The organism is Campylobacter sp. CNRCH_2014_0184h, from assembly GCF_025772985.1.
Taxonomy (GTDB): Bacteria; Campylobacterota; Campylobacteria; order Campylobacterales; family Campylobacteraceae; genus Campylobacter_D.
Genome location: NZ_JAKMTB010000001.1, coordinates 1 through 375797 on the forward strand (window position 1 = coordinate 1; position 375797 = coordinate 375797).

Here is a 375797-nt window from a genome sequence, read left to right on the forward strand (position 1 = left end):
AAAATATAGAAGAAAATATAGAAGAAAATATAGAAGAAAACCCCGCCGAATTTGATTCTCTTGATGATTTACCTATGGTTGAAGAAATGAGCGAAAAAGAGATGAGTTTTGATGATTTACCTGAAGATGCTCAATTTATTGGTGAAGCAAAAGATGATGATAGTGTTACAGAAGAAAATGAACCTTTAGTAGAAGAGGTTTTTGAAGATGAAAGTATAGATGATTTTCAACCAGAAGAGGAGTTAAGCACTCAAGATAAAATAAAAGAAGAATTAGCTGCTATTGATGAATTAGATGAAGAATTTGGTGATATTGATGAGAATTTAATGAGTGATTTTGATATGCAGGATTTAAGTGAGGGTGAAGATTTACAAATGAAATCACAAGCCGATGTGAATGAGGAAAATATAGAGGAAAATATGAGTGAAGTTTTAGATGAAACGCAAGATGAATTTGCAAATTTAAACGAAAATGATATTATGTTAGCTTTAGGAGAAGAACTTGCTCCAGCTATTGTAGAAAAGAAAGAAGTAAGCAAGGTAAACACTGAAGAAAAAGCAGAGAATTTACAAGAAGATGAAATGGTAAATGAGCTTAGTAAAAGTATAGCTCAAACTATCACTTCGAGTATTACCGATGATACTTTAAAAGCAGCCTTAAAAGGCATGAAAATGAATATAAACATTAACATAAGCTTTGATGAGGATAAACATTGAGTGGTCAAATTTTAATCATCTCAGGACCAAGTGGAGCAGGTAAGAGTACCTTGCTTCAAAGGCTTTTTAAAGAAAAAGATAATATTTATTTTTCTATTTCAAGTACAACAAGAGCTCCTAGAGAAAATGAAAAAAATGGAGTAGATTATTTTTTTATTAGCGAAGAAGAATTTAAACAAGGTATAGAAAAAGGTGATTTTTTAGAATGGGCTTTGGTGCATAAAAACTATTATGGTACTTCGTTAATTCCTGTGAAAAAAGCATTACAAGAGGGTAAAAGTGTCATTTTTGATATCGATGTGCAAGGTTTTTGTATAGCTAAAGAAAAAATGCCTGAATATATTACTTCTGTTTTTATTACAACTAAAAATAAAAAAGAACTTGAAAAAAGATTGCTTAAGCGAAATACTGATAAAATAGAAGATATTAGCAAAAGATTGGAAAATGCTAGTGATGAAATGGCTTATTTGGATCGATATGATTTTTTAATCATAAATGATGATCTTGAAAAAAGCTATAGGGAGTTAGAAGCGGTTTTTGAAGCTTCAAAATTAAAAAGTACAAAACATGATTTAAAACAAATTCAAATTCAATGGAATAAAGGAGAATAAAATGCATATGCCAAGCGGAACTCAATGGTTGATTATATTACTTATAGTAGTGTTACTTTTTGGTGCAAAAAAAATTCCAGAGCTTGCTAAAGGCTTAGGAAAAGGTATTAAAACTTTTAAAGATGAAATGAATACAGAAGATGATAAAAAAATCGTTCAAGAAGATGCGCAAAAAATTGAAAAAATCAATGAAAAAGATGTTCTTGTAAAAGAAAATAACGAAGAAGTAAAAAAAGCTTAAGGCAATACATTGAAAACTTTAGTTTATAAAGAAATTAAAGAAAAATTAGGAAGAGATTTTATCTTAGAAAATCCCAAGAATAAAAATCTAGCTCATTTTGCCACGCCTTTGGCTTTTTCTTTGGCTAAAGAATTAAAGCAAAATCCTATGATAATTGCCAATGATATTGTTGCTAAGTTAAAAAATTGTGATTGTTTTGAAAGTGTAGAGGCTTTAAATGGTTATGTAAATTTTAAACTTTCAAAAGCTTTTTTAAATTCTTTGGCTACGCAAGCTTTGGGCGATAGTAAAAATTTTGCAAAAGATGATAAAAAAGAGCAGAGTTTTTTACTTGAATATGTGAGTGCAAATCCGACAGGACCTTTACACATAGGACATGCTAGAGGGGCTATTTTTGGCGATACTTTAACTAGGGTTGCTAGGCATTTAGGGTATAAATTTGATACAGAATATTATGTCAATGATGCGGGTAATCAAATTTATCTTTTAGGTCTTTCTATATTACTTGCAGTAAAAGAGCATTGTTTAAAAGAGCAAGTTCAATATCCTGATGAGTATTATAAAGGCGAATATATCGTAGATGTAGCAAAAGAAGCTTTTGTTGATTTTGAAAAAGATTTCTTTGTAGAAGAAAACATTCCGCAATTAGCACTTTGGGCTAAGGATAAAATGCTTAAAATTATCAAGCAAAATTTGGCCGATGCTAAGATATTTATTGATACTTATGTGAGCGAAACGAGTTATTATAATGAATTAGAAAATACCTTAAAAGCTTTAAAAGAGCATGGTGGTACTTATGAACAAGATGGTAAAATCTGGCTTGCATCAAGTGCTAAAGGCGATGAAAAAGATCGTGTGATTATTAAAGATGATGGAAAAGGAACTTATCTAGCTGCTGATATAGTTTATCATAAAGATAAAATGAGCCGCGGTTATGATAAGTGTATTAATATATGGGGAGCTGATCATCATGGCTATATAGCTAGAATGAAAGCTGCTATGGAATTTTTAGGTCATGATAGTCAAAATCTTGAAATTATCTTAGCGCAAATGGTTTCATTATTAAAAAATGGTGAGCCTTATAAAATGAGCAAAAGAGCAGGAAATTTCATCTTAATGGGTGATGTTTTAGAAGAGCTTGGCAGTGATGTGTTAAGATATATTTTTATTAGTAAAAAATGTGATACACATTTAGAGTTTGATGTAGATGAGTTTAAAAAAGAAGATAGCTCTAATCCTGTGTATTATATTAATTATGCTCATGCTAGAATTCATCAAGTATTTGCTAAGGCGGGTAAAAGTGTAGATGATGTTATGCATGCTAAATTTGAGAGTTTGAATGAAGATGGCATGAATCTTTTATTTGAAAGTTTAAATTTAAAAGCAGTGCTTAATGACGCATTTGAGTCAAGAGCCTTGCAAAAAATTCCTGATTATTTAAAAAATTTAGCTTCTTTATTTCATAAATTTTATAATGAAAATAAAGTAGTTGGCTCAGATAACGAAGATGAGCTTTTAAAACTTTTTGCCGTATGTGCTTTAAGTATTAAAACAGCTTTTGCACTTATGGGAATAGAGGCAAAAAATAAAATGAATCACGATTAATTTTGGTCGTGATTTTTACTTTTTTTAATACTTCTTGTCATCATAAAGCTTTGCTCAAAAAACAAAAGCAAAGTCACACTTACTCCTACTGCTAAGGCTAGTGTTACTGAAAGTGTTGTAAAAAAATGATCAAAAAATTGAATCAAGAAATTAGTCTTTTCGCTAATATCTTCTGAGCGTATAAAAGAAATCAAATACAATATGGCCTTATATGCATAAATTCCAGGTATCATAGGAATGAGAGCGGGAAAAGCTATGATTTCAGCAGGTGTTTTAAAAATCTTAGCTAAAAATAAACCAAGACAGCCTATACTAAAAGAAGCTATAAAGGTTGCAATAGCCAAGGTTTGAAAGCCAAAATATCCCATCAAGGTAAAGCGCATACCATGAGCTATAGCGGCTAATATGGCTGAGAGTATGAGTGTTTTAAAGGGTGGATTACACACATAAGCAAAACCAAAACCTGTTAAAGCTGCAAAAAACATATCCCAAAGTATAGAAGAATAATCAATCATCTTAAAATCCCAAAATCATTAATACCAAGAGTAGTGTAAATTCCAATGGCAATACAACATACTAATATCGCTACGCTTATAATACGACTAAGTCCCATAAGTATATGATCTTTTAAAATGTCTATAACGGAGTTTATAAAATAAACTCCAGGAATTAAATATAATATACTAGAACCCAAAGCAACATTAGCTTCTTGCACGAGTTTTAAATCCACTCCAAAAAATACAATAAAAGAGGATAAAAAAGAACAAATAATGTATTGAATTCTTAAATCAATTTTTATTCTAGTGAGTAAAACTCTTAAGCCAAAACCTACTAAAGTAGCTAAAAATACAAATAAACAGCCATAAAAATCTCCTCCAAATAGCTTGCAAAATGCTGAGTTTGCCACTGATACTAAAAATAAATTCGCTAAAAAAGGATTTCTTGTGCTTTGTTTGAGTTTTATAAGAGAAAATTTAGCTTCTTCTAGGTTGTATTTATGATCATGAATTTGCCAGCTTAATGCACTAAGTTCTAAAATAAGTTTAAAGTTAATGTGATTGTGCTTATTAGGTATGATATAGGTTCTTTGTATGGAATTATTATCTTTATCAAAAATATTTAGTGTGGTATGATGAAAGAAAAAATTCATGTTAATCTCATAACCATATGCATTAGCTATTCTTCCAACGCACTTTGCCACTCTTGCTGTGTAAGTTCCAGCACTTAGAAAAACACTAATGTATTCGATTAAAAAATCTGTTAAATTTTGAATAGATGGCTTTTGCATAACATTTTTCTTTGAAATAATTTTTATAAGATTTTATCAAAAATCAAATATAAAATCATATAAATTTAAATGTTTTTAGAAAATATATATTAAATTAAAGGAAATAATAAAATACCTAGCTAATGAAACTAGGTATTTAAAAATGAAATTTTAAGATATCTTTTTCCTTTTTTGGATATAGATATAAATAGCTACAATCATAGTAGCAAAAATAATACAAGCTACAATAACAAAATGCAAATATTCTTTGATTAAATCTTCATTTTTACCTAAAATATAACCTAATATAAGCAAAATCAAACACCAAATTCCAGTCCCTAAACTAGTATAAAATATAAACTTTTTCAAATTCATTCTTGCTAATCCTGCGGGTAAAGAAATATACTGACGCAAACCAGGGATTAATCTACCACTAAAGGTTGATATCTCACCATGTTTGTTAAAAAAGGCTTCAAATTGAGCAAATTTTGCTTCATTAACTCCAAAATATTTGCATATTTTTAAAAGAACTTCCCGTCCTAAAAAATAACATAAATAATAATTAAGCAAAGCTCCTAAAAGAGCTCCAAAAGTCCCACAAAGCAGACATAGCCAAAAGTTAAGTTCATTTTGATGGGCTAAATATCCAGCAGGTATCATCACTACTTCACTGGGAAAAGGAAAAAAAGAACTTTCTACAAACATAAGAAAAATAATCCCCCAATAACCCCAATCTTTTGCAAGAGTGAGTAAAAAATCTATAATATCACCAAGCATAAATAACCTTTATTTTTTAAGCTAATGATATAAGTTTAGTTTTAATGTTTTAAAAATACAACATCGCTTTTGCGCAAATGATTATTAAAATACATAAAACCAATGCAATCAAGTGAGATTTTAAAGGATCTTTTCTTTTTAAAACTTTTATAAAAAATAAAGAATAAAAAGTCAAAGCTAGCATTGTTATTAATAATAAAAGTTTGATAAATAAAAATATGCCAAAATTACTCGCAAAAAAATCCCAAAAAGAGTTAAATTCATAAAAGCTCAAAAGATAAAATCCACTTAGTAAAAGTAAGATAAAAATACCAGCAAAAATAAAAATACTTGATTTAGTATAAGCTTTTTTAATTTTATCACAATCTTCTTTGTTTGCGTGTTGATAAGCAAAGCGATAAACACATACATCAAAAAATACATAGGCTATAAAAATACAGCGCAAATAAGATGAATACAAATAAAAATAAAATGCATAATTAATCTCCTTAAAAATCATAGCACAATTTTAAGGAGATATAAAATTAAAGTTTTTCTAAAATTTGGATAGTTTTGATTTTATCTCCTGCTCTAATGCTATCTAGTACTTCCAAACTTTCTTTATCTTCAGGGTTAATTTGCCCAAAGATAGTATGCACTCCGTCTAAATGAGGCTGCGGGCTGTGACAAATGAAAAATTGCGATCCGCCTGTATCTCTGCCAGCGTGAGCCATAGATAAGCTACCTCTTAAGTGCTTGTGTTTTTGATTGTCACATTCACATTCTATCTCATAGCCAGGGCCACCTGAGCCTATACCATAAGGACAACCACCTTGTATCACAAAATTTGGAATCACGCGGTGAAAAACAAGCTCATCATAAAAACCATCATTGGCTAAGTTGGCAAAATTACACACAGTTTGTGGTGCTTCATCAGGAAATAATTCTAATTTCATATCACCTTTTTCGGTGCTAATGATAGCAAAATTGTATTTTTTTGCATTTTTTGTGTCGATTTTTTTAAGCATTTTTTGATCCTATTCTATATTAGTATAAACTGCTTGTACATCATCATCATCTTCTAATTTATCAAGCAATTTTTCAATATCAAGAAGTTGTTCTTCGCTAAAATTTACAGGATTGTTAGCAAGATATTCAAGTCCTGCTTTTTTAAGCACTAAACCTTTTTTTTCTATGGCATTGCTAAGCTCGCCAAAAGCAGTGTAATCACCTATAATTAGTAATTCCTCTTCATTTTGCTCAAGCTCTTCAAGTCCTGCATCAATGAGTTCAAGCTCAAGTTCTTCTAAATCTCCATCATATTTTTCAAGATGAAAAACAGCTTTATGTGAAAACATAAAAGTTAAAGAGCCATTTTGTAAAATTTCTCCACCATTTTTGCTAAAAATCGCTTTTACATTGGCCACTGTGCGTGTAGGATTATCACTCATACACTCAACAATGATTAAAGCTCCATGTGCTGCTTTTCCTTCATAGTGGATATTTTTAATATCAGCACTATCTTTTCCACTTGCTCTTTTAATAGCTGCATCGATATTGTCTTTTGGCATATTATTAGCTTTTGCAGTAGCTATGGCACTACGAAGCTTTGGATTCATATCAGGATCAGCTCCGCCTTCTTTTGCTGCTACTTGTATAGCCTTTGCAAGTTTTGGAAAAAGTTTGCTCATTTTATCCCATCTTGCTTCTTTAGAGGCTCTGCGATATTCAAACGCTCTTCCCATAAATTCTCTCTTTCTTATATTGTTTTAAAGTTAAAAGTATAAACTAAGAAGTCTAAATTTGATTTTAAAGGAGTAAAAGAGTGATCAGAAAAGCTAGAAAAGATGATGTTAAAAAATGCATGCAATTGCTTGCTTTAGCAATGGATCATTTTATATACAAACTTAGTGGTTATAATGATCATCAAAAAGCCATAGAGGTTTTAGAAAATTTCTTCACTCAAGAAAATAATCGTTTAAGCTATGAAAATATATATGTTTATGAAGAAGATAGGGAAATTTTAGGTGCGATTTGTTGTTATGATGGGGCTTTGGCGGATGAGCTAGATAAGCCTTTAAATGAGCATTTAGAATTTTTAGGAATCAAAGAAAAAGTTTTAAAAGAATGTGAAAATGAGTTTTATTTAGATAGTATTTGTGTGGATGAAAAAGCAAGAGGGAAAGGTATTGCTAAGAAATTGATTGAATGCGCTTTCAATGAAGCTTTGAAAAATGGTAAAAAGCTTTCATTAATCGTAGAAGATGAAAATATAAATGCAAAAATGCTTTATGAAAAAATGGGTTTTAAACTGATAAAAAATAAAATTTTTCACTCTCATAAATATGAATACAGAGAAAAAGGAGAATAAATGATTATAAAAACTAAAAATATTAATTGTCAAAGTTGTGTAAATTTAATCAAGGCTTCATTGGAAGATGAATTTGGTACTATGCAAATAAATGTTGAAACAAAAAGTATTGAGATTGATTTAAAAGCAGAGCAAGTTGAAGAGTTCAAAAAACAATTGCAAGATTTAGGTTTTGAGATAGATGAAGCATGAGTTAAAATTAAAAATAGGCAATATGACTTGTGTTAATTGCTCTAATGCTATAGAAAAAGTTTGTGCAAAAATTGATGGAGTCGAAGATGTAAGTGTTTCTTATGTCAATTCTAGCGGGGTGTTTTTGCTTAAAGATTTATCCTTGGAAGTAAAAATCAAAGAAAAAATCAAAGCTTTGGGTTTTGAGATATTACAAGAAGAGCAAAATTTATACGAGTTTAAACTCAAAGAGCTTAAAAATATGAAAACAAAGCTTATCATGAGTATAATTTTAAGCTCTATTGTGATGTATTTTGAAATGTTTGTTCAAGGAAATGTTTCTGCTTTAATTCAAATGTTTTTATCTATGATAGCGATTTTTTATTGTGGAAAAGGTTTTTTCATCCACGCTCTTAAAGGATTAAGACATAAAAATTTAGATATGAACACTTTGATATCCTTAGGTGCCTTTACTTCTTTTGTATATTCTTTTTTTGTGTATTTTGAGGTATTTGGCAAAGATGGTTATTTGTATTTTAGTGGTGGAGCGATGATTATAAGCTTTGTTTTATTGGGTAAATACTTAGAAGAAAAGGCTAAATTTAAATCCTTAGAATATCAAAATAAATTAAAAAACATAGATATTAAAAAAGCTAATATAATCTTAGAAGATGGAAGTATAAAAAGCATACCCAGTGCTTTTGTAAAAGAAAATGATGTGATTTTAGTAAAAGAGGGCGAAAGCGTTGTTGCTGATGGGATGATTATAGCAGGTGAAGCTGAGGTTGATGTGAGTTTTTTAACAGGAGAGTTTTTACCACTTTTTAAAAAGCAAGATGATGAGATTTTAGCAGGAACTGTGTTGATTAATGGAAGCTTAAAGATTAAAGCCAATAAAAAGGCGATTGAAAGTTCATTAGAACAAATCAAAGATCTTGTTTTTAAAGCAGGTAGTGTCAAAACACCTTTAGCAAATTTAGCTAATAAGATTTCAGCTTATTTTGTAGCTTGTATTATAATTTTAACACTTTTTGTGTTTGCTTTTTGGTATTTTAAAGAAGGAATTAATGCAGCGTTTTTACATGCTTGTGCTACGCTTTTAATCTCTTGTCCTTGCGCTTTGGGCTTAGCAACCCCTATAGCCATAGTTAGTGCTTTAGCAAATGGAGCAAGAAATTTTATCTTAGTGAAAAATCCAGCAGTGCTAGAGAATTTAGCTAGTATAAAACTTGCTATTTTTGATAAAACAGGTACTTTAAGTCAAGATGACTTAAGTGTTTATAAGCATGATCTAACTCAAGAAAATTTTCAAAAACTCACCCAAATTGAAAATTTAAGCTCACACCCAATCGCAAAGGCTTTTACTAAAGAATTGAATGTAAATTTAAATTTACAAGGAAAATTAAGTGTTTTAGTGGGTAGTGGTTTGCTTTATGAGGAAAATGAAGATAAATATTTAATAGGCAATGAAAAATTAATGTTTGAAAATGGCGTTGATATACAAAAAAGCAAACAATTTTTACAAGAATTTGAAGATCAAGCACCTATATGTTTGTATTTTGCAAAAAATAAAATTTGTCTTGGTGGGGTTTGCTTGAAAAATGAACTTAAAAACGAAGCTAAAGACTTGATAGCAAATTTAAAACAAAAAGGTGTAAAAAGTATTATTTTAAGCGGTGATAATAAAAAAAGTGTTGCCAAAATAGCAAATGAGCTTAATATTGATGAATATTATTCTGACTTAAAACCCGAGCAAAAGCTTGATTTTATAAAAGAAAAAATCAAAAAAGAAAAAGTGCTTTTTATAGGAGATGGTATCAATGATGCTCCTGCTTTAAATTTAGCTAGTGCAAGCATAAGTTTTTCCAAAGCAAGTGAGCTTGCTAAAAAAAGTGGAGATTTGATTTTGATAAAAGATGATTTATCTTTAATAGCTTATTGTTTTGAGCTTTCTCAAAAAACTAAAAATATCATCAAACTTAATCTTTTTTGGGCTTTTATTTACAATGCTTTGTGTATTCCTATTGCAGCAGGTTTTGTGCCATTTATAAGTCTTAGTCCGCATTTGGCAGCTTTAGCAATGTGTTTTAGTTCAGTAACAGTTGTACTAAATTCTTTAAGATTACGTTAGGTATTTAAGTTTATTTAATATTTTCTATAATATATTAATATAAATTTAACAAAAAGGAGTACTAGAATGAATTGCAATTGCGGTTTTTCTATGATGAATATAGTAAGATATTCTAAAATGATTATCTTGCTTACAGTTGCCTCTTTAGCGGCTATTGTTGTTTTTGGTAATGTAACTGATTACAATTCAAATTTTCAATTTGTAAAACATGTTATGAGCATGGATACCAAACCTGATTATTTAGGTAATGCTATTGTTTATAGAGCTATTACAAATTCTACTATCCATCATATTGCCTATATTTTTATTATTTGTTTTGAAGCTTTTATTATGTTAACTGCTTTAAAAGGCGCTTTGGATATGTTTAACGCAAGAAATTCAGATGCAAAAACTTTCCATGAAGCTAAAAAATTTGGAATCATTGCTTTAACTTGTTGTTGTTTACTTTGGTTTTTTGGCTTTCAAGTAGTGGCTGCAGAATGGTTTGGTATGTGGATGAGTAAAACTTGGAATGGCTTACCTGATGCTACCAGATTAGTAACTTATATGCTTTTAGCTTTAATTTATATTAGTATCAAAAACGATGATTGATTCATCAAACTCCTAAAAAGGAGTTTGATTTTATAGTTCATTAACAGCACGATATGCTTGGTCAATTGCTGCGTGCATATAAGCATCCCAATCAGCATCTGAATTTGCTATAACGATATTACCAAAAGGTTTTCTTGCAAGTTCTATAGTTTTTTGCGCTTCTTCACTATCATCAAAAAGACTGTTTTCTGTATATGAATAACAATGCCCCCAACGATTTACAACTATAGCCTTAATGTCTCTTTCATGGTCAAATCCAGCCGAGCCTAACATGCCTTGAAGTTGATCGCGAACGATTTTTTCATGTTCTTCAAAACTCATAGTGAATAATAAATTTCTACCCACTCTAGCTCTATCTCTTGCATCCATTCCTTCAAGGTCGATTCCTTGCATAGAAGCAAATACTAAAGGCGAGCATACCATATGAACACAAATAGGCTTTTTAGGATCTCTTGGGTGATGGTATCCTCCCATATCCACAGGATAATCAAGCTTGGTTCTAGCATAAGGCATTTTTGGTGAATAAATTTCATGTACTCCAAGTTTTATAAATGGTTCCCAGTTACTTATAATAACATTTGTGTGTAAAAGTGATGTTTTTACGTTTTTACTCAAAGCATCTTTTTGATCTTGTGGCATGCTTGGTACTATGTATGGAATCATACTATTATAATTTGCCATTACAACTTTTTTAGCTTTTACTCTGTAATTTTTGCCTTTATTAACGTAAGTTACTAAAGCTCCATCTTTTGTATTTTCTACATTTATAACAGTGCTGTTTAATCTTAAACGCACTTTGTTTTTAGCAAGATCAAGTTTAGAATAATCAAAATGAGCTAGAGTAACTTCATCCATATCTTTGCCTTTTTTAGACACATCAGGAATTAATCTTCTAACCATTAATCTAGCAACAGTAGCATTACCATCAGCACAGTGGTGGATATATGGCTCTTCCATTTCAGCTAATGCTTCTCCCTCGATTGGATCAAGTCCAAGTTTGTCAAAACCAGGTAAAAATGAAGCTCTAGCATCTTCACAAGAAACAGCATCAATACCCAAAGCCAAAAAGTCATCTGTCATACCTTCAAAGAATTTTACAGCTTGTGGTGAAAGCTTAACTTTTTCTTCTAAGAATTTTTTATAGCTTGTTTTAGCCACATACTCATCTCTTTGCTCTTTTGTCAAGCCTTTTAAATAGTCTTTTTCGCTTTTAAATAAAGCAATTAAATCTTTTTTATCTTTTTCATTAAGAGGAAAATCACCTATAAAAGCTTCAACACTTCTGCCATTATGTCTTCCCTCAGGAATATCATCGCAAATTACTTTTCTAGGGTTGCCACTTACGACCTTATCTACTCCAAATTCAGCCTTAGAAAAATACACACCCCTGCTAAGATTTAAATCAGGATAAAAATTTACATCAAAACGTTTAGCAAGCTCATCAATATCCACACCCAAAGATGATAATAAATCTACTACTTCTTTAGAATATAACGCCTTTGGTGATTGAAATGTTTCACTACCACCATAACTTAAAATAGTACCATCTTCTAAATCTATTTCATTTCTTCTAGCATGTCCACCAAAATCATCATGATTATCAAGGATAAGAATTTTTTTATCTTTTCCAAATTTGCTTTGATAAAAACAGGCAGCTGCTAAACCACTAATTCCAGCTCCAACTACAACCAAATCATATTCTTGTTTAGGTTTGATAGCGCTAAAGTCAAATTTTTCACCATCTCTTAGCATATGTGCAAATTCATAACTTGCATTATTGCTACCCCTTAGTCCAAGCCATTTTGGAGGATAGTATTCTTTGGTAAAATCTTCGATTTTGGCTTCTTTACCATATAATACTTGCAAAGGAGTCATTCCTGCAAGTATAGTTAAAGCCATTCCATTTAAAAAATCTCTTCTTTGCATGATTGTCCTTAAAATAAGATATATCAAGTCTTATTTTAAGAATATATTTATATATTTACTCTTAAAAGTGTTTCATTTGAATACAAATTTTTATAAAAAAGTTACTTTTTTTCTCTTTTTATAATTTTTATATAGTTTAATAAGTAGAAAAATCAAGGCTAGACTTAAAGCTAAAAAATGTGGAATTTGTGGTATTTTTGCAGATAAAAAATAATGCCAAGCTACTAGCAAAAAGCAAAAATATCCAAGTTTTCTTATTTTACTCATTTTTTTAAAAAGCTTAAATGAGCTTATAAACATAAATGTGAGTATAAAAAAGCTTACAAAACCACCAAATTCTAAATTTTTACTAAAAGTATCTTTGAAAAAAAGTATTAAATCTAAATTTTTTCCAAAAGCAAAATAATTAAAAAAGTGAATCAAAGCCCAAAAAAATGCATAAAAACCTAAAAATTTAGGATAATCTTTTGTGTGTTTATATTTTAAAAGTGAAAAAAACAGGCTCAATCCAAAAAAGATTAAGCCAAATATACCACTATAAAAATATATAGATTTTACAATATCAAATTCTTGCATGATTTGATAAATACTAAAAATAATACTTAAAGCAAAGGCTAAAAATCCACCGATATTATAAACTTTTTTGCTCATTAAAAATTAACCTTTAAATCCATGTCTTTATACAAATGTGCTACTTCTTTTTCATAGCCATTAAACATTTGTGTAGGCTTGGTGAAAAAATCTCCCAAAGGACGCTCATTTGCTTGAGACCATCTTGGATGAGAAACATTTGGATTAACATTGGCATAAAATCCATATTCTCTAGGGTTTGCTAGCTCCCATGTAGTTTTAGGTTGTTCTTTGGTAAATTCTATTTTTACAATAGATTTTATACTTTTAAAGCCATACTTCCATGGAACTACAAGACGAATCGGCGCTCCATTTTGTCCTAATAAAGGCTTTTTATACATACCCACAGCCATAAGCGTTAGTGGATGCATAGCCTCATCTAATCTTAAACCCTCTACATAAGGATAATCAAGAGTTGGGAAAAATGAAGCTTGATCGGCAAATTGATTTTTATCAAAAAGAGTGGTAAATTTTATAAATTTAGCCTCACTTTTGACTTTGCATTTTTCTATTAAAGCACGCAATTCAAAACCAACCCAAGGCACTACCATAGACCAAGTTTCAACACAACGAAATCTATAAATTCTCTCTTCTAAAGGAAAGGCTAATAAATCTTGCATGGTTAAAGTCAAAGGCTCTTCAACTTCTCCGCTAACTTCTATTTTCCAGCCATTTGTGTTAAAATTTTTCGCAAGCTCTACGGCTCTTTTTTTATCAGTAGAAAATTCATAAAAATTTACATAATTAGTCGCAATTTTTTCATCGCTAAGTTTTAATTTTTCATTATTAGGATCAGGAAAGAAATTTAATGCCATCAATTCAGATTGAACTAAGGCTGAACTAACTAAAGCTCCAGCGCCTAGTTTTAAAAAATGGCGTCTTTTTTTATATAATTGTTCGTTTGTGATATTCATAATTTTCCTTTATAAGTTTTGTGATATTAAAACATATAAAGGAAAATAAAAGGATAATTTTTATTATATAAAAAAATATTTTTAAAAAATTATCTCATTGTTTTCGGATAGAGCAGGGTTGTTTTTTGGAAATGGAGAGGTATTAGTGTAATACTCTCTTTGCTTTTCATAAATTCCTTGATAAACTCCTTTTGGAATGATAAATTTTCTAGCGCTATCAGGATAAAGTTCTAAGTATTTTGTTAAAAATTCTTTAAAAACCGGAGCAGCAGTTCTTGCGCCACCTTCGATTTGTTTCATAGGTTTATTATCATCATTACCATACCAAATGATAGCTTCTATTTCAGGAGTTAATCCGCAAAACCACGCATCTATGCTTTTGTTTGAAGTACCTGTTTTTCCAGCTATTTCAATCCCTTCTACTCTAGCATTACGCCCAGTGCCTTTTTTGACAACATTTTGCATCATATCATTAACTAAAAAGGCTTGCTCGGGTTCGCTAATTTTTCTTTCTCCAGAGTTAAACTCTACTACTATTTTGCCATTTTTATCGATTACTCTTTTAATGAGTATCAAATCTTTTTGCATACCATAGTTTCCAAATACTGTATAAAGTTTAGCATAGTCATAAATAGAAATTCCAAAGCTACCCAAAACTATAGATAAATCAACCGGTATATTCTCAAAGCCCATAAATTGAAGTTTATCATGGATCACATCAAGTCCTAGGGCAAGAGCTAAATTTATGGTAGCTAGGTTTCTTGATCCAGTTAATGCTTCTTTTAAGCTTATAAGCCCTAGAAATTTTCCACCGTAATTTTTAGGTTTCCAGTCTTTCTCATCTTCTTTGGTACTTTCAAAAATTCTTGAAATATCAGCAACCTTACTCATAGGAGAATAGCCCATATCAATGGCAATTTGGTATAAAAAAGGCTTAAAAGAACTTCCAGGCTGTCTTAAACTTTGAGTAGCGCGGTTGAAATTACTTTTTGTATAATTTACCCCACCTATTAAGGCTAATATATCTCCATTTTGGTGATTTGCTACTATCATAGCTCCATTAAGTGTGCTTAAATTTGCATCTTTGTCTCTTTTAACTATTTCATCATAGCCAAATTTTAAAGCTTCTCTTGCAATATTTTGCACATCAAGATCTATAGCAAGCTCTATTTTATAACCGCCACTTTTTAAGTCTTTAATTCCGCTTAGTTGTTTTAAAACTTCTTGAGTAACATAAGGAGCTGCATTTTGTGTTAAAGTATCATCATATACTTTTGGAATTTCTTTTAAGGCATTTTCATACTCTTCTTTAGAAATCCAACCAAGATTATACATTCTTTGTACTACGCTATTTGCTCTAGCTAAAGAAAGATCTAAATGTCTAGTAGGATCGTAAGTACTTGGAGCCTTTGGCATACCTACTAAAATGGCAATTTCTTTCAAACTAAGCTCATCTAAATTTTTTCTAAAATACCCAAGCGCAGCAGTTTTTACTCCATAATATCCATGCCCAAAGAATATGAAATTTAAATATCTTTCTAAAATTTGCTCTTTAGTTAAAGTACTTTCTATTTTATATGCAAGCAAGGCTTCTTTTAGCTTTCTACTCAAAGTGCGCTCAGGGGTTAATTCTGTGTTTTTTATGAATTGTTGCGTAAGAGTGGAAGCTCCTTCCATGGTTTTTCCACCACTTCTTATGATTTTAATAGCTGCTCTAAAAATCGCATCTATATTAACCCCACCATGTTCAAAAAAGCTAGTATCTTCAATGGCTACCAAAGCTTCTATAAGTCTTGGTGGAAGTTCTTCATAAGGAGCGTAAAAGCGGTGTTGCTCAAAAACATTTGCAACTAATTTTCCATTTTTATCAAAAATTTGTGTTGTAAGAGGCGGTTTGTAATCTTTAAAGGTGTATTGATTTAAATCAGAATCAGAAAACAAATAAGCAATAAATATAAAAATTCCAACCGCACACACTACACAAAAAGAAAGAAATATTTTTAAAATTTTTATCATAAAAATGCTTTCAAAAGTTCTATATTAAGCCCTAGTGCTGTACTTTGATGGCCTATGATTTTTTTAATGTATTTTTTATGAAATCCCTCGCACATCACAGCTCCGGCTTTGCCTTGATAAAGTTTTGACTCAACGTATTCTTGCATATCTTTTAAATCAAATTTATCCAAAATCAAATCACACTTGCTAAGATTAAAAATCTTTTTATCTTCTAAAACTAAAATCATCGCACTTAAAACGCTAATGCTTTTGCCACTTTGCAAATTGAGCATATTAAAAGCCTCATTATCGCTTTTAGCTTTAGTAAGAATGATATTTTGAGCACAAACTATACTATCAGCAAATAAAACATTTTTTAAATCAGGATATTTTGCAAAAAACTGCCTTTCTTTTTCTAAAACAATTTTTTGCACATAAGAGTTTGGATTATCTTTTTTTACCAAGCTCTCATCATAATCGATAATAATTTGTTCAAAAGCGATATTTGCTTCTTTTAATAAAGCAACGCGCGAAGGCGAACTTGAAGCTAGATAAAGCATTAAGCAAGACTTTCTTCTATGATTTTCTTAGCATGATCAAGCGCTTGTTCTATTTTACTTGTATCTTTACCGCCAGCTGTTGCAAAATCATCCCTACCGCCACCGTTTCCACCAAGCATTTGTGCAATTTCTTTTACCAAAGCACCGGCTTTTAGCGAAGCGTCTTTAACACCTGCTGCTATGATAATCTTACCTTCTTTTTCTTGTAAAAGTAAAATTACAGCTTTGTTAAATTTGTTTTTAAACTCATCTATCATGGTTTTTATATCGCCACTGTCTATTTTTTGCACACAATATTGAATGCCATTTAATTCTTTAGAGTTTAATTCTGCTTTGTTTGAATTTTTTAATTCATTTTTTAAACTAGCTATTTCATTTTTTAATTTTGCCACATAGCTTAAAATATCATGAGTTTTTAACTCTTCTTTGGCTTGGTTTAGTTCTTTTAAATTTTCATTAACATAATCAAGCGCAGCTTTGCTTACCACTGCTTCTATTCTTCTAACTCCAGCACTAACACCGCTTTCTTTGATGATGTAAAAACTTCCTATTTCAGAGCTATTTTTCACATGAGTGCCACCACAAAGCTCCTTGCTAGCTCCTAAGGTTAAAACTCTTACTTTTTCTTGATATTTTTCACTAAATAAAGCTATGGCACCACTTTTTTTAGCTTCATCTAAAGCTAAAATTTCAATTTTAGCTTCGTTTGCTTGCATGATGTAAGTATTTACCAAAGCTTCTATTTGCTTTAATTCTTCTTTGTTTAGGGCTTTTGGATGAGTAAAATCAAATCTTAATTTATTATGCTCTACCAAAGAACCTGCTTGACTAATGTGTGAGCCAAGAATTTCTCTTAAAGCATGGTGTAGTAAATGTGTCGCACTATGATGTCTTGCGATTTGTTCTCTTTTTTTAGTATCTATGCAAACTAACACTTCATCATTTGTTTTAAGATCTTGTTTTAATTTCACTTGACTAAGATTAATATCAAAGAATTTTTGTGTATCTAAAACCTCATTTTCATTGATAAAACCTATATCAGCGCTTTGCCCTCCACTTGTTGCGTAAAATGGAGTTTTTTCAAGCATTAACCATGCTATATCTCCTGCCTTAGCTTCGGTTATGATTTTAAAATTCTCATCCAAAATAGCCATGATTTTAGTTTTTTCTTCATAATTTTCATAGCCACTAAAAGTATTTTTGCCAAATTTTTCTAATAAAACTTTAAAGTCTCCGCTAATTGCTTTATCCCCACTTCCTTTCCAAGAAGCTTTGGCTCTGTCTTTTTGTTCTTGCATAAGCTCATTAAATTTAGCCTCATCTACACTAAGATTTTTCTCTCTTAACATATCTTGGGTTAAATCAAGTGGAAAACCATAAGTATCATAAAGTTTAAAAGCTACTTCACCACTAAAAATATCTTTAGTTTTTTTAAGTTCTTCGTTAAAAATTTCTATGCCATTTTCAATAGTGTTTAAAAATCTTTCTTCTTCTAGTTTGATTTGTTCTTTAATAAATTCTTTTTTTTCATTTAGGTAAGTATAATGTCCACCCATTAACTCGCACACTACATCTACAAGCTCATACATAAAAGCTCTTTTAAGACCTAATAAATATCCATGTCTTAAGGCACGGCGCATAATTCTTCTTAAAACATAACCTCTACCTTCTTTATCAAAGCCAACTCCTTGAGCAAGTAAAAATACACTTGATCTAATATGATCAGCGATTACTCTATAGCTAGCTCCATTTTCGTAAGTATAAGTTTTGCCACAAAGTTTTGCAATACTCTCAATAATAGGCATAAACAAAGAACTATCAAAATTGCTAAATTTTCCTTCTTTTATAGCGCTAACTCTTTCAAGTCCCATACCTGTGTCAATGCTTGGTTTTGGCAATGGAGTAAGTGTGCCATCAGCGCTTCTTTCATACTGCATGAAAACGAGGTTCCAAATTTCTAAGAACCTATCTCCATCACCACCCATATAATCTTCACTAGAATTAAAATGCTCAGCACCTTGATCATAAAAAATTTCACTACAAGGCCCGCATGGTCCAGTATCGCCCATTTGCCAAAAATTATCTTTATCGCCAAATTTATAAATTCTTTCTTTTTCTATATGTTTTTGCCAAAGCTCATATGCCTCATCATCGCTTTCATGTACAGTTACATATAATCTTTCTTTAGGTAGTTTTAAAACCTCAGTTACAAATTCCCAAGCATAAGCAATGGCTTGTTCTTTAAAATAATCTCCAAAACTAAAATTCCCAAGCATTTCAAAAAAAGTGTGATGTCTTGCTGTGTAGCCTACATTGTCTAAGTCATTATGTTTTCCACCGGCTCTTATACAAGTTTGACAGCTTGTTTTACGCGGAGGATTAGGGCGTGGTACTTCTCCAGTAAATATACTTTTAAAAGGCACCATACCTGCATTAGTAAAAAGTAAAGTCGCATCATCAGGAACTAAAGGGCTTGAAGGAGTGATTTCGTGTCCTTTTGACTTAAAAAATTCTAAATATTCTTTTCTTATATCCATAGATTTTCCTAGCTAGTTTTTTGCTTAAAATAATACCAAAAATACTTTAAATTAAGTAAAACTATCTTATAATCACGATTTTAAATTTACTAAGGTAATACAATGAAAATTCCTTTTATAGACTTAAATGCTCAATATAATGCTTATAAAAATGAAATCGATGAGGCTATTAGTGAAGTTTTACAAAGCACTTCTTTCATAGGTGGTGCAAAATTAGAAGAATTTGAAAGCAATTTAGCTAAATATGTAGGTATTAAACACGCAATAGGTTGTTCAAGTGGCACAAGTGCGTTATTTTTAGCCTTGATGGCTTTGGGTGTGGGTAGAGATGATGAGGTAATAGTGCCAAGTTTTACCTTTATAGCTACAGCTGAAATGGTTGCTCTAATCGGCGCTAAACCTGTTTTTGTAGATATTGATTTTAAAGATTATAATCTTAGTTTAGAAAAAGTTCAAAGTGCTATCACGCCTAAAACTAAAGCTGTAATTGCTGTGAGTATTTTTGGGCTTATGCCTGATATGTTTGCTCTAAAAGAGCTTTGTAAAAGTCAAAATATTGCTTTGATAGAAGATAGCGCGCAAAGTTTTGGAGCTAGTCAAAAGGGCATAAAATCATGTGCTATAGCTGATATATCTTGCACAAGCTTTTTCCCGTCTAAGCCTTTAGGTGCTTATGGAGATGGCGGGGCGATTTTTACCCAAGATGATGAATTAGCGCAAAAAATAAAAATTTATTTAAATCATGGACAAGTGCAAAGATATAAGCATAAATACATCGGTATTAATGGAAGGCTTGATACCATCCAAGCATCTATTTTAAATGTGAAATTAAAATACTTAGATGAAGAGATTAAAAAAAGAGAAGCAATAGCAAAAATTTATGATGAAAATTTAAAAAATTGTATTTTACCGCCAAGAAAAGATGATTTTGTGAGTGCCTGGGCTCAATATAGCGTGCGTGTGAAGAATAGAGAAAATTTCATGCAAAAATTACAAGAGCAAGGCATACCTACTGCGGTGCATTATCCTTTAGGGCTTCATTTACAAGAAGCTTTTGATTATCTTGCTTATAAAAAAGGCGATTTACCAAATACAGAACTTTTAAGTGATGAAATTTTATCCTTACCTATGAGTGCATTTTTAAAAGAAGAACACCAAGCTAGAGTGATAGAGGCTTTTAAATGAAAATAGGGCTTATAGGCCTTGGTAAAATGGGTAAAAACCATTTAAGAGAACTCGAGCGTAATTTAAAAGTAAAAGAAATTCATCTTTATGATCCTTTCTGTAAAGATAAATTTAAACACTTTTTTCATAAAAATTTTGATGATTTTTTAGCACAAAATCTTGATGGTGCTATCATTGCTACGCCTACCCATACGCATTTAGATATAGCTTTAAAAGTTTTTCCTAAAATAAAAAATGTTTTGATAGAAAAGCCTTTGGCATTAAATGTTGATGAAATTTTAATCTTAGAACAAAAAGCTAGAGAAAATAAAGTCAGGGTAGGGGTGGGCTTTTGCGAGAGATTTAACCCTGCTATTTTAACTTTAAAAGAAAAACTTTTAGAAGATGAGATTATAAGTATTAACATACAAAGAATTTCTCCTTATCCACAAAGAATAAACGATGTAGGTGTTTTAAGTGATCTTAGTGTGCATGATATTGACTTAGTTAGATTTTTAAGTCAAGAGCAAATTTTAAAAGCAAATATTTATAAAAGTTTCCATCATGATAAATTTGAAGATGAGGTAATGATAAGCTTAAAATTAGAAAATATCTTAGCAAGTATTCATGATAGCTGGAATGGACAATGCATTATAAGAAAAATCACACTTTTAGGTAAAAAACATACTTATGAGCTTGATCTTAAAAATTTTAAACTTTTTATCAATATGCAAAAAATTCCAAATTTATATGAAAATTCTCCTTTATATGCTGAGCATGAAGACTTTTTTGAGCTTTTGCAAAATGGGGTTTGTAAAAATTTAGCTAGCATTGAAGATGCTTTGAGAGTGCAAGAAATTTTAGAAGGTGTTTGATAGTGAAATATGTGTTTTTTTTAAATATGGGCGGGGTTAATAAACTTGAAGAATGTGAAGTTTTTTTAAAAAATATGTTTAATGATCCTTATATTTTAGGGATAAAAAATGTTTTTTTAAGAAAATTTGTAGCCTTTATGATAAGAAAATCAAGACTAAAAGCTATGAAGCAAAACTATGAAAAAATGGGTGGGAAGTCCCCGCTTACTCAAATCACACAAAGTTTATGTGATAAATTAAATTCCAAAACTAGAGAATATAGCTTTGATTTTATCAGTCTATATGTACCACCCTTTGCAAATGAGGTTTTTTCAAAATATGATTTTCAAAAAAATGATGAAATCATTTTATTTCCTTTATATCCTCATCATTCTAAAACCACTGTAACTAGTTCTTTAGAAGTGGTGCAAAATGAGCTAAGAAGTATCCAAAATCAAGCTAATGTAAAAATCATTGATGTTTTTTATAAAGATGAACTTTATAATGAAATGATTATAAAGCATATTTTAGAAAAAAAGAAAGAATGTGATTACAAAACTTTGATTTTTTCTGCGCATTCTTTACCGCTTTCAGTGATTAAAAAAGGCGATTTGTATGAAAAACATGTGCAAGAGCATGTGGGTATCTTAAAAGAAAAGCTTAAAAATGAATTTGAACAAATCATTTTATCATATCAATCAAAACTAGGTCCAGTAAAATGGCTTGAACCTAATACAAGTGATATTTTAGAAAATTTAGATCAAAAAGCTTTGATTTATCCTATATCTTTTTGTATAGATTGTTCTGAAACGATTTTTGAACTTGGAGTTGAGTATAGACACTTAGCAAAAAGTGATTATGAGCTTATTGCTTGCCCTAATGATAGTGATGAGTTTATAGAGTTTATTTTAAATTGTTTAGTTTAGAGTCAAATAAAACTCTAAATTTTAAAGTTAGTTTGGATTAGTTTTTATCGTTTTGTTCTCTATAGGCTTTAAATAACTTTCTTTTATCATAAGATTTACTGTATCTTTAAACATAGGTAAAGCACTTTGTGCAGCATAATAACTATAAGCCTTGGTAGGATTTCTCACCAAAACCCCTATGGTATAATTGTTTTTCTCATCATTTGCAAAGCCAAAAAATGAAGCATTGTAGCGATTTGAAGTATAGCCTTTTCTCTCAGCAATCCTAGCTGTACCTGTTTTACCACCTATGATAATGCCTTGAGTTTGTGCTTTTTTACCTGTTCCTTTTTCTATAACATTGATTAAAATTTGTTGCATTTCTTTGGCAGCTTTACTTGAGAGAATTTTTTCTTTTTTAACTTCATCATCAAGTTTTATTAAGCGTCCATCTTGATAAATTTTATTTGCAATTTGTGGTGTGATATAAATTCCATCATTATTAAATACATTATAAGCAGCTAGAAGTTGCATAAAAGTTGTTTTTAAACCATAACCATAGCTTAATACAGATTTTTCTACTTCTCTTAATCTTTTTGGATTTGGTATTTCTCCTTTTTGTTCATAAGGAAGATCAATACCACTTCTTTCTCCAAAACGAAAAATTCTAAGCCCTGAGATGATTTCAAGATTGCTTAATCTTTGGGCGATTTTAATCATACCGACGTTTGAAGAGTAGGTGATAACTTCTTCCATGCTCATTTTATCTTTTTTATGGTCATCGCGTATAGTAAAACGACCAAGCTTGTATTGACCACCTTGGGTGTTGATGATTTCATTGACTTTGATTTTATCAAGCATTAATGCGGTGGTAAATATAAAAGGCTTTATAACAGAACCTGCTTCATAGCCATATTCTATCGCACTTGCATTAAGCACAGATAGATCTTTTCCACGATTTTGCGGATCATATCTTCTTGAGCTAGCAAGGGCTAAAATTTTCCCACTTTTACTTTCCATAATTGCAACTATAATTTCATTAGCTTTTAGATCTTCATTTCTTTTATCAATAGCCTTTTCTAAGCCTTTTTGGAGTTTTAGTGAAATATTTAAGTATAAATTACATCCATCTATTTTACGCTTTTCATAAGAGTGTAAATTTAGGATAATATTGCCACCTATATCTCTTAAACCTTGGATTTTTGCATTTTGTAAAGGGCTTAAGCATTCATTGTAGTATTTTTCTAAACCTTTTATGCCGACATTTTTAAAAATTTCGCTTTTTTCATCCATATAAGTTCTTGTGTAGCCTATGATAGGAGTAAGTGAGTCTTTTGGCATATACACGCGATCTTCTTTGTGTTCTATGATATCAAGTCCTCTTGTTTCAACTCTGCCATTGTTATTTGTAAAAGACTTAAAAAAGCCTTGAGTATAAAGCTTTTTAGCTAATTCTTTTAAATAACTTGCATCTTTTGAATTAATATCTTGGAGTAAAATAAAATTATAACTTCTTCTTTTTTTTGCAAGCATTCTTTTTTTGATATCTTGCATTTGCTCATCGCTTGCACCACTATAAATTTGAAAAAGCGTTAAGAATAATTCTTTTTTATCAGGATTTAAACTTCTTAGATCAATCTCTGCTCTATAAATTTGCCTACTTGAAGTTACTGTAAAATTATCACTTGTGATGATATTACCTCTAAGAGCGGAAAAATATTGTTCTTTTTGGGTATTTGGTATATGGCGTTTTGAGGTTAGAAAAAAAGTAGAAAGTAAAAACAAGGCCATAAAAAACAGAGCCATACAAAAAGCAAAAGCTACCTTTGAAACTCTATTTCTAATGGTGTTTGAAAGCATATATTAAATTTGAGTTCTTGAAATTTCTTTATATGCGTTTATAGCCTTATTTCTAACTTCAAGCATAAATTTCATACTTGATTCAGCTTTGCTAATAGCAATTGCTGCTTGGTGTAAGTCTTTTACTTCGCCTGTTGCGATGTCTACCATAGCAGCTTCAGCTGTTTCTTGAGTTTTATTAAGGTTGTTTATAGAATTTTTTAATAAGCTTGAAAATTCATCACCTATGTTATTTGTGTTGTTATTATTTTTATTGTTAACATTGTTAAATTGATTTATACCATTAATAGTGTTCATTTATTAACCTCTTAGTAAATCTATCGCACTTTGTGCTATAGTTTTAGTGCTTGTAAAAGCGCTTACATTTGCTTGGTAAGCTCTTGTTGCTTCTATTAAATCGGCCATTTCAATGACAGGGTTTATATTTGGAAAAGCAACATAACCTTGTTCATTTGCATCTGGATGAGATGGATCAAATTTCATACGAAAATCTTTATCATCTCTTACAACTTTATCAACTACTACGCTCATTATAGCAGGTTTTGCATCTTTTTGTGAAGCAGGATCGTTTAAAGGATTTTCATATTCTAAAAAATTATTATCTTTAGCGATTTGTTTATTTAGTAATTCATTAAAATCAGTTGCTTTAAAAATCACTTCTCTTCTTCTATATGGACCACCTTCTGCTGTTCTAGTAGTATTAGCATTAGCTATATTTGAGCTAATTACATTCATTCTAAAGCGTTGAGCACTAAGTCCATATCCACTAATATCAAAATCACTTAAATAAGCCATTATTTTTCTCCTAGCCTAATTTAGAGCTTGTTTCTATGATGGTTGAAAAAATATTACTTTGTCTTCTTAAAACACCATCTAAAGCAGTAATCATCATAGTATTTTTACTCATTTCGGTAGTTTCTACATCAAGATCTACTGTATTTGCATCATTTCTTGCCAAATGTCCATCTCTTAAATAAATGGTTGATTTATTAGGATCTGGAAATTTCCAAGGTTTTTGATGATTTGCATTCGTACTTGCTAATTCAAGCTCTTTGGTATCTTTCTTTTTAAAAATTTCATTTGCTCTATTAACTAAAGCAGTTTCAAATTCTATATCTCTTGCTTTATAAAAAGGAGTATCAACATTTGCAAGGTTGGAATTAATCATTTGACTTCTTAGGTTTCTTCCTGCTAAAGCATCAACAATAAGTTCTTTTGATTTAAAAGGGCTTATCATAATTTTTCCTTAAAATAAAGCTTTTATAGACTAAAAGCAAAAATCATTCCAAAATATTTATGCAATTTTGTTTATCTATAAGTATATCTTTTTATAGTAAATTTTTGAAATTTTTAAAGCCACTTTCAAGTGAAACTTTTTTTTCTAGTGTTTTTAAAAAATCTTTTTTTGTCATTTCTTTAGCGCCCATAAATTTTAAATGCTCATTAGGCACTTGACAATCTATTAAAAAATCATATGGTTTTAAAAGCTCACAAAGTCTTATTAGAGCTACTTTTGAAGCATCTTTTTTAAGGCTTATCATGCTTTCGCCAAAAAATATTTTGCCTATGATAAGTCCATATAAACCACCGATTAAAACATCATTTTCATAAACTTCAACACTATGAGCTAAATTTTGCTCAAAAAGCTTTGTATAAACTTGTATAAATTCTTGACTTATCCAAGTTTTTTTTCTTTTTGCGCAATGACTTATAAGCGAGTTAAAATCAAAATCAAGTCTTATTTCATAAGTTTTTAAAGCTTTTTTTATGCTTTTTTGTATACGCACTTCATCAGGTAAAAGCACCATTCTAGGAGAAGGGCACCACCAAGTAACAGGATTGCTAGTCCATGGAAAAAGCCCTAAGCTATAAGCATGAGGTATAAAATCTACCTCTAGCTTTTCGCTAATAAAAACAGGCGCATCATCAGGGCTTTTTAAAAGTTTAGAATACAAATTCGATTTTTTCATTTTTGGAAAGTTTGAGTTTTAATTTACCACCATTTTTTAATTTTCCAAACAAAATCTCATCGCTTAATCTCTCTCCTAATTCTTCAGCAATAATGCGTTTTAATAATCTTACTCCAAAATCTTTATTATTAGTTTTTTTAGTAAGAAATTCTTTTACTTTTTTATCAGCTTCTATGGTGACGTTATTTAAATTTTTTGCCATTAAATCTAGTTCTTTTTGGACGATTTGTTCTAAAATTTCTTGACTTAAGTCATTAAAATGAATGATTTTATCTATACGGTTGATAAATTCAGGCGCAAAAAAATCTTTTATGGCTTTATTGCTTTTTTCTTTATCACTGCTTAAAAAACCAAGCTCATTACTTTCTTTGAGACCTAAATTTGAAGTCATAATGATAATGGTGTTTTTAAAATCAGCTTTTAATCCACTATTATCTGTCAAGCTTGCATTATCAAAAATTTGTAAAAAAGTATTAGTTAAATCAGGATGAGCCTTTTCTATCTCATCAAATAAAACTACGCTAAAAGGATTTTTTCTAATACTATTACTAAGCAAGCCACCATCTTCATAGCCCACATAACCTGCTGAAGTTCCTATGAGTTTGCTCACATCATGTTTTTGTGAGTATTCACTCATGTCAAATCTTTCAAGATTAAGGTTTAAAATTTGTGCTAAATTTTTCGCAAGTTCGGTTTTACCAACCCCGCTTGAACCAGTAAATAAAAACACACCTTTTGGGGTGTTTTTACCTTTTAATCCTGCATAGCTTTGTTTTAAAATAGAACATAAAGCTTTAATAGCTTCATCTTGCCCAAAAATGTTTTGTTTTAAATCATGCTCTAAGTTCTTAAGAATTTTACCTTGATCGCTTTCATAAATTTTATGAGAATGCGTCATTCTTGCTAAAGTATTTTCTAAATCTTTTATTTTTACTATTTTTTTACTTTTTTTATCTTCTAAAGCAAAACTTGCACCAAGCTCATCGATTAAATCAATCGCACTATCGGGTAAAAATTTATCATGTAAAAATTGTTTTGCTAATTTTATACTTGTTTGTAAAATTTCATCACTGATTTTGATTTTGTGAAAATTTTCATATTTGCTTTTTAAGCCTTGTAAGATTAAAAAACATTCTTCTTCGCTTGGTTCATCTATATCAATTTTTGCAAATCTTCTACTTAGAGCTTTGTTTTTATCGAAGGTGTTTTTATATTCTATAAAAGTAGTTGCTCCTATGCATTTGATGTTGCCATTACTTAGTGCAGGTTTTAATAAATTTGACATATCTGCATGACTTTCATTGCTTGCGCCAGTTCCTACTATGGTGTGAATTTCATCTATAAATAAAATAGCATTAGGGATATTTTCTAATTCTTTAATGATATCTTTTAATCTTTTTTCAAAATCACCTCTGTATTTTGTCCCTGAAAGCAAGCTTGCCATATCAAGACTATAAATTTTTGAGTTTTTTAAATGTTTTGGCACTTTTTCTTCAGCTATAGCTAGCGCTAGTCCATCTATAATGGCACTTTTACCAACACCTGGTTCACCAACCAAAATAGGATTATTTTTCTTGCGACGGCTTAGAATTTGCATCATTCTTTCAAGTTCAAATTTCCTACCTATAACAGGATCTATTTTACCTTTTTTTGCAAGCTCAACTAGCTCTATGGTATGGGTTTTTAAATTTTCAAATTCAGCATTTTGTAACAATTCTTTTATTTTTTCTTCTTCTATTAGGTGTTTTTTTAAAATATTATAAGAATAAGCTTTTTCTTCTTTGCAAAGTGCGATGATAAAATCAATTACACTTGTTTGATTTTTTGCATTTAACTTGTGTAATATATTTTCCAAGATCACAGAAAAAATAGGTTCTATTTCTTTTTTTAAAATTTCGTTATTTTTAGCCAAGTAGTTTTTTAATTCATTTTCAAAGCCTTGTAAATCACCATCTCCGATTTCTTCAAGTAGATTTTTAAAATCATTGCTAAGCTTAACTAAAGCAAAAAGCAAATGCTCACAAGTGATAAATTCATGATGATTGATAAAGCTTAAATGTCTTGCATTTGGTATAAATGAGTCAATTAGTTCTTTATATTTCATTGTTCTTCTATCCTTGTTTGGAGTGGAAAATCATTGTTTTTTGCTGCCGTGTCAACTTGCTGTTTTTTGCTAAGTGCAATTTCTTCTGTGTATATGCCACAAACTCCACTTCCTTGATGATGGATTTCAAGCATGATCGCACTTGCTTTTTCAAAATCATGATGAAAAATATTCATTAAAATTTCAATTACAAAATCCATGGTGGTAACATCATCGTTTAAAAGCAAAACCTTAAACATTTTAGGTTCTGCTAGTTTTTGTTGTTCTAAAATTTCACTTTTTAGACTCATTTAATATCCTAGTAATATCTTCTTGCATAATCTCAGTAGAAACTTTCCCAAGATAATATTTCACATAACTTTTTGAGTCTTTATTCCAAAAGTCTGTTAAATCTTGATAAACACCATCTTTTAAAACTACTTTAAAAGGAAGTTGTTCCATGCTTTGATAGTTGATATCTTTTAAAGCTTGTGCGACAATTCTATCATTTTCTTTAGAATTGCTTAAAAAATAATATGCTCCATATTTAATAGCAAAATCTTTAACAGTTTGATCGCTTACATTTTCAAAATGACTAAGCCCTATGATGATAAAATTATCTGTATTTTTTTGCCATAAGCTTGTTAGATGGGTAGCTTCTTCTTGGCAAGGTGTGCAAAAGGTTCCAAAAAAATCAAACATTAAAATTTTATTCTCTTCGCCTTTTACCATAAAACCATTTTGTGTTCTTACTAAGGTTTTTTCACCGCCATTGACACTTTTTAAAAGAATTTCATCGCCCATTTTATACTCAGCAAATGCAAATTCGTTTTCGATTTTTTCTTCGCTTGAGCAAGCGCTTATTAAAAATGCAAAAGCAAATGTAAAAAATAAATAAGCAAATTTTTTCATCAAAATCCTTTTTTTAATAATGATTTTTCATAGCAGCTCTTGCCTCAAGATCTGCTTGTTTTTTCTTTAAACTTTCTCTTTTATCGTGCAAGTTTTTTCCTTTGGCTAAGGCTATTAAGACTTTTGCTTTATTTTTTTCATTAAAATAAAGTTCTAATGGCACTATAGTAAAGCCTTGAGTGCTAATTTTACCAAAAAGCCTATCGATTTGCTTTTTATGCATTAAAAGTTTTCGCACGCCTTTTTCATCATGCTTATAAAAAGAATGTGTAGTACTAAGATGAGAAATATGAGCATTAAGTAAGAAAATTTCACCTTTGATAATACGCACAAAAGAATCTTTTAAATTTGCTCTACTAGCTCTTAATGCTACCACCTCAGAACCTTTTAAAACAATACCTGCTTCAAATTTTTCCAAAATTTCATAATCAAAAAAAGCTTTTTTGTTTTTTACTATAGTTTTTTTCATCATTTAGCCTTAAAAACTCCACTTCCACTTCCACTTAAAAAATAAGCTTCATTAAGAAAAGTTTGCATTTTAGGATAAATTTTTACACAAGGAGCAAATAAGTCGTTTAAATCAGTATTTTTATACTCTAAAATTTCACTTGTTTTAAGTGTTTTAAGTGTTTTGGACAAATTTAAATTCGCTGTTAAATCATATGAGTTTTCATCAAATGCTTTATATACTTTTGCACTTGAGCATTCAATAGTAGGAAAAGCAAAATCAAGTTGGCTAAAATCATCTTCAAAATATTCTACAATCTCGCCACACCCACTAACATTTGCACTATCATATCCGCTTAAAAAAAAGATTAAATCAGAACCGAGTTTTTGGCAGATTTGTTCAAGTTGTTGTTGGTTAAGTTTTAAATTTAAAGCTTCGTTGATCATAAGCAAAAATGTCACTGCATCAGTGCTACTTCCACCAAGGCCTCCACCTATGGGAATGTTTTTGATAAGCTTTAAGCTTTTGTCTTTAAAAAATTCATTTAATTCATTAGAAAATCCTAAATTTTCTAATTCTTTATAAGCTTTGTGTATGATGGTATCTTGGGTAAAATTTCCAGTGATTTCAAATCCTTCTTTTGTTTTTTCATCACTAAAGCTTAATTCATCAAAAATATCTTTTAGTAAAATAAAGCGTGATTGTAATAAATGATAAGATCTTGAATCAATTCCTATGATTTTTAAAAAAATATTAGCTTTTGCGTAAGCTTTCATTTTTTAAGCTTTTTACTCAGATCATCAAGTTTTATCGTTTCATCACTAATTGCATGTAAATTTTCACTTTTTACTTGCTCGATAAGCTCTTTGCGTAGTATCATTAAAGACTTTGGAGCTTCGATGCCTATTTTAGCATATCCTTTGCCTGTTTGAACTACTTTGATTTCTATATCATCTCCGATTTTTATACTTTCATTTTCTTTTCTTGATAAAATTAACATTTTAATACCTTATTTAAATAATATTGCACTTGATTATCTTGGATAGAAATGATAGAAAAAAAATCTTTTTCTTCTAAAATATAGCTACCTTCTTCTTGAATTTCCAAATCGTCCAAAAATATTTTTTGTCCATTGTGTAATTTTTGGGGGTATTTTATCGTATTTTTTCTAAGATTTAAATAAGCTAAAGGATTTAACTCTTTTTCATTTTCGTAAAAAAACTTTCCCTCACTTAAGCGCTCTAATGAGCTTAGCGTGGCTTTAATACCAAGTTTTCTGGCAAATAATTCACAATAAGAGCGTATATAAGAACCCTCACTAACTGCTATTTCTATGGTTAAAAAGGGGTGGTTATAGTGTAAAATTTTAGTATAAAAAATTTCCATAACGCAGGGTTTTAAATTGACTTCAAAACCTCTTTTTGCAAGCTCGTAAGAGCGCACTCCATCTATTTTTTTTGCACAAAATGCGGGTGGGGTGTAGGTGATTTTACCTAAAAGTTCATTTTTAATTTGTTCTAAAACTTTCTCTTCAAAAGCATTTATAAGATTGATCTCTTTGATATTTTGATTATCAAGGCTTAGTGAATGCACACCTAGCCAAAGCGTTGCTTTATAAACTTTTGGATTTTTATCAAAAAAGCGAAAAAGTTTTGTGTATTGATCAAAGGCTATGAGTAAAACACCTTTTGCAAAAGGATCAAGTGTTCCTGAAAAACCTGCTTTTTTATTTTTATATTTTTTCTTGAGTTTGCCTAAAAAAGCATTAGAACTCATTCCACTTGGTTTGTAAGCTACAAAAAGTTTATTCATATTACTTTTTCCACAAAACTTGACATTATCATTCTTTCTATGCCTCCAAAATTAATCGTGAGTTTTTCTTCAGCACCTATTTTACTTACCCCAGTGACTCTGCCTATGCCAAAAATTTTATGTTTGATTAAATCGCCTTTCTTGTAGCAATTTTTTTGATGATCTAGTGTTAATTCTTTTTTGATTACATTGCTCTCGCCAAAAAATCTACTTTTTTCTAATCTTGTGCGACTTCCTTTATAAAATCTAGAATTAGCATAACTTAAATAAAGTTTTTTCTTGGCTCTAGTGATTGCTACATAAGCAAGTCTTCTTTCTTCTTCTATATTGCTTGATTCGCTAGTGAGTGGGAAAAATCCTTCTTCTAAGCCTATGATAAAAACATAATCAAACTCAAGTCCTTTACTTGCATGAATACTCATAATACAAATACTTTCTTTATCAAGTCCATCTTGCTCATTAAGTAAAGAAATTTCATTTAAAATATCATCTAAGCCATTATAATTTCCATGAGTGATTTTATCTTTTAAGTTAGCATAAAGTTCATCTATGTTTAAAAGTTTATCTTCGCCCTCTGGATTATCTTTATAAAATTCTTTGATTTTAAATTCTTCTTCTAAGGCTAAAATCATTGCAAGCAAATCATCTTTTTCTTTGATTTTGTGTATGCTTAGTATGAATTTTTCTAATTCTTTGTCTGTTTTTTTGCTAAAAAATCCACTTCCTTGCAAAGCACATAGGCTTTCAAATAAAGACAAATGATTTTCTTTAGCATAATTTTCTAGCTTTTCTAAACTTGCATTACCAAAATTTCTTTTAGGACGGTTGATAATGCGTTTAAAAGAATAATCATCATTTAAATTTGAAAGTAATCTTAAATAAGAAATAATATCTTTAATTTCAGCTCTTTCATAAAAACGAATTCCACTTAGCAATTTAAAAGGAATGTTTTCTTTACTAAAAGCTTCTTCAAGAGCGCGAGATAGGGCATTTACTCTATAAAGTATGGCTATTTCACTAGGATTAATCCCTGAGTTTAAAAGTTTTGAAACTTCTCTTGCAACCTTAAAGCTTTCAATTTTCTCATCATCATTTTGTAAAATTGTAATTTCTTCGCCTTCATCTTTGGTGCAAATTAAAGTTTTTCCTAGTCTTTTTCTATTATGCTCTATAAGTTCATTTGCAGCTTGTAAAATAGCGCTAGTTGAACGGTAGTTTTGCTCTAGTTTGACTAATTTTACATTATTAAATTGTTCTTTGAAATTTAAGATATTTTCTATTTTAGCCCCACGCCAACCATAAATACTTTGATCATCATCACCCACCACGCAAATATTTTCATGAGACGTGCAAAGTTTTTTTAGAATTTGATATTGTAAGGCATTGGTATCTTGATATTCATCTACTGTTATATAAGTATATTTTTGACTTTGCTCTTTTGCAAATTGTTCATCTTCTAAAATTTTATTAGTTAGCATGAGTAAATCATCAAAATCCATAAAATTATTTTGGATTAAAAAATGCTCATATTGCTCATATAAATGAATGATTTCTTCGTAATTTTTGTTTTTTTCATCTTTTAAAAATTCTAATTCTTTGCGTATTTCTTGAGCGCTTTTGCTTTGATTTTTAAAATTTGAAATATAAGCACCTATGCTTGCTAAAGAGCTTTGCAAATTTTCGCTAGCCAAATCTTTTAGTATTTTCTTTTTATCATCTGTATCGATAATGACAAAATTATTTGCTCTATTAATTCTTTCGCTATAAAGTCTTAAAAATAACAAGCCAAATTTATGAAAAGTACATAAAAGGGGATTGTGTAAATTTTGATCTTGTAAAAGTGCTAAGGCTCTTGTTTTCATTACATTAGCAGCTTTATTTGTAAAGGTTAGTGTGAGGGTATTTTGCGCAGGAATACCTACATGATCAATCAAATAAGCAAGTCTAGTGGTAATGGTTTTAGTCTTTCCGCTACCTGCACCTGCTAGTATCAGCATAGCTCCATCAATATGCATGATAGCTTCTTTTTGGCTATCATTTAAACTTTCAAAAAAACTCATTTTTTAAATAAATCTTTATTGTTGGGATTATTTAAAAAAGCATTCATGGATTTTTCTTTTAATTTTTGATCATTTTGCTTTTTGAAATAGTTTGAAAAATTAACAAAAATGATATTATCTTCAACTTGAATTTGAGTAATTGCCCCTAAATCCACTTTCACAAAGGTTGCAAAATCATCAGGGCCAAAACCTGCATGAAATTCTATATGCTCATTTGTTAAAACTATAGATTTAAAAGTATAGCCACCAAGAGCAAAAAGACAATAAGGATTTTTACTCACTACATCTAATTCTGGTGGCAAGGGAGGTTCGAGTGTAACAAATTTAGTATTTACAATGATATTAAACTCAATATCTTCTTGGATTAAAATTTGCAAACACTCATAAATGCTTTTTTGCATTAAACTTATAAAATTTTTATTATTTAAAATTTTATCAATCATTACTTAGCCTTAAAAATTCATCTACTAGTATTCTAACTTGCTCTAAGCCTATATTCCAAAACTCATCACTTTCTATATCAAAGCCAAACATAGCTACAAGTTCTTTTGGGCTTTTGCTTCCACCGCTACTTAAAAACTCAATATAAATTGAGGTAAAATCAGTACATTTACCACTTTTGTATAGACCATAGAGTGCTAAAACTAAAAGTTGTGCATAAGCATAAGCATAGCAGTAAAATGGAGAGTGTATAAAATGCGGTATATAAGAATACCAAAGGCCATAATTTTTGGTTAAAACTACGCTATCTTGAAACATTTTTCTTGATTCTTCAAGCCAAATTTCACTTAGTTCTTGAGCGCTTAGCTCTTCTTTTTTAGCATGAAATCTGCGTTCAAAAGTAGTAAAATTAATTTGTCTATAAAGAGTAGCAAAAATATCTTCAATCTTTGCCGCATATAAGGACAAAAGCTCTTCTTTGTCTAAATTTTCTTTAATATAATCAAAAATCAACATTTCTGCAAACACTGAAGCAGTTTCTGCTGTAGTTAGTGGTGTATCTTGATTTAAAAAACTTACTTTATAAGAAAGTTTTTGATGTATAGTGTGACCTAGCTCATGTGCTAGGGTGAAAAGATCACGTCTTTGGTTAGTATAGTTTAAAAGTATGAAAGGATGGCTTAGTGGTGTACTTGAGTGAGAAAAAGCACCGCTTTGTTTAAATTCTTTAGGGTAAACATCAATCCAATTATTCTCAAAAGCTTCTTTTGCTATCATATAAAAATCTTTAGAAAATTTTTCAAAGGCTTTTAAAACTATATCTTTTCCTTGATCAAAATCAACTTGCATTTCCTTTCCAATAGGCGCATAACGATCATAATCTTTTAGCTTTTTATATCCTAGAATTTTTTTCTTTGCATTATAAAATTTAGAAACGATATCAAAGCTATTTTCGCTAGCGCTAATAAGCGCATCAACACTTTTTTTAGAAATTTGATTTCTTATATGTCTTGGAGTTTCAGGACTTTCATAGGATCTTAACTCGCAAATACTAGCAAGTTCACTTTTAATCATATTGAAAATATATACTAAAAGTTTGTTTTGCTTTTTTAAAGTTTTACTAAAGCATTTTGAAGCTTTTTTTCTAATGCTTCTATCTTTATCATAAAGCTTGCTTAGAATTTCTTCCTCGCTTAATTTTTGCCCTTCAAAATTAAATTTTAAAGCACTAAAGGTTTCATCAAATAATCTTGCAAATGCATCTGAGCCTGTACTTGATAGAGCCAGGATAACTCTTTCTTCTTTTTTGGAAAGATTGTGTTTTTTGTGTTTGATAAGATTGTTTAAATAAAACTCATAATCTTTGCAAAATGTGATGAAAGTTTTGCTTTTTTCTTCTTTTAATTCGCAAAATTCAAGGTCAAAAAATAAAAGATTTTCTTCTATTTTTTTACTTAAATTTTCATATTTTGCATAAAAAGCACCTTTTGTGGTATCTTGAGCAAAATTTAAATACACATAGGTTAGTATGTGAGAAAGTTTTAAGATTAATTCTTCATAGTTTTTTAAAGCTTGCAAGAATTGCTCATTGTCTAAACTATGAAGATTATTTTCATATTGTTTTTTAAATTCACAAGCTTCATCTTGGGTTTTTTGTAAAAAAAGATTTAATTCTTGCTCATCTTTAAATAATATACTTAAGTTCCAATTTTGCATGATTTTAGCTTTCTAAAATGAGTTTTTTTAATACAGCCATTCTAATGGCAACACCATTTTTAACTTGAGTTAAAACCTTACATCTTTTATCAGCCATTACTTCATCGCTAATATCGATATTTCTATGTACAGGGCCAGGATGTAGGATAATGAGATTTTTATCTTTTATTAAATCTTTACTAATGCAAAAATCATTTGCATAATCTTTAAGCGATGCATAGGTTGGAATATTGTGTCTTTCAGTTTGTGTTCTAAGACTCATGATAATATCAATATCATCAATAACTTCTTTTAGTTTATTTGTTTTTTTAATAGGATAATTAGGCATAAAATGAGGTGGGGCTACTAGGGTAATGTCTATACCAAAACGAGGTAATAATTCTAAATTTGAAGCAGCAACGCGCGAGTTTTTAATATCTCCTACTATTGCTATTTTTTTACCTTTGACATTATAATCAAAATGTTCCATTATAGTAAAAAGATCAAGTAAGGCTTGGGTAGGATGAGCATGTTTGCCATCGCCTCCATTAACTATAGGACAATGAGTATAATTTGCTAAAGTATGAGGCACACCTGAGTTTTTGTGTCTAACTACAATAGCACTTGGTGCCATTGCATCTAAATTCGCAGCAGTATCAAAAAGTGTTTCACCTTTACTTGAGCTACTTCTTGAAACATCTAATTTTAAAACTTTAGCACCCAGTCTTCTTGCAGCTGTTTCAAAGCTTGATTGAGTGCGTGTTGAATTTTCAAAGAAAATTGTTGTGACACTTTTTCCTTCTAAAAATGTACGCGGTTTTTCATCTAAAAATTCTTTTGCTTCTTTAAATAAAGCCAAGATTTCATCATTGTTAAAATCTTTTGTAGTGATTAAATGTCTCATAAGCCCTCCTTAAATTTTTAAATTAAGCTCATTATCTGAACAAATGGCGCTAAATAAAACGTCTGTTGAACTATTTAAAGCTGTTTCAACGCTATCTTGGATAACCCCTATGATAAATCCAACCGCAACTACTTGCATAGCTATGTCATAATCAATATTAAACAAAGAACAGGCAAGTGGTATAAGTAAAAGCGAGCCTCCGGCAACCCCGCTAGCTCCACAAGCTGCAAATGCGGCTAAAACACTCAAAAGCATTGCTTGTAAAAAATTTATTTCAATACCTACTGTGTGAGCTGCCGCAAGACTTAATATAGCTATGGTTACAGCTGCTCCTGCCATATTAATCGTAGCGCCTAGTGGAATAGAAATGCTATATAAATTATTATTGATATTTAATTTAGAGCAAAGTGCCATATTTACAGGGATGTTTGCTGCAGAACTTCTTGTAAAAAATGCAAAAACAGCACTATGTTTTAAGCAAATAAAAATCAAAGGATAAGGATTTTTCTTCGTATAAGCAAAAACAATTAAAGCGTTAATCACAAAGGCTACAAAAAACATGGTTAAAACTAAAATTATTAATAATTTAACATAACTTAAAAGTCCTGCTGCTCCTGTTTGAGCAACTGAATTTGCTACAAGTCCAAAAATTCCAAAAGGAGCAAGCTTGACTATAAATTTAACGATTTTTAACACGCCTTCGTTGATATCAGTAAAAAGTTGCTTTGCATCATTTGAACAATGTCTTAGAGCAAAACCCCCACCTATGGCCCAAGCTAATATGCTTAAATAATTTCCTGAAGATAAAGCGTGGATAGGATTATCTACTATTTGAAAAAGTAAGGTTTTAAATACTTCGCCTATATGCGCAGGGCTTGTAGTGGAAGCTTTTTCAATATCAGTTAATACTAATTCTACAGGAAAGATAAAGCTTATACTAACTGCGCTTAAAGAAGCTAAAAAAGTTCCAAATATATATAAGAAAATGATATGTTTTATTTTTTCGCTTCCATGGTTAAATTCTTTTGTGCAAATAGTTGTTAAGATTAAGATAAAAACTAAAATTGGCGCTATAGCTTTTAAAGCTCCTGTAAATAAAGCACCAAAAATATTTGCAAAAATAGCTAAATCTTTAGAAAAAACACCTACTAAAATTCCTAAAATAATACCTATGCAAATTTGTAAAATAAGATTTCCATCTTTATAGCGTTTGATTGCACAAGAAAATAAACTCATTTTTTACCTTTTTTGTAGTGATAAATTTTTAATTTATTCTAACAAAGTAAAGCTTAAATAAGCTTTTTTATTTTTAAGCTAGCTTATGTTAAAATAAAGCTAGAATTTTTATGATAAGGAATATTAAAAAATATGTATTTGTTTACTTCTGAAGTTGTTAGTGCAGGACATCCTGATAAATGTGCTGATATTATAGCTGATTCTATAGTGGATGCTTTCTTAACTCACGATAAAGATTCAAGGGTTGCTAGTGAGGTTTTTGTAGCAGGAAATAAAGTAGTAATTGGTGGTGAAATTAAATCAAAACATAAACTAGAAAAACAAGATTATGAAAATATTGTAAAAAAAGCTCTAGCAGATATTGGCTATGATGGGCATCCACATTTTAGCAAAAAACAATGTTTACATCCTGATGATTTAGATGTAATGGTATTTTTAAATGAGCAAAGCCCTGATATCAATCAAGGTGTTGATCAAGAAGATGGAGAGATTGGAGCGGGTGATCAAGGGATAATGTTTGGTTTTGCAAGTAATGAAGCAAAAGAATATATGCCAGCAGCTATTTCTTATGCTAGAATGCTTTGTGATAAAGTATATGAGTTTGCAAAAAACAATCCTGATAAACTTGGAGTGGATATTAAAACTCAAGTGACAATTGATTATGTAAATAAAGAAAATTTTGAAAATTGTAAACCTCAAAGCATCCATACTATTGTAGTTTCAGCTCCTTGTGTTGAAAGTATGAAAATAGAAGATCTAAGAGCTTTAGTGATGGAATTGATTTTAGATTCAAATTTACCAAAAGAACTTTTTTGTCCAGAAAAAACAAGAATTTTAATCAATCCAACGGGAAAATATGTAAATCACAGCTCGTTGCATGATAGTGGTTTAACAGGAAGAAAACTTATAGTAGATAGCTTTGGTGGTTATGCTCCAATAGGCGGAGGAGCGCAATCTTCTAAAGATTATACTAAGGTTGATAGAAGTGGGCTTTATGCAGCAAGATGGCTTGCTAAAAATATCGTAGCCGCAGGTCTTGCTAAAAAATGCATAGTACAGCTTTCTTATGCTATAGGCGTAGCTAAACCAACTTCTGTAAGTGTGGATTGCATGGGAACAAACACAAGATTAAATGATGATATTTTAAGTGATTTTGTGATGAAAACTTTCCCATTAACTCCAAATTGGATTAAAAATAAATTCAATCTTGATAAACCAAGTAAAGATACTTTCATGTATGCTGATGTAGCTGCTCGTGGTCAAGTAGGTCAGGCTGATTATCCTTGGGAAAAATTGGACGCTCTTGATGAATTTAAAGCATTATAATAATGAAGCTTTTGAGCTTCATTTTGCTTTAAAAGTTTTTCTTTTATCTTTAAAATCAATATCTTTTTTGACTTAATTACAGCATTTTCTTTTCCATTAACTGCATGATATATACTTACATTATAATTATTTGCATAAAAACGCATTAGAAAATTTTGTAATTTATACTCACTTGAAAAATTAAACCAAGCATTGTTTGAAATAGCGATGATGATTTTTGAGTGTTTATAAAGTTTTTCTTTTGTAGCTTCAAAGCAGATAGCATTAGTGATGAGTTGATTATTTAGAGTGTATTGATTTAATTCCTTTCCTTTTGAAAATTCATCAATATTTAAAAGATATTTTTTAAAAAAGGTTTTAAATATAGGAATTTCTTCCCCAAAAGGCACAAGATAGTGTTTGTTAAAAACTTGTATGTTGCCATTGTCAAATACATAAGTGCTATTGTATAGATGATTAGGTGTGGTACTTATAGCACCTGTGATGATGATGATTTGTTTTGATAAATCTTTTAAAGCTTGTAAATAACTTGGAGCTTTATTTAAAGCAAAGGCAAAAGCTGTTTCAGGAAAAACAATTACTTCTTTACCTTCTTTTATGGCCTGATTGATTTGATAAAATATATCTTTAGAATGAGTGTGTAAATTTTCTTGTATGAATTTTTGATCTTGGGAGATATTAGTTTGAATTAATTTATAGTCTAAATTTAATGTTTGCGATTGTTTTTGATTATATTGGGCTCCAATTAGAATAAGGATTAAAATGATTGCTATTTTATAATATCTTGAAATGTATTTTTCATAATAAAAATAAGCAATCAAAAACATAGCTATAATGCCTTGATAACTTGCATCAAAGATTCCATATACACTTAAAACACCCCAATTTAGCCAATCAAATCCAAAAGGATGAACAAAACTAAGTAAAAAAATCCCACAAAGCCTTAAAAAATCATATTTAAGAAAAAAACATACCAAAAATAATAATCCATAAATTAATCCGATTAAGATAATTTCTAAAGGAATTAAATAAGCTAAATCAAAATAAATTGATGATAAAGCTATCCACCAAAACCATAAAATTCCTACAAAAAATCCGGTATAAAAATATCCTATTTTACTTTTATTTCTTAGCAATAAAATCAAACCATATATACTTAAAAATGGTGAAATAAATTCAAAAAGTAAATTTTCAAAAAAAGAAAAATAAATAAAATTTGACAATAAAAGTGCAGAAAAAAAGGCTTTTATTATTTTAAAAGTGGTAGAATTAGAATTTATGAACTTTAAAAAAAGGGGAAGAAATGGCAGAAAACGGAAATATTTGGACTTCATTGTTGCCTCTCATTGTGCTTTTTGCGATTTTTTATTTTTTGGTTATCAGACCACAACAAAAACAAGCAAAAGACCACAAATTAATGGTTTTATCTTTAGAAAAAGGAGATAAAATCATCACAAATGGTGGGATAATTTGCGAGGTGGTAAAACCAGAAGAGGATTTTATCAAAGTTAAGCTTAATGATGAAAATGTAGTTGTAAAAATTTCTAGAGATTTCATAGCAAAGAAAATTGATGCGTAGTGGAAAAATTACTTATAGAAGTATCATTTTCTTTGTAGTTTTTCTTATAGGATTAATTTTTTCCATACCTTCTTTTATGCAAACCCAAAGTGGTGCTAAGATCAACCTGGGACTTGATTTGCAAGGTGGTTTGCATATGTTATTAGGTGTAGAAGTAGAAGAGGCGGTTAAATCAAAGGTTAAATCCATAGCCTCTTCTCTTAGTTATTCTATCAATAAAGAAGATATTATTGTTGATAAAATCAAAGTAAATGATACTAGTATTAAATTTAGTTTATTAGATGAAAATGATGTAGCTAAGGTTGATTTGTTATTAAAAGACATTAAAGGCTTGGCTATTACACACGAAAATTTACACTACACACTTTTTTTAACCCAAGAAGAAATCAAACTAACTCATGAACAAGCTATTTTACAAGCTGTAGAAACCATTAGAAACAGACTTGATCAATTTGGCCTTGCAGAGCCAAATGTAGCAAGATCAGGTGAGGATAAAATTTTAGTCGAACTTCCAGGTATTAAAACTGCTGCAGATGAGGCTAGAGCTAGAGAGCTTATCGCAAAAGCTGCACATTTGCAATTAATGGAAGTAGATGATGTTAGAATGGATCAGGTAAATAATCTTACTCCAGCTCAAGCTGCTGAATATGGAGATTTGATTTTTGAAGATGCAAAAAATCCTCAAATTAAATATCTAGTAAAATCTATACCTATTCTTGATGGTTCTATGCTAACAGATGCAAAAGTAGGTTTTGCACAAAGCAATAATCTTCCTGTGATTAATTTTACCTTAAATTCAGAAGGTGCGAAAAAATTTGGAGATTATACTGGGAATAATGTAGGCAAACGCTTAGCTATAGTTTTGGATAATAAAGTATATTCAGCTCCAAGAATTAATGAAAGAATAGGTGGAGGTAGTGGCCAAATTAGTGGTAGCTTTACTGTAGAAGAAGCTCATGATGTGGCTATTGCTTTAAGAAGTGGGGCGCTTTTAGCACCGGTTAAAATGCTTGAAAAAAGAAGTGTTGGACCATCTTTGGGTGCTGATAGTATTAAAATGAGTATGATAGCCTTAGCAGGTGCTTCTATATTAGTTATTGCATTTATGGTGATGTATTATGGTATAGCAGGAATTTTTGCTAATATTGCTTTAGTGGCAAATATTTTAGTGATTATTGCTGTAATGGCTATGTTTGGAGCAACTTTGACTTTACCTGGTATGGCAGGACTTGTACTGACTGTGGGTATGGCAGTAGATTCTAATGTTATTATTAATGAAAGAATTAGAGAATTATTGCGAGAAGGTGCTAGCATAAGGCAAAGTGTTGAAAATGGTTATAAGCATGCAATGAGCGCGATTTTAGATTCTAATATTACTTCGCTTATTACTTCAGTGGTACTTTATGCTTATGGAACAGGTGCGGTAAAAGGTTTTGCGGTGACTTTGAGTATTGGGATTTTAGTTTCGATGATTACTTCTATTGTTGGAACTCATGGTATGTTTGAAATGTTTATGAACCGTATGGAAAAAAGCAATAACACAAGATTATGGTTTGGATATAGGAGACCTTAATGCAATTTTTTAGTCAAAAACATGTTTATGATTTTATGAGAATGAGATTTGCAGCCATCTCTTTGTCTTTTATTTTATTTTTTGGTTCTATTTTTATCCTTTTTACTAAGGGTTTAAATTTTGGTATTGATTTTACCGGTGGAACTTTGGTGCAACTTCAATATGAGCAAAAAGCTCCTTTGGCCGAAATTCGTAAAGCTTTATCTATAAATGAAAATTTAAAAGGAGCTAGTGTTACTGAATTTGGTAGTGCTAATGAAGTTATTATTCGTTTTTCAGGAAGTAGCGATAGCTTGGGAAGTGATATTGGAGTAAGTATTGCAAATTTGTTAAAAGATACAGGTAAATTTGAAGTGCGCCGCGTGGATGTAGTAGGTCCAAAAGTAGGAGACGAACTGCGTAATAAAGGTCTTATGGCGGTTGGAATTTCTTTGATTGCTATTTTGATTTATTTGGCAGTGAGATTTGAATGGCGTTTTGCTATGGCTTCTATTGTGTGTGAAATTCATGATATAGTCATTACTTTAGGTGCTATTGCGTTATTTGAAATAGATGTAAATTTAGATATTTTGGCGGCTGTTTTAACTGTGCTTGGATATTCTTTAAATGATACGATTATTATTTTTGATAGGATTAGAGAAGGTGTTAAAACAAGTAAAAATTCAAAACTTGATTTAATTATCAATGAATCAGTTTCAGCTACTTTATCAAGAACTACTTTAACAACGGGTTTAACTTTAATTACTGTTGTAGTGCTTTATTTCTTTGGCGGATCTATGATAGAAGGTTTTGCTCTAACTATGATAGTGGGTATTGTAGCAGGTACTGCAAGTTCTATATTTGTAGCAAGTCCAGCACTTTTATGGTTTAAATTTAGTGTTACGCAGTATCGTCAAAAAGAATTAGAAAAAGTAAAGAAAAAACAAGAAAAAGAGAAATTAAGAGCGATGTATGAAAAAGGAACGGTGTAAAAATGAATTGGGGTAAGGTTATTTATATCTTTTTTGCTCTAATGAGCTTAACTACAACCGCAGGATTTTTATATGATCAAAATGAAGTTGCTTTATTTATTGCAGCTTGTGTGAATTTAATTTCTACTTTATTGAAAATTGGGGTTAGAAATTTCTTAGCAGCTGAATTATTTGCTAGTTCTTTGGTAGCTGATTTGCATTTAATTCCAGCTTTTGCTTTAATACAAATTAATCCAGAAGCTAATGTTATGGTTTATACTTTAGCAATTGGTGCTTTGATAGCTAATATCTTTTCAATGATTTTAGTTATAGTTGATTCAGTAAAAAATCAAGAAGAAAATTAGGAGTGAAAATGGCATATGAAGCAGGTAAAATAGAAAAAAAATGGCAAAAAATTTGGCAAGAAAAAGAATATTTTGAACCAAAAGATGATTTTTCTTTACCAAAAAAATACATTTTATCTATGTTTCCATACCCAAGTGGTAGAATTCATATGGGACATGTGAGAAACTATAGCATAGGTGATGCTATGGCTAGGTATTATAGAAAAAAAGGTTTTAACGTCTTACATCCTATAGGTTTTGACAGTTTTGGTATGCCTGCTGAAAATGCTGCGATTAAACATGGTATCCATCCTAAAAAATGGACTTATGAAAATATTGATTATATGCAAAATGAGCTTGCTTCTTTGGGTTTTTCTTTTTCTAAAAAGAGAATGCTTGCTACTTCTGACCCTTTATATACTAAATTTGAGCAAGAATTTTTCATCAAAATGTATGAGAAAGGGCTTGTTTATACTAAAGAAGCTGAAGTTAATTGGTGTGAGAATGATAAAACAGTCTTAGCAAATGAGCAAGTTGAAGATGGCAAATGTTGGCGTTGTGGGCATGAAGTCATTAGAAAAAAAATGCCAGGATATTATGTAAAAATTACCGCTTATGCAGATGAATTATTGCAAGATCTTAAAAAATTAGAAGGAAAATGGCCAAGTCAAGTTCTAACCATGCAAGAAAATTGGATAGGTAAAAGCACAGGGCTTAGTTTTGATTTTGATATAGAAGAAAATGATAAAATCAGCGCAAAAAAGATCAATGTTTTTACCACAAGAGCTGAGACTATTTATGGAGTATCTTACATCGCTTTAGCGCCTGATCATGAAATAGTAAATGAATTAATTGATAAAAAGTTACTAGATCAAGATATTATAGCTAAAATTCAAAATATACAAAATCAAACACCACGCCAAAGACAGGCCGCACCAAAAGAAGGATATTTTTTAAATCTTTATGTAATCCATCCACTAAGTAAAGAAAAAATTCCTTTATGGGTAGCTAATTTTGTTTTAAGTGATTATGGTAGTGGTGCTGTTATGAGTGTACCTGCTCATGATGAAAGAGATTATGAGTTTGCAAAAACTTATAATTTGGCTATAAAAAAAGTAATTTATAAAGATGAAAATGACGCACAATGCTACACTTTAAAAGAAGGCGTTTTAACTAATAGTGGTGAATTTGATCAATTAGAATGCAATGATGCTAGAGAAAAAATTAGTTTAAAAATTGAATCTTTGGGTATTGGTAAAAAGGTTACTAATTTTAAAATTCGTGATTGGGGTGTTTCTAGACAAAGATATTGGGGAGCTCCTATACCAATGATTAAGTGTGACTCTTGTAGCATAGTTCCTCAAAAAATAGAAAATTTACCTATTACCTTGCCTGAGGATGTGGTGATAAATGGAGAAGGAAATCCACTTGATAAGCATGAAACATGGAAAGAGTGCGTTTGTCCAAAATGTGGTAAAAAAGCGCAAAAAGAAAGCGATACTTTAGATACTTTCTTTGAAAGTTCTTGGTATTTTGCGCGTTTTGCAAGTGATGATAAAACATGGCAAGAAAAAGCAGTAGATGAAAAAAGTGTTAATTATTGGATGAATGTTGATGAATATATTGGTGGGATTGAACATGCGATATTGCATTTACTCTATGCTAGATTTTTCCAAAAAGCACTTAGAGATTTGGGTTATTTAAAAGATGATGAGCCTTTTAATAGACTTTTAACCCAAGGAATGGTCACTAAAGATGGTGCTAAGATGAGTAAGTCTAAGGGGAATGTGGTTGATCCTGATTATATTATAGAAAAATATGGAGCAGATAGTGCAAGATTGTTTATACTGTTTGCTGCACCACCTGCTAAAGAACTTGAATGGAACGATAGTGCATTAGAAGGTGCGTTTAAATTTATCAATAGGCTTTATGAAAAGGCTATGAGTTTAGAATGTGGAAAATTACAAGAAATTGATCATCAAAGTTTAAATAAAGAAGAAAAATATGCTAGATTAAAAGTATATGAAGCTTTGAAAAAATCTTTCGAAGTTTATGAAGAAAGCTTTGCCTTTAATACCTTAATAGCTGCATGTATGGAGGCTTTAAATGCCTTAAATGCTATAAATCATAAAGAAGTTTCAAAAGAAGCTTTTTATATTATTTTAAATATCTTAGAGCCTATCATCCCTCATGTTTGTTTTGAACTTAGTGAGTATTTATTTAAATGTGATAATTTTAAAGTATTAAAAATAAAAGATGAAGTTTTTGTAAAAGATAGTTTTAATATAGCTATTAGTGTTAATGGTAAAAAAAGAGCACAGATTGAAATAAATTCAGAAGCTAAAGAAGATGAGATTTTAGCTTTAGCTAAAGAAAATGTTGCAAAATGGCTAGAAGGAAAAACTATAGTAAAAGAAATTTATATTGATAAGAAATTGGTAAATTTGGTGATTAAATGAAAAAATATCTAGTGTTGTTTTTTGCTTTTTTCATCATAGCTTGTGGATATATTCCCTCTTCGCAGATGGCAAGTAGAGTTTTGGGCGAAAATGTATTTTTAAAAATCAATATTAGCAAACAAGATCCTGAAAACAGTGTTTACATAACAGATATTCTAAGAGAAGCTATGCTTAATAAGCTTGGTAGAAAAATCACAGATGAATATAATGCAGATAGTTCTATTATAGTTACGATGAAAAAATTAGAATTTCATCCTATAGTTTATGATAAAAATGGTTATGTAATTTATTATAAAGCGGAGCTTTATTTGGAGTTTGTGTTGCGTTATAAAAATGGCAAGGAAGAAATTGTAAATACTAAAGGGAGTTATAATTTTGATATTAATCCAAACTCTATCATCAGTGATCAAGCAAGATTTGAAGCAATTAAAAATGCATCAAGTGAAGCTTTTGATGAATTTGTTTCTATTATAGCTATTAGGGGTTATAAATAAAATGGCAAGTCATATCAATGAAATTGCAAAAGAAACATTGATAAAACTAAAAGAGCGTAAGTTATATCCAACTCCTGAAAATTATAGCGAGGTGTTTGAAGAGTGTGCTAAAAAAGCAGGAGTGATGAGTTCAAATAAAGCCAGAATAGAAAAATACACCAATCTTTTAGATGATTCTTACAAGCAAGAATTAAAAGGAAAAAGTATTCGAACTATTGATGAGTTTTTGATGTTTTTAGTCTCTAGGCTTAATAGACAGGTAAGTAGAAAATATGAAGATGTTTATGCTTTGCTTGGCTTAATCATTCAACAACTTAGTATTAGTAAAGATAAAAAAATCAAAGAGCTTGCTCAAATTACTCAACACAGATTATCTCAAGCTATGGACTTAGAAACCATATATCTTTTAAGAGCTAAATGGAAAGAACTTGAAAAATCTTATGAAGATGGAGAACTCTTAAAAAAATTAGAAGAATTTAATATCCGAGCTTTTTTGGATTTTCATGCTTTAATAGAAAAACTTATCACTATGCTAAAAGAACGTTCTTATGAAAAACAAGCTGAACTTTTACTAGCTTCTTTAGAACCTTTATTTGGTGAGAGTAAAGAAGTAGAGCAATTTAAGCAAAAATTAAAAGAAAACCCTAGATTGATTGCTAGAAAAGAATTTGCACATGAATATTGTTTGATGCTACAAAAAAAAGAAGCAATAGATAAATACTATATACAAAAAAATCTTTCTTTTTTCAATCAGCATTTAGAAAGCCTAAATGAAATGGTTTCAAAGCTTTATGATAATAGCCAAGAAGATGTGAAATTTATTAATGCCTTAACTAAAGATGAAAATGGTAATGTACAGATTAATTTTGATACATTAAAAGATAAGCTTTTGTATGCAAACGAGCAAATAGCTCAAATTAAAACTCAAATTCAAGCTACAAGCGATGATGAGCAAAGAGAACAATGGAGTCTTGCTCAAGAGCTTAAAAAACTTGATGAAAATTATAAGCTTTATGCGGTTAATTATGCTTTATCTTTCTTTAAAATCAATAATATAGAACATGTTATTAATGCTTATGGTATTGATAGTTTTAAAACTATTAGCGGGAAGTTTAAAAAAATCCTCAAAGACTTATGTAAAAATTTAGCTGAAATTTGGATTTTAGATGAAAGTTCTTATTTAATTGTTTTTCCGGGTAAAAGCTTAGAAGTTGCTCAAATCTTTACGGAAAAAGCTTTGAAGCTTATAGATGATTATAAATTTATTTATAAAGAAGAAGTAGTTAGACTTGTTTTATCATCTTCTTGTATAGAAAAAAAAGAATTTCCAGATGGCGATATTTTAAAAGAATTAATGCAAAAAGCTTAGTATGAAATTCCAGCAAACACTTTCACAAAAAACTATGCATGTACAAAAAATCAGTAGATTTTTTATGTTTAGTATGTATGAAAAATATAAAAAATTTATCCCAAAAACTAAAAATATTCAAATTATTGGCACTAATGGCAAAGGAAGTACAGGTAGATTTTTAGCGCTTTTACTCTTAGAGCAAGGATGTAAAGTAGGGCATTATACAAGTCCACATATTTTTGAATTTAATGAAAGATTTTGGTTAAATGGAAAAATTACAGGCAATGAGCTTTTAGAAAAAGCACACGAAGAATTGGAAAGTGTTTTTTTAGATGATGTGAAAAAACTTAGCTATTTTGAGTATGCTACATTTTTAGCATTTTTTGTTTTTAAAGATTGTGATTATGTGATTTTAGAAGCTGGAGTAGGTGGAGAGTACGATGCAACAAGTGTTTTTGAGATAGATTTTAGTATTTTTACTAAAATAGGTTTTGATCATCAAGATTTATTGGGTAAAAACTTGGATGAAATAGCAAGAACAAAATTAAAAGCCATGAGCGCTAAAGCTTTAATTAATCATAAGCAAGAGGCAAAAGTATTAAATTTGGCTCAAAAAATAGCAAAATTAAAACAAGCTAGTTTAGATATTAGTGCGTTAGATGAAAACAAGGCTATTTATCCTTATGTGCAAAAATATATTCAAAAATATAATTTAGCAACTTTTTTAAAAGATAATCTTTTTTTAGCCTTAGAAGCTTTTTCTAAAATTTGTGCCAAAAATGAGAAAGAATTGATTTGCAGCATTAGTAATTTGCCAAAACTTGATTTAAAAGGAAGGTGTGAGCAAATAAGTCAAAATATTTTTGTTGATGTAGGCCATAATGAAATGGCAGCTTTAACTTTAGCTGAAATTTTCAAGGAAAAAAAAGTTCATTTGGTTTATAATTGCTTTTTAGATAAAGATTCTTATAAAATTTTAAGAGCTTTAAAGCCTATAATAAAAATAGTTGAAATTTATGAATATGAAAGCAAAGACAGACCTTTAGCAGGCTCTGTTTTGCTAGAAAATTTAGAAAAATTAGATATTGCTTATCAAAAATTTGAACAAATAAAAAAAGATGAGTTGTATTTAGTTTTTGGTTCTTTTGTATTGGTAGAAAATTTTTTAAGAGGCTATAATGAAAGATAAATTTACGCTAACTATCACAGATGTAAATGGTTCTAGACATTTTTTATTAAGTCAGATCATAAAAAAAGTAATTATTTATTTTACTACTTTTGTTTTTGTTGTTATAGTTTTGGGTGCTTTATATATTAATTATTTAGCAGATAAGCGTTCAGAGCTTTTAAAAGAGCAAGAAACATTGTCAGCAAAAAATACTAAATTATTTTCTCAAAATGAAAGTATGCAAAAAAGTTTAGAGGAAAAAACAGCCTTGTATGATGAACTCCAAACTCAACTTGCAGATATTGAAGAAAATTTAGGTTTAAAGCAAGATGAGGGTTTAGATATACCAGAAAGATTGGAAAAAGTTAAGCTTACTAACGATCAAGCCTATTTATTTTTAACACAAATTCCAAATGGCCATGTGATAGAAGATAATGGAGTCACAGGTAATTTCGGATGGCGTCATCATCCTATATTAAATAAAAAAGAGTTTCATCCAGGTATTGATTTAAGAGCAGCTTTAAATACTCCTATTTATGCACCGGCAAATGGAGTGGTTGAGTATGCTGCATATAGTAATAATGGCTATGGTTATTCAGTGATTTTGATCCATAATTTTGGCTTTAAAACGGTATATGCGCACATGATGCGCAAAGATGTTGTTAAGGCAGGGCAATTTGTAAAAAAAGGTGATTTGCTTGGATATACAGGAAATACCGGTCTTTCTACGGGACCACATTTGCATTATGAGGTTAGATTTATTAATAAACTTTTAGACCCTAAAATTTTTATAGATTTAAACCGAAAAAATTATGAACAAATATTTGATAAAGAAAGGAGAGTTCCATGGCAATCTTTAATAAAGGCTCTATTGCTACAGTATCCGAAACTACAGTCATTTCAAACGGAGCAAAAATAGAAGGAAAATTTTATTTTGACTCTATGCTTCATTTAGATGGAGAGATTACAGGTGTGATTGATTCTTCTAATGTGATAGTGATAGGTAAAAGTGGTGTTTTAAAAGGACAAGTTAAGGCAAGTAAGATAGTGATTAATGGGGTTTTTGAAGGAGAAATGCAAGTTGATTCTTTGGAAATTTTATCCGGTGGTGTGCTTAATGGTAATATCATAGTTAAACAATTAAGCATTGAAAATGGTGGAAAATTTAATGGAAGCAGTAAAATAATTGAAAAAGACGAAGAACTTGCAACTATTGATGTGAGCATAGAAAATTCAGAAAATGCAAGCTAAATTATATGAATATTTATTAAGTAACAAAACTGAGTTAATAGTTTGTGAGAATGATAAAGAAGCAGATGAGTTAGCTCAAGTTTGTTTATTTTTAAATTTAAAAACTTTCGTTTTACCTGATTTTAGAGCAGAATTTGGTAGTGACTTGCGCTCTTTTTCTAAAGAGCTTTTTGAAATTTGTAAAGTTTTAAATGCTTATCACAAAGAAGATGAAAATAAAATTTTAATTTCTCCTATAAAAACAATTTTGCAAAAACTCCCCGGGAAAAAGCATCTCAAAAATATTATTCTTAAAAGAAATTCACTTCTTGTTTTAGAGAAATTTAAAGAAGAAATTTTACATAGTGGGTATGAGTTTGTAGATATAGTTCAAGATAAGGGTGAGGTTTCAATACGCGGGGATATTATAGATATTTTTACAATTAACGAAGAACAGCCTTTTAGAATTTTGCTTTTTTCAGATGAGATAGAAAGTATAAGATATTTTGATATTCATACACAAAAATCAATCCCAAGTGAACTTTCAAAAATTGAAATTTGTCCATTTTTAAGTGCTTTTAATCAAGAGCAATATGAAAATCTACAAGAAAAAATTCAAAATTTTCAAAGTCAAAGCATTGTTAATGATGTTAATTCTTTAGGATTTTGGTGTGTTGATGATTTTTGTGATTATTTAGATTTAAATTTTGTGAGTATAAAAAATTTTGATGTAAATGATTTTGAAGAAGATATTAGTAAAATCAATCAAAATATTTTACCTGAACCAAGATTTTGTAAAGATTTAGTAAGTTCTTATAATCATGATTTTTTCACTTTTCACAAAGATAAAAAAATTACTATTTTGGCAAAAAATGAAGCTTTGTTTAAAGCTTTAAATTTACAAGAATTTTCAAATATTAAATTAAAAATATCTCAAGAAAGAATCAACCTAATCACTCAAGATGAGCTTATTATCTCTTTAAATAAAAAAGAAAAAAGTAAAAGAGTTAGAAAAGCAAGTTTGGTAATAGATGAGCTTAGGGTTGGGGATTTTGTTGTACATGAAGATTATGGTGTAGCTAAATTTTTAGGTCTTGAGATTATTATAATTGCAGGAGCAAAAAAAGAATTTGTAGCTCTTGGGTATTTAAATAATGATAAGCTTTTATTGCCTGTTGAAAATTTGTATATGATTGATAAATATATCGGTGCAAGTGGTGGCGTGCCTTTACTTGATAAGCTTGGAAAAGGAAGTTTTCTAAAAATCAAAGAAAGATTAAAAGAAAAATTATTTGCCATTGCTTCAAATATAGTTTCTTTAGCAGCAGCTAGAGCTTTGATAAAAGCAAAAGAATTAAAAATTTCTCAAGAATTACAAGATGAATTTATCAATAAAGCAGGATTTTTTTATACTAAAGATCAAAGTCAAGTTTGTCAAGAAATCACTCAAGATTTAAAAAGTTCTCAAGTAATGGATAGGCTTTTAAGTGGTGATGTGGGCTTTGGTAAAACAGAAGTTGCTATGAATGCTATATTTACTTGTGTAAAAAGTGGCTATACAGCTTTGTTTTTTGTGCCAACTACTTTACTTTCAGCCCAGCATTTTAAAACCTTAAAACGAAGATTTGATTCTTTTGATATAGAGGTTTTTAAACTAGATCGTTTTACTAGTGCTAAAGAAAAAAAACAAGTTTTGGCATTTTTAAAAGAAAATAAGCCTTGTGTGGTGGTTGGAACGCATTCTCTTTTAGGGATTGAGTGTGAAAATTTGGGTTTAGTCGTGATAGATGAGGAGCATAAATTTGGTGTAAAACAAAAAGAAAAACTCAAAGAATTAAGTAAAAACTCCCATATTCTATCTATGTCAGCAACACCTATACCAAGAAGCTTAAATCAAGCTCTTAGTTCTTTAAAATCATATAGTGTTTTACAAACTCCACCTGAGGATCGTTTGGATGTGCGTACCTTTGTTAGAGAAAGTAATGACGCTTTGATTAAAGAAGCTATTTCAAGAGAATTAAGAAGAGCAGGACAGATTTTTTATATACACAATCATATAGCAAGTATTGATGGGTGTAAAAAATATCTTTTAGATTTGTTTCCGAATTTAAAAATTTTAATCTTGCATTCTAAAATTGATGCAAAAATTACTGAAGAAGAAATGATTAAATTTGAAAATAAAGAATATGACTTATTGCTTTGTACTTCTATAGTTGAAAGTGGTATTGATTTAGCAAATGCAAACACTATCATAGTGGAAAATTCAGATCGCTTTGGTATGGCTGATTTGCACCAACTTAGAGGAAGAGTAGGGCGTAGTGCTAAGCAAGGATATTGCTATTTTTTGATTGAAGATAAGGAAAAAATCACAAAAGATTCTTTAAAAAGACTTACGAGCTTAGAGAGTAATTCTTATTTAGGCTCAGGAAGCGTGCTTGCTTATCATGATTTAGAAATTCGTGGGGGTGGAAATTTATTAGGAGTGGATCAAAGTGGGCATATAGAGCAAATTGGTTATAGCTTGTATCTTAAAATGTTAGAAGATGAGATTAATAAGCTAAGTAAAAAAGAAGAGGTTAAAGAGAAAAAAATAGATCTAAAGCTTAACATCAATGCCTTTTTAAATAGTGAGTATATTAGTGAAGATCGTTTGAGATTAGAACTTTATAGAAGACTTAGCAAGTGTATGAGTGTTAATGAAGTCTATGAGATAGAAAGTGAGATGAATGATCGTTTTGGAAGGCCTGATATCTTCACAAAGCAGTTTTTGGATTTAATCATTATAAAAATTTTAGCTAGCAAGCATTATAAACTAGTGAGTAATTATGAGCAAAATATTTGTTTTGTAAAAGATGATGAGAGCAAGGAAGTCATTAAGGCAAAAAGTAAAGACGATGATGATGTAATTGAGGCTATTTTGATGCATTTAAGAAAGAGTGAAAAAGCATGAATGGATATGAAATTTTTAAAGCTTTAGTTAATGCAAATATTGATTATCAAGATTTTGAGTGGCTAGAAAATAATACTTTGAGCGAGTTTGAAATTTTAATTTCTGTGGTTTTAACTCAAAATACAAACTGGAAAAATGTATTGAAAGCTTTGACAAATTTAAAACAAGCAAATATTACTAAGATAGAAGATTTATCAAAGTTAAACACTCAAGATTTAGCGCTTTTAATAAAACCAAGTGGATTTTATAATACTAAGGCAAAATATATTAAAAATTTTACTCAAAAATATTTTCAATATTTTAATTCTTTTGAGTTTTTTAAAGAAGAAGTAGATAGAGAATGGCTTTTGAGTATTAAGGGTTTTGGTCAAGAAAGTGCAGATGGAATTTTAAATTATATATGTAAAAAAGAAGTTTTAGTAGTTGATGCTTATGGTGCAAAAATAGCTAATTATTTAGGCTATGAGTGTCAAAGTTATGATGAATTAGCAGATTTTTTAAAAAAAGACATAGCTAAAAATCAACAAGAATTGTGTGTTTTGTTAAAAAAAGAATGTAAATTATACGAGCTTTATCAAATTTTTCATGCTTTAATTGTTTCTTTTTGTAAAATGCATTTTCAAGGTAAAAAACTTTCAGCAGATGGCGCACTTATTTTAGACCCTTTAAAATTTTAAATTTATTTTTTATTTAAAAAGTTAATTTTTTACGATTAAAGTGCTATAATGTATTTAACTTCATAAAAAGGAGAAGTAATGAATACAAGTATAGTTGGAAAGCAATTTGAGCTAACTGAGTCTATAAAAGAGTATGTGGAAAAAAGCTTTGATGCTTTAAGTAAATATGGCTTAGATGTGATTTCTGCGCGTTGTGTTATAAGTGCTGATGAAAGGCATGGAAAGAAAGGATTTTGGGCTGAATTCAGCATTAACTTAGCTGGTATTAATACAGTGGTTGTAAAGCAAAAGGATAAAGACTTATATGCTGCTATAGATTTAGCTATTGATAGAATTTCTAAGGTTTTAAGAAGATTGCATGATAAAAATATTACCCATAAGCATCAAGATGAGATAAAAGAAAATTTAGTATTGCCAAGTGTGATTGAAGAAGATGAGATAGTTCCAATGGAGCTTGAACTATATAAACCTTTAGAAATTGAAGAAGCATTAGAAAAGCTAAAAGCAAGTAAGGATATATTTTTAGTTTTTAATGACATCGATGCAAAAATGAGAGTGTTGTATAAGAAAAAAGATGGTAAATTTGGTTTATTTTAAAAAATCTAGCCTTTTTAAGGCTAGATGTATTAGAAGAGCTTGTTAAAGATTTTATCTATTGCTTGATCTACTTTTTTACCCGTATTTTTAGCACCATCATTAGCATTTCCGCCTATTGTATTAACAATAGAATTTACCACACTTTTTGTATCAAGGCTTACTTTAGGATCTTGTGTTGTTCCTTTTATAATGCCTTTAAATTTTGCTCTATCAATAACGATATTAAAAGGAATGTTTAATTTAGTACTTTTTGTATCAATCTTACCTTTACTGATATTGATATTGCTTCTATCAGCCACTAGGTTTAAATTTAAATCTATAAGATTTTTATTGATATTTATTTTAGCTTCACCGTTGCGATATACATCTTGAGTGATATCTTTTTGTAAAAGTAGCATTAAAGCACTTGTGATGAGGTTTTTCTTAAGTTGCCCATCGGCTAAGTTCATTAGCACCACACCACTTTCTTTTAAAAGATTATAGTCAATACTTAAATTTGATTTTGCTTGATAATAGTCAGGTAAATCTAAACTTTGAGCTAAATTTGAAAGATCAGTATTTTGCATTTTAGCGTTAAAAATATTATTTTTTAAAGTTGCATTTAATGAGCCGTTAAATATATTTTTACTATTAATACTTGCATCTATTAAAGCATTTTTAAAATCAAATTTTCCTTCAAAATCAGCCTTACCTTTTAAGTTTCTATCGACTAAAAATCCTAACTTAGAAAAATCTTGTAATGAAATATTATAAGTGCTTACTAGAGCCATTTGATTAAGATCAAATTTTCCTTTTAGTGAGTTAATATTTGCAAATGAACTTAGAGCTTTAGCGTTAAAATCAATGATTGATTTAGAAATTTTTCCATCAAGATTTATTTTTGCTGAAGTATTCTTTGGAAATTTTTTATCTAAAAGCTTGGATAATTCTACTTCATTAAAAGAAGAATTAATAATGGCTTTAAAATCACCATTAATATTGTTAAAATCAAGTGTTTTTAAATCAATGTCAGCATTTACATCTCCATAAGCTAAAACTTTTTGTCCTATTAAAGGAAAAAGTTGCTCTAATTTTATATTATCAATTTTCGCTTGCAAACTTTTTCCATTAGATTTTGCATTGATAAGCCCTTGCATGATTTTAATATTTGCATCAAGACTTTGAATTTGATTTGCCTTAAGATCAACTTTGGCATCTAAATTTAAAGGTCCATTGAGATCTTGCTTGGTTAAAGGTTTTAATTTGTTAAGATTATCTACAAAAGCACTAATTTGTGCTTTTAAATCTTTGTTTGTAAGATTATAAGAGCCTTTTAGCTGAGGTATTTTTGCTATGTTTGAATCAAGCAAAGCTTCATAATCAATCAAAGAATTTTTCGCATTTGCTTTAGCTTGTAGATTAAAAGTTGTTTTTGGAAAATCAAGATTGCTTAGTTTTTTAAATTCTACAACATTTATATTTGCATTGTTTAACCTAGTATTTAGATTGAAATTTTTAAAATCAAGTCCTTGCGCTTTTAAATCTAAAATTAATTTAGAATTAATAAAAGCAGGCATAGAGATAGTCTTTAAAAGCTCTGCTACTTCTATATTGGTTGTGTTGATGTTAAGATTATTATTTTCTAAAATAGCTTTTAAGCTACCACCAAATCCAAGCAAGTTAGCATCTAATTTTTGTAATTGATTGTTTACAAGAAGTAAATTACCTTGAATTTGACTTTTGCCTTGGAGTTTCATTTTAGCTAAAGATGAAAATTGATTAAAATCATCTATTTTGATGTCAAAATCACTAGTTAAGCTTTGTTTTGCTATATCATAAATACTTTTTTGTGTATAAAGTTTGAAGAAGTTACTTAAAATTTCACTTTTAGATATAACTTCATTGTTTTGGAGTAAAGATCTTATCTCGCCTTTTATATAGCTTTGTTTTGGTAGGCTTAGATTGAAATCTTTTTCAATGAGAGTATTGTTGATAGAACTTGTGTAAAAATTAATCAAAGCATTACCATTTGGTTTTAAATCTTTAGCTTGTATATCACTTATAATACTAATTTTTCCTTGAGCATATCTTGGTAAATTAGCAAAATCTAAAATTTGAGCTAAATCTATATTTTTTCCAATAAATTCAAGATTTATAGGAGAAAAATCAACGATTTTTGCATCTAAGCTAAGATTAGAATCAAATAAAAATCCATTACCTTTTACTGAAAAATCGCTACTTTTACCTACAGCACTACCTTTAAATGTAAAATCTTTATCGCTTTTTAAGCCAAGTTCTTGAATATAGTTTTGTTTAAGTCCTAAAAGATAGTTTAAATCAAATCCTAGTCTTAAAGGCGATATACCACCTTCTATATTAGCAAAAAATTTATCATCAATATTTGCTTTAATGTCAAGTTGCGAAAAACTAATTTTGAAATTTTCAAATTTAACATGCATACCGCTTTTTTGAGCAATTATCGTTTCGATTCTTGGCTTTAAAAAAGCATTACCCATACTTGTAAATAATAATGTATATATAGCTAATAATGCCACACACACTACACCTAAAAGAATGTAAAGAATTTTTTTCATGAGAAACCTTTATAATGATATATCATATAAATTTAGTGATATAGACTAAACTTATATGATATATTTTACTTAATTTATTGACAATTAACTTTCTTTAATGTATAATTCTATCACTCAAAAACAAAGAGTGCTAAAAATGGCACATTTTAGAAAGGATAAAAAATGAATTTTCAACCTCTAGGAAAGCGCATTTTAGTAAAACGCTTAGAAGAAATGAAAACTACTGCTTCTGGGATTATTATACCAGATAATGCTAAAGAAAAGCCATTAAATGGTGAAGTTGTTGCAGTAAGCAAAGAAATAGAAGATGTTAAAGTAAATGATAAAGTAATGTTTGCAAAATACGGCGGAACTGAAATAAAACTTGATAATGAAGAGTATTTGGTTCTTAATATTGATGATGTTTTAGGGATTATTAAATAAAAAAGGATAAAAAATGGCAAAAGAAATATTTTTTTCAGACGAAGCAAGAAATAAACTTTATGAAGGTGTTAAAAAACTTAATGATGCAGTAAAAGTTACTATGGGACCACGTGGTCGTAATGTATTAATCCAAAAAAGTTTTGGCGCTCCAACTATCACAAAAGATGGTGTGAGTGTGGCTAAAGAAGTGGAATTAAAAGATTCTTTAGAAAACATGGGTGCTTCTTTAGTTAGAGAAGTAGCTAGTAAAACAGCTGATCAAGCAGGTGATGGAACAACAACAGCAACAGTTTTAGCGCATGCTATTTTTAAAGAAGGTTTAAGAAATATCACAGCAGGTGCTAATCCTATTGAGGTTAAAAGAGGTATGGATAAAGCTTGTGAAGCCATAGTTGCTGAACTTAAAAAACTTTCTCGTGAAGTTAAAGATAAAAAAGAAATTGCTCAAGTTGCAACAATTTCTGCAAATTCAGATGAGAAAATCGGAAATTTAATCGCTGATGCTATGGAAAAAGTTGGAAAAGATGGTGTTATCACTGTTGAAGAAGCAAAATCAATCAATGATGAATTAAATGTAGTTGAAGGTATGCAATTTGATAGAGGCTATTTAAGCCCATATTTCATTACAAATACTGAAAAAATGACAGCTGAATTGCAAAATCCATTTATTTTGTTATTTGATAAAAAAATTGCTAATTTAAAAGATTTACTACCTATTTTAGAGCAAATTCAAAAAACAGGAAAACCACTTTTAATTATAGCTGAAGACATTGAAGGTGAAGCTTTAGCAACTTTAGTTGTAAATAAATTAAGAGGTGTTTTAAATATTTCAGCAGTTAAAGCTCCTGGATTTGGCGATAGAAGAAAAGCTATGCTTGAAGATATCGCTATTTTAACAGGTGGTGAAGTGATTTCTGAAGAGCTTGGAAGAACTTTAGAAAGTGCTAGTATCCAAGATTTAGGTCAAGCTTCAAGCGTGATTATTGACAAAGATAATACAACTATTGTAAATGGTGCAGGTGAAAAAGCAAATATTGATGCAAGAATTAATCAAATCAAAGCTCAAATTGCTGAAACAAGCTCAGATTATGATAGAGAAAAACTACAAGAAAGACTAGCTAAGTTAAGCGGTGGTGTAGCGGTGATTAAAGTTGGTGCTGCTACGGAAACTGAAATGAAAGAGAAAAAAGATAGAGTTGATGATGCATTAAGTGCTACAAAAGCTGCTGTTGAAGAAGGTATAGTAATAGGCGGTGGTGCTGCATTAATCAAAGCAAAATCAAAAATCAGCTTGAATTTGCAAGGTGATGAGGCTATTGGTGCTGCTATTGTAGAAAGAGCTTTAAGAGCACCTTTAAGACAAATTGCTGAAAATGCTGGATTTGATGCTGGTGTAGTTGTTAATACAGTAGAAAATAGTAAAGAAGAAAATACCGGTTTTGATGCTGCAAAAGGTGAATATGTAAATATGCTTGAAAGCGGTATTATTGATCCTGTTAAAGTAGAAAGAGTGGCTTTACTTAATGCAGTTTCAGTAGCTAGTATGCTTTTAACAACTGAAGCTACAATTAGTGAAATCAAAGAGGATAAACCTGCTATGCCTGATATGAGTGGTATGGGCGGTATGGGAGGCATGGGTGGTATGATGTAATACCATCTTTTTGTTGCTTTTGAGTTGCTTTTTATATAAAGCAACTCACTTTTTTTTATTTTTCTGCACTGATTTTTATTTTTGTTATAATAGATGTAAAATTATAAGGATTTTACATGAAAAACTTACAAGAAGAGCGATTTTCCAACTCAAAATACATTAAACCTAAAAGATATACTTATATAGGCAAAGATAATAAAAAATATACTTGGGATTTTATAGAAGCATTAGATAGTGTTTCTGTTTTTTTATATCATACTCAAAAAGATTCTTTTGTCTTTGTAAAACAATTTAGAATTCCTTTATGGGATTATCAAAAACGTAATAATTTAAAATTAGATGATATGGGATTTAGTATAGAGCTTTGTTCAGGACTTGTTGATAAAAATTTGAGTTTAGACGAAATAGCTAAAGAAGAATGCATTGAAGAGCTAGGTTATACTCCTAAGGTTGTAAAAAAAATAGGAGAGTTTTATACAGGTTTTGGTTCAGGTGTAAGTAGACAGTTTTTATTTTATGCTGAAATTACCGAAGATGATAAAACTGGTCATGGTGGTGGAATTGATGGAGAGGATATTCAAGCAGTATGGATAAAAAGAAAAAACTTTGAAAAATTTTCTAAAGAAAATCCGATTAAAACTCCTTTGCTTGAATATGCGTATTTGTGGTTTAAAGGTAAGAATTGAATCTTACCTTTTATTTTTCTTCTTTATTTTCAATGTTTGGATCTTTTTCTTCAAGCATTTCTTTAAAGAGTATAAATAAATCTTCAGAGGCTTTTTCAGCATTTGAGCATTTATCTAGAATTTGATTTTGAACTAATTCATTGCCTGTATTTTCATTATGTGCCAAGGCAACGGCTTGGTTGATATTTTCATGCACCTTTTGGTGTGGTAAATTTAACTTACCAAAAGCTCTTCCACTAGAAAATCTTTCTTTGCCCACACCTGCAATCCATTTTGCAAGTCTACAACTTAAATGATCAGAGAGTGCTTTACCTGAAGCATGAATGATTTCATTGTAACCATTTAATTTAAAAGCAACATGATCTAATTTTGCTAAGGAAACAAAAATTTCAGAAGCAATACGTTTAGCGTGTGAGCTAGTTGAATTTGCATTAGAGATTAATTGAGCAAAATTACTAGAGAATTTTATAATATGTTCATTTGATTCTAATGATACTTTTTCTACTTGTTCACTTTGTCCATACATTTCATCTGCATTTTGTTTTAATAGATTAATATTTAATTCTACTTCAGAGGTTGCTTTTTGTGTTTTTTCAGCAAGTTTTCTAACTTCATCAGCAACAACAGCAAAGCCTCTACCGTGTTCTCCTGCTCTAGCAGCTTCAATTGCGGCATTTAGTGCTAAAAGATTAGTTTGATCAGATACATCTTTGATTAAGTTAATAACATTAGTGATTTCATCAACACTGCGGTGTAAATTACCTGCTGTATCTCTTGAGCGATTGGCTGATTCAATAATGCTTTGAAGTGAAGATATAATTGAATGTGTGATAGAATTTAACTCTTGCATATCTTCCAAAGAAGAATCAGAATACTGAGAAATCATTTCAGCTTTATTTACATTTTCTTGCATATCGCCTTGTACATTTGAAATGCCTTTTAACACTCCAGTTAATAACATCTCCAAAAGACGAGTTTCAAGTGCAGTTTTCCCACAATCTTCTTGAAGTTGCTTTTCGTATTTTTCGATTAATTCTTGTTTTTCTAAAAGAAGTTTTTTGTTTTCTTCTTCTAGTTCTTTGATTTTATTTTGTAAATCTTCAAAGTCTTGTTTTGATTGACTTTTTTTTCCAAACATAGTTTTTCCTTGAAAGTTAAAATTAGAAAGAAATTATTTTTTATAATTTGATAAATAAGTGTTTAGCTCATCTTTTAATCTTAGTTTTTCTTTTTTAAGATTTGCAATTTCCAAGCTATCTAGATGAATTCTGCCTTCTTCTGCGTCTTTGATTTTGTGATCAAGTTCATTGTGATCTTCAAACAATTTATCAAAGTGCATGTCTTTACCTTTTAGCTCGGTAATTAAATCTCTAAATTCATGTAGCATATAAGCCTCCTTTTTAAAATTAATATTCGATTATAGCTTAAAATAAGTTAAATATATTTTAACTCATCGGGTTTTTGCTTGTTTTTTATAATCTTTTTGGCTATTTTTATGCTATCTGCTGTACCTACGATTAATAATTTTGCTCCAGTACCTATTAAAGTATCACCTCTTGGCATAGGTGTGAATTTTTTATTTTCTAAAATTCCTACTATACTTACGTTTGCCATATCTCTTAAATGAATTTCTTTTAATCTTTTAAATCTCACCCACGATTCATCAGGAATTTTAACCTCTTCTAAATCAATAGGGCTATTTTTTTTATAAAGATAATTTTCTAATAAATTTTCCATATCTGGTCTTGCTGACATCGCGCTAAGTCTTTGTGCGACTAATTTTGTAGCAGAAACAATAGAATTTGCTCCAAGTTTTTTAAGTTTTTCTGTTTCATCTTCGTTGCTTGAACTAGCTAGTATAAAATAAGGATTAATTCTTTGTAGTTCTTTTTCAAATAATCTTACTGAGGCAATGATAGCAATATTATCTGCTATGTTATTACTAAGGGTTATTACGCCTTTTGCGCTAGAAAGATTGGTTTTTAAAAAGGCTGTATTAGTATGAGGTGCGCTTTCTATATAATAAGGATAATTATATTTTTCAGCAATCTCGCTGAAATTTTCAACTTCATCAACCACAACAAAAGGAATATGATTTTCTCTAAATTGCTGTGCTAATTCTATGGTAAAATCATTATGGTAGCATATTACAAAATGATTTTTTAATCTTGCAACTTTATGCAGCATTCTTCTTTCCTTGATGATTTTAGATAAAACACCTTTTTTTACTATTTCTATTACTAAACCCATACAAAAAGTAAATATTGTAAAAGTTAATAGTACATATACAACAGTAAAAATTCTACCCGCTGTTGGTATGGGATTAACTTCAGTATAACCCAAAGTGGTAAAAGTCATACCGGCTTGATAAATAGCATCGTTAAGGTTGTAATTACTTGTGAGCATATAACCAAAAGCCCCAATTAATGTCATAACAACAACAGCAATAAGAGGAATTCTTAAAAATTTAAGTTGCTCATAAAGCTCATCATTGAGATTAATTGAAGGTTTTGGAGAGGGAGACCAATTGAGGAATTTTTGTAGCTTTTTTAAAAAAGACATAGTAATTCCTCATTTACATTAAGGATTATTTACTACTTTGCTTTTTAAGTGTTCTTAAAGTTGAAGCAGCAACTCTAACTTTTCTAGTAGTTCCATCTTCTAAAGTAATACGAACTGTTCTTAAATTTGGCAAAAAGCGTCTTTTTGTTTTATTGTTAGCATGGCTAACATTGTTACCTACCATAGGTCCTTTTCCTGTAATTTGGCAAATTCTTGACATAAATTTTCCTTATGAAATAAAAATAATTTTTAGCATTGTATCTAAAACAAGCTTAAAAAAATCAAATATTATCAAAAATACATAAAGAAAATTTGATAATAAGTATGATAAAATTATTTTTTACTTTTATTGGAGATATAAAATGTATGTAGCACCAAGTTTATTGTCTGCAAATTTTTTAAATTTGGAAAATGAGATTAAAGATGTGTGTGAAGCAGGGGCTGATTTGTTACACATTGATGTGATGGATGGGCATTTTGTACCAAATCTTACTTTTGGTCCTTGTGTGATTGAAAATATTTCAAAAATTACTTCAGTGCCTTTAGATGTGCATTTAATGGTGCATAATGTTAGTAGTTTTGTAGATTTATTTATCCCAATAAAGCCAAAATTTATTAGTTTTCATTTGGAAGCTGAAAATCATCCTATTAGGGTGTGTGAGTATATAAGAAAAAATAGTATTCATCCTGCTATTGTTTTAAATCCACATACTCCAGTTTCAAGTATAGAGCATATTTTAGAATTTGTAGATATGGTGCTTTTAATGAGTGTTAATCCAGGCTTTGGCGGGCAAAATTTTTTACCTTTAGTGTATGATAAAATTAGACAGTTAAGAGAAATGATAGATAGGAAAAATCTTAAAGTTTTTATAGAAGTAGATGGTGGGGTAAATGGTTTAAATGCGCCTGATTTAGATGAAGCAGGAGCTGATATTTTAGTCGCAGGTAGTTATATCTTTTCCTCGCAAGATAAAAAAACAGCAATCAATTCTTTAAAGCTTGAATTTTGAGCCAACAACAAATCGATGATTTAATCATCAAGCTAAGTAAAGAAAACAAACCTTTTCCTTGGGTTTTAAAAGAACTTGCAAAAATAGAAGAATTAAATCATTATGAGTTTGATTTATATATTTTTGAGCTTTTAGGACTAGGAGTGAAGCTTAATGCGCAAAATTGCTTGTGCTTAAAAAGTAAAAATACAAAAATAAAAGATGAGATTTTTTGTGTAGTAGATATTGAAAGCACTGGTGGGATAAAAAGTGGTCAAATTTTAGAAATAGGTGCGGTTAAAATTCAAAATTATAAAGAAATTGATAGATTTGAGAGTTTTATAAAAGTAGAAAGCATACCTGAAAATATTACAGAATTAACCGGGATTAGTTTAGATATGGTAGAAAATGCACCTTCTTTAAAAACTGTGTTAAATGATTTTAAATTGTTTTTAAAAGATAGTATTTTTGTAGCACACAATGTGCGTTTTGATTATCATTTTATATCTAAAGCTATGTATGAAAATGATTTTGGGGTGCTTTTAAATAGAAGATTATGTACTATTGATTTAGCTAAAAAATGCATCGAAAGTCCTAAATATGGTCTTGATGCGCTAAAAGAGTTTTTGTGCATTGAAAGTAAGCATCATAGAGCCTTAAGTGATGCTTTGGCTGCAAGTGAAATTTTAAAATACTGTCTTAAAAAAATTCCTTTTTATATAAAAACTACCGAAGAATTGTTACATTTTAGCAAGCAAGCTAAAAATCAAATAAAAAAATAAACTTTGTTTTGTATTTATTGCTATACTTGCTTTGCATAAATGACGGGAGCTTGTGATACAGGCTGAGAGTAAGCTAAAAGCTTAGACCGCACCAGAACTAGGTAATGCTAGCGTTGGGATAATTTATCAACTACTCACATACCCTTCATTTATCCAAATTTTATTTTAAGGATAAATTTAAATGAAAACTCAAATGTCTTATGCAAAAGAAGGAATTTTTACAAAACAAATGCAAATTGTTGCGCAAAAAGAGCAAGTAAGTGAAGATTTTTTGCTTGAAAATATAGCATGTGGAAAAATTATCATTCCTGCAAATATCAACCATAAAGTACTAGACCCAAATGGTATTGGCTATGGACTTAAAACAAAGGTAAATGTAAATTTAGGTGTTTCAAATGATTGTGTAGATTATAGTGAAGAAATGAAAAAAGTAGAATTGGCTCATAAATTTAATATAGAAGCTATTATGGATCTTAGTAATTATGGTAAAACTAGTCGTTTTAGAGATGAGTTAATTGCTACTTCAAAAGCTATGATAGGCACTGTGCCTGTTTATGATGCGGTTGGATTTTTAGAAAAAGATTTAAAAGATATTAAGGCAAAAGATTTTTTAGATGTAGTATATCATCACGCTAAAAGTGGAGTGGATTTTATGACAATTCATGCAGGGATAAATTCTCGTGCTGCTAGGGTTTTTAAAGAGTGTGATAGGATTACTAATATAGTTTCAAGAGGAGGTTCAGTTCTTTATGCTTGGATGCAAATGAATGATGCTGAAAATCCATTCTATAAATATTATGATGATTTACTCGCTATATGTAAGGAATTTGATGTGACACTTTCTTTGGGCGATGCGCTAAGACCTGGTTGTACTCATGATGCAAGTGATGGAGCTCAAATTGCTGAACTTATCGAACTTTCGTTATTAACTAAAAGAGCATGGGCTCAAGATGTACAAGTGATGATAGAAGGACCTGGCCATATGGCTATTAATGAAATAGAAGCTAATATGCAACTTGAAAAAAGAATTTGCAACGGCGCGCCTTTTTATGTCTTAGGACCATTGGTTACTGATATAGGTGCAGGATATGATCATATAAGCGGAGCGATCGGCGGAGCAGTTGCAGCAGCAGCTGGTGCTGATATACTTTGCTATGTAACCCCTGCTGAGCATTTAAGACTTCCAAATTTAGAAGATGTAAGAGATGGTATAGTAGCGACTAAAATAGCAGCTCATGCAGGAGATATAGCCAAACTTCCTAAAGAAAGAAAAATAGATGATGAAATGAGTAAAGCTAGACAAGATATTGATTGGGAAAAAATGTTTAAATTGGCAATTGATGGAGAAAAGGCTAAGAAAATGTTTAATGAAAGAAAGCCTGAAGAACTTAATTCTTGTTCAATGTGTGGAAAAATGTGTGCTATGAACACTATGAATAAAATTTTAAAAGGCGAGGATGTTAGTTTAATAAAAGAATAAACCCTCGATTATGAGGGTTTATTTTGATTAATCTATTACTTTATAATTATAAGGTTTTAGATTTTTATCATCTTCAAGAAGTTTTGCTGGTGGATTACCATTTACTTCTTGGTGTTTATAGTAGCGATCTCCTGCTTTGTTGCCATTTAGATCTACTTTATAGTGAATTTCACCTGGATTTAATTTTTGAATATCTTCAAAACCTAAATTTGAAGTTTTGAAATCTTTAATACCATTTTTGGCCGCAATTTCTACTAATTTAGTTTGTCCTTGTCTTGACATATCAACTGATTGTAAAAGCATTCTTGAAGCTTCTCTAGGATTGTGGAATCCTGTTGAGTTTTCAGCACCTACAAAGTCTGCTCTTACTTGAGATTTTCTATGAAGTTCTAATACTTCTTTTAATTCAGCTGAAATTTTAGCATCATCTGCTTTGCCATTAGTTTGGAATTTAGGCATTTTTCCAAGCTCTGCGCGAATAGTTTCTACATCTTTAATCAAGCTTACTAAAGAATATTCAGCTGTTCTTAAATCATGAGCTACTGAATTTTGAATATCTTTTACTTGTTTAGCTAGATAGCTTTCGCTTTGAGTATGGCAAGTTTTACAAGCTGAATTAATATCAACTAAAGGCGAGGTGATGTTATGGTTGGTAACTTTTTTTGCACCTTTTCTAATATAGGGCATGTGACAATCTGCGCAACTTACACCATTTGCAGCATGTACTCCACCACTATAAAGCTCGCTTTCTGGGTGTTGAATTTTCAACATAGGTGCTTTAGTGATTTTATGAACCCAATCACTTGGGAAATTTTCTCTATTTTTTTCATAATAATCATCAAACATTTCTATTCTAAATGGCTCACCTTTTTTCCACTCACTCCATGGATAGGTTAACTCTATACCATCAACCTCAATTTCAATTGGTTTATTTCCATCTCTCCAAGAGTCAAATTCATCATAAGTTTTTTGTGTACCATTCCACCATTTTTTAGAACTATCATTAGCAATACTTTCACCGATAGTTTTTACTTTAGTACCTGTTGGTTTGAAATAATACTCAACGTGACATTGAGAGCATACTAAAGTTCTCATCTCGCTTCTTGAAGCTTTAATGCCTTGTTTTTCATCTGCTTCATAGCCTCTTGAAATTAATGCGTTGATTAAAGCTGGTCTTGTAAGTCTTAAACTCATGTCTGTTGGGTTGTGACAATCTGCACATGTTACACCCATTCTTTTTCCACCATGAGGTCCACTGTGCTCAGGCGAGTTTTCTTTAGCTCCATTTACCGCAGGAACTGTTTTAATCATAGTCCAATATTTTGCAGAGTTAAATGCCACCCAATCACCTTTTGCAGTGTTGTTTAAAAGCCAAGGAGTCCATCCGCTATGGCAATTCATGCAAGCTGTTGGTTGACCACCAAATCCTGCAAAGCCATGTGCATTTAAGAAATCTTTGTTATTTCTAGCTGTATCCATTTGATCTACTTGAACCCAAAAGTGTCCTCTTTCTTCATTAGCATCAATGCTAAATGGATAACCCGCCCAAAGAACAGTTAGTTGTGGATAGCGGATTAGTTTTGAATAAGCTAAATTTCCACCAAATTCTGTTGCATTAGGTGCTTGTTTTTCCACTGCTGTATGCATATCTAAATAATCAGGAAAATTCTTTCCCCAATAATCAAAAGTAGGGTTTTCATCGCCAAGTTTTACAATTTCTTGAGAAATGATTCCACCTACTGAATCATTTGTTTTAGCTGTGATATCTTGATTTAACCACAATACGCCCGCAATAGCCACTATAGTAGCACTTATAGCACTATATAAAATGCCTTTATTATTCATTAATTACTCCTTTCATTTAAAATCCTCTCTTATGACCAACACCTTGGTGACAAGATACACAACTTAAGGAATTATCTTTATGTGGATCTAGAGTAGGGTTGATAGTGTTGCTCGCAATTTCTTTATGACATTCTATGCAGTTATTTTGGACTATTTCTTTACTTTTTGCATTTGCACTTAAATGTGTAGGTAAAGAATCAAGTTTAAAAGTAAATGCATAAGCATGTCCTAAACCACTTTGAGCTTTAGCAATCCATTTTTCAAAAAAGCTATGTGGTAAATGACAATCATTACAGGTTGCTCTTGGTTTACCATCAACTTCTTTAGAGTGTGAAGCTTTTAAATAATCATTATAAACTTCGTTCATAATATGACAATTATTACAGCTTTCACTAGCATCGCTAAAATAAGAAGTGCCTTTAGCATTATGGAAAGTATACATTCCAACTCCTGCTAAAATTACAAGCAAGAAGAGGAAAACAGCAAAAAGTTTTGAGTTTGCTTTTTTCAAAGTCTCTCCTTTGAATGAAGTTTAAGTTACAAGAACTTAAGTATAATTATATTATCTATAAAATCTTAAAAAGTAAATATAAATTTATTATTTATTTATAATTTTTTTAATAAGATAAAAAAAGTATTATTTTTTATATAAATTTATTTACTATTATAAAAATAAAATAAAATTTAATAAAAGAAATACTAAAATATTACATACTAGAAAATAAGGCAGGTGTATTATGCAAATTCAACCATCAATGTATATTAATAGAGAACTTTCTTGGCTTGCATTTAATTCCCGTGTTTTAGATCAATGTTCTAAAGATCTTCCTTTGCTTGAAAAACTTAAATTTATTGCTATATATTGTACAAATTTAGATGAGTTTTATATGATAAGGGTAGCTGGATTAAAACAGCTTTTTATAGCAGGAATAAGCACAGCAAGTAATGATGAAATGACCCCACTTGCACAGCTTAAAGCTATTAGAAATTATTTACATGAAGAAAAATATGTAGTAGAGCAGTATTTTACTAAAATAACTCAAGATTTAGAAAAAGAAAATTTATTTATTCGTTTATATGAAGAACTTGACGAGGATTTAAAACAACAATGTAATGAGCATTTTTTTTCTAATATTTTTCCTGTGATAGTGCCTATTGCGGTTGATGCAACTCATCCTTTTCCGCATTTAAATAATCTTTCGTTTTCTTTAGCGGTAAAGCTTTGTGATCCTATGCATCCTGAACTTTTAAAATTTGGTATGATACGTATACCTAGGGTTTTACCAAGATTTTATCAAGTAAGTTCGAATATTTATGTGCCTATAGAAAGTATAGTGCGTCATCATACGGAGCATATTTTTCCTGGCTATAAGCTTTTATCTTCTGCTGCTTTTAGGGTAACTAGAAACGCAGATATGGAGATAGAAGAAGAAGAAGCTGATGATTTTATGTTGATTTTGGAGCAGGGTTTAAAGCTTCGTAGAAAAGGTGCTTTTATACGCTTGCAAATAGAAAAAGGCGCAGATGAGCAGTTGATTGAATTTTTAAGTTCTCATATGAATATTTTTCATAAAGACATTTATGAATACAGCATACTTTTAAATCTGCCATCACTGTGGCAAATCATTTCTAATAAAGAATTTACACACTTACTAAACCCTGTGTATACACCAAAGATTTTACCACCTTTTGGAGATAATGTATCTATTTTTAGTGCAATTGATAAACAAGATATATTGGCTATACAGCCTTATGAGAGTTTTGAGCCTGTATATCAATTTATCAAAGAAGCAAGTAAAGATCCTAAGGTTGTTTCTATAAGAATGACTCTTTATAGGGTAGAAAAAAATTCAAACATAGTCCAAGCTTTAATTGATGCAGCCAGTGATGGTAAGCAAGTTACAGTAATGGTGGAATTAAAAGCACGCTTTGATGAAGAAAATAATTTGCACTGGGCAAAATCATTAGAAAATGCAGGAGCTCATGTGGTGTATGGAATCACTGGTTTTAAAGTGCATGCAAAAGTAGCTCAAGTGATTAGAAAAGAAGGGGATAAATTAAAAATTTATAATCATTTAAGTACAGGCAATTATAATGCAAGTTCAGCTAAAATTTATACTGATGTGAGTTATTTTACTTCTAAAGAAGAATACTCTCAAGATACCACAACCTTTTTTCATATACTTTCAGGATATAGCAAAAGCCGTCGATTAAAGACTTTATCAATGAGTCCAAAGCAAATCAAAGAACGAATTTTAGATATGATAGCTACAGAAGCAAGTCATGGAAAAGATGGGGTAATCATAGCCAAAATGAATGCTTTAGTAGATGGTGATGTGATTAAAGCTTTATATGAGGCTTCAAATAAGGGTGTTAAAATAGATCTTATTGTGCGTGGAATTTGTTGTTTAAGACCTGGAGTAAAAGGGTATAGTGAAAATATAAAAGTTAGAAGTATAGTTGGAAAATATTTAGAACATGCCAGAATTTTATATTTTAAACACACTGAGCCAAATTATTTTATTTCAAGTGCTGATTGGATGCCAAGAAATTTAGAAAGAAGACTGGAATTAATGACTCCTATTTTTGATGAGCATTCGCGTGCAAAATTAGCCCAAATTTTAAAACTACAATTAAGTGATAATGATTTAGCTTATGAGTTAAACAGTGAAGGAAGATATCGTAAGATTACTTTAAATGAAGCAGAAAAAATTAATAATTCTCAACAAATTTTAGAAGAATATATTAGTAGAATTTTTAATACCTTGAAAAAAGATACTGATCATAGTAGAGCAGCACATTTAGCAACGAAGCTTTTTAGGGATAGCTAATCCTTGCTTTTTAGCAAGGATTATTTCCAACCTTCTATATAATTTTTAAGTTTTCTACCAACTTTTGGGTGTTTGAGTTTTTTTATGGCCGAGCTTTCTATTTGTCTTACTCTTTCTCTTGTGACATTTAGTTCTTTGCCGATTTCTTCTAAGGTTCTATCACTTTCATCATCCATTAAACCAAAACGCATTCTAATAACAGCTTTTTCTCTGTCATTAAGCTGATCTAAAACTTCATCAATTTGTTCTTTTAAATCATCTTTTAAAATGTGATCCATAGGTGAAATTGAAGTTCTATCTTCTACAAAATCTCCAAATTTACCATCATCTTCATTGCTAATAGGCGCTTCTAGAGAAATTGGTTCTTTAGTGATTTTAATCACTTGTTTTACTTTATCTACGCTAAGTCCTACTTCTTTAGCAATAATGCTTACATCAGGCTCTTTACCTTCTTTTTGTAAATATTCACGAATGATTTTATTGATTTGATTAATAGTTTCTATCATATGAATAGGAATTCTAATCGTTCTTGCTTGATCAGCAATAGCTCTTGAAATGGCTTGTCTAATCCACCAAGTTGCATAGGTTGAAAATTTATAACCGCGTTTGTATTCAAATTTATCTACCGCTTTCATTAAGCCTATATTGCCTTCTTGGATCAAATCTAAAAACGGTAATCCACGGTTAGTATATCTTTTAGCAATGCTTACAACCAAGCGTAAATTTGATTTTGCCATTCTGGTTTTAGCTTCATCTGAGATTTTTTTACCGCGCTTTATTTGCTCTAGAATTTCTTTTAGTTGATCTTTTTCTAAATCAAAAGAATTTTGGCTAGCTTCTTTAGTTTGAATGAGTTTTTTAATCTCCATATAAGTGCTTACCATCGTAGTTTCTAGTGCGCGTTCAGCGATTTCTTCTTTGCTAAGTTTTGTAATATCTTTTAAGATATCTTGGTGTCTTTGTTTTAATTCTTCTGAAAACATTGGCAAGCGATATTCTAAGCGTTTTAATTCTTTGTCAAATTCCTCATCGCTTTTTAAAGCTGTTTCCATGGATTTTACTATTTCAGAGATAAGTTTTGAAGTTGGACCTAGATCCATTAGTTTTTCTTTTAATATATTTTTCTTAAAAGCAATTATGAGTTTATCCAATAATTCATCATCGTTTTTTTCTGCATTAATAGTAGATATGGTTTTTAACCATTCTTTTTTTGCTTTTTCTAAGGCCTTAAAACTTTCTATAACTTTTAAGGTTCTTTCGTCTTCTTTTTTACTTGCTTTTTTAGGTTTTTTTTCACTTGAGTTTTCATTTTCCTCGTTTTCATTTTCTTCTTCAGAGTCTATTTCATCATCACTTTTATCATCATCACTTTTATCATCATCTTCAAAGCTTTTAAAAAGCTCTTTTACTCTTCTTTCTCTATTGATTAAAGGTTCTTTATAATCAAGTATAAAATCTATCAAATAAGGCACAGAACAAAAAGCATCAATAATAATATCTTCACCTAGCTCAATTTTTTTAGAAATTTCAACTTCCTCGTCCTTGTTTAAAAGAGCAATTTGTCCCATTTCTCTTAAATACATTCTAACAGGAGAGTCTGATCTACTCCATTCAAGCAAATCGTTTTCATTGGCTAAATCAAATTCATTTTCTAAACTCGTATCTTGTAATTTTTGTTTTTCTTCTTGTAATTTTTTTGCTTCTTCTAAATTTCTTTTTTTAGCAATTTCAGCTGAAGAAATTAATTCTACTTTATGTTTATCCATTAAATCGCGGATTTTTTTTGCACTTGTTGCATTTGGAAGTTTTGCAAAATACTTGACAAGTTTTTCATATGTGATATAATCTTTAGAATTTTCTTTGAAAAGTTCTTCTAAAACATTGGTTTCATTAGCCATGGATACCCCTTGTATTTAAGTAATGAGTGTAAAACTAAATATTATGCCTAAAAATTAATTAAAAACAAATAAAAACATTTTGGAACAGCTTTTGCTTTATCGTGTAGAAAATTAAGATTTTAGTTAGGAAAAACAATGCAAAATGGGTATTATCAAGCCACTGGTGCTATGGTTACGCAGTTTAATCGCTTAGATGTTGTAACTAATAACCTAGCAAATGTAAATACAAGTGGCTATAAAAGAGATAATGTTGTTATTGCAGATTTTAAAAGGATTTTTAAAGAAACTCAAGATGAGTTACCTATACAAAATCATACAAGAGATGCTGCAAGATTTGTAAATACAACTATAGATAGGGTTCCACAGGTTAATCACGTCTATACAAATTTTAGCGTAGGTTCTATGAAAATGACGCACAATCCTTTGGATTTAGCTCTTACTCGTGAGGATACTTTTTATTTGATTAAAACAAATAATGGTGAGGTAAGATTGAGTCAAGATGGAAATTTCCAGCTTGATGATGAGGGATATTTGGTAAATCGTCAAGGGTATAGAGTTTTAAGCAGTGATTATTTTAACAATCCTGAAAATGATGGCATACGCATAGGAAATTCCACTTCTTTTATTAATGTGGATAAAAATGGAATCATCAGTGCATCTAATCAAGATATAGCAAGATTATTCGTAGCGCAAGTTGATGATTTAAGAAATTTGCAAAAAGATGGCGATAATATGTATAAAATCGATAATTTAAACAAAATTAGAGATTTGCCAAATTCAAATGCCATTAAGCAAGGTTTTACTCAAGGATCAAATGTTAATCCAGTTACAGAAATGGTAGGATTAATCGAAGCAAATAGAATGGTTGAGATGTATCAAAAAGTTATGACATCTCATATGGATGATTTAAATCAAGAAGCTATTAACAAATTAGCAAGTACTAAATAAAACTAAGGATAGATAAAATGTTAAGATCATTGTACACAGCAGCATCAGGGATGGTATCACAACAAACACAAATTGATGTAACTTCAAATAATATTTCAAATGTTAATACAGTAGGTTATAAAAAATCACGTGCAGAATTTGCAGATTTGATGTATCAAACGATGAAATACGCAGGTACTTCAACCTCAAGTACCACAAAACACCCAAGTGGTATAGAAGTGGGTCTTGGCTCAAGAGTGACAGCTGTGAGTAAAATTTTTAGTGAAGGTAGTTTAAAACAAACATCAACTTCAGGTCTTGATATGGCAATTGCTGGTAATAATGGCTTTTTCCAAATTCAAATGCCTGATGGAACTATAGCTTATACTAGAAATGGTCAATTTACCAAAGATGCTGAAGGAAATATTGTAAATTCAGATGGTTATAGACTTTTGCCGGAAATGACTATACCTGAGGATGCTACAGCTATTAACGTAGCAAGTGATGGAACGGTTTCTGTTATGCAGCCAGGAAATACAGCTGAAACTCAAATAGGTCAAATTGAACTTGTAAATTTTATTAATCCTGCAGGTTTACATGCTTTAGGGGATAATCTTTTGGTAGAAACTGATGCAAGTGGAGCACCTATTGCAGGTATAGCAGGTGAGAATGGATTTTCTGTTATCAAACATGGCTTTGTGGAACTTAGTAATGTTCAGCTTGTAGAAGAAATGACTGATCTTATTACAGGGCAAAGAGCTTATGAAGCTGGCTCAAAGGCAATCACTACAAGTGATGATATGCTTGGAATTGTAAATCAATTAAAACGCTAGAATTAACTAGCGTTTTATAATATGCAAAAAATATTAAAAAAATACTAAAAAACTCCTATTTATAAATACTTATAAAATATTCTTTATTATAATGTAAATTTAAACTAATCATAGTAATATTATATTCATGTATTCTTTATATACATAAATAAACAATAACGAGGGATATAATGAACAGAAGGGACTTCATTAAAAATACCGCTATTGCTAGTGCTTGTGGTGTTGCGGGTCTTAGTGTTCCAAGTAGTGTGCTTGCAAATACTGAGAATAAATGGCGTTGGGATAAGGCTGTTTGTAGATTTTGTGGTACAGGCTGTGGAATTTTAGTTGCAAGTTTAGATGGCAAAATTGTCGCTGTAAAAGGAGACCCAGCAGCTCCGGTAAATCGTGGATTAAATTGTATTAAAGGTTATTTTAATGCAAAAATTATGTATGGAGAAGACCGTTTAGCAACACCTTTACTTCGTGTAAATGCAAAAGGTGAGTTTGATAAAAAAGGAAAATTTCAACAAGTTTCTTGGCAAAGAGCTTTTGATGAAATGGAAAAACAATTCAAAAAAGCCTACAAAGAAAAAGGTGTTGAGGGGATTGGAATTTTTGCAAGTGGTCAATATACTATACAAGAAGGATATGCTGCTGCAAAATTAGTAAAAGCTGGTTTTAGATCAAATAATATAGACCCAAATGCACGTCATTGTATGGCTAGTGCTGTTGTTGGTTTTATGCAAACTTTTGGGGTTGATGAGCCTTCTGGTTGTTATGATGATATAGAGCTTACTGATACTATTATTACTTGGGGTGCAAATATGGCAGAAATGCATCCGATTTTATGGTCAAGGGTAAGTGATAGAAAATTAAGTAATTTAGATAAAGTTAAAATCGTAAATTTATCTACTTTTTCTAATAGAACTTCTCATATAGCAGATACTGAAATCATTTTCAAACCAAATACTGATTTAGCTATTTGGAATTATATCGCTAGAGAGATTGTTTATAATCATCCTGAAGCTATGGATAAAGAATTTATTGAAAAACATTGTATTTTTACAACAGGTTATGCTGATATTGGTTATGGAATGAGAAATAATCCAAACCATCCTAAATTTAAAGCAAGTGAAAAAGATACCGTAGCAAAACAAAATGCTATTATTGTAGATGAAGAAGAAGCAGTATCTTTGGCTTATTTGGGTGTAAAAGCAGGCGATAAATTTGAAATGAAACACCAAAATGCTCCTGATGCGCATTGGGAAATTTCATTTGAAGATTTCAAAAAAGCTTTAGAGCCTTATACACTTGATTATGTTGCTAAAGTTGCTAAGGGTAATGAAGATGAAAGCATAGAAGAATTTAAGAAAAAACTTCAAGAATTAGCAAATTTATATATAGAAAAAAATAGAAAAGTTGTAAGCTTTTGGACTATGGGCTTTAATCAACACACAAGAGGTACTTGGGTAAATGAGCAAGCTTATATGGTGCATTTTTTACTTGGTAAACAAGCTAAGCCAGGAAGTGGTGCGTTTTCATTAACAGGACAACCAAGTGCTTGTGGAACTGCAAGAGAAGTAGGGACTTTTTCGCATCGTTTACCTGCTGATATGGTGGTTGCAAATCCTAAACACAGAGAAATTAGTGAAAAAATTTGGAAAGTTCCTGCAAAAACAATCAATCCTAAACCAGGTGCTCCATACTTAAAAATCATGAGAGATTTAGAAGATGGAAATATCAAATTTGCTTGGGTGCAAGTAAATAATCCTTGGCAAAATACAGCTAATGCAAATCACTGGATAGCAGCGGCTAGAGAAATGGATAATTTTATCGTTGTGAGTGATTGTTACCCAGGAATTAGTGCTAAGGTGGCAGATTTAATTTTACCAAGTGCTATGATTTATGAAAAATGGGGTGCTTATGGTAATGCTGAAAGAAGAACTCAACACTGGAAGCAACAAGTGCTGCCTGTAGGTGAAGCTATGAGTGATACTTGGCAAATCATGGAATTTGCAAAACGCTTTAAATTAAAAGAAGTTTGGGGCGAAACTAAGGTAAATGATAAGCTTACCTTGCCAAGTGTTTTAGAAGAAGCTAAAGCTATGGGTTATAGCGAAGATGATACTTTATATGATGTATTATTTGCTAATAAAGAAGCAAAATCTTTTAAAGCTAAAGATAATATTGCAAAAGGATTTGATAATTCTGAAGTATTTGGTGATGAGAGAAAAGTTATAGGTAGTGATGGTAAAGAATTTGAAGGTTATGGATTTTTTGTACAAAAATATCTATGGGAAGAATACCGCAAATTTGGTTTAGGTCATGGACATGATTTAGCTGATTTTGATACTTATCATAAAGTAAGAGGTTTAAGATGGCCTGTGGTAAATGGTAAAGAAACCCAATGGAGATTTAATACTAAATTTGACTATTATGCTAAAAAAGCTGCTCCAAATTCAGATTTTGCATTTTATGGAGGTTTTGCTAAAGAATTACCAAAAGGAGATTTACTAGCTCCACAAACTAAAGAAAAATACAGTTTAAAAAACAAAGTAAAAATTTTCTTTAGACCATTTATGAAAGCACCTGAAAAACCAAGCGAAGAATATCCATTCTGGTTATGTACTGGTAGGGTTTTAGAGCATTGGCATAGTGGAACTATGACTATGAGAGTTCCTGAGCTTTTCCGTGCAGTACCTGAAGCACTTTGTTATATGAATGAAGATGATGCTAAGGCTATGAAAATTAATCAAGGTGATATCGTATGGGTAGAATCACGTCGTGGTAAAGTAAAAGCTAGAGTAGATTTTCGTGGTAGAAATAAACCTTCTAAAGGCCTTGTGTATGTGCCTTGGTTTGATGAGAATGTATATATAAACAAAGTTACACTAGATGCAACTTGTCCGTTGTCTAATCAAACAGATTTCAAAAAATGTGCCGTAAAAATTACTAAAGCATAAAAATGAAAAATAGAAGAGAATTTTTAGCCTTTGCTTTTAAGCTTTTATGCATAGGAAGCGGAAGTGCATTTTTAGCAAGTTTAGCATTTAGCTCAAATCAGGAGTATTTTTTAAGACCTCCTGGGGCAGATGATGAAAAAGAATTTTTATCAAAATGTATACGATGCGGACTTTGTGTAAAAGCCTGTCCTTATGATGTTTTAAAGTTAGCAAATTTAGAAAATAGTGCTAAAAATGGTACACCTTTTTTTGTAGCAAGAGAAAATCCTTGCAGGTTATGTGAGGATATACCTTGTATAAGAGATTGTCCTACAAATGCGCTAGATCATAAATATCTAGAGCAAAATAATGGAATTTATAAAACAAAAATGGGTATAGCTATAATTGATAGTGCAAGTTGTGTTGCTTATTGGGGAATTCAATGTGATGCTTGTTATAGAGCTTGTCCTTTAATGGATAAAGCATTAAAACTTGAAACAAAACGCAATGAAAGAACAGCAAAGCATGCATTTTTACTACCTGTGGTAGATCATGAAGTGTGTGTTGGATGTGGGATTTGTGAAAAAGCTTGTATAACACAAAAAGCAGCCATTAAAGTTTTACCTAGAGAATTTGTTTTAGGAAAAGCTGGGGATAATTACATCAAAGGTTGGGATGAAAAAGATGAAAAGCGTTTGCAAGATGTAAACACAGATAAAAATTTCAATAAAAATAAGGCTAAAGATTATCTTAATGATGGAGAATTGCTATGAAATATCTTATTTTAAGAAGGGTAATGCAATTGTCTATTTTAACTTTTTTTTCTTTTGGTGTATTTAATTTTATATTAAAAGGAAATTTAAGCTCTTCGGTTTTATTTTCTTCGGTGCCACTAAGTGATCCTTTTGCATTTATTCAACTTGCTTTAGCAAGTTTGCAAGTAGATTTAATGGCTTTAAGTGGTGCTTTGATAGTATTTTTGTTTTATGCTATTTTTGCTGGAAGAGCGTTTTGTGCTTGGGTTTGTCCTGTCAATATCATTACTGATTTTGCTTATTTTATTAGAAATAAATTAGGTTTTAATCAAGCAAGAGTTTTTAATGTAAATAAAAATTTGCGTTATTATGTTTTAGCTTTTGTTTTGATTTTTTCTTTTCTTTTTTCTTTTCCTGTTTTTGAGGAATTTTCTTATATAGGAATAATCCAAAGAGGGATTATTTTCGGTGGTGTTTCTTGGCTTTTTATGGCTTTGATCATTTTTTGTATAGATACATTTTTTAGTCCAAGATTTACTTGTTCGCATTTTTGTCCTTTAGGGGCTTTTTGGGCTTTAAGTTCGTATTTTTCATTGTTAAAAGTAAGATATAACTTACAAAAATGCACTAAGTGTTATAAATGTCTTGGAGTGTGCCCTGAAAAACAAGTGCTTTGGATGATAGGTAAAGAAAATCAAGATGTAAAATCAGGTGAATGTATAAGATGTGGAAAATGTATTGATATTTGCGGTGATGATGCTTTAGGTTTTAGTATAATAAATTTAAGGAGAGAAAATGAAAAATAAAATCTTTTTATCCTTAGCAGCAGCTGTTTTAATAAGTGCTTGTGGGCTTGCTGTTAAAAGTGTTGATTCAAAAGATATAGGTTTAAGAAAAACAAGTTTAGAAAGTGAAAATGTAGAATTATTGGATGCAAAATATTCTCAAGCAGTGGCTGGTGAGTCTGTTTTGATTGAAAGATCGTTTGAAAATGCTCCGCCATTAATCCCGCACACTTTAGAGGATATGCTTCCAATTACTAAAGATAATAATATTTGCTTAAGTTGTCATGATAAGACTATTGCTAAAGATGTTGGAGCTACGCCACTTCCAAGTAGTCATTATTTTGATTTAAGAAAAAACAAATCTACTAAAGATATGATAAGTGATGCAAGATTTAATTGTACACAATGTCATGTGCCACAAAGTGATGCTAAACCTTTGGTAGGAAATAGCTTTGAAGCAAAATTTAAAAGCGAAGAATCAAAGAAAAAATCTAATCTTTTAGATGTTTTAAATGAAGGTGTAAAATAAAATTATGAAAAAAATGTTTTTAATCTTACTAATGAGTATTTATGCATTGAGTTATGAGCTTAAGCTTGATTCAAATTTAAACGCTTTAAAGCTTGCTGATAATAGTTTGCTTATAGGACTTGATAATGGAGAGATAAAACAATATTTCCTTAAAGATAAAAAAATGCAAAAAATCACTCAGCTAGATAAGATTAAAAATTTTTACGAAGAAAATCTTAGCCCCAGAATTTATAGCATTGATTACTTAAATGGGGCTATTTTGATTTTAAGTGAAGGTGATTTTGGAAGTAAAAAATTATATGTTTATAAAAATAAACAACTTTTAAGCTATGATTTAGCTAATGATGGAGCAAAAAAAGCTTTGTTTTTAGATGATAATACTATTTTATTAGCCTTGCTAGGTTCTAATATAGAGCTTTTTGATCTAAAAACAAAAAGCGTTGTAAAAAATTTTACTTTTTCTAGTTCAAGCTTAAGTGATGTGGTTTTAAATGAAACTAAAACTCAATTAGTGGCAGGTTTTGAAAGTGGCGAGCTAATGCTTTTTGATGTGAAGAAATGGCAAAAAATAAAAAGTTATAAGAATATTCACAAGGATAATATTTATCAACTTGATTTTAAAAACACAATTATTGCAAGCTGTAGTACTGATAGAAAATTGGGCATAGTGCAAAATGATCAAGAAAAAAATATAGAAAGAGATTTTTTGATTTATACTTGTGCTTTAAATGAAAATGGTTCTATAGCGGCTTTTGGAGATAATGAAAAAAATATTATAGAACTTGTAAATACTAAAAACCTAAAAACAATAAAAAGATTCCAAAATAAAGATTTTTTGCTAGAATATCTTATATTTTTAAATGAACATGAGCTTATTAGTGCAGGTTATGAAGATAAAATTATATTTTGGAGTATAGATGAATCTTTCTAGTGTGTTGATTTTAACTAAAGAAGAAAAAGTAGAAAAACTCAAAGAGCAAATTCAAAAAACACCTTGTTGTAGTGTGGAATTAGCTCAGGATGAAAAAATTATAGTAGTAATAGAAAGTAAAAATTTAGATGATGAGTTAAAAGCATATAAACAATTAGAACAGCTTGATGGGGTAGTGAGTATTAATATGGTTTTTTCTTATCAGGATTTAGACGAAGAAAGAGAAAAAATTTTAAAAGCAAATTTTGAGGCAAATGTTTTTGATGAGAATTTAAAAAAAGATAATATAGAATACTATGGCAATGTCTTTAGGAAATATTGATTATGGTTTTTTTGATTCCTTTGATTTTTATCATTTCTTCTGTTTTTATTATTGATCATTTTTATTTTTCTAAGGAAAATGAAGTAGTAAAACAACAAAAGCAAATAGAGCAAAAAAATATTAAGCAAGATAAACAAAAATACCTTGAAAATATATTAAATCAAAAATAATCATGTATACACAAATTTCATATAAAAAATTCTTTTGGATTAATATTTTAGTTGTAATTACCCTTGCTTTAAATTTAAGAGCACCTATAACCTCTATAGGTCCTATGATAGAATACATTCAAGAATACTATAAGATAAATTCAGCCCTAGCAGGTATGCTTACAACTTTACCTTTGATAGCTTTTGGTCTTATATCTTTTTTTGTAGCATATTTTTCACAAATTAAAGCTTTGTTTTTTGCTTTATGTTTGATTGTTTTTGGAGAGCTTATTAGAAGTTATGGAGGTAATATAGGTTTATTTTCTGGGGTTTTTTTAATTGGAGCAGGCATTGCAATAGCTAATGTTTTATTACCTTCTTTTGTAAAAGAAAAATTTGCAAAAAATGCTTATAAAATAATGGGTTTATATGGATCAATTATAGGTTTATCTTCAATTGCTGGAGTAGCTTTATCACTTCCTTTGCTTAAAATTTTTGAAGTGCCTCAAGCTATGTTTTTTTGGGTTGTTTTAGCTTTGATTGCTTTGATTTTTTATTTTCCGCATTTGAAAAATAAAAGATTATTGCGTCCTAAAAAGAAAAGTATCAATAAAATAAATCTTTTTTTAAATTTAACAGCTTGGAAAGTTACCATTGTAATGGGGCTGCAAAGTTTTTTATCTTACAGTCTTTTTGCTTGGCTTAGTGTGATGATAAGTGAAAAAGGTTTTGGAATTGATTTTGGTTCTAATGTTTTGTTACTTTCTCAAATCATAGGCATGCCCGTAGCATTTTTATTGCCTATTGTTTTAGGAAAACTAAGAGCTCATGCTAAGAGTTTTGTTATTATAATATTAGGTTTTTTATATGTTTTAAGTTTTATTTTGGTGTTTTTTTGCGATGTAAAGTTAGTGTTGTTGTTAGCAGCTATTTTTTTAGGTTTTGCATCTAGTGGGGTTTTTACAATTTCATTATTGTTTATTGCTATAAAAAGTTCAAATTCTTTTATAGCAGCTAAACTTTCTGCTATGTCACAAGGCATAGGATATTTAATAGCAGCTCAAGCACCTTGGATTATAGGTATGCTTCATGATAGCTTTGGAAATTTTACTTTAGGTTTTATGATGCTTATTATAGTAGCTATAATACTTAATATTTTTGTATTTTTAGCGTATAAAGCTCCTGTGATTAAGTAAAAATTAAAATAAATTAAAGTCTTTTTTGTTAGAATTTTGGCATTTTATTTTTTTGTGAGTTGATAATGCGATATACAGTAACAGAAGCTTCTATTTATGAAGCACAAGGTTTAAAAGATGAAGCTTTGGAGATTTATAAAAATATATTAAAACAAGATCCGCAAAATAAAAATGCCATTGATGCTATAAGGCGTTTAAGTGGTTTGCGTTCTAATCATGAAGATTTAAATTATGATATGCTTGATTTTTTTGTCAATATGAAAAGCGAAGAAGAAATTAATGAATTTAAAAGGTGGTTGATAAAACTATGAATATAGAAGATTTAGCAAAAATGGCTATTAGTGAAGTTAATTCAGAGTTAGATAATAAAAAAAGTAAAAACGATGAATTTGCTCCTATGGTAGAAGAAATTACTCAAGAAAAAAGTGTTAATACTCAAGAGAAAAAAATCAAAGAAGAAATTAGCAAGGTTGCGCAAGAGCTAATTCAAGAATTAGATGATTTAGAAGTAAAAGTAAAAGATGAGAAGCAAAATGTCGCTATTAAGGTTGAAGCTTTAGAAGAAAAAGAAGAAAGTATTATAAATAATGAAGAATTTTTCTTAAAAAATCTTAGAGAGCGTATTTTGGTTTTATTTGAAGGATTAAAAAATACCAAAGATGAGCATATGGAAAAAAGATTAGATATGACCATTACTTTTTTAGAGTTTTTGCTTGCAAAGATTGAAGATAGACTTAAAAAATGACCAAGATTTTTTAAGGATTAAAAATATACTTAAACCTTACACGCAAAGAGCTTATTTAGTAGGTGGTTGTGTAAGGAATTCTTTTTTAGATTTATCTAGTGATGATTATGATATAGAAATTTATGATATTGAGCCTAAGCTTTTTGATGAGCTTATGCAAAAACTTGATGCAAATGGAGTAGGAAAAAGTTTTTTTGTATATAAATACAAAAAATTTGATTTAGCTCTAGCACGTTATGAAAATAAAATTTCTACAGGCCATAGAGGTTTTGAAGTTAAAGTTTGTAATGATGAACAAGAAGGAGCTAAAAGAAGGGATTTTACCATTAATGCATTGATGGTAAATATTTTTGATTTTAAGTTTTTAGATTTTTTTAATGGTTTGCAAGATTTACAAGCAAAGATTATAAGACATATTGATGATATAAGTTTTGTTGAAGATAGTTTAAGAGTGCTTCGTGGAATTTCTTTTGCATGCAGGTTTGATTTAACAATTGCAAAAGAAAGTTTAAAATTAATGCAAACTATGGATATAAGTGATTTATCTAAAGAGCGTATTAATAATGAACTTTATAAAATTTTTAAAACTTCAAGACTAAATAAAGCTTATGAGTATTTCAAAATTTTAAATTTAGAAGAAAAAATATTTTTTTATCAAAGCTGTAATGAAGAATTTGAAAAACTTTTAGAGCATAGTCAAAAATTAATTTATGATGAGGCTTTGTATTTATATTTGTATTTGAATTTTTTTCATATAAATAAAGAGATTTTTTTTAAAAAAACAAAATTAAAAAAAGAACTATTAAAAAAATGTGAACAAGAATTTATTTTAGGTAAAATTGATGATTTTAATTTAGCTAAAATTGCTTTAAAAATACCACTTTGCAAATGGCTTGGACTTTGGGATAATGAGCGTATGGCACAAGCAAAGAAATTAAATTTATATTATCATGCTTTTAAAAGTAAAATTAGTGCAAATGATTTACTAAAGGAAGGGTTTAGTGGGAAAGAGCTTGGAATTGAGCTTGAAAAAAGAAGATTACAAGAATTAAAAAACTATATAAAGGAGCAAAAATGAATGAATATATTTTAAAAATTTCAAGTAGTGATGAAAAAGGATTGATTTATAGAATTTCAGATGTTATTTTTAAATATAGAATCAACATTATAAAAAATGATGAATTTGTTGGAGAAAATCGTTTTTTCTTTAGAGCGCATTTAGAAGGTGAGCTTGATATAAAAGCTTTTAAAGGAACGCTTGAAGCCATGCTTCCTGATAATGCACAAATTGAAATTACATCAAAGAGAAAAAAAGATATTATTGTTTTAGCTACCAAAGAAACTCATTGTTTGGGTGAATTACTTATTCGCCAATTTAGTGGGGAATTTAACGCAAATATTAAAGCAGTTATTGCAAATTATGAGATATTAAAACCTTTAGTGGATAAATTTAACATACCTTTTCATACTATTTTAGCGCAGGATTTAAGTAGGCAAGAGCATGAAGAAAAACTACTAGAGTGTTTAAAACAATACGAGTTTGATTATATTGTTTTAGCAAAATATATGAGAATATTGTCTCCATCTTTTGTGGAGCATTTTGAAGGAAAGATTATTAATATCCACCATTCTTTTTTACCTGCATTTATAGGAGCTAATCCTTATAAGCAAGCTTATGAAAGAGGAGTGAAGATTATAGGCGCAACAGCACATTTTGTAAATAATAACTTAGATGAGGGACCAATTATCACTCAAGATGTTATACCAGTTACTCATGAATATTCTTGGCAGGCTATGCAACAAGCAGGACGTAATGTGGAAAAAAATGTTTTTTCTAAGGCTTTGGATTTGGTCTTTGATGATAGGATTTTTATACACGAAAATAAAACGATAGTGTTTTAAATTTTTGATGCCAAAAAGGCATCAAAAATTAGCAAGAATAACAAGTTTTAAACTCATATGCAGTTGGTCTAGCTTCTACAGGCCATACTTGGGTTTCAAATTTCATATGTTGATAATCATCAATAAACACATCACTCATAACAGGTTTTAAGAAAGCATTTTTTCTAATGAGTGCTTCTAAAGATCCTCTTAAAGTGTGAGGTAATTGCTCTATACCTTTTTCTCTAATCTCATCTAGGGTTAGTGCAAATAAATTTTCATCCATAGGGCCAACCGGTATGGTTTTGTTTTTAATACCATCAAGTCCTGCCATAAGTAAGCTTGTAAAAGCTAGGTAAGGATTAGAAGTGCTATCAGGAAATCTAATTTCTACTCTTGCGCTTTTTTCGTTAATACCATAAGGAACGCGACAACTTGCAGAGCGATTTTGACAAGAATAAGTTAAAATGCAAGGTGCTTCAAAACCTGGAACTATTCTTTTATAGGAATTTGAGCTAGGATTGGTAAATGCGGCAACACTTCTTGCATTAGCTAAAATTCCACCGATGTAATTAATCGCACATTCGCTTAATTTTCCATAGCCTTCTTTATCATAGAATAAATTTACTCCATCTTTCCAAAGACTCATATGCACATGCATACCACTTCCATTATCTCCATAGAGTGGTTTTGGCATAAAAGTTGCTGTTTTTCCATTTAAATGTGCTACCATCTTTACTACATATTTGTAAATTTGTACATTATCAGCAGCTTCAACTAAATTTCCAAATTCTACACCAATCTCAGCTTGTCCTTGTGCTACTTCATGGTGATGTACGAAAGTTTTTAAACCCACTCTTTCTAAAACTTGCATCATTTCAGCTCTAATATCTACACTAGAATCAATAGGACTTACAGGAAAATATCCGCCTTTATTTCTTGGGCGATGTCCGCTATTGTAACTATCTGTGAAATCTTTATTATCATTCCATTCACCTTCTTCAGTATCTACTTCATATTTTGCACAATGAGAAGAATCAACTATTTTTACATTATCAAAAATAAAAAATTCATTTTCAGGACCAAAATAAGCTGTATCAGCGATATTGCTTGTACTTAAGTGTTGCATTGCTTTTTTGGCAATACTTCTTGGACATTTTTCATACATTTGATCTTTATAAATATCATATACATCACAAATTACTATGATAGTAGGATCTGCTGTAAATGGATCTAAGAATGCACTTTCTACATCAGGTTTTAAAATCATATCTGATTTTTCTATAGGTTGCCAACCGTGTAAAGAGCTTGCATCAAAAGGAATTCCATTTTCAAAAGTTTTATCATCAATTGCTTTTATATTGTAAGTAATATGGTGCCAAGTACCTATCATATCAGTAAATCTAAAATCAACAAATAAAACTTCATGTTCTTGACAATAACTAAAAAACTCACCAATGTTATTTACAAACTTACCCATTTTCTCTCCTTTTTAATAGGTATTAATTTATTTTTTAAGATTGTAGTATATTTTTATTAAATTAAGTTTAAATTAATATTTTTTTTATGGTCAAATACAAAAAAATATTAATTTATATAATTAATTAACAAAATTAATATTGGTTTATATTTTTTTATAATATAATTTCACATTAGTTTTTTATATTAAAAAGGTGTAAAAATGACTCAAGAAGAATTAGATGCTTTAATGAATAGCACTGAAGATTTAGATCTTGATTCTGTAGAAGAAACAGAAACAAAGCCTGAAACAGAGTATGAAGATGAGGAAAAAAATAAACAAATTGTTGATGCAATGATTAATGGTGATTATAAAGCAAGAGCAGATATGGCATGGCCACCACCACCACCTAGCAAAGAACATAAAGTTGTGCATCAGCTTGATGATGTTACAAGAGATAGTGAAATCAAAGCTACTGAAATGATGGAAAAGTTAGAAATTATTAATGATTTCTTTGCAAATTCAGAAAATGAGCTTTGTGTAATTAGCGATGCTTTGAATAAAAATATAGAAATTTTTGAAAAACTAAATGCAAAATTTCCTAATGTTGTAAGCTTTAAAGAAGCTATAGAAACTAACAATAATGCTAAAAATATTATAGATGAAATCACGGGTTGTTTACAAACTGGACAAGATGAAGTTATGATGGCAATGGATGCTATGCAATACCAAGATATTCACCGTCAAAAAATCGAACGTGTTATTAATGTTATGAGAGCTTTAAGTAGATACATGAGTAGTTTATTTGAAGGTAAAATTGATGATGAAAAACGCGTAGGATCGGCTGTGCATATTGAAGGTGATACAACTACAGATGTTGTAAGCAATGATGATATTGAGGCATTAATCGCAAGTTTAGGCAAAAAATGATTGTTCCTGAAATAGTAGCTCCTGCGGGAAATTTTACAAAATTAAAAATAGCGTTAGCTTATGGAGCTGATGCTGTTTATGCGGGAGTGAGTAATTTTTCATTAAGAGCAAGAACTGCTAGGGATTTCAATTATGAAACTTTTAAAGAAGCCATTGATTATACTCACACAAGAGGAAAAAAAATTTATGTAACCATTAATGGTTTTCATTTTAGCTCACAAATTGAGGGTTTAAAAAGGCATATTTTAAAATTAAAAGAAATGAAACCTGATGCTTTTATAGTAGCTTCTGTAGGTGCTATGCGTTTAGTTAAAGAACTTGCACCTGAAATCAATCTTCATGTATCCACTCAAGCTAATATTTTAAACTATTTAGACGCTCAAGTCTATAAAGACATGGGAGCTAAGCGTGTTGTTATAGCAAGGGAACTTGGTTTAAAAGATGCAAAAGATTTGAAAAACAATTGTGATATCGAGCTTGAAAGTTTTGTGCATGGCTCTATGTGCTTTGCATATTCTGGTAGATGTTTAATAAGCTCAGTACAAAGTGGACGCATGAGCAATCGTGGTTCTTGCGCAAATGATTGTAGATTTAATTATGAGCTTTATGCGAAAAATCCAGAGACAAATACACTTTTTAGATTAGAAGAAGATGAAAATGGAACACATGTATTTAATTCTAAAGATTTAAATTTAAGCTCATATATTCAAAAGATTATGCAAGAAAATTGTATTCATGCTTTTAAAATAGAAGGAAGAACAAAAAGTGAGTATTATGTAGCTTTGACTACAAGAACTTATAAAATGGCAGTGCAAGATGTATTGGAAGACACTTTTGATGCTGCTAAATATGAAAAAGAAATCCATACTTTAAAACACAGAGGTTTTACGGATGGATATTTAGTCTCAAGAGCCTATGAAAAAACCGATTCTATTAATCACAATACAAGCATAGAAGAAGGAACTCATCAAGTGCATGCTATTAGTGAAGATGGCGAGTTTTTTAAATGTAAAGGCAAGATAGAATTAAACAAAGAATATGAAATTTTAGCTCCGGTTAATTCTAATATAGAATTAGGAGAAAATAAACTAGGTTTAATCTATGAAAATGATGGTAAGAAATTTATAGTTTTTAAGCAATTATTGGCCAAAAATAATAAAGAATTTAGTGAAATTCATAGTGGTAATGAAAATGAAATTACTTTACCGTTTAAGCTTCCAGAATTTAGCTTTTTAAGAAGGAGTGTTGAATGAAATTTGTTTCTATATTGATGGGAAGTAAGAGTGATTATGATGTAGTGAAAGAAGCTTTGGGAATTTTGGAAAAATTTGATGTTAAATATGAAATTTTAATCACTTCAGCACACAGAAGTCCTCAAAGAACCCAAGAATACATCAAAAATGCCGAAGAAAAAGGTGCAAAAGTATTTATTGCAGCAGCAGGTATGGCAGCACATTTAGCAGGAGCTGTTGCAGCACATACAACAAAACCTGTTTTAGGCATACCTATGCCAGGAAGTAATTTAGCAAGTATGGATTCTTTATTTTCTACTGTGCAAATGCCAAGTGGAATTCCTGTAGCAACTTTGGCTATAGGTAAAGCAGGGGCTATTAATGCAGCTTATTTAGCTGTGCAAATTTTAGCTATAGAGGATGAATCCTTAGCACAAAAATTATTAGAAGATAGAAAAAAACAACAAGAAAAATTAATTCAAGATTCTAGTACAATTGAAGTTTTTCTTTAAGGAGTATTTATGCAAACTTACTTGAAGTTAAAAGAATTTTGTCAATTAGTGCATTTATCTGAAGATGTTGTAAAAGGAATGATGGCAAATGGTGCTTTAAATTTCAAAGAAGAAGAGGGTGAAATTTATATTGAGGCTAATCAAGGAACATTTAGTGTGGTTCCAACAAGCTCAAAGCAACCTGCTATGGTAAATTCTATGACTTTAGCAGGAGAAAGTTTTGTAGAAAAAACCATAGGAACTATTTTAAACTTACACGAAAAAGTTCTTGATGCTAAAGATGAGACCTTAGAAGCTTTAAAGGGTGAGAATAAATTTTTAAAAGATGCTCTTTATTCTATGCAAGAACTTTATGATGAAGATAGAAAAACCATAGAAAATCTTAACGAGCAACTCAAATACGCGCGCAATGAAGTGGAATTTCTAAAAAGAAAATACAAAATGATGTGGAATAAAACAGTAGAGTTATATGCAAATTCACCTGAAAAGCCAGAAGAAATAAAGGAAGAAAAATGACTTTTTCTCAAATGATATTAAACTTACAAGAATTTTGGCAAAAACAAGGTTGTGCCATTATGCAACCTTATGATTTTCCAGCAGGTGCAGGGACTTTTCATCCTGCAACTTTTTTAAGAAGTTTGGGTAAAAAACCTTGGGCAGCTGCTTATGTAGCACCAAGTAGAAGACCAACTGATGGAAGATATGGTGAAAATCCTAATAGACTAGGTGCTTATTATCAATTTCAAGTTTTGATTAAACCAAGCCCTGATAACATCCAAGAATTATATTTAAAAAGTTTAGAAAATTTAGGTTTTGATTTAAAATCACATGATATTCGTTTTGTTGAGGATAACTGGGAGAGTCCAAGTTTAGGTGCTTGGGGTCTGGGTTGGGAAGTTTGGCTTGATGGCATGGAAGTAACACAATTTACTTATTTTCAACAAGTTGGCGGTATAAGCGTAGATTTAGTAAGTGCTGAAATTACCTATGGCTTAGAAAGACTCGCAATGTATTTGCAAGATGTAGATAATGTATATGACATAGTTTGGAATGAATTTAACGGTGAAAAAATTACCTATAAAGATGTTCATAAGCAAGGTGAGTTTGAATTTAGTAAATATAATTTTGAAGTAAGTGATGTTAAAACTTTAAATGTGCAATTTGAAAATGCCTATAATGAGTGTAAAAATGCATTAGAAGCAAAGCTTGCTTTGCCTGCATATGATTATTGTATGTTAGCAGCGCACACTTTTAATTTGCTTGATGCAAGAGGAGCTATTTCAGTAACTCAAAGACAAGACTTTATGCTTAAAATTAGAGAATTATCTAAAAATTGTGCTTTGGTGTATAAAGAAAGTTTAGATGAAAATTAAAGAAATTTATGATTATTTGGATACTATTAGCCCATTTAGTACGCAAAGTTCATGGGATAATAGCGGCCTATTACTTGGAACTTTAGATCAAGAAATAAATCAAATTTATCTTGCTCTTGATGTGGATATGCATTTAATTGAAAATGCACGTGAAAATTCACTTTTTATAGTTCATCATCCTTTGATTTTTAAAGGTTTAAAAAACTTAAGCGGGGTGTTTTATCCGCAAAATATTCTTACTAAAATGATACAAAAAAACATAGCTTTAATTGCTATGCATACGAATTTTGACTTAAGTCATTTAAATGCTTATTTTGCTCGTGAAATTTTAGGTTTTAAGATTAAAGAACAAAACGAGTTTTTAATTTATTGTGATGTTGATTTTAAATTTAGCGATTTAATTAATCATGTAAAAAAAAGTTTAAAGCTTGATTACATAAGAGTTGTAAATGCAGATAATAAGAAAATTAAAACTTTAGCAATATGCACAGGCAGTGGAGGAGATTTAATTTCTAGTGTTAAGGCAGATTGCTTTTTAAGCGGAGATTTTAAATATCATCAAGCTTTGGAAAGTTATCATAATAAACTTAGTTTGATTGATATAGGACACTATGAAAGCGAATCTTGTTTTGGTAAAATTTTAGCAAAAGATTTGCAAAAATTTCATTTAGAAGTTATAATATCAGTTTCAAAAAATCCATTTCAATATTTTTAAGGAAAATTTCAATGAGTAAATATTTAGAACAACTTATAGCTTTATCGCAAATTGATAAAGAACTTGATGGTTTTGCAAATAAAGTAGAAGATGCTACAAAAGATTTAAAAGAAAAACGCAATTTACTTGATAAAACAGAAGAAGAAATTGCAGGTTTTGAGAAAGATATTAAAGATATAGAAAATCAAAAAATTCAAAACAACAATCATATTGCAGAATTTGGTGTAAAAATAAAAGAAATAGCCAAAAAAAGTGCAGCGGTAAAAACTGAAAAAGAAGCAAATGCTTTAAAAATTGAAGAGGATATAGCCAAAGAACAACTTGATGCAGCAAATGAAGAAATTGAAAGATTGGATAAAATTTTAGAAAATAAAGAAAAGTTTATACAAGAATTGCAAGCTAAAAGAAGCGAACTTGAAAATGAAGTGGATCAAATCGATGCTCAAACTAAAACTGTTTTAGTGGATATTGAAAAAGAAAGATTACAAATTTATGATAAAAAGGTAAAATTAGTAGGTGAAATAAATCAAAAAGTTTTAACTTTTTATGAAAAAATTAGAAAATGGGCGGGAAATACTGCAGTAGTTCCTGTAAAAAAACATGCTTGTTATGGCTGTTTTATGAGAATTTATGATAAAACTTATTTGGCTGTTTTAAAAGGTGATGAAATCATAACTTGCCCACATTGTGGAAGAATTTTATACAAAGAAAAAGAAGAAAATCAAAATTGATTTTTTTTTATTATATTTTTGCTGTGATTATATATATAATTGCAGCTCCTTTTTTATTGATTTTAAGTTTTTGTAAGGAAAAGTATAAAATATCATTAAAATCAAGATTCTTTCTTTACAAAAATTTAAGGCAAAAACAAGGTGACGTGTATTTTCATGCTTGTTCTTTTGGTGAAATTAAAAGCCTTATTCCTTTAATAAAACTTTTTCCAACTTGTAAAATTTCAACCATAACTCAAACTGGTTTTAGTGAAGCTTTAAAATATTCTAAAAAAGTAAATTTTTTCCCTTTTGAGATTTTTGTACCTTTTTGGATGAGACCTTGTAAAGTTTTGGTTATTTTTGAAGCAGAGCTTTGGCTTATGCTTGTGTTTATGGCTAAATTTTATAATGCAAAAGTTGTTTTATTAAATGCTAGAATTAGCGATAGATCTTTAAAAAACTATAAGCGTTTTAGCTTTTTTTATCGTTTGATTTTTAAATATATTGATGTTGTGTTTGCGCAAAGTCAAAAAGACAAAGAAAGATTAGAATGCTTGGGCGCTAAAAATGTTATAGCATATAAAAATATTAAAGCTAATATAAAACAAGAACAAGTGAAAAACTATTCCAAGCCCAAAGCTAGGATTATTATATTTGCTAGTACACATGAAAATGAAGAACGATTATTACTTAATGAAATTAATTTAGAAGAAAACGATAAATTGATTATCGCCCCAAGACATCCAGAGCGTTTTGGTGCAGTTGAGAAAATTTTAAAAGATTTTTGTCAAAAAAACCACTATAATATGCAAAAATTTTCAGACTTTACTTTAAGCGAAAATAATTTTGCAAATTTTTTTAATACCAAATGTTTATTGCTAGATACTTTAGGTGAGCTAGAAAGTTTTTATAAGATTAGTGATGTGGTTTTTTTATGCGGCTCTTTTGTAGATAATATAGGTGGGCATAATCCTATAGAGGCAGCTAGATGGAATAATGTTATTATCTCAGGGAAATATTATTTTAATCAAGAAAGTTTATATCAAGAAGTTGATGGTTTGTATATTTGTGAGAGTGCAAAAGATATAAATGTTTTTTTAAAGCAAAAATTATCACAAGCACAACTTAAAGAACAAAGTGATTTAAATGAAATTATATTAAGCATAAAAGAAGGTTTAGATGCAAGAAAAAGCTTATAAATTGCTTGCAATGCAAGAAAAAATTTCTAATAACACAGCAAAGGATTTGATTGACAAAGGCTGTGTTTTTGCTATGGGTAAAAAGGTTGTTATAGCTAGGGCTTTAATGAGTTCTAAAACAAGATTTGTTGTGCAAAAAATAAAAAAAGCAAAAATACTTTTTGAAGATGATAAAATCATAGCTTTAAATAAGCCTTATGGTGAGATTAGTGAGAATTTAGAAGGTATTTATAATGCTAAATTAATCAATAGACTTGATAAGGAAACAAGTGGAGTTTTACTTTTAAGTAAAGATGAGGAATTTAGACTAAAATGCATTCAAGAATACAAAAAACAAAATGTTTATAAAAGTTATTTAGCTATTGTTGATGGAGTGATTGCTGAAGAACTTGAAATTTGTGAAAAAATAACTACTATAAAAAATAAATCTGGAGCCTTTAGTAAAATCGATAAATTTGGCTTAGAAGCTCATACTCAGGTTATACCTTTAATGGTAAATGCTAAAAAAACCTTAATAAAAGCAGTCATTAAAACAGGTAGAACACATCAAATTAGAGTGCATTTAAATCATATAAAACATGGTATTATAGGTGATGAAAAATATGCAAAAATTAGCTCTTCTAGAATGTATTTGCATTCATATGAAACGCATATTTTTGATTATCAATTTAAAGCCTTGCTTGATGAGAGTTTCAATGCTTATGGTTTTGAAGTAAAAAATTTAAATTTTTAAAGGCGTTTAAAGCTAAAAGGGTTTATAATTTAGCTTTTTAAAATTTTAATAAAGGGAAAATAAAGTGTTTGAAATAGTTAGTGAGTCGTTTAAATCCGCAGTTAATAAACTTCGTTTTGTTGATGATGAAAAAGCTTTAAAAAACGCTCTTGACACTTTAAAAAAAGCCCTTTTAAAAGCAGATGTACATCATAAAGTTACTAAAGAATTACTTACTTTAGTAGAAAATGATGTGAAAACTAATGGCATAGGTCAAAAACAATTTTTAGATTCAATTAAGAAAAATTTAGAAGAAATTCTTAGTGTTAAAGGTAAAAATCAAGGTTTTGTATTTGCTAGTAAGCCACCTACGGTTGTTTTGATGTGTGGTTTACAAGGTGGCGGTAAAACTACTACTACGGTAAAAATTGCTAATTATTTAAAGTTAAGAAATAAAAAAGTACTAATTGCTGCATGTGATTTACAAAGATTAGCTGCAGTAGAACAGCTAAGACAACTCACTCAAGCTAATGAGCTCGATTTATTTTTCATAGAAAATGAAAGTAATCCTTTAAATGTTGCTAAACAAGCTTTAGAAAAAGCAAAAAATTCTATGTATGATGTTTTGCTTGTAGATACTGCTGGCCGTTTAGCAATCGATACGGCTTTGATGAGTGAGCTTAAAGATGTAAAAGCTATTTTAAATCCTGATGAAGTATTTTATGTAGCTGATGCTATGAGTGGTCAAGATGGAGTTAAAACAGCAAGTAGCTTTAATGAGGCTTTAGAAATTACAGGGGTTATTTTAAGTAAATTTGATGCAGATACTAAAGGTGGTGTTGCGCTAGGCATAGCAAAACAAATTGGTGTGCCTTTAAGATTTATTGGTGTTGGTGAGAAAGTAGCTGATTTAGAAGTATTTATCCCTGATAGAATTGTTAATCGTATCATGGGCGAGGGTGATTTAGCGACTTTGGCTGAAAAAACCGCAGCTATTATTGATGAAAAAGAAGCAAAAAAACTTAATAAGAAAATTAAAAAAGGTGAATTTAATTTTAATGACTTTTTAAATCAAATGGAAAGTGTTAAAAAACTTGGTAGTATGAAATCAATCATTGGCATGATACCTGGTTTATCGTCCATGGCAGCAAATATTAAAGATATTGATTTGGATAATTCTAGAGAAATTATTCATATTAAAGCAATGATTTCATCAATGACGCCAAAAGAAAGAGAAAATCCTGATTTGTTAAACAATGCAAGAAAGCGTCGTATTGCAGAGGGGGCTGGTTTATCTCAAATGGAAGTAAATCGCTTTTTAAAACAATTTAGCAATGCAGCTAAGTTGGCAAAGAAATTTTCAAACAAAAAAGGAATGGAAAACTTTATGAATATGTTGCAACAAGCTAAAAGACCGCAATAATTAAAGCTTTTTTATGGATATATGAGTTAAAATATCTATAACAAAATTTTAATTTTTTTAGGAGTATTAAAATGACAGTAATCAGACTTACAAAAATGGGACGTAAAAAAAGACCATTTTATCGTATAGTTGTAACTGATAGTAGAAAAAGACGCGATGGTAGTTGGATAGAAAGCATTGGATATTACAATCCTATGGTTGAACCTGAAGTGGTAAAATTTGATGCTGAGCGTTTAGCTTATTGGAAAAGCGTAGGTGCTAAATTAAGCGATAGAGTAGCAGCTATTACAAGCAAATAAAAATGGTTGAAAATTTTTTAAGAGAATACGCAAAATTAATTGTTGATTTTCCTGAAAAAGTTGATATACAAAGACAAAATTTAGAAAACAATTTTGCTGAAATTATCATTTATGTCGATCCATCTGATACTGGTAAGTTGATCGGAAAAAATGGAAAATTAATCAACGCAATAAAAACAGTCATTATGGCTTATAAAGTTAAAGATGCAACTTCATATCGTATAACGGTAAAAGCCATTGAAGAATGATTTAGTCCAAGTTGCTAAACTTGGGAAAAGTGTTGGTTTAAAAGGTTATGTAAGATTACATAATCTTAGTGATTTTTATGAGCAGTTTAAAATAGGTGCTAAATTTTTTGATATTAATCAAAAAATTTACACCATAAAGGCTTTTGATAAAACTAGATCTTTAGTTTTATTTGAAGATTTTGAGAGTGTTGAAGCTGCCAAAACCTTAACTAATATTACTCTTTTTCAAACTATTGAAGCTACAAAAGAAACTTGTAAATTAAAAAAAGATGAGTATTTTTATTTTGATATAATTGGATGTGATATTATTGAAAATGAGCAAAAATTAGGTGTAGTTGAAGACATTTTAGAAAATGGAGCAGGATTTTTATTTTGTATAAAATGTGATGAAAAACTACAGACAAAGGTTAAAAACTTTTATATTCCTTATGTTGATAAATATATTCAAAAAGTTGATGTAGAAAATAAAAAAATATTCACACGATCTGCTTTAGATATTTTAGAAAATTCATGAAATATACTTTTGTAAGTTTATTCCCAGAGCTTATTGAACCTTATTTTCAAACTTCTATTTTAGCAAGAGCAAAAGAAAAAGGGATATTAGAATTTGCTTTTGTTAATCCTAGAAATTTTACCACAAACAAGCACTTTAAAGTAGATGATTATAAAATAGGAGGAGGTGCAGGGCTTTTATTACAAGCTCAGCCTTTGTATGATTGCTTAAGACATATTAAAAAGCAAGATAAAAATGTTCATTTTGTTTTTCTTTTGCCTTGCGCTAAGACTTTTAAACAAACTGATGCTAAAAGATTAAGTAAGAAAGATCATATTTGCTTTGTAAGTAGTAGATATGAGGGTTTGGATGAGCGCATTGTGGAAGAATTTGCTAATGAGGTATTTTCTATAGGTGATTTTATACTTACAGGTGGAGAGTTAGCGTCTTTGGTGATGTGTGATGCTATTAGCAGAAATATTCAAGATGTTCTTGGAAATAGCGAAAGCTTAAGTGAAGAAAGTTTTGAAAATGACTTATTGGAAGCCCCATCGTTTTCCAAACCTTTTATTTTTGAAAAGGAAAATAAAAAATTTTATGTGCCTTCAGAGTTTTTAAAGGGAAATCACGCTAAAATCACAGCTTTAAAAACTACTTTGGCGTCTTGCAAAACGAAATATTTTCGTCCTGATTTGTATCAAAAGCATGAACGCAAATTTTAAGGAATATCGTTATGAAAAATAAATACATTGAGCAATTTGAGCAAAAACAAATTGAAGGTAAAAATGTTCCAGAATTTCGTGCTGGAGATACTTTAAGACTTGCTATTCGCATTAAAGAAGGCGATAAAACAAGAATTCAAAATTTTGAAGGTATTTGTATAGCACGTAGAGGAAATGGTGTAGATGAAACTTTCATCGTACGTAAAATCGGTGCTAACAATGTAGGCGTTGAAAGAATTTTTCCTATTTATAGTGAAAGTTTAGAAAGTATTACAGTATTAAGAAGAGGTCGTGTACGCCGTGCTAGATTATTCTACCTAAGAGATAGAAGAGGTAAGGCTGCTCGTATTAAAGAACTTAAAAAATAAAAGTGAAATTTAGAACTCAAATATATGAAGTAATTTCCTGGGAACAAGAAATTCAAAACAGCATAAATATATCTAAGAAAATAGAAAATGCTTATGCTAAAGAAATCTGCATAACTATGTCAAAAGATAGCTTTATGAAAGATCATAAAGCGCCTTTTGATATTACCATACAAGTATTAAAAGGCTCCATTGATTTTGGAGTTTTAAACCAAAAAATTCTACTTAAAACACTGGATAGTGTAAGTTTAAAAGCTCATGAAATCCATAATCTTTTAGCGTTAGAAGATTCTATAGTGCGCTTAACTTTATATAAGCAAGATAGTCTTGAACGCATTAAAAGTGTTTTAAAATCTTAATTTAAGCCTCATTTTGTATAATTTTAGCTTACTAAAATGAGGAAGTTAAGCTATGAAATGGACTAAAGATTCTTGGAAAAATTATAAAATTCAGCAACAACCACAATATCCTGATGAAAATGAATTACAAGATGTTGTTAAAAAATTAGAAAAATTACCACCGCTTGTTTTTGCAGGTGAGGTGGATAAATTAAAAAAATCCCTTGCTAATGTTGTAAATTCACAAGCATTTTTACTCCAAGGAGGAGATTGTGCGGAGAGTTTTGTAAATTTTGGCGCTGATAATATAAGAGATATGTTTAAAATTATGCTTCAAATGGCTATAGTGCTTACTTTTGCAGGATCTTGTCCCATCGTTAAAGTAGGGCGCGTTGCAGGACAATTTGCAAAGCCAAGAAGTAGTGATTTTGAAGAAATTGAAGGAGTAAAGCTTCCAAGTTATCGCGGGGATATTATTAATGGTTTTGAATTTAATGAAAAATCAAGAATAGCTGATCCTAAAAGAATGCTAGAAGCATATTATCAAAGTGCTACAACTTTAAATTTATTAAGAGCTTTTTCAAGAGGTGGTTTAGCGGATTTAAGAGTAGTGCATAAGTGGAATTTGGGTTTTTTAAAAAAAGCAGAGCTTGGGAGAAAATATGATGAACTTAGTGAAAAAATCACTCAAGCCTTAGCCTTTATGCATGCTTGTGGTATCACCGATACTCCAAATCTTTCTCAAACAGCCTTTTATACTTCTCATGAAGCCTTGCTTTTACCTTATGAAGAAGCTTTGACTAGGGTAGATAGTTTAAGTGGGGAAATTTATGATTGTTCGGCGCATATGCTTTGGATAGGTGAGCGTACTAGAAAAGCAGATGAAGCACATGTGCATTTTTTAAGTGGAGTGAAAAATCCACTTGGTGTTAAACTTAGTGCTAATTATGATTTAGATGAGATTAAAAAGCTAGTAAGTATTTTAAATCCGCATAATGAAGCAGGAAGATTAAATTTCATCATTCGTATGGGATGTGATAAGATAGAAAATGCCTTGCCAAAATTATTTAAAGAGTTAAAACAAGAAGGATTTAATATACTTTATAGCATAGATCCTATGCATGCAAACACAGTTAAATCAGGTAATTTTAAAACAAGAGAATTTGATAAAATCATTCAAGAAGTGCGTGCGTTTTTTGAAATAGCTATGAGTGAGGGAGTATATCCTGGTGGGGTACATTTGGAAATGACAGGGCAAAATGTAACTGAATGTGTAGGAGGCTCTTTAAATATCACTCAAGAAGAACTTTCTAAACGTTATGAAACACAATGTGATCCAAGATTAAATGCCGATCAAGCTTTAGAATTAGCATTTATCATAGCAGACTTAGTTAAAAAGGCAAGAAAATGTTAAAATTTTATGGTATTAAAAATTGTAATAGTGTTAAAAAAGCTATGGATTATTTAAATTCTAAGCAAATTGAATTTGAATTTTTAGATATTAAAAAGCTAGATGAGGAAACTTTAGATTTTTGGCTTAGCAAAAGAAGTGTTTTAGAGCTTGTAAATACAGCGGGTATGAGTGCTAGAAAATTAGGCTTAAATAAAGAAAAACTTCAAAATTTAAACCAAGATGAAATTAAAGCAATGATTTTAGAAAGTCCAACACTCATAAAACGCCCATTAATTGTAAAAGATGATGAAGTTTTTATAGCTAAAGAATATGAGAGTTTTTAATTAAATTTTCTCTCTTTGGTAGATTTTTTTAATTTTCACATCTAAATTATGAGCAAATTTAAATAAAGCTGGCACTACTAAAAGTGTAAGTAAGGTTGAGCTAATAAGACCAAATATAATAGCAATGGCCATAGGAGAATTTCCTTCAAAACCAGAACCCCTTGAAAGTGCTAGTGGAAGCATGGAAAAAATCATCGCAAAAGTTGTCATTAAAATGGCTCTTAAACGACTTTTTCCTGCATAAATTAGTGCTTTTTCTACTTCCATACCTTCATCGCATTTTTTATTAGCTACATCTACTAATAATATAGCATTTTTTCCTACCATTCCAAAAAGCAAAATAATAGCTACAAGCACGAATAAAGAAAAGTGATTTCCTGTGATAAAAATTCCAAAACAAGCTCCACCAAAGGCCAAAGGCATGCTTATCATGATGATTAAAGGAAGTATTAAACTTGAATACAAAGAAGCAAGGATTAAATAAATCAAAATCATTCCCAAAGATATAGAAAACAAAAATCCACTAATGGTATCATCTAAAAAGTCCAAAAAACCAGAATAAGCAAAAGATAGGTTGTTTTTTCCTAAAATATAAGCTAAATTGGACTCAAAAATTTTTCTTACTTCACCCAAAGAAATGTTTTCTATGCTTGAAGTGAGTTTTATACTAGTAGTTTTATTGTGTCTGTTAATTAAAGAAAGATCTTTTTTATAAGAAAAGCTAGCAATACTAGCAAGTTTTATACTTTCATTGTTATGATTTTTAAGTTCTATTAGCTCTAAACTAGTTGGATTTTGCTTAAAAGCTTCATCAAAGCTAAGGATAATTTCATCTTTAAAATTTTTATAATCCATATTTCCAACGCTTAAATTTCCAAAGGAATAAGCCAAGACATAAGCAAGTTCTTGAGGGTTAATACCAAGTTTGGCAGCTTTTTCTCTATTGATATTAATAGCAATTTCTTCTTTTAAATCTCCTTCATTATCATCTATAACAACAAAGCCTTCGTGTTTTGAAAACACTTCTTTCATTCTATTAATAGCTTCTTTTATTAGCTTTAAATCATCACCTAAAATTTGAATTTGAACTGGATCTTCAATGCCTGCTCCTTCTATTTTAGGGAGTTCTAAAACTTTTATCTTTAAGTCTTCATAGGAGTTTAATTTTTCTTGAAAAAGGCTAATAAGCTTAGGTTGTCTGAATTTTCTTTCATTTAAAGGTTTTAATTTTACATAAATTTTTGCTTTTTTAATTTCTTTTGCGTCATTATATCCTATAAGTAAATATGCATAAGCAACACTTGGATCTTGCTTTATATTTTCATATACTTTTAAACTTTTTTCTTTCATAGCTTCTAAAGATAAGTCGTTTTTGCTTTCTAATAAAATTTGTATTTCACTATCTTCTTCTATAGGTAGAAAATCCAAGCCTATTTTAGGAGCTAAAGAAAAACATAAAATAATTACAACAAGCGTTGATAGGATAAATTTAATTTTATTAGCTAAAACTTTATAAAGTAGCTTTTCATAAAATAAGTCAAGTTTTATAAATAAAAATTCACTTTTTTTATAAAATGTGCTTTCGCTAGTATTTAAAAATCTAGCACTTAAGGTAGGTATTAAAAATACACTTACAAGATAGCTTATAATCACACCAGAAGCAACGCTAGTAGCTAATACATTAAAAAATAAACCAGGAACTGAATTCATATAAGCAATAGGTATAAACACACACAATAAAACCGCACTAATGCTTAAGACGCTAAAGCCTATTTCTTTGATCCCTTCAAATGAAGCTTGTAAAGGAGGAAGTGTTTTTGCTTTTTTGGCTATACTTTCAATGATGACTATAGCATCATCTATAAAAATTCCTATACTTAAAGTAAGAGCTATAATGGTTAAGCGATTAATATCATAACCTAAAAGATTAATGAGAAAAAAACTAGAAATAATCGAAGTTGGTAAAACAATAAAAGCTAAAATAGTCGCACTGATATTTCTTAAAAATACATACACTATTAAAAGTGTTAAAATCACGCCAAAAACCATATCAAAAATAACTTGATTGATATGTTTTAAGATGTTTTGGCTCTTATCGTAAACTATTTTAATTTCTACCTCATTGCCTGCTATTGTTTGTAGTGTTTTTAAGGAATTTTTGATATTTTCTATAACTTTTAAGGAGTTATAACCAGAAATTTTATTAAGCTCAAGTAATACCCCATCTTTTGTATCAAGTATTGCAAACTGCTTTTGATCTTCTAAGCCATAGCTAATATTTGCTATATCTTTTAAAAATATTCCACTAAAAATGCGTATATTTTCTAACTCTTTTAAATTTTGTGCTTCAAAATATCCTTTGATGGTGAAATTATCTTTTGAATTTTCAAACTCACCTAGATATTGTTTAAAATTATGACTTTGGATGATTTTAGCTACATCAAGTGCATTAATGTGGTATTTTTGCAAGGCATTAGGCAGGAGTTTGATTTGAACTTGTGGTTTTAAAAAGGCTATATCATTGATCGTTCCAACTCCTGAAATTTTTTGTAAAAATGGTTTTATATCATTGTCAATCTTACGCATAAGTTTTAAATGATCTTTGGAGCTTAAAAATAATGATACAACAGATCCTGCATCAGGGGATATTTTTTCTAAGGTTGGCTTTGCTGGAAGATTAATAGTATTAAGTTTATCTCTAATATCATTTGCAGCTACTTCTAAGTTTTTGCCTAGTTCAAATTCAACAACAGAAATAGAAAAATTATTATAACTTGTAGAATTGATATTTTTTATCCCTTGTACATCTGAAATTGCATTTTCTATTTCTTTGGTTATTTTAGATTCTATGAATTTTAAATCCCCATTAGCGGTGGTGGTAATTTTAATCAAAGGAATATCTACTTTTGGATAAAGATTAATAGGCATACTAAAAATAGAAAAAGTACCAAAAATCACCAAAGCGATAAAAAACATCAAAACAGCAATAGGATTATTAATAGCAAAACGATACAAGATTAATCCTTGGTGATGATTTTTCCTTCTCCAAAAGAACCTGGAGTAAAGTTTAAGGCCTCAACTTCTGCATAAATTTTTCGTGTTTTTATGTCTATACTTGGATAAATAAGTGTGATTTTGCCTTGGTATTCTTTTTCATTTGAGTCTATTTTATAAATAAAAATATCATCGATTTTTACCTTATCTTTAAATTTCTCATCAAAACTTAAAAGCAATTTTACTTTTGGATAAGAAAAAAAATCAAATAAAACATGAGAAATTCCCCTAGCTCCATCGCCTATGTCGATATATTTGTTAGAAATAATCCCATCATAAGGTGCTTTTAGAGTTTTTTTATCGATTAAGTCTTTATAGTGTTGTATGTTTAAAAAGGCTTTTTGTTGCAAGCTTTGTGCTTTTTGAAACTCAAATAAAATATTTTCATAACTTTGCTTATCTATAACTTCTTGTACCTTTTTAAATTTTTCTAAAGAACTTTTAGCATGTTCTAGCGCAAGAGTGGCAAGTTTGTATTCATTTTGTGCTAATTTTAAGGCTATTTGCTCGCTAGAATCTTCAAGTTTAAGTAAAACTTGATTTTTTTTTACCTTATCATTAACATTCACATAAATTGCCTTAACTATACCAGCACTTTGCAAGGATAATTTTGATTGATTTTGTGCAAGCACATCAAAACTAGCATAAATTTCTTCAGCTTTTAAAGCGAGTAGAGAAAATAAAGTTAGAAATACCAGTTTCATTCTAAAACCTTTGTTTTTATATCAATTCCAGCTGTAAAATAATACCTTGCTTTTGTAATTTCATATTCATTTTTAGCTAGTTCAAGCTGACTTTGACTTTTGTATTTTAATTCTAATGCATTTAGGTATTCTACATATGAGCAAAGTCCTGCAATGTATTTTTTCTCAATGGCCTCAAAAGCTAAATTAGCTGCTTTGAAGCTCGCATTTAATGCTTTTATTTTAACTTTAGAAATTTCAATTTCTTGTAAAAGATTATCTAGTTCTATATCTACTTTTCTTTTAGTTTTTTCAAGCTCTAATTGAGTGATTTTGCTTGTATATTTTTGAGCTTCTAGAGCTTTTTGATTAGCACCAAAATCAAAAATTTTCCACTCAAAAGCCAAAATAAAACGATTGCTTTGTCCATGTTCTTTTAAAAAGCTTTCGCTTGTTGATTTTAGCTCATGCGGTAATTTAGGATTGTAGTTCATATCATAAAAACTAAAACTATTTTGTAAAAATATTTTTGGAAACAACTCAGCTCTAGCAGAGTCTATTTTTAAATTTTCTAAATTTAATTTTTCTTGCATAAGGGCTATTTCATAGCTTTTGTTTTTTTCTGCACTTGGTTCTTGTAAAATATTTTGAAAAGAAGGCGTAAAATGCGTTTTACTAAGATTATAAATTTCATTTTTTAATTCATATAGTTTTAATTCATTTTGAGCCAATTCATAAGAGCTTAACTCAAATTTTGCTCTTATGCTCTCAAGCTCACTTTGGCTAGCAAGTCCAGCTTGGTAAAAATTTTCTAAGCGCTTGAGTTGATTTTGCAGAGTGATTTCTTTTTGTTTATCACTTGCTATAATACTTTCTAAACTAAGATAATTAAAATACAAAACACTAGCACTAAGCGCCATATAATTTGCCATGTTTTCTTTTTCAAGATGAGCAAGTTGTTTTAGACTTTGCATGCTAGCGATTTTTGCTTCTCTATTACCCCCATCAAAAAGTAAAAATTTAAGCGAAAGAGTACTCATTAGACTTTCTTGGGGTTCTATGATAAAGCGATCTTTGTTTGAGCCAAGATAAGAAACACCTAAATGTAAACTTGGTAAATAAGCATTTTGCACACTTTCTTGTTCTAAAATACTTTTTGAAAATTGAAGTTGCTTTTGTAAGTAATTTTCATTGTTTAAACTTAAATCTATAAATTCTTTAAGATTATTAGCTAGCAAAAATAAAGGCAAGAAAAGTAAATATAAAATTTTCATTTTTAAACTTTTTGTTTTATTATAGAAAATATAACTTAAAGTAATTATAAAGCAAGAAAATTTTTAAGTAGCTTTTTACCATTTTGACTTAGTATGGCTTCTGGGTGAAATTGGATTCCATAAATGTCGTATTTTTTATGTTTTAAAGCCATGGTGATATTATCTTCACTTTGGGCTAAAATTTCACATTTTTTACCTATATGGCTAACATAAAGAGAGTGATATAAACAAATTTTAAAATTTTGATTAAGATTTTTAAAAAGTGGGTTTGGTTTAAATTTTATAGTTTTTACTTTACCATGAGTTGGATTTGGAAGTTTAGAAATTTTACCACCAAAAATATGTGCTATACATTGGTGTCCTAGACAAATTCCAAGAATTTTTTTATCTTTTTTAAAATATTTTATAGCTTTTAAGCTTAGCTTTGATTCTTTTGGAGAATTTGGTCCAGGGGAGATTAAAAGATGAGTAAAATCATATTTTTTAAGCTTTTTTGGGTTTTTAAATTTATCGTTTTTGATGATTTTATAAGTAATATTTAATTCTTTTAAATAAAAGGCTATAGTGTAGGTAAAAGAGTCATAATTATCTATAATCAAAACTCTCACAAAAACACCCTTTTTAAGCCTCTTAAAGAATTAATAGCATAAATTTCTTTAGCATTTAAAAGCGCATCTTTAGTGATATCTTTTTCTTTGATGAGCTTGTGTTTTAAGAGTGCTTGTCTATAAATGCCATTGAGGCAGTTTTTGGCATAAGGAGTAAAATACTCATCATTTAAATTTATGATAATATTAGTTCTTGAACCCTCACAAAGTATGCCTTTTTCATCAAAAAAAACTATGTCATAGCAAATATTTTCTTTCCATAGATGAGAATTTGCTTCATATAAACTACGCAGAGAAGTTTTATGGTGTGTTAAAAGATTTACTTTTACGATGTTTTTACTTATGAGTAGTTTTTTGCTTGAATTTTCTTGTATATCGCTAAAATCAAACTCATAAAGACCATTTTTGAAAAGTTTTAATTTAATAGCTTTTGAGCCTTTTTGAGTAAAATTACTTTTTGTAAAAAAATGATGATGGTTGAAAACAAAATTATTGAAATTTTGTAAAGATTTAAAATGGAATTTTTTATCTTTACTCTCTAGTATATTTTTAAAATCATGCATTAATCTTTGAGTATCAAAGCCAAAAAATTTAGCTGAGTTTAAAATTCTTTGTAAATGTTCTTTGAAAAATAAAATAGAATGATTTTTATAATACATTGTTTCAAACAAGTAAAAGTTAGGTTCTAAAATTTTGCTTTTTAGTTTTAATTCTTCAAATTCATCTTGCTTTTGTGAGTCCCACACAAGCCCACTTCCCACACCATATCTTAAAAAATCATCATTATTTTTTTTCTCTAAAGTGCGTATGGCTACGCTAAATTTTGCTTTGTTTTTATGGATTAAACCTATCGCTCCACAATAAACACCGCGTTTTCTTTGCTCTAAATTTTCTATGAGTTTGATGGTTTCTATTTTGGGTGCTCCTGTGATGGATCCACATGGAAAAAGGGCTTTGAAAATTTTAAAATAATCATTTTTTGGCTTTAATTTTCCTCTTATTTTTGAAATAAGTTGGTGTAAGGTAGGGTAGGTTTTAACCTTAAAAAGTTCGCATTTTAAAGAATGTTTTTTGATGAGTTTTGAAATATCATTGCGTAATAAATCAACTATCATTACATTTTCGCTAATGGTTTTTTCATCGCATTTTAAAAAATTTTTTAGATTTTCATCTTCTTTTGGATCATTTGAGCGTTTGATTGTGCCTTTCATGGGTTTTGTGATAATTTTTTTATTTTTGATTTTAAAAAAAAGCTCAGGTGAAAATGAAGCTAGCTCTAAAAATTCATTTTTCATATAAGCTTTATAAGGGGTATTTTGCTTGGGATAAAGGCTTAAAAAACTCTCATACATATTAAGATTTGATTGCAAATGTAATTCTTGAGTAAAATTAACTTGATAACTTTGACCTTTAGCTATAGCATCTTTAACTTTGTTAAAGTTTTCAAAATACTTTTCTTGGTTTAAATTGGATGAAAAGTTTGGATAAAAGTTTAAATTTTTTTCTTCGCTTGTGAAGATTTTTTTTGATTTAAAAGCAAAAAAATACAAAAAAGGTTCTTTGCTTTTATAATTTTTATCTTCTAGATATTTATAAAATTCATATTGAATATAACCTAAAAAATAATATTGATTTTTATATTTTTCTATAGCTTTAAAAGCTTTTTTGCTTTCTTTTTGAGTGTGAGCTTTAAGAGTGAAGACAAGATTATCATAAAGATATTTTCCAAAGATAGCAAATGCCATTTATATCCTTAGCTTAGAAAATATACCCAAATAGGTAAAGAAATAAAGGCAAAAACTATACCAAAAGCTACAGAACTAACCGCTAAATTCGTATCAAGTTTTGCTTTCATAATCATAGCTGCAACCATTGTCATAGTAGGCATAGCTGATTCAAGTAAAGCAATGATAGAGCTAGGATTTAATTTGAAATTTAAAAGCTTTAAAAGCACTAAAAAGATTAAAGGTGTGAGTATCATTTTACCAAAAATGACTATTATAGTTGCTTTATAAGAAGTTTTTATACTTAAAAAGCCTAAATTTAAACCTATGGCAAAAAGTGCTATAGGTGTGGCACTAGATCCAAGCATACGCAAAGGTTCAAAGATAAAATCAGGAAGTGCAGTAAACTTAAAACAAAGTCCTAAAATCAAAGCAACAAAAGGTGGAAAAGTGAAAACTCTTTTAAGATTTTGCAAAAAGCTTACCTTTTGCTCGCTAGCTAAAGAGATGATAAAGGGAGCAAGTAAAGCTACGGGCAAAGAAGTAGCAAGCGCATCATAAAGGATAATCTCGCCCAAAAAATGAGGATCTTGATAAATTCCACTAATGATAGGTATACCTACAAATAAAGTATTTCCAAAGCTAGAAAGTAAAAAAATACTTACAAGAGTGCTTTTGCTAAATTTAAAGCAAAGAGCTAAAAATACACAACATAATGCTGAAACAATAGCACAACCCAACCCAAGCAATATAATAACAATCAAAGAAAAATCAAAATTTAAATGATAAGCACGCTCAAAAATCAAGCAAGGCAAGGCAAAAATAATAGCAAAATCTAAAAAAGCGCGCGCTTGTTTTTGTTTTAAAATTTTGATTTTTTTAGCAAAATATCCACCAAAAAGCAAACAAAATATACTAAATAAGGAAGAAAAAATATACATTTTATTCTGCTAAGTTAAAAAGCTTTTGACTAAATTTTGTATGAGTAAATTCCATCCATCTACAAGCACAAATATCAAAAGTTTAAAAGGCATAGAAATCATAACAGGAGGTAGCATCATCATACCCATAGCCATTAATACCGAGCTTACCACCATATCAATAACCAAAAATGGTAAGAAAAGTAAAAAGCCTATTTCAAAAGCAGTTTTAAGCTCGCTTATCATAAAGGCTGGCACTAAAACTGTTAAAGGCACATCATCTATGGTTTTTGGATTTTCTAAATTTCTAATCCTATAAAAAAGCGCTAAGTCTTTTTCCCTAGTGTTTTTTAGCATAAAATCTTTAAAAGGCTTAACGCCTTTAGCAAAAGCTTCTTCATAACCTATTTGTTCAGCGATATAGGGCTTTATACCTTCATTGTATGATTTTGTAGCCACAGGCTCCATAATGAAAAAAGTTAAAATCAAAGCTAAGGTAACCAAGATAGTATTTGGTGGCATAGTTTGAGTGCCAAGAGCTGTTCTTAAAAAAGAAAACACTACAACAAGTCTTAAAAACGAAGTCATTACAAAAACAATGGTAGGCGCAAGAGCTAGTATGGTTAAAACTATGACTATATTTAGGGTTGTTACGAGTTGTTGTGGGTTATTTGGAGCACTAAGACTTAAATTTACAGTTGGTATGGTTGCTTCAGCGCCTAAAAGAGCCAAGCTTGATAAAAATAAAGCTAGTAAAACCCTCAAAATATTTCCTTGGTTAAAATTAAAAGCGTTATTTTAGCAATTTTACTCTTAAAAATGCAATTTATATGATCGAATTAACAGTTTATTTTTAAAATGCTAGAGTTTTTGCTCTAGCATTTAAGGAGTTTCTCGAAAGATTTTTAGAATTTATATTTAAAACCTACTTGACCACTTACATAAGTTTCATTTTTACCATCTGTTTTTCCAGCTAGTATTTGTTTAGCTCCAACACCTGCATTTAAGCTAAATTGTTCGTTAATATCTACATTACCACCTATAATGATTTGTCCATAGGTTTTTTTCTTGTCATTTCCTTTGATGATAAAATTTGAACTTGAACCAACAAAGCCAGCTACATAATCATCTCCATTATTCATTACATATTGTTCTATTTTTGGAGTGATAAATAAATATGATGTTTCGCTCATGTATTTTCTAAGTTCAGCACCAAGTTCTAAACTAATAGAATTATTTGTCATACTTTGAACTTCTTTTGCAAACATACCACTTTCTTTATAACTTGGGGTGTGTGCGTAGTAGTAATTTATACCAGCAAAAGGCTTGATGAATAATGATGATGAATTTGGATTAAAAATTCTACCAGCATTAGCGCTTAAACCAAAAAATTTACTATCAAAATCAGCATTACTAGAATCACTTAACATCGCTATGCTTTGATCTGTTGGAGAAATTTGTCCATAAGCTTTTAGATTAATTTCCCATTGATCATTTGGATTAATCAAAGAATAAATACCAAATTGGTAGTTATCTGATTTTTGTTCCATAACTCCATCTTTGATAGTTGAATCAGCATAAGTAAAGTAAAAACCAAGCAAAGCATTATCATTGATTTTTCTATCAGCACCTAGTGTAAATCCATATAAAGCACCACTATCTCCATCTATGATATTTGCACCACCAAAAACATTACCCCAAAAGCTATTATTAAATGAAGAATTTCCATAATAATTATAAACATCACTTGCTAGTGCTGCTATATGGGTTGTAGCAAATTTTTCTACTAAAGTTTTATCTTGATAAGGATTTGAAAGTTTTGCTATTCTTGTTCCAATTGCTAGGTCATTTGCTACACCTATAGATGAATTAACAGAAGAATTTTGAGCATTATTTACTATAGCTTTTGCACTTGCTTTTGTATTTGTGGTAAGTGTGTTTAGATTTTTTCCTGTGGTATCTAGAGTGAGTGCTGCGATAGCATCATTGCTAAGTTTAGAATCTAAAATACTATTTAGCATATTTACAGCTAAATTTTTATTTTCTAAGCTAACATCTTTCATATTTTCAACTAAATCACTACCATCAAATTTTCCACCATTATTTTGTATATCTTGGATTTGTTGTTCTAATTTTTTAATTTGTTCTTGCAGTTCTTTTTCTGCTTGTGCTATGGCTTCAAGCATAGCATCATCGCCAATATATCCTGGTTTTTGGTAGGAATTTTTGTTATATTCTTCATCATATTCTATATTCTTTTTTATATTCTCAAAAGTATCTAAGGCTTCTTTTCTAATATCAATTTCAGATTTTAATATTTTTGATAAATCTCTTACATTTTCATTAGCACCACCGCTAATTAAAAGACTTTTGCCATCATTAGAAACACTAAGTTTATAATCTGTAAATTGAGCTAAATCAGTATCTTCAAAAAATACATTTTTTGGAAGTAAATTACTTGTTTCAAGCATGCTTGTTATATCTTTAGTGTATAGTGCTGTTACTATGTTTTTGTCAATATCTTGGTTGAAATTACCTGTAGTTTTTATAGCTACATAGTTGTTTATACCTAAATTTGAAACACTATTTGTGCTTATACCTATAGCTGAATCTTTTATATTTACATCTCCATCTACAGAGATTAAGCCACCTTTTTTATTCGCATCAAATATACCAATAAAAGAATTATTTACATTTAAATTTCCTTGTATGCTCATATAGCCATCTTTTTCGCCATATCCATTCCATACATCTAAACTAGGTCTATCAAGTTCTTCGTTGCTTATATTATCATTTGTTATAGGTGAGCTGCCTTTTAGTGTAACATTTCCTTTTATGTTAAAAGCTTTATTTGCTTCTAAGGTAGCTCTATCAGAATTTAAAATGATTTCTTTTGCTTCTAAATTAACACTATATAAATCATATTTTGCTTCATTAGTTGAAGTGCTACCTACATCTATCCAGTCTGAATCAGATCCTATGGTTAAAACGCCACTTGTTTTGATGTTAAATTCATTTATAGGCTTATCATGATTTTCTCCACCATAGTATGATTGAATATCTGAAGGGCTTATTTTTAATTCTATATTTTCTTTAGAATCTAAACTCCAAATTCCATCTTTATAGTTAAAAAAATCAGAAAAATTTCCATGATTTATCTCTTGAGCTAAAGCAGCACCGCTTAATAAAGCACTAATGCTAACACCCATTAAAACTTTACTTGTGTGATAAGAAAGTTTCATTTGATTACTCCTTGTAAATTTAAATTGAAAAAAGCATTATACCCCCCCCCATAAATTTAAGTTTAAAGTAAATGAAAATCTGTAAAAAACAAATAACAACTAGTAAGAATTTTTACTTTAGCTTGTTAAAATAAGCAATAATTTTTAAAACAAAGGTAAATTATGAAAATTTCTGTGCTTATTTTGGCTGCTGGACTTGGCACGCGTATGAAATCACAAAATCCAAAAGTGCTTCAAAAAATTTGCTCAAAAGCAATGATTTTACATATTTTAAAACAAGCATATAAAATTAGTGATGATGTATGTGTGGTGCTTTCTCATCAAAAAGAAAAGGTTGAACAAGTTGTTTTAGAGTATTTTCCAAATACACGCTTTTTAGAACAAGACTTGCAAAATTTTCCAGGTACTGCAGGGGCTTTAAGGGGTTATGAGAGTAAGCATGAAAAAGTGTTGATTTTATGTGGCGATATGCCTTTGGTTAAAGCAGATGATTTAGAAAAAATAGCTTTAAATGAGAGTGATTTTAATGTGGCAGTTTTTGAGGCAAAAGATCCAAAAAGTTATGGAAGAATAGTTTTAAAAGAAAATAAAATTCAAAAAATAGTAGAAACAAAAGACGCAAGCAAAGAAGAACTTGCTATAAACATTTGCAATAGTGGTGTTTATGCTATAAAAGCACAAATTTTAAAAGAAGTATTGCCTTTGATAAAAAATGATAATAAAGCTAAAGAGTATTATTTAACCGATGCGGTTTATTTAGCAAAAGAAAAGGGCTATGAAATCGATGCGGTGTTTGTAAATGAGCAAGATTTTATGGGGGTAAATGATAAAATTGAGCTTTGCCTAGCTCAAGATCTTATGCAAGAAGCGATTAAAAAAGAATGGATGAAGCAAGGAGTGATTTTTCACATGCCTGCGACGACTTTTATTTCAGATGAAGTTGAGTTTGTAGGTGAGTGTGAGGTGTATGAAAATGTGCGTATAGAGGGAAAATCAAAAATCATTAATTCTATCATTAAAAGTTCAAGTGTGATTGAAGATAGTATAGTAGAAAATAGCGATGTAGGGCCTTTAGCGCATTTGCGTCCAAAATGCCAGCTTAAAAATACCCATATAGGAAATTTCGTAGAATGTAAAAATGCTTTATTAAATGGAGTTAAAGCAGGGCATTTGAGTTATTTAGGAGATTGTGAGATAGATGAGGGGACTAATATAGGTTGTGGCACTATCACTTGTAATTATGATGGGGTTAAAAAGCATAAGACCAAAATAGGTAAAAATGTTTTTGTGGGTTCAGATACGCAATTTATCGCTCCGGTTGAGATAAAAGATGAGGTAATCATCGCAGCAGGAAGCACTGTGTGTAAGGATGTAGAAAAAGGCTCTTTGTATATTAATAGAGCAAAGACGCAAATTATAGAAGATTTTTACTATAAAAAACTAGGTAAAAAATGAAAACAATCTTACTAGCAGTAAGTGGAAGCATAGCCTTTTATAAAGCTTATGAGCTTATTTCTTTATTAAAAAAAGAAGGTTTTAGGGTTAAAGTTTTACTAAGTTTGGGAGTTTTAAAATTTGGCACTAAGCTTAGCTTTGAAGCTTTAGCGGATGAAGTTTTATGTGAAGATAATGAAAGTTGGCAAAATACTAATAATCATATAGCTTTTAGTAAGACTTGCGATTGTGTGCTTTTTGCGCCTGCTAGTATAAATTCTATTAATAAATTAAACTATGGTATAGCAGATAATTTATTTATTCAAACTTTAATAGCAGTAGATAAAAATAAACCATTTTTAATCGCACCCGCTGCAAATACAAACATGTATTTACATTTTAGCACTCAAAATTCTTTAAAAAATTTAAAAGAGCAAGGCTATATTATCATTGATCCTATAGTTAAAACTCTAGCTTGTAAAGATGAAGGCTTAGGAGCTTTGGCTGAGCTTGATAGTATTATAAATGCTTTAAAAAGAAGTCTAATGCAGGAAGATTTTTTTAAAGATAAAAGTTTTATTGTAAGTGGTGGTGGCACTAAAGAAAAAATTGATGATGTAAGATGTATTAGTAATTTTTCAAGTGGAAAAATGGCAAAGGCGGTTGCTGATGCTTTATATTTTTTAGGTGCTAAGGTGGTGCTAATTAGCTCAGTAGAGTTTAAAACACCTTATAAATTAGAAAAATTTGAATCTTCTTTAGAACTAAAAGAAAAATTGCAAAAATACAAAGATTTTGATGCTTTAATTATGGCTGCTGCTGTGAGTGATTTTACTCTTGAGGCTTACAAGGGTAAGATTAAGAAAAATGAGCATTTAAACGGACTTGATTTAAAATTAAAGCTTAATGAGGATATCTTAAAAAATTTAGATTTTAAAGGCAAAAAAATAGGCTTTAAAATGGAATTTGATGAGCAAAATGCTTTAGAAAATGCTAAAAAATCTTTAGTTAGTAAAAATTTAGATATGGTGTGTTTAAATGTCTTAAATGAGCAAATGAACTTTGGAGGTGATGAAAATAGCATTTGTTTTATCACTAAAGATAGTATTTCTCAAAGTTCTAAACAAAGCAAAGAAAAACTTGGCTTTATTTTGGCACAAGAATTAAGGAAACTTTGGTGAATATCATCAACTCAACTTTACCTGTAAGAATGCAAATTTTGGAAAAACGTGCATATAATCGCTATGTATTGCTTTTAAACACTAAAAAGCTTGAAACAAAAAGTTTGATAGAGCTTGAAGTAGGGGAGGAGTATTTAGCTGAAGTTTATGAAAATAAAGGCGTGATTTCTTTTAAAAATCTTTTGAAAAAGCCTAAAATTAGACTTTTTGAAGAGGGAGTTGAACTCATAGAAAAGCTTTTGCAAGAAGGTGATGAGAAAGCTTGGTATAAAAAATTCATTATTCAAAGGCTTATAGAAAGTAAAAGCGCATATGAGTTTGAAATTTATAAGGAAATGTTTTTCGCATTTTTTGAAGGAATTTATCATATACCTTTTGTTTATGAGGGAAATAGGGCTTTGTTTGAAGCTAAGAAAAATGGAAATATTTTAGAGGTGTATTTGTATTTTGAAATTTTTGGTGCTTTAAAAATTATAATTGATAATGGTAAAATCACACGCATACAAACACCTTTTGCCAAAGTAGCGCATTTTTTAAATGAGTATTTTAAATTTGAAGTAGTTAATACGCTTAATCCTATGTTTGTTTTTAAAAGATTGATGGATATAAAGGGATAGAATGAATGAGTTAAAACATCTTGCTGTGGTAATGGATGGCAATAGAAGATGGGCTAGAAAAAATGGACTTTTAGAAAAAATTGGCTATAGTCAAGGTGCTAAAGTTGTTGAAAAAATCATAGAAGTATGTATAGATGAAAAAATTCAAAATTTAACCCTTTATGCTTTTAGTACAGAAAATTGGCAAAGACCAAAAGAAGAAGTGGAGTTTCTTTTTAAACTATTAAATAAATATCTTGATGAGTCTTTAAATAAATTTGTAGCCAATGAAGTGCGTTTTAAAGCCATAGGAAATTTAAGTCTTTTAGATGAATTAACCTTAAAAAAAATACAAAATTTTCAAGAACAAACTAAAAACTACACAAAATTATGCGTTAATTTGGCTATTTCTTACGGAGGCAAGGATGAAATAGTTAGAGCGGTTAAAAAGGTGATTGAAAAAAATCTTGAAATTAATGAAGCAAATATACAGGCAAATCTTGACTTAAGCGAGGATGTGGATTTGTTTTTAAGGGTAGGGAGTGCCAAAAGAATTTCAAATTTTTTATTATGGCAATCAAGTTATGCAGAAATTTATTTTAGCCAAACCTTATTTCCTGCACTTACTAAAAAAGAAATCGCAAATATCATTACTGAGTTTAAAAAACGCAAAAGAACCTTTGGTAAATGATATTTTTCTTTTTATTACTAGGGCTTTGTATGGGTTCTTTTGTCAATGTTTTGATTTTAAGAACGATTAATAAAGAAAGTATAATAAGTCCAAGATCAAAATGTCCTAAGTGTCTTAAAACTTTGAAATTTTATCATCTTTTTCCTTTGTTATCTTTTGTATTTTTAAAAGGTAAATGTGCTTTTTGCAAAGAAAGAATTTCTTTGATTTATCCTTTTAATGAATTTATTTGTGCGTGTTTGTTTTTCTTTGCTTTTTATTTAATCGAAGATCTTTTTCAAATTTTAATTTTTGCTTGTATGCTAGCTATATTATTAGCGCTTTCTTGGATGGATTATTATTTAAAAGCAGTGAGTGAGCTTTGGCTTTGGATTTTATTTATTTTAGCTTTTTGTTTTGATTTTTTACAAAATGGCTTAAATTTAGAGGATTTTCAAGATAGCTTTTTATTTCGCGTGTGTTTTGGGGCGGGGTTAATTTTCATACTAAAAAGTGTGATTAATTTTATTAAAAATTTTAAAAAAAGAGATGAAATTTTAGAAAGTTTAGGGGAAGGTGATGTTATAATAATAGCTTTGATTTTTGGAATTTTTGGCTATGAAAAAGGCTTTTTGATTTTGTTTATTGCAAGTTTTTTAAGTCTTTTGATGTTTATAAAAATAGCCAAGAAAGATTATCAAATGCCTATGATTCCTTTTTTATTTTGCGGAATTTTGATTAATCTAAGTATAGAAAGTATATTATGAAGCTAGTTTATAAGTATTTGCTTAATCAGTTTTTAAGCACAATGTTGTCTTTATTTTTTACTTTATTTATTATTGTTTCGATTATATTTTTTATACAACTTGCTAAAATTACTGCTTATATTGAAATTACTTTTTTTGAATTAATCAAATTATATATTTTTCTTTTACCAAAGATATTGATTTTTACTCTACCCATATCTTTTTTCATAGCTTTGACTTTGGCCTTTTATAGACTTTCTAGGGAAAATGAAAGCACGGTGTTGTTTGCTTTGAGTATAGCTCCAAGCATGATAGCAAGTTTTTTTGCAAAAATTGCAGCTTTGGTAAGTGCTTTTATGCTTGTGGTGGTTTTGGTTTTTATACCTATATCTTTTGAACTTTTTGATAATTTTGTAGATTATAAAAAAATTAGCGCTAAAGTAAGCATAAAAACAGGAGAATTTGGACAAAGATATGGGGAATGGCTTGTTTTTATTGATGCTAAAAATTCTGATGAAACTTATAAAAATATCATAATGTATCATCCAAAGAAAAATCTACAAGATAAAGAACAAGTGATTTTAGCCAAAGAAGGAAAGTTAGAAACAAATGATGGGGTTATTACTTTTAAGCTAGATGAAGGAAAGGCTTATGAGATTAAAGAAGAAGATTGGCATATTTCTAGTTTTAAAAATTTATTAATTAAAAGCAAACTTTCTTCTAAAGAATTAAATACTCAAAGTTTTTATGGGTATTGGTCTGATGTAACAAGCAATAAAGAAAAAGCAAAAGAATTTGTTATTTATATTCTTATAGCTTTATTTCCTTTAGCTAGCGTGCTTTTTGCACTCTCTTTTGGTATAGTAACTTATCGTTATGAAAAAGGTTTTGCTTATTTTGGAATTTTTGTGATTATTTTTGCTTATTTTACGCTTTTGATTAGTTTTTATAATCCTCCTTTTGTAGCTATTACTGTGATTTTTTCAAGCTTTTTAATTACTTCTTTGTTTTATTTTAAAGCAAAAATTGCAAGTAAGTATTAATGCTTTTAAAATTAACTTTTTCTTATGATGGTTCTAAATTTCAAGGTTCAGCTACCCAGCCACATAAGCTTAGTGTCCAAGATGCCTTAGCACAGGCCTTGTCGCATTTGGGTATTTATGAAAAGCCTTTATTTGCTTCAAGAACTGATAAAGGTGTGCATGCATTTAATGCAGTCGCTTGCGTTAAAGCGGGAGAACATTTTAAAGATTTTGTATATTTAAAAAATAAAATCAATCATTTTGCGCACCCATTTATACATATAAAGCATATCCAAAGAATGCAAGAAAATTTCCAAGTGCGTTTTGATGTGCAAAAAAGAGCATATCGCTATATTATAAGTCATGAAAAATATAATCCTTTTTTAGCTTCTTATGTGCATTTTTATCCAAAAATAAATATTAAATTAGCCAAGGAAATTGCATTTTTATTTGAAGGAGAGTATGACTTTAAACTTTTTCAAAAAGAAGGCTCTGATAATAAAACAAGCATAAGAAAAATGTATAAAACTAGAGTCTATGCTTATAAAAATTACACTGTGTTTTATTTTGAAGCAAATGGTTTTTTAAGATCGCAAATTAGAATGATGATGGCAAGTATTTTAAAGGTATTAGAAGGAAAAATGAGCCAAAATGAGCTTTTAGAACAAATTAATGCTAAAAAAGCTCATTGTAGATTTTTAGCTCCTGCTAGTGGTTTATATTTGAGTAAGATTTCTTATTATAATAATGCATGATTTTTTTATGTATAAAAAATGAAAAAAGAATGATTAAAGTCCCCATACAAAAAGGTAGCAGCTCTACATCTACTCCAAAAATACTCATATTGATAAAAATACTTATAGGTATAATGGCATTATTCATCAAGGCTAAAACCCCACTATCTACTTCCGTAGAGCCTTTATTCCATAAAAAATATCCAAACCCTGAAGCAATAGTCCCAAGATAAATCAAGGCTATCCAAGAGCTTAAATTGGATGGTAAATTATTATAATCTCCAAAAAATAAAAAAGCAGGTAAGGTTATACTGGTTGCGCCTAAATAAAAATAAGCAAAGGCTTCTTTTTGGCTTAAATTTGTATTTTTTTCTAATAAAATTTTATAAAAACTTTGTCCAGCACCAAATACTAAATTAGCTCCTTGAATAAGTAAAAATCCATATAAAAAATTAGAGTTAATATTATCAAATTTAACTACAAAAGCACCCATAATGCATATAAAAATACTTATAAAATATAAATATCTAAGATTTTTTGAAAAAAGCCCATAAAAAAGCACAACGTAAAAAGGTGTAAAAATCGTAAAAAGCGCTACTTCGCTTACACTTAAATATAAAAAAGAATGATAATAAAATAAATTCATCACGCCAAGTTGCAAAGCCCCAATGCTTATGAGTTTTAGTTTTAAATGCAAATTTAGCTTAAAATTTAAAAAAGGTAAAAATACCAATAAAGATAAAAAAACTTTTGCAAATGCTGCAAAAAAACTATCCATTTCTAAGGTAATAAAATGCCCAATTAATGGAAAAGAAAAAGCCCAAATAAAACTTGCTAGCAATAAGCTTGGCATTTTAAAGTACGCCTTCTAATTTAAGTAAAGCCTCTTTGATAAATAAACCACCATTGTATCCACCTAAGTGATTTTTAGCTACTACTCTATGGCAAGGTATAAAAATTGCAAGTTTATTTTTAGAATTTGCATTGCCTACTGCTCTAAAAGCTTTTGGATGATTGATAAAAGAAGCAATTTCTTGATAAGTTTTAGTTTGTCCATAGGGAATTTTTACCAAAGCTTTATATACCTTTTGTTCAAATTCGCTTCCCTGAAGAGCTAGGGGAGTGCTAAAAGTAAAAAGCTTTTTGTTAAAATAAAGGTCTAGTTCTTCTAAGGCTTGTTCTAAAACAGGGTGTTTATCTTTGGTAAAATCAGGCTTATATATAGCAAAATCAACATTAATAAGCTTATCTTTATCACTTTGTAAAAGAATATAAGCAAAACTAGCTTTATAAAAACTTTGATACATATTTTTCCTTATTTAAAAGCAAGCATTGTATGAATTTTAAATTAATTAATTGTTATTAAAGCAAAAATTTAGTTAAAATAGTGATTTAATTTATATTCAAGGAAAATATTTGAAGATTTTATTATTTAGTTTGATTATAAGTTTAAATGCTTTAGCTTTGGATTATACTTGTGAGTATGTTAAGGAAAATAAGGCTGATTTTTTCAAAGAATTTGAGCCAAAAAATACACAAGATTTTGCTCAAGTGGATTTAAACTGTGCTTTTTCTTTAAAAAATCATCAAATCACAAAAAGATTATATGAACTTGCTAATGAAATTAGAGGAAGCAATAGTGCTTGTATGGGTGGAGAATACTTTAGTGATTTGAGAAAATTTGATTTTAAATTATTAGAAATTGCACTTGATCCACAAGGCTATCAAAAGACTTTACAAGATCCTATAATACTTGAAGAAAAATTTGCAAAATTAAAAGCGTATTTTAGATATTGGGCTTATCAAAGCATTGGAAATTTTAAACTTTTTAAGGAATTTTGGAAAGAATATAATAATGCGATTAACCCTCTAACAAGATATTTTCAAAAGGAATTTAATTTAGATAAAGCAAGTGCAATTTATTTTGCTAGTAATGCTTTGAATGAATTTTTAAACTGGGCAGTTGGCGAGACTAAAATCTTTAAAGATATTTCAGATTTTGAAAAATTTGTAGCTAATAAAAATAATTCTTTGGAGCAGATTAAAGAGTATATTTATACTAAAAAAATTAGTAATTTAGAATTAAACAATGGTTTTAAATCAGCCTTGTTAAATAATAGAGAAAGTGAGATTATAAGAGAATTTATTAAATTGGGTGTAAAAATAAATGAAGGTTATGAGTCTGCTTTATTTTTTGCACTAGATAATGCAGAAAATGTTAAGCTTTTGCTTGAAAATGAAGCGGTGGTTGATTATAAAAATTCTTTTGGAAAAACACCTTTGTTTTATGCTGTTGAATATAACAACTATAAGATTGCCAAGCTTTTGCTTGAAAATGGTGCAAATGTAAATCAAAAATACATTAATGATAATGAAAAACTTTCTATTGCCAGTATGGGAAGCAATACGCCATATTTTATCACCTTATGTGCGCTTGAGCACACTTCTAAAAATATCTTTATGCATGGAGCAAATTATGCTGATGTAAAAATGCTTAAGTTGCTTATAGATTATAAAGCTAATTATAAAGAAATAGATGATTTAGGATTTAATGCTCTTGATTTTGCTATCATTGCAAAAAAAGAAGAAAATATTAAATTTTTAAAAAAACTTGGTTTAAAAGAAAATGAAAATTTGATGTTGTATGAAGAGGCTCAACCATGAAAATTGCTTTAATAACAGGGGTAAGTTCAGGTTTTGGACTAGAGAGTTTAAAAGCCTTAATAGAACTTGATTATAAGGTTATAGCCATAGCAAGACGTAAAGAAAGGTTAGAAAAACTACAAGAGCTTTATGGGGATAAAATTTATCCTATCGTGCTTGATGTTAGGGATAAACAAGCGGTTTTTACAGCAATTGAAAATTTACCTCAAGATTTACAAAATATTTCTTTACTTGTTAATAATGCAGGTCTTGCTTTGGGTTTAAATGAGTTTGATTCTTTGGATATTGAAGATATTGAAGCCATGGTAGACACTAATATCAAAGGCTTTTTATATATAGCAAGAGCTACTTTACCTTTACTTAGAAAGGCAAAAAATGCTCATGTGGTTAATCTTGGTTCAATTGCGGCAAATGTGCCTTATTATGGAGGTAATGTTTATTGTGGTACGAAAGCTTTTGTGGCACAATTTTCTAAAGCTTTAAGAACAGATTTGCGCGGAAGTAATATAAAGGTAACAAATATAGCTCCAGGGCTTTGTAAAACTGAATTTAGTGAAGTGAGATTTAAAGGTGATATTAAAAAGGCTGATGAGGTTTATGAAAATACTAAATATATTAAAGCTGAAGATATAGCAAAAATTATTACTTTTATTATTAGCTTGCCTGAGCATATTAATATTAACGAAATTGAACTTATGCCTGTGACTCAAACATGGGCAGGAACTTTTAGCGAGAAAATATAAAAACTTAAGGAAAAATATGAAAATTTTTTATTTATTATTAGCTCCTTTATTGTTATTTGCTGATGCACAAGCAAATGCAGAACTTTTTGGAGTTTGGACGCTTTTACCACCGGTGATAGCTATTATTTTAGCTTTTATCACTAAAGATGTAGTGCTTTCGTTGTTTATTGGTGCATTAAGTGGTACTTTTATGCTAGGACTTATTGAAAATAGCATTTATCATGCTATTATTGCTTCTTTTACAGGCTTTATTTCTAAAGTGGTAAATGCTATGGCAAGCCCTGGTAATGCAGGAATTTTATTGCAAGTTTTAACTATAGGTGGGGTTGTAGCTCTTATTACCAAAACAGGGGGTACTAAGGCTGTGGCTGTTTGGCTTTCTACTAAAGCTAAGCAGGCAAAAAGCTCACAATTTGCTACTTGGTGTATGGGGATTTTTATTTTCTTTGATGATTATGCTAATTCATTAATCGTAGGTCCTATCATGCGTCCAGTGACAGATAAATTTAGAGTAAGTCGTGAAAAACTTGCTTTTATCATGGATGCAACTGCAGCGCCAATTACTGGTCTTGCTATCATTTCTACTTGGATAGGACTTGAAATTTCTTTAATTCGTAGCGGATATGATTTAATCGATAATGCAACTTTTGCACATTTAGGTATAGTAAAAGAAGAAATCAATGCTTTTGAAATCTTTGTGCAAACCTTACCTTATAGATTTTATAATCTTTTTATGTTGATTTTTGTTGTTTTGACTATTTATACAGGTAGAGAATTTGGACCTATGTTAAAAGCTGAGCTTAGAGCTAGAGCGGGTAAATTTTCTCATGGTCATGAGCAAATTGATAATATAGAAGATAAGGTTTTAGAGCCAAAAGAGCATGTGAAATTACAAGCTTCTAATGCTATTATACCTTTAGCTGTTTTGATTGTATTTTCATTTATAGGTTTTTATTTTAGTGGTTATAATGCTCTAGATGATGCGAGTATTAAAGCACAAATTGATGCAGCACCGCTTAGTTTATTTGCTTTTAGAGAAACTTTTGGCGCAGCTGATGCTTCGGTTGTATTATTTCAAGCAGCACTTTTAGCTACCATAGTAGCTATTATTTTGGGAATGTATAGAAAAATATTTACTTTAAAAGAAGCTATTGCGGTTTGGACCCATGGTTGGAGAACTATGATTATGACTGTGATTATTTTACTTTGCGCATGGTCGTTAGCTTCTGTGATTAAGGATTTAGGAACTTCTAAATATTTAATTGATTTATTTTCAGATAAAACACCTATTTACTTGCTTCCTACGGCAATTTTTATTTTTGCTTCTATTATTTCTTTTTCAACAGGAACTAGTTATGGAACTATGGGTATTTTAATGCCTTTAGCTATTCCTTTAGCTATGGCTGTTGGTGTTCATAATGAATTAAGTGGGGCAGAGTTGCACCAATATATGATTATTAATATTTCAGGGGTTTTAACAGGAGCTATTTTTGGAGATCATTGCTCGCCAATTTCTGATACAACTATACTTTCATCTATGGGAAGTAAGTGCGATCTTTTAGCTCATGTTAGCACACAAATGCCTTATGCTTTGAGTGTTTGTGCTATTAGTATACTTTGTGGTTATTTACCAGTAGCATTAGGACTTAATGTATGGCTAGGGCTTGTTTTTGGAATCTTAGCTATGATAGCTTTACTTTTTGTAGTTGGCAAAAAGGTAGATGCATAGATGCATTTTGAAGAAAAAATTGCTTTAAATAAAGCATTGTTTTCTTCTTTATATGATAAAGAAATTCAGTGCTTTAAATCACCTTTAAAAGCTTATAGAACTAGGGCAGAATTTTCTATATATCATCATGAAAATGGGGAAATTTCTTATGCAATGTTTGAAAACAAGAAAAAAATTCCTATTGAGAAAATTGATATAGCAGATGAGAAAATTCAAGACTGTATGCCTATTTTATTAAATAATCTAAATGAAAATTTAAAACATAAGCTTTTTGGAGTAGAGTTTTTAGCTACAAAATTAGATTTAAGTATAACTTTACTTTTCCATAAAAATATAGAGCTAATTATACAAGACTTACAAGAATTAGCAGAAAAATTAAATCTCAAACTCATAGCAAGAAGCAGGGGTAAAAAACTTATATTTAATGGGGAGAATTTAAGACAAGCTTTAAAAATCAATACAAATGAATTTTTATATGAGTTTAATAATGATTGTTTTATCCAGCCTAATACTTTTATCAATGAAAAGATGATTGAATGGGTTGTATCTTGCATTGGAAGTGATTTTAAACAAGATTTATTAGAGCTTTATTGTGGTTATGGAAATTTTACCATAGCTTTAGCAAGAAATTTTAACAAAGTTTTGGCAACTGAAATTTCTAAAAAAAATATCGAATTTGCTTTAAAAAATTGTGTTTTAAATTCTATTGAAAATATAACTTTTACAAGACTTTCTAGTGAAGAGTTGAGTCAAGCTTTGAAAAAAGAAAGAGAATTTAACCGTTTAAAAAACATAGATTTAGATAGCTTTAAAATATCTCATGTCTTGGTTGATCCTCCAAGAGCAGGGCTTGATCTAAGCGTGATTGAACTTATTAAAAATTATGAAAATATCATTTATATTTCGTGTAATCCTATCACTTTAAAAGAAAATCTTGAAATCTTGTGTCAAAGTCATGAAATTTTAAATTTAGCCTTTTTTGATCAATTTGCTAATACTCCTCATCTTGAATGTGGGGTGCATTTAAAAATAAAAGCTTAGTATAAGTTAGAATTTATACAAGCTTTGTTATTATAAAAATAGTTGATTTAATCAATTAATTTTTATAAAGGATTTCTTATTTTATTTCAAAAAATTACTTATACAAATAGAAAAATACTCTATAAAGTCAATGAAATTTTAAAACCCTTTGGACTAAAATCAAGTGATTGGAGGGTTTTTGTATATTTAAATCAGCATGGTTGTAGCACTTTAGCTCCAATATGTGAGTTTTATCAGATGGATAAAGCTATACTTTCTAGAGTTGTTTCTAAATTAGCAAAACTTGAATATATAGAGTTTTTAAAAGCAGATGATAAAAGAGAAAAAATCATTACTTTAAGCGCTAAAGGTAAGGAAATTTTTTTAGATGCAAATGCTTGTATAAGAAAATATGAAAGAAATATTTTAGATATCTTAGATGTAAAAGATCAAGAAAGACTTTTAAAATTACTTGATTATATCAATGAGAAAATTTAAAAGGTTTTTTCATGGGGTTAGGTAAAAAATATAATTTATTTAATATAAATTTTTTCTGTATTTTTGGGATAAATTTTGCTATTTGTCTTGTTTTTTATATGAGTACTATTTCTAGTACAGATTATGTTTTAGGTGTTTTAAACCTTCAAACTAGCACCGCAGGTCTTATTATGGGAGCTTTTGTTATAGGCGCTTTGCTATCTAGACTTTATTTTGGTTCTATAATTGATGATGTTAATATAAAAAAGGTTATAGTGTTTTCGCTTTTGTTTTATCTTTTTATTAATTTAATGTATTTGAAATTTTATAATGTATATTTTTTAATTTTAATACGCTTTTTAGCAGGGATTTGTTATGGAATTTGTTCTTGTGCTTGTGGGGCAGCTATTGCTAGGATAATACCTAGCAATAAAAGAGGAGTTGGTATAGGATATTATGCTACAAGCGTTGTTTTAACTTCAGCTTTAGGTCCTTTTTTGGCCATAAAACTTGACTCTATCAATCAATTTTGGCTTAGTTTTTTAATAGCTTGTTTGAGTATTGTTTTTGCATTGGTTTTGTCTATTTTTTTAAAAGTAAGAAGATTTAAAAAACATCATCATATAAAAAGAAAATTTAGTATTTATAATTATTTTGAAAAATCAGTTTTAAATTTAGCCTTGGTAGCCTTTTTGCTTGCATGCCCTTTTGGTGCTATTATAGCTTATATGAGTGCTTATACCCAAAGTTTAAATTTAGCTTTTGCTGGATCTATGTTTTTTGTGATATATGCTGGGTTTTCTATGGTTTTTAGACCACTTTCTGGTAAAGTGTTTGATAAATATGGTGCTAATATTGTGATGATTTTTTCTTTTTTGAGTTTTATAGTATGTTTGCTTTTACTTGCTTTTGCATTAAATTTTTATATGATTATTTTAGCTGGAGTTTTTTGTGCGTTAGGTTATGCTAATGCTACTTCAAGTGCTCAAGCTTTAGCTATAAAACTTGCACCTAAAGAAAAAATGGGCTTGGCTAATTCTACATTTTTTATAGCCTTAGATTTTGGTATAGGAGTAAGTCCTTATTTGCTAGGCATTATAGAGCCAAGTATAGGTTTTGCTAATGTTTATGCTTTTTGTGCTTTATTAGTTGCAATGGCTTTGATTTTGTATTGTTTGTTGGTTGTAAAAAAAGCTTCTTATTAATTTGATTTTAGATACAATGCTTTAAAAAGGAAAAAAGCATTGTGTGATAGTTATAAAATACTAAGTACTATGAAAAATATAGCCATCATAGGACTTAGCCCTAATCAAGATAAACCTTCTCATTTTGTAAGCAAATATTTACAAGATTTAGGTTATAAAATTTATCCCATCTACCCTAAAGAAGATTTTATTTTAAATGAAAGAGTTTATAGAAACTTAAAAGAAATCCCTTTTGAAGTTGATACGGTTGTAATGTTTAGAAAAGCAAGTTTTGCAAATGAAATTTTTGAGGATCTTTTGAGTAAAAAGATTAAAAATTTTTGGATGCAACTTGGCATTGCCAATGAAGAAATAATGCAAAAATGTAAAAAATATGGTATAAATTGCGTTCAAGATCGTTGCATTAAAATGGAACTACAAAAAGGATAATCATGGTTGAATTAAATAAAATTTATCAAGCAAAACAAAAAATCGCAGATTTTGTATTAAAAACCCCTTTTGTACACTCTTCTTTTTTGAGTGAGTTTTTAGAAACTGATGTTTTTTTAAAATGTGAAAATTTGCAAAAAACAGGTGCTTATAAAATTAGAGGAGCTTATAATACAATAGCTAATTTAACTAAAGAACAAAAACAAGCAGGTGTAATAGCTGCAAGCGCAGGAAATCATGCGCAAGGAGTAGCAATTAGTGCTAAAAAATTTGGCATAGAAGCTGTGATTGTTATGCCTGAAGCCACGCCTTTATTAAAAGTAAGTGCGACTAAAAATTTAGGCGCAAAAGTGATCTTAAAAGGAGATAATTTTGATGAGGCTTATGCTTATGCACTAAATTATGCCAAAGAACATCATTTAAATTTCATTCATCCTTTTGAAAATGAAAGTATTATAGCAGGACAAGGCACTTTAATGCTTGAAATGCTTGATGAAATAAGTGATTTGGATATGATTTTAGCTCCAGTTGGTGGGGGAGGTTTGATTAGTGGTGTTGCAAGTGCTGCTAAGCAAATTAATCCTGCTATAAAAGTTATCGGAGTGAGTGCTAAGGGAGCTCCTGCGATGTATGAGAGTTTTAAAAGCAAAAAAATGATTAATTCAAAAGCTGTTAGAACTATAGCTGATGGCATAGCAGTGCGTGATGTGAATAAAATTAATTTTGATATTATTCTTGAATGTGTTGATGATTTTATTCAAGTTGATGATGAAGAAATAGCTAATGCGGTATTGTATTTACTTGAAAAACACAAAATAACAGTTGAAGGAGCAGGAGCATCAGCAGTAGCTGCACTTTTGCATAAAAAAATAGATTTAAAAAATCATAAGAAAATCGGTGTGGTTTTAAGTGGTGGAAATATCGATGTGCAAATGTTAAATATTATTATAGAAAAAGGCTTATTTAAAGCTTTTAGAAAAATGCTTATTAATGTTACTTTAGTTGATAAACCAGGGGCTTTAAATGCTTTAAGTGATGCAATTAAGGAAGCTCAGGCTAATATAGTTAAAATTGATTATGATAGATTTTCAACCAAGCTTGAATATGGTGATGCAATGATTTCAATTACCTTAGAAACTAAAGGAAAAGAACATCAAGAATTAGTTAGAAAGATACTTTATGATAAAGGTTTTAATTTTAACGAAATTTTATGATATATTAAATATAATATTTTTTAAATAAAATCAAAAAAAAGGGTAGAAATGTCACAAGAAAAAATTTTAGAACCAGATACATTGATAACCTCTAAAACAGATTTAAAAGGAGATATCATTTATGCTAATGATGATTTTTTAAAATATGCTGGTTATAAAATGAATGAGATTTTGTATAAACCACATAATATTGTGCGTCATCCTGATATGCCAAAAACGGTTTTTAAATGTTTGTGGGATTATATACAAGATGGAAAAGAAATTTTTGCCTTTGTAAAAAATAAAACAAAATTTAATGATTATTATTGGGTTTTTACTAATGTTACAGCCTCATTTGATAATCAAGGAAATATTATAAATTATTATTCAGTAAGAAGAAAACCCAAAAGAGAGGCTATACCAGTTATAGAGCAAGTTTACAAGGTTTTATTAGAAGCTGAAAAAACTGGAGGTATAAAAGCCGGAGTGAATGAACTTATGAAGATAGTTAATTCTTATGGTATGAGTTATAACCAGTTAATTTTAGAGCTTCAAAAATAATTTTATAAAAATATTTAAAAAATGTTTTTATAAAAAAAGGTATAATCAGTCTGATTAATTTAAATTTAAGGAATTTATCTATGTCTTTGGAAAAAGTTTTAACTCCAGATGTTTTAATAACATCAAAAACTAATTTAAAAGGTGAAATTATCTATGCCAATGAGGATTTTTTAAAATACTCTGATTATAAAATTGATGAAATTTTATATAAACCTCATAGTATTATGCGTCATCCTGATATGCCAAGAACTGTTTTTAAATATTTATGGGATAATATTCAAATGAAAAGAGAGGTTTTTGCTTTTGTAAAAAATAAAACAAAATTTAATGATTATTATTGGGTTTTTGCAAACATAACAGCTTCTTGTGATTCTAATGAAAATATTTTAAATTATTATTCAGTAAGAAGAAAGCCTAAAGCAGAGGCTGTTAAAACAATAGAAGAAATTTATAAAGTTCTTATAAGAAAAGAAAAGGAAGGTGGTATAAAAGCAGGACTTGAAGAACTAAATGCTGTAGTAAAATCTTATGGGATGAGCTACAATGAATTAATAATGCAAATTCAAAAATAAAAGGATGTTGATGAAAAATATTGTATTAGTTGGTATTGGTCTGGGTATTTTATCTTGTGCAAATTCTATATATTTTATGGATTTTATTTCTTTTGGGTTTTCTTTGGCTTTGTTATTATTGTTTGCTTTTGCTTTTGTTGTTTTAAAAAAAGAAGATCAATTTAGTGATAAAATCTTAGATCTTAGCAGAGAATTAAAAAATGGTAATTTTGATTCAAGAATTGTATATATTAAATGTAGCAATAAAAAACTTAAAGAAATTGCGGATAATCTTAATAATACTATAGATGGCTTAGAAGCTTATTTGAGAGAAATTAATACCTCGATTGCTTGTTCTCAAAAGGGTGAGTATTTTAGAAGAGCTATTCCTGAAGGTTTAAAAGGAATTTTTGTTCATAATATTAACTTTATCAATAAAGCCTTAGATGATATAGAAAAAACAGGAAAATCTGTTTTTAAAAATGCTTTATCAAGAGAATTGATGGATTTGAGTTTAAATAGTCAAAATAAAAATTTAAATGACTTATCTTCTGCTTTAAATGGTATTATTAAGTTGATGAGGGAAGTTTTTGGTGATATTAAAATAATATCAGATACTGCTCAAAAGAATGGTTTAGAAGTGGGCAATTTGCAAGATTCGATTTCTTCTATGATGCAAGTGGCCGATGAGAGTAAAAATGCTGTTGATACTTTTGCCTCAAATGCTCAGAGTATTAATGCAATTGTAGAAGTTATTAGAGATATAGCAGATCAAACTAATCTTCTTGCGCTAAATGCAGCTATTGAGGCTGCTCGTGCGGGTGAACATGGAAGAGGTTTTGCTGTGGTTGCAGATGAGGTAAGACAACTTGCTGAAAAAACACAAAAAGCAACTGGCGAGATTACCTTGGCAATTCAAGTAATGAATCAAGAAATTGGCTCAATACAAGAAAATAGTGAAAAGGTATTTGATATCGCAAATTCTTCTAATAGCAAAATCGCTGATTTTAGCGAAGCATTTAGAGAATTAGAGGATAAAAGCTCTCATTTAGGAAAAGAATTTGTTAATTTTGCTTCTGATTTGACTTTATCGGCTATGAAAATAGATCATATTTTATATAAATCAGATGTTTATCTAACTCTTAATGGTTCTCAGCAAAATCTACAAAATCTTGATCCAATCTCTAGTCTATGTAAAGATGAAGATGCAAAGAGTATTTTCTGTCCTTTAATCTCTCAAAATGAAATGGATTCTAAGAGTGAAAAAATACAACACTCTGCAAATAAAGCTATAGAAATAGCTAAAAAAGAAAATATTTCAAAAGAAGATTATGATTCAATTATTAGCGACATAAGAGAGTTAGAAAAAGATAGTAAATTAATTATGGATAAACTAGAAGCTTAATAAGCTTCTAGTTTTTACACAAGAGCTATTTTTAATACTTCATTTAAAGTTTTTACCCCAATTATTTTCATATTTTTTACTACTTCCTCTGGGATATCTTTTAAATCTCTTTCGTAGTTTTTATGTGGAATAATAGCCGTTTTAATATCAGCTTTATAAGCAGCAATTAATTTTTCTTTTAAACCACCTATTGGTAAAACATTGCCCATTAAGTCAATCTCTCCTGTCATTGCAACATCAGATCTTACTTTTTTGTCACTAAAAATAGAGGCAATAGCTGTGGTGATTGTTATACCTGCACTTGGCCCATCTTTTGGTGTTGCACCATCTGGAACATGAATATGAAGATTGTATTGATTATAAATGCTTTCATCTTTTTTATAAAAAAGATTTTTTGGTATTTTGATTTGTTCTTCATCAATTAAATTTTTAATAAGACTTTGAGCAATTTTTGCTGATTCTTTCATCACATCACCCAAACTTCCTGTAAGAGTTAACTCGCCTTTGCCTTTGATTTTAATAGCTTCTATTTTTAAAACATCTCCACCCACTGCAGTCCATGCAAGTCCATTTACTTGACCGATTTTATTTTCTTTTTCATGTTTTTCTATTTCAAAGACTTTTTTGTTTAAAAAATCTTTTAAATTTTTAGTATTAATATGAATGTTTTTAATATTTTCTTCCAAAAGAAGTTTTTTAACACATTTTCTACAAACTTCAGCAATCTTTCTTCTTAAATTTCTTACACCTGATTCTCTGGTATATTCACTGACTATTAATTCTATAGCTTCATCATCAAAGCTAATTTCTTTTTCTTTTAGTCCATGTTTTTTTATTTCATCAGGTATGAGATAGTTTTTAGCTATTTGGAATTTTTCTTGAGGAGTGTAAGAGCTAAGCTCTATAAATTCCATTCTATCTTTTAAAGCAGGTGGGATTAAACTAGCATCATTTGCGGTGGCTATGAAAATGATTTTACTTAAATCAATGTTGAAATTTAGATAATAATCTCTAAATTTAGTATTTTGTTCAGGATCTAAGATTTCAAGTAAAACTGCACTTGGATCTCCTCTGTGATTACGACTTAGTTTATCAATCTCATCAAGCACTACTACAGGATTACTTTGTTTTGCCTCTATAAGTCCTTGTATAATGCGTCCTGGCATAGCTCCTATATAGGTTCTTCTATGTCCTCTTAATTCATTTACATCTTCTAAACCACCTAAAGCTATGCGCACTAATTCCCTTTTTAGTGCTTTTGCAACTGAATTTGCTAAAGAAGTCTTACCAACACCTGGAGGCCCAACCAAACACAAGATAACTTTTGCACCATCTCTATCTTTAATTTTGCGTTTTTCTAAAAGCTCTTTTACTGCAAAATATTCTTCAATACGTTCTTTTGGTTTCTCTAGGGCATAGTGATCACTATTGAGTTGCAAAGATACATCTTTTAAATTTAGTTTTTTCTTTGAGGAGTGCTCAAAAGGTATATCTAAAACCGTTTCTATGTAAGTTTGCACCATAGAGGCTTCTGAGTTATCTTGATGAATTCTTTCGTATTTTTGAATTTGTTTTTTGATTTCTTTATAAGCTTCTTCATACATAAAAGCTTTTTTCTTTTCTAATTTTTTATTATATTCTTCTACTTCGCTTTCTTTTTGTATATCACTTCCAAGCTCTCTTTGAATTTGCTTGAGCTGTTCTTTTAGGAAATATTCTTTATTGACTTTATCTATTTTAGAATGAACTTTGTTTTTGATTTCTTTTTGAATTTTATTTGCTTCAATTTCTTTAGCTAAATAATCAATTAAATTTAAAAGCTTGGTTTCTAAATTAGTTTCGATGAAAAATTCATACGCTTGTTGTTTTTTGATTTTAATGGAATTTAGTATTAAATCACAAATTCTACCAGGCTCGACATCTTCTTCTATGGTTCTTAAAAGATCGGGTGGAAAATAATGACTCACAGTAGATAAAGCTTTAGCTTTTTCTCTTACTACTTCGATGATTGCTTCTTTTTTTGTGCTGCATAATGGTTCTTGGTGGATTAAATCAACTAGAGCAAGTAAGGGGTCATCTGAAATTTTTTCAACTATCTTAGCTTTGGCATAACCTTGAAATAAAATTTTAATTCTACCATCAGGCAATGGAACTTTTCTCATAATGGTTCCAATAACCCCACAATCATAAATTTCATCAAAACCACGTCCACCTTCAATCTTAGATGGTGCTACAAAAATCATGCTTTCATTTTGTAAAGCAGTATCTAAGGCTTTGATATTTTGCATATCATTTAAAAAAATTGGTGTTATCATAAAAGGGTATAAAAAAAGCTCATCTTCCACAAGAACAGGAAGTTTTGTTGGATAGTTTTGAGTATTTTCTAATTTCATTACATTATACCTTCTTCAAATATTTTTCTATACCATGGAAGTTCTGGTTTAATCATATCGATTTTATTAAAATCGGAATTTTCTATTTTTTGCTTATAAATCTCATAGCTTTGCTCTCTATTTTTTTTATGATATAACTCTGCTATGCTGGTATCAAGATAAAAAACTGCAAGATTAAATTTAGTAAGCATGGTGTCAATTAAATCATTATATTGCACATTAGGATAGCTTTGATTGTATTCTTTGATTTCTTCTATTGTTTTTAACATTAGTGCTTGATTACGATTTGGAACAGCAAAAGAGTCAAATTTGGCTTTGATTTTTAAATATCTTATATAAGCTACATTTTGTGAATCACCAAATTTATTTAAGTATTCATCAAGATAAAAATTTGCCATTTCATACTCTTCTTCACTAATGTGAGCTTGAGCCAATATAAGCAAAGTCTGTTCTAATAATGGATCAGCTATATGTTCAGCTGCCATTGAAGTATAATGTTTATCAGCTGCTTCAAGATTTTTTTCTTGTAAATCTTTTATAATTTGTTGATACCATTCCATCGAACTTAGATTATACAAATCTTCGGCTTTTTTTGAGCTGCATGCCCCTAAAAATAAACCTGCAATAATAAGCGAAAAAATAAAAAGTTTTTTCATGATGTTACCTTGTAAATTTATATAGTTTATAATTATAGTGTTTTTATGTTTATGAAAATGTTAATTTTTGAATTAAAATTATAATCAAAAAGTTTTAATTAGCATAATTTAAAAAGTTGGAACTAAAATTGCTTTATGAGTTGTAATTTCTTAGTCAATAGATTTTAGGAGGCAAAATGAACTTAGAGGTTAAATGTCCTATTTTGGGTTTTGAAGATACCAAAAATATGAACTTTTATAAAATAGATGAGGTTTTTTATAGACTTAAAAGCCTTGATGGTAAAGATTTTTCTTTTGTGATGATTGATCCTTATATGATCCGTCCCGATTATGATTTTGAAGTACCTGATTATTATCAAGAATTATTAGCTTTAAATGAACAAACTAATTTTGGTGTATTTGTTATTGTCGCTATTAATGAGCCATTAGAAGAATCTACAGTTAATTTTTTAGCGCCTGTTGTGATGAATTATGATAATAATTCTTTAGTACAAGTGATTTTAGATACAAGCAAATATCCTAATTATTTTCAATCTGAAAAGATTTCAGCTTTTATTAAACAAGCAAAATAATGTCTGAAATTTATATTTTAGGAAATGGCGCTATGGCAAGTGCTATAGCTAAAGGTTTAAAAGATACTTATAAAGTAGTTATTGTTGCTAGGGATTTAAAAAAAGCTAGTAGCTTAAATTTAGAAGTTTTATCTTATGAAGAATTTGATTTAGAAGATAAAAATGTTATTTTAGCATTTAAACCTTATGCTTTAGAAGAAGTAGCTGTTAAATTAAAAGGCAAGGCAAGATGGCTTATTTCAGTTTTAGCAAATACTACTTTTGAGCAACTTCATTGTGTTAATGCGCAAAATTATATAAAAATCATGCCAAATACAGCAGCTGAATTTAAAGCCTCAGCGACTGCGTATTTGATGGAAAATGATTTATATAAAGATGAAATTTTATCTTTGTTAAATACTTTTGGTAAAGCCATAGGTTTGCAAAATGAAAAAGAATTTGATGTGGCTATGGTTTTAAGTGGCTGTGCTCCTGCGTTTTTGGCTTTGGTAGCAGAAAGTTTAGCAAATGCAGGTGTGAAAAATGGTCTAAAAAATGAGCTTAGTTATGAGCTTACTCGTGCTTGTTTTGAAAGCTTTAGTGCTTTATTTAATCATACACATCCTGCTATTATTAAAGAAAAAATTTGTTCTCCAGCAGGAGTGACTATAAGAGGAGTTGAGGCTTTAGAAAAAAGAGCTTTGCGCGGTGCTTTTTTTGAAGCTTTTAATGTAAGTTTAAACAAATGAAGCAAGCTTTTAGTCTCCTAGAGCTTGCTTTTTGTATTGTAATTTTATCTTTTGTTTTTGGATCTTATTATCTTATATTTGCAAATAAATCTTTAAATATTATATGGCAAAATCAAATCCTTTTTAATGAAGAAAAAGAATTATTTATGCAAAATCCTTCATATAAAGCAAAAGAAGTAAATATAAATACTTATAACTTTTTAGAATACACTAGTGATGAGTTTAAACTCAAATCTTTAAAAATAAAAGATTTATCCTATAAAGAAGCCTTTATAGATGAAAAAAGCTTTTAGTTTATTAGAGCTTGTGCTAAGCCTTGTTATCTTGGGTGTATTGATTGTTATCTTAAGCAATCCGGCTATACATCTTTATAATCATAGTTACAAAATTAAAAATTCCAACACAGTATTTTTAAATTTAAATCAAACTTTGCTTAGTATGGAAAAAATTTATCATTCTTGTTTAAATGCGACATTGACAAGTAGTTCTTTTGAGTGCTATATGAGTGCAAATGATGATATTTTTTATGATGTATTATTGAAAAAATTAAACTTTAGTGGCATTATTTTAGAAAACAATGAAAGTTTTTTTAGTCCAAAAAGTAATTTACATTTTATAGAAAATGGAATTTCTAAAGGAATTTTAAGTAATTATAAAGATATCCATAGCGAAAAAAAGTTAAAAATATATGCTAATGATTATATGTATTTTTATGATATAAAAAATTCAAAAATTTATAAAGCATTAGTGAATGATAGAGAGAAAATCCATTTTAATAATGAGAAATTTAGTGGATTTTATACTATTTTATATGCTTATGTTAGAGTATATTTAGAAAATGAAAATATTTATATGCAAATAGATGATTTAAATCATAACAAACGATCTTTTTTACTAGCTCAAAATATTTCAAAGCTTATTTTCAAGCAAGATGATAAGGCGCTAAAAGTTTTAATATGCGATAAAAGTAAAAATGAATGTTTATCTAAGTGGATGTTTTTATGAAAAAATCGTTTGCTATGGTTTATACAATATCTTTTATTTTATTTATCTCTTTTGTTATGGTATTTGTAATAAAAATTTCTTCATATTCTCCAAGAATTATGAAAGATTTAACTCTTTATACTCAAGGAAAGATTTTGCTTTATGATACAAAAGAGCTTTCTAAATATTTTTTATATCAAGCCTATTTAGAGGGTAAAGAATGTTTAAATGAATATAATTTTGAATATAATAATATAAAAATACGAATTGATTATGCTTATCCTTTGGGTGAGTGTAAAGAATATAAATTGATAGCAAATGATGCTAATGCAAAAAGCATTATAGCTGTAAATATTAGTGTGTTGCTAAATGGCAATAAAGCGGTAAATGAAGAAGTGTTTTTACAAAAAAGTTTTTTTGTTTATCCTAAATTAGATTGAATGTAAGTTTGAACTCCAATAGCTATCATTTTTACCCCCATAGCCATAATAAAAACTAAAGCAATACGTGAAAAAACATAAAGTACAAGCTTTCCTATGACTTTTTCAATGGTAGCTGAAAAGTGAAATAAAGCAAAAATAAAAGCAAAGGTAAGTAGTACAGAAGCTATAGCTATAGCTAAATTTTGATCTTCTGAAATAACCACTATCGTTGAAAGTGTTCCAGGTCCTACTAGCATAGGAAATGCCATTGGAACTATACTTTTTTTCAATAATTCTTTATGACTTAATCCTTGATAATGTTGAAATTGAGAACTTGATGGAGTAAAAAGTAAGTTTTTAGTACTCATAATGATTAAAATCAAACCACCCGCAACTCGTAAATCATTAATATCTATTTTAAATAAATATTTCATAATAAACGGTCCAGAAAGTAAAAAAACTAAAACAATACAAAATGCAGTATAAATGATATTTCTAAAAAGTTTTTTTCTCGTATCAGCATCTAAGCCCTCAGTCATTGCGATAAATTGTGGAAGATTTCCAAAAGGATTTAAGACTGCTATAATAGCAACAGAAGCAAGTAAAATAGCATAAATTTCAGATTCTATATCTGAAAACATAAGACAACCTTTTATTTTCCCAAGCTTTTAAGCTTGGGATTGATTTAATAATTATAGTCCTTCAAAAGGATTAGTAACAACTTCTTTTCTATCTACGATATAAGGGATAAGTGCTACATGTCTTGCGCGTTTAATAGCAACTTCAACCATTTCTTGGTGTTTTTTGCTAGTACCTGTTAAACGGCGTGGCATGATTTTAAATCTTTCTGATAAAGCATGTTTTAACAATGCTGTATCTTTATAGTCTATAAAATCAACTTTAGCTTCTGTATATTTGCAATATTTACGTGAATATTTTCTTTTTTCTGCCATGTTTTTTCCTTTAAAATGGTAATTCTGTATCATCATATTTATCAATATCAATTTCCTTCATAGGAGCTTCCTTTTGAGGATTTTGATAAGTATTAGATGGGTTTGTTCTAGTTTGTACTTGAGCATAAGGATCAAAACTTTGTTGTTTGTTAAAATTCTGATTATAGCCATAATTTTGATTGTCAAAATTGTTTTGTTGGTTATTTTGTACAGTTGAACCTAACATTTCTAAATTCTCAACTTGAATACTGTGTTTTGATCTATTTTGTCCATTTTGATCGCTCCACTGCTCAAATCTCAAACGACCTTCAATTAAAACTTTACTACCTTTGTTAAGGTATTGATTAGCAATCTCTGCTGTTCTACCAAAAAAACTAATGTCGATAAAGCAGGTTTCTTCTCTTTTTTCTCCTGTATTTGTACTAAATCTTCTTGTTACAGCTATAGCAGAAGAGCCTATTGCGCTACCTGATGGAGCATAGCGCATCTCTATATCCCTTGTAAGATTACCTACTAAAACGACTTTATTAAACATTAATTAGCCTTCTGTACTTTCGCTAGCTTTGATTTCTTTTTTATTTTGTTTGATACCTTTGCTTAGTTTTTCCCAAGCTGCTATTTCTTTTTTATTTTCATATTTTACGATTAAAAATCTAATTACTTCTTCAGTGATTCTTAATACCCTTTCAAGCTCTGCTATTAAATTTGTAGGAGCTTTGAAATAAATCACAAAATAAGTTCCTCTTTCGTATTTTTTAATTTTATACGCAAGTTTTCTTGTTCCCATTGGAACTACGCTTTCAATTTCTGCGCCATTTTTTGTAAGGACTTCTTTTACGAATTCCAACTTAGCACTTACTTCTTCTTCTGTAAGTGTCGGTTTTAATATGAATAAAACTTCATAATGTCTCATTTAATTTCTCCTTATGGATATAAAGCCTAAAATTTTTAGGCAAGGATTTGCATAAAATGCAAATTTTATTTTACCATAAGTTTTCTTAATTTAACTTTTTAATATGGAGCTAAGTTGTAAAAGTGTTGCGATTAAAAACTCTTTTTTTTCTATTTTAGAATTCTTTTTTAATTCATATTCGCAATTACAAAGTGTCAAAAAGATATGTTTATATTGTGGTATTTTGATCATAAGAGCTTGTTTTTGAAGATTTTGTGCCACAGAAATAGGCGGGGTATAGCCTAAAATTTCTTTTAAGTCTAAATTTCCATAAATTTTAACATGTAATGCAATTTTAAAAAGTCTAGAAAAATTTGCATATAAGGCATTAATCAATGCTATTTCATTATGATTTTCTAAAATATTTTCAAGTTCGTTTCTTAAATCTTGTTTTTGCATTAATTTATCAAAAAAACTTTCAAAACTAATAGTACTTAAACTATAACAATGCTCTTGAATGATTTTTTCATCGATATTTAAACCACTAAATTTATTTAACTCATTAGCTGCTAAATATAAATTCTCATTAAAATTATAAAAAAGAGCATAAAGGGCATTTTGAGTGATATTGATATTTAATTCTTTAGCTTTTAAAGCTAGTAATTCCATACCTTCTTTAGCTGAATTTACCTTATAAAATCTACAAAAATTATTAGCAAAAATTTTCTCCGTTTCACTTTGTTTGGAGCTTTCATCATAAATTTCAAGTAAAAAATAATTATCTTGCGAATTTTGACAAAGCTGTAAAAGTTGCTTGAGTTCTTTACTTGGGATTTTCTTTTGAGTTTTGATTTCTAGCAGTTTTCTCTCGCTAAACAAAGAAGCACTAGATAAATAATCATAGGCTTGCTTAAAATCATATTCTTCAAAATAAAATCTTAAACTCTCATCAAAAGAGTATTTGTCTTTAATAAATTTAGCATAAAGTTCTATTTGGAAATTATCCGCTCCATAAAGTAAGAAATAATTAGGAAAATTATTACTATTAAGTAAGCTTTGGAGTTGATTTTTATACATTTTGGTTTCTTTCTAAACTAAAATGCTTGGTGATTTTGCCAAAAATTTTAGCACTAACAATATCTACTTCAGTGATTTCTACTTCTACATTTTCTAATAAATTTGCCCTTGAACCTATGATGGTAATCAAAGCTCCTTTAATTTCATCATTTAATTTTACTTGTAATGAACTTTGATTTTCTACTACCAAAGCCTTAAATCTTTTTCCTATATTTTCTTTTACCCATCTTGCAAATTTTCTATCCATGAAATGCCAAGCAACTTTATCTGCCTCTCTTTCTAGTAAGCTTAATTCCTCACAAGTGCTTTGTATATTTAAAAGCAAATAATTAAACATTTTTTCATCATTGTTGATTTTAGCTTTTAAAAGTCTATGTAAAATAAGATCAGAATATCTTCTAATAGGGCTTGTAAAATGGGTATACTTATCAAAACCTAAGCCAAAATGTCCAACATTTTCACTAGAATATTCTGCTTTTTTTTGCGCTTTGATGATGAGCTTATCTACTTCTTCTCTTATATTTAGCTCATTTGCTAAGACTTGAATGTCTTTAAATAATTCTATGACGTTATTTTTAGGATTAATATCTATACTAAGTGTTGAAAGATCAGCTAGTAATTGATCTATTTTTTTATAATCAGGACTTAAGTGATTTCTAAAAACTCCTATATCAATGAGTTTTGCTGCGGCTTTATTAGCTAAAAGCATACAGTCTTCGATTAAATTATGCGAGGCCGTGTCATTTTCAAGGCGTGTTTTTATGAGTTTATTATTTTCATCTAAAGTCATTCTTAGCTCTTGGGTTTTAAACTCACAAGCATTTTTTAATCGTTTTTTGCGTAAATTTTGAGTGATTTTAAAAACTTCATAAAGCCAATTAATTGCACCTAAATCTTCTTGCGTTTGTAAATACTCATCAACTTCATCGTAATTAAAACGGCGTTTTGAGTTGATAATAGCCTCAAAAAGCTCTTCTTTAATCACTTCATTATTTTGATCTAAGCTTATTTTAAAACAAAATGCTAATCTATCTTCATTAGGTTTTAGTGAGCAAATATTTTCACTCAAAGCTCTTGGCAACATAGGTATGGCAATATGAGGAAAATAAATCGAAAAGCCTCTTGATCTTGCTTCTTTATCAATGGCGCTATAAGCATGCACATAAGCACTTACATCAGCTATGGCTACATAAATGGCATGTTCATTTTTATCATAATAAATTGCATCATCAAAATCTTTTGCATCAATTGGATCAATGGTGCAAAAATTTAAATTTCTAAGATCTTTTCTTGATGGATACATGCTTGCATCAACTTTATCTCCATAAGCTTTTGCTTCATTTTCACATAAATTATCAAAAATTGCATTTTTATTAAAAAGTGCTAAGGAAATTTTTTCATCCACAAAATCATCATCAATATGCCCTATCACTTCAGTGATATTATTATCATGATTTTCTATTTTTAAAATAGTTCCTAAAGGCAGAGCTTTTAAGGATTTTTGAGAGGCTTTTAAGGCACATGTAAGTCCTGTTTGAATATTTACTCCAAGGACTGCTTCGCCGTATTTTTTAGTCATAACCAAAGATGTTTCATGGGCTCTTTTAAGTATTAAAATAACTTTAGCACTTGGGCGCTTTTTTTTAAGAGGGAGTAATTTTGCCACAACTATATCAGCATAATTTGCTCCTTTTAAATTTTTATTTTCTATGAGCAAATCACGCTTAAAAGCAGGATCAAAACTTTCTAAAAATCCCGTTCCATTAACAGAAATATCAATTTTACCAAAAGTAAAGCCATCTTTTAAATAGTATTTGTTTTTATAAAATTTAATAATATCACAAGTTAATAATTCTCTAATTATTTGCTTGTTTTTATTGGTAATTTCATTAGCATTTAGACCATAACTTAGTTGATTAAATAATTCTTTCATAAGACTCTTTATAGTAATTTTTCAAAACTTAAATTTTATCATAAAAGGATTAAATTTATATTTTTTAGTTATAATCTTTACTTTAATTTTAATTTTAGGAGTGCATAATGGCTGTATCAATTTATTATGATAAAGATTGTGATATTAATTTAATAAAATCAAAAAAAGTAGCTATTATAGGTTTTGGCTCTCAAGGTCATGCTCATGCTATGAATTTAAGAGATAGTGGTGTAGAAGTGATCATAGGCTTAAAAGAGAGTGGGCAAAGTTGGGCAAAAGCTCAAAAAGCAAATTTTATAGTAAAAAGTGTAAAAGAAGCTACTAAAGAAGCAGATTTGATTATGATTTTAGCTCCTGATGAAATTCAAAGTGAAATTTTTAACGAAGAAATTAAACCTGAATTAAAAGCAGGTAAAACTCTAGCATTTGCACATGGATTTAATATCCACTATGGACAAATTGTTGCTCCAAAAGGCATAGATGTGATTATGATAGCTCCTAAAGCTCCTGGTCATACTGTAAGGCATGAATTTAGTATAGGCGGGGGTACTCCTTGTTTAATTGCTATCCACCAAGATGAGAGTAAAAATGCTAAAAATTTAGCTTTAAGTTATGCTAGTGCTATAGGCGGTGGTAGAACAGGTATTATAGAAACGACTTTTAAAGCTGAAACTGAAACAGATTTATTTGGTGAGCAAGCAGTGCTTTGCGGAGGACTTAGTGCTTTAATCCAAGCTGGTTTTGAAACCTTAGTTGAAGCAGGGTATGAGCCTGAAATGGCGTATTTTGAGTGTTTGCATGAAATGAAATTAATTGTAGATTTGATTTATCAAGGTGGTATTGCCGATATGAGATATTCTGTTTCTAATACAGCTGAATATGGAGATTATATCACAGGACCTAAGATTATTACCAAAGAAACTAAAGAGGCTATGAAAGGTGTTTTAAAAGACATACAAAATGGAAGTTTTGCTAAAGATTTTATCTTAGAAAGAAGAGCAAATTTTGCAAGAATGCACGCAGAGCGTAAATTAATGAATGATTCTTTGATAGAAAAAACAGGACGCGAACTTCGCGCTATGATGCCTTGGATTAGCGCTAAAAAATTAGTTGATAAAGATAAAAACTAATTTGAAAACTATAAATAAAAAATACAAAGTGCTTCTAGCACTTTGTTTGGTTGTGTTTGGAATTTTTCTTTTTGCATTTGGAGCTTTGTTTTTAAAAAAAGAAGAAAATAAAGTTTTAGATTTCAATCAAACCATAATTCAAAAAGAACCATTACTACCCACAAAAGAGCAAGAAAATAATTTTAGTTTTAATGATATAAATTTGACTTTAGAAAATGAAAAATTAGAATTTTTAGATAAAAATATTAGTGAAATTTTAAATTTAAACCCTGCAAATACAGAGTTAAATCAAACTAAAGAGGATAATCAAACTTTAATTTTAGAAATAATAGATCAAAATGCAAGCAAAGAATTAATCAATAAAGAGCAAAATATATCAGATAAAAATGAGGATAATAAAACTCAAATCCTAGTGCAAAAAAATACCAAACCTCGTCTAGCAATTATTATAGATGATATGGCAAGTCACACTCATGTAGATATGCTTAAAAAAACAAATTTAAAATTAATCCCATCTTTTTTTCCGCCTGATAAACATCATCCCTATACAGCTGAGTTCGCAAAGGATTTTGACTTTTTTATGGTGCATTTGCCCCTTGCTGCTATAAAATATGACAAGGCAGAATTAAATACCTTACACCCTAGTGATGATATGCAAAAAATAAGCAAGCGCGTAGCTTTTGTAAAAGAGCAATTTCCAAAAGTAAAATTTATTAACAACCACACAGGAAGTTTATTTACTGCAAATAAGCAGGCTATGGAAAAATTATTTAGCGCCTTTAAACAAAATGATTTTATTTTTGTAGATTCAAGAACTATAGGAAATTCTAAAGCTAAAAATTTAGTAAGTCATTTTGAACAACCTTATATAGCTAGAGATGTTTTTTTGGACAATGAAGATGATATAGCATATATTAAAAATCAACTCAAACAAGCAGTAGAAGAGGCAAAAAAGAAAGGTTTTGCTATCGCTATTGGTCATCCAAGAGAAAAGACTTTTAAGGCCTTGGTGCAAAGTAAAGAATTGCTAAATTCAGTTGAGCTTGTGTATTTAAATGAAATTTATTGAGAATATTGAAGATTTTAAAAATCTTTTAAATCCGCCTTCAAAGATTTATTATAAAGGTAATTTAGAGCTTTTAAATGCTAGAAAAGTAGCTGTTATAGGTTCTAGAAAAATGAGTGTTTATACTAAAAATTGTCTTGTTGAATTGGTGACTTTGTTAAAAAAAGCTAAGGTTTGTGTGGTAAGTGGCGGGGCTTTGGGGGTTGATATCCAAGCAGCTAAAATAGCTTACCCTCAAACCATAGCTATATTTGCTAATGGGCTTGATGAGATTTATCCAAAAGCAAACACAAATGAAATTTTAAATATTTATGAAAATGCATTAGCCTTAAGTGAAAATGAAGGAAATTACAAGGCAAAACCCTATGATTTTTTATTAAGAAATAGACTTATTATTGCTTTAAGCGAGGTTGTTATAATAGCTCAAGCTGATTTAAAAAGTGGTTCTATGCAAAGTGCAAGACTTGCTTTAGGTATGAATAAACCTATATATGTATTACCTCATAGGAAAAATGAAAGCGAAGGAACAAATTTGCTTTTAGCTACAAAAAAGGCAAATTTAATTCATGATTTTGATGAATTTGCAAAAATGTTTGGAGGGCTTCATTATGAGCAAAGTGAAGATGATTTGTTAAGTTTTTTAAAACATGAAGACGATTTAGAAAAAGTTTTGAAAAAATTTGGCGATAGAGTTTATGAGTATGAACTTGAGGGTTTAGTGGAAATATCTGGAGTGAAAATAAGATCTTGCTTATGAAAACTTTAGCATTAGATATAGGCTTAAAGCGTATTGGTGTTGCTTTGTGTGTTAATAAAAGTATAGCTATGCCACTTGAAGCTATTATTAGAAAAAACCGTAACCAAGCAGCAAATGAGGTAAAAAAGTACATCAAAGAGTATGATATAAATACTTTAGTAGTAGGAATTCCTTTAGGTGGATCTAGTGAAGATGAAATGCGAAAAAGGGTGGAACATTTCATATCTTTACTTGATTTTGACAAAGAAGTTTTTTTTGTCGATGAGAGTTTTAGTTCTAAAAATGCACAAGAACTTGGCATGGTGAATTTAAAGAAAAAAGATGGCAAACTTGATTCTTTAGCTGCGTATTTGTTTTTAAAGGATTTTTATGGCCTTACTTGATTTAAATACAGCTTTAGATGAAATTTATACAAAAGAGCAAAAAGAACAAATCCTTCAAAGTTTTAATCAAGAAAAATATATTAATATTTTTAGAAATTCCTTGCTTGTTGATAATGATGAATTAGAAGAAATTTTAAATAATGAAAATATAGAATTTGAAAAAATTGATCTGAATTGTTATAAAATTCCAAGTATCTTCAAAAGCAAACTAAGCTCAATGAAAGCTTTTAATGAGGGTAAGTTTTATATACAAAATTATTCTTCGTATTTATGTGCTAAAGCTTTGGATGTTAAAGCTGGTGAGAGTGTATTAGATATGTGTGCAGCTCCTGGTGGAAAAAGTTTAAATTTGGCTAATTTTATGCAAAATGAGGGTTATTTAGCAAGTTGTGAATTATCTAAAACACGTTTTTTTACCTTAAAAAAAACTATGGAAAATTATCAAGTTAAAATTGTAAAATGCTTCTTAAAAGACGCACGTACTATAGGCAAGGCTTGTCCTTTGAAATTTGATAAAATTTTACTTGATGCACCTTGCTCAACTTTTGCAAAAATGGGTTTTGAAATCCAAAAAAACACAAAAGAAATTAAGCAAATTGCAAATTTGCAAAAAAAGCTTTTGCATTCAGCATTATTAGCTTTAAAACATGGCGGAGAATTAGTATATAGCACTTGTACATTTTTAAGAGAAGAAAATGAAGCAGTTTTAGAAAATGCATTAAGAAATGAAAATTTTAAATTAGAATTGCTTGATTTTAATTTGGTTAATGTTGATTTTATATGTGCAAAGAGTGATGAATTTGATTTATCATTTGCTAAAAGAGTTTTACCAGATGACTATGCAGATGGGTTTTTTATAGCAAAAGTGAAAAAATATTAAAAATCAATAAAATTAAATGTGAAAAATATTTTTTAGTTTAAAACTTAAAGTGCTATTTTTAGGTGCTTAGAAGGTAAATTCACACTGTGAAACTCTTGTGAATAAAACGATGAAATTTTGAAAACTTAAATTAAAGTAGTAGTAAATAAATGTAATAAAAAATATATTAAAGATAAATAAGCACGAAGCTTATTTATCTCTTAAGTTTAATTCGCTAATTAATTTAGAATAAGCTTGATAATCTTTTCTTTTTAGATAAGATAAAAGTCTTTTTCTTTGACCAACAAGCTTTAAAAGACCTAAGCGAGAAGAAAAATCTTTTTTGTAGATTTTTAAATGTTCTGTTAAATCTGAAATTCTTGCGCTTAAAAGTGCGATTTGAACTTCTGGAGAACCTGTATCTCCTTCTTTTCTAGCAAATTTTGCAACTATTTCTGCTTTTTTAGCCGAATCTAAAGCCATAATAGACCTCCTGAGCGGTATTAAAATAAAAATTGTAATTATAACTAAAAAACCAAAAAGAATGCTGAAATTTAAAAAATATGAAATTTAATATTTATCGATACTTATTTTTGATATAATAAAAATTTTTATTAATAACCAATAATATATTTTATTTATAACTTGAAAGGAACAAATGTTATTTACCAAAGCTAGCGAATATGCTTTATTATCTTTAATTCATATAGCAAAATCCCAAGAACCACAAGATGTAGATACTATGTCAAATGTCTTAGATATACCTAAAAGTTTTTTAGCAAAAATTTTACAAGCTCTTGCTAAAGATGCACTTTTGAAGTCTTACAAGGGAGCTAAGGGTGGTTTTGCGCTTATTAAGCAGCCAAGTGAATACACTTTAAAAGAAATTATCAATAGCGTAGAGAAAAAATCTATTAATGTTTTTGAATGTAGTAATGGAATTTGTCCTTCTCAAAAAGAGGATAATTGCAAAATTATGCCAGTTTTAGTGAAACTTCAAAATAAGATAGATGATTTTTTAGTTTCTATTACCTTAGAGGATATTATTCAAAATAATGGCTAAAAGAGATATTTTTAGCTTAGTATTGCCTTGGGTTGCTCCGCTTGTTGCACCTATTTTAAAGGCAAAAAGTTTAACTATAGTAGCCGTAATTATTGCAATTTTAGCAATTATTATAGTGCCTTTACCAAGTATAGTTTTAGACTTTTTTCTTGCTTTAAGTATTGCCATTTCGGTTTTAATTATTTTAATTTCTTTGTATATACCAAAGCCTACGGATTTAACAACTTTTCCAACGTTGATTTTGATCATCACACTTTTTAGACTTTCGCTTAATATTGCTACAACGCGTATGATTTTGAGTGAGGGTCATCAAGGTCCAGCAGCTGTTAGTGATATAGTGGCAAGTTTTGGTGAATTTGTTGTTGGTGGCAATTATGTTATAGGTATGGTTGTTTTTTGTATTTTGGTTTTGATTAATTTTATGGTTGTAACCAAAGGTAGTACAAGGGTTTCTGAGGTTCAAGCAAGATTTACCCTTGATGCAATGCCAGGTAAGCAGATGGCTATTGATGCGGATTTAAATGCAGGTTTGATTGATGAAAAAACTGCACGCGCAAGACGCCAAGAAATTATAGCCGAAGCAAATTTTTATGGAGCAATGGATGGTTCTTCTAAATTTATAAAAGGGGACGCTGTTGCTGGGATTATTATCACCATTGTAAATTTAATTGGCGGGTTTATGATAGGTTATTTTCAGCATGATATGGAGCTTGGAGAATGTGCTTCAACTTATACTATATTAACAATAGGTGATGGACTTGTTTCTCAAATTCCTGGGCTTATCACTTCAACAGCAACTGCAATTATCATCACGCGTGCTAGTAAAGATGAGGATAATTTTGCTGAAGGTTCTATTAATCAGCTTTTAGGAGAATACAAAACACTATTAATTGTAGGTTTTGTTTTATTTATTTTTGCTTTAGTGCCTGGTTTACCACATTTTTCTTTGGGTTTTATGGCTTTGGTGTTTTTGGGTCTTGGTTATATGATAAAACAAGTGCAAGAAGGTAAAATTCAAATCAATACAATTTCGGCTAAAAAATCCCAAGAAGTTGATGAGCAAGAGCAAGCTAAACCTCAAAAACGCAGTGAGGAAGAAATTTTAAAAGAAGAAGAAAACAAAATCACAGATATTTTAAAATTAGAAATTTTAGAATTAGAATTAGGCTATGGACTTATTAAATTAGCAGAAAGTGAATTAACAGAGCGTATTAGATCAACAAGACGCAATATAGCTCAAAGTTTAGGCTTTTTGATGCCAAAAATTAGAATTAGAGATAATTTACAATTAAAGCCTAATGAATATACTTTTAAACTCAAAGGTGTGGGCATAGCTAGTGCTGAAATTTATCCTGATAAATATCTAGCTATGGATAGTGGTTTTATAACTGAACCTATCGAAGGTATAGCTACTAAAGAACCTGCTTTTAATTCTGATGCTTTATGGATAGAATCATCTTTAAAAGATGAGGCAACGCTAAATGGTTATATTGTAATTGATCCAGCAAGTGTGATTTCAACCCATATGAGCGAGCTTATAAAAGCCAATGCTTCAGAACTTTTAACTAAACAAGAGGTTCAAAATTTATTAGATAAAATCAAAAATGATTATCCTATCGTAGTAGATGATTGTTTAAGAGTTGCTAGTATAGGTTTAATTCAAAAAGTTTTAAAAGCTTTACTTAAAGAGCATATTCCTATTAAAGATATGCTTACGATTTTAGAATCAATTAGTGATATAGCTGAAGTAAGTAAGAGTTTGGATATGATTATTGAGCATGTAAGAGCTTCTTTAGCAAGAGCAATTACAAATTTATATGTGGATGAAAAAGGGCAAATTAGCTTTTATATTTTTGATGCAGCTGCGGCTGCAAAATTAATGGAGCATGTGCAGTTTAAAGATGGTTCGTATCATTTAATGATAAATGTAGCTCAAACTGGCGCTTTAGTAGAAGCTTTAAAAGCTGAACTTGCAAGTGTAGCAAATACAAGAATTAAACCTTTCTTGCTTTGTGTTGAGCCGCAACTTAGAAAATTTATTGCTGATATTTGTTCTAATTTTGGTATTAATATTACAGTTTTAAGTTTTGCTGAGATTGCAGAAAATACCAAATTTGAAACAGAAGGTATCATAAAAGTTGATAATTTATAAAGGAAAAATATGAAAATTTATCATCTTTCACATACGGATTTAGATGGCTATGCTTGTCAGTATGTGCTAGATTTTTATTTTAAGAATTGTTATTTTTATAATTCTAATTATGGTAAAGAGATTAATGAAAATTTTAATGTGATTTTTAAAAATATAGAGGAAGATTTAAAGCAAAATCCTAATGAAGAATTTGTGATTTTAATCACAGATTTAAATTTAACATTAAGTCAATGTGAAGATTTTCAAAAAGCCATAGAAGGAAAAAAAATTAAGCTTTTACTTTTAGATCATCATCAAAGTGGCTTAGAATGTATGCAAAAATATCCTTGGTATTTTTTAGATGATAAAAGATGTGCTACTAAGATTGTTTATGATTTTTTTAGTAAATGTTATGGCGAAAATAAGGCTTTGTCAGAATTTGTAGATGTGGTAAATGCAGTAGATATTTGGTTGAGTGAAGATGAGAATTTTGAACTTGGAAAAGTATTGCTTGGTATGGTTTCTGGAGCAAAAGAAATCAATAGAGTAATGTTTGCACAAGAAAATATCAAATATCTTTTTTATCTTTTTGATGTTTGTAGAAAATACATTCATCAAAAAAATGCTCATATTAATTTAGATGATGATTTACATGGTTTAAAAAAATCTTTTTTCAAAAAAGAAAATGATGACACCTTAAGCAATTTAATTTCCAAATTTGTGGTAGAAAGACTAAGTGTAAATAAAGAAAAATTTAGTGTATTTTATAAAGGAAGTAAAGGTTTATTAACTTCAAATATAGGCAATACTTCTGTAATTGGAAATGATTTTTTAATGCAAAATCCCGATTTTGATTTTTTTGTTGATCTTAGTTCGAGAAAAACCTTAAGTTTTAGAGCAAATAATAAAATCGATGTGAGTTTGATGGCTAAAAGTTTGGTCAATGGGGGAGGGCATAAAAATGCTAGTGGTGGATTGTTTGCTGCGTATAAAGATAGCTCTAATTATGATTTCATAAAAGCACAATTTGTAGATTTAATTAAAAGCAAAGAATTAAAGGAAAACAATGAAAACAAATCATGATTTTAAAGAAGAAATAGAAAATTTACAATATGAATTAAGCATAGTTTTAGAGGCAATGCTTTTGTTTGCTGGGGTAAAAAGAGCAAAATTAGAAAAAGCAATTGGAGTTTATATTGACTGTATTGATGAGGTTTGTCAAAATACTCAAAAAGAAGGAGTTGATGAGATCTTAGAAGTAGTAGAGTACTTAAAAAATCATCATAAAGATTTATTTGAATGAAAATTTTTTTATTGCTTTTTGCGGGAATTTTTTCTTATGCAAATATCTATGAAGATTTAAGTGATTTTGCTTATAATAAGCAAAACACGCTAAATTTAAACTCAAGTCAAGCTTTATTTTTAGAATACAAACAAAACAAACAAGCTTGTGTAGATATAGTACTTGCTAAAGATAAGGCTTTTGTGGTTAAAATTTATCCATTGTGTGAAAATTTAAACGAAAAAAGTCTAAATGAATACTTAAATACGCAATTTATAAGCTTATACACTAAAGATTTATCAAAACTAAGAAAAGAAATTGCTGATATTAAAAACATAATGCGTGATTTTATGATTTATTATACCTTACATCAATCTTTTGCAAATGAAATTAAAAAAATGAGTAAAAATTATAAATTACAAGTGTATGAACTAGATGAGAAAAAAGGTGGAAAAATTCTTTACAAGGTTAATAATCACGCTTGTGTAGTTTTTGATTTATATTTAGATGAAAATTTGCAAGCTAGTATGCAAATAAGCGGAATGGAAAATTTAGATAAAACTTGTATGGAGTTAATCTCATCTCCTGATTTTAAAGACTTATCTTTTACAAAAGAAGGTATGAAAAAATATAAATTAAAAAACTAATCTAAAAAATCTTAAATAATATAATTTTAAAATTCTACTTAAAGCCATTTTTTTTCTTTCTATATTAGAAAACACATAAGCTTCTAGATCTTGCTTTTCTCTTAAAGTAAGATTTTTCATTATTATAAACCTTTTAAAAAATATTGCTAGACGCAATTATATTATCTTTTCTTTTAAAAAAACTGAAAAAGAAATTTTTATATATTATATATAAATAACTAAATAAACTTTAGTTATATAGACTAAATAATTTTAAATATTTTTATTTAAAAATAACTTGACATTATTATACTAAAGTTGTATAATTATTTTGTCACTTAAAAACATTGAGTGCTAAAATAAAAAACTAAGGTTTTATAGTGAAGTCTTATAGTAAAAAAGATTTAATTTTAAAAACCATCATTGAGACCTATTTAGAGGGTAATAATCCTGTGGGTTCTAATGAGTTAAATCATAAAGTTAGCATACCTGCTTCTACTATAAGAGTTTATTTTAAAAAATTAAGCGATGAGGGTGTATTAACACAACTTCACATTAGCAGTGGTCGCATACCAACTTTTACTGCTATGAAGGCTTATTGGTATGAGCAACTTTGCGAAGATGAGATTGTGATTAACGATCTTGCTTTGCTAGAGTTTTTGCTTGATAAGTTTGAAATTTATACCTTAGTTTATGGTGGTGATGAGCTTATTTTGCAAGATATTACTAAGGTTAATGATAAATTTATCATACTTGATTTTGGACAAAATGAGTTGGTTTTAAGATTTAGTCAAGATAGTTTAATTTTTTTACAAAGACTTATAGGACTTGATCTAAAAAGTATTGAAAATTTAGCTTTTAGAGTTGAGTTTAAAGAGTTGTTAGAAAAAATTGCTATGTTAAAAGGGGCTATGGTTTATTATAGATATAATGAGAGTAAAGCTTATCAAATTTATCAAAATGATGAATTTGCTAAGCTTTTATCTCCTCAAATTGGATTTTATTTTAACGATAAATTGCAATTTGATCCTTTATTTGAAGAGGGTTTTATGGGATTAAAGCTTAAGAGTACATTTTTAGGTAAAGAATCTAATGTGGTTTTTGCCGGTAGTGTGTATTCTGATTTTAAAACAATGTTAAATATTATAAAGGAGGCTGCGTGAGCGAAGAAAAGCAAAATGAGCAAATGCAAGAAGAAGCAGTGGAAAATTCAGAAAATCAAAACAATGAATTAGAAAAACTTCAAGCAGAGTATAATGAGTTAAAAGATACTTATTTAAGAGCAAATGCTGAATTTGAAAATATCAAAAAAAGAATGGAAAAAGAAAAAATTGCAGCAACAATTTATGCAAATGAAAGTTTTGCTAAAGATTTGCTTGATGTAGTTGATGCATTAGAGGCGGCTATTAATGTAGAAGCTAATGATGAATTAAGTTTGAAAATAAAAGAAGGGGTTCAAAACACTTTAGATTTGCTTTTGAAAAAACTTGAAAAACATATGGTTAAAGCAATAGAAGCAAATGGTGAGTTTGATCCAAATTTACATGAAGCGATGTTTCATGTTGAAAGCGCTGATCATGAAAGCAATCATATCGTTCAGCTTTTACAAAAGGGCTATATGATGAATGATAGAGTAATTAGATCAGCAAAAGTTAGTGTTGCAAAATAAAATTTAATAAAAAGGATAAAAAATGGCAAAAGTTATAGGTATAGATTTAGGTACAACAAATTCTTGTGTGAGTGTATATGAAAGAGGTGAGAGTAAAGTTATCCCAAATAAAGAAGGTAAAAACACTACTCCTTCGGTAGTTGCTTTTACAGATAAGGGAGAAGTTTTAGTTGGAGATAGTGCTAAGCGTCAAGCTGTGACTAATCCTGAAAAAACTATTTATTCTATAAAAAGAATTATGGGTTTGATGATCAATGAAGAAGCGGCAAAAGAAGCTAAAAATCGCTTACCTTATCATATCACAGAGAGAAATGGGGCTTGTGCGATTGAAATAGCAGGTAAAATTTATACTCCACAAGAAATTTCAGCAAAAGTTTTAATGAAGTTAAAAGAAGATGCAGAGGCTTTCTTGGGTGAAAAAGTAGAAGATGCGGTTATTACTGTTCCTGCATATTTTAATGATGCACAAAGAAAAGCTACAAAAGAAGCAGGACAAATTGCAGGATTGAATGTATTAAGAATTATTAACGAACCAACTGCAGCAGCTTTGGCTTACGGACTTGATAAAAAAGAAAGTGAAAAAATTGTAGTTTATGATTTAGGTGGTGGTACATTTGATGTTACTGTGCTTGAAACAGGTGATAATGTTGTAGAAGTTTTAGCAACCGGTGGTAATGCATTTTTAGGTGGTGATGATTTTGATAATAAATTAATCGACTTTTTAGCAAATGAGTTTAAAGATGAAACAGGTATTGATCTTAAAAACGATGTAATGGCTTTACAAAGATTAAAAGAAGCAGCTGAAAATGCTAAAAAAGAATTAAGTTCAGCTAATGAAACTAATATTAATTTACCATTTATCACAGCTGATGCAAGTGGTCCAAAACACTTAACTAAAACTCTAACAAGAGCTAAATTTGAAAGTATGATTGATGGCTTAGTTGCTGAAACTATTAGTAAGATTAACGAAGTAGTAAAAGATGCAGGGCTTGATAAAAGCGAAGTAAAAGAAATCGTTATGGTGGGTGGTTCTACCCGTGTTCCACTGGTACAAGAAGAAGTTAAAAAAGCTTTTGGAAAAGAGCTTAATAAATCAGTAAATCCTGATGAAGTTGTTGCAATAGGTGCGGCGATTCAAGGTGCGGTTATTAAAGGTGATGTTAAAGATGTATTATTGCTTGATGTTACTCCGCTTTCTTTAGGCATTGAAACTTTAGGTGGTGTGATGACTAAAATCATCGAAAAAGGTACAACTATACCAACTAAAAAAGAGCAAGTTTTCTCAACTGCTGAAGATAATCAAAGCGCAGTTACTATCAATGTTTTACAAGGTGAGAGAGAATTTAGCCGTGATAATAAATCTTTAGGAAATTTCAATCTTGAAGGAATTCCACCAGCACCTCGCGGCATGCCACAAATTGAAGTAACTTTTGATATTGATGCAAATGGTATTTTAACAGTTAGCGCAAAAGATAAAGCTACAGGTAAAGCTCAAGAGATTAAAATCACAGGTTCAAGTGGACTAAGTGAAGAAGAAATCAACAACATGGTAAAAGATGCAGAGCTTCACAAAGAAGAAGATAGAAAACGCAAAGAAGCAGTAGAAGCTAGAAATGCTGCTGATAGCTTAGTGCATCAAGTAGAAAAATCTTTAAGTGAACTTGGAGATAAAGTAGGTGATGATGATAAAACAAATATTCAAAAAGCTTTAGATGAGTTAAAAGAGACATTGAAAAATGCTAATGCTTCTAAAGAAGAAATCGAAGGCAAAATGAAAGCTTTAAGTGAAGTTTCTCATAAATTAGCAGAAAATATGTATAAAAAAGAAGAACCAAACGCTCAAAAGAAAAAAGACGATGATGTAATCGATGCTGAAGTTGAGTAAAAACTAAACTAGAAGCCTTGTTGCTTCTAGTTTAATCAATATATTTTTTACAATCTTCCTTAAAATAATTTCTATCAAATCTTGCAAAATTATCATTATTTGGTACTTTATAACATTCACTGAAATTTTTAGCCTTAAGAATTTTGACATAAAAACTAGGAATGGCTATGTTGTTTTTAATGCGTTTTGGCTTATCATCATAAAGTACTAAATTTAAGACTTCTAATTCTTTATTTTTCTTTGCTAAATATCTTTCTCTTTGTTCGATTTCATTCCAAATTTCTGCATTAATATCTTTTTTTTGCGGAGTTATGTTGCTCATTAAAAAAGTGCTAAGTTGAGCTTGTGGGGTTGCATTCATGGATTGATTTGGCACGACATGTCCTCTTGTATAACCACTTCTTAAATAATCCTCCCAATAAGTTCTGTATTTTTTAGGTATGTTGGTATCTTCTTGAAATCTTGGGCGTTTTTTGATGTGTCCTTGATTTAAAATTTTAGCTTCTAGTTTATAGGCAATAGCCTTAGTGCCTTTATAATTATAATCATAACAATTAATATAATAATATTTATCCATCAATAAAGAGCAGTCTTTAAAATAAGCTTTAAAGCTAGGATGTAATTCATATTGAGTATAAGCAAAAGAGCTTAAAGCTAAGGCACAAAGTGTTAAAACTTTTTTCATGCTAAAAGCTTTCTTACCATTTCATTAAGTCTTTTACCATCAACGCTTGCGCCAAAAATTACTTTAGCTTCTTTCATCAAAATACCTTGTTCTTTTAAAGAGCTAATTTGTAATTTATCTATAAGTTTTTTTAGCTCACTTTCTAATTCCTCATCGCTAAGTTGTTTTGGTAAATAAGCACTTAAAATAGCTGCTTCTTGGAGTTCTTTTTGTGCTAAATCTTCTCTAGAGCCTTTGTTAAAAGCAAGTGCTGCTTCATTTCGTTTTTTAATCTCGCTTGCAATGATTTTATATATTCTTTCATCATTAAGTGTGATTCTTTCATCAACTTCTATTTGTTTAAAGCTAGCATTAAGCGTTCTCAAAGTGTTTCTTTTAAAATCATCTTTATTACGCATAGCTTCTTTAATATCTTCTAAAATTTGATCTTTTAAACTCATTTTTTCTCCTTTAAAATTTGATATTTTTAAAATGCGCTATACACACACCTTCTCTAACACCATCATCAATCACAATGAGCTTTTGCTTATTAAATAAAGCAAAAAGTATCATTGAACCTGCTATGAGGTATTTTTTTCTATTTTCTCCAAGATAAATTTTAGCTTTTTCTTGTTCTAAATTCCAAATTTTTAAAGCAAAATCAAAAAAATCTTTGCGTTTGAGTATTTTACCATTTACACTTTCTTCTAAGTAATCTTTGTATTTTGTGTTTTGTTTATAAGCGCAAAGTGTGGTAGGTACTCCTGAATTTAATATGAAAAAATTTCCTTTTAATTTTATATCTTTACTAAGATTAAAAGCTTTTAGGGCAAGTTGTTTTAAATGCGCAGGGTAGGGGCTTAGATGAATTTTTAATTTTTCATCTTTAATACGTGCAAGATTTTGTGGATATTTTTTAAAAAATCTTACATAAGCACTTGGTTTTATGGTTTTAAAATGCATTCTTTCATAAAAACTAATGATTCCAAAATCATAACTTTTGCTAAACTTTTCATTTGAAATTTCACAAGAAGCACCGCCTAAATCACAATAGTTTAGGTCTTTTCTAAAAAGCTTAAGAGCTTTAAGACGCTCTTGCATACCTAAAATACTTAGTTTTGCTTCGGTTTTTGCATCGATTAATTTTACATCAAGTTTAAATTCTTTTTGAATTTTTTCAAAAATAAGCTTAGTATTTTTTGCTTTTCTAAAAGCAGCTGTAGCGACTGCTTTGGCTTGACTTAAATCATAGTTTTTTTCTTTTAAGATTTTTAAAGCGTTAAAAATTCTTTCTATGGCTTCATCGCTAATGATGTCATTTTGCATATTTTTAGCTGTCCCTATGATAAATTCTTCGCTTTTTAGTTTATTAAAATTCTCATCCATTAAAACAGCTCTTAATGTATTTGAACCCATATCAATACCTAGCACTAGCTCTCCTTAAAAAATTTAAAGTATAATAGCAAAAAACTTATAAGGAAAACTTATGCTTTTAGGGGTTAATATCGATCATATAGCAGTTTTAAGAGAAGCTAGAAAAGTAAATGATCCTGATTTGCTTGAAGCTGCGTTTTTGAGTGCAAATTTAGCTGATCAAATCACTATCCATGTAAGAGAAGATCGTCGTCATGCTAATGAGTTTGATTTAGAAAATATCTTAAAATATTGCAAGTGTGTAGTGAATTTAGAATGCTCTATTGATATGATAGAGTATGCTTTAAAATACAAACCCTCACGCGTTACTTTAGTGCCTGAAAAAAGACAAGAACTTACAACAGAAGGTGGTTTAAATTTAGATAATGAAAAACTACAAGAAGCTATTAATGTTTTAAAGCAAGAGCAAATCGAAGTTTCTTTATTTATTGATCCAAATTTAGAAGATATTAAAAAATCATCTTCTTTAAATGCTGATTTTATAGAGCTTCATACAGGTTTGTATGCTAATATTTATAATGCACTATATACTAATATCAATCAAACTTCTTATGCATTGCCTGAATTAATTTTAAGTAAAAATGAACTCAAAAAGCTTTTGGAAAATGAACTCCAAAGATTAAAACAAAGTGCAAGTTTGGCTAAGGATTTAAATTTAAGAGTGGCAGCTGGACATGGGCTTAATTATAAAAATGTAAAAAATATCGTAGATATTTTAGAAATAGAAGAGTTAAATATAGGCCAAAGTATAGTAGCAAGATCGGTTTTTGTGGGCTTAGAAAAAGCTATATTGCAAATGAAAGCTTTGATTAAAAGATGAAAAAAATTGCTATTAGCATAGGGGATTTAAATGGCATAGGTATGCAAATTTTATTAGCTTGTCATGATGAGCTAGTAAAAATTTGCGAGCCTTATTATTTTGTGCATTATGAATTATTTCAAAAAGCAAATAAACTTTTGAAAATAAATCCTAAATCTAAAATCAATTTAGTTGAAATTTCTAATGCTTCAAAACCACAATTTGCTTTTAAAGAAGAAAAAGAAAATTTTTTAATTTATGAGTTTTCATATCAAGCTAGTAAAATTATTGATTTTGATTTTGAGTTAAATCCTGCGAATTTAGACGCTAAAAGTGGGGTTTATTCTTTTTTAAGTTTTGAAGGAGCTAGTTATTGCACACATTTATTTTTAGATGCTTTGGTAACTTTACCGATTAATAAAAAGACTTGGCAAATAGGGGGAGTGAACTATAAAGGTCATACTGAGGCATTAAGAGATTTTTTCAAACAAGATGCTATTATGATGTTAGGGTGTGATGAGCTTTTTGTGGCTTTATATACTGAGCATATGGCTTTAAGAGATGTTTTTAAAGAGATTAAGGCTTTTGAGCTTGCGCAATTTTTAATTAATTTTTATCAATGCACTTTATTTGAGAAAATCGGTGTTTTAAGTTTTAACCCTCATGCAAGTGATAATGGTGTAATAGGTGGAGAAGAAGAGCAGGAAATAAAAAAAGCTATAAGAATGGCAAATGTATTTTTAAAAGATTGTGCGTTAAATTTGCAAAATTTAGAAAATGAAGATTTTTTAAGTCAAAAAGAAAAAGAACTCTCTTATAAGGAAAATATTTATTTAAGTGAGCCTTTGGTGGCTGATAGTGCTTTTACTCCTTTTGCGTTAAGTAAATGCAAGTATTTGGTGAGTATGTACCATGATGTAGGCTTGGCACCTTTAAAGGCTTTGTATTTTGAAAAAAGTATTAATGTGAGTTTAAATTTACCTATAATTCGCACTAGCGTTGATCATGGAACAGCTTATGATAGGGCATATAAAAATGAAAAAATTAATTTACAAAGTTATATGCAAGCAGTGAAATCTGCTTTGCAATTTTTAAAAATCAAAGAAAAAACTAAGTAAAAGTTACTAAAATTAATTCATTAAAATAAATTCTTAAGGAGAATGCTTGAGTAAAGATAATGCTATTGCATTTTTTATTTTTATTGTGAGTGTTTTATGCTTTTTTGTTTGGGGATATAATTATATTCCTAATAATTCCATGATATTATTTATTCTTGCTAGTGTATTTGGTATTTTCATGGCCTTTAATGTTGGTGGTAATGATGTAGCAAATTCATTTGGTACTAGCGTGGGAGCTAAAACTGTTACTATAAAACAAGCTTTGATTATTGCAGCGGTATTTGAATTAAGTGGGGCTGTATTTGCAGGGGGAGAAGTAACAAATACTATAAGAAGTGGTATAGTAGTTTTACCTGATGGAATTAATCCTATGGTGTTTGTATGCGTAATGCTCTCAGCTTTGCTAAGTTCAGGAATTTGGCTTTTTGTGGCGACTAAAAAAGGACTTCCAGTTTCTACTACTCATAGTATTATAGGAGGTATTGTAGGTTCAAGTATTGCTATGGGCTTTGTATTTTTTGATCAAGATCAAGCATTATCTATGGTAAATTGGAATGGTATTTATAAAATAGCTATGAGTTGGATTATTTCGCCTTTGCTTGGCGGGCTTGTGGCGTATTTAATTTATGCTTATATTTATAAAAAAATCCTAAAGCCATCAGAAGAAATAACTCTTGTAGTAAAAGAAATCAAAAAAGAAAAAAAAGCATTTAAAGAAGAATATTTTAAAAATTTAAAAAACAAAAGTCAAGAAGAGCAAATCAAAGAACTTAGTGCTATTGTTTTAGATGATGATGAAAAAAGAAGTGAATATAAGTTAAAAATCAAAGAATTAAAAGAAAAAGAAAAAAACATAGATGTTTTCTCAAGAATGAAATTTCACGTTCCTTTAATAGCAGGTGTAGGTGCATTGACTATTGCTTCCATGTTTTTGTTTAAGGGTTTAAATAATGTTTCTACTTTAGATGTAATGCAAAATTTATGGATAGTATCGATTATCTCTATTTTTGCTTATATTGTTACTTTGGCAGTTGTGAGATTGATGAAAAAAACGCAGGTTAATAAGACTATAGAAAAGATTTTTTCATGGTTTCAAATTTTTACTGCTTCAAGTTTTGCTTTTTCGCATGGAGCTAATGATATAGCTAATGCTCTTGGACCATTTGCTGCTATTTTAGATGTACTTAAAAATAACACCATTAATCCTAGCTCACCAGTGCCTTTTGCTGTAATGCTTATGTTTGGTATAGCTTTGGTTATTGGACTTTGGTTTTTAGGTAAAGAAGTTATTCAAACTGTGGGTTCAAAACTTGCCGAAATTAAACCAACAACAGGCTTTAGTGCTGAACTTGGCGCAAGTGTTGTTATACTTTTAGCTACCCAACTTGGAATTCCAGTTAGCTCAACCCATATTTTAATTGGTGCAATTTTAGGTATAGGAGTATTTAATAAAGATGCTAAATGGGCTATGATGAAACCTATTGGTTTAGCATGGGTGATTACTTTACCGGTTGCTGGAATTCTTTCAAGCATTATTTTTATTATCTTTGTAAATACAATCTTATGAGTTTAAACTCATAAGATGTTTTTTAGCTTCATCTAAATTAGAACTATTGATAAAATAATCAATTTTTACGGGTTTTTTATATACTTTATCATAATATTCAAAAAGCATTTTTACACAAAGTTCTAAATTATTTTCTTCATAATTTTGACAAAGTCTTAATTTAAAATCCTTGCTGATATAAGGTGATATTTTTTCAACGCATTGATAAAATACTTTTTTATCCATAGGAGTGTAGTTTTTCAAAACTCTTTGAATGCGTAAATTTATATCACACTCACACCAAATTTTCTTAGCTTTTTGCATGCTATTGTATAAATTTAGCGGGATAGTTAAATTTCCAATTTGTCTACTTTCAGCTTCTATAAAACAAGTTTTATAAGTATAATCTTTTAAAAAATAAAACAATTCATCTTCAAAAGCTTTTTGGCTTGGTTGTTCTCCGTAAATTTTACCAAAACTTGATCCTTGGTGGTTGGCTAGTTTTTCTAAATCTAAAGCATTATCTAAAGTTTGGATTAAATCACTTTTGCCACTTGCTGTATTACCACAAAGACATAAAAACTCAATATTTAAATCTTTAGTAAAAAACTCACTCACATAGCTTCTATAGGCTTTGTATCCACCTTCTAATCTTACAACCCTATAACCAAGTTCAGCTAAGATTAAAGCAATAGCTTTTGATCTTTTACCACCCCTTGCACAATAAATTCCCACTAAAGAGCCTATTTTATAATTTTGATAAATTTTATTAATATGCTCACTCATATTTTTACAAATATAACTTGCGCCTTTTGCTTTAGCTAAGCCTTTATTTTTCTTATAAAGTGTGCCTATTTCTTCAAATTCATTATCATTGAGTGCGTAGTAATTTTGCGCAGATTTTATATGAGCAAGTTTGTATTCTTTGGGACTTCTTGCATCAATTAAAAGATCGAAATTAAATTTTAAAAAATTTCCAAAATCAACTTCTTTATACATAGTCTTTAAAAGCTTTACATAAGGTGGTATAAACTTTTTCCAAATCGCTCCCGCAAACTCTAGTTTGTCCTATGGTAGTGATAAAATTTGTATCGCCTTGCCATCTTGGGATTAAATGATAATGACAATGTGGTGCTATGCCAGCTCCTGCTGCGCTGCCTAAATTCATACCTATATTAACACCCTTAGCATGAAAGTTTTCTTTTAAAATTTTAACTCCAATACGCACAAAATGGCTAATTTCTAGCCATGTATCATCACTTAAATCTTCTATATTTTCTAAATGCTCATAAGGGATAATCATAAAATGACCCGGACTATAAGGGTACTTATTCATAATGCCAAAACATTCTTTAGTTCTAAAAATCACTCCAAGTTTTTCATCTTCATTAAGTTCATGCTTACAATGACAAAAAGGGCAAAAATTTTTATCTTTATTGTTAAAATAAACATCCCTCCAAGGTGCGTATAAATACTCCATCAACTCTCCTTTATGCAAGCATGTAGATTTTTAATATTTTTACTTATAAGAGCTTTATTTTTTGGTATCAAAGGTAATAGCTTTTCATCTTCTAATAAAAAAATTCTAGCTCCTGCTAAAATAGCATTATTAAGGTCACTTTTGCTTTCAAGGTAAAAAATGGCCTCTAAACCAAGATGTATTGCAAAATTATAAAGCTTTTTTAGTTGCATGGTTTTTAGCATTTTAGGAAATACAATAAATGCATCAGCCCCGTATACCAAGCTTTCTAAAATTTGATATTCATCAAAAATAAAATCAAATTGCACAATAGGTTTTTCATGATAGCGTCTAAAAAGACTTAAATTTTGTATGTCTTGATTAAGCAAAGGGCTTGTTGGTAAGATGATGGCATCGAAATTTTCATGATTAAAATTTAAATTTTTAGAATATAAAAAATGTGAAAGGCTTCCTTCAAGTAAAAGTGTATAAATATCTTTAGGATAAAAGGCATTAGAAGCTAGACTTCTACCTAACATATCATAAGGAAAAATTTCTTTTTTACTTTCAAGAATTTTTTGTGTTTTTGAAAAATGATTTTTTAAATCTATTGTTTTAAACATTTTTCGATGGCCTTTAAATGCTCTTTGCTTTCATCTGAGCTTGAAAATTCTTTATCATGCAGTGTTTTTTGCAAAATTTCATAAGCCTTTTTGCAATCTTTAAGTTTATAATACCCCCAAGCTAAAGAATCAAGATAGTAAAGATTTTGTGGTTCTTGTTCAAGCGCCCAGCCTACTAACTCTATACCTTTGGCTATATCAATATCATATTCAATTAAAGCATAGCCATAGTAGTTTTGATATAAAGCATCACTGCGCACATCTACGCTTTGTTCAAATTTTTTCATGATAGAGGCTAGAATTTTTGGGTCCGTGACTTTTTTACTTTTAGGATCCATATGAATTTCAAATTCTAAAACACCTGCCATAGAAAGATATTTTTTATCTTTGCTAAGTTCATAATGTTTTAAAGCTATTTCATAAGCTTTTTCATAATCTTTTGTTTGTGTGTATAAGAAAATTTTAGTATCAGGATCTATGTTATATTTTTGGGTTAAATTTAGAGCCTGAGTATAATTTTTTTCTTGTACTAGTAATTCTATCATAGCGTAGATGTATTTAATGTCATTGTTGAGTTTATATAGCTTTTCAAGGGTTTGGATGCTTGCTTTATAATCTTTTTGTTCTTGATAAATTTTTAAAAGTAGGGTGCATGTTTTAAGGGTGCAGTGTGAGTTTTTTACAAATTCTTCTAAGGTCTTTTTAGCTTGGTTGATATTTTTATTTTTGATATTAATTTCAACTATTTTAAGTAATAAATTTTCATGTTCAAAAAGCTTATAAGCAAGATTGTATTGTTCTAAAGCTTTAGTATATAAAGCTTTTTTGGCAAAAATATCGCCTAATATTTCATAATTTCTATAATCTTGTTCTTCTTTAATGAGTTTATAAAGTATAGCTTCAGCTTGTTTATAATCTCCTATTTCAAAAAAATATAAAGCATTTAATCTTGCAATAGCTGTGTGTTCTAAAAAGTCTTTAGAAGCTTTTAAAAGCTCATCTTTTTGTTTTAAATTGGCACTTAAGGCTAAAAGTAAAGCCTTTTGCAAATAAATACTTTCATTATTTTCATGAAATAAATTTGTATAAATATCACATGCTTTTTGAAATTGTCCATGCTCTTCATAAATAAGTGCTTGTAGGATTTTATCTTCACCTTTGGCTAAAGCAAGGCTTGTTAGGATAAAAACTATAATTAGTGAAAGCAAACCCCTATACATTCTTTTTTTAACTCCTCTTTGTGTGTTTTAAAATACTCCCAAAATGGAAAAGTTCTGCATTGTTTTGGTCTATGCTTGTAAATTAAACATTTTTTATACATTGTATCAAAAAAAATACAACGATAGCCATTTTCATACTTTGCTTCTTTAAAGCTATATTTAAATCCAACTTTGATGAGGTATTGTTCTTTAAAGGCTTCAAAGTTTAAATTTAAAAAACTAGCAATAGCTTCTAGTTCTTCTTTGCTAGCATAGATATACCCACTTTCTCCAGTGCAACACTTCCCACCACATTTTTCACAAGCACTTTCATCAAAAGAATAATCAAAACCTTTTTCACACATCATAGCTTATAGTTCCTGTATTTTTATAAATTTCACTAATTTTTGGATTTAAAACATCATTTTCATACATAAAAAGTGTAGGCATTATAGCGCATGGACTTTTGCTATTTTTTTTAATATGCATTAAAACAAGTTTTGCGTTAGTTTGTGCATTAGTATGAACACATTGAAGTGAAACTAGTTTTAATTTAAAATGTTTTAAATAAGCACAAATTTCATCTAAAAAACTTGCCTCATAACACATAAAAAAACTACCATTTGGTTTGATTAAAGTATTTATTTTAGCAAACATTTTCTCAAGTGGCATAAATTCTTGATATCTTGATATACATAAATGCAAATCTTGGCTTTTTTGTGTATTTTTTTTATAAAATGGAGGATTAGAGATTAAAAAATCAAATTTTATATCACTTTTATAGTTTAAAAAATCTTCACAAATGCCTTGAATTTCAAGTTTATTTTCTTTGGCATTTTTATAACTTAGTTTGATATTTTGCTCTTGGATATCTAGTAGATAAACATTTGAATTTGGAAATCTTTGCTTTATTAAAAGTCCTAAAATTCCACAACCACATCCTATATCAAGGATATTTCCTTTTAAATTATTTTTAGATAAAAAGTCAAAAAGCAAAAGGCTATCATTATTATAACGATAGCCTTTTGAGTATTGAAAGAGTTTTAGCATTTATAAAGATGATTGCAGATTTTAAATGAATCATTTAAACCCACTACAATAGAAGCTCCGTTTTTACTCGCTATATCACCTGCTACAAATAATCCTTTTATATTGCTTTCTTTGTTTTCATCAAAGCTTGGCACACCTTTTTCATCAACTTCTATAGAGCATTTTTGTAAGAAATCAAGTGGAGTTGAACCCCCAATAGCATAAATAATACGATCATAAATTTCATTTGTGTCATTAGTAAAATTTACTTTAGCTTTGCCATTTTCATCTTTAATGCCAGTTATATCTATGCCAAGTTTTGCTTTTACACTACCTTGTTCAAAAGCTTTTTGAATATCTTCTAGATTAATATCGTTTAATCTTGAGAAAGTTTCTCTTCTATAGCAAAGCGTTACATCGTTATTTTTAGCTAAATCTATAGCGTATTCTGCTGCTGAATTTCCACCACCTACAACTAAGATTTTTTCACCTTGGCTTGCTGAATTTGCATTAAAATTAATGATTTTTGTTAAAGTTATAGGTAAAGTATAGCTTGGTTTATTTGGTTTACCCATTCTACCTATGGCAATAACTGCATTTTTGCAAATATAATTTTCATTTGCGGTGCTAACGATGAAATTTTCTCCATCTTTTTTAACACTTTCAACTTCACTAGAAAGCTTTACTTCAAGATTGTACTCTTTGATAGTATTTTGGAAAGTTTCTATCGTACTTTCTCTAGTTCCATCTTCAAAATTTATATGCCCGTGATTTGTGCTATCACAACCTTTATAAGCTTTATCTACTCTTTTGCCTTCTTTGTAAAATTTTACTAAGGTTTGACAAATCGCATCAGCTTTTTCTAAAACAATAACTTCTTTATTTTTTATTTTAGCTTCTACTCCCGCTGCAATACCTGCAGGGCCAGCACCAATAACTACCATATCAAAAATTTTCATTATTTCCCTTTTTTAGTATTTTAATGTGTAAATGTATCAAAAAAATGATAATGAAATATAAAAAATCAAAAATATTTTAGTAAAATCCATTAATAAAATTCGAAAAAGGCCTACCTTATGTATAAGATAAATAAATTAGAAAATTCTATTACAAAATTACCAGAAAAAAGTTTTAAAGATTTAAAATTTACAGAAAGAAACAATTTGCAAGAATGGATAGCAAAAAATCCTAGTTGTTTTGGTGAGGATTTGCTTATTATACAGAAAGAATTTCAAGACTTTGATGGCACCAATGAAAGATTAGATTTATTAGCTTTGGATAAAGAAGGCAATTTGGTAATTATAGAAAACAAACGAGATGATAGTGGGAAAGATGTAACTTGGCAAGCACTTAAATATGCTTCTTATTGTTCTACTTTTAGCAAGAGTGATATTGAAAAAATCTATCAACGGTATTTAATAAATGAAAATTACAAGAAAAAATTATGCGAATTTTTTGGTGTTGATGAGGAAAATTATGATGATATAAGAATAGAAAATCAACATCAGCGCATTGTTTTAGTGGCAGCAAATTTTAGAAAAGAAGTAACTTCAGCGGTTTTGTGGCTTATTAATCAAGGCTTGTCTATACAATGTTTTAAAGTTACACCTTATGAATTTAGCCAAGAGTATTTTTTAAATGTAGAACAAATAATACCTATAAAAGAAACACAAGAATACATCATAAAACTAGCAAAAAAAGAACAAGAGCAAAACTTAATCAATAGTTCTCAAAAACAAAGACACAATATAAGATTTAAATTTTGGAGTAAATTGTTAAATAAAATTAAAGAAGAAAAATTTGAACTATTTTCTAATACTAAACCATCAAAAGACAATTGGATTAATACAGGAAGTGGAGCAGGATTTTGCCATTATGCTTTTGTTTTTAATAAAGATTGTGCTAGAGTTGAGCTTTATATAGATAGTAAAGATAAAGAAAAAAACGAATGTATTTTTGATGGTTTTTTAGAATATAAAGAAAAAATAGAAAATCAATTTGGAAAAACATTGATTTGGGAAAGATTGGAAGAAAAAAGAGCTTGTAGAATAAAATATGAAAAAGAATTTGACTCTTATGATGAAGAAAATTGGGATAAGATTATAGAATTTATGATACAAAATATGCAAAAATTAGAAAAAAGCATGAAAGAAATCATTCGTAAGATTAATTTAGAATTAAAATAAGCTAAAGGCTTATTTTAATGAGTTTGCAAGATTTTAGCTAAATCTTTAGCACCTTTTAAATCCACTTTGCCAGAACCTAAAAGTGGAATTTGTTCTACTTTAAAATATCTACTTGGTTTAAAAATAGCAGGCATAGTAGAGTTTTTAATCGCTTCACAAATTCCTTCAAAATCTTGCTCTTGGCATTCTACTAATAAGCATACCATTTCACCTTTTTTATCATCATCTAGCGCAACTGCGCAAAATTTTACTATATCTGTATTGATAAATTTAGCAATTTCTTCTTCTAAAGCTCCTAAAGATATCATTTCTCCACCAATTTTTGCAAAACGAGAATAACGATCTACTATATATAAAAAGCCATCCTCATCTACATGACCTTTATCGCCGGTATTATACCAGCGTATGCCATCGATTTCTTTGATAACTTCATCGGTTTTTTCTTTATTGTTTAAATAACCCACCATAACCTGATGACCACCAATGAGTATTAACCCATCTTCTCCATGATTTAAACTTTCATAAGTAGATGGATCTACTATGCGTATAGCGCTTCCTGGTAAAGGCATACCTACACTACCTTCTTTATTTGCACGGTGTAAAATCCAATAGTCAGGATCAAATTTATTTGGTAAATTTACACTTGCAACTGGAGTGGTTTCAGTGGCTCCATAGCCTTCAAAAATAGGTTTTTTAAATTTCATTTCAAAGGCGCTTCTTACTTCACTTTTGAGTTTTTCAGCACCTGAAACGATAATCCTTAAGCTTTCAAACATAATCGCATCAAGTTTTTTATTTCTTGCATAAATACCTAGAAAAGTTGAAGTAGCACACATAATGCTAACATTATTTTTTACTATAGCTTTTGCTACACCTAGTGCATCTGTTGGATCAGCATGTGTTATGCTTTTAATCCCTTCTAATAAAGGCATAAAAGTAGTTACAGTTAATCCAAAAGCATGAAAAGGTGGCAAAGAAGATAAGACAACATCTTCATTTTTTGCACATAATACATCTGAAATTTGGGCTATATTGCTTAAAATATTACGATTATTTAGCATTACTCCTTTAGGTGTTCCCTCACTACCACTACTAAATAATATAGCAGCTATGGCAAGGTTTTGTTTATTAGGCGCAAATAATGCTTTTATCAAACAAGTAGGTAAGATACTTACTAAAGCAAGCATAGAAAAGATTTTGAGTTTTTGTCTTTTAAAGTTTGCGATAATATCTTCCATAAAAATAATTCTAACATGCTCTTCAAATTCTAGTTTTATGCCTTTATTTTCTAATTTTTCCATAAATTTTCTAGAAGTATAAATTTGTTGAATTTGAGAGCTTTGAATGGCTTGATTTATTGCTTTTACACCTGCTGTGAAGTTTAAATTTACTACGATTTTATTTGCAAGTAATACGGCTAGATTACAAAGAGAGCTAGCCATGGAAGCAGGGAGCAAAATTCCTATACATTCTTCTTTTGGAGCATAGCTTCCTTGGGTAGGTTGTATATTTAACTCATGTGATCTATTTTTTATAAAAGAGCTAAAAACTAAACTTAAAGCAAGCATTTTTCTATAAGTAATACCACCTATTAAAGGATCAACAATAGCTATTTGACTTAAATTTCTTTTAGCACTATCTATCCAAGCTCTAGCTATAGTATGCATACTTTCACATTGAGATTTCCAAGCAATAAATGAAAGTTCAAAAACCTTTGCTTTAACCACTTCTTTTTTAGTGTGTATTGGCAAGCTTTTTCCAAAAGCAATAGCGATTTTTCTTTTGCTTATTTTGCGGTTTCTTGCTGAAAATTCTTCATCACTTCTTGAAAAAGCACTTCCCCAAAGTCCTCTAATATAAAAAGGTAAAATCACTCCATCTTGTTCTTCTAATTTTGAGCAAACTAACTCAAATCCACCTTTAAATTCATTAAGCTGTCCATGGCGTGAAAGCACTCCTTCTGGGAAAAGGCAAACTAAATTTCCATTTTTAATATGCATAGCAATAAGCTCTAAGCTTGATTTGCTAGAAGCGCTTGAAACAGGAATAACTCCAAATTTATCAAGAAAAATTCTAATATACCACTTAGAATAAATGCTTTTTTCCATAACAAAATAAATTTTTCTTGGTATAGCCATTTGCACAATAGCCCAATCTATAAAAGATATATGATTACCAAGTAATAATGCTCCACCTTTTTCAGGAATATTTTCAAAACCTTCTACTAATAAACGATAGCGTTGAAAAAACGCTATACTTATTAATAAACGCACTAAAGAAAAAGGCAATTTACTTAACACATAAATGCTTCCAAAAAATGCCACAGCGATGATAAAATAAAACAAATTTATCACTTCAAATTCAGCATAAGCAGCAAAAGTAGCTAGTGCTAAAAAGCCTAACATAAAAATATTTTGTATGAAATTATTTCCTGCTAAGACTTTTCCTAGTTCATTTTCTTTTGCATGAAATTGTATGAGAGAATTTAAAGGTATGATAAAAAATGCCCCGCTTAAACCAAAAATAAAAAACACTACACTATAACTTAGTAAGTTTTCTAAAAACGACATTAAAATACTCATTAGAAAAATTCCTAAGGCACCTAGTGGTATAAGACCTAATTCGATGTAATTTTTAGAAAACTTACCACTAATAAGCGATCCTATAATCACTCCTATGCCAGAAAAAGCTAAAGAGCATTGTACATAAAAGGTATTTTCTATGAAAAGATCATTTTTTGCATATACAGGAAAACTCACTAAGTAAAGTTGTGATATGGCCCAAAAAAGTGAAATTCCTACAATGCAAAGCCAAATGATTTTATGAGAAAATATTGTTTTTAAATTAGAGGCTAAAAGTTTTCCTTGGAAATATTGTTTTTTGTCAAAACTTAAACTTTTATCTTCTTCTTTTAAACAAGGAAGTTTATAAGCTAAAAAAAGTTCTAATAAAGCAAAAGCTATTAATACAAAACCCAAAGGTGCAATTTGTATTAAAATATCTGAAGGAGTGTTAAAATTTGGATCAAAAAGCATTTCAAAGCTTAGAGAAAATACTGCCATACCCGCTAAAATAGCCACAATACTTACTGCATTTACTGCTCCATTTCCCATAGCTAAAAGCTCTTTTCCTACTAATTCTTTTATAAAACCATATTTTGCAGGAGAGTATAAGGCAGATTGTACTCCCATGATAAAAGTCATTACAAAAGCAAGCCAAAATGCTCCAATATAATAACACAAACAAATAATACAAGTTAATATTACTGAAAATAATGCAGATATTTTCATAATTTTATTTTTAGGAAATTTATCTGCTAAGAATCCAGAAGGCGAAAGCATAAGGATGAAAGGTAAAAGCATCAAAGCATTGACAATAGCGGTTAAAAAAAGTTGGGTGCTATCTTCATAAAATTTATAGATAGTGTTTTGTATAATGATTTTGTGTCCTAAATCTACAAAAGCATTAATAAAAGCTACTGCTAAAAATGGCAATACGCCAAAAATCTTTAAGAAATTTCCTTGCATTTAAAACTCCATTTTATTTTAAAAATATTATTCTATTATATAAAATTTAAATGGAGTTTTGATATTTGATTAATCTTTAAATTCTACCACTTCATCAAATGCAAAACGAGCTTTTTTTGTGCTAATATTTTCTTGGGTATGTCCTAAAGTAATGAGCATAGATACTCTTTGTTTAGCGGTGTCTAAATTTAAATATTGATTGATTTTATCTTTATCAAAACCACCGATAATACATGAGCCCAAATTTAAACTATAAGCAGCATTGATAATATTTGCAATAGCAAGATAACTTTGTTCTTTGGCATAAATAAAACTTTGTTCTAAATCCATTGCATCTAAAAATGGCTTATAAGTTTGCAAGCGTTTGTTTAATTCTTCTTGACTTAAACCTCTCTTTTTTAGTTTTTCTTCAAAATAATCTTTAAAATCAGCCCTTGAAATTACAACTATAATAGCAGCGCAATTTGCTACATGGCTTTGATTGCTAGCTATTTTAGCAATTTCTTTTTTATGTTCATCTTTTTGAAAAACTAAGAATTTCCAAGGTTCAAGTCCTAAGGAGCTAGGAGATAATCTAGCACATTCTAAGATATATTCTAAATTCTCTTTAGAAATTTTTTCTTGGGTGTAAGCTCTAATAGAAGAGCGATTTTGCATTAAATTTAAATAATCTTGCATTATTTTTCCTTTTTTTGATTTATCTTATATCTTATAAGCTTTAAAATTGTTAAAATTATATTTTATTGTTACAATTTTATTTTTACTTCATACAAATGTTTTATTATATGATTTTTAAAGGATTAAAATGAAAAAAATAATTTATTTAAGCATATTTTTGATTTTACTCATTATAGGGGTGTATTTTTTCTTTTTTGCAAATAAGGAAGAATATAATTATCTAACTTATGAGGTTAAAAAACAAGACATCACTCAAAGTATAGAAGCAATAGGCGAAGTTTATGCAAAAACACAAGTTGATGTTGGTGCTCAAGTTAGTGGGCAAATTACTAAACTTTATGTAAAATTAGGTGATCATGTTAATGAGGGTGATTTAATCGCACAAATTGATAAAGATAAGCAACAAAATGATTTAGATATTACCAAAGCTCAGCTTGAAAGTGCAAAGGCAAATTTAGAAAGTAAAAAAATCGCTCTTGATATAGCTACTAAACAATACCAAAGAGAGCAAAAGCTTTATGCTAAAAAGGCTACCTCTTTAGAAAATCTTGAAAATCTTAAAAATACTTTTTATGCCTTAAGAGCAAATGTAGCTGATTTAAAAGCTCAAACTACTCAACTTGAAATTTCTTTAAAAAATGCTCAAAAAGATTTAGCTTATACTACTATAACCGCACCTAGTAAGGGTGAGATTATTAATGTAGCGGTTGAAGAAGGTCAAACTGTAAATGCAAACCAAAATACACCAAGTATAGTGCGCTTGGCTGATTTAAGTGAAATGGAAATTCGTATGCAAATAGCTGAAGCTGATATTAATAAAATCAGTGTTGGAAAAAAGGTAAAATTTAGCATTTTAAATGAGCCTGATAAAAAATATGAAGCAACTATTTCAAGTATAGATCCAGCAAATACTACCATAAGTGATGCAACAAGCAATACAAATTTAAACTCAAACTCAAGTACTAGCACTAGCGCTGTATATTATTATGCAAGGGTTTTTGTAAAAAATGATAATAATTTTTTACGCATAGGTATGAGTACAGAAAATGAAATTGCTATTAAAACAGAAAATAATACTTTAGTTATACCAACTTTGGCTATAAAAAGTGATACAAGTGGTTATTATGTAGAAATTTTAAAAGCCAATAATATAAGTGTAAAAACACATGTTAAATTAGGTATCAAAGATAGTTTAAATACTCAAATTTTAGATGGTATTAATGAGGGTGATTTAGTTATCATAGGTAAAAATAAAAAATGATACGCTTAGAAAATATACAAAAAAAGATTAATAATACAACTATTTTAGAAAATATTAATCTTTATATTCAAAAGGGAGAATTTGTAGCCATTATAGGACAATCAGGAAGTGGTAAAACCTCTCTTTTAAATATTATAGGCACACTTGATGAGCCAAGTAGTGGAAAATATTTTTTAGATGCATATGAAGTAACTAATTTAAGCAAAGATGAAAAAGCAAGAATTAGACGCGAAAAAATTGGTTTTATTTTCCAAAGATATAATTTGCTTAGTCTTTTAAATGCTAAAGATAATGTAGCCTTACCTGCTGTTTATGCAGGAAAAAACAAACAAGAAAGATCGCAAAAGGCTAAAGAATTACTTTCTTTTTTAGAGCTTGATCATAAAGAATTATCAAAGCCAAATGAACTAAGTGGTGGGCAACAGCAAAGAGTTTCCATAGCAAGAGCTTTGATGAATGGTGGTGAGCTTATTTTAGCAGATGAGCCAACAGGTGCGCTTGATTCTAAAAGCGGTAAGATAGTTTTAGAAATTTTAAATAAACTAAATGAGCAAGGACACACTGTAGTTTTAGTCACTCATGATAGAGAAATAGCTGCTAGAGCAAAAAGAGTTATAGAAATTAAAGATGGTAAGATTATAAGTGATAATGGTGCAAAAAAAGCAGACGAAATAAAAGCTAAGTTAATGCCAAAAGAGAAAAAAAGCTTTAATTTGCTTAAAAATCAGCTTTTTGAAAGTTTAAAAATGTCCATAGCTTCCATTGTAGCACACAAGCTACGCTCTTTGCTTACTATGCTTGGTATTATCATAGGCATAGCTTCAGTAGTTTGCGTGGTTGCTTTAGGACTTGGAGCCCAACAAAACATACTTGCTTCTATTAGTTCTATTGGGACTAATACCATAGAAGTTGTTTCAGGGCGTGGTTTGGGAGATATTCGATCAGGTAAAACAAGGCTAAATTTAAGTGATTTAAAAACCTTAAGTTCTTTGCCTTATTTAGAAGCGGTAGAAGCAGATGTGGGCAAAATAGGGGTAGTAACTTATAAGAATAATTCTTTGCAAGCTAGAATTTATGGAGTAGGGCCAAATCATCTAAGGCTTAGAGGTTTTGTGATGGTAGATGGTAGGTTTATTAATAATGAAGATATAAAAGATAATACTAATATTTGTATTATAGATGAAAATGCTTTGAGAATTTTATTTGATAATATCAGCGCTAAAGATGTTTTAGGTAAAAGTGTGATTTTTAACAAACAGCCTTTAACTATAGTTGGTGTTTTAAAAAAAGAAAGAGATAATAAAGGCTTTAGAGCTGATGAAAATACCATTAAAATTTACACTCCTTATTCTACTTTGATGAATAAAATCACAGGGGATAAACAAATAAGAGCTATAGTAACTAAGGTAAAAGATGAGGTAAATCCTGCTTTAGCTGAAGAGGCTATGGTAAAAATTTTAGAGATTAAACGCGGAAAAAAAGATTTTTTCACTATAAATTCTGACGCGATTAAAAATGCTATTGAGGAAAATACTGCTACTTTGACTTTACTTATTTCTTCTATTGCGGTGGTATCTTTGATAGTAGGTGGTATTGGTGTGATGAATATCATGCTTGTTTCAGTAAGTGAGCGTACAAGGGAAATTGGAGTTAGAATGGCTATTGGAGCTAGAAAAGAAGATATTTTAATGCAGTTTTTAATCGAGGCTGTGTTGATTTGTTCTTTAGGGGCCATTTTTGGAGTAATGCTTTCTTTTATTATCATTGAAGTATTTAATTCTTTAAATTTTGGTTTTACAATGATACTTTCGTTAAATTCAGTATTTTTAGGGCTTTTAAGTTCGGTTTTAATCGGAGTGGTTTTTGGATTTTTTCCAGCAAAAAATGCAGCAAATTTAAATCCTATTAGTGCTTTATCAAAGGAATGAGATGAGAATATTTTTATTATTTTTTATAGCCTTTTTTTTAAATGCTTGCGTAGGAGTAAAATTAGAACAAGTATCCCAAGATCAAATAAAAAAAGAATATTTTGAAGATTTTAATGCAAGCAAGGCTTGGTGGGAAAAATATAATAATCAAGATTTAAATAATATCTTAAAAGCTATTATTGACAATAATAAAGATTTAAATGTGGCAAGAGTTAATTTTTTAAGCACTTTAGCTAGATATAAGCTTTTAAATTTAGATCTTTATCCTACTTTGAGTGGAAATTTAGGTGCAAACATAAGAAAAAATTTAAACAATGGCGCAGAAATACATAATTTCTCAAATGGCATTGTGTTAAATTATGAGCTTGATATATATGGCAAAATTTCAGATCAAGTTGCTAGTTCTGAATTTTTAGCAAAAGCAAGCGAATATGAGTTACGCTCTTTAGAGCTTGATACGATTAATTTAGCAATTAATAGTATTTTTGAATTGATTTATTTTAATGATGTAGATCACTTGCTAAACAATCATTTAAAAAATCTTGAGCAAATGCTAGAAATTTATACTACTAAATTTGATTATGGTAAGGTTGAATATATTGATCTTTTAAATATTAAAAAGTCTTTATTAAACACTAAACAAAACATCATTGCAAATTTGCAAAATAAAGACTTAACACTTAAAAACATAAAAGATTTACTAGGTAAAGATGATGGATTTTTGATTAATAAAATGCTAAATTATACACTTGAAGATTTTTCTTTGCAAAAAATTAATTTTGATATAGAGTTAAAAATGCTTGCTTATAGACCACAAGTTCAAGCAAAACTAAATCAACTTATGGCTTCTTATAAGGATTATGCAAGTGTGCAAAAAAGTATTTTGCCTAGTATAAAAATATTGGGAAATTTAGATGGGAGTGATAAAAATTTTGATGAGAGTTTTAAATTTTTAATCTTAGGAGGTAATGTTGTTATTGACTTACCATTTTTGGACTTTTATAGAGTAAGACAAAATGTAAAAATTTCTGAATTTGCATACCAAGCACGCTTATATGAGTATAAAGATGCATTACAAAGAGCTATTCATGAGTTTAAACTTTGTTATGAAAATGATAAATACTATAATGATTTGTTAAATTTAGTAAAAGATATCAATGTCAATCAAGCAAAAATTACACAATTATATTTTGAAAAATATGAATTAGGGCGTAATGAGCTAAAAGATTATCTTGATGCGGATGCTTTGCTTATTAATTCACTTCAAGAGCTTAGTAGAGCGAAACTGTCTTTACTTAAAAATATTAATTTGTATCATAATATAGTATTGATTTCAGAGTAAAATAGACTTAAAAATGTTTCATTTTGTAATATCTTAGTAAAGAGTAGTGTTTATTTGCGTTGTTTTTAAAGTCATTTAGATTACAATTGATAAGTAAATCAAACAAAGGAGAGGTATGAAATTTGATTTTTATGCAACGCTAGTTACTATGGTTATAGTATTGCTTTTGGGCGTTTTTGTCATTAAAAGGGTAAAATTTCTTCGTGATTATAATATCCCTGAGCCAGTTGTTGGTGGTGGAATAGCTGCGATTATTCTTTTAATCTTACATAGTTCTTTTTCGCTAGACATTAAATTTGATGAATCTATGAAAGATCCGTTAATGCTTGCATTCTTTTCAAGTATTGGTTTGTTAGCTGATTTTGCTTCATTAAAAAAAGGTGGTAGAAAATTAGCAGTTTTTTTAGTTGTAGTTGTAGCTTTACTATTTGCGCAAAATATAGTTGGTATAGGTGTAGCAACTGCCATGGGACAAAATCCGCTTATGGGGCTTATAGCAGGTTCTGTTACAATGAGTGGTGGTCATGGTACAGGTGCAGCTTGGGCGGCTGAATTTATTAAAGAACCTTATTTGTATTCTAGTGCAACTACCGTTGCGATTGCTTGTGCGACTTTTGGACTTATTTCAGGTGGTATCATAGGTGGGCCTGTTGCGAGATATTTGGTTAATAAACACAAATTAGTAGTTCCAAAACAAAATGATGATAAAGATGCGATTTTAAATTTCCAATCTCCAGAAAAAGAAAGATTGATTACTCCATCTTCTTTTATAGAGTCTTTAGCATTGATTGCTTTATGTTTATTAATAGGTAATGCTTTATCTACTTATATCAAAGCAAATACAGGTTTTACTTTACCAACTTTTGTGTATTGTCTTTTTGTGGGTGTTGTTCTAAGAAATGTTTTATCAGCTACAAAAATTCACCATGTATTTGATAGAGAAGTATCAGTTTTAGGTAATGTAAGCTTGTCATTATTCTTAGCTTTAGCACTAATGACTATTAATCTTTGGGATCTAGTAACCCTTGCACTACCGATGCTAGTAATTTTAGTAGTACAAGTTGCTATGATGGCTGCTTTTGCTATATTTGTAACCTTTAGAATATGTGGAAAAGACTATGATGCAGCAGTTTTAGCAGCAGGACATTGTGGTTTTGGTTTAGGTGCTACTCCAACAGCTATGGTGAATATGCAAACTGTAACAAATCACTATGGTATGAGCCATATGGCATTTATTATTGTGCCTTTAGTAGGTGCATTTTTCATAGATATAGTAAATGCTTTAGTGATTAATGCTTTCTTATATCTACCATTTTTTCATTAAAATCATCTAGCACTAATTTAGTGCTAGATTAACTTTTTATCTTTGCTCTTACATAAATGATTTAAAAAACACTCTTTACATAAAGGATTTTTAGCCTTGCATGTATAGCGTCCAAAAAGCACCATAGCTTGATGAAGATAGTTTAGATTATCTTTAAAAATTTTAGTTAAGTCTTTTTCTGTTTCTTCAGGGGTTTTGGCTTTGCTAAGATTAAGTCTGTGTGAAACTCTAAATACATGAGTATCTACAGCCATACAATTAGCCCCGCACCATTCTATCATTACTACATGTGCAGTTTTTTGTCCTACTCCTGCTAGAGTTTTTAAATCTTGCTCATTCATAGGAATTTTACCATTAAATTGCTCGCAAACTGCTTGAGCCATTTTGATTAAATTTTGTGCTTTATTATTATAAAATGAGCAAGAATTAATCAAAAGCTTCAAAGATGATAAGTTTGCCTTAGCTAAATCTTGTACGCTAGGATAAGCTTCAAATAAAGCCGGTGTGATGAGATTAACCCTTTTATCAGTACATTGAGCTGAAAGCATAACACAAACTATAAGTTCATAAGCATTACTAAAAACTAATTCTGTTTTTGCCTCTCCAAAATGCTCTAAAAATAATTTTTTAATTTCTAAATTTCTTTTCATAAACTTATTGTATGTTAATCGGCTTTAAATAAAGTTTAGATATAATAAAATCAACAAAACTATTTCAAAAGGAAAAACAATGAAAAAAATTTCTTTAGTTGCTGCGGCTTTGTTAACAGGCTTAAGTTTAAATGCTGCGGTGGTTGCAACCCTTGATGGAAACAATATCAGCGATACAGAAGTGAATGAATTTTTTGCTCCTATGCTAAGAGGTGCTAAAATCACTGATTTACCAGCTGAACAAAAAAAAGCAATTATTGATCAATATATCGTTCAACAACTTGTATTAAAAGACGCTAAAGCTCAAAAAATAGAAAATGATCCTTCATATAAAGAAGAATTAGAGCGTGCTAAAGAAGCTATTTTAGTAAATATCTACCAAAAGAAAATTTTTGATTCAATTAAAAATAATGATGCTAAAGCTAAAAAATTCTATGAAGCAAATAAAGATAAATTCACTAAACCAGCTCAAGTGAAAGCTAAGCATATTTTGGTAACTAGTGAAAAAGAAGCTAAAGATATTATTGCTGAGCTTAGTAAGCTAAGTGGAAAAGCTTTAAATGATAAATTTGCTCAACTTGCAAAAGAAAAATCAATCGACAAAGGTTCTTCAGCTCAAGGTGGTGATCTTGGTTGGTTTGCTGAATCAACTATGGTAAAACCATTTGCTGATGCAGCTTTTTCTATGAAAAAAGGTACTATTTCTAAAACACCTATAAAGAGTGATTTTGGATATCATGTTATCTTAAAAGAAGATGCTAGAGCAAAAAGTACTATGAGCTATAATGAAGTAAAAGCAGGTATTGAAAGCAATATCAAAATGGAAGAATTTAAAGAACTTATGAATAAAAAAGCTCAAGAACTTCTTCAAAAAGCAAAAGTGGAATACAAATAATGGGCGTATTAGATCTTGTTAAACCAGGTGTTTTAAGTGGTGATGATCTAAATATCGTATATAATCATGCAAAAAAAGAAGGATTTGCTATCCCTGCGGTAAATGTCGTGGGGACAAATTCTATCAATGCGGTTTTAGAAAGTGCTAAAAAAGTTAATTCACCTGTGATTATTCAGTTTTCAAATGGAGGAGCTAAATTTGTAGCAGGGAAAGCTTGCCCAAAAGCTGATGTGCTTGGTGCTATAAGTGGTGCAAGACATGTACATTTAATGGCAAAAGCCTATGGAGTTCCGGTGATTTTACACACAGATCATGCTGCTAGAAAATTACTTCCTTGGATCGATGCTTTGATTGAAGCAAATATTGAGTTTAAAAAAGAAACAGGCAAGCCTTTGTTTAGTTCCCATATGATTGATTTAAGCGAAGAGGATTTAGAAAGCAATCTAAGCACTTGTGAAAATTATTTAAAACAAATGTCTGAGCTTGGGATTTCTTTAGAGCTTGAGCTAGGATGTACGGGCGGTGAAGAAGATGGGGTGGATAATACTAATATCGATAATGCAAAATTATACACCCAGCCTGAGGATGTAGCACTAGCTTATGAGAGACTTTCTAAAATTAGTGATAGATTTTCAATCGCAGCTAGCTTTGGTAATGTACATGGAGTATATAAACCAGGAAATGTGATTTTAAGACCTGAAATTCTTAAAAACTCTCAAAATTATGTAAAAGAAAAATTCAATCTTGGTGAAGAAAAACCAATCAATTTTGTTTTCCATGGTGGCAGTGGTAGTGATATAGAAGATATCAAAGCTGCGCTTAGCTATGGTGTGATTAAGATGAATATTGATACAGATACTCAATGGGCTTTTTGGGATGGTGTTAGAGAGTATGAACTTAAAAATAAAGCTTATTTGCAAGGACAAATTGGTAATCCTGAAGGCGATGATAAGCCAAATAAAAAATACTATGATCCAAGAGTATGGCTTAGAGCGGGCGAAGAGAGCATGATCAAACGCTTAGAGTGTGCTTTTAGTGATTTAAATTGTATCGATAGAAACTAAGAGTTTTATAACTCTTAGTTGATTTTCCTGTGAAGATTTTAAATTTTTAGAGCAAAATTAACAAAGGTTTATAAAATGGAAGTTAAAACAACTGATGATTTTTCTGATCTTGTATTGCCTGAGGGAAAAGGTAGTACAGGAATTGTTGCTTATTTAAAGATTATATTTATCCCTGCTATATTGTATATTTTAGTGCTTTTAGGATATTTTGGAAAGATTGATTTTAAAGTAGAATTACATAGTGTTGTAATGATAGGGATTATCTTTTTGGTAGCTTTGATCTTTGCTAGACATAGTGCTGATTATGCTTCAAGTATTTTTGAGCAACAAAAAGATGAATTTAAGCTTATATTAAAACGCTATATTATGAAGCATTTTTTAGTTATAGGTAAAGAAACAAAGTCAAACGCTAGTTTTGATGATTTTGCTTATGCTTATGTGAAAGATTTGAGAAATGAAAATTTTGCTTCTGTAGGTGCAGCTATTTTTCCTATGCTCGGTATTTTGGGGACTTTTATAAGTATAGCAATGTCTATGCCAAATTTTAATTCAAGTGACACAGCAGGTTTAGAACAAGAAATTTCAGTTTTATTAAATGGAGTAGGAACAGCCTTTTATGTATCAATTTATGGAATTTTCTTAGCACTTTGGTGGATATTTTTTGAAAAATACGGCAGCAGTAAATTTCAAAAACTTCTTAATCGTCAAAAAAATGCAACAAGCGATTTTTTCTGGTCTAAAGAAGAAATTGATAGAAAATATCTTCAAGAAAGTTTGCAACATTTTGAAAAAATAGGCACGATTTTTGAGCATGTGAGCAATGAGGAATTTTTTAAAGAATTAGATAATACAATAGATAGAAAATTCAAAGTTTTTCAAGAGCTTATAAATGCTGAGGAAAAAGCTGTAAGATTAAGCAGTGAGCATGTAAAACAAACTATGAGTGATTTGTCTAAAACCCAAAGAGAGCAAAAAGATATAGTTAAAACTTACAGCGAGATTGCAAATGCGGTAAATATGCTAAATTCGAACATAAAAGATTTAACTTTAAGAATTTCAGAGCAATACAACAGACTTTTGGATGTGAGTTCTGATAAGATTGTGCATTTAGATAAAAGCGTGAGTGCTTTAGATGAAAAGGTGAATAATTTTTCAAATAATATTGAAAAATATCAAAATCTTATGCTAGATAATCAAACTAAACTTTTCGAGGGCTTTAGGGCAAGTATTATAGAAGGTATGCACACTTTTAAAGAAGCTTATGAAGATGAAAAAAATATCGATGAAAAAATTTCACTAATGCAAGAATTTAAAGAAGAAAGCAAAGAATTAGATGAGCAAACTACACAAGTTATTGCAAAGCTTGAAAATCAAAAAGAAGATGAAAAAATAGATGATAAAAAATAATTCTAACAATGAAGAAAATAATTTTTGGATAGCTTATGCAGATTTAATGGCGGGCTTGCTTTTTATATTTATTTTGCTTATTGGAGCTATAGTTGTTAAGTATGTTTTAACTCAAAGTGATTTGCAAATCATAAAAGAAAATCTGCAAAAACAAGAAGAGCGCTTAAGAGAGAACAAAGAAGAATTAAACCAAAAAGAAGATATTTTAAAAAATCTTAGCCAAAAATTAAATAATACTTCAAGCACGCTTGATGATGTTAATAAGCAAAAACAGGCTTTAGAGGCTAACATTACTAAACTCAATCAAGATTTAAATTCAAGTTTGGATGAAAAAGATCAACAAATTTTTGCTTTACTTGAGAGATTAAACAAAAAAGATGAAGAAATCAAAGAATTAGAGCGTAATTTTGATGAGGCAAAAAGTAAGATCAAAGAACTAGGTTTAATCAAAGAAAATACCATTAAAAATCTTCAAGCTAAATTTGACACTAATATTACCTTAGATTCTAATACAGGGGCGATAGTTTTACCTTCTGAAGTGCTTTTTGATACAAATTCTTTTACGCTAAAAGCTCAAGCAAAAGAGAATTTAAAAGCAATTTTAACGCAGTATTTTGACAATATTTTAAAAGATGAAAATATCTTAAATAGCATAGAAAATATAGTGATAGAAGGTCATACAGATAGTGCAGGTTCTTATATATATAATCTTGATTTATCGCAAAAAAGAGCTTATGCTGTGATGAGTTTTATACACTCATTTTACAAAGATCCAAGATTGCAAAAACTTTTAATGGCAAGCGGTAGGTCTTATTCTGATGTGATTATGAAAGATGGTAAAGAAGATAAAGAAGCAAGCCGTAGAATAGAGATTAAGTTTAATATCAATACGAATAATGCTTTAGAAAAGGTTGAAAAATACCTTGATAGCAAGTAAAATTGATGTTTTAAAATACAAAAATTTTGAATTTTTACTCAAAAGAGATGATTTACTAGGTTATATCAATGGAAATAAGGCTAGAAAACTAGCCTTATTTGAAAAAAACAAACATTTATTTAAAAAAGGACAAAGGTTTATTTCTTTTGGTTCTTCTCAAAGTAATGCTTTAGTTGCTTTAGCTAAGTTTTGTTACGAAAATGATTTTTCACTTATTTTTGTTTGTGAAAAAATTAGTTCTTTTTTAAAAGAAAATCCCCATGGAAATTTAGAATTTGCATTAAAATACAATGTTGAGTTGATAGAAAATACAAATTATCCTACAAGAAGATTACAAGCTTTAGCCTTAAAAAAAGATGATGATATTTTTATAGAAGAGGGTGTGGCTATAAAAGAAGCTGAATTTGGATACCAACAACTAGCCTTAGAGCTTAGTGAACAGTTGAATGAAAATGTAAGTATTTTTTTACCCTCAGGTACAGGAACTTCTGCGGCTTTTTTGGCTAAACATAGTAAATTTAAAGTTTTTACATGTGCTTGCGTAGGCGATAGTGCGTATTTAAAAGAGCAAATTTTAAGCTTAGAGCCAAATTATGATTTTAATAATTTAACCATACTAAATCCACCTAAAAAATATCATTTTGCTAAGCCTTATTTGGAATTTTATGATCTTTATCAAGATCTAAAAAAAGAATGTAGAGTGGAGTTTGATTTGCTTTATGATATGGTGGGTTTTAAAACTTTATTAGCTCATAAAGAGCAATTTGGTGGAAAAATCTTATATATCCATCAAGGAGGCCTTGAAGGAAATATAAGCATGTTAAAGCGTTATGAGTATAAATTAAAAAATTCCAAAATAAAAAATCACTAAGATAATCAAAGGTATGATAAACTTAACATAGTAATACCATAGTTTAAAAATACTTCCTTTTAGAGTATTTTGATTAGAAAGTTCATAAATAGCATCTTTTTTAAGTACCCAACCTACATAAATACAACAAAAAAATGCGGTTAAAACAAAGAATATATTTCCACTAATAAAATCAAAGCTATCAAAAATATTTTTTCCTTTGATGATGGTAATATCTCTTAAAGGACCATAAGTAAGTATGCATGGTAAATTTCCTAAGACAAAAATACTTCCAAGTGTTAGATTAATAGCAGTATTTTTAGCTAGTTTAAATTTTTCTTCCAAAACACTGATGATTACTTGATAAATTGGCAAGCTTGTAGTAAGTGCAGCGATGATTAAAAGTAAAAAGAAAAACACACAAATTATACTTCCAAAAGGTATATGTGAAAATGCAACAGGTAAGGTTTTAAAAACTAAAGATGGCCCACTATCAGGGGTTAAACCTACGCTAAATAAAGCTGGAAAAATCATAAAACCAGCAAGTACTGCTATGAGGGTATTTAAAATTCCTGTATAAACAGAAGTTTTGATTAAATTCTCATTTTTCTTAAGGTGAGATGATAAGGTTATCATTACACCAAAGCCTAAAGATAGGGCAAAAAATACTTGTCCTAAAACATCTATAAACAATTTAGGAGTGATTTTGGAAAGATCAGGAGTAAGGTAAAATTTCACGCCCTCACTTGCTCCTTCAAGAGTTAAATTACGTGCAACAACAACCAAAAGGCAGATAAATAAAAATGGCATAAGGTATTTTACTGACTTTTCTATGCCATCAATCACACCTTTTTTTAAGATAATCCAGTTAATTATCACAAATATAGTAGTAAAAATTCCTATTAATAAAGGATTATTTTCTATGGTAGAGCTATAAAATTCGCTTGTATATTGAGCATTAATGGGACTTGAAAGATTAAAATCACCTATGATGATTTTAAAAATATAAGCCAAAACCCATCCACCTATTACCATATAATAAGCCATGATCCCAAAACTACCTAAAAGTCCCATGTAGCCAACACCTTGCCAAGAATTGGATATTTTAACCCCATCACTTGTTTTTCCGCCAAAAGCATCGACTGAATTTAGCATTCTGCGTCTTCCTATAACATTTTCAACCAAAATCACAGGAATTCCTATAAAAATCATAGCTATACAAAAGGCTAAAACATAAGCACCGCCTCCATTTTCACCTACTAAGTATGGAAAACGCCAAGTGGCTCCAAAACCAATAGTCGCTCCTGCTACTGTAAGGATATAAGTTAGCGTATTGCTCCAAGTTTGTCTTTGCATACTTTTTCCTTGCTAAATTTAAATAAAAAATATTTTAAGATAAAAAATAATACCATTATGCCAAATTTTTATTTATTTTTTTATCAAATTAAAGGAAAATCCATGCAAAAAAAGAAAATTTTGTTTTTAGGTGCAGGATATGCTACTTTATCGGCTATAAAAGCCTTACCTGATGAGTTTTTTGAAAAAGCACAAGTGAGTTTAATTAATAACAATTCTTATCATTATCATACTATTTTACTACACAAAGTAGCTTCAAATGAAGATATTTATAGCTCAAAATATGATCTTTTACCTTTATTAAATCCAAAAATTAACTTTATCCAAGATGAAGTTTTAAAAATTTCTAAAGACAAAGTTTTTACTAAAAATAATGAATTTGACTTTGATATTTTAGTATGTGGGCTTGGTTTTGCTAAAGAAACTTTTGGTATTAAAGGTATGCAAGAATATGCTTTGAGTATAGACAATTATGAAAATGCTTTAAAAATTAATGAAATTATATATGAGAAAATAAAAAATTATAAAACCGCCCAAAATGAAGATGATTTAAAAATCACAGTTTGTGGTGGGGGTTTAAGCGGGGTTGAATTTGTAGCTTCTTTAGCTAAAGAGCTTAAATTCTTTTGCCAAAAAGAGCAAATTGCTTATGAGAAATTAGAACTTTCTATTATTGAAGCTATGGATCAAATTTTACCTATGTTTGATAAAAGTTTGGCTTTAAAAGCAAAGCAAAGACTAGAAGCGCTTGGTGTGAAAGTATATGAAAAATCTAAAATCATAGAATGTGAAAAAAATGGTATAAGACTTGATGGGGGAGAATTTGTTAAAGCTAATACTATCATTTGGACTGCAGGGGTTAGAGGTAATAGTGTTATAGAAAATAGCTCAGATTTTCCAAGTGCAAGATCGCGTATAGAAGTAGATGCTTTTATGCATCCATTAAATGTTGAAAATGCGTCAAGATATTTTTTTATAGGTGATAATAGTTTATTTAAAAATCCTAAAACTAACACCCCTTATCCTCCAACAGCCCAGCTTGCATTAAGAGAAGGAGTTTATGTAGCTAAAGCTTTAATGGCTATGATTGATGAGAAAGATTTTAAACAAGAATTTTCTTTTGTGAGTGGAAATACCGTTTGTTCAATCGGAAATGATTATGCAGTTGGAACGGTTTTACATAAGCCAATTAGTGGTTTTTTGGCAATAAAACTTAAAATTTTTATAGAAAAACTATGGCAGTATCAGCTTATAGGGATAAAAGGATTTTTTAAATAAACATATAAGAATCATCATAAGCATGATTTAATCTAGCCTGAATACTCTCTTTCCATCCTTTTGCTAGGGTGGAAATTTTTTCTAATTTTTCTAAAGAATTTGAATTTTTAAAAGGATTAAAAAATAATTGATTTAACTCCATAATGCTTAAATTAGTTTCATCTTTTTGTAAAATTTTGATTTTGTCATTTTTGCCTATTATGCCTTCTTTTAAGACTCTATAATACCATCCAGTTCTTCCACTTTTGAAAACTTCTTGAGTGAAATTTAAGTGATTGTGTATGCTAGAAATTTTAAAACAAGGCTTGCGCGGTTGACTTACTTGCAAAATACAAGTACCTATCTCATGTATATCTCCACAACAAACATTATTTTCGTTTAAACCATCAATACTTAAATTCTCTCCCATTTCTCCAAAATTTAAGTATTTGTTTAAATAATTATTCCATAAAGTATAGTTTTGCACACTATTTGCAAAAACAACTTTTTCTAAATTTCCATGATGAATTTTATCAGCTATTTCATTATCAAGAATATAATCTGTATAAATTTGCAAAGAATTTAAATAAATATCCTTGATAAATGCTGAGTGAAATTTATTATAGTTTTTGATTTTGCCAATTTGCAAAGATTTAATAGAACTCATCAAGGAACTTTACTTAAAAAATCATTTGCATCTACATAGCCTATAATGCGTCCTTTTTCCTCGCCTTTGTTAAAAAATATCATCACAGGAGGTCCAAAAACTCCAAATTCTTTCATAAGAGCTAAATCTTCTTGGCTATTATGTGTTACATCTGCTTTTAAAAGCGTGTAATTAGCAAGCAAATTTTGTACTTTCGTATCTGTAAAAGTATATTCTTCTAAAAGTTTGCAGTTTTCACACCAAGTAGCTGTAAATTCAAGCATAACCGGTTTGGTAGAATTTTGTAATTCTTGCTTAAGTTCTTTTAAGTTTTTAATGGTTTTAAAACTTAAACTAGAGCTATTTTCTTTTGAAGCAAGGTTAAACTCAAGAGGTTTTAGTAAGCTTTTTGAACCCATTGAGCCGCCTAAAATTAGACTTAAACCATAAGCTAAAATTAAAATCATACTTGCTTTTTTAAATTTATCAAAATTAGTTTTTGCTTCATCAAATAGCCCCATAAAGCTAGCAAAAAATACCCCTATAATCCCATAAAGCATTAAAATGATATTTGCACTAAGTATTCTTTCTAGCATCCAAACTGCCATGATGAGCATGATAAAACCAAAGAAAATCTTTATCTTAAGCATCCAAGCTCCGCTTTTTAAAAAACTTCCTCCAAGTCCTATTAAAAGTAAAGGCATGCCCATACCAAAACTCATCACAAATAAAGAAAGTCCTCCTAAAAATACATCGCCACTATTAGTAATGTAAAGCAAAGCCCCTGCTAAAGGTGCAGCCACGCAAGGTCCTACAATTAGAGCTGATAAAAAGCCCATGATAGCTATACCAAAAACTCCGTTTTTGCCTTCTATTTTTTTATTGATAAAATTTTGAAATTTAAGTGGCAGTTGTAATTCATAAAGGCCAAACATAGAAAGTGAGAGCAATACAAAAATGCCAGCAAAAGTAATGATAATCCAAGGTTGTTGTAATAAACCTTGCACATTAGCTCCTGCAAGGCCTACTAAAGCACCTGCTATAGCATAAGCTAAAGACATAAAAAAGACATAGATAAAAGATAAATAAAAGCTATGTTTTTTAGATGGTTTATCTTTGAGTTTCATTGCAATTAACGAAGAAAGAATAGGTATCATTGGTAAAATACAAGGAGTAAGTGCTAATAATAAGCCATAACCAAAAAAAGTTAAAAGTGTGATAAATATATTTTGTGTGCTTAAATCATTGGCAATTTGCTCATCTTCATTTTGCTTTTTAAATTGATCTTTGGTTGATTTTATAGTATAAATTCCATTTTGTCTATCAAGTTCATAATTTACATATACAGGACGATAGCATAAACCTTCTTCTGAGCAACCCTGATAAGCTAGGGAAAGTTTTGCTTTGTTATTTTTAATAAAATCATCTAATAATAATTGAGGTATAAAAAGTTCAAGTTGGTTAAAGATTACTTCTTTGTTTTCTCTCGTTTGAGTTTGTGGGAAATTTAATAAAGAAGTAATATCATTAGAGTCTAATTCTACTTTGATTTGATCTTTGTAAAGATAAATTCTATCTGCGAGATTGATTTTTAAAAAAATTCCTTGATTGTTGCTATGGGTATTGAGTTTAAAAGCTTCATTGAGTGATAATACTCCATTATTAGCAAAAGCTAAATTGAAAAAAATAAAAAATACCGCTAAAAAACGCATTTTTCTCCTTGAAATTGAAAATTAAATTTGTTTTATTTTACTTATTTGTGGTAAATTTAAGTTAATAATTATCCTAAATTAAGGAGTTTGTTATAAACTAAAATTCCAATTTTTAACAATCTTAATATTTAGTGAAATTTAGCTGCTATTTGCTATATTTGAAATCATAATAAAGGAAATTTTTGAATAGTATTTTTTTAGTACACAATAAATTTAACGAGCATAAAAAAATTACTTTAAAAGTATATATGGTTAATGCTTTTTTGTTGGTTTTTTTATTGTTTTTATTTTTTTATTTATCTTTTTTAAGCGCTAGTTATAATTTTGATTTTGGGGCAATTTATGAATATAAAGACAAAATGATACAGGGTTTTTTTACGAGTTTTTTTATTAGTGTTTTGTCTTTGATTGTAGGTGTGATTTTTGCTTTGATTTTATGCTATATGAGTCTTTGTAAAATAGTGCTTTTTAATATGTTTGCAAGAGTTTTTATAGAGCTTATTAGAGGCACGCCTTTGCTAGTGCAAATTTTATTGATTTATTACATTTTTGCAGATAATTTGGGACTTGATAATCGCTATGTTTGTGGAGTGTTGATTTTAGCTTTATTTGCTAGTGCTTATATTTGTGAGATATTTAGAGCAGGGATTTTAAGTGTTGATAAAATGCAATATGAAAGTGCTAAGGCTCTGGGTTTGAGTGAGTTTGAAATTTATAAAAGCGTGATTTTTCCCCAAGCTTTAAAAAATATCTTAGCACCACTAAGTGGACAACTTAGTAATTTAATTAAAGACAGCTCTCTTTTAAGTGTTATAGCTATTTCAGAATTAACTCAAAATGCTCAAGAAATCAATGCTTTTACTTTTTCAACTTTAGAAATTTACATTCCTTTAGCACTTTGCTATTTGGTTTTAACTTTACCTATTTCTATGTTTTCAAGAAAGCTTGAAAAGAGTTTTTCTTAAAAGAAAAACTCAAGCTTTTGTTCTTTGAAAACTTCTTGCATATCTTTGAGGTATTTTTGACTTAGCTTATCAAAAAGACCATTTTTTTTAGATTTTAAAATAAACTCATTAAGCTCTTCTTTTAATTTGGTATTATTTTTATTTAAAGCTATGGCCCATTGCTCAGGTGTTTTTTCAAAAGGGGTAAAAATAGCTTTTGTTTGCTCAGGATGTTTTTTCCATGCTTTATAAATGCTCATTTGATCATAAATAAAAGCATCAGCTTTTGCTTGAATGACTTCTAAAATAGCTGCATTTTCTTTATCAAATACTAGGATTTTTGCATTTTTAAGATTTTTTTGAGCATATAAATGTGCACTTGAACCTCTTTTTAAAGCAAGGATTTTTCCTTTTTGATTTAAATCTTCTATGGAATTAATATTTGATTTTTTAGTGCTTAATATCGCTAAATTTGCCTTAGCATAAGGCAAGGTAAAATCTATTACTTTTTTTCTTTGTTCACTTATACTCATAGAAGACATGATTAGATCTATTTTTTGAGTTCTTAAAGCAGGTATGAGTCCATCCCAAGCTATGTTTTGAATTTTTAAATCATAGTTTTTTTCTTTGGCAAAGGCTTGTAAAAACTCTACACTAATACCACTTGGATTACCTTTGGTATCACCCATTTCAAAAGGAGGGTAGGCTAACTCCATACCTACGATTAATTCTTTTGCATGAAGTGTAAAAAACAAGCTTAGTAAAAAAAGTATTTTTTTCATTTTTTAACTCCAAATTTAGCCAAAGCTTTCTCATAATCTTCTTTTGTATCTATACCTATGCTTTGACTTTGTATTTTTAGCATTTTGATTTTTTTGCCATTTTCTAAGGCTCTTAATTGTTCTAATTTTTCACATTCTTCCAAAGCTGAGTTTTTCAAAGTGCAAAATTCTTGTAAATTTTTAACTCTATATGCATAAATTCCAAGATGGGCTTTAAAATTTTGTTTATAATTTGCCCTTTCATGAGGAATTTTAGATCTTGAAAAATACAAAGCATAATCATTACTATCAGTAACTACTTTAACCAAATTTGGATCATCACAAGCTTTTGCATCTACTTCTTTATAGCAACTACTCATAAAGCAAAGCTCATCTTCAAAAGCTTTTTGACTAAATTCTTTAAAATCTTTAATATTTTGTGTTTCTATAAAAGGCTCATCGGCTTGGACATTGATGATTAGCTCGTTGTTATTTAGTTTTAAAATTTGACAAGCTTCGTTGATCCTATCAGTGCCACTTTCGTGATTTTTACTTGTTAAAACTGCTTTTATATTATGTTTTTGCGCTATTTTTAAAACCTCTTCATCATCAAGTGCCACGCACACTTCATCAACTTCTTGCATTTTTTTAGCTGTATAAATAAACATAGGTAAATTATCAATCTCACATAAAATTTTATTTTCAAAACGACTTGATTTTAATCTTGCTGGTATGATTATCATTGTTTTATCCATTCTATAATAGTTTGTTTTAGATTTTCAAGTTTGCAAACTTGATTTTGCTTTTGTGTGCTTGTAAATAAGCTTGTGATATTTGGATGAATTTCTTGTTTAAATTCTTTTGCAAGTTCTTGCATGCAAGCTTGTTCATCTTGGCATTCTTTATTATAAATTGCTTGATACATACTTGGGGTAAATTTACTCCATTGTGCTGTGGAAGTAATAAGCGTAGTGGTGTTAGAATCAAGCATTTTAAAGCAAGTGCAAGTGTGAGGGTCTAAAAGTCCTAAGTGGCTGTATTGTTTGATATATTGCATGCACTCATTATCATTGCAAAAATCAGCTTCAAAGTCTTCTTGTAAAAGCTCTAGCTCTTTTTGGCTAAGCTCATAATATTTTTCATTCTTTAAAGCTTGCATTAACTCTTTGGTGCGTTCATCTTTAAATTTATCAAAAAGCAATCTTTCTATATTTGATGATATGAGTATATCCATAGCAGGAGAAATAGTCTTTTGTAAGCTTTTATTTCTTAAATCATATTTGCCTGTATTAAAAAACTCACTTAAGATATTGTTTGAATTGGAAGCAATTTTAATTTTGCCTATATTTGCCCCCATTTTTTTAGCATAATAAGCTCCCAAGGCATCGCCAAAATTTCCACTTGGAATGATGATATCTATTGTTCTATCGATTTTTAAACTAGCATAGTAATGATAGATGATTTGAAAAAGTATTCTTCCAAAATTAACTGAATTTGCAGCACTTAGACTTAACTTTTCTTCTTTTAAAGTATTTTTAAAATCCTCATCATTTAAAAGCGCTTTTAGAGCATTTTGCGCATCATCAAAATTACCTTCAATGGCTATGGATTTTAAATTGCTTGCATTTGAATGTGTCATTTGTAAAGCTTGAGTTTTACTTGTACCTTCATTTGGGTAAATGCAAACTACTTTTATGCCTTTTTTATTTTCAAAGCTTTTTAGCGTAGCAGGTCCTGTATCACCACTTGTAGCGCACATGATTAAAAAATCATCATCTTTTTTTAAGTATTCTAAAAGCACTCCAAAAGGTTGTAAAGCCATATCTTTAAAAGCTCTTGTTGGTCCATGGAATAATTCATTAATATAAAGCTTATCATTGATTTTTTTCAAATTAATAGGGCAGGTTTTATCATCAAAACTCTCATAAGTTTTCAAAGCTTTTTCAAAAACTTCAAGCTCTAAATCAAATTCAAATGCAGCGATGATTTTTAAGGCTAATTCTTTGTAGTTTAAATTTTTTAAAGCTTCATTGTCAAGCTTTGGTAGATTAAGTGGTGCATATAAAGCATTATTAGGTGCACTAGGGCTAAGTAAGGCTTTTGAAAAGCTTACTTGGTGATTTTTATCTTGGGTTGAGTGTAGTAACATTTTCTTCCTTTTTGTTAAATTTATAAATATAATCTTGCAAAACTTGCTTAAAGCTATCTTTTAAAACAATATCAAGATGGATAAGTTCAGTTTTAAAGTCAAAATCTTTTATTTTCACATAGTCTTTAAAGGTTAGCATCAAGGTATCACAATTGTGTTTTTTTAAAAGTTTTTCTAATTCTTCTTTTTTGAAAGTATAATGATCAGCAAAAAAATAACAAGCCCTAGCTTTGATAAAATGCTCATATAATCTAAAAGGCTTTGCAATAGAGCTTATTAAAATGGCTTTTTGATTTTCTTTTACATGAGAATAACGCACAAAATCTTCGTTTTCTTTAGCTATAAAATCAGCCCTTTTAGCAAAAGATTTTGGCAAACGATAAGCCCCACTAGGTAGGGTAAAATCAAAAAATGGCTCATCTTTACTTTGCAGTAAAATATTAAGTTTTTTAATATGAAATTTAGAAAAAGCATCGTCTAAAAGTATGATCTTTGCTCCAAGCTCGATAGCTTTTTGTATGCCTTTAACCCTATCTTCACTTACTATCACTCCGCTAATATACTTTGTAAGTGCATATTCCATAGCTTCATCGCCACTTTCTTCAATATCGCATAAAATTTCATCTTTATGCTTAACGATGATTAAGCCTTTACTTTGTCTTTTATAGCCTCTTAAGATGATAAAACAATTTTCAAACTCAGCTGCTATGGCTTTACAAATGGGAGTTTTTCCATTGCCTCCTAGGGTTAGATTGCCTATGCTTATAATGGGTAAATTAAAATCAAGTTCTTTTTTAAATTTAGTATTTAAAATCGCTATGATCATATATAAAAAGCTAAAAGGCAAAAGCAAAAAAGCTAGAGTTTTTTGCAAAAAATTAGGTTTAAAAAAATAGCGATCAAGCCAAGTCATATGCATTCTTTAATGTTGTTGGAGGTTTTCTTTTAAAGGCATTATTTTGCACACGCTCTAAGACTAAATTTTTTAAATTCTCATCAAAATTTTCCAAACTTTGATTATTTTCTAAAGCTTTTAAAACTTCATCTAAAACTTCATATTTATAGCCAAGATCTTCTTCATCGCTTTGATTTGGCCAAAGATCAGCACTAGGGGCTTTTTGTATGAAATTTTCATGCACACCCATAAATTTAGCAAACTCAAAAACTTCACTTTTATAAAGCGTAGCCAAAGGGTTAAAAGCACAAGCTAAATCCCCATAAATAGTTCCATAGCCAAGCATAAGTTCGCTTTTATTAGAAGTGCCTACTACCAATGCATTGTGTAAAGCCGAATAATCATAAAGCAAACTCATACGCACTCTTGCAGCTAAATTTCCAAAGCGTAAAGGGTTTAAGTCTTGACAAATTTTTTCATAAGCACAAAGTACTTCATCAATATAAATAATCTTATGATGAATTTGCAAATCTTTACAAAGCATTAATGCATCATCTAAATTTTCTTTTTTAGAATGTTTTGTAGGCATTAAAAGCACAAAAAGTTTTTCACCCACTGCTTTTTTGCAAAGATGAGCTACTAAAGCTGAATCTATCCCACCGCTTAAACCTAAGATGAGATTTTTATCCCCTGCTTGTTCTTTTATAAAATTGATCAATAATTCTTGTAATTTTGTATAATTCATAAAAAATCTTTAAATATTAATTTTTTAAAATTATATTTGATTTAGTTAAAAGGAAGTTTATATGCGTATTTTAAAACAACCATGCGGAATGTATGAAACAAATTGTTATATTATAGATCACAATAATAAGCAAATCATCATCGATCCAGGTGAAAATGCTTATGAGTTTATCAAAGAAAACGCAAGCAAACCTTTAGCTATTTTAAATACCCATGGTCATTATGATCATGTTTATGATAATGCTAAGGTTAAAATGGTTTATGAAATTCCACTTTTTATCCATAAAGATGATGCTTTTATGTTAAAAGATCCTTTTAATTATGGTTTTGAGCATTCAAATGCTGATGTGTTAATAGAAAATGAAAATGAATTTAGTATAGATGAGTTTAAGTTTAAATTTCATCATTTCCCAGGGCATACTCCAGGGTGTTGTATGATAGAACTTGTGGGTGAAGATGTGCTTTTTAGTGGAGATTTTTTATTTTACCGTAGTATTGGTAGATGGGACTTTCCTTACTCAGATGCAGCTAAGATGAAAGAGAGTTTGCTTAAAGTTTTAGCTTATGAAAAAGATTTTAGATTACTTCCAGGGCATGGAGAAGAAAGCACTTTAAAAGAAGAACAAAAAGCAATTCCTGCTTGGTTAAGGTATTTTCACTAATGGATAAGGTTTTATATTTTTTAAGTTTTTTGCTGATTTTAAGTGCGGTTTTGAGTTTTTTTAAACCTAAAGAAACAAAAAAGAAATTTTTTCACAAATGCCCATGTTTTAGAGCGGTGGAAAATGGTTTAATGAGTAGAATTTGCATTTATGCAGGAAGTTTTGGTTTTATGTATTCTGTGCTTTATATTGGTTTTGGAGTGTATGATAAAAAGCTTTTTGTGATTTTGTTTTTATCTTTTGCGATATGGTATTTTGCTTGGGTTTTAAAAAAAGAGTAAAAAACTATCATTAAAAATGTTAAAATACTTTTTTAATTATCAAAAAGGGTATCAAAATGAGAAAAAGCATAGCAGAATGGCAAAAACAAGAGCTACTTTTACTTTCCTTGCCTCATGAAAATAGCGATTGGAAGCCTTATTTAGAAGAGATTTTACAAAGCTATGAAGAATTTATTAAAGCTGTGGCAAATTTTCAAAAAGTTTTACTTATAGCGCCAAGTGAAAAAGACTTTCAAAGATTTAAGCATATAAAAAACGTTGATTTTTTTAAGTGTGATACTAATGATACTTGGATTAGAGATTTTGGTGCAATTGATGTGCTTGAAGATGATAAAACTATAGGGCTTGATTTTATTTTTAATGCTTGGGGTGATAAATTTCAAAGCACTTTAGATAATGCGGTAAATTCAAAACTTTTTGCGCAAAAATTATCTGGAAAATTAGAAAAAATTGATTTTATCTTAGAAGGTGGGAGTATTGATTTTAATGGGCAAGGAGTAATGCTTACAACGAGTGCTTGTTTGTTAAATGAAAATAGAAATTCCCATTTAAATAAAGAGCAAATTGAAGCTAAGTTAAAAGAAATTTTTGGCTTAAAACAAATTGTATGGTTAAATCATGGTTATATAAAAGGTGATGATACTGATCATCATATAGATACTCTAGCAAGATTTATCAATGAAAAAACCATTGCTTATTGTGTGTGTAAAGATGAAAATGATGAGCATTATAAGCCCTTAAAAGCTATGGAGGGAGAACTTAAAAAAACAGGGTTTGATTTATTAGAACTTCCTTTGCCTAAGCCTTTGTATTTTGAAGGTAAAAGGCTTGGTGCTACTTATGCAAATTTTGTTTTTGTTAATGGTGGCTTGATAGTGCCAACTTATAATGATGAAAACGATGCTTTGGTATTAGAAAATTTACAAAAAGCATGCAAAGATAGAAAAGTAGTAGGGGTTGATGCAAGAGTGTTTTTAAGACAAAATGGTTCTTTGCATTGTTCTTGTCAAAACCGCTATGAAGGTCAAAGATGAATTTGCAAAAAAGCGCAACTATCATCGCAAGTGTATGTGCTATTTTTTTAGCTATTGTTAAATTTATAGTAGGTTTAGCTTCGGGTTCTGTTGCGGTGCTTTCTAGTGCGATTGATTCTTTACTTGATTGTGTGATTTCGGGTTTAAATTTTTTAGCTTTGAAAAAAAGCTCTCAAGGATCTAGTAAAGAATATAATTTTGGCCTTAGTAAAATTGAAGCCTTAATGGGGCTTTTTGAAGGTCTTGTTATTAGCGGGATTGGGGTTTATATTTTTTATGAGAGTGTTTTGAAAATTCACAATCAAGAAAGTGTAGAAAAACTTGATCTTGGAATTTATGTCATGGCTTTTGCTATGGCTGTAACTTTGTATTTGGTGGTTTTTTTAAATTATGTTGCTAAAAAAACAAAAAGCTTGATTATAAAAGCTGATAGCTTGCACTATAAAATAGACTTTTTAACTAATGCTCTAACGCTTTTAGCACTTGTGATTATAGCTTTTACAAATTATCATTTTATTGATGGATTATTTGGTATAGCTATAAGTTTATATACGATTTTTTCAGCTTTTAAAATCATCAAAGAAAGTTCTAAAATTTTATTAGATGTGGCAATTGATAAAGAACAAGTTGAAGTGATTAAACAAATTATAAGTGCAAATAAAGAAGTCAAAAGCTTTCATCATTTAAAAACTAGAAAAAGTCCTGATATACTTTATGTTAGTGTGCATTTAGTTTTTGAACCTACAATATCACTTTTAAAAGCTCATAAAATCGGTGATGAGATTGAAGATAGTATAAGGGAGCATTTTAAAGATGATTTTTGGAATATCCATATACACTTAGACCCTTATGATGATTCAGAAGAAGAAAGGAGTAAAAATGAAATTAGCACTCATACAGCAAGAATTTAAACAAAATAAAGAAAAAACTATAGAAAAAACATGCGAACTTATCAAGCAAGCAGCAAAGGAAAAGGCTGAGCTTGTATGCTTGCAAGAGCTTCATCAAACGCAGTATTTTTGTCAAAGTGAAAATACAGACTTTTTTGATTTGGCAAATGACTATGAAGAAGATGTTAAGTTTTGGTCTAATGTAGCTAGGGAAAATAATGTTGTTTTGGTAACTTCTTTATTTGAAAAAAGAAGCGCAGGGCTTTATCATAATACTAGTGTGGTATTTGAAAAAGATGGCTCCATAGCAGGTAAATACCGCAAAATGCATATTCCTGATGATCCTTGTTTTTATGAAAAATTTTATTTTACTCCAGGTGATTTGGGTTTTGAACCTATACAAACAAGTGTTGGAAAACTTGGGGTTTTAATATGTTGGGATCAATGGTATCCTGAAGCTGCTAGGTTAATGGCTTTAAAGGGAGCTCAAATTTTGATTTATCCTACTGCTATAGGTTGGTTTGATAAGGATGAAAAAGAAGAAAAACAAAGACAACTTGAAGCTTGGATAGGTGTGCAAAGAGGCCATGCTATAGCTAATGGCTTACCTGTAGTAGCTATTAATAGAGTGGGTTTTGAAAAAGATGAAAGCGGTGTGGAAGATGGCATAAGATTTTGGGGAAATTCTTTTGTTTTTGGGGCTCAAGGTGAAGAGCTTTTTAGAGCCGATGATAAACAAGAGCTTTGTAAAATCGTTGAAATTGACATGCAAAGATGTGAAAATGTACGCAGATGGTGGCCGTTTTTACGCGATAGACGCATAGAGTATTTTCATGAATTAAATAAAAGATTTATTGACTAAAAGGAGAAAAAAATGAAAAAAGTTTTAGTGCCTTTGGCAAAAGGTTTTGAAGAGGCTGAATTTATAGGTATAGCTGATGTTTTAAAAAGAGCAGGGGAGACTAGTGGGAATTTAGAAGTAATTATTGCTTCGCTTGATGATGAGCTTTTGGTACAAGGAGCTAATGGAATTTGCATAAGGGCTGATGTGAGTTTAGCTAGTGTTGATCAAGAAAATTTAGACGCAATTGCTTTAGCAGGTGGCTTTGAAGGTATGATGAATTTAAAAAACAATTCTCTTATCATAAAAATCATACAAGATTTACATGCTAAGAAAAAAATCGTAGCAGCTATTTGTGCTTCACCTATGGTATTGGCAAAAGCAGGGGTGATAAATGGGGAGTTTTCTTGCTATCCTGGTTGTGAAGTAGGTATTGAAGGTGTAAGAGTAAATAAAGCGGTTGTAGTAAATGAAAATGTCATCACAGCAGCTGGACCTGCTACGGCTATTTTGTTTGGTTTAGAGCTTGCTAAGCATTTATGCTCAGAAGAAATTTATCAAAAACTTTATGAAGGTATGCTTGTTCCTTTAACAAAATAAACCCTCGCTAATGAGGGTTTAGCTTACATTTGTTTCATAAGCTTAGTGATTTCACCCTCATGAGGAAATCTATCTACTTCGCAGTTAAACAAGTCTTTTTTAGAGTAAATGATTTTGCCATCTACTTCTACTATAAAATGACCACCACCTTTTTCTATGGTAGAAATTTGCACATCTTTGAATTCATTTTGTATTTCTTCTGCAACCCTTGCAGCTTGTGGTTTGTAATTTCAAAGATTACAATAATAAATTTTTACTTCCATTTTTTACTCCTTTTTTGAAAGTAAGTTATTATACATTTTTTATGCTTGTAAGTTTTAAATTTAAGGTTTTTTTTTATAATAATAAAAAAATACAAGGGAAAATATGAGCCAATTTACACATTTACATTTACACACAGAATATTCTTTACTTGATGGAGCAAATAAACTCAAAGAGCTTGCTAAAACGCTAAAAGCGCAAGGTGCAACAAGTGTTGCTATGACTGATCATGGAAATATGTTTGGGGCTATTGATTTTTATAAAACGATGAGGGCTGAGGGGATTAAACCTATCATAGGGCTTGAAGCGTATTTGCATAATCATGATGATTTAAGTGATAAAAGCTCAAGACAACGCTTTCATATTTGTTTATTTGCTAAAAATGAAATTGGCTATAAAAATTTGATGTATTTAAGCTCGCAAAGTTATATACATGGTTTGTATTATTACCCAAGGATTAACAAAAAGCTATTAGAAGCACATAGTGAGGGTTTAATTTGCTCTTCTGCGTGTTTGCAAGGTGAGGTTAATTGGCATTTAAATACCAAAAATGAAAGAAATTTAAAATTTGGCGCAAAAGGTTATGAAGGCGCAAAAGAAGCTGCGCTTTGGTATAAAAATGTTTTTGGAGATGATTTTTACCTTGAGATTATGCGTCATGGTATTGATGATCAAAAATTTATCGATGATTCTATCATCAAACTTGCTAAAGAGCTTGATATAAAAATCATCGCAACCAATGATACGCATTATACTTTTAAAGAAAGAGCAGCCGCACATGAAGTATTTATGTGTATAGCTATGGGGGTTAAGCTTGATGATCCAGGGCGTTTAAGACATGAAGTACATGAGTTTTATGTAAAAACACCAGAACAAATGAGCGAGCTTTTTGCTGATATTCCTGAAGCTATTGAAAATACTCAAGAAATAGCTAATAAATGCAATCTAGAATTAAAACTAGGCGATCCTACCCCACCAAATTTTAAATTTACCCGTGAATATGCAAAAAAATATGGCTTAAGTTTAAGTCAAGAAGATCAAGAATTTAGCTTTGATAATGATGATATAGTTTTTGAGTATCTTTGTAAAAAGGGCTTAGAAGAAAGACTTCAATTTATCGACGAGAGTAAACACCAAGAGTATAAAGATAGACTTGATTTAGAAATTAGTATTATTAAAAATATGAAATTTTCAGGTTATATGTTAATCGTTCATGATTTTATCGCTGCAGCTAAGGAAAAAGATATACCAGTTGGCCCAGGGCGTGGGAGTGCTGCAGGGAGTTTGGTTTCGTATTGTTTGAAAATTACAGATTTAGATCCTATACCTTATAATCTTCTTTTTGAGAGATTTTTAAATCCTGAGCGTGTATCAATGCCCGATATTGACGTGGATTTTTGTCAAGATAGAAGAGGGGAAGTGATTGATTATGTTATTGATAAATACGGAGCTGAAAAGGTTGCGCAAGTCATTACCTTTGGTAAGCTTTTAGCAAAGGGAGTAATCCGTGATGTGGCTAGGGTTTGTGATATGAGTATACCTGATGCGGATGCTTTAGCAAAATTAGTTCCTGAAGAGCTAAAAATCACTTTAGAAAAAGCTTATGAGCAAGAACCAAAAATCGCTGAATTTGTAAATTCTCATCCAAAAGGACGTCAAGTTTGGGATTTTGCTAAAGCATTAGAGGGTTTAAATAGAAATGCAGGTATGCACGCAGCCGGAGTTGTGATATCTAATGAAGCTTTGTGGAATAAAGCTCCTCTTTTTAGACAAAGCAAAAATGATGAGCGTCATTTGGTTACGCAGTATTCTAAAGAATATCTTGAAGATGTAGATTTAATCAAATTTGACTTTTTGGGTTTAAAAACTCTTACGGTAATTGATAATGCGATTAAGCTAGTAAAAAAGCGCTATGGTAAAGATGTAATTTGGGAAAAGATTGATATGAATGATCCTAAGGTTTATAAAACCATACAAAGTGGAAATACCTTGGGCATTTTCCAAATAGAATCAGGCGGTATGCAAAGTTTAAATGCTAGGTTAAAGCCTGAAAGATTTGAGGATTTAATCGCGGTTTTAGCTTTATATAGACCAGGCCCACTTGATAGTGGGATGGTGGATGATTTTATCGATATCAAGCATGGTAGAAAGGCTGCAACTTATGCATTTGAAGATTTAAAACCTATACTTGAAAATACTTATGGGGTTATAGTTTATCAAGAACAAGTTATGCAAATAGTGCAAAAAATCGGTGGTTTTTCTTTGGGTGGGGCTGATAATGTGCGCCGTGCTATGGGTAAGAAAAAAAGAGAAATTTTGGATAATCTTAAAGCAGAGTATCTAGAAGGGGCTAAAAAACAAGGCTATGATGAGAAAAAGGCTGATGATTTGTTTGAGCTTATTTTGAAATTTGCTGAATATGGTTTTAACAAATCTCACTCGGCTGCTTACGCACTTATAACCTTTCAAACAGCGTATTTAAAAACTTATTATCCAAGTGAGTTTATGGCTGCGCTTTTAACAAGTGAAGAAAGTAATGTAGATAAGGTCGCAAAATATATCGAAGAGATGAAAAGAATGAACATCAAGCTTTTGCCACCAAGTATCAATAAAGCCCAAAGAGAATTTAGTGCAACTAAGCTTGAAGATGGTTCTGAAGCTATTATTTATGGACTTGGAGCGATTAAAAGTGTGGGAATTCCTGCGATAGAAAATATCATGGCAATTCGTAAAGAAGAGGGCTTTAGTGATTTTGATGATTTTATAAGTTCGATTGATCCAACTAAGATTAACAAAAAAACCATAGAAAATTTAGCCAAATCAGGCGCTTTTGATGAGTTTGGCTATACTAGAAAATGTTTAGTGGATAATCTTGAGCTTATTTCAGAAACAAGTAGGAAAATTGCTGAAGTTAAAAGAAACTCCACTGCTTCACTTTTTGGAGAAGAAGAAATAGCTGCAGATATCAAAGTAGGGCTTCATGATAGCAAGGTAGAATTTGAACTAATGGAAAAACTAGGCTATGAAAAAGAAATCTTAGGAATTTATGTATCAGGCCATCCTTTAGATAAATTTGCAAGCCAAATAGAAGGCATAGAGTATTTTAAAAGTATGGACTTTGAAACACTCAAAGGCGAAGGTGAGCTTTTGGTTGTAGGAAAGATCGAAGATTTTAAATCGATGATGAGTAAAAGTGGTAAAAGATATGCTAAAGCTGTGGTTTTAGACTTTTATTCTACTTTTGATATGATTATTTTTGAAGCTCAAGTAGAAAAAGTTGAAGCGCTTTTTAAAGAAAACAAAGATGAAGCCTTTGCCTTTTTACTAAGATACAAAAACAACGACAATGACTTAAGCTTTAGTTTAAATGAAATTTATACTCTAGAAGAAGCAAAGGAAAATGAGCTAAAATCTTTTAGTAAGAAAAAAAGCTTTGCAAAAAAAGAAAATAAAGAAGAATTTACCCAAGAGCCTATGAAATTTGAAGAAAATATCATAGAACTTGATATTAACAAGCTTAGCAAAGATATGGTGTATGAAATTTATGATCTAGCTAATACAAGGCATAACCCAAAAGATACTAATAACAAAAAGCTTGTGCTAAAAGTACTTGATATGGGTAGTTGCTTGCTTTATCATACAAATTTTGTTCTCTCGCAAGAAGCTATGGATGTGATAGCTCAAAAATGTAAAGGTTAAAATATAGACACTAAAAGTCCATTTTATATAGTATAATTATATCAATACAATATAAAAAGGATAAAAAATGGCTTTAGCGGTTGAGACTATTCAAGATTATACCATCCAAAAAGGTAAAAAATCTTTTTGGATGTGTTTTAACATTCCAAATAATGATTTTCATGTCAATAAAACAAAACATAGTGATTTGTTTGACAAAGACAAGACAGATTATAAAGCTAGAGATGAATTTTTAGCTTTTATGAAAGAAAATTTTCCAAAAACAAAACTAACTATGGTATTTGATACGGCTCCGGTGGGGTATTTGTTGTATCCTTATTTGGGTAGTCTTGCTGTTGATTGTGAGGAAAATGATGAGGTTTATAAGGCTATAAACAAAAAATACGAAGATGAAAATTGCATGCCAAAATCCATGAATGCAGTTTTTTGGGAAATGAGCCTTGAAGTAGCTAAAGAACTACATGAGGCTAGGAAATTTGATTATGAAAATTTTTAAAGGTAAAAAATGCAAATACAAACTTATGTAAAAGAAGCTTTAGACAAAGCAGAGGTAATCATCATCACAGCTGGAGCTGGCATGGGAGTAGATAGTGGTTTGCCTGATTTTAGAGGAAAAGATGGTTTTTGGAGGGCTTATCCGCATTTGCAAAAACTAGACATAGACTTTGAACGCATGGCTAATCCTACAAATTTTTATACAAACGCACAGCTTGCTTGGGCTTTTTATGGACATAGATTTAAATTATACAAAGATACTAAGCCACATAAAGGTTATGAGATACTTTTAAAACTTGCAAAAAGCAAACAAGATTATTATGTCGTTACGACTAATGTAGATGGACATTTTAAAAAGGCTGGTTTTGATGAGAATAAAATTTATGAATTTCATGGAAATATAAATTACTTGCAATGTTTTAATTATGCATGCGGTGATTTGATCTGGCAAATGCAGGAGGAATTAGATATAGATATGGAAAATTTTAAAGCCTTATCTTTGCCAAAATGTCCTAGGTGTCAAGGTTTGGCAAGACCAAATATCTTGATGTTTAATGATGGTAGTTTTAATGATAGCCGTTATTTCTTACAAAAGCAAAGTTATAAAAACTGGCTTAAACCCTTAGAGGATAAAAATATCTTGCTTATAGAGCTTGGAGCTGGTAAGGCTGTACCTAGTATGCGTATGTTTGGCGAGGATTTTTGTAAAAAAAGCAAAGCTAGAACACTTTTAAGGATCAATCCAAATGAGTGTGATTTTCCAAAGTTTTTTAGAAATGGCATAGGGCTTAAGATGAAAGCTTTGGAAGCTTTGGAAATGATAGATAGCTTGATATAATAAGCTTAAAATTTAGAAAGGCTATAAATGAGTGGTGAAAATACAAAAGTAAAATCTTGCGTTGTAAGTTTGAAAGAGTTGGTGTGTGGTAAAGTAGATAGTAAAAATGATCAAAAAACAGATATATTTTTAAAAGAAGGTTTTTCTTTAAACATACCTGATTATCAACGCCCTTATGCTTGGGGTATAGAGCAAGTTAAAATTCTCTTGAAGTAATCAAAGATAAAGCCTTAGGCTTTATCTTTTCATAAATTTAGCAAGGACTTTATTTTTGCTTCTTATCTTACGAAAATACTCTTTTGATAAGATATCTTTTAAAATTTTAGCATTGTTATAGCTTAGCTTGGTTTTTCTTTGTATGTAAGAAATAGCTTTATTTGCTAAATTTTTCTCTCTTGATTTTTTTATCAAAGCCTTATCTAAAGTAGCTATCTTAGGCATGTTTTTGATAAATTCTAGATACTCTTCTTTGCTTTCAAAGGGAGAATCTTCAAAACTAAATGGAACCTGACTTGGTATTTTTTTCTTTTTCATTTTTTCCTCCATATTTTTAAAATGATATTCTAGCATAAAATATAGACAATCTTAGTCTATAAAATTCTAATATAATTTCATTTTACAAAGGAAAGTGATGAAAGAAGTTAGGATTGTTATCGATGATGAATTTGATCATGTAAGAGATTTTCAAAATGACTTTGCAGCGGTAAAAAAAGCTGGTAAGTATAGCTTTATAAATAAAAATGGAGAATTAATTTGTGATTTTTTATATGATGAGGTTTTAAATTTTAGTCAAAATTTAGCAGGTGTTATGATAAATGACAAATGGGGTTTTATAGATACTAAGGCTAAGGTGGTAGTGGATCTTGTATATGATGATGTTTGTAGTTTTTCAAATGATTATGCACTTTTGCGACAAGGAGATGAAAATATCATCATAGATACTCAAGCAAATATCATTTTAAAGACTGAATATGATGGCATTATAAGACTTAGTAATAGGCTTTTTAAGATCAAAAAAGGCGATGTGTTTGCATTGATCGACCAGAATGGAAATTTTTTAAGTGATTTTGAGTTTTTAAGTATAAAAAGACTAAATGAAAAATTATTTTTATGCAAGCAAAAGATCAATGGTAAGGTTAAATGCGGAGTTTTGAATGAATTTGCAAAGCTTGTTTTAGAGGCTAAATTTGATGATATTAGTTTGATAAATGATGAGTATTTGCTAGTGTTTGATGGGTTTTTGTATGGTTTGTTTGATGTAAATTTAAATTGTATTTTTGATCCTATGTATAAGGATGTGAAATTTATATCCAAAGATATGATCAAAGTCAGGGTAGGGACTAAATATACTTTAGTAGATAAAAACAAAAATGAGCTTAGTAAGAATAGTTTTGATTTTATGAAGATTATTGATGATGAGCTTGTTTTGTTTTTAGAAAATTCTAAATTTGGTTTCATGGATCAAAATGGGATGTTAATTTGTGAAGCTAAATTTGATGAAGTTGGAGAATTTGTTGGTGGATTAGCTTGTGTAAAGATAGCTAACAAATACGGCTTTATAGATAAAAATGCCAAAATCATTATCGATGTGATGTATGATGAGCTTAGGTTTTTTAGTGAGAATTTAGCAGCCTTTTGTGTAGAAGGAAAATGGGGTTTTATCAATACAAAAGGAAAAACCATCATAGAAGCAAAATACGATGATGTAAGTAACTTTAGCGAAGGTTTAGCTGTAGTAAAAAAAGATGGTAAATACGGCTATATTAATAAAAAAGGAAAAATCATCATAGAAGCAAAATACGATGAGGCAAATAGCTTTAGCGAAGGCATAGTAAGTGTAAAAAAAGACAATAGATATTTTTTGATCAATCAAAATGATGAGATACTTTGTGAGCATGAGTATGAGTATATGTCTTGTTTTAGCTGTGGTTTGGCATTAGTTTTAACAAGTGATGGTTTTATTTATGTGGATAAAAATGCAAATATTGTTATAAAAGAGCATTTTGATGAGGCGTTTGATTTTAAAGAAGGTTTAGCACAAGTTTGTATAGATAATCAATGGGGTTTTATTAACACAAATGGAGAATTTGTGCTTGATTTGCAGTTTGAAAATGTAAATGATTTGGGCAATGGAATTTATGAGCTTAGTAAAAACGGACATAAATTTTACTTAGAATACAACGGAAAAATAACCCTTAATCCTTTCTCTCAAAGACAAATTGCATGTATAAGTAAGGATATAGGCTGGAAAATTTTAAGGTTACTAGAGTTGAAAGAGTAAAGGAAAAATATGCGAGGAAATAATCTTAATGAAATGATAAGAATTTATGATAAATACATGTCTATTTATGGAGATAGCGATGTGTTTAGACTAGATGATGATGATTTGTTGTATGCAAGTGAAATTTTAAATAAAGGAGGATTTTTTTGTTATGATGAGAAAATAGTTGATAGAGAGTATGATTTGATGTGTTATTTTGCTGTGATATTTTTACCTAAAAATGATCTAGCAAAACACGCTATTAAAATTTTAGAAACTTTAGAGAAAAATAGAGTTGGAGAACACATGAAATTTTGGCTTTGTGATGATGAAAATTACGCTAAAATAAAAATTATTAGTTTATATATGGAAAGGAAATAAATATGGAAGATTTAAAAGATTTTCTTGATAAATTTGCTTCTTTTAAAAAAGAGCGTATGCAAGAAAGAAAAAGATTGGGCAAAAATGACTACAATCCTTTATTGAATGTTTTGCCTGCTCATGATGAGGTGAATTTGCATAGTGGAATTTTAAAATCTTTACTTGATCCTAGTGAGAATCATGAACAAGGAAAGTTATTTTTAGATTTATTTTTAAATGAGATAGGATTAAAAGAATGGTTTGGAGAAAGTGATGATGTAAAAGTCTTAAAAGAATATAAAAATATAGATATTTATATACATAATGGCACCAAACACATTATACTAGAAAATAAAATTGGTGCAGGAGATCAAAATAAGCAAATTGCTAGGTATATAGATACATTAAATAATGGAAAAAAGAAAGATATCGCGGTGATTTTTCTTACTCCATATGGCGATAGAGGTCCTAGTAAGAAAAGTTTAGATGAATGGGAGATAGAAAACACTAAAAACGGATTATTCTTAAAAAAAGGCGACGATAAAGTGCTATATAGACAAATTTCTTATGAAGTAGAAATTTTAACTTGGTTAAAAAAATCTCAAGAAAAGGTTAAAAATTTATGCAGTTTAAGTCAAGCTATAGAATTTTACAAAGATGCTATAAATAATGTCATAGGTAATGGTAGTGATATAATAAGCTTTTTAAAAGAAAAAAGTAAAAATTTTGACTCTAAATTACTTGAATTATTATTTCAAGATTTAATTAGTAAAGAATCAAAATTATTGCCAAAAATATCAATGTATGAAAGAGATTATATTATCAATAAGTTTTTAGAAGAAACTTGCAAAGATTTTAATGATTTTAGCATTGATAATGGCTCAAGCTATATTCAATTTATACTCAAACCAGAGAATTTAAGTAATAATGATGTGTATTTTGCTTTTGCTTGGTTTGATACCACAAATTCTAAAAATTGGAAAAATTTTGGAATCAGACTTATAGGTGATATATCACAAGGAGATAGAGAAAAAATTCAAGAGAAAATACCTAAATTTAACGGATACACTTTATCTAATTATATAGTTTTTGATGAAAAATCTACAGCAGAAACAATACGAGATTTTATTAAAAAAAATAAAGAAAAAATCAAAGAATTAAATGAAAAATTAAACGGAGTAAAAAACAATGAAAACACGTGATATTTTACTAGAAAAATGGAATGATTTTCATAAAAACTTATGTAGAGAATTTATCCATCATGAAGTTTTTAACAATTACAATGTAATAGAAGCTTTAAAAGAAAGTGAAAATTATCATTGTGAAGTAAAAACCATAGATGAAGAGATAGTACTAAATCCGCAAGCTAAAATTCATATTTTAAGTTTTAAGCTCAGTGATGATAGAAAACTAAAAATAATCAATCAGTTTTTAAAAAACAATAAATACACAGGATGTTATTATGATGTCTTTTATACAAATGAGGCAAATGTGTATGAGGTTTTAAAAATCGAATTTTAATCCATAGCTTTAAGCTATGGATTAAGCTTTTAAAATTTTTATCATGGTTAAATTTACAGCATTCTAGTAAGGCTTGATGGAGAGCTTTTTTTATTTTCACTTATATTTTGCATAGCTTCAAAACTTTGCATAGCTTCGCTTTTGTTATGGATTAAATTTAAATTTTTATAAGCTTGCTTTATATCAGGATTAAAGCTAGTAAAACTTTTTTATAAAACTTCCTTGCATTTTATAATGATTTTTATTAAAAAAGGTATCATAAGATCTTTGACATTTTTTTCTATATTTAACAAATGCTCGCAAAATTTAGGAAAAGCAAGTGCTAAATTTCTTATAACACCTTTTTCAAAGCTTGCATTATAAGCAAGCACGCAAACATTTTAAATTAATTTAGGTTTTTTAGTTTTAATTCTTCGCCTTTTTTAAGTAAAAATAAATTCGTATCAAATTTTAATATCTCACTATAACAACAATTTTCATCTACATCTTCAAAACCTATGTAATCATATCCAACACCCTTAATAAGATCCAAGACAACATCATACTCTGTTTCTATAACCAAATTTCCTTGTTTATCTATAAAGCCATATTCTTCATTAAGCACAACTATAGCTAAACCTTCGCTAAAATCCCAAGCATAATCATACTTTGCTTCTATAACCAAATTTCCTTGCTTATCTATAAAGCCCCATTTTCCATTAAGCTTAACTCTGGCTAAACCTTCGCTAAAATCCCAAATATCACCATATTTTGCTTCTATGATGAAATTTCCTTTTTTATCTATAAAACCCCATTTTCCATTAAGCTTAACTCTGGCTAAACCTTCGCTAAAATCCCAAATATCACCATATTTTGCTTCTATGATGAAATTTCCTTTTTTATCTATAAAACCCCATTTTCCATTAAGCTCAACTTTAGCTAAACCTTCGCTAAAACCCATAGCATAATCATACTTTGCTTCTATAACTAAATTTCCTTGTTTATCTATAAAGCCATATTTTTCATTAAGCACAACTATAGCTAAACCTTCGTTAAAATCATTAATAACATCATACTTTACTTCTATAACTAAATTTCCTTGTTTATCTATAAAGCCATATTTTGTTTTTGTGCTACAAAATCCATATAAATCATCATTTAAGCTATAAATACTTCCAGCTATTTTTTTTAGTATGTTTCCATTGATATCAAATAAGATCGAATCTTCTAAAAAACTTGCATAATACATTTCATCTTTTTTTATAACACCACAATTTGTTATTTTTTTGTTAGCAAGATTTTTATCTAGTTTTAAAAGTGTTGTTTTCATGTGTTTTCCTTTTTAATTGATATAGTTATTATTATAATATATTTTTATAGACTACTGCTGTCTAGTTTGATAATTTTTGCTTAGAGATTGATATAAAAACTCTAAGCAGTAACTTTTAATATAGTTATTATTTTACAAGCTCTTCTAAATGTTTTAAAATTTTTACCATGGCTAAAGTATCAAGTTTGCAGTATTCTAGTAAGGCTTGGCGGTAAGCTTTTCTTTCGTTTTCATCCATATTTTGCATAGTTTCAAAACTTTTCATAGCTTCGCTTCCATTCTGGATTAAACCTAAATTTTTATAAGCTTGCTCCATATCAGGGATCAGAGCTGGTAAAACTTTTTTTATAGAATAACTCCCTTGCATTTTATAATGATAAAAATCTTTATTTTGAAAAGGTATCATAAGATCTTTGATGTTTTTTTCTATATTTAACAAATGCTCGCTAAATTCAGGAAAAGCAAGTGCTAAATTCCTTATTACACCTTTTTCAAAACTTGCATTATAAGCAAGTACGCAAACATCTTTTGGTATATCATTGATCAAATTTCTTACAAGTTCATATCTTGGATCGATCCCACATTCGCTTAAAAATTCTTTATGTTCTAACTTGTCTTTATAGTCTATATGTAAAGAGTATTGAAAAGGAATTTGCATATAAGGTTTTATGCCTTTAAAATCAGGCACAGCTTGCATAAAAGTTTCAAAATCTAAATGGTATATAGGATAAGTTAGGATACTTAAGAAATTTTTGATATTTTCTTTGTTTATATAGATTTCTTTATTAAGTGAAGCTTTGATTTGGATTTGTTGATTTTCATTAAAGATAGATAGATCTTTTATATCTTTAAAATTTATTATATTTTTTTGATAGAGTTCAAATTTTTTATTTGCATTAAGCCTTGAAATGTTAAAAACATTCTCGTTTTCACATAAATTTCTTTGCTTAACCCAACAATACTCATATCCATCGCACTCATAAGGATCAAAACAATGTGTTCCTATGTCTATATTTGGCTCTTCTTTTTTACTTAAAATTTCTTCAAAGTATTTTAAATTTTCTTTAACTTGGTTTTGATTTAATAAAACTTCTTTTGTGATATCATTGATCTTAAAAAGTTGATTTATATCAAGAAAATCACCTCTATAGTATTCATTGTTTAAATGTATCAGGTTAACTTGTTTGATTTTATAATTTAAATTTGATAAAACATAATACTGCAAAGCACAATCATCTATATAAACATCTTTTAAAGATGTAGAGCTTTTTACTTCATTTACGATCAAACCGTCTTTGGTATTTTGTAAAATATCTATCATGATCAAAATACCATCGTAGCAAAAAGTAGCTTCGCAAATCACTTCTTGATTATTTTCTAATAGTTTTCTAGTTTGTTCGCATTTTTCATCAAAAGAACTACCTTCAAACTCTATCTTTACTCCATTTGGAAAAAGCTCACAGGCTAACTCGCCTACCTTGTTACCGGTGCTAAATTTAGCTAAAGCGTTTTCATCTGCCATACTTAATACTTCATTTTTGTAAGTTTTAAGCCATAAAGACTTAGTACATTGTGTGCCTCTTGTGTATCTTGATTTTGAAAAAAACATTATTTACCCTTCTTTGTTGTTTTATGTTTTTTTAGTTCTTTAACTTTTTTATCTGTACCAATTTTTAAAATATTATTTTTTATATATTTTTTAAATTATTATAATTTTAATTATAATATATTTTTATAGACTATTGATGTCTATAATTGATAATTCTAACATTATCATAAAAATCCCATGTTGATTTTTTCATCATCTGATTTGAGTTTTGATTCTTTTTCTAATTTTTCTAAAAACTCATCGGCGTTTTTGATTTTAAAAATTTTATTTTGTCTAAGGATTAGCGCAAAATCGCCCAAACAAATATTTTGAAGTTTTAAAAGCCTTTTTGCAATTTGTTTTTTATCAAAGCTTAAATTTAATTCTTTAGCAAAAAATTCAAAAGCCTTTAAAAGTTTTTCTTGCTTCAGTGCTTGAAATTCTATCTTTAGATCAAATCTTCTTATGCTAGCTTTATCAAGGCTTTGTAGGTAGTTTGTAGAAGCTATGAAAATACCCTCAAAATTTTCCATTTGCATAAGCATTTCATTAATTAAGCTTTTTTCCCAGCTTTTATTTGCTTCATCTCTACTATAAATTAACGCATCGATCTCATCAAGTTGTAAGATAGCATTATCATTAGAAGCTTTTTTGAAAATGTTTGCGATATTTTTTTCATTATTGCCCACAAAAGGATCTAAAATATCACTAAGTTTATAAGAATGTAAAGTTTTGTTTAAAACATTAGCTAGTTCTTTACCAAACTCGCTTTTTCCACTACCTGCTATGCCATAGCTTAAAATTCTCAAACTTGAATTTTTATCGATATTGTTTATTAGTTCTTGTAAATTTAAATCACATTCTATCAAGCTTAAATCGTATTTTTTGTCTTTTTTTGGCATTGAAATGCTCTGAAGTGATCTTGCTTTTAGATTTTCGTTGATCAATCTTACAAATACTTCTTGACTTTTGCTTTTAAAGATCTTAGCATTATTTGCACATTTTAAAATAACCCCTTGAGAAAGTTCAGGATGAGAAGCTATATTTTCTATAATGGCTTCATCTATTTTTATATTTTTTTTATTAAATAGCTTTTTTATATTTTGAATTTTCTTTTCTTTAGGCATACTTTCAAGCTCTAAAATCACATCAAAACGCCTCAAATACGCCTCATCCATGTCTTTAGAATTTGATAAAAATACACAAATGCCATTTTCTTCATCTAAGATTTTGTTGATTTTTAATTTCTCTTTTAAAGAATCATAGCAAAGACTATCCTCGCACTCATCAAAGACTATCATTTGTTTTTTTGGATTGAGTATCTTTTTAAGTGCGTAAAAATTTGAAATTCTACTTGATTTTTTATCATTTTCGCAATCTTTAACACACAACGCTTCTTTACTAAGCTCTTTAGCTATGAGTGCGCTAAGTTCGTTTTTGCCTACGCCTGCTTTTCCATATATAAAAATATTTCCTTTTTGGCGTTTTTTTAAAAAAGTAATGATAGTATTTAATTCCTCTTGTATATAGTCAAAATCACTCAAATTTAGTCTAGTTTTAGGTAAAAAATACGAAAACTCACCCATAAGTGTAGTTTTGCTAATATCTTGAGTGAAAATGCTTTCAAAATTATTTACATCTATACCAAAGGCATCGCTATCATAATAGCACAAGGCATCTAGCTTAAAAAGCATAGAATCATCACTTAAGGCTTTATTGACATCTTTTGAAGTGTGGTTGAAAATTTTTTCTATGATCTTTTTGCCCAAAGCAGTGCTATAACCTTGGTGTAGGGCAAATCTACCTTTGTTTGCATAGTAAAAAAACGCAAACACATCACATTCTGCTTGAGTAAAATTTAAGTATTTTTTAAGATAACTTAGATTTTTCTTTAAAAAGCTAGGATAGATAAATTTGGAGTATTGTTTATAGATAAAGCTAGGGATTTTACTATCTTTTTCTAGTATTTCCTCAAATTCGCTGTAAAAATCTTTTTTGATTTGTTTGCTATTTGAGAGCATTTGTGCGTGTAGTGAGATGACTTTTACATTATGTGAGTAGTAATCAAAATCCGCAATGTGAGTAAGAGTAGAAGTATTTGTTTGCATTATAAACCTTTAAACTAAGATATATAATGCAATTATAAACAAAATAACTAGACTTTGGTTGTCTAGTTATGAATAATTATTAATATCATTGCTATGTGTGTATCTATCATAAGCTAGTCTTGGTAAAAAGACTATGTATTTTAAATTTGGACTTTGTTTTAAAGTATGGATAATACTTTACTTGCTAAGTGTCGGGTTTTGGCTAAAAATTTTCTCACACATAAAGGCAATATCATGTTTTCTTATGAAATTACCTCCATCAAGGATTAAATTTAAGTGATTTTTAGAGGTTTTATAGTGGTTTTCAAATGCGGATAATTTCTAAGATAATCAGGATCATAAATATAACTTGTCGCTGTATTTTCATACACTAAAGGCATGAAATCTCTTAACCATATATCATTACTTGGAATTTCTTTAAAAGCGATGTTAAATTTGACAAAATTTCGCACAAGATTTTGATAAATTCTTTTATGTTTTGATGATAAAAGTGTAGAAATGGCTATCATTTATCGCTCTTTTGCATGCTTAAAACTAACAACTCATCATCATAAATAATGCCATATTGTAAGATATCTCCACAAAGCTTTAATTTGCCTTGTGAATTTTCATAATGCTTTATAGCTAGTTCTTTGAGCTTTTGCATGATTTGTGTTTTATCAAGATAGAGCATATCATTGCTAATAGGAAATTTAAGCACGCGTAAATGAGATAAAAACATCAAAGTATGCAAAGGCTCACTTCTGCGTTTAAAATTTGTTTTTATGATAGCTTTTGTTTCTTGTAATTTTATGTGTTTGTCTTTTAATAAAACATTTTGTTCTAAAATTGAATTTAAAATTTCTTTATCTAAAATAAAATCAAATTTTTGTATAAATTCCAAAGAGGAATTTATCATATCATAATGTCCTTTCAAAAGCCATTCTTGTATGCTTTCACATTCTAAAAACAAAGCTTTTGTTTTAGTAAATTTTTCTACATTGTTATAGCCAAATTTCTTTGCAAGTAAAGCCTCATCGGTGTGAGTTAGGATGTGTTTCATGGTTTGAAGCATTTTTAATCCTTTTTAAATGATTTGTAAAATGATAACTAAAAAAAGCAGACAATGGTAGTCTATATTTTTATAGTATAATTGTGAAAAATATTTTTAAGGAATAAAATGGAAATTAGCGAATTTATTGAAAAATTATTAAGGGCTAATGATAAATTTGAAGAAAATACCAAAAAAAGCATGAGTAATATAAATATTTTTGAAGCTCTGGGAGTTGAGTATAAAGAAAATTATCATTCTAAATTTATAGCTTATTTGATAGATCCACATGGTGATCATTATCAAGAGTTTTTTGCAAATGAGTTTTTAAAAAAGCTTGGAAGATACACAAAGGCTAAGAAATTTAAAATCTTACAGCCCATGACATAGAAAGCGTAGAAACAGAAGCTTGTGCTAAAGATAATAGAAGAATCGATATACTCATAAGTTTAAAAGATAAAAGATATATCATCATATAAAATAAACTTTATACAAAAGATCAACCAAATCAACTCAAAGACTACATAAAACACATAAAAGAAAATGTCGGCGGAAAAATAAAAATACACCTTAGAAAAATAAAAATACACTTTTTGGTGTAATTTTAATTTTCCACAAAGCTTAAACTTAAAATGTAATTATTATATTTCTTTTACTTTATTTTTCCAAAAATCAATAATTTTTTTATCAATTTTAGGATTTATTTCAGCTTCTTTTATTAAATCATTTATACAATCAATTCTTTTTTGCCTAGATTTAATGGTTTTTAGTTTCTTAGCGTCTTCATAATACTTAATACATTGATTTTCAAAAAGACTTACATCATAATTATCTTTTAAAAACTGAATGATACCAGCAATTAAACCATAAGCTTTAGGATGTCTTTCTTGTATTTTTTGTTCCATTTCTAATGCAAGTTTTCTTCTGCTTTCTGCAACATCTTTATTTTTTGATTTTAAAGCTATATCAACGCTTTCTTCTGCGATTTGAATAAATCTTAACACTTCTACATATTCATCTTGATCGTTTAAAAGCAAATTATGTAAAAATTTGCCTCGTTCATCTATAGAAAAGTTTTTATATTCTTCATATATTTCTTTATAAGAGTCTTCTATTTTTACTAAGTCTTTTTGTTCTTTTTTCTTTGCAAATTCCTCATTTATTGTTTGTGTTTTTTGTCTATATTTTTCATCAATTTTTTTACATTTTTGCTTATACTTATCCCAATCTTCTTTACTTTCTTGCTTGTATTTACACCATTCAAGTTTAAGATCACTCCAAGTTTCTTTCAGTGATTTATCTGGCATTCCTTTTATTCTTCTATATAAATAATTACATAAAAGAATAATAAAAATAATTATTAATATTAATAATACAACATTCATTTTAAATCCTTAAACTATATAATAGAACGCAGAACCTTGCCTTGTATAATTAACTCAATTTGTGAGTCTTTTAGGTCTATGCTGTAGCTTTTGTAATCCTTATTAACACTAATAATATCCAAAATTTTACTTATTGGATTTAATTGCAAAAGCTTGACCATAAGTTGATTATCAAAATTTAAAATATATAATCCATCTCCTTGATACTCATGTGTTTCTTCAAATACTACCCAGCTATCAGGTAGAAGCATCGGGACCATAGAATATCCATCAACTTTAATAGCTTTTAAATTCTTTGGTGTTGTTTTAAAAAAAGCTTTACTAAGCTCTAGCATTTCACCAGTTTCATATTCTTCTAATCCTATTAATTCATTGCCACCACCAGCAGAAGCTGAAATATTAAGTTTTGGTATAGAGTAAAAAGTGGCACTTTGGTTGCATTTGTTAGTATTATACTCATTTTTATTAGTATTATTTAAAAAATATTCATATGGTAAATTGCTATCTTGAGAAATTTTATAAATATATTTTTCAGGAATTTTACCTCTCTTCTCCCAGCCAGCTATAAAGCTATTTTCTATATTTAGATACTTTGCTAGTTGATTTTTATTTTTAACACCTATTGCTTCGAACATTTTTTGTAGTATATTTGAAACTTCCATAAAATTACAACCTCGATAAAAATACTATTAAAAATTAGTTTTTTTCTTGACTTATACTAACTTTTAATAGTATAATACTTCAATTAAAATTGAAATTTTATCACAATCAAAAATAAACTTCAATTAAAATTGAAGTATTAAAGGAAAAATATGATTAAAGCATATTTTGAAAACAACGCTATTAATGTAAAAGCCTTTGCTAGAACACATAATATCAGTTATGACATTTTACATAGAGTTATTAAAGGCGAAATTACAGGTCAAAGAAATACTAAAGGTAGTACAAAAGTTGTATTTGAAAAACTATTAGAGCTTGGTATTATTAACGAGCTTCCACAAGGTTTAAAGTAAAATGTATTTTTTAGAAACCAAAGAAGCTTCACAAATTTTTAATGTAAGTGAAGGCGCCTTAAGACTTGCAGTAACTAGAAGATCAAATAAATATGAGTGGTTGAAAGTAGATAATGCTAATGGTGGCAGAGGTGGCAAAAAACTACTATTTAAAATAAGTAAAGAGCAGATTTTAACCGCCTTTAACCAAGAATTAATCACTAATGATACTTTAATTTATGATGAAAAAATGCAAGAAGTTAAATTGAGTGGGATTATAAGTGAAAATAATACAAATTGTATTATTGAAGAGAAAAATTTAAATTTAACAGAGCCAAAAATAGACAATGATTTGGCTGTTTTAAATTTAAAATTTGAAAATTTAAGTGATAAGCTTAAAGAAGATGCGAGAAGCAAAGTAAAACTACTTAAACAAGTGGAAAAATATATTGAAGGTGGTTTAAAACAAAAAAGAGCCTTAGAAATATTAAATATTAAAAAAGATATTTTTATGAAATGGCAACAATCCTTCAAAGCTCATGGCATTCTAGGTCTTATCGACACTCGCGGACTTCACCGCAAAGATAAAACAAAACTTAGCACCTGGATACAAGAGTATGCTTTAAGAGAGTATCGCTCCTTTGCAGCAGGTGGCTTTAATTTCACTGAGCTTTGGTGGAAAATTCACAAAGAGGCAGCACAAAAAGAAAACTATGATTTTATAGGTTTTGATTTAGGAGAGGCAAAACCGCTTTTTAGTGTAAAAACCTTGCAAAACTTTATTAAAAACTACTATAAAGATAAACCATTAGAACATTGTATTATCACTCAGGGCTTAGATAAAGCAAAAAGTAAATTTCTACCTGCACTTGGCAATCAAAGAGAGCTTTATGATATGAAAAATATGTGCTGGCAAATCGATAGCTCTCCAGCTGATTTTATAGTTAGAGATGATGAAACTTTCGAGCCTTTCCGTCCTCATATTTTAAGTGTCGTTGATGTCTTTAGTGGTATGGGAGTAGCTACTTTAGTAAAAAAATCTAATTCATTAAGCTTAATACGCCTTTTATGGAAAGCTATAGATAAGTTTGGTAAGCCTGATATGATTAAAGGGGATAATGGTAAAGATTATCTTTCAAAAGATTTTCAAAGCTTACTTGATGGTCTTAATATAACTTACGATGCAGCTATTGCTTATGCGGGAGAACAAAAGGCTTTAGTTGAAAGAAGATTTGGAATACTTCAACATGCTGGTATTTCTTTATTTCATGGAGCAATAGGATCAAATTTAGCTAAAAGAGAAGCTATTGAGCAAAAAACTCCTAAAAAAGAACGACATGCTAAAGATGAATACGGTTTTACTAAAAAGACTAATCAAAAACTACTTCATACCTTTAATGAGGCTTGTGAATTTTTAGAAGCTGAAGTAATTAAATGGAATATGTCTAAAGTACGTCGTAAAAAAGGCGTTAAAACACCACTTGAACTTTGGAACTCATGTGATAGAGCTATAGTAAAAATATCTTATGAAGAATTTTTATTTAATGCAGGTAATAAGGAACTTAGAGTTGTTGGCAAAAAAGGTATTAACTTTGAAGGTAGAGTTTATAAAAGTGCTTTAATGCCAAGTGTTGGAACAAAGGTTAAATGTGTACAAAATATCGATAATATCAAAGAGCTTTTCATCTATGATATGATGGGAAAATTTATTTGCTTAGCACTTGATGAAAGTATCGCTAAACTTAGCAAAGAAAGCTTTAAAATACTTAAAAAAGGCTATGAAAGCGAAGTTAAAGCTATCAAAGAAGTGCTTAAAAAAGATGAAATTGCGGCCTTTACTAAACTTAATATTAAACAAGACTTACAAGATCTACAAGTTGCTTTTGAAAACTCACTTATAAAAGCTAAAGAAGTACAACAAAAATCACTTGCTAAAGAAAATTTAACAAAACAAAGAAAACTTGAAAAAATTAAAAACGATACCAGCGCTGATGAGCTTATTTTAAACTCTAAAAAAGAAACTACAAATAATGAAAGCGAATTTGACATGGAAGCTTTTATGGATAGAAAATATTTTGCTGGTTAAAAATTGTTTAAAGCTTGATTAATTCAAGTTTTAAAGAGTTTTTAAAATCTAAAAACTTAGCAAAAAAACAAAAGGATGAAAAATGGATTTAGTTGAACAAACAAAGAGATTTTTAAATACACAAAACATCTCTCAAAACAACTTAGCTGATCGCTTAGGTATTAATAAAAGCTATATGGTTGGATACATGAAAGAAGGTAGAGCTTATAAATATGCTACTAAAGTAGAACCATTGCTTGAAAAGTATATAAAAAGCTTCGTAGAAGAAAAGAGCATTAAAGAACTACAAACACCTTTTATAGTTACAAAAGATGTAAAAGCAATTAATGTAACTATAGAAAATGCTATGTGTAATCGTGAAATGGGAGTTATCATAGGCGAAGCAGGAACTGGTAAAAGCCGAGCTATTAAAGAATATGCTAATAAAAATGGCACAAGGGTAGTTTTGTTTGAAGCTACTACTGAAACTAGCAAAAGAATGCTTTTAAGCGGTCTTGAAAACAAACTTAATGTGTGTTTTAAAGGCTCACTTGATGATAAGATTAGAGGCATAGCTAGTGAGTTATCAAGAACTTCAAAAGTTTTAATTATAGATGAGAGCGAACACTTACCTTTTAGAGCACTTGAGTGCTTAAGACGCATATATGATTTTTCAAACACTGCTTTGATTTTAGTAGGAACTAAAAAACTTAAAAACAATCTTACAGGTGTTGGTAGAAATGATTATAACGAATATGGACAGCTTAGCTCTAGAATTGGTGCAAAATGGGAATTAAAAGGACTTTGCTATCAAAACAAAGAGGGCTTAAAAAATGATGATTTAAAAGCTCTTTGTGATTATTTTTCCTTAGTAGATAAAAAAGCAATAGATTTGGTTTTTAATCTAGCTAGAGGTAATTTTAGAAAAAGCGAAAAGCTTTTAAAAAGAGCTAGTGATTTTGCTGATGGTAAAAGTATAGAAATAAAGCATATTGAAGCTGCAGCTGGATATTTACTATTAGGCTAAGAATGAATTTTGAAGAAATAGCCAGGGAATTAAATATCTCAAGAGTTAGAGTTGGACAAATATATAAATCTGCCTTAAAAAAGCTAGCTCATCCAAAAAACAAAGAAAAATGGAGAGAGATTATGGATACCTTAGAAGCTTTAGAGGAACAAAGAGTAAAAAAAGAAAATTTAATGCAAGGAGAAAGAAAATGAGAAGAATGATTAGAGGCGAAAGAGCTGATTATAGTGCTTCTTTATATGAGGTAAAAGGTGCAAGTATTGTTTACAAAGAAAGTGGTGCATTTATAGATATTTTAAAAGGAATCTATCCTGATCATATTGCTTTAAAAATAATTAATCACGAAAAGAGCAAAAAGCTTAACAAAGGTGCTTAATTAAAGCACTTTGATTAAGTTTTTTAAAACTTAAATTTATTAGAAAGGAAAATTCATGGCAATAGTTTATATAGCTTCCCCTTATAAAGCTTTAGCTGTAAGAGAAAGTCAAAGAAAAGCACAAGCTATTAGCATAGCAACGCAAGAATGCTTAAAAATCATGCGTGAATGTGAAGGCTTTACACCTGTTTCACCTATTTTACAATTTAGCTATTTAGATGAAGAAAAACACAGAGAAATAGCTTTAAAAATGGGATTAGAACTTTTAAAAGCAAGTGATTACATTTATATGAGTACCCATGAAGATGCTAAGCACTCACAAGGTATGCAAGAAGAATTAGCATTAGCTAAAAAGCTTGGCATTAAAGAATTAACATTGGATTTGCCCTTATAAAAATGGCTTAAGAATAGTTAGAAAAAGAATTAAACACGCAATACTTTTAAGATATGGCGTAGTTCTTTGGGATTACCAAATTAAAAAATACAATTTAAAGGAGAATAAATGGAAATAAAAAGTTTTGAAGATGTCAATTTAGCGCTTAAAAAAATAGCTGAACTTAGTGTAAAGATAGAAAAGATTAATGGTGATGTAACTTTAGCTTGCAATGAAATCAAAGAAGCTCATGCGGGTAAAATTAAAATTTTAAACGATGAGCTTAAATATATGGAACAATGTATTAGCACCTTTTGTGAAAACAACAAGCATGAATTTGCTGAAAAAAGATCTAAAGAATTTACCTTTGGAAAAATTGGCTATCGTATAAGCGAGAGTGTGCCTTTACCAAGAGTAAAAGAAAAGCTAGAAGCTCTTGTAAAAGCTTTTAAAAGTTATGGGCTTAATGAATGTATTAGCTACAAAGAAGAGCTTAATAAAGATGCTATTGTAGGGCTTGAAGATAGTACTTTAGTAAAGCTTGGTCTTAAAAGGGTGGTAAAAGATAATTTTAGAATAGAACCTCGTATTGAAAGTTTGGAGATTGAAAAATGAAACTTAGCAATATTGTTGCTTGGGTTTTATATCAGAGTGAATTAGAAAATTTTACTATTAAAGATAAAGATATTGACCCAAGCGGTGTTATTAGATTTTTAAAATTTAACAAAGTCCATTGATTTAATGGGCTTGATTAAGTTTTTAAAACTTAAATTAAAACAAAAGGATGAAAATGTATGTAAATGCAAAGATTAGTACGGATGATTTGGAACTTGTCTCTCTTTATGAAATCATAGAACTTTTTAATAATTTAGATAATGACCAGCAAGAAGAGTTCTTTAGAAAAGTTGGCAGAATTAGCACCAAAAAAAGAATAAAAACTTTATTCAAAATGCTAAATAATAATGAGGCCGTAGAGCTTTTAAACGAGTTAATTAGCATTTTCAAAAGCGATAAAGAGTGGCAAAGAAACTATAAAGTATAAAAGGAAATAGCAAATGAAGTTAAAAGATTTTGATTTTAGGATTTGGGATTACAAAAGAAAAACATTTATAAACTATCAGTGCCAGATGAGCTTTATTTTTAATAATGAAAGAAACAAAGAAAATTATTTAAAAGTAATGGATTGTTTTGATAACAAAAATCCTAAGAATAATGAATTCTATGGGCTTAAGTCTTATAATTCCAATGATATTGAAATAGAACTATGTACTAGGTTTTATGATAAAAATGGCAAAAAGATTTTTGAAGGTGATATTTTAGAGTTTTTTGCCACTGGAGAAATTATAGCAGGTCATGTTGTTTATGATAAAGAAGAAGCTAGGTTTGAACTAATAACTAGCAATAAAGATGTATTAGATTTTACTTTTTATAGTGATATTGAAATAATCGGCAATATCCATGAAAATCCTGAGCTTTTAAAATGTTAAAAAATATTAAAAATTTTAACATAAAAATGAAATATGTTAAAAAAGCCAAAAATTTAACAAAGTCCATTGATTTAATGGGCTTGATTAAGTTTTTAAAGGATGGTTTGTGAAATTTCTTACTTCAAAGTCTTTTAATGATGAAAGTGTGTTTTTTGTAAAATTAAGAGCTTATCAAGCCTTACAAAATATGTCTAGACAAAGTTTAGAAAAATTTTTAATACAAAAATTCTTTAAACAAGCTGTGATAAAAAATAAAATTTTGGTTTTTTATTTTACAAATACCACTGCTTTAATGGAATTTAATGCCAAAAAAGAATGGATAAAGGCTGAATTAAGAGTGATTTATAAACAAAATTTTGAACTTTTTTATAAGAATTATATGCTTATTTTTAAGGATATAAAAGCAGAGCTTATAATTTTAAAAAACACGCAAGAAAAAGAAGTTTTTAAAAAAGAAATCTTTATTGAAAAAAGCACGGGAAACTTTCATATTCACGATAATGTTTTAAAAGAAAAATTTTTAGAACTTCAAATTATTATAAAAAACAATATTAAAAAGGATTTGAATGCAAAATCTTAAAAAACAACTTATAAAAATAATTCATACTCTAAGAAAAGATGCTCATTTAAGCGATGATGAAAGCTATCGCTGGATATTAAATGAAAGGTATGGTAAAAGCTCATCCAAAGATTTAAGCATTGAGGAACTTAGAGATTTTGCTATAGCTTTGGGGTATGATGAAAAGTTCTTAAAAAACACTAAAAAAGCAAGATATTTTAAAAATGAAAATACCAAAAATGGAAGGGCTACAAAAAAACAGCTTAATATGATACAAGCTATTTGGAGTAAAAATGCTAAAAATCCTACACAATGGGCTTTAAGAGAATTTATTAATAATATTATTAAAAAGCGACCTTTGCATCTTTGGTATTTAAGTATAGAAGATGCTAATAAAGTCATTTTGGGGCTTAAAAATTTAGAAAACAACAGCACACATTCAGCTAAGCGAAGCTAATGTTGTCTCATCAAAACAAAAGGATATTAAAATGATTTTAGAGCTTTATACTAAAAATGGAACTTTTTTATCTTTGGTAATAGAAAAGCAATCAGAGCTTGTTTTAAAAGTTGACAAAGAAAATATTGTCGTATTTTATAAAGGTTTTGAAACTCAAATCAAATTTAATGAAAAGTTTGATGTTTTAATTAATCTTGTGGGTAGCATTAGAGAAGAAGCTAATGATGCAATGCGTGAAAAACAAGATTGCTGCCATATAAACCTTGATTCTCTCATTCATGATATTAAGCTAGATTTAGAATGAATCTAGCTTGAGCTATCTAGTTAATTCCCTAATTCTTTTTTCTTTTTCACTCATAGGATATTGTTTGTCCCAAGATTCCATAAGTTTTCTTTCTTGATCTGATAATCTAATATTATATGTTTTACTCATATATAAATAACTTCTTGCAATATAGCCTTTAGAATAATTAGCAGGATAAAATCTTTTTAATTTAAAATCTGTATATACTTTACAATTTCCATATTGAGTATATTCTAAATTCAAAGGAGCCTCAGCATATCTAAAATTACTTCTATCGCCATTAACTTCACCTATAGCAGGAACTAGGTTTTGTTTATCAGCTTCCATTTTGGTAAAAAGTGGATCATTTTGACAAGCTTTTCTACCACCTTCCCTCCAGCAAGGTAAATGTTTTCCAAAGTTTTGTGCAGGCATAATATGCTCCCATTCTATGCGTTTTGCTCTTTGATTGATTTTGCCTTTTTTAGTATATTCATTGCGTGGAGTGTATAAATCACTTTTAACTACTTCAAACTTAGTGTATTTTCCTTTTTTATTTGCTTTAAATGGAGCATTACAATAAAAATCATATTGATAAGTACTACCTAAGCTCTCATAAAGTTCAACTAATTCTTTTTTGCTTTCATTAAAATTATCACTAGCTAATAAAGATAAAGATGAAAATAATAGAATAAATAAGAGTTTTTTCATTGTTTTTCCTTTATGTAAAAATGTAATTATAATCTCAATTTACCAAATTTTATTTTTTTAGATAAAATTTTAAAAATCTTTATTTAAGGCTTAATGTGCTCTCTAATAGTGAATATTTTGATTATTTTATTGATTTTGTGAAAAATAATGATAAGCGTGAGATTTTAAAAGAATTTGGTGGTGGAAATATTTATATCCCAAGCTATAAGACTTTAATGAGAGATGAAGAATTAAAACAAGATTTTAAAACACTTATAAAACAAGGTTTAACCACCAAAAATGCAAGTGTAGAATGTGCCAAAAAATATGAGTTAAGCTTAAATGCTGTATATTTAATCACTAAAGAATTAAGAGAAAATTTAGAGTCAGGTTTATTTTAGTTTTAAAAATTAATTTATTTTTTTTAATTTTAATAAATTTTTATATTTTAAAATTTATAATTCCTAATTCTAATCATAAAAAGCATAAAAGGAGGATATTATGGAGTTATCTTTAGCAGAAAAAGTTCATTATTTAGAACAAATTGTTATTCATAATTGTTTTATAAGTAGGATGGCATTAGAAAATAAAATTAGTTTGCAAACACTACAATCTATATATAGTATTTTTAATTTTTATTCCGAAAAAATTAATTCTGGAGATTATAATTTTACCTATGCTGATATAGAAAAAACATTTAGTGAAATAGGTATCAATCGAGTTGATCTAAAATCTATAATATTATTGATTGGTGAAACTGGACAATATGATGAAGTAATTAAACATTATCTTAAAACAAATAATGATGTTTTCGGAAATGTATCTTCTGAATTTTTAGGTTTATGGCGTAAATATTTTTAATAAATAAGTTTGAGAATTTACTAATCAGTTCTCAAACTCTAGCGTAATCACATAAGCTGAGTCGTTAAAATTATGACTCACGCTTTTAATACTAAATTCATAATTATCCATATTAATATCTTTAATCTTAAGTTTGCCACCAGCTCTTATCTCTCTTCCTATAAGCTCACATCTTCCATTTACTCCACCTTTTTGAAGCTCATTTAGCTTGCTTTGTGCCTTTTTAAAAGCTTCATTATCACTTTTTGGTTGTGATATGTGCATTTTATAAATATTTTCCCCACTTCCTACTTTTATACTTTTTATCTTTGCTTCATCTATATCTTGCCACTCTACTATCACAGCAGAGTATTCATTTCTACCACTTTCTGAAATTTCTAATGAATTACATTCACATAAGGCTATCTCAAAACAAGGTAATTTTTCATTTTTACTTGTAATGTTTGCAGCATTATCTCCTATTTTTCCATCTTTTGGTGTTATGATTAAGGTATTTTCTTTAATCATGCAAATAAATCCATATTCAAAACAAATCTTATATAAAAATTCTAAGTTGTTTTGATTGTTTTGTAATATGCTTACGATATTTTGATCTTCTCCGCTTGTTTTTATCTTTAAACTATTTTCACTCGCTAATTTACTTGCTATAGTAAAAAGTGTGGTATTTTCAAAGCTTCTTGTTTTTTTATCTTTTATGTTTGTGTCATTTTTTCCACTAAAATTAACAGCACTAGCCCTTACTTCTGTAGTATTTAAAGTGTAATTTTTGCTCACAACATTTACATTAAAAGTTCCACATTTAAAAAGCTTTTCAAAACCAAGCCAAAGTTCTAAACTATCCCCAAACAATGGTTTAGAGTAAAGCCCAAAAAAGCTTAAGCTAATCTCATCACTTTCATTGCCTTCTTTATCTTCATAAGAAATACTGATAATATTTTTAGAAAGCTTTTGTGTAACATCTTTTCCTTTTGCAACAAGTTTAAATCTTGGTTTTCTTACCATAAGGCTTTTTCCTTATCCTCTTTGATTTCAAGTTGCGGTAGAATAATCTTATCTCCTGCTTTTAAAATAGGTTCTAATTTTGGATTAGCTATTAATACCTGCTCAAAACATTGTAAATTTTTATAATGTTTATAAACTATACTATCAAGCCTTTCATTATTTTTAGCTATATAAATTTTATTCATCAAAGTCCCTTTCTAAATCCATACTAAAGCTTTGTGCTACAAAGCCACTTCCATCTACAAATGCACTTCTATTTTCATTTAAAGCTAAAATCACAAACTTACCATAATACTTTCCATTAGCTCCTATTAAAATATAAGATTTTTGTTCTTTTGCCATATTCTCAAGTTTATCTAAGTAAGTGTTTCTATCCCCTTTTAAAGGTAAGGTTTTGCCTTGTATTTTAATCTTTTCACTTTCTTTGGAACTTGCAAATAAAGCATTATGATTATTAAGTCTATTTTGACTTTGTATGTTATATTCTAAGCTTCTTTCTAAATTATCAAAATTTAAAGCTTTAAACTCAAATTCTCCTAAAGCTAAAACCATTTAAACTCCTTTTTAGTTTTGCAAAGCTAAAATTATCTTAGTTAGATAGGGTTGATGGTTGCAATGTAGTAGTTGAGGATGTGCGGTAACCAGTCCGAGAACACATCGTATTGTGGGTGCAAGTCCCACCGCTCTATCTAATTTTTTCTAAGTGCTTAAGACCTTTTCTATCTTTATCCACTTTCCCAAGTGTAATAACCGCATTAGTTTTTCCAAATTTTTTTAGTTTGTAATCAGGTCTTATAGTGATTTTATTCACCTTTTTACTATTTTTTATATCATCAAAAAAATAAACCAAACTTTCTTCTTTCTTATCCCAATAAACCTCTTTTGCTTCATCTAAAACCTTAACAATTTGCTTGATTTCATCCACACTTAAGGCTTGATTGCAGTTTGCTTTTCTTTTAGGACTTGCGTGTAAAAGATTGTTTTTGCTAAGTGTAAAGTATAAGTCTTCTAAGTCTTTTTTGTTAAGCTTTTCTAAAAATTCCTTAGTGCTTTTATCCATTTTACCCACTTGAATGAAATTAATAGGATATTTTTGATTGTCATTAACAATAATTTCATCTACCATTTCATCTAAACTTTTTTGCCAAGTATAAAGTTCTTTTTCGTGAGTAAAGCTCTTAGCTTCTTTTATTTTTTTGGCTGCAGTACTTAGCATGTTAAGTTTTATGAAATTTTGAATTACTTCGGTGTTTTTTTGCTTATAAAGCTCATCTAAAAGCTCTTCATCATTTAAACCATTAAAATTACTTTCTTTGGCACTTGATGGTGGTGTTTTTAAGCCTTTAACTTCATTCTCTCCTAGTGCTAAAACATAACATCTACAACCATAATCATGCATGCTTACATGTGGATAGTGCGTATCCCAAAAAGGATCATCTTTAGGTAAAACTATGCCATCAAATGCTCTATGCTTATCTCTAACATGCGAATCTTGTTTTGTGCAATATTTAAGATAAGGCTTGATGCTTTTCATTTGATTTTCATAGATAGCTTTGGCTTTAGCTTTTCTTGAGTTTTCTTCAAAAATCTTTTTTAATCTTGCACTATTAAAATTGGTTTTTTTAATTTCACCTGTTTTTCTATCTATAATTTCTTTTGAACCCCACCAACCCTTAGCTTTTAATTTTTCTTCAGCAATCTTACTCCAAGTACTAAATTTATCTCCATTTTTTATAGCATTTACTAAAGAATCTTGTATATCTTTCAATAAGCTTTCATCTATAAGCTTGGCAATAGTAAAAACTTTTTTATGAGAAGAATGTGAAAGCTCATCATAATCAAAGCTAACTTGTGGCTTTTTATTTTTTAAAAATAAAACAGCTTCACTTGGTTCTTGGAAAAAACCTATTTTAGCGTTTGGCATTTTAATCCTCCAAATATCCCAAGATATTAGAATTAACTAAAGACATATAAAGATATTTTTCAAAATCAGCTTGCTTGAGACTAGAAAAACTCCCTTGAAGTTTTTCAAATACTTCATCATAATTTTTGCTTTCTTTAATAGTTTTTTCAAATTGTTCTTTGAAAAATTTTGCCATAGTCTCATCAACTTGTAAATATTCTTTTTGTTCTAAAGCCTTATCTATAAAATCTTCTTCAAAGTCTTCTTTTAAAGTTGCTTTATTTTCAAAAATTTCTTTATTTTTAACGTTAGTCGTTAAAATTTCTTTAACAAGCTTTCCATCTACATTATAAGTGTTTTTAATATAAGTTTCATCAAAGTTAAATCCCATGTTAAAAAGTTTCAAATCTCTTTCACAAAGTTCGTTTTTCGGATCAAATTCATTAAAAAATTGCATATATAATTCATCATTAAAATGATTAATTTCCTTAAAAAATTTAAGTGCACGATTTAGTACAAAAAGTACTATTTGTCCATCTTGTTCAGCTATTTCGTTTCTAATTTGATTGTGAGATTGTGCAGCTGCCAAAGAACCACTACTAACTTGTGATGTTAAATTTGCACCTAAAATAACACTTCTTATTTGATTATCTAAATAATTAATTATTTCTTCATAATTTGCTTTTGTGTTTGGTTGAATTAAATTAAGTTCTTCTTCTTTATCAATAACAGCACTATCCCCATTTAACATTTGATGTATTTCATTAGCAAGTGCATCAGGATCGCTATCGGTTTTCGCAACAGCCCAAGGAGAGCCAAACCTTTCTAGAAACTCCATCCAAAATTTTAAACTTGCATTTTTAAGTTTTATAGGAAAATATAACTTTGAGAGTAAAGCATCACCATTTTTAAATAAAAAATTAGATCCAAAAAGCCCATAAATTGCTTTTTTATCTTCAACTAATTCATCATATCCATTGCCATTATAAATAAGCTCATCGTTTTCATTAAGAGTAAAATTTCTAAAATCTCTTTGCTTTAAAATAGGATAATAAAAACCATTTTTAAGTTTATAATTAACTTCAAAAACATTAAGTCCATAAAGATGAGTTTCTAAAATTTGACCAACTAAGTCAGGGTTGAATAAATACTCAAAAGTTTCTTTAATAGCTTCATTTTTGCAAATAATTTGAATTTGTTTTGAAAGAATTACACCCTTTCTACTTTGAACAGCTTGAGTAAAGCTTAGGTCTTTAAATATCTCTCTTTGATCGTTTTCATTAATTTGTGATATGTTTAGATAATTTGAATTTATTAATATATCAACCAAAGAATTATTTTTAAACAACACTTCTCTTTTTGGTTTTTTTACTTTTTCCATAGATTTTCCTTAAAAATGTCTTATCTTTGATGTAAAACTATGACTTCTTCTTTTGATACTTGATTTTGTTCTTGCTAATAAAAAAGCACCTGCTAAGCTATCAGGCGCATCATCATTTTTACCCTCTGGAAATTCTAAAAGCTGATTTATGAGCATAGTTTGGCTTTTATGTAAAAAAAGTTCTTCATTTTCAAAGGCAATACTTAAACTCTCAATACGCTCAAACTTGCTAGTACTGTTATTTTTACCTCTTAATGGTAAAAACACTCCGCTCTCTAAACTTTTTTCTTGTATCCATTTTTTTAAGAAAAATTGACCGCCATTAGTTTCAATTTCAATTAAACGGCACTTATAAATTTTTTGTAGGTTAAAAATAGTTTTTATAATACTTTGTGCTTTTAAAATTTTAACAATGCTTTCTATTACATAAAAGCCCTTTGCAGCTTTACCAATAACTGTAATTGCTGTATAATCGCTTTTTGCTTTCTCTCCTGCTGGATCAATATACATGTAATATTGGCTAATGGGTGGTAAGTGATTATAAAAATTAATTGTTTCAAGATTAAATATTTGATTTTCACTTCTTGGATTATTAAGCTGCTCTTTATTGAAAGCTTTTAGGTTTTCAGCTCTTAATTTCATTAAATCTTCTAAACTTTTAGCCTCGCTCCAAAGAACTTTAGCTCCCTTATCCATTAAGGTTTTATTTTTTATGTAAAAATTATGAGCGCTTTTAAAATCACTATTTCTATAAAGTGTAGCATACTCATCCCATAAATCAAGTCTTTGTGGAAATTCTTCAATAGAACGAAATACTTTTGGATTCCAAAAACCAAGTTTTAATTTTCTTGCTAGAACGCTATCATTATGCAAAATTGTACCAATATAAAGCACATCAAGCTTTCCATCAGCACTTCCTAAGTTTAAAACAGCCTCATCTACCCAATCTTCTAGTTTATCTCTTTGATCTTTACTTCTAACATTGGTGTCATTTTCTAAATCATCCAAAATAACCAAATCAGGTCTTTTAACCCCATATCTAACACCACGCAATCTTTTTCCACTTCCAAAAGCTTTAACCTTAACACCGTTATTACTAACAAATTCTCCAACACGCCAAGTCTTGCCAATTCCTACTACTTCAGGAAAATCAAGTTTTAAATGGGGATTATCTTCAAGTTCTGCTTTTATAGCTTCAAGCATTCCTTCCATAAGCTCTACTGCATCTGAGATTTCTACTATAAAGCTTTTGTAATTAAAAACCAAACACCATAAAGGAAAAAGCTGTGAGGTATAAGTTGATTTACCATGTGCTCTTGGGGCAGCTATAGCATGTTTTTCTCCTTTACTCTCTTTTTTAAGTGCCAATTTTTCAAAAACTTTATTTAAATGCAAATGTAAAGCACACTCACCTTTAATGGTAAAATAATGCGGAAAGTAAGTTCTTGCAAAATAATCAAAATCCACACTTGCTCTTTTAATTCTTTCTTCTTTTAAGGCAGGATCTAAATGACTTTCATGCAAAAATTGAGTTTTTAATTCATTTTTTAACTCATCCATCCATTCTAAAAAGTCTTTTCTTTGTATAGCACTTTTTAACTCGTTTGGTGTGCTCTCATGTTTTTGCTCATTCGAGATTAAAAACTCATCTAATTCTTCTTTGGTAAAAAGCATTATTCATCCATTGCTAAGATTTCTTTTTCTATCACGCCACTTTCTAAAAGTAATACTAGTTTGCTCACACAATCTTTATCATTTTTCAAATGGCTTATTATGATTTCAACTACCTTTTTAGCGACATTTAAACGATAAGTACTTGGATCTTCAAGTCTTGCTACTTTTCTCATTTTTGAAAAACTATCTCCTATTCTTGCAATAGCTTCAGTTTTTTTCTCAGCATTCATTTTTTCATCAGAATTGATATTTTCAATCGCGCGAAACATTTGATCTGTAAAGCTTTCATATAAAGATGCACTTTCCTTGTCTTTAATTTTTGAAGTTAAAAGACTAGTTTTAACCTTATCCCAATCTCCGTCTTTTGCTTTGTAATTTCTTATAGTTTTTTCATTACGGTTTAAAATTTTTGCAATTTTGAAAATATCAAAACCTGCAATGTATAGTTCTTTTGCAAGTTCTTTAATCTCATTGCTAGCCATTTATACTCCTTAAATCCATTCTTCTTCTTTTGTGTTTAAACGCCCTAGCTTTGTTTTGTGGAATAAAATCATCTTCATCAATTTCAGTTGGAATTTTTTTATTAGCCATTTTTAAAAGCAAATCATTTGCCCATTCTATAATTTCATTCAAACTTTCCTTTGGAAAATCATTACGGCGTTTTAGCTCCATAATTGTAAGCTTTACACAAATATCTTTTAAAAGAGGAGTTGGTTTATTAGGTATCTTTATAAAACTTGCAATATAACTTTGTGCATCATTAATGGCATCATCAATTACTTCTTTATCGCACACCCCGTTGGCATTTAAATCGCTAAGTTGTGCAATATCATCAAAACTTAATTCTTTGGTTAAATCATACTCGTTGATTAAAAATGATTTTACTTCTTTCATTATTTGCCTTTTAAGCTGGTTAAAATATGGTTAAAATCGTTTAAAATAATTTTCCAATATCTTTTTAGCTTTAAAGGTAAAAAATACTTTTAAAGCTAAATTTATGCGTTTATTTTAAAACAAGCTTAATAAGTCCATTTGGTCTAGTGCAAACTGGCATTGCTCTCATTTCACCTACAATTTCAATTCCAGCTCCACGAGATAAAATTTCAGGCTTAGAAACAAACATTAAACTTGGTGCTTTTCCTAAAGCTTCTGTATGATTAGCTCTTGTGTAGTAAATGCGATTAGAATTATCTTTTGGAACAACAATACCTTCATTGCTTGCTAAAAATTCTACATTTTTACCTTTTGTATTTTTATATTTTGCACTATAACGGCGGAATTTAATTCCATAAAGAATCAAAGATTTATCTTTTTCATCTCTGCTTGCAAGATTGTTTTTATAAAGATCTTCACTCAATGCAAGATTAGAAATGCTCGCAAAAAGTTCATTTCCACAAAGCACTTCATAATCAATATTAGTGCCAAATTCATCAACTATTGCAGCATCTATACTATCGCATATATTAGCTAGTGTTGCACTTCCATCTTTTTTAACTTCAATAGTAGTTTTATTTGTACTACCAAAATCAAAAAGCACATTTCCTTTACCATCTAAAATTTTTCCAAACAAAGCTCCATTTGCCATGTATTCAAGTGTGGTAGCAAAGCTTTCCCTCATTCTCTTAATACAAACACCAATGGCCCCGCTTAAACTTTTAACCTGAGCTTCTCTTAAAGCTAGTGATCTTAAATTATTGATTTCGCTAGCTGGAATTCTTTCAGCTAATGCAAAGCGTGGTAATGGAATATTTAAAATATAAGAATTTCTGGTTTCTTCTAAAAGGTGTTCCCCGTTTTCACTCACACTATTTAAAACAACACCAGCTCCTTTTATAATTTCAACTCTTGCTGTACTTTCTAAAGAAGGAACTTTTTCTTTAAAAAAAGTATCACTTACAAAATGTGGCGAAGCTTTGGTTTGATTAATAACTTCGCTAACTTTTGTGCTTGAAAAAATCTCTAAAAGTTTTTCTAAATCCATTGTTACTCCTTAGTATTAATAATTAAATTTTGCAAAAAAGCTTTTTTGATTGCACTTTGATGAATATCTGAAAGAATTACTTCGCCCATAAGCAAAACTCCATAATAACCATTATTAAATACATCATCTTTAAGCACTGCTAATTTGATATTTTCTTTAGCGCTAATATCTTCATTTGGGCATTTTTTAAAATTTTCCCCATAATCTTCACTAATAAGCAAAGTTCCTCTTGCTAAACTTTGATTTAATTCCATATCAACCTTTGCATTAATTGAAAACAAATCTTTAGCAATAAGACTTTCTAGTCCTTTTGGCATAGCAACTAAAGGTTCATTGCTTAAACTTTTTTGTATATTTTTTGGTGGCATTTGTTCTCCTTGTTCTTTTATGAGAGTAGTTTTTTCTTCAATACTTTGGCTTGTTAACTCAATATTTTCATCTACTACTTTTACATCATCTTGCAATTTTAAAGTTTCATCTTGTGTATTTTCATCAAGATTGCTTGTATTTGGTTTGTTTTGATTTTCGTTTTTTCTTGCCATTTTAAGCCTCTAACATCATTTTAACAACATCTAATTCTTCATTGTTGTTTGGTGTATTTTTGTTTGCAAACTTATTATTTTGCATATTGTTAATTTCTGGAGCACTATTAATAAAAGCAGTAAATCCTTCAAGGTCTTTACATGCATAAGTTAATGCCCATTCTTTTTGAGAATTTGCAATTTTTCCACTACTTAAAGCATTCTCTACTAAAGAATTAGCCAAATCTTTAGTACTTTCTTCGTTTTGTTTTTTTAAGTCCTCATTTTCTTTTTTTAGCAATCCGTTCTCATCTTTTAAAGCTATAATTTGAAATTCTAACTCTTTAATTTTTTCATCCATTTTTACTCCTTTATTTTGATTATTTTTATTAGCAATAAGCTCATCAAGCTCATCTATAAACGGTGTGTTTGTTAGAGCAACAGAGTGTAATTTTGCTCTTATTAATTTTCCACTTTTATTGTCTTTTGCATTAAATTCAAAGACAGGAGATAAATAGCGGTATTGTTTATTTGCTATATATTTTTTAGCTTCCTCATTAAACTCAGCTTTTGCCATTAGTGCATCATTTTCTAAGAAAAGCTCTTTAATCCAACCTGCAGCTGGAGCTTTTTCATTTTTAAGAGTTTGATGTTCATAATCTATAACTATGTCAATCTTTTTTTGATTAAAATTATCAATCATAGACTCTAAATTTTTATCATCTATCTTAAAAACACCATTAGCATGACCTTTCCATTCACCCTTTATGGCTACTTTTATTGGTTTATCATTGCTAGCTTCAACTAGGTTTTCTTTATTGATAAAAAACATTTTAAATCCTTAAAAAATCATTTTTTGGCAAAAAACCACTTTGTAAAGTTCTTGCATAAATACTTAAATAACCATGGTCACTAACTCCTTCATAAATCTTTTTAAGATCTTTTAACTCTACCCTAAAGCCATTATTAAGCTCTGCATTTGAAAGCACCTTATCAACGCTTTCTATGGTGTCAAATAATTTGTGTTTTGCATCTATTCTATGTTTAGGTGTTTTTGATTTAGTGTGAGTTAAAATATAAAGTTTCCAAGTACCTATTTTATTTTCTAAATCTTTATAGCTTTCTCCTTCAAAATCAAGCAAAAGCGAAGCTTCTAAACCATTGATACAAGTTGCTATATTTTGAGTATTTTCAAATTCCCCTAAATATGCTCTGATATTAAAATCTTCAAGTAATTTTAAAAGCTCAACTTCAAATTCTTTAAGCATTTGTTTCCTTATAAAAAATTGATGGCATTTTAGAATGAGAGTTTTTTACTTTCAAATAATGATTTTTGCACAAAGGTTTTAGCACAATTTTTTTCTATTTTTTAAAGAACCTTTTTTATTAAACTTGCAGCAATTCAAAGGAGAAGAAAATGAAAGCAAACCCTTATTTTAAACTTGATGAGTTTAAATGCAGATGTGGAAAATGTGAATTGCCAAAAGGTGTACCAAGTGACGAGCTTGTGGATATTCTTTGTCAAATAAGGGAGCATTTTAACTCATCTATAATTATAAATAGTGCTTATAGATGTGCTTCTCATAATGCTAAAGTTGGCGGTTCCCCTAAATCTCAACACACCTTAGGGAGTGCAGTAGATTTTGTAGTTAAGAATGTTAAAACAGAGGAAGTTCATCAATATGTTTTAGATAATTTTGGCGAAAGAGGTTTAGGGATTGCTATAAAACATAATTTTGATAATCCTTGTGCAGGTTTTGTACATATTGATACGCGTGGTAAAAAAGCAAGATGGACTTATACTTAAAGGTTTAAAATGTTTGATATATCTAAATTATTTGGCTTTGAAAAAATAGCTATTTTTGCCTTAGTTGTTTTAAGTTCTTTTTTGTTTTTTAAAAACCATACTCTAACTTTAGAAAATGAAAATTTAAAGCTTAAGTCTTTGCATTTAAATAGTGAAATAAATGTATTTAAAGATAAATTAAAAGAGCAAAATAAAGCTATTGAAAAATTAAAAATAGAGTTAAAGCCCAAAGAGGTTTTAAAAGAAGTTTTAAAGGTTGATAAGGTTTTTATCAAGGATGAAAGCTGTCAAAGTGAGCTTAATGCTTATAAGGAGCTTTTTAATATCTTAGGTAGCAAGCAATGAGAATTCTTTATATAAAACTATTAATCCTTCCTTTTGTTTTAAGTGCATGTGCTAGCAAGGATATTTTGATTAAAACTGAATTTAGTGAGGTTAAAATACCTGTTAAATGTCCTTTAAAGCTTCCTTTAAAACCTTTAAACAAAGGTGATTTAGCTAGTGCAAAAGAACTTAGCAAATATTATTTAGAAATTGAAAGTATTGCTAAAACTTGCACAGGATGGGATGAAAATGAAACTAGTTATTGAACTTAGCATTGCTTCTTTGTTTTCTAGCTTTGCTTTAGCGTTATTTTATTTGATTGAAATTCTTACAAGGAACTAGCACATGAAGTTAGAAGATATTTTTGTATATATAGTTTTAATGATAGTAAGCTTTATAGCAGGACTTGTAGGAATAGTAACGAAAAACAAGCTAAGCAAAGAGCTTAACATAAAAGGCAAGTTTATACTCTTTTTAAAAGGTATGCTTGGATCTATGTTTGTAGCATATTTAGTTTTTGAAATTGTAAGTTATTTAAATTTTGGCATAAAACTTAGCGTTGCTATGGGTGGATTTGCAGCTTATATGGGAACAGATGCATTACTTAAAATAGAACAGCTTGTAGAAAAAATAATAAGCAAGAAAGTAGAAAAACTATGAATGAGCTTGGCATCATTTGCGACATTAAAGACAATAAAGCAAAAGTTGCTATTGGAGAAATGGTAACTGATTTTTTAAGTGTTTTTCAAGCTTTTTCAAATTCTTACGCAGTGAGCTTTTCACCTTTAAGAATAGGAGAACAAGTTTTAGTAATGCCTGTGCGCGGGGATTTAAATTCAGGTGTAATTTTGCGTGGGCTTTATCAAGAAAAACACAAAGCAAAAAACACAGATACTAATACTTTTAATATAGACTTTGAAGATGGAACACACCTAGAATATAACTCTAAAAGTAACACTTTAAAGCTTGATGTAACTAAAGATATAAATATTACTTGTGTGAATAAAACCATCAATAACCAAAACGACACCTTAAACACTCAAAGTCATACCACAAACGCTAACACCATAACGCTTAATGCCCCAAGCATTAATTTAAATGGTAATACTCAAATTGCAGGAACAATTTCTACAAGTGGCAAAGGTGGAGCAAGTGGGACTTTTAGCATAAAGGGGAATTTAAATTTAATTGGTGATTTAAAGGTTAGTGGAAATATAAGTGATAGCAAAGGTGATTTAACAAATCATACTCATTCTTGCACAGATGGTGCTACGGCGGTAGGTAGATGAAATATTTAACAAGCATTGAAGAAAGTGTTAAAGACATTTTAATCACTCCTTTTGGTTCAAGAGTAATGAGACCTGAGTATGGCTCTTTGCTTTATACACTAATAGATAGAAAAATTGATGATGATTTTAAAATCAAACTTACTAGATATACAGCAGAGGCTATTTCAAAGTGGGAAAAAAGAGTAAGGTTAAAAGGTGTGCGTTTAAATGAATGCAAAGATAATAAATTAAACATTACCTTGCTTTTTGAAAATTATCAGGATTTAAAAGTGGAGCTTAGTAAATGAGTGAAATTTTAAACGCTAATAATGCATACTTTAAACAAAGCTTTTTAAAAGATATTCCTTATCCAAAAATCATAGAAGAGCTTGATTTTGAAAAGATTTTAAAAGATCTTGAAGAGCTTTTTAAAAGCTTTTTAAATGAAAATGTAGAGCTTTTAGAATCAGATCCTTTTAAGGCTGTATTAGAAGCACTTGCTTATAGAGAAATGATAATTAGAGCAAGAATTAATGAAGCAATAAAAGCTACATATTTACATTATGCTAGTGGAAGTGATTTAGATAATGTAGTAGCAAATGGCTACTTGATACAAAGGCTTAAAGGAGTTAAACCAACAGCCAAAGTAGAGTTTGAATTAAATACTTTGCTTACTTATGATGTAATCATTCCAAAAGGTGCGATTTTTTCCAATGAAAATGCTGATATTGCTACCTTAAAAGAAGAAGTAATAATCAAAAAAGGACAAAACAAAGCACAAGGTATTTTAGAGCTTGATGAGTTTGTGCAAAGTAAAGAAAGTAAAACAGAGTTTTTACAAACCCCACTGCCTTTTGTAACTAAAATAAAACAACTTGAAAGTTTTAGTGGTGGAGCAAGTGAAGAAAGTGATGAGAGTTTAAGGCAAAGAGCTGTGATGAGCGTGCATAGATTTTCAACAGCAGGAAGTGAAAAAGGATATATCTATCATGCCCTAAGTGCAAGTGCTAAGGTAGCTTCTATTAAAGCTTTAAATAATGGAGCAGGAAAAGTAAGAGTTATTATTAAAAGTGAAGATAAAGCAAGTGTTGATGTGGTTAAAGAGTATTTAAGTGCAGATGAAAGAAGACCTTTAACTGATGAAGTAAGCGTGGAATTGGCTAAGAAAAGAGAGTTTATTATAGAAGCTAAACTTTTGCTTTTAGAATTAAGTCGTGCTAATGAAATTAGCGAAAAAATTAATGCCTTACAAAGTGATTTTGATTTAAGTGTAGATTTAGCACTGGGATTTATTTACAAATGCTTACATCAAGATGGGGTTTATAAGAGTGAAATTTTAAGCATTAAAGAAAAAATTACAAATGAAGAAGAGCAAGAATTAAAAGACTTACCTTTGGAAAATATATTAATAGCTGATGATGAGTTTGCAAAAATTAGCTTTGAACTTAGCTATGAAAAGGCTATATTATGAGTAACTTAGTTTTAAACCACCACCCAAAACAAAGCAAAGCTATTGATTTAAGTGCAAAGGCAAGATTTGAAGATTTAAATTTAGCTAGTATCACAAATTTAGCACAGCATTGTGATGAAAGATTGTTGCCAATTTTAGCAAATGCTTATGATGTAAGTATTGATGGTTTAAGTCAAAAAGAAGCAAGAGCGCTTTTAAGCAAAGCTTTAATGCTTAAAAGACATGCAGGAACTACCTATGCCATAAAAGAAAGCTTAAAAGCAGTATTTGATACAGCTTTAGTAGAAGAATGGTTTAATTATGATGGTAAGCCTTATCATTTTAAAGTAAAAGTAACTAGCTCTCATAAACCTTTTGATGAAAACACTTTTAAACAGCTTGAAAAACTTATTTATGAGTATAAAAATGTGCGTAGTGTTTTAGAAAGTATTGAATTAAAAGTGCAAAGTCATTGTGATAAATACAATGCTAGTGCCAATTTTACAATAGAAAATATAAGTGTTTTACCACTTAGAGTAAGACAAAGACAAGCAAAACTTTCTTCTTTTAACGCAATAGCTGTTTTTATTAGTGAGAAAAATATACAAAGTGGAGTTGTTTTATGAATAGTGAATTTTACACCATACTCACAAAAATAGGTATAGCAAAAATTATTGATGCAAGGGCTAGTGGAAAAGCTATAGTTCTTTCTAAATTTAAAGCCTCTTCAAAAGTTATCATTCCTAAAGAAGAGATGCAAAGTCTAGAAGAGATTGTGTATGAAGCAAATATTAATTCTAAATATGTGGATGAAAAAAATGATCATCATTTGATTTTAGAATGCATTATAGGTGCAAATGAAGGTGGATTTGAGATTAATGCTATAGGTATATATGATGATGAAAATGATTTAATCGCTATAGGAAATGTTCCAAGAACCTATAAGCCACTTTTAGAAGAAGGTGCTGCCAAAGAGATTATCTTTAAAATCATAATGGAGCTTTCTAATAGCAAAGATGTGATCTTAGAACTTGACAAGAGCATGGCTTTAGCAAGTAAGGATTATGTTGATAATATGAAAATAAATCTCTTATTACCTATTACAAGTAACTCTAATGCTATCTTAAAAATTTTTAATGAAAAAATAGACAAAATCAAAGGAGAATAAATGAGTGTTGATATGAGTTCAAAAATAGATGAATTAGCTCACAATATAGGAGAAGTCATAAATAGAGCTGATGCATTGATGGATAAATTTGAAAAAAACGAAGGTAATATTGCAGGTATTGAGGAAAGTTTAGAAAATAAGGCGAAACTACTAATGCAAAATCTATCTTGGACAGTAAGTAGTGAGACCGAAAGTGATACTAATTTTAATACTTTACAAAAAGCTCTAGATGAAGCTAGTAAATATACACCTGTAACTAATTCAAAAATAACAATAAAACTAAAAACAGGATTTATTTTAAGTGAGGAAATAAGAATACAAGATAGAAATATAGGATTTGTTACCATTATTTCAGAAACCGAAACAAAATATGATGTTGATAAACTATCGGGCAAGACTATATTCTATTTTGATAATTCTAGAACGCCTTATTTGCTTATTAAATTATCTCCAAATAAAGCAGATAATGGAAGAACATTTATAGTAGGTAGTAGGACAAGTATAGGTAGTATAGGTGGAACTTTTACAAATTGTCCTAATGTGTTCTTTTGGGATAATGGTATTTTATCTATAAGAGGAATACAAGTAATTAACGCAACGCAAAGTATAGGAAGTTCTGCTTGTAGTACTATAAATGCCGCAGGGTCTTCAAGTAATGAAAATTATACAGTTTTTAAAAATTGCACTAAAGCTTTATTTAGCTCTGCTTCATCTGACTTATATTTAGAATCAGCAAAATTTGAAAATTGTGTTTTAAATGGAGAAGGACCTGGATTTTACTTTCATAGAGGAGGTAGAGCTTTAATGATAAATACCAAATTTATTAATTGTAAACATACAGTTAGTACAACTGCTTTTTTTCAATTTAATTTAGGAGGAATGGTTCAAATAAGTAATACATCTTTTAATTCTATTGATCCTACAAATAGATGTAACATTGCAACAAATCAAACGACACCTAATGGTGTATTTTTAGTGAGTTAGGAGATTAATATGATAATAGATAAAAGAACATTAACAGGTCAAGGTGAGAATATAAATATTGCTATTATAAATTTTGCAATTGAAAATAATACTAGTCTTTGTTTGTTAGATAGATTTTTAAACGAAGATGAAGACGGTAAAAAAATAGATGATATTACACCTGAAGAAATTGAAAATGGTACACAAGCAGTAAAAGAATACTGTCTAGCAAATAAAAATGAGAATTTATATTTTGAGTACCTACTAGCAATTTCACAAGAAGATGAAAAATTAAATATTTTAAAAGAAAAGAAAAAATATGAAATTCAAACTAAAAGAGATGAAGCTTTAGAAAGCGGACTTGTTTATAATGAGCATACTTTCCAAACAAGAGAAAAAGACAAGCAAAATATCATTGGAGCTGCAACTAATTTAATGTTTGATATACAAAGTGGGACTAACTCAATTTCTGAAATCATTTGGATTGATATAAATGATGAAAAAGTAACTTTTACACCACAAGATTTTTTAAAATTTGCTTCAAGCGTAGCTTATCATACCCAAGAAATTATCTTTAAAGCGAATGCATTAAAAGAAAGAATAGAGCAAGCTAAATCTGAGCAAGATTTAGAAGCTATTGTTTGGGAGAAATGATGAAAAAAGTAATTTTAAAACCATTTAGCAAAGATAGGTTTATACTTGTACAAGATTATGAGTTTAGTTTAAAAAGCTTTAAAGGAAAAATCCCTGCTAATTTTACAAGCAATGGAGCAAATATTCCTAGAATTTTTTGGAGTATTTTTCCACCAAACTCACCTGAGTATTTAAGTGCAGTTGTTGTGCATGATTATTTGTGTGAAAGAGCTAATTCTAGAAATGATTATAAATTAGCAGATTTGGCTTTAAAAGAAGCTATGCAAGCCTTAGGATGTTCTAGTATTAAAACTTTTATTTTTTATCATGCGTGCAATAGCTTTCATGCGATTAAGTGTTTTTTAAAAGGCATTTAAAGGAGTTTAAATGGATTATGGCATTTCTTATATACCAGAAGATGGGCAAGGTGGCTTAATAAAGCCTCCAATTCAAAAACCAGAAGTAATTGATAAAGAATTTATAGAAAAACTTATAAATGAAAAACTAAGTCATACTAAAAATGGTTTAAATGGCAAAAATGCTTTAAACATAGAGCTTAAATTAGAAGATAAAAAGCTTTTTTATAGACATTCTTTAAAAGAAAATCCTATTTTTACTTTTAAAGAAAAAATAGAGTTTCAAGCAAGCTCTTTGGCTTATTTTGAAAAATTTACAATTAAAAGCTTTCCAAATAATACAAAAAAAGCAAAAATATCTTTAGTTACTATTTTTGCAGATAATGGAAAAAATTTTAGCATTAGTGCTAATACTCAAGGATCTTATGAGTATCTTGGAAAGTTAAATCCAAAAGAAGCAAGCGCTGTGTTAATCAATGAAAAAAGCGCAATATTTAAAGCAGAATTAGATTATAAAATTTTAAAAGAAAACACTCTAAGTTCTATTGAGCAAGCTTTATATATTGATAAGATTTTTATCACTTTAGATTTAATTGATGAAAATGAGCAAGTCATATCAAAATGCGTTATTTCTTATACATTCTTACAAGAAGATTTAAACTCAGATTTTCAAGAATTATATGATTTTAATAATGCAGCTAACACTTTAAGCACAAAAACAAAAGAATTAAAAAAAGGAGTTAAATAATGGCAGCTAATTATGGAGTTAATTTTACTATAGAAAATGGTGCAGCAAGTCCTATAGCTATACAAAGTGATACACCTATAGGTATAGCTGGGGTGATTGAGGGTGCAAATAAAGATATGATTTATACTAAAGCTGGATATGAGAGTACTCAAACTATGCCAATTTTTGCTTTTTCTAGTGCAAGTAAAGCAAAAGAGTTTGTAAGTGATTTGATTAAAGAGCATAATTTACAAGATTTTAGACTCTTAGACACTTTAGAATGCATTAATTTACAAAATGTTTCTAATGTGATTATCATTAGTTTTTTTGAAAAAGATACAGAGGATGAAAACACTTTAGCAAATGCAAGTGAAGCGATAGAAATGTTTAAAAAAGCAAAGCATCGCACAGGCTTTGCTCCTGATTTAATCATCGCTCCTTATTATTCTCATGAAGCAGGCATAAAAGCTAAACTTCAAAGCGTAGCAGAGGCTATGAATATTACAGCTATAGTAGATTTATATGCAAACAATGCTGGAGAAGCTATTAATGCTATGGAAAGTTTTAGCTCAAAAAGATTGGTTGCCACTTGGCCTTGGGTGCAAATTTTAAATACCCAAGGAAAATACACCTATGTTCCTCAAAGTCCAATCATAGCAGCAATGATAGCACATACTGATGGAGATAAAGAATATGGCTTTAGTGATTCTTACTCCAATAGAGTTATGAATGGAGTAACTGGGAGTGAGCATTTTGTGGAATTTATTATGGGTGAAGATTGTGATGCAGATAGATTAAGAAAAAATCATATTTCAACTTGTATTCTTTATGAGGGCTTTAGAACTTGGGGTGGTGAAAGTAGTGATGAAGATACCATATGGCAAGATTTAGCAAGAGTAAGAACTTTTGATCGTATTGCCATAGCAGCTCAAAAGGCTTCTTTTAAAGCAATTGATAAAAAAGCTAGTGAGCTTTATTTTGTGAAGATTAGTGTTGAAGAAATGCTAAGAAATTTAAAAGGTGCTAAGGTTTTAATTGGCTATGATGTAGAGTGGGATGAAGAGCAAAATACTCCAAGCAATGTTAGTGCTGGTAAATTTTACTTAAAAGTAAAAATCATGAATAACCCAATTGTAAAACAACTAACCATTAATTTCAAATACTCAGATGAGTGGAGTGATGATTTAATTAAAACTATGCAAGGAGAGTAAAAATGAAGAGAAGAATCGGGGAAGTTATACAAGAATGTAATGTTTATATAGATGGTCAGGGTTACTTAGGAGTAGTTAGAAATCTAAAACTTCCTGATATAGAGCAAGAAATGATAGAAACAAAAGGAGTTTTAAGTGCAAATTATGGTAGTGGCGTGTTAAAACCATTAGAAATCTCTTTTAAACTTTCTGTGGTTGATCCAGTACTTTATGCTGCATTTTTTCATACAACTTATAGCACTATTAAAGCACCCATTCTTTTTAGAGAAAGTGTGCATCAAGGAGGTGATAATCATGGAATTAGCGCTGAAATTATGGGTGAGTTTATAAGTTTAAATGAAAGTGATCATGAAAGCGGAAAAGAAGTTGAAGTTGAAGTAAAAATGGCTGTTCATTCTTATATACAAAGAAGAAACAAAATACCAATTATTACTTATGATCATAAAAATACTATTTTAATGATTAATGGTATTGATTTAATGAGTGGTGTACGCTCTAATTTAACTATTTAAATGCTGGTTAATTTAAATTTAAACATTAAAAGGAGTAAAAGATGAAAGAAAAACTAATTAAACTTGAAAATGGTGAAGAGTTAAAAATGAAAGCACCTAATGTGCGTGTTTTAAAAAATGCTACCAGTAAAAGTGATAAAGAAATGGATCAAACTATTTATATGATAGCTACGCTTACAAATAAACAAGAAAGTGACATAGAAGAATTAAATCTTAAAGATTTTATGGCTTTGCAAAATGCTCTTAAAGATTTTTTGCAAGAAGCAGGAGTTATAGCCTAGAAGCTGTAGCTCTTATAAGCCATAGTTTAAATTGGGGTTTAAATGAGGTGTTAGATTTAGATTTGGAAGAATTTGAAAAAGCTTTAGAAATAGCAAAAGAGTTGTTAAAAACTAAGAGTTTTTAATTGTTTTATTCTTAAAAGAACAAAATTTTAAAGCTACATATAAAACAAAGTCTAAAACTGCAATTAAACACCAAGTTGGTAAAACAATTAAAAGTGCGATAGGTGGTATAATCATCATTAAAATAGCAGTTGTGATAATGCCTATAAAATAAGAAAAGATAAAAATAGCTATTGTATTGAAAAAACCATCATTTGCACTTTGATAACTTATTAAAAAAGCAGGTATAAGTGTTGTTAGTAATAAAGCAATGTGTGAAATCGTATCATCATTAATAAATTTTAAAATTTTCATAGCAAAGATTTTAAAATACAAACACTTAAAAAGGGTTGAATGTGGAAAATGCTGGAAGTATTGGAATTGGTATTGTTTTAGGTTTAGTGACTAAAAATGCAAGTGCTGTTGGTAAAATAGTTAAAGATTTTAATAATTTAGAAAAAGTAGCAGCAAAAACCAAACTCGGCATTAGTGGCTTACAAAAACAACTAGATACCCTTAAATTAAATAGCAATCTAAGAGAAGAATTGAAAGCTCAAAGAAAAGGATTGCAAGATGAAATTTTTACCTTAGGAAATTTAATAAGCAGCGGGATTGTTGGCAAAAGTATAAAAGTTGGAATTGATTTTGAAAGCGCAATGGCTGATGTAAAAAAAGTAACAGAGCTTAGCGAGGGACATAGTTTAAAAGATTTCAAGCAAGATATTATAGATTTAAGCAAAAAGCTGCCAATGAGTGCTGAAGAGATTGCAAAAATAGTAAGCGAAGGAGGAAAGTTAGGTTTAGCTAGTAAAGAAGCTCTTGAGTTTGGAAAAACAGCTACTGCAATGGGAGTTGCTTTCGAGATGGGAGCAGATGAGGCTGGTGAGGCCATAGGTGGTCTTATGGCAAATTTGCAAACCGATGTAAAAGGTATAAAAGATTTAGGTGATAGTATTAATTATTTAGCAGATAAAGGTTCTAGTGATGCTAAGAATATAGTAGATATTATAAGTAGAATTGGTGGAATGGGTAACCTTGTAGGACTTCAAAGAGAAAATATGGCTGCACTTGCGGCCACCCTTGATGAAGTGAAAATTCCTGCTGAAGTTGCAGGAACAGCAATTTCAAGTATGCTTACTAAACTTTCTACAGCAGATGCGTTAGGAGAAAAAGCAGAAGAAGCTTTTATGCAATTAGGGCTTAGTGGTGAATTTATGAAAAAAGCTTTAAATGAAAACTCTCAAGAAGCTATCAATCTTTTACTTTCACGCATAAAAACACTCAACAAAGAATCCCAAATAGGAGTAATAACTAATATTTTTGGCAATGATAGTGGTACAATCAGAGCTATGACTACTTTAGTAAATGGTTATGATCGCTATCAAGAGCTCTTAAAAATGGCAAATTCTGAAGAGAAAAAAGGGTCTATGGATAAAGAATTAATTAACAAGTGTGATACAACAGCTGCTGCTTTAAAAATACTTGGCAATAACATTACTGCCATTGCAATTAAATTTTCAGATGCTTTGCTCCCTGTAGTTAAATCAGTAGCTTTAGGCTTTAGCTTTGTTACTAATATTATAGATATCTTACTTTCAAATTTCCCAGTACTTAGTACAATTATAGCTACAGCTACCGTTACTTTTTTACTTGCAAAACCAGCAATATTAGCATATGCATTTGCTAAAAACTATGTTAAAGATTCCACTCTTTTATTTAAGAATGCCTTAATAGCAACAAGAATTCATCTTTTAGCTTTTGCCAATTCTTGTAATATTTCAAAAATATCACTTATCGGTAAAGCTCTTGCATTAAAACTAGTAAGAATTAGATTAATGGCTAGTGTGATTGCAGCGATTATTTATAAAAAAGCTGCTATAGGATTAAATCTTGTACTAGCAAATCTTTCTAAAGCTTTTATATATGTAGCAAGATGTATTAAAATTTTAACCATAACAATGCTTACTAGTCCACTTGGTATTGCATTGGCTGCAATTGGCATTGTTGCAGGAGTTATTATAGCTAACTGGGACAAAGTTAAGATTTGGTTTGTCTCTTTTATAGAATGGTTGAAGCCAATATTTAATCCAATAGCAAATATTTTTAATTCTATTTGGCAGGGAATAAGCGACTTCTTTTATGGTATTTTTGGTGGCATGTTTGAGTGGTTTGGAGATAAACTTTCTTGGATTAGTGAAACAATAGCTTCTGTAGGAAATTTCATAAATGATGTTTTAGGATTTTTTGGTTTAAATGATGATGAAGTTAAAGTAAGCACCAATAAACAAAGTGAAGAAAAGATTATTAATGCTTATAGGGATGAATTACCACAAACAAATGAAATTTTAGAAGCAAAAAGTATTAAACAAATGCCAATTAATTCTACTCCAAGCTTTAACAATGGCAGTATCAATGTAACGGTCAATGGTACTTTTAATATAGCCACAAAAGATGGTAATTTTAATATGCAAGAGTTTGCTACTGCTATACAAAAAAGCATATTTGATGCTTTAAGAAAACAGGAGCAAAATAAAATCAATACTACTATTTATGGGTAATTTATGAGCGATTATATAGAGATTAAAGGACTCGAAAACTTTTTTAAGGCTTGTGATAAATTAATAGATATGGATAAACATGGGCAAAGCATTTTAGCAGGTGCTGGAGAAAGTATGAGAAATGCTATCATAGATTCTTTTAAAAATGAGCGTAGTATTTTTGGGCAAAAATGGCAAGCTCTAAAACCAGCGACAATAAAACAAAAAATTAAAGAAGGAAAAAATAATGGTATTTTAAAAAGAGATGGTGAGTTAAGCAAAGAAACGAATTGGCAAAGTAAAGTTAGTAAAAATAGTGTAGAAGTTTTTAATAATATACAAAGTAAGAAAGGTTTTAAATATGGACTTACTCATCAATATGGCAGCAAAAAGAAAAATATACCAGCAAGAGCTTTTTTACCAATAGATAATAACAATGTTTTACATAAAAGTGTAAGAGAAACAATTTATGAAGATACTAAAGATTTTATTAAAAAAATTAGCAAAAACTAAAACAGGAAAGCCATAAGCTCTCCTTTCTAAAAACTAGCAAAAGCATTATAACCTTCTTTTTGGAAGCTAGCTAATTAAATTTTATTTTAAAAGGAATTTGTTATGAACACTATAAACAAATTTCTAAAAACTAGCACACAAACTAAACCTACACAAACTAAATTAAAAGCTGCATTTGCTTGGGTGGGTGGTAAAAACTATTTAGCTAAAGAAATCATTGCTTTAATGCCAGAGCATAAAACTTATATAGAAGTTTTTGGTGGAGCTTTGAGTGTTTTTTATCAAAAAAGTCCTTCAAAAATAGAAGTTATTAATGATATAAATAACGAGCTTATTAATTTGCACCTTTGCATAAGAAACAAACCACAAAGTTTAAATAATGTATTAAATTCTTTATTTGTAAGTAGAAAGATATTTGCAATGATAAAAAATAAAGAATTAAAGCCAAGAAATGATATAGAAAGAGCTGCTTTTTATTTTTATCTTATTAGCACTTCTTTTGGATCAAACATGGGGCAATTTGCCATGAGCAAACAAAGAGCGCCAAAAAGATTGCTTAGAGATTTTAGCTTACATACACAAAGGCTTAAACATGCTAGCATTGAGAATAAAAGCTTTGAATATATTTTAAAAGAATATGATTACAATGAGGCTTTGTTTTATTTAGATCCACCTTATGTGGGGACTGAAAATTATTATAAAAACACTAATGGTTTTGGAATAAAAGAGCATAAACTATTAAATGAGTTATTAAAAAACATCAAGGGTAAATTTATGCTTTCTTATAATGATTGTGAGCTTGTAAGAGAACTTTATAAAGATTTTAATTTTAAGGAGTTAAAAGTAAGATATTCTTTAAATAACAATGTTTTAAAAAGAAAAGAGAGCAAGGAGGTTTTAATAATGAACTTTTAAGAATAAAGTTAAGAGAATATTTTTTAATATTCTCTTTTACTTAAGCAAAGAAGCTAAAAAATCTAAAGCTTCTTTTCTAAAATTTTCTTTGCATTCTTCTAGATAATCTTTTTCTAAAATAGCTCCGTATTTTAATAAGAGCAAAATAGCTCCAAAATTATTATGATTAATAGCATAAAACATAGGTTGTTCGCCCATACATTCTTTAGTAGCACTCATACCGTTTTTAAGATACTCTAATACAACATCATTGTTGCCATTGCAAATTACATTTATAAATCCCTTGCTAACACCTTGTCTTATATCTAATATTGCTCTATTCATCTTTTTTATCCTTTTGTTTTGATAAGACTACATTAGCTTGGCTTAGCTGAATGTGTGCTGTTGTGAATTATATTGTTTTAACCCAGCTTGATACGACATTTAATAAGTGATTATAGTCTTTACTTGTAGCTTCTTTAAAAAACTCATCTCTAATATCTTTGTGTATTTTAGCTTTTTTTAAAGCACTATCAACTCTAGCTAAAATTGAAAAAGCATTACCATCTTCTCCGATTAATTTAACTTTTATATTTGGATATTTTATACTCATTTTTAACTCCTTAAAATTCACAAAAAGTGCTTTTTAATTCATATCTTTGTTTTTTGCTATTGTATTGAACTACAAATTTCCTACCTATAATATACTTTCAAATAAAGGCACTTGTATAATGGTTTTTTCTTCATTCATTTCAAGTATTTTTGCGATTGAGTAAGAGTTTATACCCATATTATAAATAGTCATAAGCTCTAAGATATTATCTCTTGCTAGATAATCTTTTTCTTTTAAAAGTCTTTTATACAAAATTTTAAATTCATCTTCTAAATCCTGCATAATTTTTTCTTTTAATTCTTCATCAGTATAGTTTTTAATCTCTTTCATTTTTTCTCCTTTTGTTGATTAAGCACACAATAGCTTGGCAAAGCTTATTGTGTGCTGTTAGATCTTAGAAAGCTCTCCAACTACCACACCAATTAGCAAAAAATCTCCATTTTTATAAAATATGTCTTTATATAAAGGGTTTAAAGAGTGTAAAATTACTCCATTATCTTGTTTTAAAACTTGTTTGATAAAAAGTCCATCTTTAGTATTGACCACACAAATGCTTTTGTTTTTAAAAGTTTTATTTCTATCTATTACGCAAATACTTCTATCTTTGATAATTGGCTCCATACTCTCACCATAGCAAGTAATAAACTCACAATCTTTTGTTTTAAAAAAATCTAATATCTTTTGATCTATTAATATGTTTTCAAAGTCTAAAATATCATTAATACCACCTCCACCTAAACTAGCATTGGTTTTATATAGTTTTAAAATTTTATATTTGTATTCACATTCTAATTGATCTTTTGGAGAGCTTCCATAAAAGAAGTAATTAATACTAATATTTCTTTTTTCTAAGAAATTTAAAATATGTGCATAAGGAATAGAGTTTCTAAATTTCATTGAGTTAAAAGTGTCTGGATGGATACCTAATTCTTTAGCTATATCTTTTGTTTTTAATTCGCACTTACCTTCACTTGCAAGTATGTCTTTTAACTTCTCAATTACTTCTTGCATTTGCATGATCAATCCTTTTATTTTAATTTAAAAGAATTTAACAAAAAATTGCAAAAAGCAATGAAAAGATTTTATTTTGAAAGGTTTAATTATAAGTATAATTTTTACACTATTAATTGATTTTAAAAAAACAAATTTTTCATTAAATAAATAATAATTTATAATCTTAAATTGATTTTTTAATATATAAATTATATAATCCTTGCCAATTAAAGAATCAAAGCCATCAAAAGGACTTATATTAATGAAAAGCTTTAATACCATAGTAACAACCAGAACAATCAAAAGTGATTCTAGTATTATGAGATTAAATCCAATTAGCGAAGCAATCAAGAATGCTATTGATGCAAAAGCAACTCATATTGATATTTGTTTTGAAGAGTGCGAAAGCGATGGTTTGTTTGATAATAGTATTTCTATCACCATTAAAGACAATGGGGCCGGCTTTAATTGTTTCGATGATCAATATATGCAAAATAGATGGACGCATTATAAAGGTGGAGATTATATTAAAAATACTTTAGGAGGAAGAAGCAGAGGCCGATATTCTTATCTTAAGTTTGTTGATTTTGAAAATGAATGTTTGAGTGATATTAAAATATATACAAAATATAACAATAAAAGTTATAGCGTTATCTTTCAAGGTGAAAATCAGAATATAGGATTTAGCGTCAAAGAAGAAGTTGCAAATCACACAGAAAATTTTACAACGAAATTATATATCAAAAGACTAGGAAATAAATTTATTAATGGCAATACAATAGAACAGATGATTGAAAAAGCAAAAAAAGAAATTATAGTTGAATTTTCAGATAAACTTCTAAAGGGTATAACTTTATCTATTAACAATATAAAAATTAATGTTGAAGAATATATAGAAGAACAACTGGAAAAAGAGTATGAATTAAAAAATGGACAAAAAATTAGTGCATATATGGTTGTTTGGAAAAATGAGATTGATTTGGCAATCGATAAAAAGCATGTTTTTTTATTTAATATTGATAACATTCCTCTTGGAAAAATACCATCTGGTTGTCAAAAATCAATATTTAACTGTCATACTGTATTTTTAACGAGTAGCTGTTTTGAAGAGGATTGTGAATTTATCGATATTAATCCTAACTATAAAAAAATTATAGAGGAAGCCAAGAATTTATATAAACCTGACTTAGATAAATTATTATATAAAGTTTGGCTTAAAAATGCAGATTTGATGGCTAATAAATTAGCAGAAGAGAGTGAATTTTTCAAAGATGAAACCGATAAAATGATACAAGAAAAAATTAAAGAAGCGTATATGGTTTTATCTTTGCCGTTGCTTATAAAACAACATAATATTAATCGCAGCAACGCATCATATTTTAGCAACTCGCTAATAGGATTAATTTCAGATAATTCTTATAATACACTTGAGAATTTGGAACTTGTTTTTAATTTAGAAAAAGAAGATCATGAAGTTTTTAATTATGTAAGAGAGAATGTTAATATTCTGAATCTAATAAAAAAATATTATAATTATATATCAAGACTTGATTTTTTACAGCATTTTGAAAATTTGGTATTAAACGAAGGGAAGGCAGAAACAAAGGAAAGAAAGGAGCTACATAAAATTATAGAAAATAATTTATGGTTGTTTGATGAAGAATATCTAAATCTTGATTTTTTTAGCGATCAATCATTAAAAGGAATTTTTAATGAAATAAAATTACCAATAAATATAGATAGTGAAAATCAATTAAATACAATTCCAGATATTTTTATACCTCGTACTAAGGATAATGAATTAATACTTATCGAGTTAAAAGCACCAAAAGTAGAAATAAATTCATCAATACTTACTGATGTGTTTAATAAATATATCACTAAAATTCTTAAATCATTATCAAAGCAAGGAAGTAATATTGATTATGTGAAGGCTATATGCATTTCATCAAAAAAGCAAGAATTTACAGGAAGCTTAACTGGAGATAAATATAGCATAAATCCAATGACTTGGAAAGAAATAATTAGTGTAAGAAAAAAAGACTTGGAAAACCACATAAAAGATGTTAAAAGTAATTTATCTTTATCAAAATATAAAGATCTTCACAATTTTAAAGAAAAAGAAATAAAAATGGAAAGGGTTGGCAATTTAAAAAAAATATAAAAATTTGAATATTTTATATAGCAAAAAATTTCCAATATGATAATTATCTAAACAAAACTATATTTTATTTGTAACTACCTGTATATTATTTATTTTTTAAATTATCTAGTAATGTTAAGCTTTGTACGTAACTATCCTCCAAACCTTAAAGTTGTAGATAGTTACATGCTATTTTTGTATAAAAAGTGGTTAAACTATGATTATATAGTGTTTTATAAAGATAGTTACATTAAAAACAAAACATAAGTTTATTTTAAGTAAAAATGTAACTATCTTTGGAGAGTAAAACATTTTTTAGGATTTAGAATTTAAAACTAAACTTCGCCTTTACATGCCTTTTAAACAGTATTTAATCACTTTCTTGGGATAAAACGGATATTTTGGGATATTTGGGATATTTTATGCTTTGAATTGAGAAAGATAAAAATGTATTTCTATAAGCTTTAAAAGCCTATTATTTAGCATTTTTGCTAAAATTATTTAGAGATAGTTACATATTCTTTTTAAAATACCCCTTACAGAAAAAGTTAAAAACAATGAAATTGATAAAAAATTTTATAGAAAATGACACGATTGAAAAAGCTTTAAATAAAGCTAAGAAAGTATTAAAATCCTGACAAATAAGCAATCATTTGCTTATTTGATCAAGGTATTCTCCAACTACTTCTTTGACTTTATTTGCTATAAAATCAGGTTCTAAAACCTTTACATAAGGTATGTAATAATACACTAAAGGTAAAATTTCCATTTCATGAGTTATCTCAAGCTCTATTTCTATGGAGCCATCTTTGTCTTTACCGGTGATGATTTGTGAATTTAGAGGCTTTCTTTCAAAGTATTTTCGTATCGGTTCTTCTACTAAAAGCCTTACTGTAAAAGGCTTATCAAGGCTAAACCATATAGAATTTACTCTTTGAAGTTTTACTTCTAAACTCTCATCGGTTTGAAAATGCTCTTGGGTTAGGGTGATGTTTTGGATATTTTTTAAATAAAATTTTTTGAAAATATCACGTTTTTTCATATCAAAAGCAAGCAAATACCAAAATCCACTAAAAAAAGCTAGTTTTAAAGGTTTTACTTGGAAAAGTTTATTTTCATATTTAAAGACAATTTGTGTTTTGGTGTTGATAGCTTGTTCGAGGATTTGAAAATTGCTTAAATCTTTTTCTTCTAGCTTTTCTGCATCTAAACTAGTATGGATGGGGTTAGAGATATTTTGAGAAAGTTTAGAAAGTAGGGGATGAGCCTTAGCATAAAAGCTATTTCCGGCACTTTTTGCCATGGTATCAAGCACTTCAAGGATTATTTTTTCATCATCTTGCTCTTGAATGTCTTTGCTTGTATCGATACGCCATTTTCTTCCATTTTTAATAAGCCCCATAGACTCAAAAACCCCTTGCATGTCTCTTTTTATGGTTTTAGCGCTTACATTGAGTTCTTGGGCTAGTTCTTTTATGGTTATGCCATTTTCAGACTTTACTAATTTTTCATATAAAACTTCAAGGCGTGTTAGTTTGGAATTTGCAATGTATTTTTTAAGATCTTTCATGATTTTTCTCTAAATTTTTTCAAAATATTAACAACAATTGCTTTATAAACAAATAAAGTCTAGTTTATAAACGCTGTAAAACTTATAGTTTGGAAATGAAAGTTTATTTAGAAAACAATGTTTGAGAGTAAAAGATGATAAATATGAAATTATTAAAATACAAAAGGTTGTATTTTACTAGGTTTAACTAAGAGTGATGAAAGTGTCGGGCAAAGCAGATAAGCTTGTAAAAAATTATATGATTTGTTATATCAGCAAGATTTATCAAATATAAAATTAGAAATCACAAATAAATTTTAGAAAGGAGTAAGCTTAGAGTAGGTTACCACATAATCCCCCTAAAAAAAGGGGACAAGGTTAATAAGCCTTGACTATAATCATACTTAGTAGTATAATTATAAAGATTATGTGGATTATATAGCTCAAATTTAATCACCTACTTTCTAGGGTTAGATTAAGCCATAGGGGGTCAGACCTACGGCTAACCCTTGAAAGTATTATACAAAAACCTACTTTAAACTACAAATAATATGTCATTTTTATTTAAAAACACAAAGCTTTATATTGCTTTAGCTCTAATGCTTATGCTTAATGTATTTTTATATCTTAAGCTAGATAGCACAAACGCAAAATTAGAAAAAAGTCAAAGTGATTTAAATTTAGCTTTGGGTGTAAATAATGAACTCACGAGGATTACTCAGGAGTTGAAAACAAGACACGAGCAAGAGCTAAAAGCACTCTTTCATGCAAATACTCAAAAAAATTAAATCAAAACAATGATTGATGATGTTAAAAACTATATATCCAAAAGCAATGAAACTAATACCACTAAGCTTTTTAATGCTATGCTTGATAGGCTGTGGGAGCAAAACACAAGTATTAACCAAAATACAAATTCAAAAAGTGTAAATACTAATTGAAGTATAAAAAATGTAGTTGAAAATTTTTTAAATAGTGTTATGTTGCATTATAATATACTACTTTCTTTTGGATTTTTAGTATATGTTGTGACAATATATCATTTATTGAAATTACCATTCCAAAAGCTAAGAGATAATTTAGCGATAGATTCTAACAATGATGGTTTTAACAGATAATAAGTATCCATGTTCTCCGTTTCCTTGCATAGAAGGTGCTAGCCATATCGAAGATGATGATACTCAAGTTGGTATTAATGATGAAAATAATAATGGTTGGGAAGATGATGGTTCTTATAGAGGACAAATTTTTATCTTTAATAAAAAAGATAATAGATGTCGCTCTAAAGACAAATTTTTGGTTTAACTGGGGGTGGTTGCTGTGATAAAGATAAAGTATTTATAGGGCTTGTACCTTGTAAAGAAGATGAAAAAAAGCTAGCAAAACTCAATAAGCAAAATAGATGTGTAGAAGTTGGTGAATATTGCTCTAAAAAAATTAAATTCATAGCTTGTATTCAGCATAAAAAAACACATTGTTGTTTTAATTCAAAATTAGCAAGAATATTTAATGAACAAGGATGCCCACAAATTAAAAGAGGTTGGGGTTCTCCAAAAAGTCCTGATTGTAGAGGATTTACTCCAGAAGAATTTCAAAAGTTAGATTTTAGTGAAATAGATTTAAGTGAATTTATTGCTGATATTGTTGGAAGTATTGATGTAGATAAAATACAAGCTGATTCTATAAAAATACAAGAAAAGATTGAAAGCAATCTTGAGAATTTAACAAGAAAACCTACTAATTAAAAAGAAAAATAAAATTATAGAAAGGAGATAGAGTTTAGTTAAAAGTTTGTTTGGTAAGCCAAAGGGATTATCCTAAACCCTGCAAAAGCAGGGGGTACTCAATGAGCCTTGACATAGCAAAGTGTTAAGAGTATAATTATAAGGATAATTTTTGTTAGCATTATGCTCACCTCCCTTCTGGGCGGTAAATTAACGCTAAAGGGTTGCGCCCCTTTGGCGTTGCACCCTTAATATAATTATATCAAACAAACTCTTTAACTTCTTTAATACAATTGATGAAAAGATTTTACATTTTATTCCTTAGTGCTTTAATTTTTGCACCTTCTTTATTATTTGGTGCTACAAATATAGATGATAATCATATTATCTTTACTTGGGGCTATGGTGAAGTAGCAAATGATATTTTACAAGTTATAAAAGATGTTATATTTTTGCTTCAATTAACTAATAAAAGTAAAGAATCTTTTCATATCAATATCTTAATCAATAGTGATACACTTTATAAAAATCCTTTATTGCAATATAATATAAATAGAAAAATTTCTAAAGATGAAAATATCATTTATGCTTTAAAAAATACTTCTAGTATAAATCAAGCTTTTAAAAACTTAAAACAATTACAAGAAGTATTATTAAAAGAAAATATATTTTTAAATTTTATAGACTTAAATAGTAAAGAAAGTCTTTTAAGTTTTTACAATCAAATATTAAGTAATCATCATCTTAAAGATTATTTTTATATAAAAAATAATCAATTTTTTATTAAAGAAGATATAAAAAATAAAATTATATTTCACAATATCAATTCTTCTTCTATTATAAGTAATTATCTTAGCTTGTTAAATGATTTTAATACTTTAAGTAAGATAGAACTTATAAATATATTAGAAAGTTTAAGTTTATACAATCTTTCAACTTTAATGCAAGATATACAAAAAAGAAACTTAAAACTAGAATATAACTTAAAAAGCTTTGATAAAGATAGTATCTTTTTATCTAATATGATTATGAACGTGAGGTTGAAGTAAGTAAATGATAGATTTAGCAGGTGTGATTTGTTAATGAAAATAAAAACTCTTTTTTAATATTTTGAATATAATTTACCAAAAAAACACTTGGGAGTAAAAAACAAATGGTGCCCGAGGTCGGACTCGAACCGACACAAGGTTGCCCTTACCAGATTTTGAGTCTGGCGCGTCTACCAGTTTCACCACTCGGGCTTTTTTAAGATTTTAGATTAAAAATATAGAATGTAAAATTATACTAAAAAAAAATTAAAGCAATATAAAAATATTTATATAGTAAATTAAAATATCTTTAAAATTGGAACTTTTTTTGCTTGTAAATAATTAAAAAATTTATTTGCGGAGCAAGATAATGAGAATTAGTAACCAGTATACTTACTACACTTCTATACAAAATTACACGGATGGTCAGTCTTTACTTAATAAATATAATTTGCAATTACAAACAGGTCAACTTATACAGCACTCTTGGGAAAATGCCAATACTTATATTAATGGTTCAAGATTAGAATATGAACTAGCTAATATAGGTCAGGTAATTGAAGGAACTCAATCAGCTATGGAATTAGCAAAAAACACAGATACGGCTTTAAAAAATATCACTGAACTTTTGGAAAAATTTAAAACACTCTTAACAAAAGCTGCAAGCGATGGTAACTCTCAAGAATCAAGAGAAGCTATAGCGAAAGAACTTAAACTTGTGAGAGATTCTATTGTAAATATTGCCAATACTAGCATTAATGGGCAGTATTTGTTTGCAGGATCAAATAGTGCTAATATGCCTTTTGATAAATATGGAAACTATACTGGCAATAAAGATAATATTTTTGTGGTTAGTGGTGCTGGCACGCAAATTCCTTATAATATACCTGGTTGGGATTTATTTTTTAAACCTGATTCAAATATAAATAAAATCATTTCAACAAATGTTTCTTTCACTGATGCTCGTTATCCGGATAAAAAAGAATATTTAACAGGAGAGTCTAAATTTTCGCATTTAATAGGCCAAAATTATGTTCAAAATGGCAAACTTGATCCTGATAAAAATTTCGAAGATAGTTATGATGAGAAACTTCCTTTTCCACACTCATCAATGTATATTCAAGGCGTTAGACCCGATGGAACAAGTTTTAAAGCCACTTTGGATATAGATCCTGATGCTAAAATTGAAGATGTTTTAGAAAATATTGGAAAGCTATATGGCAACACAGAGGGAAATGAGGTTGTTAAGGTCGCATTGAATGATAGTGGCCAAATAGAAATAAAGAGTTTAAAAGAAGGAAGTAGTTCTTTAGATTTTCATGCAGTTGCCATGACACCACAACTTCAAGACGCAGAGCAAATTAAAGCCTTAAGTGAGGCTGCTCAAAGAGAAGGTATCAGCATGGACGAAGTTACCAATCGCATTATGCAAGCAGCGCATAATGGAGATTTAAATAATACTAAAAGTCCAGTAACTGTGGAAGTTGGCGGTGAGCAATTTACTGTTGATATTTACAAAACAGACTTTATAAAAAGCAATATCAATGGTAATAAAACCAATGGAGCTGACTTTGATGTGCCTTTTGAAAAAGATGGCAATACTGTTTTTGGAAATGTTTCTCAAGTGATTAAAGGCACTAGTGAGTATGCTACTGATAGTACAAAATTAAGTGAAGTCGTTGCAAATGCTAATGGTAGCATGGATGGCCAACAACTTCAAATGGAAATCACTTCTAGAAGCGGTCAAAAATATAATGTAACTATTGATTTAGAAAATTCTACTGTAAGTTATCCTGATCCAAATAATCCGGATCAAACCATTAGTTTTCCTATTACTCATTCTCAATATAATGAAGCAACTGGAACCTCAGTGGGTATGCAAACAAGACCTGAAGATATTACCTATGGTCAGTTAAATGATATTATAGGTATGTTTGCAAGCGATAATGTTCCTACAGCAACTATTACTCCAAATGCAAACGGAACTATTAATAATAATGATTTTCAAACTATCCAACAAGACATAGCTGATTCTAAGGGTTTTGTTGAAGTTAGTATGGACTATAAAGGTCGTATAAGTATTACTGATAAATTTTCAACTAATACAAATATAGGTCTTACCATCAAAGATTCAAATTCAAATAGCGGCTTTCCCCCAGCAGGAGAAGTAAGCAATGGTTCAGGTTTTGTATTTAGTGCAAATAATTCTTTAACTATCGATGATCCAAATATTGATTTGATTAAAGATTTAGATGAGATGATAGATGCGGTTTTAAACGGTAGTATGAGGGCTGATTCAGAAGGAAGTGATCCTAGAAATACAGGTTTACAAGGCGCATTAGAAAGGATTGATCATTTACAAGATCATGTTAGAAAAATGCAAACAACCATAGGAGCTTATACTAACAATATAGAAGAAACAAACAAAAGAATGACTTTTTTAAATGTTAATGTTGCTTCTATAAAAAGTGGTGTGACTGATGCTGATTATGGGCAAACATATATGATGTTTATGCAAACTATGGTTTCTTATCAAGCTATGCTTTCAGCTACTTCTAAAATTTCTCAAATGAGTTTATTAAACTACTTATAATTTTTGATATAATAGCTTTTTTCTTTATAAAAGGATGTGTTATAAAAAAAGAAGCTATTTTTATCATTTCTAATGTTTTTATTTTTTATTTTTGTTTAAGTGCTTTGATACCTGATCAAGCTTTAGTAAGTATTATAGGATACTCTTTAGCAAAACTTAGCTATTTTTTATTTGGCTCATTGACTAAATTTTATCCTTTTGTCTTTTTTTGGTTTAATTATCTTTTATATAAAAATGATTATAACTTTGAACTTATTGAGCGTAGATTTAGTGTAGCTATCTTTACTTGCATTTTTGCTTCGCTTATTTTTGCTTCAGCATTTTTGCAAGATAAAGGTTATATAGCTTCTGCTATGTTTGTGATTTTAGATGGACTTTTTGGAAAAATAGGTAGCTTAATCTTGGTGATTTTGCTTTTAGCTTTTGCTTTTAGTATTTCTTTTCCGCAAATTATCAAAGAAGTGTTTAAAATAGATCTTGATTTTGATTTTTATTTAAAACTCGAAACTTTAATTAAAAATAAAATTTTTGGCTTTTTTGGTGGTGATAAGTATGAAAATGAAACCAAAGAAGAGCAAGAAAAACTTAAGCAAGAGCTTTTAATTAAAGAAAAAAAAGAAGAACTCGTTGAGAAAGAAGAGTTGCCAAAACAAGAGGTTCAAGAAAATAAAAAATTCAATCTTGAAGATTTGAAAAATCAAGAATTAGAAGAAGTGATAATTAGTGAAGAGGATAAAAAATTAAGCTCAAGTTATATTCATGAGCTTTCAGAGCCTATTGCAAGTTTTGCTCAAAAAGCTAGTCAAATAAATATAAAGGAAGATGAAATGACCCCTGAAGAGTATTTGTCAAAATATAAAAATAATAGTGAAGATATTTATACTCAAACTTTAAAAAGTAAAAATTTAGATGAGCCAAGTTATAAAAGACGTAATATGGACTTAAATGAAAACAAAGAAGAAGCGATAGAAGAAAATTCTTTATTTGCCAAAGAGCTTAAAGAGCGTGAGCAAATGCTGCAAAAAGCTAAATTGCTAGAAGAGTATAAAGCTTTACAAAAAGAAAAAATTTTAGAAGAACTTAATGAGGATTTTAAAAAAATTGAAGAATTAAATGCTATAGAAGCACAAAAAGAAGCTGAGTTTAAAAAAATTCAAAATAAAACTAGCTTTTTAGGGGTAAAAGAATTTAAAGATGAAGATTTTATTCCGCAAAATGAAGTAAAAGAACTTGATTTTAGTGAAGATGATTTTGCTAAGCCTGTTAGTATAGAAGAACTAAGAGGTAAAAGAAACTATGAAAGTCCTTTTGTGGTAGAAGAAGTACAAATTGAAGTTAAAGAAGAAAAAGTTCCATTTGAAATTACTCAAGAGCCTATAGTGGAAGTAGTAGAAAACAAAACACACTATTCTATCACTAATGAAGTGAGTGAAAATAAAGCTTTATTGAAAGATCTTGATTTTGGAAATTTTGAAAAACCAAAAGATTTTTCTTTACCACCTTTAGATTTTTTAACCATGCCAAAAGAAGGCAAAAGTGAAATCAATGAAGAAGAAATCGATAGAAAAATTTATGATTTATTGGAAAAATTAAGACGCTTTAAAATAGGTGGCGATGTAGTTAGAACTTACACAGGTCCTGTTGTAACTACTTTTGAATTTCGTCCAGCAGCAGATGTTAAAGTGAGTAAAATTTTATCTTTACAAGATGATTTGGCTATGGCTTTAAAAGCTCAAACTATAAGAATTCAAGCTCCAATCCCAGGTAAAGATGTAGTAGGGATTGAAGTACCAAATGAAAAAATCGATACGATTTACTTAAGAGAAATTTTAGAAAGTGAGGTATTTAAAAATTCTAGCTCACCTTTAACTATAGCTTTAGGTAAGGATATAGTAGGTGATCCTTTCATCACAGATCTTAAAAAGCTTCCTCATCTTTTAATAGCAGGAACTACAGGAAGTGGTAAAAGTGTGGGAATTAACTCTATGCTTTTATCTTTGCTTTATAGAAATTCACCAAAAACCTTAAGACTTATGATGATAGATCCAAAAATGCTTGAATTTAGTATTTATAATGATATTCCACATTTACTTACACCGGTAATTACTGATCCTAAAAAGGCGGTAAATGCTTTATCAAATATGGTGGCTGAAATGGAACGCAGGTATCGTTTGATGGCTGAAGCAAAAACTAAAAATATAGAAAATTACAATGAAAAAATCAAAGAACAAGGTGGTGAAATCTTACCATTTATTGTAGTGATTATCGATGAGTTGGCTGATTTAATGATGACTGCGGGTAAAGATGTGGAGTTTTATATAGGTCGCTTAGCACAAATGGCAAGAGCAAGTGGAATCCACTTAATCGTAGCTACACAACGCCCTTCAGTAGATGTTGTTACTGGTGTTGTAAAAGCAAATTTACCAAGTAGAATTTCTTATAAAGTAGGGCAAAAGATAGACTCTAAGGTTATTTTAGATTCTATGGGTGCTGAAAGCTTACTAGGGCGTGGGGATTGTTTATTTACTCCTCCTGGCATGAGTGGTTTAGTGCGTTTGCATGCACCTTTTGCAAGCGAAAATGAAATCGAAAATATAGTAGAGTTTTTAAAAGCTCAACAAGTAGTAGAATATGATGAGAGCTTTTTAAAAGATGATAGCCAAGATGGATCTTATAAAAGAAGTGAATTTGATGATGGGGATTTAGATGAACTTTATGAAGAAGCAAAGGCTGTAATCTTAGAAGATAGAAAAACTAGTATTTCTTATTTGCAAAGACGCTTAAAAATAGGCTATAACCGCGCAGCAAATATCATAGAACAACTTTCACAAACAGGTGTTTTAAGCGAACCTGATGCAAAAGGGCAAAGAGAAATTTTATAATCAATTTCTTATTGCCTTGTTATGATCTTTTAAAGTAGAGGTAAAAATATGCTTATTAGTTTTTTTATCTCTTACAAAGTATAAATATTCTGTTTTAGCAGGAAAAATAGCTGCCTTGATAGCTTCAAATGAAACATTGCATACAGCTTCTTTTGGTATGCCATTAAATTTATAAGTATTGTAAGAACTATTATCTGATCTTATTCTTTGTGGAGTGATTTTTTCATGAGAGTATTTTCCATAATTTAATGTTCCATCCATTTGAAGCTTCATACCTTTTCTTAAACGATTTCTAATTACAGATGAAACTATAGGCATTTCTTCATTACTCGCTGCTTCTTTTTGTATAATGGAAGCTATGATGATATACTCATGCCATTTTTTTTCATTATATTCTCTAAAAATTTTATAAGAAAGTTTTTTAAATTCACTTACAGAGTAAGCCAAAAGATATTTTACCAAAAGCTCTTCTGTGATACCTTTTGGAATTTTATAAGTTTCAGGAAAAAGCATACCTTCTTTAAAAGGACTTTGTTTGTAAAATTCCTGCATTAAGATTTTAACATTTAAATTTAACTTCGGTGCTAATTCTTCAAAGAAAATTTCAGTCGTTTCTCCAGGAATTAAAGTAATAGTTTCAAGCGCTGCCTTAGCGACGGTAAGCTTATGTAAAAATTCAGCTCTATTTAGTTCTTTTGTGCCTATATTTATCCAGCCAGATTGTGGATGGCCCAAAAAATATAAAGTATATTTATCGATACTGCTCATTTTATAGTTATTTTTATCTAATTGCGTTATAATCTTGCTAACAGAACCTTGTGGTATAAAAACCACAGAGTTTGTTTTTATAGGTAAAAGTAGATAATAAAAAATGGATAAAAGAAAAATTAAAATCAAGTCACAACATATTAAAAAAATTCTTAAATTTTTAGCATTACCTATGATACTTTTCATTGCTTTGTTTATTTACCTCAAAAATGGAATTTATATAGAAAAATTAGAATTTTCTTCTATTAATTTAGAGAAATTATATATTAAATTAGATAAAAAACTCATTTTAAATGCTAAAAAAGTCGTAGTAAATTCTCAAAGTCAAAGTGCTCAAAATGAAACTAGCGCAAGTAAAGCTGTGCAGCTTATTAAAGATGTAAAATATATTTATTGGTTTTTTCAAGAAATCAATATTGATGAAATGTTTGTCAATAACTATCCTGTGGAGTTAATTTATAAAAATAATTTATTTTTTGTAAACAGCAAAAATCTTTTAGTAAAAGTGAATTTAAAAATTAGTGATAAAAATATACAAGCTAATATTGATAATTTTCTTTTAAAAGATCATAATCTTAGCATAATTGGCTCCTTGCTTATTAATCCTAAGACAAAATTTTATACTTTTAAAGGTAAAATCGATAGTGATTTTTTAAAAAGTGATGTTAAATTTTCACTCAAAAGAGAAGAGATTGCTTATGAATTAGAAAATATCAGTTCAAATAATATTTCGCAAATTTTTGATATTTTAGTAGAAAATGGAGTACATTTGCCTTCTAATCTTGCTCTTTGGGTGGGTGGTAAGGTAAAGGCTGATTTTTATTTTATAGAAAAATTAAGCGGTTTTGCAGACTTTGGAAAGCATAGATATTATTTAAACGATATCAATGCCAAAGGTTATGTAAATAATTTAAAAGTAGTTTTAGATAAAGGCATAGATCCTATCGTAAGTCCTTTTGTAAGACTTGAATTTGCTAAACAAAGACTTGATTTTATTTATGATGATTTGCGTTTTAATAATCAGGATTTAACCCAAAGTCAAATTTATATAGATAATATGTTAAATGAAAAAGCAGGAATTTATATACGCATTAAAAGTGATAATGCTAGAGCTGATTATAGGGTTAATAAAATTTTGCTTTTATATGATATAAAATTACCATTTTTACAAAATAATGGTGTTACAAAGACTGATTTAGTATTAAAAATTCCTTTTGACCATCCTGAGAAAATTACTTATAATGGTAGTTTTAATATTATTAATTCAAATATAAATATAAGTGATTTTAAGATAACTCAAGCAAATCTTACTTTAAAAAAAGATAAACTAGATATACAAAATGCAAGCGTGCAAAGTAGTATGATTAATGGTGATCTTAATGCAAGTGTTGATTTGAAGCAAAAAAAAGGTGATTTTAAAACCTTTATAACAAACTTAGAACTACCACAAGAGAGCTTAAAAATGGAAAATAAATTTCTTGATTTAAGCCTTGATTTTGATAAAAATATTAGTTTATATAATAAAGAATTTACCACAACTTTAAATTTTGATCAAGGTGTGTCTGTTTATGTTGAAAAACTTGCAAAATATAAAAATTATTCTAAATTAATGCAAAAAAATAAAGTGCATGATGGGGAATTATCTTTAAATACTTTAAATTTCCAAGATTTTAATGTAGATATTAATAATACTACTTTTGAATCATTTTTGCTCTATAAAGATAATAATCCTTATGAATATGATAGTTTTAATATAAAAATAAAAGGTAATGATTTTAATTTAACTAGTGTAAGTGGTAGTATTTTTGCACAAAAAGACAATGATGATGTAAATATTACTTTAAATAATATTAATTTATTGATTTCTCAGCAAGATACAGAAAATACTTTAGATACTCTTGAAAATTCAACTTATAATATTAGTGGTAAAAATATAGATTTGATTTTAAAAGATTTTAATAAAACCTTAGATTTTGATCAATTTGACGCTAAAATTAAAAAAGATTCCGTAAAAGCTTGGGCAAATAGAAATGAATCTAGATTTGATTTTTTGTTTAAAGAAAATCAAATGCAAATTAGAGCTTTAAAAATGGATGATGATTTTCTAAACACCTTTATGCGCCAAAATGTTTTTGAAAAAGGTGAGTTTAATCTTTATGTAGATGGCAATAGTACTGATTTTTTCAAAGGTAAGTTCTTATTTAAAGATACTTATTTAAAAGATTTGAAATTTCATCAACAGCTTTTAAGTTTTATTGATACCATACCTAGTTTAATTTTATTTAAGGCGCCTACCTTTAATGAAAAAGGCTTTAGTGTTGAAAATGCTGGTATAAGTTTTAATCGTAAAAAAGATCTTTTTGAAATAGACGCACTTAATTTTAATGGTGATAGTGCAGATGTGTTAGGTCAAGTTAAAATCAATTTAAGAAGCAATCAAGTGGATGGTTTATTAGAACTTAGAACGCTAAAATCAGCCAGTTCGGTTATTTCCAAAGTTCCAATTATCAATCAAATTATATTAGGTAAAGATAGGCAAATTAGTACACAAATTAAATTAAGCGGAACAGTGGATGAACCTGAATTTAAGACCCAGCTTATTGCACAAAGCTTGCAACTTCCTTATCATTTAATTAAAAATATTTTTGAATTACCAGCTAATTTAGTGAAATAAACGCAAAAAGGAGAAAAAATGAAAATCACTATCATAGGCGCAGGAAATGTTGGTGTAAGTACTGCTTATGCTTTGATTTTAAGAGAGTTGGTTGATGAGCTTGTTTTGATTGATATTAATAAAGATTTGCTTTTTGCTAGAGAATTGGAATTAAGTCAGAGCATAGCTGCTTTTAATTTTGATATTAAAATAACTTGCACGGATGATTATGCGCACTCAAAAGATTCTCAAGTGGTTGTTTTTAGTGCGGGAGTAGCTAGAAAAGAAGGTCAAAGTAGGGATGAGCTTTTTGCTATTAATGCTAAAATTATGTTTGAGTGTGCCAATAATATTAAAAAATTTAACAACGATCCTTTGTTTATTATAGTAAGCAATCCTGTAGATTTTTTACTTAATGCTCTTTATGAAAGTAAATTATTTTCATCAAAAAAAATCATTGCTATGGCAGGTGTTTTGGATAATGCTAGATTTAAATATGAAGTTGGTAAAAAATTAAATATAAAAACTTCTTGTATAGATACTAAGCTTATAGGTTTTCACAATGATAGCATGGTTTTAGTAAAATCTCAAAGTAAAGTTCAAAACAAAGCATTAAATGAGGTTTTAAATGAATATGATCTTGCTCAAATAGAACAAGAAGTTAAAACCGGTGGTGCTAAAATTATTAAACACTTAAAAACTTCAGCATATTTAGCCCCTGCAAGTGCTTGTGTGAGGATGATAGAGGCTTTAAAAAGTGGAGAATTTTTACCAATATGTGTAATTTTAGATGGAGAATACGGCATAAAAGAAAAAGCTTTTGGTGCTATGGCAAGGATAAGTCTTGATGGGGTGCTTGAAATTTTGGAGTTAAAATTAGACAATCAAGAACAAATTGCATTAGAAAATTCTCTCATTCAGTATAATTATAAATAATTTTTAGGAGTTTTTTACTCCTAATGTTACTTTGCGTTATAAATACCTATTTGTTTTACTTTATATTTTAAATAATATTTACTCATGCTATAAATTCGCTATAATAAAAAGTTTGTTTTAAAAATAACTTTTGATAAAAAATCATTAAAAATAACAAAAAATTAGAAAGGAATTTTAATGGTAGCCCCAGAAAATACACCGGTTTGGGTTGATGAAGCAAGATGTAAAGCTTGTAATATCTGTGTTAGCTATTGTCCAGCTGGAGTTTTAGCAATGAGAGATGAAATCAGTGCAGTTTTAGGACAGATGATAGAAGTGGTTCATCCTGATTCTTGTATAGGCTGTAGTGAATGTGAAAGTCACTGCCCTGATTTTGCAATTTTTGTTGCAAAAAGAGATGAGTTTAAATTTGCAAAGCTTACGCCAGAAGCCAAAGAAAGAGCACAAGCTGTTAAAGAAAATAAATATAAAAAATTAAACGCATAGGAAAAACAATGAGAGAAGTGATATCAACAGGTAATGTTTTAGTAGCAAAAGCTGCGATTGATTGTGGCTGTAAATTTTTTGGTGGTTATCCAATTACTCCAAGTTCTGAAATAGCACATGAATTAAGCCATATGCTACCAAAAAATGATGGTACTTTTATACAAATGGAAGATGAAATTTCAGGTATTAGTGTGGCTTTGGGTGCTTCTATGAGTGGTGTTAAGTCTATGACAGCAAGTAGTGGACCTGGAATTTCTTTAAAAGCTGAGCAAATTGGTTTGGGTTTTATAGCCGAAATTCCACTAGTAATTGTAAATGTTATGAGAGGTGGTCCATCCACTGGTCTTCCAACAAGAGTTGCACAAGGAGATTTGTTTCAAGCAAAAGCTCCAACACATGGAGATTATGCAAGTATAGCTTTAGCTCCTGCTTCATTAGAGGAAGCTTACACTGAAACTATTAGAGCTTTTAATTTAGCTGAAAAATACATGACTCCGGTATTTTTACTTTTAGATGAAACCATAGGACATATGAATGGTAAGGCTAAATTACCTGATTTAGAAGAATTAGAAATTATTAACCGTAAAAAATTTACAGGAGATAAAAAAGATTATAAACCTTATGCGGCAGGGGAAAATGAAGCTGCTACACTAAATCCTTTCTTTGAAGGTTATCGTTATCATATCACAGGACTTCATCATGGAGATATAGGTTTTCCAACTGAAGATGGAGCGATAGTAGATAAAAATATGAAAAGATTGTTTGGTAAGATTAAAAATAATACCGATGAAATTTGTACTTATGAAGAGTTTATGTGTGATGATGCGCAGTTTTTAATCATTGCTTATGGTAGTGTTGCAAGATCTGCTAAAGAAGCTATCTTAAGACTTAGAGAAGAGGGTTTAAAAGTAGGGCTTTTTAGACCTATCACACTTTATCCAGTAGCTGAGAAAAAAATAGCTCAAGTGGTATCTAAATTTGAAAAAGTTATGGTTAGCGAGCTTAATATGGGGCAATATTTAGAAGAAATTCAAAGAGTAAGCAAAAGAGATGATTTTATTAGCTTACACCGTGCAAATGGTCGCCCTATAACCCCAAGTGAAATTATTGCTAAAGTAAAGGAGAATATGTAAAATGGCTTTTAATTACGATGAATATTTAAGAGTGGATAAACTTCCAACACAATGGTGCTGGGGTTGTGGGGATGGAGTTGTTTTAAAAGCTATTATTAGGGCCATTCAAAAACTTGGCTGGAATATGGATGATGTTTGCTTAGTTTCAGGTATAGGTTGTAGTGGTAGAATGAGTTCTTATGTAAATTGTAATACAGTGCATACTACCCATGGTAGAGCTATTGCTTATGCAACAGGGATTAAACTGGCAAACCCTAAAAAACATGTAATCGTAGTAAGTGGGGATGGTGATACTTTAGCAATTGGTGGAAATCATACCATCCATGGGTGTAGAAGAAATATAGATTTAACTCATATTTTAATCAATAATTTTATTTATGGTCTTACAAATTCACAGACTTCACCAACTACCCCACAAGGCTTTTACACTGTTACAGCTCAAGCAGGTAATATTGATCCAAATTTTGACGCTTGTGAGCTTACTAAAGCTGCTGGGGCTTCTTTTGTAGCAAGAACAAATGTTATTGAAGCAAATAAACTTGAAAATATCATTTTTAAAGCTTTATCACACAAAGGTTATAGTTTTGTAGATGTATTTTCAAACTGCCATATTAATCTTGGTAGAAAAAATAAAATGGGCGAAGCTGTAAGTATGCTTGATTGGATTAAAAATCGTTGTGTTGAAAAGTCTAAATTTGAACAATTAGACTATGAGCAAAGAGCGGATAAATTCCCTACAGGAATTTTACACCAAGATGAAAGTAAAACAGAATATTGTGAAGCTTATGGGGAAGTTAGAAGAGCCTTGAAAGAAAAAAGAATGGTTGATTTAGGAGCATTAAAATGAAATATCAATTAAGATTTTGCGGTGAAGGTGGACAAGGGGTTATCACTGCAGGTGAAATTCTAGCTAAAGCTGCCATTAAAGAAGGGCGCAATGCTTTTAAAGCTTCTACTTATACTTCTCAAGTTAGAGGCGGACCAACTAAGGTTGATATTATCATTGATGAAAGTGAAATCTTTTTTCCTTATGCAGTAGAAGGTGAAGTTAGTTTTATGCTTTCAACTGCTGATAAGGGTTATCATAGTTTCAAAGATGGTGTTTGTGATGGTGGAGTTATAGTTGTAGAGCCAAATTTAGTTCACCCAAGCAAAGAAGATTATGCTAGATGGAAAATTTTTGAAATTCCTATTATTACTATAGCTAAAGAAGAAGTAGGTAATGTAGCCACTCAATCAGTTGTTGCTTTAGCTATAGCTGCTTATATGAGCAAATGTATTGATATTGATGCATTAAAACAAACTATGCTTGATATGGTACCTGCAAAAACTAAAGAAGCAAATGCAAAAGCTTTTGATTTAGGTATAGAATACGCTAAAAAAGCACAAGTAGTTTCTTGATTTTTCAAGAAACTCTCCTTATAAAATAATATTTATTAAATTATCGTTATAATATTTTCCATTTTAAGCAAAAAGGTAAAATAATGAAAGAGCTAAATGGCTCGCAAATGATTTGTGAAGCATTAAAAGAAGAAAATGTTAAAGTAGTTTTTGGTTATCCTGGTGGTGCGGCTTTAAATATTTATGATGAAATTTATAAGCAAACTCATTTTAAACATATCCTAGTTAGACACGAGCAAGCAGCCTTACATAGTGCTGATGCTTATGCTAGAATGAGTGGTGAGGTTGGTGTGGCAGTAGTTACAAGTGGACCTGGTTTTACCAATACAGTTACAGGCTTGGCTACTGCTTATAGTGATTCTATACCTTTAGTTTTAATTTCAGCTCAAGTTGCAAATTCTTTAATAGGAACCGATGCTTTTCAAGAAATCGATGCTATAGGTATTTCAAGGCCTTGCGTAAAACATAATTATTTAGTAAAAAATATTGAAGAATTACCTAAAATTTTAAAAGAAGCTTTTTATATTGCAACAACAGGTAGAAAAGGGCCTGTGCATATTGATATACCTAAAGATGTTACTGCAGCTATAGGTAAATGGCATTATCCTAAAGAAATTTCTATGAAAACTTACAAGCCAACCTATAAAGGAAATATTAAGCAAATTAAAAAATTAGTAAGTTTGATTAAAAATGCTCAAAAACCTTTATTTTACCTAGGTGGAGGTTGTGTAGCTTCTAATGCTAGTGATGATTTAAGAGAATTAATTCATTTTTGTCAAATTCCTGCAGTTGAAACCTTGATGGCTCTAGGGACTTTAAGAAGTGATGATAAGCTTAATTTAAAAATGGCAGGTATGCATGGGAGCTATTGTGCAAATATTGCTTTAAGTGAGTGTGATTTGCTCATTGCTGTGGGTGCTAGGTTTGATGATAGGATTACTGGTAAAACAAGTGAGTTTGCCAAGGGTGCAAAAATCGTTCATATTGATATAGATCCAAGTTCTATTTCTAAAATCATCGAAGCGCATTTTCCTATAGTTGGGGATATTAAAAGTGTTATTTTAGATACCTTAGAAGAATTAAAAAAAGAAAGTTTTGATAATACAAAATACCAAGAATGGTTTAAAACTTTACAAAGATATCAGCAGTTATATCCTTTAATCTATGAAGATAGTGATGAAGTTTTAAAACCTCAATGGGTTATAGAAGAATGTGCTAGATTAGCTCCTGATGCAAGGATAATTACTGATGTAGGGCAACATCAAATGTGGGTAGCACAATTTTATCCTTTTAATTATGCAAGACAACTTGCAACAAGCGGTGGGCAAGGAACTATGGGTTATTCTTTACCAGCTGCACTTGGAGCTAAATTAGCTGTGGGTGAAGAAGTGGTGGTAAATTTCGTAGGCGATGGTTCTTTTTTAATGAATATCCAAGAACTAATGACAGCAAGTGCTTATGGAATTAAAGTGATTAATATCATTTTAAATAATTCTTTTTTAGGTATGGTAAGACAATGGCAAAGTATGTTTTATAAAGAAAGATTTTCTAATACAGATTTAACAAGTCAACCTGATTTTATTACTATTGCTAAAGGTTTTCATTGCGAGGGTTGTAATGTCTCTAACAAAGAAGAATTTCAAAAAGCTTTCAAAGCAGCCTTAGAATCTAAAAAAACTTACATTTTAAATGTGGCTATAGATCGTTATGAAGATGTATTACCTATGGTGCCTGCAGGTGGAGCTATTTATAACATGATTTTACCTAGCTATAAAAACAAGGATAAAAAATGAAAAGAAGAGTAATTTCTGTCATTGTATTAAATGAGCATGGGGTATTATCACGCGTTGTTGGACTTTTTTCAGGACGTGGTTATAATATAGAATCTCTTACTGTTGCACCACTTGATGATAAAGAATTCTCAAGGATAAATATCGTTACTTTAGGCGATGAAAAAGTTTTTGAGCAAATTATTAAACAACTTCATAAACTCATACCTACTTATAAAGTAATTGATTCTAGTGATTTTATAGAAAAAGAAACAGCTTTGGTAAAGATTGCTTTAAATGAAAATTTTGCAGGCTTAGATGCTATATTAAAAGCTTATAATGGCAGTGTAACTTATAGTGATGATGAGTTTATTATGGTAATGGCAAGTGATGATGCAAAAAATATCGATAACTTTTTAAAAACTATGAAAAAGTATAATCCTATTAGTGTAGTTAGAAGTGGTTCTATTTTAATGGAGGTAAAATGAAAATTAGTGAAATTGCTAAATTTTTAGGTATAGAATATTGTGGAGAAGATATAGAAATTACAGCTTTAAATTCATTAAATAATGCAAGTTTTACTGAACTTAGTTATTGTGATGGAGAAAAAAACTCTAAAAAAATCGCAAGTAGTGGAGCTGGGGCTATATTGATCTCCAAAGAATTTGAAAATTTAGTTTCAAAAGATTGCATTAAGTTAGTCGTTGATAATCCACATTTATCTTTTGCGCTTTTAAGTAAGCTTTTTGCTAAACCTTTAATCTCTAGTGAAAAGAAAAATTCTAAAATCGCTAAAAGTGCTAAGATTATGCCAAATGTTTATATAGGCGAAAATGTCCAAATAGCTGATCATGTAGTGATAATGGCAGGTGCTTATATAGGCGATAATGTAAGTATAGGTGAATATACTATAATCCATCCAAATGCTGTGATTTATAATGACACTAAAATAGGTAAAAAATGCCATTTGCTGGCAAATTGTGTTATAGGTAGTGATGGTTTTGGTTATGCGCATACAAAAAATGGCGAGCATTATAAGATTTATCATAATGGAAATGTTATTTTAGAAGATTTTGTAGAAGTTGGAGCTTGTACGACTATTGATAGAGCAGTTTTTGAAAGTACTATCATAAAGCAAGGTACAAAGATTGATAACCTCGTTCAAGTAGGACATAATTGTGAAATAGGGGAGAATTGTCTTATAGTAGCTCAAAGTGGAATTTCAGGCTCAAGTATTTTAGGTAAAAATGTTACTATGGGTGGACAAAGTGCTACAAGCGGGCATTTAGAAATAGGAGATTTTGCAACCATAGCCGCAAGAGGCGGGGTCACTAAAAATTTAGAAGGTGCTAGGGTTTATGGTGGTTTTCCTATCATGCTTCAAAAAGATTGGCTAAAATTTCAAGCAAAAATTATCACAGCTTTTAGGGATAAACATGAGTAAAAAAGTATTTAAAACTATAGAATTACATGGTAGTAAAAGTGGAGAAATAAGCCTTTGTAATCTTTCTAATCCTTATGGTATAGGAAGCAATGATGTCTTAAGTATAGGTGTGGCTTTAAAAAAGGAAAATGGAATAGATTGGAAAGTTCATATTCCTTATGAAAATTTAAAAGATCTTATCCTAGCACTTCAAGAAATAGAAAAAAGCAAAGCCTAGTTTAGAAACTAGGCGTATTTAAATCCCGTTTTCTTCCTGCGCTAATAATTAAAACAAAATTAAGCACAATCAAAACATATATAAAAGTTGGTATAGGAAAAGCATCGCCATTTGCATAAGAATGAAGCCCAGAGAGATAAAAATTTACTCCAAAATAAGTCATTAATATACTATAAAAGGCTAAAACACTAGCACTTGCAAAAACAAAAATAAAATAAGTTTTGAAAATAAATCTTAAATGTAATACCATGGTATAAACTACAATAGAAATCAAAGCCCAAGTTTCTTTTGGATCCCAACCCCAATATCTTCCCCAGCTTTCATTAGCCCAAACTCCGCCTAAAAAATTTCCTATCGTAAGCATTGCAAGTCCTATTATCATAGACATTTCATTAACGCAGTGTAGTTTGGTGATGTTTAAATCTATATTTTTATTTTTATCCCTTAAAGCAAAAAGAATTAAACTCAAAATCCCTATAATAAAACAAAGTGCTAAAAATCCATAGCTTGCTGTTATAATCGATACATGAATATTAAGCCAATATGATTTTAAAACAGGTATTAGATTTCCAATTTGAGGATCCATAAAGCCAAGATGAGCTACAAAAAGTGAAATACCTGCTAAAAAGCTCGCACCACATAAAGCTAAGAGTGATTTTTTAAAAAATATCACAGCGCTTATCGCACAAGCAAAAGCTATGTAAATCATACTTTCATAAGCATTGCTCCAAGGAGCATGCCCACCTACATACCAACGAATGATTAAAGCTAGCGCATGTATGATTACACACATACTTAAAATGATGTAAAAAAATTTATACACAAAGGCAGATAAAGAAATATTTTTTAATATAGTATAAAAACTTAAAAAGAAAAACACTAACGCAAAGCTAATATAAACAAAAGTTAGATTATCAAAGATATTATAATGATTAAGCAATATTTCAAGATCTAATCTTTCTTTTGGCGGTAAAACACTGCTTCCATAATGATTTTGAAAGTCTTTTAAAGATTGTAAAATTTCATTTACATCTTGCCATTGATTATTTTCAATACCATTGCGAACTTGTAAAAAATAGCTAACTAAAAGCATTTGTAAACGCTCTACATCTTCTTTTGCAAAAGGTAAAATTTGCACCGGAGAATACCACTTTAAACTTTGCTCATTAATATCAGGAAAAATAGTTAAAGCTTGACCACTATAAATATAATATGCATGATTTATTTTTTCATCTAAGGCTAGCAAATCTTTATCAAAGCTAGTTCTTAGTGAGGGCTTTTTGCGGTTAGCTTCCTCAACATAATTACTAAGTTTATATACCCCATTATCAAACACATCATCAAATGCTATGTATTTTTCATTTATATCTGCGCCTATTAATTCTCTTAGCTTGCTTGTTTTTGTAGCTATCATTTTGATTTTTCTAAATTCTTTAGGATAAATCATCATTGCTAGAAAAATTTGATCATAGTGAAGATTTAAAAATTTTTCTTTTTGAGTGATTTTATAAATAAATTCCATTGCCAAAGTATCTAAAGGTTTGATTCTACCATTATGATCTTGCACAAGTAATTTTGCAAAATTTAAAGAATGTTCATAGGAATTTTTTTGCAAATTCGAGATTAAATTTAAAATTTCATTTTTATTTTCTTGTGCAAAAAGTGGAGTTTGTAAATTTGCAAAAAGCAAAATAAACAATACAAAACTTTGGCCTTTTTTTAAATAAACACTTAAACGATGAAATCTTGAGTTTTTGTCAAATAAAACCCATAAAAATCCTAAAATTAATAAAGTATAACCTATATAAGTAGGAATTTTACCAGGATCTTTATTGACTGAAAGTATGGTGCCTTTCTCATCTTGATCATAAGAGCTTTGAAAAAATCTATATCCACCATAATCAAGAACATTATTCATAAAAATATCATAATCTAACTCAATATTGTTTTGCTTATCTATGATTTGAATTTTTGAAGTATAAGAAGATGGACTCATAGAGCCTAAATAACGCTCTAGTATAAAATCTTTTAAGTGTAATGCAAAAGGAAGTTTGATTTCTTTGGGCCCCCAATTGATAGTAAAGTCTTTTCCCTGTAAGTTAAAATGCACTACTTGTTTGTTTGTAAAATTTGGATTTAAGATTATTTGTGTATTTGCTTTTTGATAATTAATGTTTAATTTTAAGCTAGCAGGTGTGATAGAGTCTTTTTGTGGAGTGTATTTGATAGAGCTTATGATTAATTTTTCGCCATTTAAGTCTATAGTTTTTTCAAAATGCTTTTGAGTTAGTGGGGTAAAGCTAATAGGAAATTCAAAACTAGCATTAGTATCAAAATCAGTAATTTTTATAAATTCTTCTCTAGTAACTATGGTGTTAGAATTTTGATTTTCTCTTATATGCATTCCACCTTCTAAGCCAAAATATCTAGTAAGTCCAGCACCGATTAAAATCACTATAAAAGATAAATGCAAAAGCAAGATAGAGTATTTTTTCTTTTGAAAAAGCTTGTTATAAAATATCACTCCGATTAAATTTAAACCTAGTAATAAATGCAACATATCAAACCAAGCATTATTATAAATCAAAGCTTTAGCTGCGCTAATACCAAAATCATTTTCTATAAAGGTCGCCACAGCACAAGCTATGGCGTATATGCTCATTAGTAAAAAACTCATCGCAAAAGAAAAAAAATACTGCATTTTTAACCTTTAAATATTATTTTCTTTATAAAAATGTATAAGTTTTTGCGCTATGGTTGCTTCGTCTAAATTTTGATTTTCTTTTTGGTTTAAAAACTCCATTGTAGCGCTTAATCTTTTTGCACTAATAAAACCAGGGTAATTTAACAAAGTTTGGCTGTTTTTGTTTAAAATTACAATAGTAGGGGTGGCCACTATATCATAAATACTAGAAAGTTCAGCTGTGCTTAAGTCACTTTTATGGTTTTTATAAAATGTATGAATTTTTTTATAGCTTATATTTATATAATATGAGCTGTATTTGTCTTTTATAAGTTCTTGTATTTTTTTATCATTTTTAATTTCTTCTTTTAATTTATCACAATATAAGCAGTGATTTGCGCTAAAAATGATTAAAATATTTTTATCATCACTTTTTATATTTGTATTATCTTTAAATAAATGAGCTATTTCTTCATAAGATTTTTTATCTAAATCATTTGCTTTTTGCAAATTTTCTTTAGAAAATTGTGTGCCATTTGAGATTAAATTAGAATCAAGTTTTTCTTCATTAGAACATGCTATAAAAAAAATACTTAAAAAACTAAGTGTGAGTATTGTTTTAAACATTTAAAATCCTTGAAAAAGTTAGGAAAAGTCCTTATTCGCTATTATAGCGAATAAGGTTATAAGATAGTGTTAAAGAAAGTATAAAGCATTAAAAATAAAAACACCAAACCAGTGATTAGCATTGCAAATCCTGCAAGTTTAGCTAGCCATTGATATGCTTTGAAATTACTTTTATTTTCATATAAAGTGTTTAATTTTCCACTTTCTTTTAAGCGTTTATACCATACGCTTCTTTCTTGTTTAATCTCTTCTTCACTAACATTTCCTGAGAAAATCACCATATCCATAGGGAAGCGATCTGCTCTAAAATGTGTATTAAAGAAGTGAATTGCAAAAATAAATCCTGTAGCAAGTAAAGCTTCATCAGAGTGAAGTAGGGTTGCTAAGTTGATTGCTTCACCTGGTAAAAATTTACCAAAGAAAGCAGGAAACCATAAAATAAGCCCTGAAATACCAATGATAAACATACCCCAAAATACTGCTAGATAATCAAATTTTTCCCAATAAGTCCAGCGGTCAAATTGTGGTCTTGGCCCAAAACCAAAGAACCATTTAAAATGATCTTTCATATCTTTAAAATCTTGCCAATTTGGCATTAAAGAATCAGGCCCAAAAGTAGCTTTTAAAACTTTCATAAAGCTTATTTTACCAGTGATTGGATCCCTTGCTACATCACGGCGTTTCCAATTTACAATGATGATTTCTCCAATGTGAGAGAAAAATACTGCAAACATTACTATGGCTGAAATATGATGTATGGTTGCTGCATTAATGATATCTCCACCCATTAAATCAATCATAGGTTTAGCCCACGCTGAATCATAGAATTTTTGCGGTAAGCCTGAGAATGCAAGACCCAAAAAGCTAGCTGCCATAAAGAAATGCTGAATTCTATGGAAAGTGCTAAATCTTCTTACTCTTACTTTATCTTCATGTGCTGCTTTTCTTGCTTCTTTCCATTCTTTAGGATATTTTATACGCATAGCAATTAAACGCAAGCACCAAAGTATAGTATGAGCTCCAAAGAAAACAAACACAGAAATCACTAAAATAGTCATAAATATATAAGCACCATGTAATCCAGGATATTTTTCGCCATCGCTATGATCAGCATGTGCCATCCAATTTGCGAAATTTTCATTTGCATTTGGGTGACATGATTTGCAAGTTTGAACACGGTTAATTGGCGAGAGAGTTGAGCTTCTTTCACTTGATTTTAAAATATTGTGTTTACCATGACAATCAGAACAAGTAGCAACACTTGGAGTTTCACCTGGAGTGCTTAAAAACATACCTTTACCATGGAAAGTCATATAAAAAGTCGTGCTTTTTTGTTTATGGCATTGCGCGCATTTTTGATCGACTAATTGTTTTTGTGAATAAATTCCTGAATGTTTTGGGGTAACATGAATAGAGTGACAAGTCGCACAAGATGGTTTTTCTTTTTTCTTTTGCATATCTTGAGCAGGTAAGAATTTTTCTACTCCATGAGCGCTTTTTGCCAAAGCATTACTTGCTTTTTCATGGCAAGTTGCGCATTTTTGATTGATTAAGTTTTTACTTGCTGCAATATCAGCTCTAATGCCTTTACCTTTTTGAGCATGACAATCACGACAAGATGGGGTATTGCTAAATTTAAATCTTGAGTGGATAGTATCTTTAAATTCGATAATTTCTTTAGCTTTTTCCCATTTAACTGTGTCTATTTTTTCAACTTTTCTACCTGAAGTTATCCATGATTCAATGCCATCAAGCATTACAACAGAGTTTTTATAGCCAAGTTCTATAGCAACTGCGGCAGCTTGAGAAGCTTCAAATCTAAAACGATTTAAACCATAAAATACTAAATTTGCATTTTTATCATTAGGTAATAAATTTTGCCAATTTTCCACATAGGTTGATATGGAATTAGGTATATAGCCATTAGCTTGTCTATCTTGCTCTGAATTGACATCAAAAAAATAAGTATTGTTTTGATCTAGCATTTCTTGAGCTTGCGCTAAGCTAATGCTTTTTACACCTTCTATTGAGCCTATTTCTCCATTAGCCTCAGCAAAAATAAATCCTGATGGCATAAAAAGAGTAAAAAGGACAATAAAAAGTCGAGTGATTAAATTTTTCAAGACTAGCTCCTTATTTTAAGGAAGAATTTTTCATTCTTCCTTTGTTTTTATTTACCATTTAGGATATTTTGTGCTTCTTGGATATAAATTAAAGCTTCTTCTATGATTTTCTTAGAATAAGCAGGTCCATGAACACCCCAAGAACCATCTTTTTCTAGTCTATCAGCTATGGCTTGAGCTTGATTTGTTAGGCTTAGTATTTTTGATTTTTGCTCTACTGAAAGTTTGGTTTTTTCAGCAAAAGTTTTATCAATATTTGCTATGCCTTTTCTAATTTTCTCATAGCCTTCTTTAACAGGGTTTTGCCACTCCATTACCTTATCATAAATCATTTCTTGATTGCTAAAGTGAAGTTTTTCAGGTAAGGTTGATTGCACAGGACTATGACAACCACTTGCACCAGGACCCATTAGGTTAATATCACTAAAACTAGTTCTACCACAACTCCACATCAAATCAAGGAAAAATCTACCTTCATCATCTCTAGCTATGGTCCAACCACCAACTTTAGGTGATCTTTCTTTGCCTTCTGGTGGGTTAAGTGTTTTTGCGGTTTTGTCTACTTTGATATTCCATATATGAGAGGCTCTAACATTATCAAATCCACCTTTGTCAGGGTTTTGAACTGCTCCAAAATTTTCACAACTCATCATATTTGGCATGTGACAAGCTGTACAGCTATCTTTTGCGTGAATTCCACCTTTTTTGAAAAAGCTAGCTTGGGTTTCATGGCAATCTTTGCAAGTTTTTTTAAGTTTTGTTTTAGTATAACCGCTTTTCCAATCATTAAAAGTTACTTCGTGTGGATCATGACAAGTATTACATCTCATACCCTTATCATAGTGCGCTGAAGAATACATTTGAGCACCTTCTGTTCCACATGCAGGACAACTTGATTTAAAATACGCATTGAAAGGTTTTCTAGGATTGATTTTAGCATCGGTTTCATTATATGAAAATCTTTGATGACATCTTTCGCAATTTGATGGCATACCCGCACCTCTTGCTCCATAAAGATGCGCTCCAGCCCCGTGGCATTCCTCGCAAGTAATACCTTTTGAGATGGTATGTTTTTGAAGTTCTTTTGGATTACCTAGTGCTTTGTAAAATTCTTCCTTATTTTTAAAGTCAAATTTAAAAGTATGACAGGTTTCACAATATGCAGTAGCAGGCTGGAAAACTGCTTTTTCTTTATAAGTTGCAGCATAAGAGTTTGTTCCCCATACTTGAGAACCATTTCCTCCAAAATCTTCCATTTTAGTAGGAAAACCAGGTGCAAAAGCAGCTATTTTTTGCGCCATTTCAGGAGTTAAAAACTCACTCCAAAGTCTTGAGAATTGATTACCTCCAGCGGTTAATTTACCACTTAAATCACTCAAATTTCCATCTTCAACATGGTAGGTTCCACGCACAAGCCATCTATCTATAAAACCATATTTTGTTCTTGGTGTTCCAATGAGAGCATAAACATCATTTGGATAAATTCCATCAGGTAAAATAGTAGCTTGAGAGTTATACATAGGTTTTTTTAAACCTTCAGCTCCGCCAACTTCTTCCATTTCATGTGGGAAACGCACAGTTTTTGCATGGCGAGAACGCTCCCAAGAAGCATATTGAGCAGGGTGACACTCACCGCATTTTTTTGGGCCTACAAATTTGTTTGGAAAATCCAAAAAAGATTCATAAGGCAAGCGATAAGTAATAGAAGCTTGTTTTAAACCATGCTCAGTAGCAAATTTAGCCCCATTTTGATTTAAAACCCAGTTTTCTGTTCTATCACTATGAGTAAATTTACCTACCAAACGCCCTTCTTTTTCATATTTGAAAATAGGGTGATGTTTGTAAAGATAGTCAAAAAATGCATCCTCTTGAGCCACATAACCATCAAGAGTTCTAGGCTCTGAAGAAGCAAAGGCTTGCGAACTTAAACTTATACCTAAGGCTAAACAGGCATAGGTAGCAACCTTAGCTAATTTGTGTTTCATAACTTCCCTTTCGCGTGTTTTGTTAAAAGATAAAAATACTCTTATTTATTATCTATTAACTATTAAAGTATAATTGTGACTATTTTTTAATAAAAATTAACTTAAAAATATACTTATATTTATTTTTTGTTAATTTAAATAATAAAAATTATCATATAGAAAAAAAGAAGTTATTTGCTAAATACTAAATTCTACTTATAGTCCCCACTACCTTACCCACGATTAAAAAATCGCCATTTTGATAATGTACATCTGCATAACTTAGATTAAAAGAGTGTAGATAAACCCCGCCTTTATTGCTTTTAAAAATTTGCTTGATAAACAAACCATCTCTAGTATTTACTGCAAAAACCCCACCTTCTTTAAAGCTTTTACTTTTATCTACTAAGCATAAAGAATCATCTTTAATTTCAGGTTCCATGCTATCGCCTATACAAGGGATGATATCACAATCTTTTGAGCCAAAAAAATCACTTAGTTTTTCATCTATAATCACTTCTGAAAAACTCACATTATCATTTAAAGCTCCACCTCCCATAGAAGCATTAACATCATAATATTTTAAAACATTATAGTTTAGATCAAGCGCTGGAGTATTGCTCTCAAGGGAATCTTCATAAAAAAATGCATTGATGTTTATATTTCTTTCATTTAAAAAATGAAGTATTTGTTTATAAGGTATGGAATTTCTAAATTTCATACTATAAAAGGTATCAGGATTGATATTTAGCATTTTAGCCACATCAGAATCTTTGGCATTTTTTATGCCTTCTTTTTGGAGTATAAATTTAAGTTTATCAGTAATTTCATTCATTTGCATAAAAATCCTTTTAAATAAAAAGTATTTTAGCAAATTTACTTTTATTTTGCAAGAATTCTTTTAAATTAAAAGATATTTAGCTTCCAAATTCATGGAAGCTAAAAAATTATTTATTGATTAAGCTTTTGATGTATTGATCTACCATGTATAAGCCATTGCCATTATCGCTTATGAGTTTGATTTTATCTACTATACCTCTAAAAAGTGCTTCTTCTTCGTGTTGTTCGCTTACATACCATTGTAAGAAATTAAAAGTAGAATAATCTTTACTTGAAAGCATAAAATCTACAAGATTATTAATAGAAGCAGTAATGCTTTGCTCATGCTCAAAAGTTTTTTCAAACACATCAAGCAATGATTTAAAATCACTATCAGGTTTTTTAACTTCTTTTAATTCTACTTTAGAATCAGTTTCATTCAAATAAGTGATGAGTTTTCTAGCATGATCACTTTCTTCTCTTGCATGCTCAAACAAAAACGCACCCGCACCATCAAAGCTATGTTCATAGCACCATGAACTCATACTCAAATACAAATTTGCTGCATACATTTCTTTATTGATTTGCTCGTTTAATAAAGCCACTACTTCTTTAGATAGCATTTTTTCTCCTTATAAATTATTTTTGTTATATTAGTTAGAACTACATTAAAAATACATTAATAAGTGTATTTATAAAAATTATAAATTAATACTAAAAGAAAAAACACTACCTTTTTGTGAGTTAGATTGAATTTTTAAAGAGCTTTTGTGTAATGTGAGTATTTTTTTAACTAAAAACAATCCTAGTCCAAAAGAGTTATTTTGTGTTGAGTTTACTTTGTAGAATTTTTTTGTTATAAATTTAAGGTGTTTTTCTTCTATGCCTACACCTTGATCTATGATAGTAAAATTTTGATTTTTTATGATGATTAACACCTCTTTTTTACTGTATTTTAAGGCATTGTCTATTAGATTAATGATAACTTGTTCTATGAGAAATTTATCCGCTATGATAAAGCTTGTTTGGCCTTGAATTTTCAACCTATCATCTCTAAAACTTTCTAATAAATTTTTACTTAAAGCATATAGGTCGAATTTTTCTAAATTTAAAGAATCAAAATTAAGATTAAAAACAAAATTGAGTTTGTGTGTTAGTTGGTTGATTTTTACGCTTTGTTTGTGAATTTTTTCAAGTAAAAATAATTTCATATTTTCATCATTAGTTTCTTTTAAAGATTGCAAGCTCAAATCTATAACGCTTATAGGGTTTTTAAGCTCATGTGATATAGCGCTGATTACATTGCTTAATTGGGTGTTTTTGGTTTGAATTTTCTTAGCTTGTTTTTTGTTTTTTAATTCTTGCTTGATGAGTAATTTTTTAATTTTCAATAAGCGTAAATTTAAATTTTTTAATTCATAAACGAAATTATATTTTAAAATGAAATTAGTATTTGATTTTATACTTTTAACAAACAATAATAATTCTTGAAAATAATTTTTGAAAAAATAAAACACAACAAAATAAAACACAACAAGTACAAGTAAAAAGAAAGAAAAAATAATAATATTTTTAATCCAAAAATTTTGCACCAAAGAGTGTATTTTAGGATATACAATGATGATGTATTGATAGTTTTTATAAGCATAAGCTTTAAAATAAATTTCTTTTTGCTTATAAAAATCATGGGTAAAATTAGACTTAAAATGTTTTAGAAAATAAGAATAATCTTTTAATGATGAAAAAATATCATCATTTTGTTTAATGATAAAATCTGCTCTAGTATTTTGAGCAAATTGCTTGATATTATTGGAATTTAGTGTATCTAATAACTGAAATTGTAAAACATCATTGAGTGTTTTTAGTTTTTGCTCATAAGTATTTTTTACCGTAGTATTGATATAGCTTTCATTAAAAAAATAAAACAATATGAAAAAAGCAATACAAAAAAATCCAAGTGTAAAAAGGAAAAATGTTTTTATTTTTAGCACAATTTATAGCCCACCGAGCGCACTGAAATGATATTTTCTTTAATTTGTGGAATTTTTTGTTTTAATCTTAAAATAGCTGTATTGATTGTCTTATCGCTTGTTGTGTCATTTTTCCATACTTGCTCACTTAAAAATTGACGGCTTAGAAGTTGATTTTTGTGATTAAAAAAACACTTGAGTAATTCCACATCTAGGGTTGATAAATTTTCAAATGTATTTGTTTTATAGGTTAGTTTTCTGTCTTCTATATATAAGGTAAAATCTTGATAAGAAATTTGTTCTTTTGGAGTTTTATTTCTTTTAGTTACAGCTTTAATTCTAAATAAAAGCTCATTAAAATCAAAGGGTTTACATATATAATCATCACAGCCTTGCTCAAAACCTTCTAAAATATCTTTTTGTAAAGTCTTTGCACTAAGAAAAATCACAGGCTCCATATAACCTTTTTTTCTTAATTGTTTTATCATCTCTACACTATCGCCACTTGGTAAATTTCTATCCATGATGATTAAGTCTATTTCATTTGTATCTAGAAAGGTTTCTAAGTCAAAAAAATCAAAATAACTATAAATTTTTATATTTTCTTGACTAAGTCTTAAACTAATTAACTCATTTAAATCTTTATCATCTTCTATCAAAATAATATTTAACATATAAAAATTATATCAAAAAATACATGTATCCAAAATGTTTCCAAGTTTTTTTAAATTTTCATTACTTTTTAACTAAGGAGAAAAAATGAAAAAACTTTTAGCTTTAAGTATGGCTTGCTTTGTTAGTTTAGAAGCAGTAGAATTAAAAATAGCAGGTTCATCTACTGTCTATCCTTTTACTTCTTTTGTTGCTGAAGAATATGCTGTTATAAAAAATACAAAAACACCTATAGTTGAAAGTCTTGGCACAGGCGGTGGTTTTAAAGTGTTTTGCGAGGGTATTACTGATATTTCTAATGCTTCAAGAGCAATTAAGCCAAGTGAATTTGAAACTTGTAAAAAATCAGGTGTGAGTGATATAGTCGGGATTATGATAGGTTATGATGGCATAGTTTTAGCTCAAAATAAAATCAATGCTCCGTTAAATATAAGCTTACATGAGTTATTTTTAGCTTTGGCTAAAGAAATTCCGCAAGATGGAAAATTAGTCCCAAATCCTTATACAAATTGGCAACAAATCAATAAAAATCTACCAAATAGAAAAATTACAATCTATGGTCCCCCATCAAGTTCAGGAACAAGAGATAGTATAGAAGAGCTTGTAATGGTAGATATTTCTAAAAAAATTCCTGAATATAAAGGTGCATATAAAACTATACGCCAAGATGGAGCATTTATACCAAGCGGTGAAAATGATAATTTAATTGTTTCAAAACTTTCTGTTGATAAAGAAGCTTTTGGGCTTTTTGGATACGGATTTTTAGCTAGTAATGATGATAAAATTAATGCTGCTTACATTGATGGTGTAAAAGCTGATGAGAAGAATATTTCCGAAGGAAAATATAAACTAGCTCGTTCTTTGTTTATATATATGAATGCTAAGAAAAATCCAGAAGTATTTGAATTTGCAAAAATTTACATGAGTGATGATTTAGCTAAAAGCGGAGCAGAATTAGAAAAAATAGGATTAGTTCCTTTGGATGAAAAAACTTTAGAACAAACCCAAAAACATATAGAAGAAAAAGGTTTATTAACTGATGAGCTTGTTAAAGCAGGGAAAGTTTTTTGATTTAGGATGAAAAATTGATAAAAGAAAAAATAATAAAATTAACACTTTTTCTTTGTGCTTTTGTTAGTGTAGTAGTAAGCTTTGCTATTATGCTAACGATTTTAATCGAGGCTTTAAAATTTTTTCAAAAAGAAAGTGTATTAACTTTTTTATTCTCAAGTCAGTGGGCAGCAGATGCTGCATTTGTAGGTGCTGATGGAAGTAGTAAGCATGGGGTTTTTGGTGCTTTGAGTTTATTTTTGGGAACTTTTTATATTTCATTAATAGCAATGCTAACAGCCTTACCTTTAGGTGTAATGTGTGCTATTTATCTTGGAGTATTTGCAGGTAAAAAATCTAAAAACTATTTAAAACCTATTTTAGAAATCATAGCAGGAATTCCTACTGTAGTTTTCGGATTTTTCGCAGCCATAGTTGTAGCTCCTTTTATAGTGTGGTTTTTTTCTCTTTTTGGTATCAAAGCTAGTTTTCAAAGTGCCCTAGGTGCAGGTTTTATCATGGGTATTATGATAGTTCCTATAGTGGCTTCACTCTCACAAGATTGCATTGAAGCTGTAAGTTTAAAAAGGATAAATGGAGCTTATGCTTTAGGTATGACTAAAAAAGAAGTTGTTTTTGCAGTAATTTTACCAGAAGCAATGCCAGGTATAGTTGCAGCTTGTCTTTTAGGACTTTCAAGAGCTTTAGGTGAAACAATGATTGTTGTTATGGCTGCTTCACTGCGTCCAAATTTAACAATGAATTTTTTAGAAGATATGACAACAGTGACTGTAAAAATAGTAGAAGCATTAAGTGGTGATCAAGCTTTTGATAGTTCTTTAGCTTTAAGTGCATTTTCTTTAGGGCTTGTGCTTTTTATTATTACATTAATCATTAATATTTTTAGCGTTTATTTGATAAATCGCTTCCATAAAAGGAAAAATTTATGAAAAAACTTTTTAAACAAAGAAAAAAAGCTTCAAAAAATTTCAAAAGATTCTGTAAAATGGGGCTTTATATAAACCTTATTTTTCTTTGTATTTTTTTATCAAGTGTAGGGTATCTTGGGATAGGAGCTTTTAAGCAAACTTACATTTATGCCCAGGCTGATAGAAATAGCCCTTCATATGAGCTTTTATCGCGTGCTGAACAAAGGAAAATAAGAACGGGTCAAATCAAAGAAAAATCTTGGCTTTTAGCAAATTCTGAAGTTGATCAATATATGAAAAAAAACTACAATAAACTAAGCGATGAACAAAAAACTTTAGTTGATGAATTAGTTCAAAAGCAAGAAATAAAACTAAGTTTTAACACAAATTTTTTCCTTAATGGAGATTCTAAATCACCTGAAAATTCAGGAATCTTTGCTTCTGTGGTTGGAACTTTACTTGTGATGATAGTTTGTATGGTTGTAAGTATCCCAATAGGAGTTGGAGCAGCTATTTATTTAGAAGAATTTGCTCCGCAAAATGTATTTACGCATTTTATAGAAGTGTGTATTAATAACCTTGCAAGTATTCCTAGTATTTTATTTGGACTTTTAGGACTTGGGGTGTTTATTAATCTTTTTGGCATGCCTCGTTCTAGTGCTTTAGTTGGAGGATTAACTTTGGCTATTATGAGTTTGCCTATTATTATTGTTTCAACTAAAGCTGCCTTAAAAAGTGTGGATATTAATATGAAAAATGCAGCATATGCTTTAGGCATGACTAAAATTCAAATGATAAAAGGTATTATGCTACCTTTGGCAATGCCTATGATTTTAACAGGTTCTATTTTAACTTTAGCAGGGGCTATTGGCGAAACAGCACCTTTGATGATTATAGGTATGATAGCTTTCATACCTGATGTAGCAAATAGTGTTTTTGCGCCAACAAGTGTTTTACCTGCTCAAATTTTTTCATGGTCAGCTATGCCAGAGCGTGCATTTTTAGAAAGAACAGCAGCAGGGATTATAGTGCTTTTATCTCTTTTGGTGATTTTAAATTTAGCAGCAATACTTTTAAGAAGATATTTTCAAGGAAAATTAAAATGATAGCAAAAACAACAAATTTAAATTTATTTTATTGTAAAAAACAAGCTTTGTTTGATATTAATATGGAAATTCAAAAAAATAAAATCACAGCTTTAATAGGTGCTTCAGGCTGTGGAAAATCCACATTTTTGCGTTGTTTTAATAGGATGAATGACAAAATAGCAAAAATCGATGGTCTTGTTGAGATTGATGGAAAAGATGTTAAAAATCAAGATTTAGTTGTGCTTAGAAAAAAAGTCGGAATGGTATTTCAACAACCTAATGTTTTTGTAAAAAGCATTTATGATAATATTTCTTATGCTCCAAAACTCCATGGGATGATCAAAAACAAAGATGAAGAAGATGCTTTAGTGGAAGATTGTCTTAAAAAAGTAGGGCTTTTTGAGGAGGTAAAGGATAAACTAAAACAAAATGCTCTAACGCTTTCAGGTGGTCAGCAACAACGCCTTTGTATTGCAAGAGCTTTGGCTATAAAGCCAAAATTATTACTTTTAGATGAACCAACTTCTGCACTTGATCCTATATCTTCAAGTGTCATAGAAGAGCTTATTAAGGAATTAAGCCATAATCTTTCCATGATTATGGTAACACATAACATGCAACAAGGTAAGCGCGTGGCTGATTATACTGCGTTTTTTCATCTAGGTGAACTTGTAGAATTTGGAGAGAGTAAGGAATTTTTTGAAAATCCAAAACAAGAAAAAACAAAAGCTTATTTAAATGGAGCTTTTGGATAATTTTTATTTATTTAGAAATTTTGATGATATAATTAATCAAAATTTCTAAAAGGCTTAGCATGCTCATAAATCAAACCTATTTCATAGACTCTTGTGATGATGTGGAATTAAATATAAAAAGAGAAAGTAAATTAGAATATAGAATCACTTATGATGATAGTAAGCAAATGAAAGCTATTGTTTGCATTATTTCTGGATTTGGAGATGATGCAAATAGCGATTATAGAAGACATTTAGCTGAAGCTATTTGTAGTAATTTTGATGTAATTGTACTTAGTGTTGAGTATCACTGTATTGGTTCAAGATTAAATAATGGTGCAAAAATAGTATTTGATAATATAGATGAATTTATATTAGAGCATTCATGTAAAGCTTTTGGTATAAAATGGAAAGATTTTGCCTATAATGATTTAAAATATATAGACCATCAAATGATTGAATTAAAATCAACAAATAAAATTCACAATCAAAGTAAAATTCAACTTAGCGCCACTTTAAAACCAACTAAAAATGAGTATCAAAATTTTGGCATCATGCAAGCAATAGATATATCTAATGCTATATTACATGTGGAAAAAAATATGGGGGGGGGTATACCAGTAATTTTAATTGGTAGTTCTCATGGGGGATATTTAGCAAATTTATGTGCCAAAATAAGCCCTTGGGTTGTAGATACTATAATAGATAATTCCTCTTACGCTCTTGCACCTCTTTCGTATTTGGGTTTTGCTAAAGAAATCGATTATACTAAGAACTGCGAATTTTATATAAATTATTCTGAAAATATTGATTTATTTTTATTTACTAAAAGTTTTTGGACGTCTAATCAATACTCTCCTTGTTATTTTTCTAATGCAAGGAAAAATATTAGAGATATTTTAAATTATGAACATTTAAAACTTCAATCAAGTTATAAAAAAATTCCTTATATTAGTTATCATAGTATATATGATACTATAGCTCCATTTAAAGATAAGAAAGAGTTATATGGGTTTTTAAATCAATTAGGATTTAATGCTTGCTTATATGAAATTAATTGTGAAAAACAAATAGATGGTAGATTGATTAAAAATTTAAATCACGGATTAGGAATGTCAATAAAAACTTTAGTCAAAAAACACTTACCGCAAATTTTACAAGAACCTTTAAAAGATAAAACTTGTAAAAAAGAAATCTCATATAAGTGTGATGATTTAATATATACTTTTAAAGAGGAAAATGAACAGATTGTTTTAAGTATATTAAATTCAAATTAATATTATTTATTTTGTAAAAAGTAATTTTTAAGTAAAATTACTTTTTACTTTCAAAAGATTATTATCAAAAAGAGTATTCATGGCAAGCAAACAACTTTCACTTAAACATCTTAGTATGCCTATATTACTTGAAATGTTTTTAAGATATTTTTCTTTGATTATCAACACCGTTATGGTTTCACAGTATTCTAACTTTTTAGTTGGAGCTATGGGTGCGGGTAATCAAGTAGCAGATTTATTTATCATTATTTTTAGTTTTTTAAGTGTGGGTTGTAGTGTGGTGATTGCCCAAGCTTTAGGGGCTAAAGATTACACTCTAGCAAGAAAGGCAATACATCAAAGTTTATTTTTAAATGCTTTGCTTGGTTTTGTGTGTGGAAGTTTGATTTTATGGCATGGAGAGTTTTTACTCTATCTTTTACAAATTCCAAATGAGCTTTTAAAAGACAGTGAAATTTACTTGCATATGCTTGGAATTTGTTTGTTTTTTGATGCTATGGGTATAGTTTTGGCTGCTATTATTAGGGTGTATAATATGGCTTATTGGGTTATGTTTACAACTTTATTGATGAATGTTGTGATATTTATAGGAAATTTTTATGTGTTACATTTTACTAAATTAGAGCTTTTTGGAGTAGGTCTTAGTAATATACTTGGGCGTTTGGTAGCCTTTGGTATGCTTATAGCAATACTTAGTTTTAAGCTCAAAATTCATCTTAAAATTAAAGAGATGATAAACCTTGAAAAAGTGGTACTTAAAAAGATTTTTAATATCGGTGGCTTTGCAGCAGGAGAGCATTTAATATGGTTTATACAATACACCATAGCTTTTGCTTTTGTAGCAAGTTTGGGTAAAGAAAATTTAAGCGTTCAAACGATTTACTTTCAAATTTCTTTACTTATCATGCTAGTAGGACAAGCCATAAGCGTAGCAAATGAAATTATCATAGGTAAATTAGTCGGCGCAAAATACTTAAATGTGGCCTATAAACATACTTGGATAGCTTTGTATTTTAGCGTGGTTGCAAGTGCTTTTGTGGCTTTACTTAATTATGTTTTGCAAGATTTTACCATGGGTGTAGTAAAGCTTGAAGAAAGTTTAAAAGAACTTATGATACCACTTTTTACTCTTTCAATATTCTTAGAAATCTCAAGAACTTTTAATATAGTCATGGTGAATTCGCTAAGAGCAAGCGGTGATGCGAGGTTTCCGTTTTTAAGTGGAGTGGTATTTATGCTTGGAGTTTCTTTACCGGTTGGCTATGTGCTTTGTTTTTATGCTGGACTTGGAATTTTAGGAGTTTGGATAGGTTTTTGTGCAGATGAGTTTTTACGCGGTATTGTAAATTCATATAGATGGAAAAGTAAAAAATGGCAAGGCAAAGCACTAGTATAAAAGGAATTTTAGAATTTAAAGAATTTCGTTTTGCTTTTGAAAAGAAAAAACTTAAATATCTAAGACTTAAGATAGATAGGGATTTAAATTTCAAACTTAGTATACCGCTATATTATGAGCAAAGAGATGTTTTAAGATTTTTAGAAAAAAATGAAAGTTGGATTAGAGCCAAAGAAAAAGAACTTTCTTTAAAAAGAGTAGTTTTAGCAAGTGATGAGTTATATTTTTTAGGTAAAAAATACAAGTTAGTTTTTAATGAAAATCATAAAAAAGTTCTCATAAAAAAAGATAAAATCTTTGCAAAAAATCAAAAAGCCTTAGATCTTTTTTTAAGGCGTAGTGCTAGGATGATTTTTGAATATTTTATAAAAAAATGGCAATTTATCCACAAGAGAAAGGTACAAAGAATTTGTATTAAAGAAATGATTTCAAGATGGGGTTCTTGCAATCATCAAAAAGCATATATAAACTTAAATTTAAAACTCATGCAAAAACCTATAAAAGCTATAGAATATGTGATTTTACATGAACTTACACATTTAATCTACCCACATCATCAAAAAGAATTTTATGATTTTTTACATAAATTAATGCCTGATTACAAGACAAGAGAGGTTTTTCTAAAAAGTCTTATTTTTTAACAAAAATTTATTTTAATTTAAAAAATCATTTATTAAAATAAATTGTTTTTAAATATCTTTTAAAGGAAAAACAATGAAAAGAAGAAATTTGTTAAAAGTAGGTGCTCTTGGTTTAGCTGCTATGCTTTTTAGCGGTGTTGCTTTAAATGCTAATGATGTGGTTAATTTTCCAAAAGATAAGCAAAAAGCTTTATTGCTCTCAAGTTCAGGCTATAAAGACACTGGGTATTTAAACCATGCTTTACCTTGGCTTAAAGAATTTGTTGAAAAAAATAACTTAAAAGGCAAAAAAGTAGCATTTATACCTTATGCAGGTGTTAGAAAAACTTATGAGCAATATGAAGCACAAGTTGCTAAAGCTTTAGAAAGTTTAGGTCTTCAAATAATTAGTGTACATAGAGGTAATGCTGTTGATATTGTTAAAAGTGCTGATGCGATTTTTGTAGGAGGTGGAAATACTTTTGAACTTGTAAATCAGCTTTATAATAATAACCTAGTAGAACTCATTGCAAAAAGAGTAAGTGAGGGTGTACCTTATGTTGGCTGGTCAGCAGGCTCAAATGTAGCAGGTACAACTATGATGACAACTAATGATATGCCTATAGTTGAACCAAAATCATTCAACACTTTTAATATCTTCCCTCATCAAATCAATCCACATTTTATCTCAGGTAAGCCAGTAGGACATAATGGTGAAAGCCGCGAAGAAAGACTTGAAGAGTTTTTGATTGTTAATCCTAAAGTAGTTATTTATGCTTTGCCTGAAGGTGTTGCATTATTACTTGATGGAAAAAAAGCAAAAGTTTTAGGTATGGATAAAAATGCTCCACTTTTAAAACTTGAAAACAAAAAAGAAATTCAAAAAATCGCTATCGGTTCTGAATTTAACTACTAAAATAACAAGCTATCTATATTTTAGATAGCTTGTTTAAGCTTTCCTTAGAATTAAAATTGTTATATTTATGCTTTAAAAATTTAATTTTAAGGTTTTTAACTTGCTTTTAGAAATTACTTTTGATTATAAATCTAAAAATGATATTTTTGAGTATTTGTTAGCTTATTATGCTAAAGATTATGTGTATAATTATGAGCAAAAAGATGAAAAAATCATCATTAAAGTTAAAGGCGAAAAAGATGAAATTCAAGCCTTTTGTTCTAATTTAGAAAATATCAGCCACAGTGTTTTTTTAAACAAATTTGACTTAAAAGTTATAGAAGAAGATTTTACACCTATAAAAAAAGAAAAAACCTTCACCAAAAGAAGTTTTTTAACAAGACTTAATGCAAATGCTTATACCCAAGGTGAGCTTTTAGAAAATGAATGGGGTGTTTTTGTAGAAGAAGAGTTTAAGATAGAAGAAGATTTTATAAAAATCACTAAAGAAAATTTCTGTGATAATTTAAAAAAAGCCTTGGAAAAATTAAAAAACAAAGAAAAAATATATTTTAAAAGCTCAAAAGGAGTATATACTTTTGAAATTTTTAATGAAGTATTAGATGATTTTTTAATGCCAAGTGATCCAAAACATATCAATGCGTTTTTTTCCTGCAATAATGAGCAGTTTAAAATCTTAGCAGGGGTTGAAAAGCCTCTAATGAAGCTTAAATTTAATGCTATTTTTAGACAAAATCATCAATTAAATCATGAATATTTTAAAATAAAAATATATGATAATCTTTTCTTGTTTGTCTTGTGTTTTGAGCTTGAAAAAGAAGGAATTAAGTTTTTAAATTTTAAAAAGCTAGAACATTTTGAGGATGATTTTAAAGTGGCTTTAATCGAAAATGAGCTAGTAGTTTGTAGGGGTTATGATTATATTTTACCTGAGTTTAAAAATTTGATTTTTCAAAAAGAAGATAAAAATTTTGCAAGAATTTCTTGTATATTGTCTGATTTTAAAGACAAAAAGCCTTTGCTTTTAGAACTTAGTAAAAAATATGATGATATTATCTTACTTGATAAAGAAATCAATCTTTTAAAACTTTGCTTGCCAAAAAGCTTTGATGAGTTTTATGAAACTATAAGTCAAGATGATGTTGCTAAGAGATTACTAGCTAATTATGAAAAAGAATTTATTCTTGTGCGAAAAGAACTAAATATGGCTAATAATTTTTTTAATCTTTTTGGCATGGTAGGGATGATTTTAGAGCTTGGTGAAGACGAGAAAAAAGCAGCATTAGCGCTTTTGGCTTTAGCAGATGAGAGTAAAATGGCAAAAGGTGTTAGGATAGATTTTAAGCATAATGAGCAAAAAGAATTTGATTATACTAAGACCTTAAGAAGCGTGATGAGTTTTAAGCTTGCTGGAGTAGAAAATCAAATCATAGCCTTAGGTGTTGTTGAGAGTTTGGCGTATTTTTTAAGAGATTTATTTGATAATTTAAAGGCTAAAGAGCAAGTTGATTGTGCCGTGCTTAGTGGGAGCTTGTTTGAACATAAAAGCCTTAGTAAAAATGTATTTAAACACATACCATTTTTTAAGTTAAGCGATGTCCCACTTTGGATATGAAATTCATATTAAAGGGCTAGTGCAAGGCGTTGGCTTTCGTCCTTTTGTTTTTAATATAGCTAAAGAGCTTAATTTAAAAGGTGAAGTTTATAACAACAGCTTAGGCGTTGTTATAATCCTTGAGTGTAGCAATGATGAATTAGAAATTTTTAAAGAAAAACTTTTTGCTAATTTACCACCTTTAGCTAGGATAGATGATTTTAATTTTTCTTATAAAAAACTTCAAAAAACTTATAATGAATTTAGTATAAGTACTTCACAAGATAGTGAAAAATTTAGTCCGATTTTGAGTGATTTTGCTCTTTGTGAGGATTGCTATAATGAATTTTATGATGAAAAAAACCCGCGTTTTAAATACCCTTTCATCACTTGCACAAATTGTGGACCAAGATTTTCTATTATAAAAAAACTTCCATATGATAGAGCTAATACGACTATGGATGAGTTTAAAATGTGTTCTTTTTGTCAAAGCGAGTATGAAGATCCTGTTAATCGTCGCTTTCATGCTCAACCACTCTCATGCCCAAAATGCAAAATTACTATTTTTTTAAAAGATAAAAATCAAAATATTTTAGCTAAAGATGAAAAAGCTTTTATCTTGCTTGCAAAACTTTTAGAACAAGGTAAAATCATAGCTTTTAAAGGTATGGGTGGGTTTCATTTAATTTGTGATAGTACAAATGAAAATGCTATAAATGAACTTAGAATACGTAAAAATCGCCCTAAAAAGCCTTTTGCTATCATGGTAAAAGATCTTAAAATGGCTCAGGAATTAGCTTTTATTAATAAAGCTGAAGTAAAACTTTTAACTTCAAATTTAAAACCCATAGTTATTTTAAATAGCAAAAATATCCATAAAAGCTTAGCGCCAGATACTAATAAAATAGGTATTATGTTAGCTTATATGGGAACGCATTTAATGCTTTTTGAACATTTTAAAAAACCTATCATTGCAACAAGTGCTAATTTAAGTTCACAAAGCATTATTTATGAAGAAACAAAACTTTTAGAGCAACTTAGTGATGTATTTGATTTTTATCTTGATTATGATAGAGCAATACACAATTCAAGCGATGATAGCATTGCTCAAGTTATTAGCGAAAAAGCTATGTTTTTAAGGACTTCAAGAGGCCTTAATCCGCTTTATATCAATACAGCAGATATTTTTAATACAAAAGAAAATATTCTAGCTCTAGGAAGTGAGTTAAAAAACGAATTTGCATGTTTTTTTAAAAATCAAATTTTTATTTCTCCTTATATAGGCGATATGAAAAGTTTAGACATACAAGAGAGATTTTTTAAAATTTTAACTTTCTTTCAAAACTCTTATAAACTAAATTTTGATCAAATTTTAAGCGATAAACACCCACAATTTAACTATGTAAAAGAATTTAAAGATTATAAAAATTTTCGCGTGCAACATCACTATGCACATCTGTGTGCTTGTTTATTCGAACATAAAATTTACAAAAATGATGTTTTAGCCTTTGTTTTTGATGGAACAGGTTATGGAGATGATGGAAAAATTTGGGGTGGTGAGATTTTTAGAGCGAATTTAAAAAACTATGAAAGGTTAAATCATTTTAAAAATTTCAAACTCATTAATGCAGATATTAAAAATATCGCAAATTTAGCTTTAGCTTTGATTTTTGATTTTAATTTAGAAAACAAAGCTAGCGAGTTTTTAGCTAAATTTTCTCAAGTAAAATTAGACAATCTTAAAAAAATTCACACTCAAAGCTCTTTATATACGAGTTCTCTTGGTAGGATCATCGATGCTTTTGGCGCTTTTGCTTTTGATATACAAAAGCTTGATTATGAAGCACAAATTGGACTTTTGATGGAAAAATATTATGATAAAAATCTTGATTATAGTTACAAATTTGATATCCAAGAAAAAGAAATTTGCTTTAAAAATGCTTTTTTACAAGCTTTAGAAGATAAAGATAAGGTTAAAATTAGCACAGGTTTGCTTAATGGCATTGCAAATTTAATTATAGAATATTCAAAAGATTTTAAAGAAGAAGTGCTTTTGTGTGGTGGGGTATTTCAAAATAAAACCTTACTTGAAATTTTAGATCGAAAAAAATTCACTTATAAAACTTCTTTACAATTTCCTTGTAATGATAGCTCTATTGCGCTTGGGCAGCTTGTGCATTATTTATCTTTAAAAACTTAATAAAACTCATATTTTTTTAATACTTTTTTATATACAATAAAATAAAAATATAAAGGAAAGATTATGTGTAAAGATTGTGGCTGTTCTATTAATGAACATGAACATCATCATGATCACCATCATGAAAATCCAGCTTTAAAAGATGAAAAAACTATTAATGTTATTAGTAAAATTTTATCAAAAAATGATCATCAAGCAGCTCATAATAGAGAGCATTTTAATGAGTATAATACTCTTTGTATTAATCTAATGAGTTCTCCAGGAAGCGGTAAAACAACACTTTTAGAAGAAACTATAAAAACTTTAAAAGATGATTTAAAAATAGCCGTGGTTGAAGGGGATTTAGAAACTAATAATGATGCAAATCGCATTATCAAAGCAGGAGGCTTAGCTCATCAAATCACCACAGGACAAACTTGTCATTTAGATGCTTTTATGGTGCATGAAGCTTTACATCATTTTAAACTTAGCGAACTTGATATAGTATTTGTTGAAAATGTAGGAAATTTAGTATGTCCTGCAAGTTATGATTTGGGCGAGCATTTAAATGTGGTTTTACTTTCAGTAACAGAAGGTAGCGATAAGGTAGAAAAATATCCAGTGATGTTTAGAAAGGCTGATTTATTAGTCATTACTAAAGCCGATTTAGCTCAGCATTTTGACTTTGATTTTAAAGCAGCTTCTATGGCTGCTAAAAGGCTAAATCCTAAAATAGATATTATGATTTTAGATAGCAAAACAAAAACAGGATTTGATCTTTGGATAAATTATCTAAAAATGAAAAAGGAGCTTAACTAATGTGTCTTTCTATACCTTCTAAAATTTTAGAAATTGATGAGCTAAATTCAGCCATAGTAGAAACTTTAGGGGTTAAAAGAAGAGTGAGTTTGGATTTAATAAGTGAACCTTTAAAAGTAGGTGATTATGTGCTTATACATGTGGGTTTTGCTATGGAAAAAATCGACACTCAAGCTGCACAAGAGAGTTTAAAAATTTATACAGATATAGCAGAGAAAATGCAAAATGGACAAATTGATGAAAATGAAGGCGATATGGGGCTAAAAAATGGATTTAATTAATGATTTTAGAGATAAAGAAAGAATTTTAGCCCTAAAAGAACTTATTGCTTCTAAAATTACTAAGCCTATTAATATCATGGAAATTTGCGGTGGACATACGCATAATATTATGAAATTTGGTTTGCCTGATTTATTGCCAAAAGAAATTAATTTTGTTCATGGCCCAGGCTGTCCTGTGTGTGTTATGCCTAGAGAGCGTATTGATGTGGCTTTAAAGCTTGCAAGTATGCCAAATACTATCTTTTGTGTATTAGGCGATATGCTTAAAGTGCCAGGAAGTTATGAAAGCTTAATTGATCTTAGAGCCAAAGGAGCTGATGTTAGAGCGCTTTATACACCTTTGGATGTGATAGATATAGCTTTAAAAAACCCTGAGAAAAATATAATCTTTTTTACCATAGGTTTTGAGACAACTACACCTATGAGCGGGGTGATTATAGAAAAAAGTATAGCCTTAAATTTAAAAAATTTATTTTTTCATATTAATCATGTATTAGTTCCACCCGCAGTAGAAGCTATCATGCAAGATGAAAATGTAAAAATTGATGCCTTTTTAGGACCTTCTCACGTAAGCGTTATCACAGGATCAAACATTTATGAACCTATTGCTAAAAAATACAAAACTCCTATAGCAGTAAGTGGATTTGAACCGGTTGATATAATGCTTAGTGTGTTAAATATAGTAGAGCAAATGAATGTAAATACTTTTGAAGTTTATAATGAATATCACAGAGTAGTTAGCAAAGAAGGAAATTTAAAAGCTAAGGCTTTAGTAGAAAAATACTTTAAACCTTGTGATTTTGAATTTAGAGGTCTTGGAGTGATTGTAAATGGTGGGCTTTGTTTAAAAGATGAATTTGCACACTTAGATGCTAGCAAAGTGTTTGATTGTAAAGTGCAAAGTAAAGATGAGAGTAAAGCTTGTATTTGTGGTCAAATTTTAAGAGGTTTAGCTAAACCTTATGATTGTAAGGTGTTTGCAAAAGCTTGCACTCCAAAAAATCCTATAGGTAGCTGTATGGTTTCTAGTGAAGGAGTTTGTGCGGCTTATTATAAATACTATCAAGATAAGGCATAAAATGAAACAAATTACTCTAGCCCACGGTGGTGGTGGTGAAGAAATGAATGCTTTGATAAATGAAATTTTTTCTATTTTTGAAAATGATGTTTTAAAAGAAGCAAATGATGCTGCTATTTTAGATGATTTGGCTTTTAGCACCGATTCTTTTGTACTAAATCCTATCTTTTTAAAAGATATAAATATAGGAAAATTAGCAGTTTGCGGTAGCGTAAATGATGTATTAATGGTGGGAGCAAAACCACTATATTTATCACTAGCTTTGATTTTAGAAGAGGGTTTTGAGATAGAAAAGTTAAAAATTATACTAAAATCTATAAAAGAAGAATGTGATAAAGCAGGAGTAAAACTAGTTTGCGGGGATACTAAAGTTGTTCCTAAAAATAAAGGCGATGAAATATATATTAATACTTCATGTATAGGTAAAAATATACAAAAAATCAATACCAAAGACTTAAAAAGTGGTTGTAGTATCTTAGTTTCAAGGGATATTGGAGCTCATGGTTGTGCAGTTTTGGTTGAAAGAAATAATTTAGAGGCAAATATCCAAAGTGATTGTAAAAGCTTAAAAGATGAAGTTTTAACACTTTTAAATGCAGATATTTCTATAAAAGCAATGCGTGATGCTACGCGTGGTGGACTTAGTGCGGTTTTAAATGAATGGGCTAAATTAAGTAATTTGGAGCTTTTAATATATGAAGAAAAAATTCCAGTTTGTGATGAAGTTTTAGGGGTTTGTGAGCTTTTTGGGTATGAGCCTTATGAGCTTGCAAATGAAGGAACTTTTATTATTTGTGTAGATAAAAAAGATGAGCAAAAAGCATTAGAAATTTTAAAACAATTTAATGCTAATGCAGCCATTATAGGTGAAATCACAGCTAATGAAAAAGTAAGAGTGGTTTTAGAAAATGCTTATGGAGCAAAACGCATTTTAGAAGCTCCAAAAGGCGAACTTTTACCAAGAATTTGCTAATGCATGAGTTAAGTATTACAGAATCATTACTAGAGCTTTGCGAAGAATATGCTCAAGGAAAAGTTATTGAAGAAGTGCATGTTAAAATAGGGCGCTTAAGCGGGATTGAACCTCCACTTTTACAAAGAAGTTTTGAAACTTTTAAAGAAAATAGTCCTTTGTGTAAGAATGCTAAATTTATTATGCATATTCAAGAAGTAGTAGTTGAATGTCAAAAATGCCATTTTAGCGGAGTGCTTGAAAATAATATCTTTTGGTGCCCAAAATGCGAAGATAAAGATTTAAAAATCATAGATGGAGAAGAACTTTATCTTATGCAACTTGTTTTAAAAGAAAACGAGGATTTAGAAAATAATGACAAATAAAGAAATCATCTTAGGTGCGGGTTGTTTTTGGTGCACTCAAGCTGTGTTTGATGAAATTAAAGGCATAGTTTATACAGAAGTAGGTTATAGCGGTGGCAAGCCAAATCCAAGTTATGAAAGCGTGATAAATGGTGATGGGAATATAGAAGTAGCTAAGATAATTTATAATGAAAAACAAATTTCATTAGAAAAAATCTTAGAACTTTTTCTCAAAATGCATGATCCAACAAGCTTAGATAAACAAGGTGCTGATGAGGGGAAGCAATATAGATCAGTTATTTTTTATCAAACTAATGAGGAGTTAAAAATCATTAGTGATTTTTTACAAAAAGTACAAAAATATTACACTAAAGCTATAGTTACGCAAGTTTTAAAATTAGAAAAATTTTATAAGGCTGAGGATTATCATCAAAAATATTTTAAAAATAATCCCAGCCAAGCTTATTGTAGATTTGTCATTACACCAAAGCTAGAAAAACTAGTAAATCATTCTAATTTTTCTTTTTAGAAATAGGACAAACCCCAAGTGGACAAGCTTGTTTTCCACTAAGCACTCTTATGGGACAAACAGCAAAAATACCTGTTAATAAAGGAATTAAACCCAACAATCCCCACCAAGTTGAAAAATAAACTCCTAAAGAAAACGCCACTATGGCTAAAGCTATTCTTAGCACTCTTTCTAATTTACTCATAATTTCTCCTTTTTGTTGATATTATAAATAAATTTTAAAAGTATTTCTGTGATAAAGTTACAAAGAAATTAGTATTATTTTAGATCTTTCAAGCTTGATTTTACCTTCTTTTTCTAATTCTTTTAAAATTCTTGAAACGGCCTCTCTGGCGCTTCCTAAGTGATTAGCTAAAGCTTCATGGGTAATTTTTAAAGTATTGTTGCTAGCATTTTCTTTCAAAAAATCACAAATTCTAGAAGATAAAGGCATAAATAAAGCTTGTTCTAAAACTTTGATTAAGGTATTAAAACGCTTGGTGATTAAACTTAAAACATAATTATTAATTTTTGGGTATTTTTCTTTTAAAATTTGAAAAATTGTTGAGGGGATGATGGCTATACTTGTATTTTGAGTACTTTGTATAAAAACATCATAAGATATGCCATCCATATTACACTCAGAGCAAATAACGCATTCGTCATTTTCTTTAAGGTGAAAAAGTGTTATTTCTTTTGCATTTGGGGTTAAAATAAAAGCTCTAAGCTCGCCTTTTAAAATTTTTATAAATCCTAAACATTTATCATTGACCTTAAAGTCTTTTTCAATGTTTATTATTTGTAAGTGCTCTTGTATAAGTTTGAGATCTTGTTTTTCTATTTCAAAACGAGAAAGAAAATTTTCCATGTTTTTAAGTTTTAAAAGCCTATAAAAGGCTTTTAAATTTTAGTGGCAACCACAACCACCACATCCACAACTTTGACCAAAGAAGCTTTCTAAAGCTTGCATATTTGGAAGTTCTGTTACTTCATTTACCAATTCTTTATAAGCAACCACACCATCTTTAACTACAAACACTGCTCTAGCTAAAATTCCCTCAAGTGGACCATCAGCCATTAAAACACCATATTTTTCACCAAATTCTTTAGAAACAAAATCACTTGCAACAGTTAAATTATCTATACCTTCAGTTGAGCAAAAACGACCCATAGCAAATGGTAAATCCATGCTAACTACGATTACTTCTACACCGCTTGCTGCTGCTTTTTTATTAAATTCTCTAGCTTCAGTTGCACATACTGGAGTATCAAGACTTGGTACGCTGATAATAATTTGAGTTTTGCCTTTTGGGGCAATTTCAACACCTGAAAGATCTTTAGCTTTTAAGGTGATATTTGGAGCCATATCGCCAACTTGGATGTTATTTCCTTTTAGATTTACTTTATTTCCTTTGAATAATACACTATTCATTTTTTCTCCTTGAATGATTTTTATTAATCATAATATAAAAAGATTAATAAAGTCTTATTTTTGTTCTTCTTTGCACATACCTGCTTCGATTAGAAAACATGAAGGTTGATAATTGCTTTTTTTAATCTTGTCATATTTTGCATAGCTTAAGTATAAAGTATCCTTAGCTCTAGTTACTGCTACATAAAAAAGCCTTCTTTCTTCTTCCAAACTTCCACCCATGCTCATGAGTTTTTGATTAGGAAATCTTCCTTGTGCAAGATCAATTACAAATACAAGTTCAAACTCAAGCCCCTTACTAGCATGTATGCTTAAAAGATTAACCCCACTACCACTACTCATTTCACTAGCACCAAGAGTAAGAAAATTATAATATTTATAATTATCACTATAATTTTTAGCAAGTTCTTTTAATACAAATATTTTTGCATTGATTTTTTCTAAAATTTCATTTTTTTTATTTAAATCAACATTGGAGTTTTTATTAGTCGCTCTCTTGGTTGCTAAAATATCACAAATTTCTTTAAAATAATCATTTTCTAAGATTAAATTTACAAGCTGAGTTGAAACCTTACACTCGCTTGCTTTTTTAATAAAAAGATAAATTTTTTCAAGATTTTTCGCACAAAACTCGTTGATTTTAGGTAGACTTAAAATAGGGTGGGTGTTAAATTCACTTTCTAAGTTAAACCTTGAAGGTGAGGCTAGCTCCTCAATATCATCAAAAAGTCCTAGTTGGTAACTTTGTTTTTTGTATTTTTTTAAACTCACATTACTATCAGGATTTAAAAAACCTTTAATCAAACTAGAATGTCCCAGCTTTAATAAAGCATCAAAAATATCTTTTGCTAAAACCCCACCAACTCCTTTGGTATATTCAAGTAAGTGTATAAAAGCCATGATATCTTTTGGATTAAGCACGATTGCAAGCATAGAACAAAAGTTTTTAACTTCCAAGCTTTCAAAAAAACTTCCCCCACCTTTTCTTTTGCTTGCTATACCAAGTTCTCTTAAGGCAACTTCTACTCCATCTGCGCTAGAATTGTTTCTAAAAATAACAGCGATTTCATCAAGATTAACTCCACTTTGTAAGATTATTTTTGCTATGGTAGAGTATTGATCAAATAATTCATTGAAAGTTAGCAAACTTGGTGCTTTAAAATCTCCTTCTCTAGTTACAATCAATTCTTTAGGATATAATCTTTCATTGTTTAAAATCACTTTATTAGCTAGTGCAAGTATATTTTTACTAGAACGATAGTTTTTATTTAAAGTAAAAATATTTGCATCGATAAATCTATCTTTAAAACTTCCTATAATAGAAATATCAGCTCCATTAAAAGCATAGATACTTTGATCATAATCCCCCACACAAAATAAACTTTTACTTTTAAAAGCATCAATTAACGAGCCTTGTAAAGTATTAGTATCTTGGTACTCATCTACTAAAATCTCATCAAATTCAAAATGATGTGAAGCTAAAACATGTTTTAATTTGATCAATAAATCATTAAAATCCACATAATTAAAACGTGCTTTTTCTTCTTCGTATTCTTTTAAAATATCTTCATAAATTTCAGCATAAACAGCTTGTTCATCATAATTTTGACAAAACCAATTATAAAATTCATCTAAGTTTGCATTAGTATTTTGAAATAAAGAATACACATCATACAAATAACTTGGCATATAAGGTTTAGTGTCGCTTAAATGATGAAAAGTGCGTTTTTCAAAAATGGAACGTAAAAGAATTTTAAGCTCACTAGCAGGTTTTAAAATAATATCATGATTTAACTCTTTAAGTAGGGAATAAGCAGTGCTATGAAAGGTTCCTGCTGTGATTTTTGAAGTAATACTTTTATCAAAATACCTGCCAAGTCTTTCTATCATTTCTTTACTAGCTTTGTTTGTAAAGGTTAAAAGCATAATTTTTTCAGGCTTTATACCATTTTGAAGTAAAAAGGCTATTCTTGCAACTATGGTCGAAGTTTTACCTGTGCCTGCACTTGCTATGATTAGATTGTGTCCAAAAGGAGCGCTAGCAGCTTTGTATTGTTCTTCATTTAAACGCGATAAGGGCATGAGCTTCCTAGTTTAAAATTATATTTTGTATATCATTAAAATAAAAATGATTGATACCATCTTTATATTCATAATAAAGCGTAAGTTTATGAGAATCTAAAATAGTCTTAACAATATATAATCCAAGTCCAAAACTATCTTTGTTTTTCTTTCCTTGCGTAAAAGCTTGAGTGTAGTATTTCAAGTCTTTATCTAAGGCTTTTCCTTTGTTTTTAAAGCAAAGATAATCTTTAGTTATTTCTATAGTAACGCAATTTTCATCAGAGTATTTTGTTGCATTATCTATCATATTTTTCATCGCAGTAGTAAAAAGTTTAAAATCCACATTGACGCTAAAACTTTCTTTGATACTAATTTTTACCTTTTCATCATCACTCATAGCTATATCTTTAGCTTCATCTAAAAGATCTAAAATATTGTATTTTTTTAAATTAATCAAACCAGCACCCGAAGTAATTTGTTCAATGGCTGCAAATTCATTAATCAAAATTTCCAAACGATTAAAAGCACCCACTAATCTTTCTTTATATTTGCTATCTTCAAGCATTTCTAAAGTAATTAAACCTTTAGTGATAGGAGTTTTTAACTCATGCATAATATTTCTTAAGAAAAATTGCCTTGAAGTGTTTAGTTTTTGAATTCTCAAAATAGACTCATAAAAGGCTGTTGCTACTTGAGAAATTTCATCATTGCCTTTACTGACATTTTGAATTTCATTGAGTTTATTTTCGCCAAATTTATCTATTTGTCTTTTTAAAGCTCTAAGTGGTTTTAATTTTCTAATGATAAAAATATATAAAATCAATAAAACCATTACCACTATACTAGCAATAAGCTTAATCACAAAATAACGATAACCTTGATATTCTAAATCTTTGTACAAATAAAGCTTACCATCAAAAATGATTTTTAAATATACATTATCTTCTAAAGTAATGATTTCAACTACACCTGTGCTAGTTTGAGCGCGTGCTATGGTTTCAGCTTTGTAGATGATTTTTCTTATAGAAGATGGGGTTGTTAGTTCTATCATTTTGTAATTTTTTGTTTGCTCATAAAATTCTTTTTCGCTAATTACATGGTTAAAATACAATAATCTTGCATTAGCTATAAAAGAATATTTCGCATTAAGCTCATTAGTGTAATTTTGCTGATCATATTTTATAAGCCATAAAAATGCCAAAATCACACTAACACTAGCAAGCAAAAAAACAAAGGTTATGGTATAAAAAATTGATGATTTATTCATTGAGTTAATTTATACCCTATACCTCTGATTGAATGAATGTATTTTGGAGTTTTAGGATCATCTCCGATTTTTTGTCTGATTCTGCTAATGATTACATCTATACTTTTATTACTAGAATCTTCACTAATAGAGCTACAATTATACACAAGTTCTTCACGGCTTACCACTCCACCTTCTTTTTTAATTAAATAACTCAAAATATCAAATTCAGCATTAGTAAAGCTAATTTCTTGATCTTTCATAGTGATAGTATGTTTATATTTATCATATACAAGATCTTTTTTAACTTGAGCTTGAGCGGTTTTTGTATTTGAAATTCTTCTTAAATGACTTTTAATTCTTGCTTGAAGTTCTTGAGGGTTATATGGTTTTGGTAAATAATCATCAGCACCCAAATCAAGAGCTGCAACCTTATCACTAATATCATGTCTTGCACTTGAAATGATAATGGGTGTATCATATTTTTTACGAATTTCCTCGCATACTTCAAGTCCATCAAGTCCAGGTAAGCTTAAATCTAAAATGATTAAATCATAAGGATTTAAAGCAAGTCTTGAAAGACCTATATAAGGTTCATGAGCAATATCTACTTTCATATCAAATTGCTCTAAATATTCAGCTATAATCTCTGCTAATTCTAAATCATCTTCTATCATTAAAATATTTGTCATTTTTTTCCTTTCTTAAAAAAGTAAAGCTCTAACCATACCACCTCTATTAATCCAAATTTTAACATATTCTTTGCCTTTATTTAATTCTAAAGCCTTAGATAATTCTTTAAAATTTGAAACTTCATATTGATCAATACCTATAATAATATCACCTTGCTCAAAGCCTATTTTTTCTGCTTTTGATTTTGGAGTAACTTCAGTGATTAAAATACCACTAATATTTTCAGGTATGCGGTATTGTTGTTTATTTTTAGAATCAAGCTCTACTAATTTTAAACCATCAATATAACCTTTTTCATATTGTAGCGATTTTTCATCTGTTTTTAGCATAAATTTAGCTGTTTTAACTTTATTATCTCTTTCATAAGTTACCTCTATAGCTTGTTTTGGATCAATACTTCCTATATAATTTTTTAAATCCATAGGGCTTTTAATCACAGTTTTATCTACTTTTATAATCAAATCACCTCTTTTTAATCCCGCATTATAAGCTGCTGAGTCTTTTTGAACTTCTGTTATTAAAGCTCCTTCTTGATTAGTATAAGCTTTTTTAATATCTTGAGTTAAAGCTCCTATAACTACACCTAAATATCCTCTTTCTATTTTTCCATGCTCGATAAGTTTTTGTGCAATAGATTTTGCCATATTAGAAGGGATTGCAAAGCCTATACCATTATTTCCTCCACTTCTTGAAAGTATGGCTGAATTTATCCCAACTAGAGCCCCTCTGCTATCTACTAAAGCTCCACCTGAATTTCCAGGATTAATTGAAGCATCCGTTTGAATGAAATTTTCATATTGATTTAAACCTATATTATTTTTATTTAAGGCCGAGATAATCCCACTTGTAACACTACTTCCAACACCAAAAGGATTACCCAAAGCAAACACTACATCACCTTCTAATAATTTATCCGAATCAGCAAAAACTACTGCGGGTAAGTTTTTTGCTTCTATTTTTATCACTGCTAAATCTGTTTTAGGATCAGCTCCGATTAATTTAGCTTTATATTCAGTGCTAGAATCAGGTAAATTTACAGTAATTTTTTCAGCATCTTCTATAACATGATTGTTTGTTATAATATAGCCATCACTTGAGATAATTACACCAGATCCAAGCGAACTTACTACTTCTTTTTTATTTTTTTTACTTTTTGGAGCTTGTGGAAAATCAAAACCAAAAAATTGTTTAAAATAAGGATCATTGAAAAAATCATCAATCCCAAAGGAATTACTTTGAACGGTTTTAGAAGTTGAAATATTCACAACTGAATTTTTAACTTTTTGTATAGAATCATGATAAGAAAGTATAGTATTTTGATTATCAGTTGGTAAAGATCTTTTTACATTATCATCTGCTTGTTTAAAATCAATACTAGCACTAAAAAGACTAGTTGCCAATGCCAAAGAAAGAACCATAGTTTTTTTCATGTATTATCCTTTGTAAAATCAATTTACACAAGTATAAAATTTTATTTTTACGCAATTGTAAATAAAACCTTTAGTTTTAAAACTTATAAAAGTTGATTGACTAAGACTAAAGTTTATGGTATAATCTTATAAAAAATAAGGAATAAAAAATGAGTAATAGTTTATATGAGACACTAGGTGTTTCGCAAAATGCTAGCGCAGATGAAATAAAAAAAGCTTATAGAAAATTAGCAAGACAATACCACCCAGATATCAATAAAGAAGCAGGTGCTGAGGAAAAATTTAAAGAAATTAACGCCGCTTATGAAATTTTAAGTGATGAGAAAAAAAGAGCTCAATATGATAGATATGGTGATTCTATGTTTGGTGGGCAAAGTTTTCATGATTTTTCAAGAAATGCAGGCGGAGCTGATATCAATGATATTTTGAATAATATTTTTGGCGGAGGCTTTGGGGGTTTTGGTAGAGGTTTTAGTTCTAGTAATAATTTTAGAAGTGGTTTTGGAGGTTTTGGGGGGTTTGAAGAGGATTTAGACTTACAAGCAAGTGTTAAAATTCCTTTTGAAAAAGGAATTTTAGGTGGTGAACATACTATAAATATCAACAACGAACAAGTTAAAATCAAAATTCCACATGGTATAAAAGATGGCGAAAAGCTACGCATACGAGGTAAAGGAAAAAGCTTTCAAGGACAAAAAGGAGATTTGATTTTAAAGGTAGAGCTTGAAAAAAGCGATGAATACGAAAGAGAAGATGATGATTTATACAAAAAGGTTGAAATTAGTTTAAAAACAGCACTCTTTGGAGATAAAATCAGCGTACATACTCCAAGAAAAGAAGTTAAAATCACCATACCACCAAATTCAAAAAACAATCAAAAAATCAGACTTAAAGGTTATGGGGTACAAAATAGAAAAACAGATCTTTATGGAGATATGTATTTAATTTTAAATGTAAAAATACCTGATATTAATAGTCTTGATCCTGAATTTGTAAAAATTTTAGAAGAAAAATTACCTTAAAAGGAGTATGCAATGGAGCATAGTTATGATGAACCGGTGTATCTTATAAGTGTTGTTGCAAAGGTTTTAAGCATACACCCACAAACTCTAAGACAATATGAAAAAGAAGGTTTGGTTGAACCAAGTAGAACCGATGGTAAAATGAGACTTTATTCTCAAAAAGATATAGATAGAATCAAAATGATTTTACGCTTAACAAGAGATCTTGGAGTTAATTTAGCTGGTGTTGATGTGATTTTAAAGCTAAAAACAAAAATTGATGAGTTTGAAAATACCATTGAAGAATTAAGATTAGAACTTGATAGAAGAGATAATCCTTCAAAATCAAGAGCAGTAGTAAAACACAGAAGCAATTTTGACTTAATTTTTTTAGAAAAAATAAAATAATAAAACATTACAAAAGGTTGGTGAGTGGATGCTTTTATAACTTTATTTTTAACTGCAGTAGCAGTTGCTGTCGTACTTAATGTTATACTTAAAAAATTTGGAATTCCAACCATTATAGGCTATATAGCCACAGGTTTGTTTGTGCGTGAATTTTATGGTTTTAGCACCAATGAAATCATTATCCATGTGGCTGAGTTTGGTATAGTTTTTTTAATGTTTACCATAGGGCTTGAATTTTCATTTAAACACCTTTTAGCAATGAAAAAAGAAGTATTTTTAAATGGAAGTTTACAAATGCTAACTTGTGGCTTGGTTTGTACTTTACTTGTAACTTATATTTTAGGTATAGCAAATCATATAGCAATGATAGCAGGTTTTGCCCTAGCTTTATCTTCTACAGCTATAGTTTTAAAAATACTTAATGATAGTGGCGATATCAATGAAGAATATGGCCGAAAAGCTTTGGGAATTTTGCTTTTTCAAGATATTGCTGTGATACCACTGCTGTTAATGATTGATATATTTAGCTCTCAAAACGCTGATATTTCAAAGCTTTTATTTACAACCTTAGTCAGTGCTGTGATTTTACTTGTTTTGCTTTATTTTATAGGCAAATACCTTTTTACTTATGTTTTAAAATTTATCATTAAGACCAATGCAAATGAAATTTTCATCGCTACCATACTTTTTACCGTAATAGGAGCAAGCTTTTTAGCACATTCTTTTGGTTTTTCATATTCACTTGGGGCATTCATAGCTGGAGCTTTGATAGCTGAAACTAAATATAAACATAAAATAGAAGCAGATTTGGTTCCTTTTAGGGATTTACTTTTAGGGTTTTTCTTTATCAGTGTTGGCTTGCAAATTGATTTTCATATAGTTTTTGAAAATTGGTTTTTGATTTTTGTTTTTGTAAGCTTGGTGTTATTGATAAAATTTGTAGTAATTTATGGTCTTTTAATCCTTTATACGAGAAAAAGAGTAGCTTTAAAAACTGCTTTGAGTATTTCTCAAATTGGAGAATTTGCTCTAGCGGTGTTTTCATTAATGCAAGTAAATTCGCTTATAGATGAAAAAACAGCACAAATTTTTATTATAGTTTCTATCATCACTATGGTTGCAACACCTTTTATTTTAAATAATCTTAGAAAAATAGCCAACGCAGCCGAAGGTGAGCAAAATGATATGGCTAAATTTTATCTATGTGATCAAAAAATGAAAGATCATTTTATCATTTTTGGTTATACAAGATTAGGTCAAGAAGTGGTGCAAAAGATCAAAAAAACAGGTATTCCATATCTAGTTTTAGAAAGTGATTTAAATTTAGTTGAACTTGGGCGTAGCAGAAATGAGAATGTTTTTTTTGCTAGTGTAGCGCAAGTAGAAACATTAAAAGTAGCTAATATAGAAGAATGCTCAGTTGCTATTATAACCATAAGCAATGAAGCTAAACTTGATATGCTCTATCAAGTGCTTTCTGGTTTTAACAAACCTATACAAACAGTTTTAAAAACAAGTGGTACGGGTGCTAAGATCATTTTCCCACACACTGATAAACATTTACACATTGTAGATGCTGAAGCTTCAATAGCTAGAAATTTAGTACAAGAAGCATTACAATGTAGAATTAATACAAGTGCAGCAGAATGAAAAATGATGAAAAAGCTTTGAGAGTTAAATATGTAAGAGCTTTAGAAAAATTTACCAACTCTGCTGTGAATGCTTTAAAAAGGGAAGATTTTGATTTAACACTTTTTAGAGAAAGAATGCAAAAAAATGCTAAAATCTTTGAAAAAGTTCAAGCGGTGTTTTTGGATTCTACTTATACTAAAGCTTTAGAGCTTTTTGTAAATGAGTGTTTAGATGAAAGTTTAGACCAAAAAACCTTAACTTCAAAAGCTAATGCTTTGTATAAGCTAAAAAATAATCAAAGTTATAAAAAAGACAAACATAAAATTAAATTTAAGGATGAATATTGATAAATGTAATTTTTGATATGGATGGCACGCTTATAGATAGCGCTAATGCTATAGTATGTGCGGTAAATGAAATAAGAGCGGATTTAAATTTAGAACCTTTAAAAAGAGAGTTTATTTTAGATACTATCAATACTCCTGGGCAAAATTATGCTAAGATTTTTTATGGGGTTGATACTTATTCACATACTAGTTTTAAAGAAGGTTATGAGAAATATTTTATTAAGCATTATGATCAAAGTGTGGTGCTTTTTGATGGTGTGCTTGAGGTTTTGGAATTTTGTAAAAAAAACGATTGTTATCTGGCTATAGCTACTAATGCACCTCAGGAAAGCTTGGTGCCTATTTTAAAAAAACAAAACATTCTTTCATATTTTGATAAAATACTAGGTGTTAGTTATGGTATAGAAGCTAAGCCTGATCCTATGATGCTAAGATTAATTGCAGATGAAGCAAAATATGAAAAAAGTATTTTTATAGGCGATAGTTTAAAAGACAGACTTTGTGCTAAAAATGCTAAGATGGATTATATACATATTTCTTGGCAAAAAGAAACTAAAGACTTAGATGAAGTTAACGATAAAACTACTTTAATAGAAAAAATTCAAACTCACATGAAAGGTTAAAAAATGGATATTTTTGATGAAATGTTTGCAAAAAGCCCTAAAGAAAAATTTATTGAAACAATAAAATATGCAAATTTAGGTGCATTGGAAAATGTTTTAGAAAAATTATTAGCCGATCATATCGCTATGATAGAGCTTTTAGAAAAAAATAATTTAAATGAAAGCGATGTAGCGCAATTTCAAATGGAAAATTCACTCTTAATAGATGAGAGAAAAAATGATTTTTACATAGGCTTAAGTGCTGAAATTTTAGGGCATGAGGGTTGATTTTGCGTTTACTTTTATCTTTATTTTTGATGTTTAACTTTTTAAATGCTGAAGTATTTTTTGATTATACTTATAAATTTACCCTGAGTAAAGATGAAAAAGCAAGTGTAAAAATAAAAGAAATTGACTATCCTGATGAGATTTATTATTTTGACTTCTCATGGACTTTATTTGATCAAACTAATATCATTGTTCATTCAAAGTATAAAAAATACCCTAGACAATTTGTGATGTCTTTAAGAAGAAATTTAAACTGGGTTGATCAAACCTTAGTGCCTGATTATAAAAATCCTCATATAGATAGAGCAAGATTGATACTTGAATTTAGTGATTTTAAAAAAGGTGAGGCTATTTTTACTGTGTATATAGAAGATAGAGATAAGAAATTAGAAGTAGAATTTTTAGACCCTAGAAAAGCCACTCTTAATCAAAACTAAAGTAAAATTTAATAAAATATAATTATAAGAAAACTAAGGAAAGCATAGTGCAAAAGATCGATCAGTATATGCATGAATTTTTATCTGAATTAAATTATGAGCCTATTTTAACCATGAGTTCAAAACTTCAAGGTGGTAAAAAATTACGCTCAAAACTACTTTTAAAAATAGCTGGGGAAAGTGATATTAGCTATAAAATCTGCGCTATTATAGAGTTAATTCATGCTGCAAGCTTATTGCACGATGATGTGATTGATGAAGCAAAATTAAGAAGAGGTGTAAAGTCTATCAATGCACAATTTGGAGCTAAAAATGCTATCATGCTTGGAGATATTTTATACTCAAAAGCCTTCTATGAACTTTCTTTGATTGATTTAAAATTAGCAAAAATTATCTCTAATGCTGTTGTAATGCTTTCTGTTGGTGAATTAATGGATGTAAATTTAAGCGAAACTTTCAATACTGATAAAAATGCTTATTTACAAATGATATATAACAAAACAGCCGTTTTAATCGAAGCTAGTGCAAGATGTGGGGCTATACTTGCTAATTTAAATGAAGATGATTTTGCAGAATATGGTAAAAACTTGGGCTTGGCTTTTCAAATCGTAGATGATATTTTAGATATCAAAGGCGATGAACAAACCTTAGGCAAACCCGCCATGAATGATTTTAAAGAAGGTAAAACTACTCTTGCTTATATGTATTTACATGAAAAATTAAATCCACAAGATCAAGAAATACTTAAGTCTTATTACAAGAAAGATTTAAGTGTGAATGAGCTTGCTTGGATTAAAAATAAAATGCAAGAGCATGAAATTTTTAATCAAGTTGGCCAAGAACTAAACACTTATGCAAATAATGCACTAAAAGCTATAAAAAAATACAATATAAAAGATTTAGAAGATATTATTAAAAGCATGATAGAAAGGGAATTTTAATGCATTATTACTGCATCAGTTTTACACATAAAAATACAGATATTGCTACTAGAGAAAAACTTTCCTTTTCTAATGAAGACAAAAAAAGAGAATTACTAAAGCTAATCCATACTAATAATAAAATTTTAGAAAGCTTAGTGCTTAGTACTTGCAATAGGGTTGAAATTTTTCTTTTTGTTGGGGATGTTGAAAGCATTAATGAGCATATTTTAAAAACACTTAGTTTGCTTTGTGGGGTTGATAGAGAAAATTTAAGCACCAAGGCTGATTTTTACGAAGATAGCGGAGCCATCCATCATTTATTTTCCGTGGCAAGTTCGCTTGATAGCTTGGTTATTGGTGAAACACAAATTGCTGGACAATTAAAAGATGCTTATAAATTTGCCCTGCAAGAGCAAAGATGTGGTGTGCATATAACTAGAGCAGTTCATTATGCTTTTAAATGTGCGGCAAATGTTAGAAATCAAACTGAAATTTCTAAAAATCCTATTTCAGTTGCTTCAGTGGCGGTGGCAAAAGCTAAAGAACTTGTAAATTTAGAAAATAAAACTGCTGTTGTAGTAGGTGCAGGGGAAATGAGCGAACTAGCCTGTAAGCATTTATTAAATGCCAAGGCTAAAGTATTGATATTAAATAGAGATATACAAAATGCCCAAAAGCTTTGCGAGGATTTAGGTGAAAATGCAAGCTATGAAAGTATTGCAAATTTAAAAGAAGTACTAAATCAATATGAGATATTTTTTAGCGCCACAAACGCTCCGCATGCTATCATAACCAATGATTTATTAGAAGAAAAAGATTATAAAAGATATTTTTTTGATATAGCAGTGCCTAGGGATATTGATGTAAAAGCAAATGAAAAAAATATAGTTTATGCTGTTGATGATTTAGAAGAAGTTGTAAGAAAAAATTTAACTCTAAGAGAACACCAAGCCCAAATTGCTTATTCCATAGTAGGTACTATGACAAATGAGTTTTTTCAACATCTAAGCAAACTAGCAACCTTGCCTTTAGTTAAGCATTTACGCTTACAAGCTGATGAAATCGCTAAAGAACAATTACAAAAGGCTATAGATAAAGGATATTTAAAGCACTCAAACCATGAAGAAGCAAGAAAGCTTATAAGACAAGTAATGAATGCATTTTTACATCATCCTAGCGTAAATTTAAAAAAACTAAGCGGAACTATGCAAAATGATTCAGTAATTAATGCTATGCGTTATGTGTTTGATTTAAAAAATGAAAATATGGAAGGTTTAAACCTTTATAAATGTGAATTTAATTTGGAGAATAATCATGAAATTTAGTAAATTTTATGCCATAAGCACAAAAGAAAATCCAAAAGATGCTACTTTACCAAGTCATATATTTTTAGTTAAAGGTGCCTTTGTAGAACAAATTGGAAGTGGTTTGTATAATTTTTTACCTTTAGGAAAAAGAGTTTTAGATAAGATTAAAAATATCATCAAAGAAGAAATGGATAAAGCAGGGGCTTTAGAAGTAAATTTAAGTTTTAATACCCCAGCTGAACTTTGGAAAGAAAGTGGGAGATTTAATGTTTTTGGTAAAGAGCTTTTACGCTTTAAAGATAGAAAAGAAAATGATTTTGTTTTAGGGCCAACCCATGAAGAAGCTATGGTAGCTTTAGTAAGAAATAAAATAAATTCTTACAAACAACTTCCTTTGCATTTGTATCAAATAGGACTTAAATTTAGAGATGAAGCTAGACCTAGATTTGGACTTTTAAGATGTAGGGAATTTTTAATGAAAGATGGCTATAGCTTTCATGCTAGCGAAGCTGATTTAGACAAAGAATTTAATCTTATGCATGAAACTTATAGTAAAATTCTTACAAGATTAGGACTTGAATTTAGAGCTGTTGAAGCTGATAGTGGGGCTATTGGTGGCAGTGGTTCAAAAGAATTTATGGTTTTGGCTAAAAATGGCGAGGATGATATATTATTATGTGAGCATTGTGATTATGCTGCAAATATTGAAGCAGCAAAAAGAGCTAAAAAAAGTTGTGAAGATGAAAGGCCAGAAGCTGACTTTGCTACACAATTTCACACTCCAAATGTAAAAACTATAGAAGAATTAGCGGAATTTTTTAAAATTAACCCTTACTATACTATTAAAGCTATTGCTAAAAAAGCTATTTATGAAAATGAAGAAAAAATTGTAGTATTTTTTATACGCGGTGATGATGAATTACAAGAAGTTAAAGCACTAAATGCAGCAAATGCACTAGAATTAGTTGATGCAAGTGAAGAAGAATTAGAAAAAGCAGGTTTGGTACCAGGATTTATCGGCTTTGTAGGATTAAATGGCGTTGATTTTTATATTGATCATGAGCTTGAAAATGAAACAAATATGATTATTGGAGCAAATAAAAAAGATTATCATTTAGTCGGAATCAATGTTGTAAATTTAAATAAAGAACGCTTTAAAGATCTTGCGGCAGTTAAAGAACATGATCTTTGTCCAAAATGTCAGCACAAGCTTAAGCAAAGCAAAGGTATTGAAGTAGGGCATATTTTTAAACTTGGAAATAAATACTCAAAAGCAATGAATGCAAGCTATTTAGATGAAAATGGTAAAGCTCAATTTTTCACTATGGGTTGTTATGGTATGGGTGTTAGTCGTTTAGTAGCTGTTGCCATAGAAGCAAGTCATGATGAAAAAGGTTGCATTTGGAATAAAACTCTAGCTCCTTTTGTTTTAGATATTATCGTTTCTAATATAAAAGACACAAAAGCTATGGAATTTGCTGAACAAATTTATACTCATTTTAGTGATAAAGAGATTTTATTTGATGATAGAAATGAGCGTTTTGGTGTAAAGATTAATGATTTTGAATTAATGGGCTTTCCTTATGCTTTAGTTATAGGTAAGGGCTTAGAAAATGATGAAGTAGAGTTGATCCATAGAAATACCTTAGAAAAACAAGTTTTGAAAACCCAAGAAGTAATTTCACACTTAAAGAAAATTCTATGATGGTAAAAACAAATTTAAGTGCATTTTTGATTTTAGAATTAATCGCCAGTATTTTATTTATAACCTTTTTTGGTTTTTTAAATTTTTTTATGATAGTTTTTGCAAGTATGTTTTTAGGTGCAATGTTTTTAGCAAAGACTTGGACAAATCTCATCACTATGCAAAATACCAATACAAATTTATTTGGTATGGTTAAATTATTTTCTTTAACCATAGTAGGAATTTTGCTTTTAATACCAGGAATTTTAAGTACATTTTTAGGAATTTTACTCTTATTTTTCATGATGATATTAAAATTATTTACAAAACAAAAAAGAAAATATCATCAAACGAACAACGAAGAAGAAATCATAGATGTAGAAATCATACAGGAGCATAAAAAATGCAATTAATCATCGCAACAAGAAAAAGCCAACTTGCATTATGGCAAAGTGAGTATGTAAAAAATAAATTATCTCAAACACATCCTGAATTAGAAATTTCTTTAGAGGGTTTTAAAACTAAAGGCGATGTTTTACTTGATTCACCTTTGGCTAAAATAGGCGGAAAAGGACTTTTTACAAAAGAACTTGAAGAAAGTATGCTTAGGGGTGATTCGCATTTAGCTGTGCATAGCTTAAAAGATGTGCCGAGCTTCTTTCCTGATGGCTTAGTTTTAGCTGCTATTTCAAAAAGAGAAGTGGTAAATGATGCTTTTTTAAGTGAGTATTATGAAAGCTTAAATGCTCTTCCAAAAGGTGCAAAAGTAGGCACTACAAGTCTTAGAAGAAGAATGCAGCTTTTAGCGTTAAGACCTGATTTAAATATCATTTCTCTAAGAGGTAATATCAACTCACGCTTAGAAAAACTTAAAGCTAAGGAATTTGACGCTATTATTTTAGCTCTAGCTGGCATTAAACGCTTAGGTTTAGATAAAGAAATAAAATACATTAGAGCTTTTGAACTTGATGAGATGATACCCGCAGCTTCCCAAGGAGCTTTAGGTATAGAAAGCATTGATGATAAACAAATTTTAAAATACCTTGAATGCTTAAATGATGAAAATGCCTTTATAGAAACCCATATAGAAAGAGATTTTATAAAAACTCTAGAAGGTGGCTGCCAAGTACCTATAGGTATTAATGCAAAAATCATTGATGAAAAAATAGAAATTCGCGCCATAGTAGGCTTACCTGATGCAAGTAAAATTCTCAAAGAAAAAAGAATGATTGATAAGCAAGATTACGCAAAAGCGGGCAAGCTTTTAGCTAAAGAAATGATAGCAAAAGGTGCAAAAGAAATTTTAAAAGAAGCAGAGAGTATGATATAAATGCAAAAATTCGTAGAGCTTTTAGAAAAAAATAATTTATTAAAAACCATCCATGAGCCAGTAGATGTAGAACTTGAAATGGCACATTTAGCTTATATAGAAGTTAAAAAAGAAGACTCTAAAGCCTTGCTTTTTACTAATGCAGTAAAAAATGGCAAAAAATACGATTATCCTGTTCTTTTAAATACTTTTTGTAATGAAAAAGCTTTAAAATTAGCATTTGAAAAAGACTATGAAGATGTAGCTAAAGAAATTAGATCTTTACTTAAAATGCATATACCACAAAGCTTTGGTGCAAAATTAAATTTTTTCAAAACCCTACTTGATTTAAAAAATATCCCACCAAAACGCATTAAAAAAGATGGAGAATTCAACTATAAAAGCTTAAATTCATTATATGATATGCCTATTTTAAAAACTTGGGAAAAAGACGCTGCGCCTTTTATCACCATGGGGCAAGTTTATACTCAAAGTATAGATGGAAAGCAAAATAATCTTGGAATGTATCGTTTGCAAGTAGTTGATGAAAAAACCTTGCTTATGCATTGGCAAATTCACAAAGATGCGAGTCATTTTTTCCATGAGTATAAAAAAGCAAATCAAAAAATGCCAGTAAGCATAGCCATAGGTGGAGATCCTTTATATATTTGGTGTGCTCAAGCGCCTTTGCCAAAAGGAATTTTTGAACTTTTACTTTATGGTTTTATCAAGAAAAAACCTGCCATTTTGGCAAAATGCAAAAGTAACCATCTTTACGTACCTTATGATAGTGACTTTGTGATTGAGGGCTTCGTAGATCCAAATGAATTCGCACCTGAGGGACCTTTTGGAGACCATACAGGTTTTTATACCCCTGTTGAACTTTGTCCTATTTTAAAAGTAGAAAAAATCTTTGCTAAAAAAAATGCGATTTATCAAGCTACTGTTGTGGGAAAACCACCTTTAGAAGATAAATACATGGGACTTGGAACAGAAAGAGTTTTTTTACCTTTACTTCAAACAAATGCCCCTGATTTGATAGATTATAACATGCCTGAAAATGGGGTTTTTCATAATCTAATCTTGGCTAAAATAGAAGCAAAATACCCAGCTCATGCAAAACAAGTAATGCATACTTTTTGGGGAGTAGGGCAAATGAGTTTTGTAAAACATGCTATTTTTGTTGATGAAAATGCGCCTTGTTTGAAAGATTATGACAAACTCATACCTTATATACTCAATCGCTTTGATGAAGAAAAATTACTTATTAGCGAAGGAATTTGTGATCAACTCGACCATGCTTCAAGCACTTATTGTTATGGTGGCAAAGCAGGGCTTGATGCATGTGGTGATGAGAAAAAAGTTGAACTTGAAATTCTAAGCGATGAGGCTTTACTTTCACTTTTTAAAGAAAAAGATCAAAGTATTTTAAAATTAAAGCAATTTTACACTCAAACCTTTGCTCCAGTTTGCGTGATTTTGATAGATAAAAAAGAAAAAATAACTCAAGTTTTTGAAAAATTACAAACTTATAAAAAACATTTTAGAATTTTAGTTTTCTTAGATTCAGATGCTATTTTAGAAAATCCTTATATGCTAATTTGGCGTGTGGTAAATAATATAGATGCAAAAAGAGATATATTTATCAAAAAAGATTGCGTTGCGATTGATGCAACAAATAAAGGATCATTAGAAGATTATCATAAAGAATGGCCTTTAATGACAAATTGCTCTAAAGAAGTCATAGATAGACTTATTACAAGAAATTTACTTCCAAATGATGAAAAATTATTCAAAAAGTTTGAAATTTTTTAATTTTAAGCTTTTTGAGAACACTTTTTGCTTATTAATAATATAGAGATTTTTAATCTAAATATTAAGTTTTTTAAAATTATGTCGATAGAGTATTTTAAAGTCTTTTAAAAAGGAGTTTAAAATGGACATTGGAAATATTCAAAGGGATGCAAACACAGCACAATTTAATACAAAAAGTACTGGAAAAGTATCTCAAGAAAATCAACAGCAAACTAATTTAAATAATCAAGATGAGAATTTAAATGAAAAATTGAAAAATGCAACAGAAAAACTTAATAATCAAATGGAAACACTAGAAACAAACGTACGTTTTGCATATAATGATAAAATCAATGAAATGTATGTTAGTGTAACCGAAAAAGATACTGGTAGGTTAATACGTAAAATTCCTAGCGAGGAAGTTATGAAGCTAATAGAACATTTTCAAGGTGTTATTGGCACTATTTTTGATAAGGAGAGTTAATTATGGCAGTAGGTAGTTTAGGAAGTTTAGGAATAGGCTCAGGAGTTTTAACAAGCGATACATTAAACAAGCTAAAAGAAGCAGAAATGAATGCACATTTAGGTCTTTATAACTCACAGCTTGAAACTAATACTTCAAGACAAAAAGACCTAGCAGAACTTGAAGCTAAGCTACTTGCGTTTCAAACAGCCGTAAATAGCTTAGGTGATGCTTCACAATTTAACAAGAAAAAAGTATCACCTAGCGTAAGTGGAGATAGTGCAGCTGCAAGCTTAGTAGTAGGATCTTTATCTAACCTTACAAACATGAAAGTTATTGTTGATCAACTTGCACAAAAAGACGTATATCAAAGTAATGGATTTAAAGATAAAACTGCTACTGTAATGGGTAGTTTAGGTATAAAAGGTGTAGATGGCAAAACTTCTTTTACTATTACCCAAGATGGAAAAGATTATAAAATCGATATTGATGAAAGCACTACTGTATCTCAGCTTGCAGAAAAAATAAATGCCGCAACAGGTGGAAAAGTAGAAGCCAAAATAGTCAATACAGGAGATAGAGATAATCCATACCGCTTAGTAGTACAAAGCACTGAAACAGGAACTAAAAATAATATTTCTTTTTCAGGTGATGAAAATCTATTAAATGCTATGGGTTGGGGACTTGATAAAAATAGTATTAGCGCTGGTGGTTTGTATGGTTTTAGACCAACAGGTGCTGGAGAAGAAAATAAAGATAAAATAAGCGGACAAATTAGTAGTGGAAGCTTTGATGACAAACTACTTAACCCAGGAGAAAAAACCTCTTTTACTTTTGTTATTAAAAATGGTGAAAGATATGATAGATTTACCATTGATATAGACGAGAATACTACTTATAAAAGTTTAGCAGAAGATTTAAAAAAACAAACCAATGGAAAAGTGGAATTAAGCTTTGGAGATGATGGAAAATCTTTTACTTTTAGAGCTACCAATGGTGGGCAATTAAGTCTTTTTGATGGTGGTTATGCAACTGATGCTGAAGGAAATATTGACCAAGCTAATTATGCTAGAGATGAAAAAGCTACTTCATTATTAAGTAGTAAATTTGGCATTGAATTAGATACAAGTACACCGCAAGGTTATAATGTAAAAGCAGATAATGAAAACCATATCCAAAAAGGCATGGACGCTATCTTTAGTGTAGATGGTGTTAAAATGACAAGACCAACTAATACTATCACTGATATAGCTCCAGATGTTACTTTAGAGTTAAAACAAAAAGGAGAGATAACTTTTAACGTTTCTCAAGACACTGAAGCACTTGCGCAATCTTTAGAAAGTTTAGCTACTGCTTATAATGATTTAATGATAAATCTTAACGCAGCAACAAAATATGATCCCGATGCAGGTACAAAAGGAAATTTCGTAGGTGTTAGCGAAATTTATAATATAAAATCTGAAATAAACAATATTTTACTTCAAACTATAACAGTAGATGGAACTGTTACGGTTGGTGATAGTGAAAGTTCAGAAGGGATTGAAGTTTCCTCTAAAGTAAGTTTATCTTTGGCTGATTATGGCTTAACGTTAAATGATGGTGTTTTATCTTTTGATTCAGGAAAATTTAACTCTAAATTTAGCGAAGATCCTGAATTAGCTGAAAAATTTTTCGTAGGAAGTAATGGTTTTGAAGATATTGATTTAGCTGGTGATAGAGTAAGTAATCTTGGCAGTGAAAATATAGAATTTAAAGAAGGTAGTTTTACTATCACTTATAATGATACAACCATAGATTTAAGCAAAACTCCAAATGGAGATCCTTTTGTATTAACAGGTGCAAATGATATTGAAAAAGCTAAAAATTTGGTTGATCATATAAATAGTTTTGGCTTAGAAGGTTTAGAGGCTAGCTTTGAAATTATTAACCAAGGTAATGAAAATCAACAAATTCAATTTAAAATCAAAGGAACTTCAGGTAGTAACTTAGAAATTCAAGGTGATAATGAATTTTTGAAAAAATTTGGTTTAAGTTCTAGAACCTTATATTCAGTTTATAAAGAAGAAACTGGAACTTTTGGTATGCTAAAAAATACCATGGGTGAAATAATGAGTTCTGAAGGTTCATTTGGAGGTTATAAAGAATCTTTAACAAAAGAATCAAAAAATCTAAATGAAACCATAGAAAGCACCAAAGCTTCCATAGAAAGTAGATATGATACAATGTGGTCAAGATGGGCAGCATATGATGGTATCATTGCAAAACTAAATAACCAAGCAAGTGTTATTGCAAATATGATTAATGCAGCAAATAATCAAAATTCTTAAAATAAAGAAAGGGTTTAAATGCTAAATAGTGCAGTTTATAGCGCATATTCACAAAATCAAACTGGTGTAGAATCCCAAGAGAAACTTATAGAAATGCTATATAGTGGGATTTTACGCTTTTCAAGTAGGATAAAAATAGCTATACAAAATGAAAATATAGAAGAAAGAGTGTATTATGTAAAAAGAGCTAGTGCTATTTTTATTGAATTGTTAAATTGTCTTGATTATGATAAGGGCGGCGAAGTAGCACATTATTTAAGTGGCTTATACACTAGAGAATTACAACTTCTTTCTTTAGCAAACATAGAAAACAGTGAAGCAAGAGTAGATGAAGTAATAAATGTAGTAAAAGGCTTATTAGAAGCTTGGAGAGAAGTACACCAAAAATGAGTGAAAAAAAATGGATTGATGAGTTTAAACTAGCTGTTTATACTGAAGATGTAGAAAAAATAGTTAAACTTATGGAAAAACCGGATTATAAAGATTGTCCCAATGAGGCTTTAGCGCTAACTAATGAAGCGATAGCTTTTATGAAAAAAAAGCAAGATGAAATAGCTATTAATTTACAAAAACTCAAAAAAGCTTCTGCTTATATAAAGTAAAACATGGCTATAAGCCGAGTTCTGTCAAGAACGATCATTTATCTAGACTTGTTTTTACAAACAAGTTCAAGCGAAGGGTTATATTATAAGACAAAAACCACCCCTTCTTGCTGCAGATTGGGTTTACATAGCTAGCTTTGTTACCAAAGCTACTGGTAGGCTCTTACTCTACCGTTTCACCTTTTCCATATAAAATATGGTAGTTTTCTTTCTGTTGCACTTTCCCTTAGGTTACCCTAGCCATCCATTAGATGGAATCTTTGTCTTATTGCAGCTCGGACTTTCCTCTTCAAAAAGAAGCGATCGCTTGCCATGTTTAGACAAATTCTACCAAAAAAATTATTTTTATACCAGAGCAAAAACAAGATTTAATGTAATTTTTAATTTATTTTCATATTTTACAAGTTCTAAATTTTTAACTTTTATATAAGGATCTAATTTTTGCAAAAACTGCGTTAAAAAAATAAAATCGCCAACAAAACTTAATCTTAATTCATAATAAGCAAAATATTCATCTTGACTTTTGTAACTTTGAATTTGCAAAGATTGAACTCCATTAAGATTCTTTTCTATATTCTTTAAAATACTTTGATAATCTTTATTTATGCTTAAAAACGAGCGATCATTATAAGATATATTTTCATCTTCTTTTAAATCAGAAATCACTTCTTGTTTTTGCTCGTATTTTGTTTGTAAATTATATAGTTCATCTTTTGACAACTTCATTTGTTTTTCAAAATAGTCAAAAACACCCATATAAACCATGAAAAAACCAAAAACAAAAACAACTATCAAAGACAATATAAATTCACGCTCAGATAACTTAGCAAAGATATTTTCTAAATTTTTATAAAGATTTTTCAAAAACAAGAGTGATTTTTCCATTATTAACTTCTTTATTTTTTAATACAAAATGATGCTTTTTAAAATCTTCATAAAATTCATAGTCATTTTTAAGCTCTATAATAAAATCATTATTTTTAACATGCAAAGCCTCTATATAAGCTTGATGAGAATTTAAAACTTTTAAAAAATCATAAAAATCTTTATAACAAAGTGTATTTGCATAAAATTTTTGCAACAAATCAACCTTTAACTCATTTTCTTCTTGTAGTTTTTTAAACTCTTGATTTTGCTTTTGATTAATTTTTACCTGTTCTAAAATATCATCTTGCTTTTTTATTAAATTTTCATATTTTGTTTTCTTATTTTCATAAAATGATTTTTGTGTATACAAATACAAAGGATAAGCTAAAGCTAGTAAAACTCCACAAACAAAAGCCAATAAAATCTTAAAACTAAAAGATTTTAAATGATTTATTTTTTCTTTGTTGGTAAAATTAATCTTGACTTGATCGCAATTTTTTAGTAATTTTTGATAAAAAATATTACTATTAAATTTATCAAAACTACTAAGATTTTGAGTATCATCTATGCTTATAATGTGCTTATAAGTATTTTTTAATTTTTCTTCATATATTTTATCATAAACATTTAATGGTATAACTTTACAATTTTGAAAATCACATCCTAAATACTCCACTAAAACTATATATTTTTCTTTAAATAATAATGCAAGATTTTCACTATTTACATCGTTCTTAAAATACACTTCAAAAAGCAGGGGTTCAGGTATTATATAATCAATATCTAAAATATCTTCATACTTGCACAAGAATACATATGCAAAAGATTTATCTTGAAAATACTTTAGCTTATAAGAAAAATCATCTTTAAGACCAAGCTCCTCAAAGCTCTTTTTTAAAATTTCATCTTCACTAATAGGATTTGCAAATTTAATATATAAAAGCTTTTCATAAGCAAGAAAATCTTTTAGAATAGTTTTCTTACTCATCATAAAGTATTTTCTTAAGGTTTTGCTCGTTTTTGTGCCAATTTTTCTCAAGTTGAACGAATAATTTTAACATTATCTTTTTTTGTGCTAATTTTTCTATTTTCACTCTAGCTTCTTTACCTATACGCTTAATTGTAGCACCATCTTTACCTAATATCATTCCTTTGTGAGAATTACTATCTGTAATGATAGTGGCATTGATATAATAAATTTGCTCTAGTTCTTTGATTTTTTCTATTTTGACTTCAGTGCTATAAGGAATTTCATCACTTAAATTTTCATATATGGCTTCTAAGATAAAATCTCTATAAATATCCTTTTCATTTGTTGTAGTAATAAACTCAGGATCAAAATAATACGGGTGTTCAGGCAAATACTTAACCATCTCATCTAAAAGAATTTTTTTATAAAATTTTTGCTTAGCAGAATAGGGGATAATAGCACTAAAATGTGAGCTAAACTGAGAATACTCACTTAATTTTTTAAGCAAAACCTCTTTTTTTACTAAATCAACCTTATTGATTAATACAATATGTGGCACTTTAGGGTTTAAACTTAAAAAATTTTCATAATCTTTAATATCATCATAAATACTAGCTACAAATAAAATCACATCACAATCAGCAATGCTTTTAATCGCTAAATCAATCATAAGCTGATTCATAGCCTTAGAGCTTGCATGCAAACCTGGTGTATCTATAAAAATAAGCTGATGATTTTCATGCATTATGATCGCATTAATCTTTCTTCTTGTAGCGTTTTGCTTATGAGAAACCATAGCAACTTTTTCTTCTAATAAAGAATTTAGGATAGAACTTTTTCCTGCATTAGTTCTACCCACTATGCTTATAAAGCCACTTTTCACAAGATATACCTAGCTAAATCTTTATTTTCTATGATATCTCCAAGCTTAACTTGCACTTTAAAATCATCTATTTTATATACCTTACCTGCGTATTCATCTGCTTCAAAACTAATATCTTCTAAAAGTTTTTCCACTACTGTATGTAAACGTCTTGCACCAATATCTTGCATTTCTTCATTGGCCTTGCTTGCTATTTTTGCTATTTCTCTAATAGCCTCATCTTCAAAAACAAGCTCTACATTTTCAGTTTTTAAAAGCTCAATGTATTGTGTTAGTAATGAATTTTTAGGTCTTGTTAAAATAGCATATAAAGCATCCTCATCTAATGAATCAAGCTCAACTCTTAAAGGAAAACGCCCTTGAAGTTCAGGGATTAAATCACTTGGCTTACTTAGATGAAAAGCACCTGCAGCGATAAATAAAATATGATCAGTTTTTAAAGGTCCAAATTTAGTTTGTATAGTACTACCTTCAACTATAGGAAGCAAATCTCTTTGCACCCCTTCTTTGCTTGGATCTTGGCGGTTTGAATTGGAGCTTGAAACTGCTACTTTATCTATCTCATCGATAAAAATAATCCCTTCATTTTCTGCTCTTCTTAAAGCCTCGCCTTTAATACTTTCCATATCAAGAATTTTCTCACTTGCTTCTTGAGCTAGAGCTATTCTTGCATCTTTTACTTTCATTTCTTTTTTAACTTTTTTATTACCCACACCAATAACTTTTACTATATCTTGCATAGCACCCATTTCAGGTGGTAAATTTGGATTAGCATCAAACACGCTTTGTGAAATTTCAACTTCTATTGTACTATCATCTAAATCACCAGCTTTTAATTTCACGCGCATTTTTTCTAAAGAATTTTGATACTCTTCTTGTTTTTCTTCGCTAACACCCTTTGGTAAAGGCGGTAAAAGTTTTTCTAAAATCTTATTTTCTATAAATTCATTAATCTTTTCTTTATTTTTTTCTTTTTCTTCATTTTTTACCAAATTTAAAGCAGCATTAGCTAAATCTCTAACCATGCTTTCTACATCACGCCCAACAAAACCAACTTCAGTATATTTACTTGCTTCAACTTTTACAAAAGGAAGCCCCATCATCTTAGCAAGGCGTCTTGCAATCTCTGTTTTACCAACTCCAGTTGATCCTATCATTAAAATATTTTTTGGCATGATATCATCTTGAAGTTCAGGACTAAGCTGCATTCTTCTATAACGATTTCTTAAAGCAATTGCTATGATTTTTTTAGCATTTTTTTGTCCAATTACATAATCATCTAAAAATTTCACAATCTCTTTTGGAGTTAAATTCATTTATCATCCTCAATTACATAAGTTTTAATATTTGTATTAGTATAAATGCAAATTTCACCAGCTATTTGCAAGCTTTCTTTGACTAATTCTTCTTCATCTAAATTTGAATGTTTAGCTAAAGCTCTTGCAGCAGAAAGTGCATAGTTACCTCCACTACCAATAGCAGCTATAGCACCATCTTCAGGCTCAACCACATCTCCAGTTCCTGAAAGTAAAAATATATGATCTCTATCAAGCACAAGCATCATTGCTTCAAGTTTTCTTAGATATTTATCCTTACGCCATTCTTTTGAAAAATCTATCGCAGCCTTTAATAAATCACCCTTAGAACTAGAAAGTAGTTTTTCAAACATATCAAAAAGATTAAAAGCATCAGCAGTGCTTCCTGCAAAGCCTGCTAATACTTTTCCATTGTTTAATTTTCTAATTTTAACTGCATTGTTTTTTAAAACAGTATTTCCAAAACTTACTTGTCCATCTCCGCCAATTACAGACTTATTTTTACCTTTATAAGCTAAAATTGTAGTTGCGTGAAACATTATTCTCCTTTAACTTCTAGCTTAAATACAGCATGAATCGCATGGCCTAATTTTGCTGAAATTTCATGCACACCAAGCTCTTTTATAGTATCACATTCTAAGCTTTTTTTATCAAGCTCTATGCCTTTTTGCTCTTTTAGTGCATGAGCGATTTCATCTTTAGTAACCCCACCAAACAAGCTTCCATTAGCTCCCACAGGCTTAGCTATACAAATAGTGATTTTAGATAATTCTTCTTTTAATTTTTCCAAATTTGCAAGCTCAAATCTTAAATTTTCTGCCTTTTTCTTTTGCTCTGCTTCATATTGTTTTAAAACTTCATGTGTAGCAGCCTTAGCAAAACCTTTGGCAATTAAAAAATTTTGTCCATATCCATCTTTTACTTCTTTAACTTCTCCTGCTTTTCCTAAGCTTTTTACATCTTTAATCAATAATACTTTCATTGTTTTCCTTTTTTAAAATTTTCTTCCATTTTTACCTGCGATGATAAATCTTAAAGCATTTAATCTTATAAAACCTGCTGCATCTTTTTGATCATACACAGCATCTTCTTCAAAAGTACAATAAGCCTCACTAAATAAACTATCATTCGCACTTTCTCTGCCTATTATCATTACATTACCTTTATATAATTCAAGTTTAACTTTACCATTTACATATTTTTGTGACTCATCAATTAAGGCTTGAAGCATTAATCTTTCAGGTGAGAACCAATAGCCATTATAAATTAAACTTGCATATTTTGGCATCAATTCATCTTTTAAATGTGCTGCTTCTCTATCAAGTGTGATACTTTCTATAGCACGGTGTGCTTTTAAAAGTATACTTCCACCTGGAGTTTCATAGCAACCTCTACTTTTCATACCCACATAGCGATTTTCGACAATATCAAGACGACCTATACCATGTTTTGCACCAAGTTCGTTAAGTTTTGCTAAAAGCTGTGCAGGAGTCATTTTTTCTCCATTAATAGCACACAAATCACCTTTACTAAACTCAAGCTCTATCACTTCGCTTTCATTTGGAGTTTCTTTTAAATCTTTCACCCAGCGCCACATATCCGCTTCAGGTTTAGCCGCAGGATCTTCAAGCACTAAACCCTCATAAGAAATATGCAATAAATTTGCATCCATAGAATAAGGTGACTTACCTGGCTTTTTAGCTATATCAATACCATGTTTTTGTGCATAAGCTAAGAGTTTTTCACGGCTATTTAAATCCCATTCTCTCCAAGGAGCAATAATGGCTAAATTTGGATTTAGCGCCAAAGCACCTAATTCAAAACGCACTTGATCATTTCCTTTACCTGTTGCCCCATGACTAATAGCATCTGCTTTTGTTTTATTTGCTATTTCTACTAAAGCTTTTGCTATCAAAGGTCTTGCTATACTTGTACCTAGTAAATATTCTCCCTCGTAAATAGCATTTGCTCTAAACATAGGAAATACATAATCTTTTACAAATTCATTTTTTAAATCTTGAATAAAAATATTTTCTTCTTTTACACCCAAAGAAAGTGCTTTTTTTCTAGCAGGCTCAAGCTCTTCACCTTGTCCAATATCCGCTGTGAAAGTTACCACTTCACATTTATACTCATCTTGTAACCATTTTAAAATTATACTTGTATCAAGTCCACCAGAATATGCTAAAACCACTTTTTTGATATCTTTTTTCATTGTCTTTCCTCTTTGTAAAAATAATTTTAAAATTTAACGAATTTAGCTTAATATAATGTAAAATATTTAGACATTTTATAACATTTTCTTGTATTTTTTGATAAAATATTTTTATGAGAATAGATAAGTTTTTAAATGTAGTTAATATTACTAAGCGTCGAGCTATCTCAGAGGATATGTGCAAAAGTGGCGTAGTAAGTATAAACAATCAAGTGGTTAAAGCCAGTAAAGAAGTAAAAATTGGCGATGAAATAAGCATTAAATTTATAGAATATACCAATATCTATAAAGTCTTAGATATACCAACAACCAAAAGCATACCAAAAGCTATGCAAGAAAAATATGTGGTAAAAATTCAATGAAAGAAATGATTTTAAGTCAAAATGAGCTCTATAAGCTTTGTGAAATTTTACCTAAAAATGGAGTTATTTTACTTCAAGGGGATTTAGCAAGCGGTAAAACTACTTTGGTGCAAAATTATGCTCAATTTCTTGGAGTAGAAAAAACGCTTAATTCTCCTACATTTTCTATCATGCAAGCATATGATTTTCAACAAGGTAAAATATATCATTACGATATTTATCAAGAAGGTTTTGATGGACTTTTAAAAAATGGCTTGATTGAAAATTTTTTTGAAGAGGGTTTGCATTTGGTAGAGTGGGGTGATGAAAAATTAAAAAAATACTTAGATAAATATCAAATTTTGAATATAATTTTACAAATCATTCCTTATGAAAATAAAAGAAAGTATATAATACATGAGTAAGCTAGAAGCTAGAAATTTAGAAAAAATCATTAAAAAAACAAAAATCATACACGATGTTTCACTAGAAGTACAAAGCGGAGAAGTTGTGGGGCTTTTAGGGCCTAACGGAGCAGGAAAAACTACAAGTTTTTATATGATATGTGGGCTTATTTTGCCAACAAGTGGACAGGTGTTTTTAGACTCACAAGATATTACAAAAGAACCGCTTAATAAAAGAGCAAAGCTTGGCATTGGGTATTTACCTCAAGAAAGTAGTGTTTTTAAAGACTTAAGCGTAGAAGAAAATTTACTTTTAGCCGCCCAAGTAATATATAAGGATAAAAATTTATTAGAACAAAAGATAGAACAAATGCTAGAATTACTTAGCATAGAACCTATTAGACACAGAAAAGGTATGAGTTTAAGTGGGGGTGAAAGAAGGCGTTGTGAAATCGCAAGATCGCTTATGTGTGATCCTAAATTTTTACTTCTTGATGAACCATTTGCTGGGGTTGATCCTATCGCAGTGAGTGAAATTCAAAGCTTGATTAATGACTTAAAAGCTATGAATATAGGTGTTTTAATCACCGATCATAATGTAAGAGAAACTCTAGCAATTTGCGATAGAGCTTATGTGATTAGAAATGGAAGGTTGCTAGCTAGTGGCAATGCTAATGAAATTGCGCATAATGAAGATGTTAAAAAATACTATCTTGGAAGTGAGTTTAGACTTGAATAATGCTTAAACAAAAAACCTCTATAACACAAAAAGCAAAACTATCACAAACCTTAAGATCTTGGCTTCCTATATTGCAAGCTAACATTGAAGATCTAAAAGAAAGCTTAGATGAATTTGCTAAAGAAAATCCTTTTATAGAGATCAAAGAAAACTCAAGTATTACAAACAATCAAAACAAGTATTATCAAGAATATTTTAGTAAAAATACCACCACGCAAATGATTGATGCAAAAAGCTTGGAAGTAAAAAATGTGTATGAACTTTTAAGCGAGCAAATCATACCACCATTTTTTCCTACTAAAAAATCCCAAACCATTGCTGAAAAAATCATAGAATGTTTAAATCATGAAGGTTATTTTGAGTATGATGAGGAAATTTTAGGTGAATTTGATCCTTTAGAAGTAGAAAAAATCAGGCAAAGATTTAAATACCTTGATCCCGTTGGAGTAGGGGCAAAAGACAATCAAGAAGCTTTTATTTTTGCATTAGAGCATTTTGACTTAGATGATGAGCTTTATGAGTTTTGCAAAATGCTAATTTTAAATTTAGAAAATGCAAAAGATTTTATCAAAGATCCTTTGTATAAAAAGGCTATAGCGATAATTAAAAAAATCTCTATTCCACCTTTTTTAGAGTATTTTGAAGAGAGCATGGAAATCATTCCTGATATATTTATTTATCAAGAAAATGGTGAAATTAAAATTAAAATCAATGATGATTATTACCCTGAAATTGCTTTTGAAGCAGATGGCTTAGATCATGAGTTTTTAAGTGCTTATTTAAAAGATGCTAAAAATTTAATCGATGCATTAGCTATGCGTAAAGCTACCCTTTATAAACTAGGGCTTATGATTATAGAATATCAATATGATTTTTTCATAGGCGGGGATATTAAACCTATGCAGCTTAAAGACTTAGCACAAGATCTTGAAAGAAATGCTTCTACCATCTCAAGAGCAATTGCAAATAAATACTTAAGTTGTGATAGAGGTTTAATACCTTTAAAATCTTTCTTTACCACTGCAGTTGATGATGGTGAAACTTCTAATGCAACTATTAAAGATTTTCTTAGTAATTTAATTAAAAAGGAAAATCCTAAAAAGCCTTTGAGTGATTTGAAAATTCTTGAACTCACTCAAAAAGAATTCCCAAGTGTGCAACTAGGGCGTAGAACTATCACTAAATATCGTATGCAACTTGGCATAGGAAGCTCAAGTGAGCGTAAAAAATTATATGAATTAATGTAGGAAAAGATGAATTTAGAAAGTATTTTTGAAAAAACCATAAAACAAAATGTACGTTTAGTGGCAGCTAGCAAGTATGTCCAAGATGAACAAATTCGAGAGCTTTTTAAGCAAGGTGTTGTAGAGTTTGGAGAAAATCAAGTCCAAGCTTTAGCTTTAAAAAAAGAAAAACTTCAAGACTTAGAAATCAAGTGGCATTTTATAGGTAATCTTCAAAGTAATAAAATCAATCTTTTAATCAAACAAAACCCATTACTTTGGCAATCTTGCAATGGCTTAAAAATCGCCAAAGCTGTAGATAAAAGACTTGATTATAAATTAGATACTTTATTAGAAATAAATACTGCCAATGAAAGTTCTAAAAGTGGCATAGAGCAAAATAAGGCCATAGAAGAGTATTTGCAAATACAAGAAGAGTGTAAAAATTTAAACCTTATAGGTATTATGTGTATAGGTTCTATGGATGAGGAAAAAGTTCAAGAAAGTTTTGAGCAAACTTTTAAAATCTATGAAAATTTACAAAAACACGGGGCAAAAATTTGCTCTATGGGCATGAGCGGGGATTTTGAACTAGCTATAAAATGTGGCTCAAATATGGTGCGTTTGGGGAGTATTTTATTTAAATAAACCCCATTTGTTTTGCTTTTTCTATCATAAAATCTGCACCATTTTCACTTTTTAACTCTTGTAAGGCTATAGATTTTTCTTCTAGTGAGAAATTTTTTACCAAATTTAAAAATTGATGTTTTTCTTCTTGGGTTAAAATTTCACACAAATTACGCTCTTTTAAATACAAAGCATTGAAATACTGATGATTTTTAGCCGCATATGGATAAGGAATAAAAATACAAGGAAGTAAATTTGCACTAAGCTCAAAAAGACTACTTGCACCTGATCTTGATATGGCTAAATCTGCTTTAGAAATTTTATCTATAATGTTTTTATCAAAGTCAAAAAGCTCTACATTGACATTTAAATCCTCATAAGCTTTTTTACATCTTTCATAATCATTCTTACCACATTGGTGAATGATATTTATGCCTTTTTCTTTAAAGTATAAAGCATTTTCTAAGACAAGATCGTTTATAAATTTAGCCCCTTGAGATCCACCAAGAAAAATAATATTTTTTAATTCTTTTCTCACTCTTGCTTTTTGTGAAAAAATTTCACTAATAGGATAAGGACAAAAGAAAGTATTTGCTTTATTAACTTGATCATCAAAAGCAGTAAAAAAAGCTTTAGAAAAAGGCTTTAAAAGTGAATTTAAACTTCCCATTTTTGAATTTTGCTCATGGATTAAAAGTGGGATATTTGCCATTAAAGCACCAAAAGCGCCTGGAGCACTGCTATATCCACCCACACTAAAAACTACTTTAATATTATGTTCTTTTAAAATTTGTTTTGTTTTTCTTGCAAGTTTTACAATATGCAAAAACGATTGAACCTTAGCCAAGCCTTTTTTATTAACAACGCCTTGAGAACTTAGAAAGTATTTTTTATAAAAACCATCTTCATTTTCAAACCAAAGTCTATCTTGGCCATTTTCACTTCCTATGTAAATACATTCTATGCCTTGTTTTCTTGCACTTTGCAATAAACATCTAGCTATAGCTAAATGTCCTCCTGTGCCTCCACCTGTAATTGCTATCATTTATCCTCTTTATTTAGCTTTTCTTCCAAAATAGCAAGTCTTGCTTCTAATTTAGCGATTTTTTCTTCATAATCAATCTTACCATGTTCTTTAATATAAGCAGGTATGCCAATAGCTGTTAAATTTGACCCAACATCTTTTAATACAACTGCATTTGAGCCTATTTTTGCATTTTTACCTATAGTAATATTGCCTAAAATTTTAGCACCAGAACCTATGATCACGCCATCTTCTATAGTAGGGTGTCTTTTGGTATTTTTATCTAAACTCGTTCCACCTAAAGTAACACCTTGATAAATCAAAACATCATCACCTATAATAGAAGTCTCACCAATCACAACCCCACTTGCATGATCTATAAATATCCTTCTACCTAAATGTGCTCCAGGGTGTAAATCAACTCCAGTAAGAAACTGAGAAATTCCACTAATAATCCTTGCTATTTTTTTAAAACCTTTTTGGTAAAAAAAATGCGCAAAGCGATAATTTACCACAGCCCAAACACCAGGATAATTAAAAACTAATTCCACGCAAGATCTATATGCAGGATCTTTTTGCTTTGGCATAGAAAAATCTTCTTTGATTAGTTTAAAAATATTCATTTAGAACCTATGCTTTTTAAATATCCATTATCATTTAAAAATAAATAAATTTCACCCAAAATATGCTTTTTTTGATTTTCATTAACAAGTTTTGAAGCATAAATTTTTTCATTAATATTATCCATAATTGCATGAATATCATAGTCAAGATCTTCTAAGGTATCTAAAATAGATTGAGCCTCTAGCACGCTTTCTACTTCAAAACCCTTTTCATTAATACTTATACAAGCTTCGGTTGGATGTGTAAAAAGATTATGCTTCATACCAAGCACTTCTTGATAAGCTCCCACTAGGAAAAATCCTAAAAAATAATCTTCAGCTTCTACATCAATATCATGTAAAAACAAAGGATTATCTTTAGAATAAGAAATTTCTCCATCGCTATCACAAGTTATATCCCATATACTTGCGCTTCTTGTAGGTTTTTTATTAAGTCTATCAAGTGGCATGATAGGGAAATTTTGCTCTAAACCCCAAAAATCAGGCAAAGACTGAAATACTGAAAAATTCACTAAATATTTTTCTTGCACTTCATTTTGCAAACTCGATAAATCAGCTTGATCACCCACTAAAGAAATAGCTTTTCTCATAATCAAATGCACTAAAATTTCACTATTAGAGCGATCTTGTAAATCCACATAACCCAAATCAAACAAGGTTAAAATACTCTCCATATGATCAATACTATCATGTAAATACTCAAGCGCATTAGAAGCCTTAATGTTTTTATACAAATCATAAAGTTCATCAATAAGTTTTGGATTTTTATCTTTTAATAAAAGCTTGCTTTCTGTGTATTCTTGAGAAAAAAGCTCTAAAACAGGCGCTACCAAAACAGCATGATTAGCCGCTACAAAACGCCCACTTTCTATAAAAATATCAGGCTCTAAATCTTTTTTTTGTTCTGCTATGCTTTTTAAAATAAATACAACATCGTTTGCATACTCACTTAAGGTGTAATTTCTGCTTGTTTCGTTTTTAAACTGAGAGTATTCTACTGCTAAACCCCCGCCAAGATTAATAGCTTTTAAATTTTTTGCACCCATTTTTCTAAGCTCAGTGTAGATATTACCCGCTTCATTTAAAGCTTTTTTCAAAGGATGAATTTCAGTAATTTGTGAGCCTAAATGAAAATGTATCATAGTAAATTGATCTAAAAGCTTATTAGCTTTTAAAAGATTTACCGCTTCAATAAGCTCAGTAGAAGTTAAACCAAATTTTGAATTTATACCTCCACTTTTTGCCCAAATTCCTACTCCAGCTGAATGCAAACGCACCCTTAAGCCTATATTTGGCTTTGGCTTAAAACGATTTTTAGCAATTTCAATCATTGCTTCAAGCTCATTAAGCCCTTCCATAGTTAAAGTGATATTATGACCCATTTCACACGCTATAAAGCCCATATTTATGAGTTCTTTATCTTTAAAACCATTGACTGTTATAGGAGCGCCTTCATTATTATAAGCCATAGCTAGTAAAAGCTCAGCCTTGCTTCCTGCTTCTAAGCCATAGTTATATTCTTTACCTAGATTAACTAAATTTTTTACAAAACCTGGGTATTGATTGACTTTTAAAGGATACACAGCATTAAAAGAACCTTTATAGTTAAATTCTTTTTTTGCTTTAGAAAATTTTTCATAAATCTGCTCAATTTGCTTATGGATTAAATGAGGAAAACGAAGTAACAATGGCCCCTTATAACCATCATCACGCAAAGTATTTACTATATCTATAATGGCAGGTTTTTTACCATGATTTACACATACTTTGCCATTTTCGATAATAAAATTATTCGCACCCCAAATATTAATACCATAATCAATCATAACTCATTCTCCAAATTTGCTAATTTTATATTTTTATTTTCTTTACTATCTAAATTTTTATAAAAAATCTCTTCTTTTTGCATTTCATCTTCACCTATACACAAAAAGATTTTAGCATTAGCATTATCTGCTTGGTTTAAATGCTTTGCAAGTTTTTTTGCTTCATAGCTTAAATATACCTTATGTTTTTTTCTTAAAGTATTTGCTAATTTAAAAATAGTATCTATATAAGCTTCATCCATAGCACAAAGATAAATTCCTTCTCTAGCTTTTATGCTTTGTTTTTGCTCTAAAATAGCCATAATCCTTTCTATACCCATAGCAAAACCCACGCCATAGCCACTTTTACCATCTAAGTATTCAATCAATCTATCATACCTTCCACCACCTGCCACAGCAGCCTTTGCACCGATTTCATCGCTAACAAACTCAAATGCACTTTTAGAATAATAATCAAGCCCACGCACTAATTTCTCATCACATTCAAACTCAACATCATTTTCTTTTAAAAGTTTTTGTAATTTTTCATAATCTTTCTTACAACATGAGCATAAATTTTCACTTAGTTTTGGTGCATTTTCGATTAAACTTTGACAATGATCATTTTTACAATCAAGCACTCTAATAGGATTTAAGTCTTTTCTTCTTAAGCAATCTTCGCAAAAACCTTCTTTAGAATTTAAAAAAGCTATGAGTTTTTCTTTATATACACCCATACATTCTTTACAGCCTAAAGAATTAATCTTCAAACTTGTGTGAATTTCTAAGCGTTTAAAAATTTCATTTAGCATTAAAATAATACTCGCATCCTCATACACACTTGCTATACCAAAGCTTTCTACACCAAATTGATGAAATTCACGCAATCTTCCTTTTTGTGGTCTTTCATAGCGAAACATAGAGCCATGATAAAACCATCTTTTAACACTTTGAGCCTTATCCATTTTAGCTTCTATGTATGATCTTACCACTCCAGCTGTCCCTTCAGGCCTCAAACACACATCATTGCCTGCTTTATCAACAAATTCATACATTTCTTTGCCAACTATATCAGAGCTTTCCCCAACACTTCTTTTAAAAAGCTTAGTAAGTTCTAAATGCGGACAATTAATAAAAGTAAAACCATAGTTTTTAGCTACTTCTTCGCAAGTTTTTACTACTTTTTCATAAAGAGCAGCTTGATCATCTTGTAAATCTTTCATTCCTTTTAAAGCATTAATCATCTATAAATTCCTTAATCTTTTCATGTAAATTTTCAATGCTTAAAGAAGCATCTAATTTTAAAATTTTTATATCTATCTTAGTTTTTAAAAACTCTAAAGTTTCTTCTAAAGCTTTTTGTATATTTAAAAAATACTCAATCCCTCTTTTTTCAATACTATCTAAATCTTTTTTAGAAAGTCTTTGCTCAATAAGCTCTTTAGAACCATGTAAAAACACAACCTTTTGTGGAAAAAGTCCACCTGTGGCAAAAGAATTTAACTCAAATAAAATATTTTGATCAAAATCACATCTTGCATAAGCCATATTAGAAATAAAACTACGATCTGAAATGATAAATTTGTTTTTATTTTGCGCTAAATGCATGTCGATTAAATTTGCTCTATCTGCTAAAAAAAGCAAAAGCTCAGCCTTTTTAGAAAATTGCATTTTACTTTCTAATAAAATTTTTCTCAAATGCACTCCAAGCTCACTTCCACCTGGTTCTTTAGTAAAAAATGCATTATGAAAATATTTTTTTAAAAGCTCTATTTGCGTGCTTTTACCCACACAATCAACCCCTTCAAAAGCTATATACAATCTCTCTCCTTTAATAAAGGTATAATTTCTTTTGGTACAAGCTTACTCACATCGCCATTATGCGCACAAATTGATCTTACTATAGAGCTTGAAATAAAAGAATTTTTTAAATTTGGCATAAGATATATAGTTTCAAAATCTTCCCAAAGCATGTGATTTGCATAACCAAGTTGTAATTCATACTCAAAATCACTCACCGCTCTTAAGCCTCTTATAATGATATTTATTTGCAAATTTTTAGCAAGATCTACTAGTAAGTTATCAAAAGTTGTAATTTTAACATTTTTTAAGTCTTTTGTAGCAATTTTTACCATTTTTTCTCTATGCTCTAAGCTAAACATAGGCTTTTTACTCTCACTTTTAGCTATGGCAACAACTACTTCTTCAAACATCTTGCTAGCTCGAACGATCACATCTAAATGTCCATTAGTGATAGGATCAAATGTCCCTGGGTATATACAACTAGCCATTATTGCCACCTTTGATATAAATTATGCTCAATATTTGCTAGATCAAGCCATTTTCCTATGATAAATTCATATAACTTTTCTAAATTATCAACCTTAGCATAACTTGCTATTACAGGAGGAGCAATGATAACTCCATAGCTAGAAAGTTTAGCCATTTGTTCTAAATTTAAAGTAGAGTAGGGCATTTCCCTTACCCCAAGTACGAGTTTTTTGCGTTCTTTTAAAGCCACTCCTGCAGCTCTTGTAAGTAAAGTATCATTTATACCACAAGCAATTTTTGCCAAAGTATTAATCGAGCAAGGCGTGATAAAAGTCGTTTCTATACCAAAAGATCCACTTGCAACGCATTGACTAATATCTTCATTATCTAAAAAATTTACATGTTCAAGTTCAAATTTATCTTTTATGTATTGCAAAAAGTCTATATTTTCTAAAAGAGAATTTTCTTTTGTAAAGCTTATTTTTGCATTTTTACTTATAATGGCATAAATTTGCCCTTTTTCTTTTAAATGTTTTAACAATAAAAAGCCAAGTTCACAAGAACTAGCCCCGCTAATACCTACTAAAATTTTTTTCATTTTAGCTCCACATAATTTTTACTAATAACTTTACCATGCACGACTTTTCCATCTTTGTTTTTAAGGCGAATTCTTTGGTTTAAATTCCCACTTTGCAAGGCTTTTAATTCTATTATCATGCTTAAATCCCCATCTTTGATAACCCCGTAAACAGAATCATTTCTTTGTATAAGGGTTTTGGTTTTAAACATATTATATTTTAAAATCATATTTTCTCTTATATTACTTTTGGCTATTAAATTTGCGATTTCATCTTTTTTTAATACACCTTGGGGAGCTTTATCAAAAGGAATTTTTAAAATTTTAAAACTAGCAGGACTTAAATTTTCATTACGCGCAATAGGGCGCGTGGTTTGTAAAACTTCCAATTTTGCCTTTAAAAAATACTTAAAAAATATATTTTTTTTAAACTGCTCTGGAGTTTTAAATTCAGCCTTTACAAAACCATCTGCTCTATCAAAATTATGATTACCCAACTTTAAAAAAATGTATTGATTAAAATCAGCAGGCAAACTTGATTGAGTATTAAGATCTAAAGAAATGATTTCTAGTTGCGGATAATTTGTCTTAAATTCTTTAATCAAAGCTAATTTTACTTCATCAAAATTCGAAGCAAAGCTTAAAGTATAGAAAAATAAAACTAGAATGATTTGCTTAAAAAACAATACAGTAACCTTTTATAAAAATATATTAATCGTATAATACATTAAAAAAGTTTGATTTTAGTTAAAAGAAGTGGAGCGGGAAACGAGATTCGAACTCGCGACCCCAACCTTGGCAAGGTTGTGCTCTACCCCTGAGCTATTCCCGCATTTTGAAAGTAGAGTGTGATTTTATCAAAACTTTATTTTATTGTCAAGTTTTTAAAATTAAGGAATGTTTTTTGCTTGTGATTATTAAATTTTAAAAGGAGCGCTCATGCAAGTAAATGATAAAAATAGTCCGCTAGCCCTAAATAATATGACAAAAATCAAAGAAAAAAACACATCTTCAGATGAATTTCAAGCTACGCTTAATGCACTTAAAGACAAAGAAGAAAAAGAGTATAAAAAAGATAGCAACAATGCTTTTAGTAATACAGATTTAAATATAGGTTCGATTTCTAAAGATTATAGCGTATATGCTTGGGAGAAATTACGCCAAAGCAAATACCAAAAAAATGAAGAAAATATCTTAAATAATCTTTTTAAAACCTTAGATAAAGCAAGAAATTAATCATTCAAAATAGGGTAGTGTAATACCCTATTAAATTTTTAAAACTTTAACTTCTTGATCTTTTGCTAATTTTGTGTCATCTATTTGCGTGATTAAAATATGCGTGTTTTCACATAAAGGTTTTAGCATACCTGAGCCAAATTTAGCTTCACTTGGTTTAAAATACCCATCGACTAATTTTCCAAAAGCAAAATCATTTCTTTGACCTTTAAAATTTAAATCTTTAGTCAATCTTGCTTTATCAAATTCCAAAAGTTCTTTACCATAAAGTAAATTGAGTATATTTTTTGCAAAAATATGTGTTGAAACTAAAGAGGCCAAAGGATTTCCTGGTAGGGCTAGAAAAAGCATATCGCTTTTGCTAAAAAGTTTTACATGCTTGCAAAGTTTAGCATTTACTTTTTCAAAAATAGGGCTAAAATCACACTCAAGCAAAGCTTGTTTGATAAAATCAGCCTCACCCACGCTAGCTCCACCACTGCTTATAAGCATATCAAATTCTTTATTTTCTAAAAGCTTTTTATATGCATTTAAATCATCTTTTATAAGTCCTAAATACTCAACATCAGCATAATCTTGCAAAATAGCATAAATTCCAAAAGCATTTGCATTATATATGCTATATTCATCAGCATTTTCCCAAGGTTCTACAAGCTCATCTCCACTTGAAAAAATCCCAATACGCATTTTTTTAACGACTTTTAGCTCATAAATTCCTTGAGCAGCAAGCATAGCTACCATACCTGAGGTGATTTTTTGCCCCTTTTTAAACAAAAGCTCTCCAAGCTTTGCTTCCTCGCCTTTAAAACGGATGGCATTGTTTTCTTTAGCATTTTTAGCATTGAGCTTTTCATCTTCAAACAAAGCTTCTTCAAACATTAAAATGGTATTTGCATTTTGAGGAATTTTAGCTCCTGTCATGATTTTATAACATTCATTTTTTTCTATAATATAATCATTTTTATCGCCTGCTAAAATGCTTCCTTTTATTTCTAGCAATTCATTCTTATGTGTATAATTTAGCGCATAGCCATCTAGGGCAGAATTATCAAAAGCGGGTAGGTTTTTTTTCACAAAAACATCTTCATATAAAATACACCCCAAAGCTTGTGTTAAATTTACTTTTTGAAATTCATTTTTTGCTTTAATTTGTTCTTTTAAAAAATTTAAAGTTGCAAAAATATCTCTCATTCTTCAAGCCTTCTTATACTTGCACCTAGTTTTTTAAATTTTTCTTCTAAATTTTCATATCCTCTATCAAGATGATAAATTCTATGAATTTTGCTTGTGCCTTTAGCTGCTAAAGCTGCTAAAATCAAAGCAGAAGACGCACGCAAATCAGTAGCCATAACATCAGCTCCCAAAAGCTCTTTAGTGCCATTTATAGTAGCAATATGCCCGTTTAATCTTATATCAGCTCCCATTCTTAAAAGCTCACTTACATGCATAAAACGATTTTCAAATAATCTCTCATCAATAATACTTGTACCATTCGCTTTTAGAGCTAAAGCCATAAATTGTGCTTGCATATCCGTTGGAAAACCTGGATATTCGCTAGTTAAAATTTCAACCGGTTTGATTTCATTAGCAGGATTTATACTAATACTATCTTCATTAATATCAAAGCTAAAACCCATTTGCTCTAGCTTTGCCAAAACTGCGCTAAGATGGCTTGCATTGACTTTTTTTAGAGTGATTTTTGAGTTAGTGATAGCTCCTGCACACAAATAAGTTCCTGCTTCAATACGATCAGGAATGATTTCAAAAGGTTTAAATTCTAAAAGTTCTCCACTTGTGCCATAAATTTCAAGCTCAGAAGATCCTATGCCCTGTATATCAAGCCCAGCCCTAGCTAAAACCTCACAAAGTTGTACCACTTCAGGCTCTTTAGCAACATTTAAAAGTCTAGTTTTGCCATGAGCTAGAGCTGCTGCCATGATGATATTTTCACTACCTGTAACAGTGATTTTATCAAACATTACATCAGCACCCTTAAGCTTTCCGCTAGCTACCACATAACCTTGCTTGATCTCAATATTAGCTCCCATTTTTTCTAAAGCTAAAAGGTGTAAATCAATAGGGCGTTGGCCTATAGCACAACCTCCTGGTAAAGAAACTTCGCAATTTCCAAATCTAGCTAGTAAAGGCCCTAAGGTAAGTATAGAAGCACGCATTTTACGCACGATGTCATATTTTGCTATGGTTTTATTTAAATGCTTTGTATTTATTTTTGCAAAATTATCTTTAAAAGTATAGTTTGCTCCTAAATTTTCAAGCAAAGAAAGTAGGGTGCAAATATCTGCTACATTTGGTAAATTTGAAATTTGAACTTCATTTTTAGCTAAAATACTTGAAGCTATCAAAGGGAGTGCAGCATTTTTTGCACCGCTTATTATCACTTCTCCGTTTAATTTTTCAACACCATCAATCTCTAAATAAGTCATTAATTTTCCTTAAAATACATACATTTAATGATATAATAATATTTTACTACAAATATTATATAAATTAATAAGATTAAAGGTATTTTTTGGGAGTTTTTCTAGTCATACTTGGTGGGATATTTTGGGCTGTAAGTGGAGTTTTGGCTGAGTATTTGTTTAAAAATCATTATTCTGCTGAATGGGTGAGTTTTTATCGTTTGCTTTTTACAGGCATTATTTTAATAATTTTGGGTGCAAAAAATTTCAAATTAAAACTACTAAAGCAAAAACAAGAACTTAGCTCTCTTTTGATTTTTTCTATCTTTGGTTTATTGATAACTCAATATGGTTATTTTAAAGCCATTTATTATACCGATGCAGGAACTGCCACGATGATACAATACAACGCACCATTAATCATAATGCTTTTTATGTGTTTTAAAAATAAAATTTTACCTAAAAAAATAGAGCTAATCGCTTTACTTTTAATACTTTTTGCCTTATTTTTACTTATAACAAATGGAGATATTAACAACTTAAAACTTGATATAAGAGGTGTTATTTGGGCTTTTTTTGGAGCTCTTGGAGTGGCATTTTATTCTTTGAGTGCTAGACTTATCATAGCAAAATATGGCTTATTTTTAATCATGGGTTTGGCTAGTTTATTTGCTTCTTTTTTGCTTTTTGTATTATTACAAGGAAATATCCCAAAACATGATTTTTCTTTAAATTCCTTTTTGGCTATGAGCGCGATTGTATTTATAGGCACAATAGGGGCTTTTTGTTTATACTTAAAAGGAGTTGAATTAATAGGAGCTTTTAAAGCTAGTATGATAGCTTGTATAGAACCTGTGGCTGCTGCTTTTATGAGTTTTTTATTTTTAGGAACTATTTATAGTGTGATTGATCTTTTTGCTTTTGCCTTAATCATTCTTAGTGTGTTTTTAAATGCTAAAAAACATTAAAATCATTGCATACTTTGCATAGCTTGAGAAAGTATTTGCATGATTTGGCCATATATACTTTGCATTTGTGCATTTAAACTTTGAATTTGAGAATTAATCATTTGAGCTTTTTGCGGATCTTGACTTGATTGTAATTTTGCATTTAATTCTGCAATTTTAGCTTGTATCTTAGCTAACTCGCTATAAAGCTTGCTTAATTGATCTTCAGATTCACTGTTATTTTGATTATCTTTAACACTTTTTTCAAGCTCTTTCACACCTTGTGTAAACTTAAATTCTATAAAATTCTTATTTTCTTTGCTTTCTTTTTCTTCTTTTTGAGTGTTTAAAATATAAGGATTAATTTTACTAGCATAATCATTTATTTGCATGATATATCCTTTCTTTAAGGATATATCGGATTTTTTTATAAAAATTTAAGTTCTATCGTGAAGTTTTTTTGCTACTTCTGCAGCTAATTTTAGTTTTTCATTGTCAAAGTGTGTGTAAATTCTTGAAGTATTTAAACTTGCATGGCCTAGTGCTTCTTGGACTAAAACTAAATCTTTTTGTTTTTTATAAAGTAGGGTAGCAAAAGTGTGTCTTAGCATATGAGCTCCGTTTTTTTGCTTGCGAATTCCTGCTTTAAATAAAATTTGTTCTACTATACGCGAAACATAAGCTTGGGTTAAGGCTTTACCATTGCAATTGACAAATAAAAGTCCATCACAAGAAAGATAATTTACCTTTACATCTTTTAAAAGATGTTCTATAAGCTCTTTTTTAATCATCACAACGCGGTATTTATTGCCTTTAGCTCTAATACGTATGATATAAAGATCATTTTCTTCGCTAATGTCTTTTAATTTTATATTAATAGCCTCGCTAACCCTAATTCCTGTAAAAATGATGATTTTAATAATCAAACGATTGCGTATAGTGTTGCTTTTAAAATCTGTATTATCAATAGCATCTAAAAATTTACTCACTTCATCTTCGTTCATATATTCAGGCAGTTTAACTCCTTTAGAACCACTTATACCCGCCCAATTTTTAAGGTTGATATCAAAAATATGTGCTTTTTGATCTTCTTCGTTTTGTTTATCTAAAAATGCAAAAAAATTAATCACAGCTATACGATAATTTTTCTTACTCGCATCAGATAAAGAAGCACTAATACTTGCTAAAATTTCCACTAAAAGCTCTTCATCGATTTGTTTAAGTGAATAAAGCTTGTAAAATAACAAATACTCATAAAGTTTTTTCAAAGGATTAAAATACGTATTTACACCGCTAAGTCCTGCATTTCTTGCTTTTTTTACATAAGCATCAAGTTCTTGTATATTTTTAACACCCTTGCTTAAGGCTAAATTTACTACAGCCAAAGCTTGAGGGTCTTTTAATTCCTTATTTGATAAAGAATTAAGCTTAAATTTCACATATCTACAAAGCCAAAATAAAAAGGACTTTTCAAAATTTTCTTCACAATCTAGAGGATATTTCATCACTCATTCTCCAAGGCTTTCAAAGTAGCCATTTTTGCATGAATATATGCGCTATCAAATAGCTTTTTAGAGCTTTCTTTTACAATTAAACCAAGTTCAGTACAACCCAAAATTACTCCTTGAACCTCCGGAAATTGAGCAATCAAATCATCTAGATATTTTTTTGAGTCTTTATTTATAATACCTTTGCAAAGCTCATTAAAAATAATATCATTAAGCTTTAAAATATCATCATTTTTGGGAATAAAAACTTCGATCTTTGAGTTAATTAAAAGTTGTTTATAAAAATCTTCTTGCATAGTGTATTTTGTCCCTAACAATAATACTTTATTTATATTTTGCTCTTGAAGCTCTAAAAGCATAGCTTTAGCTATATGTAAGATAGGAATTTGAATATTTTTTTGTATATTTTCATAACATTTATGCATAGTATTAGTACAAATTAATATAAAATCAACTCCGCATTTTTGCAAAAGTAGGGCATGTTGGGTTAAAATTTCACTTGCTTTTTGCCAATCATTCTTGCGTTGACATTCTTCTATTTCTTCAAAATCAACGCTAGTTAAAACTATCTTAGCACTGTGTAATTTTCCCAATTTTTCATTTGTTAATTTATTGATTATTTCATAATAGCTAAGTGTGCTTTCATAACTCATTCCACCTATTAAACCTATGGTTTTCAAACTTTTTTCCTTTAAAAATTAATATAAAAATTATAAAAAAATCTTACTTAAAAAATATCAAGCTATAATTATAAAAACAAAATAGGGTGATAATATGTTTTTTAAGAAAAAAACCGCGCAAAAGCAAGCAAACCAAAGCAATACCTCAAAACAAAATAATACTTCAAATGACTTTGCACAAGAAAAAAGACTTTATGAATTTAGAGAAAATATGAAAAAACTTAGCAAAGATGAAAATAGTGCTAAACTTTTAGCAAGACAACTTTCAAGATTAATCCAAAAATCCAAATAAAACCAAAAATTCCATACAAGCTAAACTTTTATATTTATTTTCCTTTTTACTCATCATTTTAGCTTTTTTAGTCTATAAAAATATTTTAACTTAAACTTAATATATATGTAAAATTATATGATAAATAGTAAAATCTTGAAATTATATATATTTTGTATTGAAAACTATAATTTTCAAACTTTTATATTTATCTACACTTTCATAAGTAAAATATATTTTAAAATACCTATATTATAGTATCTTAAAGCATTTTAATTTTTGAGTGAACATAACTTATCCATAAAAAAATAAGTATAATTTTTTGAAAAATATTATAAGTTATTTTATGTAGCTATGAAAGACTAAAGATGTATATTTTTTATTTCAACTAAATTTTAGTTTGTATTTTTACTTAAATAAAATTGAAGTTTAAAAATGTAGATTAGTGATTTTCTTGACTTTTAGGATAATCAAAAAACACAACTTCTCCGCTATGTTCTTTTATATCTTTAAATTCTTTTATATCAAATTGCATACATAAAATAGCAGAAGTTGGAAAGTTTTCTAAATCTATATGAGCTAAATATTCACAAAGTTCTTGCAATAAAGGATTGTGCATAATTAGCACTACCCTACTCTCTTTTAATTCTTTTATAAAATTTAATACATCTTCTAAATTACCATCATAAAAGTTTTTTTCTATCTTGATATCTTTTTCTTTTAAAGAAAAGCTTTTGCAGAGTTTTTGCGCTGTTTTTATACAACGCCTAGCAGGACTTGAAATGATACTTTGGGCTTTAAATTCTAAATCTTTAATCCTATAAATCATAGTTTTTAGATCATCTTTTCCACTAGAACTAAGCTCTCGTTGTAAATCTTGTTCATAATTTTCTTTTTGAGCCTTAGCATGACGGATAAAATAGATATATTTCATTTTATAACCTTAAATTTACCCAAAAGATATCCGCATATAAAGCCAAAAATATGTGCATACCAAGCTATATTTACACCCATAAAAATAGGTATAAAACTCATTAATAATATAGCTACGATAAGTCCTTTAGTGGCGGTTTTATCCAAATATGCATAATATCCCATTAAAACACATATAGCACCACTTGCACCCACTACATTTACAAAACTACCATCAAAACTTAAATACACATAAAAAACACTAAGCAAAGAGCAAAGAATTCCGCCAATTAAATAAAGCAAAGCAAATTTAAAGCTTTTTAAGTATTTTTCCAGCATAGAGCCAAATTGAAAAAGCACTATCATATTTAAAATCAAATGAGGCCAATTTCCATGCATAAACATTGAGCTTAGAATTTGCCAGTAAAATCCTTGAAAGAAAAATAAATTTAAACCTAAAATAGCATCTAAATTTAAGGTTCCAAAATAAAGATAATTCACAAAGACAAATATCACAACATTTAAAGCAATTAGAAAAGAAGCTATCATTACCCTACTTTGTATTTTTAATAATTATAACAAAAAGCTATTTAAATTCTAGCTTACACATAAAATTCACACTAATAAGATACAATATCGTCAAAAAATAAAATAAGGTTAAAAATGAAAAAACTAGCTTTTGCTTTTTTGATCACTCTAAATACCCTTAATGCAGGTATAGTTATAGCACCTGATTCTTTACCGGTAAATATCAAACAATTTATCAAAGATTATTTTAATGCAGAAATAGGCCTAGTAGAACAAGATGGTTATTCTTATGAGATTTATTTAAGTGATGGAAGTGAGATTGAGTTTTCGCTTAATGGAGAATTTAAAGAGGCTGAAAATTTCAGCTCGTTAAATTATGCGATTTTACCTTTAACAATACAAAATACCATCAAAAATATCTACCCTAATACAGCAATCATAGAAATAGAAAGAAAAATTTCTTATTATAAAATCAAACTAAACAATCAAATGAAGCTTTACATAGACGATAATGGAACAATTTTAAGACAAAAATTTGATGATTAAATGCTTATTTGATTTTACTCAAATAAGCAAGTTTTGAATTTTTCTTCCAAAAAGGTTTTAATTCATCAAAATTTATAAAAACTTCAACTGCTCCTGTTGAATATGGAGCTATCTCATAAGGTTCCCATATAAAATTTAATCCATCTTTTCTTACTTCAAAAATTTCACTCATTTTAAGTTCTTTAATATCAAATAATTCATTTTCACTGTATAAACTTAAAATCTTTTGCTTAATCATATTCTGAAAATCTTCACTTTCTATTTTTAACTCATTTTTTATATTTATAAGTTTCATATCATCAATACTATAAGTTTTTCTTAAAAAATTAGTCATACCATGAGCACCACCTTTATATTCATAAATATTTTTTCCTAAAGAGATAATATGCTCATCTTGGTAAAACATATAAGCTTGAGAAAAAAACTCATTATTAGAAATGTTTTCTTTACTCCATTTTTCAAAGCTTTCTTTTGCTTTTTGTTTTAATGAATTTTTATCTAAATTCTCATTAAAGTCATCAATAATTTTATTTAATTTTTCATTTTTACTTGTTGATTTTAAAATATCTTCACTAAAGTCAAATTCTATAGTTTTATTGACATCTAGTTGTTTTTGTTCTTTAAGTGATAGCTGATTAATCATCGTATTTGTCTTGCTGGCTAAAAAACTAAATTCTTTTTTTACTTCATCTATTTTGCATAAAGCATCAAATTTATTTTTATGCATATCTTTTAAAACGCAAGTTCCAAAATCTGCTATATCTATATAATATTCATCATTCTTAGCACTACCCCAAAAACTGTATTGTTTTTGTTTTGTTTGGACAAAACCATAACTAGTGTTACTTTTAATGGAACTATATAAGTAAATATCAAATTCCTTTCCTTCTAAAATATTTAATGTAAATGTATTTTCATTATATGCATATAAACTCGCACATAAACCTAAATTTAATATTATTTTTTTAATCATTCAATCCCCTTCTTGTGTTCTTATAATTAAACTTTTTGGTAGTTTAAAATACTCAATCCATTCTTGTTCTTTTTGTCTCATTTGTCCTTGATCTACCTCATGATCATAACCTTGCAAATGAAGCATAGCATGTATAAAAAGCAATGCCATCTCTTCTTCATTGCTGTGTTTATATTCCATTGCTTTTTTACTTACTTCATCTAAATTTATCACAATACTACCAAGCAAATTTTCACAATTTTGCACTAAAGGAAAAGACAAAACATCTGTAGTTTTATCTACTCCTCTTTGGTTAAGATTAATTTCATGCATAGTTTTTTCATCTACCAAAACAAGTTCTATATTTTGATCACTCATTTTTTGAGCAATTTTTTCAAGAAAAGAAATATCCATTTCTTCTTCGCAAAAAATCATTATTATCCTTTTGATTTTATAATTTCAAATTATATCAAAATTAAGGAAAAGTATGAAAAAAGCTCTTTGTATTATAAGTGGTGGTATGGATAGTACTTTATGTGCGTATTTAGCCAAAAAAGAAGGATATGAAATCATTGCTTTGCATTTTGATTACAATCAACGCACCATGCTTAAAGAAAGAGAATGTTTTAATAAAATTTGTGAAAAACTTAACATAAAAACAAAATATATTTTAGATGTTTCATTTATAGCAAATATTGGTGGTAATTCTTTAACGGATTTAAATTTAGAAATTCCCAAAGAAAAGCTACACGAAAAAGAAGTTCCAAATACTTATGTTCCTTTTAGAAATGGTATTTTTTTATCTATTGCAGGAGCCATAGCTGAAAAAGAAAAATGCGAAAGTATTTTCATAGGAGTAGTACAAGAAGATAGTAGTGGTTATCCTGATTGTAGTGCAAATTTCATACAAAAAGCAAGTGAGTTTATCAATGAAGGCACAACAAAAACTTGTAATGTTACAATTAAAACCCCATTAGTTCATCTAAGCAAAGGACAAATAGTTGAATTAGCTTTAAAAGAAAAGGTAGCCTTAGAATACACTTGGTCTTGCTATGAAAGAGAAGATAAAGCTTGTGGCAGATGTGATAGTTGTTTATTAAGATTAAAAGGCTTTAAAGAAGCCAATGTGAAAGATTTTATAGAGTACATTTAAAATTTACTTTCATTTTATTTTTGTTTGTATAATAGATTTTACAAATTAAAAAAGGAGAATTAATGAAAAAAATACTACTTGGTTCATTTTTAGCTGCTTCAATTTTAGCAAGCAATGCTTTAAGTAAAGAATTTATTCTAGATAAAGCTCATACAAATGTAGCTTTTAAAATCAAGCATTTGCAAATTAGTAATGTAAATGGAAATTTTAAAGACTATGATGCAGTGGTTGATTTTGATAGTACTAAATTTGAATTTAATAAACTTCAAGCAAATGTAAAAGTTGCTTCTATAAATACTGAAAATAAAGCAAGAGATGCCCATTTACAACAAGATGATTTTTTCAAAGCAAAAACTCACCCAAACATCACTTTTACTATGAGCAAATATGAAAAAATTTCTAATGAAAAAGGTAAGATGTATGGCTCTTTAAATATTGCTGGTGTAAGTAAAGATATTGTTTTAGATACTGAAATTGGTGGGGTTATTAAAACAGATAGTGGTAAAGAAAAGGCAGGATTTACTTTACAAGGACAAATTAAAAGAAGTGATTTTAAATTTGCTCCAGATACCTCTAGCTTGACACTTAGTGATGAAGTGCAAATCAACATCGAAGCAGAAATTAACGAAAAATAATTCAAAAAAAGCATTTTACATTAAAGTAAAATGCTTTTAATTTATTTAGCTAACCAACCTTCTTTTTCCCATACTTTTTGCGCTTCTTTGCTTTGTGTAAATTCTATAAATTCAGTTACTTTTGGATTTTTTAAACCTTTTTGTGTTGGTACTATTTCAGCAGCTCTATAAATAATTGAGTTTTTATCTGCTTTTATAAATTTATTTTCTTTCTCACCAACTGCTTTAATCCAATGTGTCCAAATGATTAAAGCATCGATATTTGGATTATTTTTCCACTCATCAACTGCTGCTTTTGAATTCTTAGCATACACTTTGATGTTTTTTCTAAGTTTTTCTAGGTTTTCGATTTTTCCTATTTTTAAAGCCATATCTTCATACAAGCCAACCTGCCCTGCTCCATCAACTACCATAACATTAACACCATCTTTTAAAAGGTCTTCAAATTTTTTAATTTTTTTAGGGTTATTAGCTCTTACTATCATACCTGATCCTCTAGCATTTAAAACCTGAACATCTTGTATTTTGATTTGTTTTGACATAGCTTTAACAAATCCATCCATCATAGATGTGTTACCAGAATAAATGATATCAGCATCCATTTTGGCTTGTTTGATCCATTTAGGTGTTGGCCCTGCATTAACGATAACTTTTTCTCCGCTTTTTGCTTCAAATTGTTTAGCAAGTTCTTTTAAAACAGGAGCTGGACCGCCTGGGCCATAAACTAAAATTTCAGCATTCAATGCAGCTGCAGCAAATAAACTTAAAAATAAAAATTTTTTCATATTTTTCCTTTAAATTAATAAAATAAAATTAGAAATATAGCTTTTTAAAGTATATATTTTTTTAATCAAATAAATTAATATTTTTTTCATAGACAGAAAAACATTCCAAAAAGTCTTCTATGTTTTCTTTTATCAAGCAATATCTAAAGTCAAGAAAATTTTTTAATTCTTTTAAATTTGTATAAGAAAAATCACAAAATAAAGAATTTTTTAATGCGGTTTTAAAACCCTTAGTGTCTTGAAGTTTTTGTGCTATAAAGTCAAAATCCTCATCATTTTCCACGAGTAAAATCACCCTAGAGCTACCTCCAAAAACACAAATTTCATTTTTTGAGTTTAAAAAATAGGCTTTAAAAAGTTCTAATTTTTTATCATTAAAACTAAAGGGTAATTTTTGACTTTCTATAAATTCAATAAAACTAGCAAAAATATCTGCATAAAAAAATGCAAATTTTAAATCTTTAAAATACAAATTTTTACAAAGTAAGCTCGTTTGAAATAAAGATTTTGAGCCTAAAATTTCATATTTACAAGCTTTTAAGGTATGAAAATTTGATTTTAATTTTAAAATAAATTTTTCATCATCAGAACAAAAGAAAGTTTTTTCTTTAGAATTTTTTAAAAGATCAAAATCTAATAAAATATTTGAATTTAAGACTTTAAAATTAAAGGCTTTTGCAAATTTTAATTCTATATGATTACAACATATAAATTCATAAGATTTTTCTTCGCATAAAAATCTAAAAAGCCTAAAAATAGCTTCTTCAAGATCATCAACTTGAAGATAAAACACATCTTTATCTTCAAGATTTAATTTCTCCTCACTTACTATAACATAAGCTCCAAGTTTTATAGCAAAACTAGCTTGTTCATTATTCTTAGCAAAAAATACACTTGCTTGTTTGACTTTGTTTAAATCTATACTAAAATCATAAACACTAGAAGTTGCTCCATAGTTTAAAACTTGGGCATTAACAAGCTCAATAAAATTAGAAATATTCATTTAGCCTATTAAAGCTCCATTTTCGATAAAGCTTTGTGGACTAATTAAAACTAATTTACCATTTTTTTCTGCACTTAAAATCATACCTTGGCTTTCATGGCCAAAAATTTTAGCTTTTTTTAGATTAGTAATAACACAAACTTGCTTACCTATTAACTCACTAGCTTTATAAAATTTAGCAATACCCGAAAGCACTTGTCTTAGTTCGCCATTTTCAAGTTCAAGCTGAAATTTTAAAAGCTTTTCACTGCCTTCTATATTTTGACAATCTTTTACTAGTGCTACTTTAATTTCAATTTTTTTAAAATCATCAATTTTAATTTGAGCTAAACTTGGCTTCTCTTCTACTTTTTCTTCTTTTTTGTTTTCTTGGGTTAATTCAACTTTTGGAAATAAAGCCTCACATACACTTGATTTTAAATCGCATAATTGATTGTTTAAAATTAGTTTTTGATAGTTTTCGTTTGAAATTTCAAAATTTAAAGCTTTGGCAATTTTTAAAGCTGTTTTTGGCATAGCAGCTGAAAGTAAAATAGTAACTTTTGTTAAAATATTAGCACATAAAGCTACTAAGGCATTAGCTTTTTGCATTTGATCATTTTTAATTAAATTCCAAGGCTCATACCTACTAATACTTAAATTTGCTAAAGATAAAGCCTTAAAAAGTTCTTCTAAATAGCGATTTGGCTGGATATTTTCTAAAGCATTGATTGCATTATCTAAATACTCTTTACATTCATTTAATTCTTGATTAAAATACAAATTCACATCTTTACAATCAATAATATTTTGAGAATACTTAGCACTCATGCCGATAATTCTATTTAATAAATTTCCAAGCTCATTGCTTAATTCTGCATTGATTCTAGTGATTAATGCTTTTTGTGAAAAATCCCCATCATTGCCAAAAGGAACTTCTCTGAGTAAAAAATATCTAAAAGCTTCTAAACCAAAAGTATCTGCTACTTCTTTAGGTGCTACTACATTACCTTTAGATTTGCTCATTTTTTCACCATCTTTAGTCCACCAGCCATGTACTGCTACAAATTTAGGCAAAGGAAGTTCTAAACTCATCAAAAACGCAGGCCAATACACTGCATGAAAACGCAAGATATCTTTACCTACAAAATGAATATGAGCAGGCCATAGATCCATATTTTTATCATCAAGTCCATAACCCAAAGCACTCACATAATTCATCAAAGCATCAAGCCAAACATATACCACATGTTTTTCATCATTTAGTTCTTTTGGAAGCTTTATACCCCATTCAAAACTCGTTCTTGTAATAGAAAGATCTTTTAAACCACTTTCTACAAAGTGGATTAATTCATTAGCCTTATTTTTAGGTAAAATCGGCTCTTTTTCTTTATACCATTTAAGAATTTGATCTTGATATTTAGAAAGCTTGAAAAAATAACTTTCTTCTTTTAAAAGCTGTGTTTTTTTACCACAATCTGGACAATGACACTCATTTACAAGCTGAGTTTGGGTAAAATAACTCTCACAAGAAACACAATAAAAGCCTTCATAAGTTCCTTTATAAATATCACCTTTATCAAACATTTTTTTAAATGCTTTTTGTACGCTTAACTTGTGATTTTCATCTGTAGTTCTGATGAAATAATCATAAGAAATCTCAAACTCATCCCAAAGTTTTTTAAATTTAGCACTAATTTCGTCTGCATATTCTTTAGGGGTAAAATTTCTAGCACTAGCAGCTTGCTCTATCTTTTGACCATGTTCATCTGTACCTGTTAAAAAGAATGTTTTTTCTCCTTGCAAGCGATAAAATCTAGCCAAAGTATCTGCTATAATCGTAGTGTAAGCATGACCAATATGAGCCACATCATTTACATAATATATCGGAGTAGTAATATAACGCATTTTCAACCTTTAATTAAAAATCAAATCCACCTTCTTTACCTTTAGACATACTCTTATAAACTGCATCAATATACTCTTTTCTTAAAGAGCATTCAAAAATCATAGAGCAAGGTAAACAAGATTTTAAGTTTTTATCATTTTGACAAGCTTGAAGTTCATTTTTTTTAGCTTCTAAAGCTAGTTCAAATTCATCTTTAACTTCAGCCATTAAAGCCCTTTATAAGCTTGTTTTAGTTTTTCAATTTCATATTTTGAACCCAAAAAGCATGGCGTACTTGCATGGATTTTTTCAAATTCTAAATCAAGTAAAGAGTTATTTTCTCCATTAGTAGAAAGCCCTCCTGCTTTTTCAAAAATAAAAGCAAAAGGAAATACCTCAAAATATGCTCTTAATTTTCCATTTGGCGCATCGCTTGTTGCGGGATATGAAAATAATCCTCCACCTTTGAGTAAAATTTGGTGTAAATCACTCACCATAGCACCTGAATATCTTAAGCGATATCCTTCATCAAATAAAGCTTTTATAAAAGCTCTATGAGTATTTGACCAATTTTTTTGTGTCCCGCCGCTTGCATTTAATTTGCCTTTTTCGTTTAATTTTAAATCCTTAACAAAAACAAATTCATCATTTTCATTTAACCTATAAAGCTTAGGAGTATCTATGCATACTATAAGCTCTAAACGCACACCATAAATAGCATAAACTGCTGCTTTTAGATTTTTTGCACTAGCCTTTTGCTCATAAATAGCAAAAATAGAACCTATAGCAAAATTCACATCTACCAAAGATGAGCCATCTAAAGGATCATAAGCAACAATGTATTTTTCATTTTCATTGATTAATAATTGTTCTTGTTTTTCTTCACTAATTAAGCTTTTTATACCTTTACTTTGCTTTAAAATTCTAGTGATAATCTCATCGCTTTTTACATCAAGTTTTAATTGATTATCTCCAGTAGCATTTTGAGAAGTAGTATAATCAAAATCTTTTAAATATCTAAGTTCTTTTGAAATTTCAATCACTGCTTTTTGTATATCGTTAATTAATTCTTGCATATTTTACCCCTATACTTTTTTTGAATTTTTTAATACAAAATCACAAATACTTTCTAAATCATCCAAATAAAGCCAAGTTAAATTTTTATTTTCGATTTTCTCATAGCTTGCAATAGCCTTAGAATAAGCAAAATAGCTCTCATCCACTTCTTTGCAAAAAACACTAATTCTTGGCATATCTAAGGTTTTTAAGCCCTCTATAAATAAAAAATCAAATTCTCCTAGTTTGGAAATAGCTTCATCTAAAGTACTTGGAGAATGTGTAAATAAAGTTGTCCTTGTAGGGCTTAAAACCATTACATCAGCACCACTTTGAAAAAATTTAAAACTATCTTTTTTTGCTATATCAAAACTTGCTTTATCTTTTGGATCATGTTTTATAATACATACTTTATAATTTTGTTCCATAAAATATTTAGCAACTTGGGTTATTAAAGTTGTTTTACCTGAATTGGAAGGCCCACTAAAAGCCATTGCTAATCTTTTCATAACTTCCTTAAATCAAAGAAAATAAACAAAATTATATCTTTTTAAAAGTTAAAAGCTTATAATTATAAAAAAATTAGGAATAAAATATGAAAAAAATTTATATGATTATTTTTTTAACACTTATTTTTACTGCATGCTCAAATAAAACTCAAAAACAAAGTGAAATCGATTTAAAAAGCCAAACTCTTATGTATGCACAAAAAATCAATTTTAATTATAAAGATAATAGAGTAGTTGCTTTGTTAAGTTATCTAAATCCTGTATTAGATGAAAAAAGCCAAAAAGAAGTTTTTGTGCTTAGTTTTTTACCAAATATCAATATCAAACAAGAACAAATTTCAATACTCATAGATGGAGAAAAAACTAACTTAAAAGCCTTAGATCAAAATGATGAGTTGTTTAAATATATCATCAAAAGTGATTATGCAAGCTATTACAAAATCACCCTTGATGAGTTGATACAAAAACCTATTTTAAAACTTGATTTGTGTTTTGAGAATCAGTGTTTTGAGTTAAAGTTTCAAAAAATTTCGAAATCGGTGTATTATCGTTCAGAAGATGCAAATACACAATATAATTAGCTAAAACCTTTTTAGCATACACCCTACTTTCTGCATAAGGAACAAGCTCCATAGATAAAAATGGTTCGTACTTTCCCGCTCTAAACATATCTTCTCTTTTGAGCATTCTAGTAGTAAATCCTATACCTCCATTATAAGCATAAGCCACAAATACCGGAGAATTAAGCTTAGATTCTAAATAATCTAAATGATGATTTGCAAAAGTATAGGCTGTTTTTGGATCAAAAAGCATATCTTGGTCAAAATTTGGAATTTGCAATTCTTTATTGCCTATATGATTAGCTAAAAATGGAATAAATTGCATAATACCTAAAGCATAAGAGGTTGAAATGGCTGTTGGGATAAAACGGCTTTCTTGTCTAGCTAAAGCTAAAATCATAGCCTTTCTTTGTGTAGAATAATCTTTTAAATACTCAAAATAAGGCATAATGAAATAATGTTTTTTAAAACCCTCAGCTCTTTCTTTAATATAAGCATAAATAGCGATATTTTCTTTAGTATAAAAATCTTTTGCAAGCTTTTCTAGCTCATTAGGAGTACCTTTTGCAATTTCTTTTGCAAGTTTTTGCCAAGCAAAAGGATCTTTCATATCAAAATCATTTTTTTGTTTTTTTGGACTTAATTCTTCTATTTTAGGCAAAGGCAAGCCCTTTAACTCCCTTGCATAAAGACTATAAATATTTAAAGAATCACTTTGAGCAAGCTCATCAAGATACTTTTTATCTTGAGTGATTAAATAAATCCAAAAATTTGCATTATCTACTAAAGGCTTACTTTTAAAAGTATCTTTTGCTACTTGGAAAAATTCCAGTGCTTTTTTATCGTCATTTTCTAAAATAGCATTCACACCTAAGTAAAATGCATTATCTTGAAAAGTTAAATTTGCATCTACATTAACTAAAGATTTTCTTATCAATGGACTTTTTTTCTTAATGATAATTTCTTTTACAAAATTTGTAAATTCTTTTTCTTTTGCTAACTCATCAACAAAATCTTTTTCTAAAAAAAAATCCTTTTTATCTTTTAAAAAGCCATAAATTTTATAAAAATTTGCACTATCATAATTTAAAACCGCATAACTTAGAGGATCTTTAGCATTAAAAGCTTCTAAAAGCTTTACTAAATTTGGATTATCTTGCGGGATAATTTTTTTCATCTCATTACGCGTTGAAGTATTAAGATCTTGTATAAAAGTTAAACTGTTTAATCTTATAAGCTGACAAGTAGCATTAGCATCTAAGATATTTTGCGCATTAAATTTATAACAAGCTTCATATTCTTTATTATATCCCAAAGGTGGAATAATCGTTTCAATAGCATTTTTAATACGCCCTACATAACGATAAATATGCTCTTTTAAACCTTCAACTTCTTCTTTTCTAAATTCATTTTTTTCCAATAAACGATATAAATAATAATCCTTAGCTAAAGAATTTGGTCTTTGCTCTAATTCTTTATAAGAATACATCGCACTATTTGCAAAAACTACTCCGGCTAAAAGTAATACCACGCTTTTTTTCAACACTTATAAACTTCCTAAAATTAAATTTGATAAAAATATTTGGATAAATTTTAATCCTAAAATAATAATCAAAGGTGCTAAATCAATACTTCCTATAGTAGTAGGGATAAATCTTCTTACAAAAGCATAAGCAGGATTAGTTAAACGATATAAAATTTGTACTATAGGATTATATGGATCAGGCCTTACCCAAGAAATTAAAGCAGCAATAATTATAATCCATACATAAATTTCAATCACTAAAGAAAAAATTTGCACCAAAGATACAATCAAACTTGTTCCAACTCCCATTTTACTCCTTTATAATTTCTTTAACAAAAGGCTTGATTAGAGTATAAATTTCACTCATTTCAGGTCCATGGGTAACCCCTGTTAATACTAAACGCAAAGGCATAAAGAAATTTTTACCTTTTAAATTTGTTTTTTCCATCAAAATCTTTTTAAACTCATCATATTCTTGAGGTAAATCCAAATCTTTTAAAATCTCTTTAATCAACTTACACTCATTTTCAAATTTATTATAATTTTTAACTGCAAAAATGGCTTGTATTTTTTCTCTTATCTCATTTAGTGTGCTAGCTTCTTGAGTATAAAATTTTGCAAGCTCCGCTACATCTTTGCCTAAATTTAACAAAGAATTTAATTTATCATTATCAAGCATTTTTATATGCTCACGATTAATTTGCATTAAACGCTTAGTATCAAATCTAGCAGGAGATTTTGAAACTTTTTTCAAATCAAACCATTCTATAGCTTCTTCTAAAGTAAAAATCTCTTTTGGAGTTTTATTGCCTAAAAGGATTAAATAATTTGCAATAGCACTTGCTAAATATCCATTATCAAGCATCCATTTTACACTAGAATGAGCCTCTCTTTTACTCATTTTAACACCCTCTTCATTTAAGATGATAGGTAAATGTGCATAAGTCATGCTTTTATCATAACCCAAACTTGCTCTAATATGCTCTTGCTTAGGAGTATTTGAAACATGATCTTCTCCCCTTATAATACAAGTAACACCTTCTAACATATCATCAACCGCACAAGCAAAATTATAAGTTGGGGTTTTATCCGCTCTCATAATCACAAAACTATCAATATCTTCAGGATTAAAACTAATCTCACCTTTAATATAATCAGTAAATTTCATTTGAGATTGAGGTTTTTTAAGACGAATTACAAAAGGTTTCTCACAATTTAACACATCAATATCTGCTAATTTTTCACAAGTGCCATCATATCTATATGCTTGATTTTTACTTTTAGCTAATTCTTTTTTATGCGCTAACTCATCCTCAGTACAAAAACAAGCAAAAGCTTTTTTTTCACTTACTAGCTTTAAAGCCATTTGACGATGAAATTTCAAATTTTCACTTTGTACATAATAATGCTGCCAAGTTATACCAAATTCTTTCAAAATAGCTTTTATTTCTTCTTCTTTTCCAGCAATATTTCTAGCATTATCCGTATCTTCAATACGCAAAATAAAATCTGTATTTTCTTGTCTTGCTTTAATATAATTAAACAAAGCTGCTCTTAAATTTCCAATATGCATATCTCCAGTAGGCGATGGTGCAAACCTATACATTATTTATCCTTTTAAAACTTTTTTATCATTATACAATTAAATACTTGCTATTTATTTTAAAAAAACAAAGTTCACACAAAATTCACTCAATATTTATATGATTTCACAAATAATTCAATTTAAAGGACAAAAAATGAAATTAAAAATAGCTTTAATGGCATTAGCTCTAGCAAGTTGTGTTTTTGCAAGAGATATGGTTGTAGGTGTAAATGCTTTACCAGCAAATTCTAAAAATTTTATACAAAAACATTTTACAGGCTCAAACATAGCTTTAGTTAAACAAGATATTGATAGTTTTGATGTTTATTTAGACAATGGAACTGAACTTGAGTTTTTTATCAATGGAGATTGGAAAGAAATTGATGCAAAATACAGACCAATTGATACTTCTTTTTTAAGTCCAAATGTTTTAACAACGATTAAGAAAATGCACCCAAATGCAAGTATAATTAAAGTTGAAAAAGAAATTCAAGGTTATAAATTTAAACTAAATAATATGATGGAAATTTATACTGATGTAAATGGAAATTTCTTAGGACAAAAATTTGATGATTAAAAATTAAGCTAAGCTTTTGCTTAGCTTTTATAAGAATTTAGAGCAAGCTCTTGTATATTATAATTAGCAACTCTCTCATAAGTAAAGCCTTTTTTCTCTAAAAAATCAAGTAAAATTTTCTCCATTTTTTCTAAAGCACTCAAGACTTCTTTTGAAAGTTTAAAACTCAATGGTTCTATGCGCTTTGGCACACAGGCTAAAATTTGAGTTTTAGGTAAATCTCCCATAAGCTCCATATATTGTAAAGTTTGAAGCATCTCAACCTCATGTGCACTACCACTCCAATTAACTTTTTTTGGCATTGCATCATAAGGAAAGAAAAAAATATCTCCGATCTTAGCATCATCTGCTGCAATACAATCAATCACAACCATTTCATCATATTCAGCTATAATATAACTAAGTTGTAAAGCCAAAGTTCCACCATCTACAAAGCTCACTGAGTCTTTTTCGTGATAAAACTTATAATTTTTTTCTAAAAGTTTGCAAAGATGAACGCCTAAGCCCTCATCTGCAAACATAATATTACCAATACCTAAGATTAGAAGTTTCAATGATTTTCTCTTACAAATTTATAACCACTAAAGATAGCATCTAAAGCACCATCTTTACCTTTAACTGAGTTAAACACAGCCATATAAATATGCACTGGAACAAAAATCAACACAATCCACATTAAAATTCTATGGTAGGTTCTAACATCAGCTAATCCACCTAACATTACTTCAATAGGTCTTAAGATGTTATATAAAAATCCACCCAAGCCTTCATGATATACATGCATATAAAGGATTAATCCTGTTAAAATAAGTCCAAACATAACAAGATAAAAGAAAAAATAAGTTACAAATTGCAAAGGATTATATACACCTTGTAAATGCGGATGCTTTCCTAAAAAAATGTAAAATTTAATCTGCTCTATCCATAATTTTACATTAAAAATATCTTTTATGCTTTTTCTCTCACCATCACTTTTTGAATCAAAAAAGAACAAATATGTTTTAAAAATCACACAAGCTATTAAGATAAATCCAAAAATTTGGTGCACCATGCGGTATTTTGCCTGCATAAATAAAGTTGGTTCAGATGAAATAGATGGAGATTGAAATACATAAGAAATATAATATCCAGTCCCTACTAAAATCACGATCGCAACTGCTCTTAACCAATGTGTAAAACGAAGGCCAATACTAAATTCGTATTCAGCCTTTCTGTTTGATTTTAAGGAATGTTTAGAATCCATACTAAAGTCCTTTCCTTATAAATTTACATTAACTTTATACTCGCTAAGATTATTGCCTTTAGTATCCATTACATGCACAGCACATGCTATACAAGGATCATAAGAGTGAATAGCTCTTATTACTTCTAAAGGTTGTTTAACATCAGCTAGTTTCATACCGATAAGACATTGCTCATAGCTACCGCCTACTCCATTTGCATCTTTTGGACTTGCATTCCAAGTAGAAGGTACCACTGCTTGCCAATTTTCAATTACACCATTTTTAATTCTACACCAATGACTCAACGCACCGCGAGGCGCACTTCCCATAAATCTACCTTTGTATTCTTTATTTTTATCGATTACATAAGTAGCACAAGTGCTTTCGTCTGTTTTTAAATTTTCAACTAAAGAATTAAATGCTTTTAAACCATGATCAGCAATGATTTTAGCTTCAATCGCTCTAGCACCTGTTCTTCCTAAAGTACTCATAAGTGCTTTAACTGGTAAATTTGTGGTTTTTAAGAATGAATCAACCGCTTCTACTACAATTTTATTACCCTTAGCATAATTTACTAAAATATTTGCTAATGGTCCAACTTGCATAGGTAAATTTTCATATCTTGGAGCTTTAATCCAGCTGTATTTACCTTTAGTATCAAATACCTTACTATGAACCATATTACCTTTATCATCAATGCTTTCACCATCAATTAAGCCTGTATAGTTTGGATTAGTTTTGCCATCATAAGGATGTAAAGCTTCATTGTCTGCATACCATGATCTTGTAGCTTCTTCAGTGATTTTAGCTTCATCTACTTCTTCAACCTTACTCAAATCACCATTTCTAATAATACCACCTTCAAACAGCCACTCATCGCTAGAAACTTGGAATTCTTTTTCGGTATAGAAATTATTTACCCCTACATCATTTAATACACTTGCTTCTTTAGAATAAGCTTTTGCAGCCATTATGATATCTGGATAATAAGCACGATTAATAAAATCAGCTACTTCTTGGAATTTAGTCATATATTCAGCCATTCTTGATGGGTTTAAAAGATCCATAACACAAGTCACACCACCTACTGTTAAGCTTTGTGGATGAGGATTTTTAGCACCAAAAATCGCCATAGCTTGAGCTATTGTTCTTTGAATTCTTAAACATTCTAAATAATGTGAAAGCGCAATAAGGTTTTGCTCAGGAGTAAAGCGATAAGTTGCGTGTCCATAATAAGCATTTGCAAATGGTCCAAGATTTCCTTTATCTACAAAGGTTTTTAGCCTTTGCTGTACTTCTAAAAGTTTATCTGCACCTGTTGCATAAGGCATATCGGTGTATTTAAACGCTTCATCACTTGCTTTTTTTACATCAGCACTTAAAGCACTTACAACATCAACAAAATCAAGCCCATGAAGTTGATAAAAATGCACCACATGATCATGCATGTATAAAGCTGCATTCATTAAAGTTCTGGTTAAAACAGCATTTAATGGCGGGGTAATACCTAAAGCATTTTCTACCGCAATAATCCCTGCCCTATAGTGTGAAAAAGTACAAACACCACAAATTCTTTGAGTTAAAAAGCCTGCATCTCTTGGATCACGACCTTTTACAATAGTTTCCAAACCTCTCCATAGGGTTGATCCCGAATATGCTTCTTTAATGACATTATTTTCATCAACCACCACTTCAACTCTTAAGTGTCCTTCTATTCTAGTAAGTGGATCTATAATAATTCTTTTTGACATTCTTAATCCTTATTCTTTTCTAATGAAGCAATTACAGCGTGCGCAGCAACAGCAACACCTGTTACACAAAGCACACCTATACCAATTTTATCTGAAATACTATCAGCACCCAAACCATAAACAGTATCAAATAACCTTCCTGCCATCACTTCTTCAAAAGGCCCCATAGTATCCCAAAAATCTGGTTCAGAACAACCTATACAACCATGTCCAGCTTGGATTGGCCATGAAGTATGTTGATTAAATCTTTCTCTTGAGCAATTATTAAAAGTATAAGGTCCTTTACAACCTACCTTGTAAAGACAATATCCTTTTTTTGCTCCTTCATCACCAAATTGTTGCACAAACTCACCCGCATCAAAGCGTCCTCTTCTTTCACAAAGATCATGAATTCTTAATCCATAAGCCCATTTTGGTCTATTATAAGCATCAAGCGCTGGCAATGTTTGATACAATATATAATGAATCACATTACCTATAATGTTTTTCTCGCTTGGAGGACAACCTGGAACATTAATAACTGTTTTATTTGTAACTTTACTTAAACTCACAGCATTACTTGGATTAGGTCTAGCAGCTTGAATACCACCAAAAGCTGAACAGGTGCCTATAGCAAAAATAGCCAAAGCATTATCACAAGCTTGAACTGCTATTTGCTTACCTGTTTTGCCGTGTGGTCCTATGGTTAAAAAGTTTTCTGTAGCACCTGTTGGTATACCACCTTCTACCATTAAAATATATCTACCTTTATATTTTTCCATAGCAGCTTCAAGATTATGCTCAGCTTGCCAACCTGCTGCACCCATTATAGTTTCATGATATTCTAAAGAAATATGATCAAAAATCAAACTATCAATAGTAGGAGCATCACTTCTTAATAAACTCTCAGAACATCCTGTACATTCAGCCATATGAAGCCAAATCACTGGAAGTCTATCACTAAGCTCAGCAGCTCTTGCAACTACTGGAGTAAAGCTAGCAGGTAGTGCCAAAAATGCAGTCATTGCACTAGCCCATTTCATAAAATCTCTTCTTGAAAAACCTGATTGTTCTAAGGCTTTAGAGATAGAAATCTCATTTTTCAAAAGAGGAAGTTTTTCTAATGCGTCTAAACGGCGATTAAAAATATCTAAATCACTCATTTGTTGTTCCTTAAATATAGAAATATCATTAAAGATTTTAAAACATTTATTGTTAAGAATAGATAAAAAATAATATTTTTTTAAACAAATATACGAAGTATTTACAATTTAATGTTAATAGGATAATTTTACTCTAAAATAAGCAAGTATTGCACTTGCTTATTGTTTAATGATGACAATCTCATCATCTTTAGAATCTATAATAATCTCATCATTTTCATTTAATTCATCAGATAATATCATATCACTTAATTTATCTTCTACCATGTCATATAAAGCTCTTTTTAATGGTCTTGCACCAAAATCAACATCAAAACCAACCTTTGCTATTAACCTAGCAGCATTATCGCTCAAGCTTGCTTTAATACCTCTATTTTCAAGACTTTTTTGCAAGGTATTAAAAAGCAATTTAACTATTTTTTCAGCCTCACTTTCTCCCAAAGGATTAAAAGTAATAATATCATCTAAACGATTTAAAAACTCAGGTCTAAAAAAGCTTCTAAGAGCTTCTTTGATAGCTTTTTTTCTTTCTTCGCCCTTTAACTCCATGATAAAATTTGCACCTATGTTAGAAGTTAAGATAATGATAGTATTAGTAAAATCCACCGTTACGCCTTTACTATCTGTAGCTCTACCATCATCTAAAATTCCCAAAAGTATATTAAATACATCTTTATGGGCTTTTTCTACTTCATCAAACAAAATCACACTATAAGGCTTTCTTCTAACAGCTTCAGTTAACTCCCCGCCTTCTTCATGCCCTATATATCCTGGAGGTGCACCTAAAAGTCTTGATATGCTGTGTTTTTCCATAAATTCACTCATATCAAAACGCACCATAGCTTTTTCATCATCAAATAAAAATTTAGCCAAAGCTTTAGCACTTTCTGTTTTACCTACCCCAGTTGGCCCTAAAAATAAAAAGCTTCCTATAGGCTTAGTTGCTTGATTTAGCCCTGCTTTATTACGTTTAATAGCTCTAGCCAAGGCACTCAAAGCCTCATCTTGCCCTACGACGCTTTCTTGTAAATACTCTTGAATGTGTAAATATTTTTGCTTTTCAGAAGTAAGCATTTTTTGCACGCTAATACCTGTCCATTTGCTTAAAATACCTGCTACTAAATCCTCATCTACTTGATTTTTAAGCAAAACTCCTTCTTGGGTCATTTGTTTCCATTTTTCTTCTAAATTTAATACCTCTTTTTCGCACTCTAAAATTTTGCCATATTCTATTTCAGCAGCTTTTTGGAAATCTCCTTTATTTTTAGCTAAAACAGCTTCATTTTTTAAAGTATCGATTTCTTTTTTCTTTGCACTTATACCATTAAATACTGCTTTTTCATTTTCAAATTTAACATTAAGTTTGATTTGCTCTTCTTTTAAATTTGCTAATTCTTTTTTAATCTCTTCTAATCTTTTTTCATTAGTTTCATTTTCTTCCATTTTTAAAGCTTCATTTTCTACTTCTAAGCTTTCAATTTGTTTTCTAACCTTTCTTAGTGAATTTGGCTCACTTTCTATTTGCATTTTTAATTCTGCTGCGGCCTCATCAATTAAATCAATCGCCTTATCAGGTAAAAATCTATTAGCTATATAACGCTTAGATAGTTTTGCAGCTGCTACCAATGCACTATCATTAATAGTTACATTATGATGAATTTCTAATTTCTCTTTTATACCTCTTAGCATTGCCAAAGCTTCATTCACGCTAGGCTCAGCTACATTTACAGGTTGAAATCTTCTTTGCAAAGCCGCATCTTTTTCAAAATATTTTCTATATTCTTTTAAGGTTGTAGCGCCTATAGTATGAAGCTCACCTCTTGCTAAAGCAGGTTTTAAAATATTTGCTGCATCCATACTTCCTTCATTTGCACCTGCACCTACAATGGTGTGAATTTCATCTATAAATAAAATGATATTTTTGTGTTTTATTACTTCATTTACAACAGCTTTTAATCTATCTTCAAATTCACCTCTGTATTTTGCTCCTGCTATTAAAGCACTCATATCCAAGGCTATGACTTTTTTATTTTGCAATGAAGTAGGAACATCTTTTTTTACTATTCTTTGTGCTAAAGCTTCTACTACAGCAGTTTTTCCTACCCCTGGCTCACCTAATAAAATAGGATTATTTTTAGTTTTTCTAATTAAAATTTGCATTAATCTTTGAATTTCTTCTTCCCTGCCTATGACAGGATCAAGTTCATTGTTTTTAGCTTTCATAGTCAAATCAATACCAAATTTAGACAAAGAATCAAGCGTTTCATCGCTTGTTTTGGTTTCTATTTTAGCTCCAGCTCTAATAAATTCTAATTCTTTTTTAAATTCATTTAAATCTACAAATTTAGATAAAAGTTCTTTAATAACCCCACTCGTACTTTCTGAGACAAGCCACATATCCACAGCCAAATAGCTATCTTTGTTTTCTAAAGCCAAGCCTTTTGCTTTTTCTAGAGAATTAATAAATTCATTTGAAAATTTAATATTATCTTTATTTACATTTGAGCTAGTAGGAAAAGATGAAATTTTACTTTTTACTTCTAGCTCAAATGCCTCTTTAGAAACATTTAATTTATTAAAAACTTGATTTAGCAAACTTGAACTATCAACACTTAAAGCCCATAATAAATGCAAAGGTTTTATTTCACTATTCTTAGAATGAATGGCCAAAGAAATCGCACTTTCTATATTTGAAAGCATAGAATCTGTTAAAAAATCTTGTATATTTGCCATTTTTGCTCCTTTTTTACTTTTATATGAGATGTATTATATAACTTTAGTCTATTATTGTCAAGTTTATTTAGTTATATTTATAAATAATTTTTTATATAAACACACTAATATAATAAAAATATTTACTTTATTTACGATTTTTTAAGCAAAAATAACTAAAATTAGATAATTATTTTATGAATTCATATTTATTTTGGAGTTTTTCCTTTGAAGACAAAAAGAAATCTTATTATCGCAGCTAGCATTTGTAGTTTAGTAACCGCTTCTTTTATTTTTACTAATTTACAAGCTAAAAACCCCGCTCCTAGTGAAGCAGAAAAGAAAATAGAAGCTTTATCTAAACTCACAAGAACCATGTCCATCATAGAACAATACTATGTTGATGATGTTAATTATACAGATTTGGTTGATAAATCCATAGCAGGCTTACTAACAAATTTAGATGCTCATTCTTCTTTCTTAGATGAAAAAGGTTATAAAGAACTTAAAGAGCAAACTAATGGAGAATTTGGTGGACTTGGCTTTACTATTACGCAAAAAGATGGAGCAATTAGCGTTGTAGCTCCTATAGAAGGAAGTCCAGCAGATAAAGCAGGCATTAAAACTGATGATATTATCTTAAGAATTAATAACGAATCAACCTTAGGTATGACTTTAAATGAAGCTGTTTCTAAAATGCGCGGAGAACCTAAGACAAAGGTTACTCTAACTATCTATAGAAAAGGCGATGCAAAACCATTTGATGTCAATTTAAAAAGAGATATTATAAAAGTAGATAGCGTTTATACAAAATTAATCGAAAATGAAAATTTACTTTATTTAAGAGTGACTAATTTTGATAAAAATGTCGTAGATGAAGCTAGTAAAGCTATCAAAAAACATTCTAATGTAAAAGGAATTATACTAGATCTTAGAACCAACCCGGGTGGTATTTTAAATCAAGCCGTAGGCTTAGTAAATCTTTTTGTAGATAAAGGAGTAATTGTCTCACAAAAAGGAAAAATAGAAAATGAGAATGTAGAATTTAAAGCAAATCCTAGTAAAAAAATCACCAACGCACCTTTAGTAGTGCTTGTAAATGGTGGTAGCGCTAGTGCAAGTGAGATTGTAAGTGGAGCTTTACAAGATTTCAAACGCGCTATTATCATAGGCGAAAAAACCTTTGGAAAAGGCAGCGTACAGCTTATATTGCCAATGGATGAAAAAGGTAAAGAAGGCTTAAGACTTACTATAGCAAAATATTATTTACCAAGTGGTAGAACCATACAAGCTGTCGGGGTTAGTCCTGATATAGAAGTATTCCCAGGAAAAGTAAGTAAAGAAGAAAATCATGGCTTTGAAATCAAAGAAAGCGATCTAAAAAAACACTTGCAAGCTGAACTTGATAAAATCGGACATCAAGAAAAGAAAAAAGATAATAAAGAAGATAAAAATATCATCACTAAAGAGCAAATTGATAATGATATACAATTAAAAACTGCAATAGATGCAATCAAAATTTTAAACATCACAAAAGGAGAGTAAAATGGCAACAAAACTAGATCTTTTATACGAGGGAAAAGGTAAAAAAATGTTTAAGACTGATGATGAGAATTTACTCATCACGGAATTTAAAGATGATTTAACTGCTTTTAATGCAGAAAAAAGAGGTAATGAAGCGGGAAAAGGTGCGTTAAATTGTAAAATTAGTACTGAAATTTTTCATCTTTTAGAAAAAGAAGGTATTAAAACACATCTAGTAGAAACTATCAGCGATAAAGAACAAATTGTTAAAAAATGCAATATTATACCTATTGAAGTTATTACTAGAAATGTAGCTACAGGATCTTTAACAAAAAGATTAGGCATTAAAGAAGGTACGATTTTACCTTTTGCTGTAGTTGAGTTTTGTTATAAAAATGATGATTTAGGTGATCCTATTATCAATGATGAGCATTGTTTGATTTTAAATTTAGTAAAAAGTGAAAAAGATTTAGAATTAATAAAAAACATTGCAAGACAAATCAATTCTATCTTGGTTAAATTCTTTGAATCTAAAGGTTTAAGATTGATTGATTTTAAATTAGAATTTGGTATTGATGGTGAAGGAAATATGATACTAGCTGATGAAATTAGCCCTGATAGTTGTAGATTTTGGGATAGCAAAACTAATGAAAAATTAGATAAAGACCGCTTCAGACAAGACCTAGGTAATGTAAAAATGGCCTATGAAGAAGTATTAAAAAGAATTTTAAGTTAGGAAAAATAATGAAAGTAACTGTAAATATCACACTAAAAAATGGGGTTTTAGATCCTCAAGGCAAAGCCATAGAAAAGGCTTTGCATTCTTTAGATTTTAATAACATATCAAATGTTAAAACCTCAAAACAAATTAGTTTTGATATAGCTTGTAATAATAAAGAAGAAGCTTTAAAACATGTTGATTTAATGTGTAAAGAATTGCTTGCAAATACTGTGATAGAAGATTATGAGATAATATTATGAAAGTAGCTATTATTCGTTTTCCCGGAACTAATTGCGAGTTTGATACAGCTTATGCTTTTGAAAAACTAGGTGTAAAAACTGAAATCATTTGGCATGAAAGACAAGATTTTAGCGCAGATTTAATTGTTTTACCAGGTGGATTTTCTTATGGAGATTATTTAAGATGTGCAGCCATTGCAAAACTTGCTCCTGCTATGAAAACACTTAAAGAACATGTACAAAAAGGTGGATATGTCCTAGGTATTTGCAATGGTTTTCAAATTTTATTAGAACTTGGTCTTTTAAAGGGAGCTATGAAACATAATAATAGCTTAAGTTTTATTTCTAAAATGCAAGCATTGCAAGTAGTATCAAACAATAATGCTTTTTTGAAAAATTTCCAAAAAAATGACATTATAGAATTGCCTATTGCTCACGGAGAAGGAAATTATTTTAATAGCGAAGATGGTATTAAAATGCTAGAAGATAAAGATATGATTTTATTAAGATATATCAATAATCCAAATGGCTCCTTAAACGATATAGCTGGAATTTGTGATGAGAATAAAAAAGTTTTTGGACTTATGCCACACCCTGAAAGAATGTGTGATGATATACTTGGCTCAAAAGTAGGACTTAAAATGTTTGAAGGATTTTTAAATTGCTAAAAACCTTCAAAGTTTTTTGTGTTTTTTTACTAGCGTTTAATTTATATGCTCAAGAAAATAGCGTTTTTGAAGATTATAACACCCTAGAAAAAAATTACAATCAATTAGACGATCAAGCTAAGCAAATTTATCAAACTATCGCTCCAAGTGATGAGAGTAATTATGAAAGTAAAATCAATGATGAAAATTTTATTCCTCAAGGTTCTTTAGTATTAAACGCAAAAGAATACACTGATGAAGCTTACATAGATGAAGCTTTTGCTATAGATCTTGAGGTTATCACCACAACTAATGTAAGTTTTGATTTAAATGTGAGTTTTGAAAAAAATGACGATATGCTTTGGATTAATCCTAATCCTATTTGGGAGCAAAAGGCTAATTCATATCACACAAAATTATGGTTTGAAGCAAAAAGTTTAAATGCTAATTTAAATAAAATCATCGTTTCTTTAAGCAGAAATGATCATATTTTTCAAAGCTCATCACTAATTATAAAACCTATTAGACTTAAAAAAATCGACGCTCCTTCTAACAAATACTCACACATAGTTGCAAGTAATTTAGAAGTAAAACAAGTAAAAGCAAGCCATTTTGACAATGATAATATGATTTTATTTATAGAACTTGCAGGAGAAAACACAAACCTAGCAAGTTTTAATATAAAAGATATTCAAAAACAAGGCGTAGAGGCTATTAAAGGCGATTTTGAAAAACAAAGCGGGTTTTATTATGCTATTTTAGATAAAAGCAAAACACGCTTTGATTTTTCTTATTTTAATTTAAATTCTAAAGAATTAAAAGATTTTTCTTTAAAAATAGAACTTAAAGAAGATAGCATAAGCACACAAAGTGATTTAAATCCAAAAACTAATGACTTTAATTTTTACAAACAAGTATTTTTGTGGAGCTTGTGTGGTATTTTTGCTTTATGGTTTGTATTTAAGAAAAGCTATGTAGCTTTAGGCTTAGCAATTTTGGCTCTAATAGCAAGTTTTTTAGCCCAAAATAACATATACAAAGCCATATTAAAGGCTGAAAGCAAAGTGCAAATTTTACCAACTCTTAACTCAACTCATTTTTATTCTGGAAAATATAACCAAGAAGTAGAAGTGTTAGATTCAAGAGATGAATATAAAAAAATTTTATTTAATAATGGAAAAATAGGCTGGGTAAAAAGTGAAGATTTATCAAAGATTTAAAGCTTTAGTATTTTGGATTGAATTTATTTTTTCTATTATATTTTTATGCATTGCCTTTTTATTATTACAATCACAAGAAAAAATTTGGAAAATCAGAAAAGCATGGTCAAAATTGCAAAAATATGTAATAAATTATAAAATCCAAACTCAAGGTTCTATACACCCTCAAGCTAATTTACTTTTAATCAATCACCAAAGCTTGTTAGACATAGTTGTTTTGGAAGATCTATGTCCAAAAAATATATCTTGGATAGCAAAAAAAGAACTTGGTGAACTCCCCGTTTTTAAAACTTTGATTAAAAAACCTAAAATTATTTGTATAGATAGAAGTCCAAAAGGTCTAGTAAAACTTTTAAAAGAAGCCAAAGAAAGACTAAAAGAAGATAGAATTTTGGCTATTTTTCCAGAAGGTACAAGATCTAAAACACAAAAACTTTTAAAATTTAAAGTTGGAGCTAAAATTTTAAGTGAAAAACTTAATCTAAAAGTCCAACCTGTGGTAATTGTTGATTCAGCTAAAATTTTAGACACGCAAAACTTTAGCGCAAAGAGTGGCGTTTTAAAAGTAGTATTTCTTGATCTTGTTGATATAAGTAAAGATGATTGGCTTGAGCAAACTAGAGAAAAAATGCAAACAATCTTAGATAATGAAAGGTCAAAAGCTTGATTAGCACAATTTTGGCTGTAGGTTTTGGTGGCTTTTTAGGGGCTATATCTAGAATGCTTACTAGTAGCTTTTTTAATAAAATCATTCCACATGATTTCCCCTATGGTACTTTACTTGTTAATATCATAGGATCTTTTTTAATGGGCTTGTTTTTTTCTTATGCAAACTCTAAAGGTGTGCATATTTTTACTAAAAGTTTAATTAGCACAGGTTTTTTAAGTGCTTTTACGACTTTTTCAACTTTTTCTTATGAAAATTTGCTATTTTTGCAAAGTGGTGATTATTTTCACTTTTTTCTAAATATTATTTTAAATGTTATCCTTTGTCTTTTGGCAGTATGGATTGGTTTTTTAATTTTTAAATAAAGGAGATATAAATGCAATTTCAAACTGAAGTTAATCAACTTTTACAACTTATGATTCATTCTTTGTATTCAAACAAAGAAATTTTTTTAAGAGAGCTTATTTCTAACGCAAGCGACGCACTTGATAAACTTAGTTATCTAAGCGTGAGTGATGATGCTTATAAAAATTTAAAATTTGAACCAAAAATTCAAATCAACTTCAATCAAGAAGCAAAAACCCTAACCATAAGTGATAATGGTATAGGTATGAATAAAGAAGATTTGATCAATCATCTTGGAACCATTGCTAAAAGTGGTACAAAAAGCTTTTTAGAAAACTTAAGTGGTGATGCTAAAAAAGACTCACAACTTATAGGACAATTTGGTGTAGGCTTTTACTCTGCTTTTATGGTGGCTTCTAAAATAGAGGTTTTAAGCAAAAAGGCATTAGATGATAAAGCTTATCTTTGGACTTCTGATGCTAGTGGTTATGAAATAGAAGATGCAAATAAAGATGAGCAAGGCACTTGCATAACCTTACATTTAAAAGATGAAGAATTTTTAAACTCATACCGCATTGAAAGTATAGTAGAAAAATACTCAAACCACATACAATTTCCTATTTTTATGGAAAAAGAAGAATATTTGCCACTAGAAGAAGGTGAAAAAGAACCTAAAAAAGAATTAAAAAACACTCAAATTAACACAGCAAGTGCTTTATGGAGACAAAATAAAGCAAGCTTAAAAGCTGAAGATTATGAAAGATTTTATGAACAAAATTTCCATGATTCAAACAAACCTATGCTTTATATCCACACAAAAGCTGAAGGTTCTATAGAGTATAATTCTTTATTCTTTATACCAGCACAAGCTCCATTTGATTTATATAGAGTAGATTATAAAAGTGGTTTAAAACTTTATGTTAAAAGAGTTTTTATAAGCGATGATGATAAAGAATTATTACCAACTTATTTAAGATTTGTGCGCGGGATTATTGATGTAGAAGATTTACCGCTTAATGTAAGTCGTGAAATTTTACAGGAAAATAAAATTTTAAAAAGCGTTCAAGAAGCAAGTGTTAAAAAAATCTTAGCTGAACTTAAAAAATTCAAAGAAAAAGATAAAGAAAACTATCTTAAATTCCATGAGAATTTTGGAAAAGTTTTAAAAGAAGGTTTATACGGTTTTGGCGAAAATAAAGACGCTATAGCTAGGCTTTTATACTTTAAAAACTCAAATAAAGAAGAATTAATTGATCTTGAAGAGTATAAACAAAACTTAGCTGAAGGACAAAATGAAATTTTTTATATTAGTGGAAAAAATGAAAAACTTTTAAGAAATTCTCCTCTTCTTGAAAGTTATAAACAAAAAAATATCAATGTTTTATTGCTTGATGAGGAAATTGACACCATAGTTATGCCTATGATGAATGAATTTGAAGGTTTAAAATTTAGTGCTATTAACCATCTAGCTAGTGAAGAAACTAGCGAAGAACAAAAGGCTGAATTTGCAAGCTTGCTCATTAAAATAAAAGAAGTTTTAAAAGATGAAGTTGAAGAGGTAAAACTTAGCCAAAGACTTTCAAATAGTCCAAGTTGTATTGTTTATGATCAAAATAAACCTGATTTTGCTATGCAACAAATTCTTAAACAAATGGGGCAAGAACAGCAAGTTAAACCTATACTTGAAATCAATCCTAATCATGAAATTTTAAAAGCCTTAAAAGAAAATGATACCTTAGCTAATGAAATGGCACATATTCTTTTAAATATGGCTAAACTTAGTGAAGGTATGGGTATAGATAACCCTAGCGAATTTAACAATGCCTTAAGCAAAATCGTTTCTAAGGCTTTAGAAAAATGAAAAATATAGCTATTTCTAAAGATATTTTGCACGAATTTTGCATTGTAGATGTAAGAACTCCTGGCGAATGGAAAAGCGGGGTTATAAAAGAAGCTATACTCATCGCACTTTGCGATGATAATGGCTTTATGAATGAAAATTTCATCCAAGAATTTAAAGAAAAAGTAGATTATCAAAATAAAAACATAGCCTTTGTATGTGCTACAGGCTCAAGAAGCAAACATACTGCTATGATGATAGAAGATGCTCTAGGTATAGAATGTACTAATCTAGATGGTGGCATGGTAGCGCTTTTATCACAAGGTTATGAAGCTACAAAAAAAGAAGGTTGATTATGAAAAAAATATTTTTATCTTTAGCACTTTGTGCTAGTTTTGTTTTAGCAGAAGTGAAAAATATCGATATTAATGCGGATATTTTGGAAAATTATCAAGTAATTGATGTTAGAAAACCTAGCGAATGGGCACAAACTGGTACTATAAAAAATGCCATTAAAATTAGCTTTTACAATGAAGATGGCAGTGTAAATAAAAATTTCGTTGAGGAAATTAAAAAGATTTCAAGTAACAAACCTATCGCTATAGTTTGTAGAAGTGGCTCAAGAAGTGCTAAAGCTTCTGCTTTACTAGATCAAAATGGCATAGAAGTTACTAATTTAAAAGGCGGTATGAACGCACTTTTATCACAAGGATACGTAACCTCAAAGTAAGTCTAGTTAGACTTACTTTTTCTTTGGCCTAAATACAGAAATTACCTCTTCATTGTTTTCAATATAAGCTCCACCTATCAAATCCACACAATAAGGAATAGCAGGAAATATAGGCTCAATGCATTCTCTTATAGCTTTTGGATTACCCGGTAAGTTGATAATCAATGATTTTCCTTTTATACCCGCGCTTTGTCTTGAAAGTATAGCTGTTGGTACATATTCTAAGCTTTTTGCACGCATTAACTCCCCAAAACCTGGTAGCATTTTATCACACACTGCTTGTGTTGCTTCTGGTGTCACATCACGCAAAGCAGGCCCCGTACCCCCTGTAGTAAAAATCAAATCACATTTTACTTCATCAGCCAAATAAGCTAATTTTTCTATAATTAAATCATACTCATCAGGAATTAGCTCATAATAAAAACTTTTTTCACTTTTTATATAAGAATCTAAAATTTTTTCTATCTCTACTCCAGATTTATCTTCATAAATTCCACTGCTTGCCCTATCTGAAAGTACTAAAATTCCTATTTTTACCATTTTTACTCCATTATGATTTTTTCTACATCTTGTTTTTCTATTTTTTCATTTTCTAAAAGAATGCTAGCTAATCTCACAACTTTTTCCTTCATTAATTCTAAAAATTCTTTCACTTCTTGCTTTTGCTCTTGCAATAAACCCTCATTTGCCATAGCAAAAGTTTCCATGAAAGTAAGCAATTCTTTAACCTTTAAAAGATCACTTTGTGCATTAGTATAGCTTTCATTAAAAATAAGCTCCATAGCAACTGAGCCTGCTAGAAAAACTTTTATTTTATTTAATAATTCTGATTTTGATTTGATGGTATTTTCATACTCTTTAAATCTATCTTCAATTAAGGTAATTTTTTCAAATTTAACATCAAAATAAAAAGCACACAAAGCTTTAGCTGCTTGGTATGTGGCTTGAATTTTTCTTTCCTTATCACTTAGAGAGAAAATCTTTTTTTTACCCATTAAAACTTTATTAAGCACTGCAAAAAAATCATTTTCTTCTATTAAATCTGATTTTCTTCTTATAGCATTAATAGCCGCTTCATTAACTAAAGTCTCTAAAGCTGCTCCACTAAAACCCACACTAGCTTTTGCAATTTTTTCTAAATCTACACTAGATTTTTTCTCTTTCATATAATTTTGTAAAATATGCATTCTATCTTTAAAATCAGGTAAAGATATAAAAATTCTTCTATCAAAACGACCTGACCTTAATAACGCATTATCCATAAGATCGATTTTATTTGTAGCGGCCATCACTATAACACCACTATTATCTTCAAATCCATCCATTTGAGTTAAAAGTTGATTTAGGGTATTATCTCTTTCTACATTAGAAAAATCCCCCCTACTTTTACCAACTGCGTCAATTTCATCTATAAAAATGATACTTGGAGCTTTTGATTTAGCTTTTAAAAAAAGCTCTCTTACTCTTTTTGCGCCCATACCTACATAAATTTCTACAAAACTAGCCCCACTTTGATAAAAAAATGGCACCCCAGCCTCACCCGCTACTGCTTTTGCTATCAAGGTTTTACCTACTCCAGGAGGGCCTACTAGTAAAACCCCTTTTGGCATTTTTACGCCAAAATCTTTATATTTTTGAGGATTTTTTAAAAAATCAACGATTTCTAAAAGCTCTACCTTAGCCTCATCAACCCCTGCTACATCTTTAAATTTAACTTCACTTACTACATCTTGTATGGTGTTATTTTGTTCATTTTTTTCTAAAATATTTTTTTCTAAAGAAAGTAAATTTTGTCTATCTTTATTTTTTTTATTAAGAAAGAGTAAAAAACTTATAAGAAAAACAAGCAAAATAAATATGAAAAAAAACTCACTTAAATTATAATCTTTAGCATATTCTAAAGGAATTTTTTGCCACAAAGCATTTAAATCCACTACATCTTTAGCAATTAAAAAATTTCCTTCTTTGCTTTTTAATAATATTTCATTATTTTCTACTATGGCTTTTTGGATTAAATTTTGCTCTAAAAGCTCTTCATAAGCAGACTTGCTAATATAATCAGGTTGATTTTTTATAAACGCAACTATTACAAAAATACAAAGCAATAAAAATGAAGCTAAGATAATCTTTTTATTTTTCATCCCCTAACCTTACATAATTACAATCTTCTTTGCATTCATATTTTTCAATATTTATCCATTGTTTAGCAATATCTTCTTTGCTTGTAATTTTGATTTTATTAAAAAATTGATCATAGCCTTCATAAAAACCATCTTTTTTACTCTCAACTAAAATTTCTAAAGTATCTTTTTGATTTTTTCTAAACTCATAATTATTTTGCGCGACTATATCTTTTAAAATATTTAATCTTTCTTTGGCTATTTCACCATTAATTCGTTCACTCATAGAAGCAGAATGCGTTCCATCACGCGGTGAGAAAATAAAAGCATGAATATGCGTAAGTTTAAATTGCTTGAAATTTTCTAAAGCTTCTTGCCATATTAATTCACTTTCTCCAGGGTGCGCTACAATAAAGTCTGTTCCTAAAGCAAAACCTTTTTGACTTAACTCATTAAACAGCGCTAAATCATTTTGCGTATGCGATCTTCTACGCATTATGCGTAGCATTTTTTCATGGGTATGTTGTAGGGCAATATGCAAATGCTTTTCAAGCCAAGGCTCATCTAAAATTTCTTTAAAACTCTCATCAATTTGAGCAGGCTCCAAACTCCCAAGTCTTACTCTTTTTATGCCACGAACCTTACCTATTTCTTGTAATAATTTTCCAAGTGTAGTTTTATCTTTTAAACCATAACTTCCTATATTCGTACCCGTTAAAACCACTTCACTATAGCCATTTTGCGCAAGAAGTTTGATTTGCTTTATTATTTCCTCACTCGGCATACTTCTTGATTTACCCCTAACACTTGGGATTATGCAATAGCTACAAGCAAAGTCACATCCTTCTTGAATTTTTACAAAAGCTTTAGTGTGATTTTCATAATTACTTACGATTTTTGTATCAATAAAGCGTAAATTTCCAAGCTCATAAAAGGCTTTATCTTGCGAGATTAGCTCATTGATTTTATCTTTATTAGAAGCCCCTAAAACTCCAAAAATTTCTTTTTTATCAAAAAAATCCTTTCCCTTGCTTACAGCACCACAGCCTGTAAGTATAACCTTAACTCCATTTTTCTTTACACTATTAATATAGCTTCTAAGCCCGCTATCAGCACCATTTGTAACAGTACAAGAATTTATCACTATCACATCAGCTTCTTGCTCATTTTGTGTAACAATATGATCTTTAATATAAGTTTTTAATAATTGCGTATCATAAATATTAGTTCTACAACCAAAAGTTTTAAAATATACCTTTTTTTTCAAATATCTTCCTTATTTTCTATAAATTCATGTTTTGCCATATATAAATTTTGCGATGGATAAGCTATTTTTATATCATCATGCTTATTAAATTCATTAATGATTTCTTTGCTTATATTACTTCTTAAAATCAAAGCCGCATAAGAATTTGTCATATACCAAGCAGAAATTCTCATGCCATAACCTTCTAAAAATGTAAAAAACCTAGGCTCTACTTTAGGATTTCTAATGCTGTATTCATTTCTTAATTTACTCATAGATTCTTTTGCAATTTTTGTATAACCTTTAGAAGCTTTTATAACGATTTCTTCCACTATTTCTAAGGCCTTTTGATGATTTGAATCAAAAGTCAAAGTAATATCAAGTCCATCCCAAACTGTTTTCATACCATGATGGGTATAATTTGATATAAGATTGGTAAATATAAAATTATTTGGTATGAAAATTATCCTACCACTTCTTCTATTATCTGTATAAGTTAGCAAAGAAATATCTTCATATAAGGTTATTCTTAAAAACGAAATATCAATTATATCACCGATATAATGTGTATTGTTTTGAAAAACTCTAACCCTATCACCCACTCTAAAACTTCCACCAAAAACTATCACACACCAACCAAGCATAGACATAAACATATCTTTCATAGCAATAGCCAAACCAGCAGAAGCAAAACCAAGCACAGTTACTAAGTAACTGATATTTTCAATATATCCAAAAAGTAAAATCAAAATAATCACATTGATATTAATAAAATTAATGATTTTATTTGCTGTATAAAAGCGATCATTATCGCCTATATATTTTCTAGCTATAAATTTGAGTAAAAACGCTATGGCTACAACGATAATAATAGCCAAAACTATATTAAAAGCTCTTACACCTTGAATTTTAATAGAAGCTGTTGTTTTTTCAATTTCTTCTTGAATTTTTTTCTCATACACAGAATAAGAAATTTCTCCAAAACGCAAGGTTTGTGAAAAATCTCTTACCATTTGATTGGATATTTTTAAATATTCATCATGTTCTTTACTAGGGGCTAATTTAGCTATCTCAGCCACTAAAACATTTTCTTTTATAAGCTCATCTAAAGTTTGCTTAAAACTATTTAAGAGATTAACATATTCTTCTTTATCACGTCTTAGTTTTTTTATGTGTGAGTATGCTGAAATGATGGCTAAAGGATTAGTTAGTTTATCTATTTTATCAACTTCTTCAGGCGCTAAAACCATCTTGGAAAAATTTGCACTTTTATACTCACTTAAAAGCTCTAATCTTTCTTTTAAGATTAAAATTTGCCTTTCTATAATGCTTTTATTGCGCTCATTAGCCTTTAAGCTTTCTTTTTCTAAAGCTAAAATTTCATTTTGAGTTTTTCTGTAAATATTAAAATTATTATATTTAATCACCCAAGTATTATATGTTAAATTATTATGCAATTCATTGAGTTTTTGCTCTAAATGTTCTATATCATCTTGCGCTAAAAGCATCAAAAAAGGTAAAAATAAAAGTAAAAAAATCTTTTTCATGCAAACACCTCTAAAGTGCGTAAAATATCTTCTTTGTTTATATCATTTTTTATACAAGCTTTTCCCAAACCACAAGCTAAAATAAAATTAATCTTTTGAAAATGTGTCTTTTTATCTAAGAAAAAGGCATTGTAAAACTCTTGTATATTTGAAATTTTATAAGATATAGGTAATTTAAATTTCACAAGTAAATTTTGCACTCTTTGGCATTCTCTCTCACTTAATAATCCTAAATTTAATGCTAAAACATTTGCCATATTCATACCTATAGCCACAGCTTCACCATGTAAGTATTTTTTATATCCTGTTTGATTTTCTATAACATGAGCAAAAGTGTGTCCATAGTTTAAAAGCATTCTTAAACCGCTTTCTTTTTCATCTTGTGAAACCACACTAGCTTTAAGCTCTATGCTTTTTTTGATGATTTGAGCCAAGGTAATATCATCTAATTTAGCATTTAAAAATTTACCCTCGTTCAAATTTTCTAAAAAAGATAAAATTTCCTTATCAAAAACCACAGCCATTTTGATAAATTCAGCCATGCCCGCAGCTAGTTCTCTTGAAGGCAACGTTTTTAAAAACTTACTCTCACAATAAACTGCTTTTGGCTGATAAAAAGTACCTATTAAGTTTTTGCCAAATTTATTATTCACTCCAGTTTTACCACCCACACTTGCATCCACACAAGCTAGTAAGGTTGTGGGAATATTGATAAATTCTATCCCTCTTTGATATATACTTGCTACAAAACCACCCATATCAGAGATAACCCCACCACCAAAGCTTATAAGTAAGCTTTTTCTATCTAGCTTATAAGCACACATTTGATCTAAGATATATTCTATAGTTTGTAAATTTTTATACTCTTCACCATCTTTAATTTTTATGATAAAAAGTTCTTTAGCTTGAATTTTTTCCAAAAGCGTATCTAAATGCAGCTTTGCTACTAATTCATTAGTTAAAATCACTACTTTAGTATCAAAATTTAACTTTTCTAGCTCATTTATATAGACATTATAACTTGTATTATTTTCTAAATTTACCTTAACTTGCATTGTTTTCTCACAGCGATGGTATAAATAATTGATAATTTTTACTCATCTTATAATATATCGTATTTAAATCTGTTTTTAAAATTTTATTGAAATTACTTCCTAAAATTTTTTCATTAAATGGCACAAAGTGCAATACATTTTGTTTGTAAGAAAATTTATTGATAGGGTTATGTTCTTTTTCCTCTATTAAAAGTAATTTTTCATCATGGAGTTTTGAAAGGCTTTCAAAATATTGATGGTACTCAAAAATTTCAGCTTTATTTAGTTTTAAATCATAATAATACAAAGCAAGCCCTAGTTGGATTTGCTTATTTAAATCAAGCATAATAGAAGCAATACCTTCCACATCTTCAAAATTTGAGCTTAAAACCACCGATGATTTTAAGTCAGCAAAATCCCCTTTACCTGCTTTTAACACAGGAATTTTTAAAGTAAAAAGAAAACTTTTTTCTTTCTCAAAAAGATAATCTTCCACTACAAGTAAACCTATGCTAGTATTTTCCACAAAAGGCTTAATATTTTTTACATTTGTACTTTCATAGTCAAATATCACTTCAGAGCTATTTTTATGCAAGGCTTTAAGTTTATAATACATAGGAGTTAAAGTAGGATTAATCACTTTAAAATAAAGCTTTTTACTATTAATCCTTACATGTAAAAGTAAACTTGCAAAAATAAGCTTTTCTATAGCAAACTCACTCATTTTTTTCATATCTATAATACAAAGTATATTATCACCAAAAGGCGATGGAAAGCGTCCTAAGCTTGTTTTAACATTAGTAAAAACACTTTGTAAAACTTTAGGATCACCTACGATTAAAATACTATCATTTGGCATTAAAATAAGCCCAGGTCTTGCTAGGATAAATTCATTATTTCTATAAACCATTACAATTTTAAAGCGTTTTTGGCTAATAGAACTTATATGTCTATAAGCAAAGCTTGATCCTGCAGGAATTTTTACCTCCATTATCTCACCTTGTCCAAGCCCTATAAATTGTGCCATAGAAGGCATATTATCTAAACAACCTGTTAATCTCGTGCTTAAAGTATCATAAATATTAATCACTTCGCAAAAATTATCATCAATTTGACTATTCCACAAATCCATGATAACTATGTTTAATCTTGGGTGTAATTTTCTTAAATTTTTATAGCAAGCTAACATATCTGCTTCTTCTTGCATATAGATGATAGCTTGATGGAATTCTTCCTTTAATAAATTTTCTAGTTTAACCAAACTTGTAGGATCAAATTTATAAAAAGATATTTGTTCATTTTCTAAATTCAAATCCACACTTTCATCATTATAATAAACAACACTCAAAGATTCTTTAAAAGTTTTATTGCTATGAATTTTCCTTAAAAAATCTTTAGCAAAAATCCCATCAGCTAGTAATAAAATTTTATTCATTTACACCTCTAAAATATAAAATATAATTATAGCAAAGTTATAGTTTATATTTTAAAGTTTTTATTTTT

General features: G+C 29.3%; 402 protein-coding genes, 2 tRNA genes, 1 other RNA gene, 5 pseudogenes and 1 riboswitch. Of the genes and pseudogenes, 237 read left to right on the top strand and 173 right to left on the bottom strand.

Going from position 1 to position 375797, the window contains the following annotated elements; translation table 11 throughout:
• The 4 genes and pseudogenes from L8X36_RS00005 to argS form a co-directional block, all read left to right on the top strand.
• A pseudogene (locus tag L8X36_RS00005) lies at window positions 1-716 on the top strand (hypothetical protein); the annotation flags it as partial.
• Window positions 713-1327, top strand: coding sequence for a guanylate kinase (gene gmk / locus L8X36_RS00010; RefSeq protein WP_263663070.1), 615 nt, complete (start codon window positions 713-715; stop codon window positions 1325-1327). The pseudogene L8X36_RS00005 and the gene gmk, both read left to right, overlap by 4 nt.
• A gap of 1 nt (window position 1328) precedes the next feature.
• Entirely contained in the window at window positions 1329-1568 is a 240-nt protein-coding gene (locus tag L8X36_RS00015) for a twin-arginine translocase TatA/TatE family subunit (protein WP_039618758.1), read from the top strand.
• Between the two features lie 9 nt (window positions 1569-1577).
• Entirely contained in the window at window positions 1578-3173 is a 1596-nt protein-coding gene (gene argS / locus L8X36_RS00020; RefSeq protein ID WP_263682061.1) for an arginine--tRNA ligase, read from the top strand.
• Here the strand turns inward: argS and L8X36_RS00025 are convergent.
• The 6 genes from L8X36_RS00025 to L8X36_RS00050 all read right to left on the bottom strand — a co-directional run bounded on the left by L8X36_RS00025 (window position 3170) and on the right by L8X36_RS00050 (window position 6941).
• Window positions 3170-3688, bottom strand: coding sequence for a threonine/serine exporter family protein (locus tag L8X36_RS00025; RefSeq protein ID WP_039618755.1), 519 nt, complete (start codon window positions 3686-3688; stop codon window positions 3170-3172). The genes argS and L8X36_RS00025 overlap by 4 nt on opposite strands.
• Window positions 3685-4461, bottom strand: coding sequence for a threonine/serine exporter family protein (locus L8X36_RS00030; protein ID WP_263682062.1), 777 nt, complete (start codon window positions 4459-4461; stop codon window positions 3685-3687). Before L8X36_RS00030 ends, L8X36_RS00025 begins: the two co-directional genes overlap by 4 nt.
• 150 nt (window positions 4462-4611) lie before the next feature.
• Window positions 4612-5217, bottom strand: coding sequence for a DedA family protein (locus L8X36_RS00035; protein WP_263682063.1), 606 nt, complete (start codon window positions 5215-5217; stop codon window positions 4612-4614).
• Window positions 5218-5266: 49 nt separating this feature from the next.
• Window positions 5267-5716: a trehalose-6-phosphate synthase gene (locus L8X36_RS00040; protein WP_263682064.1), complete on the bottom strand. Its 450-nt coding sequence runs from the start codon at window positions 5714-5716 to the stop codon at window positions 5267-5269.
• A gap of 25 nt (window positions 5717-5741) precedes the next feature.
• On the bottom strand, window positions 5742-6224 hold the full coding sequence (locus L8X36_RS00045; protein ID WP_263682065.1) for a peptidylprolyl isomerase: 483 nt from the start codon (window positions 6222-6224) through the stop codon (window positions 5742-5744).
• A gap of 9 nt (window positions 6225-6233) precedes the next feature.
• A complete protein-coding gene (locus L8X36_RS00050) occupies window positions 6234-6941 on the bottom strand; it encodes a YebC/PmpR family DNA-binding transcriptional regulator (protein WP_214098152.1) in 708 nt (235 codons plus the stop codon).
• Between the two features lie 80 nt (window positions 6942-7021).
• Here L8X36_RS00050 and L8X36_RS00055 point away from each other — a divergent pair, with 80 nt between their 5' ends.
• From L8X36_RS00055 to L8X36_RS00070, 4 genes are all read left to right on the top strand, one after another.
• A complete protein-coding gene (locus tag L8X36_RS00055; protein WP_263682066.1) occupies window positions 7022-7567 on the top strand; it encodes a GNAT family N-acetyltransferase in 546 nt (181 codons plus the stop codon).
• Window positions 7568-7759, top strand: coding sequence for a heavy-metal-associated domain-containing protein (locus L8X36_RS00060; protein ID WP_263663078.1), 192 nt, complete (start codon window positions 7568-7570; stop codon window positions 7757-7759).
• The gene (locus L8X36_RS00065; protein ID WP_263682067.1) at window positions 7749-9869 is read left to right on the top strand and encodes a heavy metal translocating P-type ATPase; all 2121 of its coding nucleotides are present in this window, start codon (window positions 7749-7751) and stop codon (window positions 9867-9869) included. The genes L8X36_RS00060 and L8X36_RS00065 overlap by 11 nt, the downstream gene beginning before the upstream one ends.
• A gap of 66 nt (window positions 9870-9935) precedes the next feature.
• Window positions 9936-10460 carry a DUF2165 family protein gene (locus L8X36_RS00070; RefSeq protein WP_263663080.1) on the top strand — a complete coding sequence of 175 codons (525 nt, stop codon included), beginning with the start codon at window positions 9936-9938 and terminating at the stop codon, window positions 10458-10460.
• Window positions 10461-10490: 30 nt separating this feature from the next.
• On the opposite strand, the gene L8X36_RS00075 is transcribed toward L8X36_RS00070, so the two are convergent.
• From L8X36_RS00075 to alaS, 6 genes are all read right to left on the bottom strand, one after another.
• On the bottom strand, window positions 10491-12386 hold the full coding sequence (locus L8X36_RS00075; RefSeq protein ID WP_263682068.1) for an NAD(P)/FAD-dependent oxidoreductase: 1896 nt from the start codon (window positions 12384-12386) through the stop codon (window positions 10491-10493).
• A gap of 90 nt (window positions 12387-12476) precedes the next feature.
• Window positions 12477-13037 (bottom strand): sulfite oxidase heme-binding subunit YedZ, encoded by a 561-nt coding sequence (locus L8X36_RS00080; protein WP_263682069.1) that lies wholly within the window; start codon window positions 13035-13037, stop codon window positions 12477-12479.
• Window positions 13037-13930 carry a protein-methionine-sulfoxide reductase catalytic subunit MsrP gene (msrP, locus tag L8X36_RS00085; protein ID WP_257396805.1) on the bottom strand — a complete coding sequence of 298 codons (894 nt, stop codon included), beginning with the start codon at window positions 13928-13930 and terminating at the stop codon, window positions 13037-13039. Before msrP ends, L8X36_RS00080 begins: the two co-directional genes overlap by 1 nt.
• 81 nt (window positions 13931-14011) lie before the next feature.
• Window positions 14012-15943 (bottom strand): PBP1A family penicillin-binding protein, encoded by a 1932-nt coding sequence (locus L8X36_RS00090; protein WP_263682310.1) that lies wholly within the window; start codon window positions 15941-15943, stop codon window positions 14012-14014.
• On the bottom strand, window positions 15943-16485 hold the full coding sequence (gene maf / locus L8X36_RS00095; protein WP_263682070.1) for a septum formation inhibitor Maf: 543 nt from the start codon (window positions 16483-16485) through the stop codon (window positions 15943-15945). The genes L8X36_RS00090 and maf overlap by 1 nt, the downstream gene beginning before the upstream one ends.
• A complete protein-coding gene (gene alaS / locus L8X36_RS00100) occupies window positions 16485-19022 on the bottom strand; it encodes an alanine--tRNA ligase (protein WP_263682071.1) in 2538 nt (845 codons plus the stop codon). The genes maf and alaS overlap by 1 nt, the downstream gene beginning before the upstream one ends.
• Window positions 19023-19130: 108 nt before the next feature.
• Between alaS and L8X36_RS00105 the strand changes: the two genes are divergently transcribed.
• From L8X36_RS00105 to hemH, 3 genes are read left to right on the top strand one after another with little or no spacing between them, the layout of a single operon-like run.
• Complete coding sequence (locus tag L8X36_RS00105) at window positions 19131-20207, top strand: DegT/DnrJ/EryC1/StrS family aminotransferase (protein WP_263682311.1); 1077 nt, start codon at window positions 19131-19133, stop codon at window positions 20205-20207.
• Entirely contained in the window at window positions 20204-21061 is an 858-nt protein-coding gene (locus L8X36_RS00110; protein WP_263682072.1) for a Gfo/Idh/MocA family protein, read from the top strand. Before L8X36_RS00105 ends, L8X36_RS00110 begins: the two co-directional genes overlap by 4 nt.
• 2 nt (window positions 21062-21063) lie before the next feature.
• Window positions 21064-21966: a ferrochelatase gene (gene hemH, locus L8X36_RS00115; RefSeq protein ID WP_263682073.1), complete on the top strand. Its 903-nt coding sequence runs from the start codon at window positions 21064-21066 to the stop codon at window positions 21964-21966.
• Between the two features lie 27 nt (window positions 21967-21993).
• Here the strand turns inward: hemH and L8X36_RS00120 are convergent, their stop codons facing one another.
• From L8X36_RS00120 to sstT, 17 genes are all read right to left on the bottom strand, one after another.
• A complete protein-coding gene (locus L8X36_RS00120) occupies window positions 21994-23805 on the bottom strand; it encodes a peptidoglycan D,D-transpeptidase FtsI family protein (protein ID WP_263678801.1) in 1812 nt (603 codons plus the stop codon).
• A gap of 3 nt (window positions 23806-23808) precedes the next feature.
• Entirely contained in the window at window positions 23809-24102 is a 294-nt protein-coding gene (gene fliE / locus L8X36_RS00125) for a flagellar hook-basal body complex protein FliE (protein WP_012661772.1), read from the bottom strand.
• Window positions 24103-24105: 3 nt separating this feature from the next.
• Window positions 24106-24600: a flagellar basal body rod protein FlgC gene (flgC, locus tag L8X36_RS00130; protein WP_039618718.1), complete on the bottom strand. Its 495-nt coding sequence runs from the start codon at window positions 24598-24600 to the stop codon at window positions 24106-24108.
• A 10-nt stretch (window positions 24601-24610) separates the two neighbouring features.
• Entirely contained in the window at window positions 24611-25042 is a 432-nt protein-coding gene (flgB, locus tag L8X36_RS00135) for a flagellar basal body rod protein FlgB (RefSeq protein ID WP_039668590.1), read from the bottom strand.
• 91 nt (window positions 25043-25133) lie between these two features.
• Window positions 25134-25775, bottom strand: a complete 642-nt coding sequence (gene aat, locus L8X36_RS00140) for a leucyl/phenylalanyl-tRNA--protein transferase (protein ID WP_039641865.1) — start codon at window positions 25773-25775, stop codon at window positions 25134-25136.
• The gene (locus L8X36_RS00145; RefSeq protein WP_263682074.1) at window positions 25750-27879 is read right to left on the bottom strand and encodes an AAA family ATPase; all 2130 of its coding nucleotides are present in this window, start codon (window positions 27877-27879) and stop codon (window positions 25750-25752) included. The genes aat and L8X36_RS00145 overlap by 26 nt, the downstream gene beginning before the upstream one ends.
• Window positions 27876-28169, bottom strand: coding sequence for an ATP-dependent Clp protease adaptor ClpS (locus L8X36_RS00150; protein WP_087684979.1), 294 nt, complete (start codon window positions 28167-28169; stop codon window positions 27876-27878). The genes L8X36_RS00145 and L8X36_RS00150 overlap by 4 nt, the downstream gene beginning before the upstream one ends.
• Window positions 28153-28770, bottom strand: coding sequence for a thioredoxin domain-containing protein (locus L8X36_RS00155; protein WP_263682075.1), 618 nt, complete (start codon window positions 28768-28770; stop codon window positions 28153-28155). The genes L8X36_RS00150 and L8X36_RS00155 overlap by 17 nt, the downstream gene beginning before the upstream one ends.
• Before the next feature lie 13 nt (window positions 28771-28783).
• Complete coding sequence (gene smpB / locus L8X36_RS00160) at window positions 28784-29239, bottom strand: SsrA-binding protein SmpB (RefSeq protein ID WP_257395547.1); 456 nt, start codon at window positions 29237-29239, stop codon at window positions 28784-28786.
• Entirely contained in the window at window positions 29239-29994 is a 756-nt protein-coding gene (locus L8X36_RS00165; RefSeq protein WP_263682076.1) for a 4-(cytidine 5'-diphospho)-2-C-methyl-D-erythritol kinase, read from the bottom strand. The genes smpB and L8X36_RS00165 overlap by 1 nt, the downstream gene beginning before the upstream one ends.
• Window positions 29991-30218, bottom strand: a complete 228-nt coding sequence (gene csrA, locus L8X36_RS00170) for a carbon storage regulator CsrA (protein ID WP_012661763.1) — start codon at window positions 30216-30218, stop codon at window positions 29991-29993. The genes L8X36_RS00165 and csrA overlap by 4 nt, the downstream gene beginning before the upstream one ends.
• Window positions 30212-31030, bottom strand: coding sequence for a tRNA pseudouridine(55) synthase TruB (gene truB / locus L8X36_RS00175; protein ID WP_263682077.1), 819 nt, complete (start codon window positions 31028-31030; stop codon window positions 30212-30214). The genes csrA and truB overlap by 7 nt, the downstream gene beginning before the upstream one ends.
• Window positions 31027-33090: an ATP-dependent helicase gene (locus tag L8X36_RS00180; protein WP_263682078.1), complete on the bottom strand. Its 2064-nt coding sequence runs from the start codon at window positions 33088-33090 to the stop codon at window positions 31027-31029. Before L8X36_RS00180 ends, truB begins: the two co-directional genes overlap by 4 nt.
• Window positions 33087-33533 (bottom strand): hypothetical protein, encoded by a 447-nt coding sequence (locus tag L8X36_RS00185; protein WP_074691700.1) that lies wholly within the window; start codon window positions 33531-33533, stop codon window positions 33087-33089. Before L8X36_RS00185 ends, L8X36_RS00180 begins: the two co-directional genes overlap by 4 nt.
• Complete coding sequence (locus L8X36_RS00190; RefSeq protein ID WP_263682079.1) at window positions 33526-35247, bottom strand: M3 family oligoendopeptidase; 1722 nt, start codon at window positions 35245-35247, stop codon at window positions 33526-33528. The genes L8X36_RS00185 and L8X36_RS00190 overlap by 8 nt, the downstream gene beginning before the upstream one ends.
• Window positions 35248-35251: 4 nt before the next feature.
• Window positions 35252-36130 (bottom strand): aspartate carbamoyltransferase catalytic subunit, encoded by an 879-nt coding sequence (locus tag L8X36_RS00195; protein WP_047208427.1) that lies wholly within the window; start codon window positions 36128-36130, stop codon window positions 35252-35254.
• 9 nt (window positions 36131-36139) lie between these two features.
• Window positions 36140-37366 (bottom strand): serine/threonine transporter SstT, encoded by a 1227-nt coding sequence (gene sstT / locus L8X36_RS00200; protein ID WP_263682080.1) that lies wholly within the window; start codon window positions 37364-37366, stop codon window positions 36140-36142.
• A 132-nt stretch (window positions 37367-37498) separates the two neighbouring features.
• Here sstT and metK point away from each other — a divergent pair, with 132 nt between their 5' ends.
• Window positions 37499-38692 carry a methionine adenosyltransferase gene (gene metK, locus L8X36_RS00205; protein WP_263682081.1) on the top strand — a complete coding sequence of 398 codons (1194 nt, stop codon included), beginning with the start codon at window positions 37499-37501 and terminating at the stop codon, window positions 38690-38692.
• Here metK and L8X36_RS00210 read toward each other — a convergent pair.
• On the bottom strand, window positions 38644-40026 hold the full coding sequence (locus L8X36_RS00210; protein ID WP_263682082.1) for an apolipoprotein N-acyltransferase: 1383 nt from the start codon (window positions 40024-40026) through the stop codon (window positions 38644-38646). The genes metK and L8X36_RS00210 overlap by 49 nt on opposite strands.
• Between L8X36_RS00210 and yajC the strand changes: the two genes are divergently transcribed.
• From yajC to hpf, 13 genes are all read left to right on the top strand, one after another.
• Window positions 39996-40271 carry a preprotein translocase subunit YajC gene (gene yajC / locus L8X36_RS00215; RefSeq protein WP_012661754.1) on the top strand — a complete coding sequence of 92 codons (276 nt, stop codon included), beginning with the start codon at window positions 39996-39998 and terminating at the stop codon, window positions 40269-40271. The two genes, L8X36_RS00210 and yajC, sit on opposite strands and share 31 nt — an antisense overlap.
• Window positions 40264-41844, top strand: a complete 1581-nt coding sequence (gene secD / locus L8X36_RS00220; RefSeq protein ID WP_263682083.1) for a protein translocase subunit SecD — start codon at window positions 40264-40266, stop codon at window positions 41842-41844. Before yajC ends, secD begins: the two co-directional genes overlap by 8 nt.
• A complete protein-coding gene (secF, locus tag L8X36_RS00225; RefSeq protein ID WP_263682084.1) occupies window positions 41844-42815 on the top strand; it encodes a protein translocase subunit SecF in 972 nt (323 codons plus the stop codon). The genes secD and secF overlap by 1 nt, the downstream gene beginning before the upstream one ends.
• 2 nt (window positions 42816-42817) lie before the next feature.
• Window positions 42818-43159, top strand: a complete 342-nt coding sequence (locus L8X36_RS00230) for a DUF6394 family protein (RefSeq protein ID WP_039618681.1) — start codon at window positions 42818-42820, stop codon at window positions 43157-43159.
• 8 nt (window positions 43160-43167) lie between these two features.
• A complete protein-coding gene (leuS, locus tag L8X36_RS00235; protein WP_263682085.1) occupies window positions 43168-45597 on the top strand; it encodes a leucine--tRNA ligase in 2430 nt (809 codons plus the stop codon).
• Window positions 45594-46091, top strand: a complete 498-nt coding sequence (gene lptE, locus L8X36_RS00240) for an LPS assembly lipoprotein LptE (protein WP_263663103.1) — start codon at window positions 45594-45596, stop codon at window positions 46089-46091. The genes leuS and lptE overlap by 4 nt, the downstream gene beginning before the upstream one ends.
• Before the next feature lies 1 nt (window position 46092).
• Entirely contained in the window at window positions 46093-47460 is a 1368-nt protein-coding gene (locus tag L8X36_RS00245; RefSeq protein WP_263682086.1) for a hypothetical protein, read from the top strand.
• A gap of 1 nt (window position 47461) precedes the next feature.
• A complete protein-coding gene (locus tag L8X36_RS00250) occupies window positions 47462-48631 on the top strand; it encodes a Mur ligase family protein (RefSeq protein WP_263682087.1) in 1170 nt (389 codons plus the stop codon).
• Complete coding sequence (locus tag L8X36_RS00255) at window positions 48618-49529, top strand: M23 family metallopeptidase (protein WP_263678820.1); 912 nt, start codon at window positions 48618-48620, stop codon at window positions 49527-49529. Before L8X36_RS00250 ends, L8X36_RS00255 begins: the two co-directional genes overlap by 14 nt.
• Window positions 49457-49861 carry a bactofilin family protein gene (locus L8X36_RS00260; RefSeq protein ID WP_263682088.1) on the top strand — a complete coding sequence of 135 codons (405 nt, stop codon included), beginning with the start codon at window positions 49457-49459 and terminating at the stop codon, window positions 49859-49861. Before L8X36_RS00255 ends, L8X36_RS00260 begins: the two co-directional genes overlap by 73 nt.
• Entirely contained in the window at window positions 49851-52790 is a 2940-nt protein-coding gene (locus tag L8X36_RS00265; protein ID WP_263682089.1) for a DEAD/DEAH box helicase, read from the top strand. The genes L8X36_RS00260 and L8X36_RS00265 overlap by 11 nt, the downstream gene beginning before the upstream one ends.
• Window positions 52787-53467, top strand: a complete 681-nt coding sequence (locus L8X36_RS00270) for an endonuclease III domain-containing protein (protein WP_263682090.1) — start codon at window positions 52787-52789, stop codon at window positions 53465-53467. Before L8X36_RS00265 ends, L8X36_RS00270 begins: the two co-directional genes overlap by 4 nt.
• Before the next feature lie 78 nt (window positions 53468-53545).
• Window positions 53546-54064, top strand: coding sequence for a ribosome hibernation-promoting factor, HPF/YfiA family (hpf, locus tag L8X36_RS00275; protein WP_039618662.1), 519 nt, complete (start codon window positions 53546-53548; stop codon window positions 54062-54064).
• A 29-nt stretch (window positions 54065-54093) separates the two neighbouring features.
• Here the strand turns inward: hpf and L8X36_RS00280 are convergent, their stop codons facing one another.
• Window positions 54094-56637 carry a hypothetical protein gene (locus L8X36_RS00280; RefSeq protein WP_263682091.1) on the bottom strand — a complete coding sequence of 848 codons (2544 nt, stop codon included), beginning with the start codon at window positions 56635-56637 and terminating at the stop codon, window positions 54094-54096.
• A 162-nt stretch (window positions 56638-56799) separates the two neighbouring features.
• On the opposite strand from L8X36_RS00280, the gene groES reads away from it, so the two are divergent.
• From groES to L8X36_RS00295, 3 genes are all read left to right on the top strand, one after another.
• A complete protein-coding gene (gene groES / locus L8X36_RS00285) occupies window positions 56800-57060 on the top strand; it encodes a co-chaperone GroES (protein ID WP_149062447.1) in 261 nt (86 codons plus the stop codon).
• Window positions 57061-57073: 13 nt separating this feature from the next.
• Entirely contained in the window at window positions 57074-58711 is a 1638-nt protein-coding gene (gene groL, locus L8X36_RS00290; RefSeq protein ID WP_070256698.1) for a chaperonin GroEL, read from the top strand.
• Between the two features lie 116 nt (window positions 58712-58827).
• On the top strand, window positions 58828-59397 hold the full coding sequence (locus L8X36_RS00295; protein ID WP_263682092.1) for an NUDIX domain-containing protein: 570 nt from the start codon (window positions 58828-58830) through the stop codon (window positions 59395-59397).
• Window positions 59398-59407: 10 nt separating this feature from the next.
• On the opposite strand, the gene L8X36_RS08090 is transcribed toward L8X36_RS00295, so the two are convergent.
• The 5 genes and pseudogenes from L8X36_RS08090 to rpmB all read right to left on the bottom strand — a co-directional run bounded on the left by L8X36_RS08090 (window position 59408) and on the right by rpmB (window position 62179).
• Window positions 59408-59869, bottom strand: coding sequence for a CZB domain-containing protein (locus L8X36_RS08090; RefSeq protein ID WP_412175666.1), 462 nt, complete (start codon window positions 59867-59869; stop codon window positions 59408-59410).
• Window positions 59852-60139: pseudogene (locus L8X36_RS08095) on the bottom strand (methyl-accepting chemotaxis protein); the annotation flags it as partial. The gene L8X36_RS08090 and the pseudogene L8X36_RS08095, both read right to left, overlap by 18 nt.
• 429 nt (window positions 60140-60568) lie before the next feature.
• Window positions 60569-60784 (bottom strand): YdcH family protein, encoded by a 216-nt coding sequence (locus L8X36_RS00305; RefSeq protein WP_263663111.1) that lies wholly within the window; start codon window positions 60782-60784, stop codon window positions 60569-60571.
• 47 nt (window positions 60785-60831) lie between these two features.
• Entirely contained in the window at window positions 60832-61959 is a 1128-nt protein-coding gene (locus tag L8X36_RS00310) for a potassium channel family protein (protein ID WP_263678769.1), read from the bottom strand.
• A 25-nt stretch (window positions 61960-61984) separates the two neighbouring features.
• Window positions 61985-62179: a 50S ribosomal protein L28 gene (gene rpmB, locus L8X36_RS00315; RefSeq protein ID WP_012661734.1), complete on the bottom strand. Its 195-nt coding sequence runs from the start codon at window positions 62177-62179 to the stop codon at window positions 61985-61987.
• A gap of 142 nt (window positions 62180-62321) precedes the next feature.
• Between rpmB and rpe the strand changes: the two genes are divergently transcribed.
• The 3 genes from rpe (at window position 62322) to thiC (ending at window position 65210) form a co-directional block, all read left to right on the top strand.
• Window positions 62322-62969 (top strand): ribulose-phosphate 3-epimerase, encoded by a 648-nt coding sequence (gene rpe / locus L8X36_RS00320; protein ID WP_263682094.1) that lies wholly within the window; start codon window positions 62322-62324, stop codon window positions 62967-62969.
• Window positions 62966-63730: a 3'-5' exonuclease gene (locus tag L8X36_RS00325; RefSeq protein ID WP_263682095.1), complete on the top strand. Its 765-nt coding sequence runs from the start codon at window positions 62966-62968 to the stop codon at window positions 63728-63730. The genes rpe and L8X36_RS00325 overlap by 4 nt, the downstream gene beginning before the upstream one ends.
• A gap of 32 nt (window positions 63731-63762) precedes the next feature.
• Window positions 63763-63867, top strand: a riboswitch (TPP riboswitch).
• A 44-nt stretch (window positions 63868-63911) separates the two neighbouring features.
• Window positions 63912-65210 (top strand): phosphomethylpyrimidine synthase ThiC, encoded by a 1299-nt coding sequence (gene thiC, locus L8X36_RS00330; protein WP_263682096.1) that lies wholly within the window; start codon window positions 63912-63914, stop codon window positions 65208-65210.
• A 27-nt stretch (window positions 65211-65237) separates the two neighbouring features.
• On the opposite strand, the gene L8X36_RS00335 is transcribed toward thiC, so the two are convergent.
• Window positions 65238-67055 (bottom strand): ammonia-forming cytochrome c nitrite reductase subunit c552, encoded by a 1818-nt coding sequence (locus L8X36_RS00335; protein ID WP_263663115.1) that lies wholly within the window; start codon window positions 67053-67055, stop codon window positions 65238-65240.
• A gap of 16 nt (window positions 67056-67071) precedes the next feature.
• The gene (nrfH, locus tag L8X36_RS00340) at window positions 67072-67566 is read right to left on the bottom strand and encodes a cytochrome c nitrite reductase small subunit (protein ID WP_012661729.1); all 495 of its coding nucleotides are present in this window, start codon (window positions 67564-67566) and stop codon (window positions 67072-67074) included.
• Window positions 67567-67792: 226 nt separating this feature from the next.
• On the opposite strand from nrfH, the gene L8X36_RS00345 reads away from it, so the two are divergent.
• Complete coding sequence (locus L8X36_RS00345; RefSeq protein ID WP_263682097.1) at window positions 67793-69886, top strand: RNA degradosome polyphosphate kinase; 2094 nt, start codon at window positions 67793-67795, stop codon at window positions 69884-69886.
• 20 nt (window positions 69887-69906) lie between these two features.
• Here L8X36_RS00345 and rpoD read toward each other — a convergent pair whose 3' ends face one another.
• Complete coding sequence (gene rpoD / locus L8X36_RS00350; RefSeq protein ID WP_263678759.1) at window positions 69907-71784, bottom strand: RNA polymerase sigma factor RpoD; 1878 nt, start codon at window positions 71782-71784, stop codon at window positions 69907-69909.
• Between the two features lie 135 nt (window positions 71785-71919).
• On the opposite strand from rpoD, the gene L8X36_RS00355 reads away from it, so the two are divergent.
• From L8X36_RS00355 to purU, 14 genes are all read left to right on the top strand, one after another.
• On the top strand, window positions 71920-72732 hold the full coding sequence (locus L8X36_RS00355; RefSeq protein ID WP_263682098.1) for a flagellar hook-basal body protein: 813 nt from the start codon (window positions 71920-71922) through the stop codon (window positions 72730-72732).
• A 17-nt stretch (window positions 72733-72749) separates the two neighbouring features.
• On the top strand, window positions 72750-73544 hold the full coding sequence (gene flgG, locus L8X36_RS00360) for a flagellar basal-body rod protein FlgG (RefSeq protein WP_039626513.1): 795 nt from the start codon (window positions 72750-72752) through the stop codon (window positions 73542-73544).
• 170 nt (window positions 73545-73714) lie between these two features.
• Complete coding sequence (gene napA / locus L8X36_RS00365; RefSeq protein ID WP_263682099.1) at window positions 73715-76489, top strand: periplasmic nitrate reductase subunit alpha; 2775 nt, start codon at window positions 73715-73717, stop codon at window positions 76487-76489.
• Window positions 76490-76491: 2 nt separating this feature from the next.
• On the top strand, window positions 76492-77241 hold the full coding sequence (napG, locus tag L8X36_RS00370; RefSeq protein ID WP_263682100.1) for a ferredoxin-type protein NapG: 750 nt from the start codon (window positions 76492-76494) through the stop codon (window positions 77239-77241).
• On the top strand, window positions 77238-78029 hold the full coding sequence (gene napH / locus L8X36_RS00375) for a quinol dehydrogenase ferredoxin subunit NapH (protein ID WP_263682101.1): 792 nt from the start codon (window positions 77238-77240) through the stop codon (window positions 78027-78029). The genes napG and napH overlap by 4 nt, the downstream gene beginning before the upstream one ends.
• Window positions 78019-78537, top strand: coding sequence for a nitrate reductase cytochrome c-type subunit (locus L8X36_RS00380; protein ID WP_263663122.1), 519 nt, complete (start codon window positions 78019-78021; stop codon window positions 78535-78537). The genes napH and L8X36_RS00380 overlap by 11 nt, the downstream gene beginning before the upstream one ends.
• A gap of 4 nt (window positions 78538-78541) precedes the next feature.
• Window positions 78542-79468 carry a WD40 repeat domain-containing protein gene (locus tag L8X36_RS00385; protein WP_263678754.1) on the top strand — a complete coding sequence of 309 codons (927 nt, stop codon included), beginning with the start codon at window positions 78542-78544 and terminating at the stop codon, window positions 79466-79468.
• Window positions 79455-79790 (top strand): chaperone NapD, encoded by a 336-nt coding sequence (locus L8X36_RS00390; protein WP_263682102.1) that lies wholly within the window; start codon window positions 79455-79457, stop codon window positions 79788-79790. The genes L8X36_RS00385 and L8X36_RS00390 overlap by 14 nt, the downstream gene beginning before the upstream one ends.
• Window positions 79791-79792: 2 nt before the next feature.
• Window positions 79793-79960, top strand: a complete 168-nt coding sequence (locus L8X36_RS00395; RefSeq protein WP_257396760.1) for a hypothetical protein — start codon at window positions 79793-79795, stop codon at window positions 79958-79960.
• 2 nt (window positions 79961-79962) lie between these two features.
• The gene (locus tag L8X36_RS00400; RefSeq protein ID WP_263682103.1) at window positions 79963-81135 is read left to right on the top strand and encodes an MFS transporter; all 1173 of its coding nucleotides are present in this window, start codon (window positions 79963-79965) and stop codon (window positions 81133-81135) included.
• Window positions 81136-81197: 62 nt separating this feature from the next.
• The gene (locus L8X36_RS00405; RefSeq protein WP_087691144.1) at window positions 81198-81446 is read left to right on the top strand and encodes a hypothetical protein; all 249 of its coding nucleotides are present in this window, start codon (window positions 81198-81200) and stop codon (window positions 81444-81446) included.
• Window positions 81443-81880, top strand: coding sequence for an invasion antigen D (locus tag L8X36_RS00410; protein ID WP_039628495.1), 438 nt, complete (start codon window positions 81443-81445; stop codon window positions 81878-81880). The genes L8X36_RS00405 and L8X36_RS00410 overlap by 4 nt, the downstream gene beginning before the upstream one ends.
• The gene (locus L8X36_RS00415) at window positions 81849-82958 is read left to right on the top strand and encodes a CCA tRNA nucleotidyltransferase (RefSeq protein ID WP_263682104.1); all 1110 of its coding nucleotides are present in this window, start codon (window positions 81849-81851) and stop codon (window positions 82956-82958) included. The genes L8X36_RS00410 and L8X36_RS00415 overlap by 32 nt, the downstream gene beginning before the upstream one ends.
• Complete coding sequence (gene purU, locus L8X36_RS00420; RefSeq protein WP_263682105.1) at window positions 82955-83782, top strand: formyltetrahydrofolate deformylase; 828 nt, start codon at window positions 82955-82957, stop codon at window positions 83780-83782. Before L8X36_RS00415 ends, purU begins: the two co-directional genes overlap by 4 nt.
• Window positions 83783-83810: 28 nt before the next feature.
• Here the strand turns inward: purU and glnA are convergent, their stop codons facing one another.
• Window positions 83811-85241, bottom strand: coding sequence for a type I glutamate--ammonia ligase (gene glnA / locus L8X36_RS00425; protein ID WP_263682106.1), 1431 nt, complete (start codon window positions 85239-85241; stop codon window positions 83811-83813).
• A gap of 201 nt (window positions 85242-85442) precedes the next feature.
• Here glnA and L8X36_RS00430 point away from each other — a divergent pair, with 201 nt between their 5' ends.
• From L8X36_RS00430 to L8X36_RS00515, 18 genes are all read left to right on the top strand, one after another.
• The gene (locus L8X36_RS00430) at window positions 85443-86150 is read left to right on the top strand and encodes a protein phosphatase CheZ (protein ID WP_240379224.1); all 708 of its coding nucleotides are present in this window, start codon (window positions 85443-85445) and stop codon (window positions 86148-86150) included.
• Window positions 86147-87403, top strand: coding sequence for a peptidase U32 family protein (locus L8X36_RS00435; protein ID WP_263682107.1), 1257 nt, complete (start codon window positions 86147-86149; stop codon window positions 87401-87403). The genes L8X36_RS00430 and L8X36_RS00435 overlap by 4 nt, the downstream gene beginning before the upstream one ends.
• The gene (gene purE, locus L8X36_RS00440; protein ID WP_263663130.1) at window positions 87400-87894 is read left to right on the top strand and encodes a 5-(carboxyamino)imidazole ribonucleotide mutase; all 495 of its coding nucleotides are present in this window, start codon (window positions 87400-87402) and stop codon (window positions 87892-87894) included. The genes L8X36_RS00435 and purE overlap by 4 nt, the downstream gene beginning before the upstream one ends.
• 9 nt (window positions 87895-87903) lie before the next feature.
• On the top strand, window positions 87904-88410 hold the full coding sequence (locus L8X36_RS00445) for a DUF3972 domain-containing protein (protein WP_039668539.1): 507 nt from the start codon (window positions 87904-87906) through the stop codon (window positions 88408-88410).
• Window positions 88407-89267, top strand: coding sequence for a glycine--tRNA ligase subunit alpha (gene glyQ, locus L8X36_RS00450; RefSeq protein WP_039668538.1), 861 nt, complete (start codon window positions 88407-88409; stop codon window positions 89265-89267). Before L8X36_RS00445 ends, glyQ begins: the two co-directional genes overlap by 4 nt.
• Entirely contained in the window at window positions 89257-89982 is a 726-nt protein-coding gene (locus L8X36_RS00455; RefSeq protein ID WP_263682108.1) for a Nif3-like dinuclear metal center hexameric protein, read from the top strand. Before glyQ ends, L8X36_RS00455 begins: the two co-directional genes overlap by 11 nt.
• Before the next feature lie 11 nt (window positions 89983-89993).
• Window positions 89994-90713 (top strand): zinc ribbon domain-containing protein, encoded by a 720-nt coding sequence (locus tag L8X36_RS00460; protein ID WP_149062431.1) that lies wholly within the window; start codon window positions 89994-89996, stop codon window positions 90711-90713.
• Window positions 90710-91894 (top strand): lipid IV(A) 3-deoxy-D-manno-octulosonic acid transferase, encoded by a 1185-nt coding sequence (gene waaA, locus L8X36_RS00465; RefSeq protein ID WP_263682109.1) that lies wholly within the window; start codon window positions 90710-90712, stop codon window positions 91892-91894. The genes L8X36_RS00460 and waaA overlap by 4 nt, the downstream gene beginning before the upstream one ends.
• Complete coding sequence (locus tag L8X36_RS00470) at window positions 91875-92627, top strand: pseudouridine synthase family protein (RefSeq protein ID WP_263682110.1); 753 nt, start codon at window positions 91875-91877, stop codon at window positions 92625-92627. The genes waaA and L8X36_RS00470 overlap by 20 nt, the downstream gene beginning before the upstream one ends.
• Window positions 92628-92691: 64 nt before the next feature.
• Complete coding sequence (ffh, locus tag L8X36_RS00475) at window positions 92692-94029, top strand: signal recognition particle protein (RefSeq protein WP_263682111.1); 1338 nt, start codon at window positions 92692-92694, stop codon at window positions 94027-94029.
• Between the two features lie 71 nt (window positions 94030-94100).
• Window positions 94101-94328, top strand: a complete 228-nt coding sequence (gene rpsP, locus L8X36_RS00480) for a 30S ribosomal protein S16 (protein ID WP_012661702.1) — start codon at window positions 94101-94103, stop codon at window positions 94326-94328.
• Between the two features lie 2 nt (window positions 94329-94330).
• Window positions 94331-94576 (top strand): KH domain-containing protein, encoded by a 246-nt coding sequence (locus L8X36_RS00485; protein WP_012661701.1) that lies wholly within the window; start codon window positions 94331-94333, stop codon window positions 94574-94576.
• Window positions 94566-95090 (top strand): ribosome maturation factor RimM, encoded by a 525-nt coding sequence (gene rimM / locus L8X36_RS00490; RefSeq protein ID WP_263682112.1) that lies wholly within the window; start codon window positions 94566-94568, stop codon window positions 95088-95090. Before L8X36_RS00485 ends, rimM begins: the two co-directional genes overlap by 11 nt.
• Window positions 95087-95791, top strand: a complete 705-nt coding sequence (gene trmD / locus L8X36_RS00495) for a tRNA (guanosine(37)-N1)-methyltransferase TrmD (RefSeq protein ID WP_047208396.1) — start codon at window positions 95087-95089, stop codon at window positions 95789-95791. The genes rimM and trmD overlap by 4 nt, the downstream gene beginning before the upstream one ends.
• Window positions 95792-95802: 11 nt before the next feature.
• Window positions 95803-96159 carry a 50S ribosomal protein L19 gene (rplS, locus tag L8X36_RS00500; protein WP_012661698.1) on the top strand — a complete coding sequence of 119 codons (357 nt, stop codon included), beginning with the start codon at window positions 95803-95805 and terminating at the stop codon, window positions 96157-96159.
• A gap of 2 nt (window positions 96160-96161) precedes the next feature.
• The gene (locus L8X36_RS00505; protein WP_263663138.1) at window positions 96162-96515 is read left to right on the top strand and encodes a cupin domain-containing protein; all 354 of its coding nucleotides are present in this window, start codon (window positions 96162-96164) and stop codon (window positions 96513-96515) included.
• Between the two features lie 52 nt (window positions 96516-96567).
• Window positions 96568-97908, top strand: a complete 1341-nt coding sequence (locus L8X36_RS00510) for a class II 3-deoxy-7-phosphoheptulonate synthase (protein ID WP_263682113.1) — start codon at window positions 96568-96570, stop codon at window positions 97906-97908.
• The gene (locus tag L8X36_RS00515; protein ID WP_263668432.1) at window positions 97902-98231 is read left to right on the top strand and encodes a Spx/MgsR family RNA polymerase-binding regulatory protein; all 330 of its coding nucleotides are present in this window, start codon (window positions 97902-97904) and stop codon (window positions 98229-98231) included. Before L8X36_RS00510 ends, L8X36_RS00515 begins: the two co-directional genes overlap by 7 nt.
• Here L8X36_RS00515 and L8X36_RS00520 read toward each other — a convergent pair whose 3' ends face one another.
• From L8X36_RS00520 to L8X36_RS00555, 8 genes are all read right to left on the bottom strand, one after another.
• A complete protein-coding gene (locus L8X36_RS00520; protein ID WP_263682114.1) occupies window positions 98232-101246 on the bottom strand; it encodes an efflux RND transporter permease subunit in 3015 nt (1004 codons plus the stop codon).
• 2 nt (window positions 101247-101248) lie between these two features.
• On the bottom strand, window positions 101249-101989 hold the full coding sequence (locus L8X36_RS00525; protein WP_263682115.1) for an efflux RND transporter periplasmic adaptor subunit: 741 nt from the start codon (window positions 101987-101989) through the stop codon (window positions 101249-101251).
• Window positions 101986-103242: a TolC family protein gene (locus L8X36_RS00530; protein WP_263682116.1), complete on the bottom strand. Its 1257-nt coding sequence runs from the start codon at window positions 103240-103242 to the stop codon at window positions 101986-101988. The genes L8X36_RS00525 and L8X36_RS00530 overlap by 4 nt, the downstream gene beginning before the upstream one ends.
• 44 nt (window positions 103243-103286) lie before the next feature.
• On the bottom strand, window positions 103287-103850 hold the full coding sequence (locus L8X36_RS00535) for an anthranilate synthase component II (protein ID WP_263682117.1): 564 nt from the start codon (window positions 103848-103850) through the stop codon (window positions 103287-103289).
• Complete coding sequence (locus tag L8X36_RS00540; protein WP_263682118.1) at window positions 103847-105595, bottom strand: bifunctional chorismate-binding protein/class IV aminotransferase; 1749 nt, start codon at window positions 105593-105595, stop codon at window positions 103847-103849. The genes L8X36_RS00535 and L8X36_RS00540 overlap by 4 nt, the downstream gene beginning before the upstream one ends.
• Window positions 105596-105603: 8 nt before the next feature.
• Window positions 105604-106515: an AEC family transporter gene (locus L8X36_RS00545; RefSeq protein WP_263682119.1), complete on the bottom strand. Its 912-nt coding sequence runs from the start codon at window positions 106513-106515 to the stop codon at window positions 105604-105606.
• 9 nt (window positions 106516-106524) lie between these two features.
• A complete protein-coding gene (gene fliP / locus L8X36_RS00550; protein ID WP_263682120.1) occupies window positions 106525-107259 on the bottom strand; it encodes a flagellar type III secretion system pore protein FliP in 735 nt (244 codons plus the stop codon).
• Between the two features lie 140 nt (window positions 107260-107399).
• On the bottom strand, window positions 107400-109736 hold the full coding sequence (locus tag L8X36_RS00555; RefSeq protein ID WP_263682121.1) for an autotransporter outer membrane beta-barrel domain-containing protein: 2337 nt from the start codon (window positions 109734-109736) through the stop codon (window positions 107400-107402).
• Between the two features lie 162 nt (window positions 109737-109898).
• Between L8X36_RS00555 and glmU the strand changes: the two genes are divergently transcribed.
• Genes glmU through truA form a run of 7 tightly spaced genes read left to right on the top strand, consistent with a single transcriptional unit; the run spans window position 109899 to window position 116140 of the window.
• Window positions 109899-111191 (top strand): bifunctional UDP-N-acetylglucosamine diphosphorylase/glucosamine-1-phosphate N-acetyltransferase GlmU, encoded by a 1293-nt coding sequence (gene glmU / locus L8X36_RS00560; protein WP_263682122.1) that lies wholly within the window; start codon window positions 109899-109901, stop codon window positions 111189-111191.
• The gene (gene coaBC / locus L8X36_RS00565; protein ID WP_263682123.1) at window positions 111188-112351 is read left to right on the top strand and encodes a bifunctional phosphopantothenoylcysteine decarboxylase/phosphopantothenate--cysteine ligase CoaBC; all 1164 of its coding nucleotides are present in this window, start codon (window positions 111188-111190) and stop codon (window positions 112349-112351) included. Before glmU ends, coaBC begins: the two co-directional genes overlap by 4 nt.
• Window positions 112348-112968, top strand: a complete 621-nt coding sequence (locus L8X36_RS00570) for a hypothetical protein (RefSeq protein WP_263682124.1) — start codon at window positions 112348-112350, stop codon at window positions 112966-112968. Before coaBC ends, L8X36_RS00570 begins: the two co-directional genes overlap by 4 nt.
• Window position 112969: 1 nt before the next feature.
• Complete coding sequence (uppS, locus tag L8X36_RS00575) at window positions 112970-113638, top strand: polyprenyl diphosphate synthase (RefSeq protein ID WP_263674584.1); 669 nt, start codon at window positions 112970-112972, stop codon at window positions 113636-113638.
• Window positions 113635-114384: a prepilin peptidase gene (locus tag L8X36_RS00580; RefSeq protein ID WP_263682125.1), complete on the top strand. Its 750-nt coding sequence runs from the start codon at window positions 113635-113637 to the stop codon at window positions 114382-114384. The genes uppS and L8X36_RS00580 overlap by 4 nt, the downstream gene beginning before the upstream one ends.
• Window positions 114381-115406, top strand: a complete 1026-nt coding sequence (locus tag L8X36_RS00585; RefSeq protein ID WP_263682126.1) for an LptF/LptG family permease — start codon at window positions 114381-114383, stop codon at window positions 115404-115406. Before L8X36_RS00580 ends, L8X36_RS00585 begins: the two co-directional genes overlap by 4 nt.
• The gene (truA, locus tag L8X36_RS00590) at window positions 115406-116140 is read left to right on the top strand and encodes a tRNA pseudouridine(38-40) synthase TruA (protein WP_263682127.1); all 735 of its coding nucleotides are present in this window, start codon (window positions 115406-115408) and stop codon (window positions 116138-116140) included. The genes L8X36_RS00585 and truA overlap by 1 nt, the downstream gene beginning before the upstream one ends.
• Here the strand turns inward: truA and L8X36_RS00595 are convergent.
• A complete protein-coding gene (locus L8X36_RS00595) occupies window positions 116094-116972 on the bottom strand; it encodes an EamA family transporter (protein ID WP_263682128.1) in 879 nt (292 codons plus the stop codon). The two genes, truA and L8X36_RS00595, sit on opposite strands and share 47 nt — an antisense overlap.
• A 1-nt stretch (window position 116973) precedes the next feature.
• Window positions 116974-117426, bottom strand: coding sequence for a methylated-DNA--[protein]-cysteine S-methyltransferase (locus tag L8X36_RS00600; RefSeq protein WP_263682129.1), 453 nt, complete (start codon window positions 117424-117426; stop codon window positions 116974-116976).
• 109 nt (window positions 117427-117535) lie between these two features.
• Here L8X36_RS00600 and L8X36_RS00605 point away from each other — a divergent pair, with 109 nt between their 5' ends.
• The 11 genes from L8X36_RS00605 to L8X36_RS08100 all read left to right on the top strand — a co-directional run bounded on the left by L8X36_RS00605 (window position 117536) and on the right by L8X36_RS08100 (window position 128096).
• Window positions 117536-118783, top strand: a complete 1248-nt coding sequence (locus L8X36_RS00605) for an ankyrin repeat domain-containing protein (protein ID WP_263682130.1) — start codon at window positions 117536-117538, stop codon at window positions 118781-118783.
• Window positions 118780-119526 carry an SDR family NAD(P)-dependent oxidoreductase gene (locus L8X36_RS00610; protein WP_263678716.1) on the top strand — a complete coding sequence of 249 codons (747 nt, stop codon included), beginning with the start codon at window positions 118780-118782 and terminating at the stop codon, window positions 119524-119526. The genes L8X36_RS00605 and L8X36_RS00610 overlap by 4 nt, the downstream gene beginning before the upstream one ends.
• Before the next feature lie 16 nt (window positions 119527-119542).
• Entirely contained in the window at window positions 119543-121255 is a 1713-nt protein-coding gene (locus L8X36_RS00615; RefSeq protein WP_263663159.1) for a Na+/H+ antiporter NhaC family protein, read from the top strand.
• On the top strand, window positions 121256-122296 hold the full coding sequence (gene trmA, locus L8X36_RS00620) for a tRNA (uridine(54)-C5)-methyltransferase TrmA (RefSeq protein WP_263682131.1): 1041 nt from the start codon (window positions 121256-121258) through the stop codon (window positions 122294-122296).
• A 135-nt stretch (window positions 122297-122431) separates the two neighbouring features.
• Window positions 122432-122773, top strand: coding sequence for a MarR family winged helix-turn-helix transcriptional regulator (locus tag L8X36_RS00625; RefSeq protein WP_263682312.1), 342 nt, complete (start codon window positions 122432-122434; stop codon window positions 122771-122773).
• An 11-nt stretch (window positions 122774-122784) separates the two neighbouring features.
• On the top strand, window positions 122785-123957 hold the full coding sequence (locus tag L8X36_RS00630; RefSeq protein ID WP_263682132.1) for an MFS transporter: 1173 nt from the start codon (window positions 122785-122787) through the stop codon (window positions 123955-123957).
• Between the two features lie 69 nt (window positions 123958-124026).
• On the top strand, window positions 124027-124386 hold the full coding sequence (locus L8X36_RS00635) for a CoA-binding protein (RefSeq protein WP_263682313.1): 360 nt from the start codon (window positions 124027-124029) through the stop codon (window positions 124384-124386).
• 2 nt (window positions 124387-124388) lie between these two features.
• On the top strand, window positions 124389-125600 hold the full coding sequence (gene ilvA / locus L8X36_RS00640; RefSeq protein ID WP_263682133.1) for a threonine ammonia-lyase: 1212 nt from the start codon (window positions 124389-124391) through the stop codon (window positions 125598-125600).
• A 48-nt stretch (window positions 125601-125648) separates the two neighbouring features.
• Window positions 125649-126140 carry a PAS domain-containing protein gene (locus L8X36_RS00645; protein WP_263682134.1) on the top strand — a complete coding sequence of 164 codons (492 nt, stop codon included), beginning with the start codon at window positions 125649-125651 and terminating at the stop codon, window positions 126138-126140.
• 80 nt (window positions 126141-126220) lie between these two features.
• Window positions 126221-126712, top strand: a complete 492-nt coding sequence (locus tag L8X36_RS00650; protein ID WP_263663165.1) for a PAS domain-containing protein — start codon at window positions 126221-126223, stop codon at window positions 126710-126712.
• Window positions 126713-127361: 649 nt separating this feature from the next.
• Complete coding sequence (locus L8X36_RS08100; protein ID WP_412175265.1) at window positions 127362-128096, top strand: methyl-accepting chemotaxis protein; 735 nt, start codon at window positions 127362-127364, stop codon at window positions 128094-128096.
• Window positions 128097-128110: 14 nt separating this feature from the next.
• Here the strand turns inward: L8X36_RS08100 and lon are convergent, their stop codons facing one another.
• Window positions 128111-130489 (bottom strand): endopeptidase La, encoded by a 2379-nt coding sequence (gene lon, locus L8X36_RS00660; protein WP_263682135.1) that lies wholly within the window; start codon window positions 130487-130489, stop codon window positions 128111-128113.
• Entirely contained in the window at window positions 130489-131145 is a 657-nt protein-coding gene (gene bamD / locus L8X36_RS00665; protein WP_263663167.1) for an outer membrane protein assembly factor BamD, read from the bottom strand. Before bamD ends, lon begins: the two co-directional genes overlap by 1 nt.
• A gap of 176 nt (window positions 131146-131321) precedes the next feature.
• On the opposite strand from bamD, the gene fliW reads away from it, so the two are divergent.
• The 5 genes from fliW to L8X36_RS00690 are packed head-to-tail and all read left to right on the top strand — an operon-like array spanning window position 131322 to window position 133869.
• On the top strand, window positions 131322-131717 hold the full coding sequence (fliW, locus tag L8X36_RS00670; RefSeq protein WP_263663168.1) for a flagellar assembly protein FliW: 396 nt from the start codon (window positions 131322-131324) through the stop codon (window positions 131715-131717).
• Window positions 131717-132445, top strand: a complete 729-nt coding sequence (locus tag L8X36_RS00675) for a pyrroline-5-carboxylate reductase (RefSeq protein ID WP_263678707.1) — start codon at window positions 131717-131719, stop codon at window positions 132443-132445. The genes fliW and L8X36_RS00675 overlap by 1 nt, the downstream gene beginning before the upstream one ends.
• Entirely contained in the window at window positions 132442-132738 is a 297-nt protein-coding gene (locus L8X36_RS00680) for a hypothetical protein (protein WP_039618527.1), read from the top strand. The genes L8X36_RS00675 and L8X36_RS00680 overlap by 4 nt, the downstream gene beginning before the upstream one ends.
• Window positions 132722-133450 carry a prepilin-type N-terminal cleavage/methylation domain-containing protein gene (locus L8X36_RS00685; RefSeq protein WP_263682136.1) on the top strand — a complete coding sequence of 243 codons (729 nt, stop codon included), beginning with the start codon at window positions 132722-132724 and terminating at the stop codon, window positions 133448-133450. The genes L8X36_RS00680 and L8X36_RS00685 overlap by 17 nt, the downstream gene beginning before the upstream one ends.
• Complete coding sequence (locus L8X36_RS00690; RefSeq protein WP_263682137.1) at window positions 133447-133869, top strand: hypothetical protein; 423 nt, start codon at window positions 133447-133449, stop codon at window positions 133867-133869. The genes L8X36_RS00685 and L8X36_RS00690 overlap by 4 nt, the downstream gene beginning before the upstream one ends.
• On the opposite strand, the gene L8X36_RS00695 is transcribed toward L8X36_RS00690, so the two are convergent.
• The 6 genes from L8X36_RS00695 to L8X36_RS00720 all read right to left on the bottom strand — a co-directional run bounded on the left by L8X36_RS00695 (window position 133851) and on the right by L8X36_RS00720 (window position 138706).
• A complete protein-coding gene (locus L8X36_RS00695; protein WP_257396648.1) occupies window positions 133851-134492 on the bottom strand; it encodes a MarC family protein in 642 nt (213 codons plus the stop codon). The two genes, L8X36_RS00690 and L8X36_RS00695, sit on opposite strands and share 19 nt — an antisense overlap.
• Window positions 134493-134543: 51 nt before the next feature.
• Complete coding sequence (gene rpsR, locus L8X36_RS00700; protein ID WP_039618521.1) at window positions 134544-134804, bottom strand: 30S ribosomal protein S18; 261 nt, start codon at window positions 134802-134804, stop codon at window positions 134544-134546.
• Window positions 134805-134814: 10 nt separating this feature from the next.
• Window positions 134815-135339, bottom strand: coding sequence for a single-stranded DNA-binding protein (locus L8X36_RS00705; RefSeq protein WP_263682138.1), 525 nt, complete (start codon window positions 135337-135339; stop codon window positions 134815-134817).
• A 3-nt stretch (window positions 135340-135342) separates the two neighbouring features.
• Complete coding sequence (gene rpsF, locus L8X36_RS00710; RefSeq protein WP_012661658.1) at window positions 135343-135717, bottom strand: 30S ribosomal protein S6; 375 nt, start codon at window positions 135715-135717, stop codon at window positions 135343-135345.
• A gap of 90 nt (window positions 135718-135807) precedes the next feature.
• A complete protein-coding gene (gene holA, locus L8X36_RS00715; RefSeq protein ID WP_263682139.1) occupies window positions 135808-136773 on the bottom strand; it encodes a DNA polymerase III subunit delta in 966 nt (321 codons plus the stop codon).
• Window positions 136766-138706 (bottom strand): VacB/RNase II family 3'-5' exoribonuclease, encoded by a 1941-nt coding sequence (locus tag L8X36_RS00720; RefSeq protein WP_263682140.1) that lies wholly within the window; start codon window positions 138704-138706, stop codon window positions 136766-136768. Before L8X36_RS00720 ends, holA begins: the two co-directional genes overlap by 8 nt.
• 107 nt (window positions 138707-138813) lie before the next feature.
• On the opposite strand from L8X36_RS00720, the gene ilvC reads away from it, so the two are divergent.
• The 5 genes from ilvC to L8X36_RS00745 are packed head-to-tail and all read left to right on the top strand — an operon-like array spanning window position 138814 to window position 142922.
• Entirely contained in the window at window positions 138814-139836 is a 1023-nt protein-coding gene (ilvC, locus tag L8X36_RS00725; protein WP_263682141.1) for a ketol-acid reductoisomerase, read from the top strand.
• 10 nt (window positions 139837-139846) lie between these two features.
• Window positions 139847-140905: a divergent polysaccharide deacetylase family protein gene (locus L8X36_RS00730; protein WP_412175667.1), complete on the top strand. Its 1059-nt coding sequence runs from the start codon at window positions 139847-139849 to the stop codon at window positions 140903-140905.
• Window positions 140892-141659, top strand: coding sequence for a DNA-protecting protein DprA (locus L8X36_RS00735; RefSeq protein ID WP_263682143.1), 768 nt, complete (start codon window positions 140892-140894; stop codon window positions 141657-141659). Before L8X36_RS00730 ends, L8X36_RS00735 begins: the two co-directional genes overlap by 14 nt.
• Window positions 141656-142042: a Holliday junction resolvase RuvX gene (ruvX, locus tag L8X36_RS00740; RefSeq protein ID WP_263678693.1), complete on the top strand. Its 387-nt coding sequence runs from the start codon at window positions 141656-141658 to the stop codon at window positions 142040-142042. Before L8X36_RS00735 ends, ruvX begins: the two co-directional genes overlap by 4 nt.
• Complete coding sequence (locus tag L8X36_RS00745) at window positions 142029-142922, top strand: RsmB/NOP family class I SAM-dependent RNA methyltransferase (protein WP_263682144.1); 894 nt, start codon at window positions 142029-142031, stop codon at window positions 142920-142922. Before ruvX ends, L8X36_RS00745 begins: the two co-directional genes overlap by 14 nt.
• Window positions 142923-143111: 189 nt before the next feature.
• Here the strand turns inward: L8X36_RS00745 and rpsO are convergent, their stop codons facing one another.
• Window positions 143112-143384 carry a 30S ribosomal protein S15 gene (gene rpsO, locus L8X36_RS00750; protein ID WP_012661650.1) on the bottom strand — a complete coding sequence of 91 codons (273 nt, stop codon included), beginning with the start codon at window positions 143382-143384 and terminating at the stop codon, window positions 143112-143114.
• Between the two features lie 175 nt (window positions 143385-143559).
• Here rpsO and L8X36_RS00755 point away from each other — a divergent pair, with 175 nt between their 5' ends.
• The 5 genes from L8X36_RS00755 to L8X36_RS00775 are packed head-to-tail and all read left to right on the top strand — an operon-like array spanning window position 143560 to window position 148024.
• Window positions 143560-143964: an Rrf2 family transcriptional regulator gene (locus tag L8X36_RS00755; protein ID WP_263663184.1), complete on the top strand. Its 405-nt coding sequence runs from the start codon at window positions 143560-143562 to the stop codon at window positions 143962-143964.
• Window positions 143957-146116 carry a flagellar biosynthesis protein FlhA gene (gene flhA / locus L8X36_RS00760; protein WP_263682145.1) on the top strand — a complete coding sequence of 720 codons (2160 nt, stop codon included), beginning with the start codon at window positions 143957-143959 and terminating at the stop codon, window positions 146114-146116. Before L8X36_RS00755 ends, flhA begins: the two co-directional genes overlap by 8 nt.
• A gap of 9 nt (window positions 146117-146125) precedes the next feature.
• Window positions 146126-147178 (top strand): DHH family phosphoesterase, encoded by a 1053-nt coding sequence (locus L8X36_RS00765; RefSeq protein ID WP_039618500.1) that lies wholly within the window; start codon window positions 146126-146128, stop codon window positions 147176-147178.
• A complete protein-coding gene (locus L8X36_RS00770) occupies window positions 147162-147398 on the top strand; it encodes a hypothetical protein (protein WP_066008728.1) in 237 nt (78 codons plus the stop codon). Before L8X36_RS00765 ends, L8X36_RS00770 begins: the two co-directional genes overlap by 17 nt.
• Window positions 147395-148024, top strand: a complete 630-nt coding sequence (locus tag L8X36_RS00775; RefSeq protein WP_263682146.1) for a hypothetical protein — start codon at window positions 147395-147397, stop codon at window positions 148022-148024. The genes L8X36_RS00770 and L8X36_RS00775 overlap by 4 nt, the downstream gene beginning before the upstream one ends.
• Here the strand turns inward: L8X36_RS00775 and L8X36_RS00780 are convergent.
• Window positions 148013-148144, bottom strand: coding sequence for a hypothetical protein (locus L8X36_RS00780; protein ID WP_256374638.1), 132 nt, complete (start codon window positions 148142-148144; stop codon window positions 148013-148015). The two genes, L8X36_RS00775 and L8X36_RS00780, sit on opposite strands and share 12 nt — an antisense overlap.
• Window positions 148145-148383: 239 nt before the next feature.
• On the opposite strand from L8X36_RS00780, the gene L8X36_RS00785 reads away from it, so the two are divergent.
• Genes L8X36_RS00785 through dnaK form a run of 3 tightly spaced genes read left to right on the top strand, consistent with a single transcriptional unit; the run spans window position 148384 to window position 151557 of the window.
• On the top strand, window positions 148384-149166 hold the full coding sequence (locus tag L8X36_RS00785; protein ID WP_263682147.1) for an HrcA family transcriptional regulator: 783 nt from the start codon (window positions 148384-148386) through the stop codon (window positions 149164-149166).
• A complete protein-coding gene (gene grpE / locus L8X36_RS00790) occupies window positions 149163-149672 on the top strand; it encodes a nucleotide exchange factor GrpE (protein WP_263682148.1) in 510 nt (169 codons plus the stop codon). The genes L8X36_RS00785 and grpE overlap by 4 nt, the downstream gene beginning before the upstream one ends.
• A 22-nt stretch (window positions 149673-149694) precedes the next feature.
• Window positions 149695-151557, top strand: a complete 1863-nt coding sequence (gene dnaK, locus L8X36_RS00795; protein WP_263682149.1) for a molecular chaperone DnaK — start codon at window positions 149695-149697, stop codon at window positions 151555-151557.
• Window positions 151558-151588: 31 nt separating this feature from the next.
• Here the strand turns inward: dnaK and L8X36_RS00800 are convergent, their stop codons facing one another.
• Genes L8X36_RS00800 through L8X36_RS00810 form a run of 3 tightly spaced genes read right to left on the bottom strand, consistent with a single transcriptional unit; the run spans window position 151589 to window position 153652 of the window.
• The gene (locus L8X36_RS00800; RefSeq protein WP_047208365.1) at window positions 151589-152242 is read right to left on the bottom strand and encodes a DNA/RNA non-specific endonuclease; all 654 of its coding nucleotides are present in this window, start codon (window positions 152240-152242) and stop codon (window positions 151589-151591) included.
• The gene (locus tag L8X36_RS00805) at window positions 152239-152682 is read right to left on the bottom strand and encodes a GatB/YqeY domain-containing protein (protein ID WP_263682150.1); all 444 of its coding nucleotides are present in this window, start codon (window positions 152680-152682) and stop codon (window positions 152239-152241) included. Before L8X36_RS00805 ends, L8X36_RS00800 begins: the two co-directional genes overlap by 4 nt.
• A 10-nt stretch (window positions 152683-152692) precedes the next feature.
• Window positions 152693-153652 carry a Ppx/GppA family phosphatase gene (locus tag L8X36_RS00810; protein ID WP_263682151.1) on the bottom strand — a complete coding sequence of 320 codons (960 nt, stop codon included), beginning with the start codon at window positions 153650-153652 and terminating at the stop codon, window positions 152693-152695.
• Between the two features lie 55 nt (window positions 153653-153707).
• On the opposite strand from L8X36_RS00810, the gene L8X36_RS00815 reads away from it, so the two are divergent.
• From L8X36_RS00815 to L8X36_RS00825, 3 genes are read left to right on the top strand one after another with little or no spacing between them, the layout of a single operon-like run.
• Window positions 153708-154475 (top strand): pyridoxine 5'-phosphate synthase, encoded by a 768-nt coding sequence (locus L8X36_RS00815; protein WP_263682152.1) that lies wholly within the window; start codon window positions 153708-153710, stop codon window positions 154473-154475.
• Window positions 154472-155572, top strand: coding sequence for a 4-hydroxythreonine-4-phosphate dehydrogenase (pdxA, locus tag L8X36_RS00820; protein WP_263682153.1), 1101 nt, complete (start codon window positions 154472-154474; stop codon window positions 155570-155572). Before L8X36_RS00815 ends, pdxA begins: the two co-directional genes overlap by 4 nt.
• A gap of 46 nt (window positions 155573-155618) precedes the next feature.
• Window positions 155619-157139: an inorganic phosphate transporter gene (locus L8X36_RS00825; RefSeq protein ID WP_263682154.1), complete on the top strand. Its 1521-nt coding sequence runs from the start codon at window positions 155619-155621 to the stop codon at window positions 157137-157139.
• Here L8X36_RS00825 and mnmH read toward each other — a convergent pair.
• From mnmH to L8X36_RS00860, 7 genes are read right to left on the bottom strand one after another with little or no spacing between them, the layout of a single operon-like run.
• Window positions 157134-158117, bottom strand: coding sequence for a tRNA 2-selenouridine(34) synthase MnmH (mnmH, locus tag L8X36_RS00830; protein ID WP_263682155.1), 984 nt, complete (start codon window positions 158115-158117; stop codon window positions 157134-157136). The two genes, L8X36_RS00825 and mnmH, sit on opposite strands and share 6 nt — an antisense overlap.
• Window positions 158110-158598 carry an HIT family protein gene (locus L8X36_RS00835; protein ID WP_263682156.1) on the bottom strand — a complete coding sequence of 163 codons (489 nt, stop codon included), beginning with the start codon at window positions 158596-158598 and terminating at the stop codon, window positions 158110-158112. The genes mnmH and L8X36_RS00835 overlap by 8 nt, the downstream gene beginning before the upstream one ends.
• Complete coding sequence (locus L8X36_RS00840) at window positions 158598-159200, bottom strand: indole-3-glycerol-phosphate synthase TrpC (protein ID WP_263682157.1); 603 nt, start codon at window positions 159198-159200, stop codon at window positions 158598-158600. The genes L8X36_RS00835 and L8X36_RS00840 overlap by 1 nt, the downstream gene beginning before the upstream one ends.
• On the bottom strand, window positions 159185-160420 hold the full coding sequence (locus tag L8X36_RS00845) for a tetratricopeptide repeat protein (RefSeq protein ID WP_263682158.1): 1236 nt from the start codon (window positions 160418-160420) through the stop codon (window positions 159185-159187). Before L8X36_RS00845 ends, L8X36_RS00840 begins: the two co-directional genes overlap by 16 nt.
• Window positions 160396-160767 carry a YkgJ family cysteine cluster protein gene (locus tag L8X36_RS00850; RefSeq protein WP_263674548.1) on the bottom strand — a complete coding sequence of 124 codons (372 nt, stop codon included), beginning with the start codon at window positions 160765-160767 and terminating at the stop codon, window positions 160396-160398. The genes L8X36_RS00845 and L8X36_RS00850 overlap by 25 nt, the downstream gene beginning before the upstream one ends.
• A complete protein-coding gene (locus L8X36_RS00855) occupies window positions 160757-161449 on the bottom strand; it encodes a tRNA1(Val) (adenine(37)-N6)-methyltransferase (RefSeq protein WP_263682159.1) in 693 nt (230 codons plus the stop codon). Before L8X36_RS00855 ends, L8X36_RS00850 begins: the two co-directional genes overlap by 11 nt.
• A complete protein-coding gene (locus L8X36_RS00860; RefSeq protein ID WP_263682160.1) occupies window positions 161443-162387 on the bottom strand; it encodes an NAD(P)-binding domain-containing protein in 945 nt (314 codons plus the stop codon). The genes L8X36_RS00855 and L8X36_RS00860 overlap by 7 nt, the downstream gene beginning before the upstream one ends.
• A gap of 117 nt (window positions 162388-162504) precedes the next feature.
• Between L8X36_RS00860 and L8X36_RS00865 the strand changes: the two genes are divergently transcribed.
• A complete protein-coding gene (locus L8X36_RS00865; RefSeq protein ID WP_263682161.1) occupies window positions 162505-163614 on the top strand; it encodes a DUF4268 domain-containing protein in 1110 nt (369 codons plus the stop codon).
• Between the two features lie 14 nt (window positions 163615-163628).
• Here the strand turns inward: L8X36_RS00865 and L8X36_RS00870 are convergent, their stop codons facing one another.
• Window positions 163629-167141, bottom strand: a complete 3513-nt coding sequence (locus tag L8X36_RS00870; RefSeq protein WP_263682162.1) for an acyl-[ACP]--phospholipid O-acyltransferase — start codon at window positions 167139-167141, stop codon at window positions 163629-163631.
• A gap of 69 nt (window positions 167142-167210) precedes the next feature.
• Window positions 167211-167819: an NAD(P)H-dependent oxidoreductase gene (locus L8X36_RS00875; protein WP_263682163.1), complete on the bottom strand. Its 609-nt coding sequence runs from the start codon at window positions 167817-167819 to the stop codon at window positions 167211-167213.
• A gap of 127 nt (window positions 167820-167946) precedes the next feature.
• Between L8X36_RS00875 and L8X36_RS00880 the strand changes: the two genes are divergently transcribed.
• The 4 genes from L8X36_RS00880 to gltS all read left to right on the top strand — a co-directional run bounded on the left by L8X36_RS00880 (window position 167947) and on the right by gltS (window position 173674).
• The gene (locus L8X36_RS00880; RefSeq protein ID WP_263682164.1) at window positions 167947-169080 is read left to right on the top strand and encodes an efflux RND transporter periplasmic adaptor subunit; all 1134 of its coding nucleotides are present in this window, start codon (window positions 167947-167949) and stop codon (window positions 169078-169080) included.
• Window positions 169077-171008, top strand: a complete 1932-nt coding sequence (locus tag L8X36_RS00885; protein WP_263682165.1) for an ABC transporter permease — start codon at window positions 169077-169079, stop codon at window positions 171006-171008. The genes L8X36_RS00880 and L8X36_RS00885 overlap by 4 nt, the downstream gene beginning before the upstream one ends.
• Window position 171009: 1 nt before the next feature.
• Window positions 171010-172350, top strand: coding sequence for a TolC family protein (locus L8X36_RS00890; protein WP_263682166.1), 1341 nt, complete (start codon window positions 171010-171012; stop codon window positions 172348-172350).
• Window positions 172351-172465: 115 nt separating this feature from the next.
• Window positions 172466-173674 (top strand): sodium/glutamate symporter, encoded by a 1209-nt coding sequence (gene gltS / locus L8X36_RS00895; RefSeq protein ID WP_263663209.1) that lies wholly within the window; start codon window positions 172466-172468, stop codon window positions 173672-173674.
• A gap of 23 nt (window positions 173675-173697) precedes the next feature.
• Here the strand turns inward: gltS and nth are convergent, their stop codons facing one another.
• Window positions 173698-174324, bottom strand: coding sequence for an endonuclease III (gene nth / locus L8X36_RS00900; RefSeq protein WP_263682167.1), 627 nt, complete (start codon window positions 174322-174324; stop codon window positions 173698-173700).
• A 79-nt stretch (window positions 174325-174403) separates the two neighbouring features.
• Between nth and L8X36_RS00905 the strand changes: the two genes are divergently transcribed.
• The 5 genes from L8X36_RS00905 (at window position 174404) to L8X36_RS00925 (ending at window position 179498) form a co-directional block, all read left to right on the top strand.
• Complete coding sequence (locus L8X36_RS00905; RefSeq protein WP_047208348.1) at window positions 174404-175219, top strand: peptidylprolyl isomerase; 816 nt, start codon at window positions 174404-174406, stop codon at window positions 175217-175219.
• Window positions 175219-176283, top strand: coding sequence for a class II fructose-bisphosphate aldolase (gene fbaA / locus L8X36_RS00910; RefSeq protein ID WP_258107514.1), 1065 nt, complete (start codon window positions 175219-175221; stop codon window positions 176281-176283). Before L8X36_RS00905 ends, fbaA begins: the two co-directional genes overlap by 1 nt.
• Before the next feature lie 75 nt (window positions 176284-176358).
• The gene (locus tag L8X36_RS00915) at window positions 176359-177690 is read left to right on the top strand and encodes a MotA/TolQ/ExbB proton channel family protein (protein WP_263682168.1); all 1332 of its coding nucleotides are present in this window, start codon (window positions 176359-176361) and stop codon (window positions 177688-177690) included.
• Window positions 177677-178627, top strand: a complete 951-nt coding sequence (locus tag L8X36_RS00920; protein ID WP_263671400.1) for an OmpA family protein — start codon at window positions 177677-177679, stop codon at window positions 178625-178627. The genes L8X36_RS00915 and L8X36_RS00920 overlap by 14 nt, the downstream gene beginning before the upstream one ends.
• Complete coding sequence (locus L8X36_RS00925) at window positions 178614-179498, top strand: 1-aminocyclopropane-1-carboxylate deaminase/D-cysteine desulfhydrase (protein ID WP_263682169.1); 885 nt, start codon at window positions 178614-178616, stop codon at window positions 179496-179498. Before L8X36_RS00920 ends, L8X36_RS00925 begins: the two co-directional genes overlap by 14 nt.
• Here the strand turns inward: L8X36_RS00925 and L8X36_RS00930 are convergent.
• Window positions 179469-180833 (bottom strand): sodium-dependent transporter, encoded by a 1365-nt coding sequence (locus L8X36_RS00930; protein ID WP_214126899.1) that lies wholly within the window; start codon window positions 180831-180833, stop codon window positions 179469-179471. The genes L8X36_RS00925 and L8X36_RS00930 overlap by 30 nt on opposite strands.
• Before the next feature lie 102 nt (window positions 180834-180935).
• On the opposite strand from L8X36_RS00930, the gene L8X36_RS00935 reads away from it, so the two are divergent.
• Complete coding sequence (locus L8X36_RS00935; RefSeq protein ID WP_263682170.1) at window positions 180936-182111, top strand: NAD(P)/FAD-dependent oxidoreductase; 1176 nt, start codon at window positions 180936-180938, stop codon at window positions 182109-182111.
• Here L8X36_RS00935 and L8X36_RS00940 read toward each other — a convergent pair.
• Both L8X36_RS00940 and dsbD read right to left on the bottom strand, forming a co-directional pair.
• Complete coding sequence (locus L8X36_RS00940; RefSeq protein WP_263682171.1) at window positions 182104-182757, bottom strand: MOSC domain-containing protein; 654 nt, start codon at window positions 182755-182757, stop codon at window positions 182104-182106. The two genes, L8X36_RS00935 and L8X36_RS00940, sit on opposite strands and share 8 nt — an antisense overlap.
• On the bottom strand, window positions 182757-184448 hold the full coding sequence (dsbD, locus tag L8X36_RS00945) for a protein-disulfide reductase DsbD (protein ID WP_263682172.1): 1692 nt from the start codon (window positions 184446-184448) through the stop codon (window positions 182757-182759). The genes L8X36_RS00940 and dsbD overlap by 1 nt, the downstream gene beginning before the upstream one ends.
• 248 nt (window positions 184449-184696) lie before the next feature.
• On the opposite strand from dsbD, the gene L8X36_RS00950 reads away from it, so the two are divergent.
• On the top strand, window positions 184697-185413 hold the full coding sequence (locus tag L8X36_RS00950; RefSeq protein WP_263724880.1) for an amino acid ABC transporter permease: 717 nt from the start codon (window positions 184697-184699) through the stop codon (window positions 185411-185413).
• Here the strand turns inward: L8X36_RS00950 and L8X36_RS00955 are convergent.
• From L8X36_RS00955 to L8X36_RS00975, 5 genes are read right to left on the bottom strand one after another with little or no spacing between them, the layout of a single operon-like run.
• Complete coding sequence (locus tag L8X36_RS00955) at window positions 185410-186174, bottom strand: transporter substrate-binding domain-containing protein (RefSeq protein WP_263682174.1); 765 nt, start codon at window positions 186172-186174, stop codon at window positions 185410-185412. The two genes, L8X36_RS00950 and L8X36_RS00955, sit on opposite strands and share 4 nt — an antisense overlap.
• On the bottom strand, window positions 186171-186896 hold the full coding sequence (gene kdsB / locus L8X36_RS00960) for a 3-deoxy-manno-octulosonate cytidylyltransferase (RefSeq protein WP_263682175.1): 726 nt from the start codon (window positions 186894-186896) through the stop codon (window positions 186171-186173). The genes L8X36_RS00955 and kdsB overlap by 4 nt, the downstream gene beginning before the upstream one ends.
• On the bottom strand, window positions 186893-188302 hold the full coding sequence (thrC, locus tag L8X36_RS00965) for a threonine synthase (RefSeq protein ID WP_263682176.1): 1410 nt from the start codon (window positions 188300-188302) through the stop codon (window positions 186893-186895). Before thrC ends, kdsB begins: the two co-directional genes overlap by 4 nt.
• Window positions 188277-189215, bottom strand: coding sequence for a tetraacyldisaccharide 4'-kinase (locus L8X36_RS00970; protein ID WP_263682177.1), 939 nt, complete (start codon window positions 189213-189215; stop codon window positions 188277-188279). Before L8X36_RS00970 ends, thrC begins: the two co-directional genes overlap by 26 nt.
• Window positions 189202-189942, bottom strand: a complete 741-nt coding sequence (locus L8X36_RS00975; protein WP_263682178.1) for an NAD+ synthase — start codon at window positions 189940-189942, stop codon at window positions 189202-189204. Before L8X36_RS00975 ends, L8X36_RS00970 begins: the two co-directional genes overlap by 14 nt.
• Window positions 189943-190003: 61 nt before the next feature.
• Between L8X36_RS00975 and L8X36_RS00980 the strand changes: the two genes are divergently transcribed.
• Genes L8X36_RS00980 through L8X36_RS01005 form a run of 6 tightly spaced genes read left to right on the top strand, consistent with a single transcriptional unit; the run spans window position 190004 to window position 194249 of the window.
• Window positions 190004-190603 carry an MBL fold metallo-hydrolase gene (locus tag L8X36_RS00980; RefSeq protein WP_263682179.1) on the top strand — a complete coding sequence of 200 codons (600 nt, stop codon included), beginning with the start codon at window positions 190004-190006 and terminating at the stop codon, window positions 190601-190603.
• Window positions 190603-190884, top strand: coding sequence for a hypothetical protein (locus tag L8X36_RS00985; RefSeq protein ID WP_263682180.1), 282 nt, complete (start codon window positions 190603-190605; stop codon window positions 190882-190884). Before L8X36_RS00980 ends, L8X36_RS00985 begins: the two co-directional genes overlap by 1 nt.
• 56 nt (window positions 190885-190940) lie before the next feature.
• Window positions 190941-191918 (top strand): agmatine deiminase family protein, encoded by a 978-nt coding sequence (locus L8X36_RS00990; protein ID WP_263682181.1) that lies wholly within the window; start codon window positions 190941-190943, stop codon window positions 191916-191918.
• A complete protein-coding gene (locus L8X36_RS00995) occupies window positions 191915-192829 on the top strand; it encodes a cation diffusion facilitator family transporter (protein WP_263682182.1) in 915 nt (304 codons plus the stop codon). The genes L8X36_RS00990 and L8X36_RS00995 overlap by 4 nt, the downstream gene beginning before the upstream one ends.
• On the top strand, window positions 192798-193670 hold the full coding sequence (locus L8X36_RS01000; protein ID WP_039618419.1) for an N-carbamoylputrescine amidohydrolase: 873 nt from the start codon (window positions 192798-192800) through the stop codon (window positions 193668-193670). Before L8X36_RS00995 ends, L8X36_RS01000 begins: the two co-directional genes overlap by 32 nt.
• Before the next feature lie 12 nt (window positions 193671-193682).
• On the top strand, window positions 193683-194249 hold the full coding sequence (locus tag L8X36_RS01005) for a DJ-1 family glyoxalase III (protein WP_263682183.1): 567 nt from the start codon (window positions 193683-193685) through the stop codon (window positions 194247-194249).
• Between the two features lie 23 nt (window positions 194250-194272).
• On the opposite strand, the gene L8X36_RS01010 is transcribed toward L8X36_RS01005, so the two are convergent.
• Window positions 194273-194512, bottom strand: a complete 240-nt coding sequence (locus L8X36_RS01010) for a SelT/SelW/SelH family (seleno)protein (RefSeq protein WP_255349556.1) — start codon at window positions 194510-194512, stop codon at window positions 194273-194275.
• Between the two features lie 103 nt (window positions 194513-194615).
• On the opposite strand from L8X36_RS01010, the gene dnaE reads away from it, so the two are divergent.
• The 4 genes from dnaE (at window position 194616) to L8X36_RS01030 (ending at window position 199758) form a co-directional block, all read left to right on the top strand.
• Entirely contained in the window at window positions 194616-198209 is a 3594-nt protein-coding gene (gene dnaE, locus L8X36_RS01015) for a DNA polymerase III subunit alpha (RefSeq protein WP_263682184.1), read from the top strand.
• Between the two features lie 67 nt (window positions 198210-198276).
• On the top strand, window positions 198277-198705 hold the full coding sequence (locus L8X36_RS01020) for a hypothetical protein (protein ID WP_263682185.1): 429 nt from the start codon (window positions 198277-198279) through the stop codon (window positions 198703-198705).
• A 9-nt stretch (window positions 198706-198714) separates the two neighbouring features.
• Window positions 198715-199542 (top strand): SIR2 family NAD-dependent protein deacylase, encoded by an 828-nt coding sequence (locus L8X36_RS01025; RefSeq protein ID WP_263682186.1) that lies wholly within the window; start codon window positions 198715-198717, stop codon window positions 199540-199542.
• 27 nt (window positions 199543-199569) lie between these two features.
• A complete protein-coding gene (locus tag L8X36_RS01030; RefSeq protein WP_263682187.1) occupies window positions 199570-199758 on the top strand; it encodes a DUF262 domain-containing protein in 189 nt (62 codons plus the stop codon).
• A 21-nt stretch (window positions 199759-199779) separates the two neighbouring features.
• Here the strand turns inward: L8X36_RS01030 and L8X36_RS01035 are convergent, their stop codons facing one another.
• The gene (locus L8X36_RS01035; RefSeq protein WP_263682188.1) at window positions 199780-200076 is read right to left on the bottom strand and encodes a hypothetical protein; all 297 of its coding nucleotides are present in this window, start codon (window positions 200074-200076) and stop codon (window positions 199780-199782) included.
• A gap of 97 nt (window positions 200077-200173) precedes the next feature.
• Here L8X36_RS01035 and L8X36_RS01040 point away from each other — a divergent pair, with 97 nt between their 5' ends.
• From L8X36_RS01040 to L8X36_RS01055, 4 genes are read left to right on the top strand one after another with little or no spacing between them, the layout of a single operon-like run.
• Complete coding sequence (locus L8X36_RS01040) at window positions 200174-201823, top strand: WG repeat-containing protein (RefSeq protein WP_263682189.1); 1650 nt, start codon at window positions 200174-200176, stop codon at window positions 201821-201823.
• Between the two features lie 9 nt (window positions 201824-201832).
• Window positions 201833-202183: a hypothetical protein gene (locus tag L8X36_RS01045; RefSeq protein ID WP_263682190.1), complete on the top strand. Its 351-nt coding sequence runs from the start codon at window positions 201833-201835 to the stop codon at window positions 202181-202183.
• A 2-nt stretch (window positions 202184-202185) separates the two neighbouring features.
• Window positions 202186-203364, top strand: coding sequence for a PD-(D/E)XK nuclease family protein (locus tag L8X36_RS01050; protein ID WP_263682191.1), 1179 nt, complete (start codon window positions 202186-202188; stop codon window positions 203362-203364).
• Window positions 203351-203683 carry a hypothetical protein gene (locus tag L8X36_RS01055; RefSeq protein WP_115645612.1) on the top strand — a complete coding sequence of 111 codons (333 nt, stop codon included), beginning with the start codon at window positions 203351-203353 and terminating at the stop codon, window positions 203681-203683. Before L8X36_RS01050 ends, L8X36_RS01055 begins: the two co-directional genes overlap by 14 nt.
• A 209-nt stretch (window positions 203684-203892) precedes the next feature.
• Here L8X36_RS01055 and L8X36_RS01060 read toward each other — a convergent pair whose 3' ends face one another.
• From L8X36_RS01060 to L8X36_RS01085, 6 genes are all read right to left on the bottom strand, one after another.
• On the bottom strand, window positions 203893-204054 hold the full coding sequence (locus tag L8X36_RS01060; RefSeq protein WP_233431001.1) for a DUF2779 domain-containing protein: 162 nt from the start codon (window positions 204052-204054) through the stop codon (window positions 203893-203895).
• 14 nt (window positions 204055-204068) lie between these two features.
• Complete coding sequence (locus L8X36_RS01065; protein WP_263682192.1) at window positions 204069-204992, bottom strand: WG repeat-containing protein; 924 nt, start codon at window positions 204990-204992, stop codon at window positions 204069-204071.
• Between the two features lie 127 nt (window positions 204993-205119).
• Entirely contained in the window at window positions 205120-206601 is a 1482-nt protein-coding gene (locus tag L8X36_RS01070; RefSeq protein ID WP_263682193.1) for a DUF2779 domain-containing protein, read from the bottom strand.
• Between the two features lie 164 nt (window positions 206602-206765).
• Window positions 206766-208688: an AAA family ATPase gene (locus tag L8X36_RS01075; protein ID WP_263682194.1), complete on the bottom strand. Its 1923-nt coding sequence runs from the start codon at window positions 208686-208688 to the stop codon at window positions 206766-206768.
• A gap of 272 nt (window positions 208689-208960) precedes the next feature.
• Window positions 208961-209197: an agmatine deiminase family protein gene (locus L8X36_RS01080; protein ID WP_263682195.1), complete on the bottom strand. Its 237-nt coding sequence runs from the start codon at window positions 209195-209197 to the stop codon at window positions 208961-208963.
• Complete coding sequence (locus L8X36_RS01085; protein ID WP_263682196.1) at window positions 209194-209742, bottom strand: hypothetical protein; 549 nt, start codon at window positions 209740-209742, stop codon at window positions 209194-209196. The genes L8X36_RS01080 and L8X36_RS01085 overlap by 4 nt, the downstream gene beginning before the upstream one ends.
• A gap of 111 nt (window positions 209743-209853) precedes the next feature.
• On the opposite strand from L8X36_RS01085, the pseudogene L8X36_RS08075 reads away from it, so the two are divergent.
• Window positions 209854-210266, top strand: a pseudogene (locus L8X36_RS08075) (PD-(D/E)XK nuclease family protein); the annotation flags it as partial.
• A 93-nt stretch (window positions 210267-210359) separates the two neighbouring features.
• Here L8X36_RS08075 and L8X36_RS01095 read toward each other — a convergent pair.
• Window positions 210360-211103 carry a hypothetical protein gene (locus L8X36_RS01095; protein WP_263682198.1) on the bottom strand — a complete coding sequence of 248 codons (744 nt, stop codon included), beginning with the start codon at window positions 211101-211103 and terminating at the stop codon, window positions 210360-210362.
• A 14-nt stretch (window positions 211104-211117) separates the two neighbouring features.
• Window positions 211118-211765, bottom strand: coding sequence for a S24 family peptidase (locus tag L8X36_RS01100; RefSeq protein WP_139452529.1), 648 nt, complete (start codon window positions 211763-211765; stop codon window positions 211118-211120).
• Between the two features lie 150 nt (window positions 211766-211915).
• Here L8X36_RS01100 and L8X36_RS01105 point away from each other — a divergent pair, with 150 nt between their 5' ends.
• The 13 genes from L8X36_RS01105 (at window position 211916) to L8X36_RS01165 (ending at window position 218743) form a co-directional block, all read left to right on the top strand.
• Window positions 211916-212116, top strand: coding sequence for a Mu phage-associated protein (locus tag L8X36_RS01105; protein ID WP_039663976.1), 201 nt, complete (start codon window positions 211916-211918; stop codon window positions 212114-212116).
• A 1-nt stretch (window position 212117) separates the two neighbouring features.
• On the top strand, window positions 212118-214181 hold the full coding sequence (locus tag L8X36_RS01110; RefSeq protein ID WP_263682199.1) for a DDE-type integrase/transposase/recombinase: 2064 nt from the start codon (window positions 212118-212120) through the stop codon (window positions 214179-214181).
• Window positions 214182-214263: 82 nt separating this feature from the next.
• Window positions 214264-215187 (top strand): AAA family ATPase, encoded by a 924-nt coding sequence (locus L8X36_RS01115; RefSeq protein WP_257398791.1) that lies wholly within the window; start codon window positions 214264-214266, stop codon window positions 215185-215187.
• Window positions 215188-215189: 2 nt separating this feature from the next.
• Window positions 215190-215381 (top strand): sigma factor-like helix-turn-helix DNA-binding protein, encoded by a 192-nt coding sequence (locus tag L8X36_RS01120; protein WP_039663969.1) that lies wholly within the window; start codon window positions 215190-215192, stop codon window positions 215379-215381.
• Entirely contained in the window at window positions 215378-215563 is a 186-nt protein-coding gene (locus L8X36_RS01125) for a hypothetical protein (RefSeq protein WP_126340881.1), read from the top strand. The genes L8X36_RS01120 and L8X36_RS01125 overlap by 4 nt, the downstream gene beginning before the upstream one ends.
• Window positions 215564-215618: 55 nt before the next feature.
• The gene (locus tag L8X36_RS01130) at window positions 215619-215957 is read left to right on the top strand and encodes a DUF4406 domain-containing protein (protein ID WP_263682200.1); all 339 of its coding nucleotides are present in this window, start codon (window positions 215619-215621) and stop codon (window positions 215955-215957) included.
• A gap of 108 nt (window positions 215958-216065) precedes the next feature.
• Window positions 216066-216551, top strand: a complete 486-nt coding sequence (locus L8X36_RS01135) for a host-nuclease inhibitor Gam family protein (RefSeq protein ID WP_263682201.1) — start codon at window positions 216066-216068, stop codon at window positions 216549-216551.
• Window positions 216548-216673 carry a hypothetical protein gene (locus tag L8X36_RS01140; protein WP_256378661.1) on the top strand — a complete coding sequence of 42 codons (126 nt, stop codon included), beginning with the start codon at window positions 216548-216550 and terminating at the stop codon, window positions 216671-216673. Before L8X36_RS01135 ends, L8X36_RS01140 begins: the two co-directional genes overlap by 4 nt.
• Window positions 216674-216726: 53 nt before the next feature.
• Entirely contained in the window at window positions 216727-216978 is a 252-nt protein-coding gene (locus L8X36_RS01145) for a hypothetical protein (protein WP_263682202.1), read from the top strand.
• A gap of 13 nt (window positions 216979-216991) precedes the next feature.
• On the top strand, window positions 216992-217423 hold the full coding sequence (locus L8X36_RS01150) for a YopX family protein (RefSeq protein WP_263682203.1): 432 nt from the start codon (window positions 216992-216994) through the stop codon (window positions 217421-217423).
• Window positions 217424-217529: 106 nt separating this feature from the next.
• The gene (locus L8X36_RS01155; RefSeq protein ID WP_257398787.1) at window positions 217530-218003 is read left to right on the top strand and encodes a hypothetical protein; all 474 of its coding nucleotides are present in this window, start codon (window positions 217530-217532) and stop codon (window positions 218001-218003) included.
• Window positions 217990-218439, top strand: a complete 450-nt coding sequence (locus tag L8X36_RS01160) for a regulatory protein GemA (protein ID WP_257398786.1) — start codon at window positions 217990-217992, stop codon at window positions 218437-218439. The genes L8X36_RS01155 and L8X36_RS01160 overlap by 14 nt, the downstream gene beginning before the upstream one ends.
• Before the next feature lie 31 nt (window positions 218440-218470).
• Window positions 218471-218743: a hypothetical protein gene (locus L8X36_RS01165; protein WP_263682204.1), complete on the top strand. Its 273-nt coding sequence runs from the start codon at window positions 218471-218473 to the stop codon at window positions 218741-218743.
• A 12-nt stretch (window positions 218744-218755) separates the two neighbouring features.
• Here the strand turns inward: L8X36_RS01165 and L8X36_RS01170 are convergent, their stop codons facing one another.
• Window positions 218756-219433, bottom strand: a complete 678-nt coding sequence (locus tag L8X36_RS01170) for an endonuclease (protein ID WP_263682205.1) — start codon at window positions 219431-219433, stop codon at window positions 218756-218758.
• A 95-nt stretch (window positions 219434-219528) separates the two neighbouring features.
• On the opposite strand from L8X36_RS01170, the gene L8X36_RS01175 reads away from it, so the two are divergent.
• Together L8X36_RS01175 and L8X36_RS01180 are read left to right on the top strand one after the other, a co-directional pair.
• Window positions 219529-219813: a Mor transcription activator family protein gene (locus tag L8X36_RS01175; RefSeq protein ID WP_263682206.1), complete on the top strand. Its 285-nt coding sequence runs from the start codon at window positions 219529-219531 to the stop codon at window positions 219811-219813.
• Between the two features lie 100 nt (window positions 219814-219913).
• The gene (locus tag L8X36_RS01180; RefSeq protein WP_263682207.1) at window positions 219914-220273 is read left to right on the top strand and encodes a hypothetical protein; all 360 of its coding nucleotides are present in this window, start codon (window positions 219914-219916) and stop codon (window positions 220271-220273) included.
• 24 nt (window positions 220274-220297) lie between these two features.
• Here the strand turns inward: L8X36_RS01180 and L8X36_RS01185 are convergent, their stop codons facing one another.
• The 12 genes from L8X36_RS01185 to L8X36_RS01240 all read right to left on the bottom strand — a co-directional run bounded on the left by L8X36_RS01185 (window position 220298) and on the right by L8X36_RS01240 (window position 230003).
• A complete protein-coding gene (locus L8X36_RS01185) occupies window positions 220298-221275 on the bottom strand; it encodes a phage late control D family protein (protein WP_263682208.1) in 978 nt (325 codons plus the stop codon).
• A complete protein-coding gene (locus L8X36_RS01190) occupies window positions 221269-221460 on the bottom strand; it encodes a tail protein X (protein ID WP_139452501.1) in 192 nt (63 codons plus the stop codon). Before L8X36_RS01190 ends, L8X36_RS01185 begins: the two co-directional genes overlap by 7 nt.
• Window positions 221453-221827 carry a phage protein U gene (locus L8X36_RS01195; protein WP_039663934.1) on the bottom strand — a complete coding sequence of 125 codons (375 nt, stop codon included), beginning with the start codon at window positions 221825-221827 and terminating at the stop codon, window positions 221453-221455. The genes L8X36_RS01190 and L8X36_RS01195 overlap by 8 nt, the downstream gene beginning before the upstream one ends.
• 133 nt (window positions 221828-221960) lie before the next feature.
• Window positions 221961-223199 carry a phage minor head protein gene (locus L8X36_RS01200; RefSeq protein ID WP_263682209.1) on the bottom strand — a complete coding sequence of 413 codons (1239 nt, stop codon included), beginning with the start codon at window positions 223197-223199 and terminating at the stop codon, window positions 221961-221963.
• A 1-nt stretch (window position 223200) separates the two neighbouring features.
• Window positions 223201-224559: a DUF935 domain-containing protein gene (locus L8X36_RS01205; protein ID WP_263682210.1), complete on the bottom strand. Its 1359-nt coding sequence runs from the start codon at window positions 224557-224559 to the stop codon at window positions 223201-223203.
• A gap of 9 nt (window positions 224560-224568) precedes the next feature.
• Window positions 224569-226233: a phage terminase large subunit gene (gene terL / locus L8X36_RS01210; RefSeq protein WP_263682211.1), complete on the bottom strand. Its 1665-nt coding sequence runs from the start codon at window positions 226231-226233 to the stop codon at window positions 224569-224571.
• Window positions 226233-226715: a DUF1804 family protein gene (locus tag L8X36_RS01215; protein ID WP_039663924.1), complete on the bottom strand. Its 483-nt coding sequence runs from the start codon at window positions 226713-226715 to the stop codon at window positions 226233-226235. Before L8X36_RS01215 ends, terL begins: the two co-directional genes overlap by 1 nt.
• Complete coding sequence (locus L8X36_RS01220; RefSeq protein ID WP_214136116.1) at window positions 226708-227127, bottom strand: phage protein Gp36 family protein; 420 nt, start codon at window positions 227125-227127, stop codon at window positions 226708-226710. The genes L8X36_RS01215 and L8X36_RS01220 overlap by 8 nt, the downstream gene beginning before the upstream one ends.
• Before the next feature lie 109 nt (window positions 227128-227236).
• Window positions 227237-228214, bottom strand: a complete 978-nt coding sequence (locus L8X36_RS01225) for a major capsid protein (protein WP_263682212.1) — start codon at window positions 228212-228214, stop codon at window positions 227237-227239.
• Window positions 228215-228216: 2 nt separating this feature from the next.
• The gene (locus L8X36_RS01230) at window positions 228217-228756 is read right to left on the bottom strand and encodes a hypothetical protein (protein ID WP_263682213.1); all 540 of its coding nucleotides are present in this window, start codon (window positions 228754-228756) and stop codon (window positions 228217-228219) included.
• Between the two features lies 1 nt (window position 228757).
• Complete coding sequence (locus L8X36_RS01235) at window positions 228758-229567, bottom strand: phage protease (protein ID WP_263682214.1); 810 nt, start codon at window positions 229565-229567, stop codon at window positions 228758-228760.
• Window position 229568: 1 nt separating this feature from the next.
• Window positions 229569-230003, bottom strand: a complete 435-nt coding sequence (locus tag L8X36_RS01240; protein WP_039663912.1) for a hypothetical protein — start codon at window positions 230001-230003, stop codon at window positions 229569-229571.
• 149 nt (window positions 230004-230152) lie between these two features.
• Here L8X36_RS01240 and L8X36_RS01245 point away from each other — a divergent pair, with 149 nt between their 5' ends.
• From L8X36_RS01245 to L8X36_RS01320, 16 genes and pseudogenes are all read left to right on the top strand, one after another.
• On the top strand, window positions 230153-230542 hold the full coding sequence (locus L8X36_RS01245; protein WP_263682215.1) for a YcbK family protein: 390 nt from the start codon (window positions 230153-230155) through the stop codon (window positions 230540-230542).
• A 9-nt stretch (window positions 230543-230551) separates the two neighbouring features.
• Window positions 230552-230887 carry a hypothetical protein gene (locus tag L8X36_RS01250; RefSeq protein WP_214100258.1) on the top strand — a complete coding sequence of 112 codons (336 nt, stop codon included), beginning with the start codon at window positions 230552-230554 and terminating at the stop codon, window positions 230885-230887.
• Window positions 230884-231132, top strand: a complete 249-nt coding sequence (locus L8X36_RS01255; protein ID WP_043019812.1) for a hypothetical protein — start codon at window positions 230884-230886, stop codon at window positions 231130-231132. Before L8X36_RS01250 ends, L8X36_RS01255 begins: the two co-directional genes overlap by 4 nt.
• 79 nt (window positions 231133-231211) lie before the next feature.
• The gene (locus L8X36_RS01260) at window positions 231212-231526 is read left to right on the top strand and encodes a phage holin family protein (RefSeq protein WP_039663905.1); all 315 of its coding nucleotides are present in this window, start codon (window positions 231212-231214) and stop codon (window positions 231524-231526) included.
• Window positions 231523-232155 (top strand): phage baseplate assembly protein V, encoded by a 633-nt coding sequence (locus L8X36_RS01265; protein WP_257942316.1) that lies wholly within the window; start codon window positions 231523-231525, stop codon window positions 232153-232155. The genes L8X36_RS01260 and L8X36_RS01265 overlap by 4 nt, the downstream gene beginning before the upstream one ends.
• Window positions 232152-232442: a GPW/gp25 family protein gene (locus tag L8X36_RS01270; RefSeq protein WP_257942317.1), complete on the top strand. Its 291-nt coding sequence runs from the start codon at window positions 232152-232154 to the stop codon at window positions 232440-232442. The genes L8X36_RS01265 and L8X36_RS01270 overlap by 4 nt, the downstream gene beginning before the upstream one ends.
• Complete coding sequence (locus L8X36_RS01275) at window positions 232439-233605, top strand: baseplate J/gp47 family protein (RefSeq protein WP_263682216.1); 1167 nt, start codon at window positions 232439-232441, stop codon at window positions 233603-233605. Before L8X36_RS01270 ends, L8X36_RS01275 begins: the two co-directional genes overlap by 4 nt.
• On the top strand, window positions 233602-234210 hold the full coding sequence (locus L8X36_RS01280; RefSeq protein ID WP_263682217.1) for a phage tail protein I: 609 nt from the start codon (window positions 233602-233604) through the stop codon (window positions 234208-234210). The genes L8X36_RS01275 and L8X36_RS01280 overlap by 4 nt, the downstream gene beginning before the upstream one ends.
• Window positions 234207-234737 (top strand): annotated as a pseudogene (locus L8X36_RS01285) (phage tail protein); the annotation flags it as partial. The gene L8X36_RS01280 and the pseudogene L8X36_RS01285, both read left to right, overlap by 4 nt.
• Window positions 234738-234752: 15 nt before the next feature.
• A complete protein-coding gene (locus L8X36_RS01290; RefSeq protein ID WP_263682218.1) occupies window positions 234753-235736 on the top strand; it encodes a hypothetical protein in 984 nt (327 codons plus the stop codon).
• Window positions 235737-235745: 9 nt separating this feature from the next.
• On the top strand, window positions 235746-236369 hold the full coding sequence (locus tag L8X36_RS01295) for a DUF4376 domain-containing protein (RefSeq protein WP_263682219.1): 624 nt from the start codon (window positions 235746-235748) through the stop codon (window positions 236367-236369).
• Window positions 236369-236725, top strand: a complete 357-nt coding sequence (locus L8X36_RS01300) for a DUF1353 domain-containing protein (RefSeq protein WP_250324968.1) — start codon at window positions 236369-236371, stop codon at window positions 236723-236725. Before L8X36_RS01295 ends, L8X36_RS01300 begins: the two co-directional genes overlap by 1 nt.
• 10 nt (window positions 236726-236735) lie before the next feature.
• Entirely contained in the window at window positions 236736-237452 is a 717-nt protein-coding gene (locus L8X36_RS01305; protein ID WP_263682220.1) for a hypothetical protein, read from the top strand.
• Window positions 237452-238642: a phage tail sheath family protein gene (locus tag L8X36_RS01310; RefSeq protein WP_263682221.1), complete on the top strand. Its 1191-nt coding sequence runs from the start codon at window positions 237452-237454 to the stop codon at window positions 238640-238642. The genes L8X36_RS01305 and L8X36_RS01310 overlap by 1 nt, the downstream gene beginning before the upstream one ends.
• Window positions 238643-238644: 2 nt before the next feature.
• Window positions 238645-239154: a phage major tail tube protein gene (locus L8X36_RS01315; RefSeq protein WP_263682222.1), complete on the top strand. Its 510-nt coding sequence runs from the start codon at window positions 238645-238647 to the stop codon at window positions 239152-239154.
• Window positions 239155-239195: 41 nt separating this feature from the next.
• On the top strand, window positions 239196-239435 hold the full coding sequence (locus L8X36_RS01320; protein WP_214136384.1) for a phage tail assembly protein: 240 nt from the start codon (window positions 239196-239198) through the stop codon (window positions 239433-239435).
• A gap of 111 nt (window positions 239436-239546) precedes the next feature.
• Here the strand turns inward: L8X36_RS01320 and L8X36_RS01325 are convergent, their stop codons facing one another.
• Entirely contained in the window at window positions 239547-239852 is a 306-nt protein-coding gene (locus tag L8X36_RS01325; protein ID WP_214100245.1) for a hypothetical protein, read from the bottom strand.
• Between the two features lie 41 nt (window positions 239853-239893).
• On the opposite strand from L8X36_RS01325, the gene L8X36_RS01330 reads away from it, so the two are divergent.
• The 3 genes from L8X36_RS01330 (at window position 239894) to L8X36_RS01340 (ending at window position 243502) form a co-directional block, all read left to right on the top strand.
• Window positions 239894-242095 (top strand): phage tail tape measure protein, encoded by a 2202-nt coding sequence (locus tag L8X36_RS01330; protein WP_263682223.1) that lies wholly within the window; start codon window positions 239894-239896, stop codon window positions 242093-242095.
• A 3-nt stretch (window positions 242096-242098) separates the two neighbouring features.
• A complete protein-coding gene (locus L8X36_RS01335; RefSeq protein WP_263682224.1) occupies window positions 242099-242587 on the top strand; it encodes a phage virion morphogenesis protein in 489 nt (162 codons plus the stop codon).
• A gap of 102 nt (window positions 242588-242689) precedes the next feature.
• Window positions 242690-243502 (top strand): DNA adenine methylase, encoded by an 813-nt coding sequence (locus L8X36_RS01340; RefSeq protein ID WP_263682225.1) that lies wholly within the window; start codon window positions 242690-242692, stop codon window positions 243500-243502.
• A 36-nt stretch (window positions 243503-243538) separates the two neighbouring features.
• On the opposite strand, the gene L8X36_RS01345 is transcribed toward L8X36_RS01340, so the two are convergent.
• The 4 genes from L8X36_RS01345 to L8X36_RS01360 form a co-directional block, all read right to left on the bottom strand.
• Entirely contained in the window at window positions 243539-243826 is a 288-nt protein-coding gene (locus L8X36_RS01345; RefSeq protein WP_263682226.1) for an ankyrin repeat domain-containing protein, read from the bottom strand.
• A gap of 67 nt (window positions 243827-243893) precedes the next feature.
• The gene (locus L8X36_RS01350) at window positions 243894-244088 is read right to left on the bottom strand and encodes a hypothetical protein (RefSeq protein ID WP_318529555.1); all 195 of its coding nucleotides are present in this window, start codon (window positions 244086-244088) and stop codon (window positions 243894-243896) included.
• A gap of 90 nt (window positions 244089-244178) precedes the next feature.
• Window positions 244179-244424 (bottom strand): hypothetical protein, encoded by a 246-nt coding sequence (locus L8X36_RS01355; protein WP_263682227.1) that lies wholly within the window; start codon window positions 244422-244424, stop codon window positions 244179-244181.
• Between the two features lie 57 nt (window positions 244425-244481).
• Window positions 244482-245111, bottom strand: coding sequence for a helix-turn-helix transcriptional regulator (locus L8X36_RS01360; RefSeq protein ID WP_263659918.1), 630 nt, complete (start codon window positions 245109-245111; stop codon window positions 244482-244484).
• Between the two features lie 238 nt (window positions 245112-245349).
• Between L8X36_RS01360 and L8X36_RS01365 the strand changes: the two genes are divergently transcribed.
• The gene (locus L8X36_RS01365; protein WP_263682228.1) at window positions 245350-247251 is read left to right on the top strand and encodes an ATP-binding protein; all 1902 of its coding nucleotides are present in this window, start codon (window positions 245350-245352) and stop codon (window positions 247249-247251) included.
• Between the two features lie 628 nt (window positions 247252-247879).
• Here the strand turns inward: L8X36_RS01365 and L8X36_RS01370 are convergent.
• A complete protein-coding gene (locus L8X36_RS01370; protein WP_263682229.1) occupies window positions 247880-248800 on the bottom strand; it encodes a helix-turn-helix transcriptional regulator in 921 nt (306 codons plus the stop codon).
• Window positions 248801-249330: 530 nt separating this feature from the next.
• Between L8X36_RS01370 and L8X36_RS01375 the strand changes: the two are divergent.
• From L8X36_RS01375 to L8X36_RS01390, 4 genes and pseudogenes are all read left to right on the top strand, one after another.
• Window positions 249331-249720 (top strand): annotated as a pseudogene (locus tag L8X36_RS01375) (hypothetical protein).
• 157 nt (window positions 249721-249877) lie between these two features.
• The gene (locus tag L8X36_RS01380) at window positions 249878-250084 is read left to right on the top strand and encodes a hypothetical protein (protein ID WP_263682230.1); all 207 of its coding nucleotides are present in this window, start codon (window positions 249878-249880) and stop codon (window positions 250082-250084) included.
• Between the two features lie 35 nt (window positions 250085-250119).
• A complete protein-coding gene (traN, locus tag L8X36_RS01385; protein ID WP_263682314.1) occupies window positions 250120-250524 on the top strand; it encodes a conjugal transfer protein TraN in 405 nt (134 codons plus the stop codon).
• A gap of 275 nt (window positions 250525-250799) precedes the next feature.
• Entirely contained in the window at window positions 250800-251552 is a 753-nt protein-coding gene (locus L8X36_RS01390) for a hypothetical protein (protein WP_263682231.1), read from the top strand.
• Window positions 251553-251657: 105 nt separating this feature from the next.
• On the opposite strand, the gene L8X36_RS01395 is transcribed toward L8X36_RS01390, so the two are convergent.
• Window positions 251658-251744 (bottom strand) — tRNA-Leu (locus L8X36_RS01395).
• A 157-nt stretch (window positions 251745-251901) separates the two neighbouring features.
• Here L8X36_RS01395 and flgL point away from each other — a divergent pair.
• Entirely contained in the window at window positions 251902-254124 is a 2223-nt protein-coding gene (flgL, locus tag L8X36_RS01400; RefSeq protein ID WP_263679453.1) for a flagellar hook-associated protein FlgL, read from the top strand.
• Between the two features lie 353 nt (window positions 254125-254477).
• On the top strand, window positions 254478-257006 hold the full coding sequence (locus L8X36_RS01405; protein ID WP_412175668.1) for a DNA translocase FtsK: 2529 nt from the start codon (window positions 254478-254480) through the stop codon (window positions 257004-257006).
• On the opposite strand, the gene mltG is transcribed toward L8X36_RS01405, so the two are convergent.
• Entirely contained in the window at window positions 257007-257960 is a 954-nt protein-coding gene (gene mltG, locus L8X36_RS01410) for an endolytic transglycosylase MltG (protein ID WP_263682232.1), read from the bottom strand.
• On the opposite strand from mltG, the gene L8X36_RS01415 reads away from it, so the two are divergent.
• From L8X36_RS01415 to L8X36_RS01460, 10 genes are all read left to right on the top strand, one after another.
• Window positions 257947-260448, top strand: coding sequence for an AsmA-like C-terminal domain-containing protein (locus L8X36_RS01415; protein ID WP_263682233.1), 2502 nt, complete (start codon window positions 257947-257949; stop codon window positions 260446-260448). The genes mltG and L8X36_RS01415 overlap by 14 nt on opposite strands.
• An 18-nt stretch (window positions 260449-260466) precedes the next feature.
• Window positions 260467-261363, top strand: coding sequence for a malate dehydrogenase (locus L8X36_RS01420; protein ID WP_263682234.1), 897 nt, complete (start codon window positions 260467-260469; stop codon window positions 261361-261363).
• A 171-nt stretch (window positions 261364-261534) separates the two neighbouring features.
• A complete protein-coding gene (locus L8X36_RS01425) occupies window positions 261535-261849 on the top strand; it encodes a 2-oxoglutarate:acceptor oxidoreductase, delta subunit (RefSeq protein ID WP_039668439.1) in 315 nt (104 codons plus the stop codon).
• A gap of 8 nt (window positions 261850-261857) precedes the next feature.
• Window positions 261858-262982, top strand: a complete 1125-nt coding sequence (locus tag L8X36_RS01430; RefSeq protein WP_039626148.1) for a 2-oxoglutarate synthase subunit alpha — start codon at window positions 261858-261860, stop codon at window positions 262980-262982.
• 1 nt (window position 262983) lies between these two features.
• Window positions 262984-263829 carry a 2-oxoglutarate ferredoxin oxidoreductase subunit beta gene (locus L8X36_RS01435; protein WP_263682235.1) on the top strand — a complete coding sequence of 282 codons (846 nt, stop codon included), beginning with the start codon at window positions 262984-262986 and terminating at the stop codon, window positions 263827-263829.
• Window positions 263826-264383, top strand: a complete 558-nt coding sequence (locus L8X36_RS01440; RefSeq protein ID WP_039626146.1) for a 2-oxoglutarate:acceptor oxidoreductase, gamma subunit — start codon at window positions 263826-263828, stop codon at window positions 264381-264383. The genes L8X36_RS01435 and L8X36_RS01440 overlap by 4 nt, the downstream gene beginning before the upstream one ends.
• Before the next feature lie 83 nt (window positions 264384-264466).
• Window positions 264467-266176 carry an acetolactate synthase large subunit gene (locus tag L8X36_RS01445; protein ID WP_263679447.1) on the top strand — a complete coding sequence of 570 codons (1710 nt, stop codon included), beginning with the start codon at window positions 264467-264469 and terminating at the stop codon, window positions 266174-266176.
• Window positions 266173-266640: an acetolactate synthase small subunit gene (ilvN, locus tag L8X36_RS01450; RefSeq protein ID WP_263679446.1), complete on the top strand. Its 468-nt coding sequence runs from the start codon at window positions 266173-266175 to the stop codon at window positions 266638-266640. Before L8X36_RS01445 ends, ilvN begins: the two co-directional genes overlap by 4 nt.
• Complete coding sequence (gene lpxD, locus L8X36_RS01455) at window positions 266637-267596, top strand: UDP-3-O-(3-hydroxymyristoyl)glucosamine N-acyltransferase (protein ID WP_263682236.1); 960 nt, start codon at window positions 266637-266639, stop codon at window positions 267594-267596. Before ilvN ends, lpxD begins: the two co-directional genes overlap by 4 nt.
• Entirely contained in the window at window positions 267589-267813 is a 225-nt protein-coding gene (locus L8X36_RS01460) for a hypothetical protein (protein WP_039618362.1), read from the top strand. Before lpxD ends, L8X36_RS01460 begins: the two co-directional genes overlap by 8 nt.
• 1 nt (window position 267814) lies before the next feature.
• On the opposite strand, the gene ccsA is transcribed toward L8X36_RS01460, so the two are convergent.
• From ccsA to L8X36_RS01500, 8 genes are all read right to left on the bottom strand, one after another.
• Window positions 267815-270514, bottom strand: coding sequence for a cytochrome c biogenesis protein (gene ccsA, locus L8X36_RS01465; protein ID WP_263682237.1), 2700 nt, complete (start codon window positions 270512-270514; stop codon window positions 267815-267817).
• A gap of 9 nt (window positions 270515-270523) precedes the next feature.
• Window positions 270524-271123 (bottom strand): SoxW family protein, encoded by a 600-nt coding sequence (locus L8X36_RS01470; RefSeq protein ID WP_263682238.1) that lies wholly within the window; start codon window positions 271121-271123, stop codon window positions 270524-270526.
• A 56-nt stretch (window positions 271124-271179) separates the two neighbouring features.
• Window positions 271180-273198, bottom strand: coding sequence for a rhodanese-like domain-containing protein (locus L8X36_RS01475; RefSeq protein WP_412175669.1), 2019 nt, complete (start codon window positions 273196-273198; stop codon window positions 271180-271182).
• A 95-nt stretch (window positions 273199-273293) separates the two neighbouring features.
• Window positions 273294-275231 carry a cytochrome c family protein gene (locus tag L8X36_RS01480; RefSeq protein ID WP_263682240.1) on the bottom strand — a complete coding sequence of 646 codons (1938 nt, stop codon included), beginning with the start codon at window positions 275229-275231 and terminating at the stop codon, window positions 273294-273296.
• Window positions 275232-275415: 184 nt separating this feature from the next.
• Complete coding sequence (locus tag L8X36_RS01485) at window positions 275416-276051, bottom strand: helix-turn-helix transcriptional regulator (RefSeq protein WP_039618356.1); 636 nt, start codon at window positions 276049-276051, stop codon at window positions 275416-275418.
• A 106-nt stretch (window positions 276052-276157) separates the two neighbouring features.
• Window positions 276158-276652, bottom strand: coding sequence for a non-heme ferritin (ftnA, locus tag L8X36_RS01490; RefSeq protein ID WP_012661514.1), 495 nt, complete (start codon window positions 276650-276652; stop codon window positions 276158-276160).
• Between the two features lie 78 nt (window positions 276653-276730).
• Entirely contained in the window at window positions 276731-277957 is a 1227-nt protein-coding gene (locus tag L8X36_RS01495; protein ID WP_263682241.1) for a sensor histidine kinase, read from the bottom strand.
• A 56-nt stretch (window positions 277958-278013) separates the two neighbouring features.
• Window positions 278014-278673: a response regulator transcription factor gene (locus tag L8X36_RS01500; RefSeq protein ID WP_263682242.1), complete on the bottom strand. Its 660-nt coding sequence runs from the start codon at window positions 278671-278673 to the stop codon at window positions 278014-278016.
• Between the two features lie 85 nt (window positions 278674-278758).
• On the opposite strand from L8X36_RS01500, the gene L8X36_RS01505 reads away from it, so the two are divergent.
• The 16 genes from L8X36_RS01505 (at window position 278759) to msrA (ending at window position 294478) form a co-directional block, all read left to right on the top strand.
• The gene (locus L8X36_RS01505) at window positions 278759-279742 is read left to right on the top strand and encodes a substrate-binding domain-containing protein (protein WP_263682243.1); all 984 of its coding nucleotides are present in this window, start codon (window positions 278759-278761) and stop codon (window positions 279740-279742) included.
• Between the two features lie 14 nt (window positions 279743-279756).
• Complete coding sequence (pstC, locus tag L8X36_RS01510; RefSeq protein WP_263682244.1) at window positions 279757-280671, top strand: phosphate ABC transporter permease subunit PstC; 915 nt, start codon at window positions 279757-279759, stop codon at window positions 280669-280671.
• Complete coding sequence (gene pstA, locus L8X36_RS01515) at window positions 280668-281756, top strand: phosphate ABC transporter permease PstA (RefSeq protein WP_263682245.1); 1089 nt, start codon at window positions 280668-280670, stop codon at window positions 281754-281756. Before pstC ends, pstA begins: the two co-directional genes overlap by 4 nt.
• A complete protein-coding gene (gene pstB / locus L8X36_RS01520; protein ID WP_263682246.1) occupies window positions 281753-282493 on the top strand; it encodes a phosphate ABC transporter ATP-binding protein PstB in 741 nt (246 codons plus the stop codon). Before pstA ends, pstB begins: the two co-directional genes overlap by 4 nt.
• Before the next feature lie 59 nt (window positions 282494-282552).
• Window positions 282553-283749, top strand: coding sequence for a DUF2920 family protein (locus tag L8X36_RS01525; RefSeq protein ID WP_263682247.1), 1197 nt, complete (start codon window positions 282553-282555; stop codon window positions 283747-283749).
• Window positions 283750-283828: 79 nt separating this feature from the next.
• On the top strand, window positions 283829-285145 hold the full coding sequence (locus L8X36_RS01530) for an MATE family efflux transporter (RefSeq protein WP_263682248.1): 1317 nt from the start codon (window positions 283829-283831) through the stop codon (window positions 285143-285145).
• Window positions 285121-285786, top strand: a complete 666-nt coding sequence (locus L8X36_RS01535; RefSeq protein WP_263682249.1) for a M48 family metallopeptidase — start codon at window positions 285121-285123, stop codon at window positions 285784-285786. The genes L8X36_RS01530 and L8X36_RS01535 overlap by 25 nt, the downstream gene beginning before the upstream one ends.
• A 73-nt stretch (window positions 285787-285859) precedes the next feature.
• Complete coding sequence (gene pepE, locus L8X36_RS01540; protein ID WP_263682250.1) at window positions 285860-286681, top strand: dipeptidase PepE; 822 nt, start codon at window positions 285860-285862, stop codon at window positions 286679-286681.
• Between the two features lie 100 nt (window positions 286682-286781).
• On the top strand, window positions 286782-288296 hold the full coding sequence (locus L8X36_RS01545; RefSeq protein WP_263682251.1) for a hypothetical protein: 1515 nt from the start codon (window positions 286782-286784) through the stop codon (window positions 288294-288296).
• On the top strand, window positions 288277-290475 hold the full coding sequence (gene hypF / locus L8X36_RS01550) for a carbamoyltransferase HypF (protein ID WP_263682252.1): 2199 nt from the start codon (window positions 288277-288279) through the stop codon (window positions 290473-290475). The genes L8X36_RS01545 and hypF overlap by 20 nt, the downstream gene beginning before the upstream one ends.
• 63 nt (window positions 290476-290538) lie before the next feature.
• Entirely contained in the window at window positions 290539-291273 is a 735-nt protein-coding gene (hypB, locus tag L8X36_RS01555) for a hydrogenase nickel incorporation protein HypB (RefSeq protein ID WP_263682253.1), read from the top strand.
• Window positions 291273-291554, top strand: a complete 282-nt coding sequence (locus tag L8X36_RS01560; RefSeq protein ID WP_039618343.1) for a HypC/HybG/HupF family hydrogenase formation chaperone — start codon at window positions 291273-291275, stop codon at window positions 291552-291554. The genes hypB and L8X36_RS01560 overlap by 1 nt, the downstream gene beginning before the upstream one ends.
• Window positions 291541-292632, top strand: coding sequence for a hydrogenase formation protein HypD (gene hypD / locus L8X36_RS01565; RefSeq protein WP_263682254.1), 1092 nt, complete (start codon window positions 291541-291543; stop codon window positions 292630-292632). Before L8X36_RS01560 ends, hypD begins: the two co-directional genes overlap by 14 nt.
• A gap of 1 nt (window position 292633) precedes the next feature.
• Window positions 292634-293605 (top strand): hydrogenase expression/formation protein HypE, encoded by a 972-nt coding sequence (gene hypE, locus L8X36_RS01570; protein ID WP_263682255.1) that lies wholly within the window; start codon window positions 292634-292636, stop codon window positions 293603-293605.
• A complete protein-coding gene (locus tag L8X36_RS01575) occupies window positions 293605-293970 on the top strand; it encodes a hydrogenase maturation nickel metallochaperone HypA (RefSeq protein WP_263682256.1) in 366 nt (121 codons plus the stop codon). The genes hypE and L8X36_RS01575 overlap by 1 nt, the downstream gene beginning before the upstream one ends.
• Window positions 293960-294478, top strand: coding sequence for a peptide-methionine (S)-S-oxide reductase MsrA (msrA, locus tag L8X36_RS01580; RefSeq protein ID WP_263682257.1), 519 nt, complete (start codon window positions 293960-293962; stop codon window positions 294476-294478). The genes L8X36_RS01575 and msrA overlap by 11 nt, the downstream gene beginning before the upstream one ends.
• On the opposite strand, the gene L8X36_RS01585 is transcribed toward msrA, so the two are convergent.
• The 7 genes from L8X36_RS01585 to L8X36_RS01615 are packed head-to-tail and all read right to left on the bottom strand — an operon-like array spanning window position 294462 to window position 301322.
• Window positions 294462-294662 carry a DUF2892 domain-containing protein gene (locus tag L8X36_RS01585; RefSeq protein WP_012661495.1) on the bottom strand — a complete coding sequence of 67 codons (201 nt, stop codon included), beginning with the start codon at window positions 294660-294662 and terminating at the stop codon, window positions 294462-294464. The two genes, msrA and L8X36_RS01585, sit on opposite strands and share 17 nt — an antisense overlap.
• Before the next feature lie 57 nt (window positions 294663-294719).
• Entirely contained in the window at window positions 294720-295325 is a 606-nt protein-coding gene (locus L8X36_RS01590; protein ID WP_263682258.1) for a Crp/Fnr family transcriptional regulator, read from the bottom strand.
• Between the two features lie 39 nt (window positions 295326-295364).
• Window positions 295365-295889, bottom strand: coding sequence for a thiol peroxidase (gene tpx / locus L8X36_RS01595; protein WP_012661493.1), 525 nt, complete (start codon window positions 295887-295889; stop codon window positions 295365-295367).
• 54 nt (window positions 295890-295943) lie between these two features.
• The gene (locus L8X36_RS01600) at window positions 295944-297971 is read right to left on the bottom strand and encodes an ATP-dependent helicase (RefSeq protein WP_263682259.1); all 2028 of its coding nucleotides are present in this window, start codon (window positions 297969-297971) and stop codon (window positions 295944-295946) included.
• Window positions 297972-297978: 7 nt separating this feature from the next.
• Window positions 297979-299220: an ArsS family sensor histidine kinase gene (locus tag L8X36_RS01605; RefSeq protein WP_087700579.1), complete on the bottom strand. Its 1242-nt coding sequence runs from the start codon at window positions 299218-299220 to the stop codon at window positions 297979-297981.
• The gene (locus L8X36_RS01610; RefSeq protein WP_039626094.1) at window positions 299217-299891 is read right to left on the bottom strand and encodes a response regulator transcription factor; all 675 of its coding nucleotides are present in this window, start codon (window positions 299889-299891) and stop codon (window positions 299217-299219) included. Before L8X36_RS01610 ends, L8X36_RS01605 begins: the two co-directional genes overlap by 4 nt.
• A 12-nt stretch (window positions 299892-299903) precedes the next feature.
• The gene (locus L8X36_RS01615) at window positions 299904-301322 is read right to left on the bottom strand and encodes a DegQ family serine endoprotease (RefSeq protein ID WP_263679426.1); all 1419 of its coding nucleotides are present in this window, start codon (window positions 301320-301322) and stop codon (window positions 299904-299906) included.
• A 149-nt stretch (window positions 301323-301471) separates the two neighbouring features.
• On the opposite strand from L8X36_RS01615, the gene L8X36_RS01620 reads away from it, so the two are divergent.
• The 17 genes from L8X36_RS01620 to L8X36_RS01700 all read left to right on the top strand — a co-directional run bounded on the left by L8X36_RS01620 (window position 301472) and on the right by L8X36_RS01700 (window position 316446).
• Window positions 301472-302344, top strand: a complete 873-nt coding sequence (locus L8X36_RS01620; RefSeq protein ID WP_039628332.1) for a co-chaperone-curved DNA binding protein A — start codon at window positions 301472-301474, stop codon at window positions 302342-302344.
• 12 nt (window positions 302345-302356) lie between these two features.
• Entirely contained in the window at window positions 302357-302731 is a 375-nt protein-coding gene (locus L8X36_RS01625; RefSeq protein WP_039668403.1) for a heat shock protein transcriptional repressor HspR, read from the top strand.
• Window positions 302732-302755: 24 nt separating this feature from the next.
• Window positions 302756-304381, top strand: coding sequence for a cation:proton antiporter (locus L8X36_RS01630; RefSeq protein WP_263682260.1), 1626 nt, complete (start codon window positions 302756-302758; stop codon window positions 304379-304381).
• Window positions 304378-304710 carry a hypothetical protein gene (locus L8X36_RS01635; protein WP_263682261.1) on the top strand — a complete coding sequence of 111 codons (333 nt, stop codon included), beginning with the start codon at window positions 304378-304380 and terminating at the stop codon, window positions 304708-304710. Before L8X36_RS01630 ends, L8X36_RS01635 begins: the two co-directional genes overlap by 4 nt.
• Entirely contained in the window at window positions 304707-305333 is a 627-nt protein-coding gene (locus L8X36_RS01640; protein WP_263682262.1) for an HAD family hydrolase, read from the top strand. Before L8X36_RS01635 ends, L8X36_RS01640 begins: the two co-directional genes overlap by 4 nt.
• 3 nt (window positions 305334-305336) lie before the next feature.
• Entirely contained in the window at window positions 305337-305600 is a 264-nt protein-coding gene (locus L8X36_RS01645; RefSeq protein ID WP_039618310.1) for a DUF2018 family protein, read from the top strand.
• A gap of 29 nt (window positions 305601-305629) precedes the next feature.
• Entirely contained in the window at window positions 305630-306037 is a 408-nt protein-coding gene (locus L8X36_RS01650) for an exporting protein (protein ID WP_263682316.1), read from the top strand.
• Window positions 306038-306084: 47 nt separating this feature from the next.
• Window positions 306085-306978: a polyprenyl synthetase family protein gene (locus L8X36_RS01655; RefSeq protein ID WP_263682263.1), complete on the top strand. Its 894-nt coding sequence runs from the start codon at window positions 306085-306087 to the stop codon at window positions 306976-306978.
• Complete coding sequence (gene hemA, locus L8X36_RS01660; protein ID WP_263682264.1) at window positions 306978-308285, top strand: glutamyl-tRNA reductase; 1308 nt, start codon at window positions 306978-306980, stop codon at window positions 308283-308285. Before L8X36_RS01655 ends, hemA begins: the two co-directional genes overlap by 1 nt.
• Window positions 308272-309972, top strand: coding sequence for a proline--tRNA ligase (locus L8X36_RS01665; protein ID WP_263682317.1), 1701 nt, complete (start codon window positions 308272-308274; stop codon window positions 309970-309972). Before hemA ends, L8X36_RS01665 begins: the two co-directional genes overlap by 14 nt.
• Window positions 309969-310364, top strand: a complete 396-nt coding sequence (locus L8X36_RS01670) for an FxsA family protein (RefSeq protein ID WP_263682265.1) — start codon at window positions 309969-309971, stop codon at window positions 310362-310364. Before L8X36_RS01665 ends, L8X36_RS01670 begins: the two co-directional genes overlap by 4 nt.
• Window positions 310355-311281 carry a hydroxymethylbilane synthase gene (hemC, locus tag L8X36_RS01675; protein ID WP_263682266.1) on the top strand — a complete coding sequence of 309 codons (927 nt, stop codon included), beginning with the start codon at window positions 310355-310357 and terminating at the stop codon, window positions 311279-311281. The genes L8X36_RS01670 and hemC overlap by 10 nt, the downstream gene beginning before the upstream one ends.
• Complete coding sequence (locus L8X36_RS01680; RefSeq protein WP_263682267.1) at window positions 311282-313075, top strand: menaquinone biosynthesis decarboxylase; 1794 nt, start codon at window positions 311282-311284, stop codon at window positions 313073-313075.
• Window positions 313076-313196: 121 nt separating this feature from the next.
• Window positions 313197-313538, top strand: a complete 342-nt coding sequence (locus L8X36_RS01685) for a FlaG family protein (protein WP_263679419.1) — start codon at window positions 313197-313199, stop codon at window positions 313536-313538.
• A 2-nt stretch (window positions 313539-313540) separates the two neighbouring features.
• Window positions 313541-315844, top strand: coding sequence for a flagellar filament capping protein FliD (gene fliD, locus L8X36_RS01690; protein ID WP_263682268.1), 2304 nt, complete (start codon window positions 313541-313543; stop codon window positions 315842-315844).
• Window positions 315845-315862: 18 nt separating this feature from the next.
• Window positions 315863-316234: a flagellar export chaperone FliS gene (gene fliS / locus L8X36_RS01695; protein ID WP_263663313.1), complete on the top strand. Its 372-nt coding sequence runs from the start codon at window positions 315863-315865 to the stop codon at window positions 316232-316234.
• Window positions 316231-316446 (top strand): hypothetical protein, encoded by a 216-nt coding sequence (locus tag L8X36_RS01700; protein ID WP_263682269.1) that lies wholly within the window; start codon window positions 316231-316233, stop codon window positions 316444-316446. Before fliS ends, L8X36_RS01700 begins: the two co-directional genes overlap by 4 nt.
• Here the strand turns inward: L8X36_RS01700 and rnpB are convergent.
• The 8 genes from rnpB to L8X36_RS01740 all read right to left on the bottom strand — a co-directional run bounded on the left by rnpB (window position 316441) and on the right by L8X36_RS01740 (window position 322697).
• Window positions 316441-316765, bottom strand: an RNA gene (gene rnpB / locus L8X36_RS01705) — RNase P RNA component class A. The two genes, L8X36_RS01700 and rnpB, sit on opposite strands and share 6 nt — an antisense overlap.
• A gap of 26 nt (window positions 316766-316791) precedes the next feature.
• Complete coding sequence (locus L8X36_RS01710) at window positions 316792-317331, bottom strand: hypothetical protein (protein ID WP_263682270.1); 540 nt, start codon at window positions 317329-317331, stop codon at window positions 316792-316794.
• Window positions 317294-318304, bottom strand: a complete 1011-nt coding sequence (locus L8X36_RS01715; protein WP_263682271.1) for a hypothetical protein — start codon at window positions 318302-318304, stop codon at window positions 317294-317296. The genes L8X36_RS01710 and L8X36_RS01715 overlap by 38 nt, the downstream gene beginning before the upstream one ends.
• Window positions 318294-319166 carry a GTPase Era gene (gene era / locus L8X36_RS01720; protein WP_263682272.1) on the bottom strand — a complete coding sequence of 291 codons (873 nt, stop codon included), beginning with the start codon at window positions 319164-319166 and terminating at the stop codon, window positions 318294-318296. The genes L8X36_RS01715 and era overlap by 11 nt, the downstream gene beginning before the upstream one ends.
• A complete protein-coding gene (gene hslU / locus L8X36_RS01725; protein ID WP_263663317.1) occupies window positions 319163-320482 on the bottom strand; it encodes an ATP-dependent protease ATPase subunit HslU in 1320 nt (439 codons plus the stop codon). The genes era and hslU overlap by 4 nt, the downstream gene beginning before the upstream one ends.
• Window positions 320479-321021 (bottom strand): ATP-dependent protease subunit HslV, encoded by a 543-nt coding sequence (hslV, locus tag L8X36_RS01730; protein WP_133318899.1) that lies wholly within the window; start codon window positions 321019-321021, stop codon window positions 320479-320481. Before hslV ends, hslU begins: the two co-directional genes overlap by 4 nt.
• On the bottom strand, window positions 321021-321464 hold the full coding sequence (rplI, locus tag L8X36_RS01735) for a 50S ribosomal protein L9 (RefSeq protein WP_114640308.1): 444 nt from the start codon (window positions 321462-321464) through the stop codon (window positions 321021-321023). The genes hslV and rplI overlap by 1 nt, the downstream gene beginning before the upstream one ends.
• A gap of 12 nt (window positions 321465-321476) precedes the next feature.
• The gene (locus tag L8X36_RS01740; protein WP_263682273.1) at window positions 321477-322697 is read right to left on the bottom strand and encodes an argininosuccinate synthase; all 1221 of its coding nucleotides are present in this window, start codon (window positions 322695-322697) and stop codon (window positions 321477-321479) included.
• 113 nt (window positions 322698-322810) lie between these two features.
• Here L8X36_RS01740 and L8X36_RS01745 point away from each other — a divergent pair, with 113 nt between their 5' ends.
• From L8X36_RS01745 to L8X36_RS01765, 5 genes are read left to right on the top strand one after another with little or no spacing between them, the layout of a single operon-like run.
• Window positions 322811-323059: an RNA-binding S4 domain-containing protein gene (locus tag L8X36_RS01745; protein WP_039618276.1), complete on the top strand. Its 249-nt coding sequence runs from the start codon at window positions 322811-322813 to the stop codon at window positions 323057-323059.
• The gene (gene tsaE, locus L8X36_RS01750) at window positions 323056-323463 is read left to right on the top strand and encodes a tRNA (adenosine(37)-N6)-threonylcarbamoyltransferase complex ATPase subunit type 1 TsaE (protein ID WP_263682274.1); all 408 of its coding nucleotides are present in this window, start codon (window positions 323056-323058) and stop codon (window positions 323461-323463) included. Before L8X36_RS01745 ends, tsaE begins: the two co-directional genes overlap by 4 nt.
• The gene (lptB, locus tag L8X36_RS01755) at window positions 323456-324181 is read left to right on the top strand and encodes an LPS export ABC transporter ATP-binding protein (protein ID WP_263682275.1); all 726 of its coding nucleotides are present in this window, start codon (window positions 323456-323458) and stop codon (window positions 324179-324181) included. Before tsaE ends, lptB begins: the two co-directional genes overlap by 8 nt.
• Window positions 324181-325428: an RNA polymerase factor sigma-54 gene (locus L8X36_RS01760; RefSeq protein WP_263682276.1), complete on the top strand. Its 1248-nt coding sequence runs from the start codon at window positions 324181-324183 to the stop codon at window positions 325426-325428. The genes lptB and L8X36_RS01760 overlap by 1 nt, the downstream gene beginning before the upstream one ends.
• A gap of 6 nt (window positions 325429-325434) precedes the next feature.
• Entirely contained in the window at window positions 325435-326052 is a 618-nt protein-coding gene (locus L8X36_RS01765) for a YggS family pyridoxal phosphate-dependent enzyme (RefSeq protein WP_263682277.1), read from the top strand.
• On the opposite strand, the gene murG is transcribed toward L8X36_RS01765, so the two are convergent.
• The 9 genes from murG to L8X36_RS01810 all read right to left on the bottom strand — a co-directional run bounded on the left by murG (window position 326045) and on the right by L8X36_RS01810 (window position 333163).
• Entirely contained in the window at window positions 326045-327076 is a 1032-nt protein-coding gene (murG, locus tag L8X36_RS01770) for an undecaprenyldiphospho-muramoylpentapeptide beta-N-acetylglucosaminyltransferase (RefSeq protein WP_263682278.1), read from the bottom strand. The two genes, L8X36_RS01765 and murG, sit on opposite strands and share 8 nt — an antisense overlap.
• A complete protein-coding gene (gene cysE, locus L8X36_RS01775; protein ID WP_263682279.1) occupies window positions 327073-327678 on the bottom strand; it encodes a serine O-acetyltransferase in 606 nt (201 codons plus the stop codon). The genes murG and cysE overlap by 4 nt, the downstream gene beginning before the upstream one ends.
• On the bottom strand, window positions 327675-329504 hold the full coding sequence (speA, locus tag L8X36_RS01780; protein ID WP_214124750.1) for a biosynthetic arginine decarboxylase: 1830 nt from the start codon (window positions 329502-329504) through the stop codon (window positions 327675-327677). Before speA ends, cysE begins: the two co-directional genes overlap by 4 nt.
• Window positions 329501-330727: a histidine--tRNA ligase gene (gene hisS, locus L8X36_RS01785; protein ID WP_263682280.1), complete on the bottom strand. Its 1227-nt coding sequence runs from the start codon at window positions 330725-330727 to the stop codon at window positions 329501-329503. The genes speA and hisS overlap by 4 nt, the downstream gene beginning before the upstream one ends.
• Window positions 330720-331304 carry a dTMP kinase gene (gene tmk, locus L8X36_RS01790; protein WP_263682281.1) on the bottom strand — a complete coding sequence of 195 codons (585 nt, stop codon included), beginning with the start codon at window positions 331302-331304 and terminating at the stop codon, window positions 330720-330722. The genes hisS and tmk overlap by 8 nt, the downstream gene beginning before the upstream one ends.
• Window positions 331295-331774, bottom strand: coding sequence for a pantetheine-phosphate adenylyltransferase (gene coaD / locus L8X36_RS01795; protein WP_263682282.1), 480 nt, complete (start codon window positions 331772-331774; stop codon window positions 331295-331297). Before coaD ends, tmk begins: the two co-directional genes overlap by 10 nt.
• The gene (locus L8X36_RS01800) at window positions 331774-332352 is read right to left on the bottom strand and encodes a UbiX family flavin prenyltransferase (protein ID WP_263680620.1); all 579 of its coding nucleotides are present in this window, start codon (window positions 332350-332352) and stop codon (window positions 331774-331776) included. Before L8X36_RS01800 ends, coaD begins: the two co-directional genes overlap by 1 nt.
• Window positions 332349-333017, bottom strand: a complete 669-nt coding sequence (gene flgA, locus L8X36_RS01805) for a flagellar basal body P-ring formation chaperone FlgA (RefSeq protein WP_087700599.1) — start codon at window positions 333015-333017, stop codon at window positions 332349-332351. Before flgA ends, L8X36_RS01800 begins: the two co-directional genes overlap by 4 nt.
• Window positions 333018-333088: 71 nt before the next feature.
• Window positions 333089-333163 (bottom strand) — tRNA-Gly (locus L8X36_RS01810).
• 107 nt (window positions 333164-333270) lie between these two features.
• Between L8X36_RS01810 and L8X36_RS01815 the strand changes: the two genes are divergently transcribed.
• Window positions 333271-333567 carry a hypothetical protein gene (locus L8X36_RS01815; protein WP_087700600.1) on the top strand — a complete coding sequence of 99 codons (297 nt, stop codon included), beginning with the start codon at window positions 333271-333273 and terminating at the stop codon, window positions 333565-333567.
• A 30-nt stretch (window positions 333568-333597) separates the two neighbouring features.
• Here the strand turns inward: L8X36_RS01815 and L8X36_RS01820 are convergent, their stop codons facing one another.
• Together L8X36_RS01820 and murA are read right to left on the bottom strand one after the other, a co-directional pair.
• Window positions 333598-334758 carry a molybdopterin molybdotransferase MoeA gene (locus tag L8X36_RS01820; RefSeq protein WP_263682283.1) on the bottom strand — a complete coding sequence of 387 codons (1161 nt, stop codon included), beginning with the start codon at window positions 334756-334758 and terminating at the stop codon, window positions 333598-333600.
• Window positions 334755-336011, bottom strand: coding sequence for a UDP-N-acetylglucosamine 1-carboxyvinyltransferase (murA, locus tag L8X36_RS01825; protein WP_263682284.1), 1257 nt, complete (start codon window positions 336009-336011; stop codon window positions 334755-334757). Before murA ends, L8X36_RS01820 begins: the two co-directional genes overlap by 4 nt.
• 86 nt (window positions 336012-336097) lie before the next feature.
• On the opposite strand from murA, the gene L8X36_RS01830 reads away from it, so the two are divergent.
• Window positions 336098-336955: a DMT family transporter gene (locus tag L8X36_RS01830; RefSeq protein WP_263682285.1), complete on the top strand. Its 858-nt coding sequence runs from the start codon at window positions 336098-336100 to the stop codon at window positions 336953-336955.
• 2 nt (window positions 336956-336957) lie between these two features.
• Here the strand turns inward: L8X36_RS01830 and L8X36_RS01835 are convergent, their stop codons facing one another.
• The 3 genes from L8X36_RS01835 to L8X36_RS01845 are packed head-to-tail and all read right to left on the bottom strand — an operon-like array spanning window position 336958 to window position 339122.
• The gene (locus L8X36_RS01835; RefSeq protein WP_257928187.1) at window positions 336958-337326 is read right to left on the bottom strand and encodes a hypothetical protein; all 369 of its coding nucleotides are present in this window, start codon (window positions 337324-337326) and stop codon (window positions 336958-336960) included.
• Window positions 337327-337371: 45 nt separating this feature from the next.
• Complete coding sequence (locus L8X36_RS01840; protein ID WP_263682286.1) at window positions 337372-338439, bottom strand: tyrosine-type recombinase/integrase; 1068 nt, start codon at window positions 338437-338439, stop codon at window positions 337372-337374.
• A complete protein-coding gene (locus L8X36_RS01845) occupies window positions 338439-339122 on the bottom strand; it encodes an aspartate/glutamate racemase family protein (protein WP_263679394.1) in 684 nt (227 codons plus the stop codon). The genes L8X36_RS01840 and L8X36_RS01845 overlap by 1 nt, the downstream gene beginning before the upstream one ends.
• 94 nt (window positions 339123-339216) lie before the next feature.
• Here L8X36_RS01845 and L8X36_RS01850 point away from each other — a divergent pair, with 94 nt between their 5' ends.
• Entirely contained in the window at window positions 339217-339414 is a 198-nt protein-coding gene (locus tag L8X36_RS01850) for a molybdenum cofactor biosynthesis protein (RefSeq protein ID WP_263679393.1), read from the top strand.
• 421 nt (window positions 339415-339835) lie between these two features.
• Here the strand turns inward: L8X36_RS01850 and L8X36_RS01855 are convergent, their stop codons facing one another.
• Both L8X36_RS01855 and L8X36_RS01860 read right to left on the bottom strand, forming a co-directional pair.
• Window positions 339836-340327, bottom strand: a complete 492-nt coding sequence (locus L8X36_RS01855) for a SixA phosphatase family protein (RefSeq protein ID WP_263682287.1) — start codon at window positions 340325-340327, stop codon at window positions 339836-339838.
• Window positions 340324-340854, bottom strand: a complete 531-nt coding sequence (locus L8X36_RS01860) for a rhomboid family intramembrane serine protease (protein WP_263682288.1) — start codon at window positions 340852-340854, stop codon at window positions 340324-340326. Before L8X36_RS01860 ends, L8X36_RS01855 begins: the two co-directional genes overlap by 4 nt.
• A gap of 114 nt (window positions 340855-340968) precedes the next feature.
• On the opposite strand from L8X36_RS01860, the gene L8X36_RS01865 reads away from it, so the two are divergent.
• Window positions 340969-341379: a PepSY-like domain-containing protein gene (locus L8X36_RS01865; protein ID WP_263663340.1), complete on the top strand. Its 411-nt coding sequence runs from the start codon at window positions 340969-340971 to the stop codon at window positions 341377-341379.
• Window positions 341380-341383: 4 nt separating this feature from the next.
• Here the strand turns inward: L8X36_RS01865 and L8X36_RS01870 are convergent, their stop codons facing one another.
• Window positions 341384-342352, bottom strand: coding sequence for a DUF3298 and DUF4163 domain-containing protein (locus tag L8X36_RS01870; RefSeq protein WP_263682289.1), 969 nt, complete (start codon window positions 342350-342352; stop codon window positions 341384-341386).
• On the bottom strand, window positions 342353-342766 hold the full coding sequence (ybeY, locus tag L8X36_RS01875; protein WP_257404513.1) for an rRNA maturation RNase YbeY: 414 nt from the start codon (window positions 342764-342766) through the stop codon (window positions 342353-342355).
• 52 nt (window positions 342767-342818) lie between these two features.
• Here ybeY and queC point away from each other — a divergent pair, with 52 nt between their 5' ends.
• Window positions 342819-343484 carry a 7-cyano-7-deazaguanine synthase QueC gene (gene queC, locus L8X36_RS01880; protein WP_263682290.1) on the top strand — a complete coding sequence of 222 codons (666 nt, stop codon included), beginning with the start codon at window positions 342819-342821 and terminating at the stop codon, window positions 343482-343484.
• A gap of 62 nt (window positions 343485-343546) precedes the next feature.
• Window positions 343547-344119: a YceI family protein gene (locus L8X36_RS01885; RefSeq protein ID WP_263663344.1), complete on the top strand. Its 573-nt coding sequence runs from the start codon at window positions 343547-343549 to the stop codon at window positions 344117-344119.
• A gap of 41 nt (window positions 344120-344160) precedes the next feature.
• Here L8X36_RS01885 and L8X36_RS01890 read toward each other — a convergent pair whose 3' ends face one another.
• The 6 genes from L8X36_RS01890 to mobB all read right to left on the bottom strand — a co-directional run bounded on the left by L8X36_RS01890 (window position 344161) and on the right by mobB (window position 349339).
• A complete protein-coding gene (locus tag L8X36_RS01890) occupies window positions 344161-344904 on the bottom strand; it encodes a substrate-binding domain-containing protein (protein ID WP_263682291.1) in 744 nt (247 codons plus the stop codon).
• Between the two features lie 61 nt (window positions 344905-344965).
• A complete protein-coding gene (locus L8X36_RS01895; protein WP_263682292.1) occupies window positions 344966-345907 on the bottom strand; it encodes a hypothetical protein in 942 nt (313 codons plus the stop codon).
• On the bottom strand, window positions 345908-347794 hold the full coding sequence (gene metG / locus L8X36_RS01900) for a methionine--tRNA ligase (RefSeq protein WP_263682293.1): 1887 nt from the start codon (window positions 347792-347794) through the stop codon (window positions 345908-345910).
• A gap of 13 nt (window positions 347795-347807) precedes the next feature.
• Window positions 347808-348002 carry a hypothetical protein gene (locus tag L8X36_RS01905; RefSeq protein ID WP_263663348.1) on the bottom strand — a complete coding sequence of 65 codons (195 nt, stop codon included), beginning with the start codon at window positions 348000-348002 and terminating at the stop codon, window positions 347808-347810.
• Window positions 348002-348850 carry a class 1 fructose-bisphosphatase gene (locus tag L8X36_RS01910; RefSeq protein WP_263682294.1) on the bottom strand — a complete coding sequence of 283 codons (849 nt, stop codon included), beginning with the start codon at window positions 348848-348850 and terminating at the stop codon, window positions 348002-348004. The genes L8X36_RS01905 and L8X36_RS01910 overlap by 1 nt, the downstream gene beginning before the upstream one ends.
• A 9-nt stretch (window positions 348851-348859) precedes the next feature.
• Window positions 348860-349339 (bottom strand): molybdopterin-guanine dinucleotide biosynthesis protein B, encoded by a 480-nt coding sequence (mobB, locus tag L8X36_RS01915; protein ID WP_263682295.1) that lies wholly within the window; start codon window positions 349337-349339, stop codon window positions 348860-348862.
• Between the two features lie 86 nt (window positions 349340-349425).
• Between mobB and L8X36_RS01920 the strand changes: the two genes are divergently transcribed.
• Window positions 349426-349920 (top strand): hypothetical protein, encoded by a 495-nt coding sequence (locus tag L8X36_RS01920; protein WP_263682296.1) that lies wholly within the window; start codon window positions 349426-349428, stop codon window positions 349918-349920.
• Here L8X36_RS01920 and L8X36_RS01925 read toward each other — a convergent pair.
• The 3 genes from L8X36_RS01925 to gltX are packed head-to-tail and all read right to left on the bottom strand — an operon-like array spanning window position 349808 to window position 353030.
• Entirely contained in the window at window positions 349808-351445 is a 1638-nt protein-coding gene (locus L8X36_RS01925; protein ID WP_263682297.1) for a lytic transglycosylase domain-containing protein, read from the bottom strand. The genes L8X36_RS01920 and L8X36_RS01925 overlap by 113 nt on opposite strands.
• Window positions 351446-351733 (bottom strand): YggT family protein, encoded by a 288-nt coding sequence (locus L8X36_RS01930; protein WP_012661430.1) that lies wholly within the window; start codon window positions 351731-351733, stop codon window positions 351446-351448.
• Window position 351734: 1 nt separating this feature from the next.
• Window positions 351735-353030 (bottom strand): glutamate--tRNA ligase, encoded by a 1296-nt coding sequence (gene gltX / locus L8X36_RS01935; RefSeq protein WP_263682298.1) that lies wholly within the window; start codon window positions 353028-353030, stop codon window positions 351735-351737.
• A gap of 133 nt (window positions 353031-353163) precedes the next feature.
• Between gltX and L8X36_RS01940 the strand changes: the two genes are divergently transcribed.
• The gene (locus tag L8X36_RS01940; RefSeq protein ID WP_263663352.1) at window positions 353164-353586 is read left to right on the top strand and encodes a PepSY-like domain-containing protein; all 423 of its coding nucleotides are present in this window, start codon (window positions 353164-353166) and stop codon (window positions 353584-353586) included.
• Window positions 353587-353606: 20 nt separating this feature from the next.
• On the opposite strand, the gene L8X36_RS01945 is transcribed toward L8X36_RS01940, so the two are convergent.
• The 5 genes from L8X36_RS01945 to L8X36_RS01965 form a co-directional block, all read right to left on the bottom strand.
• Entirely contained in the window at window positions 353607-354140 is a 534-nt protein-coding gene (locus tag L8X36_RS01945) for a HyaD/HybD family hydrogenase maturation endopeptidase (protein WP_263663353.1), read from the bottom strand.
• On the bottom strand, window positions 354137-354829 hold the full coding sequence (cybH, locus tag L8X36_RS01950) for a Ni/Fe-hydrogenase, b-type cytochrome subunit (protein ID WP_263663354.1): 693 nt from the start codon (window positions 354827-354829) through the stop codon (window positions 354137-354139). The genes L8X36_RS01945 and cybH overlap by 4 nt, the downstream gene beginning before the upstream one ends.
• Window positions 354830-354844: 15 nt before the next feature.
• Window positions 354845-356560, bottom strand: coding sequence for a nickel-dependent hydrogenase large subunit (locus L8X36_RS01955; RefSeq protein ID WP_263682299.1), 1716 nt, complete (start codon window positions 356558-356560; stop codon window positions 354845-354847).
• A 2-nt stretch (window positions 356561-356562) separates the two neighbouring features.
• A complete protein-coding gene (locus L8X36_RS01960; protein WP_258107370.1) occupies window positions 356563-357702 on the bottom strand; it encodes a hydrogenase small subunit in 1140 nt (379 codons plus the stop codon).
• Window positions 357703-357861: 159 nt separating this feature from the next.
• Complete coding sequence (locus L8X36_RS01965; RefSeq protein ID WP_263682300.1) at window positions 357862-360435, bottom strand: ATP-dependent Clp protease ATP-binding subunit; 2574 nt, start codon at window positions 360433-360435, stop codon at window positions 357862-357864.
• Between the two features lie 207 nt (window positions 360436-360642).
• Between L8X36_RS01965 and L8X36_RS01970 the strand changes: the two genes are divergently transcribed.
• From L8X36_RS01970 to L8X36_RS02015, 10 genes are read left to right on the top strand one after another with little or no spacing between them, the layout of a single operon-like run.
• On the top strand, window positions 360643-361959 hold the full coding sequence (locus L8X36_RS01970) for a S41 family peptidase (protein ID WP_318529553.1): 1317 nt from the start codon (window positions 360643-360645) through the stop codon (window positions 361957-361959).
• A gap of 1 nt (window position 361960) precedes the next feature.
• Entirely contained in the window at window positions 361961-362674 is a 714-nt protein-coding gene (gene purC, locus L8X36_RS01975) for a phosphoribosylaminoimidazolesuccinocarboxamide synthase (protein WP_263663357.1), read from the top strand.
• A gap of 8 nt (window positions 362675-362682) precedes the next feature.
• Window positions 362683-362919 (top strand): phosphoribosylformylglycinamidine synthase subunit PurS, encoded by a 237-nt coding sequence (gene purS, locus L8X36_RS01980; protein ID WP_263682301.1) that lies wholly within the window; start codon window positions 362683-362685, stop codon window positions 362917-362919.
• Window positions 362916-363566, top strand: a complete 651-nt coding sequence (gene purQ, locus L8X36_RS01985; protein WP_257396888.1) for a phosphoribosylformylglycinamidine synthase subunit PurQ — start codon at window positions 362916-362918, stop codon at window positions 363564-363566. The genes purS and purQ overlap by 4 nt, the downstream gene beginning before the upstream one ends.
• Window positions 363560-364765, top strand: coding sequence for an SH3 domain-containing protein (locus tag L8X36_RS01990; protein ID WP_263663359.1), 1206 nt, complete (start codon window positions 363560-363562; stop codon window positions 364763-364765). Before purQ ends, L8X36_RS01990 begins: the two co-directional genes overlap by 7 nt.
• A complete protein-coding gene (locus L8X36_RS01995; RefSeq protein ID WP_263679374.1) occupies window positions 364743-365432 on the top strand; it encodes a lysophospholipid acyltransferase family protein in 690 nt (229 codons plus the stop codon). The genes L8X36_RS01990 and L8X36_RS01995 overlap by 23 nt, the downstream gene beginning before the upstream one ends.
• Window positions 365429-365797 carry a fluoride efflux transporter CrcB gene (gene crcB, locus L8X36_RS02000; protein ID WP_039625961.1) on the top strand — a complete coding sequence of 123 codons (369 nt, stop codon included), beginning with the start codon at window positions 365429-365431 and terminating at the stop codon, window positions 365795-365797. Before L8X36_RS01995 ends, crcB begins: the two co-directional genes overlap by 4 nt.
• 11 nt (window positions 365798-365808) lie before the next feature.
• Window positions 365809-367638: a molecular chaperone HtpG gene (gene htpG, locus L8X36_RS02005; protein WP_263682302.1), complete on the top strand. Its 1830-nt coding sequence runs from the start codon at window positions 365809-365811 to the stop codon at window positions 367636-367638.
• Window positions 367635-367970, top strand: coding sequence for a rhodanese-like domain-containing protein (locus tag L8X36_RS02010; protein WP_263682303.1), 336 nt, complete (start codon window positions 367635-367637; stop codon window positions 367968-367970). Before htpG ends, L8X36_RS02010 begins: the two co-directional genes overlap by 4 nt.
• Window positions 367971-367972: 2 nt before the next feature.
• Window positions 367973-368347, top strand: coding sequence for a rhodanese-like domain-containing protein (locus L8X36_RS02015; protein ID WP_263682304.1), 375 nt, complete (start codon window positions 367973-367975; stop codon window positions 368345-368347).
• A 12-nt stretch (window positions 368348-368359) separates the two neighbouring features.
• Here the strand turns inward: L8X36_RS02015 and mog are convergent, their stop codons facing one another.
• The 6 genes from mog to L8X36_RS02045 are packed head-to-tail and all read right to left on the bottom strand — an operon-like array spanning window position 368360 to window position 375729.
• Window positions 368360-368887 (bottom strand): molybdopterin adenylyltransferase, encoded by a 528-nt coding sequence (gene mog, locus L8X36_RS02020; RefSeq protein WP_263682305.1) that lies wholly within the window; start codon window positions 368885-368887, stop codon window positions 368360-368362.
• A gap of 2 nt (window positions 368888-368889) precedes the next feature.
• Window positions 368890-370488, bottom strand: a complete 1599-nt coding sequence (locus L8X36_RS02025; RefSeq protein WP_263682306.1) for an AAA family ATPase — start codon at window positions 370486-370488, stop codon at window positions 368890-368892.
• Entirely contained in the window at window positions 370478-371734 is a 1257-nt protein-coding gene (gene mtaB, locus L8X36_RS02030) for a tRNA (N(6)-L-threonylcarbamoyladenosine(37)-C(2))-methylthiotransferase MtaB (RefSeq protein WP_263682307.1), read from the bottom strand. The genes L8X36_RS02025 and mtaB overlap by 11 nt, the downstream gene beginning before the upstream one ends.
• Window positions 371731-373260: a mechanosensitive ion channel family protein gene (locus tag L8X36_RS02035; protein ID WP_318530084.1), complete on the bottom strand. Its 1530-nt coding sequence runs from the start codon at window positions 373258-373260 to the stop codon at window positions 371731-371733. Before L8X36_RS02035 ends, mtaB begins: the two co-directional genes overlap by 4 nt.
• Window positions 373257-374315: a 3-dehydroquinate synthase gene (gene aroB / locus L8X36_RS02040; RefSeq protein WP_263682308.1), complete on the bottom strand. Its 1059-nt coding sequence runs from the start codon at window positions 374313-374315 to the stop codon at window positions 373257-373259. The genes L8X36_RS02035 and aroB overlap by 4 nt, the downstream gene beginning before the upstream one ends.
• A 7-nt stretch (window positions 374316-374322) precedes the next feature.
• A complete protein-coding gene (locus L8X36_RS02045; protein ID WP_263682309.1) occupies window positions 374323-375729 on the bottom strand; it encodes a COG3400 family protein in 1407 nt (468 codons plus the stop codon).
• Window positions 375730-375797: the final 68 nt, after the last annotated feature.

Bases quoted from the DNA above. Each gene is read 5' to 3' on its own strand.
- L8X36_RS00015 (WP_039618758.1), top strand. From the start codon at position 1,329: ATGCATATGCCAAGCGGAACTCAATGGTTGATTATATTACTTATAGTA.
- L8X36_RS00025 (WP_039618755.1), bottom strand. From the start codon at position 3,688: ATGATTGATTATTCTTCTATACTTTGGGATATGTTTTTTGCAGCTTTA.
- L8X36_RS00030 (WP_263682062.1), bottom strand. From the start codon at position 4,461: ATGCAAAAGCCATCTATTCAAAATTTAACAGATTTTTTAATCGAATAC.
- L8X36_RS00035 (WP_263682063.1), bottom strand. From the start codon at position 5,217: ATGCTTGGTGATATTATAGATTTTTTACTCACTCTTGCAAAAGATTGG.
- L8X36_RS00040 (WP_263682064.1), bottom strand. From the start codon at position 5,716: ATGATTTTTAAGGAGATTAATTATGCATTTTATTTTTATTTGTATTCA.
- L8X36_RS00045 (WP_263682065.1), bottom strand. From the start codon at position 6,224: ATGCTTAAAAAAATCGACACAAAAAATGCAAAAAAATACAATTTTGCT.
- L8X36_RS00050 (WP_214098152.1), bottom strand. From the start codon at position 6,941: ATGGGAAGAGCGTTTGAATATCGCAGAGCCTCTAAAGAAGCAAGATGG.
- L8X36_RS00060 (WP_263663078.1), top strand. From the start codon at position 7,568: ATGATTATAAAAACTAAAAATATTAATTGTCAAAGTTGTGTAAATTTA.
- L8X36_RS00065 (WP_263682067.1), top strand. From the start codon at position 7,749: ATGAAGCATGAGTTAAAATTAAAAATAGGCAATATGACTTGTGTTAAT.
- L8X36_RS00070 (WP_263663080.1), top strand. From the start codon at position 9,936: ATGAATTGCAATTGCGGTTTTTCTATGATGAATATAGTAAGATATTCT.
- L8X36_RS00075 (WP_263682068.1), bottom strand. From the start codon at position 12,386: ATGCAAAGAAGAGATTTTTTAAATGGAATGGCTTTAACTATACTTGCA.
- L8X36_RS00080 (WP_263682069.1), bottom strand. From the start codon at position 13,037: ATGAGCAAAAAAGTTTATAATATCGGTGGATTTTTAGCCTTTGCTTTA.
- msrP (WP_257396805.1), bottom strand. From the start codon at position 13,930: ATGAATATCACAAACGAACAATTATATAAAAAAAGACGCCATTTTTTA.
- maf (WP_263682070.1), bottom strand. From the start codon at position 16,485: ATGCTTTATCTAGCTTCAAGTTCGCCTTCGCGCGTTGCTTTATTAAAA.
- alaS (WP_263682071.1), bottom strand. From the start codon at position 19,022: ATGGATATAAGAAAAGAATATTTAGAATTTTTTAAGTCAAAAGGACAC.
- L8X36_RS00110 (WP_263682072.1), top strand. From the start codon at position 20,204: ATGAAAATAGGGCTTATAGGCCTTGGTAAAATGGGTAAAAACCATTTA.
- L8X36_RS00120 (WP_263678801.1), bottom strand. From the start codon at position 23,805: ATGCTTTCAAACACCATTAGAAATAGAGTTTCAAAGGTAGCTTTTGCT.
- fliE (WP_012661772.1), bottom strand. From the start codon at position 24,102: ATGAACACTATTAATGGTATAAATCAATTTAACAATGTTAACAATAAA.
- flgC (WP_039618718.1), bottom strand. From the start codon at position 24,600: ATGGCTTATTTAAGTGATTTTGATATTAGTGGATATGGACTTAGTGCT.
- flgB (WP_039668590.1), bottom strand. From the start codon at position 25,042: ATGATAAGCCCTTTTAAATCAAAAGAACTTATTGTTGATGCTTTAGCA.
- aat (WP_039641865.1), bottom strand. From the start codon at position 25,775: ATGAAAAAATCGAATTTGTATTCTAAACTTTTAAAAAGCCCTGATGAT.
- L8X36_RS00145 (WP_263682074.1), bottom strand. From the start codon at position 27,879: ATGAAATATAAAGAACTAATTGACTCATTTATACCAAATGCAAGACAT.
- L8X36_RS00150 (WP_087684979.1), bottom strand. From the start codon at position 28,169: ATGAGTCTAAAAAGTGAAATTTTAGAACAACAAAAACTAGCAGAACCT.
- L8X36_RS00155 (WP_263682075.1), bottom strand. From the start codon at position 28,770: ATGAAAAAATTTGCTTATTTATTTTTTACATTTGCTTTTGCATTTTTA.
- smpB (WP_257395547.1), bottom strand. From the start codon at position 29,239: ATGAAAAAAACTATAGTAAAAAACAAAAAAGCTTTTTTTGATTATGAA.
- L8X36_RS00165 (WP_263682076.1), bottom strand. From the start codon at position 29,994: ATGAAAGCTTACGCAAAAGCTAATATTTTTTTAAAAATCATAGGAATT.
- csrA (WP_012661763.1), bottom strand. From the start codon at position 30,218: ATGTTAATTTTATCAAGAAAAGAAAATGAAAGTATAAAAATCGGAGAT.
- truB (WP_263682077.1), bottom strand. From the start codon at position 31,030: ATGAATAAACTTTTTGTAGCTTACAAACCAAGTGGAATGAGTTCTAAT.
- L8X36_RS00180 (WP_263682078.1), bottom strand. From the start codon at position 33,090: ATGAGTTTTTTTGAAAGTTTAAATGATAGCCAAAAAGAAGCTATCATG.
- L8X36_RS00185 (WP_074691700.1), bottom strand. From the start codon at position 33,533: ATGATTGATAAAATTTTAAATAATAAAAATTTTATAAGTTTAATGCAA.
- L8X36_RS00190 (WP_263682079.1), bottom strand. From the start codon at position 35,247: ATGCAAAATTGGAACTTAAGTATATTATTTAAAGATGAGCAAGAATTA.
- L8X36_RS00195 (WP_047208427.1), bottom strand. From the start codon at position 36,130: ATGAGACATTTAATCACTACAAAAGATTTTAACAATGATGAAATCTTG.
- sstT (WP_263682080.1), bottom strand. From the start codon at position 37,366: ATGAGTTTATTTTCTTGTGCAATCAAACGCTATAAAGATGGAAATCTT.
- metK (WP_263682081.1), top strand. From the start codon at position 37,499: ATGTATTTGTTTACTTCTGAAGTTGTTAGTGCAGGACATCCTGATAAA.
- yajC (WP_012661754.1), top strand. From the start codon at position 39,996: ATGGCAGAAAACGGAAATATTTGGACTTCATTGTTGCCTCTCATTGTG.
- L8X36_RS00210 (WP_263682082.1), bottom strand. From the start codon at position 40,026: ATGAAGTCCAAATATTTCCGTTTTCTGCCATTTCTTCCCCTTTTTTTA.
- secD (WP_263682083.1), top strand. From the start codon at position 40,264: ATGCGTAGTGGAAAAATTACTTATAGAAGTATCATTTTCTTTGTAGTT.
- secF (WP_263682084.1), top strand. From the start codon at position 41,844: ATGCAATTTTTTAGTCAAAAACATGTTTATGATTTTATGAGAATGAGA.
- L8X36_RS00230 (WP_039618681.1), top strand. From the start codon at position 42,818: ATGAATTGGGGTAAGGTTATTTATATCTTTTTTGCTCTAATGAGCTTA.
- leuS (WP_263682085.1), top strand. From the start codon at position 43,168: ATGGCATATGAAGCAGGTAAAATAGAAAAAAAATGGCAAAAAATTTGG.
- lptE (WP_263663103.1), top strand. From the start codon at position 45,594: ATGAAAAAATATCTAGTGTTGTTTTTTGCTTTTTTCATCATAGCTTGT.
- L8X36_RS00245 (WP_263682086.1), top strand. From the start codon at position 46,093: ATGGCAAGTCATATCAATGAAATTGCAAAAGAAACATTGATAAAACTA.
- L8X36_RS00250 (WP_263682087.1), top strand. From the start codon at position 47,462: ATGAAATTCCAGCAAACACTTTCACAAAAAACTATGCATGTACAAAAA.
- L8X36_RS00260 (WP_263682088.1), top strand. From the start codon at position 49,457: ATGGCAATCTTTAATAAAGGCTCTATTGCTACAGTATCCGAAACTACA.
- L8X36_RS00265 (WP_263682089.1), top strand. From the start codon at position 49,851: ATGCAAGCTAAATTATATGAATATTTATTAAGTAACAAAACTGAGTTA.
- L8X36_RS00270 (WP_263682090.1), top strand. From the start codon at position 52,787: ATGAATGGATATGAAATTTTTAAAGCTTTAGTTAATGCAAATATTGAT.
- hpf (WP_039618662.1), top strand. From the start codon at position 53,546: ATGAATACAAGTATAGTTGGAAAGCAATTTGAGCTAACTGAGTCTATA.
- L8X36_RS00280 (WP_263682091.1), bottom strand. From the start codon at position 56,637: ATGAAAAAAATTCTTTACATTCTTTTAGGTGTAGTGTGTGTGGCATTA.
- groES (WP_149062447.1), top strand. From the start codon at position 56,800: ATGAATTTTCAACCTCTAGGAAAGCGCATTTTAGTAAAACGCTTAGAA.
- groL (WP_070256698.1), top strand. From the start codon at position 57,074: ATGGCAAAAGAAATATTTTTTTCAGACGAAGCAAGAAATAAACTTTAT.
- L8X36_RS00295 (WP_263682092.1), top strand. From the start codon at position 58,828: ATGAAAAACTTACAAGAAGAGCGATTTTCCAACTCAAAATACATTAAA.
- L8X36_RS00305 (WP_263663111.1), bottom strand. From the start codon at position 60,784: ATGCTACATGAATTTAGAGATTTAATTACCGAGCTAAAAGGTAAAGAC.
- L8X36_RS00310 (WP_263678769.1), bottom strand. From the start codon at position 61,959: ATGTCTTTTTTAAAAAAGCTACAAAAATTCCTCAATTGGTCTCCCTCT.
- rpmB (WP_012661734.1), bottom strand. From the start codon at position 62,179: ATGTCAAGAATTTGCCAAATTACAGGAAAAGGACCTATGGTAGGTAAC.
- rpe (WP_263682094.1), top strand. From the start codon at position 62,322: ATGTATGTAGCACCAAGTTTATTGTCTGCAAATTTTTTAAATTTGGAA.
- thiC (WP_263682096.1), top strand. From the start codon at position 63,912: ATGAAAACTCAAATGTCTTATGCAAAAGAAGGAATTTTTACAAAACAA.
- L8X36_RS00335 (WP_263663115.1), bottom strand. From the start codon at position 67,055: ATGAATAATAAAGGCATTTTATATAGTGCTATAAGTGCTACTATAGTG.
- L8X36_RS00345 (WP_263682097.1), top strand. From the start codon at position 67,793: ATGCAAATTCAACCATCAATGTATATTAATAGAGAACTTTCTTGGCTT.
- rpoD (WP_263678759.1), bottom strand. From the start codon at position 71,784: ATGGCTAATGAAACCAATGTTTTAGAAGAACTTTTCAAAGAAAATTCT.
- L8X36_RS00355 (WP_263682098.1), top strand. From the start codon at position 71,920: ATGCAAAATGGGTATTATCAAGCCACTGGTGCTATGGTTACGCAGTTT.
- flgG (WP_039626513.1), top strand. From the start codon at position 72,750: ATGTTAAGATCATTGTACACAGCAGCATCAGGGATGGTATCACAACAA.
- napA (WP_263682099.1), top strand. From the start codon at position 73,715: ATGAACAGAAGGGACTTCATTAAAAATACCGCTATTGCTAGTGCTTGT.
- napG (WP_263682100.1), top strand. From the start codon at position 76,492: ATGAAAAATAGAAGAGAATTTTTAGCCTTTGCTTTTAAGCTTTTATGC.
- napH (WP_263682101.1), top strand. From the start codon at position 77,238: ATGAAATATCTTATTTTAAGAAGGGTAATGCAATTGTCTATTTTAACT.
- L8X36_RS00380 (WP_263663122.1), top strand. From the start codon at position 78,019: ATGAAAAATAAAATCTTTTTATCCTTAGCAGCAGCTGTTTTAATAAGT.
- L8X36_RS00385 (WP_263678754.1), top strand. From the start codon at position 78,542: ATGAAAAAAATGTTTTTAATCTTACTAATGAGTATTTATGCATTGAGT.
- L8X36_RS00390 (WP_263682102.1), top strand. From the start codon at position 79,455: ATGAATCTTTCTAGTGTGTTGATTTTAACTAAAGAAGAAAAAGTAGAA.
- L8X36_RS00395 (WP_257396760.1), top strand. From the start codon at position 79,793: ATGGTTTTTTTGATTCCTTTGATTTTTATCATTTCTTCTGTTTTTATT.
- L8X36_RS00400 (WP_263682103.1), top strand. From the start codon at position 79,963: ATGTATACACAAATTTCATATAAAAAATTCTTTTGGATTAATATTTTA.
- L8X36_RS00410 (WP_039628495.1), top strand. From the start codon at position 81,443: ATGAATATAGAAGATTTAGCAAAAATGGCTATTAGTGAAGTTAATTCA.
- purU (WP_263682105.1), top strand. From the start codon at position 82,955: ATGAATGAATATATTTTAAAAATTTCAAGTAGTGATGAAAAAGGATTG.
- glnA (WP_263682106.1), bottom strand. From the start codon at position 85,241: ATGGGTAAGTTTGTAAATAACATTGGTGAGTTTTTTAGTTATTGTCAA.
- L8X36_RS00430 (WP_240379224.1), top strand. From the start codon at position 85,443: ATGACTCAAGAAGAATTAGATGCTTTAATGAATAGCACTGAAGATTTA.
- L8X36_RS00435 (WP_263682107.1), top strand. From the start codon at position 86,147: ATGATTGTTCCTGAAATAGTAGCTCCTGCGGGAAATTTTACAAAATTA.
- purE (WP_263663130.1), top strand. From the start codon at position 87,400: ATGAAATTTGTTTCTATATTGATGGGAAGTAAGAGTGATTATGATGTA.
- L8X36_RS00445 (WP_039668539.1), top strand. From the start codon at position 87,904: ATGCAAACTTACTTGAAGTTAAAAGAATTTTGTCAATTAGTGCATTTA.
- glyQ (WP_039668538.1), top strand. From the start codon at position 88,407: ATGACTTTTTCTCAAATGATATTAAACTTACAAGAATTTTGGCAAAAA.
- L8X36_RS00455 (WP_263682108.1), top strand. From the start codon at position 89,257: ATGAAAATTAAAGAAATTTATGATTATTTGGATACTATTAGCCCATTT.
- L8X36_RS00460 (WP_149062431.1), top strand. From the start codon at position 89,994: ATGAGTAAATATTTAGAACAACTTATAGCTTTATCGCAAATTGATAAA.
- L8X36_RS00470 (WP_263682110.1), top strand. From the start codon at position 91,875: ATGCAAGAAAAAGCTTATAAATTGCTTGCAATGCAAGAAAAAATTTCT.
- rpsP (WP_012661702.1), top strand. From the start codon at position 94,101: ATGACAGTAATCAGACTTACAAAAATGGGACGTAAAAAAAGACCATTT.
- L8X36_RS00485 (WP_012661701.1), top strand. From the start codon at position 94,331: ATGGTTGAAAATTTTTTAAGAGAATACGCAAAATTAATTGTTGATTTT.
- trmD (WP_047208396.1), top strand. From the start codon at position 95,087: ATGAAATATACTTTTGTAAGTTTATTCCCAGAGCTTATTGAACCTTAT.
- rplS (WP_012661698.1), top strand. From the start codon at position 95,803: ATGAAAAATAAATACATTGAGCAATTTGAGCAAAAACAAATTGAAGGT.
- L8X36_RS00510 (WP_263682113.1), top strand. From the start codon at position 96,568: ATGAAATGGACTAAAGATTCTTGGAAAAATTATAAAATTCAGCAACAA.
- L8X36_RS00515 (WP_263668432.1), top strand. From the start codon at position 97,902: ATGTTAAAATTTTATGGTATTAAAAATTGTAATAGTGTTAAAAAAGCT.
- L8X36_RS00525 (WP_263682115.1), bottom strand. From the start codon at position 101,989: ATGAAACTGGTATTTCTAACTTTATTTTCTCTACTCGCTTTAAAAGCT.
- L8X36_RS00530 (WP_263682116.1), bottom strand. From the start codon at position 103,242: ATGAAAATTTTATATTTACTTTTCTTGCCTTTATTTTTGCTAGCTAAT.
- L8X36_RS00540 (WP_263682118.1), bottom strand. From the start codon at position 105,595: ATGGCATTTGCTATCTTTGGAAAATATCTTTATGATAATCTTGTCTTC.
- L8X36_RS00545 (WP_263682119.1), bottom strand. From the start codon at position 106,515: ATGTATATTTTTTCTTCCTTATTTAGTATATTTTGTTTGCTTTTTGGT.
- L8X36_RS00555 (WP_263682121.1), bottom strand. From the start codon at position 109,736: ATGAAACTTTCTTATCACACAAGTAAAGTTTTAATGGGTGTTAGCATT.
- glmU (WP_263682122.1), top strand. From the start codon at position 109,899: ATGAAAATTTCTGTGCTTATTTTGGCTGCTGGACTTGGCACGCGTATG.
- coaBC (WP_263682123.1), top strand. From the start codon at position 111,188: ATGAAAACAATCTTACTAGCAGTAAGTGGAAGCATAGCCTTTTATAAA.
- uppS (WP_263674584.1), top strand. From the start codon at position 112,970: ATGAATGAGTTAAAACATCTTGCTGTGGTAATGGATGGCAATAGAAGA.
- L8X36_RS00580 (WP_263682125.1), top strand. From the start codon at position 113,635: ATGATATTTTTCTTTTTATTACTAGGGCTTTGTATGGGTTCTTTTGTC.
- L8X36_RS00585 (WP_263682126.1), top strand. From the start codon at position 114,381: ATGAAGCTAGTTTATAAGTATTTGCTTAATCAGTTTTTAAGCACAATG.
- truA (WP_263682127.1), top strand. From the start codon at position 115,406: ATGCTTTTAAAATTAACTTTTTCTTATGATGGTTCTAAATTTCAAGGT.
- L8X36_RS00595 (WP_263682128.1), bottom strand. From the start codon at position 116,972: ATGCCAAGCTTATTGCTAGCAAGTTTTATTTGGGCTTTTTCTTTTCCA.
- L8X36_RS00600 (WP_263682129.1), bottom strand. From the start codon at position 117,426: ATGTATCAAAGTTTTTATAAAGCTAGTTTTGCTTATATTCTTTTACAA.
- L8X36_RS00610 (WP_263678716.1), top strand. From the start codon at position 118,780: ATGAAAATTGCTTTAATAACAGGGGTAAGTTCAGGTTTTGGACTAGAG.
- L8X36_RS00615 (WP_263663159.1), top strand. From the start codon at position 119,543: ATGAAAATTTTTTATTTATTATTAGCTCCTTTATTGTTATTTGCTGAT.
- trmA (WP_263682131.1), top strand. From the start codon at position 121,256: ATGCATTTTGAAGAAAAAATTGCTTTAAATAAAGCATTGTTTTCTTCT.
- L8X36_RS00630 (WP_263682132.1), top strand. From the start codon at position 122,785: ATGGGGTTAGGTAAAAAATATAATTTATTTAATATAAATTTTTTCTGT.
- L8X36_RS00635 (WP_263682313.1), top strand. From the start codon at position 124,027: ATGAAAAATATAGCCATCATAGGACTTAGCCCTAATCAAGATAAACCT.
- ilvA (WP_263682133.1), top strand. From the start codon at position 124,389: ATGGTTGAATTAAATAAAATTTATCAAGCAAAACAAAAAATCGCAGAT.
- L8X36_RS00645 (WP_263682134.1), top strand. From the start codon at position 125,649: ATGTCACAAGAAAAAATTTTAGAACCAGATACATTGATAACCTCTAAA.
- L8X36_RS00650 (WP_263663165.1), top strand. From the start codon at position 126,221: ATGTCTTTGGAAAAAGTTTTAACTCCAGATGTTTTAATAACATCAAAA.
- L8X36_RS08100 (WP_412175265.1), top strand. From the start codon at position 127,362: ATGATGCAAGTGGCCGATGAGAGTAAAAATGCTGTTGATACTTTTGCC.
- lon (WP_263682135.1), bottom strand. From the start codon at position 130,489: ATGAAATTAGAAAATACTCAAAACTATCCAACAAAACTTCCTGTTCTT.
- bamD (WP_263663167.1), bottom strand. From the start codon at position 131,145: ATGAAAAAACTTTTTATTTTTTCGCTTATTATTGCAGGTTTATTTTTA.
- fliW (WP_263663168.1), top strand. From the start codon at position 131,322: ATGAACTTAGAGGTTAAATGTCCTATTTTGGGTTTTGAAGATACCAAA.
- L8X36_RS00675 (WP_263678707.1), top strand. From the start codon at position 131,717: ATGTCTGAAATTTATATTTTAGGAAATGGCGCTATGGCAAGTGCTATA.
- L8X36_RS00680 (WP_039618527.1), top strand. From the start codon at position 132,442: ATGAAGCAAGCTTTTAGTCTCCTAGAGCTTGCTTTTTGTATTGTAATT.
- L8X36_RS00685 (WP_263682136.1), top strand. From the start codon at position 132,722: ATGAAAAAAGCTTTTAGTTTATTAGAGCTTGTGCTAAGCCTTGTTATC.
- L8X36_RS00690 (WP_263682137.1), top strand. From the start codon at position 133,447: ATGAAAAAATCGTTTGCTATGGTTTATACAATATCTTTTATTTTATTT.
- L8X36_RS00695 (WP_257396648.1), bottom strand. From the start codon at position 134,492: ATGTTTTCAGATATAGAATCTGAAATTTATGCTATTTTACTTGCTTCT.
- rpsR (WP_039618521.1), bottom strand. From the start codon at position 134,804: ATGGCAGAAAAAAGAAAATATTCACGTAAATATTGCAAATATACAGAA.
- L8X36_RS00705 (WP_263682138.1), bottom strand. From the start codon at position 135,339: ATGTTTAATAAAGTCGTTTTAGTAGGTAATCTTACAAGGGATATAGAG.
- rpsF (WP_012661658.1), bottom strand. From the start codon at position 135,717: ATGAGACATTATGAAGTTTTATTCATATTAAAACCGACACTTACAGAA.
- holA (WP_263682139.1), bottom strand. From the start codon at position 136,773: ATGTATAAAAATCAACTCCAAAGCTTACTTAATAGTAATAATTTTCCT.
- L8X36_RS00720 (WP_263682140.1), bottom strand. From the start codon at position 138,706: ATGAAAGAATTATTTAATCAACTAAGTTATGGTCTAAATGCTAATGAA.
- ilvC (WP_263682141.1), top strand. From the start codon at position 138,814: ATGGCTGTATCAATTTATTATGATAAAGATTGTGATATTAATTTAATA.
- L8X36_RS00735 (WP_263682143.1), top strand. From the start codon at position 140,892: ATGAAATTTATTGAGAATATTGAAGATTTTAAAAATCTTTTAAATCCG.
- ruvX (WP_263678693.1), top strand. From the start codon at position 141,656: ATGAAAACTTTAGCATTAGATATAGGCTTAAAGCGTATTGGTGTTGCT.
- L8X36_RS00745 (WP_263682144.1), top strand. From the start codon at position 142,029: ATGGCCTTACTTGATTTAAATACAGCTTTAGATGAAATTTATACAAAA.
- rpsO (WP_012661650.1), bottom strand. From the start codon at position 143,384: ATGGCTTTAGATTCGGCTAAAAAAGCAGAAATAGTTGCAAAATTTGCT.
- L8X36_RS00755 (WP_263663184.1), top strand. From the start codon at position 143,560: ATGTTATTTACCAAAGCTAGCGAATATGCTTTATTATCTTTAATTCAT.
- flhA (WP_263682145.1), top strand. From the start codon at position 143,957: ATGGCTAAAAGAGATATTTTTAGCTTAGTATTGCCTTGGGTTGCTCCG.
- L8X36_RS00765 (WP_039618500.1), top strand. From the start codon at position 146,126: ATGAAAATTTATCATCTTTCACATACGGATTTAGATGGCTATGCTTGT.
- L8X36_RS00770 (WP_066008728.1), top strand. From the start codon at position 147,162: ATGAAAACAAATCATGATTTTAAAGAAGAAATAGAAAATTTACAATAT.
- L8X36_RS00775 (WP_263682146.1), top strand. From the start codon at position 147,395: ATGAAAATTTTTTTATTGCTTTTTGCGGGAATTTTTTCTTATGCAAAT.
- L8X36_RS00780 (WP_256374638.1), bottom strand. From the start codon at position 148,144: ATGAAAAATCTTACTTTAAGAGAAAAGCAAGATCTAGAAGCTTATGTG.
- dnaK (WP_263682149.1), top strand. From the start codon at position 149,695: ATGGCAAAAGTTATAGGTATAGATTTAGGTACAACAAATTCTTGTGTG.
- L8X36_RS00800 (WP_047208365.1), bottom strand. From the start codon at position 152,242: ATGAAAAAAGTTTTAACACTTTGTGCCTTAGCTTTAAGCTCTTTTGCT.
- L8X36_RS00805 (WP_263682150.1), bottom strand. From the start codon at position 152,682: ATGAGTTTAAAAGATCAAATTTTAGAAGATATTAAAGAAGCTATGCGT.
- L8X36_RS00815 (WP_263682152.1), top strand. From the start codon at position 153,708: ATGCTTTTAGGGGTTAATATCGATCATATAGCAGTTTTAAGAGAAGCT.
- pdxA (WP_263682153.1), top strand. From the start codon at position 154,472: ATGAAAAAAATTGCTATTAGCATAGGGGATTTAAATGGCATAGGTATG.
- mnmH (WP_263682155.1), bottom strand. From the start codon at position 158,117: ATGTATAAAGAAGTTGATTTTGGAAATTTTTTAAAATTTAATTTCGAT.
- L8X36_RS00835 (WP_263682156.1), bottom strand. From the start codon at position 158,598: ATGGAGTATTTATACGCACCTTGGAGGGATGTTTATTTTAACAATAAA.
- L8X36_RS00840 (WP_263682157.1), bottom strand. From the start codon at position 159,200: ATGTTTAAAACAATAGATTTAAAAAATCATTTTTCAAAAACACAAAAA.
- L8X36_RS00845 (WP_263682158.1), bottom strand. From the start codon at position 160,420: ATGTATAGGGGTTTGCTTTCACTAATTATAGTTTTTATCCTAACAAGC.
- L8X36_RS00850 (WP_263674548.1), bottom strand. From the start codon at position 160,767: ATGATGTGTGAAAAAGGTTTTGATTATTCTTTTGATGAAAGTGCTTGT.
- L8X36_RS00855 (WP_263682159.1), bottom strand. From the start codon at position 161,449: ATGCTAAAACTCTTTCAATACTCAAAAGGCTATCGTTATAATAATGAT.
- L8X36_RS00860 (WP_263682160.1), bottom strand. From the start codon at position 162,387: ATGAAAATTTTTGATATGGTAGTTATTGGTGCTGGCCCTGCAGGTATT.
- L8X36_RS00865 (WP_263682161.1), top strand. From the start codon at position 162,505: ATGTATAAGATAAATAAATTAGAAAATTCTATTACAAAATTACCAGAA.
- L8X36_RS00870 (WP_263682162.1), bottom strand. From the start codon at position 167,141: ATGCAAGGAAATTTCTTAAAGATTTTTGGCGTATTGCCATTTTTAGCA.
- L8X36_RS00875 (WP_263682163.1), bottom strand. From the start codon at position 167,819: ATGCAAGATTATTTAAATTTAATGCAAAATCGCTCTTCTATTAGAGCT.
- L8X36_RS00880 (WP_263682164.1), top strand. From the start codon at position 167,947: ATGAAAAAAATAATTTATTTAAGCATATTTTTGATTTTACTCATTATA.
- L8X36_RS00885 (WP_263682165.1), top strand. From the start codon at position 169,077: ATGATACGCTTAGAAAATATACAAAAAAAGATTAATAATACAACTATT.
- L8X36_RS00890 (WP_263682166.1), top strand. From the start codon at position 171,010: ATGAGAATATTTTTATTATTTTTTATAGCCTTTTTTTTAAATGCTTGC.
- gltS (WP_263663209.1), top strand. From the start codon at position 172,466: ATGAAATTTGATTTTTATGCAACGCTAGTTACTATGGTTATAGTATTG.
- nth (WP_263682167.1), bottom strand. From the start codon at position 174,324: ATGAAAAGAAATTTAGAAATTAAAAAATTATTTTTAGAGCATTTTGGA.
- L8X36_RS00905 (WP_047208348.1), top strand. From the start codon at position 174,404: ATGAAAAAAATTTCTTTAGTTGCTGCGGCTTTGTTAACAGGCTTAAGT.
- fbaA (WP_258107514.1), top strand. From the start codon at position 175,219: ATGGGCGTATTAGATCTTGTTAAACCAGGTGTTTTAAGTGGTGATGAT.
- L8X36_RS00915 (WP_263682168.1), top strand. From the start codon at position 176,359: ATGGAAGTTAAAACAACTGATGATTTTTCTGATCTTGTATTGCCTGAG.
- L8X36_RS00920 (WP_263671400.1), top strand. From the start codon at position 177,677: ATGATAAAAAATAATTCTAACAATGAAGAAAATAATTTTTGGATAGCT.
- L8X36_RS00930 (WP_214126899.1), bottom strand. From the start codon at position 180,833: ATGCAAAGACAAACTTGGAGCAATACGCTAACTTATATCCTTACAGTA.
- L8X36_RS00935 (WP_263682170.1), top strand. From the start codon at position 180,936: ATGCAAAAAAAGAAAATTTTGTTTTTAGGTGCAGGATATGCTACTTTA.
- L8X36_RS00940 (WP_263682171.1), bottom strand. From the start codon at position 182,757: ATGAGTTCTATTAAATCTTTGCAAATTGGCAAAATCAAAAACTATAAT.
- dsbD (WP_263682172.1), bottom strand. From the start codon at position 184,448: ATGCGTTTTTTAGCGGTATTTTTTATTTTTTTCAATTTAGCTTTTGCT.
- L8X36_RS00950 (WP_263724880.1), top strand. From the start codon at position 184,697: ATGGTTAATGCTTTTTTGTTGGTTTTTTTATTGTTTTTATTTTTTTAT.
- L8X36_RS00955 (WP_263682174.1), bottom strand. From the start codon at position 186,174: ATGAAAAAAATACTTTTTTTACTAAGCTTGTTTTTTACACTTCATGCA.
- kdsB (WP_263682175.1), bottom strand. From the start codon at position 186,896: ATGATAATCATACCAGCAAGATTAAAATCAAGTCGTTTTGAAAATAAA.
- thrC (WP_263682176.1), bottom strand. From the start codon at position 188,302: ATGTTACTACACTCAACCCAAGATAAAAATCACCAAGTAAGCTTTTCA.
- L8X36_RS00970 (WP_263682177.1), bottom strand. From the start codon at position 189,215: ATGACTTGGCTTGATCGCTATTTTTTTAAACCTAATTTTTTGCAAAAA.
- L8X36_RS00975 (WP_263682178.1), bottom strand. From the start codon at position 189,942: ATGAATTATACAAAATTACAAGAATTATTGATCAATTTTATAAAAGAA.
- L8X36_RS00980 (WP_263682179.1), top strand. From the start codon at position 190,004: ATGCGTATTTTAAAACAACCATGCGGAATGTATGAAACAAATTGTTAT.
- L8X36_RS00985 (WP_263682180.1), top strand. From the start codon at position 190,603: ATGGATAAGGTTTTATATTTTTTAAGTTTTTTGCTGATTTTAAGTGCG.
- L8X36_RS00990 (WP_263682181.1), top strand. From the start codon at position 190,941: ATGAGAAAAAGCATAGCAGAATGGCAAAAACAAGAGCTACTTTTACTT.
- L8X36_RS00995 (WP_263682182.1), top strand. From the start codon at position 191,915: ATGAATTTGCAAAAAAGCGCAACTATCATCGCAAGTGTATGTGCTATT.
- L8X36_RS01000 (WP_039618419.1), top strand. From the start codon at position 192,798: ATGAAATTAGCACTCATACAGCAAGAATTTAAACAAAATAAAGAAAAA.
- L8X36_RS01005 (WP_263682183.1), top strand. From the start codon at position 193,683: ATGAAAAAAGTTTTAGTGCCTTTGGCAAAAGGTTTTGAAGAGGCTGAA.
- dnaE (WP_263682184.1), top strand. From the start codon at position 194,616: ATGAGCCAATTTACACATTTACATTTACACACAGAATATTCTTTACTT.
- L8X36_RS01020 (WP_263682185.1), top strand. From the start codon at position 198,277: ATGGCTTTAGCGGTTGAGACTATTCAAGATTATACCATCCAAAAAGGT.
- L8X36_RS01025 (WP_263682186.1), top strand. From the start codon at position 198,715: ATGCAAATACAAACTTATGTAAAAGAAGCTTTAGACAAAGCAGAGGTA.
- L8X36_RS01030 (WP_263682187.1), top strand. From the start codon at position 199,570: ATGAGTGGTGAAAATACAAAAGTAAAATCTTGCGTTGTAAGTTTGAAA.
- L8X36_RS01035 (WP_263682188.1), bottom strand. From the start codon at position 200,076: ATGAAAAAGAAAAAAATACCAAGTCAGGTTCCATTTAGTTTTGAAGAT.
- L8X36_RS01040 (WP_263682189.1), top strand. From the start codon at position 200,174: ATGAAAGAAGTTAGGATTGTTATCGATGATGAATTTGATCATGTAAGA.
- L8X36_RS01045 (WP_263682190.1), top strand. From the start codon at position 201,833: ATGCGAGGAAATAATCTTAATGAAATGATAAGAATTTATGATAAATAC.
- L8X36_RS01050 (WP_263682191.1), top strand. From the start codon at position 202,186: ATGGAAGATTTAAAAGATTTTCTTGATAAATTTGCTTCTTTTAAAAAA.
- L8X36_RS01055 (WP_115645612.1), top strand. From the start codon at position 203,351: ATGAAAACACGTGATATTTTACTAGAAAAATGGAATGATTTTCATAAA.
- L8X36_RS01065 (WP_263682192.1), bottom strand. From the start codon at position 204,992: ATGAAAACAACACTTTTAAAACTAGATAAAAATCTTGCTAACAAAAAA.
- L8X36_RS01070 (WP_263682193.1), bottom strand. From the start codon at position 206,601: ATGTTTTTTTCAAAATCAAGATACACAAGAGGCACACAATGTACTAAG.
- L8X36_RS01075 (WP_263682194.1), bottom strand. From the start codon at position 208,688: ATGCAAACAAATACTTCTACTCTTACTCACATTGCGGATTTTGATTAC.
- L8X36_RS01080 (WP_263682195.1), bottom strand. From the start codon at position 209,197: ATGATAGCCATTTCTACACTTTTATCATCAAAACATAAAAGAATTTAT.
- L8X36_RS01085 (WP_263682196.1), bottom strand. From the start codon at position 209,742: ATGCTTCAAACCATGAAACACATCCTAACTCACACCGATGAGGCTTTA.
- L8X36_RS01095 (WP_263682198.1), bottom strand. From the start codon at position 211,103: ATGAATGTTGTATTATTAATATTAATAATTATTTTTATTATTCTTTTA.
- L8X36_RS01100 (WP_139452529.1), bottom strand. From the start codon at position 211,765: ATGGAAGTTTCAAATATACTACAAAAAATGTTCGAAGCAATAGGTGTT.
- L8X36_RS01105 (WP_039663976.1), top strand. From the start codon at position 211,916: ATGATTAAAGCATATTTTGAAAACAACGCTATTAATGTAAAAGCCTTT.
- L8X36_RS01110 (WP_263682199.1), top strand. From the start codon at position 212,118: ATGTATTTTTTAGAAACCAAAGAAGCTTCACAAATTTTTAATGTAAGT.
- L8X36_RS01115 (WP_257398791.1), top strand. From the start codon at position 214,264: ATGGATTTAGTTGAACAAACAAAGAGATTTTTAAATACACAAAACATC.
- L8X36_RS01120 (WP_039663969.1), top strand. From the start codon at position 215,190: ATGAATTTTGAAGAAATAGCCAGGGAATTAAATATCTCAAGAGTTAGA.
- L8X36_RS01125 (WP_126340881.1), top strand. From the start codon at position 215,378: ATGAGAAGAATGATTAGAGGCGAAAGAGCTGATTATAGTGCTTCTTTA.
- L8X36_RS01130 (WP_263682200.1), top strand. From the start codon at position 215,619: ATGGCAATAGTTTATATAGCTTCCCCTTATAAAGCTTTAGCTGTAAGA.
- L8X36_RS01135 (WP_263682201.1), top strand. From the start codon at position 216,066: ATGGAAATAAAAAGTTTTGAAGATGTCAATTTAGCGCTTAAAAAAATA.
- L8X36_RS01140 (WP_256378661.1), top strand. From the start codon at position 216,548: ATGAAACTTAGCAATATTGTTGCTTGGGTTTTATATCAGAGTGAATTA.
- L8X36_RS01145 (WP_263682202.1), top strand. From the start codon at position 216,727: ATGTATGTAAATGCAAAGATTAGTACGGATGATTTGGAACTTGTCTCT.
- L8X36_RS01150 (WP_263682203.1), top strand. From the start codon at position 216,992: ATGAAGTTAAAAGATTTTGATTTTAGGATTTGGGATTACAAAAGAAAA.
- L8X36_RS01160 (WP_257398786.1), top strand. From the start codon at position 217,990: ATGCAAAATCTTAAAAAACAACTTATAAAAATAATTCATACTCTAAGA.
- L8X36_RS01165 (WP_263682204.1), top strand. From the start codon at position 218,471: ATGATTTTAGAGCTTTATACTAAAAATGGAACTTTTTTATCTTTGGTA.
- L8X36_RS01170 (WP_263682205.1), bottom strand. From the start codon at position 219,433: ATGAAAAAACTCTTATTTATTCTATTATTTTCATCTTTATCTTTATTA.
- L8X36_RS01180 (WP_263682207.1), top strand. From the start codon at position 219,914: ATGGAGTTATCTTTAGCAGAAAAAGTTCATTATTTAGAACAAATTGTT.
- L8X36_RS01185 (WP_263682208.1), bottom strand. From the start codon at position 221,275: ATGGTAAGAAAACCAAGATTTAAACTTGTTGCAAAAGGAAAAGATGTT.
- L8X36_RS01190 (WP_139452501.1), bottom strand. From the start codon at position 221,460: ATGAATAAAATTTATATAGCTAAAAATAATGAAAGGCTTGATAGTATA.
- L8X36_RS01195 (WP_039663934.1), bottom strand. From the start codon at position 221,827: ATGGTTTTAGCTTTAGGAGAATTTGAGTTTAAAGCTTTAAATTTTGAT.
- L8X36_RS01200 (WP_263682209.1), bottom strand. From the start codon at position 223,199: ATGCCAAACGCTAAAATAGGTTTTTTCCAAGAACCAAGTGAAGCTGTT.
- L8X36_RS01205 (WP_263682210.1), bottom strand. From the start codon at position 224,559: ATGGAAAAAGTAAAAAAACCAAAAAGAGAAGTGTTGTTTAAAAATAAT.
- terL (WP_263682211.1), bottom strand. From the start codon at position 226,233: ATGCTTTTTACCAAAGAAGAATTAGATGAGTTTTTAATCTCGAATGAG.
- L8X36_RS01215 (WP_039663924.1), bottom strand. From the start codon at position 226,715: ATGGCTAGCAATGAGATTAAAGAACTTGCAAAAGAACTATACATTGCA.
- L8X36_RS01220 (WP_214136116.1), bottom strand. From the start codon at position 227,127: ATGAAAGAAGTAAAATCATTTTTAATCAACGAGTATGATTTAACCAAA.
- L8X36_RS01225 (WP_263682212.1), bottom strand. From the start codon at position 228,214: ATGGATTTAGAAAAACTTTTAGAGATTTTTTCAAGCACAAAAGTTAGC.
- L8X36_RS01230 (WP_263682213.1), bottom strand. From the start codon at position 228,756: ATGGCAAGAAAAAACGAAAATCAAAACAAACCAAATACAAGCAATCTT.
- L8X36_RS01235 (WP_263682214.1), bottom strand. From the start codon at position 229,567: ATGTTTTTTATCAATAAAGAAAACCTAGTTGAAGCTAGCAATGATAAA.
- L8X36_RS01240 (WP_039663912.1), bottom strand. From the start codon at position 230,003: ATGCTTAAAGAATTTGAAGTTGAGCTTTTAAAATTACTTGAAGATTTT.
- L8X36_RS01245 (WP_263682215.1), top strand. From the start codon at position 230,153: ATGAAAGCAAACCCTTATTTTAAACTTGATGAGTTTAAATGCAGATGT.
- L8X36_RS01250 (WP_214100258.1), top strand. From the start codon at position 230,552: ATGTTTGATATATCTAAATTATTTGGCTTTGAAAAAATAGCTATTTTT.
- L8X36_RS01255 (WP_043019812.1), top strand. From the start codon at position 230,884: ATGAGAATTCTTTATATAAAACTATTAATCCTTCCTTTTGTTTTAAGT.
- L8X36_RS01260 (WP_039663905.1), top strand. From the start codon at position 231,212: ATGAAGTTAGAAGATATTTTTGTATATATAGTTTTAATGATAGTAAGC.
- L8X36_RS01265 (WP_257942316.1), top strand. From the start codon at position 231,523: ATGAATGAGCTTGGCATCATTTGCGACATTAAAGACAATAAAGCAAAA.
- L8X36_RS01270 (WP_257942317.1), top strand. From the start codon at position 232,152: ATGAAATATTTAACAAGCATTGAAGAAAGTGTTAAAGACATTTTAATC.
- L8X36_RS01275 (WP_263682216.1), top strand. From the start codon at position 232,439: ATGAGTGAAATTTTAAACGCTAATAATGCATACTTTAAACAAAGCTTT.
- L8X36_RS01280 (WP_263682217.1), top strand. From the start codon at position 233,602: ATGAGTAACTTAGTTTTAAACCACCACCCAAAACAAAGCAAAGCTATT.
- L8X36_RS01290 (WP_263682218.1), top strand. From the start codon at position 234,753: ATGAGTGTTGATATGAGTTCAAAAATAGATGAATTAGCTCACAATATA.
- L8X36_RS01295 (WP_263682219.1), top strand. From the start codon at position 235,746: ATGATAATAGATAAAAGAACATTAACAGGTCAAGGTGAGAATATAAAT.
- L8X36_RS01300 (WP_250324968.1), top strand. From the start codon at position 236,369: ATGAAAAAAGTAATTTTAAAACCATTTAGCAAAGATAGGTTTATACTT.
- L8X36_RS01305 (WP_263682220.1), top strand. From the start codon at position 236,736: ATGGATTATGGCATTTCTTATATACCAGAAGATGGGCAAGGTGGCTTA.
- L8X36_RS01310 (WP_263682221.1), top strand. From the start codon at position 237,452: ATGGCAGCTAATTATGGAGTTAATTTTACTATAGAAAATGGTGCAGCA.
- L8X36_RS01315 (WP_263682222.1), top strand. From the start codon at position 238,645: ATGAAGAGAAGAATCGGGGAAGTTATACAAGAATGTAATGTTTATATA.
- L8X36_RS01320 (WP_214136384.1), top strand. From the start codon at position 239,196: ATGAAAGAAAAACTAATTAAACTTGAAAATGGTGAAGAGTTAAAAATG.
- L8X36_RS01325 (WP_214100245.1), bottom strand. From the start codon at position 239,852: ATGAAAATTTTAAAATTTATTAATGATGATACGATTTCACACATTGCT.
- L8X36_RS01335 (WP_263682224.1), top strand. From the start codon at position 242,099: ATGAGCGATTATATAGAGATTAAAGGACTCGAAAACTTTTTTAAGGCT.
- L8X36_RS01340 (WP_263682225.1), top strand. From the start codon at position 242,690: ATGAACACTATAAACAAATTTCTAAAAACTAGCACACAAACTAAACCT.
- L8X36_RS01345 (WP_263682226.1), bottom strand. From the start codon at position 243,826: ATGAATAGAGCAATATTAGATATAAGACAAGGTGTTAGCAAGGGATTT.
- L8X36_RS01355 (WP_263682227.1), bottom strand. From the start codon at position 244,424: ATGAAAGAGATTAAAAACTATACTGATGAAGAATTAAAAGAAAAAATT.
- L8X36_RS01360 (WP_263659918.1), bottom strand. From the start codon at position 245,111: ATGCAAATGCAAGAAGTAATTGAGAAGTTAAAAGACATACTTGCAAGT.
- L8X36_RS01365 (WP_263682228.1), top strand. From the start codon at position 245,350: ATGAAAAGCTTTAATACCATAGTAACAACCAGAACAATCAAAAGTGAT.
- L8X36_RS01370 (WP_263682229.1), bottom strand. From the start codon at position 248,800: ATGAAAGATCTTAAAAAATACATTGCAAATTCCAAACTAACACGCCTT.
- L8X36_RS01380 (WP_263682230.1), top strand. From the start codon at position 249,878: ATGATGGTTTTAACAGATAATAAGTATCCATGTTCTCCGTTTCCTTGC.
- L8X36_RS01390 (WP_263682231.1), top strand. From the start codon at position 250,800: ATGAAAAGATTTTACATTTTATTCCTTAGTGCTTTAATTTTTGCACCT.
- flgL (WP_263679453.1), top strand. From the start codon at position 251,902: ATGAGAATTAGTAACCAGTATACTTACTACACTTCTATACAAAATTAC.
- L8X36_RS01405 (WP_412175668.1), top strand. From the start codon at position 254,478: ATGTTTGTGATTTTAGATGGACTTTTTGGAAAAATAGGTAGCTTAATC.
- L8X36_RS01415 (WP_263682233.1), top strand. From the start codon at position 257,947: ATGATACTTTTCATTGCTTTGTTTATTTACCTCAAAAATGGAATTTAT.
- mltG (WP_263682232.1), bottom strand. From the start codon at position 257,960: ATGAAAAGTATCATAGGTAATGCTAAAAATTTAAGAATTTTTTTAATA.
- L8X36_RS01420 (WP_263682234.1), top strand. From the start codon at position 260,467: ATGAAAATCACTATCATAGGCGCAGGAAATGTTGGTGTAAGTACTGCT.
- L8X36_RS01430 (WP_039626148.1), top strand. From the start codon at position 261,858: ATGAGAGAAGTGATATCAACAGGTAATGTTTTAGTAGCAAAAGCTGCG.
- L8X36_RS01435 (WP_263682235.1), top strand. From the start codon at position 262,984: ATGGCTTTTAATTACGATGAATATTTAAGAGTGGATAAACTTCCAACA.
- L8X36_RS01440 (WP_039626146.1), top strand. From the start codon at position 263,826: ATGAAATATCAATTAAGATTTTGCGGTGAAGGTGGACAAGGGGTTATC.
- L8X36_RS01445 (WP_263679447.1), top strand. From the start codon at position 264,467: ATGAAAGAGCTAAATGGCTCGCAAATGATTTGTGAAGCATTAAAAGAA.
- ilvN (WP_263679446.1), top strand. From the start codon at position 266,173: ATGAAAAGAAGAGTAATTTCTGTCATTGTATTAAATGAGCATGGGGTA.
- lpxD (WP_263682236.1), top strand. From the start codon at position 266,637: ATGAAAATTAGTGAAATTGCTAAATTTTTAGGTATAGAATATTGTGGA.
- L8X36_RS01460 (WP_039618362.1), top strand. From the start codon at position 267,589: ATGAGTAAAAAAGTATTTAAAACTATAGAATTACATGGTAGTAAAAGT.
- ccsA (WP_263682237.1), bottom strand. From the start codon at position 270,514: ATGCAGTATTTTTTTTCTTTTGCGATGAGTTTTTTACTAATGAGCATA.
- L8X36_RS01470 (WP_263682238.1), bottom strand. From the start codon at position 271,123: ATGTTTAAAACAATACTCACACTTAGTTTTTTAAGTATTTTTTTTATA.
- L8X36_RS01475 (WP_412175669.1), bottom strand. From the start codon at position 273,198: ATGCCATCAGGATTTATTTTTGCTGAGGCTAATGGAGAAATAGGCTCA.
- L8X36_RS01480 (WP_263682240.1), bottom strand. From the start codon at position 275,231: ATGAAACACAAATTAGCTAAGGTTGCTACCTATGCCTGTTTAGCCTTA.
- L8X36_RS01485 (WP_039618356.1), bottom strand. From the start codon at position 276,051: ATGCAAATGAATGAAATTACTGATAAACTTAAATTTATACTCCAAAAA.
- ftnA (WP_012661514.1), bottom strand. From the start codon at position 276,652: ATGCTATCTAAAGAAGTAGTGGCTTTATTAAACGAGCAAATCAATAAA.
- L8X36_RS01500 (WP_263682242.1), bottom strand. From the start codon at position 278,673: ATGTTAAATATTATTTTGATAGAAGATGATAAAGATTTAAATGAGTTA.
- L8X36_RS01505 (WP_263682243.1), top strand. From the start codon at position 278,759: ATGAAAAAACTTTTAGCTTTAAGTATGGCTTGCTTTGTTAGTTTAGAA.
- pstA (WP_263682245.1), top strand. From the start codon at position 280,668: ATGAAAAAACTTTTTAAACAAAGAAAAAAAGCTTCAAAAAATTTCAAA.
- pstB (WP_263682246.1), top strand. From the start codon at position 281,753: ATGATAGCAAAAACAACAAATTTAAATTTATTTTATTGTAAAAAACAA.
- L8X36_RS01525 (WP_263682247.1), top strand. From the start codon at position 282,553: ATGCTCATAAATCAAACCTATTTCATAGACTCTTGTGATGATGTGGAA.
- L8X36_RS01530 (WP_263682248.1), top strand. From the start codon at position 283,829: ATGGCAAGCAAACAACTTTCACTTAAACATCTTAGTATGCCTATATTA.
- L8X36_RS01535 (WP_263682249.1), top strand. From the start codon at position 285,121: ATGGCAAGGCAAAGCACTAGTATAAAAGGAATTTTAGAATTTAAAGAA.
- pepE (WP_263682250.1), top strand. From the start codon at position 285,860: ATGAAAAGAAGAAATTTGTTAAAAGTAGGTGCTCTTGGTTTAGCTGCT.
- hypF (WP_263682252.1), top strand. From the start codon at position 288,277: ATGTCCCACTTTGGATATGAAATTCATATTAAAGGGCTAGTGCAAGGC.
- hypB (WP_263682253.1), top strand. From the start codon at position 290,539: ATGTGTAAAGATTGTGGCTGTTCTATTAATGAACATGAACATCATCAT.
- L8X36_RS01560 (WP_039618343.1), top strand. From the start codon at position 291,273: ATGTGTCTTTCTATACCTTCTAAAATTTTAGAAATTGATGAGCTAAAT.
- hypD (WP_263682254.1), top strand. From the start codon at position 291,541: ATGGATTTAATTAATGATTTTAGAGATAAAGAAAGAATTTTAGCCCTA.
- hypE (WP_263682255.1), top strand. From the start codon at position 292,634: ATGAAACAAATTACTCTAGCCCACGGTGGTGGTGGTGAAGAAATGAAT.
- L8X36_RS01575 (WP_263682256.1), top strand. From the start codon at position 293,605: ATGCATGAGTTAAGTATTACAGAATCATTACTAGAGCTTTGCGAAGAA.
- msrA (WP_263682257.1), top strand. From the start codon at position 293,960: ATGACAAATAAAGAAATCATCTTAGGTGCGGGTTGTTTTTGGTGCACT.
- L8X36_RS01585 (WP_012661495.1), bottom strand. From the start codon at position 294,662: ATGAGTAAATTAGAAAGAGTGCTAAGAATAGCTTTAGCCATAGTGGCG.
- L8X36_RS01590 (WP_263682258.1), bottom strand. From the start codon at position 295,325: ATGGAAAATTTTCTTTCTCGTTTTGAAATAGAAAAACAAGATCTCAAA.
- tpx (WP_012661493.1), bottom strand. From the start codon at position 295,889: ATGAATAGTGTATTATTCAAAGGAAATAAAGTAAATCTAAAAGGAAAT.
- L8X36_RS01600 (WP_263682259.1), bottom strand. From the start codon at position 297,971: ATGCCCTTATCGCGTTTAAATGAAGAACAATACAAAGCTGCTAGCGCT.
- L8X36_RS01605 (WP_087700579.1), bottom strand. From the start codon at position 299,220: ATGAATAAATCATCAATTTTTTATACCATAACCTTTGTTTTTTTGCTT.
- L8X36_RS01610 (WP_039626094.1), bottom strand. From the start codon at position 299,891: ATGACAAATATTTTAATGATAGAAGATGATTTAGAATTAGCAGAGATT.
- L8X36_RS01615 (WP_263679426.1), bottom strand. From the start codon at position 301,322: ATGAAAAAAACTATGGTTCTTTCTTTGGCATTGGCAACTAGTCTTTTT.
- L8X36_RS01620 (WP_039628332.1), top strand. From the start codon at position 301,472: ATGAGTAATAGTTTATATGAGACACTAGGTGTTTCGCAAAATGCTAGC.
- L8X36_RS01625 (WP_039668403.1), top strand. From the start codon at position 302,357: ATGGAGCATAGTTATGATGAACCGGTGTATCTTATAAGTGTTGTTGCA.
- L8X36_RS01635 (WP_263682261.1), top strand. From the start codon at position 304,378: ATGAAAAATGATGAAAAAGCTTTGAGAGTTAAATATGTAAGAGCTTTA.
- L8X36_RS01645 (WP_039618310.1), top strand. From the start codon at position 305,337: ATGGATATTTTTGATGAAATGTTTGCAAAAAGCCCTAAAGAAAAATTT.
- L8X36_RS01650 (WP_263682316.1), top strand. From the start codon at position 305,630: ATGTTTAACTTTTTAAATGCTGAAGTATTTTTTGATTATACTTATAAA.
- hemA (WP_263682264.1), top strand. From the start codon at position 306,978: ATGCATTATTACTGCATCAGTTTTACACATAAAAATACAGATATTGCT.
- L8X36_RS01670 (WP_263682265.1), top strand. From the start codon at position 309,969: ATGATGGTAAAAACAAATTTAAGTGCATTTTTGATTTTAGAATTAATC.
- hemC (WP_263682266.1), top strand. From the start codon at position 310,355: ATGCAATTAATCATCGCAACAAGAAAAAGCCAACTTGCATTATGGCAA.
- L8X36_RS01680 (WP_263682267.1), top strand. From the start codon at position 311,282: ATGCAAAAATTCGTAGAGCTTTTAGAAAAAAATAATTTATTAAAAACC.
- L8X36_RS01685 (WP_263679419.1), top strand. From the start codon at position 313,197: ATGGACATTGGAAATATTCAAAGGGATGCAAACACAGCACAATTTAAT.
- fliD (WP_263682268.1), top strand. From the start codon at position 313,541: ATGGCAGTAGGTAGTTTAGGAAGTTTAGGAATAGGCTCAGGAGTTTTA.
- fliS (WP_263663313.1), top strand. From the start codon at position 315,863: ATGCTAAATAGTGCAGTTTATAGCGCATATTCACAAAATCAAACTGGT.
- L8X36_RS01700 (WP_263682269.1), top strand. From the start codon at position 316,231: ATGAGTGAAAAAAAATGGATTGATGAGTTTAAACTAGCTGTTTATACT.
- L8X36_RS01710 (WP_263682270.1), bottom strand. From the start codon at position 317,331: ATGGAAAAATCACTCTTGTTTTTGAAAAATCTTTATAAAAATTTAGAA.
- L8X36_RS01715 (WP_263682271.1), bottom strand. From the start codon at position 318,304: ATGATGAGTAAGAAAACTATTCTAAAAGATTTTCTTGCTTATGAAAAG.
- hslU (WP_263663317.1), bottom strand. From the start codon at position 320,482: ATGAATTTAACTCCAAAAGAGATTGTGAAATTTTTAGATGATTATGTA.
- hslV (WP_133318899.1), bottom strand. From the start codon at position 321,021: ATGTTTCACGCAACTACAATTTTAGCTTATAAAGGTAAAAATAAGTCT.
- rplI (WP_114640308.1), bottom strand. From the start codon at position 321,464: ATGAAAGTATTATTGATTAAAGATGTAAAAAGCTTAGGAAAAGCAGGA.
- L8X36_RS01740 (WP_263682273.1), bottom strand. From the start codon at position 322,697: ATGAAAAAAGATATCAAAAAAGTGGTTTTAGCATATTCTGGTGGACTT.
- L8X36_RS01745 (WP_039618276.1), top strand. From the start codon at position 322,811: ATGAGAATAGATAAGTTTTTAAATGTAGTTAATATTACTAAGCGTCGA.
- tsaE (WP_263682274.1), top strand. From the start codon at position 323,056: ATGAAAGAAATGATTTTAAGTCAAAATGAGCTCTATAAGCTTTGTGAA.
- lptB (WP_263682275.1), top strand. From the start codon at position 323,456: ATGAGTAAGCTAGAAGCTAGAAATTTAGAAAAAATCATTAAAAAAACA.
- L8X36_RS01760 (WP_263682276.1), top strand. From the start codon at position 324,181: ATGCTTAAACAAAAAACCTCTATAACACAAAAAGCAAAACTATCACAA.
- L8X36_RS01765 (WP_263682277.1), top strand. From the start codon at position 325,435: ATGAATTTAGAAAGTATTTTTGAAAAAACCATAAAACAAAATGTACGT.
- murG (WP_263682278.1), bottom strand. From the start codon at position 327,076: ATGATAGCAATTACAGGTGGAGGCACAGGAGGACATTTAGCTATAGCT.
- cysE (WP_263682279.1), bottom strand. From the start codon at position 327,678: ATGAATATTTTTAAACTAATCAAAGAAGATTTTTCTATGCCAAAGCAA.
- speA (WP_214124750.1), bottom strand. From the start codon at position 329,504: ATGATTGATTATGGTATTAATATTTGGGGTGCGAATAATTTTATTATC.
- hisS (WP_263682280.1), bottom strand. From the start codon at position 330,727: ATGATTAATGCTTTAAAAGGAATGAAAGATTTACAAGATGATCAAGCT.
- coaD (WP_263682282.1), bottom strand. From the start codon at position 331,774: ATGGCTAGTTGTATATACCCAGGGACATTTGATCCTATCACTAATGGA.
- L8X36_RS01800 (WP_263680620.1), bottom strand. From the start codon at position 332,352: ATGAAAAAAATTTTAGTAGGTATTAGCGGGGCTAGTTCTTGTGAACTT.
- L8X36_RS01815 (WP_087700600.1), top strand. From the start codon at position 333,271: ATGCAAGTAAATGATAAAAATAGTCCGCTAGCCCTAAATAATATGACA.
- L8X36_RS01820 (WP_263682283.1), bottom strand. From the start codon at position 334,758: ATGAGAGATATTTTTGCAACTTTAAATTTTTTAAAAGAACAAATTAAA.
- murA (WP_263682284.1), bottom strand. From the start codon at position 336,011: ATGACTTATTTAGAGATTGATGGTGTTGAAAAATTAAACGGAGAAGTG.
- L8X36_RS01835 (WP_257928187.1), bottom strand. From the start codon at position 337,326: ATGCAAATAAATGATTATGCTAGTAAAATTAATCCTTATATTTTAAAC.
- L8X36_RS01840 (WP_263682286.1), bottom strand. From the start codon at position 338,439: ATGAAATATCCTCTAGATTGTGAAGAAAATTTTGAAAAGTCCTTTTTA.
- L8X36_RS01850 (WP_263679393.1), top strand. From the start codon at position 339,217: ATGTTTTTTAAGAAAAAAACCGCGCAAAAGCAAGCAAACCAAAGCAAT.
- L8X36_RS01855 (WP_263682287.1), bottom strand. From the start codon at position 340,327: ATGAAATATATCTATTTTATCCGTCATGCTAAGGCTCAAAAAGAAAAT.
- L8X36_RS01860 (WP_263682288.1), bottom strand. From the start codon at position 340,854: ATGATAGCTTCTTTTCTAATTGCTTTAAATGTTGTGATATTTGTCTTT.
- L8X36_RS01865 (WP_263663340.1), top strand. From the start codon at position 340,969: ATGAAAAAACTAGCTTTTGCTTTTTTGATCACTCTAAATACCCTTAAT.
- L8X36_RS01870 (WP_263682289.1), bottom strand. From the start codon at position 342,352: ATGATTAAAAAAATAATATTAAATTTAGGTTTATGTGCGAGTTTATAT.
- ybeY (WP_257404513.1), bottom strand. From the start codon at position 342,766: ATGATTTTTTGCGAAGAAGAAATGGATATTTCTTTTCTTGAAAAAATT.
- queC (WP_263682290.1), top strand. From the start codon at position 342,819: ATGAAAAAAGCTCTTTGTATTATAAGTGGTGGTATGGATAGTACTTTA.
- L8X36_RS01885 (WP_263663344.1), top strand. From the start codon at position 343,547: ATGAAAAAAATACTACTTGGTTCATTTTTAGCTGCTTCAATTTTAGCA.
- L8X36_RS01890 (WP_263682291.1), bottom strand. From the start codon at position 344,904: ATGAAAAAATTTTTATTTTTAAGTTTATTTGCTGCAGCTGCATTGAAT.
- L8X36_RS01895 (WP_263682292.1), bottom strand. From the start codon at position 345,907: ATGAATATTTCTAATTTTATTGAGCTTGTTAATGCCCAAGTTTTAAAC.
- metG (WP_263682293.1), bottom strand. From the start codon at position 347,794: ATGCGTTATATTACTACTCCGATATATTATGTAAATGATGTGGCTCAT.
- L8X36_RS01905 (WP_263663348.1), bottom strand. From the start codon at position 348,002: ATGGCTGAAGTTAAAGATGAATTTGAACTAGCTTTAGAAGCTAAAAAA.
- L8X36_RS01910 (WP_263682294.1), bottom strand. From the start codon at position 348,850: ATGCAAGAATTAATTAACGATATACAAAAAGCAGTGATTGAAATTTCA.
- mobB (WP_263682295.1), bottom strand. From the start codon at position 349,339: ATGAAAAGATTAGCAATGGCTTTTAGTGGGCCTTCCAATTCAGGTAAA.
- L8X36_RS01920 (WP_263682296.1), top strand. From the start codon at position 349,426: ATGAAAAAAATTTATATGATTATTTTTTTAACACTTATTTTTACTGCA.
- L8X36_RS01930 (WP_012661430.1), bottom strand. From the start codon at position 351,733: ATGGGAGTTGGAACAAGTTTGATTGTATCTTTGGTGCAAATTTTTTCT.
- gltX (WP_263682298.1), bottom strand. From the start codon at position 353,030: ATGTATAGGTTTGCACCATCGCCTACTGGAGATATGCATATTGGAAAT.
- L8X36_RS01940 (WP_263663352.1), top strand. From the start codon at position 353,164: ATGAAATTAAAAATAGCTTTAATGGCATTAGCTCTAGCAAGTTGTGTT.
- cybH (WP_263663354.1), bottom strand. From the start codon at position 354,829: ATGGATTCTAAACATTCCTTAAAATCAAACAGAAAGGCTGAATACGAA.
- L8X36_RS01955 (WP_263682299.1), bottom strand. From the start codon at position 356,560: ATGTCAAAAAGAATTATTATAGATCCACTTACTAGAATAGAAGGACAC.
- L8X36_RS01960 (WP_258107370.1), bottom strand. From the start codon at position 357,702: ATGAGTGATTTAGATATTTTTAATCGCCGTTTAGACGCATTAGAAAAA.
- L8X36_RS01965 (WP_263682300.1), bottom strand. From the start codon at position 360,435: ATGGCAAATATACAAGATTTTTTAACAGATTCTATGCTTTCAAATATA.
- purC (WP_263663357.1), top strand. From the start codon at position 361,961: ATGGCAACAAAACTAGATCTTTTATACGAGGGAAAAGGTAAAAAAATG.
- purS (WP_263682301.1), top strand. From the start codon at position 362,683: ATGAAAGTAACTGTAAATATCACACTAAAAAATGGGGTTTTAGATCCT.
- purQ (WP_257396888.1), top strand. From the start codon at position 362,916: ATGAAAGTAGCTATTATTCGTTTTCCCGGAACTAATTGCGAGTTTGAT.
- htpG (WP_263682302.1), top strand. From the start codon at position 365,809: ATGCAATTTCAAACTGAAGTTAATCAACTTTTACAACTTATGATTCAT.
- L8X36_RS02010 (WP_263682303.1), top strand. From the start codon at position 367,635: ATGAAAAATATAGCTATTTCTAAAGATATTTTGCACGAATTTTGCATT.
- L8X36_RS02015 (WP_263682304.1), top strand. From the start codon at position 367,973: ATGAAAAAAATATTTTTATCTTTAGCACTTTGTGCTAGTTTTGTTTTA.
- mog (WP_263682305.1), bottom strand. From the start codon at position 368,887: ATGGTAAAAATAGGAATTTTAGTACTTTCAGATAGGGCAAGCAGTGGA.
- L8X36_RS02025 (WP_263682306.1), bottom strand. From the start codon at position 370,488: ATGAAAAATAAAAAGATTATCTTAGCTTCATTTTTATTGCTTTGTATT.
- L8X36_RS02035 (WP_318530084.1), bottom strand. From the start codon at position 373,260: ATGAAAAAGATTTTTTTACTTTTATTTTTACCTTTTTTGATGCTTTTA.
- aroB (WP_263682308.1), bottom strand. From the start codon at position 374,315: ATGCAAGTTAAGGTAAATTTAGAAAATAATACAAGTTATAATGTCTAT.
- L8X36_RS02045 (WP_263682309.1), bottom strand. From the start codon at position 375,729: ATGAATAAAATTTTATTACTAGCTGATGGGATTTTTGCTAAAGATTTT.